Raw genomic sequence first — 461373 nt, 5'->3', positions numbered from 1 at the left:
CCGGGACAGACGCGGGGCAGGGCCGTCAGCACCGCTTCCAGTGCCTGGGTGCCACCGGTCGAGGTGCCGATGGCCACAATGCGTTCAGTGGTATGCGCCATGGCATGGCCGTTGGCAGCAGGCAAAATGGCGTCTGCGGTGAGTTTGCTTGCCGGGGCCAGAACGGGCGGAGCCGTGCGCTTGCCAAGGTTTTTAACGTTGGAGTTCGCCGCTGCGCGGACTGCCGCGACCAGCTCGGCGGCTGAATCAATGAGGAAGTTCTTCAGGCCGGTGGTAGGTTTGGTGATGATTTCCACCGCCCCGGCAGACAGCGCCTGCAACGAAGTTTCTGCGCCTTTCTGGGTCAGCGACGAGCAGATCACCACTGGCGTCGGCCGTTCGCTCATGATCTTCTTGAGAAAGGTGATGCCGTCCATGCGGGGCATTTCCACGTCCAGCACGATGACGTCCGGCCATTCCTGAGCCAGCTTGGCCATGGCGAATATCGGGTCCGACGCCGCGCCCATGACATGAATATCGGGGGTGTCGTTGAGAATGGCCACGAGTACCTGGCGAACGACGGCCGAATCATCGACCAGCAATACGCTGATTTTTTTGTTTGGCATCTTTTTCGATTGCTTCCATTGGTTGGTGCCTGACCCATACGTTTCCGTTCCACAGGTCGAAGATGATGTTGCGATGACCGGTGCTGCCCAGGTCCTGAGCCATCAGCTTCAGGCGATGCCGGTCGGCCAGCTTCAGCGCCGCATTGATGTTGCGATCTGCGACGTTGTGCATCTGCTGGTCGTGGCGCTGCGCCGGAAACATCTCGCCGCCGCCAAACAGCTTGACCTGATATTCCTCCGGAAGCGTCCCGCTGGCCAGCGCATGGCTAATCAGCATCTCCATCGCTTCATCAGCGTATTTGCCGTCCAGTGGCTGACCCTTGCGAATACGTCCTGGCAGCATGAAGTGGCACATACCACCGATACGCCGCCACGGGTGCCAGAACGTGATTGCTACGCACGAGCCCAACAATGTGCGCAAGCGCGCAGGCCGGGTCTCGAAGACCACTTCGCCGGGAGCCAGGACTATTTCGGCCACGCCGACGGGCTTGATCATGGCTTGCGGTATATCGAAGGGGAGACAAGTTTCAGCGTGTCGTTTATGCCGTTGAGGCTTTCCGAATGACTGATGATGAAATACCCCCCGGACTTGAGGCGCGGTAATAAACGCGCCACGACTTTGCTCTTGGTTTCCTGATCGAAATAGATCATCACGTTGCGCAGAAAGATCACGTCGAACTCACCCAGATCGGGCAGGGTCTCGTTGAGGTTGACCTGCACGAAGCTGACCCGGCTGCGCAGCGATTTGTCGATCAGAAACGTGCCTTCCTGACGGCCAACGCCCTTCAGGCAATATTTGAACAACAACGGTTGGGGCAGGGTTTCGGTGCGTTCCATGGGGTAATGCCCACTGCGCGCCTTGCTTAGCACGCGGGTGCTGATGTCCGAGCCGATCACTTCCCAGGGCGTGGTGCCCAGTTGTTCCGCCAGCGTCATTGCCAGGCTGTAAGGCTCTTCGCCAGATGAACTGGCGGCGCTCCAGACCCTGAATACCTTGCCCGGCGCTACCTTGGGCAGCACCTGCTGGCGCAGAAAATCAAAATGCTTGGGTTCGCGAAAGAAGTACGTTTCGTTGGTGGTCAGCAGGTCCAGCGCCACTTGCAGCTCGCCGTTGCGCTGATCGTTCATGATCAGCTTGAAATACTCGCCATAGTTGTCCAGCTCGTAATGCTTGAGACGCTTGAACAGACGGCCGGCGACCAGCGCTTTCTTGGCCAGCGTCAGTTTGATGCCCGCAGCGCTGTACAGCCAGTTCTGGAACTGGCCGAATTCGCGATCGGTGAGCGACGCTGTATCAGGCATGTGCAGGCCTCACGTCGCGTCGGCGTCGGAAGGCAGCGACTGACTTGCTTCGGCGAGGCTGGACATTTCATCGATAGACAACACCCGATCGACCTCAAGGACAATGACGAACTTGCCGTCGACCTTGGCCATGCCGCTGATAAAGTCGGCACGAATGCGCGCACCGAAGTTCGGTGGCGGTTCGATCTGCGAGGCCGGTATTTCCAGCACCGCCGAGACGTTATCGACCAGCAGGCCGATGTCCTGCGGTTGGCCGTCCTCGCTGCTGGCCTCGATGATGATGACGCACGAGCGCCGGGTGATGTCCGAGTTCTGTCGCCCGAAGCGCGCCGACAGATCAACCACGGGCACTACAGCACCGCGCAGGTTGATCACCCCGCGCACGAAGGCGGGCATCATCGGCACCACCGTCAGGCTGCCGTATTCGATGATTTCCTTGATGCCCAGAATGCCGATGGCGAACATCTCGCCACCGAGCATGAAAGTCAGGTACTGCGCCTCTTCCTCGACCGCCGTGGCAGTCTGTCGAGTCGTGACCAATGAGCCCATGTCGTTCTCCCTGTGAATCGCTATCGAGGCCGGCAATCAGCAGCCAGTCATCAGAAACGAGTGAATTCCGATTCGTCCGGGGCGCCCGCCATGCTTTGCGCAAACGCCTTGCGCGGAGCCTGTTGCGGTGGGCGCGGGGGCTGGCGGTTCGGGCTGCTGCGGCCGTCGACAGGGCTGCCTTGTGCGACGGCCCTTGGCGATGCATCGAGGGTGAAGAAGCTCATGGCCTGTTGCAGCTGTTCGGCCTGACTGCTCATCTCTTCAGCGGTGGCGGCCAGTTCTTCGCTGCTTGAAGCGTTCTGCTGGGTGACCTGATTGAGCTGGGTCATGGCGGTGTTGATTTGCGCCACACCGGCAGCCTGTTCCTCTGACGCCGCGCTGATTTCCTGCACAAGGTCTGACGTCTTGTTGATCGACGGCACCATTTCGTCCAGCAGCTTGCCAGCCTTTTCGGCCATTTCCACACTGCTTGACGACAGCTCGCCAATCTCCTGAGCCGCGACCTGGCTGCGTTCAGCCAGCTTGCGCACCTCGGCGGCCACTACCGCGAAGCCCTTGCCATGTTCGCCCGCACGGGCTGCTTCGATGGCCGCGTTGAGGGCAAGCAGATTGGTCTGGTAAGCGATGTCGTCGATGATGCTGATGCGTTGGGCGATTTTCTTCATCGCCACGACGGTCTGCTGCACCGATTCGCCGCCGTCAGTCGCTTCCTTGGCAGCCTTGCTGGCCATGCCATCGGTGACTTTGGCGTTCTCGGTGTTCTGGTTGATGCTGGCGCTCATCTGCTCGACCGACGCGCTGGTCTCTTCGACGCTGGCCGCCTGTTCGCTGGTGGCCTGGCTCATTGATTGCGCAGTGGCGCTGACTTCTTCCGAAGCGCTGGCCAGGTTGTCGGCGGCGTTACGCACTTCGCCGATAATGTGTGACAGCTTGCCGACCATGTTGCGCATGGCGTTCAGCACCATACCGGTTTCGTCCTTGGAACCGTGCCCGATGTGGGCGTTCAGGTTGCCCTCGGCCAGTTGCTCGGCGGCAGTCGCTGCCTCTTTCAATGGGCGAGAAATAATCCGTGCAATGAACAGCGCCAGACCCAGACCGACCAGCAAGGCTGCAACCAGCACGGCAATGATCGAGATACGCGCGCTTTCGTACAGGCTCGTGCCTTTGTCGCCAGCGGCAGTCGCCCCGGCGTCATTGAGCTCGACCATCTTTTGCAACTGGTTGGTGACTTCGTCGAAGTGCAGTTTGGACTCGCCGCGCAGCAAGGCACGCGCTTCGGCCTCCTGGCCCTGCCGGGAGAGAGCGAACAGATTGTCGCTGACTTTCAGATAGGCGGACCAAGAGGTACTCACGGCACTGAACATCTGCCGGTCCTGATCGCTGACGATCAGCTTGTCGTAAGTGGCCAGCCGCGTTTCAAACTGTTTGCGCGCTTCTGCTGCTTCAAGCTCCATCTGCGCCTTTTCCTGGGCAGAGTCGGCGGCAATGTGGCGGTTTTCCTTCAGCCGGAAGTTGGCTGCGTAAAAGCGCATGCCCGACGCCGCGCGAATGGACGGCATCCAGTTTTCCTTGATGTCCTGGGCGGCCTGGTTGACCTGGCCCAGCTGGATAATGGCAAAGACTCCCATGGCCGCGGTCAACGCCAGAACCACCAGGAACGAGGTAATCAGCTTGGTGGAAATCTTCAGATCGTAAAACCATTTCATTGAAGTAACTCCTTGGGAATTGCGAATCCGTCAGCGAGAGGTGGGCAATAGGGCTTGAGGTACCTGGGTCGAGCGGGCTTCCATTTGGACGATCTGGTTGAGCAAGGCCGGTATGTCGAGAATCAACGCCACCGCACCGCTGCCCAGAATCGTCGAGCCGCTGATGCCGCGCAGTGCGCCGAACAGCTTGCCCAGCGGTTTGATAACGGTCTGGAACTCGCCGAGCAGGTCATCTACCACCAACCCGGCCTTGTGTTCGGCGTAGCGCACCACCACCACGTTCTGGCGCCGTGCAGCCGGGCCTTCATGATTGAAGTGATCACGCAGGTAGACCAGCGGCAACACTTCGCCACGCAGGTCGAGGTAACCGCTGTCGCGGGTCAGGTGACGATTCTGTTCGTCCAGCTCGATGCATTCCTGAACCATGTCCAGCGGGATGACGTAAGTCGACTGATCGATACCGACCAGAAAACCGTTGATGATCGCCAGCGTCAGCGGCAGGCGGATACGCACGATGGTGCCCTGACCGGGCTGGCTGTCCAGGTCCACAGTGCCGCGCAGCAAGGTGATATTGCGTTTCACCACATCCATGCCGACACCACGCCCTGACAGGTTGGTGACGGCCTCGGCGGTAGAAAAGCCGGGCTCGAAGATCAGGTTGTAGATCTCCTGATCGGTGAGGCTTGCGCCAGCTGCCACCAGCCCGCGCTGCTGGGCCTTGTCGAGGATCCGCTCGCGGTTCAGGCCCGCACCGTCGTCGGCAATTTCAATGACGATGCTGCCGGAGTCGTGGTACGCATTAAGGCTCAAATGACCTTTTGCCGGTTTGCCTGCCGCGCGACGCGCTTCGGCGCTTTCGATGCCGTGGTCCATGGAATTGCGCAGCAGGTGCATGAGCGGGTCGCCGATCTTCTCGACAACGGTTTTGTCCAGTTCGGTTTCCGCACCGTTTATAATCAGGTCGATGTCCTTGCCCAGTTCCTGACTGACATCACGTACTACGCGGCGAAAACGATTGAAGGTATCGCCGATGGGGATCATGCGCAGGTGCAGCGCGCCATCCAGAATTTGCTCGACCAGCCCCGACACGGTCGAGCTGGCTTCCTGAAGCGGGTCGTTGTCGCACGAACGGGCCAGCAGGCTGGCCCCGGCGCTAGCGATGACCAGTTCGCCGACCAGATTGATCAGCTCATCAAGCTTGTCGGCATTGACGCGCACATAACGACCGTCCTTGTTTTTCTGCTCGCTGGCCGAAGAAGGGCGCTCTACAGCTGTTGCCGCAGCAGGCGCACGCGGCACGGCACGCTGGTCACCCAGCAGTTCGCCGCTGGCAACCGCTGGGCTGTGTTCGGTTTGCGAGACCAGTTCGGTGCCGGTAGGCTCGACGTGGTCTGGCGTCTCGTTCACCGGGGTGATTTCAACAGCGCAGTCTTCCCGCACGAAGTCGAACACTTCGTTTATCGCGGCATGCCCGGCAGCCGAGCGAAAATCTATCTCGAAGCCCAGGTGGCAGGATTCCGGGTCCCACGCTTCCAACGCCGGGATGCTGTCGGTGACGGTGGTGACCTGAACCATTTGCCCCAGGGTATTGAGGTAACGCAGGAACGATAGCGGGTCCATGCCGTTGCGAAACACATCCACGCCAAAGCGCAGCGAGATATGCCATAGCACTTCGGCAGGCTGTTCATCGATCACACTCGGCGCTCGCGCCTCGTCAGCAGGTTGGGCATTGCCTGGTGCCTGATAGACCTGTAACGCCTGACGCAGCGCCGCTTCGCGTTCCAGAGCGGGCGGCTGCAATGGCTGGCCACGGCTGGCTACTACATCGATCAATTCAAGCATGTGATCGCCGGACTTGAGCAACACCGCGATCAGCCCGGCGTCCACCGACACGCTGCCTTCACGCAGGCGGTCGAGCACGTCTTCAACGATGTGGGTAAAGCTGACGATAGGCGTCAGCCCGAATAGCCCGGCAGACCCCTTGATGGTGTGCGCTGCGCGGAACACTGCGCCAATCGCGTCCTGATCGCCGGGTTCGCTTTCGAGTTGCAGGAGGGATTCCTCCATGGCCTGCAAAAGCTCACACGCTTCAACAATGAACGTCTGCTGTGCCTGATCGAGATTAATACTCACGATGACTTCCTTGATCGATCACTCGGCAATAATGCAAATGGACGCGCTACAGCACGACACCGGGATTACATAACTCGAAGGTTTCGGTGACTGCCTTGCTTTGCCCGGTCATGCGCAGCGAGGTCCCGGTCTTGCCGGCTTCGCGCTGGATGACTGCCAGCAATTGCAGGCCGGCACCGTCCATCTCGGTAACTTGCGACAAGTCGACTTCCACTCGCGCCGCACCAGTGATCTTTGGCAGCAAACGGGCGGCGAGTTCGGTCACGGTGTAGATCGTCAGCTCGCCGTCGATCTGCACGCGGGTGGCGTCAGCCTGATTGTCGTCTGGGGTTGGCATGCTGGCCTCCATGGCCCTTGATCTCAGGGCAGGATCAGCTTGGAAACCGCTGCGAGCATTTGCGCTGGCTGGAACGGTTTGACGACCCACGCCTTGGCACCTGCCGCCTGACCTTCAGCCTTTTTCGATTCCTGGGACTCGGTGGTCAGCATGATGATCGGCGTGAACTTGTAACTGGCCAGCTTCTTCACTTCCTTGACGAACGTGATGCCATCCATGTTTGGCATGTTCACGTCGCTGATGATCAGGTGCACTTTCTGCCCGGTCAGCTTGCCCAGTGCATCTTTGCCATCGCAGGCCTCGATAACGTCGTATCCGGCACTTTTCAGCGCGATGCCGACAACCTGCCGGACACTGCTTGAATCGTCGACCACCAATACACTCTTAGCCATGATCTACTCCTAGAAAAACGTGATTTCCTGCGAATTCTGCTGTGCTGCCGATTCGCCGCGGTGAGTGCGGCGTTGCTCGTCGGTCGCGTAGGTGGACTCCATGCGCGCCAGCCATTGCCGGGCGTCGATGACGACGGCCTCATCGGGAGACTGGCTGGCTTGCAACAGATGCGCGTGCAAAGAGTCGATGTTGTCGCGTACGTGAGCGAGAATCTGGCTGACCCGGTCCTGAAACTGCAGGTTCACAAGGACTTCGGTCATTTCGTCGCGAATACCGTAGCTTTCCTGCTTGAGCAGGTCGGCGGATTCGGCCAGGCGACCGGTAATGCTCTGGAAACGCTCCAGGACGTTCTGGATGCTTTGCTCGGAAGCTGCCACCGAATGGCTGTCCTGATCAGCACCGCTGGAGGCGGCCTGCACCAGTTGCGTGATGGCATTGTTGATGATGTCGACCTTGGCCGACATCTGCTGACCGGTTTCGCTGGACTTGCTCGACAGGCTGCGCACCGCGTCGGCGACCACGGCAAAACCACGGCCGGCTTCACCTGCGCGCGCCGCTTCAATCGCGGCGTTAAGGGCCAGCAGGTTGGTCTGTGCAGCAATCGCTGCGACGTCCGCGGCCATGGTGCGCAACTCGCCTGTGTAGGCGGTCAGGCTGCGAACCTGAGAGAGCGTCTGGTCGCGGCTGGCTTGGGTGGCTTTAAGGGAGTCAATCACCTGGCTCAGCTCGCTGTCACTCTGGGACAGGACTTTCAGAGCGCCATCGGCATTCTGACCGTCCAGCTCACCGGCAGCGTGTTGCGAGGCCTGCACGGTTTCCTGCAGGCGTTCGGAAATTCCCATGAAGCGGCTGCTCAGCTCGACAATGGCGGTTTCGGTTTGCTGGCGCGAGCTTTCGACCTGCTTGGCCCAGATCGGCATGGCACCGAGAAAGACTTCGTTGAGCTGGGCATGGGAGGCCATGGCGCTGGTTTGAGCGTTATGTGCCTGGTGATGGTCCAGAGCTTGAGCAACAGCCCGATGCACGTCGTTCTGTTGGGTGCGGGCAGCCAGTGCACAGGCACCCAGACCGATAGCGAGCAGTGCTGCGCAAGCGACCAGATTGGTCGTACTCGTCCCGGATTGCGTGAGGATCCAGGCAGCGGCAGGTATGACGGGAATCAGAGAAAACCAGATGAAACGTGGACGGTTTTGCGCAGGATTACTGCTGGAATGATTCGACATCATGGGTTCGATCCCTGAACTGGGCAGCCTGCGGCTGCAAATTGTGGGATTTTGAAATCGGTTATCATAGCCAAAATTGAGTCGATCCCTCCTCAGCACAGGCTTACACATGGCGTCAGAGACAAAAAAACGTAAACGGGCAAGCCGGGCAAAAGCCAAGGCAAAGCAGACCCGTCTCCAACGCGCCGGGCATACCACCTTCGTTCCCGATACCGAATTTTTCTTCGATGTCGATCCTTTGGGTGATGTCGATCTTTGTAGTTGCTGCCAGACAGCGTATCTGAACGACAGGTTTCCCGACGCTTCTTGCGTAAGCGTTTCGATGAGAGAAGGGCCAGGCGGATTCGCCATCACCGCCGTCATTCACCACGATGAGGAGCCATCCTGCTGACGTGGCCTCTGCACCGCCTGCTTACAAACCTCGACCGCTCAAAAACCTCTTCACGGCCAACGGCTGCTGGGCAGATTTGCTGGAGGCCGGCGGTCTGCGCCAAATCGAAGTGGAGTCGATCAGCAAAATGCTCGCCTGCGGCACCTCGATACTGGGCGTCAAACACTACACCTGTGGCAATGAGCATTGCCCACACGTCAAATACCTGTGCAACACCTGCCATTGCCGGGCCTGTCCTTCCTGCGGCAAAAAGTCCACCGACCAGTGGATCGCCGTGCAAAACAACCGTCTGCCCGACTGCCCCTGGCAGCATCTGGTGTTCACGCTGCCCGACACGCTATGGTCCCTGTTCTTCTACAACCGCTGGCTGCTCGATGCGCTGTTTCGGCTGGCGGCCGATAACCTGCTCTACACCGCCAAGCGGCGCGGTTTGCACGTCGGGATTTTCGGTGCGCTGCACACCTATGGCCGGCGGCTCAACTGGCATCCCCACGTCCACCTGTCGGTGACCGCGGGCGGCCTGGATGAGCAGGGCGTCTGGAAAAATCTGTCGTTCCACAAAGAGGCCCTGCGGCGGCGCTGGATGTGGCTGGTGCGCGATTACCTGCTGGGACAGCCGCTTTCGCAACTGACGATGCCGCCGCAGCTGGCCCACATCCTCTGTGAAAGCGACTGGCGCCGTCTGATACTGACCGCTGGTGGCCAGCACTGGCACATCCACTTGTCGAAGAAGACGGAAAACGGGCGAAAGACCGTCAATTACCTGGGCCGCTACCTGAAAAAACCGCCGATCTCGGGCAGTCGTCTGGCGCATTACACCTCCGGAGCCACGTTGAGCTTCACCTACCTGGATCACCGCACGCAGACCTATCAGCAGGAAACGCTGAGCCAGGCCGACATGCTGCGCCGGGTGGTGCAGCACATCCCGGAAAAGCATTTCCGGATGATCCGGTATTTTGGTTTTCTGGCCAATCGGGTCTGCGGGCAGTACCTGCCAAAGGTCTATGAAGCACTGAAGATGGCGACGCCAGGACCGGTATCAAAGCTGTATTTTGCGCCGATGGCCAAAGCCTTTCTAAACGTCGATCCGTTCCGCTGCGTGCTGTGTGGCGCGCGGATGGTATACACGGCAGCGATCAGCGGGCTGACGGTGCAGGGACTGGTCCTCAACGCTCAGGCGATCGCGCAGATGAGGTACGTGAAGCCCTGACAGGGGGAAGGTGCGTCCGCACCTAGGCTCAGCGGTAAAATAAACTGTGTTAATGCGGATTTATAGGGGTTTTCACTGCATAAGTAAGGCATCAGCGTCTTCCTACCCATCGCTATGAAGGCATGACGCCTCCTTCCATAGCGTCAGCTTGATGCATAGGCATTTTGAAATTCCTATGCATGAACAGTGCAGCGTTGTACACGACTCAATGGTTATCTGCGCGGTGCAGACGAACTTGATACCTGTACGAGCGCCTTCCGTCCGATCGCATCGCGCAGAGCCCGGTCAGATTAAAAATAGCGGGTATTCAGGGCACTGCAAGTCAGCGTAGAGCGAGATGCACTCAAGAGCGTCCAGAGCGGCATGACGATAGTGTTCTCCCCGCACGCCTCTCGTTCCTCACGCTCCAGCGTGGGAATGAATTTCATGACGCTCTGCGTCGCAAGTTCTGCGCTGCACAGGTCACTTCAAGAGAGGACGCAGAGCGTCCAGAAGGGCATGCCCACGCGAAGCATGGGCACGATGGTGTGTTCCCGCACGCCTCTCGGCTGGCGGGCCTTAGTGCAGCTTCATCCGTGGCTCGGTGCCTTTGCCGATCTTGCTGCCCAGCATCAGCATCAGGGTGCGGAAGGTGCCGTACAGCGCCATCTGGTGCATGCGATACAGCGACACATAGAACATCCGCGCCAGCCAGCCTTCAAGCATTACGCTGCCCATCAGGTTACCCATCAGATTGCCGACTGCCGAGAAGCTCGACAGCGAGATCAGCGATCCGTAGTCCTTGTAGGTGTACTCCGGCAAGGTCTTGCCTTCGATCCGCAGGCGCAGCGATTTTGCCAGCAACGACGCCTGCTGATGAGCAGCCTGAGCGCGTGGCGGGACGTTGCGGTCGGTGCCTTTTTGCGGGCAGGCGGCGCAGTCACCGAAGGCGAAAATATTCTCGTCACGGGTGGTTTGCAGCGTCGGCAGCACTTGCAACTGATTGATCCGGTTGCTCTCCAGCCCATCCAGCTCATGCAGAAACGCCGGGGCACGAATACCTGCCGCCCAGACTTTCAAACTGGCCGGAATGACCTGCCCGCTGGCCGTGATCAAGCCGTCGGCGGTCACTTCGCTCACCGCGGCATTGGTCAGCACCGTCACGCCAAGTTTTTCCAGTGTCTTGTGCACCGGCGCGCCGATACGCTCTGGTAATGCAGGCAGCACCCGAGGCCCGGCTTCGATCACGGTAATGCGCAGGTTTTCCGGCTTGATCTGGCCCAGCCCGTAAGCCGCCAACTCGTGCGCCGCGTTGTGCAGTTCTGCCGCCAGTTCAACACCCGTCGCACCTGCGCCAACGATGGCCACGGTGATTTCCTGAGCACTGTCAGCCTGACCTGCGTGAGCACGCAGATAGTGGTTGAGCAGTTGCTGATGGAAACGCTCGGCCTGTTTGCGGCTGTCGAGAAACAGGCAATGTTCCGCCGCGCCCGTGGTGCCGAAGTCGTTGGTGGTGCTGCCCACGGCGATGACCAGCGAGTCGTAACCCAGGCTGCGTGCCGGAACCAGTTCGGCACCGTTTTCATCCAGCGTCTCGGCCAGGTGAATCTGGCGACTGGCGCGATCCAGCCCGGTCATACGCCCGAGCTGGAACTGAAAGTGGTTCCACTTGGCCTGAGCCACGTAGTTCAGCTCGTCTTCATACGAGTTGAGAGAACCCGCCGCGACCTCGTGCAACAGCGGTTTCCAGATATGCGTCAGGTTGGCGTCGACCAGCGTGACACTGGCCGTGCCTTTCTTGCCCAGGGTTTTACCCAGGCTGGTCGCCAGCTCCAGACCGCCTGCGCCGCCGCCAACGATAACAATACGATGCGTCATAAGGATTACTCGGAAGGTTTAAGGAATTCGCGGGGAGCCTGATCTTCGCGAGCGCAAGGCAGCTCATAGCGTCAGAAGGCTCGATAAATGGGTTCATCACGGCAACACCGGGATCAGGAGCGACCTGCGCTCGACTGGATGCCGGTTTGCCTGAAGGTACTCTTCGACACACCTTTGCGGTTCCGGGTTCAGGTGGCTGCTCAATTTATGCGTTGTCTCAAGCGTGCTGACGGGCAGGGGGCCAGGGATCAGTGATTTCCAGCGGCTCGACCTGCAACACATCGTCCAGGCGGATGATGCCGCTTTGTAACACTCGCGCAGTGATTCCGCCATGCCCACGCACCGCCTGAAAGGTTCCGCGACCAAGGCGCTGTTCCAGCCGCGCACAAGGCTGGCACCAGCCAGTGGTTTCAAAAATCGCCTGGCCGATGCGAAAGCGTCGGTTTTTCAGGCTGAACAGATTGATGCCGCTGATCACCAGATTGCGCCGCAAGTCCTGCGGCACGATGGGGTTATCCGCAGAGCGGTTCAGCAATGAGCCGACCACCGCCAGATGCTCCCACTGGATCAACGTCACCTGCCGTGCATTGCGCGGGCCAGGTCGCGAATGATCGCCGGTCAGCCCCGCTTCGCGCCGCGCTTCCACCGCGTCCAGTTCGATCATCTCGACCCGCGACTCCGGACGCACACCAATCCAGCGCACACGGCCTTGTTGAGGCACATCGGCCAGCAGTTCCTGCAAGGGGCTCATAAACTGATTCCAACATCGAAAACGACACTGCGCCCCAGGTTGGTACGCAGAAAATCCGGAGCGCCCGGATGCGCGAACAATACCCGAGCAAAGGTCGGCCCCACCAGCGACAACGAACGCCAGCCCTGACGCAGGTACTCGGTCGGTGGCGGAAAGTGACTGTTGAGGTCCAGCACCTCGCGCTTGAGGCTGGCGAAGGCGATGATATCCAGCCCGCCCAGGTCAATGCCGCGTTCGCGATAATTGGTGGATTTCTTGCGCAGGGTAGGGGCGAGTCGGTGCAGCAGTTCAGAGGCAGGAATCCGTTTAGGCTTGGCTTCCCGACGTACCAGTTGGCTCAACGAAAAAGCGCTACGTCGTCGCGCCAGCTCCTCGCGCCACTCATCATTGAGACGACGGCCCTCATCGAGCACAAAAAACACCTCGAAACGCCCGTCACGAAACAGCACATCCGGCGGCTCCTCAGTGGCCGGCGTGAAGTCCTCATTGCGATGCGCAATGTTCAGCCCCTGCAACAGGCGCTGACAAACCCAACGCTCACGCTCCCACTTCCGCGCATTGGAAAGAAAGGCGTTGGCTTGTTCGGCCTGGATCGTCAACAGGCGCAGGTAGTCTGAGTCATCCATAGGGCACTAGCTTACCGCCCAAATGTGAAGGTGATAAACAAAGACTGAGGTGTTTTCGGGAGTTTTTCGCTCGGACCTCGAGCGTCAGCGAAAAAACCTTTCAGCCGACTAAAGCTTTCTTCGTTTGCGCCGAACTCATGACAAGCCAATTTAATGGCACTCAGGAGTTCTTTTCGCATGGAACCTAGATGAATCCTTTTTCCCCGCTCGTTCTGGTGATCCTGACCTGCGCCTGTGCGTGCGGCGAAACTGTGTTCGCTCGAGAGCAAGCTAAGCAGCATGCTGATTTACTGAGTGTTTATCAGGCAGCATCACTTAACGATGCGCAATTGTCTGCCGCGCGTCATGCCTACAACGCGCAACGCGAAGCAGTGCCTCAGGCTCGGGCAGGCCTGCTGCCGAATCTCACCGCCGGGGCAACGTCTGAAGTCACCCGTCTGGAGCGGGACGAGCCTTCCTTAAGCCGTGAGCGAAGCGGCACAACGTTTCGTGCGAATCTCAGTCAGCCGTTGTTCCGCATAGATCGCTGGTTTCAATTGAAGGCTGCGCAATCGAGCGTGGATCAGGCGGAGCTTGAACTCTCCGCCAAAGAGCAGAACCTGCTGCTGACCGCTGCTCAAGCCTACTTTGAAACGCTGCGCCAATTGGACGCGTTCGCAGCCGCCCAGGCAGAAGAGGCTGCGCTGTTACGCCAGCGCGATCAGGCTCAGGGCCGACTGGACGACGGTGCTTCAAGCATCACGGACGTGTATGACGCCCAAGCGGCTTATGACAATGCTCGCGCCAACCGCCAATTGGTTCAGCGAAAAGTGGATGATGCCTATGAAGCGCTGGAGCGCCTGACCAAGCACAGCTACACGTCAATTGCAGGCATGAGGCACCAGATGCCGGTTGAGGCTCCCGTACCCAATGACCCCCGAGCCTGGGTCGACGTTGCCGTGCGACAGAATCTTGAGCTGCAAGCCAGCGAGCGTGCAGTCAGTGCTGCCGAGCAAACGCTTAATCAGCGTAAGGCCGGGCATGCCCCCACGGTTGACGCTGTTGCTTCTTATCGCAAAGGTGATAACGACAGCTTTGGCTACAGCAACCCGACTGACTTCGGTGCTAACGGCTATCGCGACAATGTTGCCCAAAGTAGCATCGGCATTGAACTCAATATCCCTCTTTACTCGGGCGGAATGACCAACTCCCAGATCAAGGAGTCCACCGAGCGTCTTTATCAGAGCCAGGACGAACAGGAAGACCGCCGCCGCGAAGTGGTGCTGAATACGCGTAATGCGTTTCGCGGCATCAATACGGGCATAGAGCAGATTGCAGCCCGACGCCAAAGCATCGTTTCCGGTCAGAAATCCGTGGAAGCCAATCAGGTCGGCGTTGATGTGGGATCGCGCAACATCGCTGACGTGCTCAATGCCCAGCGTCAGTTGTATGCCGCAGTTCGTGATTACAACAATGCCCGGTATGACTACATTCTCGACAACCTCAAGCTTAAACAGGCAGCGGGTACGCTGAGCCCTGATGATCTTAGGGCGCTGGCGATCTATCTAAAGCAGGACTACGACCCGGCCAAGGACTTTTTACCGCCGGGTCTTTAGATGCATTTTTTGAGTGCGTAGCTGAATAGTTGCAATCCGGGTACATTAAATACTAAAAGTGTGACGCGCGTCACGGATGGCTTGTTGCCATTATTTAGCAAATTGATCAGATTTGCCTACCAGTGGCATGTCGGCAGGGAAGCGCTATGAATGATTCGGAAATTGGCGCTCGGACGCCTGACAATGCCCCTCGCCTCGACACCGGACTGGCCTCGCTGGTCATGCTTGCGCGCTTCCATCAGGTGGCCGCTTCGCCAGAACAACTTGCCCATGAGTTTGGCAGCCCCGACCAGTGCCTGTCGCAAGACAGTCTGTTACTTGCGGCCCGCAAGCTTGGTTTGAAAGCCAAGGCTGCGAAGACCACCACGGAGCGTCTGGACCGAACACCCCTTCCTGCCATCGCCGCGGACAATAACGGTGGGTTCTTTATCATTGCGCGCCTTGATCAAGGCAAGGCATTGATTCACGACCCACTGGCTCAGCGCCCTGAAGTGGTGACTTTCGAGGCGTTACAGGCGCGCTGGACTGGCCAGTTGTTGCTCATTCGTTCTGAAGCTGGCACCCCTGGCGAGTCCTCTAGTTTCGATTTCACCTGGTTCATTCCCGCTATTGTCAAATACCGGAAGTTGCTGGGCGAAGTGATGCTGGTCTCCTTCGTTCTGCAGATTTTCTCGCTGATCACCCCTCTGTTCTTTCAAGTAGTGATGGACAAAGTGTTGGTTCATCACGGCCTGACAACGCTTGATGTCATTGCAATTGGTCTTGCCGGGGTCATGCTCTTTGAGTCGGCCTTGTCGGGCCTGCGCACTTACGTATTTGCACACACCGCCAGCCGGATTGACGTAGAGCTAGGCTCAAAATTGTTCCGTCATCTGATCACCTTGCCCTTATCGTACTTTCAGGCCCGCCGCGTGGGTGATTCAGTGGCGCGTGTGCGTGAGCTGGAAAACATCCGCAACTTCCTGACTGGTAACGCCATTACCTTGCTGCTGGATGTGCTGTTCTCGGTGGTGTTCATTGCGGTGATGTTCTACTACAGCGGCTGGCTGACCTTGATCGTGCTGTTGTCGCTGCCGCTGTACATTCTGGTGTCGGTGCTCATTACCCCGGTTCTGCGCAAACGCCTCAACGACAGTTTTGCTCGTGGTGCAGAGAATCAGGCTTTCCTGGTCGAGACTGTCAACGGCATCGATACCCTCAAGTCCATGGCAGTGGAACCTCAAGCCATTCGCAAGTGGGACAACCAGTTGGCGGGTTATGTCGCTGCCGGTTTCAAGACCCAGAACCTGTCGACCATTGCCAACGAAAGTGTCTCTCTGATTGGCAAACTGGTGACTGTTGCAACCCTGTGGTTTGGCGCGCGCCTGGTGATTGACGGCCAACTTTCGGTCGGCCAGTTGATTGCATTCAACATGCTCGCCGGGCGTGTTGCCCAACCGATCATGCGCCTTGCGCAACTGTGGACCAACTTCCAGCAGACCGGTGTGTCAGTTCAGCGTCTGGGCGACATCCTCAATACCCGTAACGAACTCTCGCAAGTCAACCGCAGCGCATTGCCACCGATCAAGGGGCGCATAGAGTTCGATCAGGTGCATTTTCGCTATCGTCCGGATGGCTCGGAGATCCTGCGTGGTATCAATCTGGTTATCACGCCTGGTCAGGTCATCGGTGTGGTGGGGCGCTCCGGTTCTGGCAAAAGCACACTGACGCGTCTGTTACAGCGCCTCTATGTACCAGAGCGCGGTCGGGTGCTGGTCGACGGCATGGATCTGGCGCTGGCAGACGTCTCTTCCCTGCGCCGCCAGATCGGGGTGGTACTGCAGGACAACATGCTGTTCAACCGTAGCATTCGCGAAAACATCGCCTTGAGTGATGCCGGAGCGCCGTTGGAAGCTGTGATGCAAATGGCCAAACTGGCAGGTGCCCACGACTTCATCCTTGAGCTGCCGGAAGGCTACGACACCATGGTCGGCGAGCACGGCGCGTCGTTATCCGGTGGTCAGCGCCAACGTATCGCCATTGCCCGCGCCCTGATGGGCAACCCGCGCATCCTGATTTTCGACGAGGCCACCAGTGCGCTGGACTATGAGTCCGAGCGCATTGTTCAGCAGAACATGCAGGCCATTTGCAAGGGGCGCACGGTAATCATCATCGCGCATCGGCTGTCTGCCGTTCGCGATGCCAACCGCATCGTTGTAGTCGATCGCGGGCAAATTGTAGAGCAGGGCACTCATGCCGAGTTGCTGACGCATCAAGCTGGTCACTACTCGCGCCTCCATCGCCTCCATCGCCTGCAGCAAGGAGGCAGCCATGTCTAACGCCGAATCTACCGGTCTGTTGCAGCGCTACCGCCGTGTGTGGCGCCAATCGTGGCGTCACCGTCGTGAAATGGATGCACCCAAGCGCTTGGCGCATGAAGTGCAGTTTCTGCCCGCTGCTCTGGAACTCCAGGATAAACCCAGCCATCCCGCGCCGCGCGTTTTTATGTGGGCAATCATGTTTTTTGCCGCCCTGGCGTTGCTATGGGCGTGCCTGGGCAAGATTGACGTGGTCGCCACAGCCAGCGGCAAAATTATTCCCAGCGGCAAGACGAAAACCATTCAGTCCAGTGAAACCGCTGTGGTCAAGGCGATTCATGTGCGTGACGGGCAATCGGTCAAGGCCGGTCAGTTGCTTCTGGAGTTGGACTCCACATCAGCAGATGCTGATGTCGGACGCGTCCGCAGTGATTTGCTGGCTGCACGTATCGACAGTCCCGAGCGGCCGCCATGCTCGATGCAATCAACCAGCGCAAGCCGCCTCGGGATCTGACCGGTACCATACTGGATGCCGACCCGATGCATGTATTGGCGGCTGAGCGCTGGCTGCAGGGCCAGTATCAAGAGTACCGCAGTAGCCTTGACCTGGTAGACGCCGAAATTCAGCAACGCCAGGCCGACATTCAGGCCGCGCGTATTCAAGTCATGAGTTTGCAGAAAACTTTGCCTATCGCCACCAAGCTGGCAAGTGACTACGAAAACCTCCTGAAAAAGCAGTACATCGCCCGTCACGCTTACCTGGAAAAGGAACAGGCGCGCCTGGACCTGGAACGCCAACTGAGCGTGCAGCAAGCCAGCGTCCTGCAGTCCACCGCCGCTCGCCAGGAAGCAGAGCGCCGCCGCGAAGGCGTGGTCGCCCAGACCCGCCGCGCCATGCTTGACCTGCTGCAGCAAGCCGATCAAAAGATCGCATCTTTCAATCAGGACCTGACCAAGGCTCGCTATCAGGAAGACCTCACAACCCTTGAAGCGCCGGTAGACGGCACCGTCCAGCAACTGGCCGTGCACACCGTCGGCGGCGTCGTCACCCCCGCACAACCACTGATGGTCCTGGTCCCCGACGGCCAGCCCGTGGAAGTGGAAGCCATGCTGGAGAACAAGGACGTCGGTTTCGTCCGTGCTGGTCAGCCCGTTACCGTTAAGGTCGAGACTTTCACCTTCACCAAGTACGGCACGATCGAAGGCGAAGTCATCAGCGTCTCCAACGACGCCATCGAAGATGAAAAGCGCGGGTTGATCTACAGCAGCAAGATTCGCCTTAACCGCGATACGTTGAACGTGAATGGTGTGGACATCAAGTTGTCACCGGGCATGGCGGTGACGGCGGAAGTGAAGACCAACAAGCGGCGGGTAATCGAGTATTTCCTGAGTCCGTTGCAGCAGCATGCATCGGAGAGTTTGAGGGAACGGTAGCGGCCGTTTATACATAGCGCTAGACGTGCGCAACTTTAATTGCTGTGTTTTGGAGATAATAATGACTTTTAAAGCTGCAGATGGAACGAGATGTTTGAAAGTTAAGATTTTGTTTTTTTGTGTTTTTGTTTTTGGTTTTTCCAAAGGTGCGCTTGCTTCGGTAGATGATGGGGTTGATGCATACAATAGAGGGCTGTATGAGCAGGCTTTTTCGATATTTCAAAGCGAGGGTGCAAAAGGTGATGTAACTGCTAGCTATTATTTGGGGCGGCAGTATGAAGAAGGTAAGGGTGTTCGCAAAAATCCAGTAAAAGCTTTTGAGTCTATGTTGGCAGCTGCAAGCCGCGGTATGGCACTTGCTCAATATAAAGTAGGTGTTTTTTTTGAGGAGGGTTTTGGCGTATCTGTAGACTTATCCAAGGCTGCTCAATATTATAAGGCCGCAGCTGAACAAGGGTTGCATGCTGCTCAATCCAGTTACGCACTTATGCTCAGAGATGGACTGGGTGTAAAAAAGGATGAAGTGTCAGCTATTGGTTTTATGCAGAGTGCAGCGAATGGCGGTGATGCTACGGCGCTGAATAGCTTGGGTGTGGCGTATATAATTGGTAGTGGTGTGAGCCGTGATGCAGTTAAAGGCGTTCAGCTTCTTAAACTGGCTGCTGAGAAGGGCGATGCCATAGCACAACGTAACTTGGCAAAATCTTTCAGTGACGGAACAGGCGTTGAAAAAGATGAGCGTGAAGCGTTCAAGTGGTATCGGAAATCAGCTGTAGGCAACGATAAGGTTGCTCAGTTGGCTTTGGGGCAGTCCTATGAATATGGCTCTGGTGTAGAGCAGGATTATAAAAATGCGCTTGTCTGGTATAAGCGTAGTGCCTCAACTGGTTATGCGCCTGCACAGTACAAGATTGGATATTTTTATAATTTTGGTAAGGGGGTCGCTGCGGACTATAAAGAAGCGCGTTATTGGCTTAGGCTCGCTGCCACTCAAGGACTTGCCGTTGCTCAAGCGGATTTAGCAAGTCTTTTTGAACTCGGCCAGGGTGGTGCTGTTGATAACGCAGCAGCTGCAAAATGGTATCGGTTGGCGGCTGCTCAGAACATGCCCCGTGCTCAGTATCAGCTCGCGGTCATGCTTAAAGAAGGGCGTGGTGTAGAGATTGATTATGCAGAAGCATTGCTTTATCTGCGGTCACTTGCATCTAATAATGTTTCATATGCTGAAAATGAATTAGGTAATATGTATAAGAATGGGTTGGGTGTTTCTCAAGACTATTTGGCCGCCGTGGACTGGTATTGGAAGGCAGCCAATCAAAATAACGATGTCGCTTTCGCGAATCTGAGCTTCATCTATGAGAAAGGCTTGGGTGTTTCAAAAAATCTGGTAGTTAGCTATGCTTTGATGAAGTGTGCGTCCAGCATAAATTCTGAGAGTGAAGTCTACAAAGATGCATTAAATAGAGTGATGGAAGGGCTGGGCCGCGTGGAAGCTATGGAGGGCGAAAAACTTTCATATGAGGTATGTAGACGTAAGCGTATCGCTGTTAGTGAGTATTTGGAGTAGATATTTCGCATATGGAATATTAATGGTCGGAGTCGGCAGGTAGATTGTTGTCTTAAAAAATATTTCGACTTTTATTTGTTTGAGGTTTCTAGTTGTTGGGCAGGTGTTTGGGGTTTTGTTTTAAGTTGTTTAATGGTCTTTCGTGACCGTTCCAAAAAATAATTGCCAGTATTAGGAGTTGCTCATGAGTGATTGGAAAATTAACTATACTTTCAAGTATGATTTCGGATCTGGTGCCGTCACTCATGAGGCGACTGCTACCGATGGGCATGGATTTACAGGGACTATGTCGACCAACGGTTTAGGGAAGTACTCTACTTCGCTTAGCGGTCCTATGGGGAGAGTCAAACATATTCAATTGGTAAAACATCTGATGCTACTTATCCATCTATTGGTGTGACACAGAAAAATCCAGAGGGTACGCTTAATTTAAACTATAATAATGGTGAGTTTTCATCGGCATATAACTCAGTCTCCGGCGATGGTTCTACCAAGCATGTCGGCTATAATTCAAAGGATAATACATTTGGACTTAGCAATCATTGGGTTGCGGGCGACGGCAGCAATTTAGGTATAGGTTACGATCCTGTGAATAAAGGGAAAGTGACGTTTGATAAAACTTCGCAGGATGGAACTAAGTACGGCGTCTCACTAGACAAGGATAGCGTAAAGACAGAGGTTAGTGGTAAGAGTGCTGACGGAAAAAGTGAAGGTGGCTTGGGTTTCGATATAGGCTATGACGGAAATGTAACTTTTACTGGAAAGCTGGACGGTGCTTCGGGCGAGTGGTCAACGTTTCCCTCATTCGGCGTGCCAGACTTTAAAAAAATCGGCGAGGATATGAAGTCCGAAATGGAGAAATCGTTTGAGAAGGCTGAAGACGCGCGCAGCCCTCTTATACTCGATCTTGATGGCGATGGAGTTGAAACTATTTCTGCTAAAAGCAATATTTACTTTGATCACGACGGAAACGGGTTTTCTGAAAGCAGTGGTTGGGTGGGGAAAGATGATGGCTTACTGGTTTGGGACAAAAACAAGGACGGTAAAATCAATCAGGGTGCTGAACTTTTCGGGAATAATACTGTAAGTTCTTCGGGGTATAAAGCAGCTAACGGTTTCTTGGCGCTTGCAGATCTTGATGAAAATCAGGACGGTGTTTTTGATATCAAAGATTTTGCGTACGCTGAGTTAAACGTTTGGGTAGATAAAAATTCCGATGGCATCGTCGATACCGGTGAGCTTTTAACTCTAGAGCAAGCTGGCGTGAAATCTATCAGCACGAGTTATGCTGAGCCAGGCAAGGTGGATGCGAATGGTGATGTACCGTCGGGTGTCATAGACGCTAACGGTAATGAGCATCGTCAGTTAGGCTCATATACTCGTACAGATGGCAGTGCCGCAGCGATAGAGGATGTATGGTTTGATGTGAACGGCAGGGACACGATTGACACGTCAGCGGTAGTAGTGAGCGCTGATATTTTGGCGCTTCCTGATATAGAGGGTTTTGGCAATGTTCATAGCCTCCAACGCTCGATGGCCTCAGATCCTGTATTGAAATCTTTGGTTGAGTCTTTCAAGCGCGAAAATGACCCCTCTGTTCGCCAAACTATTTATTTATCACTGGGCTGGTGTTCAAGATATCGACCCGGCTAGTCGAGCAGCCACACAAATTTATGGCAATGTTATTGGGGACGCTCGTAAACTAGCTACGCTTGAAGCTTTTTTAGGTACAGATTACTTGGGTACCTGGTGCTGGGGGACTCGGGATCCCAATCCGCACGGTCCTGCGGCTGGCATATTACTCCAGGCGTTCGACAACTTTGCTGCCGCAATTTATGACAAGCTTATGCTCCAGACTCATCTGCTGGGGGTATTTGATGGCTTGAGCGTCACAATTGATGAGGCAGGGTATCACTGGGACATATCCTCTGTTCTTGAGAAGCTACAAGCTCAGTATGATGCGGATTTGGAAAAAGGTACTATATTTATTTCTGAGTACGGCAGAAGCCTTAAAGATATCGGTAGCTTCGGTGAACAACTACTGGAGGTGATTCGCGCAGAGGGACAAAAAAGTAATTCTGGTTTTTCATCTCTGCTAAGCGGGCTAGGCTTCAATAATTCCGTCGGTGGTCTAGGTAATGATGTACTGAACGGTAACGCTTCAGATGACTATTTACTAGGGTTGTCTGGTAACGATCGTCTATACGGCGGGCAAGGAAATGATGTTCTTACCGGAGGGGGTGGGAATGATTATCTTGCAGGTGGCGATGGTTCAGATACATATGATTTTAATGCGGGTGATGGCCAGGATACTATATTTAACGCAGACACTGATGCCGAAGGCAGTAAGGTAGACGTTATTCGGTTTGGTTCGGGTATAGCAGTAAGCGATGTAGTTGTTACCCGTAACTATTACGATTTAGTCCTCAAAATTAAAGGCAGCTCCGACAGTGTTACTGTTCAAAGCTATTTTGATGATGTTACGGTTGCTAATCATGGGTATGCTGTCGATCAAATTAATTTTGCCGATGGAACCATCTGGTCAGTCGAAAATATTTATTCCATGGCAATAAAAAATACGGAGGGAAATGATCAGATTTGGGGATATGCAGGCAGCGATAAACTTGAAGGAGCGGCAGGTGACGATATATTGTTTGGTCAGGAAGGTGATGACTATTTAGAAGGCGGCGCTGGTAAGGATACTTTGTACGGGGGCGCGGGTGGTGATCAGCTATTCGGTGGGGAGGGCGGCGATTATGTTGCTGGCGGAGAGGGTAATGACTTCCTGTCAGGCGATGCAGACAACGACACTCTTTACGGCGATTCGGGTAACGATCAATTGGATGGCGGTACTGGAAACGATTATCTTATGGGTGGCGAGGGCAATGACGCTCTCACCGGCGATACAGGCAACGACACCCTGTACGGCGATTCGGGTAACGATCAATTGGATGGCGGTACTGGAAACGATTATCTTATGGGTGGCGAGGGCAATGACGCTCTCACCGGCGATACAGGCAACGACACCCTGTACGGCGATTCGGGTAATGATCAACTGGATGGCGGTACTGGAAACGATTACCTCACGGGTGGCGAAGGCTCCGACGTCTATCGTTTCAGTCGTGGCTGGGGTCAGGACTCGATCAATAACTACGATTCGAGTGCTGGAAAGACAGATGCTATTGAGTTCGCGGCAGATATCCTTCCGGCCGATATCTTGGTCACCCGCTCATACACTGACCTGATCCTGTCGCTGAAAAACTCTGCCGACAGAATCACGATTTCTGGCTATTTCCAGAATGATGGTGTTACCCCATATGCGTTTGAACAGATCCGTTTTGCTGACGGTACCACCTGGACTCTCGATCAGATCAAAACTGCGGCCGTCATTACTACAGATGGCAATGACAATGTGTGGGGCTACGCGACTGATGACACCCTGAGCGGTGGCCAGGGCGATGACAGCCTGTATGGTCAGGCAGGCAATGACACCCTTCAGGGCGGAGCCGGTGACGACAGCCTTTCGGGTGAGAGCGGCGACGATACGCTGCTCGGTGATGCTGGAAATGACTATCTCTCCGGCGGTTCCGGCATCGACCAGTTGTCTGGCGGTGATGGCGGGGACTACCTGGCTGGCGGCGAGGGCAATGACGCCCTTGCCGGCGATGCAGGTAACGACACGCTGTATGGCGATTCAGGCAACGACCAACTGGATGGCGGTACTGGCAACGACTACCTCACGGGTGGCGATGGCTCCGACGTCTATCGTTTCAGCCGTGGCTGGGGTCAGGACTCGATCAATAACTACGATTCGAGCGCAGGGAAGACGGATGCTATTGAGTTCGCGGCAGACATCTTTCCGGCCGATATCATTGTCACGCGGTCAGGCTCTGACCTGGTCCTGTCGCTTAAAAACGCTACTGACAGAATCACGATTTCTGGCTATTTCCAGAATGATGGTGTTACTCCCTATGCGTTGGAGAAGGTTCGCTTTGCCGATGGCACTGAATGGAATCTTGATCAGATCAAAGCCCTGTCCACTGTCACCACCGACGGTAATGACAACCTCTGGGATTACGCCACCGATGACGCCCTGAACGGCGGTTTAGGCGATGACAGTCTTTATGGTCAGGCGGGTAATGACACCCTTCAAGGCGGAGCGGGTGCTGACAGTCTTTCGGGCGAAGCCGGAAATGATGCGCTGTTCGGTGAGGAGGGGAACGACTACCTGTACGGCGGCGCTGGCATTGACCAGTTATCCGGTGGCGATGGCTCGGACTACCTGACCGGTGGCGAGGGCAATGACACGCTAACTGGCGATGCAGGCAACGACACTCTGTACGGCGACTCAGGCAACGACCAACTGGAGGGCGGTACTGGTAATGATTACCTCTCGGGTGGCGAGGGCTCCGACGTCTATCGCTTCAACCGTGGCTGGGGTCAGGACTCGATCAATAACTACGATTCGAGTGTCGGAAAGACAGATGTTATCGAGTTCGCGGCGGACATTCTTCCGACCGATATCATGGTCACCCGTTCGTACAATGATCTGGTCTTGTCCCTTAAAAACTTCACGGACAAGGTAACGATTTCCGGCTACTTCCAGAATGACGGCGACACGCCTTATACCGTAGAGCAGATTCGATTTGCTGACGGCACTCAGTGGGACGTTGAGCAAATCAAGAGCATGGCGGCCTTTACCTTCACTGACGGTAATGATGCTCTCACCGGCTATGCATCCGATGACCGTATTGTTGGTGGTATGGGGGATGACGTCCTCAATGGCCTTGCCGGTAACGACGTTCTGAATGGCGATGAAGGCAGCGACACCTTGTATGGCGGTATTGGCCAGGACACATTGAGCGGTGGTTCCGGCTCAGACTACCTGTATGGCGAGGAAGGGAACGATTTGCTGGCTGGCAACGCCGGTAGCGATACTCTCTATGGCGCTGATGGTAACGACATCCTTGATGGTGGCACTGGCAACGATACGCTTGATGGCGGTCGCGGTTCTGACACTTACCGCTTTGCAAAAGGGTATGGTCAGGACAGCATCAACAACAACTCTTACGGCGAAACAGCTGCCGATAAGGTTGATGTCATTCAGCTGGATGGCTTGAATTCGGCCGACCTGCGCTTTTCTCGGTCGGGTGACGATCTTGTCATTCAGATCAAGGCAACAGGTGACACCCTGACTGTGCGTTCGCATTTCAGCCAGGATGGCGTCACCGCCTACGCGATTGATCAACTGAAATTCGCCGACGGCTCCGTGTGGGATGGTGCACAGATCAAAGCTGCCGTTGTTCTGCCATCGGAAGAGGCCGACACTCTCACTGGTTATGCCACAGCAGATAGCCTCTTTGGCCAGGATGGAAACGATTCGCTGAGTGGTCGTGCAGGCGATGATGTGCTCGACGGGGGCAATGGCTCGGACACTTTATACGGCGAGGATGGCAATGACACATTGCTGGGGCGCGCAGGTAATGACTCGCTCAGTGGCGGCTATGGCGATGACGTGCTGGATGGTGGTTCTGGCAACGACAGCCTTGACGGTGGTTATGGTTCTGACACCTACGTTTTCCGTAAAGGCTCTGGCCAGGACAGCATCAGCAACGGCGTGTACAACGAGGGCACGGTTGGCAAGCAAGACGTCATTCGTCTTGAAGGGCTTAACCTGAGCGATATCAGCCTGCGTCGGGAATACAATGATCTGCTTATCCAGATCAAGGAAACCGGCGATACCCTGCGTGTTTCCTCGCATTTCTCTCCTTCCAGCAGTTACTACAACTACGCCATCGATCAACTGCAGTTTGCTGACGGTACTGTCTGGGGCGTAGATCAGATCAAGACTTCGTTGCTGACGGGGGGCGAGTTCAATGACACGCTCACCGGTTACGACACTGACGATACTCTTGAAGGATTGGCAGGCAACGACACGCTTTCTGGCGGCCTTGGTAGTGACACCCTTCGCGGAGGTGCAGGGCGCGACACTTTATATGGCGAAGACGGTGCAGATACGTTGCTCGGCGGTGCCGACAACGACCACCTGGCCGGTGGTAACGGGGACGACCTGCTGGATGGCGGTACTGGAAACGACACACTGGAAGGTGGTAAAGGGTCGGACACCTATATCTTTGCTAAAGGCTCTGGCTCCGACGCAATTGATAACTCCAGTTACAACGATACAACCGCCAACAAACTCGACATTGTACGTCTCGATGGCCTGAACGGTGATGACGTCAGCCTGCGCCGGGAGTCCGACGACCTGATTGTGCAGATTCGTCAGACCGGCGAGTCTTTGCGAATCCGTTCGCATTTCACCTCTGAATCCGGCAGTTGGAGTTATGCCATCGATCAGTTGAAGTTTGCCGATGGCACTGTCTGGGATCGCGCAAGCATCACTGCTGCGCTTCTTGATGGCACCGACGGCAACGACACTATCACGGGCTACGACACTGCCGACACGCTCTTGGGGCTGGCGGGCAATGACACACTCAACGGCCGCAATGGCAATGATCTGCTTGATGGTGGCGACGGCAAGGACAGTCTCAACGGAGAGGCTGGCGATGATTCGCTTCTGGGTGGCGCGGGCAATGACACTCTCTCCGGTGGCGAAGGTAACGACATTCTCGACGGTGGCACGGGCAACGATTCGCTTGAGGGCGGTAAAGGCTCGGACACTTATATCTTCCGAAAGGGGTCGGGGCAGGACATTGTCTACAACTATGCCTACAACGAGAACATGCCGAACAAACTGGATGTGGTGCGCCTGGAAGGGTTGACCGCTGAAGACGTCAGTATTCGCCGCGAGTCCGATGACCTTGTCATTCAGATTCGTCAGACGGGCGAAATTCTGCGGGTCAGTTCACATTTCGCAGTTGATCAAACGTATGGTTATGCAATCAATCAGTTGCAGTTTGCTGACGGTACAGTCTGGGACCAGGCCAAAATCACTTCGGCGCTTTTGATAGGCACGGAAGGCAGCGACAGTATTATCGGTTATGCCACTGCCGATGAACTGGCAGGGCTTGAGGGTGACGATGTGCTCAATGGTCGTGCTGGCGATGATCTTCTCAGTGGTGGTGAAGGCCGCGATACGCTCAACGGTGAGGACGGTGATGACACCCTGCTCGGTGGTCTCGGCAACGATACCCTGAACGGTGGCGCGGGCAACGATACCCTCGATGGAGGTGCTGGTAATGATTCGTTGGAGGGTGGCAAGGGCTCGGATACTTATATTTACCGAAAGGGTTCTGGGCAGGACACCATCAGCAACTACTCCTATAACGACCTCACAGCCAACAAGCTGGACATCGTTCGTCTGGAGGGACTGAATACCGGCGATGTGAGTATTCGTCGTGAATCCGATGACTTGCTTATTCAGATTCGTCAGACGGGCGAGACGCTGCGTATCAGTTCGCATTTTACCGTGGATCAGTCCTACGGTTATGCAATCAACCAGCTGCAATTTGCCGATGGCACCCTTTGGGACGAGGCGCAGATTACGGCTGCCTTGTTGATCGGTACTGAAAGTGACGACAGCATCACGGGTTATGCCAGCGACGATAAACTGGCAGGCTTGGCCGGCAATGACATTTTAAGCGGTCGCGGCGGCGATGACGTACTAGACGGGGGCGATGGCAAGGATACGCTCAACGGTGAGGACGGAAACGACACGCTGCTGGGCGGCGCAGGAAACGATTCGCTTAGTGGCGGCGCTGGCAACGATGTTCTTGATGGGGGGACCGGTAACGATACGCTCGATGGCGGAAAAGGCTCCGACACGTATGTGTTCGGCAAGGGCTATGGCCGAGATACCATCAGTAACTATGCCTACAACGACACCACTGTCGACAAATTCGATGTTATTCGGCTTGAGGGGCTGACCTCAGAGGATGTCAGTATTCGCCGCGAGTCTGATGACCTGGTTATTCAGATCAATCAGACGGGCGAAACAATAAGGGTCAATTCGCACTTCTACGCAGACCAGAGCTATGGATATGCGATCAATCAGTTGCAGTTCGCCAATGGCATCGTTTGGGACCAAGCGCAGATCACAGCGGCATTGCTGATAGGCGCAGAGAGCGACGACAGCATCATAGGCTACGCGAGCGAAGACCGCTTGTCCGGCGGAGACGGTAATGACACCCTCGCTGGTCGGGCTGGCAACGACCTGCTTGAAGGTGGCCGCGGCAAGGACACTCTTAATGGAGAGGAAGGCAACGACACGTTGTTGGGCGGTGCAGGTAATGACACGCTGAGTGGCGGTTATGGCAGCGACACTCTGGACGGCGGCAGTGGCAACGACTCGCTGGATGGTGGATTCGGCTCAGACACTTACGTATTCCGCAGGGGCGCGGGCCAGGACACTATCAGCAACTATGCCTACAACGACACAACGGTCGATAAGCTGGATGTGATCCGCCTTGAAGGGCTGAACGCTTCGGATGTTCTGATACGGCGTGAGTCCGATGATCTGGTTATCCAGATCAAAGGCACAGACGAAACCCTTCGCGCCAGCTCGCACTTCTCAACCAACGTTCTTTATGGCTATGGCATTGATCAGGTGCAGTTTGCAGATGGCTCGGTGCTGACCAGTGCGCAAATCAAGACAACTTTGCTGACAGGCACTGAAGTCGATGAAACGATAGTGGGCTACGACTCGGCGGACAGTCTGTCCGGACTGTCTGGAAACGATGTTCTTTATGGTCGTCAAGGCGACGATCTCCTTGACGGTGGCGATGGCAAGGACACGCTGTATGGCGAAGACGGTAACGACACGCTGTCAGGCGGTGCAGGTAATGACACGCTGAGCGGCGGTTACGGCAATGACCTTCTCGATGGCGGTAGCGGCAATGACTCGCTGGACGGGGGTTATGGTTCCGACACCTATGTGTTCCGCAAAGGCTCGGGCCAGGACACCATCAACAACTACGCCTACAACGACACCACCGTCGATAAGCTGGACGTAATCCGTCTGGAGGGACTGAATACTTCTGACGTAGTGATGCGTCGTGAGTCGGATGATCTGGTTATCCAGATCAAAGACAGCGGTGAAACCTTGCGCGTCAGCTCGCACTTCTATGCCAATGCAGCCTATGGATATGGCATCGATCAGGTGCAGTTTGCGGATGGCTCGGTGCTGACAAGTGCGCAAATCAAGACAGCATTGCTGACCGGTACTGACGTCGATGAAAGCGTAGTGGGCTACGACTCGGCTGACAGGCTTCTTGGATTGTCTGGCAACGACATGCTTTACGGTCGCCAAGGCGATGACGTTCTTGATGGTGGTGACGGCAAGGACACGCTTTACGGTGAGGAAGGCAACGATACGTTATTGGGCGGTTCAGGCTATGACACGCTGAGTGGCGGCTATGGTAACGACCTTCTGGATGGCGGCAGCGGCAATGATTCGCTGGACGGTGGTTTCGGCTCCGATACTTATGTGTTCCGCAAGGGCTCCGGCCAGGACTCCATTAGCAACTACGCCTACAACGACACCACAGTCGATAAGCTGGATGTTATTCGCCTGGAAGGGCTGAACGCTTCGGATGTTGTGATGCGTCGTGAGTCGGATGATCTGGTTATCCAGATAAAAGACAGCGGCGAAACCCTGCGTGTTGGCTCGCACTTCTATGCCAATGCGACCTATGGCTACGGCATTGACCAAGTGCAGTTCGCAGATGGGTCAGTGCTGACCAATGCGCAGATCAGGACGGCGCTGCTGACTGGCACCGAAGGTGATGAGTCCATTTCGGGTTACGACTCTGCCGATAATCTGTTGGGTCTGTCGGGCAACGATTTGCTCTACGGCCTGCAAGGTGACGATACCCTCAAAGGTGGCGATGGCCGAGACACCCTTAGTGGTGGCGACGGTAACGACACCCTTGATGGCGGAGCCGGTAACGATTCGCTGGACGGTGGCTATGGTTCCGACACTTATGTGTTCCGCAAAGGCTCGGGCCAGGACACCATCAACAACTACTCCTACAACGACACCACGGTTGGCAAGCTGGATGTGATTCGCCTGGAAGGCCTGAATGCGTCTGATGTGGCGATGCGCCGCGAGTCTGATGACCTGATTATCCAGATCAAGGACAGTGGCGAAACCTTGCGTGTCAGCTCGCACTTCTATCCCTATGCCAACTATGGCTATGGCATTGATCAGGTGCAGTTTGCAGACGGTTCGGTGCTGACCAATGCGCAGATCAGGTCAGCAATGCTGTCGGGCTCTGAAGGTGATGACACTGTTTCGGGTTACGACTCGGCTGACAGTCTGTTCGGGCAGTCTGGTAACGACGTGCTCAGTGGTCGCCAGGGAGATGACATTCTCGACGGCGGCGACGGCAAGGATACGCTTTATGGTGAGGATGGCGACGACACGCTGTTGGGCGGCACAAGCAGTGACACGTTAAGTGGCGGCTACGGCAATGATCTACTTGATGGAGGCAGCGGCAATGATTCGCTGGACGGTGGTTTCGGCTCCGACACCTATGTGTTCCGCAAAGGCTCGGGCCAGGACACCATCAGTAATTACGCCTATAACGACACCACGGTCGGCAAGCTGGATGTCATTCGTCTTGAGGGGCTGAATGTTTCTGACGTAGTGATACGTCGTGAGTCGGATGATCTGGTTATCCAGATCAAGGACAGCGGCGAAACCCTGCGCGTCAGCTCGCACTTCTACGCCAGCGCGATCTACGGTTATGGCATTGATCAGATACAGTTTGCGGATGGGGTCGTTTGGAACAAGGACGATCTCAACGCCAATCTCTCCACAGTTGTACCGGTGAGCTCTTTGACCATTACGGGCACAGAAGCAAATGAAACACTGACCGGTGGGGCGGGGCACGATACGCTTTATGGTAATGGCGGCGATGACATACTAGAGGGCGGTGCGGGTAATGATCGTCTGGATGGCGGTTATGGCAATGACACCTATGTCTTTGGGAAAGGTTCGGGCCAGGATACTGTTTTGGCCTATGACCCTGTCTCGACCAGAGTTGACGTCGTCAAGCTGACAGGGCTGAACAGTAGTGATGTGGTGATCACCCGGGAAAGTAGCGATCTGTTAATCAGAGTTAAAGGAGCGACCGACACTCTTCGAGTCAGTAATCACTTTATCAACGACTCTACTTACGGCTACCAGATAAATCAGATTCAGTTTGCCGACGGCGACGTATTGAGTCTTGCAGCGATAAACGCCCTTGTACTGCAATCCAGTAACGCTGATGAAACATTAACCGGTTTTGCCAGCGACGATGTGATCGATGGGTCCGGTGGAGACGATACGCTCAACGGTGCTGCCGGAAATGACAGTCTGTCTGGTGGCACGGGTTCCGATACGTTGAATGGCGAAGACGGTAACGATTTGCTTCAAGGCGGATCAGGGAACGATGTTCTCAACGGTGGTGCCGGGAACGACGTACTGGATGGTGGGGCTGGTAACGATCGTCTGGATGGCGGCGCTGGAGACGATATCTATCTCTTTGGCAAAGGATCAGGTCAGGACGTTATTTACTATGCCAATGAAGCTCGAACAGGCAAGGTTGACACGATCCAACTGGTCGGCCTCAATGCAGGAGATATAAGCATTTCGCGAGCTGGCTATGATTTGGTTCTCCGGGTCAACGGCACTACCGACAGCCTGAGAGTGGTGTATCACTTCCTAAGCGACGCGACATCTGGGTATCAGATTGACCGCATCCAGTTCGCCGATGGAAACATCTGGGGGCAGGAAACCATCAAGTCCCTTGCACTGCAAGGCACAGATGCTGACCAGTATCTTGAGGGTTACGGCACTGATGATCTGATCGAGGCCGGTGCCGGAGACGATACTGTTTACGGTGCTGCTGGCAACGATAAGCTTTTTGGTAATTCAGGGGACGATGTCGTCAATGGTGATGACGGCGACGATCTTGTGCAAGGCGGATCGGGCAATGACACCCTTAACGGTGGCGCGGGCAACGATGTGCTTGATGGCGGAACGGGTAACGACATCCTGAACGGTGGCGCAGGCAATGATTTGCTAGACGGTGGGGCTGGTAACGATCGTCTGGATGGTGGTGCGGGTGACGATACTTACCTGTTTGGCAAAGGATCAGGCCAGGACACCATCTACTATGCCAATGAAACCCGCGCAGGCAAGGTTGATACGATCCAGCTTGTTGGCTTGGGCGCAGCAGATATAAGTGTTTCACGAGATGGCAGTGATCTGGTTATTCGGGTCAACGGTACTACCGACAGTTTGCGCGTGGTTTATCACTTTGCAGGTGATGCAACATCGGGCTATCAGATTGACCGCATCCAGTTTGCCGACGGTAGCGCCTGGGATCAGGAAGCGATCAAGTCTCAAGTATTGCAAGGCAGTGACGCCGACCAGTATCTGGCGGGTTACGCCACTGACGACCTAATCGACGGCGGTGCCGGGGACGATACGATCGTGGGTGGCGCTGGCAACGACAAGCTTGCAGGGGGGGCAGGTGCCGATACCCTGAGCGGTGATGAGGGTAACGATTTGCTGCAAGGCGGATCGGGTAATGACACCCTCACCGGCGGTGCAGGTGATGATGTGCTCGATGGTGGTGCCGGTAATGACCGACTTGATGGCGGAGCCGGTGACGATACCTACCTGTTCGGTAAAGGATCTGGGCAAGACACCCTTTACTACGTCAATGAAGCCCGTGCAGGCAAGGTCGATACGATTCAGTTGGTCGGTCTCGGCGTTTCGGACGTCAGTGTTTCGCGAGATGGCTATGACCTAGTGGTTCGGGTCAATGGCACGACCGATACGCTGCGGGTCATGTATCACTTCATGGGCGATGCCACTTCCGGTTATCAGATTGATCGCATCCAGTTTGCCGATGGCAACATTTGGGGGCAGGACACAATCAAGATCCAAGCCTTGCTGGGCAATGACGCGGACCAATATCTGGCAGGGTACGCTACCGATGACTTGATCGACGCAGGTGGCGGGGACGACACAATAAACGGCGCTGCTGGCAATGACACCCTGATCGGCGGCTCTGGAGCTGATACGTTGAGCGGTGAAGAGGGTAACGATCTGCTGCAAGGCGGGGCGGGCAATGACATCCTCAACGGCGGTGCTGGCAACGATGTGCTTGATGGCGGTGCCGGGAACGACCGTCTGGATGGCGGAGCCGGTGATGATACCTATCTGTTCGGCAAGGGCTCGGGCCAGGACACCATTTACTACGCGAACGAAACCCGTGCGGGCAAGGTTGATCAGGTCAAGCTGGTTGGCCTCAATGCTGCCGATGTCAGTGTGGTGCGTGAGGGCTATGACCTCGTAATCCGTATCAACGGCACGACCGATACACTACGTGTGATGTATCACTTCATGAGTGACGCCACCGCCGGCTATCAGATCGACCGGATCGAATTCGCCGATGGCAGCAATTGGGATCAGTCTGCCATCAAGGCGCAGGTGCTAACAAGCAGTGATGCTGCTCAGGTTCTGACGGGGTTCGCGAGCGACGATCTGATCGATGGTGGCGCCGATGACGATACGTTGTATGGCGGCGCCGGGCAGGACCGGTTGTTGGGTGGCGACGGTGCCGACTCGCTCAATGGCGATGAAGGTGATGATTACCTCAATGGCGGCGCTGGAAATGACAGCCTCGCAGGCGGCAGTGGTAATGACGTACTTGATGGCGGTGCCGGCAATGATCGTCTCGATGGCGGTGCGGGTGACGATACCTACCTGTTCGGCAAGGGCTCGGGTCAGGACACCATCTACTACGCCAACGAAAGTCGTGCGGGCAAGGTTGATCAAGTCAAACTGGTTGATCTCAATGCTGCTGATGTAAGTGTTGCTCGTGACGGCTATGACCTGGTCATCCGCATTCTTGGCACGACCGATACTCTGCGAGTTGTTTATCACTTTATGGGCGATGCAACAGCTGGCTATCAGATAGACAGAATTGCGTTCGCGGACGGCGGCTTCTGGGATCAGACCGCAATCAAGGCGCAGGTGTTGCAAGGTACTGAGGCTGACGAAACGCTGTCGGGCACCGGCAGTGATGACGTCATCTATGCGGCAGCGGGCGACGATTCGGTCAATGGGGGAAGCGGCAACGATACTCTCTCCGGTGGCAGCGGTGCCGACACGTTGAATGGCGAGGATGGCAACGATGTATTGAATGGCGGCGACGGTAAAGACTCTCTCTACGGCGGTAACGGTAACGACCAACTGGACGGCGGTGCTGGTAATGACATGCTGGACGGCGGCAACGGTGACGATACTTACCTGTTCGGTAAAGGTTCGGGCCAGGACAGTATTTACTACGCCTACGAAGGTCGTGCCGACAAGCTCGATACGGTGAAGTTGATCGACTTGAATGCTGCGGACGTAAGTGTGCGCCGTGACGGTAATGATTTGCTCATTCGTGTACTGGGTACCACCGATAGCCTGCGAGTGGTAGCTCACTTCACCAATGATGCGACTTATGGTTACCAGGTTGATCGAATCCAGTTTGCCGACGGCAATAGCTGGAATCAGGCGTCGATCAAATCTGCGGTTCTACAGGGAACGGATGCCGACGAGACGTTGGCGGGCACAGCCATTAGCGACAGTATTGACGCAGGTGCGGGAGACGATACCGTCAATGGTGGCAGTGGCGACGATACGTTGTCAGGCAGCAAAGGTGCAGACACTCTCAATGGCGAGGCCGGTGACGATCTGTTGCTAGGTGGTATGGGCAATGACACCCTGAACGGTGGCCTCGGTAACGACATCCTTGATGGCGGTGCCGGTAACGACCGTCTTGATGGCGGTGATGGTGATGACACCTATCTCTTTGCCAGAGGCGCTGGTCAGGATACGGTCTACTACGCCTACGAAAGCCGTATCGGCAAGCTCGATACCGTGAAGCTTACTGACCTTAATGCAGTAGACGTCAGTGTGCGCCGCGACGGAAGTGACCTACTCATTCTCGTATTAGGCAGTACTGACAGCCTCCGTGTGATGAGCCACTTCACCAATGATGCGACTTATGGCTATCAGATTGATCGCATTCAGTTCGCCGATGGAAGTTTCTGGGATCAGTCCGCCATCAAGAACCAGGTTCTGCAGGGTAGCGATGCGGACGAAACATTGTCGGGCACCAGCGGCAACGATGTTATCGATGCGGGAGCAGGTGATGACGTCATCAATGGCGCTGCTGGTAATGACACTCTGACAGGCAATGCCGGAGCCGATACGTTGAACGGTGGCGAGGGCAATGATGTGTTGCTCGGCGGCGCAGGGAATGACAGCCTCAGCGGTGGTGTGGGTAACGACTCCCTGGACGGCGGCGCTGGCAACGATCAACTGGACGGTGGCGAGGGTGACGACACTTATCTGTTCGGTAAGGGCGCCGGGCAAGACACGATTTACTACGCCTATGAAAATCGCGAAGGCAAGCTGGACACGATCAAACTTACCGATCTGAATGCTTCCGATGTCAGCGTGCGCCGTGACGGTAATGATCTCATCATCCGTGTGTTAGGCAGTACCGATAGCTTGCGAGTGGTTTATCACTTCCAGAGCGACGCGGCTGGAGGTTATCAGATCGACCGTCTCGTTTTTGCCGATGGCAGCGTCTGGGACCAGACGCAAATCAAATCTCAGGTACTTCAAGGCTCGGATAGTGATGAAACGTTATCGGGTACCTCTGGCAATGACGTTATCAGCGCCGGTGCTGGCGACGATACTGTGAACGGTGGTAGCGGCAACGATACTTTGTCCGGCGGTGCGGGTGCTGACACGCTTAACGGTGACGCTGGTAACGACTTGCTGCAAGGTGGGGCCGGCAATGACACGCTCTACGGCGGAGATGGCAATGATGTTCTGGATGGCGGTGCCGGTAATGATCAACTGAACGGTGGTGACGGAGATGATACATATCTGTTTGGCAAAGGCGCTGGCCAGGACACGATCTACTATGCCAATGAAGCCCGTGTCGGAAAACTTGATACCGTAAAACTTGCCGACCTGAATGTCAGTGATGTCAGTATCACTCGGGACAGCAGTGATCTGCTCATTCGCGTTAACGGTACAACCGATAATCTGCGCGTGATGAATCACTTCGCTGAGGACGCAACCAGCGGATATCAGATCGATCAACTGCAGTTCGCTGATGGCACCCTATGGAGTCAGTCGACCATCAAATCACAAGTACTGCTTGGAAACTCATCTGACCAGACACTTCGCGGTTACGCGAGTGACGATGTCATCAACGCTGGCGACGGCGACGATACTGTTTCCGGTGGCGCTGGCAAGGACAGCCTCTACGGCGGCAAAGGGATCGATATGCTGTATGGCGAAGAGGGGAACGACAGGTTGTATGGAGAAGCGGGCAACGACACTCTCTATGGCGGGTCGGGCAATGATGTACTTAACGGCGGTACTGGCAACGATAGCCTTATCGGGGGCGATGGCAGTGACATCTACGAGATCAGCATCGGCTCAGGGCGAGACGTTATCAACAACTACGACGTCAGCAGTGGCACCGACGTGCTGCAATTCGGTACTGATGTAAGCCTTGAAGACCTCTGGTTCCGTCGCAGTGGCAGCGACCTGGAAGTCAGTATCATCGATACCAACGATAAGGTGCTGGTGAGCAATTGGTACGCAGCTAATGACTATCAGGTGGATCAGTTCAAAACTGCCGACGGCAAAACGCTGCTGGATAGCCAAGTGCAAAGCCTGGTCGACAAAATGGCGTCTTTCGGAGTTGATGCAGGGGCCGAGCGGAATCTGACTGCCGCACAGCAAACTCAGTTAGATGCTGTGCTGGCTGCAAACTGGCAGTAAGGTAGGTGGGAAAGAGGTGTATCGGTTATCGATGCATCTCTTTTTCTGACTGATTTAGTGGTAGTCGTACTCAGATCGATCTGGGTAATAGAGTTGCGCAATGCGCTGACTTATTCGGTTTTTGGAAATCAAGGAGGGATTTATGCAAGTGGGAAACGTTAATGGATACGATGTTGTGTCTGAGATCTGGTGTGACAAGTGCGCAACAGAAGGCGCGCGTCGAGGGGACTTTACGGTTACAGGGGCAGATCCCGTGCCGGCTCAGCCCTGTCAACGGTCGAGTTGTGGCGATCCACTGGCGGAACTGAACAAGGTCAAGAAAAAATAGTGTCTCTGGTGGTGGGGCATCACAGCCGCTTGGAATCAGGCGGCTGTGTGATCGCCTTTTGTGAGCAATGCGGATCTCCGCCCCGGTCACTCCGGCGCCCGTTTGGCAGAAGCAGAGTTGCCTTCGCATTGAGGGCATCAATGCCCCCGGTGCGGAGCCTCCAGATCACCCGAGAACAATTCATCCTCAGCATCCGGGCTCACCGGAATCGCATGCTCTTCAGAAGCCCAGGCTCCCAGGTCGATCAGTTTGCAGCGCTCTGAGCAAAACGGGCGGCTCGGGCTGGCGGCGCTCCATTCCACCGGGGCATCGCAGGTTGGGCATTGGACGGTCATTGGTTGGCTCATGATTGGCCTCCACGCAAAGTAAGGTAAAAGTGGTGCAGCCGCTCGACTTCGCTGTTCAGCCAGGCGTGATCGCGGTCGTTGACCAGCACATCGTTGGCATGGCGCAAACGGTCTTCACGCTGGATCTGCACTTTGAGAATGGCTTCGACCTGCTCCTGGCTGGAACTGTCGCGCAGCATCGTGCGCTCTATTTGCAGGTGTGCCGGAGTATCAATAACCAGCAGGCGCTGCACCATGCGGTATTGCCCGGATTCGATCAGCAGCGGCGAAACCAGAATGGCATACGGCGATTTGGCCTTGGCCAGATGGCTGACGATTTCCTGATTGATCAACGGATGCAGCAGCGCTTCCAGCCAGCGTCGCTGCTCCGGGTTTTCAAAAATCAGCTTGCGCATCGCGCCACGGTCTAGCTCGCCGCTGGCCTGCAACACGTCTTTACCGAAGTGCGCGGCTATCTGCTCCAGCGCTGGACGCCCTGGCTCGACTACCCAGCGGGCGGCATGGTCGGCATCCACGGTGTCGATGCCAAGGTTGGTAAAGCACTGCGCTGCTGCACTTTTACCGCTACCAATGCCGCCAGTCAGGCCAAGAATCCAGGGTTTTTGATCAGGGTGAGTCATCTGAAACCGTCAAACTGCATGTAAGAGTCGGTTATTTGACCACCCCAGAGCAAAGCGATCCACCCCGCAATGGCCAGATAAGGACCAAAGGGGATCGGCGTACCGCTTTCAACCCTGCGCACGCGCATCATGATCACCCCAAGCACCGCGCCCACCAGCGATGACAGCAGGATGGTCAACGGCAGAATCTGCCAGCCGCCCCATGCGCCAAGCATGGCCAGCAACTTGAAGTCGCCATAACCCATGCCTTCCTTGCCTGTCACCAGCTTGAACAGCCAGAACACCGACCACAGCGCCAGATAACCGGCCACTGCGCCCCAAAGCGCATCGTTCAGCGAGGTGAACAGCCCGAACGCGTTGACGATGAGGCCCAGCCACAGCAGTGGAAGTACCAGAGAGTCAGGCAACAGCTGATTATCGGCATCGATCAGACTCATCGTCAGCAGGCCCCAGCTCAACACCAGCATCGCCGCCGTTTGCCAGCCGAAACCGAAATGCCAGGCGACGTAGGCCGATAACACTGCGCAGGTCAGCTCGACCATTGGGTAGCGCATGCTAATGGGGGCTTTGCACTGCGAGCATTTACCGCGCAGCAGCAGATAGCTGATGACCGGCAGGTTCTCCCACGGGCGGATCTTGTGCGCGCAGTGCGGGCAACTGGAGCCGGGGCGGTTCAGATTGAAGGCAGGCTGATCAGGTTCGGCGGGCAGGCCGAGCATTTCACGGGATTGGGCTTTCCAGTCGCGCTCCATCATTTTGGGGAGGCGGTAGACGACTACGTTGAGGAAGCTTCCGACGATGAGGCCGAGTAGGCAGCAGGTGGTGACGAAGGCCAGGGGAGAGCTGGCCAGGAGGTCGAGGAGGGGCATTTCAGACAACGCTTCCGAGTTTGAAGATGGGGAGGTACATGGCAATAACCAGGCCGCCGACGATGACACCCAGTATCGCCATGATCATCGGTTCCATCAGGCTGGTCATATTGTCGACCATGTTGTCGACTTCTTCTTCATAGTAGGTCGCGACTTTATCGAGCATGGCATCAAGCGCACCGGACTCTTCGCCGATTGCTGTCATTTGTATCGCCAGACTTGGAAATACACCCGTTGAACGCATCGAGAAATTCAATTGCATACCCGTGGAGACATCCTGTTTGACCTGGTTGACTGCGTTCCTGAATACGACGTTACCGGTGGCGCCGGCGACCGAGTCAAGTGCCTCCACCAGCGGGACACCTGCGGCAAAGGTTGTCGCAAGGGTCCGCGCATAGCGCGCGACGGACGACTTGAAAATCAGTGGTCCGATAATGGGGACTTTCAGAAGAAAGCGGTCGAGGCTGTCACGAAACTTTTGAGACTGTTTGTAAGCCCGCTTGAACATGAAAAAACTGACAGGAAATAACGCAACTATTGCCAGCCACCACTGTTGAACGACTTCTGAAAGGGCGATGACCATCAGCGTGAACGCTGGTAATTCTGCGTTAAAGCCTGCGAAAACAGACTGGAACTGCGGCACAACTTTAATCAGCAAAATACCTGACACAATAAAGGCGACAATTAATACGGCGGTAGGATAAGTCATCGCCTTCTTGATTTTGGCCTTTAGCCTTTCCGTCTTTTCCTTGTAGCTCGCCACGCGGTCCAGCAGGCTTTCGAGCGCCCCCGCTTGCTCTCCGGCATCGACTAGGTTGCAGAACAGGTCGTCGAAGTATTCCGGTTTCTTTCGCAGAGCCGTCGCAAAGCTGTTCCCTGCTGAAACCTCCTGCTTTAGAGAGCCGACCAGCGCACGCATGTTCGGGTTTTCTGCACCTTCGGCAATGATGTCAAATGACTGCAGCAGCGGCACGCCTGCCTTCATCATGGTAGCCATCTGCCGGGAAAAGAACGCGATGTCCAGCGGCTTGATCTTCTTACCTTTGCCAAAAATCGATACGGGCTTTTTACGTACTTTGGTGAAATTGATTCCTTGTTTGCGTAACTGAGCCTTCACGAGCGCGAGGTTGTGCCCGCTCACTTCTCCACTGAGTTTGCCGCCTTTCTTGTCCACACCTTCCCATGTGTAAATACTGACTTTAACTGCCTTGCTGGCCATGCTTAATCCTTGGTCACGCGGTTGACTTCTTCAAGGCTGGTAATACCTTGCATGGCCTTCGACAGCCCGGAGGTCCTCAAATCATTGAAGCCGTCCTTGCGCATCTGCCTGGAAATCTCCAGCGAATTGCCTTCTTCCATGATGATGCGTTCCAGTTCTGGTGTTTTCTTTACTACTTCGTAAATACCAACCCTGCCCCTGTAACCGCCGTTGCAATGCTCACAACCTACTGGGCCATAGATTTTAAACGTACCGATCTTCTCCTCTGGAAAACCCTCCTGGATGAGCGTTTCCCGGGGTATATCGAGCTCTTTCTTGCAATGGCTGCATAGCTTGCGCGCCAGCCGCTGGGCAATGATGAGGTTAATAGCCGTAGCGATGTTGAACGCTGCGACGCCCATATGATGCAAGCGAGTGAGGGTTTCTGCGGCACTGTTAGTATGCAGAGTAGATAACACCATGTGGCCAGTTTGCGATGCTTTAATGGCGATTTCGGCGGTTTCCAGGTCGCGTATCTCGCCGACCATGATTACGTCGGGATCTTGACGCAGGAATGCGCGCAATGCCTGAGAAAAGTCGAGTCCCTGACGCGGGTTGACGTTGACCTGATTGATGCCTTCCAGGTTGATTTCTACCGGGTCTTCAGCTGTGGAAATGTTGATGTCCACAGTATTAAGAATGTTCAGGCCAGTGTACAGCGAAACGGTTTTACCCGAGCCAGTGGGACCGGTTACAAGAATCATGCCTTGTGGTTGTTTCAAGGCCTCCATATACAGAGCTTTTTGGTCTGGCTCATAGCCCAGCGCGTCAATGCCCATCTGTGCGCTGGTCGGATCGAGAATCCGCATCACGATCTTCTCGCCCCACAGTGTCGGCAGCGTATTCATACGGAAGTCGATAGCTTTGTTTTTTGACACTCGCAGCTTGACCCGGCCGTCCTGCGGTTTACGCCGCTCAGAGATATCGAGGCTGGCCATGACCTTCAGGCGCGCAGCAATACGGTTGGCCAGATGGATCGGTGGTCTGGCCACCTCATGCAAAATGCCGTCGGTACGCAACCGCACTCGGAAGATCTTTTCGTAAGGTTCAAAATGCAGGTCGGACGAGCCGAGCCGTATCGCGTCCATCAGCATCTTGTTAACGAAGCGCACGACCGGGGCATCATCGGCATCACTCTGAGTGGCCAGTGAGGTTTCCTTGTCACTCGCAGGCTCGATGTCCAGGCCCAAATCAATGTCTGCCAACTCGCCAAGGCCGCTTTCAGTGTCAAAAAAACGGTCTATGGCAATGGTCAGCTTGTCATCTTCAACCAGAATCGCTTCAGTGTTCAGGCCGGTACTGAATTGTATGTCAGTGACTGCCTGGTGGTTGGTAGGGTCTGAGATGCCTATAAACAGCTTATTACCACGACGCCACAGCGGCAGTGCATGGTGCTGACGAATCAGCTTTTCACTCACAAGGCCTTTGGGCTGGCTTTCCTTGTCCAGGCTGGCAAGGTCCATGAAAGGAACGCCGAACTGATCAGAAGCCATTTCTGCCAGCGTCAGGCTTTTGACCAGTTTGTTCTGGACCAGATAACTTACCAATGAAATCTTGTCGCGGCGCGCCTGCTGATAAGCTTGCTGCGCAGCAGTTTCGGTAAGCAGCTCGGCCAGGACCAGTTGTTTGGCCAAACCGGTGAGGACAGCATCAGACATATAACCACCAGACACAGACAGTGTGAGGGTTATAGCTTAGTCGGGCGATGCTGCCAATTGGCAGTGAGGGATATGACAAAAATTGTCAGTTTCTGCTGATTTCTGAGGGCGCCCGCTCGTAAAAGACCCGAGTTGAAGTGGTGGGTAGCGCCTTGCTCAATATTGGCACGGGCTATGCTTGCCCAGAGTCAAGGCACTACCTTATTGACGCCTGGAGAAGTAAGCATGCAAACACAAAAAGGTTTCACGTTGATCGAGCTGATGATCGTTGTTGCGATCATCGGGATTCTGGCTGCTGTGGCCATTCCTTCCTATCAAAACTACACGTTGCGCGCGCAGGCCTCTGCTCTGCTCGCTAGCTTGGATTCCGCCAAGTTGGCGGTAGCAGAGAACTACTCCAACGGCTCGGCTCAAGCAGATGTGTGCGGTACTGGTGCTAGTGCTATTGCAAACTGCACTGGGTCTGGTGTGCTTTCAGTTAGCCGAACTGGTCCGGCTGTTACAGTTAGGCTCACACCATCCTTTCCTGCTGCAACAACCGTTGGTGGTAGTGTGACATGGGGATGCGTCGTAGTCCCGGTCTCGGCTGCACCTAGTGGCTGTACAGGGGCAGCCTCTTAATAACCAGTATGCTGCAACGAGAAAGGCGCTTGTGGCGCCTTTTTTAAATGCGTTTTAGTGGAATTTCATGATTTTCTTTCTCTACTGTTGTGCTGTTTTGATAATTAGTTCATGTTTTCATGATTTTTCTGGGCATGATTATCAGAGGGTTGCACAATTTTTGATTGGTTTTTCATCGCTTGTTTTGTGGTTAAAATATTCGGCTAAACAGTTAAGTTTTTGCACTATATCATCCGAAGTAAAATTATTTTTTTTTAGTGTTGTGGTGATGGGGTTCGTCTCCAGTTTCATGTCCCACCGTCCCCTTTGGGCGTTAACTGAACTGTCCGTCCTGCTGCTTTCTTGCGGTATCGGCTGCGCATTCGCTTTGCAAAGAAACGTTTACGGTACCCAACTGGATCGCGCCTTCATAGGCTTCGTCATCCTTATCTGCACTGTTAAAACAATGCAGTTTCTATCCGCCTCCACAGCAGCATTCCTCAGCTCCGCCCCAACCCTCGACACCGACCTCCTACTCGACGGCTTTTCCAACAAACGTTTCTACGGCCAATTCCAGACCTTCACTCTGCCCTTACTGGTGCTGCCACTACTATTGCCCTCCACACGACGCTCAATCAAGATCGGTTTGTTCTGCCTGACCAGCCTCTGGTGGATGATCGCGATCAGTGGGGGGACTCGCGGTACATGGCTGGGCATGGCCGCCGCAGTTGCAGTTGTGTTCTGCCTCGGACGTGCCGGACGCCGTTGGGCTGGTTGGCAGATGGGTGCGGCCTCGACGGGGCTTCTGCTGTTTACCCTGCTATTCAGCGTGCTACCAGGCCTGCTGGGTATCGAAGTCAGCAATTTCGCAGGCGACCGCTTGACGACCTCACTGTCCGCACGTGAAATCCTCTGGCAGCAAGCATGGGAAATGATCAAAGAGCGCCCGCTCCTTGGATTTGGTCCCATGCATTTCGCTGATATATGGAATGCCGTGGCGGCGCACCCACATCAGGCCATTCTGCAATGGGCCTGCGAGTGGGGGGTTCCATCGACGTTATGCGTGGCGGGTCTTGCGTTATATGGGCTGAGCACCACCGCGGTGCTATTGCACAAGCGTGCGCTGTCTCTTGAGCCTGTTGACCTGATGCGCTTGTGCCTATTCGCCAGTCTTGTTGGTGCCCTGACCCAGTCGATGGTCGACGGCGTGATCGTGATGCCCTATTCGCAACTGTGGCTGGCGATCATTGTGGGCTGGCTGCTGGCGTTACATAAGTGGCAAACGCCCCCTCGTCCTGCCAGTGTTGCGTTCAGTAGTGCATGGCTGGTTTGTCTGACGCTTGCCACGGGCATGATCCTCTATACCATCGTTCGAGATTTTCCGGACATGGATGCACGTAAACAGCAATTTGGTGAAGATTTCGGTGGTAGGTACCTTCCACGTTTCTGGATGCAGGGTGTCATCGCACATCCACCTGGGAGCTGATCCCGACGCTGTGCTAGCATTTTTCATATGACCAATAGCTTGATCCGGTGATGAATGAGCCTTTGAATTGGTACAGTGTCGCATTCAGGCGCATGTCATTCGTGGCAGCCAGGTCTCTTGTGCCGAATAAATAAAGCGTTTTTTTCGGAAGTATTCAATGTCTTCAAAGGTGCCTCTTCAAGGTACGGAAATTCCGTCGGGCTTCTCGTTATTTTCTTTATTGAGGAAAGGCAGCCCTCTGATCGTTCAGTGGATGTCGACGATTTACGGCGCTGCGGTGTCACTTGGGCTTTCAATTTTCCTGGCACGTAGCATGGGGCCAGATGCGTTTGGCGCTTACACCTACATTTATGTTCTGGCGATGTTTTTGGCATTGATCCAGGACGCAGGCATCAAGACCCTGCTGCTGCGCGAGAGAACATCCCCTACTGCTGCGCTGAAGACCTCGAATCAAACCCTGCCAAGCCAGGCGTTGCTGCACCTTGTAATCAGTAGCATTGTGCTGATGCTCGGCTCTTATCTGGCGTCTCGCTGGCTGGATGGCCTGTCATTAGCGGCCGCAGTATTTTGTTTTGGCGCAATGACGCTGGTGACCTGGTTATCATCATGGTTCAAAGGCGTCGGCGATTTTGGCAAGGACGCATTTTTTCTGATTTGCGCGCGGAGTCTGAGCGTGCTGATGATCCTGTCCAGCATCGCTATCTTCGGCCTGACACCCGTCGCGATCTTCTCTTCCTGGGGGCTCGGCCTGCTGCTGACGTTCGTTTGGTTTCGGCGAGATTTGCCCCCGCTGATCAAAGCACCCCTGATTTTGCCCGTATGGGCTTACCGCAGTGCGTTCGTCTTTCTGTTGCTAGACCTGCTTACAACGATCTACCACCGCGTAGACATCGTCATTTTGCATAGCGTGCTGGGTTATGTCCCGCAGGTAGGTTCCTATGCCGTTGCTTGCCGGTTGATCGACGGTGTCATGCTCCTTGCTACTCCTATCGCGTTAGTGATGTTCCGACGCATGCGACATCTAGCGGAAACGCCCGACGGTAGCGTTGATTTCAGCCGTAAGGCGATTCTGATTGCTTTTGCGATTGGTGCGTTGCTGGCAGGTATTGGCTGGATGTCAGGAGGGTGGGGAGTTGGCTTGCTTTTTGGTAGTGTTTATGTGGACGAAACGCAGCCGATCATGGGCTGGTTGTCGATTTCATTGTTGTTCGCTCTGCCAAACTTTGTTCTTACGCAATGCGCAGTTGCAACTCATCAAGAGCGTTTTTTCCTGGTCAGCGCTGCATTTTCGTTACTCGTTAATGTATGCCTTAATGCGTGGCTTGTTCCATTGCACGGGGCGCTGGGGGCTGCATGGGCAACTGTCTGTTCAGAGGCCATATTGACTCTCTGCCTGTTGCTTGGCGGTATGCTCGCAGTAAAGCACGACACGTCTGCTCAATAAGGCCCTCGGGGATTATCAGTTTTTTTGTGTTCGGGCTGGTAAGGGCCTGCCGTCAGGCAGGCCCTTGTTTTACCAGCTCGGTCTGGTAAATCGGTCTCCGTACAGGATCGCAAATTGATTCATTGCCACTTTCCAGTCGTGTGCCGCATGACCCCAGTTGGCGGTGATGTTGCGCAACCCAAGCCATATCAGTTTCGTCGCGGCCTCATCGGTCGGGAAGTGCCCTCGAGTCTTGATGATCTTGCGTAACTGGGCATTGATGCTCTCGATGGCATTGGTCGTGTAAACCACTTTGCGGATGCCCGCCGGGAAAACAAAAAACGGTATAACCCGATCCCAGGCGCGACGCCATGCAGCAACCACAGTCGGATACTGCTTGCCCCAGGGGCCCGCTTCAAAGGCGTTAAGCTCTTGCTCAGCCACATCTGCATTGATCGCCTGGTAGATCGGCTTGAGTGCTTTGGCCAGTGCCCGACGTTTATCCCAAGCGGCATAGTCCAAGCTGTTGCGGATCAGATGCACGATGCAGGTTTGCAGCGTCGTGGCAGGAAAAACCGCCCCCAACGCCTCCGGTATTCCTTTGAGGCCATCCGTGACGGCGATCAGAACATCTTCAACGCCACGAGTCTTGAGGTCGTTGAACACCTTCATCCAAAACTTGGCACCCTCGGTGCTCTCGATCCATATACCCACAATGTCGCGCGTGCCATCAGGTAATACCCCCAGCGCCAGATAAATAGCCTTGTTGCACACTAACCCCTCGTCCCGGATTTTGACCCGTAACGCATCGAAGAAGATCACCGGATACATCGGTTCCAAGGGTCGTTGCTGCCAAGCGCTCACCTCTTCCATGACCGCATCGGTGACTGAGCTGATGAAGTCATGGGACACGTCAGTTCCATACTGCTCAGACAGAAAAGCGCGGATCTCACGCACCATCATGCCCCGGGCGTACATGGCAATTATCTTGTCGTCGAAGCCTGTAAAACGGCGTTCGTGCTTGGGAATCAGGATCGGGGCGAAGCTACCATCGCGGTCTCTGGGGGTATCCAGGCGAAGCGGCCCGTCGTCGGTCAGAACCGTCTTGCTGCTTTTGCCATTACGCTGATTGGTCGACTCCTCAGGGCGCTCCGCGCCCTGAGGGTAACCAAGGTGGTGACCCAGCTCGGCGCCTAGCGCACGCTCGATCAGAGCCTTCTTGAACGCCATGGACGCGTCTTGAATGGCTTCGGCGCTCATCGGGCCTTTAACAAACTGCTCAATCAGCTCTTGGGGAATCGAGGGCAACTCCCTCGCTGTTGCATTGGCGGACTTCTTTTTGGTCGGCATACATGCACCTCTAGCTACATGTTATGCCCGAACACAAAATTTCTGACAGTCTCGGCCCTCGCCTTAAACTATCCGCCGAGGGCCGTAAGTCAGAGCTAAGTGCTAACGCACAACCCCATCAACCCGAGCCCGCCCTTTAAACCGCCTTCTAACCCCAACAACCACAATCACCACCAACAACCCCACCACCACAAAAAAGATCGTATTAAACACCGGAAACGGCTGATCACGGCTCGTCACCGCTTCAACTTCGGTCACGTTGGGAAACATCGACAGGATCGTTATGCGCCAGCCGTAATAACGAATCAGTGCCAGTTGCTGGGAATCACGCGAGTAGCCCTGGGCTTTGGCCTGGATGTCGGCGGAGTCGAATTTGAAGTACCACGGGAAGCTCCAGCCGGTGTCTTCGTTGCGGTAGACCACGACTTTCTTGGTGTCCGGGTCTTCGGTGTTGATGAAGTACACGTCGCGGGTCGGGCCGTCTGCCGGGTTTTCGGCGTTGATGACGCCGTCGGCGTCCATTCTTTTGACTTCCACGCCGGTGATCATCACGACATCATGGCGCGGCAGGACGTAATAAAGGCTTAATGCGCCGATCCCGAGTGCCACGAATACCACAAGCCAAATCGACCTTCTCAGCCACTTCATACCAGCGTCCTCTGTTTAAAATTGCGTGACTTTGCCCTAATCCGAACATTTCGAAGCAAAACAGTTATTACAAAATTCGACAAGGCCGTTGCAGATGGCGTTGTCTTCCGGAGATTTACATGATTTGGTTCCTTGAAGGGCAGTCCAGCCAGCGTGAAGTGATCATGGGCGCGCGCGATGCGCTGCCTGCGTCGGTGCAGATTATCGCCTCCCATCGCCAGCAGCGCTCCGAAATTACCGGGCAGGCCCATGTGGCACTGCAAGAGCCGGTCGATAATGAAGAGCGTATCGACTGGGTGCTGGAGACCGCTCGCTCGCTGGGCGTCCGGACTATCGTCGCCGGGCGTATAGGCAGCTTTTACGAAGCGCAGCGTGCACGTTTTGTTGCCGAAGGTTTGGACCTCGTCACGGGCGGAACGTCCCAGCAGACCTTCATGGATGTCGATGACAAGAGCCGCTTCACTGCGGCGGCCGAGGCGGCGGGTCTGGCGTGCATTCCGGGAATCGCCGCGAGCAGCGCCGAGGAGTTGCAGGCGGCTTACGATTCGTTGTCGGTGTCTGGCGAGGTCTGTATCAAGCCGGTGGTCGGGATTTACGGACGGGGCTTCTGGCGCTTCAAGGCCGATGTCGATGATTTTCGCTGTTTCGCCAATCCGGATGCGCGTGAAACGACTTTTCAGGCGTACCTTAACGCTTACCGTCAGGCCGAGGGCGTTCCGGCGATGCTGTTGATGCCGTATATGCCCGGCAGTGAATGCTCGGTGGACATGGTCTGTGAGCACGGCAAGGCGGTTGCCTTTGTCGGGCGGCGCAAGGTAGGGCTGAATCAGACCTTCGAGCGTGACAGCGAGGCGGTGCAACTGGCGGTGCGCGCAGCGGAGCATTTTGCCTGCGACGGGCTGATCAATGTACAGACCCGTGACGACGCTGACGGCAAGCCGCGTTTGCTGGAAATCAACCCGCGTTACTCCGGCGGGATCGGTTATACGCGTGAAACCGGCGTCAACCTGCCGGGTATTTTTGCGACACGCCGTCTCGGCTTGAAAGAACCGGAAACACATTGGCTTGAGGATATCCGCGTGAAGGCCATCACGGTCGCTGTACGGGCCACGGTTTGATCGGGATAATAGATTTTTGCTATCACTAATCGCTCTTATCAGGGAGGATCGGGCATGAAGCTTCTTGCGCCAGGTGCAAACACTGCTTTAGCAAACGCCCACTGCACCTGGAATCTGGAGAGCGGCAAATCTTTGGTTTTTGGTGAGTACGCAGCGGTCGCTTTGCTGGCGGTCAACGACAAGCGCCAGCCCATGGGCGACCCGGCGCTGCTGCACCAGGAACAGAGCTGGATGGAGTGGAGCGGCGGCCCTCAGGATGTTGGCTGTACGCTTCGGCTGGACAGGCTCCCGGCTGGCAGTGATCGCGTGTTGTTGATGGTCTATGTATATGCAGCCATGGGGCCGGTCCGTGACGTTTCCAGCCTGCATCTCAAAGTGGATGCCGACATCGAGCATCGGCTGGATCTGCGCGATAACGGCGAAGCGGCGATCATCATCGGCGAGTTCTACAAGCGTAATGAACAGTGGAAATTCCGCGCGCTGAGCGAAGGCTCGGCGTATGGGTTGTCGGCGTTCGGGCGCAAGATCGGCCTGGACGTTGATGACCGTCACCCGCGCCACCCGTCCGGTGGCTCCAGTGGCGGGCCTCGGCATGAGTCGGCGACCGGCACGGCATTTGTGGTCGGCCCGGCGCACGTCATGACCTGTGCCCATGTCATCGAAGACATGGGCGTGTTCTACATCACTTCACTGGAAGGCCGTTACAAGGCCGAACCAGTGGTGATCGACCGTCGCAACGACATCGCGCTGCTGCGGGTGCAGGGCGCGCCGCCGTTGTCTCCGGTTACATTCCGGGACGGGCAGGGCTGTGAGCCGGGTGATACCGTAACGGTCCTGGGTTACCCGTTGGCGTCCATTTCCGGTGGCGGGCTGCAGGTGACGCAGGGCGGGATCTCCGGTCTGTTCGGTCTGCACAATGACGCCAGCCTGTTCCAGTTCACGGCACCGATTCAGCCAGGGTCCAGTGGCAGCCCGCTGTTTGACAACGGTGGCGCGGTGATCGGCATGGTGACATCCACCGTGCCGGACGGGCAAAACATGAACTTCGCAGTGAAGTCCGCACTGCTGCTGTCCTTTCTGCAGGCATGCCGTATCGATGCGCCGCATGCCCGCCCGGAAAGGTCGTACACCACCACAGAAATCTCACGCGCCGCACAGTCATCGTTATGGCTCGTTGAAGCTTCTCGCCAGTGACGTCGGTGTTGCCTGCTCAAGTGGCAGGCGTCTGGGGCTTCGGCCCCGTTACTCAGGAATTTATCAATGGACAGCAGCGCAGCTTTTTCCAACTCTACAAAGCTTCGTGCTGACCTGCTTCGTGGTCGTCTCGACGTCAGCGTCGACTCGTCCACTATTGCCCCGGATTCTCTGTTCGGCTTCGCTGAACGGCGCAACCCCAAGCGTGCATTTCTGTTCGTGTCCCGGGTGCTTGGGCGTCATATTCCCGCGCGTCCGGGCGTGATGCTGAAAAGTTTTCAGGACCTGGCGCACAAGATTCCGGCAGACCTGCCCGGCCCGGTGCTCGTCATCGGCATGGCCGAAACCGCAGTCGGTCTCGGTGCCGACGTGCACCGTGCCTACAGCGCAACGCGATCTGATGCCTTGTATCTGGTCAGCACGCGCCATCCTACCGGCAGCGAGCTGTTCGCCCGCTTTGAAGAAGAGCACAGCCACGCCAGCGCTCACCTTATCCATCTGCCTGTCGATCCGGCGCTACGCGAGATGATGCTCGGCGCACGTTCGCTGGTGCTGGTCGATGACGAGGCGTCGACGGGCAAGACCTTCATCAATCTCCATCAGGCACTGGTCGAGGCCGGGCTGAGCAACATCGAGCGGGTGGTGACGTGTGTGCTTACCGACTGGTCGGCAGGTGCAGTCAGCACGTCGATGGGCGCAGTGGCCGAGCAGGTCTCGCTGTTGCAGGGGTCGTACTCTTTCGATGAAGACGTGAGCGCGCCATTGCCGGACATGCCTGAGGTTGGCACCGTGGCAATGGGCGACTGGCCGCTGGTGACCGCCAATGACTGGGGCCGGATGGGGGTGTTATCGGTTGCCGATACCCTGGCGCCAGGGCTTACCGTGCAAAAGGGTGAACGCGTTCTGGTGGTAGGCACCAGCGAGTTCGTCTGGCGGCCGTTTCTGCTGGCCGAGCGTCTGGAAAAAGCCGGTGCCGATGTGCATTTCAGCTCTACCAGCCGTTCACCGATTGCACTGGGGCATGCCATCGACCACGCACTGTCGTTCTCCGACAACTATGGCCTAGGCATCCCCAACTTCCTTTACAACGTGCGGCCGGGTCAGTTTGACCGGGTGCTGATCTGCACCGAAACCCCAAGGCAGGCCGTACCCGCCGAGCTTATCGAAGCGCTGAACGCCGAGGTTATCTGCGATGAGTAACGACCGCCCGCTGATCTTCGTCGATCTGGACGACACACTCTTCCAGACCGCCCGCAAAACGCCCGCGAACATTGAAAAACATGTCGCAACGCTGGATATCAGCGGTAACGCCAATGGCTACATGACTAACGTGCAGAAGTCCTTCGCGCACTGGCTGCTGGCGCATTCCGATGTGGTGCCGGTGACGGCGCGCAGTGTCGAGGCCTACAGCCGGGTCAAACTGCCGTTCACCGCAGGCGCAATCTGTTCGCACGGCGGTGTGATGCTCGATGTCATGGGGCGGCTGGACCAGGACTGGAACGAGCAGATGAAAAATACCCTGGCCAGCTATCAATCGCGGTTGCATGAATTGTCTGCCGCCACACTGGCGATTGGTCATGAGCTGGGCTTTTCACTGCGCGGCTGGGTGGTTGAAGAGGCGCAGCTGTTTCATTACGTGGTGACAAAGCATAACGAGAGCGATGACAGCGTGCTCAGCAAAGTACTGGCCGAAGTGCAGGCCCGCGGCTTGCTCGATGGCATGCACATCCACGGCAACGGCAACAACCTGGCCTTTCTGCCCGAGGGGCTGGCCAAGCGCTACGCGGTTCAGGAATGGCTGCGGCGCGACAAGGCCATCAATGGCGAACGCCCGGTGCTCGGTTTTGGCGACAGCATTACCGACCTGGGTTTCATGGACGAGTGCCACTGGTGGGCGACACCTGCCCGCAGTCAGTTGGCGAAAATGTTTGTCGGAGCAGAGCATGAGTGATCCCGTTCACGGGCTCGATACGGTCGGCAGTGGCAGTTATCTGTACGACGACGTGCATTTTCTGCTGCGCAGCGTTGCGATGCAGGCCACTAGCGTGGCGGAGAAGGAGCGCCTGATCCAGACACACCAGAAGCACTACTCGGAAATGATCAGCGAGGAGTCGCCTCCCAGCGCCGCTCACAAGGCGTTGTATGAGCGTGCACTCAGCCAGAACGGTTTGCGCATGGCCGATGACGTGCAAGCCCTGGCACAGGCGCTTGACCGCGAATGCACCGGCGCTGAAATCGTTCTGGTGTCGTTCGTGCGTGCCGGTTTGCCGCTGGGTGTGTTGTTGCGTCGGGCACTGATCGATCTGCACCGCGAAGCGCATCACTACGGCATCAGTATCGTGCGTGATCGCGGTATCGATAAAGTCGCGCTGGAGGCCATCATTCTGGCCCACGGCGCGCAGAACATCGTGTTTGTCGACGGCTGGACCGGCAAGGGCGCAATTTCGGGTGAAATCCGTCGCAGTCTGGCAGGTGACACGCGCTTCCCGAAAGAACCACGACTGGTAGTGCTGGCCGATCCCTGCGGCAGTGCCTGGCTGGCGGCGTCGGCAGAAGACTGGGTGATTCCGTCCGGTATTCTTGGCGCGACCGTGTCCGGGCTGGTGTCGCGCTCTATCTGGCCGACGGACGGCGGGCTGCATGGTTGTGTGGTTTACGAGCAATTGCAGGGCCACGACGTCACGCAGTCTTTTATTGAACACATCGACAGCCAGCGTCGTCAAAACAGTTCTACGCTCACGCTGACACCCTGGACGCTGACGCAGCGAGCCGGGCTCAAGGACGCTGCAACGCAGGTGGTCGACCGCTTGGCCGAGCGCTTTGATATCACTAACTTCAATCGCATCAAGCCGGGCATTGCCGAAGCCACTCGCGCGGTCATGCGCCGTGTTCCAGACCATGTGCTGGTACGCAATCGGGCGGACAGCGATGTGCAACTGCTGCTGCACCTGACCGAAAAAGCGGGGATTCCCGTTGAAGAAGTCGGCGATGTGCTGGGGCCTTATCGGGCAGTGACCATCATTCGGAGTCTGAGCTAATGGCCTTATTTTCGCCTTACGCGCTGGGGGCAACGCTGTACATGCCCGCCACCCGCGATGACATCGTCGATGTGGTGTTCGGTGAAAAGATTCCCGAACTGCGTTCGCTGGTCGTGTGCCTGGAAGATGCGGTGGCGCTGATTGATGTCGATACAGCGCTGGTCAACCTTCGCCAGGTGCTGACCCGCATTCAGGACCGTGGCGGCCGCCCGGCCAACGGTCCGCTGTTGTTCGTTCGTCCGAGAGATGCCGCAATGGCGCGGATTCTCAATGACTGGCCGCTGATGGCGCACGTTGATGGGTTCGTTGTCCCCAAGCTTTCGCTGAAAAGTCTGACGAGTTGGGAGCAGTCCGTTACCAACCCGGCGCTGGCGTTGATGCCTACACTGGAAACGCCGGAAGTGTTCGATCCGTCGGCAATGGTCGAACTTGGGCAAGCGCTGAAAGCCAGTCTATACGAGCGGATCATTGCGTTACGTATCGGTGGCAATGACCTGATGGGCTGTCTGGGGCTGCGCCGCAATCCGGCCATGACCCTGTATTCGACGCCCATGGGCTATGTGATCCCGATGCTGGCGGGAGTGATGGGTTCGCAGGGTTTTGCACTCACAGCGCCGGTGTTCGAGCAACTGGCCACACCTGACATTCTGGAACATGAACTGGCGCTGGATATTACCAATGGGTTGGTCGGTAAAACGGCAATTCACCCCTCGCAGGTCAATATCATTCAGAATGCACTACGCGTCAGTCTGGAGGACATGAACTCCGCCCGGATGATTTTGAACTCTGTGGCCCCCGCAGTGTTCAAGTACAACGATGCGATGTGTGAACCGGCTACCCATTACAAATGGGCAACCCACATCATGGAGCGCGCCAAATGGCATGGAGTGTTATCCGCACCCGCTTCGATCATGGATGCCAGCATTCGACTCGCTGAGGCAGTTAGCTAGATGATAGAACCTGACCTTGAGACCGTAGAACCTGATCTTGAACCTGTAGGACCTGATCTTGAAATCGAAGTGGAACAACGCCTGCTGGCTGTTTTCGATTTCGACGGAACCATCACCCGGCACGACAGCTTTGTGCCTTTTCTCAAGTTCGCCTTTGGGCAACGTGCGTTTTCCGTGCGCATGGCCCGCCTGGTGCTACCGAGCATCGGCTATCTCGCCAAGCGTGTGACCCGCGACGAACTGAAGGGCCGCCTTATAAAGGCGTTTCTCAGCGGCGTTGAAGTGCAATGGCTGCAGCAAAAGGCCGAGGCGTTCTGCCAGTCGCACTGGAACCGCCTGATGCGCCCGGCTGCGCTGGAGTCCATCGCCGCCGAAATCGAGAAGGGCGCCATTGTCACGCTATGTTCAGCATCGCCTGCTATGGTTCTGCAACCCTTCGCTGATCGCTTGAAAGTAGAGCTGATCGGCACCAATCTGGAAGTCATCGACGGCAAACTGACTGGATTGATCGAAGGCAGCAACTGCCGTTGCGATTCGAAAGTCGCACGCCTTGAAAGTGTTTATGGGCCGCTCACGCAGTTCCGGGTTCGTGCCTGGGGCGACACGCGGGGTGACCACGAATTGCTCGCCGCTGCTCAGGATGCGCACTGGCGTCTGTTCCATCCGACGTGGCGTCGAGGCCGTTATAAAGGCCCCGTTAACGCCAAGTTACACAATCCTGATGGCAATGATGGGCCAACACGGTAAGGCTGTAACACTTTTATCCGAATTCCGACGTTCACATGGAGCGAAAAATGGCACTCACTTTGGCAAAGAACCAGACGATCTCACTGGAGAAAACCGCTGGTACCGGCCTCAAGAAAGTCAGTATGGGCCTTGGATGGGACCCTGAAAAAGCCAGCGGTTTCTTCGGCATGTTGCTCGGCGGTGGCGGCGGCGATATCGACCTGGATGCCTCCTGCATCATGCTCGACGCCGACAAGAAGCCCCTCGACCTGGTCTGGTTCCGCCAGTTGCAGTCGCGCGACGGTGCCATTCAACACTCGGGTGACAACCGTACCGGCGAAGGCGCGGGCGACGATGAAACCATCAGCGTTGATCTGGAAAAACTGCCGGCCACGGTCAAATACCTGGTGTTCACCGTCAACTCGTTCACCGGTCAGAATTTCGAAAAAGTCGCCAACGCCTACTGCCGCATTGTCGATCTGGGCAGCCGCAACGAACTGGGCCGCTTTGATCTGTCCGAGAAAGGCCAGCACACCGGCGTTGTGATGTCCTACCTGGCGCGCACCCCCGCAGGCTGGGATTTCACCGCAGTTGGTCAGGTTACCAACGGCCGTACTGCAGATGATCTGGTCGAACTGGCCATCGGAGCTGTACGCGCATGACCCAACTTGTCCCAGGCGCCAACGCGCCAGTCGCTGCCGGTCCGTTGACGGTCGAGGTCAGCTATTCCCCGCTGGCGGATGCGGATATCGACGTGTCTGCATTCCTGCTGACCGCCTCCGGCAAGGTGCGTGGCGATCAGGACATGTGTTTCTACGGCCAGAAAAGCGTCAACGGCGGTGCGGTCCAGCAGACGGAAGCGTCGGCCGGGCGTGCTGTGTTCAGCCTTGACCCGAGCCGTCTGGATTCAGTCATCGAGAAGGTCGCCCTGACGGCAACCATCTACGAGAACAAGGCCAGCTTTGGCAGCGTGTCACGGTTGGCGCTGAGCATCACTGGCGGTATCGAAGCCGATATCCCTACCAGCGGCATGAAAGAAACCGCATTGATTCTGGGCGAGTTTTATCTGCGTCAGGGCGCGTGGAAATTCCGCTGCGTCGCCCAGGGTTTTGCCGGCGGGCTTGAACCGCTGGCAAAAAACTTTGGCGTAGAGGTCGCAGCGCCCCAGGATCAACCTGCACCTGCACCTGCACCTGCACCTGCACCTGCACCTGCACCTGCACCTGCACCTGCACCTGTTCCCGCGCCTGCACCCAAGTCGACCGTCAGTTTGAGCAAGATCACGCTCGACAAGACCCGTGCTTCGATCAGCCTGGAGAAATCCAGCGCCGGTTTCGGTGAGATTCGGGTCAACCTGAACTGGAACCGTCGCAGCGACAGCAAGGGCGGCGGCTTCTTCTCGATGAAGAAGAGCAATGCCATCGACCTTGATGTAGGCTGCCTCTTCGAACTGCAGGATGGCCTGAAAGGCGCGGTCCAGGCGCTGGGCAATTCGTTCGGTTCGCTCAACACCGAGCCTTTCATCAAGTTGATGGGTGATGACCGTACCGGCTCGGTAAGCGATGGTGAGTGGCTGCATATCAATGGCGCGCACTGGAGCAAGATCCGTCGCATTCTGGTTTATGCGTTCATCTATGAAGGCGCGCCGAACTGGAAAGAAACCGACGGGGTTGTCACCATTCATGCGCCGGGCCAGCCACCCATCGAGGTTCGCCTCAACGAAGAGGGTGGTCGTCAGGGCATGTGTGCAATTGCCTTGCTGGAAAATGACAACGGCGCAGTCAAGGTGACCCGCCGGGTGGATTTCCACAATGGCCACAGCAACATGGACAAGGCCTATGGCTGGGGCATGCGCTGGGCTGCCGGTTCCAAGTAAACAATACCGTGGTATTTCTGGGCTGGCTGTGCCGCCTCATGGGAGATAGACATGCTGGACTGGTTGAAAACAAACGCAACGGCTGCTCGCGACAAGCTGGCTTCGGAAGTTTCGAAGTTCAAGAACCGCGAATTCATGGAAGCTGTGGTTTCCGGCTGTGCGCTGGTATCGGCCGCTGACGGCGATATCAGCTCCAGTGAAAAGCAGAAAATGGCTGGCTTCATCCAAAACTCTCAGGAACTGAAAGTTTTTGACATGAAGGAAGTCATCCAGGGTTTTCAGGAAGCGTGCTCCAAGTTCGAGTTCGATTTTGAAATTGGTCGTGCCGAAGCGTTGAAAACCATCGGCAAGATCAAAAAGAAAGAAGATGCCGCCCGTTTGCTGGTGCGCGTCTGCTGTGCTATCGGTGGCGCTGATGGCAGCTTCGACGAGAAAGAGCGGGAAGTCTGCCGCACGATCTGCCGAGAGCTTGGCCTGAACCCGTCCGATTTCGACCTGTAATTTTTTACCCTAAGGAACGCAGTTAAATGGAAAGCACCTCTCTAGGCTTCCCTCCACTCACGATGGCGGTTTTCGTCGGCCTGGCCATTACGGCCATGGCTATCGACATGTTCTCCCACCGGGGAAACAAGCCGATCACCCTCGCGCAAGCCTCGGCGTGGTCGATTTTCTGGGTCGCCATTTCGCTGGCTTTTGCCGGTTTCCTGTATGTGCAGCACGGCTCCGAAGTCGCCACGCTGTTCGTTACCGGTTACGCGCTGGAAAAAGTGCTGAGCGTCGACAACCTGTTTGTGTTCATGGCGTTGTTCTCCTGGTTCAAGATCCCGGATGGCCTGCGCCACCGCGTTCTGTACTGGGGCATCATCGGTGCCATCGTCTTCCGCGGCATCTTCGTCGCCATTGGTACAGGCCTGCTGGCTTTGGGGCCGTGGGTCGAAGTGGTGTTTGCGGTCATCGTTGCCTGGACCGCCATCATGATGCTCAGAGCGGGTGATGACGACGACGAAGAAGTCGACTACTCGCAACACATGGCGTATCGCTTCGCCAAGAAACTGTTCCCGGTATGGCCGAAGCTGCACGGCAGCAACTTCTTCGTCCGTCGCTCGGTACTGGAAGAAGAAGTCAAAAAACCGGAAAACGCCGGTATCACCCTGGCCGCCAAGGGCGCTCTGTTCGCGACCCCATTGTTCCTGTGTCTGGTTGTGGCTGAAATCTCCGACGTGCTGTTCGCGTTCGACTCCGTGCCGGCAATCATTGCAGTGAGCCGCGAGCCGCTGATCGTGTTCTCGGCCATGCTGTTCGCGATTCTTGGTCTGCGTACTCTGTACTTCGTTCTTGAAGCCCTCAAGCGCTATCTGGTGCATCTGGAGAAAGCGGTTATCGCCTTGCTGTTCTTCATCGCCATCAAACTGGGCCTCAACGCAACCAACCACCTGTTCCACCACGGTTACGAGATCAGCGCCAATACCAGCCTGCTGGTTGTGGTCGTCGTGTTGATCATCGGTATCGTTGCAAGCCTGCTCTTCCCGGGTAAAGAAGAATCCGCTGAAGAAAAAGCGTAAACACTGGATAAAGGAGATAACCGAATCATGGCTTTGACTCTGCAAAAAGGTGGCAACCTTTCGCTGTCGAAAACCGACCCTACCCTGACCAATGTACTGATTGGCCTGGGCTGGGATCCGCGTGCCACTGACGGCCAGGAATTTGACCTGGACGCCAGCGCATTTCTGCTGGGCGCCAATGGCAAGGTCCGCAGTGAAGCTGACTTCATTTTCTACAACCAGCTCAAGAGCGCCGATGGTTCCGTCGAACACACCGGTGACAACCGTACCGGTGCTGGTGATGGCGATGACGAAGTGCTCAAGGTCAATCTGACCAGCGTTCCTGCTGACGTGGACAAGATCGTCTTCGTTGTGACCATTCACGACGCTGACAGCCGCAAGCAGAACTTCGGTCAGGTGGGCGGCTCGTTTATCCGTGTGCTGAATGAAAAATCCAGCTCGGAAATCGTTCGCTACGACCTGGCGGAAGACGCCTCGACTGAAACCGCGATGATCTTCGCCGAGCTGTATCGCAACAATGGCGAGTGGAAATTCCGCGCAGTGGGTAGCGGCTTCGCCGGTGGCCTGAAAGCTGTGGCCAACTCTTTCGGCATGAATTTCTGATTCGCGCCTAACCATTTTTCCAGAAAGGATTACGAACATGGCAGTAAGTCTGAGTAAAGGCGGTAACGTTTCGCTGTCGAAAGAGGCTCCGGGCCTGACAGAAATCACCGTGGGCCTGGGCTGGGATCCACGTGTTACCGATGGCACCGAGTTCGACCTGGACGCATCGGTCTTCATCGTTGGTGAAAGTGGCAAGGTGTTGGATGACAACAGCTTCATTTTCTACAACAACAAGAAATCGGCCGATGGTTCGGTCGAGCACCTTGGCGATAACCGTTCCGGCGCTGGCGATGGTGATGACGAGTCGGTAAACGTCAAACTCACCGGTCTGGCTGCTGCGGTCAAGAAGCTGGTTTTTGCGGTCACTATCCACTCGGCTGAAGAGCGCAAGCAGAGCTTTGGTCAGGTGTCCAACGCTTACATTCGCGTTGTGAACAAGGCTGACGGCAAGGAAATCGCTCGTTACGACCTGTCGGAAGACGCGTCGACCGAAACCGCGATGATCTTCGGCGAGCTGTACCGCAATGGCGACGAGTTCAAGTTCAAGGCCATTGGTCAAGGCTTTGCAGGCGGTCTGAAGCCGTTGGCAGAAGCGCACGGCGTGGCAATCGGCTAAACCCCGAGCAGCGCACGATAAAAACCCCCGCCAGCAATGGCGGGGTTTTTTTATTGGGGCTGGTTACGAGGCTATCGTTGCGCACGCTCCAGCGTATGACGCATCTTGCGACGCTCTGCATCGCAAAGAGGACGCAGAGCGTCCGGAACGGCATGCGACGCGGAGCGTCGCACGATGGTTGAGATAGTTGAGATAGTCGTTCCGCAGGCTCCGGCTGGGAAAGCAGTTCTCGACGCTCTGCGTCGTACGATAGTTGAGAGCTCGATGCGCTACAAAATCCCTGCACCCTTTGCCGCTTTCAGCCAGTCGGGAAACTCTTCCATCAGCAGGTCATAAAGCTTTTCTTCCGGGATCTCGTCCAGCCGGTCGAGGGCGAAGAAGTTGCAGTTGTCGACAACGCGACCGCCCATGTCATCAAGTTTTTCCAGAATGCCGTAACCGCGTCCGCCAAGGCCGACGAACTGCCAGAAGATCGGCAGCTTCGCCGCTTCGGTCATCAACCTGGTAATTTCGCGATCCTGATGCACGCCGCCGTCGCTGATGAACAGGATGTAGACCGGAGTCTTGTCACCGGACTTCTTGTAGTAGTCGATGACCATGCGCATTGCCTTGGGCTCATCGTTGATGCGTGCGCCCAGTTCCCAGTCTTTCCAGCCGCCATGATCGGTTTTGATGAAGTTCTGGAAGTTGCTCAGCGTCACCGCACTTAACTGCTGGGGCTTTGCTCCGAAGGCCCAGCAGTCCAGTGCGCCGTCGTCGTCGAAATGCACGGCAAGCGGAATCAGGCGATCTACCACTTCCTGAACATGACCGCGGGTGTACTGCGGGTTCATCGAACCGGACGCATCCAGTACCAGACCAACCCTGGCCTTGGTATCGGTCAGTCTGGCTTTTTCCAGGCTGACCTGAGCCTTTTTGGCCAGGCTTATCAATTGCGGTGCGGCGTCAGCGATTTTCTTTTCCAGCGAAATACGCGGGGGGGCTGCTGGCGGGGGTGCTGGAGCATCAGCCACTTCGCCGCCGAAATGCACCACCAGCGCGTCCAGCCCGGCGTTATAGCCCTGCAGATTGGAGGCGATGCGCCACTCGCCGTTCTTGCGATAGATATCGGCGACCATGATGGCTTTTTCGGCGGTGAAGGTTGCACCGGAGAACTCGCCGCGAACTACTTCGCGGCCCTGACTCTGGATGCTGAAATGGCTCGCCTGAATCTCGCTCATGGTGCCAGCGCCATCGATGGACGCAGTAAATACCAATCGCTCTATCGAGGCAGGCAAGCCCGCGAGCGATAGCTGAAAATCTCCGCCATTGACTTGTTTGACGCTGTTGCAGGGGCTGCTCGGCTGATTGAAGAAAACCATGTAGCGGTCGTCCGACAGCTTGCCGTTGGCATCGACGCCGAAGCAGACGTAATCAATGACCTGTGCGGACTTGATGGCAATCGACAGGGTGAGATCAGAGCCCTGAATCAGGCTGGACAGGGGAACACGTTGACCTTGAGTAATCTGCATGTCTCTTCCTTGGCAGTGAGGGCGCAGCATAGCCCTCGGTCGAATGACGAAGTGCTGACGTTAACGTTCGCTTCTGCCCACCCCTGCAGGCCCTGCTGCCAGCATGCGCCCGGCCAGTCGAGAGAAAGGCAGGCTTTGCAGCCACACAGTGCCAGGCCCGGTCAGCCTGGCGAAAAACACGCCTTCGCCGCCGAACAGCATCGACTTGATGCCGCCACCAACCATGCGGATATCGTAATCGACTGTCTGCGTCATGGCCGCCAGACAGCCGGTATCGACATCCAGCGATTCACCTGCCGCCAGCTCGATCTTGCGCACTGTGCCGCCCATGTGCACGAATACCCAGCCGTCGCCTTCCAGCTTTTGCAGAATGAAACCTTCGCCACCGAACAGGCCAGTGAGGATTTTTTTCTGAAACTGGATACCAATGGATACACCTTTAGCACCGGCCAGAAAGCTGTCCTTCTGGCAGATCAGTTTGCCGCCGAAATCACGCAGGTTCAGTGGCAGGATGGTGCCGGGGTAGGGCGCTGCAAACGCCACGCGTCCTTTGCCCGAACCCTGTTGCGAAAACACCGTGGTGAACAGGCTTTCGCCGGTCAGCATGCGTTTGCCTGCACCGAACAGCGAGCCCAGCAGCCCTGAAGACTGGTTTCTGCCGTCGCCGAAGATGGTTTCCATCTGCACGTCGCAGGTCTTGTACATCATCGCCCCGGCTTCGGCGACGGCGCTTTCGCCGGGATCAAGCTCCAGCTCGACAAATTGTGTTTCCGCACCATACAGCTTGAAGTCCACGCCATCGGTGGTCTGCGCCAGGCCATAGCCGCCCGAGGCGTTCGGGTCTGGCGTGAATGAGGGACGCTTGGCAGGAGGTGCAGGTGCCGCAGGTGTGGATGCCGCCTGTGCGGGCAGCCCGGACGGCCTCGGCTGGATCATGTCTGGCGTCGGGTCCGGGAAGGGCGTCACGCCGTCCTTCTTCATAGCGCGCACCTGCGCCACCTGATAGATCGGTTGCCAGTCCGGCATGCCCTGTTTCCAGCACCATGCGCCGGGTGACTCACGGGCAATCAGCCGTGCAGCGTCCGCATCCATCGGGCCAAGCTGTCGGCCCGCATTCATCACAAACCATTGTTCCAAAGCGTCTACTCCCGAGCGAATCGTGACAGTCGTTTGTGCGCGCGTTTTTGCGCGATATCAGAGGCTCAGGCGCATGGACAGGTCCACGGCCTTCACGTCCTTGGTCATCGCACCAATGGAAATGTAATCCACACCGGTCTCGGCAATCACCCGCAGGGTGTCGTCATTGATGCCGCCGCTGGCTTCCAGACGGGCGCGGCCTGCGGTCAGCCGCACGGCTTCGCGCATGTCATCGAGGCTGAGCTCATCGAGCATGATGATATCGGCACCTGCGTCCAGCGCCTGCTTGAGTTCACTCAGGCTTTCCACCTCGACTTCCACAGGCTTGCCCGGCGCAATCCGGTGGGCTGCCTCTACTGCCTGGGCAATGCCGCCACAGGCTGCGATATGGTTTTCCTTGATCAGAAACGCGTCGTAAAGACCGATGCGATGGTTATGACAGCCACCGCAGGTGACGGCGTATTTCTGCGCCAGGCGCAGGCCCGGCAGTGTCTTGCGGGTGTCCAGCAATTTGACCTGGGTGCCCGAGACCATGTCTGCGAAGTACTGCGCACGCGTGGCCACACCCGAAAGCATCTGCAGAAAATTGAGCGCGCTGCGTTCGCCGGTTAGCAGCGAGCGAGCCGGACCTTCCAGGTGAAACAGCGCCTGATTCGGGCTGACCCGGTCGCCATCGGTCACCTGCCAGTGCACCGCCACGCGAGGGTCCAGTTGGCGGAAGACCGTATCGACCCATGCGGTGCCGGCGATCACCGCTGCATCGCGGGAAATGATGGTGGCCTTGGCCAGCCGTTCCGCCGGAATCAATTGGGCGGTGATATCGCCGCTGCCGACATCCTCAAGCAATGCGCGGCGCACATTGGCTTCGATCTCGGCGGTCAGGTCGGCAATTCGTAAATTCGGCATAGCGGGCTCCAGTAGCAAAGTCGTCCGAGTATAAGGCACCGCACACCGCTAACCCACCTGCGGCGATGCTCCGGTGCAGCGTTGAGAACATGCAGTTGGTCGGTTTGGCAAATTCGTTTGCGATGGAAAGCGAATATCGCGGTCTATCGCAGCATATGAGTGCCTTGTCACAGTTCCAACGACAACCATAGAAGTGTCACTGGCGTTGATGACAAGTTTTGAAAGATAATCCGACTTGTAATTGACGTCATGACTTTGACGTTTTGCAAGGCCAAGCGGGTCGCTTCACAGTGCGAGGGTAGCAAGCCACGTTTGTGATGGGGTTCAGGTTGTTTCCTGTCAGGGGGTGTAATGCCGAACGACGAAAAAGTAGTGCCGTTGAGCAAACTGCTCCCCGCGCAGGGGGCCGGTACTCCTTTGGCCCGATTACCTGTTGTGTTGTTGCAGGTCCGCGACAAGGCGGCCCAGCAGCTCAAGGATGCGTTGCAGGCGCTGTTCGACAACGCCGACGATACGCTGTTCGAAATGGCTGACCGCGCCCGCAGCAATACTGATCAGAACATCTTCTTTGAAGCCATGCGCGACCTGCGCCTCAAGCGCAAAAGTATCGAGCGTGGCTTCCTCGACAAGTTTTATGAGTCTTTTCTGGCTTTGGGCCAGTATCAGATTCACGAGCCCGTGCTGCCCACCGCCGTGTCGTTCGATAAGCTGGCGCTGGTGCATAACGATGATCTCGAGAAGACCGTGGCTGTGGATGCTATGGTCAGCAAGGTCATGAGTCGTGACAGCCTCGCGCTGGGCCAGCTCACTGCACGCCTGAATGTTCTGATTCCGCAAGCTATCGCCGAGGATTCCAACCCGTTGGGTCCGGCAATGCTGTGCCGGTTTTTCCTCGATGCAGGACGTAGCCTTGGCGTCGAGATCAAGGTCAAGCTGATCATTCTCAAACTATTCGAGAAATACGTCCTGGCCAATACTGACCACCTTTATAGTGAAGCCAATCAACTGCTGATTGCCACGGGTGTGTTGCCGGACATGAAAGCACTGCCGGCCCGTCGATCGTCTGATCGGGCGGCTCCCAGGAATCGCGTCTCCGAGATGTCCGATCCTGCGCTGAATGAAGCCGCCGACAAGCTCGACAAGGGGGTGCAGGAGGTTTTCTCTGCCCTGCAGGAATTGTTGCTGCAGGTTCGCGGCAACCTTGCTCCGCGTCATGAGCCCAATGCCGAGGTTCGGCCGATTTCCAGCAGGGACCTGCTGCGCCTGCTTTCTCACCTGCAGCAGTACGTCCCGTCTCAAGACACCGCAGACGATTTTGACCTGCGCAATCAGCTGGAACAGTTGCTGACCCGAGTCAACGTCAAAACCGGCAAATTCAGGATTGTCGGCGGCGGCGACGAGGATGTGATCAACCTGATTGCCATGCTCTTCGAGTTTATCCTTGATGATCGCAACCTGACGCCTTCATTGCGTGCGCTGATCGGGCGCTTGCAGATTCCGATGCTTAAAGTAGCTGTGCTCGATAAAAGCTTTTTCAGCCGCGGCAGCCATCCGGCCCGCCGCCTGCTCAACGAAATTGCCACTGCCGCGCTGGGTTGGGGCAGCCGTGATGACTATCAGCGCGACTCGCTTTATCAGCGCGTCGAGCAGATCGTGCAGCGCCTGCTCAATGACTTTGTCGATGATCCGGCAATCTTCTCTGAATTGCTGGCGGATTTTCTGGCGTTCACCAGTGACGAACGTCGTCGCAGCGAGCTGCTTGAACAGCGCACCCGCGATGCCGAAGAGGGGCGCGCTCGTGCCGAACTGGCACGGCAGCAGGTGCAGCATGAGTTGAATCAGCGCCTGCTGGGCCGCACATTGCCGGAGATGGTTGTGCGTCTGCTGCAGGAAGCCTGGAGCAAGGTGCTTCTGCTGACCTGTCTCAAGCATGGCGAAGAGTCCAGCGAATGGCAGGCCGGACTGGCAACCATGGATGAGCTGATCTGGAGCGTCGAACAACATGACGACCCCCAGGCGCTGCAGCGCTTGCTCGAGCTGGTGCCCGGGCTGCTCAAGTCCCTGCGCGATGGCCTGACCAGCGCTGCGTTCGACCCGTTTGCCACCAGTGAATTCTTCAGCCAGCTGGAATCGCTGCACGTTCAGGCGTTCCAGCACTTCTCGCGCTTGCAGGAAGGTGGTGATGATGCACAAGGTGGTGATACGTCGTTGACAGGCGCACAGCTCGTTGAAAGCCCGCCGATGATGGCCGTTGTTGAAGAAATCGTTCTGGTCACCCCCGAAGAGCGGATGCTCAATGAGCCGACTGTGCAGCTGCCTGCCGACGATGCCGGTCTGCAGATGGTCGACAAATTGCGCGTCGGTTGCTGGGTCGAGATTCAGGAAGATGAAGAGCACAAGCTGCGCTGCAAACTGACCGCGATTGTCGAGCCGACCGGGCGCTATGTGTTCGTCAACCGAACCGGCATGAAGGTCCTGGAAAAGACCCGTACCGGTCTTGCCATCGAGTTTCGGCGCGGTGCCGTGCGGATTCTCGATGATGCGCTGCTGTTCGACCGGGCACTGGAATCGGTCATCAGCAACCTGCGCAAGCTCAAGGGTGCCTGATCGTTATCTGATTGACCGTCTTGCCGACGCTCCGCATTGGCATGCAGTTCGACGATCTGCGTCACACGTCTCTGGTGTATAGAGCGTGTTCCTACACCGCGGGTCAACGGCTAAACCTCCACATCCATTCCTGTCGCGGGCATAATCAGCGCCACTTATCCGCCCGTTCAAGGAGCGCTCATGCAACTGGACTCCGCAAGCGGCTGGTGCGATGGCGTACAGCATTGCCCTTCACCCAACTTCAATGCGCGGCCCGAAGGCGAAATCTCGCTGCTGGTCATCCACAACATCAGTCTGCCGCCTGCGCAATTCAAGACCGGCAAGGTGCAGGCTTTCTTTCAGAACCAGCTCGACAGCACCGAGCATCCCTACTTTGTGGGGATTGCCGATCTGCGCGTTTCAGCGCATTTTCTGATTGAACGTGATGGCGAGGTCATTCAGTTCGTCTCCTGTCTTGATCGCGCGTGGCACGCAGGGGTTTCCAGTTTTCAGGGTCGTGAGGGCTGTAATGACTTCTCTGTCGGCATTGAGCTGGAAGGAACTGACGAGCAGCCGTTCACCGAGGCGCAGTACCACGCTCTGATCGAGCTGACGCGTCAATTGCGTCAGGCTTTCGTGGCAATCACCCCCGAGCGCATCTGCGGTCACAGTGACATAGCGCCGGGACGCAAGACTGACCCAGGCCCCTTTTTCGACTGGGCCAGGTTTCAAGCGGCTTTGCTGGATTGATGTGAGGGACGAACAATGAGTTTTCTGGTGCTACTGCTGGCCGTTCTTGTCGAGAAGTTTTCGGCGCTGCGTCAGCGCGTTCAGCGTGACGGGCCCTGGCTGAAGGAACTGGCCAGGCTCGAAGCCAGCCCGCGGACGGCGGCACGTCCCTGGGTCATGCTGGCGCTGCTGGTTCTAGTGCCTGTCCTGCTGCTGCAACTGGCGCTGACCATCATCGGCTCGGTGGCTTATGGCTGGCTGGTCCTGCCTATCCACCTGCTGGTGCTGATCTACAGCCTGGGTCGGGTTGACCTGATCGCGGTACTCGGGCCGTTTCGTGATGCCTGCAGGCGTGGTGATACGCAGGCCGCGGTGCACGTGGCCGGGCGCGACATGGGTGTACAGGCAGATAACGGCGAGCAATTGCTGCACGGCGTGCAGGGCTACATGCTCTGGCAGGCGTTTCAGAGTTTCTTCGCCGTTATTTTCTGGTATTTCGTGCTCGGCCCGGTAGCGGCATTGGCCTACAGGCTGTTGGCGCTTGCCGCTGAACAGGGTACGACACCTGCACTGGTAGAGCGGGCAGGGCAACTGCGCCACGCCTTTGAATGGGTGCCGGTCAGGCTGCTCGCCGCAAGCTTTGCGCTGGTCGGCAACTTTGTAGCCGTGAGTCGCGTGATGTTGCACGAACTGCTCAACTGGAACATCAGCGCCGCACAGCTGATTACGCGTGTGGGTTGCGCTGCCAGCGAGGTGCCGCCGCCGGTGATCGGTCCGCAAGGTGTTACCGGTCTCGACATGCTCTGGGAGCTGCTGGTTCGTGCTGCGATTGTCTGGTACGCAGGGTTTGCGTTGTGGACCCTGTTGCGCTGATCGGCTCGGCAGTTTTGACCTAACGATTTTGACTTATGCGCTGGCCGTACGAGGCCAGCCGAACAGCTCGCAGGCGTTCTCGGTGCTCGCTTGGGCCAGGCGCTCAGAGGGGATCTTCATCAGGTCGGCGAGCGCTTGGCAAATGTCAGGCAAGTGCTGCGGACTGTTGCGCGTGTAGGGGTGCATGGCAGGTGCCATGTCCGGTGAGTCGGTTTCCAGCACGACGCTGTCCAGCGGCAGCTCGGCGATGACACGATGCATGCGCAGCGCCTGCGGCCATGTCGCTGCGCCGCCAAGGCCCAGTTTGAAGCCCAGCTTTATGTATTCACGCGCCTCTTCACGACTGCCTGCAAAGGCGTGAACGATGCCGCTGCGTTTGAGTTTGTGGCGTTTGAGAGCGGCAATTACGTCAGCGTGACTGCGGCGCACATGCAGCAGGGCGGGCAGCTTGAAGTCTGATGCCAATTGCAGTTGTGCTTCAAAGAGCTTCTGTTGACGTGGCTTGTCCGGATGCTCGACGTAATAATCCAGACCGATCTCGCCCACTGCACACAACTGCGGATGGCCTTGCAGACGCGTCAGCCAGTCCGCCAGCTCGTTCAGGTGTTCGGTCCGGTGCTCATCGATGTACACCGGATGCAGCCCGAAAGCTGCGTGCAGGGCAGGGTTTGCTTCGGTCAGCTCCCACAGCCGCTGCCAGTTGCGCTGATACACGCCGAGCACCACGATGCGCTGCACGCCGAGTGACAGACAGCTATCCAGAACCTGGGCGCGGTCGGCATCGAAGTCCGCAAAGTCCAGGTGGGTGTGGGTATCGATCAGCGTCACATTCACACCTCGTGAATACGTTGCTTGAAGGCGCGTGCAATGGCATGGACGCCAGGCTGATAAGTATCCTTCTCGATAGCGGCCAGGGCTAGTCGCAGCGCCGTGTCGGCGATCAACTGATGCTGCTGGGCCATGGCATTGACGGGCAACGGCAGGAAGTCCAGCAGTTGTGTATCGCCAAAGGTGCCCAGGTGCAATTGAGTCGATTGCAGTGCCTGACTTTGCAGCACATCGAACACGCCTTGCAGCAGCACATAGGACGTGGTGATCAGCGCATCGGGAAAATGCCCCTCACGCTGTAGCATCTCGGTCATCAAACGCTGGCCACACTGACGGCTGAACGCTTCGCCGTGCTCGATGATGGTGGCCCCGGTAAAGCCGTCGAGTGCATGTTCGAAGCCTGCGGCACGTGCGCGACTGATGCTCAGCTCAGGGCGTGCTCCGATCAGGGCGATGTGTCGCGGTCGGGTTTGCAAGAGGCTGCGAGTCAGTTGCAGGCTTGCGTCATGGTCGTCGCTGACTACCGAGCAGAAAAATTCGGGATTCATTTCCCGGTCGATGGCGATGATCGGCATGCCCTTGAGCTGCAAGTCGCGGTAGCTGTCGTCATCAGGTGGCAAGCAACTGGCGACCAGCAGTGCATCGCAACGTCGCGCACGGAAAAGCTGCAAGAGCTGCAGTTCGCTGACAGGGTCGTCATCGGAGCTGGCAATCAGCAGTTGATAGCCGAGACTGCGTGCGCCTTGTTCAAGCAGTTTGGCGATGCGCGCATAGCTGGGGTTTTCCAGGTCCGGCAGGATGAAGCCCAGCGTTTTGCTGTGACGGCTGCGCAGGCCCGCCGCTTGCGGGTTGGGTCGGAAGTCATGCTGCTCGACCACTGCCTTGACGCGCTCGACCGTTGCCGGGCTGATGCGTTGTTGTTCGGCCTTGCCATTGATCACGTAACTGGCCGTAGTGACAGAAACACCTGCCAGACGTGCGATATCGCTCAGTTTCACCCCGAAATTTCCTTTAGTCAGGTAAGTGGCTCTGGACAGTCGAATTATTTTTGCTATGACGATGATCTTTACACCAGACCGTAGGAAATTCCCATGTGCTTCAAGTATTTTGGGAAGTGTCCCACAGTGATCAGACCGACTGGGCTTCAATGAATCCCTAGAATCGAGTAACGTGCCGGGCAATTGTAGATTAAACGATTCAGCACGCCTGTTGTCTGCTGCAATCGAGATGAAAGTGATGTGCGATACGATGTCCGGACAAGCATCGCTTGCATCCCCCCAAGCTGTCGATCACGTGATCGTCATTAAAACAAGAATCAGGTGGCGCCTTGGCGCTGCACAGGAGTCAAGGCAATGCTCGAACTCACTCTGGAGCAAATATCCATGGCCCGGTCGGCTGTGGATAAAACTGCCGCACTTAAGCTGATTGCCGACCACCTGGTCGCTGATGGCCTGGTTGCCGAGGGCTACCTCACCGGGCTGATGAGCCGTGAGCAGCAGGGCTCGACCTTTCTCGGTCAGGGCATCGCCATCCCGCACGGTACTCCCGAAACCCGCGATCTGGTGGTTACCACCGGTGTGCGTCTGATGCAGTTCCCCGAAGGGGTGGACTGGGGCGACGGGCAAATGGTCTATCTGGCGATTGGTATTGCGGCCAAGTCCGATGAGCACTTGCGTCTGCTGCAACTGTTGACCCGCGCATTGGGTGAAGAGGATCTGGGCCAGGCGCTGCGCGAAGCCAGGACGCCGGAAGACCTGCTCAAATTGTTACAGGGCGCACCTCAGGAACTGGCGCTCGACGCACAGATGATCAGCCTCGGCGTATCGGCCGACGATTTTGAAGAACTGGTCTGGCGCGGCGCACGCCTGCTGCGCAAAGCCGACTGCGTGAGCAACGGGTTCGCTGCCGTGCTGCAGCAGGTTGAAGCGTTGTCGCTGTGTGATGGCCTGTGGTGGCTGCACAGCGAGCAAACCGTCAAACGTCCGGGTCTGGCGTTCGTCACGCCGGACAAACCTATCCGCTATCTGGGCCAGCCGCTGACCGGTCTGTTCTGTCTCGCCAGTCTGGGTGAGGCGCATCAGGCGCTGCTGGAGCGTCTGTGCCTGTTGCTGATCGAAGGCCGTGGTCATGAGTTGGGCCACGCCACCAACAGTCGCGTTGTGCTGGAAGCTCTGGGCGGCGAAGTGCCTGCCGAATGGCCGACCCAGCGCGTCCAGCTGGCCAACGCCCACGGCCTGCACGCCCGCCCGGCGAAGATACTGGCGCAACTGGCCAAGGAATTTGACGGCGAGATCCGCATGCGCGTGCTGGAAAGCGGCGAATCTGCGGTGTCGGCCAAGAGCCTGAGCAAGCTGCTCAGCCTCGGCGCACGCCGTGGTCAGACGCTGGAGTTCATTGCCGAACCGACGATTGCCAACGACGCGTTGCCTGCCCTGATCGCCGCAGTGGAGCAGGGCCTGGGTGAAGAAGTCGAACCGTTGCCCGTTGCTTCAGAGGCTCAAGCTGCGCCAGCGCCTGCTGCTGTAGCCAAGCCGCTCAACGCCCCGGCTGCCGGCAGCGTGTTGCAGGCCGTGCCTGCTTCGCCGGGCATTGCTATCGGCCCGGCCCACGTTCAGGTGCTGCAAATCTTTGATTATCCGCAGCAGGGTGAGTCTGTGGCTGCCGAACGCGAGCGTCTGCACAAGGCGATCGGTGAAGTCCGCAGCGACATCGAAAACCTCATTCAGCGCAGCAAGTCCAAGGCTATCCGGGAAATCTTCATCACCCACCAGGAGATGCTCGAAGACCCGGAACTGACCAACGAAGTCGAGGCGCGCCTCAACAACGACGAAAGTGCGGCTGCGGCCTGGGCCACGGTCATCGAGACCGCTGCCGTTCAGCAGGAACAACTGCAGGACGCGCTGCTGGCCGAGCGTGCCGCCGACCTGCGTGATGTGGGGCGGCGCGTGCTGGCGCAGATCTGCGGCGTCGAAACCGTCGCAGCCCCGGACGAACCTTACATTCTGGTGATGGACGAAGTCGGCCCATCCGACGTAGCCCGTCTGGACCCGGCGCAGGTCGCTGGCATCCTCAATGCCCGTGGCGGCGCGACCGCGCACAGTGCCATCGTGGCGCGTGCGCTGGGCATTCCTGCCCTCGTCGGTGCCGGTGACGAAGTGCTGCTGCTCAAGCCGGGTACCGTGCTGCTGCTCGACAGCCAGCGCGGGCGGCTGACCGTCGCACCTGATGAAGCAACCCTGCAGCGCGCCGCTCAGGACCGCGATGCCCGCGAAGAGCGTCTCAAGGCCGCAGCGGCAGCGCGTATGGAGCCTGCTGTGACGCGTGACGGGCATGCCGTCGAAGTCTTCGCCAATATCGGCGATAGCACCGGGACGCCAGCGGCTGTGGAGCAGGGCGCGGAAGGCGTTGGCCTGCTGCGCACCGAGTTGCTGTTCATGGCGCATTCTCAGGCCCCCGATGAAGCGACGCAGGAAGCTGAATACCGTCGCGTGCTGACTGATCTGGGCGGCCGTCCGCTGGTGGTGCGTACGCTGGACGTGGGTGGCGACAAACCACTGCCTTACTGGCCGATCGCCAAAGAGGAAAACCCGTTCCTTGGCGTACGCGGTATCCGTCTGACCCTGCAACGCCCGGATGTGATGGAAAGCCAGTTGCGCGCCCTGTTACGCGCGGCAGACAGCAGCCCGTTGCGCATCATGTTCCCGATGATCGGCACGCTTGAAGAGTGGCGTCAGGCGCGGGAAATGACCGAGCGGTTGCGCGAGGAAATTCCGGTCAGCGACCTGCAACTGGGGATCATGATCGAAGTGCCATCGGCGGCGCTGATTGCCCCGGTGCTGGCCAAGGAAGTGGACTTCTTCAGCATCGGCACCAATGACCTGACGCAATACACCATGGCCATCGACCGTGGTCACCCGACGCTGTCGGCCCAGGCTGACGGCCTGCATCCATCGGTGCTGCAACTGATCGACATGACCGTGCGCGCTGCGCATGCCAACGGTAAATGGGTGGGCGTATGCGGCGAACTGGCCGCCGACCCGCTGGCGGTGCCGATTCTGGTCGGGCTGGGCGTGGATGAATTGAGTGTATCGGCGCGCAGCATTGGCGAGGTCAAGGCCTGCGTCCGTGAACTGACCCTGAGCAGCGCGCGCCAACTGGCGCAAAATGCGCTGACGGCGGGCAGCGCTGCCGAAGTCCGCGCGCTTGTGGAGGCTGTGTAATGGCTAAGATTCTTACCCTGACCATGAACCCGGCGCTGGACCTGACTGTGCAGTTGGGCCAGTTGGAGCTGGGTCAGGTCAACCGCAGCAATGCAATGCTCACTCACGCAGCGGGCAAAGGCCTGAATGTGGCGCAGGTGCTGGCTGACCTGGGTCATGACCTGACTGTTGCCGGTTTTCTCGGTGTCGACAACCAGCAAGCGTTCGAGGCGTTGTTCGAACGTCGCAACTTTGTTGACGAGTTCGTCCGCGTGCCAGGAGAAACCCGCAGCAATATCAAGCTGGCCGAAGGCAGTGGCCGCATCACCGACCTGAACGGCCCTGGCCCGCAGGTCAGTGAAGAGGCACAGCAAGCGCTGTTCGCCCGTGTGCAACAGATTGCATCAGGTTTCGACGTTGTGGTGGTTGCTGGCAGCCTGCCGCGTGGTGTCACGCCGGAGTGGCTGCACAAACTGTTGGTGATGCTCAAGGACCTCGGTCTGAAAGTAGCGCTGGACAGCAGCGGCCTGGCCCTGCGCGCCGGTCTTACCGCCGGGCCGTGGCTGATCAAGCCCAACACCGAAGAACTGGCCGATGCGCTCGACGCACCGATCATTTCCATCGCCGCGCAAGCCGAAGTGGCTGCTCGCCTGCACACGCAGGGCATCGAGCATGTGGTGATCTCTCAGGGCTCTGAAGGCGTGCACTGGTTCAGTCCAAGTGTGGCGCTGCACTCGCTGCCGCCCAAGGTCACAGTGGCCAGCACGGTAGGTGCTGGCGATTCGCTTCTGGCCGGCATGGTGCACGGGCTGATCAGCGCTCACGAGCCACAGAAGACCTTGCGCACTGCCACAGCGATTGCCGCCATGGCAGTGACCCAGATCGGTTTCGGTATCACCGATGCCGCGCAACTCAAACGGCTTGAAGGCGGCGTCACTGTACGCAGCCTTTCAGAACAATAAGAGAGGATCGTCATGAAGTTAGCCATAGTTACGGCCTGCCCGAACGGCAAGGTCAGCAGCGTACTCAGCGCACGATTGCTCGAAGCGGCGGCATTGCGCCAGGGCTGGGAAACCAGCGTCGAAATCATCGATCCCAACAAATCGGACCAGCAGTTGTCCGCTCAGGACATCGAAGCCGCCGATCTTGTCCTGGTGGTCAATACCGGTCCGGTGGACCTGAGCCGCTTTGTCGGCAAACGCCTGTTTCAGAATTCGCCTGCGCATGCGTTGCAGGATGTCGACAGTTTTCTGCAGCGCGCCGAGCGAGAAGCGCAGGTGCATGTGGCTTCCGAAGCCGCGGCGCCTCAGGCAAGCGGTGATACGGGCGCGCAACCGCGCATCGTTTCGATCACGGCTTGTCCGACCGGCGTCGCGCACACGTTCATGGCGGCCGAAGCGATCCAGCAGGCTGCCAAGCGTCTGAATTACGACCTGCAAGTCGAAACCCAAGGCTCGGTCGGCGCGCGCAACCCGCTCAGCGCCAAGGCCATTGCCGAGGCCGACGTGGTGCTGCTGGCTGCGGATATCGAGGTCAATACTGATCGTTTTGCCGGCAAGAAAATCTACCGTTGCGGCACCGGGATCGCGCTCAAGCAGTCCGAAGCAACGTTGAAAAAAGCCTTGGCAGAAGGCCAGGTCGAGTCCGACGAGGCTGTTGCCAAATCACCTGCCAGGCAAGAAAAGGCAGGTGTGTACAAGCACCTGCTGACCGGCGTGTCGTTCATGCTGCCGATGGTCGTGGCGGGCGGGCTGTTGATCGCTCTTTCCTTCGTGTTCGGTATCACCGCGTTCAAAGAGCAAGGCACGCTGGCGGCGGCCTTGATGCAGATCGGCGGGGAAGCTGCGTTCAAACTCATGGTTCCACTGCTGGCCGGTTACATCGCGTATTCGATTGCTGATCGCCCGGGGCTTGCGCCTGGCATGATCGGTGGTCTGCTGGCGAGTACGCTGGGTGCCGGCTTCATTGGCGGTATCATTGCCGGTTTTCTTGCCGGTTACAGTGCTACCGCGATCAACCGCTACGCACGCCTGCCAGCCAGCGTCGAAGCGCTCAAGCCGATTCTGATCATCCCGTTGCTGTCTAGCCTGTTCACCGGTCTGGTCATGATCTATGTGGTCGGCAAGCCGGTTGCGGGCATGCTGGAAGCCTTGACGCACTTCCTCGACAGCATGGGCACCACCAACGCCATCCTGCTGGGCGTGGTGCTCGGTGCAATGATGTGCGTCGACCTTGGTGGGCCGATCAACAAGGCGTCCTATGCGTTCTCGGTCGGTCTGCTGGCGTCCCAGAGCTATGCGCCGATGGCCACTGCCATGGCTGCCGGTATGGTGCCGCCCATCGGTATGGGCATCGCCACGATCCTGGCCCACCGCAAGTTCGCCCAGAGCGAGCGAGAGGCAGGCAAGGCGGCGTTCGTGCTGGGGCTGTGCTTCATCTCGGAAGGTGCCATTCCCTTCGCTGCAAAGGACCCGTTGCGGGTGATTCCGGCCAGTGTCGTGGGTGGCGCGCTGACCGGTGCATTGTCGATGTACTTCGGCTGTAAGCTGATGGCGCCACACGGCGGCCTGTTTGTGATGCTGATCCCCAACGCCATCAACCATGCGCTGTTGTATCTGCTGGCGATTATCGCCGGTAGCGTGCTGACCGGCGTGGTCTACGCGCTGATCAAGCGTCCAGAGCCGGTGGACATGGAAGTGGCGCCCGCAGGCGCCTGATTACCGGTTGCAAGCGCCCTCAGCGTGCCAGCGCGAGGGCAACCCCCTGGCCACCGCCGATGCACAGCGTGGCCAGGCCCTTCTTGGCATCGCGCCTGATCATCTCGTGCAGCAGTGTCACCAGCACGCGGCAGCCTGACGCGCCAATCGGGTGGCCAAGGGCGATGGCACCACCATTGACGTTGAGCTTTTGCGGGTCCAGCCCCAGTTCCTTGCCGACCGACAGCGACTGTGCGGCAAATGCTTCGTTGGCTTCGATCAGATCCAGTTCGTCCAGCGACCAGCCAGCCTTGTCCAGGCAGCGCCGGGTTGCACTGACCGGGCCGATGCCCATGATGGCCGGGTCTACACCTGCGTTGGCGTACGCGGCGACGCGCGCCAGCACTGGCAGGCCCAACTGCTCGGCTTTGGCCGCGCTCATCAGCATCACGGCGGCGGCACCGTCGTTGAGCGAAGACGCATTACCGGCGGTGACGGTGCCGTCCTTCATGAACGCAGGTTTGAGTTTGCCGAGTGTTTCAGCCGTGGTGCCAGCGCGAGGCTGTTCGTCAGTGGCGAAGGACAACGGCTCGCCCTTGCGCTGAGGGATCAGGATCGGAGTGATTTCATCGACAAAGCGTCCGCCTTCAATGGCCGCAATCGCTTTTTGCTGAGACAGGGCAGCGAACTGATCCTGGGCTTCACGGCTGATGTCGTACTGCTGCGCGAGGTTCTCGGCGGTGATGCCCATGTGGTAATCATTGAATGCATCCCACAGACCATCAGTGATCATGGTGTCGACCATGCTGGTATGGCCCATGCGCAAACCGGTGCGTGCGCCCGGCAGCGCGTAGTTGGACAGGCTCATGTTTTCCTGGCCGCCAGCAATGATGATTTCGGCATCACCGCAGCGAATCGCCTGGGTCGCCAGGTGCAGTGCCTTGAGGCCCGAGCCGCAGACCTTGTTCAGGGTCATGGCCGGTACCGAGAAGGGCAGGCCCGCCTTGATGGCAGCCTGTCGCGCCGGGTTCTGGCCTGCGCCGGCGGTCAGCACCTGGCCCATGATGACTTCATCGACTTGCGCGCCGTCCACGCCGGTTTGCGCCAGCAGTTGGCGAATGACTGCAGCGCCAAGATCTACAGCAGCAACGGCAGCCAGAGAACCCTGGAAACTGCCGACGGCGGTACGGGTGGCGGCGACGATAACGACGTCCTGCATGGTGCTGATCCTCATTGTTATTGAGGGCTCATGTTGGCACAGATAGGCAGGCAGGTTCCAACCGTGAACCGCTCGGTCACGTTTTGCCGAAAACCTTTAGGTAACGTCCATGCGGCGTCTGGCACGTTGCGCTGATCCGTCCTGCACGGCCCAACGCAAAATGGGCGCGGTGTTGTTGACGCCCAGGCGGATTATCCGGCGCTGCACGGGGCCTTGGGTAATGTCGAGCATTTCGCTCGCCCAGTCCGGCAGCAAGTCGATACCGGCACGCATCATCAATACACCGAAAGGCTTGGCCAGCCAGTTGGGCGCGGGGGCATCAAGCAGTAGGCGCAGCACTTCGTGACTGCGTTCGTCACACACCAGTTGCCCGCGAATGTCTGCCAGATAATCAGCGATGGCCTGACGTGAGCGCGGAACATTACCTGCCCCGAGCCGTTCGGCAACCAGCGCTGTTTCAGCGTAGTACGCGTCCTGATCGGTGAGCGACATATCCGGGTTGAGGTAGCGCAGATGGGCTGCGAGAAAGCTGCTGACTTCGGCCACATGCACCCAGGTCAGCAAATCCGGATCGCTGGCGGCATACGGCCGGCCATCGGGCGCGGTGCCGACGATATTGAGGTGAATGTTGCGCACCTTGTCGATCAGCCAGTTGGCATCTTGAGTGGAGCCGTAGGTGGTGCCGGACAGAAACTGCCCTGTACGCCGCAGGCGGCCGAGCATGTCCTGACGAAAGTTGGAGTGGTCCCAGATACCCGCCAGTGCCAGTGGGTGTAGCGCCTGCAACATCAAGGCGCTGATGCCGCCGACCAGCATGCTGGTGAAATCGCCGTGTACCTTCCAGCACACTGCCTGAGGACCAAACAGACCGGGGTCGCCCTTGGGGTTCTCCAGATCCAGCTGGCCCAGGGCTAGGCCGGTAAGGCTGATGACCTGGGTTTCGATGCGGGTGCGGATGAATTCCATGTCGTGCTCGTGCATCGGGAGGGCTTGGATAAAGCTGACTGAGGCTCGTTCGAAGCGCGGAGCGCTCATCGCCTGGCTGACTATCGTGCCGACGCTCCGCGTCGGCATGCAGTTCTGGACGCTTTGCTTCCTCTTTATGACGCAGAGCGTCACGTACGGCATTCCCACGCGGAGCGTGGGAACGATGGTCATAACCATGAGAGGGACAAATCAGCCGCGGTGACGGCCGCGGAAGTAGTTGATCAGCCCTTGGGTCGATGCATCGTCAGCCGGCTCTTCGGTGCCGCCGGTCAGACGCTGGTACACGGCCTTGCCCATCTCCTTGCCCAGTTCCACGCCCCATTGGTCAAAGGCATTGGTGCCCCAGATCACGCTCTGCACGAACACCTTGTGCTCATACATCGCCACCAGTGCGCCAAGACGACGAGGGCTGATGCGTTCGACCACCAGGGTGTTGCTCGGACGGTTACCGGGGATGACCTTTTGCGGTGCCAGTTTCTGCACCTCTTCCTCGCTCATGCCCTTCTCGCGCAGCTCGGCTTCGGCTTCAGCGCGGGTCTTGCCCATCATCAGAGCCTGACTTTGTGACAGGCAGTTCGCGTACAGCCACTGGTGATGGTCGGCAACCGGGTTGAAGCTGACGATCGGCACGATGAAGTCGGCCGGAATCATCTGTGTGCCTTGATGCAGCAACTGGTGATAAGCATGCTGACCGTTGGCACCCACGCCGCCCCAGATGACCGGGCCGGTGTCGGTGGAGGTTGGCGTACCGTCCTGACGGACGCTCTTGCCGTTGGACTCCATGTCCAGTTGTTGCAGGTGTTTGGTGATGTTACGCAGGTAGTGGTCGTACGGCAGGATCGCGTGGCTTTGCGCATTCCAGAAGTTGCCGTACCAGACACCCAGCAGCGCCAGCAGCACCGGCATGTTCTGTTCGAAAGGGGCGCTCTGGAAATGCTGGTCCATCGTATAGGCGCCGGACAGCAGTTCCTTGAAGTTGGACATGCCGATAGCCAGCGCGATAGGCAGGCCGATGGCCGACCACAGCGAATAGCGACCGCCAACCCAGTCCCACATCGGGAAGATGTTTTCTTCACGGATGCCGAAGGCTACGGCCGCCGCGTTGTTGCTGGAAACCGCGATGAAGTGGCGATGCAGTTCAACTTCGGAGCCGCCCTGCGCCAGGTACCATGAGCGTGCAGCCTGAGCGTTTTTCAGGGTTTCCAGCGTGTTGAAGGACTTCGACGAGACGATGAAGAGTGTGGTCTCGGCGCGAATTTTCATCGACAGTTCATGAAACTCGCTGCCATCGATGTTCGCCAGGTAATGGCAACGCACACCTTTGTGCGCGTAGGCCACCAGCGCTTCGGAGACCAGCTCCGGGCCGAGGAACGAGCCGCCGATGCCGATGTTCACCACGTCGGTGATCGGCTTTTCAGTGTAACCGCGCCACAGGCCGTCATGGATGCGGCCGACCAGTTCGGTCATCTGATTGAGTACGCGGTGTACGTCCGGCATCACATCGACACCGTTGACTTTCAACTTGTCGCCGACCGGCCGGCGCAGAGCGGTGTGCAGCGCCGGGCGACCTTCGGATGAGTTGACCAGCTCGCCATCGTATTGAGCCTTGATAGCGTCCTTGAGGTTCACTTCGCCCGCTAGGCTGACCAACAGATCACGAGTTTCGGTGGTGATCAGGTTTTTGGAGTAGTCGAGAAACAGGCCGGCGCTGCTGAGGGTGAATTGGCTGAAGCGCTGCGGATCAGAATTGAACGCTTCGCGCATGCTGAAATTCTGCATGGACTGGCGGTGTTTGCTCAACGCTTGCCAGGCGGGCAGAGCGGTCACATCGGAAGGATTGCGGTAGTACGCCATCGCTGCGGGTTTCCTTTAACTGGTTCTGTCTTTGGATATTCTTGGGGCGAGGTCGCAAGCTTTCTCACGGGCTATACATAGCAGACTACCCTTCGCGTACCCGTTTGTCTGCGCCTCGCCTTACATGACCCCGGTACTTTTTCGCACACAAGAAACCGGGGCTTGCGCTCAAATGCTGTCGGTTGTGGTTCAGGCAACCTGTACCGGTATGGCATTGCCGGTGCGGCTTAGTTCATTGCCCCGGCGCATCCCGTCAGCTTCTGGTCAGGTGCAGATTGTCGATCAGGCGGGTTTTACCCAGGAATGCGGCGGCGAGGATGACCAAGTCGCGATTTTCGGCAGTGGTCGGACGCAGGCTGGTGGCGTCACGTATTTCCAGATAATCGATACGAAAACCGGCTGCCTCCAGTTGCTGCTTCTTGCTTGTCAGCAGTGCGTCGAAATCCTGCTCGCCTGCGCTGATCGCGTCGGCGGTCTGGCGGATGGCCTGATACAGCGCGGGTGCCGCAGCGCGCTGAGCTTCATTCAGATAACCGTTACGCGAGGACAGCGCCAAACCGTCGTCGGCACGCACGGTAGGTTCTCCGATGATCTGGATCGGCATGTTCAGGTCACGGACCATGGCGCGAATCACCGCCAGCTGCTGGAAGTCTTTTTCGCCGAAAATCGCCAGGTCTGGCTGCACCATATTGAAGAGCTTGCTGACGACCGTAGCAACGCCCTCGAAATGGCCGGGACGGCTCGCACCGCACAGGCCTTGCGACAGGTGTGGCACGCTGACCAGCGTCTGATCGGCCATGCCGTGCGGGTACATTTCCTCGACGCTGGGGGTGAACAGCAGGTTGCACCCGGCCTGCAGGAGTTTTTCCTGATCGGCCGCCAGGGTGCGAGGGTAAGTGGCCAAGTCTTCGTTGGGGCCGAACTGCAGCGGATTGACGAAAATGGTGGCGACCACGAAGTCGGCACGTTGGGCCGCCTTGGCGACCAGTGCGGCGTGGCCGCTGTGCAGGTTGCCCATGGTCGGCGTCAACGCGATCCGTTTGCCTTCGCTGCGTGCCCGCGCAACGGCGGCACGCAGTTCCTGTACGGTCTTTACTGTGTTCATGCCGAGAATCCGTGTTCAGTTGCTGGAAAGCTGACGTCTTTGACCGCGGCCACGTAGGCCCGGATAGCTGACTGGATATCGGGCTGACCGGTCATGAAGTTTTTCACGAACTTGGGCACGCGCCCGGTGATGGACAGGCCCAGCATGTCGTGCAGCACCAGTACCTGGCCGTCGGTAGCGCTGCCTGCGCCAATACCGATGACCGGAATTTTCACCGCCTGGGTGATTTCTTCGGCGAGTTCACTCGGCACGCACTCCAGAAGGATCATCGCTGCGCCCGCCTGTTCCAGCGCGATCGCGTCGGCACGCATCTGCCGTGCCTGTGCTTCCAGTCGACCCTGAACCTTGTAGCCGCCCAGTACGTTGACTGCCTGCGGCGTCAGGCCCATGTGTGCGCACACCGGGATGCCGCGTTCTGCCAGCAAACGGATCGACTCGCCAAGCCATGCAGCGCCTTCGACCTTGATCATGTGCGCACCTGCCTGCATCAGCGTCGCGCTGTTGATGAAGGTTTGCTCCAGCGTGGCGTTGGCCATGAACGGCAGGTCAGCGAGAATCATCGCGCCCTGATTACCGCGTTTGACACAGGCAACGTGGTACGCGGTTTCGGCGGTCGTGACGGGCAGGGTGCTGTCGTGACCTTGCAGGACCATGCCCAGCGAGTCGCCTATCAGCAGCACTTCGACACCGGCCTGGCAGGCGGTGTGGGCGAAGGTTGCGTCGTAGCAGGTCAGCATGGTGATTTTCTCACCTTTCTGTTTCATGGCCAGCAGCGACGTAACGGTTATGTTCGGCATGTAAGTCCTCCATCAGGCGCTGTGAAGACGGGTGTTCAGCGCGTGAGAGTCATCCTGGAAAAGCAGGCACACCGTCGTGTCGCGGTGTTTTGCAAAGGCCTGTTTCGCGCCCGTTCGCCTGTGGTGCGGCGGCGGGAGGCCTATCTTCGTGAGGAGGGGGCGTGAAGTCAATTGAAGGTGTTACCTGTGCGTCGGACCGGTTACACATGTGCGGTGACAGACAGGCTTTATGCCTCGGCGGGCAGGCGTTCAAGGCCCGTAAACGGGCAGTCGTCAAGTAGACGATCGAGTTCGCGTCCGTCGGCCAGCGTCAGGCCTGGGGCCAGCTCTGCCAGCGGGTACAGCACGAATGCCCGCGCCTGCATGTGGTAATGCGGTACCTTGAGGCGCGGTTCATCGATCAGGCGATTGCCGAACAGCAGAATGTCTAGGTCCAGCGTGCGAGGCCCCCAGCGTTCGTGGCGTTCGCGGCCCTGATCCAGCTCGATGGCCTGTAGCGCGTCAAGCAGGGTCAGTGGTGCCAGAGCAGTGTCGAGTGCTGCGACGGCGTTGGTAAAGCGCGGCTGGCCGGGCAGCAGCGAGTCGCTGACGTAGAACGATGACACGCCAGTCAGTTCACAGCCGGATAACTGCGCCATTGCCTTGAGGGCACTGCGCAGTTGCTCGGCCGGGTCAGCAAGATTACTGCCCAGGCCGATGTAAACGCGTTCAGTGGTCAACAGCGGTTTATTCACCGCTTTGCGCCTCGCCGGTGGTGCGCTTGCGTTTGGCACCGCTGTTACGACGACGCTTGCGTGGCGCTGCGCCCGCAGCTTCGGGCTTGTTGCTCAGGTCACGAATCATGTCGCGGCGTTCGCTGTCGTTGCAGTCCTGATAATCGGTCCACCACTGGCCCAGACCATCGGTCTGCTCGCCCGCAGTTTCACGCAACAGCAGGAAGTCGTAACCCGCACGGAATCTTGAGTTGTCCAGCAACAGGTCTGCACGTTTGCCCGAACGGCGCGGCAGGCGCTCCTGCATATCCCAGATCTCGCGGATCGGCAGCGTGAAGCGCTTTGGAATCGCGATGCGCTGGCATTGCTCGATAATCAGTTCGTGAGCGGCCTCCTGCATAGCTGCAATCGGTGGCATGCCGCGCTCCTGGGCGCGCAGTACCTTGGCCGGCAGGGCAGGCCAGAGCAGCGCGGCAAACAGGAATGCCGGCGTGACCGGTTTGTTCTGCTTGATGCGCAGGTCGGTGTTGATCAGGGCATTGCTGATCAGTGTATGGGTGTAGGTCGGGTTGTATTCCAGCGCCTTGGAACTGGCCGGGAACAGCGGTTCGAACAGCTCCAGGTCCACCAGCATTTCAAAGGTGGGAGCAGCATGCCCGGAGAGGAACAGTTTGAGCACTTCTTCGAACAGGCGTGCCGACGGAATATCGCGCAGCATCGGTGCCAGCGAGCGAATCGGTTGGGCGCTGTGCTTTTCGATGCCGAAGTCCAGCTTGGCAGCAAAGCGCACCGCACGCAGCATGCGCACCGGGTCTTCCTTGTAGCGTTGCTCGGGGTCGCCGATCAGGCGGATCAGACGGTTACGAATGTCGTGTACGCCATTGGCGTAATCCAGAACACGCTCGCTGACCGGATCGTAATACAGCGCGTTGATCGTGAAGTCGCGACGCTGGGCGTCCTCTTCAAGCGTGCCGTACACGTTGTCACGCAGAATGCGCCCGCTTTCATTGCGCGAGGACTGGTTGCTGTCCTCTTCTTCGTCATCCTGGGGATGATTGGCGCGGAAGGTCGCCACTTCGATGATTTCACGACCGAAATGGATATGCACCAGCTTGAACCGGCGGCCAATGATTCGCGCGTTGCGGAATTCGGCACGCACTTGTTCTGGCGTGGCGCTGGTGGCGACGTCGAAATCCTTGGGCGTGATGTTGAGCATCATGTCGCGTACACAGCCACCGACCAGATAGGCCTGGTAGCCAGCGTTCTGCAGGCGCTCGACGATATTAACGGCATAACGGCTGAACTGGCTGCGTTGCAGCGAATGCTGGCTGCTATTGAGCACTTCAGGCGTGGTACGCGTATGTTGCTGCGGTTTGCGCAGTGGGGAACGAAATGACTGGAACAACTTCTTCAGCATGGGATGCACTGTTTGAAGGAATATTCGGCCAAAAACGTGGAATGACCGCATGATGGGTGGGGATTCTAGCATTTAGTCGGGGGATGGTGTAGGAAGCTGTCGCGGAAGGGCAAACGATGGCGCGTATTAACGCTGGGGAAGCTACTGGGGGAGCCGAAGCTCCCCCAAAGTGTGTGCTCTTTATTATTGTTTTCTGTATGGGCTTCTTGTTTTTGTTGAGTGCCCATTCACGAGACCTTCGTCTGTGAAACCTCCCAATCGGGAGTCAAGAGCAAACGGATTGCTTTGGTCGCTGCGTTGCAATGATCATCCGATCCAACCAGTTCAGGCTCTACCTAAGGGTAGTTTTTGTTGTTCTCGGCCTGGTTGCGGGGCAAGCCCCAAATACAACTCCTCTCCAAAAGAATCAGTTAGCTGCGCCTCCGCCGTGTTGTTCTTGTTATGCGTGAGTCGATTCGTGTTGTTTTTATTATGGGTGTCGTACTGCTTGTTGTTTTTCTTGTACTAAGCATATAGCAGAAGCTGTGCCAACTTTTGCGAAGCCCCGTAAACCGGGCGTTTGCGGGCGAAAGGCGGTTGTTGTTGGCATAAAAAAGCCGGGTCTGCGTTACCGTAAGACCCGGCTTTTGTTACGTGAAGTGTTTGCGGTAACAGTTTCTACCCGCTCTGCGCACCGCGTGCCAGAGCCTTTACCGCTTTTTACGTCTCGTTGGCGACGCCCTTGCGACGCGGAATGCCCAGACGTTGCCGACGTTCCCACAGACACTTGCGACTGACGCCCAGTTTGCGCGCCAGCTCGGTTTCAGTCATGTGGTCCTGATGCTCCAGAACGAAGTGCTGGAAATAGTCCTCAAGCGACAGGTCTTCGGCCGGCTCATTGCCCGTCGAGCCGGAAGACCCCGGCAGCGGTGCCATGCCCATGTACTCGTCGTCATCCAGACCGTCGAGCTCGATGTCGATGCCCAGCAGGTCTGCGGTGATTTCCGGGTTTTCGCACAGGATCACCGAGCGCTCCACCGCATTTTCCAGTTCGCGTACGTTGCCTGGCCAGCTGTAATGGCGAATGGCTTGTTCGGCGTCGGGGGAAAACTTCAGGTCGTCGCGACCGACCTTGGCGCTCTGACGTACCAGAAACGCACGGGCGATTTCCAGAATATCGCTGCCACGCTCGCGCAGCGCGGGGAGTTTCAGGGCGATGACGTGCAGGCGGTAGAACAGGTCTTCACGAAACTCGCCATTTTTGGCCAGTGTCTTGAGGTCGCGGTGGGTTGCGGCAATCAGGCGTACGTCGACCTTTTGCGATTGCACCGAGCCGACACGACGAATCTCGCCTTCCTGCAAAACGCGCAGCAGGCGTGCCTGGGCTTCCAGAGGCAGCTCGCCGATTTCATCGAGAAACAGCGTGCCTCCGTCAGCAGCTTCGACCAGACCAGCACGACCTGCACTGGCTCCGGTGAATGCGCCTTTCTCGTGACCGAACAATTCAGACTCGATCAGCGATTCAGGGATGGCCGCACAGTTGACCGAGATCATCGGCGCCTTGGCACGGCGTGACAGGTTGTGCAGGGCGCGGGCGACCAGTTCTTTGCCGGTGCCCGACTCGCCCTGAACCAGAACATTGGAATCGGTCGGGGCCACTTTGCGGATCTTGCTGTAGAGATCCAGCATGGGCGGGCAAGAACCGATGATGCCGATCTCGCCATTATTATTCTGTGCCGGGCCTTTTTCAGCGCCGTTAGCCTTGGCAAGGGCGTTACGCTCGTCCTGAAGCCCCTTGACCGTCTGGCGATCACGCAGAATTCGTGAGACCGCCTGCAGCATTTCATCGTGATCGAAGGGTTTGGCGATGTAATCCACAGCCCCCATCTTCATCGAATCGACCGCTGAGCGCAGGCTGGCGTAACTGGTCATGATCAGCACCGGTTTGCCTTCGCCGAGCTTGATCAGTTCGGTACCCGGCGCGCCTGGCAGGCGCAGGTCGCTGACGATCAGATCAAAAGACGAAATGCTGAAGCGCTCCTGAGCTTCCTGAACGGAGCCGGCTTCACTGACTTCATACTGATTGCGTTCAAGCAGGCGACGCAGGGCTGAGCGGATAATCGTTTCGTCTTCGACGATCAAAATATGCGGCATTGATTCAGTTCTCTCGACGGTCTCGGTTCACGGTGGACGTCGCGTCGACATGACGTGGCAAGGTCACCCGAATACGGGTTCCACGCTGCTGCTCGGGATCGGCCGGGCTGTCGATAGTGATTTGTCCATAATGCTCTTCAACGATGGAATAGACCAGCGCGAGGCCAAGTCCGGTTCCTTCGCCAGGCTCCTTGGTAGTGAAGAACGGCTCGAACAATCGGTCCATGATTGCCTTTGAAATCCCACTGCCTTCGTCTTCGACGATCAGGTCCACCGTGTGCTCGGATACTTCGCTTCTGACCCTGACCGCACTGCCTGCAGGGGACGCATCGCGGGCATTGGAGAGCAGGTTGATCAGCACTTGTGCCAAGCGCTGCGGGTCGCCGACAGCCCAATGTTCGGGGTTGCACAGGTTATAGAAGTGTACTTCGAAATTGCGCCGGTTCAGCGCCAGCAGACCAATAGCATCCTGAGCCACCACAGCCAGACAAACGGCCTCGTCGCTGTGCTGATGAGCCCCCGCGTGGGCAAAGCTCATCAATGACTGGACAATGCGCGACACACGTTTGGTCTGTTCAAGTATCTGACTGCTGATTTCTTTCAGTTCGCCGTCTTCTTCACGCTCTTCACGCAGGTTTTGCGCGAGACAGGCAATGCCGGTGATCGGGTTGCCGATCTCGTGCGCCACGCCTGCTGCCAGTCGACCAATGCTGGCCAGCCGCTCTGAGTGCACCAGCTTGTCTTCAAGCATCTGCGTGTCGGTCAGGTCCTCGACCAGCACCACCAGGCCACTGTTGCCAGGGGCGAGAGGCTCGTTGATGGCCGCCTTGTGCAGGTTTAGCCAGCGGGTCTGGCCGTCCAGACCGAGTTTCTGCTTGTGCAGGTGCTCATCGGGCAGGCTGGCAAAGCCGGTCAGCAGGCTTTTCCAGGGTTCGGCAATGGTTTCCAGTCGCGAACCGACCACGCGCTGGGCGACGATGCCGGTCAGCTCTTCCATCGCCCTGTTCCACATCAGGATCTCCTGATCTTCGGCCAGCGAGCACACACCCATCGGCAGTTCCTGCAGGGTCTGGCGGTGGTAGCGGCGCAGGGCGTCGAGTTCGGCAGCAAGGCCGGTCAGGCGCGAGTGGTAGTCCTCAAGACGGCTTTCAATAAAATGTATGTCTTCGGTGACATATTTTTCGCTGCCCGATTTGTACGGCAGGAAGGTTTCCACCATGTCCTGGGCGACACTTGGCCCCATCAACCCGGACAGGTTGGCCTCGATCCTGTCGCGCAGGCGGCGCAGGGCATAAGGACGGCGCTCGTCGAATGGCAGGTACAGATCGCGCAGCGCCTGTTCGACTTCCTTCTGTGCGGCTTTCGCGCCCAGCGGCTTGGCCAGTTGGGTGGCGAATTCCTGGGGTGACACGGCATGCAATTCACGGCGTTGCGGGCGGCGCACGTTATCGACCGCGCAGGCCTCGGCGGCTCCGACTTCTTCAGGGCTGGCATTGGTGAACAGGGATATCAGGGTGAACAACAACACGTTGGCCGCGAGGGACGCGATAGCTGCCATGTGCCAGCTGGTGTCGTCCAGCACGTAGATCATGTTCAGCCAGGGGATATAAAAGCCCTGCAGGTTGCCGATCAGCGGCAGCAGCATGCTGACTGCCCAGACCGCAATGCCGGCCAGCAGGCCTGCGATGAAGCCTCGCCGGTTGGCGGTCGGCCAGTAAAGCACCGACAGTACGCCCGGCAGGAATTGCAGCGTCGCAACGAAAGCGACGATGCCGAGATTGGCCAGATCCTGCTGGGCACCGAGCAGCAGGTAGAAGCCGTAACCCAAGGCAATGATCGCCACGATCAGCCCGCGTCGCGTCCACTTCAGCCAGCGGTAGATGTTGCCCTCGGCTGGCGGCTGATAAAGCGGCAGCACCAGATGGTTGAGGGCCATGCCGGACAGCGCCAGCGTAGTCACGATGATCAGCCCGCTGGCCGCCGACAGCCCGCCGATATAGGCGAGCAGGGCCAGCGACTTGCTGTTGGCCGCGATACCGATCCCGAGGGTGAAGTATTCCGGGCTGGTCGTGGCCCCGAGTTTGAGCCCGGCCCAGAGGATCAGTGGGACAGCGAGGCTGATCAACAGCAGAAACAGTGGCAGCCCCCAACTGGCGCTGACCAGCGAGCGCGGGTTGAGGTTTTCAGTGAAGGTCATGTGATACATGTGCGGCATGACAATCGCCGAGGCGAAGAACACCAGCAGCAGGGTGCGCCAGGGGCCTTCCTGCAACGGCGTGTGCAGCGAGGCGAGGGCGGTCTGGTTCTGCAACAGCCACAGTTCCAGCTGTTGCGGGCCGTCGAACACGCCATACAAGGCGTACAGCCCGACACCGCCCAGTGCGATCAGCTTGATCAGCGATTCAAAGGCGATGGCGAATACCAGCCCTTCGTGCTTCTCACGGGTTGCGATGTGCCGTGAGCCAAAGAAAATAGTGAACAGGGTGATCAGCGCGCAAAACGCTACGGCCACCCGATCCTGCACCGGTTCGCGGGTCAGAATGCCGATGGAGTCGGCCACTGCCTGAATCTGCAAGGCCAGCAACGGCAGTACGCCGATCAACATGAATACGGTGGTCAGCGCACCAGCCCAGGTGCTGCGAAAGCGGAAGGCGAACAAATCGGCCAGCGATGAAAGCTGGTAGGTGCGGGTGATTCTGAGGATCGGGTAGAGCAGCACTGGCGCAAGCAGGAATGCACCGGAAACCCCCAGGTAGCTGGACAGAAAACCGTAGCCATACTGATAGGCCAGGCCGACCGTGCCATAAAACGCCCAGGCGCTGGCGTACACGCCCAGTGACAGGGTGTAGGTCAACGGATGACGGATGATCCAGCGTGGAATAAGGCCGTGCTCGCTGACCCAGGCTACACCGAACAGCACCAGCAGGTAGGCGGCGCTGACCATCAGCATCTGCGTCAGACTAAAGCTCATCGGCATCTCGCTGGCTCTGCAGAATGAAAGTCACCACGATCAGGATCAGCCACAGCATGTAGGGGCGATACCAGGCACCGGTCGCATCGATCCACCAGTCCATGATGGCTGGAGAGAACAGATAGATGCCTACCACCAGAAGCAAAACCAACCGGTATATGTACATCTGGTCTCCCTGTGCTGGTAGATGAGGAGCGGCATGTTAACGGATGCCGGATAACCTGAAAGCATACTTGCGTCGCAGTTTGCGGCGACCGCTCTGGATCAGTCTATCCGGGCTTCTTCAATATTGCGCAGTCTGGGGATCAGGTCGGCGTTCCAGTGGCGGATTCCCCAGGCAAGCACTTCCTGCGCGGTGCCATCGGTCATGTGCGTATCGAGTGGTTGCCCCAGTGCCCGCAATGCCCGAATCAGCAGAGGGGTGGCCTGTTCGGCCGGCAACGGTGGCGAGCGATAGGATTTGCCGAGCTTGTGGCCATCCGGCTGGGTGATCAGCGGCACATGCAGGTAGCGTGGCTGGGGCAAGCCCAGCAGTTCCTGCAAGTACAACTGGCGGGGCGTCGAGTCCAGCAGGTCGGCACCGCGCACGATATCGGTCACGCCTTGCCAGGCGTCATCGATTATCACGGCGAGCTGATAGGCATACAGGCCGTCGCGCCTGCGGATCACGAAGTCACCGCTTTCGCGTCCCAGGTGCATTTTGAATGTGCCCTGCACACGGTCTTCGAAGCGATATTCAAGCTCCGGGACCCGGATGCGGATTGCGGCATTCTCGGGCGCATGTCCCGCATTGCGGCAAAAACCGGGATACACGCCTTCAAACGGCTCGAGCTGTTTGCGCGAGCAGGTGCAGGCATAGGCCAGGCCATGATTGAACCAGCGCTGGAGTATTTCGGCGTAGGCATCATGGCGCTCGCTCTGCCGAGCCATCTCGCCATCCCATTCAAAGCCGTAGCGCTCAAGGGTTTCAAGAATCGCGGCTTGCGCGCCGGCCACCTCGCGCGGCGGGTCCAGGTCTTCCATGCGTAACAGCCACTGGCCGCCGACTGCGCGAGCGTCCAGATAGGACGCCAGCGCTGCGACCAACGAGCCAAAATGCAGATAACCACTGGGAGTCGGCGCAAAGCGCCCGATATAGGCCGGTTTTTTCATGGGCGGGATGTTACGGGTGGCTAGCTTGAGTGAGCAAGCGAAACGCGGTTGGTCTTCACGCGGACTCTCGTGACGATGTTCACTCTGCGCCGCGTTGCTCGTCCAAGACCGGACGCAGAGCGTCCAGAACGGCATGCGACGCGGAGCGTCGCACGATAGTTGAGATTATCGTTCCTCACGCTCCAGCGTAGGAATGCCGTGCGTGAAGCTCGGCGTCACAGATCTTTGCCGCACCGCACATTCAAGATCGGACGCAAATCCGGAACGACGAACCGAAGTGAAGCGTCGGCACGATAGTCAACGCGCGTATTGGCACGAGGGGCGTGATTCCAACAGGCACAAAAAAAGACGCCGAAGCGTCTTTTTCAGTCAAAGGCGGCCCCAGGTCACTTACCGACCTGTTTTTCCTTGATTTCAGCAAGTGTCTTGCAGTCGACGCACTGGTCGGCAGTCGGGCGCGCTTCAAGACGGCGAATGCCGATCTCTACGCCGCACGATTCACACCAGCCGTATTCTTCGTCCTTGATCAGTTGCAGCGTCTTGTCGATCTTCTTGATCAGCTTGCGTTCGCGGTCACGGGCACGAAGTTCGAGGCTGAACTCTTCTTCCTGACTGGCACGGTCGGCCGGGTCGGGAAAGTTGGCTGCTTCGTCCTTCATATGGTCTACCGTTCGGTCGACCTCTTGCATCAAGTCCTGCTTCCACTTGTTCAGGATCTTGGTGAAGTGCGCGCGCATGGGCTCGCTCATGTACTCCTCACCCTTTGTTTCCGGGTAGGGTGCAAAGCCGCCGATTAGATGGCTGTGTTGCTTTTCTGGGGTGGGCATGTCTGGACCGCCTCTCACTCTTCTAATCTATTGCGCAGGATTGTTCCATCACCGACACCCGTCGGCCCTGCAGCTGCAAGCGGGCGAACTTACCAGATCAAATCGGAGTGCGCTACTCCCGGTTGTCGAGCATGACGACGCCGTCCGCTTATAGAGATGGCTATTTCACATCTGCCCTTCACTTAAATGAACTCTAGTCGATGCGTACCGTCGTAGCTTTCTTTTATTCAGCATTCGACGGCTGGGTTTTTCAGCCCGTTAAAGCACCGTAGTGCGGTCGGTTCGGTAGAATCATGCCGCGTCGTCATGACAATCATGTTTTTAATACCCGCACCCATAAAGGAATATCCATGCCCCAGCCTTACAGTGCACGTAGTCGCGCCATCGAACCTTTTCATGTCATGGCGCTGCTGGCGCGTGCCAATGAACTGCAGGCAGCGGGTCATGACGTTATTCACCTTGAAATCGGCGAGCCCGATTTTACGACTGCGCAGCCCATCATCAAGGCTGGCCAGGCGGCGCTGGCAGACGGCAAGACTCGCTACACCGCCGCTCGTGGTCTTCCGCAACTGCGCGAAGCCATTTCCGGATTCTACGCCCGACGCTACGGCGTTGATATTGATCCCCAGCGCATTCTGGTCACTCCGGGCGGTTCGGGCGCGTTGTTGCTTGCCAGCAGCCTGTTGGTCGATCCGGGCAAGCATTGGTTGCTGGCCGACCCTGGCTACCCTTGCAATCGACACTTCCTGCGTTTGATCGAGGGCGAGGCGCAACTGGTGCCGGTCGGTCCGCAAGAACGCTATCAACTGAATCCCGAACTGGTGGCGGCTCACTGGAACCAGAACAGTGTCGGCGCACTGGTGGCATCGCCTGCCAATCCTACCGGCACGCTGCTGAATCGCGACGAACTGGCAGCCTTGTCACAAGCACTGAAAGCTCGCAACGGCCACCTGGTGGTGGACGAGATCTACCATGGCCTGACCTACGGCGTGGAGGCCAGCAGTGTGCTGGAGGTGGATAACGAAGCGTTTGTTCTTAATAGTTTTTCAAAGTATTTCGGCATGACGGGCTGGCGCCTCGGCTGGCTGGTTGCACCACAAGACGCCGTGGCCGATCTGGAAAAACTGGCGCAGAACCTTTACATCAGCGCGCCAAGCATGGCGCAACATGCCGCGCTTGCCTGCTTTGAGCCTCAGACACTTGAAATATTCGAGCAGCGGCGCGCCGAGTTCGGCCGTCGCCGGGACTTCCTGTTGCCTGCGCTGCGCGAACTGGGTTTCGGTATTGCCGTCGAGCCGGAAGGGGCATTCTATTTGTACGCCGACATCTCGGCGTTTGGCGGCGATGCCTTCGCGTTCTGCCGGCATTTTCTGGAAACCGAGCATGTCGCTTTTACGCCAGGCCTGGACTTTGGTCGCCATCAGGCTGGGCATCATGTGCGCTTTGCCTATACACAGAGCCTGCCGCGCCTTCAGCAGGCAGTCGAGCGAATTGCTCGCGGTTTGCGTAGCTGGGGTGCCTGATGCGCTTTGCTCCGCAGCTTGAACAGGGTCGTCTGCTGACCCGTTACAAACGCTTTCTGGCTGATATCGAAACCGACAGCGGCGAGCTGTTGACCATTCACTGCCCCAACACCGGTTCGATGCTCAACTGCATGATGCCCGGTGGGCGTGTGTGGTTCAGCCGTTCAAGTGACCCGAAGCGCAAGCTGCCGGGCACTTGGGAAATCAGCGAGACGCCGCAGGGCAGGCTGGCCTGTATCAACACCGGGCGAGCCAATACGCTGGTTGAAGAGGCCTTGCGCGCCGGGGTTATCAGCGAACTCGAGGGGTTTACGACGCTCAAGCGCGAGGTGGCCTACGGGCAGGAAAAGAGTCGTGTGGACTTTCGCCTTGAATACCCTGATGGCTATCTGTATCTGGAAGTGAAAAGTGTCACGTTGGGTTTCGATGATTCCAGTGTCGCTGCGTTTCCCGACGCGGTTACCCAGCGTGGTGCGCGGCACTTGCGTGAACTGGCCACGCTGGCGCGCGGGGGCGTGCGGGCCGTGTTGTTGTATTGCGTCAACCTCACCGGTATCGACGCCGTGCGACCCGCAAAGGAGATCGATCCGGTTTACGCGGCTGCGTTGCGCGAAGCCATTGACGCTGGTGTGCAAATTCTTGCCTACGGTGTGGACCTGACGCCAGACGAAATTGTTATTGACCGACGACTGCAGGTGCACTGGCTGGATTGAAGCGTTCTGGGCGTGACGAGTCAGCCCTCGTCATCCTCCATGGACAGCGACACCCAGATCCCCTCAGCATCTTCACGGCTCTGGATTGCCGTCAATGACTGGCCTTCGCAGGGGCCGGCAACGCATTCGCCATTCTCGATCAGAAACAACGCCCCATGCGTAGCGCACCGGATCAGGCTGGCGCTGCTGTCGAGGAATTGATCCGGCTGCCATTCCAGGGCGATACCGCGATGCGGGCAGCGGTTTTTGTAGATGAACACTTCACCCTGACGACGTACTGCCAGCAATGCGTGTCCGCCTAGCTCGAAACCCCTGCTTTGGGCTTCGTGCAAGTGACTTGAGGTGCAAAGGAATTTCAAGAAGCCTCCACAGGCCTGTTTTTTGGGTAGACGCCTGACCTGGGTAGTCTGACAGCTTCTTTGGATTGTCGCGTTGTCGTACGCCGGGCTTGTTACAGGCTGCGTCAGTTTTTTCCTGTCTTCCTGTGGCTTTTTTCTCTGAGCATGGTGCTCACGCCTGCTGGCCTTCAAGCCCGTATATCGTTCTGCCTATGTTTTGCAGAGCGAATACGCCATGAAAGAGATGACAGCAGATGATGAGCGGCTGGCGCGTCAGGTCATAAGGCTGCTTGAGCTGTTTGCCCTCAATGCCGACGACACGGAGCAGCGCATCGTCGGCATTTGTCAGCGCGCATGGACGCCTGTGGGGCAGGTTGCCGCGGTCTGCGTGCAGCCGCGTTTCGTGTGTCTGGCACGTACCACCCTGGACCGTATGCAGGCGCATGACATCAAGGTTGTCGCCATAGTCAATTTCCCCCACGGCAGCAGCAACATTCAGTCAGTGACCTCGCAAGTTCGCGCTGCGCTGCTGTCCGGCGCGGACGAAATAGATGTCGTGTATCCCTTTCGCGCACTGCTCGGTGGGGACAGGCAGCCCGGTCTTGAGATGATATCGGCGTGCAGCTCATTGTGTGCAGGGCGGGTCAAACTCACCGCGACACTTGAAACCGGCGATCTGCGCGATTCCCAAATGATCCTCAATGCTTGCCGCGATGCGATTGTTTCGGGTGCCGACTTTATCAAGACCAGCACAGGCAAATCAGCCACCCACGTTACACCGCAGGCTGCACGGGTGATGCTCGAGTCCATCGCGGATGTCGGCGGGCAGGTTGGGTTGAAGGTTGCGGGAGGGATCCGGACGTTCGACGAGGCACGTTTTTACATGATGCTGACGCATGCCCGTTTTGGTCGGCAATGGATGAATGCCGGGCGCGTGCGGTTGGGTGGCTCAAGCTTGCTGGATGATTTGCTGGCCAGACTTGGCCTGTATGAGTCGTATGGCAATGGTTTTTGAGAGGCGGGTAGTTTTTTGAAGGACAAAAAAAGACCCGGCAAAGAGCCGGGTCAAAAACCGTGATTAGCCTGATGAGGAGATAATCTGAAAGTCCGAACCAAGGTCTTTCAGTTACCGTCCAGTCTCGCGACCGGATGTGATAATCATAACGATTCTCATTTGTAAGTCAACAGTTCTTTTGACCCTGTCCATGCTCTTCACCTGACAGCTATCCATAGGCCAAAAATGCCTTGCACGGCATAACGGCTGGCTGCGCATGGCCACGATATTTAGAGGGGGAGAGTTTCAGAAATGAAGCGACACAGCGCCAGCCTGACATGCATTGCGCATGCAGGCTGCGACGGTTTTACAGTTTTAGCGGGTGCGATAGCGCAGGCGCGTACCGAAATTTACCGACATCAGAATCTCGTCAGCCGAGAGCTCGGCGGGGAAGAACACGCCTGAAATCTGTGCGTGAGCGATGCTCGCACCTTCCATCGGCGTGTGCCGCAGGTCCAGGCCGCGAAGGTCGGCAGACCGGAAGTAGGCGTCGGTGAAATCGATACCGGCGGTGTCCAGTGCCCGCAGGTCCAGCCCTCGAAAGTCACCCCCGGCCATATCGATTGTGCCGGTTCGCGGTTTCTCCTGGTTGAAACCTTCGACATCATCTTTGCGCAGCAGCATATAAAGCGGTGAGTCGATCTGTTTGGGCTGGCTCATGATGGCCTCGGACATGTGGTTGCGTTGGAATTATGGCGCCATTATATCGCCATCATTGTGGGGCCGTGAAGCATTACCCGCTCAACGGCCATGTACCGGTTTTACAGCCCCGGCAGGCGCTGGCGCAGGTTGTCGATGAGACTGTCCAGCTCACTGCTGATGTGGGTGGCAACCTTCTTGCTGCGCAGCGTTTCCTCTGCGCTGAGCGGTTCGCGATTGGCCTGCTGGGCCTCGATGACTTCCAGGGTCGCGTCGGAAGGATCATTGTTCTGTGCCTGACGCTGGGCAAGCCAGCCAGCGATCACTGCCTGTGGAGCTTCGCAATCGAGGATCAGAAACGGCACGCCGGTGTTTTCGGCGACTTTCGCCGCTGCATCGCGCTGCTCATGCTTGAGGTAAGTGGCATCGATCACCACCGAGAAGCCCGCACGCAGGGTTATACCGGCAAGCTCGTGCAGGTGAGCATAGGTTGCATCGTTGGCTTGCGCGCCATACATCTCTTCAGCTCGCCCGGCAAACAGACGCTTGCGCTCTATGTCCGAACGCAGGCGAATGGCACCCAGCGATTCCACCAGGCGCATTGCGACATGACTTTTGCCGACGGCTGATACACCGTGGGTAATTGTCAGGAACGGTGAGGGAATGGCGCTGTAGCTTTCGGCCAGATTGGCGTAGTTGCGGTATTGACGAAGCGTCGCTGCGCGCTGTACACCGTCGGCGTCGGATGGCTGGCTGAACAGGGCCACTTTGGCACGAACCATCGCCCGATAAGCCTTGTAGAAATTCAGCAGTTCCAGGCCTGCGTAGTCGCCGGTGACTTCCAGGTATTGGCTGATCAGGCGCCGAGACAATGATTTCAGGCCACGGTCTTCAAGGTCCATTGCCAGGAAGCCGATGTCGGCGTACACGTCGGTCTTGCGGAACGGTTCGTTGAACTCGATGCAGTCAAACAGCACGACCTTGCCGTCAATCACTGTCGCGTTGCCCAGATGGATGTCGCCGTGGCATTCGCGGATGAATCCGTCGGCCTTGCGCTGAGCCAGCAGTGGCTTGAGCCGCGCAAAGCTCGACTCTGCCCACGCCTGCAGGGCATCGAGCTGTGCCAGGTCGGATTTTTCGCTGATCAGTGGACGAATCTGCTCAAAATTCTGTACCACAGGGGCCATCACGCTGTCTGGCGAGCCCAGTTCGCTTTCGGTTCCGACCTGCGGCGAGCTGAGGTGGAAGCCTGCGATCTGGCGCGCCAGTTCGTCGATATGCGCAGTGGTCACCTCGCCGTTGGCCTGCAGGGTGCTGAGCAGGCCGTCCTGTGAAAACTGCTTCATCTTCAAGGCGTATTCGATGACTTCGCCGTCGCCGCCCAATTGCGGCGCGTCGACGGTGCCGGTGATCGGCAGCACTTCGATGTAGAGGTCGTCGGTCAGGCGCTGATTGAGGCGCAGCTCTTCGTGGCAGAAATGCTTACGCAGAGCCAGCGTAGTAAAATCCAGGAAACCGAAGTTCATCGGCTTCTTGAATTTGTAGGCATACGGGCCAGTCAGCAGAACCCACGAAATGTGCGTTTCGATGAGCTGGAAATTCTCCACCGGATGTGGGAAAAGAGCAGGGTTCTGCAGGGCAGCGATCAAAGACTTGCTCACGGGCGATCCTTCAGGAATGTGTTCAAAATGTAAGTACGCGATGCCGCCATTATGGCCGCTTGGCGCGAGGCTGCAAACCGCTGACTCGGGCGTCTGTCGATCCTTGCTAAAGTGCGTATAATCCGCGCCCATGACTCGATCCCGCACCTCTCGTTCTCCTAAAAAGCAACCTCCTCGCAGCCTGAACAAGTGGCTGGGCTGGGCGTTGAAGCTCGGTATTGTCGGCCTGGTTCTGCTGGGCGGCCTGGCCATTTACCTCGATGCAATCGTTCAGGAGAAGTTCTCCGGCAAGCGCTGGACCATTCCGGCCAAGGTCTATGCACGACCGCTGGAGCTGTTCGTCGGACAGAAGCTGAGCCGCGATGATTTTCTCATCGAACTCGACGCCTTGGGTTATCGCCGCGAAAGCGTCGCGAATGGTCCTGGCGCTGCGGCGGTGAATGGCAATACCGTCGACCTCAACACGCGGGGTTTCCAGTTCTACGAAGGCACTGATGCGGCGCAGCAGGTGCGCGTGCGCTTTTCCGGTGATTACGTCGCCGACCTGTCGTCGGGCAATGGTGCCAAGCTTGCCGTGGCGCGGCTTGAGCCCTTGCTGATCGGCGGGCTTTACCCGAAGAACCTCGAAGACCGGATCCTGATCAAGCTTGATCAGGCACCGCCGTATCTGCTCGACGGGCTGGTGGCGGTCGAGGACCGCGATTTCTATCACCACTTCGGCGTGTCGCCCAAGTCCATTGCCCGGGCTATCTGGGTGAATACTTCGCAAGGGCAGATGCGCCAGGGCGGCAGTACGCTGACCCAGCAGCTGGTCAAGAACTTCTACCTGACCAACGAGCGCAGCCTGACCCGCAAGCTCACCGAGGCCATGATGGCGGTCTTGCTGGAGATCCATTACAGCAAGCAGGAAATTCTCGAGGCTTACCTCAATGAAGTGTTTGTCGGTCAGGACGGTCAACGTGCAGTGCACGGTTTCGGTCTGGCCAGTCAGTATTTCTTCAGCCAGCCGCTTTCCGAACTGAAGATTCATCAGGTGGCGATGCTGGTCGGGCTGGTCAAGGGGCCGTCCTTCTACAACCCGCGCCGCAATCCCGAGCGTGCTCTGGAGCGTCGTAATCTGGTGCTTGACCTGTTTGAGCAGCAAGGTGTGGCAACCCCCGAAGTGGTGGCCGCCGCGAAGAAATTGCCACTGGGTGTGACCAAGACCGGCACGCTCGCCGACAGCTCGTTCCCGGCTTTTCTGGATCTGGTCAAGCGCCAGTTACGCGAAGACTATCGCGATGAAGACTTGACCGAAGAAGGGCTGCGGATCTTTACCAGCTTTGATCCGATCCTGCAGATGAAGTCCCAGGCCGCTATGGACGACACGTTCAAAAAGCTCGCCGGGCGCAAGGGTGTTGATGAAGTAGAGGCGGGTATGGTCGTCACCAACCCGGAGACCGGTGAGGTGCAGGCGCTGATTGGCGGTCGCGAGGCCGGGTTCTCGGGTTTCAACCGGGCGATCGATGCAGTGCGTCCGATAGGCTCGCTGGTCAAGCCGGCTATTTACCTGACCGCACTGGAACGTCCGAGCCAGTACACGCTGACCAGCTGGATTGCCGACGAACTGTTTCAGGTCAAAGGCGCTGATGGCCAGATCTGGAAACCGCAGAACTACGATCACAAGTCGCATGGCAACATCTTTCTGTATCAAGGGCTGGCGCATTCCTACAACCTGTCGACTGCCAAGCTGGGCCTTGAACTGGGTATTCCAACTGTCTTCAAGACACTGGCCAAGCTGGGTGTAACGCGTGAGTGGCCTGCTTATCCGTCGATGCTGCTGGGTGCGGGCGGCTTGAGCCCGATGGAAGTCGCCACCATGTACCAGACCATCGCCAGCGGCGGGTTCAATACGCCGATGCGTGGTATTCGCAGTGTGCTGACCGCCGAAGGTGAACCGCTCAAGCGTTATCCGTTCAAGATCGAGCAGCGTTTCGACCCAGGTGCCATTTATCTGGTACAGAATGCGATGCAGCGGGTAATGCGCGAAGGGACGGGCAAATCTGTTTACAACGTGTTGCCAAGCTCGCTGAATCTGGCGGGCAAGACCGGCACCAGTAATGACTCGCGCGACAGCTGGTTCGCCGGTTTCAGTCAGGATCTGCTGGCCGTAGTGTGGATGGGCCGTGATGATAACGGCAAGACACCGTTTACTGGCGCCACTGGTGCCCTGCAGGTCTGGACCAGCTTTATGCGCAAGGCCAATCCGCTGCCGCTGGACATGGCGATGCCGGATAACGTCGTTCAGGCATGGGTCGATGCGCAGACAGGCCAGGGTTCTGATTCGAGCTGCCCGAATGCAGTGCAGATGCCGTATATTCGCGGCAGTGAGCCCCAGCCCGGCGCGACATGCGGCGGCGCTCCGGCACCTGCCACTGAGGTGATGGACTGGGTCAAGGGTTGGTTGAACTAGGGTCTGTTCCCGTTTCACATTGGCAGCCACAGAAAAGCGCAGGCCATTGCTATGACGCTTTCATAGTTTCTCTTGAGTTTGTCGAACCGAGAAGCCGCCGCCCGGAAATGCTTCAACCGGGCAAAGGCGTTTTCTACGAGATGTCGATTGCGATATAACCCTTTGTCCAGATCTGCGTTCCCTTTCAGAGAATTGCGCTTTCGTGGAATCACCACTTTGCTGCCTTGCTGCTCGACCTGAGCGCGTATCGCTTCAGTGTCGTAGCCCTTGTCCGCAATGATCACTTCTGCATTGGGCATCTTGGCAATCAACGAGGCCGCCTGCGAACAATCATTGGTCTGGCCTCCGGTCACGTCAAATGCAATGGGCAGCCCACAAGCGTCTACAGCCAGGTGAATCTTGCTGGTGTTACCGGCTCGGCTTTTTCCGATGGCCTGGTCCTGCGTGCTGGCAGCACCTGCACTGTGCTGATGAGCCTTTACATAGCTGCCATCAATGAAAACCCACTCCATGTCAGGATCGGTCATCAGCACCTCAAGCACCTTGACCCACTTGCCTGAAGCAGACCAGGCATTGAACCGCTTGTAGACCTTGCTCCAGTTTCCAAACGCTTTCGGCAGGTCTCGCCAAGGGCAACCCACACGCATGCGGTACAGCATGCCTTCAACCGTGGTGCGCAAATCTCGCTTGTTGTAGATCGATTCGTGCAGCAAAATTTCTCGAAGCTTCGGCCAGTGCTCATCACTGAGCATTAATCGGGGCATTGCAGGCTCGTATTGGTGTTGTGTGAGAACTCCAACAATACGGGCCTGTTCTCATAGAGATCAATGGGTTACGTCGAAACGGGAACAGACCCTAGGCAATCGAGGTTTTGAAGTGAATAAATGGTGGATTCCAGCTTTAACGGCACTGGCCTTGCTGAACGGCTGCGCCAGTGTGGAACGCGGCTCGATTCCGGTCGTGGATTCGAGCTCCAAGGTGTCCAACGGCGAGCGCGCGGCAGCGTCGCGTAATGGCACTTACCGAACCAACACCGCCCCGGTTCAGCAGCCGCAAGCCGTGCCGCAGGATTCGGGTGTCGTGGTGATGGTGCCGGGCGCGGGTGGTGCCGATGCAGGGCAGAGCTTCTCTGCGCCGACCAGTCAGGCGCCGTTCAGTGTCAACACGCCGCCTGTCGACGCCGCTCCGGTCAATCAGGCCCCGATCAGCCCGGCTCCGGCGAACAACAGTTACAGCATGCCGGCTGCCTCTGCACCGACCGGGATTCCGTCCAGTGGCGGCGGTCTGTCAGAGGACGAGCAGCTTGACGGGCCGGTACTGGCGTTGCTGACCACGGCACAGCAACAGCAGAGCAGTGGCGACCTCAACGGCGCATCCTCAAGCCTGGAGCGCGCGCAGCGTGTCGCCCCGCGTGAGCCTCAGGTGCTTTATCGTCTGGCTCAGGTGCGTCTGGCTCAGGGCGACGCAGCCCAGGCCGAGCAACTGGCTCGTCGCGGTCTGACCTACGCCAACGGGCGTACCAGCCTTCAGGCCAGCCTTTGGGGGCTGATCGCCCAGTCTCGCGAAAAGCAGGGTGACGCGGCCGGTGCTGCGCTGGCTCGCCAAAAGGCTCGCTGATGGACGTACGTTTGCCTGAGGTGGCCGAGCAGTTGCTGTTGATAGAGCGCGAGTTGCGCGCGCTGGGCTGGTGGGATACGACGCCGCCCAGCGAGCAGGCGCTTGCCAGTCAGGAACCGTTCAGCGTCGATACGCTCGAGTTCGCGCAGTGGCTGCAATGGATCTTCCTGCCGCGCATGAAAGTCATCCTCGAGCGTGACCTGCCGCTGCCCAATGCGTCCGGCATTCTGGAGATGGCCGAGATGGTCTATGCCGGGCGCCTGAGTGAAACCCGGCTGCTGCAGCAGCATCTGGCACGGTTCGACCAGTTGATTACGGCCGCTCGCTGAGCCAATCCTCTAGCGACAGAATTCGCTGATGGCTTTCTCGGTTTCTTCGGTACGCGTCTTGCGGTTTTCTTCCGTAAGACGCCTCGATTCTCCTCCAACCTGCTCGCGCACTCGCGGATTGTTCTGCAACTGCGCAAGATTGGTGCGCAGGGTTTCGCAATTTTCCGCGCGTTTCGCTTCCTGAGCCTTCACCTGACTTTTGACTTTCTGGTCAATAGCGCGTTGCTGTGCAGCTCCGTCGTCCGCAGGAGTGCTGGGCGCAGAGGCTGGTGGCGGCGTCTGCACATTGATTTCCTGCACATGCTGGCCGGTGGGGGGTTGAGCATCAAAATGCGTCACGCCCTGAGCGTCGACCCACTTATAGATTGAGGCGGCCTGGCTGGTTGTGCTGAGGGCCAGTGCGGCGGCGAGAATCATCCAATGCATGTCGTGTCCTTGAGAGTCTGTGCTCACAGAAAACTACCATAACGGTGCATTTCAGTCCGAAACGGTGCGATTTCCCCGGTCCTCTGTCAAGAAAGCGCACGGATCACTTGACTTGAAGGGGGGGAATCACAACAATCCAAAGTTCGCTGTAGAAGGACTGCCAGAAGCAGACCCTCTCAGTAGATCATGAGGCGCACACCCGCGCCGACCTGTAACACCCGCAACGCGTTACCTCGCGCTGGGTGGGAATGTTCCGCAACACTCAGGGACCTCCCAATACTTGCTCAGTCAGTGCTGACGTAGTCGGCGACCACCGTCGCTCATGCTCTGCTGGCAGTAAACCTATTAAGACCCGTCCCGGAGTGGGCGGTATTCTGGCGTTTTAGAGGTGAACAACGTGGAGCTTTTATCTGGCGCTGAAATGGTCGTCCGCTTTTTGCGTGACGAAGGCGTTGAGCATATCTATGGGTACCCGGGCGGTGCCCTCCTGCATGTCTACGATGCCCTGTTCAAAGAACCGGCGGTAAGCCATATCCTTGTTCGCCACGAGCAGGCTGCCACGCACATGGCCGACGGCTATGCGCGGGCTACCGGCAAGGCGGGCGTGGTGCTGGTGACGTCCGGTCCAGGTGCAACCAATGCCATTACCGGTATCGCCACGGCGTACATGGACTCCATTCCGATGGTGGTTCTGTCTGGTCAGGTAGCGAGCACGCTGGTGGGTACCGATGCCTTCCAGGAGACCGACATGATCGGTATCTCCCGACCGATCGTGAAGCACAGCTTCATGATCAAGCACCCGTCGGAAATCCCGGAAGTCCTGAAAAAGGCTTTCTACCTGGCGCAGTCCGGTCGTCCGGGCCCTGTAGTAGTCGACATTCCGAAAGACATGACCAACCCGGCCGAGAAATTCGAATACGTCTTTCCAAAAAAAGCCAAGCTGCGCTCCTACAGCCCGGCGGTTCGTGGCCATTCCGGCCAGATCCGCAAAGCCGTCGAGATGCTGCTGGCGGCCAAGCGTCCTATCGTCTACGCCGGTGGCGGCGTGATCATGGGCAATGCGTCGGCGCAACTGACCGAACTGGCACAACTGCTCAACGCTCCGGTCACCAATACCCTGATGGGGCTTGGCTGCTATCCGGGCACGGATCGTCAGTTCGTCGGCATGCTCGGGATGCACGGCAGCTACACCGCCAACCTCGCGATGCACCACACCGATGTGATCCTGGCAGTCGGCGCGCGCTTCGATGACCGTGTCATTAACGGCGCCAGCAAGTTCTGCCCGAATGCCAAAATTATCCACATCGACATCGACCCGGCTTCGATCTCCAAGACCATCAAGGCGGACGTGCCTATCGTCGGTCCTGTCGAAAGCGTGCTGACCGAAATGGTCGCCACTTTGAAAGAGATCGGCGAGACACCTGACAAGGCATCCGTTGCCGCGTGGTGGAAGCAGATTGACGAGTGGCGCGGTGCGGGTGATCTGTTCCCGTACAACCGTGGCGATGGCACGGTCATCAAGCCGCAAGCCGTTATCGAAACGCTGTGCGAAGTCACCAAGGGCGACGCTTACGTCACCTCGGACGTTGGCCAGCATCAGATGTTCGCTGCGCAGTACTACCGTTTCAACAAGCCGAACCGCTGGATCAACTCGGGCGGTCTGGGCACGATGGGCTTTGGCTTCCCGGCTGCGATGGGCGTCAAACTGAGCTTTCCGGATGCGCACGTTGCCTGTGTGACCGGTGAAGGCAGTATCCAGATGAACATTCAGGAACTGTCGACCTGCCTGCAATACGGCTTGCCGGTGAAGATCATCCTGCTCAACAACGGTGTTCTGGGCATGGTCCGTCAGTGGCAGGACATGAGCTATGGCTCGCGTCACTCGCATTCCTACATGGAATCGCTGCCTGATTTCGTCAAGCTGGTCGAAGCCTATGGCCACGTTGGCATGCGTATCACTGACCTGAAGGACTTGAAGCCGAAGATGGAAGAAGCTTTTGCCATGACTGATCGTCTGGTGTTCATGGATATTCAGGTCGATGTGACCGAGCACGTCTACCCGATGCAGATCAAGGACGGCTCCATGCGCGATATGTGGTTGAGCAAGACGGAGCGGACATAATCATGCGCCATATCATTTCCCTGCTGCTGGAAAACGAACCGGGTGCATTGTCTCGCGTCGTCGGTCTGTTCTCCCAGCGCAACTACAACATCGAAAGCCTGACCGTTGCGCCGACCGAAGACCCGACCCTGTCGCGTCTGACGCTCACCACCGTAGGCCATGATGAGGTGATCGAGCAGATCACCAAGAACCTCAACAAACTTATCGAAGTGGTCAAGCTGGTCGACCTGTCGGAAAGCGCTCACATCGAGCGCGAACTGATGTTGGTCAAGGTCAAGGCCACTGGCGCGCAGCGTGCCGAGATCAAGCGCACCACGGATATTTTCCGCGGGCAGATCGTCGACGTGACCGCCAGCGTTTATACCGTGCAGCTGAGTGGCACGAGCGACAAACTGGACAGCTTCATTCAGGCCATCGGCACCGCCGCTATCCTGGAAACAGTACGCAGCGGCGTAACGGGCATTGCCCGTGGCGACAAAGTGCTGAGCATTTAAATCAATTAAGCAAATGGCCTGAACGGCCAAGATAACAGGGGATTTCCATGAAAGTTTTCTACGACAAAGACTGTGACCTTTCGATCATCCAGGGCAAAAAAGTCGCCATCATCGGTTACGGTTCGCAAGGCCACGCTCAAGCGTGCAACCTGAAAGACTCCGGCGTTGATGTCACTGTTGGCCTGCGTAAAGGTTCGGCTACTGTCGCCAAGGCCGAGGCTCATGGCCTGAAAGTGACTGATGTTGCTTCTGCCGTTGCTGCTGCCGACCTGGTCATGATCCTGACCCCGGACGAGTTTCAGTCCCAGCTGTACAAGAACGAAGTCGAGCCGAACCTGAAAAAGGGCGCAACACTGGCGTTCTCCCACGGCTTCGCGATTCACTACAACCAGGTTGTACCGCGCGCTGATCTCGACGTGATCATGATCGCGCCAAAAGCTCCAGGCCACACCGTACGTACCGAGTTCGTCAAGGGCGGCGGTATTCCTGACCTGATCGCGGTTTATCAGGATGCTTCCGGCAACGCCAAGAACGTTGCCCTGTCCTACGCTTCGGGCGTTGGCGGCGGCCGTACCGGCATCATCGAAACCACCTTCAAGGACGAGACTGAAACCGACCTGTTCGGCGAGCAGGCTGTTCTGTGCGGCGGTACTGTCGAGCTGGTAAAAGCTGGTTTCGAAACACTGGTTGAAGCTGGCTACGCGCCGGAAATGGCCTACTTCGAGTGCCTGCACGAACTGAAGCTGATCGTTGACCTCATGTACGAAGGCGGTATCGCCAACATGAACTACTCGATCTCCAACAACGCCGAATACGGCGAGTACGTGACCGGCCCTGAAGTCATCAACGCTGAATCCCGCCAGGCCATGCGCAACGCTCTGAAGCGCATCCAGGACGGTGAATACGCGAAGATGTTCATCAGCGAAGGCGCTACCGGCTACCCATCGATGACCGCCAAGCGTCGTAACAACGCTGCCCACGGCATCGAAATCATCGGCGAGAAACTGCGCTCGATGATGCCTTGGATCGCTGCGAACAAAATCGTCGACAAAGACAAGAACTAAGCTTTAGCTTCGCAAAAAAAAACGCGGCCAATCGGTCGCGTTTTTTCGTTATGGGTCAGGCTCTGGTATAAAGCTGCATCGTTTGCCGCCGAACCCTCGCGGCAGACCTCTGTCGAACCTTTTCATACCGCTGCAAGGTAATCTCCATGAGCGAACGTCCCGAGGAGCCCAACAAGGCCTCCGACGCTGAAAGTCTGCTACCTATCGATGAACATGTAGAAGAAGGGCATGACGCCGAAGGCCGGCAGGTCCGGCATCGCGGTATCTATCTGCTGCCCAACCTGTTTACCACTGCGAACCTGTTCGCTGGCTTTTACTCCATCATCAGTTCCATGAGCGCACAAAGCGCGATGAGCGCGGGTGATACCGCCGGCGCGAGCAAGTATTTCGCGTTCGCTGCCATTGCGATCTTCGTCGCCATGGTTCTCGACGGGCTGGATGGTCGCGTTGCGCGCATGACCAATACCCAGAGCGCGTTTGGTGCCGAGTACGATTCCCTCTCCGACATGGTCGCCTTTGGTGTGGCACCCGCGTTGCTGGCATTCGGTTGGGCATTGGGTGACATGGGCAAGGTGGGCTGGATGGTCGCCTTCATCTATGTGGCGGGCGCGGCATTGCGTCTGGCGCGCTTCAACACTCAGGTCGGCAAGGCTGACAAACGTTACTTCATCGGTTTGGCTAGCCCGGCTGCGGCAGGTGTTGTGGCCGGCACGGTCTGGGCGTTCAGTGATTTCGGGATTCAGGGTTCGAAGCTGTCGTTCCTGGTGGCCTTGCTGGTTGCGGCGGCAGGCATGCTGATGGTCAGCAACATCAAGTACAACAGCTTCAAGGAGCTGGACCTGAAAGGGCGTGTACCTTTTGTTGCGATTCTGGCCGTGGTGCTGGTGTTTGCCGTGGTATTCAGCGATCCGCCACGTATTCTGCTGCTGATATTCCTCGCCTATGCCCTGTCTGGACCGATTCAGTATCTATTGCGTCGCCGCAAGGCCTAGTCAATGATCTAATTTCCACCATACTCCGTAGTCTATTGGTGCATCAGTTCCCTGGCCTGCGGAGTCATCATGCTAATCAAGCTTCCTTCTTCGTCCGACTCCAAAGAGTCGGACGTCACGCCTGAATCCATCTATCTCTCGCGACGTACATTGCTCGGCGGCTCGCTTGCGGGTCTGGCCGTCACGGCACTGCCACGCTGGGCAAGCGCTGCAGACGCTTTGCGCTATGCGGATGTAGAGCCCGGGAAAGCGCCGGGCTGGTTTGCCGACAAGCTGCCTTCTACAAAATGGCAGGCGGTCAACGTCAAGGATGAGGCGATCACGCCGTTCAAGGACGCGACCCACTACAACAACTTCTACGAGTTTGGTACCGACAAGGGCGATCCGGCAAAGAATGCCGGTTCCTTGCAGACCGAACCGTGGAGCGTCGTGATCGATGGCGAAGTCGGCAAGCCGGGCCGCTATGCGCAGGAAGACTTCATGAAGCCTTATCAGCTGGAGGAGCGGATCTACAGGCTGCGCTGCGTCGAAGCCTGGTCGATGGTCATTCCCTGGATGGGCTTTCCTATATCTGCACTGCTTAAGCAGGTAGAGCCGACCTCTAAGGCCAAATACATTCGCTTCGAAACGCTTGAAGACCCAAAGTCCATGCCTGGGCAACGCTCTGACTTTGCCCTCATCGACTGGCCGTATGTAGAAGGACTGCGGCTGGATGAGGCGATGAATCCATTGGTGATTCTTGCGGTGGGCATGTATGGGCGTGAGTTGCCTAATCAGAACGGCGCGCCGCTGCGTTTGGTGGTGCCTTGGAAGTATGGCTTCAAGAGTGTGAAGTCAATTGTGCGTATCAGTCTGGTCAGTGAGCAGCCGAAGACCACATGGCAAAGCATTGCGGCAAATGAGTACGGCTTCTATGCCAACGTTAACCCAACGGTGGATCACCCTCGTTGGACTCAGGCCCGAGAGCGTCGCTTGCCGAGCGGCCTGTTCAGTCCGAATCTGCGCGACACGAAAATGTTCAACGGTTATGAGGAGGAGGTGGGTGCCTTGTATGCCGGTATGGATTTGCGGAAGGACTATTGATGCGATACCCGTTCTGGCGTCTGGCTGTATTTCTCGCCGCGTGCGTTGCGCCGGTCTGGTGGCTCTATCAGGCATGGATCTTTGCCTTGGGGCCTGATCCGGGCAAGGTTCTGGTAGAAGATTTCGGGCTAGCGACTCTGGTGATGTTGCTGATCACAATGTCCATGACGCCTTTGCAGCGCCTGACCGGCTGGCCGGGATGGATCGTTGTCCGTCGTCAACTGGGGTTGTGGTGTTTTGCTTATGTAGTGCTGCACATGACGATGTATGCGCTGTTCATCCTCGGGCTGGATTTAGGCCAGTTGGGCGTAGAGTTGGTAAAGCGTCCCTATATCATCGTGGGTGCGTTGGCGTTTCTCGGGCTGCTGGCTTTGGCTGTGACGTCCAATCGCTATAGTCAGCGTCGACTCGGAGCGCGCTGGAAGAAGCTACACCGGCTTATATATGTGATTCTGGGGCTGGGCTTGCTGCACATGTTCTGGATTGTCAGGGCTGACCTTAAGGAATGGGCGCTGTATGCGGGGATAGGCGCGTTCCTGTTGCTGCTGCGGATTCCAATGATTACAAGGCGAATCCCGCGTCCTGGAGGCTCTGCCGGGACAGGATCGAAGAAAGTTCAAAATAACGGTTGACGCCCTCTGTGATCTGTCTATAATTCGCCCCACTTCCGGCGCAGACGGAAACGAAAAAGCCTTGTAGATCAATGGTTTACAAGGATTTGGAGTGAAGAGTCAGCGAGGAAGTAGGTCGAGTCAGCAGTGATCGACAGCGGTGAGAAAAAAGAGTTTGACACGCGGTTGTAACGCTGTAGAATTCGCCTCCCGCTGATGAGCAACTGAAGAGTTGATCGAAGCGCAAGTGGTTGAAGTTGCAAAGGAAACTTTGAAAGCTTCTTAAAATAACCGCTTGACAGATACAAGAGACGCTGTAGAATGCGCGCCTCGGTTGAGACGAAAGCTCTTAACCACCCGCTCTTTAACAACTGAATCAAGCAATTCGTGTGGGTGCTTGTGGTGTCAGACTGAAGTCAACAGATTATCAGCAGCCCAAGTTACTCCGCGAGAAATCAAAGATGTAACCAACGATTGCTGAGCCAAGTTTAGGGTTTTCTCAAAACCCAGTTAGATGTTTGAACTGAAGAGTTTGATCATGGCTCAGATTGAACGCTGGCGGCAGGCCTAACACATGCAAGTCGAGCGGCAGCACGGGTACTTGTACCTGGTGGCGAGCGGCGGACGGGTGAGTAATGCCTAGGAATCTGCCTGGTAGTGGGGGATAACGCTCGGAAACGGACGCTAATACCGCATACGCCCTACGGGAGAAAGCAGGGGACCTTCGGGCCTTGCGCTATCAGATGAGCCTAGGTCGGATTAGCTAGTTGGTGAGGTAATGGCTCACCAAGGCGACGATCCGTAACTGGTCTGAGAGGATGATCAGTCACACTGGAACTGAGACACGGTCCAGACTCCTACGGGAGGCAGCAGTGGGGAATATTGGACAATGGGCGAAAGCCTGATCCAGCCATGCCGCGTGTGTGAAGAAGGTCTTCGGATTGTAAAGCACTTTAAGTTGGGAGGAAGGGCAGTTACCTAATACGTGATTGTTTTGACGTTACCGACAGAATAAGCACCGGCTAACTCTGTGCCAGCAGCCGCGGTAATACAGAGGGTGCAAGCGTTAATCGGAATTACTGGGCGTAAAGCGCGCGTAGGTGGTTTGTTAAGTTGGATGTGAAATCCCCGGGCTCAACCTGGGAACTGCATCCAAAACTGGCAAGCTAGAGTATGGTAGAGGGTGGTGGAATTTCCTGTGTAGCGGTGAAATGCGTAGATATAGGAAGGAACACCAGTGGCGAAGGCGACCACCTGGACTGATACTGACACTGAGGTGCGAAAGCGTGGGGAGCAAACAGGATTAGATACCCTGGTAGTCCACGCCGTAAACGATGTCAACTAGCCGTTGGGAGCCTTGAGCTCTTAGTGGCGCAGCTAACGCATTAAGTTGACCGCCTGGGGAGTACGGCCGCAAGGTTAAAACTCAAATGAATTGACGGGGGCCCGCACAAGCGGTGGAGCATGTGGTTTAATTCGAAGCAACGCGAAGAACCTTACCAGGCCTTGACATCCAATGAACTTTCCAGAGATGGATTGGTGCCTTCGGGAGCATTGAGACAGGTGCTGCATGGCTGTCGTCAGCTCGTGTCGTGAGATGTTGGGTTAAGTCCCGTAACGAGCGCAACCCTTGTCCTTAGTTACCAGCACGTAATGGTGGGCACTCTAAGGAGACTGCCGGTGACAAACCGGAGGAAGGTGGGGATGACGTCAAGTCATCATGGCCCTTACGGCCTGGGCTACACACGTGCTACAATGGTCGGTACAGAGGGTTGCCAAGCCGCGAGGTGGAGCTAATCTCACAAAACCGATCGTAGTCCGGATCGCAGTCTGCAACTCGACTGCGTGAAGTCGGAATCGCTAGTAATCGCGAATCAGAATGTCGCGGTGAATACGTTCCCGGGCCTTGTACACACCGCCCGTCACACCATGGGAGTGGGTTGCACCAGAAGTAGCTAGTCTAACCTTCGGGGGGACGGTTACCACGGTGTGATTCATGACTGGGGTGAAGTCGTAACAAGGTAGCCGTAGGGGAACCTGCGGCTGGATCACCTCCTTAATCGACGACTCAGCTGCGCCATAAGCACCCACACGAATTGCTTGATTCATTGAAGAAGACGATTAGAAGCAGCTTTAAGCTCCAAGCTGATAGCTCAACGCTAGCGGCTACAAGCTCGAAATTGGGTCTGTAGCTCAGTTGGTTAGAGCGCACCCCTGATAAGGGTGAGGTCGGCAGTTCGAATCTGCCCAGACCCACCAATTTTGTGTGGGAAACGCCTGTAGAAATACGGGGCCATAGCTCAGCTGGGAGAGCGCCTGCCTTGCACGCAGGAGGTCAGCGGTTCGATCCCGCTTGGCTCCACCACTTACTGCTTCTGTTTGAAAGCTTAGAAATGAGCATTCCATTGATCCTGACGATCAGTGCATGAATGTTGATTTCTAGTCTTTGATTAGATCGTTCTTTAAAAATTTGGGTATGTGATAGAAAGAAATAGACCGGGCACCTCTTTCACTGGTGTGTGTCCGGGCTAAGGTAAAGTTTGTGAATGCAAACTTTCGGCGAATGTCGTCTTCACAGTATAACCAGATTGCTTGGGGTTATATGGTCAAGTGAAGAAGCGCATACGGTGGATGCCTTGGCAGTCAGAGGCGATGAAAGACGTGGTAGCCTGCGAAAAGCTTCGGGGAGTCGGCAAACAGACTGTGATCCGGAGATGTCTGAATGGGGGAACCCAGCCATCATAAGATGGTTATCTTGTACTGAATACATAGGTGCAAGAAGCGAACCAGGGGAACTGAAACATCTAAGTACCCTGAGGAAAAGAAATCAACCGAGATTCCCTTAGTAGTGGCGAGCGAACGGGGACCAGCCCTTAAGTTGTATTGAGATTAGCGGAACGTTCTGGAAAGGACGGCCATAGTGGGTGATAGCCCTGTACGCGAAAATCCCTTTGCAATGAAATCGAGTAGGACGGGGCACGAGAAACCTTGTCTGAATATGGGGGGACCATCCTCCAAGGCTAAATACTACTGACTGACCGATAGTGAACCAGTACCGTGAGGGAAAGGCGAAAAGAACCGCGGAGAGCGGAGTGAAATAGATCCTGAAACCGTATGCGTACAAGCAGTGGGAGCCCACTTTGTTGGGTGACTGCGTACCTTTTGTATAATGGGTCAGCGACTTATTTTCAGTGGCGAGCTTAACCGAATAGGGGAGGCGTAGCGAAAGCGAGTCTTAATAGGGCGTCTAGTCGCTGGGAATAGACCCGAAACCGGGCGATCTATCCATGGGCAGGTTGAAGGTTGGGTAACACTAACTGGAGGACCGAACCGACTACCGTTGAAAAGTTAGCGGATGACCTGTGGATCGGAGTGAAAGGCTAATCAAGCTCGGAGATAGCTGGTTCTCCTCGAAAGCTATTTAGGTAGCGCCTCATGTATCACTGTAGGGGGTAGAGCACTGTTTCGGCTAGGGGGTCATCCCGACTTACCAAACCGATGCAAACTCCGAATACCTACAAGTGCCGAGCATGGGAGACACACGGCGGGTGCTAACGTCCGTCGTGAAAAGGGAAACAACCCAGACCGTCAGCTAAGGTCCCAAAGTCATGGTTAAGTGGGAAACGATGTGGGAAGGCTTAGACAGCTAGGAGGTTGGCTTAGAAGCAGCCACCCTTTAAAGAAAGCGTAATAGCTCACTAGTCGAGTCGGCCTGCGCGGAAGATGTAACGGGGCTCAAACCATGCACCGAAGCTACGGGTATCATCTTTTGATGATGCGGTAGAGGAGCGTTCTGTAAGCCTGTGAAGGTGAGTTGAGAAGCTTGCTGGAGGTATCAGAAGTGCGAATGCTGACATGAGTAACGACAATGGGTGTGAAAAACACCCACGCCGAAAGACCAAGGTTTCCTGCGCAACGTTAATCGACGCAGGGTTAGTCGGTCCCTAAGGCGAGGCTGAAAAGCGTAGTCGATGGAAAACAGGTTAATATTCCTGTACTTCTGGTTATTGCGATGGAGGGACGGAGAAGGCTAGGCCAGCCTGGCGTTGGTTGTCCAGGTTTAAGGTGGTAGGCTGAGATCTTAGGTAAATCCGGGATCTCAAGGCCGAGAGCTGATGACGAGTGTTCTTTAGAACACGAAGTGGTTGATGCCATGCTTCCAAGAAAAGCTTCTAAGCTTCAGGTAACCAGGAACCGTACCCCAAACCGACACAGGTGGTTGGGTAGAGAATACCAAGGCGCTTGAGAGAACTCGGGTGAAGGAACTAGGCAAAATGGCACCGTAACTTCGGGAGAAGGTGCGCCGGTGAGGGTGAAGCATTTACTGCGTAAGCCCACGCCGGTCGAAGATACCAGGCCGCTGCGACTGTTTATTAAAAACACAGCACTCTGCAAACACGAAAGTGGACGTATAGGGTGTGACGCCTGCCCGGTGCCGGAAGGTTAATTGATGGGGTTAGCGCAAGCGAAGCTCTTGATCGAAGCCCCGGTAAACGGCGGCCGTAACTATAACGGTCCTAAGGTAGCGAAATTCCTTGTCGGGTAAGTTCCGACCTGCACGAATGGCGTAACGATGGCGGCGCTGTCTCCACCCGAGACTCAGTGAAATTGAAATCGCTGTGAAGATGCAGTGTATCCGCGGCTAGACGGAAAGACCCCGTGAACCTTTACTATAGCTTTGCACTGGACTTTGAATTTGCTTGTGTAGGATAGGTGGGAGGCTTTGAAGCGTGGACGCCAGTCTGCGTGGAGCCAACCTTGAAATACCACCCTGGCAACTTTGAGGTTCTAACTCAGGTCCGTTATCCGGATCGAGGACAGTGTATGGTGGGTAGTTTGACTGGGGCGGTCTCCTCCTAAAGAGTAACGGAGGAGTACGAAGGTGCGCTCAGACCGGTCGGAAATCGGTCGTAGAGTATAAAGGCAAAAGCGCGCTTGACTGCGAGACAGACACGTCGAGCAGGTACGAAAGTAGGTCTTAGTGATCCGGTGGTTCTGTATGGAAGGGCCATCGCTCAACGGATAAAAGGTACTCCGGGGATAACAGGCTGATACCGCCCAAGAGTTCATATCGACGGCGGTGTTTGGCACCTCGATGTCGGCTCATCACATCCTGGGGCTGAAGCCGGTCCCAAGGGTATGGCTGTTCGCCATTTAAAGTGGTACGCGAGCTGGGTTTAGAACGTCGTGAGACAGTTCGGTCCCTATCTGCCGTGGACGTTTGAGATTTGAGAGGGGCTGCTCCTAGTACGAGAGGACCGGAGTGGACGAACCTCTGGTGTTCCGGTTGTCACGCCAGTGGCATTGCCGGGTAGCTATGTTCGGAAAAGATAACCGCTGAAAGCATCTAAGCGGGAAACTTGCCTCAAGATGAGATCTCACTGGAACCTTGAGTTCCCTAAAGGGCCGTCGAAGACTACGACGTTGATAGGTTGGGTGTGTAAGCGCTGTGAGGCGTTGAGCTAACCAATACTAATTGCCCGTGAGGCTTGACCATATAACACCCAAGCAATTTGAGTGGACTTCCTGACAGGAGCATCAGATTGCGGTGACTGTGAAGATGACATGAACCGAAGGTTTGCGTCACAACCGCACCGAGCTATCACATACCCGATTTGCTGAAGCGCGCCGCATGGCACGATTCGGTACCCGAATTTCTTGACGACCATAGAACATTGGAACCACCTGATCCCATCCCGAACTCAGCAGTGAAACGATGTATCGCCGATGGTAGTGTGGGGTTTCCCCATGTGAGAGTAGGTCATCGTCAAGATTAAATTCCAGAAACCCTCATCGCTTATGCGTTGAGGGTTTTTGTTTGTCTGGGGTTCCACAAACCTCTGCATTGGAGCCAGGGATTCCCTCAGCTCAGTTGAACGCCCCCATGCCTGCCAATCTGCTACCGGGGCGCAGATGGAAGCTGCTCAGCACTGGCAGACTTCCATCCAACTGACGCGGCGCATCCCAACCAGTGTCCGAGACATCTTCAAAGTCAGCGTCGGTTACAGGCGTTGGCAATGCCCATGAGTTGTGGGCCATATCCAGTCCTTCGCTGTTTACGGTCAACCGTCCCTTGTAGGCAATATTGTTGAGCAGGTGGCCGAGAGGGATCAGCGAGCCGTCTGGCGCGATACCCGCCATGTTGTAGTTTGCGCCATTGGAAAAAGCCGTGTTGTTGATGAAGTCCAGTGCCAATGTATGGTGATTGGCGTAGAAACCGGCGGATTTGTTGTCGAAGGCAACTGAATTACGGACGATATGTTTCACACCATTGGGCACATACTTGCCACCGTATCCGCCCGCTTTGATGCCATTGCCGTTGCCCGCTTCGAGTTTGGTGTGCGTGCCAGGCAGGTAGCCTTGCTGCCATGTCCACGAGTTTTCGATGGTTACCGGCGAGAAGGCATTGATCAGGTCAAAGCCGTCGTCGGAATTGGCCCAGGCTCTGCAACCGCGAAATACGTTACCTGGATGCCCCGCCTTGATGTGTGCGCCGAAGCCGTCAGCGCTCTGACCTGCGCCGTTTGAGGTGTAAGGATCGTAGTTGTGGTGGGAGTCGGTATTGAGTACCAGGTTATAACCGCCGTTCTGAATCAACAGGCCTGGCCCCATGTTGTGATGCAAGTTGAGTTGCTCGAAAGTGTTGTGGCTGCCGCTGTTCCAGATACCCCAGGACTCGTGATTGAGATGGTTATCCGGCTGCTGCGGCACGCCCGTTACCTCCAGCCCCTTCAGGTGCAACCAGCTACCGGTAACGTTGAAGCCTTTGACGCGACAATCGTCTTTCATGGCCGAGAAATCAAACACCGGTGTTTCGCCCGGATAGGCCCAGTAACGTATAGGTTTGTTTTCGCTGCCGCTGTTGTTCAGGGTGATGGCATTGACGGTGTCTGTACGGGTAGCGCAGCTGTTGATGCCTGCTGTGTAGGTGTAGATTCCGCCGCGAAAATACACCGTGTCGCCGGCTTTTGCGGTTTGCTGCGCACGCATGATGGATTGCAATGGTGCGGCTTTTGTACCGGCAGCGTGATCATTGCCATTTGGGGCAACGTAATAGTCGGTTGCATGCGCTGTTGCAGCAACGGTCAGCAAGACCGTCAACAGTATGGTTTTCATGAGGTCACTCCAGGCCAGCGTCTCGTAATCGTATGCGTGTTTGCTGCACCCCATTGTGAATTCAATGAATAAAGAGTCTGTTTGTGCAAGGCCTGCACTATGGCCTCACTCAATTCGAAGACAATAAAAAAGGCCGCATTCTCATGCGGCCTTCTGACTACAGCTAACGACCCTTACGAAGCCAGCTCTGGAACCGCTGGTTTCACATCATCACGACGCTGAATGTATTTCCAGTCAGCCTCATCGATGTATATCCCGTTAGGCCCGCTGCCGCCTTCCAGGTCGATGGCAACGTGAGCCGAGACCTGTGGCTTCACACTTGCCAGAATCGGAACGAAGCCCAGTTGCAGGCTCGTTTCCAGCAGCGCAGCCTGGTTCTTCTCATCGATGTCTGCTGCTTCGTCCAGGTAATAAGGCAAGCGCACCCGACCAGCCTGATCCCGATCCATCAAGTGCAGCAACAGGTACATGTTGGTCAATGCCTTGATGGTCATCGTCGTGCCGTTGGACGCCGCGCCGTCGATATCGGTGTGGATAACCGGCTGACCATTGACCTTGGTGATCTCGAATGCAAGCTCGAACAAGTCCTTCAAGCCCAACTGGTTATGGTTGGCAGCCACAAGTCGCGCCAGATACTCCTTGGCCTCTTCGTTCTTGTTGTCCTGCTCGGCGCTCTGGCTCAGGTCGAAGACAGACAGCGTCTCGCCTTCTTCATATTGCCCGGCGCTGTGGATAATCTGGTCGATGTGCTTGAGTGCTTCCTTGTTCGGCGCGAGCACGATACGGAAGCTTGCCAGGTTAGAGACTTGACGCTTGTTGATCTCGCGGTTGAACAGCGCCAGTTGATGCTCAAGGCTATCGTAGTCGCTACGAATATTGCGCAGGGTGCGGGCGATGTCAGTAACCGCAGCGCGACGAGCCTTGCCCAGCGTAAGTGCCTCATCGGTACGGTGTGCGTAGGCATTGATCAGCAGTTGCAGGCGACGCTCCATGTCGTCCTCGCTGTCGAATTTGGCCACGCCCTTGAGGCGAACCTGGGCATACAGCGCTTCGATCTGCCCATCGCTGCGCAACAGACCTTGCCAGCTGTCCTGATAATCGTTGAGCAGTGGCAACAGGTTATCCATGGAATCATCAGTCGGGTCCATGAACGGCGTGCCGAACGGCAGATCCGCAGGCAACAACTGGCGGCGACGTAGCGCGTCGTCCAGCGTGCGTTGCTTGGATTCCATGTCACCAATCTGACGGGCGATCAGTTGCAGCTTGGCCGAGAGCTGCTGGACGCGTTCGGTGAATGCATCGCTGGAGCGTTTCAGTTCATCCTGAGCGGCTTCCATCTGCGCCAGCTCTTCCAGCTTGCCTGGCTCCTCCGCGCTCAAGGTCTGGCAGCGGCGGAAGTCTTCAAGTGCTTTTTGAGCATCCAGCACCTGTTGATACAGCGCCTCGGTGCGGGTCTTGCTCGCCGCGCGGTCGGCGGCCACAGCCTGCTGGGTTTTCAGTTGTTTGAGTTCTTTTTCCAGACGCCCTTTCTGATCGCGCAGCGCAGCACGATCGGCCAGCGCCTGCAGGGCAGGAGGCTCGATACTCGACAGGTTGATTGTCAGCCCCTGTACTGCAAACTGATCGCCCTTGAAGCCATCCAGAATGGTCTCCAGCGACTTGACCCACGCATCGCCATCATCCAGCGCAATACCTTGCTCACCCAACGGCAAGCTGAACAGTGCGCTGTTGAACAGACGCATCAGACGTTCTACGTCCGGCTGGGAGAACTCTTCACGCAGACGGGCGTAACTGTTGTTGTCCGCGTGGTCGAGCTGTTGCTTGACCGACTTGAGGCGTTTCTCCAGGTCGCGCAAACGCTCGTCCAGGTCTTCGGCGCTGAACTGCCGGGACTGGGCCAGCGCACCGGCCAGCTCATCGTGAGCATCCTTGGCTGCGAGCAGTTGCTGCTCCAGCACCTTGACGTCATCGACCAGCGCGAAACGATTCTTCAGCACCGACAGCTCGCCGACCCAGCGCTGGATACTGCTGATCTCGCGCTCCAGACGCATCAGTTCCTGAGTGCTGCTGCGCTGATCGTTCTGCATCTCATCCTGCTGAGCACGGTAATGCTCGGCCTGAGCGACCAGTTCTTCCTTGCGCGCGCCAGAGTAGTCCGACCAAGTGCCAAGCAGTGAATCAAGGATCGGCGACAGACGATGCAGTTTGCCGCGCAACAGATCACGCTGTTTGACCCCGGAAGCCAGTGCCTCGACCAGCGGGCCAGCCAGTACCAGCGAGTTGTAATCCTGTTCCATGCGCCGCACGTCGCGGAAAGCTTCTTCACAGGCGGCGATGTAGTCGACGCTGCCCGAACGCAGGCTGTGCTCGAACGCATCGAGAAACAGCTGCTTGAGTTTGGCTGCCGTGATTTCACGCATGTGCAGCAGGTTGATGAACAGCGCGCGGAAAGTCTTCAGGCTCTGCTCGCTGGTGGAGCGTAGCGGGATCAGGGTCAGGTCCAGCGGGATCGAGGTATGACCGCCGACCAGCAGGCGGCGCAACTCGTCCGGCTTGAGTTCGTAGGCTTTCAGGCCCTGGCTTTCCAGGTTGCTGAACAGCTCTTTCTGACGCAGGCAGGTGTCGTTCTTCTGGTAATGACCCAGGTCCAGCTCGCCGGCATAGGCAAAGAACTGGTGGCCGAAACCGCCACCCGGGCCGCGGCCTACCACGCCAATCACATGCGGGCCGTGGGGCAGGGAGACTTCCACCAGAATGTAACTGGTGTCGGTGGCAAAGTAGAAGCGCCGGGACTGCTCAAGGCTGTACTTGCCGAAGCTCATGTCCGACATGCGTGCCAGAATCGGGAATTGCAGAGCGTTGATCGAGGCGCTCTTGCCGAGGTTATTCGCGCCGTACACCGACAGCGGGTTTTCCAGCGGGAACAGGCCGAGGCTGTAACCGGCGGTGTTCAACAGGGCAAAGCGGCGGATGCCATAACGTTCCTGGCTCATGTGTCCATCTCCTGTCGTTGCTCATCGGCGATTGCCCGGGCAAGTGCCTCTTCCTCGGTTTCTTCACCGAATTCAGCCAGGTCCAGCGGGTCATCGGTTTCCAGCAGCTTCTCGTCGCTGTCGTCATCGATGAGCACAGGCGTTGGCAGTGGCAGGGCGCTATGCAGGCTGGCCGCCAGATCGCGGTCCTGTTGCACCGACAGGCATACATCGAGAAAACGGTGCATCGGCGGCAGGAAGCGGTAGATACCGACCTCTTCACTGGCAAAACCCAGTTGCGTCATGCGGCGCATGATCTTCTCTTCAAGCTCTTCCTGGGTCTGCACTTCCGCCTGAAGAAACAGGTCCCGGTACTTTTCCAGCATCGAAGGCAGTTCGTCACGGCCCAGACTGCCGCCATCCAGCACGGCCATCGGGTCGCGGCCCTGATCGGCCAGATGCTCGACGAGGATGAAGGTGAACAGCGCCAGACGCTGAGCGGTCTTGTTGACCTGCGCGGCAGCCAGTTCAGGCACGAAATAGTAGAAGCCACGGGTGTCGCAGATCAGTTCGTAGCCCAGTGCCTTGAACAGCGCGCGGTACTGGTCCTGGCAGTTGGAGAGTTGGGCATACAGCTCCGGGTCGCGGCGGCTGATGTGATAGCCCTTGAACAGCTCGCGAAAGATCGGCGCGAGCTGGGACATTTCGGATAGATCAAGATGCATGAACAGGGCTCTCGGAATGCTCTGGCTGCTCGTCTTTTGCGGCGAGCAGGGCAAAGGAGCGCAGGCTGACGCGGTGCTCCCGGGTGAAATATTCGCGACGCTCGAGGCGTTCACGGGCGAAGCGCTTGTCCCGCGACAACCGCGAGAACCAGTACAACAGCTCGTCGGTTTCGCCAGTCGGTTCCTGCTCCAGCAACCAGACCATCAGGTCAGGCATCGGCAGGGCGCTTTCGCAGCGTTCGAGCATTTCCTTGACCGTACGTGGCGCGCGGGGCGGTTCGCCCTTGCGTGTACCACTGGCCTTGGGGAATTTCGCAGGCTTGGGTTCAAAGCGCGCCAAGGCATAGACGTAAGCCTCGACCTGACTCGCGCTGCCCAGAAAGGTACTTTGCGGGCGGGTAAACAATGGCATGGCAGCCTGTGGCACTGCGTCCAGACCCTTGCGCCGAATCGCCGACAGGGCCAGCGCCGCGCCACGAGTCACCGCGTTGTGGCGACGTGCTTCCTCGCGCAGCGGCAACAGCAGCTCGCGTGCATGACGCAAGGTCAGCTGGGCGCTGGTCTGCATCTCCAGAATGCGCGCATGGGTGCGCAGCAGCATGTCGTCATCGACCAGATGACCGAGGCGTTGTTGCTCGGTCAGCAGGCGCAGCAGCACATTCTCGACCTTGCGCACACCCTGTTCGAAAGCGCCGTCGGCATTGACCAGTTGAATCATCGGCTCGACGTATTCATCCCAGGTGGCCAGAACTTCTGCATACCGCTGGCGCAAGGGGATCTGCCGGTCGCTGGTCTTGGCCCGGTCGGCGACCGCGACCAGTGCCTGTTCGTCGTTGGCGAGCTTCTTGAGAACGTCGCGCACGCGCATGTCCAGCAGCCGCAGCTGCCTGGCCAGATCATTGGCATCGCGAATATCGAACGCGTCCTGAATGTAACCGGCCAGGCGCTCCAGATGGCGCAGATAAGCCTCGATTTCCAGGCACAGGCCCAGCCGGTGCTCGCGGCGCAGGTAGGACAGGAAGTCATGGATCTGTGCGTTGAGCTCAAAGCGGTTCGGACTTTTCGCGACGGGCACCAGAATGTCCAGACGAATCCACACGTCCAGCAGGTTGGTGATGTCTTGCGGGGTGCTGTCCTGCTGCTGAGCGCCCAATTGCAGGCGCAGCTCGCTCAGGCTCAACGTACCCTGGTCGAAGTGTTCGCATAAGGGCTCGAGTAGCGCCCAGTGCTCGGCAAGGGCGCGCAGGACGCGCTTGGGTTCGATCATCGTTAGGCCGACTGTTGGCAAGTGAAAAGCGGCAATTGTACTGCATCAGTCGCCTGATATTTCACCTGCGGGCGATATGCTGCAGCGCAAAAAGGCGAACAACGCTAGAATTGCGCGCTTAACTTATCCACAGGTGGCTGACCCTTGCTCAACGAGTCCCGTCGCCGCGCTTATTTGACCGCCATGCAGGTGGTCAACTGGCTGCCGCGCACAGAACTGCCATTCGCCGCGCCCTCGCGTCCGGAGCTGCTTGCGCCGTTACCGCCGCCGGTCGAGGTGCAGAACATTGCGCCTGCTGCCGCGCCATCTGCGCACGCTGCGCCGGTCGAAGCTGCGAACGTGGTGCCGATCGCCCGGCAGCCCGAGCGCCCGAAGGTCGAGGTGCCGCGTCCGTCACTGGCCAGCACGCGCACAGTTGCCGCGGTCGAAGAGGTCGCGCCTGCGCAGCCAAAGGCTCCGGTTGTGCCGCCACCGCGTTTTGCCCTGCAATTGCTGCGTGCCGGCCGTTGCCTGCTGCTGGTAGAACTGACCACCGGCCAGCCGTTTCAGAGCCGCGATCCGTCCTACCTGCTGCTCAAGGACATGCTGCGCGCTGCCGGTCTGCCCGACAGCCCGCAGATTATCGGCGAACCGGTGCGCTGGCCGTTGCTGGTGCGCGGCCAGATGGATCAGGGCCCGGAAGCGGCGCGCGACTTCGTGCAAGGCTTTGTCGGTGCCCGGCTTGAGGACGAACCCTGTGCGTGCCTGTGGCTGATCGGTTTGCCTTCGATGAAGTTCGCCGGTGAAGCCGACGCCGAATCCTATAACCGCGAATTGCAGATCGAAGGTCTGGGCACTGCCTGGGCGTTGCCGGGTCTTGAATTAATGATGGACGAGCCTGAGCGCAAGGCCGATGTCTGGAAAGCCATGCGTCGGCTGATGACGCGCTGGAAATCGATCGATGAGTGATGCCGTAACCTTCCGCCCCATGACCGAAGCCGATATGGATGCGGTGCTGAAAATCGAATACGCAGCATTCAGCCATCCCTGGACACGCGGCATCTTTCTCGATGGCCTCAAGTCCTACGAGATCTGGCTGATGTTCGAAGGAGCGCAGCAGGTTGGACATGGTGTGATTCAGGTCATCATCGATGAAGCACATCTGCTCAACATCACCGTCAAACCTGAAAATCAGGGCCGTGGTCTTGGCTTGCTGCTGCTGGATCATCTGATGAAACGTGCTTATCAGCTAAACGCTCGGGAATGCTTTCTGGAGCTGCGTGACAGTAATCGTCCAGCCTATCGTCTGTATGAAAACTACGGTTTCAACGAGATAGGCCGACGTCGCGATTACTACCCGGCAGTCGGCGGCCGCGAAGACGCTGTGGTCATGGCCTGTACGCTTTTCGAATAGTGCTGGCTGTCAGCGCTGGGTGTTGCCATCCAGCGGGTCAAGAATGGCCATCTCCTCTTCGTCGAGCCCGTTGCCACCACCGATGTCATCTTCATCGACTACCGTCAGGTCCAGGTCGGCAGGATCGTCTTCGCCCTGCTCGTTCGGTGAACGGGCACCGTCTTCGCGGATCAGGGTTTCCGGAGACAGATCGTCATCGGTCGAATGGTGATCGTCAGTCGAGGCACCGGTCAGGCCTGCCTCACGCACACGCTGATCCGGAATTTCATGTTGCAGTTCGTCTTCAGGGATAAGATCACCGATACGGGCAGGATCTTCTTCGTCGAAGTCGAGTGTTTCCATGGAGCCCATACGGTCTTCGTTATCGTCGATGGGGTCCGGTTCGGTAGCACCGAACGGACGGCGTGAATCGTTCATGGGAAATCCTCATTTCAGGTGGTCGTAAAAAATGGACCGGCCACGACTTTGAAGATTCCTTTTTGTTGACCGACGAGCTTCGGTGAATTTTGTCAGTAGTGGCAAATAGGCGTGACTTGAAGGATTCGACTCCAGTCCAAGGCTGGGCATCATTATCGAGGCGTCAAAGCATGAACGAGCTACAAGACCTGATTGATAACAATGCACGCTGGGCCGATGCGATAAAGCAGGAAGACCCAGAGTTTTTCGCCAAGCTGGCCCGCCAGCAAACACCTGAGTTCCTGTGGATCGGTTGTTCGGATGCACGTGTCCCGGCCAACGAGATCGTCGGCATGCTGCCCGGCGATCTGTTCGTCCATCGCAACGTGGCCAACGTTGTGTTGCACACCGACCTCAACTGCCTGTCAGTGATCCAGTACGCAGTGGACGTGTTGAAGGTCAAACACATTCTGGTGACGGGCCACTATGGTTGCGGCGGTGTACGCGCGTCCATGCAGGACCGCCAGTTCGGCCTGATCGACGGCTGGCTGCGCACGATTCGTGATTTGTATTACGAAAACCGTGAAGTGCTGGCCAAGCTGCCGACCGAGGAAGAACGTGTCGACCGTCTGTGCGAGCTGAACGTGATTCAGCAAGTGGCCAACGTCGGTCACACCAGCATTGTGCAGAACGCCTGGCACCGTGGGCAGAGCCTGTCTGTGCATGGCTGCATCTACGGCATCAAGGACGGTCGCTGGAAAAGCCTCGACGTGACCATCAGCGGTTTCGAGCAGTTGCCGCCGCAGTACCGTCTGCGTCCGCAGGACTGACAGCCGCCCTCAGGCTGCAGCATCGCCAGCCAGTCTGTTTTTGCGACGGCTGGTTGGCGACAGGCAGGTCATCACAGCACGAAGCGCTGCACCATCAGGTTCAGATCAGCCGCCAGCATCGACAGCGAATTGCTCGCCACGGTGGTCTGCTGCGCGCCTGACGCTGTCTGGCTCGACAGGTCGCGGATACTGCTCAGGTTGCGGTCTACTTCAGTCGCGACCTGAGCTTGCTGTTCTGCTGCACTGGCAATCAGCAGGTTGCGGTCGTTGATGGTGCCCGTTGAATGGATGATCACGGTCAATGCTTCGCCAGTTGATGCAGCTTGCTCAAGCGTCAGGCTGGCTTGCGTTGCCGTGTGGCGCAACGAGCTGGCCGTTTGCTGAGTGCTTTGCTGCACGCCGTTGATCAGCCCTTCGATTTCTGCTGTCGAGGCGCTGGTGCGTTGCGCCAGGGAACGAACCTCATCAGCCACCACGGCAAATCCGCGCCCGGCTTCGCCTGCCCGCGCTGCCTCAATGGCGGCGTTCAGGGCCAGCAGGTTGGTCTGGTTGGCGATCGCGCGAATCACATCGAGGATGCTGCTGATGCTCTGTGTGCGCTCGGCCAGTCCTTCAGCCTGATGCGAGGAGTCCAGCACGTTTTCAGCCAGTTGCTTGATCGAAAGAATCGTCGCCGACAGTTTTTCCTGCCCTTGCGCTGCCGCCTGGGTCGACGCCTTTGATTCGGTCACGGTGCTGCTGGCGTTGCCTGCCACTTCGATGGCCGCCTGACTCATCTGGTTGACGGCGACTGCGGCCTGCTCGATTTCGTTGTTCTGCAATTGCAGATTGAGCGCACTGGCTTCGGCAATGGTGCCCATCTCCTGAACCGACTGCGACAGCTGCGTCGCCGCTGCGTAGATCTGATCAATCGTGCCGTGCAGGTTGGTGCGCATGCGCCCCAGGGTGATCAGCAACTGCGCGGTCTCGTCCTTGCCATCCGGTATCCGGTGCTCTGTCAGATCACCATCGGCGATGGTGCTGGCAATGTGCAAAGCCTGGCGGACCGGGTGAATGATGCTGACGCTCAGACGCCAGGCCAGCAGCAGGGTCAGAGCCAATACGACGGCGATGGCGCTCAGCGCAATGATTCTCGCCTGCTCGTAACGGGTGCCTGCTGACTCTACGGCGGCGGCAGCGCTCTGTTTGTTCAGCTCGCGCAGCAACTGCACCTGCATGTCCATCAGGTCGCCTTGCAGCGCGAGCATGGTATTGGCCAGCATTCGGGCCTCATCCAGCTTGTTCTGCTCGATCAGCGTGATCTGATTCTGCAAGCCGGGCATGAACGCCTTATAGGCATCCTGCAACGCGACGATAGAGTCATGCTCAGTGCCCGATTGAACACGCGCAAGGTATTCCGAGAAACCTTTCTCGACTTCGTTCTTGAGCTGTTCGACATTGATCTTGCTGTTGATGACCGCACCTGGATCGTCGGCATTGGCGATCAGCCGGGTGGTCTCGCTGCGCAGTTTGACCAGGCCGATGGCGATGGCATCGGCCATGGCGATACTGGGCAGCGCACCACTCTCGACAGCTTCGCCCTGATTGCGGATCTCCTGCATCTGCAGCAGGCAGAAAGCCCCCAGCGCGACCATCAGCAGGGAAGTGAGGCCGAAACAGATCACTAGGCGCAGGGTAATCCTGAAGCGGCGCAATAGTGTTGGCGTTGTGGATTGCCGACGCAGGAAACGAGGCATAAATCTTTTCACGGCACACAACCCCTATAAACACGCAGACCTTCTCGGAGAGCCGTTTATAGGGAAGTTGTGTGATGTCTTTATGACATCTGATGTTTATATCGGAAACAGGTAACCCATCATGGCTGAGGCGCGCCGATTTCCTCCATCAGTTCATCCAGAAAACGCTTCAGCCGGTCGTGCCTGATCTTCGCCATCTGTGTCCCGGTGTCGGTTTGAAAGCTGTCGGCGAGGTGCAGCAGCTTGGTATGAAAATGGTCGGAGGCGAAGTTCCTGTCGTCATACGGGCGCTGGCTGGCATGCGGGTCGTTCGGTTCGTAAAGCTGTCTGCCCATCCGCCCTGATACGTAAAAGGTTCGAGCCACGCCGATCATGCCCAGAGAATCCAGGCGGTCGGCGTCCTGCAGAATTCGGGCTTCCAGCGTCAACGGAGTTATCGCCGCCGAGAAACTGTGCGCTTCGATAGCATGGGCAACTGAAGCGATACTTTCTTCGTCCCACCCCATCTCGGTAAGCAATTCGCTGGCCCGTGCTGCCGCCAGTCGCGAAGCGCTGGAGCGAAACGGTGAATCTTTCTCGACCGAAACACAGTCGTGTAACAGCGTGGCAGCGATCAGTACACGGGCATCGCCGCCTTCCCGGTCACGGATAGCGCAGACGTTTTTCCAGACGCGCAGCAAGTGCGAGACGTCGTGCGCGCCATCGATTTTCTCTGCATGAGTGTGCGGGATCAGCAGGCTGGCCAGATCCTGAAACGGGGCGAAGCTGGCGGCGGTCATGCGATGGTCCTCAGGCGTCTGTGCGGGTATCAGCATTACAGACAATGCCGCCCGATAAAACCCTGTCACTGGTCAAGAATATGACTGATCTGACCGGCAAGCAGCCCTGCGCCCTTGGCGTTGAGGTGATTGAAGTCCTTGTAGTACGAGTTCATATCGCCAATCAGGCATTGCTTGTCCTTGCAAAAGGCGTCATCCAGCGTGATCAACCTGATCTGCTTCGCCTGGCTGGCGTGCAGGAACAGCTCGCGAGTGAAGCGTTGCAACAGAGCATGTTTTTCGACTGGCACCGACAGTTCACTGATCCGCTGCAGTTTCTGCGCATCACTGTCCGAGGCGTCCCGGGCCAGGCGGTAGTAGAGACTCTCGGGGTTGATCAATTGCTGCGGCACCTGTGCGACGATGAATACCTCGGTGCCGATATCGCGGTAGGCCTTTATCGTGGTTTCAAGCGCCTGCCGGAACACTGCTCGCGAGGTTTCCCGATTTTTTTCCGGGTGGCTGCGGGAGGTCAGGAAATACTTGCTCATCTTCCGTTCGCCGTAATCGCCGTCGGTGTACAGCGTCCAGCGTGCCACCAGCACGACCTTTTTGATCTGCCGCTGCTTCACGTATTCAAACTCGCGATTGGCCAGCGCCTCGCATACCCCGGCAGGGTAGTTACCCTTGGCGATGTCCACGCCGAGCAAGGGCAGGCAACCGCCCAGACCTATGTGCGCGACGGTTCTGCCCAGATCCCGCGCGGCGGCGTCAAACGTCGATAACGGGGCCTCTGAGTGGCTGTCACCAAACAGAGCCATCTCCGGTACGACGTTGCTGTCGGCAAGACCAAACAGGCAAAAATCGACATTCCAGCCTTGGCTATCAAGGTTCCGGTCGCATTTTTCGCGTATCTGCGGGTCGACAAATGCCTGATGCATCGCCGGATCGACAGCGAAGCGCTGGCTAAAGCCGTTATTGAGATAGCCGACCAGCCCCAGCACGACAAATAGCGTGGAAGCAACGCCTGCCGAGGCGAAGATCTGACGGCGGTTGAATGCACCTGCCTTGCGAAAGGGCTGCTCGACGAAGCGCCAGCTCAGCCAGGCCAGCAGCAGCGAGAGCACGGTCAACGCCAGCATCTGCGGCAGGCCTGGCTCAATCAGGCTGCGCTGACGAGCGAAGGCAAAGACGGGCTGATGCCACAAATAGGCGCTGTAACTGATCATGCCGATCAGGACCGTTACCCGTGAACTCAGCGCGTTGCCGACCCAGGTCTGGCCATTGGCGAAGACAATGATCAATGCCGTACCCAGCACAGGCAGCAGCGCGTTGAGGCCAGGGAAGGGTGTACTGCTGTCGAAACAAACCACGGCATAACCAATCAGCAAAATCCCCAGTAGCGTCGCCGCCTGATCGAGATGGCTGGCGCTATCAACGCTACGCGGGCGCCAGACAAAGTAGAAGGCGATGAACGAGCCCGTCAGCAATTCCCAGGCGCGTGCAGGCAGCAGATAAAAAGCGTTACTGGCGTTATGACGCGCCCCCAGCTCCGCCAGCGCCAGGCTTGCCAGGGCAGCTGCGATCAGCAGCACAATCAGCCACTTGCGACCCATGCTCCAGGCCAGCATCAGTAGCGGTGGGAAAAACAGGTAGTACTGCTCCTCTACCGCGAGCGTCCAGGTGTGCAGCAAGGGTTTGAGTTCAGCGGTTGCGTCGAAATAGCCGCTTTCCAGCCAGAACAGTAGGTTGGAAGAGAAGGTCGGCACCGCCACCAGGCTTTTGGCGAAGTATTTCAGGTCAGACGGATCGAGCGTCAACCACGCGACAGGCAGGCAGACCAGCATCATCACGAACAGCGCCGGCAGAATGCGTCGGGCGCGCCGTTCGTAGAAATCGATCAGCGAGAATCTGCCGCTGAGCATCTGCGCAAGAATGATCGAGGTGATCAGATAGCCAGAGATCACAAAAAAGATGTCGACCCCCACGAATCCACCGCTGAATAACGGCAAACCCGCGTGATACAGGATGACCGGTATCACCGCGAGCGCGCGCAGGCCATCGATTTCGGGTCGATAGCCGAGCGCCGGGTTATGAGGAATGCCCATGAAGTGTGCTCGATACAGGAAGTGGTGAATGGCGGTAAATGCGCGCTGCAATAGCTACCGCCAACGCAGGGCGCAGGCGTTGGGGATGAAGGATCAGAAGGGAATCGAAGGAGAGAGTGATGTATTTTTTAGCTCAGGTATTCGCTCCTGTCCAATGGCTGAAGCCGGTTTATATCGACAGGTTTGCACCAGCGGATCAGCGTCTTCCAACCTGAAAGTGTAAAAGCCCTTTATAATTCATGGTTTTTACCCCTCGATGCGAGAACCATTGTGAGCTTACCGTCCTGCCCGAAATGCAATTCCGAATACACCTACGAAGACGGCAGCCTGCTGATCTGCCCGGAATGCGCCCATGAATGGTCTGCAGACGCTGCTGCAGCCGACGACGTGAAAGTCATCAAGGACTCCACGGGAAATGTGCTGCAGGACGGCGATACCATTACCGTGATCAAGGACCTGAAGGTCAAAGGCTCTTCGCTGGTGGTCAAGGTCGGTACCAAGGTCAAGAACATCCGTCTGGTCGATGGCGACCACGATATCGATTGCAAGATCGACGGCATCGGCGCAATGAAGCTGAAGTCGGAGTTCGTCCGCAAGGTTTGATTCTGTCGGGCAATGGCTTTAGCCTGAACGCCTCGCCGGTCCTTCGACTGGCGGGGCGTTCATGTTTCCGGGCGCGCCAGGGCTGTTTTTCCTGAACAGGTGAATACCGTGCCGACGACTACCCCCGCCCCGTACCTGAAACCCGATGAATGTGTCGTGCTGTTCGATGGCGTCTGCAAACTGTGCAATGGTGTGGTGAAGTTTCTGATTCGCCATGATCCGCACCAGCGTCTGCGCTTGGCCGCCGTACAGTCGGAGCAAGGGCAGGCATTGCTGAAGTGGGCCGGGCTGCCGCTCGACGATTTTCATACCATCGCAGTCATCGTTAACAATCGGGTGTTCGTACGCTCGGATGCCTTTCTGCACATCATGGGGCTGCTGCCTGCGCCTTGGCCGCTGCTGAAAGTGCTGGGTATTTTTCCACGCTTTCTAAGGGACTGGGCCTATAACCGTATCGCGCTCAACCGATATCGCCTGTTCGGGCGCTATGATCACTGTCTGTTGCCGTCGCCCGAGAACCGCCAGCGCTTCCTTGACGGCTGACGACCGGCGGTCATTTGTAAAGTCTGTCATGACTGTACGGGTTGTGATCCACTCTGGCGGTCCGTAGAATTCGTGTCATCTGGCTTCACTCCCCATATCCACAATAATCCACTTTGCACACTGCGCCCGATTCTGAAGGTCGAGCGGAGCGTTTTTGCGTTGGTTTTTCAGTGGGGGGCGAGCCGCGGTTTTCCATACAGGTGTCAGGCGTGCATGTTCATGCGTGGCGATCGGCCTTCGGGTCGGAACATTTTCAGGGCGTTGCGACTCTTGATAACTTCACCTCCAAACGAGCAAGCAGGTAGCTGGCTTGGCGTATTCGCGCTGGCCTTGGCGGCCTTCATTTTCAATACCACCGAGTTCGTGCCGATAGGTCTGCTGAGTAACATCGGCCAGAGCTTCGAGATGACCCCCGCCCAGGTCGGGCTGATGCTCACGATCTATGCCTGGGTTGTGTCGCTGATGTCGTTGCCGATGATGCTGGCGACGCGCAACATCGAGCGCCGCAAGTTGCTGATGTTCGTGTTCGGCCTGTTTGTGGTCAGCCATGTACTCTCCGCAATCTCCCCCAGCTTCGCGATCCTGCTGGTGAGTCGGGTCGGTATCGCCTTTGCACATGCGGTGTTCTGGTCGGTCACGGCGTCGCTGGCCGTGCGCATCGCACCGCCCGGCAAGCAGGTTCAGGCGCTTGGCCTGCTGGCGACCGGTACATCGCTGGCGATGGTGCTGGGTATTCCGCTGGGTCGCGTGCTGGGTGAAGCCCTGGGCTGGCGGACTACCTTTCTGGGCATCGCCGGCATCGCTGCGCTGGTAGTCTTCCTGTTGGCTCGCGCGCTGCCTTTGCTGCCCAGCCAGAACTCCGGCTCGTTGCGCAGCCTGCCGATCCTGTTCAAACGCCCACGGTTAATGGCGATCTACCTACTGACCGCGATTGTGGTGACCGCTCATTTCACCGCCTACAGCTATATCGAGCCGTTCACCCAGACTGTGTCCCGACTCAGCGGCGAAATGACCACGATTCTGCTGCTGGTCTTTGGCGGTGCAGGAATCATGGGCTCGATCATCTTCAGCCTGTTCAGCGACCGCTTCCCTAACGGGCTATTGATCACCGCCATTGGCACGCTGACCGTTTGCCTGCTCATGCTATTGCCACTCTCCGGCGATGCGACAGCGCTCGGCACGCTGACCATTATCTGGGGCATGGCGATCATGTGCTTCGGGCTGACCTTGCAAGCGCGTGTACTCTCGCTGGCACCGGATGCGACCGATGTGGCAATGGCGCTGTTCTCGGGCATCTTCAATATCGGTATTGGTGGCGGTGCGCTGCTCGGCAGCGTGGTCAGCAGCCATCTCGGGGTTGCCAATGTCGGTATTGTCGGCGGCCTGCTGGCCTTGGGCGGGTTGGGGTTGTGCTGCTTTACGACGCATTACTTCGGCAAAATCCCGCCTGCTACCGAGGTGCAGGCCGAGAGCAAATAGGGCGCGCATAAAAAAGCTCGCTGACCGCGCAATGCGATCAGCGAGCTTTTTGTTCTGGCCTCGGCGTCAGGCTTTAAGCCGGCCCAGCCACTCCAGCGACGTTCTCCAGACACAAATTCCGAGAAAATACGCCGACATCGCCAGCCACAGCCCCATGACCACAGGGCCGTTGTGCGGGTGGTTGATGATCAGCAGCGCGCTGGACAACAACCACACGGTGGTGACTGCGATGTTGATCGGCATGAAACGACGCACACGGAACGGGTGCAGAAACTTCATGCGCGTCAGGGTCAGCAATGCCAGGGCGATAATGGTGATAAACGTCAGCCACGGCGCGGGCGACAGAATGTAAAGGCACAGGGCAACTACGTTCCATGCCGCGGGAAAGCCCTGAAAGTAGTTGTCCTTGCTTTTCATGTCGACGTTGCAGAAGCAGAACAGCGACGACACCAGAATCACCGATACGCTGAGCAGCAACGTGTAATCCGGCACCGGTATGTAGCGATAGATGAACAGTGCCGGAATGAACACGTAGGTCAGATAGTCTATGACCAGGTCCAGCACCGAGCCATCGAAGTGCGGCAGTACCGATGTGGTATTGACCTTGCGAGCCAGTGAGCCGTCTACGCCATCCACGATCAGGGCAGCGCCCAGCCACAGCAGGCAGGCTTTGGGTTCGTTGTTGAACAAGGCAATGGTAGCCAGGAACGCAAGGACGACGCCGGTGGCGGTGAAGCCATGCGCGCCCCAAGCGTTGAGTCTGGCTATGCGTTGATTGGTTATCACGGGGGCGCTCTCCAGGAAATAATGCTTGCCAGGGTGTGCCGCAAACCTGACCGGTAGCAACTATCGACCCGGCAATTGCCGATAAGTTTAGCGGTGACTATCCCTTGTTTCCCGGTTACTTTCCAGAAAACCGCGATCTGTGTCAGACCGCTCGTCTCTGGAGTCTTGCGGTTCGACGAAACAGGTAGGCGCGTCACCGTTGGCATTGAGTTGGTTGATCAGGGTCGGCTGGCCCTGTTCATTGAACATTACCTGACCGACACCTGCCGAGTTCCATAAGCGTTCACCGGCCTTGCTGTGCTCGGGCATGCGCGGAACAACCTTCATAAGGCGGCGCTTGGTGAACCAGTTAAGAGGTGAGCGGGGGGAGTATAACCAGCGATTCAGCCGATCAAAAGTGTCCAGCAGACGACGGGGGAATTCATTCTTGATGCCACTGCTGGTGATTTGCCAGATGTGAGGCCCGCCACTGCGCTGACGGATCAGGATTTCGTAGACGAACGAGTAATGCACATCACCCGAGAGGATCACGTAATTGCCTGGGGTTCTGGAATGGCGAAAGATGTTCAGAATGACGTTGGCTGCGCCACGATGCGCCATCCAGTTTTCCGCATCGACCAGCAACGGGTAGCCGCACCAACTGAAGACACGCTGTATCGCCTCAATCAACTTGACGCCGAACACGGGGGCAGGTGACACGATAATCGCCGATTTATGGTCGATCAGCTCCTGTTGCAGTTCACTGAGCGCTTCCCAGTCCAACAGGCCGGACGGGTGATTGAAATTCGATTCACTGCGCCAGCGTCGGGTGCGCGTATCCAGTACCACCAGCGCCGGGCTGGTCGGCAGAACGTAATGCCACTGTTGAAACTTCAGCAAATGATCGATCAGCGCGTCCTGGGCCGTGCTGTCCAGCCAGTTATCCTTGCGCACAGCCGCTGCACTCAGTTCATGTACCTGCCGGACCAGGTCGTTGAGTGCGTCGGGATTGTTACCCCAGCCCTGGCAGAGCAGATAGGCGAGCAGGGCATTGCCGATGATGCGTTTCGAGAAGGGATGGCCGTACGCGGTTTCTTCCCAGTTTGCCGACAGGTTCCAGTCATCGGTGATGTCATGGTCGTCAAAAATCATCATGCACGGCAGGTGAGCCATCGCACGCGCCACGCCCTCAAGCCCCGCAGTGAAATCCTCGACCAGTTGCTGCTCTGGCATAACGCTCGACTTCGTCGGCTTCCAGATGCGGCTTGCCTGGCTCGATCAGGGTCCAGGGCGTGGGTGACCAGACCAGCAGGTACATCGCCACCACTTCCGCCAGAGTGACCAAATGGTTATCCGCGGTGCTGCTGGTAAATACCGGCTTGCTGGTGCCACCAAAGAACCGCTCACGCAGCGTGTCGTTGCTTTTCAGGGCGGGTAGCAGGTCGGCACGCTGGTAATAGCTGGCCGGGTGCGCATAAAGGCTGGTGCTGTCGTCGACAACAGCACCGTCGAGTTGCTCATCGAACAACCCCAGCCGTTCGATCAGCACATGAATGGCGCGCAGCATCGGCCCGGCGACATCGTCGGCGTAGATCTGATCGCCGCTCATCATCAACAGCGCAGGGCGTTGCAACGGGTCCTGGTTGTCGGCCAACAGGCGATCCACGCAGAGCAGACCCTCGGCCGCGCTGTGATGTGGCTTGCGACACGAGCCATGCAAGAGCTGATCAATGCTGCTGCGCACTACGAAATTCGGATAACGGGCACCGTCGTACAGCAGGTGCGGCGCCCACTCGGCGATACCGCCCGGTTCGCCATCTACCAACAGGTCGTAATCGATCCAGGTGTCCAGGGGCAGCTCGGCCTCCAGTTGCAGGTCGATCAGATGAATGAATGCGTGGCGACCTACTGCGACGATCTGGCATTGCTGATCGGTCAGTGAATGGTCGTTGAAGTCATCTGCTGCATTCTCAACGCCATGACGCAGACGCAGTATCAGCTTGAGCGGGCGCGAGCCCACCAGCCACAGTACCAGGCGGCCGGCTTCCTGGCGGCGTAACAGCGGACCGGCAAGGATGGACGGTAATGGACGTTTTTCGGCGGGCGAAGACGGCATCCTGATTCGTGGCTCTGACTGATCGTAGGCGGGAAATACTAACGCAGTCAGTGCGGGAAGTTCTTGTTACACCGCTGGGCCGTTACCTTAAGCCTGTTTCAAAGCATTGCGCCATTAGCCCTGAGCCCTTGGCGGCCAATCGGATGAATGTCACTTCAGTGGTGCTTGATGCTGCCGATAGACGCTTTATACAGAGCCTGAAGCTGCCGGTCCTCGAGCACCGCAGCCCAGCCTCAGCCAGCTGTTAAAACTAGAGATTTCTCCATGAACTGGTTCTACAACGCCAAGCTTTCCACCAAGCTGTTTATCTCATTTGCACTCTGCGCGGTTATCACCCTCGCGGTGGGCATGGTTGCCAGCCGGGGGATCGGTGAGCTTGCCAGCAACCTGAAACTTGCGTTCTCCAACAACCTGGTGTCGGTGTCGAAAACCAACGAGGCCACCATCAATGTTGTCGAGCAGAATCGTGATTTGTATCGCTTGCTTTCGGTCGCCGCCAGCGATGCGTCGCAAAGCGCGAAGGATGAAGTTCTCGCCAGCATGAAAAACAATCGCGCAGAAGCAGAAAAAGCTTACGCGACCTATCGTGCGACACCGCTTGAAGATGACGAGCGCGCTGCAGGTGATCAGATGGACAAGGACTGGCCCGTCTATCAGACGCTGGTCGATCGGGCTGCGGCTGTTGCCTTTTCCGGAGACGTTGCAGCCGCGAGGGCGCTGGTCGAAGGCGACGTTCGCAAGGCCTATCTGACCGTGATGGGTGAGCTGAACATCATAGTCGGCTCCAACAACCGTCAGATAGGCGAAGGTGCAATCGCCGCTGGAAAAACAGAATCATCGGCCAATCTCAATCTGTATATGGGTATCGGCATTGCCTTCGTGGCTGCTTTCCTTTTGGCACTGTTTATCAGTCGTGTGATCAGTTCGCCCATTTCCTCTGCCCTTGTCAGTGCGCAGCGCATTGCCGGTGGCGATTTGACCCAGCCGATCGTCAGCACTCACCGTGATGAAGCAGGCCTGATGCTTACTGCGCTCAGTGATATGCAGAACAGCCTGAAGAGCACTATCGGACAGATCTCCAGCGCTGCCGATCAGCTTGCTTCGGCTGCTGAAGAACTCAATGCCGTTACCGAAGAAGGCAGCCGTGGCCTGACGCGACAGAACGACGAGATTCAATTGGCTGCCACGGCGGTCACCGAAATGACCGCTGCGGTCGAAGAAGTGGCGCGTAACGCCATGTCTACCTCTGACGCCTCAAAGCGGACCAGTACCGAAGCGGCTACCGGGCGTGATCAGGCGCGTGATGCGGTCAGTGCGATCAATAACGTCAGCGCCGAGATCAGCAGCTCCACCTCAATGGTTGAAGAGCTTGCCGGGCGGGTTCGTGAGATTGGTCAGGTGCTGGACGTGATTCGTGGTATCGCCGAACAGACCAACCTGCTGGCCCTCAACGCCGCCATCGAGGCTGCGCGCGCCGGTGAACAGGGCCGCGGCTTTGCCGTGGTGGCCGACGAAGTACGTGCGCTTGCCGCTCGTACTCAGGCGTCCACAGGTGAAATCGAAACCATGATAGGCAGCGTGCAGGCCAGTGCCGATCAGGCTGTGCGAGCCATGGGTAACAGCCGTACCCTCGCCAGCAATACTCAATCCCTGGCTCAGGCCACCGGCCAGTCGCTGGAGCGCATTGCGCAGAGCATTGCCGAAATCAACGATCGCAACATGCTGATTGCTACCGCGTCCGAAGAGCAGTCGCACGTTGCGCGCGAGGTGGATCGCAACCTGATCAACATTCAGGACCTCTCCACCCAGACCGCTGCTGGCGCTCACCAGACCAGCGCTTCAAGTCAGGAGCTGTCTCGTCTGGCGATTTCCTTCAACAACCTGGTAGGCAAGTTCAAGGTCTGACGCAAGCGTCAGGACGCTGATACCGGCAGACGCTTCTGGAAAAAGAAGCGCTTGCTGCCGGGCGGATAGTCGTCAATCTGCCCGAACTCGGTGTAACCGTGGCGGCGATAGAAATCCGGAGCCTGGAAGTCGAAGGTATCCAGCCAGATCCCTGCACAGCCTTTCTCGACCGCAAGATCCTCAGCCATCTGCATCAAACGCGAGCCCATGCCTTGCCCCCGGGTTTGCTCCGGCACCACCAGCAACTCGATGAACAACCATTGATAAAGAATGCGTGCGTGCAGGCCACCGAGAATTTCCCGGGTCTGATCATCGCGAATGAACATCGCCACTTTCTCTGACTTGCCGTCACCCGCTTGCTCGGCGTTAAAGCGCTTCAGTGGTTCCAGAATCGCCAGGCGATCTTCTTCTGTAGGGTTGTTATTGACATCAATGTGAACGCTCATGCGCTGGCTCCTGGCCTTGGTTTGCGCGACGAGCTTAAAGCGGCCTGGATGTGGGGTAAAGCCGGGCCCTGCAAAGCGTCATTTCACGCAAAGCAAACACAGTTACGTCCGGCGCGCTTGGCGGCGTAGAGGGCATTGTCAGCAGCGCTGATCAGGTGGTCGGCAGTGGTCTGCGGCGCGGTTGCACACGCTACCCCCAGGCTTACAGTAACGAACGCGCTTTCGCCCAGCACCGGGTGCGGCAACTTGAGCGCCGCGACAGCGGCCTGCAGGGCGTCGGCCATTTCTCTGGCCTGTCCGGCATCGCCATTCATCAGAACCAGAACCTCTTCACCGCCAAAACGAAACGCCACGGCTCCATTTTCATGCGCGCTTTGCTGGATTTTCTGACAGAGCAACTTGAGGCAGGTATCGCCTTGTGGGTGTCCATAGTTGTCGTTGTAGGATTTGAAGTGATCGATGTCCAGCAGGATGATGGCCACGTCCGCCGGTGTTTTACGCGCGCTTTCCCAAACCGAGGTCATCACTTCGTCCTGATAGCGTCGATTGAACAGGCGGGTCAAACCATCGGTGCGTGCGAACTCCATCAACTGCACTTGCAGCAGGCGTCCGCGAAGCGCGAACAGATAGCTCATGCGGCTGGCGCGCTCCAGAAAATACGAAGCCATTAACAGCAGCGCTACCGTGGAGACGAACAGCACTGCATTGGCCTGCCAGATCACAAAGTCCGCGAAATTGGCAATGTAGGTTGTCACCAACTGGATGATCAGCATGCATGACATCGCGGCGGCTGCATGGCGCAGGGGCAATTGCTGGATCATGGTGCAATAGGCCATGATCAACAGCATGCCCAGTTGATAAAAGATTTGATACGGGCTCTGGCTGTGAATCATCACCAGCATGGGCATGAGCGAGCACAGTACCGTCGCGGTCGCAGCTGTCGTTTCCATTGCCCAGCGAGTGGAAAAGCGTTGCGCCAGCACTAACAGCACAATAAACATCGGCGTGATCAGGCACAGACGCCCCAGCGCCACATAGACAAATACATCCCGCAGAATCAACCAGTCACTGATCAGAAACAGGTTGTAGATCAGGCTGCCACCAATCCCCACCGCCGTCAGAAATTCGCGCCGCTGTGGCCTGGTTTCCGCCTGGTAGCGTCGCTCAAGCACACGGCTGAAGCGCAACGCACCCACACCTGAAGTAATCGTCTGCTCTACCTCCGCAAGGAGTTGTGCATCTTCAGGATTGGGGCGTTCAAGGGCGGAAACGAGCATGTGACACCGGTACATTAACATCGAGAGACATTAGGACATCACGAATGATGTCTTAGTGCTATTAGTGTGTAGTGTGTGGGTCTTGAAGGCGACCGGCGGTTCCTGTCGACTTTCCGGCAAGGCGTCAGGACGACTGCTGTTCTCCTTTTGGTCATCTGCGCTAGGGTCTGTTCCCGTTTCGACGTAACCCATTGATCTCTATGAGAACAGGCCCGTATTGTTGGAGTTCTCACACAACACCAATACGAGCCTGCAATGCCCCGATTAATGCTCAGTGATGAGCACTGGCCGAAGCTTCGAGAAATTTTGCTGCACGAATCGATCTACAACAAGCGAGATTTGCGCACCACGGTTGAAGGCATGCTGTACCGCATGCGTGTGGGTTGCCCTTGGCGAGACCTGCCGAAAGCGTTTGGAAACTGGAGCAAGGTCTACAAGCGGTTCAATGCCTGGTCTGCTTCAGGCAAGTGGGTCAAGGTGCTTGAGGTGCTGATGACCGATCCTGACATGGAGTGGGTTTTCATTGATGGCAGCTATGTAAAGGCTCATCAGCACAGTGCAGGTGCTGCCAGCACGCAGGACCAGGCCATCGGAAAAAGCCGAGCCGGTAACACCAGCAAGATTCACCTGGCTGTAGACGCTTGTGGGCTGCCCATTGCATTTGACGTGACCGGAGGCCAGACCAATGATTGTTCGCAGGCGGCCTCGTTGATTGCCAAGATGCCCAATGCAGAAGTGATCATTGCGGACAAGGGCTACGACACTGAAGCGATACGCGCTCAGGTCGAGCAGCAAGGCAGCAAAGTGGTGATTCCACGAAAGCGCAATTCTCTGAAAGGGAACGCAGATCTGGACAAAGGGTTATATCGCAATCGACATCTCGTAGAAAACGCCTTTGCCCGGTTGAAGCATTTCCGGGCGGCGGCTTCTCGGTTCGACAAACTCAAGAGAAACTATGAAAGCGTCATAGCAATGGCCTGCGCTTTTCTGTGGCTGCCAATGTGAAACGGGAACAGACCCTAGGGTCTGTTCCCGTTTCGACGTAACCCATTGATCTCTATGAGAACAGGCCCGTATTGTTGGAGTTCTCACACAACACCAATACGAGCCTGCAATGCCCCGATTAATGCTCAGTGATGAGCACTGGCCGAAGCTTCGAGAAATTTTGCTGCACGAATCGATCTACAACAAGCGAGATTTGCGCACCACGGTTGAAGGCATGCTGTACCGCATGCGTGTGGGTTGCCCTTGGCGAGACCTGCCGAAAGCGTTTGGAAACTGGAGCAAGGTCTACAAGCGGTTCAATGCCTGGTCTGCTTCAGGCAAGTGGGTCAAGGTGCTTGAGGTGCTGATGACCGATCCTGACATGGAGTGGGTTTTCATTGATGGCAGCTATGTAAAGGCTCATCAGCACAGTGCAGGTGCTGCCAGCACGCAGGACCAGGCCATCGGAAAAAGCCGAGCCGGTAACACCAGCAAGATTCACCTGGCTGTAGACGCTTGTGGGCTGCCCATTGCATTTGACGTGACCGGAGGCCAGACCAATGATTGTTCGCAGGCGGCCTCGTTGATTGCCAAGATGCCCAATGCAGAAGTGATCATTGCGGACAAGGGCTACGACACTGAAGCGATACGCGCTCAGGTCGAGCAGCAAGGCAGCAAAGTGGTGATTCCACGAAAGCGCAATTCTCTGAAAGGGAACGCAGATCTGGACAAAGGGTTATATCGCAATCGACATCTCGTAGAAAACGCCTTTGCCCGGTTGAAGCATTTCCGGGCGGCGGCTTCTCGGTTCGACAAACTCAAGAGAAACTATGAAAGCGTCATAGCAATGGCCTGCGCTTTTCTGTGGCTGCCAATGTGAAACGGGAACAGACCCTAGGGTAACCGCACGGTGAGAGTGGTAAACCGCACGGCCTACTTATCCTGTTCTGATATTTGTTCGGAGCAGCTCGCAAACATAACTTACTGAAAATGACTGCTTGCACATCAGATTCCGCATCTATAGTGATCATATGCTTCGACTCAAGCGCTGTGGGTTGCCTTCGAAGCGAGCGTGCCGAGCGTCATGAATGCACCTCGGCGTAATAAATGAAGTCGCGTCAGCCCGGACCGGAATCCCCTATTTATGAATGCACCTAGAGAATCTGTAATTATCACGGGTATCACTGGCCAGGATGGCGCTTACCTGACTCAGTTGCTGCTGGAAAAAGGTTATACGGTTTACGGCACCTACCGCCGTACCAGCTCGGTCAACTTCTGGCGTCTTGAAGAACTTGGCGTGGCCAGCCATCCGAATTTGCACCTTGTTGAACACGACCTGACTGACTTGAGTGCCAGTATTCGCTTGCTGCAAAAAGCCGAGCCCACCCAGATTTACAACCTGGCGGCGCAGAGCTTTGTTGGTGTTTCCTTCGACCAGCCGATAACGACTGCTGAAATTACCGGCCTGGGCGCAGTCAACCTGCTTGAAGCGATACGCATAGTGAACCCGAAAATACGCTTTTATCAGGCGTCCACTTCTGAAATGTTCGGCAAGGTGCAAGAAGTCCCACAGGTCGAAAGCACCTCGTTCTATCCTCGCAGTCCTTATGGTGTGGCCAAGCTTTACGCGCACTGGATGACGATCAACTATCGGGAGTCGTATGGGATCTTCGGTGTCAGCGGCATTCTGTTCAATCACGAGTCTCCTCTGCGGGGAAAAGAGTTTGTCACCCGCAAAATTACCGATTCTGCCGCACGTATTTCACTGGGTATGTCACAACTTCTGGAATTAGGCAATCTGGATGCCAGACGTGACTGGGGTTTTGCCAAGGAGTATGTCGAAGGCATGTGGCGCATGCTGCAAGCTGATGAGCCCGACTCATTCGTACTGGCCACCCATCGATCCGAAACCGTTCGAGACTTTGTGGCAATGGCCTTCAAGGCTGTCGATATTGACCTGGAGTGGAAAGGTAGCGCAGAGAACGAACAGGGCATTGATGCGGCCACGGGCAAAGCCCTTGTTCAAGTTAACCCAAGATTCTATCGCCCCTCTGAAGTGGAGCTGCTTATCGGCAACCCTGAAAAAGCCAGGAAGGTGCTTGGCTGGGAAGCGAACACTAGTCTCGAGCAGCTATGCCGGTTGATGGTGGATGCCGATCTGAAGCGTAACCAGCAGGGAACATCGTTTTAAGCGTCCCTCTTTCATACTCTAGTAGGTGTAGGGTGGGTGTTTCAGGCGTTGTTGATCGCAACGCCCCTCACGCATAAAACCGGTAGCTCAAGCCGTTGCAGCTATCTCATCGCGCCAGTAATTCAGCAGTGTTGTGAGTGTAGACTGCAGCGTTGTGGTGGGCGTCCAGCCAGTGACTTTCTGGATAGCGGAGTTATCACCGAACGCGCAGGGGATGTCAGATAACCGCATTCGTTCGGGATCGTTTATCACATCGATCCTCTCTGAGCTCAGTGCCATGAGCTGACTCAGTATTGCCTCGATACGGACGGGCTCGCCGCTGCAGATATTCAGGCATTGAGGATAGGCTTCCTGCCTGGTGGCCATGTCCAGCAGGGCGACGTAGGCATTGCACACATCACGCACATCGAGAAAGTCTCGCGCCGCTTGCAAGTTGCCGACTTTCAACTGTGGTGCTTGCTTGCCTGCTTCTATCAAGGCGATCTGACGAGCAAATGACGCGGTCGCGAAATCAGCCGATTGCCTGGCACCAATGTGATTGAACGGACGTACGACAATACCGTTCTGGCCACGACGAAAGTACTCATGAAAGGCCGCTTCGGCGGCAAGTTTGCTGGCGGCATAGGGATTCATGGGTTTGCAGACACTGTTTTCGTCGAGCGCAATACCCTGCTTGAATGCCTCGCCGTAGACTTCCGATGAGCTGACAAACAACACAAATGCCTGAGGGGCCTTGCGTTGCAATGCCTGTAGAAGGTTCACGCTGCCCATGACGTTGGTTTGCCAGGTGGCCAGAGGGTCCTGGAAACTGGTAGGCACATGCGTAATAGCCGCCAAATGCACAACGTGAGTGGGATTTGCCTGAGACACCACTTGCTCAAGGCCAGCGGCGTCGCGAATGTCACAATGCAGCGATTCGGCAGCATAAGCGGAGCGGGGAGAGTCAGGGCTCACCAATGCAACAATATGGTGCCCGGCGTGCTGCAGCTTACGGCACAGCATCTGCCCGACAAAACCGTTTGCACCGGTGATCAGAATGCGTCGCATCATTGAGGGTCCTTAATGGCGTTGCTGCAAGTAAGTGAGTCTAGCAGGCAATAGCTGGTCAGCCCGTTGTGACCTATGGCTCCTGCATTTTGTTTCGCCTTGCACATTCGTTATCAGCCTGCCCATTCAAGGTTCCGCAATTGCAGGCCCCGGTTATGCGGGGAACCCACATCAATTCAATCTGCCATCATCAGACGAAACGCCTTAATCCCGTCTACGCTTAGGCCGATACATACGTACAACCCACTACTGGTGCCGTCATGTTCAACACTCGCTTGAAAAAGGAATTACAGGCACAACACGCCGAGTTATCGATGTATCGGCAAATGCAGAAAGGGATGGACGCGCGTATGGTGTCGCTGAGTCTGGACGCCAACAACCGTATCGTCCATGCCAATGACAACTTCTTAAGGGCGCTTGGTTATTCTACCGACCAGTTGCTGGGCAAGGATCTGGACCAGATGGTGCCGTCCTACGTCAAACAGCTCGATTGCTACCGTAACCTCAAGCTGGCGGTGCAGAAAGGTGAGTCGGTGATCGACAACTACCGTTTTCTGCATGCCAACGGCAGTCTGGTGTGGATTCGTGCCATGTGGCAGCCGGTTTTGGATGACCAGGGCAAACTGGTGACCTTGCAATGCTACGGGTCGGACATCACCCAGACCGTCGAGACCGCTGCCGAGAACTCTGCGTTCATTCAGGCATTGCTGCGCTCTACCGCCGTGATCGAGTTCGATCTTGGCGGCCACGTGCTCACGGCCAATGATCAGTTTCTGCGTGGCATGGGTTACAGCCTGGCGCAGATCAAGGGCAAGCACCACAGCATGTTCTGTGATCCGGCTGAAACTTCACTGGCACCGTACCGGGAGTTCTGGGCGATGCTCAACCGCGGCGAGTTCGTCGCAGGGCGCTTCAAACGTATCGACAGCAGCGGGCGTGAGGTCTGGCTGGAGGCTACTTACAACCCGGTTCATGATGCTCAGGGCAAACTCTACAAGGTCGTCAAGTTCGCCACGCTGGTGACCGATCAGGTCGCCCGCGAAGATGAAGTCAGCCAGGCGGCCAGCGTGGCGTTTGAAATCTCCCAGCAGACCGACGTCAGCGCCCAGCGCGGCGCGGATGTGGTGCAGAACACTGTGCAGACCATGCGCAAGATATCCGAAGAGATGCAGTCGGCATCGTCGGGCATCGAAGCACTGGGCAAGCAGTCTCTGTTGATCAGCTCCATCGTGCAGACCATCGGCGGCATCGCCCAGCAGACCAACCTGCTGGCGCTCAATGCCGCCATCGAGGCCGCGCGCGCCGGTGAGCAGGGCAGGGGCTTTGCCGTGGTCGCCGATGAAGTCCGCCAACTGGCCGGCCGCACCAGCGCCGCGACCGAAGAGATCGTCAGCGTCGTGCAGCAAAACCAGTCGCTGGCCGATGAGGCGGTACGCGGCATGGCCAACAGCCGCACTCAGGCGGAACAGGGTCTTTTGCTGGCCAACGAGGCGGGCGCGGTGATCGTCGAGATTCAGGAGGGGGCCAAACAGGTGGTAGGCGCAGTGGGTCGGTTTGCCAATCAGTTGAAGTAGCAGCTGACGTCACTGTCGGTATTTCAGGTGTTGCAGGGCACGGACGACCGGCAACACCTGATAGCTCTGGCATCATTTTTGGACGGCAGGCAGAATGCGCCGCAGTTGGTCAGTGATCACCTTCGCACTCAAGTGTTGTGAATCACTGGTTCCACTCTGACAAGGATTGGTTGGATGCTGCTTGCTGTACTTACCGTTCTCAATGCCCTTTGCCTGATCGGTGGCTTGCTGTTCAACGCAGAGTTGTTGAACAAGGCTGGCGCCGATATTCCCCTCAAAAACCTGCAGGCGCTGGAAATATACGGGCAGAGCCTTGCCGCAGTGAGCGTGTGCCTGGCGGCCTGGCGCCTGTGTATCTGGGCTCATGGGAAATGGGGACATCAGCAGCATCTCATGCGCTCCATCCTGCTCAGTACCGTGGTACTGGCCCCGTTGACCTGGTGGGTTCAGGGTGTGGTCCCGGACGCGATTGCTGAAGCGTTTCCGGCCGATCTGCGGGTTTACAGCCTTTACGCCTACGTGACGAAAAAAGGCCTGCTCTACGATTCGGTGCAGATACCCGGCATTCCCTATCAGGAATATCGCGACAAGGGCGAGGGCAAGGCCTTCATCGCCAATCTTGGCGTACTCATGAGTGTTCAGGGCTCGTACGTCGAGCAGATTGGCCACAATTTTCAGGGCTTCGCCCAAACCGTCTTCAAGGGCTATACCCGACGCAACGCCGATAGGCTCTACAGCCGGCTGCAAGCGGAAGTCATCCCGGTCTTTGACGATATCGCCCGTGAATACGCAAAGGTAGAAGCCTTGCGGCGCTCTGGCGTAGCGGGCAATAAACGCAAACCGCTTGCCCTCCCGAACGCAGCCCTGCAACAGGACCCGCCGAGCGCCGAAGACTACGCGTTGGCGATGCCTTCAGGCCTGCGTACCCGTCAGGCGATGGCCAACACTGCGCAGGTGCGCGGCATGGCGCGGCATGGCGCGTCAGGTCCTGGGCCCGCTCTACGTGGAAGGAATGGACCTGCTTGTCACGCCCAATCAGTTCAACACGTACCTCAATGGCATCGCCAGCAACATGGCCAGCGACGTTGCGCGCACTGATGTGCATGGCGCACAGAGCCTGAGCGTCCTCAAAAACATGTGGTTCGTACCCTGGTCGTTGCTGAGTGGTCTTTTCATGGGCGCGCTCAATATCGTCGGGTTGTTGTTGTCGACCGTCGAGCAGCGCGCGTTCATACAGAAGAGGCTTGTCGCCGTCAGAGCGGCAGCGGTGGCCCTGATCGTGATGGTTCCATTGCTCGCCGGCAACGCAATCATTCAATCGCCAGGCTATCGCACTGCGTTCAAGGACATCGAGGCCGGCCCGACCCTCATGGCCGGTGTCTTTCATTGGGCGATGTCTGCAGAAGCCATGTTGTACAACTTGACCAGACCTCTGCTCGACGCCGAGTGAAACGTTTCAAAAGGGAGCAAGCCCCGTGCGCAAGAAATTCGTTGCATCAATTCTGGCGGTAAGCATCGCCACCTCAGTCACCGGATGCGCGCAGATGGGCATCAGCAAGGAACAGGCGGGTACTGTGATCGGCGGTATCGCCGGTCTGGCGGTCGGTGCAACGATGGGCAAGGGTAACGGTCAGATCGCAGCCGCGCTGATCGTTGCAGGCATCGGCGGCTATATTGGTAACCGCATCGGTCAGTTGCTCGACGACAGGGATAAACACGCACTGGCGCTGCGCACTCAGGAAGTTCTGAGTCAGCCCGCAACTCCTGTAGCGCAGCCCACGGCCATCTGGCGTTCCGATCACTCCAATGCAAGCGCCCGGATCACGCCAGGCCCGGAGTTCAAGGCGGTCCGGACCATCGATGTCAAACGCACGCCCAACATTCAGGGCGTGCCGTCGATGAAGCTTATCAATCAACCCTATGTCACCCGGTCTACCCTCAACGTGCGCTCTGCACCGAACATGAACGCTGACAAGGTGGGCAGCCTGCCGGGCAATACGCAATTCACTGCCGTGGGTTCTACCGGTGACTGGATTCTGGTGGGGCGCAAGGGCGTGACCGTGGGCTACGTGCACAAGGACTACGTGATGACGCAGTCCGATGCCGATACCAGAAAGAGGCTTGCTGCAGTCAGGTTCGATGATATGAATGTGTCGGCCAGCAAAGAGACTGAAGCATTCGATCTGGGCTCAATCTCTTCCTTGCCCTCTGGCAAAACAGCGGCCGAGACTACTTGTCGACCGCTTTCTGTAAGCCTGGAAGCCAACGGTGGCACCACTGAAAAGCAGGAGAACACATTCTGCAGGCAGGCCAATGATACGTGGGAGTTGATTTGACGCAGGGCCTCTACCGGGCAGTCAGTGCCGAATAACTGTTCATCAGGTTACGGTAGTTCGGGATCCGCTCGGACAGCAGGTTGCCCAGCCCTTCGATATCGTTGCGCCAGTCACCTTGCAGCTCACAGGCCACCGAGAACCAGTTCATCAACTGCGCACCTGCCTGGGTCATACGCGACCAGGCGGCTTGCTGGACAGTGGTGTTGAAGGTGCCGGATGCATCGGTGACCACGAAAACTTCAAAGCCTTCAGCCAGTGCCGACAGGGTCGGAAAGGTCACGCACACGTCAGTCACTACCCCGGCGATGATCAACTGCTTGCGGCCGGTCGCCTTGATCGCCTTTACAAAATCTTCGTTGTCCCAGGCGTTGATCTGGCCTGGACGGGCGATGTATGGCGCATCGGGGAACATGGCCTTGAGTTCCGGCACCAGCGGGCCGTTGGGGCCTTGTTCGAAACTGGTGGTGAGGATGGTCGGCAGTTCGAAGAAGCGGGCCAGGTCAGCCAGGGCCAGGACGTTATTCTTGAACTCGTTCGGCGTGAAGTCCTGTACCAGCGAGATCAGGCCTGTCTGATGATCGATCAGCAGCACGATGGCGTCATCTTTGTTCAGGCGGCTGTAAGGGGCGTTTTTCATGGTCAAGTCCTTTCGTTTGGGTAGGTGAGGTGTGGCGTTCAACGTGGGTTCAGATTAGTAGCTCACCGGAAAGGGAAAAAGCGCCTGACGCGCGTTTTACTGTCTCTTCACAGTGGACGATACTGTCCCAAGTGCTGCCCTCCCTACGAATCGCCTACCCAGAAACCGCCCCGGCCTTGCCAGCCTCCACCGCAAAGCGTTTGAGCGTCGACACACTGGCAGCGGGGTCGAGCACATCCGACACCACCTGGAAGCGGGTCAGCATCTGCTGCTCGCTGAGGTCCACCGCCACGTAGCCACGCTGGCGGCTGTCAAAGAACTTCACATGGGGGTTGAGCCCCAGAATGCTGTTGAAGGCGTCGAATGGCGGTCCGCTGGATGTCACCGAGGTGCCGACGAATTCAGTGGCGACGACGGCTGAGTCCGGATTGCCCGCATCGGCGTGCAGGTCGGTGGTCCAGAACGAATGGATATCGCCACCCCAGAACACCGGGTTGCGGGTCTGCTGGCGTTGCAGGGATGCCAGCATGCGCTCGCGGGTCGCCGCGTAGCCGTCCCAGCCGTCGGTCCAGTGGCCCAGCGCCTGCGTTTTGAGATTGCGCTGTTCCAGTGGAGCGACCAGCAAGTCCTGGGCAATGACATTCCATTGTCCAGGTGATTCAGCGAAGCTGCGGTCCAGCCAGGCTTCCTGTTCCCAGCCGAGCATGGTGCGTTTCGGGTCACTCAGATCCGGGCAGTCGCTGGGCGCTACGTAGCCTCGACGGCTGCCGTTGGCCTGGATGCATGCCTGTTCGGAGCGATATTGCCGACCGTCGAGTACATGGAAACGTGCCAGGCGGCCATAGTCCAGGTTCCGGTAAATACGCATGTCCGGTCCTTTGGGCAGGCTGCTCGCGCGCAAGGGCATGTGCTCGTAAAACGCCTGATAAGCGGCGGCTCTGCGACGTAGAAAGCTGTCCACCGGAACATTCGGGTCCTGGGACCACTGCGCCGCGTAGTCATTCTGTACTTCGTGATCGTCCCAGGTGGCCACGCTCGGCGCGCAGGCATGCAGCGCATGCAGGTCAGGGTCGGTCTTGTACTGCGCGTATCGGTTGCGATAGCCCGCCAGGTCCATCGGGTCTGAGGTGGCATGGCGGCGCGGGAACTGTATGTTTGTGGGAGAAACGTTCATTTCATAGATGTAGTCGCCGAGAAAGAACACCATGTCAGGTCGCTCCGCAGCCAGGTGCCTGTAGGCGCTGAAATATCCCGCCTCCCAATGTGAACACGACACGAAGCCGAACCGTGCCGAGACCATGGCGGTTGCCAGCGGCGCAGTGCAGGCCTGACCCACGGCGCTTTGCGCGCCCAGACTTTCGAACTGATACCAATAGGGACGTCCAGGCTGCAAACCGCCCACTTCAATATGTACTGAATGAGCAAAGCGCGGTTGAGCGGTCGCTTGCCCCGTACGTACGACGCGAGTCATCGCTGCATCGCTGGCGATTTTCCAGCGTACTTCGACGGGTTTTTTCAGGCCGCCGTCGCCCGTGGCTGTCATCACCTGTGGCGCCAGGCGTGTCCAGATCACGAAGCCGTCAGGCAGCGGGTCGCCGGATGCCACGCCCAGCGTGAACGGATAATCGACACCTGCGCTGCGGGCAAACGGGCTGAGGATCGATAGCAGCGTGGCACCGGCCACGCCGGTAATGATGCGTCGGCGATCCGGATTGAAGTCAGTCATTGCGCGGCCTCTGCTGGTTCGTACTGCGAGCGCAACAGCCCGAACAGCAACATGTCTTTGAAAACACCGTTCTTCAAAAATGCTTCTTTCATACAGCCTTCATACGACAGTCCGCACTTCTCCAGCACCCTGGCGCTGGCCATGTTGTCGGCAAAGCACTGACCGGCGATGCGGTTGAGGTTCATGACGGTGAAGCCATGCATCAGCAAACCCTGCACCGCCTCGCTGGTGTAGCCCTGATTTCGGTAATCGGCACCGATCCAGTAACCCAGGTTGCCGCTGCGATGCGAGGTTGACAGGCGCAGTGAGACGACCCCGGTCAGTTCCCCGGTTTCCTGGGCATGAACCCCCAGGCTCAATGTTCGTCCAGCGGCGAATTGTTCCGGTGCATCGGCAATGAACGCCTGTGCATGCTCCAGGGTATAGGGCGAGGGGACTGTGGCCGTCATGTTCGCAATCACGGGGTCGTCAGCCAGTCGCGACAAGGCGCTGGACTGCTCGGCTCGCAACGGGCAGAGCAATAGTCGTGAGCTGCGGATACTGGGCATATCGAGACGCATCCCGGGTTTTCCGTTGAGTTGAATACTCAAGAATTGCCGCGTTTCCATGGCGTTTTTATGACGGCTGCGAGAAACATTTTAGTGCCATCAAAAGAGCTTACAAAGGCCATGTAACAGTCATGTAAACCTAACTGATCGGTCATATTCGGTTGCTAGATTCTCGGCCTCTGACAAGAAGGGCGGATGGTATGAGAACGTGGGACGAACCTAAAAAACGCAAGGCGCACATCGAACTGATCCCGATGATCGACGTGATGATGTTTCTGCTGGTTTTTTTCGTACTGGTCAGCCTGAACGTGATTCCGGCTCTGGGGATGAAAACCCAGCTGCCGAGCGCCAGCAGTTCACAGCAGCTCAAGCCGCAGAACAAATCGATCCTGACCCTGGGCCTCAACGGCGAATTACAGCTTGATGGCAAGGCGACCACAGTCGAGGCTCTGGTGCCTGCCTTGAAGGCGCTGGAAAAGCCCGATACTAAAACCACCATTATCGTCAACAGTGACAAGGGCGTTGAGGTCGCACGTCTGGTCGAGATCATGGACACCTTGCGTCTGGGTGGCTTTACCTCGGTCTCCATTGCCACGCGTAAATCCTGACCATGTATGTCCTGTTTCGTGTACGTCAGTGGCTCGCAGGCCTGCCAGCGCTGGTGGCGCTCATCGTGATTGTGATGGGGGTGCAGACGCGGGCCCTTAAGGTAGAGCCGGTTTATGACCAGTCAGCCGTGGAGCTGGCGTTGATCGAGCCTGAGCCTCCAGCGCCAGAGCCCGTGGTGCCGACCGAGCCGCTTCCGGTTCAGCCTGAAGAGCCGCCACCAAGGCCGCCCGTGGTGGAAAGCGAAGACGCCGAGCCTGCTCCGCCACCGCCCAAGCCCATGCCTAAACCTGTGCCCAAGCCCGTGCCCAAGCCCAAGCCGGAACCCAAGCCGCGCCCGGAACCGGTGCCCAAGCCAGCCCCGGCGCTAGTAAAGCCCGCCGAGCCGGTCCAGGCCCCCAGTAAGCCTGTGGCCAGCGCTGCCGTCGCGCCGCCTCAGCCACCGGCGCAGCCGAAAGTAGACACGCAGGGCCTCGAAGGCGGCTACCTCAAAGGGCTGCGTAACGATCTGGATGGCTACAAACAGTACCCGACCGGACGCCAGGCCTCACTGGAGCGTCCGAGCGGCGAAGTGGTGGTGTGGTTATTGGTTGATCGCCAGGGGCGAGTGCTGGACTCCGGCATTCAGACCCAGGCGTCCAGCATGCTGCTCAACCGCGCAGCAGCCAACAGTCTGCGACGCATCAAGCAAGTCAAACCGTTTCCCGAGCAAGCCTTCGGCGGGCGTAGCGAACAGCGCTTCACCGCCACCTTCAACTACAGCGTGCAATAGCACTGACAAGGAACAGAGTGATGAAGCTTTCCAGAATTCACCTTGCGTTGGTCGCCGCTGGCATGAGCCACGGCATGGCCATGGCTGATTCGAGTGCCAGTGACGTCGGCACCATTGGCGTACAAGGGAAGGCGACGGTTGGCGGTGGCTACATGGTTCAGGAGGAGAGCATCAAGGCGCGCTCCACGGTGACCAAGGAGGCGCTCGACAAGCAGACCGCAACAGGTAACGCGATCGATAAACTCAAGTACACGCCGGGCCTGAATATCTCCAGTGAAGATGCCACCGGCCTGTCGGGCTTTCGCTTTACCATGCGCGGCCTCAACTCCGATCAGGTCGGCATGTCGGTAGACGGTATGCCGATCAACGACTCTGGCAACTATGCACTGTAGTAAGTTAGGTGGAATGCTTCTGGGCTACGCTTATTCTGTCGACGTTCTGGGGGATTGGCCATGGCCTCTACTGCCTCTTATGAGCACGTGCTTCACCGCTACCCTAGCGTTCAGGAATGGCTGGAACTGCTCGGGAACCTGGGAAGAGCGCCGGCTACCTTGGAGGCGTATGGCCGGGGGTTAGCGCACTACCTGCTCCACTGCGAGGCCTCCAGTCTGGAGGCTGAATCCATCACATTTGAGCAAGTCACGCTCTACATCCGTCGGCTACTGCCCGGGCAAGAAAACGCGGTGGCGAACTCGACCTTGCACCAGCGCCTCACCGCGATCCGCCTGTGGTACGACCACCTGGTGTTTCAGGGGCGTTGCGCACAGAATCCGGTACCTCGCGGCCAGCACGGCCGCCTGTGTCAGATCCCTGGACATTCAGGGTTTGTGAGAGGGCTGGTGCCTCGCCTGATAAAGCTGCCCGACATCCCCACGGATGAGCAGTGGCGTTACTTTCTCAGCATTGCGGCCAGGTCGTCTATTCGTGATCGACTTATGCTCTCGTTGGCGTACTGCGGTGCGCTCCGTCGTGCCGAACTGGTGGGCCTGAGAATCGAAGACCTGGATCTCGCCCATCGACTCATTTCAGTGCGCGCAGAAACGACCAAAGGCCGACGCAGCCGTGTCGTGTGCTACAGCCCTGACATTGCGCCGATACTTGGGACGCATCTTCATGCCCTTCGTCTGGCCGGTCGGTCGAAAGGAGCCCTGTTTCGATCCGAGTCTGATCGCAATCGAGGTTCGGCACTCACGCGGTGGACGTGGAGTAAAACGGTAGAAAGATGGGCCAGAGACTCAAATCTGTCATGCCTTAGCACACACACTTTTCGTCATCTGCGACTCACGCATTTGGCTCGTGCGGGGTGGAAACTGCATGAGTTGACGGCCTATGCAGGTCACCGGGATCCGAAGACCACCTTGATTTATGTGCACCTGTCGGGCGCGGACCTGACTGCAAGATTGGCGCATTCGGTGGGTAGTCTGGACGCCCGACTGTTCGCTGAACTCTTCAAGTCGGAGTAATCGTCACGGGAGCATTATTGACCATGAGCTACGTGCCATTTGATGTGGATCATTATGAGCGTCAAGAGGAATTGTCGGATCTGGAGCGCACCGTACTCTCGAATCATCTCTGCCGTTCCGACTGGCCCTATCTGCGATCGATAATGCTTACGCTTATAAAGCCCTTGATTGACCTCGTCGCCCACAGCGGTGTTTCGGATCGATTAGCCGTTCCTTCAGTGGCGGCCATTCTTTGGCAGGTCAGCAAAACCGGTATGCCTTATTGGTGCTGGTCAGAAACGCAATGGCTCACTTTGCTTAACACCCGTGCCGGTTCTCGTCCCTATCTTGCTACAGTCGCTTACCATCTGGGCGGTTTCCATACGCCTCAACGCATTGCTAAATTTCGCCAATCTGCAATTTACGCATCATTTATTTTTGGACACGAGATATTCGAATCTGAACATGCTCGTTTAAGCGCGGAGTTAAAATCGCTGGGGTATAAGGCCCGTCACCTCGACCAATTCGTGACCAGTGTGCTCGGTGCACTGATGTTGGAAAACGGCGACCCCCGTCTTGAAACCTTCACCGAGGCGCTTTTGCTAAAAGGCCAAGCGCATCGAAGCGACGGTGTGGCAAGGTTGGTTGGAAAAGTTTCACACGGACTCGCCGCACTTGGGATTTTGGAAAAGCCATTGCGCATGCGCGGCTACGTGAGTTGGCGTGAAAAAAGTATTGAGGGTATCGATCCTGCCTGGGCGCGATGGTGTCGTCGATGGCGAGACACCTCCACCTTGCGTCCCCGCACTCGAGAAAGTAACTATAGCTTTATTTTGAGAACCGGCATCTGGCTAGCGCGTGAACAGCCTTTGGTGAGTTCACCTTTCGACTGGAGCATGTCGACCTGCGCCGCGTTTATTGCAGCAGTTGATAGGATGACGGTCGGTGAGTGGGCCCTGGAGTCGGCTCGTGATACTAAGTTAAAGGGGTTAGGGAATCTCCGAACAAGTCCCGGTTATGCGAAAATCGCCTGACCACCTGATCCGAGCCTCCCATGAGCCAGATGAGCTTTTCCGATTTCGAATATGCCAGCAAGCGCAAGCAGACACGCCGCGAACGCTTCCTCGCCGAGATGGATCAGGTCGTCCCCTGGACAGGTCTGCTGGGCCTGATCGAACCGTTCTACCCCAAGGCCGGCGGTGGCAGAAAACCTTATCCGCTGGAAACCATGCTGCGCATTCACCTGCTGCAGAACTGGTTCTCCCTGAGTGATCCGGCCATGGAAGAAGCGCTCTACGAAATCACCCCCATGCGCCAGTTTGCACGCCTGACGTTGAGTGCGCCGATACCGGAAGACACCACGATCATGAACTTCCGGCACCTGCTGGAGAAACATCAACTGGCTCCTGCAATCCTCGCGGTCATCAACGGTTATTTGCAGGAAAAAGGCCTGTCGCTGCGCCAGGGCACCATCGTCGATGCCACCATTATTCATGCCCCAAGCTCGACCAAGAACAAAGACGGCGAGCGTGATCCCGAGATGCATCAGACAAAGAAGGGTAACCAGTATTTCTTCGGTATGAAGGCCCACATCGGCGCTGACGTTGAGTCTGGACTGGTTCATCACGTCCATGGCACTGCGGCCAATGTGGCCGATGTCACTCAAGTCGCCGAACTGCTCCACGGGGAAGAAAACGCGGTCTATGCGGACGCTGGCTACACCGGTGTCGAGAAGCGTGAAGAGCACGAAAATCGTAACGTGATCTGGCAAATCGCGGCGCGGCGCAGCACGTATTCCAAGCTGAACAAACGCAGCCTGTTGTACAAAGCCAAGCGCAAGATCGAGTACTGCAAAGCGCAGACACGCGCCAAGGTCGAGCATCCGTTTCGGGTCATCAAGCGCCAGTTTGGTTACGTGAAAGTACGCTTTCGTGGGCTGATGAAAAACACGGCCCAACTGACCACGCTGTTCGCCCTGTCGAACCTGTGGATGGCTCGAAAGCGACTAATGGGTTTGGGTGAGTTGCGCGCTTAACACGGAAAACCGAGCGAAAAACGCGCTCGACTCACACTGCATCAGACCGTTTTCAGAAAAATAGCGCTATGTGCCTGGCAAATTACGGCTTGCCACCGCTGCGCGGCAAGTTGATCGGAGCATCCTTAGGTCAACCGATTGCTGCCAACTCAAAACGCCATTTTCTTCATGCCCTGCGGCGATTTTTTATCGACTGTGAGCTATGGGGATGGGGGCGTTTAAATTTCAGTCCGCGTCATCATTTGGCTACCCCGCTTACCGTCGCCTTCAATTCAGCGATCAACCCACGTGTGATTGACGACTCAAGCTGGCTCAAGTTGATTTGGGCCAGCCTGAACTTGGAGCGTAAGGACTTACTCTCGGAAATTCACTACCCCTTAGCGATGATGCAGGCTGTGGCTGTGGTGTGGACACACACCGGGCTACGCAATAATGAAATTATGCGACTGTCCATAGGGTGTGCGCATGCCCAGCCCCATGAGGTGGTACACGACGACGGAACCACAATTCCACCAGGGACCTTGTGCTACCTCGATATTCCAGCCAGCAAGACGTTCAAGGCTTTTGTCAAACCCGTGGCGGTGGTGGTTAAAGAGCGAATCGACGCCTGGCTTCAAGAAAGACCGGTGAACCAGGCACCGCTTATGGATGAACGAACCGGGGAGAAGGTTAGTTACCTGTTTCAATTTCGGGGCAAGCGCATGGGCGCGGGAGTCATCAACCGTACGATTATCCCGATGCTATGTGCAAAAGCAGGTGTCCCGCTAGACGACAGTCGGGGTCGTATTACCAGCCATCGGGGGCGCGCCTCGGTCGTGACTGCATTGGCGAGCGTTCCGCAGGGTATGTCGCTAATGGAGCTGATGCAGTGGTCTGGGCACAGTTCGCCCAGTTCTACGCTCCACTACATCCGCATCCGCCCCACCAAGCTGGCGGCAGCATTTGTTAAAGCGGATCAAATGTCGCACATGGTGTCAGTGCTTATCGACCACGACGTAATCGCGCGCCATTCATCTGATCCCTATACCTTTTATGATCTGGGCGATTCGTACTGTTCAAATCCGTTCTGGAGCAGTTGTCCCCATCGAATGGCGTGTGCCGGCTGTGATTTTAATGTTCCTAAAGCCAGCGCCCGAGCGCAGGCGTTGGAAAGTAAAACCTCCATCGGACATTATCTGGAGGCCGTGCCCCTGACGGCCGATGAGCGGGCTATTGTTGAAGGTGACCTGGCAAAATTGGATGGACTTATACGCAAGCTCGATGATGTGCCGACGCTGGATGGCAGAACACCCAGTCAAATCGAGGCGAAAAAAATTCGATAATCATGGGCGTCCTAATTCGGCGTTTGTCTTGATTCCTTTTGTGCGGAATGAGATGTAATTGTCCATACTTATCTCTCAAAGATATGCAAGCTCCGCCCGTAATCCCCCTGCGGGATCGGGAACAACAGAGACAGATAAGGCAGTAAAAAGACAGTGATCGGCGTCTTTCAACTTCTTTCAAATCCTCTGGACAACTCCCAATCAGTAATGCATCGATCATGTTCTGCTTGTTCCCACTGTGCCGCGTGAACATAGTGGTCCACAACCTCGTTTCCCAAAACCTCGCGCAGCCAGGCCGACTTCGAAGCAACTTCAGTAGCTGCTCGCAGCGTTTTGGGAATTTCTGGTAGCTGAGCATCCCGATAGCCATCCCCGACGAACGGCGATGGCAGATTCAGGTTCTCTTCAATACCCGACAGACCTGCGGCAATAAGGCCTGCGAACGCAAGGTAAGGGTTCAGATCCGCACCGCCTATACGGCACTCTGCTCGGACTGCGCTTGAACCTTCGCCACAGACACGGAAGCCAACTGTACGGTTGTCGTGGCTCCAGGCGACCTTGGTCGGTGCAAAGGTGTCCATCTGAAATCTCTTGTAGGAGTTGATATAGGGGGCCAACAAGAGGGTAATGTCTTTCGAATATTTCAGCAGACCTCCCAAGTAGCTTTTCATCAACGCAGACATACCGCTGGGGGCTGACGCATCGTAAAAAAGCGGCTTTCCGTCCAGAGACCAAAGTGATGAATGGACATGGCACGAGGAGCCGGCGAGCTCATAATTCCACTTGGCCATGAAGGTGATCGCCTTGCCATGCTGCGCCGCTATCTCTTTGCTACCGTGTTTGATGAGGACATGGTGATCTGCCATTAGCAAGGGATCAGCATAACGTACATTGATTTCTCCTTGACCCGCCCCGCCTTCTCCTTTGGTGCATTCAACTGAAACGCCTGCCCCGTAAAGTCCATTTCTAATCGGACGCATAACAGACTCTTGACGTGTCGTCGACAGGATATGGTAATCCTGATTATAGGTTCCGAATGTCTCCAGATTGTTGTAATTCTTTTTTGTTATTGCATCGTAAGTTTCATCAAACACATAAAATTCCAGCTCCGATGCGAAACCGGCGCACAGGCCCAAATCAGCTAATCGGCGCAACTGTTTCTGCAGAATTTGTCTAGGCGAATGAGCCGTAGGCTGGCCAGCGGCATCAAATATATCGCAGATTACTAGTGCGGTTGCATCCAGCCACGGCAGTGACCGCAGGGTTGACAAATCTGGCTTGAGAAGGAGATCTCCGTACCCTCTTTTCCAACTGGCACTGCTGTAACCTGGCACAGGCAGCATCTCCAAGTCATCGGCTAACAAGTAATTGCATGCGTGAGTTTCCTGATAGCCGTGCTGGACAAAAAATTGTGCGTGACAGCGCTTTCCCATAAATCTGCCCTGCATGTCAACCATGCAAACAAGTACCGTATCGATTGAACCAGAGGTAACTGCGCGTTGTAATTCTTCAAATGTCATATTTGTAATCCCACCAAGTGACCAAGGACGAGTTCTTATTTAAACTGGTTTTGCCAAGCGGCATTTGCAGGAAAAGCAGTGATACCCCTTCGACCAGGCCTTACGTTCCGGATCGCGAAACTTCCCCGATTGAAGGCGTGCGAGAGCTATCTTGACCAATGTCGTTCAAGTCGGCCGGTGTCGTTTGAGAAATCTGATTGATCCAATTTCCGAACAAGAGATGGGCGTGGCTGCGCCACTGATTTTTGGGGAGTAACGCTTCACAGTCCTCGGGAAAATAGTTTCTCGGACGATGAACGCATCTGCCTGCCTCTCTGTCGCGAAAATATTCATCCGCCAGTGAGTGCGAGTCATATTCGATATGATTGAAGAAATGAAGGGCGTGATGATTGGGGTCATCGAGCAAACATAAGCCAGTGTCTGGCGAGTCAATCAGAACGGATATACCGCTGTTGGTCGGGATATCGGTGTACCGCATCTCCGTCCAGCGTGAGACCGGGATGTTGAAGTCGTCAGATAACCCCTTCAGGTAAGGAGACTTGTTTTCGACGCCGTGATGCTTGAATACGCCAAAGGCTTTCTCATTCAGTGTGTACTTGGGCATGCCATGAAAATAATGCATAGCTGCCTGAGCCCCCCAGCAAATATTAAAGCATCGGTGAACGTTGGTTTGCGTCCACCGAAAAATGTGGGTTAGTTCATGCCAGTAATAAACTTGCTCGAAAGGAATCGTTTCGACCGGTGCTCCGGTCACAATGAACCCGTCAAACTTCTGTGCCTGGATATCGTGCCAATCTTGATAAAACGATGCTAGATGCTCGTGCGGCGTGTTTTTGGGTGAATGGCTAGTTATTTTGACCAGTGTCAGTTCGACTTGCAGCGGGGTAGACCCCAGCAAACGTGCGATCTGTATTTCTGTATCTATCTTGTTTGGCATAAGATTCAGCAAGCCTACGCGCAACGGCCGGTGAAGCGGACAGACCGTGCTGTCATTATTCATCACCATGACGCCTTCTGTCGCGAGTGTGTAACCTGCGGGTAAACCTTTGGGAACTATGATCGACATGGGCTTCCAGCCTCCTTTAGGTTTCGTGCCGTACACCGATAACTCATCGGCATTTCCATTACCGCCATCAGGAAAGCATCACCAGACAAAGCGCGACCGAGGCGTAAATAACTCCAGTTATCCGATTGATTATGGATTCGTTATTGAAGGCTGCGCGTGCCTTTTGCGCGAGGAACATGTAGCCGCCGTAGATCATCAGTGAAATAATCATGCCGACCAGGCTCAACGTTATCGCTTGATGGATGTACGACACATGTGGGCTGATGAAGGTAGGGTAAGTAAGCAAGGTCGCTAACCAGCCTTTCGGGTTGGTTAAAGCAACGAGCAGCGAATCGATAAACATCTGCCTTGGACTCGAAACGATAACATTTGTCTCGCTCGGAGACGGCTTTGCAAAGAAAGTGCTGATCGCAAGGTAGGCAAGATAGATTGCCCCAAGCCATCGCAGGTAATTCAGAACCCAAGGGTGATCGCGAATGATCAATCCGACACCCGAAAGCGCGACTACCGCGTGGATTGCGGTTGCCAACCCGAAACCAAATGAACAGGGGACTACCGTTTTTGTTCCATATTTGAGAGCTTGGGCGACGGCAAACGCGACGTTTGGGCCGGGCACAGCAACGGCCGACGTGAAAGCAACAATAAACAGGACCAGCAACTGTAAATCCATAAGTCCGCCAGACTCACACTGAATACATAATTAAAATAGATAAAGTACGCAACTCATTGAGTTGATTCACCCGATCCCCTTGGCGGTGGCCTTGTTGACTGGTAAGCCTGGCATGCACTTCCAAATGCTTTGAAAACCTTCTGACTTGTGACGTCGGTGGTCGCATGCCATTCAGGGTGCCATTGCACTGCGAGCTGGAATGTTGATGACGTCTTGTATGAAAGCGCTTCGATCACGCCGTCCGAGGCGACCGCCTCTATCTGCACACCGGCGCCTACTGTGGTGATGCCTTGGTTGTGCAATGAGTTAACGTATAGTTCAGAGCTTTCTACAATTGGCGACAGTCGTCCGACTGGCATGACGCTGATTGTATGTGTGGGAAGGTACTGTTGATCACGGGGCACGTTAGGCAGCTCACTGTGTGAAACGCTTTGAGTTAACGCCGATAAGTCGGGATGCAGCTTGCCGCCACGATGAACACTCATCTCTTGCAAGCCACGGCAGATGCCGAGAATCGGCATATCGAATTCGATCGCAACAGACAATGCAACACTCGAAAGACGATCCCTCGGCCGGTCCCGCTCGCCTGGAACAACATCGTCTGCGGTGCAATGCCAGGCCAGTTGTTTGTCGAAGATGTTCGGATCAAGATTCGATTCGTCGCCGGTCAACACGAGACCGTCAAGACGCCACATCACATCACGGAATTTGCGCAGGGTTTCTTCCCTGGACAGGTTGCCGTCGATGGTAGGGATGATCACGCACTCAACGGACGCGTAGCGTTCTAGTGCCTCAATATAACGCCGCCGCAACCAGTCACGGTGAACACCATCATGGAGTTGCCGATTTGCCGACACGCCGACTACAGCACGGGTCGCATCAAAATATTTGTTAGTCATTATGCCTGCTCCGGTGTGTCAGGCGACGCATGTTGCGCTTCGTAGAGACGCTTATTGCGGTCGAGCAATTGACTGATCACGCTGGGCTGCCCATTAGGCCCTGATACAAACAAACCGCCCCAGCACTTTGCGATCTCTGCATATTCCGGATCGCGCATACGGATCTCTTGTGCTCGTTTTAGCAGCCAAAATGGTACGCCTGGCGAAAGATGGTGCTCCAGATGATATTCGTCGAAGTTGACACCAAAGAGTACTCGCTCCATCAAGTTACCTTTTCTGTTTCGAGTGAGATAAATATTTTGGTTCTCTGTTTCGCACATTGGAGAGTGTTCGGCGATTTCAGTAAACCAACCCAGTATTTGAAACGTGGTCAAATAAGGAACCAACCAGAACAGAAGCAGCAGGTGCACGTTATCAGTCATGACGAAGCCAGCGATAACGGTTACCCAGAAGGCCACGAAGCCATAGGTGTCAATAACGGCACCGTGTTTATTAACGCTCTTGTCTTGCTTGTTCGAAATCAGAAAGCGGTTGTGCCACAGGTATTTCAAATAGCGCAGTGTGGCCCCGCCTAAAATAGCCTTCCAGACAATAGAAAACTTGTACTCCCGAGGCTTTCGAACCTCATAGACACCGGAAGCGATGAAGAATTGCAAATCCGGATCTTTTTCGGGATCGCCCAGATGCGGATGGTGAAGATGCACATGAGAAACGCGATAAGCCCAATGCCGCTGAAAAATCGGGTAGGCCGCAAATATTGTGCCTAGAAAGTGGTTCCACCACGTGTTTTTCGCGAGTATTCGATGTGCAGCATCATGCGAGATCGTCGTAAGTCCTCGCTGATGCGCGCCAATCATTAGCACAGCAATCGGGTAAAACCACTCACTGATGTTCAGCGTGACAAACACACAAGTCAGTATGACTAAGTAGTCTTTTAGTATATACAGCGCGCCGGTAATATTATCAGGCCTTAGTTTAGCCAACTCGCGCATGATGTCGCGAGAAAACTGAAATGTATTAAACCGTTTGTTGCGTAGCTTCCAGAAATCAGACGTTTCCATGAAGTTATCCTCCCTGCCGGATTGGCTGTCAAACGGCGTCGAGACCGCGCTTGATATCCTCAATCACGTCATTCACATTTTCGATACCGATGCAAAGACGGATTGATCCGTCAAATATACCTGCGGCTTCGCGCTGTGTTTTCGGAACGGTGGTGTGGGTTGTAGAGACGGGGTGCGTCACCAGTGTTCGCGCATCACCGACGTTCGATACGTGGTACATGAGCTTGATATTCTGAATGAACGTCCGACCTGCCGCCTCGCTGTCCAATTCAAACATGATCATTGCCCCATAACCGACATGAACGTCTACTAATTCATCCGTCATTTCGCGATCTTGTCCGGTGAAGAGTCCTGGATACGAAACACTCCTGACTTTGGGGTGCCGTTGCAGAAAATCTGCCACTATTGTGGCGTTTTCGCAGTAGCGCTGCATGCGTAAATGAAGTGTTTCCAAACCTTGAATTAATTGGAAACTCGAAAGCGGGCTAATCGCGGCACCGGTATCGCGAAGCCATGTCATGCGTGCTTTCAACAGGCAGGGGCTCCCACTCAGGTCGTCCAGTTGTTTAACAGCCTCACGCCAGAGTATTCCCCCGTGCGCCTCATCCGGCCCATTGAATAACGGGAAACGGTCAGAGTCGTCGAAGTCGAACGTGCCGTTATCGGTCACTAACCCACCGAGAGTAGTGCCATGGCCGCATATATACTTTGTCGCAGAGTAGGTTGTAATGGCGGCGCCAAGCTTAGCGGGACGGCACACCAGAGGCGTGGTCGTGTTATCCACGACTATGGGAATACCTAGGCGCTTGCCGATGTCGGAAAGTTTTCTGAGCGGTAAAGGTACAAGACACGGATTGGAAAAAATCTCGCCAAAGAAGGCAATGGTTCTATTATCGGCTTGCTGCTCAAACGACGAAGGCTCACGTGGGTCTGCTGATCGCGCTTCAATTCCAAGTCTTTTGAAGGTGTTAAATAATAAATTCCATGAGTTTCCATATAGATACTTTGAAACGACTATGTTATCGCCTGGACGCCCACTGCACAAATTTACCAGAGCAAGAAAAGTCGCAGCCTGCCCTGAGGCCACGGCCAAGGCATCAACTGCACCGTCGACAACTGCATACCGCTGTTCAAGAATGCGCGTAGTAGGGTTAATGATGCGTGTGTAAGTAAAACCGTCACTTTTTACATTGTAAATGTCTGCAATTCGGGCCAAGTCACCGTCAAGTTCGTAAGCTGTCGTTTGGTAAATAGGCACCGCGACGGCCTTGGTAGTGGGGTCGTGACGATAGCCCGCATGCAAAAGCGCCGTTTCCACAGACATACTGTTATCGTGAATAATGCGTGACATATTACAAGCTCCTTCTGACGAGTGCTGATCCAACACGTTCCGGTGCCATGGGTTTACTATTCGTTTTATCAAAAAACTCCCGAAATGCATCGCCTAGCAAACGTATCCACAGGGGTTTGATTGCTCCGATACATCCGACCCTAAAGCTGCGCGTCTGAGCATGCATTTTTGAATAGATGTAGAGGTTGTAATCTACGAGGTGCAGGTAAAGTTTATTGAAGTCTTTAGGGGTATCAATAATACCATTCGCAGTCAGCGCCAGACAAACGGGGGAGCGCACTTCAGCGCTCAACAGTGGCGACGCATAAGGTGTGGTTACGCGAATTATTTCGTCCCGCACTGAGCAGTAACGTTGCCCCCGATTAGCCACGCCTTCCAGACTCAACTCTTCCAGAGCTTTCGTACATGCCTGGACCACGTGCGTGGGAGGCGTCGATCTCCACTCTCCGGTCTGCTCAAGGCTTTTCCATTGGTCACGGACATCAAGAACAAACGAACTCATTGAATGCTCTTTGGCCCTGAGCAAGTCGAGATTCGCTATGACGAACGCCACACCTGGCGGACCCTCAATGCATTTATTGCTGGACGTTATGAGTACATCGAAACGGGCTCTTTTTGCGCTGATATCGACGGCGCCGAAAGAACTCATTGCATCTATAATGGTTTTTATACCCCGCTGCGTTGCCAGATTAACGATGGCTTCGAGTGGATTGAGCACACCGGTGGTTGTTTCACAATGAACGAAACAGATGTGTGTAATCGATAGATCCTGCTCTAAGTAAGCGGCGATGTCGATGACTGACAGCGCCTCGTGACTCGGGGCTCTGATACAAACCGCCTGAACGCCCCGTAATTTCAGAATTTTCAGGATCCGCTCACCATAGATGCCGTTGATGCATACGAGCGGTCGATCAGACGACGAGATGAACGACGTCAATGCGGCCTCAATACCGTAAGTACCGCTACCCTGGACTGGCACTACCGAGTGCGAGCCACAGCCATCGATCAGATCTAAAATCCGCTCACGCATCAGAGCGGTAATGTTTTTGAACGCCTGATCACGTGATCCCATATCAAACTGCATCTGCGCTTTGACGTCGTCGGTTAACGACAATGGACCCGGTGTCATTAAGTAATGATGCTGCGTAGACATATAACATTCCTTATTATATGAGAGTCTGATCTTGGTTCAGCGTCAGTAGTCTTAATATGTATCGCGCATCTATTGACTAATAAAAGTAGAGCGCCCTCAAAAAGCTATCACCCTTAGAGACTTTCGAGAACGCGAATTTCCTCTGTATGTTAGCATGACCGATGCATGCTATTGGATCCAACTGCCCTTTGGTTACATGAACTTATTTCCTAAAGGTCTCCAGGTCAAGCTTTTCTATAGAACGTTTTTTCATATAGGCCAGTTAATCTGCCTGCAAGACTTGGCAACGAGCATCTTAGTATGTCGAATACAATATGATAGTTATTGAGCTAACTATGCTGCCTCTCTGATATCACAGCTTTCGCTTCGATGGTGAGCGGGGAATGCAATCTTTGTTCAAAAACCTTGACTCGTCGTATTTGAGGGGATAGCCTTAATCTGAGCCTGATATCGGATCCGATTTATGCGGGTATTTAGCTCTAACAACTAGGCGGAATATTGCGTTGGAATGATCGACGCGGTTGTATTTTGATGGTGGTTAAAGTCATGCTGATTGGCTTATTTGTTGGGCATATTTTCTTTCCCTGACAGAAATTTGGCTGTGCTTTGGAGCCTTAGGGTTGCTCTGAAGTAGGCATCTTGGATTTGGCGACTGCTGTGCACAGCTGTCGTTTCAGCTTTAGTTTAAAAATCGTAACCGGGCAGCACGTCAGGTTGAAGAGGATAGCGTCAGGTTATGGATGACCATTTTAATTCGCCCAGTATTGATATTTTGTACGACTACGGTCCCTTTCTGAAAAAGTGTGAAATGACGGGAGGCATAGGCAGCTATTCATCCGGAACTCCCACCCCTCGGGTAGCGATAGTCGGTGCCGGCATCAGTGGGCTGGTCGCTGCAACTGAACTATTACGCGCGGGAGTCAAGGACGTTATTTTATATGAATCGCGTGATCGGATCGGGGGGCGGGTATGGTCTCAAGTGTTCGATCAGACTCGTCCGCATTACATAGCAGAAATGGGTGCGATGCGCTTTCCTCCCAGCGCAACTGGCCTTTTCCACTACCTGAAAAAGTTTGGTATTTCAACGTCGACCACCTTTCCGGATCCTGGTGTGGTGGACACGGAGCTGCATTACCGTGGTAAACGCTACTACTGGCCAGCGGGCAAAAAGCCGCCCACATTATTCAGGCGAGTTTATGAGGGGTGGCAGTCTTTATTGCGCGATGGTTACCTCCTTGAAGGCGGTTCTTTAGTTGCCCCGCTGGACATTGCCTCCATGCTCAAGTCGGGTCGTTTGGAAGAGGCAGCGATCGCATGGCAGGGATGGCTCAATGTATTCCGAGATTGTTCATTCTACAACGCGATTGTCTGTATTTTCACCGGCCCCCACCCGCCAGGCGGTGACCAATGGGCTCGCCCTGAAGACTTTGAGCTGTTCGGCTCGCTTGGCATAGGCTCGGGTGGTTTTCTGCCAGTCTTTCAGGCTGGCTTCACGGAAATACTCCGGATGGTCATCAATGGATACCAAAGTGATCAGCGACTGATTCCGGACGGGATATCCAGTCTGGCCACGAGACTCGCTGATCAGGCATTTGACGGCAAAACGTTAAGGGAGCGCATTTGTTTTAGTCGGGTAGGCCGCATTTCCAGAGACTCTGAAAAAATCATCATCCAGACAACAGCAGGAGAACAGGGCTTATTTGATCGAGTGATTGTCACTAGCAGTAATCGAGCCATGCAAATGATTCATTGCCTCACGGACAGCGAGCGCTTCCTGAGTCGTGACGTCGCTCGTGCTGTCCGCGAAACCCACCTGACCGGATCATCGAAGCTTTTCATTCTCACCCGTACCAAATTCTGGATAAAAAACAAACTTCCGACCACCATCCAGTCGGACGGCTTGGTGCGCGGCGTCTATTGTCTGGATTATCAGCCCGATGAACCTGATGGCCACGGAGTTGTTCTGCTCAGTTACACGTGGGAAGACGACGCTCAAAAAATGCTGGCGATGTCTGACAAAAAGACACGTTGTCAGGTACTGGTTAATGACCTCGCTGCGATACATCCGACGTTCGCCAGTTATCTCCTGCCTGTTGAGGGGGATTATGAGCGGTATGTATTGCACCATGACTGGCTCACCGATCCCCATTCTGCGGGCGCTTTCAAACTCAATTACCCCGGCGAGGATGTTTACTCGCATCGATTGTTCTTTCAACCGATGACAGCGAACAGTCCCGATAAAGACACGGGGCTCTATCTGGCTGGCTGCAGTTGCTCTTTTGCCGGAGGGTGGATCGAAGGTGCTGTCCAGACAGCATTGAACAGTGCCTGTGCCGTGCTGCGCAGCACCGGAGGGCAGGTGTCAGAAGGCAACCCGCTTGACTGTATTAACGCCTCCTATCGCTATTAGCAGTCCTGAGAGAAGCGCTTATACAGGGAGAAGAGTATGCGCGAAATGATCACACTTGAATCGCTGTGCCGGGCATTGGCCGATGAACAGATTGCGGCTGAAGAGCTGCGCGGGCGGGCGCTCGACACTGAGACCCGCTTGACCCTTTTGAACTGTTTCATACGCGAGGGTGATGCGGTCAGCCAGTTTGGCGAGGCTGATCAAGCAAGGAAGGGTACTTCACTCTGGGGCGTGCCAGTTTCCTTCAAGGATAATATCTGTGTTCGCGGTCTGCCGTTGACGGCCGGGACGCGAGGGATGTCCGGTTTCATAGCTGGTCAGGATGCTGCGATTGTCAGTCAACTCAAAGCCCTCGGGGCTGTGGTTGCTGGCAAGAACAATATGCACGAACTTAGTTTCGGGGTGACATCCATCAATCCTCATTGGGGAGCCGTGGGAAACCCCGTTGCCCCCGGGTATTGTGCCGGGGGCAGTAGTGGTGGAAGTGCCGCCGCAGTGGCAAGTGGAATCGTTCCGCTGTCGGTGGGGACCGATACGGGGGGCTCGATAAGAATACCGGCGGCTTTTTGCGGCATTACGGGCTTCAGACCCACTACTGGACGCTTGTCAACGGCAGGCATTATCCCTGTTTCTCATACAAAGGATTGCGTTGGGTTACTGACACGAACAGCAGGCGACGCCGAATTTGTGTATGGGCTGTTGTCAGGCAAGCAGCAGTCTTTTCCTCTGAGCAGGACGGGTCCCTGTCGAATCGGCCTACCGGTCTCCATGTGGTCTGATCTGGATGGCGAGGTGGAGAGGGCATGCGTTAATGCACTCAGCCTGCTGCGCAAGACAGGGTTCGAGTTTGTTGAAATTGATGATGCCGATATTGTGGAACTGAACCAGACACTCACGTTCACCGTTCCGCTTTACGAATTCTTTGCCGACTTTGCTCAGTCATTGCTCTCCTTGGGCTGGAAGCACGGTATCCATCATATTTTTGCGCAGGTTGATGATGCCAACGTAAAAGGCATCATCAATCACCATCTTGGAGAGGGCGCTATAAAACCGGCTCACTATTTGAGTTCACTGCAAAATGGCGAGCTGTTGAAAAGAAAAATGGATGAGCTATTTGCTCGTCATCATATCAAGCTCCTGGGGTATCCCACGGTACCTTGCCGGGTACCTCATCTGGATCATGCTGACCGACCAGAGTTTTTCAGTCAGGCCATTCGCAATACCGACCTGGCCAGCAACGCGATGCTCCCCTCTATAACGATTCCCGTCGGGCCGGAAGGGCGGTTGCCGGTCGGCTTGAGCTTTGACGCGCCCAGAGCGCGAGATGCTTTTTTACTGAGCAACGTGAGTCTTATAGAGAAAGTATTAAAGGGTTGAGGTTTCAGTTGCCGACGCTTGTTGACGGGGTGTCGCGGTGTCGGCGTTTATCTACGCAAACCGACGTCAGGAGTTTCGATGAGCGTTTCCGAAAGACGCGTCTCTAGGTTGTTTGATCCAGGTAGTTTCAAGGAGGACCTCGAGGGCCAGAACACCCATTTCATCTGCGGGGCAGGAACGATCCACTCAATCAAGACCTATGTTGCGATGAGTCGCGGTCGTGACTGCGAGTTTCAAAGCAGTCGGCAATGGAGTACGGCTCAGCAAATTATAAAAACGGTAGGTTTGGCACGAGCTGCTGAAGCCCCGCTTATCTATATTCAAGATAAAATCGGGGGTAATAATGATACTGAAGGCTTTGATACAGCCAGGGTTTTTTCTTCAGATATGTCAAGTTTGCTTCTTTCCCCGTCCGGGATGGGCAGCGTCAGCGCATCGCTGGCAGAGTTGGCAAAACTCAATTTGCTGATGTCCGTGATTTTAGGGCCGACATCAGGGCCTTTGGCGTTACCTGTGATGCTCGCCGATCTGGTGCTGATGACTCGTCGAGGAGCTCTGTGTATGGGACGACCTGACATGGTCAAGGCGATGCTCGCTCAACAGACCGATCTTTATTCCCTCGGCGGGTCCGATATCCACAGTACCGCGTCTGGGTCCGTGCACTTGGTTTTTGACGACGAGGCTGATCTGTTCGCCGATCTGAGAAAACTGCTCTTATATCTGATTGCTGGAAAAAGCTCGACGTACGGTGAGTTTTCAACCCCACTTGAAGTGGATTTCAACCGCCTGCTGCCCCCGTCTCATAATATTCCTTTTGATGTGCAGCATCTGGTACGTTCATTTGTCGATAGCGACAGCCTGATCGAAATCGGTGCCTCTCATGCGCCTGAGGTTTTAGTCGGGCTGGCCACCTTGCAAGGGCAGGTTTTTGCCGTGGTTGCCAACAACTCCGCGCATGGCGGCGTCATCTACAAAAGGACCGCCCGTAAAATGATTCATGTCATTGAGCTGGCTGGGAAAATGAGCTTGCCCATTTTGTTTATCGCAGATATTCCTGGGATCATGATTGGGGAAGAGGCTGAACGCGATGGGATTTTTGCCGCTGTGGCAGATTTATTCAGAGCACATACCCGATGCAAGGTAAAAAAATTATTGTTGGTTGCTCGGAAGGCGTACACCGGTGGTGTTTATGCCATGAGCGGGCCAGGCTTTGAACCTGTCGCCGTGCTGGCCTATCCTGACGCCAATATAGGCGTTTTCAGTACCCTTACCATGGAAAAGATCATCAAGTCCTCAAGCATGACCGATGCGCAGAGAGCTGTGGTGTCCGCATTGGATGAAGAAATCAGATCTCCGCTATTGCTCAAAGAAAAGGGCTTGATTACCGATGTCATCAGTGTGCGAGATACACGGGAAGCAGTGTTCAAGTATCTGTTTCATTAGGAGTGTTCCCATCGACTTGCGGGCGCAGCACGGTGAGTCAAAATTTCTCAACTCGCGCCTACGCGCTGAAAGGCGAGCGATACATCGTGCAGTGGGGGCCTTGTCGCCTGGTCTACGTTGTCAAGCTCGAAACTTGCTCATACGGCAAAGCGAACAGCTTGGTCAGAGGGGCCTGTTTTTCATATGGAGGTCCTCAGGTTACGGACTGCGTCAAGTTGATTTTCCATTCCACATAAATTCCAACCTGCTGGGGGACCCGGAAAACATCGATCAGATCTTCGTCACCCAGGGCTCTGCCGAGAGTGACGGCCCGCACATCGGTTCCAGCGGTGGCAACATCGGTATTGTCACCATTCGGCCCACCAAGGAAACCGGCGCATTCGTCAAACAAAGTGCAGGCAGCAACGGTACTTACAAGACCTTTGCGCGGCTCAATACCGGTGAAATCAACGGGCTGAGCAACTGGCTGTCGATGTCTCACACCGAAGGCCAGAAATGGCGCGGTGACGGTGCCGTGCGCGCTGACAAGGTGGAGTGGAACAGCTTCTTCGACATGGGCTCGGGCAATACGGCCAACCTGATCCTCAAGTACCACGAGCAGGATAACAACAGCTACAGCCAGCTCACCAAGAGCCAGTTCCAGCAGAACGGGCGCAAGTTTGACCCCTATCCTTCGACTCCCGCGCTGGGCAGCAACGGCAAGCTGTCCAGTTATTACGAACTGGCGCAAAACCCGTTCCAGACGTTCACCGCCGTGCTCAATACCCAATTCAAACTGGCCGACAATCTGGCGCTTTCAGTCATCCCCTATTACTTCTGGGGCAACGGCAGCGGAGTAAACAGTTCCTCCTATGCGCTCAACCGCGGCTCGAATCAGAACGGTGTATTCGACCTGAGCAACTTGCCGACGGCTGCCGCTTATAACGCTGATGGCTCATCGACCACCGGCGTGTATTACCGACCTTCGCGCACCCAGACCTGGCGTCCGGGGATCACCACCAAGCTCAATTGGGATGTCAACGACGAGCACAGCGTGCAAGTCGGCTACTGGTATGAGCGTGCGCGTCAGTTGCAGACTCAGCCTTTCATTCGCCTGAAGAGCAACGGCAAGCCGGAAAGCATCTGGCCAGACTCGGATTACATGGTCGATGCCAACGGCAATGAGATCCAGGGCCGTGATCGCTATACCGTGACGCCTGCACAAAAAGTATGGGCTCAGGACACCTGGTATTTCGCCCCGGACTGGACGCTGATAGGCGGCCTGGCCTACATGAATGTCGAGCGTGAAGGCAATAACCACGGCAGCCTTACCGAGCGGCCGGAAAAACGTGACCAGACCTACAACAAGCTGCTGCCGAACGTAGGCCTCAAGTATCAGTTGGATGAGCGTGACCAGTTGTTCTACAGCCTGTCGCGCAACATGCGCATACCGCAGAACTACGTCCTTTATGACCCGGGCACCGGTTCCATCAACAGCAAGCCGGAGACCAGCTGGAACCATGAACTGGGCTGGCGCTTTACCGAACAGGACATGACGCTGGCCGCCACCCTGTTCTACATGCAGTTCAAGGACCGTCAGGTGTCATCAAAAGACATCAATGGTGACTTTGCCGACATCAATGCCGGTGCAGTCGATAACAGCGGGCTGGAACTGGAGTGGAGCGGCCTGCTGCCGCACCATTTCAATTACTACACCTCGTACACCTACACCCGTGCCAAACAGAAGGATGACCTGACCGTTTTCAATAACGGTGCCGCCATCGAGCTGCCTACCAGCGGCAAGCAGTTTGCCAACGTGCCGAAGAACATGCTGGCCGCCAACATCGGCTACGACGACGGCAGTTATTACGGCACCTTCGGAGCCAAGTTCACCAGCGAGCTGTATGGCGACCTGACCAACGACGAAAGCATTCCGGGGCGCACCATCTTCAATCTGGGCGCGGGCATCTATCTGCCGGTGAACAAGAAAATCGTCAAGGATGCCACCTTGCGTCTGAACGTCGACAACCTGTTCGACAAGGAGTACCTGGACGGCGTGTACACCACCAAGACCAACGCAGGTACATACAGCGGCTTCCGCGATGGCGACCCGGCGTACATCGTCGGCGTCGAGCGTACCGTTACCGTTTCTCTTGAAGCCAATTTCTAATCTTCATTGACCAGAGGTCTGTGCCATGGACATGAATCAGCTTCACGACATCACCTTCTATGTGATGTACGCCGCCATCGCGGTAGCGATCTTTGTCGCGATCGAACGGGGTATCTACTTTGCTTATGTACGCCGTCAGGCACGGGCGCTGCAAACGGCACTCAGTGCTTCGGTGAACAGTGAAAAGGATCTGCCGGAGGCGCTGACACGCCGGGCCGGTTTGCCGCTGAGCATGGTCCTGCCGGTGCTTGCGCAAAAAAATGCTCAGGGCTCGCGCAGGGATCTGGATGATGTCATCGAAACCCAGTACCTGAGCACTCGCGCGCCGCTGGCCCGCAGCCTCTGGCTGATCGAGACCATCACTACCGCTGCACCTCTGTTGGGGTTGCTGGGCACCATTCTGGGCATCATCGACACGTTCAAGGCGCTTGCCAGTGCCGGGGTGTCCGATCCCGGGCAGATTTCTGCCGGTATCGGCACGGCGCTGTTCGCGACCGGGCTGGGTATTGCCATCGCCTTGTTCTGCGTGGTCTTTCATAACTACTTTCAGGACAGCCTGGAACGCATCAACGATCAACTCAAGATCCTGTTGATCCGCGCTTCCAGCGGCGCACGGGTGCAGGATGAAACCGAGCATTCGGCTGCCCCGGTCCAACCGAAATACCGCACTGCCTGATCAACCTGCCGGCGTGTGCCCTTGGCATGCGCCTTCCTGCCTGCGTCCGGCGATGAGGCCCGCATGTTCTTTGATCTTCCAGGCCGTAGGGTACTTACGCGTTCCCGCGTCGTGATCGCAGCGTTACTGCTGACGAGTTCGTTTGCGCAGGCCGACTTCGCTATTCCAGGTTTCGAGCTGGTACACACCGTTCCGCTCGGAACCGACCTGCAGACGCCTGACCTGCGAGCGCCCGGCGAGGTCTGGCGTGAACTGTTCGATGGAGCCCGCAAGGGTATCGATATCGAGCAGTTCTATGCCGCAGACCATGCCGGTTCGGTGATGGACAAGGTGCTTGAAAGCCTGACTGCAGCGGGGCAGCGCGGGGTGAAAATCCGTTTTCTGCTGGAGGAAAAAGGCCTGAAAATGTCCGATCCGCAGACCCTTGAGCGGTTGCGGGCGATACCCAACCTCACCTTGCGCGTACTGCCATACGCCAAGCTCACGGGCAGCGGCATCATTCACGCCAAATTCATCGTCGTGGATGGCCGACAGGCGTTCATAGGCAGTCAGAATTTCGATTGGCGCTCACTGGAGCACATCCATGAAACCGGCCTGCGCATCGACGAGCCGAATGTCGTGCGCCAGACGCAGGCCGTGTTCGATCAGGACTGGCTAGCCCAGGCCGCCATCGCCGAAGGCAAACCGATTCCGGTGCCACACTCGAACAAGAACGCTTTGCCCGCTGGCAACTATCTGGTCGCCAGTCCGCAGCGCTATAACCCGCCCGGCGTACTCGACTCCCAGACCGAGCTGCCGCGTTTGCTGGCGCAAGCCAGCCGCGAGGTTCGCGTCCAGTTACTGGATTACGCGCCCTTGTCCTACGGGCCTGACAAAACCCGGCCTTACTATGCGGTCATCGATAACGCCATACGTAGCGCCGCCGCTCGTGGCGTTTCGATCAAGCTCATGGTGTCGGACTGGAACACAGGCATGCCCGAAGTTGCCTATTTGAAGAGTCTGGCCCTGGTGCCCAACGTGCAGGTGCGCATCGTCACGCTGCCCGTAGCCGCCGAGGGTTTCATCCCGTATGCCCGCGTGATCCACAGCAAGACCATGGACATTGATGATCAGGTCGCATGGGTTGGCACCAGCAACTGGCTCGGCGGTTATCTCGACAACTCGCGCAACCTGGAAGTGGTGATGCACGACAGCACAATGGCCGAGCGCATCGGCGCTCTGCATGAGCAGCTATGGGATGGGCCGTATGCCAAACCAATCGACATCAACCGCGACTATCCGGAACCGCATCCGGGCCGGCCTTGACAGTAAACAGAGGGGCAGCCGGAAGGGCGACGCCGGGCGTTAAGCATGGCGGGTTGTATCGACAATCAGAATGCGTCTGGGTCCGGACGGAACAGGTCTGGCAAGGAGTCTGAAATGAGTTTGATCGTTCGTGCGATGGCAGACAGTGACTGGTCTTCGCTGGCTCAGATTTTTGAACAGCCGGTGTTCCGTTGGTGGACGCTTCGGATGCCATACCAGTCAATCAGCGACATAAAAAACTTGTTGAAGGTCGCAGCGCTTCAGGCCTTTCCCTGGTTGCCGAGCGCGATGGCATCGTTGTCGGGTGCGCCATGCTCTATCGCTTTCAGGGACGAAGGCAGCACGTAGCTGATTTCTGGATGGGGGTCGCAGACGGTCATCATCGCCAGGGCATTGGCGACGAATTATTGAAAGAGCTGTCTGCAACCGCCTGCCGATGGATGAATGTAAAACGCCTGGAGCTTACCGTCTTCGTTGATAACGAGCCTGCTATTGCGCTTTATAAAAAGAATGGCTTTGTCATAGAGGGGACGCACCGGAAATTTGCCTATCGGGATGGTGAGTACATAGATGCTTTCAGTATGGCGGCAGTCTACTGAAGTGCTCTGAATGGGGTGGCAGGAGCGGCCTTCAATAAACCCGCTCTTGATAGCAATATGCCCGGCTTTGGTGATGAATGAAGCTCCCCACTAGGCCCCTCTGCCCGCTTCAGCCACAATGACGCCTTTTACCCTCCAGCCTGCTGTGGGCTGTAAAAGGATTGCTGCTGATGATGCTCTCTTTCAAGCCATGGTTTCGGGGGCTGGCGCTGGCTTTGCCGCTGGCTGCCCTGCTGACCGCGTGTGACAAGTCCGATAAGCCGGTGACGCCGCCTGCACCGCCACACACCACTTATAGCCAGGCTGGTTGGGACGCGCTGCCAGCCGTGTCGGACGCCGACTTGCAAGCCGGGTTTGCCTCATGGCGCAGTGCGTGTGTTCGTCTGAAGGCTGATGCCGTGTGGGGACCGACCTGTGCGGCGGCGGGCAGCCTTGTGGCGGCTCCGGATGCGGCGCAGATCCGTACGTTTTTGCAGAGCCAGTTGCAGGTCTACAGCCTGCGCGCTGATGGCGGCAGTGCCGATGGCCTGATCACCGGTTATTACGAGCCTGTCTACCCTGGCAGCCTGACTCAGACCGCCACGGCTAACGTGCCGGTTTACGGCATTCCGGACGATCTGATCGTGGTCAATCTGGACAGCATTTATCCCGAACTCAAGGGCAAGCGCTTGCGCGGTCGGCTTGAGGGGCGGGTGCTCAAGCCTTACGACGATGCCGCGACGATCAACGCGCAGGGGTTGAATGCGCCGGTGATTGCCTGGCTGACCGACCCGATGGATGTGCAGTTCCTGCAGATTCAGGGCTCCGGGCGGGTGAGTCTGGAGGATGGCTCGCAGCTGCGTCTGGGCTATGCCGATCAGAACGGCCGCCCTTATCGCGCGATTGGTCGCTGGCTGGTGGAGCAGGGCCAGTTGAAGAAGGAAGACGTAACCATGGGCAGCATCGCAGCCTGGGCCAAAGCGCATCCGGAGCGGGTCAGCGAGTTGCTGGCCAGCAACTCCAGCTATGTGTTTTTTGCCCGTAACCCCGACAGCAATGAAGGCCCGCGCGGCTCGCTCAACGTGCCGCTGACACCGGGCTACAGCGTAGCCATCGATCGCAAGGTGATTCCTCTGGGTAGTCTGCTCTGGCTCTCCACCACACGGCCGGATGGAAGCAGCGTGGTGCGTCCGGTCGCGGCGCAGGACACGGGCGGTGCGATTGCCGGTGAAGTGCGCGCTGATCTGTTCTGGGGCACTGGCGATGAGGCCGGGAAGCTGGCAGGTGACATGAAACAGAAAGGCAATATCTGGTTGCTGTGGCCCAAGGGTATGGCGTTGCCGCAGACTGTCGATGCAGTATCTGCGCCCGCTGGCCACTGATTTAATTCGATCCTTCCCATTAGCGGCTATATATCCGATCCACTGGATATATAGCTGCTGGTGCGAAAAAACCTCGATTCAGCCCCGTTTGCCGCCGATTGTGTCCAGATCCACAATTTTCTAACGCCAATAAAATGTCGAAAAACGAGTGATTTACCGCTCATCGGTAAATTGTGGACGTCATATATCGGTTTCCTGACACTGTCACAGTGATATTACACATTAGTATTAACGCTTTTCCACAGGGGGTGTGCTTGGCGGCCCCATTTGAGGTCGTACAGAATGAGTCGTGCTGACGATGTGGCCAATCTGTTTCAACGTTTCGGCGCGAGCTCTGACGGTTATCTGGAGATAGACAACAGCCTGGATTATCAGGAATCGTCTGTTTCCAGAACCCCGTCTGCTGCACTGCAGCGCGCGACCTCTCAGCCGTCTCTTGAGCAACCTTGTTCAACGCTGCCGGCGCAAAACAACTCGACTGCACCTGATTTGATAGCGCCCGATAAAACCAGGCGCATAGCCGCTGACACATTGGCGAAACTGCTCGCCGAGGCTGCTCAGGCGCGGCAGGCCGAGGCGCAGGCGCGTAACAACGAGGCACTGGCTCAGTCGATGGGCAAAGGCCAACTTTCCAGAACCCCGGCACACGTCATCGCGGTGGTGTCAGCCAAAGGCGGGGTGGGTAAAAGCACCTTGAGCGCGGCGCTGACCAGCCTGGTCAAAGTGCCAGGCGGGCAGACGCTGGCCATCGACCTCGACCCGCAAAACGCCTTGCAGCACCATCTCAACGCCAGCCCGGATGTGGCAGGCCTCGGTGGTGCCAGCCTGAGCGGCGAGAACTGGCGGGCCCTGTTACTGAGCGGGTCTGCTGACACGCAGCTGCTGGCGTATGGCGCGCTGCAGCTTGACGAGCGTCGTTCTCTGGAGCGTTTTCAGGAAAGTGACGCGCACTGGCTGGTTCGCCAGATTGCGCGCATGCAATTGAGTGCGCGCGACGTGGTGGTTCTCGACGTGCCGTGTGGTGATTTGCTCATGCTGGAACAGGCACTGAATGCCGCCAGCCAAGTGCTGGTCGTGCTCACCGCCGATGCGGCGTGCTACCTGACGCTGGACCAGATGCAGGGCTGGCTTGAGCCTGTGCTGGCCGGTCCGCAGCCGCCGGTCTGTCATTACGTCATCAATCAGTTCGATGCATCGCGCACGTTCAGTCGCGACATGCGCGATGTCATGGCAAAGCGTCTTGGCGGGCGTTTGCTGGGCATCGTGCACAAGGATAACGCGCTCGCAGAAGCGCTGGCTTACGGACACAACGCGGTACAGGTTCCGAGCGCCTCCCCAGGCACTCAGGACCTGCGCGTGCTGAGTCACTTGCTGATCACCAAACTGCTGACTCAGGACGTAGAAGAGACCCGATTGTCATGACTAACCTGTCGCTCGACGCGTCCCCACCCCGGACGCGCTCATCGCTGTGGCTGAATGCTTTGTCGGCAAGGTTCGGCCAGCAGTCCAGAACCCTGCGCCGCGCACTGAAAACCGTGGCCATTGTTGTCGGCCTGCTGCTGATGGCGCTGGTCGTCACCGTGCCTCTGGACCTCTACGCGCAGTGCTTTTTTGCCTTGGCCTGTTTTGCCGCGATGCTGGTGATTCGCAAGATGCCGGGGCGCATTTCGGTGCTGGCGCTGGTGACGCTGTCGTTGCTGGCGTCGTTTCGGTACATGTACTGGCGGCTGACCTCGACTCTTGATTTCGATAACTGGCTGGACAGCCTGCTGGGCTACGGGCTGATCGTCGCCGAGTTCTACACGCTGATCGTCATCGTGCTGGGTTATGTGCAGACCGCCTGGCCGCTGCACCGCAAGCCTGTGATCATGCCGAGCGATTCCAGTCAGTGGCCGACTGTGGATGTGTTTATCCCTTCGTACAACGAAGCGCTGAGCATCGTCAAACTGACCATTTTTGCGGCGCAGTCCATTGATTGGCCGCGAGACAAACTGCGTGTCTACGTACTTGATGACGGCCGCCGAGAAGACTTTCGCGAGTTCTGCGAGCAGATCGGTGTTGGCTACCTGACCCGTGAAAACAATTACCACGCCAAGGCCGGTAACCTGAACGAAGCGCTCAAGTCCACCGATGGCGAATACATCGCCATGTTTGATGCCGACCACGTGCCGACCCGCTCTTTTTTGCAGGTCGCCATGGGCTGGTTCCTCAAGGACCCGAAACTGGCGATGCTGCAGACGCCGCACTTTTTCTTCTCGCCTGACCCGTTCGAAAAGAACCTCGATACATTCCGCAGCGTGCCTAACGAGGGCGAGCTGTTTTACGGCCTGCTGCAGGACGGCAACGACCTGTGGAACGCGACTTTCTTCTGCGGCTCCTGTGCGGTGTTGCGGCGCTCGTCGTTGCTGGACATCGGTGGTGTGGCCACTGAAACCGTGACCGAGGATGCGCACACAGCGCTGAAGCTGAACCGGGCCGGCTACAACACGGCGTACCTTGCGATTCCCCAGGCGGCGGGGCTGGCGACGGAAAGTCTGTCACGTCATGTTGCCCAGCGTATTCGCTGGGCGCGGGGCATGGCGCAGATCTTTCGCACCGACAACCCGCTGCTGGGCAAAGGTCTGTCGCTGGGCCAGCGGCTGTGCTACGCCAACTCGATGCTGCACTTCTTTTACGGCTTGCCGCGTCTGGTATTTCTCACTGCGCCACTGGCCTACCTGCTGTTCGGCGCCGAGGTCATGCACGCCTCGGCGCTGATGATCACCGCCTATGTGTTGCCGCACCTTGCCCACGCCAGCCTGACCAATTCGCGGATTCAGGGCCGCTTCCGCCATTCGTTCTGGAACGAGGTCTACGAGGCGGTGCTGGCGTGGTACATCATGGGCCCGGTGCTGATGGCGCTGGTCAATCCGAAATTCGGTGGCTTCAACGTGACCGACAAGGGCGGAGTGGTCGAGGAGAAGTTTTTCGACTGGACGCTGGCGCGGCCTTACATCGTGCTGCTGACGCTGAACGCAGTGGTCTTCGCACTCGGTATCTATAGCCTCTACCAACTGGGCTGGAATAACGATGCGATCACCCTGACCATCGTCATCAACATGGCCTGGACGATCTACAACATCATCATCACCAGCGCTGCGATTGCGGTGGCCAGCGAGATCCGTCAGGTGCGCACCGAGCCCCGGGTCCAGGCCAGACTGCCGATTCGCGTTACCCGCGCCGATGGCGTGGTATTCGACGCCGTGACTCAGGATTTTTCCCAGACCGGCCTCGGACTGGTGATGCCCGCCGATTCGGGCATCGACAGTGGCGACAGCATCACGGTGTCGCTGTATCGCGGTACGCAGACCAGCCATTTCCCTGCCACGGTGATGTTCTGCCGCGACGGTTATCTGGGCACTCGTTTCGATGATCTGTCGCTGCGTCAGCAGAGCGAGCTGGTACGCCTGACCTTTGGCCGTGCCGACACCTGGGCCTCGACCTGGGGCCGCGGCAAGCCGGACACACCGCTGTCTGCGCTGCGCGAAGTCAGCCACATCGGTGTTCGTGGCGTCGTCGAGTTGCTCAAGGCCACTCGCAAGGATTTCAGCCGGTTACTGCCGACCCGTAAAAAAATCTCCCCACCTCCCGCAAATTGATGGATTGAGTAGTCATGACTAAACGGTATTTTCTCGGTGCCGAACGCTTCGCCGTTCGCCGCTCATGGGCCCTGTTGGCTTGTGCGTTGTCCGTGCTCTCCACCGGGATGTGGGCAAGCGCTGCTGAAACCACGGGTGCCAACGAGGGTTACAGCGTGACGCTGCAACAACTGGGGCGCAATTACCCGATGAACCTGCGCGGTGTGGAAGCCACCGACAGCGTCAACTTCAATGTGCGTGCCGATCAGGTGGTGACCGGCGCAAGCCTGTCGCTGAGCTACAGCTATTCGCCGGCGTTGCTGGCGGACCTGTCGCAGATCAACGTCATGATCAACGACGAAGTGGCCGCGACCCTTCCGTTGCCCAAGGAAGGTGCCGGCAAGCCGCAGACGCAGGTGATCGAGATTCCGCCGCAGATGATCACCGAGTTCAACCGCCTGAGCCTGCAGTTCATCGGCCATTACACGATGAGCTGCGAAGACCCGAAGCATTCCAGCCTCTGGGCACGGATCAACAACGACACGCGTCTGGATATCCGCGTGACGCCGTTCGCGTTGCCCAACGATCTGGCCATTTTGCCGCTGCCGTTCTTCGACCGTCGCGATGACCGTGACGTAAACCTGCCGGTGGTGATGGGCGCGGCACCCGATAACGCGACGCTCGAAGCTGCAGGCGCGCTGGCTTCATGGATTGGCGCGGCCAAGACCCGCTCGCGCATGGCCAGCTTCCCGGCGCACTTCAATGAGCTGCCGGCCAAGGGCAATGCGCTGGTATTGCTCAAGGGCGATGGTCCATTGCAGCTCGGCGCGCTGACGATGCCTGCGCCGAAAGGCCCGACCCTGACGATGGTGACCCATCCCAACGACCCGAACAGCAAGCTGTTGGTAATCACCGGGCGTGACTCGGCGGAACTCAAGCGGGCGGTCAATGCGCTGGTGGTCGGCGGTCAGAGCCTGGTCGGCAGCAGCGCATTGATCGAGCGTGTCGACCTGCTCGCGCCGCGCAAACCGTATGACGCGCCGAACTGGCTGCCCAGTGATCGGCCGATCAAACTGGGCGAGCTGATGCCTGCCAACAAACTCAACGTCTCCGGTTACGACCCGGGTGACATCACCGTGCCGTTGAACCTGCCGCCAGACCTGTTCAGCTGGCGTGAAGACGGCGTGCCGTTGAACCTCAAATACCGCTACACACCGCAGGAACGCTCGAACAATTCGTCGATCATGGTCAGCCTCAACGACACGCTGATCAAGGCCGAGCCGCTGCCGTCGATCGAGAACCTGAACAACTCGATCGTCTCGCGACTGACGGGCGGCGATGACACGATCAGCCGTGAAGCGCATGTGTACCTGCCGCTCAACTCCGTGGCCCTGCAATCGCGCCTGCAACTGCGCTACATGTTCGATTACCTCAAGCAGGGCGAATGTGGCGACATCATCATCGATAACATGCGCGGCAGCATCGATCCGGAATCGACGCTGGATTTCAGCGGTTACGACCACTTCATGGCCATGCCGAACCTGGGTGTGTTCAAGGATTCCGGGTTTCCGTTCACACGCCTGGCGGACCTGTCGCAGACCGCTGTGGTGCTGGCCGATCAGCCGAGTACTGAAGATGTCAGCGCTTACTTGAGCGTATTGGGCCGTTTCGGCGAATCGACCGGTTACCCGGCGACCGGTGTGTCGGTTATTCACGCTGCACAGATCGCCAGTGCCGCCGACAAGGACATTCTGGTCATGTCCTCGGGCAGCGATCAGCCGTTGCTCAAACAGTGGGCCGACCGTTTGCCGATTTCCGGCAATGCTCAGCAACAGGGCTTCGAGCTTTCCGATCTGGCCTTCCGTCTGCGCGACTGGATGAGCCCGGACCCGGATGAAAACCAGCGTCGGGCGCGGGTGGCCATGGCGTTTTCCAGTGACGCGCGCAGCACCTTCCTGACCGGTTTCGAATCGCCGCTGCACAAGGGGCGCAGTGTCGTGTTGATCTCCAGCGGTCAGCCCGGCGGCATGAGCGACGTTGCCCGTGCGCTGAGCAGCAGCGACAAGGTACAGGGCAGCCTGGTAGTGGTACGCGGCGATTCGGTCGAGGCGCTGGTTGCCGAGCAGAAGTACTACGTCGGTGACCTTGGGCCGATCAAATACGTGCAGTGGCTGATGTCGCGCAACGTGCTGTGGCTGCTGCTGGTGGTTGCTGTGGGTGTGGTGCTGGTGACCGGAGTTGCCTACCTGACCCTGCGCTCGCTCGCCAAGCGCCGTCTGGAGCAGGAATAAGCCATGCCGCTCCGTGCACTGAAACTGCGCCGCGCCTCGGGCTGGCTGGTCGGCCTGCTGGCGTCGGCGACCCTGACGCCGGTGTTGGCGAACAGCGCGTGCGATGCTGTGGCCTGGCCGTTCTGGCAGGACTATGCCACGCGCTATGTGCAGGCCGACGGCCGTATGCTGGAGTCGAGCCTGAAGGTCAACCACAGCACCTCCGAAGGTCAGTCCTACGGCATGCTCTTTGCTCTGGTGGCCAATGACCGCGCGCGCTTCGACGCGCTGTGGACGTGGACCGCCGCGAACATGATGGGGGCTGATGTCAAAACGCGTCTGCCGGGCTGGTTGTGGGGGCAGGGCAAGGATGGCAACTGGACGCTTCAGGACGCCAACTCCGCGTCCGATGCCGACCTGTGGATCGTCTACGCGCTGCTCGAAGCGGCGCGCGTCTGGCAGCACCCGGCCTATAGAGACGATGCGCTGGCCTTGCTCAAGAACGTGGAGTCGCGGCTGGTGGTCAATCTGCCGGGGCTCGGCAAAATGCTCCTGCCCGGCCCCGAAGGTTTCGCGCAGCCTGACCATCTATGGCGCTTGAACGCCAGCTACCTGCCTATTCCGCTGCTACGGCGCCTGGCGAAAGAAGCACCCGGCGGCCCATGGAAGGAAATTGCCGACAACACCGCGAAGCTGATCGACGCATCGAGCCCCAAGGGCTTTATCGCCGATTGGGTTGGCTACCGCGGGACCTCCCCGAAAAGCGGTCTGTTCGTGGTCGATCCGGTCACCGGCGAGCTGGGCAGCTATGACGCGATTCGCGTCTACCTCTGGGCGGGCATGACGCCTGCGTCCGACCCGTTGGCCGCGCGCTTGCTGGCGCGTCTCGACGGCATGGCGGTCAGCACGGCCTCCAGCGGCACGCCCCCGGAAAAAGTCCAGGTGATGAGTGGCATGAGCCAGGGCCAGGCTCCGTTTGGTTACTCGGCAGCGTTGCTGCCGTACTTCCAGGCCAAGGGTCAGACCTGGCTGGCCGAGCAGCAACAGCGCAGGGTCGAAGCCGGGGTCAGCCAGGCGCTGGCCCGTGACCCGAAAGACCGTACTGAACCGGCCTATTACAACCTCATTCTCAGCCTGTTTGCCTTGGGCTGGGTCGAAAAACGCTATCAGTTCCGTGAAGACGGAACCCTCAAATTATCCTGGGAGACGTCATGCCCGCGCGCCGCCACACGTTAGTCATCGGGTTGGTTGCCGCGATCGCAGCCAGCGTTTCTCAGGCTCAGGCCGCCACCGCCGAGGCGCAGTTGATCGAGCAGGGCCAGTACTGGCAGGCTCGCTCGAACCCGGTGCGGGCTGCCGAGGTCTGGCAGAAGGTGCTGCAGATCGACCCCAATCAGATCGACGCGTTGTATGGCATGGGGCTGATCGGCGTCAAACAGAACAAGCCGCAGCAGGCGCAGACTTACCTGGCTCGTCTGCAGGCCCTGTCGCCAGTGCCGTGGCAGTCGGTGCAACTGGAGCAGGACATCGCCCTCGCTCAGCCGCAGAATCAGGCCTTGCTGGATGAGGTCCGACGCCTCGCCGATGCCGGTGAGCGCGACAAGGCGACCGGGGTCTTTCGCCAACTGTTCAACGGCCGTTTGCCCGAGGGCACGATCGGGCGCGAGTACTACACCAACCTGGGGTTCAACAGCGCGGACTGGCCCGAAACGCGCAAGGGCTTTGAACGCCTGATGCGGCAGAACCCGGACGACTCGATTCTGGCGCTGTTCTTCGCCAAGCACCTGGCCCGCCGCGAAGACACCCGGGCCGAAGGGATCGCTGCGCTGGCGCGCCTGAGTAAGCACCCGGACATCGCCGGGGACGCCGATCAGAGCTGGCGCATGGCGCTGGTCTGGATCGGCCCGCCTGCGGCTGCGCAGGTGCCACTGTTCGACGCGTTTCTCAAGATTCATCCCGACGATCAGGAAATCCGCGACCAGTTGAACAAGGGCCGCCAGCAGAACACTAGCGGCGCTGCCTCAGGCTGGCAGCAGGACCCGTTGGTGGCGCGTGGCTTGAAGGCGCTGGAAAGAAATGATCACGCGGCGGCCGAAGAAGCCTTTGCCGCCCGCTTGAAAATCAAGGCGGACGATGTCGATGCGCTGGGCGGACTGGGCGTGGTGCGTCAGCAGCAGAACCGGCTGCCTGAAGCCGAACAATTGCTGACCCGCGCCACGCGCCACCCGGGCGGTGCGCGCTGGAAAAACGCGCTGGAAAACGTACAGCTCTGGACCTCGCTGCAACAAGCCCGTGATCTACAGGCCAAAGGACAGACCGGCAAGGCTCAAGCGTTGCTGGCGCAGGCGCAGCGGGAAAACCCTGACAACATCGACGTGCGTTTGACCCTGGCCGACGTGCAGGTGCAGGCAGGGCAACTGGACGCCGCGCAGGCAGGCTATCGTCAGGTGCTCGCGAGCCAGCGCGGCAATCCGCAAGCAATACGCGGGCTGATCAACGTGCTGGCCCAGCGTGGTCAGGCCGATGAAGCGCTACGCCTGCTCGACACATTGTCGCCGGGCGAACAGGCCAAACTGGGCGACAGCGGTCGCTTCAAGGCGCTGCGCTCCACACAAGTGGCGCGTCTGGCCGAGCAGCGTGGCGATGTTCGCGCTGCTCAGACGGCCTTGAAAGACGCGGTGAAGAGCGACCCGGACAATGTCTGGACGCGTTTTGACCTGGCGCGCCTGTACCTCAAGACCGACGAAGCGCCCAAGGCGCGCGTGCTGATCGACGAGCTGCTCAAGGCCCAGCCCAATAACATCGATGCGCTCTACACCAGCGCACTGCTGTCGGTGGAAATGGGCCAGTGGCAGGACGCGCAAACCACGTTTGCGCGCATCCCGGTGGATCAGCGCACGCCGGACATGAAAGCGCTCGCTGACGAAATCACCATGACCGTGCAGATCAATCTGGCCATCGGCATCGCCCGGCGCGGTCAGCGCCAGGAAGCGTTGGCGCTGCTCGATCGCCTGCAACCGGTCGCCAGCGGCAGCCCGGAGCGTCAACTCACGCTGGCCAACGCTTACATTGATGCGGGCGAGCCCGCGCGCGGTCAGGAAATGGCCCTTGCCGCCATCGCTCAGGCCCCGGCGCCGTCGGCCGATCTGATGCTGCAATACGCCGGTCTGCTGCTCGCAGCGGGTGATGATGTGCAGGTCAATGCGATCCTGCGCAACGTGCAGGGTCAGCCGATGAGCGCGCAGACCCGCAAACGCTTCGATGACCTTTTGTACCGCTACCGCATTCGCCAGGCCGATCTGCTGCGTGAGGGTGGAGATCTGGCGGGCGCGTACGACACGCTGGCACCGGCTTTGGCGCAGCGCCCGGACGACATTCAGGCGGTGTCGGCGTTCGCCCGGATGTACACCGCCAATGGCGACAGCGCTCGCGCGTTCGAGCTGTACAAACCGTTGTTGCAGCGTCAGCCCAATGACCCGCAAGTGCTGCTGGGCGCAGCTGATGCGGCGGTCAAAGCGCATGATTATGGCTTTGCCGAAAAAGCCCTGAGCCAGTTCCGCAAACTGGAGCGCAACGACCCGCAGACCCTGACCGAAGCCGCACGTATCTACCAGAGCATGGGGCAGACTGGCGCGGCCACCGAGTTGCTGCGCAAGGCCGTGGCCATCGAACAGAGTGAAAAGCAGCGCGTGATGGCTGCGCAGGCTGTGCCGACCAGCATAACGTCGTCCAACCCGTTTGCGGCGGGCGGTTCACGTAGCCTGGCGGCGGCTTCGGCGATTCCCGCCCCGGCTCAGGTGTCGTTGAGCGGTGGGAGAGCACTTGAAACAAGCAATGCGCTTGAAACATCTGCACCGCGTGACACGGCTTACCCCGGCCAGATCGCCGCACAACAGCCGCTGTCTGCCGCACGTGCGCAAAGCGTGCGCGGCAATCCGTTCATGGCAGCCACCGACCGCGATCAGGCCAGCAGCGCGCAGCAGGCGCTCAATCGTATTCTTGAGCAGCGCAGTGGCTTCGTCAGTCAGGGCCTGAGCGTGCGTAGCAATAACAGCGAGGCGGGTCTGAGCAAACTGACCGTGGTCGAGACCCCGCTTGAGATCAACGTGCCTGCCGGTGATAACCGGGTGGCCGTGCGCGTCACGCCGGTGTCGCTGAATGCTGGCAGCGTGAAATCCGATGCAAGTGCCCGTTTTGGCGGTGGCACCAGCGGTGCTGCAGGTTCGCAGAGCGACAAGGGTGTCGGTCTGGCGGTAGCGTTCGAGCGCCCCAAAGAAGGCCTCAAGGCCGATATCGGCACCACGCCGATGGGCTTCAAATACACCACGGTCGCGGGTGGCGCGAGTGTCGACCGGCCGTTGGGTGACAACCCGGACCTGCGCTACGGCCTCAACGTGTCACGGCGTCCGGTGACGGACAGCGTGACCTCGTTTGCCGGTTCCACCGACGAGCGCAGCGGCCTGTCCTGGGGCGGCGTCACGGCCAACGGCGGGCGTGGCCAGATCAGCTATGACGACCAGACCATCGGCGGTTATGGCTACGGCTCGTGGCACAAGCTGGTCGGCAACAACGTGAAATCCAATACCCGAGGCGAAGTGGGTGGCGGCGTTTACTGGTACCTGCGCAATGCCGAGGACAGCAAGCTGACCGCAGGCCTGAGCCTGATGGGCATGAGCTATGACAATGACCAGAGCTACTTCACTTACGGCCACGGTGGCTATTTCAGTCCGCAGAGCTTCTATGCCATCGGCGTGCCGGTGATGTGGGCACAGCGCACCGAGCGTTTCAGCTATCAGGTCAAGAGTTCGGTCGGGGTCCAGCACTTCAAGCAGGACGGTGCCGAATTCTTCCCCGACGACAGCACGCTGCAGGCCGCGTCCGGCCAGCGCTACACAGGGCAGAGCAAAACCGGAATTGGCTACAACCTGAGCGCGGCAGGCGAGTACAAGCTCGATTCCAGCCTGTTCATGGGGGCCAATCTGGGCCTGGACAATGCCCGTGACTATCGCCAGTTCAGCGGCGCGCTTTACCTGCGTTACATGTTCGAGGACATGACCGGCCCGATGGCACTGCCGGTCAGCCCTTACCGTTCACCTTATTCCAACTGATTTCTGGAGAATTCGATGCCTTCCGTTCTTGCCGGTATGACCCTTCTGGTCCTGGGAGAAAGCCACATGAGTCTGGCCGATCATCTGATGGAACCGCTGCACGACAACTTGACCAGGCAGGGCGCTATCGTGCATTCGATCGGTGCCTGTGGCGCGAGTGCCGGTGACTGGTTGATCACCAAAAAGGTCGATTGCGGGGCCGAGCAAAAAGGCAACGGCAAGATCGTCATCAAGGGACGTGACGCCACGACCACGCCCATCGGCGAGCTGATCGCGGCCGACAAGCCTGATCTGGTGGTGATCGTGATCGGCGACACAATGGCTTCCTATGACAAGCCTTCGTTTCCAAAGGCCTGGGCATGGCAAAGCGTCACCGGCCTGACCAAGGCGATTGCGGCCACGGGCACCAAGTGCGCCTGGGTCGGCCCTGCGTGGGGCAAGGTGGGCGGCATGTACCAGAAGAACGATGCACGTACCCAGTTGATGTCGCAGTTTCTGGCCAGCAACGTGGCGCCCTGCACGTACATCGACTCGCTGAGCTTCTCCAAACCGGGACAATGGATCACCACCGACGGTCAGCACTTTACCGTCGCCGGTTATAAATCCTGGGGCACCGCGATTGGCGATGCCTTGGGCAAACTCCCGGTCACCAGCGTCAGCGCAGCCGGAGCGAAGCAATGATCGCCCTGCGCCTGATGGCCGCTAGCGTCGCGGCCCTGTTGATCGGTGCTCAAGCGCAGGCGGCCGACATCGCCCTGTACCCGACAGGCCCGGCGCAGGATTCGGCGTTCATTCGCTTCGTCAATGCCACTGCCGCGCCGCTGCAAGTGGTTGCCCGGGAAGGCCAGGCACCGTTGCAACTGGACGCGGCAAAACCGGTGTCGCTGTTCTTTGCGGTGCAGGCCAGCAGCTCGATAAAAGGCACATTGATCAGCAGTGAGAAAAAGCTGCCGATGGACGTCAGCGTCGAGCCGGGCGAGTTCGCCACCGTCGTCCTCACCGTGCAGGCTGATGGCAGCCTTGCGCCGGTGACAGTGCGTGAGCAGCCTGATGATTTCAACGGTTTGAAGGCTTCGCTGGCGTTTTTCAGTCTGGATGCCGGTTGTGTGGAGGCAAGCCTGCGTCCGGCCGGTCGCACGGCTGATTTGTTCAAGGCGATCCCGACCGGTACGTTGCAGCGCCGCTCGATCAATCCGGTGAGCCTGTCGGTACAGCTGGTTTGCGCCAACGCCACTGTCGGCGCACCGCTGGATCTGGGGGAACTCAAGGCCGGTGAACGCTACAGCGTTTTGCTGGTGCCGTCCGCCACCGGACCGCGCCTGTTGTCGGCCACGGACACGCTGTCCAACTGATCGGGTTCTGTGGTCGTTATGGTATTCGCCTCGCTCGAGTTTCTGATGGTGTTCCTGCCGGCTTTTTTGCTGGCCTATGCCGCAAGCCCTGCGGCGTGGCGCAACGTCGTTCTGTTGATCGGCAGCTGGCTGTTCTACGGCTGGCTGAGCCCGCTGTTTCTGAGCCTGCACATCGTGTTGACGATCGTGGCCTGGGTCGGCGGTTTGCTGGTCGATCGGGCGCGGCAAGGCTCAACAGGGCGGGTGCGTCTGCTGGTGGCACTGATCGTGTTCAACACCGCCGTGCTGTGCTGGTACAAATACGCCAACATCGTCGCCGGCAGCTGGAATCAGCTGATCACGTATTACGGAGCTATGCCGCTGCAATGGCAGCGCGTGGCGTTACCGGCCGGGCTGTCGTTCATCGTGTTGCAGGCGATTTCCTATCTGGTGGATGTACATAGGCACACCGTGCCGGTCGAGCGCAGTTTCATCAATTACGCGACCTACATCTCGATGTTCGGCCACTCGATTGCCGGGCCGATCATCCGCTATGACTGGGTGCGCCGCGAGTTGGTGCAGCGTCATTTCAACCGCCTGAATTTCGCTCGGGGCGCACGCCGTTTCATGATCGGCATGAGCATGAAAGTGCTGGTGGCCGACACCTTGTCACCGTTGGTCGATGTGGCGTTTCACTTGCCCGAGCCGTCGCTGGCCGATGCCTGGATCGGCTGTCTGGCGTACTCGCTGCAACTGTTCTTCGACTTTGCCGGTTACAGCGCCATGGCCATCGGTCTTGGGCTGATGCTGGGCTTTCACTTTCCCGAAAACTTCAACCGGCCGTACCTGGCCAGCAGCATTCAGGACTTCTGGCGGCGCTGGCACCTGTCGCTGTCCAGCTGGTTGCGCGACTACCTGTACATTGCCTTGGGCGGCAACCGGCATGGCGTCTGGAACACCTATCGCAACCTGTTTCTGACCATGGCCATCGCAGGTCTGTGGCATGGCGGCGACAGCTGGAACTACCTGTTGTGGGGCGCGGCACATGGCGTGGCGCTGTGCGTGGATCGCGCCTGGTCGCGCTCCAGCCTGCCCACTGTTCCCAAACCATTGGCGCACGTGTTGACGCTGCTGTTTGTGTGCCTCGCCTGGACGCTGTTCCGCGCCCCGGACTTTACCACTGCGCTGACCATGTATGCCGGACAGTTCGGCCTGCATGGCCTGGGGCTGGGCGATGCACTGGCCGTAACCCTGCGCCCGGCGCACGGCATGGCGGCGCTGCTGGGCGTGGCCTGTGTGCTCGCGCCGTTGTTGCTGGTTCGCGTTGAGCAGCGTTTCGCCAGCCACCCTCTGTTCATAGCGGGCGCCCCATTGTGGCCGGTGGCCGGCTTTCTGTTGTCGTTCGCGCTGATTGCCAGCCGCGAGACAGTTCCTTTTCTTTACTTCCAGTTCTGAGGTCAGTGGCCATGACTGCTCCGTCTGCTGTACCGCCTCCGCCCAGCGAACTGGCCGTGCGCACCTGTGGCGTGGCGGGAATCACGCTGGTGGCTTTCATCGGCGTCGGCTTGCTGGCCTCGTGCATGCTGCTGGCCAGCGGCAAGGTCGAGTTGCTGCCCAAACCCCTGACCCTCGATGCAGCGCTGCATGGCGAGGTGACTCACAAACTGGCCAAGCAACTGTCAGGGACTTTTCTGGCGCAGCGCGCAGCGAATATCGAGCGTGGCGCAAGCTGGTTGCTGTTTCACGACACCGGTCCGCGGGTCCGTCAGGGGTGTCCGGGCTGGCTGTTCCTGACCGATGAATTCAGGCTCAATCGCGACGCGCAGGCCAATGCGCAACACAAGGCGCAGGCGGTTATCGATGTGCAACGAAGCCTGAAAAAGCGCGGCATCGACCTGCTGGTCGCCGTGGTGCCAGACAAAAGCCGCATTGCTGCCGCCCAACTGTGCGGGCTTTATCGCCCCGAGGTGCAGCAGGCCCGTGTTGTGCAATGGACCAACAGCCTGAAGGAAGCCGGTGTTGATACGTTGGACCTGACCACTACCCTGCAACCGCTGGGTGACACAGCGTACCTGCGTACCGACACACACTGGAGCGAAAGCGGTGCCAACGCGGCCGCCAGAGCGCTGGCACTGCACCTGCGCAAAGTCGGCTTTCAGGCCACTCCGCAACGGCAGTTTCAAACCAGCATCGCCCCGATTGCCGAGCGCCCCGGTGATCTGGTGCGTTTAGCGGGTCTCGACTGGCTACCGCTGTCGTTGCAACCCGTGCCGCAAAGCGTAGCCGCCACGCAAATCACCGAGCTTGCCAGTGAAGCAGCGGCAGGCGGCGACAACCTCGACGACCTGTTTGGCGACAGCAACCTGCCCAACGTCGCCTTGATCGGCACATCGTTCTCACGCAATTCGGGCTTTACCGGTTTTCTACAGCGCGAACTCGGCGCACCGATCGGCAGCTTCGCCAGGGACGGCGGCGAGTTCTCGGGTGCAGCCAACGTCTATTTCGACAACCTGGCCTTTCGCCAGACCCCGCCAAAGCTGGTGATCTGGGAAATCCCGGAGCGGGATCTGCAAACGGTTTATGAGGTGATCAACCTTCGGCCATAACGCTATCAAATTCGCACCTGACGCTATCGAACAACTGGCTGCCCTGTATCAATCTCATTTCAAACGCGGATCAACCACAAACTCCAGTTCCTTGGCCGTTGCCACAACGGCCAGGAATTCCGGGTGCTGGACGTTGAGCAGGTAATTCGATTCACGCGGGATGATCACGCTTGGCACGGCCAGTGCCAGGCTCTGACCCGAGGCAAGCCAGTCGTCGCCGAACGAGGCTGTTGCCGGTGGTGCGGGCTCTTCGCGCCAGTCTGGAGGCAGGGTGTCCGGCCGTGCATTGAGGATGTGCTCTTCGCCAATCTGCAGCTCAAGCATCGCGTAATGCCGGGCCACGCCAGCGTTGCCCAGGTGCACCAGCACTTCCAGCAGCGCCAGCGATTCGCTGCCTGCGCAGTACACGCAGGTGTTGCCTTTGCTGTTCCAGCGTCCGCCATAGAGCTTGGCGCCTTCACCGTCGAACGCCTGAGCCAGCCATTTGCGCTTTACCAGTCGATAGACTGCAATCACGCCACGACACCGTGTTCCAGCCGACCGATCAGGTCGAGCACTGCCTGCGCCTCGGCCGAGGTAGCGAGCATTTCCAGCGGCCTGCGATTGCCCAGCCCATAGACCGGGTTGGCCAGCCACAGACGGGTCGCTTCGGCATCGTCTTCGAACAGGTCCAGCGCCGCTTTGTAAAGCGCTGCCAGGCGGAACAGCCGATCGCTTTCCTCGGCATTGAAGCGGCGCACCTTGAGGCGTCGCTGCAAGGTGGCGGGAGCGATGCCCAGATGCTCGGCCAGGGTCGAGCGGTTCAGGTCGGTGTAATGCGCCAGACGCTCGAATACTTCATACGGCAAACCGTCGTGCAGCGCCGAGTACAGGCGCGTGCCACGGGCCGGAATACCCAGATGCTGCCAGAAATCGTCCTGCCGGGGCAGGGCCGGATGGTAGTCGCTTATGGGCAGAGACATGGACACACCTGTCTATCGAGTGATTGCTATTAAATCTATCACTTGATAATAGGCTGGTTTGGGTGGTCGCGGTAGTGATTTGCAGCAACAGAAAGCGACTTAAATTACAGAAACTGCAAACATCGCCGACTTAAGGCTATAGGTTTAGTTTGAATGTTGCTGATCGAGCGTTATAGGCTCAGTGTCAGTCGATTTCGATAGTGCTGTCGAACGTATACGTGCTGTCCGCCGTTGTCAGCCTGATTTTTTTGCAGTGAGAACCACACGATGTCCACGCTTGCACTATTGATATGCGATGACTCGAACATGGCGCGAAAGCAGCTTTTGCGTGCCCTGCCTGCTGATTGGGATGTATCGGTAACGCTCGCTACCCAGGGGCAGGAAGGTCTGGAAGCTATCCGTAAAGGCCAGGGCCAGGTGGTGCTGCTCGACCTGACCATGCCGGTGATGGACGGTTACCAGACCTTGACGGCGATTCGTGCCGAAAACCTCGACACCAAGGTGATTGTGGTGTCGGGTGACGTGCAGGACGAAGCGGTGCGCCGGGTCATGGAGCTGGGCGCGCTGGCGTTTCTGAAAAAACCTGCCGACCCGGATGAACTCAAGAGCACGCTGGAACGCCTGGGCCTGCTGGGCAAGCCGGCGGTTTCACCTGTTGCGCTGCCGGCCCTCAACAACAAGGGCGGGGTGATCAGCTTTCAGGATGCCTTCCGCGAAACCATCAACGTTGCCATGGGCCGCGCTGCTGCGTTGCTGGCCAAGGTGCTGGGCGTGTTCGTGCAGTTGCCGGTGCCCAACGTCAACATGCTCGAAGTCGGCGAGTTGCACATGGCGCTGGCCGATGCCCATGCTGATCAGCGTCTGACGGCGGTGTGTCAGGGCTACATCGGTGGCGGCATTGCAGGTGAAGCACTGCTGATTTTCCATGACTCGGAAATATCCGGCATGTCGAAACTGATGGGCGACGATAACTCCGACAGCTCCAACATGGAGATGCTTCTGGACCTGTCCACGATCCTGGTCGGTGCCTGCCTGAGCGGTATTGCCGAGCAGATCGACATCGCGTTTTCGCAAGGCCATCCACAGTTGCTGGGCGCGCAGGGTGGCATCGACGAGCTTATCCGCATCAATCAGCAACGCTGGAAAAAGACCCTGGCGGTTGAAATCAGTTACAGCGTGGAAGGCCACAACATTCATTTCGATCTGTTGATGCTGTTCACCGAAGATTCGGTCGAGCTGCTTACCAAAAAACTCGCCTACATGATGAGCTGACCCATGAGCAACGCTATCGAAATCAACGAGCTTCATTGGTTGCTGGCCGTCACGCAGAACATTGACGTAGGCATTGTGGTGCTGGACCTGAACTACCGGGTGACGGTCTGGAATACCTTCATGGAAAACCGTTCTGGCGTGGTGCCCTATGTGGCCATCGACAAGACCTTCTTCGAGTTGTTTCCGGAGGTTAACCGTCAATGGCTGAGCAAGAAAATCGATAACGTCGTGACCCTTGGTACACCGGCGTTCACCATCTGGGAACAGCGGCCGTATCTGGTGCGCTTCAAGAACTACCAGCCGATCACCGGGCACGAAGAGTTCATGTACCAGAACACCACGCTGTTTCCGCTGCGTTCAACCACCGGGGCGATCAGCCATGTGTGCCTGGTGATCTATGACGTCACCGACGTGGCAGCCAACCGCAATCAATTGCAGGCAGCCAATGACAAGCTGCAGCAACTGTCGGGTGCTGAACAAAAGTAAACGGCTGTCTGGCTCGTCGGGGCAGCAAAACCGCACTGCGGGCTTGATCCCGCTCGTGCTAGGATCGCGATTTTTCCGCTGACGCTCAGGGACATCATGCGACCTCAAGCCACCCTCACTGTTTTGCCTGTCGAGCGCCCGCTGGTCGGGCGCGTCAGCCCGCCGGGCTCCAAGTCGATCACCAACCGCGCATTGTTGCTGGCCGGGCTGGCCAAAGGCACCAGCCGCCTGACCGGCGCGCTGAAGAGTGACGACACCCGCGTGATGTCCGAAGCACTGCGTCTGATGGGCGTGCAGGTCGACGAGCCGGATGACAGCACCTTTGTGGTCACCAGCAGCGGGCACTGGCAGGCACCGCAGCAGGCGCTGTTTCTCGGCAACGCCGGGACCGCAACGCGCTTTCTGACCGCTGCACTGACCAACTTCGAAGGCGACTTTGTGGTCGACGGCGACGAGTACATGCGCAAGCGCCCGATCGGCCCGCTGGTCGATGCCTTGCAGCGCATGGGTGTGGAAGTCAGTGCGCCCAGCGGTTGCCCTCCGGTGGCGATCAAGGGCAAGGGCGGCCTGGAAGCCGGACGTATTGAAATCGATGGCAATCTGTCCAGCCAGTACGTGTCGGCGTTGCTGATGGCCGGAGCCTGCGGCAAGGGCCCGGTCGAAGTCGCCCTGACCGGCAGCGAGATTGGCGCACGTGGTTACGTCGACCTGACCCTGGCGGCCATGCAGGCCTTCGGCGCCGAGGTTCAGGCCATCGGCGAAACCGCCTGGAAAGTCTCGGCCACTGGTTATCGCGCTACGGACTTCCATATCGAGCCGGATGCATCGGCGGCCACCTACCTGTGGGCCGCGCAAGCATTGACCGAGGGCGATATCGACCTCGGCGTGGCCAGCGACGCATTCACTCAGCCTGATGCCCTGGCCAGTCAGATCATCGCTAGCTTCCCGAACATGCCTGCCGTGATCGACGGTTCGCAAATGCAGGACGCGATTCCGACCCTGGCGGTACTCGCCGCCTTCAACCGTCAGCCAGTGCGCTTTGTCGGCATCGCCAACCTGCGGGTCAAGGAATGTGACCGTATTTCAGCGCTGTCCAACGGCCTGTGCGCCATCGCACCGGGCCTTGCGGTAGAAGAGGGCGACGATCTGCTGGTGCACGCCAACCCGGCGCTGGCAGGCACTACGGTAGATGCATTGATCGACACCCACTCCGACCATCGCATCGCCATGTGTTTTGCGCTGGCAGGCTTGAAGATCGCCGGTATCCGCATTCTCGACCCCGATTGCGTCGGCAAGACCTACCCGGGTTACTGGGATGCACTGGCTTCGCTGGGGGTGAGTGTTCAGCGCTGAGAGCAACTATGGAGCCGTTTTTCAGATCCCGAAGAACGGCTGCATCATCCGCGCCAGCAGCCCGTGAAAGCGCAGCCTTGATTCCGTCGCCAGTACGCAGATGCATTCCCGGTCAGGGTAGGCGACGGGCTGATGCTGGATGTGGCTGTCCAGATCGGCTACGTCATTGAGCCCGAACGCTCCCTGTATGTCGTGGTACGCGCCCTTGAGCACCATGGTCATCTCGCCGCTGTCGTGGCTGTGCACCGGCATGCTGACGCCGGGGGCGATTTTCAGCAGCATCAACTTGCCTTGTTCAATACCTTGCGCACGTACTCGTTGCACGCCAGGAACCAGTGTCTTCCACTTCAGTGTGCTCAGCTGTCGACCGAAATGCGCGTGCAGGCAGGCAGGTAGCAAGTCCGGGTCCTGATTGGCTGCCGGCATCGAATACATTGCCGGTTCAGCGCCCGTGTGCTGTTCATCGAGACGCGCGAGCATTGCCGACCTGCCCTTGAGTGGCACCACGCTGCTGATGTGCTGCTGCATCAACACACCGCCAATCTCTTCGGCCTGCCTGAGTCGCGCGCGGCACTCGGCACAGCGTTCGAGGTGCGCCGCAGTCACCACCGCGAGGACCTGCGACAGCGCTCCCGCTGCATAGCTGACCAGAGTCGCGTCATCCGGATGATGTCGTGGGCTCATCATTATTCCTCTATCCGCGAACGCAATTTTTGAAACGCCAGGCGCAGGCACGATTTCACCGTGCCCAGTGGCATACCAAGGCGTTCGGAAATTTCCCGATGGCTGAGCGCTTCGAAATACGACATGCGCAACACCCGGGCCTGATCGGGAGGCAGGTTCTGAATGGCAATGTTCAGTTGTTGCTCCTGACGCTGGCTATAATCGAGCGTTCGATCTACCGGGGCCTCCAGGCGCTCGAGTTGTTCCAGCGAATTCTGCACCTGCACCCAGCCGCGGTCCTTGCGCACGCTGTCGATGTAAAGGTTGCGGGCAATGCGAAACAGCCATGTTCCCAGGCTGGCCTTGGTCGGGTCGAAGGAGTCGGCCTTGTGCCACAGCTTGAGCAGCACTTCCTGCACCAATTCTTCAGCCTGCCCCTCCGGCACATTCAGCCCGGTCAGATAACGCAATAAGCGCGGCGCGAAGTAATCGTAGATGCGCATGAAGCTTTCGCGGTCCCTCTGGCGGGCCACGGCGGCGACTTCATCAATCCAAAGTCGGGTTATTGTCGATTCGCTGTGAGGGGGGGGCAAGTGACAGAAGATCCTGTGACTGGCAGTAGTGCGCATGATCCACCTTCTGATCACCATTGTCTGGTTTTGGTTCGCAATGCAGAGGTGTTACGCAACGGGATGGGGAGTGGATCACAGGATATGACGAGCGGCGTGGAGGAATTTTACAGGTGCGACCATGACAATGACCACGGGCCAGTCATGCAGACAGTCGCTGTCATTTCTGCCAGTAGCGCTATGAGCAGCTGGCTGCTTAACCTGTGATCTGGATGCTATCAAGGTCAGGGAGACCATTATGGACACTCACGTTGCACGTGCTTCATCTACGCTGGCCAAGCTGGCCTGTGTACTGCTGGTTATCATTTGTATGGGGCTTCTTTTTGCACCTTGGCGAGCTCAGGCTGAGGCTGTAAATCTGGTTACCTGTACAGGAACCCATACTACAAACTGGTCGCCAGGATTGACCAACACCAGTCAGACGATTGTTGTATCGACGACGAGCAGTTGGAACCCGTGTGTTTCGCTCTCATTCCCTTTGGTTACCAGCGCTTCGTCCAGCGAAAGCTTCCAGTCTACGTTTTCCTGCGAGTCGTTACTGCTACCAACATCCAGCAGAACATGGGTCATTAGCTGGAGCGATGGAGTCACCAGCACTTACAAGTTCAACGCGACGATCAATAATATTGGTACTTTGAACACGACCATTGTTGGTGTTGGGGTAATTGTGGATGGCCGTTATAAAGGCGCCAATGCGACAAGTACATTTTTACTTGGCAATCTTCAGTCAACGTTGAACGACAGCTGCAACACCGCCACCGGCGTTACCCGCGTCAGCGGTCTTTCAACGCTGTTGATTACCCCGTAACGACAGGCATGGAGCATGCACGCATAAAGCCTGCTACAAGGGCTTGTAGTGCAGACTGATCGTCAACTCCATCGACTCCCCCTGACGTAATAGGCTCAATCCCGGCCGCCCGGGCAAATGATGTGCGTTGACTGGGTGGCTTACCGGCTCAAAGCAAAAGAAACCCACCCCTGGCGGGCAGAACACCAGAAAGTAGTCGCTGCCGGTAGCCTGGCAGTGCAGTTCATAGCCCAGGTCCGGCTGGCTGATGAGGCTGCCGCCATCCCAACCGGTGAAACCGTTGTCCAGACGTGTGTCGGGCAGCGCGTTGCCGTGTCGGAAATCCCATTCTGCTGGCAGGTCCTGCAAGGCGCTGGGCAAACCGGCTTCGTCGCACAGCCATACCTGCGCAGCCTTGGCCTGCAAGCGTGTGTGAGGCGTGCGCGGCAGGTAAGGGTGCAAGCCCAGCCCGTGCCAGGCGGCACGACTGTCCAGGTGGGTAGTGGTCAGTTCGATGCTCAGCTTGCCGTCTTGCAGGGTGTAGCGCAGTTGCGCGCGGTAGGCGAACGGCGTCTGGCTGTCGAGTTGCAGGCAGACCTGCTCTGCGGTCTGCTCGATAACACTCCAGACCTGTTGCCAGGCGCTGCCATGAATCGGCAATGGGTCGTTGGCGCTGTTGGGGGCCAGTGCGAGCCAGCCATCCGGGGTGTCGAAACCGCCGTTGCCTATCCGGTTCGACCAGGGCGCCAGCGGGTAGCAGGCCAGTCGGCGAGGTGTACCGGCAGCCAGTGCCTGTTCGTCGCTCGGGCGCAGCAAGGGGTGCCCGCTGGCCAATATGGTCCAGTTGACGATACTGCCGCCGATGTTGGGGGCCAGTGTGAGGCGGGTCAGGCCATCTTCAAGGGTCAGTACGTTCGCGGGCATGATGCAAAACCTTCTTGGATGACGGGCTGGATGGTTGAGAGGCAGATGGCGTGGCGCGCCGCCAGGTCAGCAGGACGATACCGCTGACGACGATCAGCCCGCCGATGACCTGGCCGCTGCTGAGCAACTGATCGAGAATTAGCCAGCCGAACAGCAGGCTCGCCACCGGCTCGATATTCATCACCGGCGCATTGCGGGCGATGTCCAGCCGCGCCATGCAGATGAACAGCAGCGAAAAGCCCAACCCGTACAACACCACCAGACTGGCCAGCGCAGTCCAGCCGATGCGGCTTGCCGGCAGATCCACGCCACCGGGCAACAGGCCACTGGCACCGGCCAGCGCAGCCGCCGCGAACACCACGACCATGGTCAGCATACTGCGCACCGTGCCGCGCATGCTGGCCAGTTTGTTGTCGGTGATCCACAGCGCAAAGGCGAACACCACTGCTGCGGTAAACGCATAGGCGATACCTTCCAGCCACTGCGGTTCGTTGCTGCCAGGGTTTGACAGCCGCTGCGGCACATCCAGCGCCAGCGTCAGGCCGAACAGAATCAGTGCCATCAGACCAGCAGCACGTCGCGTGGGCCTGGCACCGCCGAGTGCCCAGGTCAACAGCGCCAGCAGAATCGGCGAGACGTTGACCACCAGCAATGCCAGCGCCAGGTGCTGGCAGGAAGACTGAGCTTTTCACGTTGCCAGAGCACCAGACTGACCAGCACCAGCAGGGTGACGCCGGAGCGGCAAAGAATGGCCAGCAGCAAGCCGGTGTCATGATCGAAAGCGATGCGCGCCGCAATGTGGTTGCCGGCAAACGAGCAGGCCAGCAATGCCAGGATCAGCACGGCGATGTGGCGGGGGAACAGGGCAGGGGCAGACATACGCAACCAGCCTCCTTGGCTGGACAACAGAGGTGCGTACCGGAGCGGTTTCAAGCGCTCCGGTAGCGTTGCAGCTGGAGACGTTAGAGCACGACGCTCGGCAGCCACAGTGAGATTGCGGGAATGTAGGTGACCAGCATCAGCACCACAAACAGCGCGACATAGAACGGCAGCAAGGCTTTCACGGTGGCTTCAATGGTGACTTTGCCCACCGCGGCACCGACGAACAGCACCGCACCCACCGGTGGTGTTATGAGCCCGATCCCCAGATTCACCAGCATGATCATGCCGAAGTGCACCGGGTCGACGCCGACACCGACGATGACCGGCAACAGGATCGGAGTCAGGATCAGAATCAGCGGGGCCATGTCCATCACGGTGCCCAGCAGCAGCAACATGACGTTAATGCACATCAGGATCACGTAGCGGTTATCTGACAGGGTCAGGAATGCCGTGGTGATCTTCATCGGGATTTCCATCAGCGTCAGGATGTAACCGAAGCTGGCGGCAAAACCGATGAGGATCATCACGATGGAAATGGTCCGTGCGGCCCGGTGCATCAGCTTGGGCAGATCGCGCCATTTGTAGTCGCTATAGATGAACATGGTGACGAAGAACGCCCAGAGCACGGCAATGGCTGCCGACTCGGTGGCAGTGAAAATCCCCGATAGAATGCCGCCGAGAATAATGACCATGGCCATCATGCCCCAAAGCGCTTCACCGGCAATTTTTAGTGCCTGGCGCAGCGGGATCACTTCACCGTTGGGGTAGTTGCGCTTGCGCGCGAAGATCATGCACAGGCCCATCATCACTGCGCTGAGCAACAGACCCGGCATGATCCCGGCCATGAACAGCGAAGCAATCGATACCGTACCGCCTGCCGCCAGTGAATAGAGCACCGAGTTATGGCTGGGTGGCGTCAGCAAGGCCTGAACCGAGCCGCTGACGGTCACTGCCGTCGAGAAGTCCCGAGGATAGCCGTTGCGTTCCATTTCCGGGATCAGCACTGAGCCTACCGAAGCGGTATCGGCCACCGAGGAACCCGAAATCGCGCCGAAGAAAGTGGATGCCACAATGTTGACCAGCGACAGCCCACCGCGCACGAAACCCACCAGCACAGCAGCAAAGGCGACCAGCCGTCGTGACATGCCGCCTTCGGCCATGATTGCCCCGGCCAGCACGAAGAATGGAATCGCCAGCAGCGAAAACTTGTTCACGCCGCCTGCAATCTGAATCATCAGCGCATCGGCCGGAATATCGATCCACCAGGCGCCTATCAGGGCCGAAAGCCCCAGCGCATAGGCAACAGGCATGCCGATTAGGATCAATGCTATGAAGCTGCCCAGCAGTATAAAAGCGTCCATTTATGCGGCACCTTCGCTTTCTTCAATGACATCGAAGCGCATCACCGCGCGATGACTCTGGTCGCCCAGAAACAGTCTTTCCAATACGAAAATCAGGGTTACGATGCCGCCGATGGGGATTGGCAGGTAAGTGATGCCGACCCTCAGAAACGGTAGCTCGCCGACAAACTGATTCCACGTGGTAGCGCACAGCTTGAAGCCCTTGAAGATCATGAACAGGGCCACGATTGCCATCAGGATCTGCACGACCATCGAGGCGCTGCGACGCACCTGTTGCGGCATACGGTCCACGGCCATCGAAACGGCCATATGTGCACCGGCGCGGTAACTGGCGGCAGCGCCGAAGAAGGTAAATACCACCATCAGCAAAATGGCCGTGGGTTCCGGCCAGCTGGAGCCGCTGCCGAGTATGTAACGGGCAAAGATGCCCCAGGGGATGATCAGGGTCATGATCAGCACCGACAGACCGGCAATGCCGATGCAGACCCGATAAATCGTGTCGTTGATGCGCAATAGCGTATTTTTCATTGGGCTCACCACTGCGGCGGCGAACGAGCTTTCACTCATTCGCGCAGCATAATCGGACAGGCTTATTGGGCCGCTTGGGTGCTCGGTGCAGCCAGTGCCGGATTGGTCTGGACCGCTTCGATGCGGCTGATCAAATCCTTGTAGGGCGCACCGAATTTGTCACGCACCGGCTGGGTGGCGTCGTAGAAGGCTTTCTTCTGCTCCGGCGTCAGGGTGATGAACTCCACGCCAGCAGCCTTGAGCTTGGTTTCGGCATCGGCTGACGACTTGTCCCACAGCGCGCGCTCCTCCATCTGCGCTTCACGCGCGAGCTTTTTCACCAGCGCCTGTTGCTCCGGCTTGAGCTTCTCCCAAGTGGCTTTCGCCATCACGATGGGCTCGGGCAGAATCAAGTGCTCGGTAATCGTGAAGAACTTCGCGTTCTGGTAGTGGTTGTGCTGGAAATAGGTCGGCGGGTTGTTTTCCGCACCATCGATCACGCCGGTTTGCAGGGCGCTGAAGATTTCGCCAGTGGCCATGGCGATGCCGTTACCGCCCATGTCGTTGATGGTTTCGATGAATACCGGGTTGCCCTGAACACGGATCTTCATGCCTTTGAGGTCGGAAATCTGGCGTACCGGTTTCTTCGTGTACAGGTTGCGGGTGCCGCCATCCATCCAGGCCAGTGCGACCATATTGAATTGCGAGTTGGTGATCTTGTCGAGAATTTCCTGGCCGATCTCGCCGTCGATAATCGTGCGCATGTGCGCTTGATCACGGAACACGAACGGCAGGTTGAAGACGTTGACGTCCGGCACGACCGGGCCGACGATGCCCAGGCTGACACGGGTCATCTGCACGGCACCACTCTGGACCTGTTCAACGACTTCCTTCTCGGAGCCGAGCACGCCGCCAGCGTACATCTTGAAGGTAATCTCGCCCTTGGATTGCTCTTCGAGCTTCTTGCCCATGTTCTGTTCCGCCACGACCGGCGCATAGGAACCTCGGCGAACTTGATTTTGACTTCTGCCTGAGCCATGCCTGACACGCAGAAGGCCAACGGAAGTGCAGCGATGAGAAGCTTGCGTTTGAAATCCATGGATATCTCCGATTTTGTTATTTTTGGTCGAGCTATGGGATTTTCGTTGGGCACTGTCAGCCCTGAAACACGGGTTCCTCCAGGCCTTTGACACCAGGGCGCAAAGCGAACAGACCACCGGCGAATGGGTGGTCGCTGATATCGCCACCCGGGCGAATGGACGTTACGAATAAGGTATCGAGATTGGGGCCGCCAAAAGCGCACATGGCCGGTTTTTTAACTGGCACGACCAGCGAGCGGTCGAGTTTTCCGTTGGGCGTAAAACGGTGGATCAGGCCCGCGTCATTGCCGCAGATCCAGTAGCAGCCATCGGTGTCGATTGCTGCACCGTCAGGGCGGCCCAGGTGGTGGTTCATGTCCACGAACAGGCGACGGTTGTGCGGCGTGCCGCTATCGGTGTCGTAATCGAAAGCCCAGATCTTCTGCACGCTGGGATGCGAGTCGGACAGGTACATGGTCTTGCCGTCCGGGCTGAACGCCAGGCCGTTGGGGACAATGAAGTCCTTTAAATGTGCATCGAGTGTCTTCTGCCCGGCGCTGTAGCGATACATCGCACCTACCACTGCGCCTGCTGCCATGTCCATCAGCATGGTGCCGGCCCAGAAGCGTCCTTGTCGGTCGCATCGGCCATCGTTGAAGCGCATGCCTGTCTGTGCATGTTCGACGCTTGCCAGAAGAGTACTGATCAGGCTGCCGTCTTCGCAGGGCTGCAGATGATAAATGCCGTCTTCCATCCCCGCAATCCAGCCGCCGCGGCTGTCGGCTGCGATGCAGGCCAGCATCTGCGGCGCTTTCCAGGTGCGTATGCTGCCGTCGGCGAAACTCCAGCGCTGCAGCGTACCTTTCGGAATATCTACCCAGTACAACGCCTGGTCACGTGCGCTCCAGACCGGGCTTTCGCCTGTGGCGTTTTGTGCATCGACAATCAGTTCGGCATCCATGACAGGTCGTATCTCCAACGTCTGCAAGCAGAGTTCTTCAACAGGTAGGGGCTGTTTATTGATCGCCGAAGGGGCCTGAGGCCACAAACGCACCGCCCTGATAAACCATCGCCGGGTCGTCAGCCGCAGGCTCCGGTTGGGCTTCAACCTTGGCGCGGAAAACTTCCGAGCTGTCTTTGGGGGTGTAGTCCAGTTTGCTGGCGAAACGGTTGTCCCACCATACGGTCTTGTTGTCCGAAACACCGTAGACCACGGTATGACCGACGTCTGGCGTGTACAGGGAGCGCTCGATCAACTGGGTCAGGTCGCCAAAGCTCAGCCAGGTGCTCATCATTCGACGGTTCTGCGGTTCAGGGAACGACGAGCCGATGCGGATGCTGACGGTTTGGATGCCGTAACGATCGAAGTAGAAGCTGGCCATGTCTTCGCCGTAGGACTTGGACAGACCGTAGTAGCTGTCCGGGCGGCGCGGGGAGTGCGCGTCGATGGTTTCGGTCTGCTTGTAGAAACCGATCACGTGGTTGGAACTGGCAAAGATCACGCGTTTCACGCCATGACGACGGGCCGCTTCGTAGATGTGGAACACACCGCAGATGTTGGCACCGAGGATTTCCTCGAACGGCCGTTCGACTGATACACCGCCGAAGTGCACTATCGCGTCCACACCTTCGATCAGGCGGTATACGGCGTCCTTGTCAGCCAGATCGCAGACCTGAACTTCTTCACTGTCGTCTACCGCCGGTGCCATCTCGGCAATGTCGGACAGGCGTAGCACGTTTGCGTAGGGGCGCAGTGTTTCGCGCAAGACCTTGCCCAAGCCACCTGCCGCACCGGTCAGCAGGAGGCGATTGAAGGGAGTTTGAGTGGTATGAGCCGATGCCATGAGAAAAGTCCCGATTGTTATTTTTGTCATCTGTTGTCGTATGACTTGCCGAATTATCGACACCGCATACGCTGATTGTCAACGCGGCCAAAGTATAAAAACGACCTGTGTGCCCGCCTGTGCAGACACATTTGTAACAAGGCAAAACCTGCCCCTGTAGATGGGCTTTCAGGCAGGCTTTGCCACAGGTTTCACAGCAGCGAAATAGGGTAGCTGATGAATACGCGGTTCTCGTCGAACTCATTGGTGCTGAAATCGCGACGCAGGCTGGAGTTGCGCCATTTGACGTTCAGGTTCTTGAGTGCACCGCTTTGTACGGTATACGCCAGTTCAGACTCTCGTCCCCATTCCTTGCCGTCGGTGATGTTGCCGGTATGCACATTGTCGCCGCTGATATAGCGGTTCATCAGGGTCAGGCCGGGTACGCCGAGCACTGCGAAGTTATAGTCATGGCGTAACTGCCAGGACTTCTCCTTGGCGTTGTCGTAACTGGAGTTGTAACTGTCGTTGGCCAGCGTGCCGCCGCTGGTGCCGTTGACGCGCATCCACGCCGTATCGCCGGTGAGCTTTTGCAGGCCGACATAGAACGTGCTGCCGCCATAGCGCGCCGAGAGCAATGCGTAAGCGGTCTTGTTGTCGAGGTCGCCGGCCAGTTTGTTTCCGTCTTCCTTGCCGATGAAGTAACCCAGGTTGGCCCCCAGGGTCCAGTCGCCGACCGGCTGGCTGTGCAGCAGGTTGAAAAACTGCTGCTGGTAGATGTCCTGCAGCTCCGAGTACCAGACACCTACCTGGGTATGCTTGTCGTTGAAGACATACTCGCCGCCGCCGAAGTTGAAGCGATCGGACGTGAACGCGCCTCGGCCGTTCATCGACATGTCTTCCATGCTTGCATCGTTGCGCGGGCTATTGCCGCGGAATTGCCCGCCATACAGCGTCAGGCCGTCGATTTCCTTGGACGTCACCTGGCCACCGCGGAAAGTCTGCGGCAACGAACGACCGTCATCGGAGCGCAGAATCGGCAGCACCGGCATCCATTCGCCGACTTTCAGTTCGGTTTTGGAAACCCGCGCCTTGCCTGCAACGCCGAGACGGCCGAAATCATCGGCCGGGCGACCGTCGCTGTGGATCGGCAGCAACTGAGTGCCCCCTGTGCCTTTGCCACCATCGAGCTTGAGCGAATACAGGCCCAGCACGTCAACCCCGAAACCGACCACTCCTTGGGTGAAGCCCGACTTGGCGTCGAGAATAAAGCTTTGTGTCCATTCCTCGGCTTTGCTCTGCGGAGCTGCGCTGTTGGGAAAGGCCGGGTTGGTGAAGTTGCGGTTGAAGTACGCATTACGCAGCGTAAGTGTGGCTTTGGTATCGTCGACGAAACCCTCTGCCATGCCGAGCATCGGGAAAATCAGTGTCATGCCGCCAACACCCATCAGGATGCGTGAGCGGGAGGTGTGAAATGTCATTATTGTTTTGCTCCCTTGTTTATCGAAACCGTCCTCTTTTCTGGCCGCGCGCAAGCAGCAGCCGACACCTTTGAGGATTACGTGATGCCTGTTGCCAGGCATGGCCTCGACCGACAGACGGCCGAGTACCGTTCGCCATGTATCAGCGAATGTTATGAATCTGAAAGGATGTCGGGTGCTGCGAAACTGTCGGAACAGATGAAGCTTCGATAATCGGTGGAGCAGACGTACAGACGAGAGTTTTCATGGTTGGCCCAGTCTTGTTTTTATTTTTGGCGTTATAGGTTGTCGTACAACCGCAGTGATATTTGCAGCGCAGTCTCGATTTGTCAACGCGCTGTTAGTCGAGGTTTACCGATTCACCTGATTTTAACCCCTCATAAAGCAGTGAATGATTTGGACTGAACGCTGCGTGCAACCGGGCAGTCCACCTCATAACCCCATTATTTTTTTGGAGCTGCTGCATGAATCGTTTTACCCAGAAAGTTGTTGTGGTGACCGGGGCCGGTTCCGGAATCGGCGAAGCCACCGCCAAGCGTTTTGCCCAAGAGGGTGCAAGAGTTGTACTGGTAGGCCGTAATCGCGACAAGCTGGACAAAGTCGCCGCGCAACTGGCGGGCGAAGGTCATTTGGTCCGTGCTACCGATGTGGCGGACCCAAGCGATGTGGAAGCGCTGTTCAAGGAAGTCGCCACGCACTTTGGGCGTCTGGATGTGCTGGTCAATAACGCCGGTATCGTCAAGTCCGGCAAAGTCACCGAGTTGGGCGTAGATGACTGGAAAGAACTGATGTCAGTGGACCTGGATGGCGTGTTCTATTGCACCCGTACCGCCATGCCGGCGCTGATCGCCAGTAAAGGCAACATCATCAACGTCTCGTCGGTTTCCGGCCTGGGCGGCGACTGGGGCATGAGCTTCTACAACGCGGCCAAAGGCGCAATCACCAATTTCACCCGCGCGCTGGCGATGGACCACGGTGCCGACGGTGTGCGCGTCAACGCCGTCTGCCCGTCACTGACTCGCAGCGAGCTGACTGAAGACATGCTCGGCGACAAGGCACTGATGGCCAAATTCATGGAGCGCATCCCGCTGGGACGTCCAGGCGAAGCTGAAGATGTCGGCGATGTCATCGCCTTTCTGGCAAGTGAAGACGCACGCTTCGTGACTGGCGTGAATTTGCCGGTGGATGGCGGATTGTCAGCGTCCAACGGACAGCCGCCGCAGGCGTGACTGTCAGGAGTGCAGAAACAATCAAGCCCGGTAAAGACCGGGCTTGATGTCAACGCTGGGTGATCAGATCCGGAAGTGGCTGACCATCGTTTGCAATTGCCCGCCCAGGCGCGCCAGTTCGACGCTGGAGGCAGCGGTTTCTTCGCTGGCCGAAGCGGTCTGCTCGGAGACATCGCGCACGTTGACGATGCTGCGGCTGATTTCCTCAGCTACGGCACTCTGCTCCTCGGCGGCGGCAGCGATCTGCTGGTTCATTGCCTGAATGTTGGAGACCGTCTGGGTAATACTGCCCAGCGATGTACCCGCCTGACGGCTGAGCTGTACGCTGCTGACGGTCAGTTCGCGGCTGCTGAGCATGATGCTGGACACTTGGCGCGTGCCGCTTTGCAGGGCTGCAACCAGTGTTTCAATCTCGACTGTGGACTGCTGCGTGCGTTGTGCCAGGCCGCGGACTTCGTCGGCAACCACGGCAAAACCACGCCCGGCTTCCCCGGCACGGGCCGCTTCGATGGCTGCGTTGAGGGCCAGCAGGTTGGTTTGTTCGGCCACAGCCTTGATGACGTCCATGACCTTGCCGATCTTGTCGCTTTCCTGCTCCAGCTGGTTCATGGCATCGGCCGAGCGACCCACTTCGTTGGCCAGACGCTCGATCTGCACAATCGCTTCGCCCACGACTTTGTCACCGTCGCGCGCTTCGCGGTCGGCGTTGGACGCTGCCTGCGAGGCCTGTTCGGCGTTACGAGCCACTTCTGCAACCGTTGCCGACATCTCATGCATGGCGGTGGCCACCTGGTCGGTTTCGACTTTCTGGCTGTTGACGCCGGCGCTGGTCTGCTCGGTAACCGCTGACAGCTCTTCGGCGGCACTGGCAATCTGCACAACGCTGTCGCGGATACCGCCAATCAGCTCGCGCAACGTGCTGCCCATGCGTTGAATGCCTTGCTGCAGAACGCCCAACTCGTCACGACGAGTGACTGCCAGGGTCTGGGTCAGGTCACCTGATGCAATACGGTCGACCACTGCCAGAGTTTCCTGCAATGGACGGGTAATCTGCCGGGTGATTATCACCGCTGCAATCATGCCCAGAATAATTGCCAGCAGCGTACAGGTGATCTGCGTGGTGCGAGCCTGTGCGCTTTCCTGATCGCGGCGATCCAGTTGCAGTTGGTACATGGCTTCGCTGATCTTGACGATATCCTGGCCCTGTACGGTCATCTCCTTACGAGCCTGAGCGATGTCGGCAGTTGCGGCCTTGAAGCTCTGCAGGGCTTTGCGGTACGCGGCCAACGAGGTTTCCAGCTGCTTGAGCTGATCAGCCTGGGTGCCGCTGAACGTCGTTTTCAGCGTGTCCAGATCCTTGATGGCAGAATCCAGCATTGCAACGGCGGTCTGTTCAGTTTCTGCCGTAGGGTTGGTGGTGTAGCCACGCACCTCATAACGCGCGAGCCTGAGGTTTTCCTTTGCATCGGTGACGATCTGGTATTGCTCGAACCGATTGGCATCGGCAGGGTCCATTTTTTTCACTTCAGCCTGAAGCAGCTCAAACACATCAATGCTTTTGTCAGCATTCGTGCTCAGCTCATCACGCGCCACAATGCTGGCCTTGTACCCGCCGCGCATGCTGTTCAGCGATTTCTGGTAGTCAGCGATCACCACTCCCAGTTGCTCGAGCATTTTCACGTTTTCGGGACTTTTGAACGAGGTCAGCAGCTTTTGCTGATAGTTCTTGAAGCCGTCCAGCGAGACCTGAACGGTCTCTGCGACTTTCTCGTCGCCGTCAGCGACCATGTATTGCAGACGGGTCACACGCAGTTTGGTCAACTGGGAGTTGAGCGAAGTAATGTCACTCATCCAGTTGCTGCGATTGATCAGTCCGCTCATGCTGGTCCAGCCAGTCAGCGCAAGAATCGCAGTAAAAACAAGTACTAGACCGAAACCGAGGGCCAGTTTCATATTGACGCTGATGTTTGCAAACCAGCTACTCATTGAATTCTCCAACAACAGCCATTTAAAGCAGTAGAGCCCCTGAAAGGCATGGCATACAGGTCAGGGGCAGGGGGTGGTATACAGACACTATCGGCAGGTGGTGGCCAAGCTGAAATAAAAAAAAGAGAAAGTTTCAAAACGCTTGAAATACTTTTTCAGGCCCTATCGTTCACGGCAATGCACCGCTATAAAGAATCGCTGAAAAGACTGAAATAGAGCGCCGCCTCTCATAGGGTGCGGCAAAATATTGTCTATGCTCGCGACAGTGGAAACCTTACCCGCTTCAGGTTCATTGCTTTTGCAGTGCGTGACATTTTTACGTCACAAGTTGTTCTGGCATCTGAGCCTTCTTCCCGTCACGTTGAGATGCTTTGTCATGAATTTGAAGTTTCGTCATAAAATTCTTCTGGCTGCGGCCGGTGTTGTGGTGTTGGCCTTTGCCTTGTTCACCCTTTACAACGACTACCTGCAACGCACCACCATCAATCAGAACCTTGAGTCCTCGGTGGGCCAGGCGGGTCAGTTGACGGCCAGCAGCGTGCAGAACTGGCTGAGCGGACGCATTCTGGTGCTGGAAAACCTCACCCAGAACGTAGCCTTCCAAGGGGTCAATTCCGACCTGAGCGGACTGGTGTCGCAGTCTTCGCTGGTGTCGACCTTTCAGTTCACCTACGTCGGTGACAGCAAAGGTGTGTTCACCCAGCGGCCCAATGTCGATATGCCGGCTGGCTACGATCCACGTCAGCGGCCCTGGTACAGGTCCACCGTCGACGCCGGCAAAACCATTCTCAGCCCGCCTTATCTGGCTTCCGTGGGCGGCCTGGTGGTGACTATCGCCAGCCCGGTCAAGACTGCAGGCCAGATAACTGGCGTGGCTGGCGGTGACCTGAGCCTGGACACGCTGGTCAAGATCATCAACTCGGTGGAGTTCGGCGGGCTCGGTTACGCCTTTCTGGTCAGTGGGGACGGGCAGATCATTGTCAGCCCGGACAAGGAACAGGTGATGAAAAACCTCAAGGACGTCTACCCGGGCCAGCCCCTCAGTCTGGATGCGCGCCTGCGTGAGGTCACGCTCAATGGTCAGCAGAGGTTGCTGTCGTTTACCCCGATCACCGGGCTGCCTTCGGCCGACTGGTACATTGGTCTGTCGATCGACAAGGACAAGGCTTATGCACCGTTGAGCCAGTTCCGCAGCTCGGCGATGGTCGCCGTACTGATTGCGGTGGCCGTGATTGCCTTGCTGTTGAGCCTGCTGATCCGTGCGCTGATGCGGCCGCTGACCGACATGGGTCGTGCGATGCAGGACATCGCCCAGGGCGAGGGTGATCTGACCCGCCGTCTGAGCATTCAGGGCAAGGACGAGTTTGCCGAGCTGGGTGGCTCGTTCAATCAGTTCGTGGAGCGCGTGCACGCGTCCATCGCTGAGGTCTCCTCCGCAACACTGCAGGTGCATGACCTGTCGCAGCGAGTGGTCAATTCCTCCAACTCTTCAATCGTCGGCTTTGACGAGCAGAGCGCCCGTACCAACAGCGTTGCCGCTGCGATCAACGAACTGGGCGCGGCCACTCAGGAGATCGCCCGCAACGCCTCGGACGCTTCGATTCAGGCCAGTGAGGCCCGCACCCAGGCTGAAGACGGTCAGGTGGTGGTCGAAAAAACCATCCACGCCATGAGTACGTTGTCCGCCAAAATCAGCGACTCGTGCACGCAGATCGAGCAGCTTAACGCCAGTACCGACAACATCGGCCACATTCTGGACGTGATCAAAGGCATCTCGCAGCAAACCAACCTGCTGGCGCTCAACGCTGCCATCGAAGCGGCCCGTGCAGGTGAAGCCGGACGTGGTTTTGCCGTGGTTGCCGACGAGGTGCGCAACCTTGCTCATCGCACGCAGACATCGGCTGATGAAATTCACAAGATGATCGGCGGGCTGCAAACCGGGTCTCAGCATGCCGTGCTCAACATGAATGAAAGCCAGGTGTCGAGTCAGGAAAGTGTCGAAGTTGCCAATCAGGCGGGCAGTCGTCTGCGCGATGTAACGCGCCGCATTGGTGATATCGATGGCATGAACCAGTCGGTTGCTGCTGCCACGGAAGAGCAGACCGCGGTTGTGGAAACACTCAATATCGATATCAACCAGATCAACACACTTAATCAGCAAGGTGTGGCCAACCTTAATGAAACCCTCAAGGATTGTGCCGCGCTTTCGCAACAAGCCGGTCGTTTGAAGCAACTGGTCGACAGTTTCAAGATCTGACCGTACATCCAGTAACAGAGGTCGGACCCTTTATACGGGGTCCGACTATAAAAGCCTGCTCGGTGGCAGGCTTTTTTTCACAGATCTTTTTTAACCTCTTTATCGACATGCTTGTCAGCCTTGTGACGTTCCTTGTCATCATGCTTTGCACCTTTGTCGACCTCGTCAGCATCATGCTTGACGCCCTTGTCCACTTCTTTGGCGTCATGATCAACACCCTTATCCAGTTCACGGTTATCGTGTCGGACGCCCTTTTCCAACTCACTCTCTGCAAACGCCGCGGGCGCCACAGCGCCAGCGAGGAAGAGAGCGGCAGTCATTGAGAGTACGAGTTTGCGCATGCTTTGCTCCTTGTGAAAAATGCTGGCCCTTCATTAACCATCAATTTCCAGCATAGACCAGACAGACGACGTTGAGGGCTGTGATTCAGCTTCGCAAGCCAAGAAGTTTAAGCACCGTCAGTCCACATAAACATTCGGACTGTAGCTTCATTGCATCCTCGGGAATGCTATTGGTTTCAATCGACGAAATAGCCCTCCTTCAAAGTTTGATTTATTTTGGAAACGGCTCATCTGCCAATGGCGCAGCTTTCAAGGTGGCCCCATACTGACGGGCCTTACACTTACACGTGCTCTCACATTTTCCCTTGAGGCTAAAATGACTCTACCTCGTCCGATTGTCTCGACGGGCAATGCCGGATTTGACTCGATCCTTAAGGGTGGTCTACCGAGCAACAGGCTTTATTTACTCGAGGGTACGCCTGGAGCAGGAAAGACGACGCTGGGTCTCCAGTTCTTGCTCGATGGGGTGAAGGCCGGTGAGTCCGTGTTGTACATCACGCTTTCAGAAACCAGCGAAGAGCTTGAAAGCGTCGCTCACTCACATGGCTGGTCATTGGACGGCATTGATTTGTTTGAGTTTTCCTCAACAGAGGAAGTACTGGGCGATGAGTACGAGCAGTCTATCCTGCATCCGTGGGAGGCGGAGCTGGGCGATACCATCAAGCTTATTCAGCAGCGAGTCGATAAACTTCAGCCCAGACGGCTAGTCTTCGACAGCCTCTCCGAGATGCGGCTTCTGGCTCAGGATCCTCTGCGTTATCGTCGCCAGGTGTTGGCGCTCAAGCAATATTTTGCAGGTCGGGATATCACGGTCCTGCTTGTGGACGATCTCACGGCTTCTTCGGGTGAACGCGATAACCATCTGCATAGCTTATGCCACGGTGTGATCACGCTTGAGAGGCTGACGCTGGATTTCGGTGCCGCCCGCAGGCGACTTCAGGTGCAAAAGTTACGAGGCGTTGACTTTGTCGCAGGCTTTCATGACTTCACTATTCGCAGAGGTGGATTGGAGGTGTATCCGAGGTTGATTGCGGCCACTCACCATGTCCCATTCAGAGCGGAGCCTGTGCCTAGCGGTGTCAAGGAACTGGACGACTTGTTGGTCGGTGGCCCGCTCAGGGGAACCAGTACCTTGGTCACAGGGCCTGCTGGCTCTGGAAAGACCACCGTTACCCTTGCCTATCTGGCGGCAGCCTGCGCACGAGGTGAAAAATGCACCATCTACGAATTCGATGAGCGCATTGCTACTTTGATCTCCCGGGCAGACAGCATGGGCATGGAGTTAAGTCGCCACGTATCGAGCGGTCAGTTGATCATCCAGCAAATCGATCCTGCCGAGATTTCTCCCGGGGAATTTGCGTGGCGGGTTCGCACAGAGGTCGAAGAGCGCGGCAGTACCATGATCGTTGTCGATAGACTTAACGGCTACATGGCGGCGATGCCACAGGAACAGCAACTGATCTTGCAGATGCACGAGTTGCTTTCATACCTGAGCCAACTGGGCGTCGTTACGTTCTTGATCAATCCTCAGCATGGGCTGGTAGGGTCGATGTCAACCAACCTGAATATTTCCTATGTCGCGGACTCTGTCATCCTCATTCGTTTCTTCGAGGCGCAGGGACGTTTGCGCAAGGCCATCTCTGTTCTGAAACATCGCACCGGAGCCCATGAGGATGCGATTCGCGAACTCCGGATTGATTCCAGGGGTATTCGCGTCGGTGCGCCATTAGTCGATTTCCGCGGCGTGTTGACGGGTACTCCAGAGTATTTCGGTGCCAACCTTCCGCTGATGGAAGAGCGCAAGCGTGGCGACTGAGCAATTCTCTGAACGCAAAACCCTGATGATTGTGGCTCCCTTCAAGGGAGATGCAATCAGCCTCGGTAAACTGCTTGGCGATATTTACCCCGTTCAAGCTCACCACGACCTGGCCTCGCTTTCAATCGCTCTGGGTGAAAGCACTGGTCTGGTGATACTCACGGAGGAGAGCCTTTCCGGGGATGTGCTGAGTTTCGGAAACGCTTTGGACCGGCAACCGGGATGGTCGGAGATCCCCGTCATCTTGCTCGCGTCGAATAAAGGTCGTTCTGGGCGAGACACCGAGATGGCCAGGCGCAGGCTGCCAAAATCGGCAGGACATGTGATCGTCCTGGAGCGCCCTCTCAGCTCATCCTCGTTATTGAGCGCGATCGCCGCGGCCTGGCGAGCCCGTGAGCGTCAGTTCGAGATGCGGCAAAGTCTCACTCAATTGGCTGAAGAAAGAACCCGGTTGCAGATCCTGCTCGAAAATATTCCGGTTGGAGTGTGCTTCATGGACACACAAGGGACCTCCCTGGTGAGCAATCCTTTGTATCGCCAATATGTGCCGGAGAATGTGATTCCTTCCAGACAGACAGATGGCGCTGCACGATGGGTAGGGCTCGATGCGCAAGGTCAGCGCCTGGAGCCCGACATGTTCCCTGGTGCCAGAGCTCTGAGAGGCGATGCGGCAACCGGCGTGGACTTTTATCATCGCCAGGATGCAGGTCGGGAATCATGGATGCGTGTCAGTGCTGTACCTCTGTATGACGAAAAACACCACATAATTGGTGCGGCCTCCGTCATCGTTGATATCAACGATGAAAAACAGGCTGAGCTGAATTTGCGCAGGTTCAATGAAGAGCTAGAGATTCAAGTCAAAGCCAGAACGCAAGAGCTGAACGCTGCTGTTGAGCAGCTCAAGGCCGAGAGTGAAGAGCGAGCCCGCGCCGAAGAGCAGTTACGACAGTCCTTGAAGATGGAAGCCGTAGGTCAATTGACCGGCGGAATTACCCACGACTTCAATAACATGCTGACCGGGGTAATTGGCTCGCTCGACCTGATCAAGCTCCGAATGGCCAGTGGGCGACTGGAAGGCGTTGAGCGATTCATGGACGCCGCACTCATTTCAGCCCAAAGGGCCGCGTCACTCACGGATAGATTGCTCGCATTCTCCCGACGCCAGTCTTTGGATGAAAAAGCAGTATCGGTCAATAACCTCATCACTGCTCTTGCCGACCTGCTCCAGAAAACCGTTACTGAAAAAATTATTATCAAGTTCGATTTGAGCCCCGAAGACCCCTGGGTTTTTGCAGACGCCAACCAATTGGAGAACGCCGTACTCAACTTGGTGATTGAACCGCCCCGGGTTTCTCGGAGACCCTTTTGTTTGAGTCATGCCACCTGGGCAGACTCGGTGAGTTGCTGATAATAGATTGCTTCTGCTTCGACCGGTGGAATATGACCGATTGGCTCCAGCAGGCGGCGGTGATTGAACCAGTCCACCCATTTCAGGGTTTCCAGCTCCACCGCCCCCCGTGTGGGCCAAGAGCGTCGATGAATCACTTCAGCCTTGTAAAGACCATTGATGGTCTCAGCCAAAGCATTGTCGTAAGAGTCACCGACACTCCCGACCGATGGCTCAATACCGGCTTCGACAAGACGCTCGGTATAGCGAATGGACACGTACTGCACGCCACGGTCACTGTGGTGAATGAGTCCACCCTGCTTGACTGGGCGACGGGCGTAAAGGGCTTGCTCCAGTGCATCGAGTACAAAATCGGTACGCGCTGAACTGGACACCTTCCAACCGACGATGAATCGGGCAAAGACATCAATGATGAAGGCCACGTAAACAAAACCCTGCCAGGTACTGACGTAGGTAAAGTCCGATACCCATAGGGCGTTCGGGCACTCAGCCACAAACTGACGGTTGACATGATCCTGCGGGCACGGCCTGGCTTGGTCGCTGACCGTCGTCTTGACGGGCTTGCCGCGTACCACGCCTTGCAGGCCCAGCTCTCCCATCAGACGTTGCACCGTACAGCGGGCGACTTGCAGTCCGTCACGCAGCAATTGTCGCCAGACCTTGCGCACGCCATATACCTGGAAGTGCTCATCCCAGACTCGCTGGATGTGCTCACCCAGTTCCTGGTCACGCTGCGCACGCGCTGACTGCTGGCTGGGGTCAGCCTGCTGAGCAGCGTACCGGTAGTACGTCGACGGGGCGATTGGCAACACCTTGCAAATCGGCTCGACCCCGTAAGACTGGCGGTTTTCATCAATAAACGTCTTCATCGTTTGAATGGGCGGTCGAGCTCCGCCTGGGCAAAATAGGCTGAGGCCTTACGCAAGATCTCGTTAGCTTGACGCAACTGACGGTTCTCACGCTCCAAGAGCTTGACTCGCTCACGTTCGACTGTGCTCAGCCCATCACGCTGGCCGCTGTTGCGCTCAGATTGGCGAACCCACAGCCGTAATGTCTCGGGCGTGCAGCCGATCTTGGGGGCAATGGCACTGATGGTGGCCCACTGCGACTCGTACTCAGGAAGGTGTTCGAAAACCATCCTGATGGCCCGCTCACGGACCTCTGGGGAATACTTCGGTAGTTTTTTCATCGCTCCATCCTCTCAAAGGTTGGAGTCTCCGAGAAACCCGGGGCGGTTCAGATCAACGCGCGAGATGCCATGCCGCATGGCGGTGGGTTAACCATCGCTACATGCGTGGAACAGGAAGTCCAGGACGAGCCTTTGCGGCATGTATGTGTGCAGGTGCGCGACACAGGGCATGGCATCCCCAAGGATATGCTGGACAAGGTAACCGAGCCCTTCTTCACGACCAAACCTATTGGTCAAGGCACAGGCTTGGGACTGTCGATGGTTTACGGGTTTGCCAATCAAAGCAATGGACGTCTTTCAATCGAAAGCACAACCGGAGTCGGAACGACTGTTTCAATCTGCTTGCCCAAATATAAGCAGGTTGAATCGGACCCACCGTTTACTTCCTCGGAATTCAGCACGGGTCAGGGTCAGGTTATTCTTCTGGTCGAAGATGACGACTCTGTGCGCTTGATCAACCAGGAGGTTCTCGAGGAGCTTGGATACCGGGTTCACGTCGCACGTGACGGTGAAGAGGCCTTGAGGGTTTTTAACAACCTGGAAAAGGTCGACTTTCTGCTCACGGATGTCGGATTGCCAGGAATGAATGGTCGTCAACTGGCCGAAATTCTCCAACAACTCAGTCCGCGTCTGCCGGTTTTATTTCTCACGGGGTATGCGGAAGGTGCGTTGACCAGGGCTGATTTTCTCGGCCCCTATATGCAGCTTCTGACTAAACCCTTCACGCTGGAGTCGCTTGCTATCAGGGTGGCAAGCATGCTGGAAGGCGATGTGAGTGCGGTTCTGGAGTAGGCGTTCCGGCATACGTTTGTAGCCAGTCGGTGAACATGCCTCGTGTCGTTAACCTGTTACCTACTACTTCTCGGGTCAATTTTTATTGAAGCGTTGAAGAGGGCATACGCGGTAGCGATGGTCGGGGGTAGCTACGGATGGAAGCCAAAAACAAGAAAGCCCGCACGAGGCGGGCTTCTTGTTGAATGACAGGCTTCAGCTGAAATCTGTCATTCGGTACTACACAGTCATTTGAACTGGATGATTAAGCCTCTGTATTTGTTGGCTTTTATACTGGGTCATAAATCTGGGCATACAGGTGGGCATACAAGGGGCTGTTTGTTGTCAGCTTTTTGGGCTTTCCTTGGTGGGCTCCTCAAGAGCCTTCTCCCTAGCCTTCAGATCAGCCTGGCGAACGACCCGACCGGACTTGTCGTCGATTTTAAACACGGTCTGATCGACTAGCAGGAAGGTGCTCTTGCTATCGGCCAGAATGAGATGGCCGGTCAGCCTCACCTGTTTGTCAGTGACGATTGTTTGAAGGCTCTCCAATCCATGTGGTGTTTTCAGATTTGTGAATTTGGTGAAATCCTTTTGACCTTCGTCTATGCCCTTATTTACGCCAATAGCTGGAGCGAAGAATGCTACAAACATCGAGATCCCGATCCACGTAGACAAGCCGATAATCACTTCCGCTTTTAGCCGCTTGGTGATTACCGTAACGAAAACTGCAGCTAAGAGAACGAACGCCAATGCCATCAGGCCAGGGCCAATGATCGGAAAAGAATTCGAGGCCCTGAGAGCACCTGTCAGTATGTTTATGTACCCCTGCAGCAACAGGGTGGGCGTGCTTAGCGCAAGCTCATTGGTATTTATCCCGAATTGTTCGTAGTACCCCACCATGTGTGAGTACCCGTAAATCACTAGGGCCGTCTGCGAGGCGACTGCACCTAGAGTCACCAGCTTTAACGCCAGATCCGTATTGGTTTTGGAGTCCTGAGATGTTGCCGTGCTTGGAGCTGGGGGTGGTTGGTTGGGTGACTGTGAGACTTCAAGGGCCACGGGTGCCATCAGTTTCACGTTGATCGTTTTATCTCTGTTCCAGAACATTTCGCTTCCCTACGAGCATCGAAAGGCAACGAACATACCCTCATATGCCATACCCAGGCCAGAGCCTTTGCAAAGAGCGCTGGAAACCCTGTCGTTTTCACGAAAGCACGGGGCAGGAAACCCGCGTGGGTTTGGTAGCTGCTGATCGGTTGACGTTGGTTGACAGTTGACGGGTTGACAGCAGCACATCAGTAGCTGAAGGAATGAACATCTGGGTTCACCACCCGATTGGGTGAGTTCACCGGGTTCACCAGTTCACTAAGCTGTGAAAACGTTGGCTACTCAAGATGCGCGGGTTCCCTGCCCCGTATGCAGCGGAAGTCCTCAGGGTCCCCCGGTTTATACCGGATTCCATTCGCTGATGGGGCTCACTTCACAGGGGGGCGGGGACAGAACCTTCAAATGCGGTGTAACTGGTGTTTCAGGTGTGGCAGAAATAATTAACTGCTTGAAAAATAAGGATAAAATAGTTGTAACACTTCGCCGAGAGCTTCTGTGTACGTGATGTAACAATACGGAACTGTGTAACACTGTCGCTGCCTCTTTGCCGTACGGGCAACCGCGTACGATGGCCTCTAGCGGCCAGAAGCGGTCATCTGGGTTGACCGCTATTCAAAATGTTTTTGGTCTCAACGTTAAACCTGTCTAACAATGAGGCACCGTCAGTGACGCCCAAAATCTGATCGATGGCATAAATTTTCAAGCTTGCATCGGCGATCTCAAAATCTGCGTTGTTGTACACAGCCTCCGCTTCATTGTGGAGCGCATAGGCCATATGCGCCGCGACACGGACGCTCATAGGAGCATCCACATCTCTGCCTAGGTAATCGGCAAGCAACGTCTTGATTTCAAGCAATGTAAGCGCGAGTAGCTTTGTCTGGTCAGTACGCATAAGTGATCCCAAATCCTGAGAGCAAGATTGCTGAGAGGTTCATAAGGTTATATAAACTCTTATCCGGACAAAAACGAAAGGCCTCAATGGGTCGATAGCGGCATGTCGTGACCGGCTGCAATCGACCCGAAGCTGCCCATCACGAAAGGCAGCAATCGGCCAGAAGCAGTCATCGAGTGACTAGTAAATTAGGGGCTATTCATTATGATATTTGCGATTTCCAGAGATGGCCCTGTTGATCTGCCAGCTCGTGTAAACCATCCTGTCGAGTGCCCTGAGAAGGCCACTTCTTAATCCCAATATGCTGACATGAATAACGGAAGTTCGATCATGAGTGAAGAGTGGATTCTCCAGACCAAGGAAACCCGCAGGGTATTTTCTAACGCGGCGTGGGTTCCTTTGAGAGCTTCAGTTGAGAGCAAGAAAGGGGATGTAAAAGAGGTAGGCCATGTCAGTGAATATTTCGGCTGTGGCTCCGTAGCATTCCCACCAGAGCATCGCCAGCTGGTTGAGGAGCGTCTTGGATGGAGCGGCATAGGCATTGGGCACACGGTGGCGCCTTATGCTTACGAAGATGGATATTATGCGTCCATTGACCAATATCAATACAACGATAAAGAGCCAATAGGTGTCAATCTAGTTTACGAACACCCGCAACCTGTTGTCGGTGGCAGAAAATGGATACTAAGCCCTGATCTGGTAGTCGCGCTGCACTTGGTTAAAGAGGACAACAACTGGGTCAGACCTGAAGAAAATTTCGTTGTGGTAGCCCGCGAGACAGTGAGTGAAGATGGCGAACATCGTCAGATAGAAATAAAAAGAGAATTTTTGCTTGACTATCTAGCGGCCAGAAATCTGTCGCTCCGCCTTGCATACTACAGACAGAGGGTCGAAAACGTCACCATCTTCGAGGACAGCGCATATTCAAATTTGCAGCCTCACAATGAGGAAAGAGATAACGGAAAATTTTCCCTAGGGTCTGTTCCCGTTTCACATTGGCAGCCACAGAAAAGCGCAGGCCATTGCTATGACGCTTTCATAGTTTCTCTTGAGTTTGTCGAACCGAGAAGCCGCCGCCCGGAAATGCTTCAACCGGGCAAAGGCGTTTTCTACGAGATGTCGATTGCGATATAACCCTTTGTCCAGATCTGCGTTCCCTTTCAGAGAATTGCGCTTTCGTGGAATCACCACTTTGCTGCCTTGCTGCTCGACCTGAGCGCGTATCGCTTCAGTGTCGTAGCCCTTGTCCGCAATGATCACTTCTGCATTGGGCATCTTGGCAATCAACGAGGCCGCCTGCGAACAATCATTGGTCTGGCCTCCGGTCACGTCAAATGCAATGGGCAGCCCACAAGCGTCTACAGCCAGGTGAATCTTGCTGGTGTTACCGGCTCGGCTTTTTCCGATGGCCTGGTCCTGCGTGCTGGCAGCACCTGCACTGTGCTGATGAGCCTTTACATAGCTGCCATCAATGAAAACCCACTCCATGTCAGGATCGGTCATCAGCACCTCAAGCACCTTGACCCACTTGCCTGAAGCAGACCAGGCATTGAACCGCTTGTAGACCTTGCTCCAGTTTCCAAACGCTTTCGGCAGGTCTCGCCAAGGGCAACCCACACGCATGCGGTACAGCATGCCTTCAACCGTGGTGCGCAAATCTCGCTTGTTGTAGATCGATTCGTGCAGCAAAATTTCTCGAAGCTTCGGCCAGTGCTCATCACTGAGCATTAATCGGGGCATTGCAGGCTCGTATTGGTGTTGTGTGAGAACTCCAACAATACGGGCCTGTTCTCATAGAGATCAATGGGTTACGTCGAAACGGGAACAGACCCTAGTCGTTCGCAAGCTTGATGACGTATTCGGGGGAAGCTGGGCGATGTTTCGAGCCTGGCGAACGGATGTAGATGAGGATGAGGACGCCCCAGTTATGGGCCCTGAGAATGACTCGAACACTGACCATGAAAGTTCAAAAGGGCATCGTGGAGGCTATACAGGTGTGCGGGTAGAGGGGGAGTTTTGGCGTGAGGAATGGATAGACCACCAATCAAAAAGCCTACGCGTTCGTGGAGATGCAGATCCGAACCTCCCGCAATTCATCGTGGAAACCGATGGAGCGCGAATGAGATCAGCAGAGCTTGATAACGAGGACATAGGCCGCTGGCTATGGTTTCGAGCCAGCGCTGTAAATGAGCTTCTGAGTAGCCGGGGATTCAAGTTAGAGTGGTACACGGCTGAAACTGGAGCTATTAATTCGACGTCAGGATATAAAACTCATTTCGGGCTAAACAATTCGGACCTTATCACCGTATATGCTTATGACATCGCACGACTCGCCCCATGGGAGCAACATGTTTGGGCGGGGCATAATATTGCTCCTGAAGGAAAGGTTTCGAGTGAACTGCTAGACGCACAGATGAGGGCTAAACCGGCATCAACATATGCAGTTGAAGAAATGTTTTTCGGAAGTATGAGGCTTTTAACCGACGGCTTCAGACATAAATATGGAATATCTCTTTTCACCCATGATATTGATGACGCCGAAGCGGGGCAGCAAATATCCAGGTTTGCAAGCAAAGACAGAGCGTCCCTACTCAGGTTAGCGAAGGACATCATTCGCGTATTCTCGGACAGGCTCAACATAACCGAGCTACGCAAACTTTCTACACACCAAGAGAAAGCCAAACTCGGCTCAAACAAGTTACTCCAAAGTATTTTGGCTGAGAAAATTGGAGACAACAAAGCTAGGCAAGTATTTGCTGAGATTGCCGGTGCTTATGATATGCGAGTGGGAGATGCACACCCTACTGGCTCAAAGGTTATAGACGCGATCAAGCTCGCTGGCGTCGATGAAGAAAACTCGCCATTGCGGCAAGGAGAGCAACTCATCCACAACGTTGGGCAGTCGATCTGGTACACAGGGAAATTCTTGTTCGGCGAGATTGATGACTCGGACGAACAGCAATGACTGCTTCTGGCCGATTGCAGCCCTTCATGAAATGCAGCGATCGGCCAAAAGCGGACAATTAAACAGGGTTAGCAGCCCTTACTTGAAGCTTGAAGGCGTTTACAAAAGCAGGGTGATCCAAGCTCAACGTTTTGCAGCATGTGATCGGTCTCCTCCAGAGACCGGTACTGCAGGCATTGTGCCTATCTGAGCATTTGTGACAGTATCGCCCGATTGACATCAAGAGCTTCCTGAGATCGTCATGGGACAATAAATCTCTCATAGGCGCGGGCGAAGACTTGCCGGTGGCCAGGGGCTGAGACGAGGCTGTAGCCAAGCTACCATCACACAAGGATAGTCGTGGTTATGTCGTACATTAACTTGCCCAGTGATCAGCAAGCCGCAATCAGCGCCGTCGACGAGACGGTGCTTCGGGCAGCAGTACGCGAGTGTTTAGATGAAGAACGCGTAGGGCCTATTCATGGCCTTGGTCTCAGTGACTGTGGGCCCTACGTCGCTACCAAGCTCCATAGGTTCCAACAAGCAATCGCTGAGTACATCAAGGCCAAGGCCCATGTTAAGCGCGAACGCACTCGGCAGGATGCGCTGCATGCCGGCAGTGACCTCATTCACGCCGTGCAGCACATGAAAGGGCGGCTCGAAACTGAACTCCAAGAGGGGGAATTGTTCTTCATTGACGATCAAATCAGGCCGCCTTTCCATCTCAGCAAACGGCTATCAGTGCGAGTGCCGTTCCGTTGGCGAGCGTCGCCGTCTGCTGACTGGAAGCACGGGCAACTGACTTTCGTCTACGAATTCTCCCCCCAGCCCAGCTACAACCAGATGCCCAAGCGTAAACCCAGCGCCGCCCAGGTTGCGAGGGATCTCGAAGATCGTCTGTTCGGAGAGTGGGAAAGCTTGAAGGATCAGGCGCTCTTCTCCATGAAGGAGTTCTTCCGCGATGGTGGCGACGGTGATGATGTGCCTGAGGTGTTCGCGGTGAGGCCTAGTTCCTATGGCGGAGGCCTGAATAACCTCAGCTGTAATTTTTGGCAGCCCGAGAGGCCGGCCCCATAAATTTGGCAAGCCATCGGCTCCGGTGCCGGTGGCTGGTATAAGCGATCGTCCGCCCACCACGTCTGCGCGGGCGTTCCGCAGCGTCGTGAACCGCAGACCAAAACGATGACGCCGAGCCCTTATTGACCCAGGGCCAAGCGTTGGTCGTAGCCGGGCGATGCCATTGATCATTTCAGGAGTGGATGATGGAAAAGGAACAATCGGCTACCAAAATCGCTGGCCCTAAGCCGCAAGACTTCCTGCGAGCAAGACGTCCGGAGCAGTTCTCAGATTCCGTGAAGCTACAAGAATCGACCATCGACCGCTCCATGCTGGAGTACCACTTTGAGACTCTAAATAATCGAAGCCAAGAGCTTGAGTTCGAAATCTTCGTACGGAAACTTTGCGAGCGGGAAGTCTGTCCGAACTTGGTTGCTCAGACCGGCCCGACTGCGGGTGGAGACGGAAAAACCGATACCGAGACGTACCCTGTCTCCAGTCAGATAGCCTTTTTCTGGGGGCTAAACGAGACTCCGGAGTCCGAGCGATGGGCGTTCGGTGTCAGCACCCAGAAAGATTGGAGGGCAAAATGCAGGAAGGACGTCGAGAGCGTCATGTCGACAGGGCGTGGCTACGTCCAGATCTTCTGTGTCACCAGCCGTTTCATCAAGAACAGCTCCAGAGCGGAGCTTCAAGACGAGCTTTCCAAAAAGTATGACGTCAAAGTCACAATCCTTGATCGAACCTGGCTGCTTGATAAGACGCTGCAGCCCAAGAATCAGCACCTTGCCGTCGATCACTTAGGTCTCACTGGCAATATTGAGAGCAAGATTCAGATCGGCCCGTTCGACGCTGACAAGCAAATTCAGCTCACAGAGATCGAACGCCAGATCGAACAGATTGAAGATCCGGCCCATCTGACGCTCTCCCAGGTCGACCTCTACACCAAGCGGGCCATCATTTACAAAGAGCTGGAACATGATGCCGTTGCTGTGGAGCACCAGTTCAATATTGCTGTGCGGACAGCGAAAAAGTTTGGTACCCAGAGACAGCATTTCGACGCCCTTTACCAGCTAACCTGGGCCGCGTACTGGTGGCTGGAAAATGCCGATCTCTTTGAGGAAACCTTTGAGAAAACGCTCTGCGTGGCCCGAGAGACCGACAACGTTGAGGTGTGGGAAAAAGTCGTAACGTTGTTCAATCTGGTGGTCACCACTCATCGAGACGGTAAGTGTACCCTTGATACGGACTCCATTGAGGCCACCATTCGAGAAAAGCTGAACTCGATAGCCGACAACACGGACATGATAAGCGGCGCATTACAAGCCAAGACCTCTCTGGCGCTTCTGGATCTGCTGGTTGCCGAAAATGAGGAGCAAGCCAGTAACACCTTCCGGTCTTTGGGCGAAATCGCTGATAGTGCTCATAAGCTGATTGGCTACCCTATGGCTCGTCTCGTCAACTTGCTCGAAGAGCTCGACGTGGCCTTTGGAGATCTCAAGGCCTACGAAGATCTCATGGATAAGCTCTTTGATGATGCGGGTGAACGGGAAAATAGCCGGATAAAGGCAGATAAGTACCTGAGACGAGGAGCGCTGAGCAGCGATAAGCACGATTATTACAGGGCGATCAAGTGCTTAGGATTGTCTCTGTATGGGCTGTATAGCAGTGAAAGCAAGGCGGAAGTCTTCGCCGCCCTTTATATGTTGTCCCATGCGTACGATAAGCAGGGCCTGCTGTGGGCTGCGCGAGGAGCAGCGCTGATGGCAGCGTATGTGGTCACCTCTGACGCACTGAAGGAACAGCGAAGCAGTTCTAAGCAAGCTGCTATTTACCAACGACTCATGTGGATCGAAGGTCAACTAGGTCGTGTGAGTCAGTCTTTGACTTGGTACCACTTATCTCAACTTGTCTCTCAAGCGGTGGATGAAAAGCTGTGGACAGAAAATCAGAAAATGAATTATGAGGTTCTGATTGGTCAGCTATTTCTCAATGCTAATTTTTCAGACGTTGAAAAAATAGCCTGGCTGCCGGACAAGCTGAATCAGTTGGATCTAGGGCTCAGCGCAGATGCGCTATTGGTATGCTTAGGCCATGAAGATAAAGCGGGGCCTGAGGGTGAGCCAATTGATTTTCACCTCATGAACATGTGGCGCAGTATCGATATGGGCGCTCCGGTGGCCCCGCTCGACCTTTATCTGGATCGCTGGACAACCATAAGCTCCTGTATCCTGGGTTGTAAGGTGTCTGTGTCCTTCCCGGTAAAGTCTCCATGCATTGAGTTAGCGCAGCAATTGCTTGCTGTGCTGGAGAGCTTCTGCGCACCGATGATGGCAGATCATGCAACGGCTACAGTACCCGCCGTGAACATTGATATCTTATTGGAAGATGAGGATGGCTTCATACTGCAGCACAGCTTCGACACCGCTGCGCAGGTGACCTCTGCTGAGATCCTCTGTTCACCGTTCAGCATTGCCAGTTTGACCGATGAACAACGAGATACGATCAGGCAATTTTACAGTGAGTTTTGCCTTCACTTTGTGTCCATTATTTGCCCTCAAATAAGCTGGTCGAAAATCGAAGAGATGCTGCGGAAAGACAAGGCCTTGGAGCGATCAGTTATCTTCAATTGTAATATTGGATTGGACAGCTATTTTATGGGGCGTAATGCTGTACTTGGCATCGAGTCTCATCAGGATGACGCCTTAGAATTTTACAAGCCAACTCGGCGCGTAACTTGGCATGAGCACCACAATATAGAACCTATGGACTGGCCCTCTAAATCTGATGAGCCTGAGGAGCGTCCAAAACATCCGTTTCAGTTTTCAACAATGAAGCATAGAGAGCTTAAAGTTGTTTCTATAATCCAAGAAAGCCTGTGGAGTCAAGCCGGCTGGAGGGGTTTAGGCTTTCAGACATGCGAAGGCGAAGTTCCAGTGCTGATATTCGGCTTCGAAAATGCCGCTATCGGACATAAGATATTTGAGAATATCGCAAAAACTATCGGAGACAAAGATTCCAACAATACCTTGCGCATCGCATTGATACGGGGTATTGACAGTCAGAACCCTGCGCATTATCGCGTGGCTGTTACAAGTAATCTTGAACGATTTTGTGATGGGGCTTCAAAAATCCAAACTGCACTGTCTAGGCTACATACCATCACGCCGAGTTCTTCTGGAAATATTGAAAGATTTTTGAAGGATTACGAAGTGCATAAGAAGTGTCATGTTGCTACGGTGAATGCCAAGGGTAAGCTCGTTAGCCATTTGATAACTTCTGGGGTTGTTGTCATGCATGCCTGGGAGATCGACGAAAACGACCAGGAGATTTCGGCTATTCAGCCTGACGACGATGTCTTTATTCCGATAAGCATGGAAAACCCTCCAATCAGCCGTGCGCTGGCGAAGATTCGATCATTTGAAGGCAGATGAGGGGTTGTGATCTGCCCCATGCATCCCATCAACGGCGCCGGGGAGCCTTGTGCCTTTGTGACGAACGACGTATTCAGATGAAGCCAGACTGATCCGAGCATCCGCTAATGGCCGAGAGCAAACTGTGACTAGATAGGTAGAGAGCCGCACATCCTGTGGAGCATTATCTTGATGCGATGGGCAAGGAATATTTTGTATTTCCAGTAAAGCGTCGACATCAAAAAGGGCCCGTCTGGGCCCTTTTTCAGGTGAAGCGGCTTTATTTCTTCAGCCATACCTCGACGACATCAGCGCCGTGTTGTTCACTGCTTTCATCTGTTCGTTACTCCAGTTGGCTCACGAGTGCAACCTGTTGATGTGTCGAGATATTGTTGAGCTGAAGCAGATCCTGCGCGCCGTAGTTGCGCGCTCGGCCGGATAGTTCATGCCACGTCCAGTTCCCGACAGTTTCGCCTTCCTGCGGAACCGCCAGTTTCAACAGGCTCACTTGATCAAGGCCGAGCAGGTTGTAATTTGCCCACAGCCTTCCGCCCACATCGAAGAGTGCCTTAGCGGCTTCGTTCCATTTCTCTTCCAGCACTGTTTGAGAAAGCCACAGGGCGTCGCGCTCTATGCCTCTGTGCTTTTCCTGTGCTTCGGCGATGTATCGATCCACGGTGAGCAGCTCCTGCTCCAGCGCGGATAGAATCAGGCCTTGTCGACGATCATGTTCGGCAGCGGTTGCCAGGTTTTTTGCGGCTTTTTGCGCATCGGCGTTGGCGGTCTTTTCGCCTTCGGTGTCGCCCCATGCGACGGCCTGTGCATACGCAGTCGCGGCGTTCGTTTCGGCCTGCCGGGCTTTGGCCATGTCCTCTACGGCCTGTTGTTTGATCTGTTCAAGACGGGTGCTGAGGCTCTGACGTTTTTCATTCAGCTCCTGCTTGTCAACGCCAACTAAAAAGTGACCCCCTTCCGTGCTAAATCGCCAACTTAGTTTTGACCCCCCTCGGGTTCATATTTTCGAGCCGGTTCGGCCCGAGACGATTTGATTCCTGCTTTGCGCTTGTCCTTGAGTCGATAGCTTTCACCTGTCATCTGCACGATATGGGCATGATGTAACAGCCTGTCCAGCATGGCCGCTGTCAGTGTTTGATCATCCGCAAAGGTTCCGGCCCACTGGGTAAACGGCAAGTTACTCGTGAGGATCAGGCTGCCTTGCTCGTAGCGCTTGGCGACAACATTGAAGAACAGGTTGGCTTCATCACGACCAAACGGCAGGTAACCGATTTCATCGATGACCAACAACCCGGGGGCCATCACCACACGACTGAAGTATTCCTTGAGCCGTTCCTGGCGGTGCGCAGCGGTCAGTTGCAGCATCAAGTCAGCCGCAGTGACGAAGCGGGTTTTGATACCGGCCATCACTGCCCGGTAGGCCAGGGCGATGGCCAGGTGGCTCTTGCCTACACCACTAGGCCCCAGGAACACGATGTTCTCGGTACGCCCAACAAAACTCAATGCTGCCAGCTCCTGGAGCTGTGCCCGGGGGACGCCGGTGGCAAACGCGAAGTCGTATTGCTCCAGCGTTTTCACGGCGGGCAGCGCGGCAGTTTTCAGCAGGGCCTGTCGAGAGCGTTCACTTCGGGCATCGGTCTCGGCAGCCAGCAGCTTTTCGAGGAAGTCGGCAAAGCTGTCTTCGCCGCTTGCTGCTTGTTGGGCAAGGTGCGGCCAGTCCACCCCGACGCGCTCAAGCTTTAGCCCCTTGCATAGTTCTGTCAGGCGAGCATGTTGAAGGTTCATGCTCTCACCTCCAGCAGTTGCTCATAAACCGACAGCGGATGCTGCAAGCTCTCGTACGGCAGGACCCGCCCCAGGCGTAGGCCTTGGGCGGGTTGTGGGCGCAGGCTCTGTGTTGGCAGTGGTAATAGTACCTGCTGCTCTTCGGCCAGACGTACCGCTGGTTGAACACCCGTCGTGCCGTGAATCCGCTGATGAGCGACTTCGTCGAGCCATTGGCCGATATGTGCGTTGGCCGTCACCACATCCAGCGTCAGACCCGCACTCTTGAGCGTAGCGGCCAACGGGGTAATGAAACTGCCCTTCAGATACCCGTTGAAGCGCTCAACCTTGCCCTTGGTCTGGGCACGGTAAGGGCGGCAGACCTTGGGAATAAAACCAAACTCATCGGCCAGCGCAGCCAATCGGGGATGCCAACGGTGCAGGCCCTCCCCAAAAGCGTCTCGCTCGGTGATGATGGTTCCGGCGTTATCAAACAATGCCTGCTCGGGCACGCCGCCAAAGTAAGCGAACGCCTCCCGAAGCCCTGTCAGCCAGGCTTCGCTGTCCTCTCGCTCGGAGAAACGGACAAAGCTTGCTCGACTAAAACCAAGTGTCGCCACGAACGCCTTAAGCGGCTGACGGCCTCGTCGAATGGTGGTGAAGTCCACCTGCATCTGCTTGCCGGGCAGAGTTTCGAAACGTACCACCGGCTCTTCTGCCTTACGTTTGAAGGGGCGAATATAAGCCTTCAGACGACTGACGCCGCCGCTGTACCCCAATGCCGTGATCTCACGCAGCAGGACGGTCGCCGGAATCCAGTGCGGGCGCGCTGCCTCAATACGCTCATGCAGGTAGTCCTTGAAGGGGTCGATTTTGCACGGACGTGCGGGTCTCACCTTGTCACTGGGTAGCGACCGGGCCTTTCGCAGGTACTTGCGCACGGTGTTACGCGAAATACCCAGCTCACGGGCGATGAATTTGATGCCATGGCCCTGACGGGCCAATACTTTAATTTCCACAGACTGCTCCTGGGTCAACATATTGGCAGCTCAAAGCCGCCAGTTTTACCCAGGGGGTCAATTCTAGGTTGGCGTTAGGGGGTCATTTTTACAGTGGCGGTGACACCTGCTCATCGGCTTTCCAGGTGTTCATGGCCTCGATGTAACCCGCCATCAAGGAATGGCTGTTGATAAGGGTCTCGCGGCGATTGATCTTCCGATCCAACAGGTCCGCATTGTGCTTGCGCGCATCGAAACGCGTTTTCAGCTCGTTGTACTTGTCGCGCAGTTCGCGCTCCTGGGCAGGCTCAATGGACTGCTCATTTTCCAGCGCTGCTTCAAAAGGCAGCATCTGGGTATGCAACTGATCAGCCTCTTTCAGCAGTTGATCGCGGCGGTCTTTCAGTTCTTGGATCTCGTTCATGTGTCTGGTCTCTGTTCAATTCGATAGGGAGTTGGTTGTGTGGCTGGCGAGGCCGGGAATCAGCCGGCGCTACCTCGATCAGCGGGGATGCACTCAGGCAGCCCGAGCCTCGCTTTCAGCCAATCCCGGAATCGTCTTCACGATGTAGCAACGTTGCGTGCCCAGCCCGGGCAAGCGCACCAGACTCGATGCCTTGCCGTCGTTCCCCGGCTCAATGACACCGCGCTGCAGCAGCTCCTTGTTCACCGCATTGATGTTCATGCCCCGGAAGATCTCCGAGCGCCAGGACTCGGGCAGCACGTAATACGTGTTGGTGGTGTGCAGGGCGTCGCCCAGACCGTGTTCCATCGTCTTGCGAAAGCCCAGCCGGTCGATGGTGCGCGGACCGTGTTCATCGATCTTTGCCGCTGCCGATTCCCAGCGGGTAAATCGGCTCTCGCCGAACCGCTCGATGACCTGGCGCAGTCGCGACACGATTGCGTCACCTTCGAAGTTACCGACGCCGCCACGCTCGTTCATCCATGCATTGAGGCACACCCGAGCAGCGGTGGTGGCTGTGCCGTCGGGCCAGCCAGTTATCCCCATCGCGGTGGCCAGCTCACCCGCTGCGGCGGCGAGGCCAAAGCGAGCGGCGGCACGGTGAGCTTGTCCGCTGGCCGACGCGGGTAACGATTGGGCGATAAAGCCTTCCAGCGTGCGGCGCAGGATGGCGGACCAAGCGTGGCGTTTGTCGGGCTCACACAGCGCTGTGAGAAAGGCGGTGAGCGGTGTGCCGTAGTATTTCGCGACTCGTGCTTTGAGTGCGTCGGACAGCGCTGCTGCATCATCGAAACCGTTCAGGGTATCGAACATGCCCAAGCCTTTGCTGGCATCGGCGGGAACGGCGAGCATGCGTACTTCCATGCCCGCTTTCAGCTCCTTGTTCGCTTCGGCCATGTGCTGGGCCAGCGTCTTCTCGCCAGTGGAGAGGAACAGCAAACGCCACTCCTGTACCTGCCGACCGGCCTGGCCTCGATCATTAGCCCGTGCCTTGCCAGTGCCATTGCCGAGCATGTAAACCGTCTCGCCGATGATGCGCGGATCGCACATGCCGATCTCATCCAGTACCAGAAGCCCGTCCGAGTGCGCAGCGGCGATGGATTCGAGTGCGTTGTCGGTCGAGCGCCAGGAACGTACCAGGCGCGGTCCGCCGTAGATCGATGCAGCGACCTGCAGGTGTGTGGTCTTGCCGCCCGAGCTGTCACCGTACAAGTGAAAGCCGCCCGACTCATGACCCAGCATGTGCAGCAGCGGGCCAGCGAGGGCCACGCCGACCACAAATGCCAGACGATGGTTTCCGATGCACAATGCGCCGATCTGCTCTTGCCATTGCTCAAGCGTGCCCGCCTCGCTGATCGGCGGAAGCTGAGAACCGGCCTCGTAGAAGTGCAGGTGTTCGCTGTGTACGCCGACCTGTTGTTCCGGCAGGAGAAAGGCGCTGTCGTGCCAGCCCAAGCGAGTGACCAGTCGAGCCCGTTGCGCGCTGTCGAAACCGCCGAGGTAACTCTGCAGGTCGTTACGTGCATTGCGGCCTGATCGACTGCCAGCCAGGCGCAGGCCCATGTCCACCAACGGGCCGAGTACGTCCTTGCCAAAATCGCCGGTCATGGTGCGCGCCGGAATGTTCCAGCGTTTCTTGGCTCCGTCGGGATCGTCGAACTCCACGAGCAAGCCCCAGTTGTGGCCTTTGTCGTCTCGGGTCCGGGCGAGGATTTCCAGAGGCGAACACACCGGGCGCGCTTCGCCGTCGTCGCCTGCGTAAAACACACCTTCGGGTGTCAGGCGAAAGCCACCGGGCATAAGGTCGTTTTTTGATTTCGCAGGGCGCTTGGCCGCTGGCTTTGCCTTCGCTTTCGGAGTGTGTTCGGGCTCCTCTGCTGCTGGTGTTTTCTCTTCCGCTCCAAACAGCTCGCCACTGCGCTCCAACTCGGCGAAATGGGCGGCTGTCCAGTCTTTGCCAGCGGCATCGGCGGCATCATCGCCGTCGTCCCATTGGCCACCTTTGGCGAAAGCGGCGCGTTCGTTTTTCATCGTAGGTTTGCGCTTGAATACCTCCAGCGCCATGACCCGGACTGAGCCTGCGCCTATTTCGCGCAGCTTGGTGGCGACAGCGTCCATGCAGGCTGTGCCGCTGGCGTCGTTGTCCGGCCACAACAGCACGTCGCGACCCTTGAGGGGTGTCAGGTCGGCTTTGTGCCAAGAGTTGGAACCGTTCGGCCAGCAGGTGGCCACGTAGTTCGGCATCAAATCAGCAGCTGCATCTGCGGCTTTTTCGCCCTCGCACAAGACCACCGGCGCATCGGCGCGCAGCGCCAGTTCATCCCGACGCAAAAGCGGTCGAGGTTCGGGCAGCCCTTGCCAGCGCCATTGGGTCGTTTCGCCGTCGCTGCGTTTGCACCAGGTCAGCGGCGCAAACACTTTCTTCGGTTTATCGTCTTCATCGGGGGCCAGGTCAAACCGGTACAACGCCATGAGCGGCTGGCCCTGATCATCGCGGTAAATCCAGACCTTGGACGGAGTGCCGTGCTGCCGATGTTTAACCGGGCACTTGTTCATCGCCTCAGTCGGGATCGGCTGAATGGCGATCCAGTCGGGGGCTTTGCTTTTGGCCGGTTCGGGCTTGGTCGGCGCGGAGTCAGCGGTTACGCCAAGCAAATCCGCCAGTTTGTTACAGGCCTCGACGTCAGTGCCGCCGTCGATGTAACGCACCAGGTCGATCAAATCGCCGCCCTTGTCGCCTGTTGCGAAGTCAGACCAGGTGCCTTTGCTAATACTGATTTTCAGAGAGCCCGCACGCTTGTCTGCGCGAGTGGGGTTTGCTGCGGTGTACTCCTTGCCGCCGTCTACTCGCTTCCCGTTGGGCAGCCAGTGAGCAAGGACCTTATCGATGTTGCGCAGTGCGGCAGTCTTTACCTGTGCGAACGAAGGGCGCTTTTTCGTGCCGGAGGCGCTCATGGGCGATCCTCCGTCGGGAACTGCAGGCTGGTGGTCACGTCATCAATGATGGCCTTGACCATATCGCCCAGGTAATGGGCAGCCCATGCAGCGCTGCTGTCGTCGTTCATCCCGGCTTGGAGCGTGAGTTTGTTGATGCAGTCAGTCAGCAGGGAGGCATGTTCCAGTGCCTCTTCGCACGAAATACCCGCATTGACGCTGAACAGTGCCTGATTTTGTGAGTTGCATTTGGCAAAGGTGGTGTGGCCTGCGGTGTTGCCTTGGAAAGCGCTCACAAGGCACCGCCTTGCGCAGGCTTGCGGCCCAGATCGTCCGCATGAAGCGCCAGAGTGCGTATCAAACCCAGCGTGCCGCGCACGTCCCAGAGGGCGGCGGCGATGACGTGGTTGGCCAAGCTCGGCCCGTCGTTTTCAAACTGATCTTCTAGCAGCAACAGCACCGAGCTGGCCCGGTCGACGGCGCAGGTGATGGCGTCGATGGGAATACCAGCGTCGGCTGCTGGGTTAACACAGAGCAGGTCTTCGGGCAGGGAGAAACTCAGGGCATTGTTCATTGGGCACCCCCTGCGGTTTCCAGGGCGCGTGCTTTGGTCATGTGAGCGTTGTAGCGGGCAAGGCGTGTAGCGAGGCTGGAATTGGCGTGTAAAGCGGCGAGAGCCATTGCGCGATGGGCAGCGGCGCGATTTTTGAACGGATTGAGACTGGGCATCTGGCAAAACTCCTATTGTTGAGGAGCTGCCACGGTTCGCCGTCAAACGAATTAGGGTGGCAGCTGTGTGTAGGTTGACGGACCGGGACAATAGGAACCCGGCAGACCCGAAGGTCTCCCACACACAGCCGCCATAAAACAGGAAAGCGGGCACAAAAAAAGCGCCTGCAATCGTAATGGGGGCGCCTGTGCGCCTATTGTTCATCGGGCCGTCAAACCCGGTCGCTGATTTTGCAGCGACGGCCAGAGAATAACGTCCGGTTTTGGGATGTGCAACTGTTTGAGCGACTTGCACTCGCGCTCGATGCGAAATACATTTGACGTGCATGTAGATTTACCTCAACGCCTCCGGTTGCCCCCGGAGGCGTTTTCATTTGTGCGTGCGCCGAACCTGCGACGTGATAGCCCGGTGTTCTGGCTCCAGATCGGGGCGAGCAGATTGGGGCGGGGAGGGCTCAAGCCACCTTTACTTCGGTATCAAAACAGCGGAGCGGGGACTTCGCCTTTCAGCCAGGCGAGAATTTTTCGATCTTCGTTACATCGGCGGCGGTGCATGACCGTCAGGTAGTCACGACGCTCGGCAATGCTCTGTTCGATGTAAGTCGCCCGGTCGTCTTGCAGACGCATTTCGCTGTGCAGCTTTTCGCTGTTGGCCTGTTCGGTGGCGAGATCGGTGGCCACGTAGTCCTGCCAAAACTTCGACTCATTGGCGAAGCCGCCAGACTGGTCGACCAGCCAGTAAGTCACCCAGTCATTGAGGCCGACCGTTCGCAATGCCCTACGGCGACCTTCCTTCATCGCGAAATGGCCAGTCCCATGCACGCTGGCGAACTCGCGGCGGATCGCATGCTTGCGAATCCACTCGGGCACATTCCAAGGGTTGGGTCTGAGAGGAAGAGCCAGGCCGTCTGCATTGAAAAAGATCGCTTCTTGCTCCAGGCCATTCCAGCTGACGCCCGCAATGGTGCGACTTTTCCAGTTGAGCTCGTCCGGCCTGTAGAGCTGGAACCCGATGCTGTAGGAGTCGATGAAAGGTCCGTCACCTTTTGGGATGCGATTGTTCATGCGGCCACCTGGTCGCGAGCAGCGATGCGGCCGCGCGCCCATGCCTGGACTTCGGAAAGCACCCAGGCGACAGGTGCGCCCCTTGATGTGCTGTCGCTGAGCTTGACGGGCTGTGGAAAGCAGGAGCCGGGCTGCTGCATGAGCTTGTAAATGGTTGAGCGCTTCATGCCCACAATTCCCTCTACCTCGCGCATGCGAATCAAGGTTGAGGCAGCGTCGAACAGCAGCGGAGCGTTGGCAGGTGTTTCGCGAGAGAACTCGGTTGCAGAGGTACTCATAGGGACAGCTCTCGATAGGTTTGGACTGACGAGAGCAATGATCTAGGCGAGGGATTTTAGCGGGCAGTTCACTTCCATTTGAAATTCTGGCTACAGGAGGTTGTGTTGCTTGAGAATCTCTTCAATCCTTTTACGTGTCAGCGGTTTCGACATTTCGAGAGTGGCCCAATCAGGACGATCGCTTTCCGGCTTGGTAACTTCTCTCTCAAACCAACGGTGCACGGTTGTGGTGACATAGCGACGCGACATGCCATTTTTCAGCAATCCAAGCGCGTAGTTCACGATAGCTTTATCACGCTGACTCATTTCGATTTTCCGATCTTTACCGCTGAGTACTCCCCCTTTTCGCCGAGTCGCCGCCTTGATGGCCTCAGCTACTGCGGGAGTTAGCTCGTCGTTGCGTAAGCTCGCCAGGTTCGTGATCGGCTCAAGGAATAGCGTATACAGATCAAGGGCGTTGATCCGTTCGTCTGGGCTCGCTTGCGATGACACGTACTCGCAGTAGAACTCCCACGGCCAGTCCGGCACCTTGCATGCCGGAGGGAAGGCATCTTGCTCGGCTGAGCGCATCCATTCACTTAGAGCTTCAAGTGCCTTTGCAGCGCAGGCCATTACATAGGCCGCGTGAGCTTGGTTATCTGTGGCGGAATCGCACCCGGTGAAATGACGAACCCAGTGGGCTACACGGGAGGACGCATCAGTCGAAGCGTACTGGAAAATTTGTTCTTCATGCTTGGTTGTGCGGATACACAAGGTGTCCAGGTCGCTATCGAACTCATCTGTTTGAATTCTTCGGCAGCATTTATCAATCAAGTTGCAGGCATCGATAATCTGCTCATCGCAAAGGCTGTAAAGTGGCTGAGCAGATAGATACCTGATCAGACTCGCCGTTGGTTTTGGCAGGGCATCTAGTTTTTGAACATGGTCTAACACCATGAGACCTGAACCTACGTCCATATCCCACGCCCTTTATTTGCGCAGTTAAGCCAGCGTGCAGCACGCTCTGTGCGACTCAGGAAGCGGCAGGCCACCAGCGGCAAAGGGGTCCCGGTCGTGTTACACGATTCAGCTACGTTACACACCGGGCGTAACTCTGATGCGATACGTGTAACTCTAAATAAATTCAATAAATTCAGATGGTTATGGTCTTTCGTTACACCTGAAACACGAGTTACACCGGTTTTGAGACGGGCACGGGTGTGGCCAATCATACTGCTTTCCCGAATTGTCCCTGAACAACATTACCCGCCGCGAGCTCATCAAGATGGTCGGCGTACCACTGCATCATTACAGCCCGTTGCTCCAGGTATTGAGCTTTGTTGTAAACGCCTCGTACGCCAGGCGCCTTGTGGCTCAGTTGAGACTCCACATGATCTGCGGGAAATCCGTGCTCATTGAGGATCGTGCTTGCGATATGTCGGAAGCCGTGTCCGGTCTGTCGGCCTTCGTACCCAAGACGTCTTAAGGCCATCAGGAAGACAGTATCGCTTCGGGGTTTGGTGCGGTCGCTTCGGCCAGGAAATAGAAGAGTGTATGACCCGGTGATTACGTAAAGTTGCTTGAGCGCGTCGATTGCCTGACGACTCAGTGGGACCAGATGCTCACGTCCCTTTTTGCGACCTTTTCGCTCAATCGGAACTGTCTGGGGATTCCATGACCATCCGGACACCCATTCCACCGACATCCGGACACTGATTCCACCCTGATCCGGACACTCATTCCACAAGCATCCGGACACCGATTCCACGGCCATCCGGACACTTTCAGGCAGGCAGCAACGCAGGACTATTCACTACTATCGACCTCTTTTTTCGAAGCGAAGAGGTCGTCGTGGAGCGTTTATCCATGCGTAAAATCCGAGAGGTACTACGCCTAAAGTTCGACGCCGGCCTGTCCGTGCGCAAGATCGCCGCCAGCTTATCCATCGGCCATTCGAGTGCAGGGGATTACCTTTGCCGGTTCGCCGCCAGTGGGCTTCAGTGGCCCATCGATATTTCTGATGCGGAGTTGAATCGACGGCTGTTTCCACCGGCAGTGCCGGTGCCGACCGACCAGCGCCCAATGCCTGACTGGGCGTGGGTACACGCGGAGTTGCGCCGCCCCGGCGTCACTCTGGCCTTGCTCTGGCAGGAATATAGACTCGCTCACCCGCAAGGCTTCCAATACAGCTGGTTCTGCGAGCACTACCGCCTTTGGGCCGCCAAGGTCGACGTGGTCATGCGCCAGGAGCATCGTGCTGGCGAAAAGCTGTTCGTCGATTACGCCGGGCAAACAGCGCCGGTCATCGACCGGCAAACCGGCGAGATCCGCCAGGCTCAGATCTTCGTCGCCGTTCTCGGCGCGTCCAGCTACACCTTTGCCGAGGCCACCTGGTCGCAGAAACTGCCCGACTGGCTGGGCTCGCACGTCCGCTGCTTTGCTTTTTTCGGCGGCACAACGCAGATCCTGGTGCCCGATAATCTGCGCAGTGGCGTGACTCAAGCGCACCGTTATGAGCCGGATATCAACCCCAGCTACCGCGATCTGGCCGAGCATTATGGCGTCGCCGTCTTGCCTGCTCGCTCGCGCAAGCCCAAGGACAAAGCCAAGGTCGAAGTCGGCGTGCAAGTGGTCGAACGCTGGATCCTGGCGGTGCTGCGCAACCGCCAGTTCTTCTCGCTTGGCGAACTCAATACCGCCATCGCATTGCTGCTGGATCGCCTCAATCACAAGCCCTTCAAAAAGCTGCCCGGCTCACGCCGATCAGCCTTCGAGGCCATCGACCAACCGGCGCTGCAAGGGCTGCCGGAACACCCCTACGTCTATGCCGAATGGAGAAAGGTACGCGTCCATATCGACTATCACGTCGAGGTCGATGGCCACTTTTACTCGGTGCCGTACCAGTTAGTGAAACATCAACTCGAAGTGCGGCTCACCGCCCAGACCGTCGAGTGCTTCCACGCCAACCAGCGCGTGGCCAGCCACTTGCGCTCGCTGCACAAAGGCCGCCACACCACCCAAACCGAGCACATGCCCAAGAGCCACCGCGAACACGCCGAGTGGACACCGCAACGGCTGATCCGCTGGGCAGAGCAGACCGGGCCAAACACCGCTGGCGTCATCGCCTACATCCTCGAACGCCGAATCCACCCTCAGCACGGCTTCCGCGCCTGCCTGGGCATCCTGCGCCTGAGTAAACAGCACGGCGAAGCGCGGCTGGAAGCCGCGTGCCAGCGGGCGCTGGCACTGGGCGCATGCAGCTACAAAAGCCTCGAATCGATCCTGCGCCAAGGGCTGGAGCGCCTGCCGCTGGCTCAGCAAAACCTGCCGCTACTGCCCGACGAGCACATCAACCTGCGTGGCCCGGGCTACTACCACTGACCTGAGAAAGGAGCTTCGAAATGCTACCGAATCCAACGCTCGACAAGCTACAAACCCTGCGCCTGCACGGCATGATCAAGTCGCTGGGCGAGCAACACGCAACGCCCGATATCAATGATTTGAGCTTCGATGAACGCCTCGGCCTGATGGTCGACCGTGAGGTGACCGAGCGCGAAGACGCCCGCCTGACTACTCGCCTCAAAGCGGCGCGGTTGCGCCACAACGCCTGCCTGGAAGACATCGACTACCGCAGCCCGCGTGGCCTGGACAAGGCCATGATCCTGCAACTGGGAGGTGGCCAGTGGCTGCGTGATGGCCTGAACTTGATCATCGGCGGGCCAACTGGCGTAGGCAAAACCTGGCTCGCCTGCGCGCTAGCCCACAAGGCCTGCCGCGACGGCTACAGCGTGCGTTACCTGCGCCTGCCGCGCTTGATGGAGGAGCTGGGCCTGGCCCATGGCGACGGCCGCTTCGCCAAACTGATGGCCAGCTACGCCAAGACCGACCTGCTGATCCTGGACGACTGGGGCCTGGCACCGTTTACTGCCGCGCAACGACGCGACATGCTTGAGCTGCTGGACGACCGCTACGGCAACCGCTCGACGCTGGTCACCAGCCAGATGCCGGTGGACAAATGGCATGCGCTGATCGGCGATCCGACCTTGGGCGACGCGATCCTCGACCGGCTGGTGCACAACGCTTATCGGATCGAACTGAAGGGCGAGTCGATGCGCAGACGCGCAACGAAATTGACGACAGCAGGGACTTCAGACTAACAATGCGAACCTGCGTCGCTGCGCTCCGACTGCCTGTCCGGATGATCGTGGAACGGGTGTCCGGATGTTGGTGGGCTGAGTGTCCGGATGGCGTGGAATCCGCACTGTCCATAGTTTTTTGGTTAAGTCGAACTCGGACCACGTCGCTTCGCGAAGCTCGCTAGGTCGAACGGCAAGTAACGTCAGAAGCTGTAGGCCAAGTTGAACGTCCTTTGCATGAGGATATGAGCTTATTGCCCTGAGCAGAGCGGGAAGCTCATCAGGCGAAACGTGGGCGTAGTTTTCAGCTTTACCAGAAGACAGAAATTTGTGAACACCTTCCAATGGGTTGTTCACGGCTCTGCCTGTCACACGAGCCAGGTCATAGACGTCTTTGCAATAAGCCCTGACCCTGCTCATCTGCTCAAGAATCCCTTGCTTCTCGAGACCTCTCAGCAGATCCATCCATTCCATCGACATAATCGAGATGAAAGGTCTTTTACCGAAAGATGGAAAAACGTGGCGCTCCAATGCGCCCATGACTCTTTTCGCTGTTCCTGCATCCCAGCTACTCATTCTGGATGCGTGCCACTCTCGTGCCATAGCCTCGAAGGTGTCGTTCGCGGCTTCAACATCAGCAGCCTTGCGGGCTTTTTTTGAGACGATGGGATTCTTCCCTTCGGATGCATCTGCTCGGAGCTCGCTCGCCTTCTGGCGTGCGAGGGCACCGCTGACTTCGGGGTATCCCCCTAGTCCAAGCCACGACCATTTGCCATCCGGTTTTTTGTAGCGCAGCTCCCATGACTTTTGACCATTTGGCTTGACCCTAAAGTAGAGACCAGAGCTATCCAGCTCTCTATACGCGCCAGCCTCAGGCTCAAGGCCTGCAAGGGTGGTGTCTGCGAGAGGGCGGCGTTTAATATCTGCGCGTTTCATCCATGTATGCCTCAGTTCAATTAATATTGAAGCATACACGTGGGCATACACGGCTGGGAAGGATAAGGGTAGACAGGGGTGGACAGCCAGACACAAGAAAGCCCGCACTGGGCGGGCTTCTTGGGGTGATTCATAGACTGCTGTGGACATCTATGGATCGGTACTTGGTGGCTACACAGGGACTTGAACCCCGGACCCCAGCATTATGAATGCTATGCTCTAACCAACTGAGCTATGTAGCCAAGTGGCGCGCATTATTCTCGGAGAACGCATATGTGTCAAGCGTTGTTGTGAAAAATAATTGCGTGCGATCAACCGGTTAGCTGGCTGCCCTCGCGCAAGGCAGGTTTTTCGGGCTTTTACCGGAACAGGGTGTCCATCAGCTCCATATCATCGAATTCTTCTACCCGCTCCAGCATCTCTGCCATGTCGCGCTGATCCCTGAGCCAGGCTTTAAGGCTTTTCGGGTCAGTCAGTGCGTCCAGTTCATCCTGTGCGTCGTCGAGGTGTTCACGTATGGCCTTGAGCTGCTTCACACATTTTGCATTGACCGTCTTGGGTCGGATGTCCTCATAGGGGTCCATCAGGAATTGTTCCCGGATCAGCATTTTGCGGTCGTGGATCTCGTCTTCCAGCTCTCTGAGTTGTTCGCTCAGGATACGGTTGAAGTGCTTCAGGCGTTTGTCGGTGATGTTGTCGATATGCGTCTGGTCGATCTGCTCGATCTCCATTTGCATTTGCAGCAGCGCCAGCAGGTTGTCATTTTCGTACGCTTCGTTGACCCGTTGCATGAGCGCCGTTTTCCGCTCGCGCTCATCGGCATCCTGCTCGCGGTCCGGGTGCAAGGCGCTGGCCAGTTTGCGGTAGATTTCGCGCAATGACTGGCTGCCTTCCGCCTCTTCCTGTTCACGGCGTATTTCGCTGGCAGTGGGCTTCTTCGGCTGTTGGGTGCTTTGCGCCTGTTCGGCCTGCTCGCGCAGTTTCTCTTCAATGTGCTGGGTCACATCATCTATGGAGTTCAGGTCGACATCGTCTCCCAGTTCCACGCCCAGCTCTTCTTCCAGCGAGGACTTGAACAGCTGGTTTTGCAGGCGCTCATCCTCGTCGTAATCGCTGCCGGTGTATTTGAGGTAGAGCTGCTTCAGTTCTTCATCGTGTTCGCCGCCCATGAGCGACATCGTTATGACACAGATGATTTCCAGCAACGTGGCTCTGTCTTTCTTGCTCAGACGGAACTGATCGAAGGCCACGTCGAGCAGGCGCAGCTTGGTAATTTCGTTTTCGGCCTGCTCGCTGAGCATCGGGACCAGCTCTTCGACCCAGAGCTTTTCGCAGGTTGTTGAAATAACAAGCCATTGCTGCAGAAGTTTGCGCCTGGTTTCGAGCTTTTCCATCAACGTGTTGAATTTCTTCTGACCGGCGCTCAGTTGAGGCCTGGACGGTTGCGCGACGATACGCGGTGAGGCGGGCGGTGTGGTCATGGCAAGACCTCCTTGACGAGGGGACCGCTAAGACGGGGTCAATCGGTTTGCCGAAGTTTACGTTTCCAGTGCTCTGTTAGGGATGAATATTTTGCTGCCCTGAAAGAGCCTTTCCAGCCTCGTGTACGGTCCGGTTCTTGCTTCAGTGTCGGCGGTACGTCAATTGCTGCGCCATATGGTACGAAAACCCATCATCGGCCGTGCTTTTCGTACCAATGTGAGGCGACACGTATCGCCATTGAAACAAGAACATGGCATTTTGCTGTTAGCGTTTTTTAAAAAAAAGCATCGCCTCTGTTTGCTCAGATCCGGCAGGTGTTCACGGGGAGTCGCAGGACATGAACAGTCTTCTGTCACCAGGCATGCGCCTGATGGGACATTTTGGTTTCGCTCGCAAGTTTCAGGTCTTGTTCCTGCTGTTCATGTTGCCGCTGGCGGGCAGCGCATGGGTCATCACCAAGGAGTACAGCAACAAGCTCGATGTCATTTCCGGCGAGCAATCGGGCGTGCGTCAGTTGCTGGCACTTGATGATCTGAATATTGAACTGGCTGCCCAGCGCGACCATGCCGCACGCTGGAAAGCTGCCGACATTCTGCGTGAACCGACCCCGGCTGCGAAAGCTGCGATGGCCAACGTCGATGCAGGCATCCCGCGTATCAGCAAAGCCCTGGAAGGCGTTGATGCCGCATTGAAGCGCGAAAACGCGCCTGCCGACACGATTAACCGTTTCAAGGCGCTTCAGGCGGCTGTTACCGGTCTGGACACTGCGTCATTGCGTACGGTGGGCTGGTGGCCCGATGGTTACGAGCGCTTCACGACGGTGCTGAACCTGGTTCAGGCGCTGCGCGAGCAAATCGCAATGGACAGCGGGTTGATTCTCGACCCCTGGCTTGAAACCTACATGCTCATGCAGCTTTCCACCCAGCAAGTACCGAATCTGATCGAGCGTATCGGCCGCCTGTCGAGTGTGGGGCAGACGTCAGTGGCATCGGGTCAGTTCAGCCTGCAGAGCCGCTTGCAGATGCGCGATCTGCGCGGTCGTATCGATGATTCCAAGGATCAGATGCAGAAGGCTGCCAGCCTGCTGTTATCCAAGCTCCCCGAACAGTTGCAGCCTTGGGCCGACAAGTACGCTGCGGTCAAACAGGTGCTGGAAACCGAACTGAAGGTCATTGATGACGGGGTTTTTGGCGGCAGCATCAAGCTCAAGCCGGAAGAGTTTGAAAAGAGCATCGACACCTTGACCGGCAGCACGGCGGATCTGCGCAGGCAGTCGCTTGATGCGCTCAATGGTCGCCTCGATTACTACCATGAAACCTCCAATATGGAGTTCATCCCGATGGCGGTGATCTTCTGTGTTCTGGTGATCATGGCTATCTATCTGTTCGCCTGCCTGCAATCCTCGATTCGTAACAGCGCCAGCGGCATTACCACGCTGGCTGAATCCATGCGTGACGGCAATCTGTGTGTCGAAGTGGCTGTGCAGGGGCGTGACGAGCTTGCCGCTATCAGCAGGGCGCTCAATGTTGCGGTTGTGCAGCTGCGTACCAGCCTGCTGGGCGTCAATCAGGAGACCGTACGCGTCGGCGATGCAGTGCTGACGCTGAATGCTCAGTCCAGTGGTACGCTGACCGAGGTCGAAGACCAGCAACAGCAGATCAGCCAGATCGCTGCGGCAGCAACCGAGCTGGCCGCTACTTCTCAAGGTGTGGCCAGAAGCTGTGAGCAGGCATCTGAAAGCGCAAGGCATACCCGGCGTATTGCCGAGCAAAGCAGCCAGGACAGCCAGCGCACCACCGATAGCATCCAGCAGCTCAATCAGCGTCTGACCGAAACCGCCGCCGCCCTGGGCCGGGTCAGCGAGCAGGGCCAACAGATTCAATCGGTGGTGGACGCCATTCGCGGTATCGCCGAGCAGACTAACCTGCTGGCGCTCAACGCGGCGATCGAAGCGGCGCGGGCAGGTGAGCAAGGGCGCGGGTTCGCGGTGGTTGCCGATGAAGTGCGCAGTCTGTCGCAACGCACGCAGGCCTCGACCGCTCAGATCGCCGGGACGGTCGACAGCTTGCGCTCCACCGTGACTCAGGCGGTGAACCTGATGGAAGCCGCCTGCGGACAGGCCGTCAACGATGCGCAGTCGGTAACCGGCCTGGGTGTTCGTCTGGGTGAAATCGCCACGGCAGTGCAGGGCGTTACCGATACGCTGGCGCAAATATCGACGGCCGTGGAGGAACAGGCATCGACCGCCGACGAGGTCAGCAGCAACATCCAGCAGGTCGATCAGGCAGCCGGGCGTTTGCTGGAAGGTGCGCGAGCGGTCAATCAGGCAGCGGATACCCTGAGCCAGGGCAGTCGGGCGTTGAATGACAATACGGCGCGGTTTCGATTGGGGTGATTGCGCGGCTTGCCACGTTAGACTGAAAACCCGGTGTGGCCATACCCAGCCGGTTTTTCCGTTTTTGTGGCCGTGATCTAAAAAGTTGGATCAGCGGATATGTATTCAACCATTTGATGACTGACGGGAGTCGACACAAGGCGTAAAATGCGCGGATTTTGCAGGCGAAAGGTTTCTTGAGAACGCAGCTCACCGAAAAACACAGGGCAGATGGTGTCAGCCCGCTAAAACGTCGAGGTTTATCCGAGTCGTCAGGCCATCCTCGCGTCGCTATATTGATGTGCACTTACAACGGGGCCGCGTACCTCCGTGAGCAGCTTGAATCGTTTTCCGCCCAGACCTTTCGCAACTGGGTTGTTTATGTTTCCGACGATGCATCGACTGATGACACCCTTGGCATACTTTCCGACTACCAGGCCCGCTGGGGGCGCGAGCGGCTGGTCATTTTCAGCGGGCCTTGCATGGGCTTTGCAGAGAATTTTGTCTCGCTGGTTCAGCGTTCTGAAATAAAAGCCGATTATTTCGCGTTCAGTGATCAGGATGACGTCTGGTTCAGCGACAAGCTAGAGAGAAGCGTAGGGCACCTTGAGCTACTGAAGCCCGATACACCGGCGCTTTACTGCTCCAGAACCCGGCTGGTCGATGCAGACTTGAAGGTCATCGGGGTTTCTCCGCTGTTCAAAAAAACGCCGTCTTTTAAAAATGCCTTGGTTCAGAGTCTGGCAGGTGCCAATACGATGCTGATCAACCAGGCGACCCGTGGTTTGTTGGCCAAATTGCCTGAACACGCTCCCCTGATCGCCCATGACTGGCTCACGTATCTTCTGGTTACAGGATGCGGCGGCCAAGTGTTCTACGACGCCGCCCCCTGCCTTTACTATCGCCAACACCGCGGAAACCTGATCGGGGCCAATGCGAGCACTCGAGAACGGTTGATACGATTTCGAAAAATGCTTTCGGGGCGATTTGCCAAGTGGAACGATGCCAATGTGGCGATCCTCAAGGACATGGAGTGTGTACTCACTGAGGAAAGCCGGCACGTACTGGAGTATTTTGAAAACGGTCGTAAGCAGCGTTTTTTCAAGCGCGTGTACACGCTTCGAAAATCCGGAATTCACCGGCAGACTGTGCAGGGCAATCTGAGCCTGATCCTGGCGGTGTGCCTGGACAGAGTTTGAGGTTGGATAACAATCTCCCTCAGCCGTTACGACCATTTAATGCTAGCGGAACGAGTTTCGGCGTTTACGTAAATCAGTAAGCCTCTGTTTTATCGGGTGCCTTGTATATCTGATAAGCCGAGTTAGGTGAATCCGTGACCGCTTCAAAATGGGTGTGAATGTATTCTTCAATCCATCGATGCGAATTTGAGAATCTGAGTTCTTCTCGTCCATCCATCGCCATGTTGAAGACTAATGCGAAACCGGGATCAGCCTTCTTTATGCGTTGAATTTCAGCTCGTTGAAAAGCCTCGCTTCGAGGCGAGAGTGCGTAAATTTCCCAGAGCGGCGCATCGCGCCCCAGCAAGGGATAAGCTCCCGGCCAGAAAGGTAACACCAGTACGCTTCTGCCCGCTGGAGCATAGCGATCGGTCAGATCCCTCAGAAGATGTACCGCTTCAGCCGTGCTGGGGTCCATGGACAGGCTCGATCCGGACACCTCTACCGAGGTCCATCCGTCTTGGGTGCGAGCAAGGACCCCGGGTTGCCAAGCGGCAAGAATGAATAAACTGACGACACTCGTAAGCAGGGCCAGTGCCCACTTTAAAGTTTCTGAGTGAAGTGTCCCTAGAGTAATAAAGATACCCAAGAGTAAAGGGTATATTCCCTGTGCGAGATGTCCCACGTCTGCTCGGGCGAAGGCATAGTGAGCATAAGGCAGCGTTGCGCAGGCAACGGCCACAAGTCCTGGAGGCACAGCGCGCCCCTTGATTCGCTCTTTGAATACCCACGCCAGTGCACCACTTCCAAATACTATCAACCCCATGAAGCACAGCCCGATCAGGAACCATCTTGTTTCGATGACGACTCCGGCAGTACCAAAACCCACCGTCCAGGGCCAAGGTATCGGAAGAGGTAAGTTCGTATTACCCTGCTCAAGCATGAAAACAATCGTATCGATGAACGCTGTAAAGTAGCCTGGTATAAAAAGGCACATGGCTAATACGGGAAGATAGCCAACTACTACACCCGCGGCCCAAGCCGCAGCGCCAGTCAAGCGGTTCTCGGGCGTCGGTGATTTAATTGCCAGCCAACCCATGGCTATCAGACTTGCCACAGCGGCATACACACCGTGGTTACGGCCGAACACGGCAGCGAGGCCGACGATGGCGCCGAGAAAAAAATAACGTTTTGTGTAAGGACTCAACAGCAGATAAGTTAGGCTGGCGACTATGATCATCGAGAGGGACATGTCAATGATCTTATGCCGCGGATACATCCAGGCCATGAGTGTGATAGCCGCGATGCACAGATAAGCAAGTCTTCTTGTCGTGTTAGATCTTAGCGCGATGGAAATTGTCCAGAGCCCTGCATAGACACCTAGCAGTTGAAACACTGCAACGGCTGCACGCAGGGCTACGATGCCTGTGTCACCCATAAGCGCAAAGAATCCCGCGGACCAGTAGTAGCGACCTGGGTCATAGGCCATGAAATCTCGAACTGGTACTTCTCCTTTGATGATCTGTTGAGCGCCGTACCACAGGTACCCTTCATCCCAAAGGTTAAATCCATCATGGCCCTGCCACAGAAAATTCCCCACGACAAAAGTAGCCGATATCAATAGCAGCATAAAGCTGTTTAGGGTTCGCTCTTTTGTTGCATTGTCCATAGTTTTCGGCCTTGAAGGTATAGCTGTCGTAAGGAGGCGAAGTGCTTTCTGGTTATTTGATGACTAGCAAGACTTTAGATTGACATAGGCTAGACGAGTTTTCTCCTGGTATTTCTAAAACCACGCTGTAGCCGCCTGATTCAAATGAAGACAGGTCTGCTTTGAATGAGAATCCGGACTTCAGAAGTTTATCGTTTTTGAATGCCTTTACCAAATCGGGACGATCAATAATGATCGGGTCTTTGAACGTGTCGGGAGCGCCTTTGTAGCCCGTCAGGCGGAGCCTGATTTCTTTGGGGGCTTCATTTTTTAATGGGTCGAAAGCCCACCCATTAAATTCAACCACTTCTCGATTGACGTAGATGCTCGCCCCTGTTTTTCCCGCGATCGAATCAATATTGCATTTGTCGAATGAATAGTGAGTGACTTTGGCATTTGGCGAGCTTGATGCATTATCTGATTTCTTATCACACCCAGAGATGATGGCTGATAGAAGGGTAAGAAAACAGATGGCCGTAAGGGTTTTGTACATGGTTTTTCCTTAGAGATATAGGGGTTGGAGTATGGGTTTATAAACGAGCCAACTTTTTTGCACATCTCGAATCCTGAACGGCCAATCCAAAGCAGTTGGTGCTTCTCCCTTGGGCATTGGCAGTAGTGTAGACGCATCAAGGTTTTATGGGGTTGCACGCTCTTCAAGGTGAAATACAGAGTGTGTGGGATCTACGTTTAGAATACTTGCACTATCGTGACGCGGGTCCGGCTGAAAAGGCAAGTTTTGAAAGGATAAACGTAACGGGAAGTGTCAGTGCTATCGCTGCCAATGGTGCCAACCTTGCATCCAGTTTAAGTTGTTCGACCCAGCACCAAAGTATGGCCAGGCTCAAGCAATACTGGAAAGCGTATATAAGCGGCAATAGAATGACTGAACGCAGTCCCTGATGGCTCTTGAACACAAAAAAACGATTCATAATGTAGGCTAGTAATATTCCAGACACATAAGAAATCGTATAGCTTATGTTGTAGGATAGGAACATTAACAGAACAAGATAGAGTCCGTATGTCAGGGCGGTGTTGAAACCGCCTGACATCAGGAATCGGGCAAAATCCTGTTTTAAGAATTTTGAAACAGCCTGATTCATCATCGTGCTATTATTCAGCGTTTGCGATGAGGGTTTTAAATTCTTCGTAATTACGAATGTAGTCCCCTGCATCATAGTAATGTGAAGCAAATACTAACAGCACAGCATCCTGAGAGTAGCGATACTGAATACCCCATGTCATCGGCGGCAGGTGGATGCCCTGATTCGGCTTGTCGAGAATAAACTCTTCACGATTGACACCATCATCCGCTACAACATGAACAGAGCCCTTTACGGCAACCAGAAACTGGTGACAGAGACGGTGCGCGTGCTCGCCTCGGGTCTCGGCAGTCGGCACATCGTACACAAGAAAGTAACGCTCGGACTTGAAGGGCACCGATCGCTCGAATTCGCCCGCCGACAGACTACCGCGAATATCTGCCACTTCATTCATGGTGTGCAGGGTAACGTTTTTCACCGACGTGGCAGTTACGCCTGGCGCGACTTTTTCCGGACGTGTTTCGCTACTGGCATTGACAGGTTTGGCGTCCACGTAACCAATGATCTTGGCCGGATTGCCCACGACTATCGCATTGGGTGGTACAGAGCGTGTTACTACAGCGCCTGCACCGACCATGGCGTTGATGCCGATGGTGATACCCGGAAGAATCGTGCAGTTAGCGCCCAGTGAGGCACCTTTTCTGATGATGGTTCGGGCGAAACTCTGTGGATAGACCTTGCTGCGTGGGAACAGGTCATTGGTAAATGTGGCGTTAGGGCCGATGAAGACATCGTCTTCAATGGTGATGCCGTCCCATACCTGTACGCCGCATTTCAACGTCACCCGATCGCCGATGATAACGTCGTTCTCAATGAAAACGTTGTCACAGACGTTGCACTCACTACCAAGGCTTGCGCCTGGCAGGATATGCGCGAACGCCCACACTCGCGAATCTTTCCCGATATTCTCGGACTCGCACAGCGCGTGGCTGTGAACAAAGAAATCCTTACCGCTGCTCATGTGTTTCTCCAAATCCCTCGATCCGCATCGGGATAGCCAAGGGTCTATTCTTTGTATTTTCGTATGTGCGCCATGCATAAGAGCCGACGATTCCCAATCCCAGCAGGTTTAAACAGCCGAGGAAGGTAATGGCCAGCATGATCATTGCGTAGCCGGGTACTTCAATCCTGCCTTCAAGCTTGGCGATCAGTGTGAATACACCGAACAGTGCCGCAAATGTAGAGCCGAACGCGCCGACGCGGGTCAATATACGAATAGGCATATCCGTGAAGGAGAATACGCTGTCCATCAGGTAATTGACTTTTTTACGCAATGTCCACGCAGAAGTACCGTGGACCCGTTCCTGTCGGGTATAAGTGACTACCTCGCGGCGATAGCCCATCCAGAATATCTGTGCGATGAGAGAGCTGTGACGCTCTTCAAGGGTCAGCAGAGTATCCCGAAAAGCCTTGTTGCAGGCGAACATATCGACGCCGCCTGGCGGGATTTCAGGAATGACATAGCGACGATAAAAGCCCCAGAAAATCTTTGACGCCGTACGTGTTGCCCATGGGTCCTGACGACCTTCACGTACACCAACCACAACGTCGATATCGCCGCGCATCAGTACCGTGTTCATTTCCAGAACCAGTTCTGGCGGCTCCTGAAGATCTGCAGCCATTACCGCAAAACGGTCGCCAGTGCCATGCTGCAAACCCGTACGGATCGCCATGAATGATCCAAAGTTTCTGGACAGCAGGATCAGCTTGGACTTGAACGATTGTGACGGCAGTTGTTCCCTGAGTATTTCGTAACAGCGATCAGGGCTGCCGTCCACAACGAACACGACCTCCAGATCGTGTCCTAGCTGCTTATCAAGCGCCGTCACAGCAACGAGCAAGTCGGGCAGATTGCTCTCATTACGATAGACGGGAATGACCAACGTCAGCAAAATCATATCTCCTTGGAAAAGTGCGCAGTGACCGCAGCGATGACGCGATTGACTTCTTCATCGGTCAGGCCAGGGAAGCAGGGCAGGGAGATGACGGTATCGCATGTACGCTCGGTTACGTCCAGAGCCACGGACGGAACCACCGAGTAAGCCGGCTGCTTATGGTCGGCAATCGGATAGTGGATATCAGTGCTGACGGACTTCTCTTTGAGCGCAGCAGCCAGAGCAGTCCGATTTTTCGCGCGAATCACATAAAGATGTGCAACGTAGTCTTCCGATACTGAGGCTGGAAGTTCAATATCGAGCCCGGCGAAGGCTTCATTGTAGCGCTTGGCGATCGAGCGACGCTGCTCGTTCCAAGTATCCAGATGCGGCAACTTGATGCGCAGAATTGCGGCTTGCATCTCGTCGAGCCGGCTGTTGCGACCGCCTGGGATGGCAATGCGATACTTCTGGTCCCAGCCGTACTGGCGAAGCTGCCGAATGCGTGCTGCAAGAGCGTCATCACCGGTAACCACTGCGCCGCCGTCACCGAGAGCACCCAGGTTTTTAGTCGGGTAGAAGCTGAAGCAAGCAATTGTGCCGAAGCTACCAGCCTGCTTACCATTGCGTCGCGCGCCATGGGATTGTGCGCAGTCTTCAAGAACAGGAATACCGGCGGCAGAGGCGATCTTAACAATCTCTTCAATGTTTGCCAGTTGGCCGTACAAGTGCGTGACAATAATAGCCGCCGGCTTTTCCTTGGCAATCACTGCTTCCAGAGAGTTTTTGCACAGAGTCAACGTTGCTGGATCGACATCCGCATACACAGGAGTCGCGCCAACTGCATGAATAGCGGTGCTGCCGTAGAAGCCGGCGTTTGCTACGGCGACAACATGGTCACCCACGTCAACGCCCAGACCCTTGAGGGCAAGTTCCAGTGCATCAGAGCCGTTCGCCACGCTGATGCAATGTTGCACGCCTACGTAGGCAGCGAATTCTTCTTCGAACAGCTTTACTTCATTGCCTAAAACGTACCAGTGGCTGTCTAGCACGGCCTTCAGCGGCGTGGCGAAATCAAGTCCAGCGTTAGCTTTGATGGCCGAGAAAAGCGGAATATTTTCCATTGGGATTTCCATGATCAGTGAGACAAACGGCTGATGAATTCGCAGACATCAGGCATTGTAAAAATTTTGAAGGTCGAGGTGACAGTATAAAGTTTCAGGTCGCATTTGTCGGGAGGCAAGGCTGCGGGAATAATGCCTTCATAGCCGCTGCGAAGGGCCGTCTTGTCAGACAGCGCGCTGGCGACATCTGGCCGCTTGATCTCTATCCTGATTGCACCGACAACTTTTCCGCCCTCTACAGCGACGACGTATTCCGGCGAACCTTCAGATGCCGGTGGCACACTCCAGCCTCTCAGCAGCCAACCGTCAGACGTCTTTCTAACTTCGTCGATGGTGCCCGCCGCGGCAGACTGTCCGAACGGAGTCTTGATGAAAAACTCGCCGTTGGTAACCGCCAAACGTTCTGTCAACTGCGTGGCACTCAGGGTATCAGTATTCGAACTTCTACCCGCACCGCTTGCCAGAACTGCTTCTGTGACTGTTTTGCCAATGGCTGATTTCTGAATGTTCTTTGAACTCAGCGTGTTTTCATTCCAGGCAACCATGTTCGTCCACGCCATCCATGCCGCCACTACGATTAGCCATTTCAGGTGAAAACGGCTTGACCTGACATCTCTTGCAGACGACGCAGAGTTTTTGGCGCGAGCGTGGCTCATTGTGGCAAATGCTATGAGCAAGGCCAGAAACGGAATCGTGACGAACAGATACCGACCTTGCGGTTGAGGCAAAGAATTCTGCGATGCAACCAGACTGAGCAGGGTGATCGAAGGGAATAAGCCCAACATCATGACCAGTGGCAGCAGATAATTCAGTAGAAATATCCGCTTCTTATCACGTGAATATAAGCGCGCCGTCTGGATTATGGCTGCTGTCACGAGCAAAATAAATAATAGCGCCGCGCCCATATAATAGGTCGACGGTAAAAATATGCTCATCCAGCCGGTAGTTGAAAAATAGCTCGTTAGCGTAAGGCTGAGCCACGGAAGGACATTTTCCATATTGAACAGATGCCCGGAGCACCCGATGTAACATGTTCCGAAACCCGCAGCAGGGTTGTTCTTGTGCAAGGCAACGAAGTCAATCTGACCGGATATCCCTGATATCTCACCATACTTCATTAAGGTGACAAGCAGCATGGGCACGGAAACGATAGCCGCAACGATTACCATCGTCGGGAGATGGCGTCTCAGGCTCTTGCCACCCCAAAGGTGATGTGCGACAAGCATGACCACGACGAAGACCAAAGCGGGCAGCAAGTAGAGCTTTGCCAGGAACATCAGGCCGATTGCACCGCCCAGGTACAGCGCGGCCAGCTTGCTGGGTGCTTTCAAAAAGCCTAGAAGCGCACTGATCAGCAGCGCCACACTCATCAGCCCGAATGCGTCGCTGTTGAAATATGAAAAGACAAAAGAAACCTGAGGAATAAGGGCTATAACAAGCGCTGCAAGGGCTGCAGCTTTTTTTGGCATTCCAGCGCGATGCGCAATACGGAACAAGGCGCAAATAAATACTGCGCCCAGTATCCAGTTAAAACATCTTGCAGCCAGGTAACCCAGTTCGCCAGGTAACATCCAGCCTAAGCCGTAAGAAGTAGCCAGTGCGCCTAAGACATGGGGGAAGGGCAGGCCGTGGTACCAGAACTCGCCATGTTGCCAAGTATATCCCGAGATCGTTCCAGTGAACGCTTGAGCCGGCTCCGTAGCGCCCGGCAGCGAATGGAACGTTTTCAGGTATTCCAGCAAAAAGAAGTGCGTTGACTCATCAGGTGCACCATTAAAGGCAATTCCCGCCGACCAAACCGCCAGAAGGATGAAATAGGTAATGGCCAGCACTCGTTGGTAACGAGTGCTGGACCAGCCTGTTTGATGATCTGAATGATTAGTTTCAAACACGGGCGACCCTTAAGGCTGCAGAAAATGTCACAGCGCTGTATTGAGTGTTTTTGGCAACTGCGATCAATTTTTGAACCTTGGAGGCCAAGCCAGACCGAAATCTTCGTGATCAAGGGTTAAGTTCGGGCTATAGGCGTAATCCACCTGGATGTTCGGCCAGCGATTTTTGATGTAGCGAATCTCATGCCCAAATCGTTCCTGTTTCTGAGGCGTGTCCTCTAGACCGCGCGTCGCCGATTCATGGTGGTACAACTCAGAGAAAGGTGTCCAGACATTGAGATACCCTGCTTCCTGAACCCGTAAGCAGAAGTCCACATCATTGAATGCTATCTTCAAATGCTGCTCATCTAGCCCGCCTACCTCATCAAAAGTTGACTTTTTAATGATCAGGCATGCGGCCGTGACCGCCGAGAACTCCTGAATTAGCTCCGCTCTACAGAAATAGCCATGTGCACCTTTTGGAAGATACTTGTGTGCATGGCCGGCAACACCACCTATGCCCACCACAACACCACCATGTTGTAGTCTGTTGTCTGGGTACCAAAGCCTTGCGCCTACCGCTCCTACCTTCGGCTGCAACGCAATGGACACCATCTCGCTGAGCCAATCAGGTGTAATCACCTCAATATCGTTGTTGATGAGACCAATCAACTCACCTTTGGCGATACGCACAGCTCCGTTATTGAGAGCAGAGTAGTTAAACGGTCCATCATCTCGAAGTACGCGAATATTTTCTTCCTGATCGATTTGAGCAAAGTACTCCAGCGATTCGGGATCGTCAGAGCCGTTATCAATCAGAATGATTTCGTAATTTTTGTACGTCGTCAGGCTTTTGATGCTGTCGATACACTGCTTGACCAATGCGTGAGCATTCCTTGTCGGTATGACAAGTGTCACAAGAGGCAGCGTTGTCGGCAGGTTGTAGTGCACCCGGTACTGACCGGTAGGTAGCAACTCTGTCGAGCCAATCCGACCTTGACGTTCCAAATGCTCATCTAGAGCTTTAACGCCCGCCAATGCAGCATAAGGTTTTTCGTCGCCAGCCATCGCTGTACTGCCAGCGTGTATACGCCAGTGATAAAGCACGCGAGGAATGTGAATAATCTGGTCGCGCTTGAGTTTTTCTATGCAACGTAAGGCCAGGTCATAATCCTGAGCACCTTCGAAGCCTACCCGGAACTGCCCTACCTCGTTGACGAGATCACGACGATAGGCTCCGAGGTGACAAATCATATTTTGCGAACGAAACAGGAACTCGTTCCAGTCTGACTTGAAGTAGGGCGAGCTACGGTTGCCTTCGGTGTCAATCTTGTCCTCGTCCGAGTAAATCAATCCTGCATCCGGGTTTTCGCGAATGGTGCGAGCAATCCAGTAAAGCGCATGAGCAGGGAGAAGGTCATCATTGTCCATTAACGCAACAAAAAGACCTTTAGCGACGCCCAGTGCCGAGTTGCTGGCCTGCGAGATGTGACCATTGCTGCCACGGAAAACAACTTTGATGCGCTTGTCTTGCGCCTTCAAAGATTTCAGGTACTCGATCACCGCAGGATTTGTCGATGCATCGTCAGCGAGGCATAGCTCCCAATTGGTATAGAGCTGCGAGCGCACGCTGTCCACTGCTTCACGCAGAAGATCCAGTGGTGGGTTATACACCGGCATGATGATGGAAATGAGCGGGTACTCAATCCAGCGATTCATGTGCTCGTTGATACGATTGATTTCGGCTTCGCCCAACGTGTCGTAATATTGGACCCATCGAGAATAATCGTGTCGATCGGGCACTTCACGCGTCTCGCTTCCGACGAACGCATGCTGAGCTTCACCTTGAACCCAGCGAGCCTGTGCGATGACACCTGCGAGTCCCCTGAGACGCCAGACTTGGTAGGCCTTCTTTGCTGTACTGGAAAGTCCGCCTCCTCGCTGAACAATCAGTGGAATCGACGAAGCAAGACGTTTTGCACGGAAAAATGACCTGGTTATCTTCCTCAGCGGGGCAGTGGCTTTCCAACTGTACGAAGATTGCATCGCGATGATATGCAGGTTCAGGTTGTGAACATGCGTATCTTTGTCTACAAGTGCCAGACGGTGATTTTCCTGAGCTGCCAAAATCGCAATTTCAAGCTCTGTTAACTTGGCCTTATGCTTCTCTTGCGCCTCTCGGGTAGCGGCATCAATATCCGCTAGGGCCTGACGGTGCTCTGCCTGAATCTGAAGGTTTGCCGCTTCAAGATTTTCCATAGCAATACGGTGGTTTTCTTGAATCGCCAGATTTGCAGCCTCCCGTTCCTCCAGCGCGACTCGATGGTTTTCTTGAGAGGCAAGCTGTGCAGCTTCGAACTCTTCAAGAGCCAATCTGTGATGCTCCTTGGCCGCTTGGTGCGCAGCTTCGAGCTCTTCGAGGGCTAACAGATGCTTGTTTTGCACGGCCAGATTCTCAGCCTTGAGCTCTTCCAGAGCCAGGCGATGATTTTCCTCTATCGCAAGGTTCGCTACCTCGACGGCGTCTAAAGCTGAGCGGTCTTTAAGATTCAATTCCGATATAGACCCAAGCGCTAGCTTGAGCTCCTCTTCCTGTTGAAGGAGTCGCCCAGCGACCTGACCTTCAGTGAATAAAGTGAACGTAATCTGTATTTTGAACGACTTCCCCGCTAATAGCGAATTGAGATCAATGGGAAGCACAAGGTGCGGGTCATTGTCCAATGACATAAACATTGTACTGTCGTTCAGGTCATTAACGAATGTGGTCGTGCCCGCAGAGTCGAGAGGTGCACTGGCACTGTCACGCCACGACCATACTTCCGAATTGGCGTCATAAATAGCAATTGCGTCTACCGAAAAGGACTGACGAATATTGGTTGGGTCAAAACGAAGTGCCGCGCATCGGTAGGTCGCTGGGACTGTGAACACTAAGGTCTGGCGCCCATCGTGTACAAATTGACTGATCGTCCGCTCTTCTTTGAAGTCGCCCGCTGCATCACCTATATACAGCGTCGCCAGTCTAGGTGTCTTGTCTCCCAAGGCCCCCATTTTCTGAATGGTCGCTTCGGGTGACCAATTAAGAAAGCTCACAGCTTCACGGCCAGTGACTTTTTCTTGGAACATGGCCTCTAGTAGCGCATAGCGGTTCAGCGCTTGCTCGGTGATTTCAAGGCCCGCACTGCCAATCAACTCAACAATAAAATCACGCCTGTTGATCATGGCCGTGCTTGGGTGAAAGGGGACTTTATTCGCTATCAGCAGCAGCAGACCCCGCATTAGCAGATGACCGAGTTCGACGCCTCCCTTCATTTCCCATTCGATATCTATGAGATGTGGGTTGCCTTCACTGTCAATAATGATGTTTTGTGCAACTGCGTCAATATAATGGCCCGGTAAAAAAACGTCTACACTGTCCAGTTCGGTAGTACTGCCTTCAGTGGCCAAGAGCTGGCTTAGGCAATTTAGATAGGTCTTCAGAAAAGGGGTAAACGTTTCAACTGTCCAGTCTTCGGTTGTTGAGGCTTCAAGAAATTGCAGGCTGAGCAAATTGCCTTTTGCGTAGCCATGCGCTGCAGGAAGGATGAATCTGAATGGGTCATCCAGGCCGTCTGCTGCTTCAATAGTGCTGAGACGTTGGTATTGAACTTCAATGCCTGCAGGGGTGTCGACGAAAACCGCTGCCTTGCAGTACTCTGCATTGCGCCCTGTACTGTAGTGATACGCTAGGACATTGCTGGGGACTGCGTCGTACGGCTGGCATGAAGCGACGACCATAAACGAATTCGCGAGGTCCATGCCCAGATGATTCTCGATCACCACCGGCCAGGCTTTTTCAAGATTAAATGTGGTGTTCGAGGGTAACTGTGGATCTTTCCGAGTGTTCTGGCAGGCCAATGCAGCAGCGTCGAAATTATTGGCTTTGAAACCGTTTTCTGTGATCAGAGAATTGGGGATCTTGTAGTCCGGATAAGGAGATAGAAAGCTTGATGATGCAAAGCCAGCGAGGGCTATTAACTCATCCAGACCTTTGCGGCCAAATGTCTTAGGTTGGCGGCCTACATACCGGCCCTCAATACCGTACATAGCGACACCCACGTGATCCTCTGGCGCGCCGGCAAAATATTTGAGGCCAAGTTGGTTCTCAATGGCAATAAACAGATGTCCGTCAGGTTTGAGCAGCTTTTTAACTCGTTTCAGCATTCCCAGTGCAGGATCTTCATCATTGCTGAACATGCTGGCGTATTCGAGTACGCCGATGAGCGTTACTACGTCAAATTGCCGATCAATCTTCAGGTCATCGAATCGTTCAGCAAGCACCGTGACGTTATCCAGATCACGTGTTCTGCTCGCCGCGATTGCAGCTCGGCGTGGGCTACCTTCCAGCGCGAGCACGTCAGCACCCGCTTCGCCGAGGTAGCGGCTGATCGCACCGCAACCCGCGCCGATTTCGAGAACTGATTTACCTTTCAGAAGATGCTCGAAGGGGCGAAAGATATTTCCGCGGGTGGAACTAAGGTGATAGAGCTTTGGCCAGTCGGTACAGTAGTGCGGAAGCTCGCTCGACAGCACGGAGACATCGCTTGCGTCACGAACGATCTTCGCCAGCTCATTTTCCGAGCTATCGCCGTCACTGTAGGCAATGCCCTGATAATCAGTCCGCACCCATACAGATGTGTCTGTATCACGGAGGTAGCCATATCTATCAAGCTCAAACATCAACACGTACCGGTTCAATTTCCATAGAGGCACCCAGGTCTATCAAACCCAGAAGCTTTGGAGTGGGTTCTACAACGAAATGTATCGAATCATAGCGCCGGTCGTGAGGCACGATGTCTTCGCTTTGCCGAGAGGCGATACCGATGGAGATGAAGTAATCACCGGTCGCGAGCGCGTTTCTGAATTTCACACGCGCTTTTGCCTGTTTGCCAGCGCTGCCTATCAGGCCTGTGCCTTCGCAATCCTGCATGTAAGAGTTGGTGCCGTATACGGTGACACCCTCTTTGGTCTTGATCGTAAAGCCGATAATCGGGTTGACCACTGTACGATTGAAGTGCAAGGCCAGATCAAGAACGATTTCCTCGCCCGATTCAACGCTGTTGGGGAACTCCCTTCCCGATGCATTCATATGGAAGTCGAGCAGTGTTGCAGCTCCATCCCCCCAACGGTACTCATGAGGGTTGTAACCAGGCCTGCTCGCGTACACGTCTTCATCAAAACGCAACGCTATCTTGTCGGTTTCCACTCGCTCGGCTTCGGCGAGGTCCAGACTCTTGTCGGTGATAGGGCTCTTCTCACGCCCGAACAGAAGGTCCGTGTAGCGATTGATGACCGGGCGCGATTCGCCAATCATCTCGATCCTGCTCTTTTCCAGCAAAATAGCGCGATTACAGTGAGTGACCACTTGCTCGCTGGAGTGCGTGACGAGCAGGATGCTGGTGCCATTTTCTTTCAACTGCCTGAGGCGCTCGAAGCACTTGGCCTGAAATCGTGCATCGCCAACGGAAAGTGCTTCGTCCACGACAAGGATTTCCGGGTCGACCTGAGCCTGGACCGCAAATGCCAGGCGCACGGCCATGCCGCTTGAGTAGGATTTGACCGGCTGATCAAGGAACTCGCCAATATCGGCAAAGCCGGCGATCGCGTCAAAGCGCTCGTCTACTTCGTCACGCGTCAGTCCAAGCACTGCGGCGTTCAGATAAACGTTTTCACGGCCGGTAAACTCGGGGTTGAAGCCCGAACCTAGTTCTAGCAAGGCCGCTACCCGGCCGCGCGTATGAATCTCGCCGACAGTCGGGTTCAATGTTCCGCAGATGATCTGCAGCAAGGTTGACTTGCCTGAACCATTGCGGCCCACGATCCCGACTGTTTCGCCTTTGCCGACGTCGAAGCTGACGTCGCGCAGGGCCCAGAACTCCTTGCCATAGGTAGTGGTCGGCTGCCCTGACCAACGCTGAATTCTAGGCACCAAGGCTTGTTTCAAGCGGTCGTGGGGCTTGTCGTATGTGTAAAAACACTTCGAGACGTTTTGTACGCTGATAACCGGTTGATCAGATGACATCAGCGAATCCTTTACGTGTTTTTTGGAAAAACCAGAACCCCATGACAGCAATTACTGCGCCAATCAAGATGGCGAGACCCAGGCTGTCCCAATGCGGGAGGTTGCCGAACAGCAGTACGCTACGGCTCTCTTCGATAATGTAGGTTAGCGGGTTCATCTGCAGCCAAGGGCGATAGACTTCAGGAAGCGCCGCCACCGGGTAAAGAACCGGCGACAGAAACAGCAGAACGGTTGTCAGAACCGTAATGACCTGCGCGACGTCGCGCAAGTACACACCCAGGGATGCGAGAAACCAGCTGATCCCCAGCGTGCCAAGAATGAGCGGCACCAGAATCAGCGGAAACAACAGCGCCGTCCAGAAAAGCGTGTGCGAGATCAACAGTTGTGCGATCACCAGCACAATAAGGCTGATGCAGCTGTGGAAGAGCGCCGAACCCAAGGTGATAACCGGCAAAATCTCCAGAGGAAACACCACCTTCTTGACGTAATTGCTGTTACTCATCACCAAAGAAGGTGCTCTGTTCGCACACTCTGCAAACAACCCATGCACGATCATCCCGACGAACAACAGAATAGCGAAGCCACCTTTGCCGGTGTCGACTCCAACCCAACGCGCACTAAAGATTTCGGAGAATACGAAGGTATATACCGCCAGCATCAATACCGGATTAAAGAATGACCAAGCCAAGCCCATCACTGAGCCGCGGTAGCGGCCAATGACTTCTCGCTTGGTCATTTGCGAGATCAATGAGCGGTTGGTCCATAGACTGCTGACTAGCCGCAAAGGGCCCGCAGAAGGAGTTTTATGAGGGTTCATTAAGCGAACACCTCGGCGTCTTCGAATACGACGGCTTTCTGATCTTTGGCGGACAGGGAGGGCGCTTCGCTGAATGGCCAGTCTATGCCCACGGTGACGTCGTTCCAGGCGAGGCTGCGCTCATGTTCAGGCGCCCAGTAATCGGTGGTCTTGTAAAGGAACTCGGCGCTTTCGGACAGTACGACGAAGCCGTGGGCAAAGCCTTCCGGAATCCACAGTTGTTTTTTGTTTTCGGCGGTAAGATGCAGTCCCACCCATTTGCCGAAAGTTGGGGAGCTCTTGCGCAGGTCGACCGCAACGTCAAAGACTTCTCCAGCGGTGACTCGGACAAGCTTGCCCTGTGGTTGTTGAATTTGGTAATGCAAACCGCGAAGAACGCCCTTCACCGAACGCGAGTGATTGTCCTGAACGAACGTTACAGGCCGCCCAACGACCTCTTCGAATGCCTTCTGGTTGAAGCTTTCAAAGAAAAAACCGCGATCGTCGCCGAAAACCTTTGGCTCGAATACGATGACGTCTGGAATGGCGAGGCGTGTTGCATTCATAGGTAACGTATCTCCGGGATGCTCATCAGGGTCTGCTCATAAGGCCCTGGCTGGGGCAGGCGTGTGTTAAAAATCGCCTGCGCCATGGAATTTGATTGCGCCATTAAAACGCGCTTTACGACATCGAGGCTCATGGGCGTCGAGTGCGCCATAGACTGCCCACCTGGGCGGGAAATGTCTGCGCTGGATAAGGGGGTAGGCCTGTTATTACCGAGGGAGCGGGGCATGCATCGTCTATTTGTAGTTTTCCGACGTAGGTTCCGACGATGAGCAACACGAGGTCTTCATGGCAGGACGGTTTTACGAATTGAAGCACGTCCGGTATCTGAGCTCATGGCCGGGTGGGTGACTCGAGCCTTGTCATCCTTGGTTGGGCGGTACAAGTGACCCCACGTTCCGAGGCTGGTTCCTTTCACCCCGGTTACACTGCCTTCTTTGCGCTTTTGATACCGAAAACAAAGGTCTGCACATTAACATAAGCCGCCGCTGGAGAACATTCGGTGTCCTGCGAAATTAAGTGGTTTCAATGCTGTGAACGATACCCGGCCACGCGGCGGCTAACGACCTCTCTTGCTTTGGGCACAGATGTTGAAAACCAGTATTTTCAGAAGGTTGCGATGCCTGATCACTGGTTTAATCAGGCTATATCGCGCTGCCTGGGCCAGATAGGATACGAGTGGCTAATTGACGGTCAACGCTTGCTTAGCATTGCTGTAAGGCACGCGATAATGAAGAGGATCTTGTCTCTCGGTCTCCTGCGGCATTGCGGTGCCTTGAACGCGAGCTTCAGGAACGACAGCCGCGTACTCACGTGCTTTCCCGCAGGATGCAGTGGGCTGTCTCCGATCAACTGGCCAATCAGCAATACCTGTCCGGCCCACCAGCCGTCAGCAATTTTTTTCAGTCGACTGATGAGTGGAGCAAGTCCGGTATTGGCTCCAACCTGATTGTTGGCATGTTGACGGTAGTCCATGCTGGAAACCGGATCGATATGCCATCGGAAGCCGTGACTGCGGGCAAATGCGTAACAGTACCAGTCATGCAGACTCACAGCCTGAGCTGCATCCCAGTGGGAAAGGAGGGATGACTTGAAGGCATCTGCAAGCCGGCGATTCATCACATAGGTGCAGCCGGGACCGGCAGCTTCGAACAGATAGTCCCATTGAACCTGAGGCTGAGCCTTGTCCAGCAGTACGCGCTGCCCATCCGGCCAGAATGCGGTGACATTGCTTGAATAGGCATCATGATGACCCGGCACCAAAGCCGCTACGGCGCGCTGAAGCTTGTCCCGATCCCAGATATCATCCTGATCGGAGAACGCTATGTAATCGAATGTCGAGAAGTCGACATCCCGGATCAAGCGAAAGAAGTTACGTGACGCTCCGCCAAATCGTCCGGTCGGCGGTAGCAGGGAGATATTCGTATGGTGCTGAGCGTAGTCGGCACACCATGCTTCAGTGCCGTCCGTGGAGGTATCGACACTGATGAACACGCTGACGCAGATGTTTGTCTGCGTCAGGATTGAATCAAGTTGCGCCTTTATCCACGCCATACCGTTATAGGCTGCCAATAGCACGGCTACCTTGGGAAAAACAGATGACATACTGTTCGCAGCCTTGCGGTATGGGATAGAGGTTTGCAGTCTTAGAACGAGCCCAGATCCAGCAACTTCTGCAGATACTGGCCATACCCGGTCTTCTTCAGCTTCTGAGCCTGTTCACCCAACTGAGCGGCCGTAATCCAGCCGTTGGTGTAAGCGATCTCTTCCAGGCAGGCAACTTTCCAGCCCTGACGCTGCTCGATGGTGTGTACGAAATGGCTCGCTTCCAGCAGCGACTCGTGGGTGCCGGTGTCGAGCCAAGCGAAGCCACGACCGAGAATTTCTACGGTCAGGCTCTTTTGTTCGAGGTAAGCACGGTTCACGTCAGTGATTTCCAGCTCGCCGCGCTCGGAAGGCTTGATATTCTTCGCGATTTCGACAACCTGATTGTCGTAGAAGTACAGGCCGGTTACGGCATAGCTCGACTTCGGCGCTGCAGGCTTTTCTTCAATGCTCAAGGCGCGACCGGTTTCGTCGAACTCTACAACGCCAAAGCGCTCAGGGTCGGAAACGTGGTAACCGAAGACAGTAGCGCCGCTGGTCTGTTGGCTCGCCGAGCGCAGGTTGTCGGAGAAGTGCTGACCGTAAAAGATGTTGTCGCCCAGGATCAGGCAGCAAGGATCTTCACCGATGAACTCTTCGCCGATGATGAATGCTTGTGCCAGGCCATCAGGCGTTGGTTGCTCTGCGTAGGTGAGCTGAATGCCATATTGGCTGCCGTCACCCAGCAACTTGCGGAAGCTCGGTAAGTCTTCTGGTGTGGAGATGATCAGGACTTCACGCATACCTGCCAGCATCAGCACAGACAGAGGGTAGAAAATCATCGGCTTGTCGTAGATAGGCAGCATCTGCTTGGATACGCCAAGGGTAAGCGGGTGCAGACGAGTGCCCGAGCCGCCGGCCAGGATGATGCCTTTACGATTAATGGTGGTCATTTGTTCAGAGTTTCCATGAGCATTCGGGCTACACCACTTTGCCAGTCAGGCAGGTGCAGGGAAAAATTGTGGCGCAGCTTTTCTGTGTTCAGACGCGAATTCAGAGGGCGTTGCGCGGGTGTAGGGTATTCGATCGTGCCAATGGGATTGATCGTTTCTACCGCCAGGGGTTCCCCGTTGGCACGGGCGAAATCAATCACATACTGCGCGTAGGCATGCCATGACACTTCGCCGGCAGGTGCCAAGTTGTAGATGCCACACAGCTCCGGCTTAGCCAGCGTTTGAAGCAGGGCAGCCGTCGCTATGTCGGCCAGCAACTCTGCACCTGTAGGCGCTCCAATCTGATCGGCGATCACATTGAGCGTTGGGCGATCTTTCGCGAGGCGTAACATGGTTTTGGCAAAGTTGTTACCACGTGCCGCGTAAACCCAGCTGGTACGGAAGATCAGGTGCTTGCAGCCTGAGGCAGCTATAAGTTGCTCGCCTTCAAGTTTGGTTGCGCCGTAATAGTTGACCGGCGACACGACATCGCTTTCTTTCCATGCGGTGTTGCCCGAACCGTCGAACACATAGTCGGTCGAGTAATGAACCAATAGCGCGTCCAGCGTGCGAGCTTCTTCTGCCAGGACCTGACTGGCCAAGGCATTGACCCTGTGCGCGAGCTCACGCTCGGTTTCGGCCTTGTCGACAGCGGTATAGGCTGCGGCGTTGACGATAACCTGAGGTTTGACGCTGCGAATGGTATTGCGCAGGCTTTCCAGGTCAGACAGATCGCCACAAAGTTCGCCATAGGCCGTCGATACGGTATGGCGGTCAAGAGCAACTACTTCACCCACTACAGCGAGTGAACGTTGCAACTCCCAACCCACCTGGCCATTTTTGCCCAGCAGAAGAATTTTCATCATTTATCGGCGCGCGCTGTGTAGTTCTTGTCGATCCATTGCTGGTAGCTTCCGCTCTTTACATGAGCAACCCATTCAGGATTATCGAGGTACCACTGTACTGTTTTGCGAATACCCGATTCGAAGCTTTCTTCCGGCGTCCAGCCCAGCTCGCGCTGAATCTTGCTGGCATCGATAGCGTAGCGCAGGTCGTGGCCCGGGCGGTCCTGAACGTAAGTGATCAGGCTGGCGTGCGGACGATGGACTGAATCCGGGCGCAGTTGGTCGAGCAGCGCGCAAACGGTGTTGACCACCTCGATGTTCTGTTTCTCGTTGTGGCCACCAATGTTGTAGGTCTCGCCGATCTCGCCTTCGGTCACAACTTTGTACAGTGCGCGGGCATGGTCTTCGACATAGAGCCAGTCACGAACCTGATCGCCTTTTCCATAGATAGGCAGCGGCTTGCCTTCCAGTGCGTTGAGGATGATCAGTGGGATCAGCTTCTCCGGGAAATGGCATGGACCGTAGTTGTTCGAGCAGTTGGTTACCAGGGTCGGCAGGCCATAGGTGCGGCTCCAGGCGCGTACCAGGTGGTCGGAGCTGGCCTTGCTGGCCGAGTAGGGCGAGCTTGGCTGGTAAGGCGTTGTCTCGGTGAAGAGATCTTCCGGGCCTTCCAGGTCGCCATACACTTCGTCAGTCGAGATGTGGTGAAAGCGGAAGCTGGCTTTGCGCACTTCGTCCAGCTGGCTCCAGTAGCTGCGTGCTGCTTCAAGCAGTACATAGGTGCCTATGATATTGGTCTGGATGAACTCCGACGGACCCGTGATGGAGCGGTCTACGTGCGATTCGGCTGCCAAGTGCATCACAGCGTCAGGCTGGTGCTCTTTGAAAACCCGGTCCAGGTCTTCACGGTTGCAGATGTCCACGTGCTCAAAGGCATAACGCTCGCTTTGATCGGCCGACTGAAGTGATTCAAGATTGCCTGCGTACGTCAGTTTGTCGACATTGACGACTGAGTCGGCTGTATTGGCAATGATGTGCCGAATCACTGCCGAACCGATGAAACCAGCACCGCCTGTTACTAAGATCTTCAAAAGAGTATCTACCTTGGGTTATGACAAGGCTCTGCCCGGTCCGTGGAAACGATCGCTGATCAGTCGCCGTCTTGAAACATCTGCCTGCGTTAAACATGAATGTTTAAATGACGTGGATGAGCGGCGGTAAAAAAACGACATTTTACATAGAAAAATAGACATCCCCATCAAATAATTTGAGGGCGTCTGCAATCGTGTAGCCAACCGACGGTGCCAATGCCTGAAACGCGAAAGCCCCAGATAATGGGGCTTTCGTGATAGAGGAATCTGCACTTGCCGAGATCCCGCTGGACGCTGCCTATGGCCTACACATTAAACCTGAAATGCATCACATCACCATCCTTGACGATGTATTCCTTGCCTTCCAGACGCCACTTACCCGCTTCCTTGGCACCGGCTTCACCCTTGAACTGGATGAAGTCGTCATAGGCCACGACTTCGGCACGAATAAAGCCTTTTTCAAAGTCGGTGTGGATGACGCCTGCGGCCTGTGGTGCGGTGGCACCGACGCGGACGGTCCAGGCGCGGACTTCTTCGACACCTGCGGTGAAGTAGGTCTGCAGGTGAAGCATTTCGTAGCCAGCGCGAATAACGCGGTTCAGGCCGGGTTCTTCGAGGCCCAGCGCTTCGAGGAACATGTCTTTTTCTTCGCCGTCATCCAGTTCGGCGATTTCGGCTTCGATCTTGTTGCAGACCGGCACCAGCATTGCGCCTTCTTCTTCGGCGATGGCGCGGACCACGTCCAGCAACGGGTTGTTCTCGAAACCGTCTTCGGCAACGTTGGCAATGTACATGACCGGCTTGGTGGTCAGCAGGTGGAAACCACGGATGGTGGCCTTCTCGTCGTTGCTCATGCTCTTCATCAGGCTGCGTGCTGGCTTGCCTTCGCTGAAGTGGGCGATCAGTTGTTCAAGCAGGCCTTTCTGGACCACTGCGTCCTTGTCACCGCCCTTGGCATTGCGCGTGACCTTTTGCAGTTGCTTCTCGCAGCTGTCGAGGTCAGCGAAGATCAGTTCCAGATCGATGATCTCGATGTCGCGCTTGGGGTCGACGCTGTTGGAGACGTGAATCACGTTCTCGTCTTCAAAGCAGCGCACCACGTGAGCGATGGCGTCGGTCTCGCGGATGTTGGCGAGGAACTTGTTGCCCAGGCCTTCGCCTTTTGAGGCACCTGCCACCAGGCCTGCGATGTCGACGAACTCCATGGTGGTCGGCAGGATGCGTTTCGGGTTGACGATGGCTGCCAGGGCCGCCAGGCGCGGGTCAGGCATCGGCACGATGCCGCTGTTCGGTTCAATGGTGCAGAAGGGGAAGTTCTCGGCCGCAATACCAGATTTGGTCAGGGCGTTGAACAGGGTGGACTTGCCGACGTTAGGCAGGCCGACGATGCCGCAATTGAATCCCATGGTGTTTCCCCTCGAGTGATGTCAGGCCTTCTGGCTGTGCAGGTTTTTCATCGCCCGGTTCCATTCACCGGCGAAGATATCCGGCAGCACGCCGAGGGCAAAGTCGATACTGGCGTCCAGTTTTTCCTGTTCGGCGCGTGGCGCTCGACCCAGGACAAAGCCGGATACCTTGCTGGCATCGCCCGGGTGGCCGATGCCAAGCCGCAAGCGATGAAATGTGTTCTGGTTGCCGAGCTGCGCGATGATGTCGCGCAGGCCGTTATGACCGCCATGGCCGCCACCCACTTTGAGTTTGGCAACGCCCGGAGGCAGGTCCAGCTCGTCATGCGCCACCAGAATCGACTCAACCGGAATACGGTAGAAACCGGCGAGTGCCGCGACGGCCTGGCCGCTACGGTTCATGTAGGTGGTGGGGATCAGCAGACGAACGTCCTGACCCTGATGCGTAAAACGCCCGGTCAGGCCAAAGAATTTGCGCTCGGGAACGAGATTGACTCGCTGCGCCGCAGCAATACGCTCAACAAAGAAAGCCCCTGCGTTATGCCGGGTCTGTTCGTATTGAGCGCCTGGATTTCCCAGGCCCACGATCAGTTGTATGGCGGTCACGACAGGGGCTCTTCCTTTGGAGTTGAGGGTTAAACCGCTGACGACAGCGGCAATGTGGGCGAAAACTGCTCATTTACCATGATGTAAACTCAGCGATCTCGCCCGCTTTGCCTGCTATCGCTCGCGATGTTTCCTGAGCAACTCCGACGTTACCAAGTAATGAATTACTCGGCTGCGCCTTCTTCACCTTCTTCTGCTTCGTCTTTGACGATGCGCGGTGCGTGGACGTTGGCGATTGCCAGGTCAGTACCGTGTGCCAAGGCAACGAACTCGACGCCTTTAGGTGCTTTCAGCTCGGACAGGTGAACGTTGTCGCCCACTTCCAGCGCGCCCAGATCAACCTCGATGAACTCAGGCAGGTCTTTAGGCAGGCAGGTCACTTCCAGTTCAGTAGTAGTGTGCGAGATCTCGCCGCCTTTCTTGACTGGAGCTTCTTCGTTCAGGAAGTGGATCGGCACGATTGCGGTCAGTTTCTGGCCGGCAATAACGCGCACGAAGTCAGCGTGCATCACGTGGCCTTTGGCCGGGTGACGTTGCAGCGCCTTGATGATGACGTTCTGCTTCTGGCCGCCAACGTTCAGCTCGATGATGTGGCTGTAGGCCGCATCGTTTTCGAGCAGTTTGGCAACTTCCTTGGCCAGCATGCTGATGGACTCAGGGGCTTTGTCGCCACCGTAGACTACAGCTGGAACCAGGCTGGCGAGACGACGCAGGCGGCGGCTCGCACCTTTCCCCAGGTCGGAACGCTGTTCTGCATTCAGGGTAAATTCGTTCATGTTGTATCTCCAAATTAACCACATCCGCCGTTGCGTTTGCGACCAGCGCTTGGGCGGTATGGGCAAAAAAGCCCCGCCCTGACCGGATGTCAGGGCGGGGCGCTTTTCGTCTGCGTGATGTCAGTTAACGGAACATCGCGCTGATCGATTCTTCATTGCTGATGCGGCGAACCGCTTCGGCGACTACCGGCGCAATATCCAGTTGACGGATACGGCTGCAGGCTTGTGCTGCTGCGGACAACGGGATGGTGTTAGTGACCACCAGTTCGTCCAGCACGGAATTTTCAATGTTTTCGATCGCCCGGCCCGACAGCACAGGGTGTGTGCAGTAGGCAAAGACCTTGGCTGCGCCATGCTCTTTCAGGGCCTTGGCCGCGTGGCACAGGGTGCCGGCGGTGTCGACCATGTCATCGACCAGAATACAGGTACGCCCTTCGACATCACCGATGATATGCATCACTTCAGAGTGATTGGCTTTCTCACGGCGTTTGTCGATGATACCGAGATCGACACCCAGGGATTTAGCGACAGCACGTGCACGCACGACGCCGCCGATATCGGGGGAAACGATCATCAGGTTTTCAAAGCGCTGGTCTTCGATGTCATCCACCAGAACGGGGGAGCCGTAGATGTTATCTACCGGAATATCGAAGAAACCCTGGATCTGGTCAGCATGAAGATCAACCGTGAGAACACGGTCGATTCCCACCACGGTGAGCATATCAGCAACAACTTTCGCGCTGATGGCAACACGTGCGGAGCGCGGACGGCGATCCTGGCGGGCATAACCAAAGTAGGGAATCACAGCAGTGATTCGGGACGCTGAGGAGCGGCGGAAGGCATCAGCCATCACAACCAGTTCCATCAGGTTATCGTTCGTTGGTGCGCAAGTCGGCTGAATGATGAAGACGTCTTTACCGCGGACGTTTTCATTAATCTCAGTGCTGATTTCGCCGTCGGAAAATTTTCCGACAGAAACATCACCGAGTGGGATATGCAGCTGACGTACTACACGCCGAGCGAGATCGGGGTTGGCATTCCCCGTAAAGACCATCATCTTGGACACGCGCAGTACCTAGAGGCTGAGGGTAACCTGGATGAGTATAGAAAATGGCAGGGGCGGCTGGATTCGAACCAACGCATGGCAGGATCAAAACCTGCTGCCTTACCGCTTGGCGACGCCCCTGTATTGAATCAATCGAGTGCCTTGCACTCAATTCCTGTTACAGAATTTGCAGCTTGCGATGCAACATCGAAATGTTACTTCCTTTCGCTACGAACCCCGTAAGGGTCTCTGCAAGAAGGGCCGAGACTTTATCAGCTTCAGCTTTGTTTGGGAAGGCCCCAAACACACAACTTCCAGTTCCGGTTAATTTTGCTTCGGTAAAATTACCTAACAAATTCAAAGCGTTACGTACTTCTGGGTAACGCCTCTCTACAACCGCCTTACAGTCATTTCGACTGTTTCCCTTGGGAACGGGGCGCACTTTAATGGGCGGCGTGTCGCGTGTCAACAACGGATCTGAAAAAATTTCTGCTGTACTTACAGCGACTTGCGGAACGAGCACCAAATACCAGGGTTCTTCGGGGTCAACCGGGGTGAGAATTTCCCCGACACCCTCAGCAAATGCGGCGTGTCCACGGACAAAAACCGGTACATCAGCGCCCAGAGTCAGGCCCAGTTGCGCCAGACGATCTTCATCCCAGCCAAGCTGCCATAAATGATTCAGCGCCAGCAGTGTGGTGGCTGCATCCGAGCTGCCGCCGCCGATGCCGCCGCCCATGGGCAGGCGTTTTTCCAGCCAGATATCCATGCCCAGTGTGCAACCGGACTGTTTTTGCAGCGCGCGGGCGGCTTTGACGATCAGATTGCTGTCATGCGGGACGCCGGGTACATCGGTCTGCAGACAAATTTCGCCGTCCTGGCGAACGGTAAAGCCCAGTTCGTCACCGTAATCGAGAAACTGAAACAGCGTTTGCAGCTCATGGTAGCCGTCCGGACGGCGTCCCAGAATGTGCAGCATCAGGTTCAGCTTTGCCGGAGCAGGCAAAACCAGCTGGGCCTTGGCCATATCCTGTAATGCAGTCATGGTCATTGCCCCAGTTTGCGAGGCTGCCAGTCCTTGATGACCAGCGTGACATCGAGGTCCTGACCGTGCAGCTTGACGCGTTCGGGCAGCCAGTAGCCATTCTGTTCGACATAACTGAGGTATTCCACCTGCCAGCCGTCCTGTTCAAGGCTGGCCAGACGGCTGTCACCGTCGAGTGTCACGCTACTTTTGCTGTCCGGTGCCGGCAAGCCACGCACCCACCATACGAGGTGGGAAACCGGCAGTTTCCAGCCCAGTTGATCCTGAAGCAGTGTTTCCGGCGTTGTGGCTTCGTAGCGGCCTTGGTTGGCGACTTCAAGCGCGACAGTGCCGGGCCTGCCGGTCAGTCGTGCTGCGCCACGGCCAAGCGGACCGGACAAGCGGATATCGTAGTAATCCTGACGCTGCAGCCAGAACAGGGTGCCGCTGCCGGAGTCCTTCGGTGCACGAATACCGACCTTGCCGTTGATCTGCCAGCCATCGAGGCTGCTCAGTTGCTGTTTGTGTTCGCGCCATTGCGCGGGGTCGCCCTTGCCCTGAACGGCTTCGCGGGAAGTGAGACCGGCACAGCCGGTGAGCAGGGCGATGAGGCTGAATACGATTACGTGGCGCAAAAACATAACGTCAAAGGGTCTCTGAACCGGTCAAGCGTCGCAGTGTGCTGCGCAGGACGGTGCTGTCGGGTTGTTGTTCCAGGGCCTTGGCCCATACTTTCCGGGCTTCGCGCTGTTCGCCTTTGGCCCAGAGTACTTCGCCCAGATGTGCGGCTACTTCGTGGTCAGGGAAGCGTTCGAGCGCCTGGCGCAGGTAGCGTTCGGCAGCATCCAGATTGCCCATGCGGTAATTCACCCAGCCAAGGCTGTCGAGAACTGCCGGATCGTCGGGGCTGATCTGATGGGCTTTCTCGATCAGTTCGCGGGCTTCGGCGTAACGCGTGGTGCGATCGGAGAGGGTGTAGCCCAGTGCATTCAGCGCCATGGCGTTTTCCGGCTCGCGCTTGATGATGCTGCGCAGGTCTTTTTCCATCTGCGCCAGATCATTGCGCTTTTCAGCCAGCATGGCGCGGGTATAGAGCAGGTTGGCGTCGTCCGGGTATTGCTTGAGTGCCGTGTTCAGCACCTGCCAGCCGCGATCCAGTTGATCATTGCTGGTCAGGGTTTCGGCCTCGATCAGGTACAGCTGAATGGCGAAATCGGGCTCTTCGGCACGTGCTTCAGCCAGGCGTTTGGCAGCTTCTGCGCCGTTGCCATTGCTGACCAGAATATCGGCCTGGCGCAATTGAGCCGCCAGGAAGTCCGGGCCCGGTCCGACCTGAGCGTATTCGTTGAGCGCGCTTTGCGGGTCCTCGCGCTCTTCGTGGATGCGGCCGAGATTCAAATGCGCTGAGTCGACGTGTGCACCACGGGCGATCAGTTCTTCCAGGTAGCCAGCCGCTTCGTCCCAGGCCTTGGCTTCAAGGCACACCAGAGCCAGCGAGAAGCGCAGCTCGTCGTCGTCCGGATATTGCTGCAAAAGGGCGGAAAACTGCACTTTGGCGTCTTCCATGCGGTTTTGCTCGACGAGCATGCGCGCATACGTCAGGCGCAGGCGTTTGTCGTCCGGGTATCTCTTGAGGCTTTTTTCCAGCAGGGGCACCGCTTCCTTGCCTCGGTTCATGCTTTGCAGCAAGCGGGCATGCAGCAGGATGGGCGCGATTTCACCTTCTTTGGGCGGGTTGTCTTCCAGCAGCTTCAACGACTGTTCGGCGTCACCATTCTGCTGAAGCAACAGCGCCTTGCCGAAAATCAGCTGGCTGTTGTTCGGGTATTTGCCCAGCAACCGATCAAAACTTTTGAGCAGGCCGTTGCGGGTGTCCGGATCGGTTTCGGCCGCGGACAGTGCCAGAAAGTCGAAGTGCGTGTCGCCCTGACCCTGCAGGACTCTCTCCATGTACACCAGAGAATCGTCGTAACGTCCCGCGCGCGCCAGTTGAATGGCTGCGGCGCGTTGCGCTTCAAGGTCGGTCGGTGCGTTTCTTGCCCAGATCAGCGCGGTTTCCAGCGCAGACTGATCAGCGCCCATGTATTCGGCGATCTGATAGGCACGTTCGGAGACCCCCGGGTCCTGAGTCTTGATCGCCTGGGTCACGTAGTTATCCAGGGCGATGTCGAAGCGGTTGCGCTGGCCGGCCAGCTCCGCGCTCAACAGGCTGACCAGGGTGTCCTGAGTGAACGAACCATAGACCTTCGGCTTGGCTTCAGGAGCGGGAGGGGCGTCTTTCTGAGCGGGCACGGGCTGTGACGAGGCGGGGGCCATTGACTGGCAGCCGCCTAGAAAGGCAAGAGCAAGGAACAACGCGGAGGATCTATTCATATATTAAGAAGGGCGGCTTACCTGCGGTGGGAGCATCATGACACAAGGCTGTTGGCAAAACCCACAGCCGTCGGAAAAACTGATGCAATGCGTGTGTTTGCAGTGTCGCGAGCCTGAAAACGCAGGCTGCGACGATCGATTGTAGTGGGACAATAATATGTGGTGGTTGTTCTGAGCTTATTGAAGTAGGACAATTACCGGCTTCACGTCACCACCTGCGACCCTGAATGGCCTTCCTTGCACTCGGTATCAATCATAAGACCGCCTCGGTCGACGTTCGCGAGCGCGTGGCATTTACCCCGGAACAGTTGGTGGAGGCGTTGCAGCAGCTTTGCCACCTGACCGAAAGTCGCGAGGCTGCGATTCTTTCAACCTGTAATCGCAGCGAGTTGTACATCGAGCACGAGCATCTCGGTGCGGACAGCATTCTTGCCTGGCTTGCCAATTACCATCACCTCAGCCTGGAAGAACTGCGCGCCAGCGCTTACGTCCATGAGGACGATGCCGCCGTGCGACACATGATGCGTGTCGCCTCGGGGCTCGACTCCCTGGTGCTCGGCGAGCCGCAGATTCTCGGCCAGATGAAGTCCGCGTATGCCGTTGCGCGCGAGGCCGGAACGGTCGGGCCGTTACTGGGACGTCTGTTTCAGGCCACGTTCAGCGCTGCCAAACAGGTGCGTACAGACACTGCAATTGGTGAAAACCCGGTGTCCGTGGCCTTCGCCGCGGTCAGTCTGGCCAAACAGATTTTCAGTGACCTGCAACGCAGTCAGGCCTTGTTGATCGGTGCGGGCGAGACCATTACTCTGGTCGCCCGGCATCTGCATGACCTGGGCGTCAAGCGTATCGTGGTTGCCAACCGTACGCTGGAGCGCGCCAGCATGCTGGCTGCCGAGTTCGGTGCCCATGCGGTGTTGCTCTCGGATATCCCGGCCGAGCTGGTCAACAGCGATATCGTGATCAGTTCCACCGCCAGCCAGTTGCCGATCCTGGGCAAGGGGGCCGTGGAAAGTGCGCTGAAACTGCGCAAGCATAAACCGATTTTCATGGTCGATATTGCCGTACCGCGGGATATCGAGCCTGAAGTCGGCGAACTGGACGACGTTTACCTGTACAGCGTTGATGATCTGCACGAAGTGGTGGCAGAAAATCTCAAGAGTCGCCAGGGGGCTGCACTGGCTGCCGAGCAGCTGGTCAGCGTGGGTGCCGAAGACTTCATGTCGCGGCTGCGCGAACTGGCGGCGGTCGATGTGTTGCGCGCCTATCGTCAGCAAAGCGAACGGCTGCGTGACGAAGAACTGAGCAAGGCGCAACGTATGCTGGCCAACGGTAGCAATGCCGAGGACGTATTGATCCAGCTGGCACGTGGTCTGACCAACAAATTGCTGCACGCACCCAGCGTGCAGCTCAAGAAGCTGTCTGCCGAAGGTCGCGTCGATGCGCTGGCCATGGCCCAGGAACTTTTTGCCCTCGGTGAGGGCTCGACGGATAAAACCCCGCAATGAAAGCTTCACTGCTCAATAAGCTGGATGTCCTCAGCGACCGTTTCGAGGAACTGACCGCGCTGCTCGGCGATGCCGAAGTGATCAGCGATCAGACACGCTTTCGCGCCTATTCCCGTGAGTACGCCGAAGTGGAGCCGGTCGTTGCGCTTTACCAACAGCTGATCAGGGTGCAGGGTGATCTGGAGGGCGCGCAGGCGCTGCTCAAGGACAGCGACCCGGACATGCGCGAAATGGCCGTCGAGGAAGTTCGCGAAACAAAACAGCAACTGGTCGAGCTGGAAGCGCAATTGCAGCGCATGTTGTTGCCCAAGGACCCGAACGACGGCCGCAACGTGTTTCTGGAGATCCGTGCGGGCACCGGCGGTGATGAAGCAGCGATCTTCTCCGGCGACCTGTTTCGCATGTACTCGCGTTACGCCGAGCGGCGTGGCTGGCGGGTGGAAATTCTGTCCGAAAACGAAGGCGAGCATGGCGGCTACAAGGAAGTCATTGCGCGCGTCGAGGGTGACAGCGTCTACGGCAAGCTGAAATTCGAGTCCGGCGCGCACCGTGTGCAGCGCGTGCCCGAGACCGAGTCGCAGGGTCGCATCCACACGTCTGCCTGTACGGTTGCAGTGCTGCCGGAGCCTGACGAGCAACAGGCGATCGAGATCAACCCGGCCGACCTGCGTGTCGACACCTATCGCTCCTCAGGGGCCGGTGGTCAGCACGTCAACAAAACCGACTCGGCGATCCGAATTACCCACTTGCCATCGGGTATTGTCGTCGAGTGCCAGGAAGAGCGTTCGCAGCACAAGAACAGGGCCCGGGCAATGTCCTGGCTATCTGCCAAACTGAATGATCAGCAGACCAGCGCGGCGGCCAACGCCATCGCCAGCGAGCGCAAGCTGCTCGTGGGGTCGGGTGATCGTTCCGAGCGTATTCGTACGTATAATTTCCCTCAAGGGCGAGTGACGGATCACCGCGTGAACCTGACTCTGTATTCGCTGGATGAAGTTCTGGCGGGCGGGGTCGATGCAGTGATAGAGCCGCTACTCGCTGAATATCAGGCTGATCAACTTGCGGCACTGGGTGAGTAAATGACCATCATCGCAAGTTTGTTAAGAAGCGCCGAGCTTCCCGATTCACCGACCGCGCGGCTCGACATAGAGCTGCTGCTGGCGGCAGCGCTGGGCAAACCGCGCAGCTTTCTGCACACCTGGCCTGAGCGCATCGTCAGCACCGAGGCTGCGCTGGCCTTTGCAGGTTATTTGCAGCGTCGACGCACGGGCGAACCGGTGGCTTACATTCTCGGTCAGCAAGGTTTCTGGAAGCTTGATCTGGAAGTAGCGCCGCATACCTTGATCCCGCGGCCAGAGACCGAAATGCTGGTCGAGGCGGCGCTGGAACTGGCGCCTGCGTTCGCGCCCGCCAAGGTACTTGACCTGGGCACCGGCACTGGGGCGATTGCGCTGGCGCTGGCCAACGAGCGCCAACAATGGAAAGTCACAGCGGTCGACCGTGTGCCTGAAGCGGTCGCGCTGGCCGAACGCAACCGGCAACGTTTGCAACTGGATAACGCCCATGTGCTCAACAGCCACTGGTTCAGTGCGCTGGAAGGGCGTCAGTTTGATCTGATCATTAGTAACCCGCCGTACATCGCCGACGCTGATCCGCATCTGTCGGCCGGTGACGTGCGCTTCGAGCCGAGCAGTGCGTTGACTGCCGGTTCCGACGGGCTGGACGATTTGCGCACGATCATTGCCGACGCGCCGGTGCACCTCAGCGCCGATGGCTGGCTGCTGCTGGAGCACGGTTACGATCAAGGCCCGGCGGTGCGCGAACTGTTGATCCGTCATGGTTTCGAGCGCATACAGACCCGCCGTGATCTGGGTGAGCACGAGCGCATCACGTTCGGATGCAAGCCGTGCTGAGTGATCAGGAGCTGCTGCGCTATAGTCGCCAGATTCTGCTGCAACACGTTGATATCGACGGCCAGCTGCGCCTCAAGCAAAGTCGCGCGCTGATCGTCGGCGTCGGCGGGCTTGGTTCGCCGGTGGCCCTTTATCTGGCCGCCGCAGGGGTCGGTGAACTGCATCTGGCGGATTTTGATCACGTCGACCTGACCAACCTGCAACGCCAGATCATTCATGATACCCAGAGCATCGGACAGGCCAAGGTAGATTCGGCTCTGGCCCGGCTCAAGGCGATCAATCCCGAGATCACTCTCGTCGCTCATCGCTCAGCGCTGGATACCGACTCACTGGAGGCGGCGGTGCAGGCTGTCGATCTGGTGCTGGATTGCTCGGATAATTTCGCCACCCGCGAAGCGGTCAATGCCACCTGTGTCGCTGCCGGCAAGCCGTTGGTCAGCGGTGCTGCCATTCGGCTTGAAGGGCAGTTGTCGGTGTTCGATCCGCGTCGTGCGGACAGCCCGTGTTATCACTGCCTGTACGGTCACGGCAGCGAAGCCGAACTGACCTGCAGCGAGGCCGGTGTCATCGGGCCGCTGGTTGGTCTGGTTGGCAGCCTGCAAGCACTGGAAGCCTTGAAGCTGCTGGCCGTTTTTGGCGAGCCAATGGTCGGGCGACTGTTATTGATTGATGCCTTGACTACCCGTTTCCGTGAACTGAAAGTCAAGCGCGACCCGGCGTGCAGCGTTTGCAGTGCAGCAAGCGGGCAGGGCGAACATGCCTGACATGCAGATGAGCCATGCCAGCGATGCGCCTGTCGCAATCTTCGATTCCGGGGTCGGTGGCCTTTCAGTGCTCAATGAAATCCGCCAGTTGCTGCCCAGCGAGTCACTGCTGTATCTGGCGGACTGCGGGCATATTCCTTATGGCGAAAAGACCCCTGAATTCATTACCGAACGGTGCCTGACAATTGCGGGATTCTTCCGCGAGCAGGGTGCCAAGGCACTGGTCGTCGCCTGCAACACCGCGACTGCGGCGGGCGTGGCGCACATTCGTCAACGCTACCCGGACTGGCCAATTGTGGGTATGGAACCTGCTGTCAAACCTGCTGCCGAGGCGACCCGCAGCGGTGTTGTCGGTGTGCTGGCGACTACCGGAACGCTACAAAGCGCCCGCTTTGCGGCGTTGCTGGACCGATTTGCCAACGATGTTCGGGTCGTGACCCAGCCGTGCCCAGGGCTGGTCGAACTGATCGAAACCGGTGATCTGCTCAGTCCGCAAATCCGTCAATTGCTGCTGCATTATGTCGAGCCGCTGCTGGCAGCGCGCTGTGACACGATCATTCTGGGCTGTACTCACTACCCGTTTCTCAAACCTTTGTTGCGGGAGATGCTTCCCGAATCGGTCACCCTGATCGACACCGGGGCTGCGGTAGCGCGTCAGTTACAGCGTCTTTTGTCGCGTTCCAGCCTTCTTGCCACTGGCGACGCGCGAGATACTGTGTATTGGTCTAGTGACATTCCGGACAATTTCAGAAAAAATCCTACCTTTTTTGTCGCAAAGTCCTGGCAATGTGAGAAGCTTCCGTTTGTAAAAAAAACGTGAAAAAAGGCGCTTTTGGGGTGAACTAACGTCGCCTCCGCAGCTTCTATAAAAGCGGCTGATGAATTCCAACACTTTTCGTACAATTTAATATATTTAGGACGTTTCTCATGAAGAGACTCTTTTGCCTGGCCGTGATTGCGGCCGCTTTGGCAGGGCAAGCTTCAATCGCGCAGGCTGATGGTGTTGAGTTTTCGGTCGGTCAGACCGGCGAGTCGACCATGACTTATCGTCTGGGCGTGCAGTTCGATTGGGATAAAACCTGGCTGCAAAGCGACATCGGCCGTTTGACCGGCTACTGGGATGGCGCTTACACCTATTGGGATGGCAAGGACTACAAGGATAACCACAGCCTGTCGTTCTCCCCGGTTCTGGTCTACGAGTTCGGCAACGGCAACGTCAAGCCTTATGTAGAAGCCGGTATCGGCGTCTCGGTGTTCTCCAACACCCAGGTTGAAGATCGCAAGTTCGGTTCTGCCTTCAACTTCGAAGACCGCATTGGTTTCGGTCTGCGCTTCGCGGGCGGGCATGAAGTCGGCATCCGCGCGACTCACTATTCCAACGCCGGCATCAAAGAGCCGAACGACGGTATAGAAAGCTACGCACTGCACTACAAGATGCCGTTCTGATACATCAAGTTGACTATCGTGCCAATGCTCCGCGTTGGCACGCCGTTCGTGACGCTCTGCGTCACAGGTCTCCAGTCGGGCGCTGGCGGCAAGTGTAATGAGGTCAAGGCCTGAACGATGCTTGTATCTCGTACAGCTTGAAGTCGGCGTCCAGGCTTCGGAGTGTGACGCGGAGCGTCACGAACTGCATTACCACGCGGAGCGTGGGAACGATAATGAACGTCAAGTCAGCAGTATTTATTACAGATAAGCCGTCGCAATCCCTTTGCGTTCGTTCAGGCAGTCTTCTGCTCCGGCTTCGAACTCACGGCAGATCAGCGGGCGTTTCTCGTAGATCGTGCACATCATGGTGTTGCGATCCAGTGCTGCACACCAGCCGTCGTCCAGACGCAGCATGACCTCGCCACCCCACTCGTCGGTATCAATGTAGCGCTCAGGCACGCCCGTGTCGGTGATGAGCATCACTTCCAGTTGGCAACAGCAAGCTGCGCAGGTCGAGCAGGTGACTTCCGTTTCGCTGTGAATGTCTGCGAGCGGAATGAGCGTAGCGTTCAGAGCGTTTCTCCCGATTGTCTGGCTGCGCGTGCTGCCAGCCATTGCAGCAAGGGAAACAGCCCCGCCCAGACCAGCCCCAGCACCAGCATGCCAGGCCACACTCCGAGGGGAAGGTGGACCTGAGCCAGTTGTGAGCCGGCATAGTACGACATCGGGCCGCCAATAGCGCCCAGCACGGCGGCGCGCCATAGCGGCTTTGCGGTCCACGCCAGGCAATGATTGAGCGTCGTGCCCAGCACCGCCCACAAAACCGCCAGCCACAACGGCAGCAGGTAGCCGCCGCTGCCAAAGTCGAAAACACCGAGTGTCATCAAGGCACTGTCGAGCACGATACCGATTAACGTAACCGTCAGGATCAGCCGGCCTTCCGCTGCCCATGAGCTGGTCCACAGAAAATGCACCGCCAGCACGCCGACTGCAATCAGCAGCCAGTAACTGTTACCGCCCAATACGCAGGCGAACCAGCCGATCTGAAAGAGCAGCGCGTTGGCGATTGATTTAAGCATTGAAGCGCCCAAGCAAGGGTTCTCGCAGGGCATCGGGTTTGGCCAGGAGCAACTGCGCCGTACCGATGGTCCGCTCCAGAAAGCCGCCTTCGCAGTAGCACAGATAGAACTCCCACAGACGCAGAAAGTGTTCGTCGTACCCCAGTTCTGCCAGTTTGCCGTGGGCGTGTTTGAAGTTGTCGTGCCACAGGCGCAGCGTGCGCGCGTAGTGCAGGCCGAAATCTTCCATGTGCAGCAGGTTCATGTCGGTATCGCTGCCGACAATGTCCAGCATCTTCGCCACCGAGGGCAGAGCACCACCGGGGAAGATGTAGCGCTGGATGAAGTCCACATTGCGTTTGGCCTGAGCATAACGCTGCTCGCGGATGGTGATCGCCTGCAGCAGCATCATGCCGTTGCTTTTGAGCAGGTTCGCGCATTGCTTGAAGTACGTCGGCAGAAAACGATGGCCGACCGCTTCGATCATCTCGATGGACACCAGCTTGTCATATTCACCGGTCAGGTCCCGGTAGTCGGTCAGCAGCAGCGTGACGCGTTCCTGCAGGCCCAGTTCGATCAGGCGCTGCTCGGTGTAGGCGAACTGTTCTCTGGACAGGGTCGTGGTGGTCACCCGGCAGCCGTAATGCTGCGCAGCATAAATAGCCATGCTGCCCCAGCCGGTGCCGATTTCCAGCAGGTGATCGGTGGGTTTCAAGGCAAGTTTCTGGCAGATACGCTCAAGCTTGTTCAACTGCGCCTGTTCCAGCGTGTCGTCTTCGCTGAGGAACTGCGCGGCCGAATACATCATCGTCGGGTCGAGAAATTGCTCGAACAGCGTGTTGCCCAGGTCGTAATGGGCAGCGATGTTTTTCTGCGAGCCTTCGCGTGTATTGCGATTTAGCCAGTGCAGGGCATGAATGAACGGACGGGTCAGGCGAGCCACGCCGCCTTCCATTGCATCCAGCACGTCCAGATTGCTGACAAACACCCGCACCACTGCCGTCAGGTCCGGGGTAGTCCAGTAGCCGTGAATAAACGCCTCGCCAGCGCCGATGGAGCCGTTGCTGGCAACCATGCCCCATGCTGCCGAATCAAGAATGTGGATTTCAGCCTGAATCAGCGCGTTGTTCTTGCCGAACACATGGCGCTCACCCCGTTCGATAACCACCAACTGGCCGTTGCGCAGTCCTGCTAATTGCCGTAACACACCTCGGCGCAGGATATTGGCCGTCAGACCATTGGTGCCCAGATTGGCAGAAAAACTACTGCTACTGCTTTTCATGGCGTGAGTCCTTGGTTTGCGCGGCGGCAGCACGGTACTCGCCGTCGGCGGCCTGATGAGAAAAAATGGGTATGCGCTTGACCAGCAGACGCATCGCCTGCCAGTAAATCGCCAGACAGGTTTTGGCGGTCATCCACGGGTAAGCGATCAGGTAACGATGCAGCGTCTGGCGGCTGAGGTTCTGGCGGGTCAGGTTGAGCGTGGCGTCGAACATTTTCAGCTCGCCTTGCCAGTCAGCCATGTGCACACCAATCCGCTCGGCGGGCTGGCTGAAGCTCATACGGTATTCAAGGTCGCGCGGCAAAAACGGTGAAACGTGAAAGGCCTTGGCCACCGCGAAATACTGATGTCCTTCACCTGTCGCGGGCAGCACATAGCTGTAGCGTTCGCCCCATGGTGTGTTGGTGACTTCACAGAGAATGCCTGCCAGTGTGCCGTCTGCCTCATGGCAGTAGAAAAAGCTTACCGGATTGAACGACAAGCCCCAGCTGCGTGCCTGGGTCAGCAGGCAGACACGACCTGATGGTACGCGGCCCAGCGCTTTGCCAACCTGCTCGCGGACCGCCTCTATGAGGCTCATGCCTTGCCCGGTCAGCGCTGGCAGGTAGTCACGTTCGCGGAACGAGAAGGGCGCGAAACGCTTTCTGCCAGCCAGCGGCGAAAGCCCCAGCACGCTGTCCTGCTCATCCAGATCCAGATAAAGCAGGCCTATCCGATAGGTGAACTCATGGGCACGCGGCGCAAACCGCCGGTGGCTGATCCAGCCACTGTAGAGCGCACTATTCAAAGCGTTTCACCAAACGCCTGAGCGACACGCAAGCCGCTGACCACGCCGTCTTCGTGAAAACCGTTGGCCCAGTACGCGCCGCAGTACCAGGTGTGGTCGACGCCATTGATTTCTTCCCAGCGCGCCTGCGCAGCGATTGCACCAAGGCTGTATTGCGGGTGCGCGTAACGGTAGCGGCCGAGGATTTTGGCCGGGTCGATGGCTGCGGTCTGGTTGAGGCTGACGCAGAAGGTTGTGTCGCTGTCGATCCCTTGCAGGATGTTCATGTCATAAGTGACGGCTGCCGATTGCTGTTCACTGCCGCCCAGCCGGTAGTTCCAGCTGGCCCAGGCCAGTTTGCGCTTGGGCAGCAGTCGCGTGTCGGTGTGCAGCACCACGTCGTTTTCGGCATAGCGCAGCGCGCCGAGAATCGACTGCTCGGCACTCGATGGCTGCGCCAGCAGGGCCAGTGCCTGATCGCTGTGGCAGGCAAACACCACCTTGTCGAAGCGTTCGATGCCCATGGCGCTGTGCAGCGTCACACCTTCGCTGTCGCGCTCGACCCGTGTAACCGGGCATGACAGACGAATCCGCTCGCGGAACGAGGCTGTCAACGGTTCGACATAACTTCTGGAGCCACCTTCGATCACGCACCATTGCGGCCGATGGGTGACCGAGAGCAGACCGTGATTCTTGAAAAAGCGCACGAAGAACTGCAGGGGAAAGCCGAGCATGTCGGCCAGCGACATCGACCAGATGGCCGCGCCCATGGGCACGATGTAATGATCGATGAAGCGCTGCCCGTAGCCGCCGCTCTTCAGGTACTCGCCCAACGAGGTGTCGGCCGCGATACGCTGGTTTTCCAGGTCGTCGACCGATTGACGATTGAAACGCAGGATATCGCGCAGCATGCCCCAGAACCTGGGCGACAGCAGGTTGCTGCGTTGGGCGAACAGACTGTTAAGGTTGTTGCCGTTATATTCCACGCCAGTGCGCGGATCATGCACCGAAAAGCTCATTTCGGCGGGCTTGAAGCCAACACCCAGCTGACTCAGCAGGCGAATGAAATTGGGGTAGGTCCAGTCGTTGAAGACAATGAAACCGGTGTCAATGGCGTAAGCCCGGCCTTCGACCTGCACGTCCACCGTATGGGTGTGCCCGCCGACCCAGTCGGAGGACTCAAACACTGTCACCTCATGCGCACGGTTGAGCAGGTAGGCACTGGTCAGGCCAGCGATCCCGCTACCAATGACGGCGATTTTCATTGCGCATCCTTATTCGACGACCCGGTCCGCGCCATACGTTTGCCGAGGGCCAGTCTGGCGCGTGCCGGGAGCATTGCCAGCGCGCGCATGCTGAAAATGAACAGCGCCGGGAACGCGATATCCAGTGGGCGTTTGTTGCGCCCCAGTTTGCTGGCGATATGTTTGGCGGCCTTCTCGACAGGCCAGCGCATCGGCATGGGGAAATCATTTTTCTGCGTCAGGGGCGTGTCGACGAATCCTGGGCTGACCACGGTCACGTCGATGTTCTCGCTGGCCAGGTCCAGACGCAGCGCTTCGAACAGATAACGCAGGCCGGCTTTCGAGGCGCCATAGGCTTCTGCGCGAGGTAGCGCCAGGTAGGTCTAGGTCACCGCACTGGCCACGCCGACCAGATGCGGCTGATGCCCCTTGCGTAGCAGCGGCAGTGCTTGCTCGATGCAATAACTGCTGGCCAGCAGGTTGGTGCGCACCACGCGCTCGACCATTGCCGCTTCGAACTGCCGCACGTCGATGTATTCACAGGTACCCGCGTTGAAGATGGCGGTGTCCAGCGCGCCCCATTGCTGCGCGATCAGGTCGGCCATGGCCTTGACCTGCGCAGGCTCGGTGATGTCGCCTGTCACCAGCAGCACCTGGGTCGGGTAAACAGTCGCCAGGTTCTGCAGCGGTTCAAGCGTACGGGCGGTCAACGCCAGCCGATGTCCGGCGTTGAGCAGTTCTTTGGCCAGCGCCAGACCAATGCCGCTGCTAGCTCCGGTCAACCAGATGCGTCGTGCAACAGGAGTGCTCATCCCAACCTCTTCTTCAGCCAATGGATGACTCGACCCATGACGGGCAGATGTTCGTAGAGCAATGCACCGGCATCGAAGTAATCCCGGTGTCGATAAACCTTGTCGTGCCACTTCAGGTGCGAACAGCCTTCGACACGAATCGTCCGGCCCCCAGCCAGACGCGGGTGCGAATAGCTCATGGTCCAGACCAGATAGCCCTCGCCGGGGCGCACTTCATCGAAGGCATGAAAGTCGAAGTGCAGATCCTGAACGTTGGCATACAGCTCGTCGAAATAACGTCGCATGGCGGCGAGGCCGTGGATGTCATGCATCGGGTCGCTGAACGACACGTCGTCGCTGTACAGCTCGGCGATCTGATCAAGGTTGTCCTTGTTCAGCGCGGCAAAACCTTCGGCGAAGCGATGCAGGAAATCAGTCATGTTCGATTCCCGCAGCGGGTTGGCGGGCCGGAAGCGCTTTGAACGCTGCCAGGGCGCGGGCGCGGCTTTTGCTCAGATCGACGATAGGTTTCGGGTAGTCGGCAGCATCAAACAGGCCGCCGATGGACGCGGGGTTATGAATCTGCTTTCTATTCAGATCCGCCAGTTCCGGCAGCCAGCGTTTGATGAACAGGCCTTCTGGGTCGAAGCGTTCCGACTGCGACAACGGATTGAAAATACGGAAGTAGGGCGCCGAGTCGGTGCCGGTGGACGAGCTCCACTGCCAGCCACCATTGTTCGACGCCAGGTCGCCGTCGATCAGGTGGCGCATGAAAAACCGCTCGCCCTCGCGCCAGTCGATCAACAGGTTTTTGGTGAGGAACATCGCAACGACCATCCTTAGCCGATTGTGCATCCATCCGGTTTCCAGCAACTGGCGCATCGCTGCGTCAATAATCGGCAGACCTGTACGCGCCTCTTGCCACGCCAGCAGTTCTTCGGGGGCATCGCGCCACTTCAACGCCTCGGTTTCCGGGCGGAAGGCACGATGCCGTGATACACGAGGGTAGCCGACCAGCGTGTGTTTATAAAACTCTCGCCATAATAGCTCGTTGATCCAGGTCACAGTGCCAACGTCGCCGGTCTCGAATTCCCCCTGGTTGCTGCCCAGCGCCGCATGCAGGCACTGGCGCGGCGAAATCACCCCTGCCGCCAGATACGCTGACAGCTGACTGGTGCCGGGTTTGGCGGGAAAGTCGCGTTCGGTCTTGTAGTAACTGATTTGCGCGTCGGCGAAGGTCGCCACGCGCCGCCTGGCTTCGGCCTCGCCTGCTGGCCACAGGTCACGTAATGCTTTCGAGGGCGTGGCAAAGCCCTCGACCTGATCAGGGATCGAGTCGCTCTTGATCGACAGTGATTGCTGCGCTTTGGGTGTGCGCACCGGCTGCGGCATGGCCTGGTGCATCCGGTTGTAGCAGACTTTCTTGAACTGAGTGAACACCTGGAAATAATTGCCGGTCTTGGTCAGTATGCTGCCCGGCTTGAACAACAGCTGATCAAGGTAACTGGTGACCTGCACACCGGCTTTTTCCAGCGCCTTTTGCACCGCCTGATCACGGCGTGTTTCGTTGATGCCGTATTCCTGATTGAGGTGCAGGCCTTCGACCTTGAACTGCGTGCACAGTGTCGACAGCACTTCAGGTGCCTGATCCCAAGTATCGGCCTCGCGAATCAACAGCGGTACGTTCAGCGCGCCCAGTGCCTTTTCCAGCTCGACCAGATTACGCAGCCAGAAATCCACCTTGCAGTCAGCGTCGTCGTGGCTGCGCCACTGTGCCGGGCTGAGCAGGTAAACCGCCAGCGTCGGACCGCGCTCCATGGCAGCGGTCAGGGCTGTATTATCGTGAACGCGCAGGTCGCTACGCAGCCAGATCAGTTGCATGAGAAGTCCTTAGATAAGTCCGAGCTTGCCCAGCTCGATCTGCGCGCTGAGTGCGTCGTGGGCAAGGGTCAGTCCAGCTATCTCGCTAGCCTGTACGAGCAGCTCGGCGTTATGGATCTGCACCGTTGGTCCGCTAAGCACCACAGGGCAGGTGATATTGGCCAGTAAACGGGGCAGTTGGGCCACATTCAGGGCTTTGCTGGAATACAGCAATATGCCACGTGGCTTAAGGTATTCCGCGGCCAGCGCCAGCTCACCGACCGGCAATGGCCAGTCGAACACCTCGACCGGGCAGTCGGCACTGCTCACCAGCCAGGCCGCGAGCCACAGGTGTGGTTCCAGCGGCAGATCGGACTGATTGACCAGCAGCAACGGGCTGCCATTGAGCTGGCGATTGTTGTGATAGATCCGCGCGCCAAACTTGCTGCGTAGCCAGGAGTAGAAAAATGTGCGCTCCAGTTGTGCGCCGAACTTGCCTTGCCAGCGCTGCTCCAGTTCGGCCAGCAGCGGCAACAGCAGCTGTTCGCACAATGTGCGCGGCGGGTACAGCGACATCGCCTGATTGAACACGTCATCGACCCGGCGTTCAGCCAGTTCGCCGATCGCCACCAGCAGGGTCTGACGCAAGGCGTCCCAGTCGTTGGTCGGCGGCAGGGCGTCCTGACGGTTGTCATCGATCAGGCCTTTGACCTGGCTCACGGAGACGCCACGGTTGAGCCAGGTCAGAATCTTCATGACGCGCTGCACATGCTCGTCCGAATACAGCCGATGGCCTTTGGCGGTGCGGTGCGGAACGATCAGTCCGTAACGGCGTTCCCAGGCACGCAAGGTAACGGCGTTGACGCCTGTCTGCCGTGCGACCTCGCGGATAGGCAGCCAGTCGCCCGGCACCTCTGTGTCTGTTTCATTCATGAGTCAAATCGCATTACGCAGGCTGAGGTTTTCCGGATGGGGCTGCATGTACACCTGCAGCGCTACATACGGATCCGGATGTTGGCGAAAGTGATGCTTGAGCAGGGTCAGCGGTACGATCAGGGGGACGATGCCCTGGTGATACTGGCTGATCACTTCCTGAATTTCCTGCTTGTCCTCGGCACTGATGGTTTGTTTCAAGTAGCCGCACAGGTGTTGCAGGACGTTGGTATGAGTGCGACGCGTTGCGCACTTCTTCAGCGCCGCCATCAGCTCGCTGAAATACAGCGGTGCGATTTCGTTCGGGTCGGTGCGGCCCATGCTGCCAAGCATTTTGCCCAGTGCCTTGTATTGCACCGGGTCATTGGCCATCAGCTGGTATTTGTAGCGCGAGTGAAATTCGGTCAGTGCACGCCGGGTGACGCCGTCTTTCAACAATTGCTGCCAGGCGGCATAGGCAAACACGCGGGTCACGAAATTTTCCCGCAGCACAGCGTCATTCAGACGCCCGTCTTCCTCGACCGGAAGGTTGGGGTGGCGCTCGCAAAAGGCCTGTGCGTAGATACCACGACCGCCACCGTCTACCGGGGCGCCGTTTTCGCGGTAGACCTTGACTCGCTCCAGGCCGCAGGACGGGGATTTCTGCATGAAAATGTAACCACAGATATCACCCAGCTCCTCGGCCATCTGTATGCCGTAATTGGCGAGCGCCTCGGTAATGTCCAGCTCACGATTGACGGTGCCCAGTGCCTTGGGGTTTTCCGCGTCGCCCACCAGCCTGATCGGCTCGCGCGGGATGCCCATGCCTATAGCGACCTCGGGGCACGCCTGGACGAAATCAAAATACTTGCTCAGTGCCCGCGTGCACAGATGGGACTCCTTGTGGCCGCCATTGAAACGAACCTCGGCACCCATCAGGCAGGCACTGATGCCGAGCTTGGGTTTTTCGATTGCGGACATTGGCATCGGTCACCTCTACAGAAGACTTGTACAGATATTTAGCGCTGTACAACTTGTCTTCATCATAGGGGGATAGGTGTACAAGTCAAATTCTTTGTAGAGGGTTTTGAAGACTGCTCTGAACTGGCCAGTGCCAAAGCTGCGTTCGCACGCATCCTGTGATGCAGAGCGTCACGAACTGCATGCCGACGCGGAGCATCGGCACGATAATCATCTGAATCCGGGCAAACCCGCTACTTCCAGCCCATCCGCCATGTATCCGCCTGCTGCAGCACCTGCCACGGCAGTCGTTCGCTGCGCTGGGTCAGCACGGCCTGCAGTTCGATTTCCAGCACAGTGCCTTCTTCATCCTTGAACAGCTCAGTCACCAGAAAATGTTTCTCCCGGTTGAGCGGGGTGGCTGCGGTCCATTTCGACAGCAGCAGTTTTCGAGGGTTGATCTGATTCATTGCAGGTGTTCCAGCAGTCGGCGTGCCGCTTCCTGACCACTCAGCCAGGCGCCTTCGACGCGACCCGAGAGGCACCAGTCGCCACAGACATAAATGCCCAGGTCGGCATCCGACAGCGCGCCCCATTCATGAGAGCCGGCAGGTCGTGCATACAGCCAGCGGTGCGCCAGGCTGAATACCGGCGCGGGCATGGCGCAATCGATCAATTCCGCAAATGCGCCGTGCAAGTGTTCGATAACCTGTTCTCTGGAGGCGTCGAGGTTCTGCCGGCTCCATTGGCTGGTGGCGTGCAGGACCCAGCTATCGAGCGTATCGTCGCGCCCCGGTTTGCTGCGGTTGCGGGCCAGCCAGTCAAGCGTGCTGTCCTGCACGAAGCAACCCTGCATGGGCGTTTGCAAGGGTGTTTCGAAGGCCAGGGCCACTGCCCAGGTCGGGTCCATCTTGACGCCTGCCACCACACTTGCCAGCTTCGGTGCGGCAGCCAGCAGAGCAGTGGCCTGCGGGGCCGGGGTGGCGATGATCACATGGCTGAAAGGGCCGTGGTTTTCGCCTTCGGCATCCAGCAGGTTCCAGTGCTGCTCCCCGCGAAACACATCGGTGATGCGGCACGAAAATGACACTGGCAAGTCGCCGCGCATGGCCCGGGTGATGGCGCTCATGCCTGGCTCGCCCACCCAGCGCACCTGCTCATCCGGCGATGGGCTGAGCCTGCCGCCGTGAAAGTTGTAGAGCAAGGGCGTCCACTCGGCGACGTGCCCTTGAGCCTGCCATTGCTTCACGGCGGTGGCGAAACGCCGGTCACGAGCGGTGAAATATTGTGCACCCATGTCCAGCGAACCTGCGTCGCTGCGCTTGCTGGACATTCGACCGCCGCTGCCGCGGCTTTTGTCGAAAAGGTGCACCTGATGCCCGGCTGATGTAAGCGCCTGGGCTGCTGAGAGTCCGGCGATACCGGTACCGATGATTGCGATAGGGACAGTCATAGGGGCCTCGTTACCTTGTCTGTACAGACTACGCCGTAGTTAAAACCTGTACAATCTTCTTCTTTGGTATAACTTGCAGTGGTTTTGGAATTTGCCTGTTGAGTCACATTGCTGCTTTGAGGGTCGAACGGGGCAGCCATAAAGGCAAGGGCCTCATGGCTGCGCTCCATTAAGCTGTGGCCTATGGTTCAACTGACAGTTTCGTTTTCCGGACAAGCGTCACGGAGATCGTCACTGGTAAAAATAAGACTACTCAATTGTCACGTACGCCACGCGAGGTTATCTGCCATGCACATATTGCTGACCGGTGGTACTGGTTTGATAGGACGAGCGCTCTGCCGTTTCTGGTCTGCTCAGGGCCATGAACTGACGGTATGGAGCCGAAAACCCGCCGATGTCGCCGAGCTATGCGGCGCCTCGGTGCGTGGCATTGCCAGCCTTGATGAGCTGGGTGCGCAGCCGGTGGATGCAATCGTCAATCTGGCGGGCGCGCCTATTGCGGATCGCCCCTGGACCCGCAAGCGTCGCCTGCTGCTGTGGGACAGCCGCATCGGGCTGACCGAACAACTGCTGACCTGGCTGGGCACCCGCTCGCAAAAACCTGCGCTGATGATTTCCGGTTCTGCGGTCGGCTGGTACGGCGACAGCGGCGAGCGTGAAATCGATGAAACTTCACTGCCTGCCAAAGAAGATTTTGCCAGTCAGCTGTGCAACGCCTGGGAGGAAACCGCGCAACGTGCCGAGTCGCTGGGTGTGCGCGTGGTGCTGATCCGTACCGGGCTGGTGCTGTCGGACCGCGCCGGCTTCCTGCAACGCCTGTTACCGCCCTTCAAATTCGGCATGGGCGGACCTATTGGCAATGGCAGGCAGTGGATGCCCTGGGTTCATATTGACGATCAAATTGCGGCGATTGATTTTCTGTTGAATCTGAATGAAGCAAAGGGTCCTTATAATGTTTGTGCGCCATCACCGGTGCGCAATCGTCAGTTTGCCAAGGCACTGGCAGGTATTCTGCATAGACCGGCATTCATGCCTATGCCTGCGCTGGCCCTGAAAGTATTGCTGGGCGAACTTTCGGTGCTGCTGCTCGGTGGTCAGCGTGCCCGGCCAGAGCGTTTGCAGAAAGCCGGTTTCACATTCAAGTACACCGAACTCGACACTGCCCTGCAGGATTTGCTGGGTCGCCACTGAACGCTTTGAAATAGGATGTTGCATGACCGATCACGCTTTGTTGCTGGTCAATCTGGGTTCGCCTGCTTCTACTCAAGTGGCAGATGTGCGCAGCTACCTGAACCAGTTCCTGATGGATCCTTATGTGATCGACCTGCCGTGGCCCGTTCGCAGGCTGTTGGTCTCGCTGATTCTGATCAAACGACCAGAGCAGTCCGCGCATGCCTATGCGTCCATCTGGTGGGATGAAGGTTCGCCGCTGGTGGTGCTGAGCAAGCGCCTGCAGCAGGCGATGAAAAAAGAGTGGTCGCACGGGCCGGTCGAGCTGGCGATGCGCTATGGCGAGCCGTCTATCGAAACGGTGCTGACGCGCCTGTCAGAGCAGGGCTTCAAGAAAGTCACTCTGGCGCCGCTCTATCCACAGTTTGCCGACAGCACAGTGACCACTGTGATCGAAGAGGCCAAGCGCGTGGTGCGCGCCAAATCGTTGAAGATGCAGTTCTCGGTTTTGCAGCCGTTCTACGATCAGCCTGAATACCTGAGTGCGCTGGTGGAGAGCGTGAGGCCGCATCTGGAACAACCTTACGACCACTTGTTGTTGAGTTTCCATGGTTTGCCCGAGCGGCATCTGCACAAGCTCGACCCGACCGGCAAGCACTGCCTCAAGGAAGATTGCTGCATGACCGCGCCGGCCGAAGTGCTTGCCACCTGCTACCGCGCCCAGTGCATACAATCGGCGGCGGCGTTCGCCAAGCGCATGGGCATTCCTGACGGCAAATGGTCTGTGTCGTTTCAGTCACGTCTGGGGCGTGCCAAGTGGATCGAACCCTACACCGAGGCGCGTCTCGACGAACTGGCTGCGCAGGGCGTGAAAAGGCTGCTGGTCATGTGCCCGGCATTTGTGGCTGACTGCATCGAGACCCTGGAAGAGATCGGCGACCGTGGTGCCGAGCAGTTCAAGGAAGCGGGGGGAGAGGAGCTGGTGCTGGTGCCGTGCCTGAACGACGACCCCAACTGGGCGAAAGAGCTGAACAGGCTTTGCGAGCGAGCGCCGTTGATGCTGTGATGCGCCGCACGCAATAGTCGCAGAACTATCGTTCTTCACGCTCCAGCGTGGGAATGCCTTGGGTGACGCTCTGCGTCACAGATCTGTGCAGCGCCACAGCTTCAAAATCGGACGCGAAGCGTCCAGAACGGCATGCCGACGCGGAGCGTCGCACGATAGTCAAACTATCGTGCCTCACGCTCCAGCCATTACAGCAACTGATCATCCGGCTTGTTGCGCTTCCAGCTGTCATGCCCCGGCAGGACCAGGTTGAGGATGATCGCGGTGATGGCGCACAGGGCGATGCCCTTCAGGCCAAAGTCGTTCGGGCCGTTGCCGGTGCCGATCAGTACGCCGCCGATTCCGAATACCAGCGTCACCGAGACGATGACCAGGTTGCGGGCTTCGGCTAGGTCGATCTTGTGGCGGATCAGCGTGTTCATCCCCACCGCTGCAATCGAACCGAACAGCAGGCACAGAATCCCGCCCATTACCGGCACCGGAATACTCTGCAGCAACGCACCGAACTTGCCGATGAATGCCAGTGTTATGGCGAAGAACGACGCCCAGATCATGATCTGCGGGTTGTAGTTCTTGGTCAGCATCACTGCGCCGGTCACTTCTGCGTAAGTGGTGTTGGGCGGACCGCCAAACAGGCCTGCGGCCGTCGTGGCGATGCCATCACCGAACAGCGTGCGATGCAGGCCCGGCTTTTTCAGGTAATCGCGCCCGGTCACACTGCCGACTGCGATCACGCCGCCGATGTGCTCGATGGCCGGGGCCAGAGCAACCGGGACGATGAACAGAATCGCCTGCCAGTTGAATTCCGGTGCGGTGAAGTGCGGCAGTGCCAGCCAGGCCGCGTCAGCAATCTTTTTCGTGTCGACCACGCCAAAGTAGAACGACAGCGCAAAGCCCACCAGCACACCTGAGATAATTGGCACCAGACGGAAAATCCCTTTGCCGAACACCGCCACGATCAATGTGGTCAGCAACGCTGGCATCGAAATCAGCATGGCGGTCTGATAAGGAATCAGCACTACGCCGTCGCCGGTCTTGCCCATCGCCATGTTGGCTGCAATCGGGGCCATGGCCAGACCGATGGAAATAATCACCGGCCCGATTACTACCGGAGGCAGCAGCCGGTCGATGAAACCGGTGCCCTTGATCTTCACCGCCAGACCGAGAAAGGTATAGACGAAGCCTGCCGCCATCACGCCACCCATGGTCGCGGCCAGACCGAACTGGCCCTTGGCGAGGATGATCGGGGTGATGAACGCAAAGCTCGAGGCCAGAAACACTGGTACCTGACGCCCGGTGACAATCTGGAACAACAATGTGCCAAGACCTGCCGTGAACAGCGCCACGTTTGGATCGAGCCCGGTGATCAGCGGCATCAATACCAGTGCGCCAAAGGCCACGAACAGCATTTGCGCGCCGGAAAGAATCGTGCGCCACAGTGGATCGTTGAACTCCTGCTGCGTCATCGGGTTACGCGTCCTTCTGTTTGGTGCCGAAAATCTTGTCACCGGCATCGCCCAAGCCCGGAATGATGTAACCGTGTTCGTTCAAACGCTCGTCGATGGAGGCGGTGTAGATCATTACATCCGGGTGTGCCTTCTCTACGGCCGCGATGCCTTCAGGTGCCGCGACCAGAACCATCGCGCGGATTTCCTTGCAGCCAGCCTTCTTCAGCAGGTCAATGGTGGCGACCATCGAGCTGCCGGTGGCCAGCATCGGGTCGATGATCATTGCCAGGCGCTCGTCGATTTCCGGCACCAGCTTTTCCAGATAGGTATGCGCCTGCAGGGTTTCTTCGTTGCGGGCCACGCCGACCGCGCTGACCTTGGCACCCGGAATCAGGCTGAGGACGCCGTCGAGCATGCCGATACCGGCGCGCAGGATCGGCACGACAGTGATTTTCTTGCCCGCGATTTTCTCGACTGAAACCGTACCGGCCCAGCCCTGAATGTCGTAGTTTTCCAGGGTCAGGTCGGCGGTGGCTTCGTAGGTCAGCAGTGCGCCGACTTCCTGAGCCAGCTCACGAAAATTCTTGGTGCTGATGTCGGCACGGCGCATAAGGCCGAGTTTGTGGCGGATCAGTGGGTGACGGATCTCACGAATAGGCATGGGGAAAGGCTCCAGCGGGGCAAAAATCGGTCTAGGTTAATCTATTCAGCTGTTACTGTCTTAAAGCACGTGCAGTATCGTTACGGAGCTTCGACGTTCGCGGCTTTTGCAAGACACTCGCAACGTTAGTCCAGAATCACTTGCTCTGGCTTGAACGGATGCGTACCTTTGCCCGCTTTTCTCAAACTGCCTTACCTGGAGAGCGTCATGTCCGCTGATCTCGAGCATATCCGTCAAATCATGCGCGAAGCCGACTGCCTGTACACCGAGGCCGAAGTGGATGCTGCCATTGCCCGCGTCGGCGCGCAGATCAATGCCGAACTGGCCGAACGCAACCCGGTTGTGTTCTGCGTGATGAATGGCGGCCTGATTTTCTCTGGCAAGCTGCTGACTCATCTGAATTTCCCGCTGGAAGCGTCCTACCTGCACGCAACACGCTATCGCAACGAAACCACTGGCGGCGATCTGTTCTGGAAAGCCAAACCCGAAGTCTCGTTCATCGACCGTGACGTGCTGATCATCGACGACATCCTCGATGAAGGCCACACCCTGGGCGCCATCATCGACTTCTGCAAACACGCCGGTGCCCGTGCTGTGCACACTGCCGTGCTGATCGATAAAGACCACGACCGCAAGGCCCGCCCGGACCTGAAGGCCGACTACGTAGGCCTGCCATGCATCGACCGTTACATCTTCGGTTTCGGTATGGACTACAAAGGCTACTGGCGTAATGCTGCCGGCATCTATGCCGTCAAAGGGATGTAAGGCATTCTGACGACCGCTTCTGCGAACAGGGGCGGTCGTCGATTCGCAATTATCTGGAAACCCTCAATGAAGCTACTGATTCCCGGCGCCGTGGCGTTGGTGCTGTTGTCTGGTCTGGCAGTTGCCGCACCTGCTGCGCCGGTTTCGGCCAGCCCCATGCACGATCAATACCTGCCGCCTGACGACCTGAGCCTGCGCGAAGGTGTGCCCGAGCAGCAACAGTTGATGCGTGTCACCGAGTACACCATCGTTGCCGGTAACCAGCGGCAATCCAGCCAGCAGCCGATTCCGGTTACTTCCCCTCTGTCGTTGCGCCTCAAGGGCAAGTCGCTGAACAAGGGCGCGTCCATTTCACAGGTGCTTGTGCACTTTGATGGCGGCGACAGCAAAAGCCTGAAAAAACCGACCTACGACGAGCCAACCAGCACCCTGACGCTTTATTACCCACTGGCCCAGTACCGCGTGCTGGTCGACTTGCTTCGCAACGAGAAGGTTTATTGCCAGTTCCTCAGTTACGCCAACGGGCATATCTGGGCCGATTTGCATACCACCTCTGCACGTGCGCGTTGAGCGCTGTGCTTGCCGAGGGGTAAACTGCCCGCCCGTGAAAGTGTCTGCGACCTGCTGGAGCCTGTAATGCGTAAAGATAAGAAGCAGCTGATTGGCGATGAGATCGGCGATGAGCAGATCAAACTGTTCCTCGACTTCGAGCCATATGATGCTACCTCGCCGTCGCTGCACAAACTGATCAAGGCCTACCGTGGGCTGCGCATCAACGATTTTGAGCGCTTTCTGGTTTTTTTCAGGGAAGCGGGCCACGACTTCGATGGCAAGGACGAGCACGGCAACGACTTCATTGCCCTGATCAAGGATCAGCGTAATGCCGATGAATACATCGAACTGATCGAAAAAGCCCGTAGTTGAAACCTGAATTTGGCTGAAACGCTTTTCAGGTGGGAGCGAACTTGTTCGCGAAGGCTTTATTTCGGACAATAAATCCTTTGTGAATGACGCGCCTCTTCGCGAGCAAGCTCGCTCCCACAGTAATATGTATTATCAGTTAATCAACCAACGTTTCAGCCCTATTTGCGCGCCTGATACGCCTTGCCGTAGTGCCGCTCCAGCCTGGACTGCAACAGCTCCAGGCCGATCGACATGATCCAGTACAGCACCGCTGCGGTGGTCAGCATTTCGATGTATCGATAGCTGGAGCGGCCATACGACTGGGCCAGAAACATCACCTCCCAGACGCCCATCACTGAAATCAGTGACGAATCCTTGAGCATGGAGATGAACTGGTTGGTGGTCGGCGGAATGATCGTGCGCATGGCCTGGGGCAGGGTGACGCGCCAGAATATCTGCGCCGGGCGCAATGCCAGGGCCAGTGCGGCTTCTCGCTGTCCGGCTGCGACGCCGATGATTCCAGCGCGAAAAATCTCGCTCAGGTAAGCCCCGTAGTTGAGCGACAACGCGATGACGCCCGCCGTGATGGCGCCGGGCACGATGCCCAGTTGCGGCAAGCCGAGATAGATCAGCAGAATCTGGATCAGCAGCGGCGTGCCGCGAAAGAACGACGCATAAAAGCTGGCGATGCCGAACGCCACGGCACTACTGGACAGCCTCGCCAACGCGGTGACAAAACCCAGCAGCACTGAAACCACAATCGAACACAGCGACACAAAAAGCGTCAGCGCAGCGCCTTGCAGGAAACCGTTGGGAGCCAGGTGCAGGCCGATCAGGTTGGGCAGTTTGTCGAGGATGATCGCAAGCTTCAGGTCGAAACTCAGAAAGAAGCCGGCGAACAGCACAAACATGACCAGCCAGGTCAGGTACAGCCGCGTACGGAAACCGAAAACTCGCTTGAGCAGGCCTTGATCAGCCTGCTCGGGTGGGCGCTGGGGCTGGAAAGAAGTCATTTGCTGATATCAGCACCGATCCACTTTTGCGACAGCTTGCTCAGCGTGCCGTCTTTCTTGAGTTCGGCGAACACTTCGCGAACCTTGGCGTCCCATTCCGGGTCGTCCTTTTCGATGGCCACGGAGTTGGGTTCTTCGTACAGCGTTTCGCCCGCCAGCTTGAAGCGCTTGTCCTGGTCCAGACGCGGTTTTGCCGTCACCAGATTGGTCAGTATGGCGTCCAGCCGCTTGCCAGCGCCCAGCCCCAGGTCTTGAAACGCCACATTGTCGTTGTCGTACGGGGCAATCTGCACGTCGTCGAACGGGTACTGCAATGGCTTGTCTTCCGCGCCATCAATGACCAGATTCTTGTTCAGGTAGCTTTCGTAGCTCGAGGCGCTGGTCAGGCCGACTTTCTTGCCTTGGCCGAATGAATGCGATCATCCGAGGCATTGACCACAATCACCGCAGGCGATGCGTAATACTCGACCGGGAAGTTGAAGACTTCAGCGCGTGCCTTGCTCGGGGTCATCGAGCAGACGCAGATGTCGTAACGGCCACTCCAGTGACCTGCTGCGATAACATCCCAAGAGGGTGTTTCGAGGCGCAACTTGACGCCCAGTTTCTGCGCCACAGCCTTGGCGACATCCACGTCGAAACCGTCCAGTTCGTTCTTGTCATTCAGGAAAGAAAAGGGCGGGTAACTTTCCATGAGGACGTTGACCAGCTCTTTGTTTTTCTGCACGCGATCCAGCGTGGCACCGGCCAGGGCTTGAGTGGAGGCAGCCAGAGTGACCAGGCCAATGCCCAGCAGAGCGCGATAATTCACAGATATCCCCTGAAAAAAGTTTTTGTAGTTTGATTAAAGGGCCGTATTAAATACGTTATACAAGACTGACTCATAATGAGTTTTTTTCATATACATATAAGCAGATCACATATGACGCAAGGCACAACTGTAATTCTTGATGGCGGCATGGGCCGTGAACTGCAGCGCCGCGGTGCCCCGTTTCGCCAGCCTGAATGGTCGGCTCTGGCATTGAGCGAGGCACCTGAGGCCGTCAGTGCGGTACACGCCGCTTACATCGAAAGTGGTGCTCAGGTCATCACCAGTAACAGCTATGCCGTCGTGCCTTTCCATATTGGTGAAGAGCGCTTTGCCCGTGAAGGTCAGGCACTGGCAGCGCTGGCCGGGCGACTGGCGCGTGAAACGGCCGACGCTTCCGGCGGGCGTGCACAGGTGGCAGGTTCCATTCCGCCATTGTTCGGCTCCTATCGCCCTGACCTGTACAAGCCGGAGCTGGCCGCCGATGTCCTGAGGCCGCTGGTGGCCGGCTTGTCGCCGTATGTCGATCTGTGGCTGGCCGAGACGCAAAGCTGCATTCTTGAAGCGCAAACCATCCGCGCCGGGCTGCTCAATGACGGCAAACCGTTCTGGTTGTCGTTTACCCTTCAGGATGAAGACACCGATGAGGTGCCGCGGTTGCGTTCAGGCGAGTCCGTTGCCGACGCGGCAAAGGCTGCAGCCGGGATGGGCGTGGCGACGCTGCTGTTCAACTGCAGCCAGCCAGAGGTGATCGGCGGTGCAATCGATGCGGCGCGTGAGGTGTTCAAAGCCCTGAACGTCGACATTGCCATTGGTGCCTACGCCAACGCTTTCCCGCCGCAACCCAAGGACGCCAAGGCCAACGACGGTCTGGATGAGCTGCGCGAAGACCTTGACCCGCAGGGTTATCAACAGTGGGCGGCAGACTGGGTAACGCGCGGTGCCACGCACATCGGCGGCTGCTGCGGAATTGGTCCGGAGCACATCGCCGTATTGTCCAAAAGCCTCTGACTGACATTCGCAACAAAAAGCCCCGTGACTCGGCAGAGCCACGGGGCTTTTTGTTTATACAGCGTGTCAGATGCGCAGGGCTTTCATGACACCGCAATCAGCTCAGGCGAAACTCTGTTCCTGACTGCTTTTCTCGACCAGTTCCAGCGCCTCGTCATTCTGGGCGCTGACGCGGTTATACAACTGCGCGTCGGTTTCGAGGATCTTTTCCCGAGCCGGGAAAATCTCGTCGAGTTTGGCAGCCCACTCGGTGCGGGTTTTCTCCGGGAAGCAGCGTTCCAGCAGTTCCAGCATGATCGACACGGTGACAGAAGCCCCCGGCGAAGCACCCAGCAGGGCGGCCAGTGAGCCGTCCTTTGCGGACACCAGCTCGGTACCGAATTGCAGCACGCCGCCTTTTTTTGCATCTTTCTTGATGATCTGCACCCGCTGGCCGGCAATTTCGAGACGCCAGTCTTCGGCTTTCGCTTCCGGATAGAAGCGGCGCAGCGATTCCAGGCGTTGCTCCATCGATTGCATCACTTCGCTGACCAGGTACTTGGTCAGGTCCATGTTGTCACGGGCCACTGCCAGCATCGGTTTGATGTTGGCGACGCGTACCGATAACGGCAGGTCGAGAAACGAACCGTGCTTGAGGAACTTGGTGGTGAAGCCGGCATACGGTCCGAACAGCAGGGACTTCTTACCGTCGACTACGCGGGTGTCCAGGTGCGGCACCGACATGGGCGGCGAACCCACGGCTGCCTGGCTATAGACCTTGGCCTGATGGTGTTTGACCACTTCCGGGTTGTCGCAACGCAGCCACTGGCCGCTCACCGGGAAGCCACCAAAACCCTTGCTCTCTTCGATGCCCGACAGTTGCAGCAGCGGCAATGCTGCGCCACCTGCACCGAGGAATACGAATTTGGCATCTATCTCACGTGTGCCGCCACCATTCACGTCCTTGACGCTCACGGTCCAGCCTGCGCCATTGCGGGTCAGGTTGGTGACCCGGCTGCGGTACTTGATCTGCGTGCCCGGAGCGCTGGACAGATGGCTGAGCAGTTGATTGGTCAGTGCGCCAAAATTGACGTCGGTGCCGTTCATCATGCGTGTTGCGGCAATTCTTTCATCAGCAGGCCGCCCAGGCATCATCAGCGGCATCCACTCGGCCAGCTTTGCCTTGTCTTCGGTGTATTCCATCGACGAGAAGGCGTGATGCTTGCTCATGGCTTCAAAACGGGTCTTGAGGAACGAGATGCCGTTTTCGCCTTGCACAAAGCTCAGGTGCGGGACCGGATTGATGAAGGAACGGGCTGAACCGAAGGTGCCTTTGCGCGCCAGGTAAGCCCAGAACTGTTTCGAGACTTCGAACTGGGTGTTGATGTGCACCGCTTTCTTGATGTCGATGGAGCCATCAGCCGCAGGCGGCGTGTAGTTCAGCTCGCAAAGACCAGCGTGGCCGGTACCGGCGTTGTTCCACGGGTTGGAACTCTCCGCAGCACCGGAGTCCATCAGCTCAACGACTTCCAGCTTGAGGCCGGGGTCGAGCTCCTTGAGCAATACCGCCAGAGTGGCACTCATGATGCCCGCTCCGACCAGTACTACGTCGACTGCTTCGTTATGCGCCATTAACGCGTCTCCAAAATCTGCAGCACCAAATTGACGGCATACGATCCTGAGGCTGGTTGCCAGGTGTTCGGGGTCTGGATCAAAAGGGTGCCCTCGCTTTCCTGGCCAGGATCGCCTGACCGATTCTTCGCAATTTTCCGCATCTAAAGCGCAGGTCCCGGTCAGGCCCGGTCATGGTTCATCAATGTTTCATGAACGCATTTCCAGGCCCGCAAGGCCATTCGACCATCGTCAGGGAGCCCATCGCCCGATGGGCTCCTGTCGATGGCGTCAGGCTCCGGTCATGGAGGCGCAGTCGCGGTCAGTCCTGTTCAAGAGAGCCGGTTCAGAGGCTGATGGTGCATTTACAAACGCGTACCTATTCATTTGCTCGCCACACTCTTGTGAAGTAGTGAAACCCGTTTTTCACGTCCTTTTGGGAACGTGAACCAAACCTCAAAATGGCTGCGATGACAGCGCTGGCAGGTCAGGGGCACCAATAGTGAGGCGCTGGCGGGCGAGAAAGGTTCGATACGATTCGAGCATTCTTCACCTTTCTCGAGCACACTCGTGCGCACATGACCTGTGTGGGCGGCTCTCTGTGGGCAGTACGAAGGCGCTAATACGGCGATTAGCAATGCTGCGAGGCCCGATCAGGAGACGTCCTTATAATCGGGGGGAGATTATAGCGATGAAATGGCAGGAATTGATCGCTTTAAATGACTTTTATTCGCTGTCGGGTCAGGCGGTGAGCAACTTGCCGCGCGTTGAACGCGCGCTACGCTGCGCCACTCGGGCGCTGGCGGGCAGTGGCTGGTTCAGCCAGGCAAGTCGTTGCTCGTTCACTTCAACCCATTCGACGCCAGACGGTCGTTGCGCACAATGCTTGAATGCGCGGCAGATGCCCGTCTGATCAATGCGTGCGTAATGGCGATGCTGGTGGCGTGTGGTGAACAAAGACCGGAACAGATTCATGGCGCAGCTCCTGTGACGTGGGTGAGCGTCTGTGCGATGAGGGCGAGTCTGCCGACTGGATGTGACGCCCTGATTACATTGCGCTGCACGAATCATTGCCTGAGCTGCTGCCTGAACCCCGAGACGTGCCGAATGTCCGAGGCTTGACGGTCAGCGCCCTCTGGTTAGCGGCTGTTGCTGGCCGCTATACTGCGGCACATTCAGTGTCTGGCCCATGGAGAAATGAGCATGCTGCGTCGCATTTTGTTCGGTTTGCTTGCTGTAAGCAGTTTGACCCTGGTGGGCTGTGCCCACAGTCCGCAACAACTCAGCCCCACTCCCAAGCTCAACGCACAGCTTGCGGCCGTAGGACGTGGTCAGCCTGTAGTGGTGCGCGTAGTCGACGGCCGTCCTGGCCCGACGCTGGGCACGCGTGGCGGCATGTACCCGGAAACCAGCGCCATCAGCGTCAACGGTGCGGATATCGTTCCCAAGCTCCAGGCTCAGGCCGAGGCGGCAGTACGCCTGTTGGGCTTTACGCCGACTCAGGGTGGCAACGCTCCGCAGTTGACCGTGACCCTGGCAGACTTGAAGTACCAGTCGCCCAAAGAAGGTCTGTACGTGACTGAAGCCACCATCAGCTCGACATTCCGCGCTGACGTACGCAATAACGGTCGCAGCTACAGTGGGCGTTACGCAGCATCGCTGGATCAGCGTTTCGGCATGGCTCCGAATCAGGAAACCAACACCAAGCTGGTGAGTGACGTGTTGAGCGATGCACTGACCCGCGTCTTCCAGGACCCGACCATCGGTTCGACCCTGGCGCAGTAAGCTTCAGCGCTAGACAAAAAGCCCGGCCCTTGTTGAAGGGGCCGGGCTTTTTGCTTTATTCGGTATAGGCCGTGAGGCCGTTGTCAGGCTCAAGCTGCCTGCTGATAAAAATCCAGAAAACTGAAACCGGTGTTCTGATCCATATCCGGCAGGTCATGATGAACGTGCCCGCCCAGTGCACAATAGACCAGCCAGTGGCGGTCCTGAACGTTGAAGGCCAGACCGTCGATCAACTCCTGCTGTTCATCGCTCTGGGCGATGAGGTAAAGGCGATCCTGATTTTTTGCGTGCAGCATGACAAGCTCCAAAAAGAGGGAAGTCCGTTTCTCGAGGAGCCACACAATGAGGGTGTCACGTTACGCTTGGGTGACAGCAGCAGCGAATTGTCATGCAGGATGTTTCTGGGGCTGCATGAATATGCGGAGCACGGACCTGATACGTGCTCTCCCGTACACCTATCGTTCCTCACGCTCCAGCGTAGGAATGCCTTGGGTGACGCTCTGCGTCACGGCGCGCTGACGAGCGTCCAGAACGGCGTACCCACGCGGAGCATGGGCACGATAGACGTTCCGGTTCTTAAAGCGCCAACCCGGCCTTGACCCGATATTGGTTGCGTACCGGTATCGCGTACTGCTGAATCAGGTAAGGGCGATGCTCGGTCGGCACGCCTGCCAGGCGGCCTTCCCATTCATCTTTGGCGCGTTCGAGTTCGTCGGCCGCAAACACTGCGGACGCTGGCGGTACGTCGAGGCTCGGGTCGGCGTCGCTCCATTGCGCGTACGCCAGGTAATGCACCGGGAACAGACGATAGCCGCCGAGAATCTGCCGGTCCATTTCGATAGCCAGTTGCTTGGTGTCCTCGAAGTGCTCGGTGATCGGCGGCGCGAAGTTCACATGCACGCGACCTTTATAACCGGTGATGCCCAGTGCAATGCTCACGTCGTCTTCGCCCGGCGTCTTGGTGTATGAGCCGGTGGTCGCACGAATGTACAGCTCGCGCGCTTTGGCGCTGTCGCACGGATCGTACTCATAGCTGATCGAAACCGGGATCAGGTTCAGCGAACGAATCACGTCGCCAAACGGTTCATCCTTGCGGCTCATGTGAAACATCTTGAGGATCGCCGACTCGGTGCGGTCGTCACCATCCTTCGCGCGGCCTTCGGCCTGGGCGATCCAGATGGACTGGCAATCCTTGGTGATCGAGTGGTTGATATACGCCGACAGCAATTGGTAAGCCGCCATTTTCTCGCGCCGCCCGATAATCGAGCGGTGCACGATGAAGCTCTTGTTCAGGCGCATCAGATCGCTGACAAACGGCTTCTGCAGCAGGTTGTCGCCAATGGCAATGCGCGGAGTTGGCAGGCCTGCGTGGTACACGGCATAGTTGACGAACGCCGGGTCCATGACGATATCGCGGTGGTTGGCCAGAAACAGATAGGCACAACCGGACTTGAGCTGCTCGACGCCGGTATAGGTGACTCCGTCCGTAGCGCGCTCGATGGTGTGGTCGACGTAATATTCGACTTTGTCCTGCAGCGTGGCGACCGAGTCGATACCGGCAAACTCGCGACGCAGCTTGCGCGCCAAAGTCGGCTGCAGCAGCCAGCCGAATGCGCCCGCCAGGCGGGGAAAACGGAATCGGGTCAGAATTGCGAGAAAGGCTTTGTCGCTCAGCAGGCGTGCCAAGACGGCGGGGACTTCTGCATCGTTGTACGGTCGGATGGCATCAAATTCGCCCATCATGCTCTCTTGTTGGAATCGGATAGGGTAAAAAGAAGACGTACTTGTTAAAACAGCCTTCTGAAGAATGGGGCAATTATACGCATAACTGATCCCGGAGACCGTGATGCAGGAATTACAGAGTTACGACTGCCCTTATTGCGGCGAACCTGTCGAGGCCGTACTGGACCTGTCCGGTGGCGATCAACAGTACATTGAAGACTGTCCGGTCTGTTGCCGCCCGATCATTTTCGATCTGCAGACCGACGGCGAAGACTGGAACCTGGATGTTCGCAGCGAGAACGAGTGATGCAAAAGATCTACGAGCCCGAGAACCTCATGGAGGCCGAGTTGCTGCTGGCGATGCTCGCCAGCGAAGGCATCGAGGCGCATCTGGCCGGTCGCGACCTGCTCGGTGCGATGGGCGAGCTGCCGGGGCTGGGGCTTCTGGCGCTCAAGGTCGACGACGCACAGGTCGAACAGGCACGCGAGCTGATCACTGCGTACAATAGCGCTTCGCCCTTGTCTGGCGATGAGCCGGACGACTTTCCCGATGTACTGGTGTGCTGAGCACCTTCAATAGAGTCTGATTAGCCCCCATGTGTGGACGCTTCGCCCTGTTTCGCTGGACCCCTGCCTTTGCCGCCTTGCCCGGTTTTCCCGCCGACCAGCAGGCGCAATGGAATATTTCGCCAGCCGACTGGGTGTTGATCATGCGTGCCGCTGAAAACGAGGGCGGGATCGAGCTGGTGCGTGCGCGTTGGGGTTTGACCCCGGCCTGGCTCACCGATCTGTCGAAAACACCTGCCCATGCACGCGCCGAAACCGTGGCCGAGCAACCCATGTTTCGTGATGCCTTTACCCATCGCCGCTGCCTGCTGCCCGCCAACGGCTTTTACGAGTGGCGCGGCGCACTGCGCAAGCGTCCGTTCTGGCTGACGCCGGGGGAGGGCGCCGCGCTGTTTTTCGCCGCCATCTGGGAAGCCTATCCGGTGCAGGGGCATACGTACCTGAGCGTGGCGGTGGTCACGCAGGCGGCTGCGACTCAGCGTCGCCCGCTGATTCTGGATGCCAGCGGCCAGAAAGCCTGGCTGGCTGCCGACACACCGCTGCCGACCCTGCAAGCGTTGCTGGCAGCTCCGCAGACCGCATTGCGAGAGCGACCACTGGCCAATCTGGTCAACGATCCGAAGCTCAATGCACCTGAATGTCTGACGCCATTGAGTTAGACGGGCAGGGATAAGACCGATGAATCAGACAAATCCGATATCCGCCTTGAAGCGCATCTGATACAAACTGGACATACCTGCGGGAACCATCCACCTCTCTCAAAGACCAAGATGCCAGTTGGCCGGTATCTGGCGCAGAGATCTGCCCCGCAATGGCCGTTTCACAAACAAGGAGATTCACCATGCGTCAGTCATTTGCCCTCTGTGCCTTGAGCGCTGCGTTGCTGCTCGGCGGGTGTCAGGCAGTCAATACCACCAGTGGTGACTCGGTTGGTGTGGAGCGCAAGCAGTACATGTTCAGCATGCTCTCCACCGATGAAGTCAACAAAATGTACGCCCAGTCCTATCAGCAGACCGTCGGCGAAGCGACCAGCAAAGGTGTGCTGGATACCACCAGCGCCAACGCCAAACGTGTTCACGCAATCGCTGATCGGCTGATCGCCCAGGCCCCGAAACTGCGTCCTGATTCGGCTCAATGGCAGTGGGAAGTCAACCTGATCAAAAGTGACGAACTGAACGCCAACTGTGGTCCGGGCGGCAAGATCTTCGTTTACACCGGTCTGATCGACACCCTCAAGCTGAGCGACGATGAAATCGCTGCGGTCATGGGGCACGAGATCGCCCATGCCTTGCGTGAGCACGGGCGTGAGGCGATGTCCAAGGCTTACGGTGTGGCGATGGCCAAGCAGGGGGCGGGTGCCTTTCTGGGGCTTGGGCAAGACAGCCTGGCGTTGGCCGACACTGTGGTCAATTACAGCCTGACACTGCCCAATAGCCGCAGTAATGAAAACGAAGCCGACCTGATTGGCCTGGAGCTGGCTGCGCGTGCGGGTTACAACCCGAATGCGGCCATTACCCTGTGGCAGAAAATGACCCAGAACTCCGGGGGTTCGCAGCCAGAGTTCATGAGTACTCACCCGGCGTCGCAGAGTCGCATTGCTTCGCTGCAGGCCGCGATTCCCAAAGTGATGCCGCTGTATGAGGCAGCCCCCAAATCCTGATCGGCTGAAACACCCGTGGCGTTGCGTGTTTCGCAACGCCACGGGAATGCATCACACCCAGCCGCTGACCTGCATTGCCTTGTACACCGCCACCAGTGCCAGCACGAAAAACGCACAGGCAGCCAGGCGGCGAATCAGGGTCAATGGCAATTTCTCGGCGGCAAAATTGCCCGCCAGCACCACCGGCACGTTGGCCAGCAGCATGCCCACCGTGGTGCCGAGAATCACCAGCCACAGGTAGGAATACTGCGCTGCCAGCATGACTGTGGCGATCTGCGTCTTGTCACCGATTTCGGCGATGAAGAAGGTGATCAACGTAGTCATGAACGGGCCGAATTTACGTGCCGTGCTGGCTTCGTCATCGTCCATCTTGTCTGGAACCAGCGTCCACAGCGCCGTCGCCGTAAAGCTGGCCGCGAGGATCCAGTGCAGCACTGCGTCTGACAGGAAGCTGCTGAACCATGCACCTACAGCGCCTGCTGCCGCATGGTTGGCCAGCGTTGCGGCGACAATGCCCGCAATGATCGGCCAGGGTTTGCGAAAGCGTGCGGCGAGAATGAGTGCGAGCAATTGCGTCTTGTCACCGATTTCGGCGAGCGCAACCACAGCGGTAGGGATTAAGAATGATTCCAGCATCAGGTTTCCTAAGGGGCGGGTCGACACGGCTATGACACGTACGACCTCCCCGCCCCGGGTAAGGTGTTCGTGTCATAGGTCTTGTCAAACCACCGATCCGTCTGAGCGGATTCCGGGTCGCACGTACCATGGTCTGAGGACCAAGTATGTTGATACGTGCCGGACGAGCATGGCGCTCGTGGGAGACTACTCCCCTAGGACGGAGCGGATTTTGCCTCCGCAAAAACGTTTCGGCAAGTGCTTATTTCAGGAGCGTTTGGCGCTGTAGATTTTAAAACCGCTGCCCTGAGCCCTGACTTCACATTGCCCGACGTGCTCTTCGATCAGTGGCTGATAACGCAGAAAGTTATTCGCGACAAGGCGTAGTTCACCGCCTGATTTAAGATGTTGGCGTGCTTTTCTCAGCAGGTTTTCCGTTGCCATGTAGTCGGTATGAACCCCCACATGGAACGGCGGGTTGCTGAGAATCGTGTTCAAACCCATTGGCGCTGCGTCGATTCCGTCACCGGTCAGCACCTGGGCTTGCAGGCCATTGGCGGCGAGGGTCAGGCGCGAACTTGCGGTTGCGAACGCATCCACGTCCAGCATGATGACGTCGTTGTGCGGGTAGCGACGCTTGACCGCTGCACCGAGTACGCCGGCACCACAGCCGAAGTCGAGCAGGTTGCCGCTCGGCAGCTTGTCGATGTTTTCCAGCAAAAGCGCCGAACCACGATCAAGTCGGCCATGGCTGAAAACGCCGGGCAGGCTGACGACTGTGAGCGGGCCGTCCTGCAGGTCGATCTGGTAGGGCCTGGCGAGGCTTTCCAGCGTAACGGCTTGTGGTGCGTTCTCGACAGTGACCTGCCAGAGCTGGCAGTGGCGGGCACTGTCGAGCTTGCGCGCGCGGCCGAAGGGGCTCAGTTGCTTTGCAGCCGCTTCGATACCGCCACGTTTCTCGCCGACCAGAAACAACTCGCGCCCGGCCAGGCGTGAGGCCAAGGCGTTGAGCAGGTAGTCTGTCAGATCGCGGGCTTTGGGCAGGAACAGCACGGCGGCTTCGAAGGCGGCCTCTGGCGCTTCAACGCCGAAATCCACACGGCCCTCGAACCGCGCGTCCAGCGCGGCCTGATCACCGGCATGCCAGCACCATCCACGCGCGTCCGGCAGTTTTCCGAGCAGGTCATCGGCGGGCAGCCCGACCAGCAACAGCGAGCCCTGAAACAGCTCGGCCTGACGGAGTAACACTTCACTGCGCGGGTCCATGGAATGGCTCCTGAAAAAGCGCGCAGTCTAACAGGATATGGGGCAGGAGGACGCGGAGCGTCCGGAGCGGCATGCGACGCGGAGCGTCGCACGATATTCGAGATGATCGTACGATAGTTGAGATGATCGTTCCGCACGCTCCAGCGTGGGAATGCAGGTCTCGACGCTCTGCGTCGTCAAGAGGACGCAGAGCGTCCAGAAAGGCATGCGACGCGGAGCGCCGCACGATAGTTGAGATTATCGTTCCGCACGCTCCAGCGTGGGAATGTAGTTCACGACGCTCTGCGTCGTCAAGAGGACGCGGAGCGTCCGGAACGGCATGCGACGCGGAGCGCCGCACGATAGTTGAGGTGATCGTTGCCAGTAACTGTTGCGCAGACATCAGACAGCGTAATCTGCCGGGTCTGACGTCAATCCTCCAGGAGGTCCCACATGTATTGGGCAGAATTTCTTACCGTTGCGCTGATCCACCTGCTGGCCGTCGCCAGCCCCGGTCCGGACTTCGCGGTGGTGGTGCGCGAAAGCGTCACGCATGGGCGCAAGGCCGGTACCTGGTCAGCGCTTGGTGTCGGCTCGGCTATTTTTCTCCATGTGGGCTATTCACTGCTGGGTATCGGGATTATCGTTTCCCAGTCCATCGTGCTGTTCAACGCGCTGAAATGGGCGGCAGCCGCGTACCTGCTGTACATCGGTATCAAGGCCCTGCGTGCCAGACCGGCTGCGGCGACGGGCGATGCCGCCATCAAGGCGATCCCGGGCGAGCGCACAGCAAAGAGTGCCTACATCAGCGGCTTCGTCACCAACGGCCTTAACCCCAAGGCCACGCTGTTTTTCCTCTCGCTGTTCACCGTAGTGATCAATCCGCACACGCCGCTGCTGGTGCAGGGCGGTTATGGGGTCTACCTCGCAGTGGCGACGGCCGCGTGGTTCTGCCTGGTGGCGCGGCTGTTCAGCCAGGCGCGGGTACGCGCGGGTTTTGCGCGCATGGGCCACTGGTTCGATCGGGCCATGGGCGGAGTGCTGGTCGCGCTGGGTATCAAACTGGCGTTCACTGAAGTGCACTGAAGCCTGCATTCAACAACGCTTTTGCCGAGCGTATACCGAGTATGAGTGCCTCTTTCAGGCAGCGAGAGGCGCTTCGAAAAAACATCCCTTTTACTGATTTCACTGGCAGGCGAGGGCTCTAGAGTCCATATTTCCAGCTCCGCCTGTGGACTTTGAAAAGGGACTCATATGTTACAGACTCGCGTTCTTGCGCCCGCCGATGGCGCTTACCAGTACCCTCTGTTGATCAAGCGCCTGCTGTCGTCCGGCAGTCGTTATGAAAAGACGCGTGAAATTATTTACCGCGACTCCGTTCGCTACACCTACCCGACCCTCAGCGAGCGCATCTGCCGCCTGGCTAACGTACTGACGGCGGCAGGCGTGAAAGCTGGCGACACCGTGGCGGTCATGGACTGGGACAGCCATCGCTATCTGGAATGCATGTTCGCCATCCCGATGATTGGCGCAGTGATCCACACCGTCAATGTGCGGCTATCGCCCGAGCAGATCGCCTACACCATCAATCATGCCGATGACCGGCTGGTGCTGATCAACAGCGAATTCACGGGCCTGTATCAGGCGATGTCCGGACATTTGACTACCGTTGAAAAGACCCTGTTGCTGACGGACCTGCCCGACAAGACCGCCGACCTGCCAAACCTCGTCGGCGAGTACGAGACCCTGCTGGCGGCAGCCAGCCCCGAGTACGCTTTCGAGGATTTCGACGAGAACTCGGTCGCGACCACGTTTTACACCACAGGCACCACGGGCAACCCCAAAGGCGTCTATTTCACCCATCGCCAGTTGGTGCTGCACACCATGGGCGTGGCGGCCATCCTGGGATGCGTCGAAAGTCCGCGGCAGTTGGGCAACGATGACGTCTATATGCCAATCACTCCGATGTTCCATGTGCATGCCTGGGGCATTCCCTATGTAGCGACCATGCTGGGCCTGAAACAGGTGTACCCCGGCCGCTACGAGCCCGAGTTGCTGGTAGAGCTTTGGCGCAAGGAGAAAGTGACCTTCTCGCATTGCGTGCCGACCATCCTGCAAATGCTGCTCAACGCCAAGTCTGCTCAGGATGCGGACTTTGGCGGCTGGAAAATCATCATTGGCGGCAGCTCGCTGAACCGCAGCCTGTATCAGGCAGCCAAGGCCAGAGGCATCCAGCTCAGCGCCGCGTATGGCATGTCTGAAACCGGGCCACTGATTTCTGTCGCGCACATCAACGACGAACTGAAGGCCAGCAGCGAAGACGAGCAGATTACCTACCGCATCAAGGCCGGTGTGCCTGGCATGCTGGTAGAAGCAGCCATCGTCGATCAGCAAGGCAACTTCCTTCCGGCCGATGGCGAAACCCAGGGTGAGCTGGTCCTGCGTGCGCCCTGGCTGACCGAAAGCTATTTCCGCGAGCCTGAGAAAGGTGCTGAGTTGTGGGCAGGCGGCTGGCTGCACACTGGCGATGTGGCAACGCTGGACGGTATGGGCTTCATCGATATTCGCGACCGTATCAAGGATGTGATCAAGACCGGCGGTGAATGGATTTCCTCGCTGGAGCTTGAAGACCTGTGCAGCCGGCATCCTGCTGTGCGCGAAGTAGCTGTGGTCGGTATCGCCGACCCGCAATGGGGTGAGCGGCCTTTTGCCTTGCTGGTGATTCGCGACGGCCATCAGCTTGATGCCAAGGGCTTGAAGGAGCATCTCAAACCGTTCGTCGAGCAAGGTCACATCAACAAGTGGGCAATTCCCAGCCAGATCGCGCTTGTTACTGAAATTCCCAAGACCAGCGTCGGCAAGCTCGACAAGAAGCGCATGCGTCTGGACATTGTGGAATGGCAGAACAGCAACAGCACATTCCTTTACACGCTGTGACACCTTCTTGTCTTGCCGCGCCCATCGGGCGCGGCAAGTGTCTGCGTCGCAGGTCCTGTTCTGCGACTTGCCAAATTTCCAATTTAATCCATCCTCCCCGCCACAGGTTTTTTAGCGGCCTTCCGGAAACGGGCGGGCCAGAGGCGTTGGTCCTGCAAATCACACTTTAGAGGGATCTAGCGTCAGGGCGTGCTGGATATAGTCAGCACAGGGAATGTGCAAGAGCGGAGCTGGCTGTGTGTAGTGATTCGAAGACAGAGTCGTTTTTGGATTTCCCCACTGCCATAACAATAAAACACAAGGAGTAGCGTCGATGACAAGCATACCCCCATTCTGGCGTCGGGCCAGGTTGCCTCTGGCCGTCAGCCTTGCTTCCTCGCTCGCCGGCCCGGCCTTTGGCGTGACCTTCAACGTCGGTGAGATCGAAGGCAGTTTCGACTCATCGCTGTCGGTAGGTGCCAGTTGGTCGACTGCAAACCCCAATAAAAACCTGATCGGTGCCAACAATGGCGGGCGTGGTCTGTCGCAGACCTCCGATGACGGCCATTTGAACTTCAAGCGTGGGGAAACGTTTTCGAAGATTTTCAAGGGCATCCATGACCTGGAACTCAAGTACGGCGATACCGGCGTGTTCCTGCGTGGCAAATACTGGTACGACTTTGAACTCAAGGATGAAAACCGCGAGTTCAAGGACATCAGCGACTCGGGCCGCAAAGAGGGCGCCAAGTCGTCCGGGTTCCAGTTGCTGGATGCGTTTGTGTACCACAACTATTCGATCGCTGATCAGCCAGGTGCCGTGCGCTTCGGCAAGCAGGTCATCAGTTGGGGTGAAAGTACCTTTATTCAGGGCGGCATCAACAGCGTCAACCCGGTCGATGTCTCGGCCTTTCGGCGTCCAGGCTCTGAAATCAAGGAAGGCCTGATTCCGGTCAACATGTTCTACCTGTCGCAAAGCCTGACCGACAACCTGTCTGCCGAGGGCTTCTACCAGCTGGAGTGGGACCAGACTGTCGTCGACAACTGCGGCACCTTCTTCTCGCAGCCGGACGTGATCGCCGATGGCTGCAACAACAACCTCGCGGTATTGCGCAGCCGCAGCGGCCTGAACAGTTCGCTGACGGCTGCCGGTTTGCCAGCAGGCGCACGCGGCGCGGTGTTCAACTCGTTGTCGCAGCAGGGCGTAGTGTTCGGTAACCCGGATGAGGGCGCTGTGGTGCGCCGTGGGCCTGACCGCGATGCGCGTGACAGTGGCCAGTTCGGCTTTGCCTTGCGTTACAACTTCGAGCCGCTGGATACCGAGTTCGGTGCCTATATGATGAATTACCACAGCCGGGCGCCGATCTTCAGCGGACGCGGCGGCTCGGCTGCTTCGTTCAGCCCTCAAGGCCTGGTGGGCTCGCTGGTCCGTAACGGTATACCGGCAGCAACGGCGACGCGACTCGCACCCACGCTACTGCCGGTTGTCGTGGCAGGCAACTCCAGTTACTACGTCGAATACCCGGAAGACATCCGTCTGTACGGTCTGAGCTTCTCGACCACCTTGCCTACCGGCACCGCGTGGAGCGGCGAGATCAGCTACCGCCCGAATGCACCGATTCAGGTCAACACCACCGACATCCTGTATTCGGGTATTTCGCCGCTCAACCCCAACGTTTCGCTGCTGAGCGGGCAGCCCAATACCGATCAGCCCGGTTATCGCCGCAAGGAAATCACTCAGTTGCAAACCACGTTCACCCAGTTCTTCGACCAGGTCATGGGCGCAGAGCGTCTGACGGTGGTCGGTGAAGTGGGCTGGACCCACGTGGGTGGCCTGGAAAGCACTTCCAAAATTCGCTACGGCCGTGACCCTGTGTACGGTCCTGGCCCGCTGCCTGGCGGCCAATGCGCGACGCTCAACGCAGGCACGCTGACCGGTGCCGAGCAGAACAACCTGACCCGTTATTGCGAAGACGACGGCTTTACCACGGCCAACTCCTGGGGCTACCGCGCCCGTGCCATCTGGGATTACAACAGTGTGTTTGCCGGGGTCAACCTCAAGCCGAGCGTGGCCTGGTCGCACGACCTCAAAGGCTATTCGCCGGGCCCTGGCGGCAACTTCGAAGAGGGACGCAAGGCCGTCAGCCTGGGGCTCGATGCCGAGTACCAGAACACCTACACCGCGAACCTTTCCTATACCAACTTCTTTGATGGCAAATACACCACGGTTGATGACCGGGATTTCGTGGCGCTCAGCTTTGGCATGAACTTCTAAGAGCATGGTTTTCAGGATGACGATGAATATGAAAATAACAAAAAGTCTGTTGCAAGCCGGGGTTCTGGGCATGTCGTTGCTGGCGACCAGCGTGATGGCGGCGGTCTCCGCCTCCGAAGCTGCAAAGCTGGGTACCTCGCTGACGCCGATGGGCGCTGAAAAGGCCGGCAATGCGGCCAACACCATCCCTGCCTGGAGCCCGCTGCCGAAAAATGCCGGAGCGGTGGACAGCAAAGGGTTCCTCGCCAACCCGTATGCCAGCGAAAAGCCGTTGTTTACCATCACCGCGGCCAATGTAGAGCAGTACAAGGACAAACTCGCACCGGGCCAGTACGCGATGTTCAAACGTTATCCGGACAGCTACCGGATTCCGGTCTACCCGACCCATCGCGGTGCCACCGTGCCGGATGAGGTGTTTGCCGCCATCAAAAAGAACGCGACGACCACCAAACTGGTCGGTGGCGGCAGCGGTCTGGAAAACTTCGATACGGCCATCCCGTTTCCGATCCCGGCCAGTGGCGTCGAGGTTATCTGGAACCACATCACCCGTTACCGGGGCGGCAGCGTCAAGCGTCTGGTTACCCAGGCCACGCCACAGCCCAATGGCTCGTACAGCCTGGTGTATTTCTCCGATCAATTCGTGTTTCGCGACAAGATGAGGGATTTCGATCCGAAAAACCCGGGCAACATCCTGTTCTACTTCAAACAGGAGGTGACCGCCCCAGCACGTCTGGCGGGCGGTGTGCTGCTGGTGCATGAAACCCTGGATCAGGTCGCCGAACCGCGCTCGGCATGGCTGTATAACGCCGGTCAGCGCCGTGTAAGGCGTGCGCCGCAGGTTTCGTATGACGGGCCGGGCACCGCGTCGGATGGTCTGCGTACTTCCGACAACCTGGACATGTACAACGGCGCGCCTGATCGCTATGACTGGAAACTGATCGGCAAGCAGGAAATGTACATCGCTTCCAACAGCCACAAGCTGGACGATCCGACGCTCAAGTACGCTGACATCATCAAGGCTGGCCATATCAACCAGGACTTGACCCGCTATGAGCTGCGTCGCGTCTGGCACGTGACCGCCACCCTCAAGGAAGGTCAGCGTCATATCTACGCCAAACGTGACTTCTTCATCGACGAAGACACCTGGCAGGCCGCCGTTATCGACCACTATGACGGCCGTGGCCAGCTGTGGCGCGTTGCCGAGGCACACTCGGAAAACTACTACGACAAACAAGTGCCTTGGTACGCGATTGAAACGCTGTACGACCTGCAATCCGGTCGCTACGTGGCACTGGGCATGAAAAACGAAGAGAAGAGGGCGTATGAGTTCGGCTTCACTGCCGGCACCAGCGACTTCACCCCCAACGCGCTGCGTCAGGAAGGGGTTCGTTGATACCTGACCGATACACGCTGTAAATCAATGTCATGGCCATGTGCTTGAAAAGCCCCTTTAATGGGGCTTTTTCACGTAGAGGACATGGTCTTATAAGCTGTAGGAATTTTGTTACAGTCTTTTCCGTGATGACCTTTCAAAAGAGGCGATTTACCCGCTAGTCTCCGAACACCGCTATGCCGCAACAACGATTTTCACACGAGCCGGCCATGACTGATCTGTCCCGAATGCAAGGGTTCGCAGACAGCGCGATTCCTGCGTTGGAGGGGCGATTTTTTCGCCCGCCACTCCCTGAGGGTTACGTCCCTCGTTCCCGCCTGTGCCAACGCCTCGAGGACGGGCTGAGCGGCAGGCTGCTGCTGGTATGCGCCCCGGCCGGGTTTGGCAAGAGTTCGCTGGCCGTCGAGTTCTGTCAGGGCTTGCCGGACAAATGGCAGAACGTATGGCTGGGGCTGAGCGCGCGGGACAGCGACTCGGGTCGTTTTCTGGAGCGTTTGCTGGGCAGCCTGCAGCAGTTTTTCCCGCAACTGGGCACGCAGGCAATGAGCCTGCTGAAAATGCGTCAGCGCCATCAGCCGTTCGCGTTCGAGGAATGGCTCGACGGTCTGCTCGACGAACTGGCCATGCACCTGATGCTGAGCAAACCGCTGCTGTTGGTGCTGGATGATTATCATCTGGCCCAAGGCCCGGTGCTTGACCGCTGCCTGCAGTTTTTTCTCAATCATTTGCCGGTTGGGCTGGTGGTCATGGTGACCAGCCGACAGCGCCCGGACTGGCACCTGGCACGCCTGCGTCTGACGCGCCAGTTGCTGGAAATCAACGAGCAGGATCTGCGCCTGACGCACGCGGAATCAATGGCAGTGCTGGACCGCCATAGCAGCTCGCTCGACAGTGAGGTGCTGCAAAACCTGATTCAGCGTAGCGAAGGCTGGGTGGCCGGGTTGCGATTCTGGTTGCTGGCAGCGTCTGAAGCGGGTGATGAAAGCGCCTTTTCGCAGGCGCTGCGCGGCAGTGAGGTGCTGATTCGCGAGTACCTGCTTGAAGAGGTGATCGACTGCCTGCCGACCGATGTTCAGGCGTTTCTTTATGACACTGCGTGTCTTGAGCGTTTTTGCGCCGGGCTGTGCGACGCCGCGCGGGACAGCCATGACAGCGTCGAGATGATCCGTTATCTACAGGCGCATCAGGTCTTTTTGGTGCCGCTGGACGAGCAGGGCCGCTGGTTTCGCTATCATCATCTGTTTTCCGAGCTGTTGCGCGCGCGTCAGGCTGGCGGCGCGCAACCGACCCGGCTGCACCTTAACGCCTGTCGCTGGTTCAGCACTCAGGGCCAGCTGGATGAAGCGGTGGAACAGGCATTGCGCGCCGGGCATCTGGATGTGGCCGCCAATCTGGTGCAGAGCCTCTCTGAAGAGCAATTGCTGGCCGAGCAGAATGTCGGCATGTTGCTGCGCTGGAAGATGGACTTGCCGGATGATCTGTTGACCAGCACGCCACGCTTGATTGTGCTCTACGCCTGGGCGCTGGGGCTGGCCTGCCAACTGGACGCCGCCGAGGAACTGGCCAATCAATTGAGCCGGTTCCTGCCAGCGCCCTCGGCGACTGCGCAAAAATCCATGCTCGCCCAGTGGCTGGCGCTCAGCGGCATCATCGCGCGTGGCCGTGGAGACAGTGAAAAGACCGAACGCTATTGCACTGAAGCCCTGCTGACCTTGCCGGAAAAACGCTATGGCCAACGGCTTGTCTGCCTGTCGACGCTGGCCAACCTTGCGGTTGCCAATGGTGATCTGTGGCGCGCCCGCGTGTTGAATCGTGATGCGCTGGAGCTGGCACAGCGGGTTGCCAATCCACTGTTCGAAGCGCTGGCGCATTACGATCGCGCCAGGGTCTTGCAGGCTCGAGGCGAAATTCTGCGTGCGCTTGACGAAGTACGCCGGGGGCAGCAGCGCCTCAAAGGGTTGTCCACCGTGCGCTTGTACGCAGTTCGCGCGCGCCTGACGCTGTATGAAGGCTATTTGCTGACCCTGCGCCTGCAAGTGGACCAAGGGCGGGTTTTATTGCTGGCCGGGCTGGCCGAAGCGCGCGCCTGTCGCGACATCAGTGTGCTGATCGGCCACTGCGTGATTGCCACCATGGAGGGCTGCGCCGGTCGGTTTGCCGAAGCTTTCGCCGAACTTGCCGAGGTCGAACGTTTGATGCACATCTGGGATGTGCCACCGATCTACTATCTGGCGATGGTGACTCTGGTGAAATGCGAATTGTGGCTGCTGCAAGGGCGCATGGACCTCGCCGAAGCCTGGTTGTTGCGCCTGACTCAGGCCTACAACGGCGAGCCGGGCGCTGCGGCCCCCGAGTGTCATCCGCAACTGCCACAACACATCGAATTGCAGCGTGCGGTGCTGGATCGACTGCAGGGTGATGATGTTGCCAGCGAGCAACGTTTGCAGGCGCTGGAGCGGCATGCCCGGGAGGTGGGCGCGCCACTGCTCGGGCTTATCGCGATGACTCAGCAGATAGGTCTGCTGCTGAGCCAGACGCGTCGCGACGAAGCGCGAGAGCTGCTGCTGCGCAGCCTGCAGTCAGCGGCCGGAGGGGCTCTGATCCCCTTCAAAACGCTACTGGGCGAGCACTCCCAGTGGCTGCATGAGCAACTGCTGCAACTGCCGTCCTGCAAGGTTCGCGAGGCCTTGCTGGAAGAGCTCCCGGCCTCCTGCACACCGACACCCGAGCCTGCGCATGACAGCGACTGCCTGAGTGTGCGTGAGCTGGGCGTACTGCATTTGATTGCACAGGGCTGTTCCAACCAGGAGATCAGCGAGCAACTGTTCATTTCCCTGCACACCGTCAAGACTCACGCCAGCCACATCAACAGCAAGCTAGGCGTCGAGCGGCGTACCCAGGCGGTGGCGAGGGCGAAGGCACTGGGCTTGCTGGGTTAGCCGGCAGGGCGACTCATCAACTGATCAGGCCGGGCTGCCCGCCCACAGCGTATCAACCTCTTCCATACCCCAGTCGGTCGGCGTTTCGATTTTGACGATCGCGTCCGGGTCGGCAAAACTGCCCAGATCGATGATCTGCGCGGCGAACGTCTTGCCGGTCCGCGCCGACATGAAGACCTTCACCCTCGGTTTCAGCAGCGACGCCTCACTTTGCTCGACCACAACGCCGAGACGCCCGCTTTCCAGACGCACCAGCGTACCGGTCGGGTATATGCCCACGGTCTTGACGAAGCTTTGAAACACCACATCATCAAAATGGCCTTTCCATGAAGCCATCTCGCGAATCGAATGGGCAACGCCCCAGCCCTTTTTGTAGGGGCGGTCGGAGGTAATGGCGTCATACACATCGCAGACTGCGGCCATGCGCGCAAAGATGCTGATCTGGTCGCCTTTCAGGCCGTGGGGATAGCCCGAGCCGTCGACCTTCTCATGGTGGTGCAAGCACACATCCATCACCGTCGCCGCCACGGGCTGATTTTCCTTGAGTATCTTCAGACCCAGTTCGGGGTGAGCCTTCATGATCTCGAATTCGTCATGGGTGAGGCGGCCCGGTTTATTGAGTACGTGCGGAGCAATCATCATTTTGCCGACATCGTGCATCAGCCCGGCCACACCCGCTTCGCGCACCTGATCATCAGGCAGGCCCATGCGTCTGGCGAGCGCGACCATCAACGCGCAGACCGCCACCGAATGCATGTAGGTGTACTCGTCGGACGTTTTCAAGCGTGACAGGCTGATCAGCGCATGCGGGTGGCGCAGGATCGAACTGGAGATTTCTTCCACCAGCAACTGCACGTTGTCGACATCCATCGCCTGGCCCATGCGGGCTTCGGTAAACATGGCCATGACGGCGTTTCTGGCTCTACCGCAAATGGCCCGGGCGCGCAGGACTTCCTTGTCCAGACTGGCTGGTGCGGTGTCATCTATGGAGGGTGCTGGTGCTGTTTGAGGTGCCTGTACACGGGTTTTTCCGGTTTCGATCCAGACTTCCCGGGTGCCCGATTGCTGGATGCGCTTGAGCACCTCGACGTCATCAAGCATGACTTCGACCAAGCCTATCCAGAATGGATCGTTGGTCCGGCGGCGACAGATTTTATGGATGTACATGCCAAGGGCAAGCTCAGCGACAGGGATTTTTTTCAGCATGCTTAGTCACCCGGGTGTGTTGGCACGGCAGGCAACGGGCAAGCGAAGAAAGCAGACGGCCAACTGCCAGATGAGGCCAGCAGAGTGCAGGGGCTACCGATCGACATGATTTCACCTCGTTGACTGCAAGGATCATCCTGATCTCAAGGTGCCAGTATAGGGCGCTGCCTGCGAAAAAATCTTGTCTATTTGTTGTGTCAGCAACCCGTCAGGCAGCCCGCAGTGCCCTGTGCAAAACAGGCGCAGTGTAGATTTCCTGACGCGTTCAAGTGCTGAAAAGCATCTTCAGGCAGCGGGTGCCGCACCTGGCAAGTGATGATACTGACGGGCAAAGTACACCAAGGCGTCTGACTCACCCTGATGCCTTGGCAAAAGAGAATGTCATGTGTGCCGACGCTGACGGATTGGGTCACCTTGCAGTCGAGGGCCAGTTTGGCGCTGTTCAGTATCGGCGCACCCGTCACTCCGCTTTCCCACTGGCCACCGTCAAAACGCTCCTGCTGTGAACGCTTGCCGCCGAACAGGTTGGAGAGGTCCTGCTGACCGTTGCCCAGTGTGTTGACGCACAACAGGCCGTTCTCGATGAAGGTTTCGTATACCGATGCGCTGCGATTGATACAAACCAGTAGCGTGGGAGGCTGGTCGGTCACGCTGCAAACCGCTGTCGCAGTAAAACCGGCGCGGCCGCCGGGGCCATCGGTGGTAATGACGTTGACGGCTGCAGCAAGGCTGGACATCGCATCGCGAAACGCCAGCTGGCTGACCGGGGCAGCAGGGAGGGTGGCAAGGGTTTCAGAGTCGGCATGCATGGTATGAGTCCTTTCGGGTCTGTGCGTTGAGAAAGTCGAGCAGGGTGCGTTGGAAGGGCAGTGGGTCGGTGATGTTCGAGGCGTGGCCGCCATATTCCAGCAACACCAGCCTGGCGTTGGGCAGTGCCTCGGCCAGATGTTGCGATTGTTGCCAGGGCACCAGCATGTCGTCGCGGTTGGCAATCAGCAGGGTCGGTGTCTGGATACGAGCCAGACTGGCCTCCACGTCGAAGGTTTGCAGTGCATGAATACGTCGCAGCAGGTTGTCGGTGTCGGGAAAATGCGCCAGCGCATGGGCCTCGTCATCGGCCAGCCGGGCACCGTTGGCGGCGATCCAGTCTGCCGGGTACAGAAACAGTGCCTGCGCTTGCACGTAGGCGTCCGGCCCGCTGTTCAACAACAGTTTTTTGCGCACTGAAAAGCAGCGCGCGCTGTGCGGGTTGGGGCTGCTCCACGCATTGATCAGCACCTGACTTTGCAACAATTCGGGGCGCAACAGCGCAATCTCCAGGCCCACCAGCCCGCCCAGCGCATGACCCATGAAATGGCAACGCTGGATATCGAGCGAGTCGAGCAGGGTCAGCAATTCCATGGCCATATGGCGGATCGAATAGTCTGCCGGCAAATCCGCAGGGCTGCGTCCAGTCCCGGCATGATCGTAGACCAGTACGTCATGGTCGCGGGTCAGCGCAGCCAGGTCATCCGCCCAGTAACGGCTGGATCCGCCCAACCCGGAACTGAGCACCAACAGGGGCGCATCGGCATGCTGACATCGATGAATTTCATGAAACATGCACGTTCTCCGGGTGGGCTTCAGGTCGGTTTTTAAGTCAGTGCTCAGCCAATGTGGGCGATGCTGGCGATCTCGATCAGGGCCTCGGGTTTCACCAGGCCGCACTGGATGCAGTAACGGGCCGGTTTCTCGCCCGCGAAGTATTCGGCGTACACCTCGTTGACCTTGGCGTAATCGGCCCAGTCGCGAATCATGATCATGTTGAAGGTGACATCGTCCATTGTCCCGCCAGCGGTTTCGACCACGCTTTTGATGGTTTCCAGCACATGACGGGTCTGGGCGGTCGCATCGCCGACATGCACCACATTGTTGTCCTTGTCGAACGGCAGGGTGCCGGAAACGTAGAGCACGCCATCGGCCATTGAACCCGGCACAAATGGAGCAATGGGCTTGGTGGTGCCAGCGGGAATAATCGCTTTCTTGGTCATGCGTATGTCCTCACGAAGGTTGCCCGACAGGGCTGAAAGTGGTGCAGAAGTCATCGACACTGGAAACCCAGCCGAAGAAGGTTTCGATGTTGAACAGCGCGGCTTGCTGAGCGAATTCGGGGCCTGCCTGATGGGTTGCATCCGCCAGCACCACGCCGAAGTACTCCAGGTGGAAACCGTCACGCAGGGTGGATTCAACGCAGACGTTGGTGGCGATGCCGGTGAACACCAGATTGCGAATGCCGCGGCTGCGCAACACGCTGTCGAAACTGGAATTGAAGAAGCCGCTGTAACGGATTTTCGGCACCACAATGTCGCCAGGCTGTGGCTTGAGTTCATCGACCAGTTGATAGTCCCATCCGCCTTTGGCCAGCAGTTGCCCTTCGAGCTCCGGGCGCTTGCGCATGGTTTTCAGGGCATTGGACTTATGCCAGTTCGGCGAGCCGGGCCCTCCCGCCTCGACATAGGCCGGGTCCCAGCCATTCTGAAAAAAGATCACCGGGATGCCTGCTGCACGCGCTGCGGCACAGGCCTTGTTGATATTGGCGATAACCGGCCCGGTGCTGCTGACATCGAACCCCGCAAGGTCCAGATAACCCCCCAGCGATGCGTAGGCGTTCTGCATGTCGACGACCACCAGCGCTGTTTCGCCGGGTTTCATGCGCAGCGGCTCGGGACGGGCGGGCAGCACACGGGCGGGTTGCCCGTCCGGCAGGTCGACGCCTGCGACAGTTGCCGAAGCATTCATCAGACCACCTCCTTGAGCTGCGCGATGTGCTTGCGACTGGTCATCAGCGGCTGGATTTTCTCGCCGAAATCCTCGACGCCTTTCACGAAGTCATCGAAGGTCAGCATCACGCCCTGAGTCCCCGGCACACTGGCGACTTCATCGAGCATTCGCGCCACGGTGGCCCAAGAGCCGACCAGCGTGCCCATGTTGATGTTGACCGCCGAGGTCGGGTCGGCCATCTGCCGCAGGTTCGAACCGGCGCTCTTATCCGCCGAGCCCTTCTCGCTCAACCAGGCGATGGCCTCTTCGTCGGCACCGTCCTTGATGTGCTCCCAGCGAGCCCTTGCCGCTTCATCGGTATCGTCGGCGATGATCATGAACAGCACGCAGGAGGTAACGTTGCGGCCGGTCTTTTCGTTGGCTTCGATCAGTTTCTGTGCGGTGGGCGCAAACGCAGTAGGGGTGTTCACGCCCTTGCCGAAGCAGAAGTTGTAATCGGCGTACTGCGCTGAGAAAGCCATGCCTGCTTCGCTTTGACCGGCGCAGATCAGCTTCATGTCGGCCTTTGGACGAGGGCTGACGCGGCAGTCCTGCATGCTGAAATGCTCGCCCTTGAAATCACTGCTGCCGGTGGCCCACAGGTCGCGCAGAACCTGGGCGTATTCGGCCAGGTATTCATAGCGGGTATGGAAGAACTCATCGCCGGGCCACAGGCCCATCTGCTCGTATTCGGGTTTCTGCCAGCCGGTGACCAGGTTGATCCCGAAGCGGCCATTGGAGATCGAATCGATGGTCGAGGCCATGCGTGCCGCGATGGCAGGTGGAATGGTCAGAGTGGCCACGGTGGCGAACAACTGGATCTTGCTGGTCACTGCCGCCAGCCCCGCCATCAGCGTGAAGGACTCCAGGTTGTGCTCCCAGAACTCTGTCTTGCCGCCGAAGCCGCGCAGTTTGATCATCGATAACGCAAAGTCGAAACCGTAGCCCTCGGCCGTCTGCACGATCTGTTTGTTCAGCTCGAAAGTCGGCATGTACTGCGGTGCGTTGCTGGAAATCAGCCAGCCGTTGTTGCCGATGGGGATGAAGATACCGATGTCCATATAAGGCCTCTCTGCGTTGGTCGATGCGTGCAAGAGCACTTGATTCATCTCTTAATTCGCCATTGCATTAAGCGGGCCATAAATTTTTATTGTTTTTATTCAATCGCTTAAAAATAAAACTCATTTTTTGCAGACCATTTGGTCTGAATCAGAGCACTTGGTTTGTGCAGGGCGCACGCAGATGGGGCAGAGCCGACCGGCTGGGTAACCCATATCGACAAAACAGCTGCGCCCGTTAAGATGCCCGCTCATTTCGGCATCACTGGATGGATGTGCGTGAACAAGAAACCTCCTGTGACGGAGCCCGCGAGCAAGCGCGGACGCAAGGTCAAGCCCGAAACCGTGGTCAAGACCACTCGCGAGCCCAGTGCTACTTCCCTGAAGCGGCGCATGCGCCTGATGGAAGGCAAGCGCACGCTGATTCTCGATGCGGCGCTGGAGATATTTTCCCGCTATGGCGTGCACGGCAGCAGCCTGGATCAGGTCGCGAGCCTGGCGGATGTTTCCAAGACCAACCTGCTGTATTACTTCAGCAGCAAGGATGATCTGTACCTCAACGTACTGCGTCAGTTGCTTGAAGTCTGGCTGAGCCCGCTGGTGCATTTCACTGCCGACAAGGAGCCGGTGCAGGCTATCGGTGCCTACATCAAGGCCAAGCTGGAAATGTCTCGCGATCACCCGGCCGAATCACGGCTGTTCTGTATGGAAGTGATGCAGGGCGCGCCGCTGATTCAGGGCGAGTTGCAGCACCCGTTGCGCGACACGGTGCAGGCCAAGGTGGCAGTCATTCAGCACTGGATCGACAATGGCCAGTTGGCCCCGATTAACCCGCACCATCTGATTTTCACCCTGTGGGCGGCCACTCAGCATTACGCCGATTTCCGCACTCAGGTCGAGGCCGTGACCGGCAAGACGCTGGACGACCCGGTGTTTTTCGAAGAAGTGCTGGCGAGCCTGCGCAGCATGATCCTGGACGGCATCCTGCCGCGTACTGCCTGAAAAATTGCGCGGGCCCCGACACGCGCACCCTGGACGCGCAGCGAATGCAGGTCATGCACAAACCAAGTGCTCTGATTCAGACCATTTGATCTGTTCTGCGCGGTGAAATCGAGTCAGGCCGTTGTTCCATAGCGTTTTCCCGGTAGTGGCATGGATGCTGCTACGGCCTGAGAGTCGGCCAGGTGCTGCCCTCATCGGCCATTACCCTCAGGAAAACGTCTATGTACAAGAAACTGTTGCCCGGGACATTGTGTGCGGCTGTAGCGTTCGGGGCCGCCGGCTTCGCTCAGGCCGAGGGCTTGACCCTGAAGGGACCTGCGAAAATCGCCATGGTCTACATTAGCCCGCGCAATGATGGCGGCTGGACTCAGGCATTCGATGAGGCGCGCGTGAAGCTTGAAAAGGATCTGGACACAAAAATCCAGTTCGTTGAAAGCGTGCCCGAGAACGCCGCTGCCATTACCCCAGTGGTCGACCGGCTCATCGCGCGCGGTGCCAATATCATCGTCGGTACTGCATTCGGTTACTCAGATACCTTCCTTGCGCTGGCCAAAAAATACCCTGATGTCGCGTTCCTGAACGGCTCGGGCACCACCAACGCGGCGAACCTCGAATCGTTTTATGGCCGTACCTACGAGAGCCAGTACCTGTGCGGCATGGCCGCTGGTGCTGCGTCGAAAACCGGCAAGCTGGGCTTCGTCGCCGCCAACCCGTTCGGCCAGGTCAACTGGACCATCAACGCCTACGAACTGGGTGCCCGGCAGATCAATCCGAAAGCCACCGTCACTGTGGTTTATACCGGCGCCTGGAATGACCCGGTCAAGGAGCGCGCGGCAACCATGGCATTGATCGACAACGGCGTCGATGTGGTCGGCCAGCACGTCGACAGCCCGACACCGCAGATCGTCGCTCAGGAGCGCGGCATTCATGGCACCGGCCACCATCGGGATCTGAGCGAGTTTGCCCCCAAGGCAACCGTCTGTTCTTCGTTGTGGGTCTGGGACCGCTTCCTGGGGCCAGAGCTCAAAAAGGTCATCGCGGGCAACTGGACCCCGCCTGCCAACGGTGCACTGCTGTCGATGCAGCAGGGCGGCACCGATATCACGCTGAGCAAAGACCCGATCATTTCGAAAGACAATCGCAAGAAGATCATGGCCGAGCGTGACGAACTGCTGGCAGGCAGGAAAATCATCTACAGCGGACCGCTGGCGGACCGTGACGGCAAGGAGCGGGTTGCGGCCGGTCAGCAATTGTCTGACCCGGATCTGTGGAAAATGGACTGGTTTGTCGAAGGCGTGAAGACTCAGCAATGAGTCAGGTCAACGCGCTGCAACTCACTGGCATCAGTAAATCGTTCGATGGCTTCAAGGCGCTGATCGATGCCGACTTCACCGCCTGTTGGGGCGAAGTGCATGCGTTGCTGGGCGAGAACGGTGCAGGCAAGTCATCACTGATGAACATTGCAGCCGGGCTGTACGCACCGGAAACCGGCACGCTGCTGCTGGACGACAATCCGGTTCAGCTTCAGGGGCCCAGGGACGCCAGTCGTTACCGGATTGGCATGGTTCACCAGCATTTCAAGCTGGTGAAGCCCTTTACAGTGGCGCAGAACATTCTGTTGGCGCTGCCTGAGCAACCGGGCGAAGGCAGCTATCGAAAGCGTCTGCGTGCGCTGGAGCAAGAGATTGTCAGCAAGGCGGACGAACTGGGGTTTGCGATTGACCCGGCCCGGACCGTCGACAGCCTGTCGGTTGCCGAGCAGCAGCGCGTCGAGATTCTCAAGGTGCTGCTGGCCGGTGCGCGCATTCTGATCCTTGATGAGCCGACCGCAGTCCTGACCGATCAGGAGGCCGAACGTTTGCTGCTGACCGTTCAGGCCTTTGCGCGGCAGGGCGCTGCGGTGATTCTGGTGACGCACAAGATGGCCGACGTCAAACGCTATGCCGACCGTGTGACCGTGATGCGCGGCGGGCGCACCGTGCAGACTGTTGACCCGCAGAAGGTGAGTGTCGAGCAACTGGTGCAACTGACCGTGGGCGAGTCGGTGCCGGTCGCAGAACATCATTGCGCAACGCCTGGTGAGGTTCGTTTACAGGTACGCGATTTGCGCAGCGTCGGCAGCGGCGCACTCAACGGCGTGAACATGACCCTGCACGCCGGGCAGATCTACGGTATTGCAGGCGTTGGCGGCAATGGTCAGGCCGAACTGGCCAACGCATTGATGGGGCTGCCGCAGGCCACCGAGGGCGAAATCCACATGGCCTCTTTTGGCGACCTGCGCAGTGCGTCGGCTGATCAGCGTCGGCAACTGCGCATCGCTTCCATCCCGGCGGACCGCTACGGCGCGGCGCTGGCCGGATCGCTGTCGGTAGCCGAGAACTTCGGCATCGGCAACATCCATAGCGGGCAATACGGTTCTTTCTGGCGTCTGGGCTACAAGCGCCTGAAACAGGACGCGCAACGCGCAGTGGCGGACTTCGATGTGCAGGGCGTGCGCTCTCTCGATCAGAAAGCTGCACTGCTGTCGGGCGGCAACGCACAGAAACTGGTGATCGCCCGTGAATTCAGCCGCGACCCGCAATTGGTGCTGGTGCATAGCCCGAGCCGTGGCCTGGACGTGCGTGCCACACAGGCAGTGCATGCCCGCCTGCGCGCGGCACGCGATGCAGGCGCTGCGGTGCTGGTGATCAGCGAAGACCTGGACGAAGTATTGAGCCTGGCTGACCGTATCGGCGTAATGAACGGCGGGCGTGTCGTCGCCGAGTTCGATTACCCCGCTGACCGTCAGGCTATCGGCAAAGCGATGGTGAGCCATGAGTGACACAACTGCATTGCAACACACTGTTCCGGCACGCCAACCGTTGCTGTCGCGCCGCTACACGCTGGAACTTCGTCAGCAGACTGGCTGGCCCTTGCAGGCGCTGATCATAGCCCTGGCGTTGCTGGTCGGCCTGGCGATCTGTACCACTATCCTGATTCTTGCCGGGGTGCCTGCTGACGAGTTGCTCAACGAATTCGTCGTTCAAACGGTGTTCGATGCCCAAAACTTCAAGGCTGTGCTGTTTCAGGCGTCGCCGATGATTATGGTCGGCCTGGCCGGGTGCATGGCGTTTCGTGCGCGCTTCTGGAACCTGGGGCTGGAGGGCCAGATGATCTGGGGAGCGATTGGTGCCACGGCGATTTCGCTGTTCCAGGTGGGGCCGGAAGTTCTGCGCCTGCCGCTGATGATGGCGGCGGCTGTGATCTGCGGGTTGCTGTGGAGCCTGGGGCCGGTACTGTTGAAGCTCAAGTGGCAGGTCAACGAGATCATCTCGACCCTGATGCTCAATTACATCGCCGCCAACTTCCTTCTGCATCTGGTTTATGGCAGTTGGAAGGACCCGCGAGACAACTTTCCCTACTCGCCTGCGTTTCAAAGCTTTGAGCGTTTGCCTGATCTGTTTGCGGGGTATAACGCAGCGATCCCCCTGGCGCTGTTGGTCACCGGCCTGACCCTGTGGTTTGTCGGTGTCTCGCGGGCCGGGCTGTACCTGCGCTTCGTCGATGCCAACCCGAAGGTCGCCGGGGCTGTGGGTGTGCCGGTGCGCAAGATGATCATCGGCACTGTGCTGCTTTCAGGTGCACTGGCAGGGCTCGCAGGTTTCGTTGTGACGTCCGGGCAGGAAGGGCGCCTTACCCAGTCGTTCTATCAGGGCTACGGTTTTTCCGGGATTCTCATCGCCTTTCTGGCCCGCAATAACCCGGTGGCCGCCACCGTGGTCGCGCTGCTGATCGCCATGCTGTTCGTGGCCGGGCGCAACCTGCAGGTGTTCTATCAGATTCCGTTTTCGATGGTGCAACTGATCCAGGCAATCCTGGTGATCTGCGTCGCGTCGTCGGACTTTTTCATCCGCCATCGCCTGCGGCGCATTCAGGCAGGAGAACGTTGATGGAGCTTATTTCCCACTGGTTGGGCAGCGCACCGGATTTCGCCGTGCCGTTTGCGCTGGCCGCACTGGGCCTGATCCTCATCGAGCGCAGCGGTGTACTGGCGCTGGGCGTCGAGGGGCTGATGCTGGTCGGCGCATTGGCAGGCATCGGTATGCAGTTGAGCCTGGGCTCGCCTGGTCTTTCGCTGCTGGCGTCGATGGTGGCGGCAGGTCTGGTTTCGTTGCTGTTTGCGCTGATGGTGTTGGTGCTGCGGATCAATCAGGTGATTGCCGGCCTGGCGCTGGTGTTCTTCTGTCAGGGTTTGACCGGGCTGCTGGGTACGCTGCTTGGCTGGACCAACCGGCCAGTCAGCGGCTTGCAGGCGGTCGAGCTGTGGCCGTTGTCCGAGCTGCCTGTGGTGGGCCGGGTCTTTGTGCAGAACCCGTTGGTGTACCTGACCGTGGTGATTTTCATCGCGGTGGTCTGGCTGCTCGATCGTACGCGCACCGGGCTGCGTCTGCGCGCGGTCGGCGAGAACCCGCAGGCCGCCGATGCCGCAGGCATTTCTGTGTTGGGTTACCGCCTGGCGGCAATTGTCGCCGGTTCTGCATTGATGGGGCTGGCGGGCGGCTTCATTGCCGTACTCAGTACCAAGATGTGGATCGCGGACATGACAGGCGGACGCGGCTGGATTGCGGTTTCGCTGGTGATCTTCGCGCGCTGGTCGCCCTGGCGTGCGTTGGCCGGTGCTTTGCTGTTCGGTGGCATCGAGGCGCTGATTCCGCAATTGGCGGCTACGGGGGTGCGCCTGCCTCAGTATTTCGTCTTGATGACGCCCTACGCGGTCACGTTGTTGGTGATGGTCTGGGTGGCAAGCGTCAAGCGTCAATCCAGCAGTCAGCCGGGTGCGTTGGGCGAGCCTTATATTCGTGAGGAACGACGCTGAGCAAAACACGTCAAGCGCCGTAATACGGGCGGTTCAGCAGGGGTTAAGGAATTTTTGACAGCCGGCATGCTCTAATCCGGTTACCAGCGTTCGTCAAAACCAGGAGCTCCTGAATGTTTACCTCGCGTCGTTTGATCATTGTTGCCACCGCCGTAGCCATGCTGTCGGGCTGTGCAACATCCAATCCCTATGACAATCAAGGCCAGGCGCAAAGCTCCGGTGGCATGAGCAAAACAGCCAAGTACGGCGGACTCGGCGCATTGGCCGGTGCAGTAGCAGGTGCCGCCATCGACCACAATCATCGTGGCAAGGGCGCATTGATTGGTGCTGCCGTTGCGGGCGCTGCATCGGCGGGGTATGGCTATTACGCAGACAAGCAGGAAGCAGCATTGCGCGCGAGCATGGCCAATACTGGCGTCGAGGTGCAGCGTCAGGGCGACCAGATCAAACTGATCATGCCGGGTAACATCACGTTCGCAACGGACTCTTCGGCAATCGCCAGCAGCTTCTATTCGCCGCTCAACAACCTGGCGAATTCGCTCAAGCAGTTCAACCAGAACAACATTGAAATCGTCGGTTACACCGACAGCACCGGCAGCCGCCAGCACAACATGGACCTGTCGCAACAGCGCGCACAAAGCGTTGCGACGTACCTGACTTCGCAGGTCGTTGATCAATCGCACCTCTCCGTGCGAGGCGCGGGCCCCGACCAACCGATTGCCAGCAACGCCGATGTCAATGGCCGCGCCCAGAACCGCCGTGTCGAGGTAAACCTCAAGCCGATTCCGGGTCAGCAGTACTGATCAACAACGTTGCGTCGCGGGTTGGTTGAATGCGGGGCAAAGTGGGAGCGAGCTTGCTCGCGAAGGCGATGGCTAAAACGCTAGTTTTGCGGCGGCCTTTATGGCCTTTTCGCGAGCAAGCTCGCTCCCACGAGTCACTATCAATGCTGTGCTGGATACTGCTCATGCAGCCGGTCCAGCAGCCGGTCTTTTTCTTCCCATAGCGCATTGATCCACTGCTGGAATTCCAGGCGGTACTCGCCGTCCTGGTCGTAATTTTTGCCGAGAAACTGCTGCGGGATTTTGATCTCTTCGAAGTGGGCAACCACTTCCCTCACGTTACCGCACAGCAGGTCCCAGTAGCCGGGTTGTCCGCCAGGGTAATGGATGGTCACGTTGATGATCGACTCCAGCTGTTCGCCCATCGCATCGAGCACGAAGGCAATGCCGCCAGCCTTGGGTTTGAGCAAGTGGCGGAAGGGCGAGTTCTGCTGCGCGTGCTTACCGGCGGTGAAGCGCGTGCCTTCTGCGAAGTTGAAAATCCCCACCGGGTTGTGACGAAACTTCGCGCAGGTGCGGCGGGTGGTTTCCAGATCCTTGCCTTTCTTTTCCGGGTGTTTCGCAAGGTACGCCTTGGAGTAACGCTTCATGAACGGAAAACCCAACGCCCACCACGCCAGACCGATGATCGGGACCCAGATCAACTCCTGCTTGAGGAAGAATTTCAACGGACGAATGCGTCGGTTGAGCACGTATTGCAAGACCATGATGTCGACCCAGCTCTGGTGATTGCTGGTGACCAGATACGAGTGTTTGTAATCGAGCCCTTCCAGCCCGCTCAGGTGCCAGCGGGTGTGGCAGAGCAGTTTGATCCAGGCATTGTTGTTGCCTATCCAGGTTTCATGGATGTGGCTCATCAGCCAGTCGGTAAAGCGCTGTGCCGCAGAGAAGGGCAGGCAGATCTTGAGGATCGTGACCGCGAACAGCACCGTGCAACAGACGATGGTGTTCAGCGCCAATAACAGCGATGCGATGACGCCGCGCAACGGGGCAGGCAGGAAATCCATGAAGGAGATGGCTCCGGAAGTTGTCGAAAGCCGCAGATGGGTCTGCGGCATCATGAGTAGGCATCAGGACAGCGTGTCGGCCTGTATCGCCGTCAGTGCGATGGTATAGACGATGTCATCCACCTGTGCGCCACGTGGCAGGTCGTTCACCGGCTTGCGCAGGCCTTGCAGCATCGGGCCAAGGCTTACACAGTCGGCACTGCGTTGCACCGCCTTGTAGGTGGTATTGCCAGTATTGAGGTCCGGGAACACGAACACGTTGGCACGTCCTGCCACCGGGCTGTCCGGGGCCAGCTGTCGGGCGACATGTTCGTTGGCGGCCGCATCATACTGCAGCGGCCCGTCGATCAATAGATCGCGCCGGGTTTCCCGTGCCAGTTGCGTTGCTTCGCGGACCTTCTCCACTTCTTCGCCGCTGGCCGAGTTGCCGCTGGAATAGCTGATCATCGCTACCCGTGGCGAAATGCCGAACGCAGTGGCTGAGTCGGCGCTTTGCAAGGCGATCTCGGACAGCTCGCTGGCACTCGGATGCGGGTTCATGATGCAGTCGCCGTACATCAGCACCTGCTCGGGGAACAGCATGAAAAATACCGAAGACACCAGCGTGCAGCCCGGCGCGGTCTTGATCAGTTGCAGGGCCGGCCGGATGGTGTTGGCGGTGGAGTGAATGACGCCCGATACCAGCCCGTCGACTTCGTCCAGCGCCAGCATTACGGTGCCGATGACCACCGGGTCTTCGAGCTGTTGCTCGGCCATGGGCGCGTTCAGGCTTTTGTTTTTGCGCAGTTCCACCATCGGCGCAACATAGCGCTCGCGAATCAGCTCCGGGTCAAGAATCTCCAGCCCCGGTGTCAGCTCGATACCGTGTGCCTGAGCCACGGCCTGAACTTCCTCGGGTCTGGCCAGTAACACACAGCGCGCGATACCGCGCGCCTGGCAGATGGCCGCCGCCTGAATGGTCAGCGGTTCGTTGCCTTCGGGCAGGACAATACGCTTGTTGGCTGCCTGCGCTCGCTGGATCAGTTGATAGCGAAACACGGCAGGCGACAGGCGCAGCTCGCGGGGTGTTCCGCAGCGCTGGTGCAGCCAGCCGGCGTCCAGATGGCCGGCCACGAAATCGGTGATGTTTTCCGCGCGCTCGCGGTCATCGATGGGGATTTCCTTGTTTAACTGATTGAGCCGGTTTGCCGTGTCATAGGAACCGCTGCTGACCGACAGCACAGGCAGACCGGCCTGGAATGCACCTCGGCACAGTTCCATGATGCGCGGGTCGGGCACGGTATCGCTGGTCAGCAACAGGCCCGCCAGCGGTACGCCATTTATTGCCGCCAGGCTCACTGCCAGAATGATGTCGTCACGGTCGCCCGGCGTCACGACCAGCACGCCCGGCTTGAGCAGTGGAACGGTATTGAGCACCGTTCGGGCACAGATAATGATTCTGGACATGCGCCGCTGATCGTAATCGCCTGCGTTGAGTACCTGCGCGCCTAGCAATTCGGCCACATCACGAGTGCGCGGCGCATTGAGTTCAGCGCGATAGGGAATGCAGCCCAGCAGTCGGAAATCGCCACTGCGCAGCAGTGGAGAGTGCTCTTTCAGGCGAGAGGAGAAGACTTCCATGCTCTCTTCGGTGCGCACCTTGTTGAGTATCACGCCCAGCACCTTCGGGTCCTTGGGGCCACCAAACAGCTGGGCCTGCAATTCGACCCTGCCCGACAGCTCGGCAAGCACTTCGTTTTCCGGGGCAGAGACCAGAATGACGTCAGCATCCAGGCTCTTGGCCAGATGCAGATTGACCCGCGCGGCATAGCTCGCGCTGCGGGTCGGGACCATGCCTTCGACCACCAGCACGTCCTTGCCGACAGCTGCCTGTTGATAAAGATTGATGATCTCTTCGAGCAGTTCATCCAGTTGACCATCGCCGAGCATGCGCTCGACATGCGCCAGCCCCAGAGGCTTGGGCGGCTTCAGGCCGTGGGTGCGGGCCATCAGTTCGGTCGAGCGCTCGGGGCCCAGATCGCCGGGGTGCGGCTGGGCAATCGGTTTGAAAAAACCTACTTTCAAGCCTGCGCGCTCCAGTGTGCGCACCAGGCCCAGGCTGATAGAGGTCAACCCCACGCCGAAGTCAGTGGGGGCGATAAAAAAAGTCTGCATACTGGCTTCTCGATTGAGCAGTGCAAGGGTCGCAGCACATAGGGAACAGCTGCTGACCAAAAAAGTCCGGAAATCGTCTAACGCGATTTCTCTGCGGCAAGACTATCGTTATCTGCGGCGTTAGCACACCAGCCGCAGCGAAAGGCCTGACCTGTCATCTGTTGGCGTTTTATCGGGTCAAGAACCCAGGCTCGCGACTGCCATGGCGGCTGATGGCGCAGGTGCTGAGTGTGGCCGCAGGACAGCACGGCAATCCAGTGCCCTTCTTGATCCTGTTGCAAGTTGATAACAGTTGAACCTTCCATTCTGGGCCGTTTGTCAGAGTTGCGTTCGCTTTCGGGCGATTGCTTGGTTAAACTTGCTCGTTCTTCAATCTTAAGCAAAAGGTCTTGTCCCCATGCCGATCGCCGCCAATAAGGCTGTCTCCATTGACTATACCCTGACCAACGACGCTGGTGAGGTCATCGACAGCTCTGCCGGTGGTGCGCCGCTGGTTTACCTGCAAGGTGCAGGCAACATCATCCCGGGCCTGGAAAAGGCGCTGGAAGGCAAGGACGTCGGTGACGAGCTGAAGGTAGCCGTCGAGCCGGAAGATGCCTATGGTGAATACTCCGCCGAACTGGTCAGTACCCTGAGCGCCAGCATGTTCGAAGGTGTCGACAAACTCGAAGTCGGCATGCAGTTCCACGCATCCGGTCCGGACGGCGGCATGCAGATCGTGACCATCCGCGATCTGGACGGCGATGACGTTACTGTTGACGGCAACCACCCGCTCGCGGGCCAGCGCCTGAACTTCGACGTAAAGGTTGTGGCTATCCGCGATGCCAGTGAAGAAGAAATGGCTCACGGCCATGTTCACGGTGAAGGCGGTCATCAACACTGATTTGTGCTGCTAAGCTCAGGTCACTGAAAAGGCGCCCTGGCTGTTCTGCGATGACGACTTTCGTTACGCGTGCGGTCACGGTGCCTTTTTTCAGGCTGTGGCTTTGGGTTACTTGTTTCAAAAGGGGTTCTCATGAGTGCTTTTCACGACATCAAATTGAAAGCGCTGGGTGGTCAGGAACTGCCGATGGCGGGTTTTAAGAACAAAGTGGTTCTGGTGGTCAACGTCGCGTCCAAATGCGGGCTGACACCGCAATACGCAGCACTTGAAAACCTCTATCAGCAATACAAGGACAAGGGCCTGGAGATTCTCGGGCTGCCGTGCAACCAGTTTGCCGGGCAGGAACCGGGCAGCGAAAAAGAGATCGCCGAATTTTGCGAACTCAATTACGGCGTGACCTTTACGCTGGGTGAAAAACTCGACGTCAATGGCCCTGACCGGCATTCGCTTTATCGCCTGCTGGCTGGCGAAGGCGCCGAGTTTCCCGGGGATATCACCTGGAATTTCGAAAAGTTTCTGGTCGGCAAGAACGGTGGCGTGAGCGCGCGTTTCTCTCCGCGTACTGCACCGGATGATCCCGCAGTGATTCAGGCCATTGAAAAGGCCTTGGCACAAAGCTGATCACCTCGTCGAGGTAGCACCGGGTTAGCGTGTGCTTGCCCGGCTGTCTTGCGCCTTGGCGGCTTTTGCACTCAAATCAGCCAAATCAATAGTACTGGGCCAGCGCTGATGCCCAGCGATATTCTGCGCGCTTGATCCGGCGCTTGTCGCCGTATTGCAATCGACCATTTTTCCGGAGTTTCGCATGTCGGTAGAAGCCTTGTTTACGCCTTTCCGTCTGGGCAGCCTGGAATTGTCGTCGCGGGTGGTGATGGCACCCATGACCCGTTCGTTCTCGCCGGGACATGTACCCAACTCAAAGGTGATCGAGTACTACCGGCGTCGCGCGGCGGCAGGTGTCGGGCTGATTGTCACCGAAGGAACGACGGTCAACCACAAGGCTTCCAACGGCTACCCGAACGTTCCGCAGTTTTTTGGTGATGCGCCACTGGCGGGCTGGCGCAAGGTTGTTGAGGCGGTGCACGCAGAGGGTGGCAAGATCGTCCCGCAACTCTGGCACGTCGGTGCGGTTCGTCGTCCCGGTACCGAGCCGGACGGTAGCGTGCCTGCCTATGGGCCGATGGAGAAGGTCAAGGACGGTCAAGTGCTGGTGCATGGCATGAGCAAACAGGACATTGATGATGTTGTGGCCGCTTTTGCCCAGGCCGCTGTCGATGCCAAGGCGATTGGCATGGACGGTGTCGAAATTCATGGGGCCCACGGTTATCTGATTGATCAGTTCTTCTGGGAGGGCAGCAATCAGCGCAGTGACGAGTACGGTGGCAGCCTGGCCAACCGTTCGCGGTTTGCCATCGAGCTGATCAAGGCAGTGCGCGTCGCGGTAGGGGCGGACTACCCCATCATCTTCCGTTTCTCACAATGGAAACAGCAGGATTACACCGCACGTCTGGTGCAGACGCCCGAGGCGCTGGGCGAATTCCTGCAACCGCTGGCTGACGCCGGAGTGGATATCTTCCATTGCTCTACGCCTCGTTTCTGGGAAGCCGAGTTTGAAGGCTCTGACCTGAACCTCGCAGGCTGGACGCGCAAACTGACCGGTAAACCGACCATTACCGTCGGCAGTGTCGGGCTGGACGGTGAGTTTCTGCAGTTCATGGTCAACACCGATAAGGTCGCACAGCCGGCCAGCCTGGAAAATCTGCTGAAGCGGCTGGGCAACGACGAGTTTGATCTGGTTGCGGTGGGACGTGCCTTGCTGGTCGACCCGGACTGGGCATTGAAAGTGCGTGAGGGGCGCGAGCAGGACATCCTGCCATTCAGTCGAGAGGCACTGACGACACTGGCCTGATCTTATTGGTAGCTGCCTGCCTGGTCTCTTTGGTATTTACAGGTTTTTCGCCCGGGCAGGCCTCACGCAGTTGTCGTTCGAACTGATCGATGATCGCCGTCCAGCCCTGGCGACTGGCGTGTTGACGGGCATTGAGGCGCACCCGGCGCAACGTTTCGCTGTCTTCCAGCAACCAGCGTGCTGCGTCGATGAACGCCGCCTCGTCACCCGGCATGGCCAAGGCCCCATTGTGGCCATGACGAATATGCTGTCCGGCAGCGGCTTCGTCGTAAGCAACCACACCCAGCCCTGAGGCCAGCGCTTCAAGGACCACGTTGCCGAACGTTTCGGTCAGGCTGGGGAACAGAAACATATCTGCCGAGGCATAGTGCATGGCCAGCACTTCACCGCGCTGAGTGCCGCAGAAGATCGCATCCGGGATCTGCTGCTCAAGCTGCTGGCGCTGAGGCCCTTCGCCGACAACAATCAGTTTGATATTACGTTGCGGGTAACTGTCCTTGAGCGTTTCGAAGCTGACTTTGAGCAAGCCCAGGTTTTTCTCGGGTGCCAGGCGGCCGACGTGTATGACGCCGATATCACCTGCTTGCAGGCCCCAGCTTTCGCGCAGAGTCTGCGAACGCCTGGACGGGGTGAACAACTGGCTGTCGACGCCGCGAGACAGCAACTCGATCCTTTCAAAGCCGCGCCGCTCCAGTTCCACCTTCTGGCTGATGCTCGGCACCAGCGTCATGCGCGAGCGGTTGTGGAACCAGCGCAGGTAGTGGGTCAGCAGCCGGGTGATAAAACCCATGCCGTATTGCTGTGTGTACTGTGGAAAGTTGGTGTGAAAGCCACTGATCACCGCTATACCCAGACGCCGCGCTGCCCGTAGCGCCGACAGCCCCAGCGGGCCTTCAGTGGCGATGTACAACACATCCGGTCGACGCCGCTGCCAGCGGCGCAGCAGTTTGTGCATCGAAGACTGACCCCATTGCAACCCTGGATAGCCCGGTATCGGCCAGCCCCGGCACAGCAACAGGTCTTCTGCGGCACCTGCATGGGTCTCGTCATTCTGGCGCGGCCGAACCAGCTCGACCCGATGCCCGCGCAACCGCAACCCTTCACAAAGACGCCCCAGGGTATTGGCAACGCCGTTGATCTCGGGAATGAAGGTTTCAGTAATCAGGGTGACGTTAAGAATTTTGCTCATGAGAGCAGTTTCGGCTGGTTACATTTCGGTTATGTGGCGGTTGTGTGAACTTCAAGTGGCTTCACATCAACCGCCCCGATTCATCTCAATCGGCGATTTTCAGGATCGGCGATTCGCTCCATGGCTGCAGGTTTTGGCAGAAATCTCTGGTCGTCGACCACAGATCTGAGCTGCTCAAGGCTCATGTTTTCCATAAAAAAGGTCGAGCGGGGCTGGATATGTTTGCCTAGGGTCTGTTCCCGTTTCGACGTAACCCATTGATCTCTATGAGAACAGGCCCGTATTGTTGGAGTTCTCACACAACACCAATACGAGCCTGCAATGCCCCGATTAATGCTCAGTGATGAGCACTGGCCGAAGCTTCGAGAAATTTTGCTGCACGAATCGATCTACAACAAGCGAGATTTGCGCACCACGGTTGAAGGCATGCTGTACCGCATGCGTGTGGGTTGCCCTTGGCGAGACCTGCCGAAAGCGTTTGGAAACTGGAGCAAGGTCTACAAGCGGTTCAATGCCTGGTCTGCTTCAGGCAAGTGGGTCAAGGTGCTTGAGGTGCTGATGACCGATCCTGACATGGAGTGGGTTTTCATTGATGGCAGCTATGTAAAGGCTCATCAGCACAGTGCAGGTGCTGCCAGCACGCAGGACCAGGCCATCGGAAAAAGCCGAGCCGGTAACACCAGCAAGATTCACCTGGCTGTAGACGCTTGTGGGCTGCCCATTGCATTTGACGTGACCGGAGGCCAGACCAATGATTGTTCGCAGGCGGCCTCGTTGATTGCCAAGATGCCCAATGCAGAAGTGATCATTGCGGACAAGGGCTACGACACTGAAGCGATACGCGCTCAGGTCGAGCAGCAAGGCAGCAAAGTGGTGATTCCACGAAAGCGCAATTCTCTGAAAGGGAACGCAGATCTGGACAAAGGGTTATATCGCAATCGACATCTCGTAGAAAACGCCTTTGCCCGGTTGAAGCATTTCCGGGCGGCGGCTTCTCGGTTCGACAAACTCAAGAGAAACTATGAAAGCGTCATAGCAATGGCCTGCGCTTTTCTGTGGCTGCCAATGTGAAACGGGAACAGACCCTAGAGTGGCAGGTTCGGCCGCTGTAAGGTCTTCGACCCTCTGGCTCAATATCTGAGCAAACCTGCCTGATCGCGATTGCGGGAGTGTTTCAAGACCTGCAGGTCGGTTGGTATTGATGGGTTTGACTGTTGCGGTGTTTACGATGTTTTCCATTGCTCTATGGCTCCTGTTGTCTAGACGCAACAGAGCAAGCGCAATGCCAATATTGATATATTAGTTTGGTCCTACACGCTTGAGCCGAGTGGGCAGGGTGTTAATTTTTTTGGCCTACAGAGACGGCCTACATGAGATTTTTTGAAACGCTGGCAACGTTTGTTCTTTAGCGGCAACCGCTTGCCGACTGTCAGGTAGACGAGTTTGGTCATGGTTGTAAGGCTTGAGGTTTTTGTTTGTAGGAAGCTTCTTTATAGCTATATTTTTTGCAGGGTTTTGATTCGTCTGATAGCATTCGCTCTCTTTTCAAAGGGATATGAAATGTCAGATTTAATATATGCGCCACCGAAAGCCAGCCTGGAAAAAGATGAAACGGACAGTAGAGGTCCGGAATTTTATGTCGTGTCTCTAAAGAAATTCTTCATTCTGTATCTTTTGACATCGGGCTTTTTCGCGATTCACTGGTTTTATCGAAACTGGTCGCTGAACAAGAAATTTTCAGGCAGTAAGGTGTGGCCCGTTGCGCGTGTGATCTTCGCCGTTATTTACGCCTTTCCACTATTTCGCACTGTGGACAAAAGTCTGCGGCGACAGGGGCGTGGTCACATGGCGTACTGGGCGATTAGCGGCCTGGTGTTGCTGGCGTTGACTATTGCGGGGATGGTGCTTTCGCAAGGTGTTTCCGGGAATGTGCAATTCAAACCGGTCGGCGGCTGGCTGGTATGGGCGGTTCTGCTGGCCACTGCGCAAACATTTAATTTAATGCTGGTGCAGTCGAAGATGAATGCCGCGGCGCTTGATCCAGACGGAAGTACCAACTCAAGATTGACATGGGCCAATGGCCTATGGATTCTTGCCGGGTGTGCTATCTGGTTGATGAGTATACCGACCTACCTCTCTGCGTCTGCTGCAGCGTAGATACTACTGACGCCAATTGAAGTGCCGAACAGATCATTCATTACCTATTCGGCACTCTTTCAGGCTTTGTCGTCACTCAGCCAGTCAATCAGAGTAATCAGCCCAGGTCATTGACCAGTTGGCCGATCACTTCACCTACCTTGGCCAGGTCCGGAGCAGCCAGGCGATGTTCGTCGGCATACGAATACGCCACGCTGAACAGACCTGCTGTACGTGGGGAGTAAGACGGAGCGTCTTTCTCGAAAACACGATTGGTTGCTTCGGCGGTCAGGGAGCTGGAACTGATGACCAAACGTTCTTCCGGGTTATTTACGCCGTTGATGTAAACGTTGTCTGGATTGATCGACCATTCGGCCAGTTCACTGACCAGAAACGCACGAATTTTTTCTTCGATTGTGGCGTGTTTAGCGGCAAATGCAGCAGGGTTTACTGGAGTATTCATGATTTAACTTCCTTGTTAAGTTCATGTGTCGCATGTTCGATGGAAGCGGACTTCACATGAACGGGTTGTTTGAGGCTCTATTGAGCCTCAGTTGACAGGGCCTTGTGCGGTAAATATATATAGCGAGTGATTTTTATCAGATAGTCCGGGCCGTATTGCGCGGCCCGGTGATATTTCGGGGTTCAGCCTCGTGCCTGCGTCACCGGCAATGCATCCGCCCCGCGTTCGCGCACCCAGAACAATGTCGCACCGGCCACTGCGGCGGGCATCATCAGCAGGTTGACCACCGGGATCAGCAAGGCGACGTAGACAATGCCGCCGAAGCTCAGGCTTTGCCAGCGCTTGCTTTTCAGCCAGCCGAGCATTTCGTTCCAGCCCAGTTTGTGGTTGTCGGCGGGGTAGTCAATGTACTGGATCGCCATCATCCACACGCCGAACAACAGCCACAGCGGGGCGGCTATTATATTGGCCACAGGGATGAACGACAGAATGAACAGCCCGAGCATGCGCGGCAGCATATAGCCCAGCTTGCGGGCTTCGCGGGCCAGGGTACGTGGCACCATGGCCACCAGTTCGGCCCAGCTGAAATCCGGTGAATCGTCCACGCCACGAACCACGGCTTCGACTTTTTCGGAGAGAAACCCATTAAACGGCGCGGAGATGATGTTGGCGACCACGGTGAAGGTGAAAAACACCATCAGCAGGACCAGCACCACGAACAGCGGCCAGAGGATATAGCTGAGAAAGCTCAGCCAGTGAGGGAGCGTAGGCATGAAGGTGTCGACCCACAGCTCGAACTGGTGCACCGCCAGATAGATCAGGCCGCAGAACAACACCACATTGATGCTCAAGGGCAGCAGGACGAACAATCGCAAACCAGGACTGAGGACCAGTTTCAGTCCCTCTCTGAGGTATTGCGGGTCGGTAAGGGCGGGCGCGGGCATGGCAGTCTCCAGGTGCTTGAAAGGCGTGACCTTACCGGCTTTGTGATGCCATGAAAGAGTTGATGGCTGTCGGCGCTCAGCACCATTCCCCGAGCCCTGAACGCGCTTGCCGGGGCCGGATGTTCGCGCGAGTACACTGCTGTCGGTCAGTCACCCTATAGAAGTGACCTATGGGGTGGATTGTGAAACGATATTTCCTTAACCTTTGCTACCCCGATAGGCTTGGCACCAATTTCAGGACCTGTCTCAGGAGTCAGAACTTTCAGGATCCGCCGAGTGAATGGCACTTCCCCAAGTGTTTCGGCGGTCCTTTTTTATCCAGCTGTTTCGATTGCGGCTTGAACAGTCGGTCGACAGGAGTGTGTCATGTCAGACGTACGTCATTCCCGAGTGATCATTCTCGGTTCCGGCCCTGCCGGTTACAGCGCTGCGGTTTACGCCGCCCGCGCCAACCTCAAGCCTCTGCTGATCACCGGCATGCAGGCTGGTGGTCAGTTGACCACCACCACTGAAGTCGACAACTGGCCGGGCGACCCCCATGGCCTGACCGGTCCGGCTCTGATGGAGCGTATGCGTGAGCATGCCGAGCGTTTCGAGACTGAAATCGTCTTCGACCACATCAACTCCGTTGATCTGGCCGGCAAGCCGTTCAGCCTTCAGGGCGATAGCGCAACCTACACCTGCGATGCACTGATCATCGCCACCGGTGCCAGCGCCCGTTACCTGGGCCTGCCTTCGGAAGAAGCGTTCATGGGCAAGGGGGTTTCTGCCTGCGCCACATGCGATGGCTTCTTCTACCGCAACCGTGAAGTCGCGGTAGTCGGTGGCGGTAACACGGCGGTGGAAGAAGCGCTGTATCTGGCCAACATCGCCAGCAAGGTGACTCTGGTTCACCGTCGCGAAACCTTTCGCGCCGAGAAGATCCTGATCGACAAGCTGCACGCACGTGTCGCCGAAGGCAAGATCGAGCTCAAGCTCAATGCCACGCTGGACGAGGTATTGGGTGACAACATGGGCGTGACCGGTGCGCGTCTGAAGAAGAATGACGGGACCAGTGACGAGCTGAAAGTCGACGGCGTATTCATCGCCATCGGCCACACGCCGAACACCTCGCTGTTCGAAGGGCAACTGGCTTTGAAAGATGGCTACATGGTTGTGCACGGTGGCCGTGAAGGCAATGCGACTGCTACCAGCGTTGAAGGTGTATTCGCGGCCGGTGATGTGGCTGACCACGTATACCGTCAGGCCATCACCTCGGCTGGTGCAGGCTGCATGGCGGCACTGGACGTCGAGCGTTATCTGGACGGTCTGGCAAACGCCACGTTCTGATTGGCGTCCCTCCAGGCCTCTGCAACCAGGTTCTCGTGCCAATGCGTTGGCACGAGAACCTGTCAGCTCAAGCCTTGCGCTTGAGCGGCTTTCACACCTGCCAGCCCATACTCGATCAGCGCACGGATATTGCCGTGGTCGCTGCCTTCAGGTGTGGCTTGCACCGAGCGGTAGTGCTCGCCAAATGCCAACAGTGCCTCTTCATCGCTCAAACCTTCCAGCAATGCCAGGCCTAGCGTCTTGCAAGACCCTTCGTTTTGCCCGGCAGCATTGTCGACGGCGCCGTTTCTGAACGGCCGAGGCTGATAATCGTAACTTTCTGCGATAAAGGCCAGGGTATCAGCGAACACATGCTCGCCGCTGCGCAGGCTGGTGCGCAGCGAGTTCAGATCAGTCATGTTTGGGTTCCTTGGCGAACGCCGCTTGTTGTTCGGCGTTTGCTTCTTTCTGGTATTGAGCTTTCCACTCGCTGTACGGCATGCCGTAAACCACCTCGCGAGCATCATCGAGGCTGATGTCGATGTGCTTTTCATCGGCGGCGGCCTTGTACCACTTGGACAGGCAGTTACGGCAGAAACCGGACAGGTTCATCAGGTCGATGTTCTGGACATCCTTGCGGCTGTCCAGATGCGCGACCAGGCGACGGAATGCTGCAGCTTCGAGTTCGAGGCGTTCTTGCTCGGTCATGACGGGCTCTTTTCAATAGACGGTTCGCGTCATGATAAGAGTTTCAGCGTTGACCGGCGAGCGTGATCGATACCGATTCGGCAAAGCGCAGCGCATGCGGCTTGTCGACTTCCACTTCTGCGTAGGTCACGGCCTTGTGGCTCATCACCAGGTCCAGCACTTCCTGTGTCAGTCTTTCCAGCAGAGCGAAGCGGTTACCCTCGACATGCTGAATGATGGCCTTGGTGATGGTGCGATAGTTGAGAGCATGCTCGATGTCGTTGTCGCGAACGGCTTCCTGTGCGGCGTAGAGAATAGTCAGATTGATCAGCACATCCTGCTTGTTGACGATTTCGTCTTCGTTGATACCGATATATGTGCGCAGGCGCAGGTCCTTGACCCGGATGCGCGCGGTGCCAGGTTCGAGTCTTGCCATTATTGTCTGCTCCGTCCGATCAATTGCAGAAACTCCATGCGGGTGGTGCTCGAGTCACGGAAGGCCCCCAGCATCACTGAAGTGTTCATGGTCGAATTCTGTTTTTCGACACCGTGCATCATCATGCACATGTGCTTTGCCTCGATGACCACGGCTACACCTGCCGCCCCCGTGACTTGCTGAATGGCATCGGCAATCTGCTTGGTCAGATTTTCCTGAATCTGCAGGCGGCGGGCAAACATGTCCACAATGCGCGCGATCTTCGACAGGCCCAGCACTTTGCCGGTAGGGATATAAGCCACATGCGCCTTGCCTATGAATGGCAACAGGTGGTGCTCGCAGAGTGAATACAGCTCGATATTCTGGACAATGACCATCTCATCATTGTCGGATGCGAACAGGGCGCCATTGACGATTTCGTCGACGCTCTGGGTGTAGCCGTGACACAGATACTGCATCGCTTTGGACGCGCGTTTCGGGGTGTCCAGAAGGCCTTCGCGGTCTGAATCTTCACCAAGGCCGAGCAGAATGTCTCGATAGTGCTGGGGCAGGGACGAACTCATCAGAATGTTCCTCGGGGCGGCTTACTTGACGTGCCGTCCGCCGTTTACGGTCAGTGTTGTGCCGGTGACATAGGTGCTGTCCAGAAGGTAACGCAGGCTCTGGTAGATCACTTCTGCACCAGGCTCTATGCCCAGAGCCGATTTGGCCAGGGCGTTGGCGCGGTAGGCCGCATCGTCCTTGGGTTGAAACATCAACAGCGCCGGTGCTATGCCGTTGACTTTGACAAGAGGGGCGAACCGGGCAGCGAAGGACAGCGTCAGGCTTTCCAGGCCGGCCTTGGTTGCGCAGTAGGCGATGTGCTTGCTGCTGCCCTTGCGGGTCACGTCATCGCTGATATGCACGATGTCAGCGACTTCACTGGCGGTCAGCAACGGCTCACAGTGCAGATTGATCAGGTAGGGTGCCAGCATATGTACGCTGAACATACGCGTGAAGTTATCCGCTTCCTCGCCCGGGGTTTCTGCCAGCCACTCGGATGCATTGTGTACAACGGCACGCAGGCTTGAAGTCTGGGTTTTCAGTAGATCGATGAACGCCATGATCCCGGTTTCGCACGAAAAATCGCCGTAGAGGGCCACCGCTCCGGCCTGGCGCAGTTCCGTCACGCTTGCGTGTTCAGTGCGATAACTGATGATAACCCGATGCCCATGCTCAAGCAGTCGCAAGGCGCAATGCAGGCCTACGCGCTGGCTGGCTCCGGTGATCAGAATCGGTGCAGAAGATAATGTCATCGACAGCTCATGTATCGGTTATCCACAGTGGACGGGGATTGTACGGTCGATTGCTTCTTCCGGTTTACAGGAAAAGTTATACCAGAGAATTTTTTTGTACAACCCTGGGCGGGAGCAAGCCTTTGCAAGGCAGCGTTGCAAGGCACTGCCCAAGGGCATGATGAAGAGGTGAGGTTGTCAGAGGCGGCGAAGACCTGTACCTAAGTGCGGGGGTGTACAGGTCTTTTCGATATTACCGAGGGGATGGCGACTGTGCCGGGCGCGCAGGTGCCGCTGGCGTGCTCTGCAGCCAGGGTGCGAGCAGGCGCGTGGACAGGGGAATGAACAGGTAGACCATCAGCGGGGTAAGCACCGCTGTACTGATCATGATGCGCGGCAACAGGTCCAGATGATTGAGCAGCGGGCCAAGCAAGAAATTGAAGATCAGTGACACGGGAAAAAACGCCAGCCAGATCGCGACAGCCTGTTTCCAGCGTGGCGGGCGCTGATCGATTGCGCCGAACCAGCCATCAATACCACTGACGCGATGTTCCGAGGGTTGCGCGAAAAGACCGCTGCCGCGCACCAGCCAGGAGCGTCGAGAGGCGGAATGCTCCCAGGCGTGCATGGTGTGCTCATCGGTAAAGCGGAAAATGATCTGAAATTCATCATCGCCAGGCGGAGGCGCCAGCACCCCGGAACCCAGATACCCCGGGAAATCCGTGGCCAACTGTTCGCCTTCGTGCAGCCAGGCCATCATTTCATGGTAACGACCCTGTGCCACGCGGCGGGCAACCATCAAGGTGACGGGTGAGGTAGACATTGTGTATCTCCGGTAGAGGCGTGAGATTCCCGGGTAGGGAGGTCACATGCCGCGATCCGGGGTGGTGGGTCGCGACAGCTTCACTTGAAAAGCAAGCAAGGATTATTCCTGAAACGCTGACGGACCGGTAGAGCTTTGCGGTGTTGGCTGATTACTTGTGCAGGGAAGGGTGCTTGCGGCGATGCTCTTGGAGGATGTACTGACGCAAGCGCTCGGCGTCGTCCTTGCCATGCTTGCTGAAGTGATAGGCACCGAAACTGTGTTCGGTCATTCGCTCCAGCTTGCCGCGCATTGGAATAGGGGCCTGACCTGGCGGGTTGAACCAGGCGGAAAAGTTTCTCGGCAGCTTGCCTTCCTTGCGGTACTCAAGCAGCACCCCCTTGAACGACAGCTCGTGAACCCAGAGCGCCGTCAATGCACCCTTTTCGGTCTCAAGCGGGATTGGCTCTTCAAGCACGAGCCGCCAGGGGCGAATCTTCGGGCCTTCCTCGAAAATACTCGGTGCGCCCAGTTCCAGATGCAGCGCATGGAATTCGTCCTCGACCAGATGCAGAGGGAAATTCATCTGCTGGTTTTCGAACTGCGCATGGATCGTGACCTGCTCGTGAGCAGCCAGACGTGTCAGCAGATCCTGAATCTGAACCCCGCCATTGACCAGAAGGCTACGCGTGCTGTCGCGCACGTTCAGCTTCGGATTGCGCTGCATGCTCTGGATAAAATCCAGTTCAGCCTGTGTGAGGAGAGAATCAGGTTGCATTGGCGGAAAGCTCGGTCTGACCGGTTATTGAGAACAAAGACCATTGATTCCGCAAGTTGTTCGGACCGCTCATCATATTTTTCCATTTTAATATTTCAACTTGGCTGTGCTTTTTCCGTGCCGGCCAAAGGCAAAAGGGTCCGTAGAAAATTCAGATGGCATTCTAGGGCATAATGTTTCACTTTTTTTCAGCTGCTGCAGGAATAGCCATGAAAGTTGCCATCGTGTGTGGAACGGTTTACGGATCGGCCGAAGAAGTTGCCAGACACGCCTCTGCACTGTTGCGTGCCGCTGGTCACGAAACACTCGTCAACCCTAGGCTCGCGTTGCCTGATGTGCTGGCTTTCGAGCCTCAGGCCATCCTTGCGGTGACGTCGACCACCGGGATGGGTGAGCTGCCCGACAACCTCATGCCTCTCTATTCAGAGCTTCGTGATCTTTTGCCTGGCCAACTGCGTGGCTTGCCGGGTGGTGTGATCGCATTGGGTGATGCCAGCTACGGCGACACCTTCTGTGCAGGCGGCGAGCAGATGCGTGAATTGTTCGCTGAACTGGGTGTGAATGAAGTGCAGGACATGCTGCGTCTGGACGGAAGTGAAAGCGTAACCCCGGAAACCGACGCCGAGCCTTGGCTGGCAGCGTTCATCAAACACCTGGGCTGAAATCATCCCGCTGCTTTATTGCGCATGATTCAGCACTGCGCGTGTTGATTGTGACTGGCAGGTACCTGGACGACACTCATCGCAACGTTTCCTTTGATCCTGGAGCCTGCGATGAGTGAGTCAGTGCGTTTTGAAGATAAAGTCGTGATTGTGACGGGCGCAGGAGGCGGGCTGGGAAGGGCTCATGCGCTGCTGTTTGCAAAGCACGGCGCGCGAGTAGTGGTCAACGACCTGGGCGGTTCTGCCCATGGCGAAGGGGCCAGCGCTTCTGCTGCTGATCGCGTTGTGGCCGAGATTCGTGAAGCCGGTGGCACCGCTGTGGCCAACCATGACTCGGTGACCGACGGCGGGCGCATAGTGCAACACGCGCTCGATGCCTTCGGTCGCATAGATGTGCTGGTCAACAACGCTGGCATCCTGCGCGACAAGACCTTCGCCAAAATGGAGGACGCCGACTGGGACCTGGTTTACCGCGTCCATGTCGAGGGCGCCTATAAGGTCACACATGCCGCCTGGCCATACCTGCGTGAGCAGAACTACGGGCGGGTGATTTTCACTTCATCGACATCCGGCATCTATGGCAATTTCGGCCAATCCAATTACGCAACCGCCAAGCTCGGGCTTTACGGACTGACTCGCACCCTCGCGCTGGAAGGCCGCAAGCACCGGATTTTCGTCAACGCCATAGCCCCGACCGGGGGCACGCGCATGACCGAGGGGCTTATTCCTGCCAACGTATTCGAGCTGCTCAAACCTGAACTGATCAGCCCGTTGGTGGTGTATCTGGGCAGCGAACAGTGTCAGGACAGTGGCGATCTGTTTGAAGTGGGCGGCGGCTGGATCGGCAAGGTCCGTTGGGAGCGCAGTCAGGGAGCATGCTTCGACCCCCAGGCGGGCTTCAGCCCGGAGGACGTTGCTGCACAATGGCAGACGATTGGTGATTTCGATCAAGCCGCGCACCCCGCCGACAATATCGAGGCGTTGAAAGAAATGATGGCCAATCTGCAAAAATACGCTAATTAAGCAGGTTCTGAGATATGCGGCGGCTTTGGAAAAGAAGTCTCTGTTTGGTGCACGACTTTATAACTGGTTAATTATTTATCGGAATTTTTACCGTGTTCTGTAAGAACTGTCTTTTGGCTTTGTAGGTTTGGTATGGATTTCTGTACAACTATTCATTAAGCAGCTTTTACTCCGATATGAAGTTTGAACACATTCATATAGGGAGTATCACGTGGGAAGAACAATGTGGGGTGACCTGCCACCGGTCACTGTTGCTGCGCCGCCTGAAAGACTCAAGCTCAAGAAGGCCGCAGCGCAGGTCAGTCAGGTGTTGCAGGAGGTCGGTGAGAATGCCGTTGCGCTCAACTCGCTGGCGATGGAAAAACGCAAGATGAAGCCACTGTTCAAGGGTTTCAACCCCGAACAGATTACGCCCAAGGATCTCAACAGGGCAGGAATGATCTTGTACAAGTTCGGGATGATCGACAATCATACGGCCGAACTCATGAGTCGAGCGGGCGATGAGTTCGACAAGAAAGGCAAGCTGGTCGACCCGAGCAAGGAAATCAATGCGCTGGAGTTCTTTGCCAATCGGATCATTGAAATGAAAGAAAAGGCAATGAGCGGAGACCCGTACGCCAAAGTGTTATTGCCTGATTACATTCGAACGATTCATATCATGCAGAATCTTCAAACGTTTGCCGAGTCTGGCGACAGTCACGAGATGCGCAAGATCAAGGATATGGAAAACAAGGGGCTGGTCAAAAAAACACCAAACGCCAAAGCGTGAGGGTGTCTTGATACTAAAACGTCCGGCAATAAAAAAGGCCGCTGCATGGATAGCCACGCAGCGGCCAAACAAAACGCAGGATCAAGGGAGCTTGCAAATCCACGTCGATTTAACGGGCGCAGGTTACCCGCCATCACTGTTCTGAAAAATCCCCGTACAGGATATGCAGCATTACCCGACAGGTAACAATTCGCGGGGAGTGTGCCAGTGGCTCAATGAACGCTGTGGTTCGCTGGCAACCGACTCAGGCGCTCGGCAAGCTCGATTCGTTGCAGTGGGTCTTCGCTGAGCAACAGCGCGCGTTCCAGGTCGAAACGTTCGGCCTGCGGGCATTCAAGGAGTTGATACAGGCTGGCACGGGCCAGGTGATCTCCGCTGGTTGCCTGACCCAGCTCGACGATGCGGTCGGCATCTTTGAGCGCAGCGAGAAAATCATCGTTGATCTGATGCAGATGCCGCAGGTTACGCGATAATCGCTGCAGCATGCTGGTGGGTGTGGCGCGTGTCATGTGTTCGGCGCGCAATTGCATGGTCGGGCCGAATTGCCGGATCAACAGCTCGCGGCAGTCTCTGGGGTAAAGCCTGCGCCCGCTGCAGGGGTCGAGCAAATGATCGGCACCTGGCACACGCAGCAGAAAGTGGCCTGGAAAGTTCACGCCCTCCAGCGCAATCTCCAGCCGCCGTGCTATCTCCAGCGCGATCAGTGCCAGCCCCAATGGCTGGCCGCGACGCTGCTGCACAACCTTGTGCAGCAGCGCCGAGTCGGGTTTGGGCGGGTTCCAGTCATCTTGCTGAAAACCCAGTGCATTGAGTTGTCGCAAAAGCAGTTGCGCGAGTTCGGGGGCAGGCAGGACCGGCAGCGCAGCGTCGATCTGGCGCTGTAACTGGTCCATGTCACTGATCACCGCATGCCGGGCAAAGTGTGCGTCATGCTCGCTCGACACCCATAGCGCTGCTTCAAACACCGAGGGCGGTGTCTGTTGCAGGCAGGCCAGGCAATGCTGACGTGGAGTCATCGACCGCTCCGTGCAACTGAAAATCCAGTAGGAAGACTCTTTGTAGCCCCGCGCGGGAATTTCGTCCAGCGCCAGTTGTTTCTACTTGTTCAGGGCTTTTATCAAGTCGGGCGTCACATAGTGCGGACCGTCGAACAGGTACAGCGGATAGCCATCGAAAGCCGCTATTTGCGGTTTCAGTTCGGCAGCCGTCGCCGGTCGGAAACCTCCACCCACTTGCGGGCGAAACGCTTCGACGATGATTCTGACGCGATTTTTGCCCAGCCGTTTACGTAACGCGTCTGCGTAGGTTCGGGCAACCGGAGCGGTGCGCGCATAGACACCCACACCGTCCTGAAAGAACACGCCGATATCGTCCGGCAGCCAGGTTTTCAGCCAGTCCGCAGTGGCGGCGGGGCCGATGTTGGCACCATCGTAGACGCTGATCCATAACGGCCTGGGCAGCTTCGCCAGCAGCGCGGGTAATTCCTTGGCACGACTCCAGCTGGGGTCGACCTCGGCCGGGAAATACCAGCCAGTGACATTAAGCGGCGTTTTCACTTTGGCCAGCTGTGCCGAAAGCACCGCCAACTGTTCGATATTGTCCCGTGAGCGGTTTTCGCTGAAGTACCCCGCCAGCCCGAGAATCACCTCCTGCGCCCAAGGCTCCTTGGCGATCCGCGCCCAGTCCGGCAGCACCGGCACGTTGGTCATCTGAGTACCTGGTATGAACGACTGGTCATCGACCGCCGTCCACTGCACGAGCAATTGCCGTGCGCCGAGTTTGTCCCAGTTGCCGCTTATGCCCACCGTTGCGTTATCCGGTTGCCAGACGATGCCGACAATTCCCGGCCCGCTGGGCTGTATCAGTTGATACAGCTCGCTGGAGGCGAGGGTCAGCGCACCTACCAGGGCGGCTGCCAGCGAGGTCTTGATCAATATTGTCTGTCGTAGCAGTGCGGCCAAAGCCTTCAAACATTACTCCCTGATGGATGACTCGCGATTGTCACCACGAGAATGTCATACGTGCGAACACGCCTTGTGCGCGGTCGTCGCCAAAGACTTTCTCGCGGTATTGCACCGAGAAGTCGACATACGACTGTGGCGCCTTGTACGTGTCCTCGCGAAACCAGTAGCGTACGCCGGTACCAACACCCAGCCCGCCAGCGTTACCGGATGACGTACTGCTGCGGCCCAGGCTGTCGACTTCGCTACGCATCTTTGAATCGTAGTCCACTGCGGCGACCACATGTGGAAACACCGCCAGCCTGGGGCTGATGCTGTCCAGACGAAAGCTGCGTCCGACCTGCCATTCACTGTTGAAATAGTTGCGCTTGTCCTGCAAATAACGCCCACCTTCCGCATACAGCTGCGAGGTCCACCAACTGGGCACGTCGACACGCAAGTCAGTGCCGATGCTGGAGCCGTAGCCCAGACGTACCAGCCAGTCGCCATCGGCGTTGGAATTACCCAACGGAAAGGTGCGCTCAAAGGCACCGATGACGTTGACTGAGCTGAACGGCTTGACCCTGATCCCCAGCGCTCCCTGCAATGCATCCGCGCCGGTGTCGGAGTCGCCGTCCTTGCTCCACAACGTGTCGGTCACGCGCCCGTAAAGTTCGACGAAGCGTGCATTGCGGTAGCCCAATGGGCGCCAGAACACTTCGGTGCTGTTCTGCACACTGTCAGTGTTGCTGCTCGGTGCGCTGTTCAGGCCGCTGCCGCTGCTGGTGCTGGCACCGCGATACGTCGTGGTGTTGGTCAAACCCCATTCACGGGACAGGTCGGAGACGGCGCGTCGGGTATCGAACACCTGTTGCGCCGGCATCTGCAAATCACCGGCCTTTTGATAATCGAGCACGCGTTTGAAGTAGGCGATGGCCTGTGCATCGTCCGGTGTACGCATGGCGCTGTAGGCTGCGTCCTGAACTTCACGCGGCTTGAGTCCGGAGCTGCGGTCGACCCGTTTGAACTCGTCCAGCGCGCCACGATCGTCGCCCGCCTGGCTGAGGAAATAGGCAATCTGCACTTCATCGCCGGGTTGCAGTTCGCCCGCATCGCGAGCTTTCTGCAGACGTTGCAGTGCCTTACTCGGCTGGCCCATCGCTGCGTACAAGGAAGCTTGCTCGCGCAGGGGCAGATTACCCACGGCGAGTGCCTGAGCGAAGTCCTGACGCGCACCGTCCTGATCGCCCAGGCGTTGACGCATTTGTCCGCGCTGGACGAGCAGGGTGGCGTCGTTGCCATTGAGCGCCAGTGCTTCGGTAGCCGCAGAGCGCGCTTCGGCATATTGCCCCTGGGCAATCAGGGCGCTGACCAGCAGCTTTCGGTAAGCCATCTGTTTCGGAAAACTGCGAACAGCCTCCCGCGCCTCGCTGACAGCGGTGTCGTTATCTCCGCGTGCCAGTGCCTTATAACCCGAGGCTGCCTTATCGACTGCTGCCTGTTCCTGAATCGCTGCCAGCTGTGCTTCGTCCAGACGCTGCTGACGTTGCAGCGCCTCGATCAGCATCATGCGGTAATCAAGATTTTTCGGTGCCTGTGCGATGGCCTTGCGCGCATGGTTTGCCGAGCCGTCGTAGTCGCGATTGGCATACGCACGCAGCGCCTGATTGCCCTCCAGATAGCCCGGTTTTGGGCGAGCCTTGGGGAAGCGCTGAGGGTGATCTCGTCGGTATTTGTCGCGTTCGGCCAGGGCAATCAGATCGCGCAACTGATCGGCATCCGCACGCTGACGCAACGCTTCGCGCGCCTTGGCGATGGCCAGGTCGTAGTCCTTGCGGTTGTAGGCCATGTAGGCTTCGTTGGCGATGGCATAGGCGGGTCCGGTCAACGGCAGGGGCAGTGTTTCCGCCTGGCTGAGCGGTGCAACAAGACCCAGGCCGCTCACCAGCAGCGACAGGATGAAGGGGCGCTTCATAGTGGCTGCTCCGTTTGATCGTCAGATCGGTAATGGTTGTGCTGACGTGCCACAGCCTGTTCGATGGTTTCTCTGGACAGCACGCCGATGTCGACCAGGTAATCGCCGATCCGGCCATGCACATGCGGGCGGTAGCCGAGCATGGCTTTCTGGAACACTTCGCGGTCCAGCAGGCCTTGCTCGATCAGCAGATCGCCGAGCAGTGGCGCTCTGGCTGGAAGCGGCTGACCCTCGACCACCTGAAGCTGACGCAATTGCGCGACGATGTCGCTTTCACGGGCAATCAACTGCACCGGCTCGGCACCCAGTTGCTCGGTAATCTGTTGCAGACCGTCAGGCGGCAGCGGGCTGGCCACGGCAATTTCCTGGCGACCCAGCGCATTCATTTGCAACGGCACGACACGCCAGCGCAGGCAGAACTCATCGGCCAGCACATCGTTTGTCGCACGTTTGCCGGCAATGTCGAATACCCGTGGCAGGTCGTTCTGAAAAGCGATGGCCTCAGCCAGGGTTTCATCGTCGAGCCAGCCGTGGCTAAGCAAAATCCTGCCCAGCGGCAGCTGACGGGTCTGTTGTTCAGCCAGTGCGGTCTGCAGTTTTTCGTCGTTGATGGCCTGCCATGAGATCAGCACGCTGCCCAGACGACGTGGCGCGACGGCGACCAGATCGGTAGACGGAAAGTCATGCATGGTCTTGTCCCAGACCAGCTTGCGGTTGAGCACTTTGCCCACCAGAAACATGCGCCAGGCGCGTGCCGCAGCCATGAAGTTGACGAAGTTGCCCACCACCATGCGCGGTATGGACAACAAGCCATGCTGCCAGCCGTACAGAACAGTGGTGAAGTAGCAGCGGTGCAGAATTCGCCACAGCAATGCGATGCCGTTGGCCACCAGCAGGTACTGAATGAGGCCACTGGTTTCAAACGGTGTCGGAAAACTGGTGTTCCACAGGCCGCTGGAGCGCAGAACTATCAACGCCAGCAACTGAATCAGAATCGCATAAGCCAGGATACTGACGAACGAAGTCACTACGCCCTTGCGGTCCCGAAACAGCAGGTAACGGTTGGCCAGCGACCCGGTCCAGCCCATTTGCTCCCAGCCCTGCAGGCCGATGCCCAGAGTCCAGCGTGCTTTCTGGCGAAAGGCGGTACGGAAGGTGTCCGGGAAAAATTCACGCACACACAGCGGCATTTCCAGCATCGACTCATACGGCTTGCGGAACCACGATTTGCGCAACACCCGAAATTGCACAGGGAAGCGCACAAAGATCGCCTGCATGCCGTATTTCGCCAGCCGAGCGCCTACATCGTAGTCTTCGGTCAGGCTTTCGGTATTGAAGGGCTGGTTCTGGTTTTCATCGGCCAGCACCATCAGTGCACGTCGCGAGAAACAGGTGCCGACGCCCGCCGAAGGCACGGTGTCAGTCATGCTTTCGCGTACCACCAGATCCTTGCCGTGCCATTCGGCAAACTCGTCCATGTAGGTGCCGGCCACCCATTCGTACCAGTTGCGTTCCAGCGACACGACCGGTAACTGGATCATGTCCTTGCGTGGCAGCAGGTAATTGAACAGGCGCAGTTCAAGCGGGTGCAGTACATCTTCGCTGTCGTGCAGGATGGTCCCGGCAAACTGTACAGCGTGGGTTTTCTCATACAGAAAAATCGCCTGTATGACCCAGTTCAGGCAGTCGGCCTTGCAGGTCGGGCCGGCGTGCGGCACCTCCACGCGGTGCAATTGCTTGTAACGACGACGCATGCGCTCCACTTCATCGATGGTGCGCTGGTCGTTGATGTAGGTGCCGACGAACACTACGTAGTTCTGGTAATCGAGCGTCGACACCATGTTTTCGATCATCGGCGCGATGACGTCGTATTCCAGCCAGGCCGGGACCATGATCGCCAGCGGCTGCTCGTCGCGGGCAATCAACTGCTCGGCAGTCAGTGGCCGGTAGCGACGTTCGGCGGTGAACTTGCGGTACAGCCGCCTGGCCCAGTACCAGATATCGATGAACAGGTCATCGATACTCGATACCAGGATAATCAGCCCGACAACGATCGTCGCGACTTCCAGCACGCTGTAGTAATGGGCCAGCCAGTAAGGCCAATAGAGCGACGTCATTGCGGCGGCCCGTTACGAGCGATTGCGACGGGCGCTACGGCCAGCCAGCAACAGGATGAGAAAGAGTACGATGCCAGCCGGAATCAGCCACAGCAGCGATGGTTTGCGCCAGGCTTCGAGGCCAGTGCTTTGCTCGTCCTCGATCATCTGGCTGCCGGTCGGGTCCTTGGCGTCAAAGGTGGCGATCGGGCCGTTGTCAGCCAGCAGCGTGGCGTTGCCGCGCTCCAGCAGCAGCGGGCGCTCGAAAACCGGGGCCTGACCACCAAGCGTGCGATAGACCATACCGTGCTGGCCGCCCGCGTCGATCACTTGCAGCGAGGCCAGGTGGTTGAGGGATTTGAGGTCGAGCAGCGTCTGCTCTTTGTGATTGATCAGCAGATGCCCGTCGTTGCTGGCCTTGACCGACTCGGCGCCATCCCTGACTGGCAGTTCGAACGCCAGAAACGCTTTGGCGGGCGTCACGGCTACGCTGGCGTCATCGCTGACGCTGAGTTGCGCACGCAACGGCGAGACACCGGAAGCGCTGGCGACGCGGATCACTTGCGGCAGGCTGCTGGCCGGGCGCTCGAGATAGGCCTTGGGCACCATTATCTGGGTGTCCGTAGCGAAGCGTGCCGCCATGCCCGAGAAGTTTTCGTCGGGAGTGATCTTGTCCAGCACCACATGGCTGGTCGGCAATACCGAGATCGGGAACGCCTGCGGCGTCTCCAGGCACTGGTTGCTGACCGGCTGACGCTGGAACGAGACGCGCAAGGTGTTCTGCGCTGCCAGTGCATATTGCGGAATTCTTGCTTCGATGCGCTCTTTCTTGCCATCGGCAGTCAGTTGCATCGCACCAATCAGGTAGTCATTGAGAAACAGCGTCGCAACCGGTGGCGTTCCGGATGCACCGGGGGCCGCAGCGACATCAATCATCGCAGTTACCGGTACGCGCCCGTCATAGGCCACGCTGCCCAGCGGGAACGAGGCGCTCCAATCGGTTTTAGCCAGCACATCCACCGTGCCGGGCTTGCCGCCCAGGCGCGTCAGCGCAACGCGACCGTCTTCGCTGAGCGGCATCGCGGCTTCTTCGCCAATGGTCAGCTGACGATTGCGCGCCAGTTTGTTCCACGCTGAACTGAACAGGCCGATGGCCTTGTTCGCCGACTCCGGCTTGATCATCAGCAGCGCGCGATTGCCCAGCAGGGCCAGACTCACGTCCTCGGTGCTATTGGCGAGCGGTTGCTTGATATGACGTTCGCGCCACTGGCCCAGTGCGCTGGCCGCCGAAGCATCCAGACCCTGCACCTGCGCCTGGAGAGCGTCCATGGCGTCGTCGATTGCCTTGAGCAGTTGCGGATCGCTGATCGCCAGGTCGGCCTGCAACGCAGGTGTCTGGCCAAGCATCAACAATGCACCGATTTCCGCCGGGTCGCGCAGGGTGTATTGACCCTTGCCTTCGAGCCCTGCAAACGCCGGAATCTGCTTGAGTTCTGCCGGAATATTCAGGCCGCTCAGGTCCACGCTGTCCTGCACGGCAGGAAACGGCAGGATGCGTGCCTGTTTACCGATGCGTTCCAGCGCTACGCCCAGACGCCAGGCGGCGTCGTAGCTGGCGCTCGACAAGGTGCCGGGTGCGACCAACAGGCCAGGTTTGCCGGGCAGCGCGTTCCACGCTGCACCCACATCCTGCAACTGGCTGGCGTCATAGCCGTAAGTCAGGCGCGTGTGCGGATCGATGCGCAGCACATTGCCGATGGCGCGTTCGTCTTCGCAGAGCACTTTCGAGATCACAGAGGACCAGGCAATGCCCAGGCGCACCGAGCCGCTTTCCCGGGCTGCCTTGTCGACGCCCAGTACGGCGCTGGCATTACCCTGTTCTTCGTTGAGGCCCAGCGCGCGCACCGGATAACCGTCCAGCGACAGTAGCAGTGTGTTGCGGCCTGCTTCGCCATTCAGATAGCTGGCGTCAAAATTCAGCGTCGCATCCGTCAGCGGCACATTGGCGGGCACTGGCAGGTAAAGTTCACGGCGCGCATCAGTGGCATTGAGAATGATCGGGCGATCAATGCCCAGTTCCCTCAGCTCGATCACACGCTCCTGACGACTGTCGGCAGTGATTCGGTTGATCGCCTGGGTCAACGGGCTTTCGGCAGCCAGGGCAAACGCTGGCATCAGAGCCAGCAGGCTCATCCCGCAGGCAAGGACGTTCAGCGTGCCCATGTTTACGGCAACGGAAGATTTCATTGTGCAGATCTCGGTAAAGGCTCAAGGCCATTGGGTCTTGATACAGGCTGCCGGTCTGCTACAACGTTTTTCGGGCACTCGGTCTGAACCGGGTGCCCGTATCGTCTGCGGACTGCTTCCTGCGGATATGTTTGGTGTTCTTTTGCGCTACCTGCGCGTGTTCTCGCTAACCTGCCATCGAGCGCATCTGGTTATGCTGGTGCTGAGGCTGAGGCTGGATCAGCGTGTCGAGCTGCACATCGACCGGGTCGGTGCGATAACGCGGCAGCTCGGCGACAAATTCATCCACCGGACGACCCATCAGGGCATCGACGATGCGCGCACTGGCCTTGCCGTCGCCGTAAGGGTTGGCGGCATGGGAGGCTCTCTGCCATAGGGCGTCATCATCAAACAGGGCGTTCACGCCACGAATGATCGCGTCGGTCTCGGTGCCCACCAAGCGTACGGTACCCGCGGCGACTGCCTCGGGACGCTCGGTGACATCGCGCATGACCAGCACCGGCTTGCCCAGCGACGGCGCTTCTTCCTGCACGCCGCCGGAGTCGGTAAGGATGACGTGGGCGCGTTGCATAAGGCGCACGAACGACAGGTAATCCAGAGGCTTGATCAGGTGCACGTTGGGCAAGTCGCCCAGGTGCTCGGTGACCGGCCCCAGTACGTTGGGGTTCAGATGCACCGGGTAGACGATTTGTATGTCGTCGCGTCGGGCCAGTTCGCCCAGCGCCTTGCAGATATTCAGGAAGCCGTCGCCAAAATTCTCGCGCCGATGCCCGGTCACCACCAACACCCTGCGTTCAGGTACCAGAAATGAAAACTGGCGATCCAGTGCGTGGCGCAGCTGGCGGTTGCTGTCGATCCGCTGAGCGGTCAGGTGCAGGGCGTCGATCACTGTATTACCGGTCACGAACGAGATACCTTGCAGGCGCTCGCCCAGCACGTTGCGGCGCGACTCGGCCGTCGGTGCAAACAGATGATCGGAAATCAGATCGATGCAGCGGCGGTTCATCTCTTCAGGCCATGGCTGACGGATGTCACCGGTGCGCAAACCGGCTTCGACGTGGCCGATGGGGATGCGGCGATGAAAGGCCGACATGGCCGCCACCATTGCTGAGGTTGTGTCGCCATGAACCAGCACCCTGTCCGGTTTCATCTCGTCCAGAATCGGATCGATAGCCGCGTAAAGCGCCGCGGTCAGGGAGTTCAGCGTCTGATCGGGGCGCATCACATCAAGGCTGTAATCGGCTTTGAGCTCAAACATGTCCAGCACCTGTTGCAGCATGCTCTGATGCTGTCCGGTGATGCAGATTCTCGAATCGATACCCGGCTCTGCGGCCAGTGCTCTGACCAACGGAGCCATCTTGATGGCCTCTGGGCGAGTGCCGAATATGGAAAGGACCTTCATCCTGGGTTGCTGACCAGCCATTATTTCCTCCCGCGCTTTGAGCGCGCCGCGCAATAGCAAAGCAAGGCTGAGAGCAGCGTGGCCAGCTGGCGAGTTAATGAGTTTCTCGGGCGGGGAAGATCGGAGTGCATAGCTCGATATTCACTTCAATGTGATGTAGCAATGTGCCTTGTTACCCGGAATTGTCGGGATTATTAGCAGAACAAAATAATAAAGCAAAATGTTTTATTAACTATTTTTCAAAGAAATAGTTTTCAGGAACTTTGGTTTTTCAGGATGGTCAGTTCAGGGTTATAACTTTTGAAAAATCCGTTTTGCCCAATGAATACGGGGGTTTGCGGGCGCATGATAGAGTCGGTCAGGCTGTTTTCAAAGGTCGCTAATGTGCTGAAAGTCGCCATGATGGCAAAAAGTTCCAACAAAAATAGGCGTGCTGTGGCGTGCATCACTACAGCAGAATACTGACGCCTGATTAATGACAGGAAAAGCGAAGGGGTTCACAAAAATGGCGCTGATATAATGACAGTGTGGAACTTTGCTTTTGTATCGAGTTTGATGCGCTGCAGGTGAACGAGATGTTAAGGAATAGCTTACATACCGCTAAAGTTAGGTGAGCTGCACTATTGAGTTGTAGCAGCAATGCGGGCAGTTGCCCAGTTATTAAATGAGAATGATTAGCGAACCCCTCCGGATGAGGGGTCGCAGTGCAGAACGCAATCAGTCTTCTGACTCGGCAGGCTCCGACAGCTCACTGAGTGCAGTCGCGTTGTTTTTGAAGGCGGCGGCAAAGACGGCGCGATTTTTCGCCATGTAGATACTCGCATCCTCTGCATGCTTCTCCGAGATGCCCGGCACGTTCTTGATCAGGACGTCGGTGAGAAGCTCGGCCAGCTCAAGCATTTGATCGTGCGCATCGGCGAGTTTACGGTCCACGAAAGTAGTCTCCAGATCGCGGGTGCTGCGGTAAAGGGTTTCAACAGCCATTTTGGCCTCGTCGTGTTATCCAGTGTTGAAAGGGGCTAGACCCGGACGTTCAGCGCTTCACGCTCTGACCAGCGGGTATGCAAAAGCAGTGATCCTGCAAGACCAGCATGCCGGTCAGGTGTAGCGGGGCGCTGCATGCATATCCAAATGAGGGTCTGCATGAAGGCCGCTCTCCGACGCATCGGCGTTGAAGGTGATTTCTTGATTACTGTGTTTTTATACAGTAAAAAGGCTGCACCAATCAACCCCTCTCTGAATAGTGGCGTTTAAGCATCTTTTTTGCGCCGCAAATGTGCCTTGCGACAACCCGTCGCGCTCTCAACCATAGCCTATGGCCCTGTTCCTGCTTTAAAAAGCAGGCCACAAAGGTGTCACGAGTACCCGGCGTCATCCGGTCGGCATAAACGAAGGTTCAGAGGTAGAGCGTCATGGGAAACAAATGGGCAGTAAAGATAAGACACCGCGTGCATGGCCAGGCCGAGTCACTGGGTAATCTCTGCGTCGAGAGCTTTCACTTTCTGGCGCTGTTCGCGATTGGCGCGATCACTGCCTGGGCGTCAGTGGTTGCGTTCCTGGGCATGGTCGAGAAAGGCAACGTCACGGTCGATGACATCCTGCTGCTGTTCATCTACCTGGAACTGGGGGCGATGACCGGGATTTATTTCAAGACCAACCACATGCCCGTGCGCTTCCTGATCTACGTTGCGATCACTGCACTGACCCGCCTGCTGATTTCCGACGTGTCCCACCACAACCCGCCGGACATCGGCATCATCTACCTGTGTGGCGGCATTCTGCTGCTGGCGTTTGCAATTCTGGTGGTGCGCTACGCGTCTTACAAATACCCGTCGGCGAAGATTCCCGATTCGTCCAGCGCGGTCAAAGGCGCGGTGACGGAGGAGAAGGGCGAGATCTGATCGAGACACTCGCGGCATCGGTGATCGATGCCGCCAGCGTGTTGCATGGAAGTCGCTTGTCAGTTAAGCCACACACCGGCATGCCAGTGCCAGCCGTCTCCGGCGCTTTCCCAGTGCGGATGCACGTAGTGGTAGCCAGGTCGTTCCGCCTCCCAGTGACCATGAACCGGCACGAAACGCTGCCCGTTCCAGTGCCAGTAACCGCGCGCCCAGATGTAGCCGGGACGAGGCGCTGGTTCTACTTCGATTACCCGCTCAGGGGGTGGTTGCGGGGCGATGACTTCTTCGACGTATTCGTGATGTACGTGTGGTCGCTCATGGACTACCCGCTCTTCGACACAGCCTGACGCTATCGCAAGTGATGCGATCAATACCCCATACCTTAAGAACATGTTGCCTCCTCGGAATCATCCGCAGGTGCAGTGGCGCTGAACGCAGTGCCCAGTCGCTCGAATGTTTCTGCGCAAGAGTTGTTGTATCAGGATGTATCTGTACTTTTGCTGAAGAGGCGGGAGGGAGATTGATGGCGAATTGCCCGATTTTTCAGTCGTTGCAAGCTGCTTCAAGGGGCGTGTCGAGTATGGGATTTTTTTTGAAATTGGCGACCAGGCGACCGCGATATACGCTGCTGAAGATACTCAGTGAATGTATCTGATAAAAAACGGCATCAATAAATTCCATACCGATTCAGCGCCATCTAAGGCACTGAACCGGAAGAAGAGACCCCCCGTCAAACCCCGGCATTCACCGCAGCCTGACTCTGCGACCACAGACCATTGGCCGGACCGGGTGTTTTTTCAGCGTGGCACCGTCGGTCATCGCTGCAAGAATCTTGATCGCGCTTTCGCCACGCTCGATGGCGATGCCGAATTGCACGCTTTCTATAAGCTTGCGCAGGCGTTGCGGGTCATTGCGTTGCGCTGCGCTGATCAGACGCTTGGCAACGACTCCGCATTCGTTGGACAGGGTCAGCATGATGCTGCCGTCCAGCCCTTGAATGCTCAGATTCACCCGATAGTCGGGGTGAAAAGTATCCGTGATCATCTGAAAAGGATTGTCCATATCATTCACCTGCTAAATGGTCTGCGTAAGTTGACCGGGTAATAGTCCTTTTGGTTCTCGACGACTGATCAGCGGTTGCGTTACTCCTTCGCTTGCTGCTGACAGGTTTGCTGTCGTCTTTCGCGTTGATGAGAGGTGTCGTTTAAGACGCTTTAACGCACCCACGGCGTGAGTCCGCGCCTGGAGGTGGCCGTCCTGATGGCCAGCCTCGTAGCGCGTACTACAGGACACTGCATGGTTCGGGCCATATTGCAGGGGTGATGCGCGAGAGGCCGCTGAACGGGAGCCCGCTGAACGGGAGCCCATTGCAGTTGCTTCACGGCTTACTCTGCTGCAATGCGAACCGGTCGATCCGGCCGGCAAACGTGCTCTCGAAAAGGGGAGGAGAACACTTCCCGGATATGGCCTGCTCCTTTCGCGACTGCAGTTTGCGTACGACTTTTTCGAGTGATTGTCTGACACTCCGACAACCGAATTCTGGCGTCAGAGATTCGTAAAGACGGGTCGAAACCGTACTCGCCTGCTGTCCAGGTCCTGACGTTGACCGTCTTGCTGCAGAGCGGCGGGATGAGTGTTGAACGCTTGTCGGCATGAAGGGCTGAGCCGACTGCTCATGTAGGCGAGCGGCTTGATTTTTTGCTCGCCGATGGCTGTCAGATGCAGCGCTCGGGCTGCCCGGTGCTGAATGTTAAATTCGATGGACGGCAGCCGGCGATCGAGATGGCTGCGAGGCGAGCGATGGTGCAAGGTGGCCAAAGCTGTGCAGCGAGCATTTGTGGTGCGCATTGATTGGGGCACAACCGCGTGTAGGGCACGCTGGTCGACAGATTGTCGGCGTGCGTGGAGCGTGCGCTTGCCCACTCATGGGGAACAATGCATGGCAAGCAAAAAGGGCGAACCGCTGCCGGTTCGCCCTTTTTTTGCAAAACGTGTCAGTGGAACATCAGGTCAGACGAGCGGCTTCTTTCTCCTGCTCTTTTTCCAGAAATTCTTCTTCGAGCAGCGCGTCCGGGCTGACCGGATCTTCATCCTGTTCGGCGATAATCGGTGCGGCACCTCGTTTGCCGCGCAGCTTGCCAAACAGATGCTCGAGGGCGTGATCGAGTTTTACAGCAGCGCCATCCACAGCCTGATCTACCGTATCGGCCTTGTGGGAAACAGAAATAGGTTGGTGTCCTTTGGGGCGAGCTTCCATCTGGCACTTGATGTCGTGCGGGCCAGGCTTGTCGCCGTTTTCGTCGCGGATGTGGACTTCCACGCGGGTCAGGTTTTCATCGTAGTGTTCGAGCGTGCTTTCAACGGTGGTACGAACCCACTCCTCCAGTCGGATACTGCTTTCGATGTGATTATCGCTATTGACCTGGATTTGCATAGTTAATCCTTATTAGGGCTTGCTCGTGCGAGGCTGGACTACGTGATTCCTTGCGGAATCGATTTCGTTTGCGCTCATTCACAGTGTTGGCGGCAATGGCCTGACAATTCAACCCCAATATGTAAGAAATATTTCGCAGCAAAAAATGGCCGCCCTGATTCAAGGCTGAGAATCAGGAGCGGACGCAGAGCGTCCAGAACGGCATCCCCACGCAGAGCGTGAGGAACGAGAGGTATCCGGGAGAACACTTCTCTCACGCTCTGGCGTCCTGGAACTAGAATGCGACTGACGTCTGTACGTACACCGTGCGCGGTTCGCCGACGTATTTGCCACGGTTGTTGTCGTCGAACGAGCGGGTGTAGTACTGGCGGTTGAAGATGTTCTTCATCCCGACCGCTACGTTGAGGTCCGACAATTGCGGGCCGAAATCGTAGTTGGCGCGGGTGCTGAACAGCATGTACCCAGGGATCTTGCCAGTGCTGCCATCGGCGCTCTCAGCCGCTGTGTTGGCGTTGTCGGCGAACTGGTCGCTCTGGAAAGAACTGTCAAAATTCAGCTTCCACGGCCCTTCGGTGTAGCTGACGCCCATCGTTCCTTTGTGTTTTGACGAGAACGGCACACGGTTGCCTTTGTTCGGGCCGTCTTCACGGATTGTCGCGTCAACGAAAGCGTAGCTCGCGTAGACATCGTAACCGGCCAATACCGGGCTCAGGCCTTCCAGCGCATAGTTGACGCTGGTCTCGATCCCCTGATGACGAGTCTCGCCGCGTGCAATCACGGTGTCGTTGGTCTGATTGCTGTCGTACTGGTTATCGAAGTTGATCAGGAATGCACCGATCTCGGCTCGCAGGTTGCCGTTGTCATAGCGCGTGCCGAGCTCCCAGGTGCGGGCTTTTTCCGGTTTGACTTCATCGCCGGTAACGCGGTTAGGCATCTGGCTGTACTGCACGCTGCCGAACGAGCCTTCGGTGTTGGCGTACAGGTTCCAGGTGTCGGTCAGGTGGTAAAGCACATTCAGCGCTGGCAGTGCGGTGCTGTAGTCGCCTTGATAGCGGGCGTTGGTCAGATTGTTGTTCTGCGCGGTGTCGATCATCTCGTAGCGAACGCCGGGCGTGATGGTCCACTTGCCGATGTCGATACGGTCATCGATGTAGAACGCATGCGCTTCAGTCGCGCCGCGGGTGTCACGGTCGTTGCGGCTGGCGGTAGTCGGCAGGTTGCCGGTCACCGGTTCGCGATAGCGCAGTTCGTGACCGGCTTCGTTGATGTAGCGGTAGCCGACGCCCACTTCATGCCAGGTCTCGCCCAGTGCAAAGCCTTGCGAGAAGCGCGTTTCCAGACCGCGTACCCAATATTCGCGGGGCGACAGGGAAACGAAGCTGCCCTGATCCAGATAGCCGCTGCGCAGGGTTTTGGTGAAGAACGTGTTGGCGGTGAAGACGCGGGCATCCTCTTCATAGCGGTAGCCGAAGTTGAACATGGTGCGACGGCCCCAGAACTTGTCCTTCAGACGCGTCGACTGGTACGGATCGGCATCGTAATCCCTGACGTTCAGGCCGCCGGGCATCTGCGCTTCGCCATCGTAATACTGCGCCATGGCATTGAGGCTGTTGGCTTCGTCGATCTGGTATTTGCCCTTGAGGATCAAGTCGTCGATCTGGGTATCGCTGTGCTCGCGCCAGTCACCGCCGCGTACGCCGGAATACAGAATCGCGCCGCCCAGACCATTGTCCGCCGTGCCGCCTGCCAGCAGGTTGCCGGTGGTCTTGAAGCCATCGTGGCTGGACGACGGGCTGGTTTCGGTCTGTATGCCGCCTTTGAGGGTGGGTGTGTCAGGGATGGCACGGGTCACGAAATTGACGATACCACCCACGTTCTGCGGGCCGTAACGCACAGCACCACCGCCACGCACCACGTCGACCGCGTCCATGTTGCCCATGCTGATCGGCGCGAAGGACAGCTGCGGTTGACCATAAGGTGCGAACGGCACCGGGATGCCGTCCATCAATACGGTGGAGCGTGACGCCAGACGCGGGTTGAGGCCACGAATGCCGAAGTTAAGCGCCATGTCGTGGCTGCCGGTGCCGTTGTTGTCCGGGGCGTTGACGCCCGGGATGCGATTGAGCACTTCACGCGCCGAGGTTGCGCCGACACGCTCGAATTCTTCACGACGGATCACATCACGTGCGCCGGGGTGTTCGAAAACGTTGGTCTGCTGCGCGGCACCCAGCCAGTCGCCGACCACGGTGGACACACCCAGCTCGATAGGCGCGCCAGCAGCATTGACCGGTTGCAGGGTGAAGCCGTTATTGCCGTCGGCCAGGGCCTGCAGCCCCGTCCCTTCGAGCAACGCATTGAGGCCCTGCTCGGGCGTGTACTGACCTTCCAGACCACGGCTCTTCAGACCGCTGGTGATTTGCGAACCGTAGGAAATCAACACGCCGGACTCTCGACCGAACTGGCTCAGCGCAGCTTCAAGCTCGCTTGGCGCAATGTGATACGCCTTGGGTGCCACCTCGGCAGCCTGCGCCATCGACAGACTGCCGACCGAAAGGCTGGCACCGAAAATGACATGGCGCAACGTACGCACCAGCGGTGAAAGTTGAGTAGGGCGGGGTGACATGCAGGAGTCCTTTGACCGGAAGGTTGAGAAATGCTTTCCCTGTCTGTCACGCGAGCAACAGAAAACGGCTCACGGGTTTTGAAATTATTTTTTCCGGGTTTGATTATCGTACCCGCGCCTCGCGTGGTGATGCGTTTGGCGACCCCCGGATCAGTGACAGGGCGAAGGAACCCGACGAAGTCGGGCCGGAAACAGGAGCGAGGGGCTTTGGTTACTTTGGCCCCTTCAAAGTAACTCGCCGAGGGGCGAAAAGGTGACTTGAGTCGAGCCGAAATCTCACTGAATCGCAGAGTTGTGTGACGCGGAGCGTCACGAACTGCATTACCACGCGGAGCGTGGGAACGATAGTCAGCGGAGTTTCAGTCCCGTCTTCCGGGCTCTCCAGGACGACTGTGTCACCATGAGCGCTGAGCGTATAAACGGGTAATCACGATCAAACCCGCGCCTGCACGTTCACCCAATACCGGGTGAAGCGTTGTACATGCACAGGGAGGGCGAGTTCCAGCATGTCGAGGATGCGCTCGCTGTCGGCCAGCGGATAGCTGCCGGAGATCAACAGGTTGGCCACTTTCGCGTCGCAGTTCAAACGACCGCGTCGATAGCGACCCAGCTCCGCAAGGAAGTCGGAGAGCTTCATGCGCGACGCCACCAGCATCCCGTCCGCCCACGCGCCACTGCCCGCATCTATCGGTTTCACGCTGTCCCAGGCGTCACGACTGAAGGTCGCTTGCTGGCTGGCCCGCAGCATCAAACCCGGACCGCTCCTGCCGAGCGGGGCTATTTCAAGGGCTCCGGCAAACACCGCCAATTGCGTGCGCCCGTCCAGCTGGCGCAGGTTGAAACGGCTGGCCCCCGTCGACGCCCTGACCGTGCCTTCGGTGCTCAGCAGGCTCAGCGGGCGGCTGTCCGCCGAGGCGCTGATAAGGATTTCGCCCTGTAATAGCTTGATCAGGCGCTGCTGTGCATCGAAACGCACATCGACCGCGCTGGCCGTATTCAACTGCACCTGACTGCCATCGCTCAATGCCACCTTGCGCTGCTCGCCAACGCCACTGTTGTAGTCAGCCAGCAAGGGTTGCAGGGCGATCTGCTCGCGCAGGCTCCAGCCCGCTGCCGAGCCTGCGCCGAGCAACAACAGCAGTTTCAGAGCGTGCCGACGGCTGGCGGATTTCGGCGCATTGAGTGCCGCATGCGCCAGCGGCGAGGACAGCCCGCTGAGGCGCTGGTTGACCCGCTGCATGTGCGCCCAGGCCCGCTGATGTTCAGCGTTGCCATTGAGCCAGAGCTGCCAGGCCTGCTGACGACGCGCATCCAGCGTGCCTTCCTGCATTTCCAGAAGCCAGCCGACCGCTTGCTGCGCCACGCCAGGCGAGATGTCGGATTTGTTCAAGGACTCGTTGCTCGGGTTCATAAGGCGAAATAGCAGCGCAATGCGGCCTTGTTCAGATGGCGCTTGACCGTTGCGATGGAGATGCCCAGTTCGGCGGCAATCTGGCCGTGGCTCAACCCGTCGACCTGCGACATCAGGAACGCCCGCTTGACCAGCACCGGCAGGCCGTCCAGCAGTTGATCGAGTTCCACCAGGGTTTCGAGAATGATCGCCCGCTCTTCTTCCGAAGGTGCCACGCATTCCGGCAGCTCAGCCAGCGCCTGATAGTAGGCGTGCTCCAGGTCCTGACGCCGGTAGTGATTGCACAACACACGTTTGGCAATCGTCGTCAGAAAGGCGCGAGGCTCGATGATCTGCGGCGTATCGCGTGCGCCCAATACCTTGATGAAGGTGTCCTGGGCCAGATCCGCTGCGCTGTGTGGGCAGCCGAGCCCTGCGCCGCAACCAGGTCGTCAGCCAGGTGTTGTGTGCCCTGTACAGGCTTTCGACAGTGTGATTGAGAGCGGAGTGGGCGATGGGCATCACAGGGAACAATCCACGGGGACTCGTTGATGGCGTGGATTCTGGCAGACTCTTTTGCGTATGAGAATATTTATCATTAATATTGCGGTTCATTTGTCCTGTTCAGGGACGAATGGCGCAAACAGCTGGCATTCATCGCGGCCTCTTCCCGAAGGCTGGTGATCCGGCTTCCCAGGTTTCACGAATCAATGAAGACCCTTTGATGGATGTCACCACCGCAAACGGTTCGCTGCCGGAAAAACGCATGGCGAAAGTCAGAAGCAAGGGCCTGACGGTTGCTTATCGGCTTGCCGTTACCTCGCGGGCGCTGGCAGCCGTGTTTGCCGGTTATCTGCTTGCGTCAGTGGTCAGCATCTGCGTCGCGCAGTGGCTGCCCATCCCCCGCGCCGAAGCAGTGGTGACCGGTATGATGCTGTCCTTTCTGGTTTATCTGGCCGCGGTGCTCTGGTGTTTTGCCTGTCGCACGGCGTTGCAGGCCTGGGTCGGAGTGCTGGCGCCGTGCGCATTGCTGGCGGCTGCCTGCGCCTGCGGTCGGTGGCTATTGTGAAAGAGGGTTTTCGTCAGTCGATGGCCTGGTTGCACACTTGGGTAGGCTTACTGTTCGGCTGGCTGTTGTTCGCTATTTTTCTGACCGGCACGCTTTCCTACTTCAAGGATGAGATTACCCAGTGGATGCAGCCGGAAATTCCGGTGCGCGCTCTGGATGCCGGTGCCAGCGTGCAGCGGGCTCAGGATTATCTGCAAAGCCACGCCGCCGGGGCTACGCGCTGGTTCATCAGTCTGCCGGACGAGCGCACGCCGGGCCTGACGGTTGGCTGGCTGCCCGAAGGCAAGCAGGGCCAGCGCAATAACTTCGTGCGCAAGCTGCTCGACCCGCAAACCGGCAGCGAGGTGCAGGCACGAGACACGCGCGGCGGTGATTTCTTCTACCGTTTTCACTATCAACTGCAGATGCCTTATCCCTGGGGGCGCTGGCTGGCGACGAGCGCCGCGATGGTGATGTTCGTTGCGTTGATCACCGGCATCATCATTCACAAAAAAGTCTTCAAGGAATTCTTCACGTTTCGTCCACGCAAGGGCCAGCGTTCCTGGCTGGATGGGCATAACGCGCTTGGCGTGCTGGTGTTGCCGTTCCATCTGATGATCACTTACAGCAGTCTGGTGATCTTCATGTCGATGGTGATGCCCGCGAGCATCCTCAGCCAGTACGACACGGTTCAGGCGTTCTACCGCGAAGCCTATCCGACCCCGGAAATGCTCAAGCGAGAAGGCAAACCTGCGCCGCTGGTGGCACTTGCGCCGTTGGTCAATGCGGCGAACGCGAAGTGGGACAGCGGGCAGGTGGGTCGGGTGATCGTCAATAATCCGGACGACAGCACCGCCACGGTTCTGCTGACGCGTGATGACAAGGGCAGCATCGTGCCGGATCGGGGCGGCGCGCTGACGTTCAGCGGGGCCAGCGGCGCGTTGCTGAACGAAGTACCCGAGCGCCCCGTTGCGCTGCTGATCTCCAGCGGGATGTACGGTCTGCATGTAGGCCATTTTGCCGAGCCGCTGCTGCGCTGGATGTACTTCATTTTCGGTGTCGCCGGAACCGCAATGATCGGCACCGGGCTGGTGATGTGGCTGGGCAAGCGTCAGCTCAAACACGCCAAAAACGGCGTGCTGCCACTGGAGTTGCGCCTGGTGGAAGTGCTGAACATCGCCAGCATGTCCGGGTTGATGATTGCCGTGGCCAGCTTCTTCTGGGCCAATCGTCTGCTGCCTTCGGGGTTCACCGGGCGTGCCGATTGGGAAGTCAGCGTGTTCTTCACATGCTGGGCGTTGTCAGTGGTGCACGCCCTGGTGCGCAAAGGGCGCAGCGCATGGCGCGAACAGCTGGGGCTGGGCGCGGTGCTGTTTGCCGGGCTGCCGCTGCTCGATCTGCTGACCAGCGGCCGCTATCTGCTGGGTTCGCTGATGTCGGGAAGCTGGGTAATGACGGCCTTTGACCTGACGGCGCTGGTCACCGGGCTGTTCCTTGGCTGTGCGGCACTGAAGTTCAAGGCTGTACCCGCCCGTAAAACATCCGGCGTTGCCTTGCAGCCCACACCTCGGGAGAGCCACTGATGCTGTTGGCTGCCTTGCTGTGCTACGTAGGGTTTACCTGCCTGTGCCTGTCCATGGCGCGCCATTACAGCGAACTGCTCAAGGGGCCGTTTACCGAACAGCGGCGTCGGGCGCTCAAGCTGGTTGGCTGGGGCGCGCTGCTGTTGTCGTCATGGGCGGCGGTTCAGGCTGATGGCTGGATGATGGGCACGGTGCACTGGTTCGCCGCATTGATGAGCAGTGCAGTGTTGCTGGTTGCGTTGCTGCCGTTCCGGCCGCGTTGGGTGCTGGCGCTGGCAGGATGCGGCGTGCTGCTCAGCCCGTTGGCAGCCGTGAGTCAATTATTGGCCTAACGCCAGCCGGTATTCGCCCGGTGTGGCGCCCACGGCCTGGCGAAACCGATTGCTGAAATGGCTGGCGCTGGCAAAGCCGCAGGCCAGCGCTATCTCGCCTAATGGCTTGCCGGTGCTGCGCAACAACTGGCGAGCCTGTTCGATACGTCGCGCCAATAAGTACTGGTGTGGCGGCAAGCCGAAGCTTTCGCGAAACATTCGCGCGAAGTGGTATTCCGACAGCGCGCACATGCCAGCCAGTTGACCGAGGCTCAGCGGATCGGCGAGGTGCATTTCGATGAAGTCCACCAGATGCCGTCGCAGGTGTGGTGCCAGGCCGCCTTTCAGGCGCAACCCCTCGCGCAACCCTACCTGACTGAGCAACGCATGGCTGACCATCTCGTGCGCCAGGCTGCTGGTCAGCAGACGCTCGCCGGGCTCTGCCCAGTTCAGGCGAATCAACTGCCGGAAGCGTGCTGCTTGTGCGGGGTCTTCCAGAAAGGTGTTTTCCCGCAGTTGCATCTCACGCGGCTCGCGATCCAGTAGTGTCACGCAGCCCAGCGCAAACTGTTCCGGGCTGAAATACAGATGCGCCAGACGGATCTCGCCGTTTACCACCCAGGCGGACTCATGACCGGCAGGCAAGATGCACAGCTTGCCCGGCGCACCCTTCTGGTCGGGTCTGCCGCGCCGAAAGGTCCCGGTGCCGTCCTCGATATAGCACGACAGCGTGTGGTGGGTCGGTGCGTGATATTCCTGCGAGTCATGCCGATTGTTCCACAACGCCGCCACCAACCCGTCGCCCAGCGGCGCGCTCTGCTCCAGATTGGCATTGGGTGAACTGTTCAGGGCCTGAAAGACCTGGATGGATTCAATGGCGGGCATGACGATTCCTCTAGGATTTGTATCCTACTCGCTGGCGACGCCGCTGCCAGTAGCGCCTGACGCAAATGCGCAAGATTGTGCAAGCGCTGGCAGAACGGCACGCAGCAGACTGATGGCTCATCAAGGAGCCTGCACCATGAACATTTCGCTTTATCTGCTGACTGTGCTGATCTGGGGTACGACCTGGATCGCCCTGAAACTTCAACTCGGCGATGTCGCGATTCCGGTATCGATCGTCTATCGCTTCGCGCTGGCGGCCCTGGTGCTGTTTGCATTCCTGCTGCTGACAAAGCGCTTGCAACCGGTCAATCGTCGCGGCCAGTTGATCTGTCTGGCGCAAGGTGTGTGCCTGTTCTGCGTCAACTTCATGTGTTTCTACACGGCCAGCCAATGGATACCCAGCGGCTTGATCGCGGTGGTGTTCTCGACTTCGACGCTGTGGAATGCGCTGAATGCGCGGGTATTCTTTCGCCAGAAAATCGCCGGTAATGTTATGGCCGGTGGTGCCATGGGCCTGATCGGTCTGGCGTGTCTGTTCTGGCCCGAGCTGTCCGGGCACAGCGCCAGCCGCGAGACCCTGATCGGTCTGGGCCTGGCCCTGCTGGGCACGCTGTGCTTCTCGGCGGGCAACATGCTGTCGAGCCTGCAACAGAAAGCCGGCCTGCGTCCGCTGACCACCAATGCGTGGGGAATGTTCTACGGGGCGACGATACTGGGGCTCTACTGCCTGCTGAACGGCACGCCGTTCACCTTCGAATGGAACACGCGTTACGTAGGCTCACTGCTGTTTCTGGTTATTCCCGGCTCGGTGATTGCGTTCACCGCCTACCTGACCCTGGTCGGGCGCATGGGGCCGGAACGCGCAGCTTATTGCACTGTGCTGTTCCCGATTGTGGCGCTGAACATCTCGACGTGGGTCGAAGGCTACCAGTGGACCGTGGCTGCCTTGCTCGGGCTTGTGCTGGTGATGGCGGGCAATGTGCTGGTGTTCAGGAAGACCAGGCCGGTTGCCGTCCTGGTCGGCGGCAAACTGGCCTGAGTCGATGTTCATACTCGGTTATAGAGCAGAAACGCCTTAGCCCTTCCACACCTGCGGATTGACCAGGTCCTGCGGCCGCTCGCCCAGCAACGCGTTGCGCAAGTTGTGGTAGGCGCGGTCGGCCATCGCCTGACGGGTTTCGGTGGTGGCTGAGCCGATATGCGGCAGGGTGACGGCGTTCTTGAGCTGGAACAGCGGCGATTCTTTCAGCGGTTCTTTTTCATAGACGTCCAGACCGGCACCGCGAATGGTGCCGTTCTGCAGGGCTTCGATCAGCGCAGGCTCGTCGACAATCGGGCCACGGGCGATGTTGATCAGGATGGCGCCGGGCTTCATCAGGCTCAACTCGCGACGGCCGATCAAATGTTTGGTCTTTTCGCTCAGTGGCACTACCAGGCAGACGAAATCCGCTTCGGCCAGCAGTTGGTCCAGGCTGCGAAACTGTGCGCCCAGTTCCTGTTCAAGTTCGGTCTTGCGGCTGTTGCCGCTGTACAGGATCGGCATGTTGAAGCCCAGACGACCACGGCGGGCGATGGCTGCGCCGATATTGCCCATGCCGACGATGCCCAGCGTCTTGCCGTGCACGTCGGTGCCGAAGTGCGGAGGCTCGATACTGCGTGTCCACTGTCCGGCCTTGGTGTAGGCGTCCAGTTCGGCGACGCGCCGGGCGCTGCTCATGATCAGCGAGAAGCCCAGGTCGGCGGTGCTCTCGGTCAGTACATCCGGCGTATTGGTGAGCAGAATGCCGCGCTCGCTCAGGTAGTCGACATCGTAGTTGTCGTAGCCCACCGAGATGCTGGAAACCACTTCCAGTTTCGCTGCGTTTTGCAGCTGCTCGCGACCCAGCTTGCGGCCGGAGCCGATCAGCCCGTGGGATTCAGGCAAGGCCTTATCAAACTGGGCGTTGATGTCGCCCAGCTTGGGGTTGGGCACGATCACGTTGAAGTCTTGCGCCAGGCGCTCGGCCATTTCTGGAGTAACACGGCTGAAGGCGAGTACGGTTTTTTTCATTGGGCATTCACTCTTGAGCGGTTGAATGAGTAGCACGCTAACATTCCTCTCCGCTCTTTGGCAGCCGCTTTTTACAGTTGTACGATGTCAGAACGAGGACTTGAGTGCCTGCACATGCAGATCCGCTTCATCGGCCGCGAGAATTTCCGGCAGGGAACCTCGCAGGTATTCGACCCAGGTTCTGATCTTGGCATCCAGATACTGGCGTGACGGATAGATGGCATACAGGTTCAGCTCCTGCGAGCGGTAATCGGACAATACGCGCACCAGTGTGCCGTTGCGCAGCCCCTCGATCGCCGAGTAGATCGGCAGAATGCCAATCCCCATGCCGCTGGAAATCGCAGTCTTCATCGCATCCGCAGAGTTGACCAGCAGCGGCGAGCTGTTGATGGTGACCATCTCCTGACCTTCCGGGCCATCGAACAGCCATTTGTCCAGCGGGAACACCGGGCTGACCAGGCGCAGACACGCATGATTCAGCAGGTCGGCAGGCTTGTGTGCCATACCGAAGGTTTTGACGTACTCGGGCGATGCACACACGATGCTGTAGGTAATGCCCAGCCGCTGAGACACAAAGCCCGAGTCTGCCAGTTCGCTGGCCAGCACGATCGACACGTCATAGCCTTCTTCCAGCAAGTCCGGCACGCGGTGGGTCATGGTCAGGTCGAACGCGACATCAGGGTGGTTGCGGCGATAACGGGCGATGGCGTCGATCACGTAATGCTGGCCGACGCCGGGCATCGAATGCACCTTTAGTTGCCCGGCGGGGCGGGCATGCGCGTCGCTGGCTTCGGCTTCTGCCTCTTCGACCGAGGCCAGAATCTGCTCGCAGCGCAACAAGTAGCGCTTGCCTGCTTCGGTGAGAGCAATGCGTCGAGTGGTGCGATTGAGCAGGCGCGTCTGTAAATGTGCTTCAAGGTTGGAGACCGCGCGCGAGACGTTGGCGGTGGTGGTATCCAGCACGGCGGCGGCAGCAGTGAAGCTGCCCGCTTGCGCCACGCAACTGAAGGCACGCATGTTTTGCAGGGTGTCCATGGGTACTTCTCTGAGTAGATGGCAAATTGTGACATGAAGTAACGGATGCATGTATCCAGACCAAAGGATTATCGCCGTTTCAGTAACAAAGATTCACAAATCTCCCCGCTTATCGCCGCGTCAAGCGCCGCCTAGAATCGCCGCCATTCAAGGTGTATTACCTCCGTTCGGGAACTCGCAGCTGTGCCGCGTCGCATCATCAGAGGGCTCTGGCCCGTCGGTATCCTGGCTTTTACGCTGGTCCTCAACGGCTGTATCGGAACACATGGAATCAAACCGCAGGGCAGTTTTCTGCACGCGGACAGCCTGGCCACCGATCAGGCGATTCAGAGCGCCGCCCTCGACGCCCATTGGCCCGCAGCGCAATGGTGGCGTGCCTATGGCGATGCGCAACTCAATCGCTGGGTCGATATTGCTACGCTTGGCAGCCCGGGTCTGGCGCTGGCCGCTGCCCGTGTGCGCCAGGCAAGAGCGATGGCGCAGATCGCCGAGTCATCCGAGTCGGTGCAGGTGCAGGGCAGTGCCAGCCTGATGCGCCACGACTGGCCCGAGGATCAGTTTTATGGTCCCGGAGCGCTGGCCGATACTCGCACCTGGGACAACAATGCGTCGTTGGGTCTGAGCTACGCGCTGGACCTCTGGGGACGTGAACGCAATGCCAGCGAGCAGGCCCTTGATCTGGCTCACGTGAGTGCTGCCGAGCAGCGTCAGGCGCAGCTCGAATTGCAGGAAAACGTGGTTCGCGCCTACATCCAGCTGTCCCTTGAATACGCCCGACTGGATATCGCCGAGGCAGCGCTGGCCCAGCAGCAACAGATACTCGATCTGGCGCAGCGTCGCCTCAAAGGCGGGATCGGCACGCATTTCGAAATCAGTCAGGCCGAAACGCCATTGCCCGAGGCCCACCGGCAGATTGATGCGCTGCAAGAGGCCATCGCCCTGAGCCGCAATCAGCTGGCTGCTCTGGCAGGCAAGGGGCCGGGAGAGGGCGCGGCGCTGCAACGGCCTGCGCTGTCGTTGCACACCGAGCTGAAGTTGCCGTCGGCATTGCCCGCTGAACTTCTGGGGCAGCGGCCTGATGTGGTGGCCGCTCGCTGGCAGGTTGCGGCGCAGGCGCGCGGTATCGATGTCGCGCATGCGGGCTTTTATCCCAATGTCGATCTGGTCGGCAGCCTGAGCTACATGGCCACGGGCGGCGGCATGCTGGAGTTTCTGACCGGCAGCAAGTTGGGTTACAAGGTCGGACCGGCCATCAGCCTGCCGATCTTCGACGGTGGACGCTTGCGGGCGGAACTGGGGCAGGCGTCGGCCGCTTATGACCAGGCCGTGGCGCATTACAACCAAACGCTGGTGATGGCGTTGAAAAGTATTTCCGACCAGCTTATTCGTCGCGCCTCGATGGACAAGCAACAGGCATTTGCCGCCGAGTCGGTAGCGTCGGCACAAAAGACCTACGACATCGCATTGATCGCCTGGCAGCGCGGGCTGACCGATTACCTGAACGTGCTCAACGCCCGGACCCAGTTGTTTCGCCAGCAGCAGATTCAGCAACAGGTCGAAGCCGCGCGCCTTAATGCCTATGCCGGGCTGGTGGTGGCGCTGGGTGGGGAGAGCGGCAGTTGCCATTCCTTACGCACCACGGCCGATCTTGAGTGTGCGAAATGATTGCTGCTTTTGAGCACATGGCGGCGTTGCCCTGGCGTCGTGAATTTCGCAGTTGGGCGCGCAGTGACGGGGTGACCTGGGTTTACCTTTTCAAAGTATTGATCGCTGCTTTTCTGACCTACTGGCTGGCTTTGCGCCTGGAGTTGCCGCAGCCGCATACGGCGATTATCACAGTGTTCATCGTCATGCAGCCGCAGAGCGGGCAGGTGTTCGCCAAAAGTTTTTACCGCCTGCTGGGCACGCTGGCCGGGTCGGCCATGATGGTGCTGTTGATGGCCCTGTTTGCGCAGAACCCGCTGCCGTTTCTCGGCAGCCTGGCGCTCTGGGTCGGGATTTGCTCCGCAGGTGCGGCACGTTATCGCAACTTTCGCGCTTACGGCTTTGTGCTGGCGGGGTATACGGCTGCGATGGTAGGGCTGCCCGCCCTGGCGCACCCCGAAGGTTCATTCATGTCGGCGGTGTGGCGGGTACTGGAAATCACTCTGGGTATCCTCTGTTCCACTGCGGTGAGTGCGGCGATCCTGCCGCAAAGCTCAAGTGCCGCCATGCGCAATGCGCTGTACCAGCGCTTCGGCGTATTCGCCCGCTTCATGGCCGAGGGCTTGCGCGGGGACATTTCACGCACGGCATTTGAAACCGGAAACGTGCGCTTCGTGGCCGAGGCCATCGGTCTGGAAGGGCTGCGCAGCGTCACGGTATTCGAAGACCCGCACATGCGCCGACGCAACGGGCGGCTCAATCGCCTGAACAGCGAGTTCATGGCCGTTACGACGCGCTTCAATGCACTGCATCAGTTGCTTGAACGGCTGCGTCTGGAATGCGCCGATACCGTGTTAGAGCACATCGGACCCGGCCTTGAAGTCCTCGCAGAATTACTTGATGGCTTCGCCGACCGCGCATTGACCAACGATGATGCCGCGGTGCTGGTCACGCGCCTTGAGGCCTGCAGGGCGCAGTTGCCCGAGCGGGTCAGAAGCCTGCGCGCCGAGCTGGAGCACACCCTGCCAAGCGACGCCGAACGACTCGATTTTCATACGGCGTTCGAGCTGCTGTACCGGCTGGTCAGCGAGCTGCATGATTACGCGTTGACCCATGCATCGCTGGCCGATCACACCCATGCGCGTGAACAGTGGAAAGCGTCATTCGTGCCGCGTACCCACTGGATGACAGCCCTTGCGTCTGGAGCCCGCGCGACCTGCGTAGTCGGCCTGATGAGTGCCTATTGGGTGCTGACGGCCTGGCCCAGCGGCGCGAGCATGGTTCTGGCTTCAGCGGCGACTGTTGCGCTTTCATCGACCACCCACAATCCCAGGCGTATGTCTTTGCAGATGGCCGGCGGTACGTTGCTCGGCGCGCTGCTGGGGTTTGTCGAAACCTTTTTTCTGTTCCCGCACATCGACGGCTTCCCGCTGCTGTGCTTGCTATTGGCCCCTGTGTTTGTGCTCGGCGCCTTTCTGGGCTCACGTCCGCAGTGGACGGGATACGGCCTGGGGCTGCTGATTTTTTTCAGCCTGGGCTCGGTGCCGGACAACCTGACGGTCTACAGCCCTTACACCTTCATCAACGATTACCTCGCGATGGTCATCGGCATGCTCATCTGTGCCGCAGCGGGGGCGATCATCCTGCCACCCAACAGCCTCTGGATGTGGCAGCGTCTGGAGCAGGCCTTGCGCAATCAGGTGGTGTTTGCGATTGGCGCACCGCTCAAGCGTCTGGGTTCAAGCTTCGAAAGCCAGACCCGCGACCTGATGCATCAGGCGTACGGTCTGGCGAGCAGCAAACCCCAGGTGCAGCGCGAGCTGTTGCGCTGGATGTTCGTGGTGCTGGAAATCGGCCACGCTATTATCGAGCTGCGCCGCGAACAGGCAATTCTGCCGATTCATCCCGCCTACGCCGAATACCAGCCCTGGCGCATCGCGTTGCGCGTCATGGGGCGCGCCTTGGTACGCCTGTTCATCCAGCCCGATGCGGTCAATCTGCAGCGCTGCCTGTCGGCGGTCGATCAGGCTATCAAGCGGGTACAGGACGCTGATGAGCCGTTCGCCTCGCATTTCGACACGTCGGTGCTGCGCCGGGTGAAAAGTTACCTGCACTTTATCCGCACCTCGCTGCTGGACCCGCAATCGCCGCTGGCCGCTTATGGCGTCGAGTGCACCGCTTCAGGAATGGCTCATGCCGCGTGAGATAGCTTTCCACGGTCTTTACATGCCGACCCTGACACTGATGTTTCTACTTGCCGCCGGCCTGGCGTGGGCGCTGGATCGCCTGCTGGCCGGTTTTGACCTGTACCGGCATTTCTGGCACCCGGCGTTGCTGCGCTTGTGCATGTTTATCTGCATCTTCGGCGCTTTGGCGCTGCCCCTTTATCGTTGACGCCTGAGTCGAGAAATATCCGCATGAAAAAGTTCTATAGCCTGCTTGCCACGTTGCTGGTGCTGGCAATCGCGCTCTGGGTCGGTCGTACGCTGTGGGTCGACTACATGGATACGCCGTGGACCCGTGATGGCCGGGTACGCGCCGATATCATAAATGTGGCCGCCGATGTGTCCGGCACCGTGGTCGATGTGCCGGTGCACGACAATCAACGGGTAAAACGCGGCGATTTGCTGATGCAGATCGACCCGGAGCACTACCGGATCGCAGTCAAACAGGCGCAGGCGTTGCTGGCCTCACGCAAGGCGACGTGGGAGATGCGCAAGCTCAACGCGAAGCGCCGTGCCGACATGGATGAACTGGTCATCTCGGCAGAGAACCGTGACGACGCGAGCAATGTTGCCACCTCGGCGCTGGCCGATTACCAATTGGCGCAAGCGCAGCTGGAAGCGGCCGAACTGAACCTGTCCCGCACACGCGTGCTGGCGGCGGTGGACGGTTATGTCACCAACCTGAACGTGCATCGCGGCGACTATGCGCGTATCGGCGAAGCGAAGATGGCGGTGGTCGATATAAACTCGTTCTGGGTTTACGGTTTTTTCGAGGAAACCAAGCTGCCGCACCTTAACGTGGGCGATCCTGCCGATATGCAGTTGATGAGTGGCGAAGTGCTAAAAGGCCATGTCGAAAGCATCGCACGCGGTATCTACGACCGCGACAACCCGCAAAGTCGCGAATTGATCGCTGACGTGAACCCGACGTTCAACTGGGTGCGTCTGGCCCAGCGCGTACCGGTGCGTATTCATCTGGATTCCGTACCGGAAAGCGTATTGCTGGCGGCGGGGATGACCTGCACGGTGATTGTCAGGCCGCTAGACGGCTGATGATCGAGGACGCAGAGCGTCCAGAACGGCATGCGACGCGGAGCGCACGATAATTGCGATGATCGCTCCCTACGCTCCAGCATTGGGATTGACGAATCGGAGCGTCGCACGATAGGCAGGTGGTCGTTCCGCACGCTCCAGCGTGGGAATGCAGTTCGTGACGCTCTGCGTCACAAGTCGGTGTTCAATCCAAAGCGTTTTCTCAGGCCCATATCCAGTAGCCCTTTGGGCAGCAACCACGCCATCAGCGGCAGCAGGCGTGAGCCGTTGCCCAGGCGCAGCAGGCGTGGCGGATGGGTTTGTTGCACGGCTTTGAGCAGGTCGCGGGCAAATTCTGTAGCAGGAGTAGGGTTGTCCAGTGAAGCCTTTGCACGTGCGCGAATGCCTTCGCGGATAGGCCACCAGGGTGATTGTTCACTGATCAACTGTTCGGCTTCATGACTGGCATTTTTTGCGAAGCTTGACGCAATGGCGCCGGGCTGGACCTCCATCACCTGTACGCCAAATGGTGCCAACTCCAGACGTAGCGCATCGCTGAGGGCATGTACCGCGGCCTTGGAAGCACAGTAAGCACCTGCAAACGGGGTGACCAATACACCTGAAACGCTACCGATATTGACTACCAGGCCTTTGTTGCGACGCAGCGCCGCAAACAGCGCGCGGGTAACGCCGATGACGGAAAACACATTGGTTTCAAACTGCCGCTGCAAGGCCTCCACGCCGCCGTCGAGCAGCGGCCCCATCGCGCCATAGCCAGCGTTATTGATCAACACATCCAGACCGCTGTGCTCCAGCCCGGCGGCCAGTTGCTCCAGCGCCAGTCCGTCGTTGACATCCAGCTGCACGGCAATGAAGCCCGCGGCACTGAGTGCAGCGACATCCTCGGCCTTGCGTGCAGTGGCCCAGACTTCATAGCCAGTAGCTTTGAACGCATCGGCCAGTGCACGACCGATTCCGCTGGAACAGCCTGTAATCAAAGCGATGGGCATGAGGGAGATCCTTGTGATCAGTCCGAGAAGCTGCCTTGCAGATGTTCTGCGCGAAATTCCAGGGTTTGCGGGCGATAGCCATTGCGCAGTGCAGGCAGCGGCACGCAATCCTGCCACGTACCTTTGGCCTGAAGTTCGCCGGGGCCGCGGTAGCGTGCAGAGGTGTAGGTGTTGTCCGCCAGATTCACCGAGTCGCCGGGCGCATAGGCCGCGATCCGCCAGCGCAGCTCCTGCAATGCAACCTGGTTGGTATTGGTGATGCTGACCTGCAACGGACGATCTGCCGGGCAGTTTTGCGGATCGTAACTCAGGCGCATATCCAGACGCTCAAGCTGGCGTGTTTCCCGGCTGTCCTGCCAGATGACGATGGCCGCCACCGCCCCAAGCCCGACCGCCGCAGCCAGCGAGACGGGCAAGGCCTTCGCCGGGTAGCTGAGCAGAAGGATGAGCCAGGTCAGGATCAACAGGATGCCGATAAACATGCAGGTCTCCAGCAAAGGTAATGCTGGACATCCTACAGAACCTGGGAGGGGGACGTCGCGCAAATGAAAAGCCCCCGACAACTCTCTGCGTATAAATCTGCGCAAAGAGTTGTCGAGGGCTGTGTTACCTGTAGCGTGCAGCTAAAACCCTATCAACGAGCGATAGTTTGCGTCTTCACACCCGCTTCCAGCGCGTTCGAACGACCATAGATATCTTCGAAACGCTCGATATCGTCTTCGCCCAGGTAGCTGCCCGATTGCACTTCGATGATTTCCAACGGGATCTTGCCTGGGTTGCGCAGGCGGTGGACCGAGGCGATCGGGATGTAGGTGGACTGGTTTTCGGTGAGCAGGAACACGTTTTCGTCACAGGTGACCTGCGCAGTACCGGATACCACGATCCAGTGTTCGGCGCGGTGGTGGTGCATCTGCAGTGACAGGCAAGCGCCTGGCTTGACGGAGATGCGCTTGACCTGGAAGCGACCGCCCATGTCTACCGAATCGTAGGAGCCCCACGGACGGTACACTTCGAGGTGGTTCTGGGTCTCGGTGCGGCCCTGTTCGTTGAGGGTGGCGACCATCTGCTTGACGCCCTGGACCTTGTCCTTGTGGGCAATCATCATCGCGTCCTTGGTTTCGACGACCACGATGTTGTCCAGACCGATCACGGATACCAGTTTGCCGTTGCCGTGGATCATGCAGTTGCGGCTGTCCTGAATAACCACGTCGCCCTTGGTGACGTTGCCATTGGCGTCCTTGGCGTTGACTTCCCACAGCGACGACCAGCAGCCGACATCGCTCCAGCCAGCCGACAGCGGCACAACACAGGCGCGCTGGGTTTTTTCCATGACCGCGTAGTCGATGGAGTTGTCCGGGCAGCAAGCAAACGTGGATGAATCGATTTCCAGCGCATCGCCGTCCTGCACACTGCGCTCAAGGGTCAGCAGGCAGGTGTCGTAGATGTCCGGATCGTGCTTTTTCAGCTCTTCCAGGAAGCGGCTGGCGCGGAACAGGAACATGCCGCTGTTCCAGTAGTAACCACCGGCTTCGACGAATTCCCTGGCGCGTTTTTCGTCAGGCTTTTCGACGAACTGCGACACGCGGCTGACGCCTTCGGGCAGCAGGGCATCGGCGGTGGACTTGATGTAGCCATAGCCGGTTTCAGGCTTGTTGGCCGGTACGCCGAACAGCACCATTTCGCCGCGTTCTGCGGCTACGGTTGCCAGTGCCAGTGCGCGTTGCAGGGCTTTCTGGTCTTCGATGACGTGGTCGGCTGGCAGCACCAGCATCAGGCCGTCGTTGCCTTCGTTGACCAGCTTCATGGCGGTCAGGGCAACGGCTGGTGCCGTGTTGCGGCCGAACGGTTCCATGAGGATCGCCTGGGTTTCCAGGTTCAGCGCAGCGAGTTGCTCGTTGACGATGAAACGGTGGTCCTTGTTGCAGACCACGATAGGCTCCTGCATGCCTTCGAACACCAGACGCTCCAGGGTTTGCTGGAACAGGGTGTGCTCGCCGGTCAGTGCCAGGAACTGTTTAGGGAATTGTTTACGCGAAAGCGGCCAGAGTCGTGAACCACTACCGCCTGACAAGATAACTGGAATCATTTTGTTTCTCCAAAAGCATTCAATTAGGGCCGTACGAGGTGTCTGTCGTTTCTGTCTTGTTCTTGTTCCGCGCGGGTCGGTTCAGCGCTGATGCCCTGAACCGACCTGCATAATCCGTTTAGCGGGTTGCGACCGGTGGCTTGACCCACACTGGCGAGAGGCTGCTGCCACTGCCGGTGATGTAGAGCACAGCGGCTTCGCCACGCTCTAGTGCCACTGGTTTCACATCGGTGACTTTCTTGTCGCCGTCGTACAGCGCCAGGCTGACTTTGACCGGGTTTATCTCACGCTCGCCGGTGCCTTTGGCCGCTACAGCGTTGACCACTTCGGTCTTGCCGTCGGCGGTTTTCAGAGTCAGGGACTTGTCGCTGAGGTTCTGAACGCGAACCAGGGATTTCTGCTTGTTCTTGAACGGCGGCTCTTCAACCAGCTGCGGTTTGCCGCTGGCGTTGTTGACGATGGTGTAGTAGTGATCACCCGCCAGTTTCACCGGCAGGCTCTGGCTGCCCAGCTTGGCGGTGTAGTCGCCCTGTGGCATGAAGCTGAACGCAGTGCTGCCCAGTGGCGCGACTTCGTTGAGGTTGGTGTTGCCAACGGTGGCGCTGATTTCGGCGTTGCTGGCGTTGTAGACACGCACGAAGGTCGAGCCTTTTGGTGCGGTCGGGCCGTACAGGGCGGAGTCACCGGCGAAAGCTTGCAGGGACATCAGGCCCAGACCTGCGGCCATTGCGCAGGTTTTGAAAATGCGTTTTGCGGCCGAACGGTTGGCAGTAGTGTTAAAAGTCATGAGTCAGTCCTCTCAGTTTTGCGCCCGGTTGGGCGACTCGGATTGTTTGGCGTTGAGCGCCACGTTTTCTTGGGTGTCACGCGATTTCTTCAGCTCGGCGATCCACTTCGGATCGAACTCGCCAAGATCGTTGTGTGCCGGCAGGTAGCGCTCCGGGAATTCCCAGATCACCACTTGCGGCGGGGTGTTCTTGAAAGCATCGGTCTGCAGGTACTTGAGCATCGGCAGAATCGGGCCATGGCCGTCTTCGGCGTAGTTGACGACATCGCTGCGCAGCGCTTCTTTCAAGGCCCCGACGAAGTTCCAGTTAGGGTTGGCGCTGTAGCTGGTACCCACCAGACCCACCGGGATGTCGCTGTCTGCGAACAGTGCGTCACCGCCTGCCGCTTCGCCTGCTACCGGATCGGTACTGCGTTTCTGCAACTCGTCCGGCTTGGGCAGCATGTTGCTGAACAGCGGATCGAGCGGCAGGAATGTAGTCAGGTCACCTTTGTAGGCTTCGGTTCCCTTGGCTTGTGTGACGAACTGCTCAGGTTCGCCTTCCAGTGGTGTTTTCTGGGCAATCGCGGCGCTCAGTTGCTGCGCGGCGACTTCGGCACCCATTGGCGTCCAGTGGGTGTCGGTGCGCAGGAAAACCTGGCCCTGTTGCTTGGCAGCTTGCAGCGGTGCCAGCAGGTCCGGGGCAAAGATCCCGGCCTTGGCGACCTGAGTGTGGAACTGCTGATACAGGTCGGTGTGCAGGCTGGCAGGCTTGCTGTCACCGATGTGCTCCGGGTACAGACGGGTTTTTGCCGGAACAATCGCCAGGACCAGTTTGGTGCCCTGTTTTTCCAGCGCGTCACGCACACCCTGAATGATCGCCAGGTTGTCGGCTTCGTTCTGCTCGCCGTTGGCAACCGCGTCGAACTCTTCGTCGGTGTACAACCACTGGTCCTTGCCAAGCACAACACCCGGACGACCTTCGTTGAACAGTTTGAAGTCCAGCGCTGCCCACAGGTTGGTGCCCAGACGCTTGATCGGGAACTCATCGTCGTAATGAGTTTCCGCCGCCTTGGTCCACTTGCCGTTGAGCACGGTGGTCTCGGCCGAGGTCGAGAACGTGCTGAAACTGCGCAGCGACCAGACGCCCAGGACCAGCAGAATGGCCAGGAAGATGGCGATATAGAGGATTCGTAATGAACGGGTCATGTCAGGCTCCTCAGAACTGGAAGTAAAGGAACGGCGAGAAGCTTTGCGCCGAGAGTTTGAGAATCGAGGCCACGAACAGCAGCAGGATCAGTGCACGCATGGCGTAACGTGGCCAGTCGGCAACCCAGTACGCGGGCTGCACCTGGGCTTCGCTGCCCACGGTGTAGCCTGGCAGGTGCAGACTGCCGGGAGCATCGCCGGGAACGGCCTTGATGGTGCCCGGTTGTGCGGTCGCAGGACCGTCAGCCTTGGCGCTCTTGCCGGTGTCTTTTTCGCGGTTCTGGTAGAAGTCGCGCAGACCGAAGAACGCCAGCGTCAGATAAGCCACCACCAGTGTCGCAACTTGCAGACCGGTCAGGCTGGCGCGGTTGAGTTCCGAAAGCTGCCACTCGCCGAAGCTGAACATGGCGCTGTACATACGACCGGCGACATGCAGGTTTTCGGCGCGGAAGATGACCCAGCCTATGACCACCAGCAAGAAGGTCAGTGCCCAGCGAATCGGGTTGAAGCTGTAAGGCTTGGTGTTGATGCCGACCGCTTTCTCGATGGCCAGCCACATGCCGTGCCAGGCACCCCAGATGATGTAGGTGACGTTGGCACCGTGCCACAAACCGCCCAGCAGCATGGTCAGGAACAGGTTGCGATAAGTCGCGAACTTGCCGCCACGGTTGCCGCCCAGGGTGATGTACAGGTAGTCACGCAGCCAGGTGGACAGGCTGATGTGCCAGCGACGCCAGAACTCGGTGATCGACTGGCTGATGTAGGGCTGCTTGAAGTTTTCCATGAAGCGGAAACCCATCATCAGACCCAGACCAATGGCCATGTCGCTGTAACCGGAGAAGTCGAAGTACAACTGCGCGGTGTAGGCCAGTGCGCCCAGCCAGGCATCGCCGGTGGTCGGGTTCTGCAGAGCGAAGCAGTGGTCGGCGACCACGGCCAGGGTGTCGGCGATGAACACTTTCTTGATGAAGCCCTGCATGAAGCGCGTGGCACCTTCAGAGAACTTGTCCAGCGTGTGAGTGCGGTTGTTGAACTGGTCGGCCAGGTCGCGGAAACGCAGCACGGGGCCGGCGATCAAGTGCGGGAAGATCGCGACGAATGCAGCGAAGTCGATCAGGTTGCGCGTGGCCGGGGTGTCGCCGCGGTAAACGTCGATGATGTAGCTGATGGACTCGAAGACATAGAACGAGATACCGATCGGCAACAGCACGTGGGTCAGGATGAACGGTTCAAGACCCATCGAGGTCATGGCTGCGTTGATGCTGTCCACACCGAAGTTGGCGTATTTGAAGTAGCCCAGAATACACAGGTCCACGATTACGCCGAGCAGCAGCCAGCGCTGTGCCGGTTTGGTCCGCACACCTGCTGCGCCTACCTTTAGACCGATCCAGTAGTTCCAGACGGTCACGCCGACGAACAACGCCAGAAAGTCCACACGCCACCAGGCGTAGAAGATATAGCTGGCAATCAGCAACAGCAGATTGCGATAGCGTTGCCCGCTCAGGTAGTACAAGCCGAGGAAGATCGGCATGAACAGGAACAGGAACACGTTGGATGAGAAAACCATCCTTATCTCTCCGTTTGTCCAACATTCAAGGGCTCAAAGCCCCCCCAAACCCCCCGTTGAAATTGGGGGGTAAAACACGTCGCGTTACGGCTTGTCGGTGAAGCAGCTCAGGCGAGGTCCGGTCTCATGGATGCATCGCTTGGGCGTGGGGCTTCGCGGACAAGTCCGCTCCTACAAATAACAACAGTGAATCAGGAGCCGTCGTTATCGCCCTTGTCGCCTTTCTCGTGCGTTGGGTCGTAAACCTTGGTCAGGTCACCGCCCAGGCGGAAAGTCTTGAACGGCTGCTTTTCGTGTTTCTCTTCCAGCACATCCGGGCTGCAGGCGTAGAGCGAGCAGTACGGTTCGAGCCAGGCGAATTTCGGATCTTTCTTCAGGTCCGTCATGTCCTGTTTCTCGCCGTTGTGTTCAGCGAAAATCGAAGGATCCTTGACGCCGGCCAGCACACGGTCACCCAGGCGCTTCAAGGCACCATTGTTTTCCGGACGCAGATCGACACCGTTGGCCTGGGCGAAACTGGCGATCATCGCGAGCGGCGGCAGTGCGTAGTTGTGATACGACAGCGCGCGTTGACGACGCTTCATCTCGTTAGGCAGGAAACCGTCCTTGTCCACCTGATTGGCGGCGACCTTGTATTCCTTCACAGCCCAGTCGAAGAGGTCCTGTCGATTGGTGGCTACGGCGGTTGCCATCACTGACCAGGCGGCCCAGTACGAGTGGTTGTTGATTTTTTCCAGCGGCAGGTTGCTCCAGTCGCTGACCACCTGGTCGGCCAGCTTGCTGAACCATGCTTCGATGATCTTCGCGTCCTGCTGACGATTGGCCAGCGGATGCGACTCTGAGAACTTCAGACGCAGGTAGGCGGAGGACATGCTGCCCAGTGCCCATTTGCGCATTGACTTGCCGGTGTGGTTGAACTCGCGAGATTCCAGCGCATCGGCCTTGGCCCAGGTAGTCATAATGTTCAGCGCGCAATCGAGCTGTTCCGGACGACCGTCGCGCATGTACTGCATCACGACTTTGCTGACGCCGCGCTCAAGGTCGGTGATGTCCTTGGTCGCATCGCGAAAGGCTTCTTCCGACACGGCGTTGAGGGTCGCACGTGCCTTGTCCGAACCTTCGTACTTGCTGCGGAAAACCAGCTTGTCGGTGTACGGCTTTGGAATGGCTTCACAGCTGAAATTGTGATCGCCCGTCTTCATTTTTTCGATCGGGGCGTCATAGCCCTTGGGTGGAACCAGTGCGGCGGACGCACCCGTAGCCCAGGCCATCGATGACAGAATTGCCATCGACAGCAGGGTAGGGCGTATCAGTTTAGGAGTCTGCATAAGTCACCTCATAGTCCGGCTTGAGCGGTGTGTGTCGCAGCGCTCGGGAACACGTTGCGTTTGCATACTTTGGCTTCGACTTTCTGTGGTGCCGTGCCTGCTTCCGGTCCCTGGATCTCCAGCGCCAGCAATTGCTGGTTAGCCCAGTCCTCGTCTTCGCGCAGTTCGAACGCGAAGCGTCCGTCAGTATCGGACGTTTCCGGTTTTTCGATTTTCAGATCTTCGTGACGCCCGTTCATGTACCAGAGCCTGGCTTGAAGGACTTTCACCGAAGTATCGTCAAACTTGATATCGATCTGATTGCTGCCGTTGCGGATATCCTTGATGCCATTCTTGCCATTGACCAGCAATTCGTTGGTACCCGGCTTAAGCGTGGTGCTGGCGCTCATGACGGCAGGCTTGCCTTCACAGCCGTTGTCCAGCAGCGACATCATCTGGCGATAGATGGTCTCCTGATCCAGGCGATACAGCGGCGAGAATTCCCAGATGAGAATCTTCGGCGGACGCTTCTGGAAGTCTTCACTGCCCAGGTACTGCAGCATCGAACCTTCCAGACCACCACCAGGGAACGCTACGTTCAACACGTCGGCACCCATGTATTCCTGCAGGAAGCCAGCGAAGTTGTAGTTCTTGCCGCTGTGACTGGTGCCGACCAGCGTGATCTCCGGATTGCCGGAATCGCCGAACAGGTCACCGTCGCCCGCCTCACCCTTGGGTTCGGTGGTGAACTGATCCATGTACTGGATCGCATAGCTGGTGCCGCACAATTGACCCGCCATATTGTGCAAAGTGCCCGTTTTGCCCATGCGTCCGGAAATATGGCTTTCGAACTCACGCTTGGGGATGTCGCTGTAACCCGGAACCTTCTTCACGGTTTCAGCGACGATTTTCGCCGTGCGTTGTGCGCCGTAAGGCGTCCAGTGCTGGTCACCGCGGAAGTAGAAGTCATGCGCCTGCTGCTCGTTGGTCAACGGCGACAGGTCCGGGACCCAGTAACCCATCTTGCTGAAGCGGCCGAGCATGGCCTGATAGTTTTTCAGCGCCTTGTCGTAGTCGAACTTGTCGCGCTCAGCTGGAAACAGCTTGTTGCGATCTACCAGACCACGGGTCGGCTGATACACCACGACCAGTTCGACGCCTTTGCTTTTGAACGCATCGTGCAGTTCTTTCATGCGGCGGTAGCCGGCAGGCGTGGTGTCGAATTCGGTGCGCAGGTCTTCCTGAGTCCGGAACAGCCAGTCGCCCTGAGCCTGGACCAGTGTGGTGAAGTTCTGCTGATAACGCGTGGTGTAGTTTTTCGCGTCATGCGCGGCCGGGCACAGAGAGCAGCAAGGCTCGGCCTTGAACGTCGGCGCTTGCGAGTCGTCTGCCCGAGCGACACCAGCGGCGGCCATCAAGGCGGCGGTGAGGCTGGACAGGCTCAACAGCTTGATCAGATGTGCGTGCATAACAATACCCTTCCTCATTCCCGCAGCTCGGTCTGGCTTTCGACGGGGTCGATCAATACGGCTTTCTTCTGGCGTACCAGCAGGTCGAGGATTTCGTCCTGGCGCTCACCGAGCACGCCGTTGAGGCTGATACCGACTTCTTTGGTAGGCATCAGCATCGAGACGCGATACAGCTCGACACTCAGTGGCGAGTCAATGGACAGCGGGCCGGAACCATTGCTGGACAGTTCGCCGCCAACCATGATCAGCGAGACCTGAGCGTCGAACGGATCGAGCTCAATGTCGCGGTCGGTGTCGCTCAAGTCCTTGATGTGGCCGTAAACGCCCATCAGGCCGTTGCCCATGGCGACGTTCTCGTACAGCTTGATATTCACGCTGTTACGCACGCGGATACCGTGGCGGCGGTTGGCGATCACGCGATTGCCCCACAGCAGGTTGTTGCCGCTTTCGTACAGGGTGATGCCGTCAGTGTGGTTCTGGTAAATCTCGTTGTAGGCGACGATGTTGCCGACGCTGTTACGGTCCAGAACCACGCCGGACAATTTGTTGTTGTGGCTCTTGTTGCGGAAGATGAAGCTGTTGTCGACTTCCCGGGAAATGATGATCCCGTGCTTCTTCTTGGTCCCGTAAACGTCGTTTTCGGCGATGATCAGACCGTGCGAACGGTCGTGCGGGTCAATGCCGTAAATGATGTTGTCGCGGTAGGTGTTGCCTTTGACCACGAAATCGCGGGTTTCATAGCAGTAGAAGCCGTACCACATGTCCGAGAACTCTGAATCGATGATCCAGCCTGTCGGTTCGGCACGCTTGAGAATCTTCGCGGTGTTGGGTGTGTACTGGGAAATACTGATGCCATAGGACTTGCTCTGGTCGTAGCCCATGCTCGCCATTTTGGTATTGGCGATCCAGGTTTCCGAGCCACCCCAGGTCAACAGAAACGGACGAAACTCGTCAGGCTTGCGATAGGTCGCCAGGCTGTTGCGGGTTTCACTCCAGGCGTTGACCTGAGTGTGGGTGATCAGCATCTTGCCTTCGCTGACGATGAACGAACCTTTTTCCTGAGACAGACGCAATTCCTTGGTCTTGCTGTCGATCTCGAAGATCCCGGTCTCCTTGATCAGAATCGGCAGGCGCGCCACATAGACACCCGGCGACACTTCATTGAGAAACTGCTTGGGGACCTTTTTGGCCAGGTCCTGCAGGCTCACGTAGCCGTCGGAAATCATGATGGCCTGCGGGATGCCGCGCTGACGGTTGACCCATTCGGCCATCTTGTTATCGCCGCCGATGAATTCCTTCAGGCCGGTTTCTTCCATCATCCGCGATACAGTCACCTTACCCGGCTTGTTGCGCACGATCTTTTTCAAGGCGGCTTCTGCGGTATAGCCCTTGAGGTCTGGCAACACCGGCTTGGACATTTCCAAGGGCTCGGTCGGCGGGCTGGTGATGGTGTAGGTCTTGGCCTGGTGCAACTCCTTGACCACCGCCTTCTGTGCATCGGTTACGACAGGGGCGTTAGCCAGCGCCACACCGCTGGCCATCAGCAGAGCGCTGGTCAGCAGTGCGCTTTCGAGCAGGGCATGCGGCCAGCTTCGGCTACGCCCATTGCTTGTATGACTGTTCATCTCTGGCACTCCTTTGGCGGTTCGCATCAAAAGCGCCAGATGACGTCGACAACAGCGCGGTGCATGTATTCATCCACGCCGTTGTGATACGCATCGCCGGGCTTGAAGACACCTGCGCGCAAGCGCACCAGTGCCGAAGGTTCGTCGAACGACTGGCTGAGCGAGGCGGGCAGCAGGCCTTGTTTGAAGTACTTGGTCACGACCAGGTCCATTTCCTGACCCAGGTCCTTGCGCCCGTCTTCCAGCGGCAGCGAACTGAACGTGTTGCTGTTGCCGTTTTCACGCACTGCATTGATACCCGAGCCGCCAATACCGGTGTTGCCGTCCACTCGACGGAACTTGTGGTAGATCAGCGACGCATCGTATTCCTCGTTCATCTGCCAGGAGGCGAACAGCGAGCCGCTTTCCACGTTGGCCATTTCGCCCTGGAACGCTTCGCCGAAACGATGGATGCGCGAACGCGTGCCGGTCCAGTTCGAGCGGTTGCTCTCCAGACCGTTCTGGACGTAATCCTTGCTGGCGCGCGAGTAAGCCGCACCGACTTGCCATTGCGGGTCAAGACGCAGACGCAGACCCAGGTCAGTGGCCCAGCCATTCATGTCGCGGTCGTTTTTCTCGCCGGCGATGAACTGGTCGTTGCCTGCGGAAGTCACGCCGATTTCGTCGCGTGTACCGTTCAGCCAGGTCAGGCTGCCCCAGTAATTGAGCGGGTTGGTGTTGCGATAGTTGTAGGCATCGCTGTCGGCCTGCAGACCCAGCCAGGTCAGGTTGCCGTTGGACGTCTTGTCCAGATCATCCAGTTGCTCGCCCTGAGACTTGAGCTTGCCGTCGTCATGACTGTAATGAGCGCGCACGCCTGCCCAATGGCCGGGGGTCCACTGGTAGCTGGCGGAACCGAACAGGTGCTTGCGGTCTTCGTCGTCGGGTGCCAGTTCGGTCAGGTCGGTGCGGTATTCGCTGAAGCGCTGGGCGGCACCCAATTCGGCACGCAGCAAGGTGGTATCGAAGTTCCAGTTGATGGCCTCGATATTGGTGTCATGCCACTGACCATCGTCGTTGCGCAGACGCTGACGACCCACTTTGAGTATTTCGCCGGGGTAGGGCGTGAAGCCACTGTAGCCGATCCAGAATTCACGCAGCGCAGCATAGGACTTGTCGACTTCGCGTTCGCTGGCAGTGCCACGGGAGGTTTGCGTTCCGCTGCCGTCGCTGTTGCTCTGCTCCAGCGGGTCGGTCTGAATGGTGTCGGTGGCGGTGACCACCTGGCCCATGGCATAACCGCTCCAGTTGCCGCGCTCACCATAGACCCAAGGGCGCAGGTCCAGGCCCACACCGTTGACGTCGCCGCCCGAACGGGTGCCCAGATCGCGATCATCCTCGGCCTGTGCCGTGGCTTTCACTTCGATACCGAAATTCTGTTCTTCGGTCAGCGCTGCCAGCGTCGGGCAGGCCCACAACAGGGTGAAGCCAAGGCCCATGCCAGCAGCCATCAGGGGATTCAACTTCATAATGCTTCCTCACCGTCTTTTTCTTCTTGCAGGGCCTGCATCGCCATCGCGTTCTGAGTAGCGGTAGCGCCCCGGACTTTTTGCTCGCGTGCCAACAGGTCTTTGGCGGTGGCGAGCTTTTCAGGCGGCAGTTGTGTATTGAGGGCCTCGGCAAGCTCGGTCGCTTGCGGGGTCTGACTGGCCAGCGCCAGTTGCGCGAACACCCAGGCGTTGACCGGGTCGGGCATCGTGCCCTTGCCCTGCGAGAACAGTTGCGCGAGGGCGAAATCTGCGCTGTTCTGGCCACCACGGGCTGCGGTCAGCAACTCGTCCACGGCTTTTTGCGAGTACACCTGACCGAGGTAGCCACGGCGGTAGATCTGACCCAGGTAGTAATGGGCGGAAATCTCTGTTGCTGTGGCTTTCTTCAGGTGCTCCTCGGCCTTGAAGGCATCGGGCGTGACCCATTTGCCTTCGTAGTACAGGCGTCCAAGCAGCAGCTCGGCGCGAGGCTGATCGGCCGCGCGGCCGTTGTTCAGGTATTCCATCATCTTGTTGACGTCGCCCAGTTCGGGGAAGTCGTAAAGCAGTTTGGCCAGCGTTACCCACGAGACCGGGTAGCCAGGCGCAACGCTTTCCAGCAATTGCTGAGCGGTCTTTTCGTCTGGCGTACCGATGGTGGAGTCACCCAGTACACGCGCGACGCTGTCCACTCGTTGGGCATTGACGCGGCCAGCGGCGTAGTCGCTCTTGAGCTTTTCGATCAAGGCCGTGCGCTGCTCGGCCTGGCCGCGTGTCTGGTAGACAGTAGCCAGCTCGACGTAGCAGATATCCGTGGCTGACAGTGCCTGTTTGCAGATGCTCTCGACCTTATCGAGGTGTTGAGCATAAGTGCCTTGCGTGCGATACAGCAGCACCTGAGCCAGACCTGCCTCCGGATAACCGGCAGCGCGCCACTCACTGATCTTCTGTTGCGCATTCACTTCAGGGAAGGTGTGCGGGTATTGCAGATACAGCATCGCCAGCGGGATCAGGGTGCCGGATTCGCCATTGGCGAACGCCTTTTTCAGCAGGCCTTCGGCTTCGCGATGTTCGGCTTCGGTAGCGTCGGGCTTGGCCGCCAGCAGACGGCCCAGGCGCGACTGCGCCCGAGGGGAGATCTGCGCGGCAGCGCGGTAGGTAGCCTCGGCCTGCTTGAGCTGAGCCGGGTCGCGAGTCGCGACCTGAATATCAGCAAGGCCGACTTGCGCGTCGCTGTAGCCCAGGTCCGCCAGCTGCCGATAGTTCTGCTCCGCCAATGCAGTGTCGCCGTTTTTCAGGGCTTCATTGGCAAGGCGTTGATCAGGCAGGCCGGCACAGCCGCTCAGGCCGAGCGCGACGGCGAGGCTCAGTAGCGTGGGGGTAGACAGGCGTCGTAGTGGGCTGTTCATGGTTACAGACCCGCAGCCATTGCTTTATCGATCAGCCAGTTCACGGACGGGCCGCGATCGCTGACCACTTCGACAGGGCGACCGGCAAGCGAGCTGCTCAGGCTTTCGTCAGGCTTGATCTGCACGCGGATGTCAGTGGACAGGTCGGCGTCGCTGAGGTTGGTGCTGCTGACGATCTGACCGGTGCGCAGCTTGTCTTCGCCAGCGATCTGGAAGCTGACACGTGTGCCTGGCTTGACGTCGTTGAACTGGCGATAGGTGAAGCGAGCTTCAACAGTGGCCGGCGCGTTGCGTGGCACCAGTTGGAAGATCACCTGACCCTTGGACGCGAACTGACCGTCGGCAACCAGTTGGCGAGCTACGACGCAATCGCACGGGCTGGTCATTGTGCCGCTCATCTGCTTGCCATACAGCTCTTCGATCTTGGCGGGCTGCAGGTCTTCACCGGTCAGGCTGCCTTTGAGCATTTCCAGCATGCTGGTGTTGAAGGTTGCCAGTGGCGCGCCTTTGGCGGCTTCGCCATTCTGAGCGACCAGGCTTTGTACGGTACCTTCACGCGGCATGGTCACGTCCATGCTTGGAATGGTGACCAGACCGGCCGATGCATGGCTGACGAAGTACAGGCCGTAGATTGTCTTGAAGATGAAGCCGAAAGCGGCCAGACCGACAATGAACACGCCCAGGCTGAAGGTCACGGCGCGCAGGCGACCCATGGCGCTCATGCCGCTGTCCTTACCCTTGACCTTGCGTGCCTTGGTGAAGTTGTCGCGCTGCAGGGTGGCCAGCACTTCGCCCAGGGTGACGACTTCGCCGGACAGGTGCGAGGTGATCAGGTGGCGCAGGGTAGCGATGTCCTGAGGTTCCAGATTCTGGAACTGGCAACCGATGCGGTTGCTGGCGTTGTCGATCGAGCGCACCTGCAGATCGACGTCCATGGCCAGGCCAAGGTTGTCGATGATGAATTGCAGGCGTCCCTTGACGATCTGCCCTTCGCTGAATTTCTGCCCGGACGGAGCAACGAAGCTCAGGCCACCGGCCGACAGGTCTTCGATACGTACCAGTGGCGCGTTGGGCTGATCATTCAGCAGGCGCAGCTTGGCAGGGATCTTGATCCGCGCGTGTTGGCGCTGGGCTTCGGATTCATGTACGACGTTCGCATTCACGGCTGTATTCATGGCTAATTTTCCTACTTAAGCGATTAATCCGTTGGCCCGGTCAAACCATCGTCAACAGCACAGCGACGAAGATGGTGCCAGCCGAGAAAGTCATGGTTCGGGACGACCACGTGTTGAACCAGCCCTGAAAGCTGGCCATGTCGCGGCTTAGTTTGGTGTCCTGGCGTGTCCAGGACTGGCGGTCCAGGCGGAAGAAGACATAGATCTTCATCAGCGCGCCGACGATCTGGTTGTAATAGAGAATGATCGGGTAGGCAGGCCCGATTCTGTGTCCCGAGAGGGACAGCAGCAGGGTGAGGATCAGACGGGTCATGCCGATCCACAGCAGATACATCAACAGGAACGCGCCGCCATACTTGAAGCTGGCGATCAGGGCGACGGTCAGACCGAGGATGGAGGTCCACATCGACACACGCTGGTCGAACAGCACAATGCTGGTGAAAATCCCCAGGCGACGTACGCCCAGACCCAATGCACGCGAGTTCTGACGCAGGTTATTGCCGTACCAGCGATACATCAGCTTGCGGCTGGCCTTCAGGAAGCTCTTCTCGGGCGGGTGTTCCACGGTGTTGATCGCTGCGTCCGGCACGTAGAACGTGTCGTACCCCAGGCGCATCAGGCTGAACCAGCTGGACTTGTCGTCGCCGGTCAGGAAGCGGAAGGTGCCCAGACGCCAGTGATTGAGCGAGTCGCTTTCCACGTCGGCAATGAACTCGGGGTCGGTTACCACGGTTGCGCGGAACACTGACATGCGACCGGTCATGGTCAATACGCGTTTGGACAGGGCCATCGAGCACATGTTGATGTGACGCTGAGCGAAACGCAGCTTGTGCCACTCGCTCATGATGTAGCCGCCACGTACTTCACAGAACTCGTTGGTGGTCAGGCCGCCGACATTGTCGAACAGCTGGAACCACGGCACGGTCTTGGCGACCACACCTTCGTTGAGCACGGTGTCGCCGTCGATCACTGCAACCACGGCACGGCTGTCAGGCAAGTGACGCGAGATGGCGCGGAAGCCATAGGCCAGACCATCGCGCTTGCCGGTGCCCGGAATGCGTACGAAGTCCAGCTTGACGCGCTCCGGCGGGTTGAACTTCGCCCACATGCTCTTGACCAGCAGCTCATCGGACATTTCCACCAGCGAGCAGACGATAGTCGTCGGCAGGCCACAGTCGATGGCTTCGCGGATGACCGAGTTGTAGACCTGTGCGGTGGTCAGCGCGTCGATGCGGAAGCTGGTGACCATCAGAAACACATGGGACGGGTCTGCTGCACTGCACAGCTTGCGAACCTTGCGGCGCAAGTGCGGGTAGACGATGTACAGGAAAATCATCCCGCGCACGAAGTGCGTGATCCCCATCGAGTAGCGCCAGATACCAACGGCACCAATCAGGAATATAAAGTTCTTCGACTGTGAGTCGAAGATACTGGTAGGCAATGCCGCGGCAAGGCCCATGAGTAAACTTAAATAGAACAGCCAACCTGCGGCCTGTAACAGGCCGTGCTTGAGCCTCTGCATAATCGTATCCCTAAGTCAGTTGCGAGCCTCAAGCCCCAGGCTGCAAGCACATTGCTTGAGCCTGTGGCCTGTGGCCTGTGGCCTGGAGCCTGGAGCCTGGCGCTTGTGGCTTGCGGCTGATTTACCAGCAGATACCTTCGGCGCGACCGTCTTCGCTGGTGGCGTTGGTCATGAAACCCACCAGATCGATGACGCGCTTGCCTTCGGGAGTCTTGTTGGCGAGGGCGCGGAAACGCTCATCGCGGTTGCCAAGGATGATCACGTCAGAGTCGTTGATGACCTGATCGAAGTCCGAATTCAGCAGCGACGATACGTGCGGAATCTTGGATTCGATGTAGTCCTTGTTGGCACCGTGAACGCGTGCATATTCGACGTTGCTGTCGAAGATGCTCAGGTCGAAGCCCTTACCGATCAGCATTTCGGCCAGTTCTACCAGCGGGCTTTCGCGCAGGTCGTCAGTACCTGCCTTGAAGCTCAGGCCCAACAGTGCAACCTTGCGGGTGTCGTAGCTGGCAACCATGTCGAAAGCGTTCTGCACTTGCGAGGTGTTGCTGCGCATCAGCGAGTTGAGCAACGGCGCTTCGACATCCAGGCTGCTGGCGCGGTAGGTCAGGGCGCGAACGTCTTTTGGCAGGCAGGAGCCGCCGAATGCGAAGCCTGGGCGCATGTAGTACTGGGACAGGTTCAGCGCCTTGTCCTGGCAGACCACGTCCATCACTTCACGACCATCGACGCCGACGGCCTTGGCAATGTTGCCGATTTCGTTGGCGAAAGTAACCTTGGTGGCGTGCCACACGTTGCAGGTGTACTTGATCATTTCGGCAACGGCGATGTCCTTACGGATGATCGGTGCGTCGAGTTCTTCGTACAGCGATTGCAGTACGTCGCCCGAGGCTTTATCGAACTCGCCGATCACGGTCATTGGCGGCAGATCGTAGTCCTTGATTGCGGTACTTTCACGCAGGAACTCAGGGTTTACGGCGACACCGAAATCAACACCGGCTTTTTTGCCGGAGCAGTCTTCCAGAATCGGGATGACCACGTTGGCAACCGTGCCTGGCAACACAGTACTGCGAACAACGATCGTGTGGCGGGTGGCTTTGTCACGCAGGACATAGCCGATTTCGCGGCATACCGACTCGATGTAATCGAGTTCCAGATCGCCGTTCTTCTTGCTCGGCGTACCGACACAGATCATCGACAGGTCAGTGGCGCGAATGGCTTCGGCGAAGTCGGTAGTGCCGCGCAGTTTTCCGGTACTGATACCTTTCTGCAGCAGCTCTTCCAGACCTGGTTCAACGATAGGTGATTTGCCGTTGTTGATCAGATCGATCTTGGTGCTGGAAATATCCACACCAACTACATCGTGACCGCGGGCAGACAGGCAACCGGCACAGACTGCACCGACATAACCCAAACCAAATATGCTGATACGCATCGTATTCTCCTCGATTTTTCACGCCATAAATTGGCTGGATATTAATTTTGGCCAGCAGATGTCACGCGCCATCCTTTACGGCTAACAACGCCGTGGAACTAACGCAGGCATATTTAATGAGTGAGTGCCCAAATAGGTGAGGCGAACTCAAATGACACTAAGTACAAGCGGCAAGTGACCTGTCCGGTGGGCAGGGCCCTGCTCTCCTTGGATGCAGTAAACCACTCCTGTTTGACGATTGACGGCGGACCTCGTTCGGAAAGCCTCTGACTAGAGCCTTGGCTGACCTTGTCGAATCCTGCGCATCACACCTGTTGGGCGCTTCGCCTGTCTACAACATCAACTAGTGATGTGAGTTTAGTTCTGGTACCTGACGCCAGCGTTACATGAACCTGGCTTCCCTGTCGGTAACTTCCCATTTTTCCAGTCGACCTGTAAGTGATCTCTTACACGTCAGCCCAGAATTGTTACGGGATGTAGGAGCGTAGGAATTCGCATTTAGTTCCGGGCCACTCGTCCTGATTTGCGGATTTTGCTGTATCCAGTTTGTGACAGGGGCAGTATCGCGGTGATGGCGTTTTTCTTAAAAGCCTTATTGCGCGGGGATTTCAGCGGGGTAGATATGAAAGTGCTACTACTGCAAAAAGCCAAAAAGCCACTACGTAAAAAAGTGGATTTTTTTTGATGAAAAAATCAGGCGAGATTGCGTCGTCGAAAAGTTGACGTTTATCTGGCGTCACGATGTTGGCATTTGCTGTTGGATCGTAGGACAGGTCGTGTAACAGCGATGCGTTACACGACGGTTACAGTGTCTAGTCTTCTACGACGTTGCGCAAAAACACCAACTTGTCGCGCGTCGATTGCTCACGGTTATAACGATAGCCCTGAACATCGAACGCCTGTAACGCTTCGGGGCTGTTGATACGTTCCTCAATGACGAAACGGCTCATCATGCCGCGCGCTTTCTTGGCATAGAAGCTGATGATCTTGTACTGACCGTTCTTGAAGTCCTTGAACTCGGTGTCAATGATCCGGGCTTTGAGCGCTGAACGTTTGACCGCAGAAAAGTACTCGGTAGACGCAAGATTGAGCAGCAGGTCGTCGCCCTGGGCTGCCAGCGCTTCATTCAACCATTCGCTGATCTGCGTGCCCCAGAACGCGTAGAGATCCTTGCCGCGAGCGTTTGCCAGTCGCGTCCCCATTTCCAGGCGATAGGGCTGCATCAGGTCCAGCGGGCGCAGCAGCCCATAAAGGCCGGACAGCATGCGCAGGTGATCCTGTGCATAGTCGAGCTGCGCGTCGCTTAGTGTTTCGGCTTGCAGGCCGGTATACACATCGCCCTTGAAGGCCAGCAGCGCCTGCTTGGCATTGTCGAGCGTGAAGGCCGGGTTCCAGCTTCCGAAGCGTGCCGCGTTCAGCCCGGCAAGCTTGTCGGACAGGTGCATCAGTTCGCTGATCTGCGCTGGCGTCAGTTCACGCAGTTGGGTGATCAACTCCTGAGAGTGATCCAGATACTGCGGCTGAGTGAAGCGTCCGGTAGTGGGCGGGGTCTCGAAATCGAGGGTTTTTGCCGGGGAAATCACCATCAGCATGAAGTCGTCTCCTTTGATCGTCCGGGGATTCTAGGGGCTGATGGCCCACGACTCCAGCTATGGTGGCGATAGAGTCAGGCCGTGTGTGCCACGTCAGCATGCCATGCGGCTTTGTATGCGCTCCGACATAAGAAGCCAGGCTCATATCAGCTATAGTGGCGCGCTGGTCATGATGTTAATGGTTGATCGAGAGGGCATCGGGTTTGCGTATTGTTTTAGCAGTGTGTGCAGGTCTGTTCTGGCTCCAGGCGCAGGCGGCAGTGCCGGTCACTGCCACCATAGACCGCAGTGTGTGGCCCGAGCGCCTTGAAACGCCGGGGTTGTTCGACGTCGCGTCGCGCGCGGAAATCCTCGCCTTTGCCCACGAACTGTACCTCAGCGAGAAGCTGGACGAGGAAGGGCTCAAGCAGCGCCTCGGCCTGCGCTTCGTCAACGTGCCTTCGTTGAACGTGGTCCGCCATCGTCTGTGGCTGCGCTTGCTGGAAAACTATCAGAATGCTCAAAAGAGCTGCGAGCAGGATGCCAACTTCTGCGTGCTGGTCGAGGACATGGACCAGTTACGTCAGCGTGCTGAAGAGTTTCAGGTGTCGAACGACTCGTTCTACGCCAACTGGGCCAGACCCGGCGCCGTGTTCCATCAGCGTTATTTGAACGAGCTGCTATTCATGGCTGCCTTGTTCCCGCAGACCAGCAGCGAGATCGAGCGCTACAACTCTGATGAGATGAGTGGCGACGAGATGCCGGACCGCACCTTCATGCTCAATTTCGAAAGCGGCCCGAGCCCGGTCGATGGCGGAACCGACTGGTTGGTCGACTTCATGCGTCAGCAGAAGATGACCGCCACCTTCTTTGTGCTGGGCAAAAGCCTTCAGGAACGCCTCGACAGCACATCGACCACAAGCTTGCAGGCGCTGTATCGCCAGCAGTGCGTGGGCATTCAAGGGTGGGAGTATCGTTCGCATAGCCAGTGGCTGGACTGGCAGGGTTCAGTGCAACGCAGTGCGGCACTGGTTCAGCGTGTGCTGCCGGATAATTTCGTGCCGCTGTTTCGCCCGCCTTACGGCCATCGGCGGGCCGACAGCGGCGACTTCTTCCGCGCCGAGCATTTACGCGTGTCATTGTGGAACATCGATGCCGAGGACAATACCGGGCGGCTTTCGGCAGAGCAGGTTGGCGACCGCGTACTAACCCTCATGCTGCTCTGGCGCAAGGGCACGGTGGTCTTCCACGACGTGGCCAACAAGGCGCAGTCTGCACTGCCATTGCTGCTGGCCAATACCGCGCAAAGCGAGTTGATCTGGGACGATTGCCGGAATATCTCTGAAAGCCCCGTAGAACAAGGGCCGCAGAGCAGTGAAGAGGCTGCGCCCGAGGGGGAATGAAGGCAGATTCGGCGTGGGCGGACTTCCGACTTTAAACGTGCTGTGTACGTCCGCCAAGCTCTATTCGTCAGGCTGTGAAATAAACTTCAAAAAACTGTCAAAGAGCTTTTTTCTGTCATCCCTTTTGCTGTATTACGAATACAGACCGCCGAAACCTGCAACACAGGTGGCGTCTTCCAAGACCCACCTTGAGCGACATTTCTCCCCTGCCTGAAGGGAAGAATCCGGCGGCCTTTTCGTGGCGCAGTACTGTCGTGGTTCTGCGTCGCCCGGCTTCTACAAAGGTGAGCGAGTATGGATGACCACGGACGCACCCCTTCCACTAACCAGCCAATCCTTTACGTGCTCGATACCAACGTATTGATCCATGATCCAAACGCACTGCTGAATTTCGAAGAACACCACGTCGCCATCCCCATGACGGTTCTGGAGGAACTGGACAAACTCAAGGCCGGTAAACATTCGGTTGCTGCCGAGTGTCGCCAGGCCATCCGCCTGATCGACAAGACCCTCGGCGAGGCTAACCCTGAAGAAGTTGAAAAGGGCGTGCCGATTGACCGCGGGACCGGTGTTTTCAAAGGTTTTCTGTCGATTTTGATGAGCAAGCGCGAGGAACCCAACAGCCTGCTGCCCGAGCACCTCAACGACAACATCATCATCAACCAATTGATCGACCTGCATGCGCGCAACAAGGACTTGAGCGTGGTGCTGGTGACCAAAGACATTAACATGCGCCTCAAGGCGCGCGCCTGCGGCATTGCGGCCGAAGATTACAGCACCGACCAGCTGGTCGACGACGTTTCGCTGTTGTCGCGTGGCTACCACGACATGACCGGTTCGTTCTGGGACCGCGTCAACAAGGTCGACACCCGTCAGGAGCGTGGCCGTACCTGGCACCGCGTGCAGCTCAATGAAATGCTGCCTGCGGTTCATATCAACGAGTTTATTGTCGATGAACAGGGCTTCGTAGGCTGGATCAAGGGCGTCAAGAACGACGAACTGCTGATTCTGGATATGCATCAGGAGCCACTGCTGCATCAGGAGGCCTGGGGCCTGAAACCGCGTGATATCTATCAGGGGCTGGCGTTGTTCGCACTGCTCGACCCGGATATTCATCTGGTCAACCTGTCCGGTGCCGCTGGTTCGGGTAAAACCATTCTGGCGTTGGCGGCTGCCATCGAGCAGACCATGGTCACCAAGCGTTATCGGCGCATCATCGCTACCCGTAGCGTTCAGGGCCTGGATCAGGAGATTGGCTTCCTGCCCGGCACCGAGGCGGAAAAGATGGAGCCTTGGCTTGGCGCGATCACCGACAACCTTGAAGCCCTGCACATGGATGATGAAAACACTCATGGCAGTGTCGACTACATCCTCAGCAAGGTGCCGTTGCAGTTCAAATCCCTCAACTACATTCGAGGTCGCAGCTTCCAGCAAAGCCTGATTCTGATCGATGAATGCCAGAACCTGACCCCGCACCAGATGAAAACCATCATCACCCGTGCCGGCGCCGGTTCCAAAGTGGTCTGCCTGGGCAACCTGGCGCAGATCGACACCCCTTACCTGTCAGCCACCAGTTCCGGGCTGACCTACCTGACGGAGCGCTTCAAGGACTTCCCTAACGGCGTGCATATCACCTTGCAAGGCGTGCCACGCTCGATACTGGCCGAATACGCGGAGAGTCATCTTTAGCTGAAAAGCAGCTGTAAGCTTCAAGCTATTAGCTTCAAGTGGGGGACTTCGGTGTACGAGAGCCCTCACTTGCAGCTTTTGATTATCGCGCCCATGCGCCAAGCTTATCGTCACACACAAGTTCGCTTCTGGCCGAAAGGCGTAGGAGCGAACTTGTTCGCGAAAGCTATATTGTGGGCGATAAATCATTTGTGCATGTACAGCCCTCTTCGCGAACTTGTTCGCTCCTACGCCCTCCGGGCAGAAGCCAGGATTTTCGTACGCTTTAAAACCTGTGTATAACGCCGGGCACTTTCAGCTTGTAGCTTGCAGCTTGCAGCTGCCACACTTCTTGCTTCTGCCAAGGAGTAACGTTGTGCTCACTCATCTCGATTCCCAAGGGCGCGCCAATATGGTCGACGTTACGGATAAAGCCGTGACGTCCCGTGAGGCGGTGGCCGAAGCAGTGGTGCGTATGCTGCCCACCACGCTGCAAATGATTGTCAGCGGCGGTCATCCCAAAGGGGATGTATTTGCTGTCGCACGCATTGCCGGCATTCAGGCGGCAAAGAAAACCAGTGATCTTATCCCGCTCTGCCATCCATTGATGCTCACCAGCATCAAGGTTCACCTCGCCGCTGACGGCGATGATGCGGTGCGTATTACCGCGAGCTGCAAGCTGGCCGGGCAGACCGGTGTGGAAATGGAAGCCCTGACCGCTGCCAGCATTGCGGCGCTGACAATTTACGATATGTGCAAGGCGGTCGATCGCGGCATGGTCATCGAGTCGGTTCGGCTGCTGGAAAAGCTCGGCGGCAAGAGCGGTCACTTCATTGCCGATCAGACACAGGTATCACCATGAAGATCCAGGTTCAGTATTTTGCCCGCTACCGTGAAGTCCTGGGCTTGGACAGCGAGTCTGTCGAAGGCGAGTTCGCCACGCTGGACACGCTGCGCCAAGCGCTGTTGCAGCGTGGCGAGGCCTGGCAGGTCCTTGCCGAGCAGAACCTGATGTGTGCCCGCAACCAGGAACTGTGCAAGCCGACCGAGCCGCTGTCTGATGGTGATGAAGTCGCATTCTTTCCGCCCGTGACCGGAGGCTGAACATGACCATTCGCGTTCAGGCTGCGGCGTTCGACCCCGGCAATGAAGTCAACGCGTTGCATGCGGCCAACCTCGGCATCGGCGCGGTGGTCAGTTTTGTCGGCTATGTGCGGGACTTCAACGAGGGTCGCGAGGTGTCAGGCATGTTTCTGGAGCATTATCCGGGCATGACCGAAAAGGCACTGGCAAAAATCGTTACCGAGGCCGAACAGCGCTGGCCGTTGCTGCGTGTCGATGTGCTGCATCGGGTGGGAGCGCTGGAGCCCGGCGAGCCGATAGTATTCGTGGGCGTTGCCAGCGCTCACCGGCAGGCAGCGTTCGAAGCCTGCGATTTCGTCATGGACTACCTCAAGACCCGCGCGCCGTTCTGGAAGAAGGAAAAGACTTCCGAGGGACCGCAGTGGGTTGAAGGCCGCGATAGCGATCAGGCAGCAGCCCGGCGCTGGTAGTCGTTGGTCGTTGCGCCCATCTTTTTCCCTGAAAGTCTGACCTTCCGCTTTTTATATCGTCTATTTGCATCTTTCTTGGTAAAGAAAGATGGCTTCGGGCTATCATGCGCAGCCGCGAAAAGGCGGCCTGTTGGCTTTGCCCAATCCTATTCAATAACTGTCCGAACGTGATCGCGTTTTGCGAGCCACGTTGCGGGCAGTTTTTCGTAAACGCTCGGAGCAGAATGTGAAGAAACTTCAGCAGGTTTTGGTTTCAGGGATGACGACAGCGGCTTTATTGCTGGTTGCTGGTTGTGCAACGGAAAGCTCGCGGGCGCTGCCTGTGACAAAGGTTGAAAGTGCTGGAGTTGCCTATGCCGGTGTGCGCTATCCGGTTGCGGTCGGCAAGTTCGATAACCGCTCCAGCTATATGCGCGGGATCTTTTCCGATGGCGTCGTTCGTCTTGGTGGTCAAGCCAAGACCATCCTGATCACCCACATGCAGCAAACCAACCGGTTCAATGTGCTGGATCGCGACAACATGGAGGAGATCAAGCAGGAAGCCGCTATTAAATCTACCGCCCAGCGTCTGAAGGGTGCTGACTACGTGGTGACCGGCGACGTGACCGAGTTCGGTCGCAAGGAAGTCGGCGATCAGCAACTGTTCGGCCTGCTGGGCCGCGGCAAATCCCAGATTGCCTACGCGAAAGTCGCGTTGAACATCGTCAATATCAGCACTTCGGAAGTGGTGTACTCGACTCAGGGCGCAGGCGAGTTCGAGCTTTCCAACCGTGAAGTCGTCGGCTTTGGCGGCACCGCCAGTTATGACTCGACACTCAACGGCAAGGTTCTCGACCTGGCCATGCGCGAAGCCGTCAACAACATGGTGCGTGCGCTCGACAGCGGTGCCTGGAAACCGACTGCCAACTGATATTTCAAAAGGGAATTTGTTGTGTTCATGAATCGTTTTAATGTTTCGTTGCGCGGTGTCGCAATGCTTTTAGTCGCCGGCGCGTGCCTGACGGGCTGTGTCCAACAGCCGAAAACCTTGTACCAGTGGGGCAGTTACCAGCCTGAGGTGTACGAGTATTTCAAAGGCGAGTCCAAGGAAGCCCAGGTCGCCAAGCTCGAAGAAGACCTGCAGAAAATCCGCTCTACCAACGCAACGCCGCCACCGGGCTACCATGCTCAGTTGGGCATGCTATACGGCAGTATTGGCAAGGATGACCAGATGGTTCAGGAGTTGCGCACGGAAAAGGCACTGTTTCCCGAGTCGGCCACTTATATGGACTTCCTGCTCAAGAACGCCCACGCAGGAGTCGTCAAATGAACCTCTCTTATCTGAAAGTTGCTGTAAGCCTGTTTGCCGTTGCCCTGCTGTCGGGTTGCGTTACCCCGCCAACGGTGGACTACTCGGCCTTCAAGGAAAGCAAACCGCGTTCGATTCTGGTACTGCCGCCGGTCAACGAATCGCCTGACGTCAAAGCGACGTACAGCACCTTCTCGCAGGTGACCTACCCGCTGGCCGAGTCGGGCTACTACGTGTTGCCTGTGGCGCTGGTTGACGAGACATTTCGCAACAACGGCCTGACCAACGCCAATGATATTCAGGCGACATCGCCCGCCAAGCTGCGTGAGATCTTCGGAGCCGATGCCGCGATGTACATCACGGTCAAGCAATACGGCACCAGTTATGTGGTCATCAGTAGCCAGACCGTCGTGACGGTCACGGCAAAGCTGGTTGATCTGCGCACCGGTACTGCGCTGTGGACGGGTACCGCGTCGGCGTCCAGTGAAGAGGGCGGCAACAACAGCGGTGGCGGTCTGGTGGGTATGCTGATTACCGCGGCGGTCAAGCAGATCATCAACAGTTCGACCGATGCCGGTCATCCCATCGCCGGGATAGCCAGCAACCGACTGCTCACTGCTGGTCGGCCGGCGGGCCTGCTTTACGGTCCACGTTCGCCGAAATACGGTACTGACTGACCCTCACGCTGCTGATTTCCGGCAGGCACAAAAAAAGCGCAGCCCCGTAAAGGCTGCGCTTTTTTGTTGATCGCACGTGTCAGGTCGTTTGCCGCACCACTGCCCTGAGCAGGTGGGTCGGCGGTGTTTCACAACTGATCTTGCGACCCAGCTTCTCTTCGATGGCGGGCAACTGGTAGGAGTCGTCTTCGCCGGCGAAGCTGATGGAGACGCCATCTGCACCTGCGCGACCGGTACGGCCGATGCGGTGCACGTAGTCGTCCGGCACCTCTGGCAGGGTGAAGTTGATCACGTGGCTGATGCCGTCAATGTGGATACCACGACCGGCCACATCGGTGGCGACCAGTACGCGGATCTTGCCTTCGCGGAAGCCTTCAAGGGTCTTGATGCGCTTGTGCTGCGGCACATCGCCCGACAGTTGCGCGGCATTGACGCCATCGCGTACCAAGCGCTCTTCGATGCGTCGCACCTCGTCCTTGCGGTTGGCAAAGACCATCACTCGTTCCCAGCCGTTGTCGGTGACCAGGTTATAGAGCAGCTTGTACTTGTCGGCACCGGCAACGGCATAGATATGCTGTTCGACGTTGTCACTGGCGACGTTCAACGATTCGATTTCGACGATGGAAGGGTCTGTCGTCCATTGTTTGGCGAGGTTCATCACGTCTTCGGTGAAGGTCGCGGAGAACAGCAGGGTCTGGCGTTCACCCTTGTGCGGGGTTTGGCGGATGATCTGACGCACCTGCGGGATGAAACCCATGTCGAGCATGCGGTCGGCTTCGTCCAGGACCATAACTTCGACCATGTCCAGATGCACTTCGCCGCGCTGGTTGAAGTCCAGCAGGCGGCCAGGCGTGGCCACCAGAATATCGCAGTGCCGTGCTTCAAGTTGTTTGAGCTGCTTGTCGAAATCCATGCCACCGACGAACGTCATGACGTTCAGGTTGGTGTATTTGGTCAGGTCGGCAGCGTCCTTGGCGATCTGCACCACCAGTTCGCGAGTGGGCGCAATGATCAGCGCTCGGGGCTCACCCATGTAACGTTCGGCTGGCGGTGGCGTCTGGGTCAGTTGCTCGATGATCGAGATCAGGAACGCAGCGGTCTTGCCGGTACCGGTCTGGGCGCGACCGATCGCGTCCTTGCCTTTGAGCGTGAAGCCCAGTACGCCCGCCTGAATCGGTGTGCAGTACGGGAAACCAAGGTCCTGAATCGCGTGCATCAGTTCAGGCGCAAGGTTGAAATCGTGGAAGCGGGTCTTGCCTTCCTGTGGTTCGACGACGAAATCTTCGAGTTTCCATGCTGGCGCAGGCGGTTTTACCACGCGCTCACGACGCGGGCGCTCGGCCCTTGGCTTGTCGGTGCGCGGTGCTCTGGCTTTGGAGGGCTCGTTGACGGTGTCCGAAAGCTGAGTCTGGGCATGATCCGGTATGTCGCCTGCGGCAGCGGGGGAGGCGGGAATAAAGGCTGTCGGACCAGGCGCGCGCTGCTCAGCCTCACTTTTACCGAACATCTTTTTAAGTGCTTTGAGCACGGTCATCTCATCAATTGGTTAAGGAATGTACGCCGAGCAGTGTAAAGCAAGAACCGTGCTCGGCGTAGTGCCATCCGTGGCGAGCTACAAAAGCGGTCAGTTGCATGCGGGCCCATTGCGCTTCAGCGCAGCTTGTCAGCCAGCCAGACGCCGATGTCATGGATTTCCTGCGGTAACACTTGGTGCCCCATTGTGTACTCTTGCCATTGAGCGGTTACACCCTGAGCCTTGAGGTGCTCGTACACCGTCCGGCCCATGGGGTTGTGCACCACTTCGTCGTGCTGGCCATGCAGGCAGTAGGCAGGGATGCGCTGTTGGCTGGCAGACAGCGTCATCTCATTGCTGAATGTCGGGGCATAAGTGGACAGCGCGAGGACGCCGCCCAGCGGACCCTGCCAGCGTCTATAGCCCGCGTGTAACACCACCGCGCCGCCTTGGGAAAAGCCTGCCAGAAATATCCGTGACGGGTCGATGCCGCTGTCGCGTTGTTGCTCGATCAGGTCCAGCACCTTTTGTGCCGAGGCTTCCATCTGATCGTGATCAATGGCGCGGGCCTCGGAACTCATGGCCTTGATGTCGTACCAGCTTGGCATTTCATAGCCGCCGTTGACCGTTACGGCGCGTGTCGGTGCCTGAGGCAGGACGAAACGTGTAGTCGTCAGCGACTCCTGCAGCATCTCGGCGACCGGAAGAAAATCATAGCGGTCGGCGCCCAACCCGTGCAGCCAGATAACGCAGGCATCCGCGGTGCCTGAAGGTTGGATGATCAAAGGTTCGCTCATGTCTGCTCCATTTGTGTGCGCTGGCTCATTTAGAGCGCATTAATAGGGTGCGCGGTTAGATTAAAAATGAAAGAAGATGTCGCAAGGTTACAAGTTTTTGTCTTGACCTGTCGCTAATTCGACTTAGCCAGCATGCTGGTACGGGCTTTGCTACAGCAGGACTGGAGTCGAGTCGCTCACATCGTTCGGTAACACTATAAGGCTATTACTTATAGCGATCGAAAAGCAGCTCGGGAGTCCATGCGTCAGGATTCGCGGCACGATTCAACCTGTACCGCTCCGGTCCAGGAAAATCATGGGGTTTCAGTCCACGGGGCCGATTCTGAATGATGAAGACGAATGACGGGATGATCCTGCAGACGATTCGTGATTCAGGCCCAGCGTTGCATGACCCAAAAATAAGCCAGCACGGGTCATTAGCGCCTCACAAAGGTGCGACGCGACTGAGACACCTACACAACAAAGAGCAAACTGGAGGTTTTTGAATGAAGATGTTGAAATCCACCCTGGCTGTCGTCACCGCCCTGGCCGCATTTGGTGTAACCGGGGCTGCCAACGCCGGTGCCACCCTTGACGCTATTCAGAAGAAAGGTTTTGTTCAGTGCGGCGTCAGCGATGGCCTGCCAGGGTTCTCCGTTCCGGACTCCACCGGCAAGATCACTGGTATTGACGCTGATGTCTGCCGCGCCGTTGCAGCCGCTGTGTTCGGCGACGCCACCAAGGTCAAGTTCAGCCAGTTGAACGCCAAGGAGCGCTTCACCGCATTGCAATCCGGCGAGATCGATATCCTTTCGCGTAACACCACCTGGACCAGTTCCCGTGATGCGGGCATGGGCCTGGTGTTCACCGGCGTTACCTACTACGACGGTATCGGCTTCCTGGTAAACAACAAGCTGGGCGTGAAAAGCGCCAAGGAACTGGACGGTGCAACCATCTGCATCCAGGCCGGTACCACCACCGAGCTGAACGTCTCCGACTACTTCCGTTCGAACGGCCTGAAATACACCCCGATCACCTTCGACACCTCTGACGAAAGCGCCAAGTCGCTGGAAGGCGGCCGTTGCGACGTGTTGACTTCCGACCAGTCGCAGCTCTACGCACAGCGCAGCAAGCTGGCCAAGCCGGACGATTACATTGTTCTGCCTGAAGTGATCTCCAAGGAGCCTCTGGGCCCTGTCGTGCGTAAAGGCGACGAAGACTGGTTCTCGATCGTTCGATGGACCCTGTTCGCCATGCTCAACGCCGAGGAAGCCAAAATCACTTCCAAGAACGTTGAAGCTGAAGCCAAGTCGACCAAGAACCCTGACGTAGCCCGTATGCTGGGCGCCGACGGTACTTACGGCAAGGACCTCAAGCTGCCGAAAGACTGGGTCGTGCAGATCGTCAAGCAGGTCGGTAACTACGGCGAAGTGTTTGAACGCAACCTGGGCGAAGGCACCCCGCTGAAAATCAAGCGCGGCCAGAACGCTCTGTGGAATGCTGGCGGCATTCAGTACGCTCCACCTATTCGTTGATTGACCCGGCGCCCGGCAGGCTTCCCAGCCTGTCGGGCGTTGTTCTGTTGGATTTTTCCTGGGGCATTTCATGGAAAAGCAAATCGTCGCACCCAAGCAAAAGCTCTCTCTGAGCGATCCGAAAGTGCGCGCGTGGTTATTTCAGATCATCACTGTCGTGGCGGTGATCGCGTTGGGCTGGTTCATCTTCGACAATACCCAGACCAACCTGCAACACCGTGGTATTACCTCGGGTTTCGGCTTTCTTGAGAACAGTGCCGGTTTCGGTATTGCTCAACACCTGATCGACTACAGCGAAGCGGACAGTTATGCCCGCGTATTCGTCATCGGCCTGCTGAATACCTTGCTGGTGTCGGTTATCGGTATTGTCCTGGCGACCTTGCTGGGCTTTGTCATTGGTGTCGCTCGCCTGTCTCCGAACTGGATGATCAGCAAGCTGGCAACCGTTTATGTCGAAGTCTTCCGCAACATTCCGCCACTGCTGCAGATCCTCTTCTGGTACACCGCCGTATTCCTCACGCTGCCTGGTCCGCGTCAGGCGCATGGTTATCTGGACATGTTCTTCGTCAGCAGCCGCGGGCTGAATATGCCCAGAGCGTTGCCAGCCGAAGGTGCATGGGCGTTTCTGATCAGCATCGTGGTTGCCGTGATAGCGATCGTGATGATGGTGCGCTGGGCCAACAAGCGCTTCGAAGCCACTGGCCAGCCGTTTCACAAGTTCTGGGTCGGTCTGGCGTTGTTGCTGGTGATCCCGGGCCTGAGCATGCTGGTCTTCGGCAGCCCGGTGCATTGGGAACTGCCGCAACTGAAGGGCTTCAACTTCACCGGTGGCTGGGTGCTGATCCCGGAACTGATCTCCCTGACCCTGGCACTGACCATCTACACGGCGGCGTTCATCGCTGAAATCGTGCGTTCCGGCATCAAGTCGGTCAGTCACGGTCAGACCGAAGCTGCCCGCTCGCTGGGGCTGCGCCCCGGGCCAACGCTGCGCAAGGTCATCATTCCGCAGGCGCTGCGAGTGATCATTCCACCGTTGACCAGTCAGTTCCTGAACCTGGCGAAGAACTCTTCGCTGGCAGCAGCCATCGGTTATCCGGAAATGGTTTCACTGTTCGCCGGTACGGTGCTCAACCAGACCGGACAGGCCATTGAAGTCATTGCCATCACCATGAGTGTGTACCTGGCGATCAGTATCAGCATTTCCCTGCTGATGAACTGGTACAACAAGCGCATTGCGCTGATCGAGCGGTGAGGAAACGCGCATGACGACTCATACTTTCAAACCTGATATGCCACCACCGGGCAAAGTGTTCGGCCCGATGGCGTGGCTGCGGCAGAACCTGTTCTCCAGCTGGATCAACACCCTGCTGACCCTGTTCTCGCTCTACCTGATCTATCTGGTCGTTCCGCCGATCATCAGTTGGGCTCTACTGGACGCCAACTGGGTCGGCACGACCAAGGAAGACTGCACCAAGGCGGGCGCCTGCTGGGTGTTCATCGAGCAGCGCTTCGGCCAGTTCATGTACGGCTACTTCCCCAATGAGCTGCGCTGGCGGGTCGACCTGACCGCCGTCCTGGCGATTGTCGGTGCTGCGCCGCTGTTCATCTCGAAGTTTCAGCGCAAGGCTGTCTACGGTATTGCCTTTCTGGTGATTTACCCGATTGTTGCCTTCTACCTGCTGCACGGCGGTGCTTTTGGTCTGACCAACGTACCGACCAGCCAGTGGGGCGGCCTGATGCTGACCCTGGTGATTGCCACCGTGGGTATCGTCGGTGCCTTGCCGCTGGGTATTTTGCTGGCGCTCGGCCGTCGCTCCAACATGCCGGCTGTGCGTGTGGTATGCGTAACGTTTATCGAGTTCTGGCGCGGCGTGCCGCTGATCACTGTGCTGTTCATGTCGTCGGTGATGCTGCCGCTGTTCATGCCCGAAGGGATGAACTTCGACAAACTGCTGCGGGCGTTGATCGGCGTGATTCTGTTCCAGTCGGCGTACATCGCCGAAGTGGTACGCGGCGGCATGCAGGCCATCCCCAAGGGCCAGTATGAAGCCGCCTCGGCCATGGGCCTGGGTTACTGGCGCAGCATGGGTCTGGTGATTTTGCCGCAGGCGTTGAAGATGGTCATTCCCGGCATCGTCAACACCTTCATTGCCTTGTTCAAAGACACCAGTCTGGTGATCATTATCGGCCTGTTCGACCTGCTCAACAGCGTCAAGCAAGCTACCGCCGACCCGGCATGGCTGGGTATGGCCACTGAAGGCTATGTCTTCGCGGCCCTGGTGTTCTGGATCTTCTGTTTCGGTATGTCCCGCTATTCCATGCATTTGGAACGTAAGCTGGACACAGGCCACAAGCGTTAGGAGTTTTGTGATGAGTGAAGTTATCAATAAGCCTCTGGGCGCTGAAGGCATGATCCGCATGGAGGGCGTCCACAAGTGGTACGGCCAGTTCCATGTACTCAAGGACATCAACCTGAACGTGCGTCAGGGCGAACGTATCGTGCTGTGCGGCCCATCGGGTTCGGGCAAATCGACCACCATTCGTTGCCTCAACCGTCTGGAAGAGCACCAGCAGGGCCGTATCATCGTCGACGGTACCGAGCTGACTTCCGACTTGAAGCAGATCGAGACCATCCGCCGTGAAGTCGGCATGGTGTTTCAGCATTTCAACCTGTTCCCGCACCTGACCATCCTGCAGAACTGCACGCTGGCACCGATGTGGGTACGCAACATGCCGAAAAAGAAAGCCGAAGAAATCGCCATGCATTATCTGGAGCGTGTGCGTATTCCGGAGCAGGCCCACAAGTTCCCGGGTCAGCTTTCCGGTGGTCAGCAGCAGCGTGTGGCGATTGCCCGTGCCTTGTGCATGAAGCCGAAAATCATGCTGTTCGATGAACCGACTTCGGCTCTTGACCCGGAAATGGTCAAGGAAGTGCTCGACACCATGGTTGGCCTGGCTGAAGAAGGCATGACCATGTTGTGCGTGACTCACGAGATGGGCTTTGCCCGTACCGTGGCGAACCGGGTTATCTTCATGGACAAAGGCGAAATCGTCGAACAGGCCGCGCCTAACGACTTCTTCGACAACCCGCAAAGCGATCGTACCAAGCTGTTCCTCAGTCAGATCATTCACTGAGTCAGTAGCTGCCAAACGGAAAACCGGGCCATGTGCCCGGTTTTTTTTGCCTGCATTTGCCATGCATCTTGTATGCAATTCTGGCTGAACCTTGTATTCGCGATGATTCTCCAACAGGATACCGCCCCCCTGAAAAGGGTCGACATACCTGATTACCGAGAAACCGATGACTGCCAAGGCTCAATCCAGCCCCCAACCGATTACCGATCAAGCCCATCCTGTTCTAAAGCGCCCCTGGCTGTTGCTGCTGGGTCTGGTGCTGGTCGCCCTCAACCTGCGCCCCGCGTTATCCAGCGTTGCGCCGTTGCTTAACGAGGTGTCCGCAAGCCTTGGGATGTCGGCTGCCGAAGCTGGTCTGCTGACCACCTTGCCGGTGTTGTGTCTGGGCCTGTTCGCGCCATTGGCACCGATTCTTGCCCGGCGTTTTGGCAGTGAACGGGTGGTTTTGGTGGTGCTCCTGACACTGGCGTCGGGTCTGGCAGTACGCAGCCTGTTCGGCGAAGTCGGCCTGTTTACCGGCAGCCTGCTGGCGGGCGCGAGCATTGGGGTCATCGGCGTATTGTTGCCCGGTATCGTCAAGCGCGATTTCCCGCACAAGGCCGGGGCAATGACCGGTGTCTACACCATGGCGCTGTGCCTGGGCGCTGCGATTGCAGCCGGTTCGACGGTGCCGCTGAGCCAGTACGTCGGCGACAGCTGGCAAATAGGTCTGGGTTTCTGGCTGATTCCGGCGTTGATTGCGGCGCTGTTCTGGTTTCCACAAGCACGTGAAATGCATGGCTCACATCGCGATGTCTATCGAGTTCGCGGTCTGTTGCGTGACCCGCTGGCGTGGCAGGTCACGCTGTACATGGGCCTGCAATCGTCGCTGTCGTACATTGTCTTCGGCTGGCTGCCCTCGATTCTCATCGGTCGCGGCCTGACGCCGACCCAGGCCGGTCTGCTGCTGTCCGGCTCGATCATCGCGCAAGTCATCAGCGCCCTGGCGGTGCCCTATCTGGCCACACGCGGCAAGGATCAGCGTCTGGCGATCATGCTGGTCATGTCGCTCACACTGACCGGGCTGTTCGGCTGCCTGTACGCTCCGCTCGGCGGGCTGTGGGGCTGGGCGATCCTGCTGGGGATCGGGCAGGGCGGCACGTTCAGCCTGGCGCTGGCCTTGATCGTCCTGCGCTCGCGCGACTCACATGTCGCCGCCAATCTGTCGAGCATGGCGCAAGGCTTTGGCTACACCATCGCCTCGACCGGCCCGTTTGCCGTGGGCGTGGTGCATGACATGACCGGCAGCTGGAGCGCGATTGGCTGGATCTTCGCGGTACTCGGGCTGGGCGCCATCATCGCGGGCATGGGTGCCGGTCGGGCGCTGCAGGTGCAGGTCAGTAGCGAGAAGGTTTGATTTTCGATGATTGTTGATCGTTCGGACCGGGCTTGAGCTGCTTCAGGTCTGAGCCAGATTGGCCAGGGCCCATTGTTCGGCACTGGTGACGCTCAGCCCTGATTTCGCGTTGTAGGTACGGGCGACGTCCCATGCCACGCCTCGGCCCATGGCAAAGACCGCCCGGTATTTGCGCAGATTGTCATCCGGCATTTCCGTCAGATCGGCCTGCAGCTGCGCAACACTCCATACGTGCCGCTCGATGTCGCGCCCCGTGACACGCTCCACAAGATCGGCCAGCCCGGCGTACGTCAATGTGTCGCCAGAGGTGTACACCACCTGATTCACAATGCGCGGCTCGTGCATCACGATGGCAGCAGTCAGCCTGCCAATGTCCTCTGCGGTCGTGACTGTCACGGCCGTATCGAGGCTGCCCAGCGCATTGATCCGACCGCCTTGCAGATCGACGACACCGAACGCGGGTTCGAACAGGAAGCTTGTAAACATACCGGTCGAAACGATTACCCATTCGGTTTGCTGCTGGGCGCGCAGCTTTTCTCGCACATCGAGTTGCTCATCGAACAGATCCTGAGGGCTGCCCCAGCCGATAAGGTCGTAGTCAACGCCGAACTGCCAGGGCAGGTAGCGTTTTATGTCGGCCTTGAGCGCCGCATCGGTCAGTTTGCGCTGAGTGCCCCGGCCAGCGGCAAAACCCGCACAACTGATTACCGTGTCGTAGCGCTTCATGACAGTGGCTAGTTCGTCCACGGTGGCGTCGGCCAGATCGGCGGTTTCGATGGCAATGTTCAGCGCGCGGATTTCTTCGATTTCCACACGTTTGGCGGGCGCTTGAGTGCTCAAGCTGCTCTGGCGTAGCAGCACGGCAATGCTCAAGTCATATGCTCCGGCCTTCTCGACAAGCCCTCGCAGCACGGCGAGCCCAAGCTCTCCTGCGCCTATTACCAGAATGCGTTGTTTGACGTTTGCGTTATCGGCTTGCATGGTGACCCCTTTGGACAGTCTTTCAATTCAGGCGGGAGAGATGCTGGCATGCCTGTCGACATACAAAAAGTAGGCACATCGGTGATACCGGGCGGGCTGGACGCGCAGGAAGTGGTCAGACGCTCCGAAGCGGCCTGTGCTGCGCTCAGCGATGATGAGGATGGTCTCAAGCGCGATATTCTCGGCCACGCCGGAAACCGCTGGTCATTGGGCGTGGTACATGCCCTCGGCGTCAGCAGCCCTTTGCGCCATGCCCAATTGCGCCGAAAGCTGCACGGCGTCACCCAGCGCATGCTCACTCATACTTTGCGCCAGCTTGAACAGGACGGGTTGATCACCCGCCATGACTACTGCGAGAAGCCGCTCAGGGTGGAATATTCGTTGACCGACCTGGGCATGGGGCTGCTGGTACAAATGATTCCGCTGTGGACTTGGGTGATTGAAAATTCAGAGGCGTTCAGTGCAGCGCGAAATCGTTATCCGGACAGGTAAAAGTGATGGCTGATGCGCCATCAACCCTCGCCATTTTCAGCGGCGCCGCTTATCGTGCACGGATAATTCGCTAGGGTCTGTTCCCGTTTCGACGTAACCCATTGATCTCTATGAGAACAGGCCCGTATTGTTGGAGTTCTCACACAACACCAATACGAGCCTGCAATGCCCCGATTAATGCTCAGTGATGAGCACTGGCCGAAGCTTCGAGAAATTTTGCTGCACGAATCGATCTACAACAAGCGAGATTTGCGCACCACGGTTGAAGGCATGCTGTACCGCATGCGTGTGGGTTGCCCTTGGCGAGACCTGCCGAAAGCGTTTGGAAACTGGAGCAAGGTCTACAAGCGGTTCAATGCCTGGTCTGCTTCAGGCAAGTGGGTCAAGGTGCTTGAGGTGCTGATGACCGATCCTGACATGGAGTGGGTTTTCATTGATGGCAGTTATGTAAAGGCTCATCAGCACAGTGCAGGTGCTGCCAGCACGCAGGACCAGGCCATCGGAAAAAGCCGAGCCGGTAACACCAGCAAGATTCACCTGGCTGTAGACGCTTGTGGGCTGCCCATTGCATTTGACGTGACCGGAGGCCAGACCAATGATTGTTCGCAGGCGGCCTCGTTGATTGCCAAGATGCCCAATGCAGAAGTGATCATTGCGGACAAGGGCTACGACACTGAAGCGATACGCGCTCAGGTCGAGCAGCAAGGCAGCAAAGTGGTGATTCCACGAAAGCGCAATTCTCTGAAAGGGAACGCAGATCTGGACAAAGGGTTATATCGCAATCGACATCTCGTAGAAAACGCCTTTGCCCGGTTGAAGCATTTCCGGGCGGCGGCTTCTCGGTTCGACAAACTCAAGAGAAACTATGAAAGCGTCATAGCAATGGCCTGCGCTTTTCTGTGGCTGCCAATGTGAAACGGGAACAGACCCTAGGGGATGTGCACGCATGAACTACGAGGAACAAAGTCAGGCCAACAGCGCACTGATCACCCGCTTTTATGAGGCGTTTGCGCAGCTGGATGCCGAGGCGATGAGTGCCTGTTATACCGATGACGTGCTGTTTAGTGACCCGGCATTTGGTGAATTGCGCGGGCCTCAGGTAGGCGACATGTGGCGCATGCTGACTTCCCGGGCGAAAAATTTCTCGGTGGTCTTCGATCAGGTGCGTGCCGATGATCGGGCGGGCACTGCGCACTGGGTGGCGACCTATCTGTTCAGTCAGACCGGGCGCACGGTGGTCAACGATATTGAGGCCCGATTCGTGTTCCGCGATGGCAAGATCTGCGAGCATCGCGATAATTTCGATATGTGGCGCTGGTCGCGTCAGGCCTTGGGTTTGAAGGGCCTGTTGCTTGGCTGGACGCCTTTGGTACGCAATGCCGTCAGGGCTCAGGCGCTCAAGGGTCTGAAGACCTTTTCAGAGAATCGCCGTGCCTGAGGTTGCCAGCACCGCGAGTGCGCCGACTTCCGAACAGGCAGTCGGCAAACCCTGGTTTGTCTATCTGGTGCGCGCTGCCAACGGCTCGCTGTACTGTGGCATCAGTGATGATCCGCAGCGCCGATTCGCTATGCACCAGAGCGGCAAGGGCGCGCGCTTTTTCTCTTCGAGCCCGGCAATGGCCCTGGTCTACGTCGAACAGTGGCCCAGCAAGGGTGAGGCGTTGCGTCAGGAGCGGCTGATCAAGAAACTCAGAAAAAGCGCCAAAGAGGCACTGGCAGCCAGTTACGCCTGATCCCCGATCCATGAGCGTGATGTCGTGCCATCAGCTTGAGTCTGTGGGCGGGCAGGGTGCTGCGGGTTAAGCTGTGTGCTTCCCGAGTGCGCAGAGGCTGAACATGTCCGAGTTGATTCTTCACCATTACCCCACGTCACTGTTTGCCGAAAAAGCCCGCCTGATGCTGGGTTTCAAAGGCCTCACATGGCGCTCGGTGACGATCCCGTCGATCATGCCCAAGCCCGACCTGACCGCGCTGACAGGCGGTTATCGCAGGACGCCGGTGTTGCAGGCTGGCGCAGATATCTACTGCGACACGGCACTGATGGCGCGCCGCCTTGAGCAGGAAAAGGCTTCGCCAGCGTTTTATCCGCAAGGTCAGGAGTTTTCGGTTGCCGGTCTGGCCGCCTGGGCTGATTCGGTGCTGTTCCTGCATGCCGTGAGCCTGGTGTTTCAGCCCGAATCGATGGCTGTAAGGTTTGCCAAGGTGCCGCCAGACGCTGCCAAGGCGTTCATTGCCGACCGATCCACGCTGTTCAACGGTGGCACGGCTTCACGCCCGCCTGTCGAGCAGGTCAAGCATCAATGGCCCACGCTGATGTCGCGTCTGGAGTTGCAGCTGTCGCGCGGTGGTGATTTTCTGTTTGGCGTACCTTCGATTGCCGATTTTTCGGTTGCTCATACGCTGTGGTTTCTCAAGCAGACGCCAGTGACTGCGCACTTTGTCGATGATTATCCGGGTGTCAGTGCCTGGCTTGATCGCGTTCTGGGGTTTGGGCACGGCACGTTCAGCGACCTGAGTTCGGCTGATGCCATTGAAATCGCCAGAAACGCAACGCCTGCGCCCCTGCCCGACGAAGTCTTTGTTGATCCGAATGGCTTCAAGGCGGGCGACCAGGTCGCTGTCTCGGCAGTCGACTATGGCGTTGAGGCGGTTGAGGGTGAATTGATCTTTACCGGGCGCGAAGAGTTGATCCTGCGCCGCGAAGATAAACGCGCTGGCGTCGTGCATGTGCACTTCCCGAGAATGGGATTTCGGGTCGAGAAGCGCTGAAGTTTACGAAGCTCTGCGTCGCACGCCGTTCTGGACGCTTTGCGTCCTCTCTTGAGTGTGCAGTGCGGCAAAGGTCTGTGACGCGGAGCTTTGGCACGTTATTCCAGGCTATTTCAATGCTGCCAGTATCTGATCCGGGTCGAATCCCCGGATCAAGGTGCCGTTGACGTCGATCAGCGGTATGCCTCTGCCACCCAGTGCTTCGTAGGCCTTGCGGCCTTCTTCGGACTTCTCGATGTCGAACTCCTGATACGCAATCCCTTTGCTGTCGAGAAAGCGCCGCGTCTGTTTGCAGTAGCCACACCAGTCAGTGGCGTACATCACCACTTTCGCCTGGCTGTAGCTCTGCGCAACGCTCGCTGGCGGCGGGTTGACGAAATTCTCGATCTTGCCCCAGTTCTGATAAACCACCACAACCAGCATGATCAGCGCGAACTTCTTGAGGGTGCGTATCAGCATGTCGGTTACCGTCGCTTCAACTGATCGGTCAGTTGGGTCGGCAGCCCCTTGATGATCAGGGTGCCTGCAGTTTCGTCGTACTCGATCTTGTCACCCAGCAGGTGAGCCTCGAAGCTGATCGACAGTCCTTCGGCGCGTCCCGTGAAGCGGCGGAACTGGTTGAGGGTGCGCTTATCCGCCGGTATTTCCGGGGACAGGCCGTAATCCTTGTTGCGGATGTGATCATAAAACGCGCGCGGACGCTCTTCGTCGATCAGTTCGGACAGTTCTTCCAGGCCCATCGGCTCGCCCATCTTGCTCTGGCTGCTGGCGTAATCGACCAGGGTCTTGGTCTTCTCGCGGGCTGACTCCTCCGGCAGGTCTTCACTTTCAACAAAGTCACTGAAGGCCTTGAGCAGGGTGCGGGTTTCGCCGGGCCCATCAACGCCTTCCTGGCAACCGATGAAGTCGCGGAAGTACTCGGAAACCTTCTTGCCGTTCTTGCCCTTGATGAACGAAATGTATTGCTTGGACTGTTTGTTGTTCTGCCATTCCGACAGGTTGATCCGCGCAGCAAGGTGCAACTGGCCCAGGTCCAGGTGGCGCGAAGGGGTGACGTCCAGCTCGGCATTCACTGCCACGCCTTCGCTGTGGTGCAGCAGGGCGATGGCCAGGTAGTCGGTCATGCCCTGCTGATAATGGGCAAACAACACATGGCCACCGACGGAAAGATTGGATTCTTCCATCAGCTTCTGCAGATGCTCGACCGCTGTGCGCGAGAACGCGGTGAAGTCGTTGCCACCGTCCAGATACTCTTTCAGCCAGCCGCTGAACGGGTGTGCGCCGGATTCTGGATGGAACAGGCCCCATGCCTTGCCTTGTTTGGCGTTGTAGCTCTCGTTGAGGTCGGCCAGCATGTTCTCGATGGCCTGGGACTCAGCGAGTTCGGAGTCGCGTGCATGGAGAACAGCGGGCGTACCGTCGGGTTTTTTATCGATCAGGTGGACGATGCAATGACGGATCGGCATGGGCTTCTCGGCTGAAAAAGGTGAAGAGCGTGCAGCTCGTTGCAAGACGGCAAGTGTAACGCACGCGTGCGCCACTTGGCCCCGGACAGGCTGGTTTTCGCCAGCAGGGCGTGTTTGCTGGATGTTTTTTGTGCAATTGGCATTAAAACCTGACCAAAAGGATAGGTAGAGGCGGATATTTGTCCGGCTCTGTGCTAGTTTTGCGCGGTCTTGCGCACTTAGCGCGTCAAGCATGCAGTTAGCGCACACGTAGGTCGAACCATTGCCCGGTTTCAGTATCTACACTTTCGCGATTAATCGTGGCTGCTAGCGGGTGGCCAGGTTCATTGCCTGGCCACGGGCCGACGTTGCGCTCTGCAATCCAAATGAATTTGATAGGGAAGGAACACCACCATGGCTCTTACTAAAGACCAATTGATCGCCGATATCGCTGAAGCTATCGACGCGCCAAAAACCACCGCGCGTAATGCTCTTGAGCAATTGGGCCAAATTGTTGCCGACCAATTGGAAAACGGCGTGGAAATCACTTTGCCAGGTATCGGCAAACTGAAAGTTGCAGAGCGTCCGGCTCGCACTGGCCGCAACCCTTCGACTGGCGCTGCCATCGAAATCGCTGCCAAGAAAGTTATCAAGTTCGTACCAGCCAAAGTGCTGACCGACTCGATCAACAAGTAAGCAACCGCTTGCTGTGAAAAAGCCGTGCACCGGTTAACCGGGCACGGCTTTTTTGTGGCCGTCTGATCACAGATCTGTGCCGCACGGCACACTCAAGAGAGGACGCAGAGCGTCCAGAACGGCATGCCGACGCAGAGCGTCGCACGATAGTCGAGTTTACGGCCTGCCGACGCGGCGTCGTACGGTAGTTGAGATTATCGTTCCTCACGCTCCAGCGTGGGAATGCCTTGCGTGACGCTCCGCGTCACAGATCTGTGCCGCACTGCATACTCAAGAGAGGACGCAGAGCGTCCAGAACGGCATGCGACGCGGAGCGCCGCACGATGATCGAGATTAAGGCCTGCCGACGCGGAGCGTCGCACGATAGTCGAGGCTAAGGCATGTCGGCGGAGCGTCGTACGGTAGTTGAGGTTATCGTTCCTCACGCTCCAGTGAACTGCCCCCAAGAAGTTGGACACCAATCCGACCTCACGGGGGTGTTCAAATGGGTAAGTATTCAGAGCAGTTCAAGCTCACTGTCGTCAAAGCGTATCTTGAAGACAACATGGGCTTTCGTATGGTAGCCCGCCAGTTCTCGATCGATTTCAGCCTGCTTCGACGCTGGGTCGCTAACTACAAGAGTCATGGTCACACCGGCCATCGCAAGCCTGGTCTTCGATACAGCGAAGCTTTCAAGCGCTCAGTGCTTGAGCACAGGCGTGAACACAAGCTATCGCTCCGTCAGGCCGCTGCGCATTTTGGTATCGGGGATCCCGGCCAAATAGTCATTTGGGAAAAGCGGCATTACAGTAGCGGTACAGCCCCGTATGTTCCTGCCAGAAGAAAGCCTGTCGCCATGCCAAAGAAGCCTTATCCCGCCAAACCAGTAACCGCCGACGATACGCAGAAGACGCGCGACCAGTTGATGAGCGAGCTTGAATATCTGCGCATGGAGAACGCTTACCTAAAAAAGTTGGAAGAGCTGAAGGAGCAGAAACGACGGCAACCGAAAAAGCCCTGAGCATCAAGCAACTGAGGGGCCGGTTCCCGCTTTGCGCTCTGCTGAGGCTGGCGGGCTTGGCACGCAGCACGTTTTACTATCAGGTTCAGGTGCAATCCAGACCCGATCCCTATGCTGCTTTGAAACAGTTAGTCGAAAGCATTTACCACGAGGAGAAAGGCCTTTATGGCGCTCGGCGTATCACGGCGGTCATTCGCACTGCAGGTATTTTGGTCAACAAGAAGGTTGTAGAACGACTGATGGCAGAACTGGGCCTGCGATCAGTGGTGCGCCCCAAAAAATACCGCTCCTATAAGGGCGTAATCGGAACCATTGCGCCGAATTTGCTGGAGCGCAATTTCAGCGCGCAACGCCCGAACCAGAAGTGGGTGACCGATGTGACTGAGTTCAAGGTAGGCAATCGAAAGCTGTATCTCTCACCCGTGATGGACTTGTACAACGGTGAAATCGTGGCGTATGAAGTGTCGACAAGGCCGAGCTTTGAGCTGGTCACCAGCATGCTGGACAAGGCGCTTCAGCAGTTGCAGGACGAGCCGAAGCTTGTGATGCACTCGGACCAGGGCTGGCAGTATCAACACGCGCAGTATCGCCATAAGCTATCGGTACGAGGCGTCAAACAAAGCATGTCCCGTAAGGGCAACTGCCTGGACAATGCGGCAATGGAAAGCTTTTTCGGTACACTGAAATCCGAGTTTTTCTACCTGAAACAGTTTGAAAGCATCGATGAGTTGAAAGCAGGTCTGGATGAGTACATCCACTACTACAACCATGACCGCATCAAGCTGAAGCTCAACGGCCAAAGCCCCGTAAAATACAGGGCTCAGGCGGCAAGCTAAAACCGTCCAACTTTTGGGGGGCAGTTCACCAGCGTGGGAATGCCTTGCGTGACGCTCCGCGTCACAGATCTGTGCCGCACTGCATACTCAAGAGAGGACGCAGAGCGTCCAGAACGGCATGCGACGCGGAGCGTCGCACGATAGTCGAGATTACGGCATGTCGGCGTGGCGCCGCACGATAGTCGATGCGGCACGATAGCCCTATCAGTGGGGTGTGCGCTGTGCCTTGTCGAGGAATGTCCAGGCCACGAAGCGGCTTTGTTTCTGGCCCTGGCCCATCTCGATGACTTTCACCTCACGCGCGCCGGCTTTTTTCAGGGCGCTCTGGATCGGTGGCAGGTTGGATGCCTTGGACACCAAGGTGCTGAACCATACCACCTGGCTTGGCAATGTGGCGCTTTCCTGAATCAGTCGGGTCACGAAGCCGATCTCGCCGCCTTCGCACCACAGCTCCTGAGATTGCCCACCGAAGTTGAGAACCGGCAGCTTGCGCTTGGGATCAGCCTTGCCCAGTGCGCGCCATTTTCGTTGGCTGCCACGCTGCGCCTCATCCAGCGAGGCATGGAAAGGAGGGTTGCAGAGGCTCACGTGGAAGCGTTCGCTGCTGTCGAGTAACCCGAGCAGGATCTGCTGCGGTTGTCCTGCTGGCGCACGCTGATGGCCTTGCTGAGGCCATTGGCTTTGATGATCGTGGTAGCCGCCGCGATGGCCGTGCTGTCGATGTCCGACCCAACGAACTGCCAGCCATAGTCGCTATGCCCCAGCAGCGGGTAGATGCAATTGGCTCCGGTGCCGATATCCAGCGCCTTGATGGATGCGCCGCGTGGGATCACGCCTTCATTGTCCTCGGCCAGCAAGTCGGCGAGGAAGTGCAGGTAGTCCGCACGCCCTGGAATAGGCGGGCACAGGTAATCGGCCGGAATGTCCCAATGGGCGATGCCATAGAACGCTTTGAGCAGCGCGCGATTGAACACCCGCACCGCCTGCGGATCGGCAAAGTCGATGCTTTCCTTGCCATACGGATTGAGTATCACGAAGGCTGCCAGCTCGGGGCTGGATTTGATCAGCTTCGCAAAGTCGTAATGACCCTGATGACGATTGCGCGGGTGCAAGGTGGCCTTTTCACGCGGCGCAGCAGGTTTGGCTGGCCGCTGAGGCTTTTTGCGCGGAGGTTTGCGGGTATCGGTCATGGGTTCGATGGTCAGCCGTGATGTCGAGTACAGAAATTCAGATAACAAAAAGCCAGCCCATAATCGGGCTGGCTTTTCTGGCCACCTTACAGGCTGGCGATGCGGGCGTGTTGCTCGGCCAGCTTGCCCAGTGCCTGTTCGGCTTCGGTCAGCTTGGCGCGTTCCTTGGCGATGACTTCAGGCGGTGCCTTGTCGACGAAGGCGGCGTTGGACAGCTTGCCGCCGACGCGTTGCACTTCGCCTTGCAGGCGCTGGATTTCCTTGTCCAGACGCGCCAGTTCGGCCCCTTTGTCGATCAGCCCGGCCATCGGCACCAGCACTTCCATGTCACCCACCAGCGCAGTGGCCGACAGTGGCGCTTCTGCACCCTCGGTCAGTACGGTCATCGATTCCAGCTTGGCGAGCTTCTTGAGCAGGTAATCGTTTTCGCTCAAACGACGCTGATCCTCGGCACTCACATTCTTGAGGAACAGTTGCAGCGGCTTGCCCGGGCCGATGTTCATCTCGCCACGGATGTTACGCACGGCGAGCATCAGGCCCTTGAGCCATTCGATATCGTCTTCGGCCGCCTGGTCAATGCGTGCTTCGTTGGCCACTGGCCAGGGTTGCAGCATGATGGTCTTGCCTTCTGCGCCCGCCAGCGGCGCAAGGCGCTGCCAGATTTCTTCGGTGATGAACGGCATGAACGGGTGCGCAAGGCGCAGCGCGACTTCGAGCACGCGGACCAGTGTACGGCGTGTGCCACGCTGACGTTCGACCGGTGCGGTTTCATCCCACAGCACAGGCTTGGACAGCTCCAGATACCAGTCGCAATACTGGTTCCAGATGAACTCGTACAGCGCCTGGGCCGCGAGGTCGAAGCGGAACTGATCCAGTTGGCGGGTCACTTCGGCTTCCGTGCGCTGCAATTGCGAGATGATCCAGCGATCAGCCAGCGACAGTTCGACAGCTTCGCCGTTCTGGCCGCAGTCTTCGCCTTTGTCCAGCACGTAGCGCGCAGCGTTCCAGATCTTGTTGCAGAAGTTGCGATAGCCTTCGACGCGGCCCATGTCGAACTTGATGTCGCGACCTGTGGACGCCAGCGAGCAGAAGGTAAAGCGCAGGGCGTCGGTGCCGTAGCTGGCGATGCCGTCGGCGAACTCCTGGCGGGTCTGCTTCTCGATCTTCTTCGCCAGTTGCGGCTGCATCAAACCACTGGTGCGTTTCTCTACCAGCGTTTCGAGGTCGATACCGTCGACGATGTCCAGCGGGTCAAGCACGTTGCCCTTGGACTTGGACATCTTCTGGCCCTGACCGTCGCGCACCAGACCATGCACATAGACGGTCTTGAACGGGACTTGCGGCGTACCGTCCTCGTTCTTCACCAGGTGCATGGTGAGCATGATCATCCGGGCGACCCAGAAGAAAATGATGTCGAAGCCAGTGACCAGTACGTCGGTGGAGTGGAAGGTCTCCAGTGCCTTGGTCTTTTCCGGCCAGCCGAGCGTGGAGAAGGTCCACAGGCCCGAGCTGAACCAGGTGTCCAGTACGTCGTTGTCCTGCTGCAGCGCGATTTCCGGCCCCAGGTTGTTTTTCGCCCGGACCTCGGTTTCGTCGCGGCCAACGTAAACCTTGCCGGACTCGTCGTACCAGGCCGGAATGCGGTGGCCCCACCACAGCTGACGGCTGATGCACCAGTCCTGGATGTCGCGCATCCACGAGAAGTACATGTTTTCGTACTGCTTGGGCACGAACGCGATGCGGCCGTCTTCGACAGCGGCAATCGCAGGCTCGGCCAGCGGTTTGGTGGAGACATACCACTGATCGGTCAGCCACGGCTCGATGATGGTGCCGGAACGGTCGCCTTTCGGCACCTTCAGGGCGTGATCATCGACGCTGACCAGCAGGCCGGCGGCATCAAACGCAGCAACGATCTGCTTGCGCGCTTCAAAGCGGTCGAGACCGGCGTAGTCCGCAGGCAGGCTGCCGTCGACGCTTTCGTTCAGCGTGCCATCAAGGTTGAAAACCTGAGCAGCAGCGAGAACGTTGGCATTCTTGTCGAAGATGTTCAGCAGCGGCAGGTTGTGGCGTTTGCCGACTTCATAGTCGTTGAAGTCATGCGCCGGGGTGATTTTCACGCAGCCGGTGCCGAATTCAGGGTCGCAGTAGTCGTCCGCGATGATCGGGATGCGGCGGCCTACCAGCGGCAGTTCGACGAACTTGCCGATCAATGCCTTGTAGCGCTCGTCCTGTGGGTTCACCGCAACGGCGGCGTCACCGAGCATGGTTTCCGGGCGAGTGGTGGCAACGATCAGGTAATCCAGACCTTCGGCGGTTTTTGCACCGTCGGCCAGCGGATAGCGCAGGTTCCACAGATGGCCTTTCTCGTCGTGGTTCTCCACTTCAAGGTCGGAAATCGCGGTGTGCAGCTTGGTGTCCCAGTTGACCAGACGCTTGCCACGGTAAATGAGGCCGTCTTCATGCAGGCGCACGAAGGCCTCCTTCACGGCGTCGGACAGGCCGTCGTCCATGGTGAAGCGCTCGCGGCTCCAGTCCACGGACGAGCCCAGACGGCGGATCTGACGGCTGATGTTGCCGCCGGACTCGGCTTTCCATTCCCAGATCTTGTCCAGAAACTTCTCGCGGCCCAGCTCATGACGGCTTATGCCTTGCGCTTCAAGACGACGCTCCACCAGCATCTGCGTGGCGATACCGGCGTGGTCGGTGCCCGGTTGCCACAGCGTGTTGCGACCCTGCATGCGACGGAAACGGATCAGGGCGTCCATGATCGCGTTATTGAAACCGTGGCCCATGTGCAGGCTGCCGGTGACGTTCGGCGGCGGGATCATGATGGTGTACGAGTCACCCACGCCTTGCGGAGCGAAGTAGTTCTCGGACTCCCAGGTCTGGTACCAGGAAGTTTCGATGGCGTGCGGCTGGTAAGTCTTGTCCATGCGCGGCGGGAACCTGTGGCATTGATTCGGAAACCGGTAAGTATAGACCTGACGGCAAGCGACAAGCCATAAGCGCCGGGCCACAACTGGCAGATCTGTCAGTTGGCGGCGAGTGGAGCAAGGGGCATGATCCGGTGTTCAAGTATCGATCGCAGGGCGAATGCGGCCATGAACAAGACTTCGGAAAGCAGGCGCGTACTGTGCCGATATCTCTATGACGCGCTGGATCGTATTGCCGTCGTCGACCCCGGAGCACAGGGTGCAGTGTCGCGTTTTTATCAAAAGAACCGTTTGACGGTCGAGATACAGGGCGCAACGCGTCGCCGTGTATTTCACGGTGAAAACCTTTTGTTAGCGGAGTATGAGACTGAAGGCGCTATCGCCCGGACGGACCTTCTGGCCACCGACCTGCAAAGCAGTGTATTGCATGCTTTGAGTTCGGAGGGGCACCAGCCGCTGGGCTATAGCCCTTACGGACATCGCTTGCCGGGCGGCCCCTTTTCCGGTTTCAACGGCGAGCGTGCGGACCCTGTGACCGGGCATTACCTGCTGGGTAACGGCTATCGCGCTTTCAACCCGGTGCTGATGCGATTCAATAGCCCGGACACCCTGAGTCCATTTGGACGGGGAGACCTGAATGCGTATGCCTACTGTCAGGGGGATCCGGTGAATCGGAGTGATCCTGATGGGCATATTTCATCGTTCAGGGTGCTTGGGCTGACTATGTTCCCCGGTAAAAAGTTTGCTTTTCAAAGGCTGCCGAACGAAATGGTTGCACAGGTGCTCACGTACCTGCCGTTAAAAGATGCAGCCGCACTGGCTTCAACGTCCTCGACGATGAGCAGCAGAGTATCGGGGCTGTCAAAAAAGCCATGGATTGATGTAATGGATCCAGACGCACTGTTGACCATCAACAAGGTTGCGAAAGGCGATACGGGCCTTTCTCCCGCCGTGCTCAGGACTGATGCCTTCAAAGCACAGTTTGAAAAGGCAGTGTCGAACATCACCTTACAGACAAATGAAAAAATCAGGATTGTTAGTCGTCAGGCACAATCAATTCTTGATGACGTGGCGCGTGTGCCGAATGCCAGTTACTCCCAATTTCAAAATGCGGTAGCTCGTAATCGGCGAGCGTATGCGGCGTCCACCGAAATACTGGAAAGTATTGATGGGGTAGTGGCCGAGCATAGGCGATTGAACGCAGAGTGGAATTCACTTATTCATCGTGAGGCAGACACCGGACGATTAGCAGCCAGGATCCGCTCCACATTGAATTCTCGATAACAGCGTATCCACGCGCATACGAGCCAGTTTCCTAACCACACACTTCACTTCTGCTGGGCCAATAACCGCTCCAGCCTTGCCTCCAGCCGACGCTTGATTTCAGCCTCGATGTGAGGGGCGAAGTCGGCGATCACGTCCTGCAGGATCAACTGCGCGGCGGCACGCAATTCGTTGTCCAGATGCAGCAGGGCATCCGGGTTCGGCAGTGCTTGAGGCTGGGCAGGCTGTTGAACGGTCTGAAGCTGCTCGACAGGTGCGGCTAGCACATCAGGCGTCAGCGTCGGGATGTCGTCTTCGTCGAAGTCCTGTTGATAAGTCGCGTCGGGGCGAGCGCCGACCACATCGAACAACAGGGGAATCTGGCCTTCCGGACGAGCCGGGTCGTTCGGCAGCGGGGAGTGTGCGGGGTCATCGCCGAGCAATTGGCGGATCGATTCCAGATCGTTCAGCAAATGCGCGGATTCAGCTTTTTTTGAAGTATCCATCGTGTCCTCAAAGGCGCTGCAGTCGGTGATCTTGCGGAGGATAGCCCTGTTCGCGATAGGAACGGAAACTCTCGCGTGCGGCAAGACGTATGGCGGGGTCTTCGACAACGACTTCGGCCACGCGGGCGAAACGTTTGAAGAAGGCCGGAATGCTCAGGTCGAGGTTGACCAGCAGGTCACTGTGTTCGCCCGAGTCGTCGCCCAGGCCCAGTACCACGGCAGCATCGTGATCGCTCTCGGCGTCGCCATGGGGTAGAAACACTTCACCTCTGAAACGCCAGAGCCGGGCATCGAGGTCCTCACGCTGCGCTGCATCGCTGCAATGCAGATAGACCTTGTGGCCCAAACGCCAGGCTTTTTCCGTGAGTTTGCAGGCAAAGTCCAGGCGCGCGGCAGGATCGGCGCTGGGCAGGATGTAAAAATCGACTTGGGTCATACAGGTTCCAGAACCAGTGGCGTATCGACCGTGAAGCCGACACGCCAGGGTGTCTTTTTATACGCCAGCGCGGTCGAGCAGGTACTGGGTCAGCAGCGGAACCGGACGTCCGGTGGCGCCTTTTTCCTTGCCGCCGCTCAGCCATGCAGTGCCGGCGATGTCCAGGTGAGCCCAGTCATAGGCCTTGGTGAAGCGCGACAGGAAGCAGGCCGCCGTGATGGTGCCGCCTTTCGGGCCACCGATATTGGCGATGTCGGCGAACGGGCTGTCGAGCTGCTCCTGGTACTCATCGAACAACGGCAACTGCCAGGCACGGTCATCCGCCTGTTTGCCCGCGTCGAGCAACTGATTGATCAGCGCGTCATTGTTGCCCAGCAGGCCGGAAGTGTGGCCGCCCAGCGCAACCACGCACGCGCCGGTGAGAGTGGCGATGTCGATGACTGCCTGTGGCTTGAAGCGTTCGGCGTAGGTCAGTGCATCGCACAGCACCAGACGGCCTTCAGCGTCGGTGTTGAGAATTTCGACCGTCTGGCCACTCATGGTAGTGACGATGTCGCCGGGACGTGTCGCGGTGCCGCTCGGCATGTTTTCGGCGCAGGCCAGAATACACACCAGATTGATCGGCAGTTTCAGTTCCAGTACGGCGCGCAGGGTACCGAATACGCTGGCAGCGCCGCACATGTCGAACTTCATCTCGTCCATGCCCGAGGCAGGCTTGATACTGATGCCGCCGGTGTCGAACGTAATGCCTTTACCGACCAGCACGAAGGGCTGATCACCTTTTTTGGCACCCTGATAGTTCATGACGATCAGGCGAGGTGGCTGGGCGCTGCCCTGAGCCACCGCGAGGAAAGAGCCCATGCCCAGTTCGGCCAGTTTCTTCTCGTCGTGAACTTCCACTTTCAGATTCTTGTGTGCCTTGCCCAGCGCCTTGGCTTCTTCGCCCAGGTAGGTCGGGTGGCAGATGTTAGGTGGCAGATTGCCCAGGTCGCGGGTCAGTGCCATGCCGGTGGCGATAGCCTTGGCGTGAGTGGAAGCGCGCTCGATGTCAGCTATGCGTACCTTGTCGGTCAGCAGGGTGATTTTTTTCAGAGCGCGAACTTCGGCTTTCTGGGTCTTGAAGCGGTCGAAGACGTATTCGCCATCCGCCAGGGCCTCGACCAGCAGACGAGCCGTGCCGTAGGTGTCGCGGTTTTTCACTGACAGGTCATCGAGCGCAATCGCAGCGTCGCTGCCGCCCAGGCCTTTGAGGCAGGTCAGTGTTGCACCGACGATTTTTTTCAGCTGGCGGTCCGACAGTTCACCTTCCTTGCCGGTACCGATCAGCAGAACGCGCTCTGCCTTGATGTTGGGCAGGTTGTGCAGCAGCAGGCTCTGACCGACCTTGCCCGCCAGATCACCGCGTTTGAGAATGAGGGAGATGGCTCCGCCGCTGAGGATATCGACAGCCTGGGCAGCACCAACCAGTACACGGCTTTCGCCGACGGTGACCACCAGCGTTGCGGTTTTCAAGGTTTCTGGGCTTACGCTTTTAACAACCAATTCCATGTGGGGTCCCCGAGTAGACGATGAGAGTCGCAATATGAATGATGTACGCGGGATGGCCTGAGTGTTTTCAAGGTGGATGCCCGCGGTAAGCCTTGCAGTTTGACCCCGCTGCACGACTGCTGACAACCCCGTAGAGCCGCCTGCTTTGCGTGTATGTGCGAACTATCCCCGGTGCGCAGTGACAGAAACACACAATCACAGGATAATGCCGCATATTTTTTGATGCCCACGCCTTTTGCCGGCGTGAATCTCTGGTTGCCGTGGCTCACAATTTTTCCCTGTTTGGCTGCCTGAGCCTGACAACTCTGGAGTGTCTGGTTTGATTGTCTTCCGTTATCTGTCCCGAGAAGTGCTGCTTACCTTGAGCGCGGTCAGCGCCGTGCTGCTGGTGTTCATCATGAGCGGACGCTTCATCAAGTACCTGGCGCAGGCCGCGTCCGGTGCGCTCGATCCGGGCGTGCTGTTCCTGATCATGGGCTTCCGCCTGCCAGGCTTTCTGCAGGTAATTCTGCCGCTGGGCCTGTTCCTCGGCATTCTCATGGCTTACGGGCGCCTGTACCTGGTAAGTGAAATGACCGTGCTGGCAGCCACCGGCATGAGTCAGCAACGGCTGCTTGCCATCACCATGGGGCCTGCCACGCTGGTCGGGCTGTTGGTCGCCTGGCTGAGTTTCAGTCTGGCTCCACAGGGCGCTACCCAGTTTTCGCTGCTGATCAACAAGCAGGACGCCATGACCGAGTTCGACACGCTGGTGCCGGGCCGTTTTCAGGCGCTGCGTGACGGTACACGTATCACTTACACCAAGGAACTGTCGGAAGACCGCTCGCAACTGGCTGGTGTGTTCATCTCTGAAAAACGCATGTCCGGCGACAAGAGCAAGGACAACGGTATTACCGTGCTGGTGGCAGAGAAGGGTCATCAGGAGGTAAGGCCCAATGGCAGTCGCTTCCTGATCCTCGAAAACGGCTACCGCTACGATGGCAATCCTGGTGCGGCTGATTACCGTGTGATCAAGTACGACACCTACGGGGCGATGCTGCCCAAGCCGGAAATCAGTGAAGAAATCACCGACCGTGAGGCCATTCCGACCAGCGAACTGATCGGCAACCCGGCACCGCGCTCTGTTGCCGAGCTGCAATGGCGTATTTCGCTGCCGCTGTCGGTGTTCATCGTCACGTTGATGGCTATTCCGTTGTCGCGCGTCAATCCGCGTCAGGGCCGTTACCTGAAGCTGCTGCCGGCGATCCTTCTGTACATGTCTTATCTGGCCATTCTGATCTCGGTGCGCAGTTCGCTGGAGAAGGGCAAGCTGCCGCTCAGCCTGGGCATGTGGTGGGTGCATGGCATCTACCTGTCCATTGGCCTGCTGTTGTTCTATTGGGAGCCTCTGCGTCTGAAGATGGCGAGTCGTCGCAGCGTCACGGAGGTGACTCGTGGTCAAGCTTGATCGATACATCGGTAAAAGCGTATTGCTGGCGATTCTTGCGGTTCTGGGAATCATTCTAGGGCTGGTTTCATTGTTCGCGTTCATCGACGAGATGGGTGATATCAGTGACACCTACACACTGGCGGATGCCCTCAGCTACGTCATGCTGACCGCGCCGCGGCGTGTCTACGACACCCTGCCAATGGCTGCCCTGATCGGTTGCCTCATTGGTCTGGGTACGCTGGCCAGTAGCAGCGAACTGACCATCATGCGTGCAGCAGGTGTGTCCATCGGGCGCATCGTCTGGGCGGTCATGAAGCCGATGCTGCTATTGATGGTTGCCGGTGTACTGGTCGGCGAGTACGTGGCTCCCTACGCCGAGAACCAGGCTCAGGCCGCTCGCTCGCTGGCTCAGGGCTCGGGTGATGCGCAGAGCGCCAGGCATGGTCTTTGGCACCGTCAGGGTGACGAATTCATCCACATCAACACCGTCCAGCCCAATGGTCTGATGCTTGGCGTGACACGTTACCGTTTCGACGATCAACGCCACATGCTGACGTCCAGCTTTGCCAAAGAGGCCAATTTCAAGACCGATTACTGGGAGTTGAAGGACGTCAGTACCACGCATTTCAATGACGGCCGTACCGAGGTCATCAATACGCCGGTCGAGCGCTGGGATGTAGCGTTGAGCCCGCAATTGCTGAGCACAGTGATCATGCCGCCCGAGTCGCTTTCGATCAGCGGTCTCTGGAACTACGCGCATTATCTGGCTGATCAGGGCTTGAGCAATGGCCGCTACTGGCTGGCGTTCTGGACCAAGGTATTGCAACCGGCTGTGACAGTAGCGCTGGTGCTGATGGCAATCTCGTTCATCTTCGGCCCGCTGCGTTCGGTTACGCTGGGGCAGCGCGTGTTCACGGGGGTGGTGGTCGGCTTTACCTTCCGCATCATTCAGGACCTGCTTGGTCCTTCCAGCCTGCTGTTCGGTTTCCCGCCGTTGCTGGCCGTGCTGATGCCTGCTGCAGCCTGTGCGCTGGCCGGTGTGTATCTGCTGCGCCGCGCCGGATAGCGTCGTGTAGCCGCAGTGAAAAAGCCGACCTTGAGTCGGCTTTTTCATGGGCGTACTCATGTACTTGCCGAGCGGAATCGCACATATAAAAAAGCCTCTGACATTGCTGTCAGAGGCTTTCTGTACGTACGAGAGTGTGTCGTATCAGGCTTCGGCTTGAACTTCGTCAGCCTGCATGCCTTTTTGGCCCTGCACGGCAACGAAGGTAACTTTCTGGCCTTCTTTCAGGCTTTTGAAGCCGTTACCCTGAATGGCGCGGAAGTGTACGAACAGATCCGGCCCGCTCTCAGGAGTGATAAAACCAAAACCTTTTTCATCGTTGAACCACTTGACGGTACCGCTCTGACGATCAGCCATTTTCTTATTTCCTTGACGCTTGACTTGAATTGGTTACAGCCTCTTTCACACGAAAGAGCACTGGGGCTGGTTGCAGGAAGTAAGAAACGTAGAACGGGTTGTAGCAAACCTAGAGCTACTGCCCAGGTCCAGATTCGGCGACCCATGCAAACACAGTCCGGAAACTCTACGCCAACTCTCGTTACAAATACAACCCCCCTGCCTTGTACCCTGTTTCCGGGGGGTAGAGCCTTATGCCCGGCGTGTTTGCCTGCTGTGCACGGTGTTTGGTCTGTCATAACATTTTGCACTTTATAGGTGCATTTTTGGCATATACAACAGACTGTTCACTCGGTTGAAACACGGCCGAAACAGTAGTGTGTAACAGCACCTGCGCAACAGCGAAGTATTGCTGTTTTTTTGACGCCGTTGTTTAGCCGCGAAAGTAACGTTGTGCAACGAAAGGCATTTTTGCAACGCGCATGGGCACTTTCTTGCCGCGCACCATTGCCCAGACCTGTGTATCCAGCGCGGTGTAAGCGTTGTTCAAATAACCCATGGCCAGCGGGCCAGCCAGGCTCGGGCCAAAACCGCCGCTGCAGACAGTGCCGATGACAGCGCCCTGTTCATCGACGATTTCTGTGCCCTCACGCACTGGCGTGCGCTCTTCGGGAAGCAGGCCGACACGTTTTTTGGCGACACCGTTCTGTTGCTGGGCAAAGACATGCTCTGCTCCCGGGAAGCCGCCTGCACGTGCACCGTCTGCGCGACGCACTTTGGAAATAGCCCATAACAGGCTGGCCTCTACGGGGGAGGTGTCGGTGTCCATGTCATGACCGTACAGGCACAGACCTGCTTCCAGTCGCAGCGAATCACGTGCGCCCAAACCGATCGGGGCAACTTCCGGTTCTTCCAGCAGGCGGCGCGCCAGGGCTTCAGCCTGTTCGGCCGGGACTGAAATTTCATAGCCGTCTTCGCCGGTATAGCCCGAGCGGCTGACATAGCATTGAACGTCCAGCAGCTTGACGCTGGCGAACTGCATGAAGGTCATCTTCGCCACTTCCGGCGCAAGGCGCGCCAGCACCGTGACAGCGGCCGGACCTTGCAGGGCGAGCAGGGCGCGTTCTTCGAACAGCGGTTCGATAGTGCAATGCCCCGCCAGGTGCTTGCGCAAGTGCGCCAGGTCCTGATTCTTGCAGGCCGCGTTGACCACCAGCATCAGTTGATCATTACCGAGATTGGCAACCATCAGGTCATCGAGAATGCCGCCAGCATCGTTGGTGAACATCGCATAGCGTTGCATGCCGACTGACAGGTCAATGATGTCCACTGGCACCAGGGCCTCAAGGGCCTTGGCAGCATCTGTACCGGTAAGACGAATCTGGCCCATGTGCGAGACATCGAACAGGCCGGCCTGCGCGCGAGTGTGCAAATGTTCTTTCATTACGCCAGCCGGGTATTGCACGGGCATGTCGTAACCGGCGAAGGGCACCATCTTCGCGCCGAGTTCGCGGTGAAGGGCGTGCAGGGGAGTGGTCAGCAGGGTTTCTGTGGACATGTTCAATTCCTTGTTGAGCGGGCCATGCAGAACGGCATTGCCTGCGCACACTCACTATCGAGTGCGCACAGGCATGCCAGGGCACGGGCTATCAGGCTTCCTGATAGCTCTCGATGGACGGGCAGGCACAGACCAGATTGCGGTCGCCGAAGACGTTGTCGACACGGCCGACCGGAGGCCAGTACTTGTTCTCGATCAACGAATCAACCGGATACACCGCCTGTTCGCGGCTGTAAGGATGGCTCCACTGGCCGACGATTTCCGCAGCGGTGTGCGGTGCGTTTTTCAACGGGTTGTCGTCTTTGTCCAGTGTGCCGTTTTCAACCGCGCGTATTTCTTCACGGATCTTGATCATGGCGTCGCAGAAACGGTCCAGTTCCTCTCTGGACTCGCTCTCGGTCGGCTCGATCATCAAGGTCCCGGCAACCGGGAACGACATGGTCGGGGCATGGAAGCCAAAGTCGATCAGACGCTTGGCCACGTCATCGACGCTGATGCCGCTGCTGTCCTTGATAGGGCGCAGGTCAAGGATGCATTCGTGGGCAACCAGCCCGTTGGTGCCGGTGTACAGCACCGGGTAGTGCTCTTCCAGGCGGCGCGAAATGTAGTTGGCGTTGAGGATCGCCAGTTGCGAAGCGCGTTTCAGGCCTTCGCCGCCCATCATGCGGATGTACATCCAGGTGATTGGCAGGATGCTGGCGCTGCCGAACGGGGCTGCGCAGACTGCGCCTTCCTTGCGCTCCATGCGTGCATGGCCCGGCATGAACGGGGCGAGATGGGATTTGACGCCGATCGGACCAACGCCTGGGCCACCGCCGCCGTGCGGAATGCAGAAGGTCTTGTGCAGGTTGAGGTGCGATACATCGCCACCGAATTTGCCCGGAGCGCACAGGCCGACCATGGCGTTCATGTTGGCGCCGTCGATGTAGACCTGACCGCCGTTGTCATGAACGATGCCGCAGATTTCACGGATGCCTTCTTCGAAAACGCCGTGGGTCGACGGGTAGGTGATCATGATCGCCGCAAGCTGGTCGCGGTGTTGAACGGCCTTGGCGCGCAGGTCTTCGATATCGACGTTGCCACGTGCATCGCAGGCGGTGACCACGACACGCATACCGGCCATGTTGGCTGTGGCCGGGTTGGTGCCGTGTGCCGATGAAGGGATCAGGCAGATATCGCGATGCTCATCGCCACGGCTCTGGTGATAAGCGCGGATGGCCAGCAGGCCGGCATATTCACCCTGGGAGCCGGCGTTCGGTTGCAGCGAGATTGCGTCATAGCCGGTGGCCGCACAGAGCATGGCCTCTAGCTCGTCGGTCAATTGTTGATACCCGGCACTTTGCTCGGCCGGGGCGAACGGGTGCAGGTTGCCGAATTCGGCCCAGGTCACCGGGATCATTTCGCTGGCGGCGTTGAGCTTCATGGTGCACGAGCCCAGTGGAATCATGGTGCGGTCCAGCGCCAGGTCCTTGTCGGCCAGCTTGCGCAGGTAGCGCATCAGTTCGGTTTCAGAGTGGTAGCGGTTGAACACCGGGTGGCTGAGGATTGCCGACTGGCGCAGCAGTGCAGCGGGCAGGCGCGACGGGACGCTGGCTGCCAGTGCGGTGAAGTCCGGCAGGTTCTGACCGTCGCTGGCGAAGATTTCCCACAGCGTTTCAACTGCCGACTGCGAGGTGGTTTCGTCCAGTGACAGACCCAGGTGCTGGTCGTCGATTTCACGCAGGTTGATGTGCCTGGCGCGAGCCGCTGCGTGCAGCGCCGCGGTCCTGCTGCCGGTGTTCAGGGTCAGGCTGTCGAAGAAGAATGCCTGCTCGGCCTTCAGACCCAGCGTACTCAAGCCTTCGGCAAGGATCGCGGTCAACTGGTGAACGCGTTTGGCGATCTGTGTCAGGCCGCGCGGGCCGTGGTAGACGGCATACATGCTGGCGATGTTGGCCAGCAGCACCTGCGCAGTGCAAATGTTGCTGGTGGCCTTTTCGCGACGAATATGCTGTTCGCGGGTCTGCATGGCCAGACGCAGGGCCTGCTTGCCGTGACGGTCCACCGATACGCCGACCAGGCGGCCCGGCATGTCGCGCTTGAAGGCATCGCGGGTTGAGAAGTAAGCCGCATGCGGGCCGCCGAAGCCCAGCGGTACACCGAAGCGTTGTGCGCTGCCGATGGCCACGTCGGCGCCAAATTCGCCTGGCGGGGTCAGCAACGTCAGTGCCAGCAAGTCGGCAGCCACGGCGACCAGCGCGTTGGCAGCATGGAAACGTTCGACCAGCTCGCGGTAATCGAACACGTCGCCGTTGCTGGCCGGGTATTGCAGCAACGCGCCAAAGTAATCGCTGACGTCGCCCAACTCGGCTTCGTCCGCCACCACAACAGTAATGCCCAATGGCTCGGCACGGGTACGCAACACATCAAGTGTCTGCGGGTGGCAGTGGCTGGACGCGAAAAACTGTTGGCTAGCCTTGTTTTTGCTCAAACGTTTGCAAAAGGTCATTGCCTCGGCGGCCGCGGTGGCTTCGTCGAGCAGAGAGGCGTTGGCAATCGGCAGGCCGGTCAGGTCGCTGATCAGCGTCTGGAAATTGAGCAGTGACTCCAGACGGCCTTGGGAAATCTCCGGCTGGTATGGGGTATAGGCGGTGTACCAGGCCGGGTTTTCCAGCAGGTTGCGCAAGATCGGTGCCGGCGTGTGGGTGTTGTAGTAACCCTGGCCGATGTAGGTCTTGAACAGTTGATTCTTGCCGGCGATGGCCTTGATGGACGCCAGCGCATCGGCTTCGCTCTGCCCGGCAGGCAGGTCCAGCACGCTGGTGCCCTTGATGCTTTCCGGGATAACGCTTTCGCTCAGCGCTTCAATGGAGTCGAAACCCAGCGTCTGCAACATGGCCTGCTCGTCGGCAGCGCGCGGGCCAATGTGACGGGCGATGAATTCGTTGGCAGTGGTCAGTTCAATACGGTCAGTCATGGCGTGCTCCTCAGGCTTGGGCGTTGGCTTTGATCAGGCGGTCGTAGGCGTCCTGATCCAGCAGGCCGTGGATGGCGTCGGCATCCTGTGGAATGAAACGAAAAAACCAGCCTGCACCGAGAGCGTCTTCATTGACCAGCTCCGGCGTGTCATCGAGGACTGAATTGACCTCGACCACTTCACCGTCCAGCGGCATATTGATGCTGCTGGCGGCTTTCACCGATTCCACCACTGACACTTCAGCGTGTTGAGTGTAGGCCTGCAAATCCGGGAGCTGCACGAAGACTACGTCGCCCAGCGACTCTTGCGCATAGGGCGTGATGCCGACCGTAATGCTGCCGTCGGCTTCGGCACGCAGCCATTCATGGTCAACGGTGAATCGCAACTCGCTCATACAAACTCCTCGGAGAACAGCGCTCGCGCAGCACGCGAACAATATGAGCTATGGCTAAGCAATTTAGCGGCCATGTTTTATTTTTTCATATAAATCAAATAGTTACTGATTATTAGGTCAGTACGGTCGATTTCATCTGTAGCGAAATCGCTACACCGTTCACGTATTTGAAAATACGTGCCTGATCAAGGCCTTGATGCAAGCGGAGTAAGCTGTAATGGAGTGAAATCATTACAGTGGAACGATTTCGTTGCGAGGCGAGGGGCGTTACTGCACCCAGCCAGCGCACAGCGCTGACCGGGTGGTCGTTCATGACGCAGGCTTAAGGCTTGGGCGTGGTAGCGGCTACTGAAATATTACCTGCTTCCCACTGCGACTCGCGCGCATCCAGTGCAACAGCAATGGCTTGCACCTTGGTGGATGAAAGCTCCGACGGCAGTGGATCCAGACCCGCACTGGCGAAAATCTGGCCGTAAGCGTTGCGCAGGTCGGCATACGCCAGGTCGCGACGCAGATCAGCCTGCAGGGTGTTCAGTTCGCCCTGGATCAGATCCAGCTCGCCCAGACCGGCTGCCTGATAGCGATTGCGCAGTTGACCGACGATCTGGCTGTCGATGCTCGACAGCTGTTGGCTGGTTTTGAACTGGCGCAACGCCTCGTTGTAGTTGGCGTTGGCCACGTAGAGCTGGGCCAGTACGGCAATGGACATTGCCTGACGACGCGCAGTAGCGACTTCTTCGCCGGCCTTGGCGACGTCAATGGCGGCGGGTGCCGACAGCACATTGAACAGGTTCCAGGTGACTTTTACGCCCAGATCAGCCCATTTGTCGTTGACCAGAAACGAGTTGCTGTCGTAATGGCCGCCTGCCGAGAACTCCAGGCCCGGCAGCATGCGCAGCATGGCCTTGCGGGTTTCGGCCGAGCTGATACGGGTTTGGTAATCCTGTTCGCGCAGTTCGGGACGGCTGGCCAGGGCTTCGGTTTCCAGGCGTGCCATGTCGACCTTGAGTTGCGGAATCGAGTAGTCGTCCGGCGTCGCCAGCTTCAGATCGGTGCCCAGTGGCAGGTTGATCAGGGTCGCCAGTTCGGTCTTGGCCAGTGAAAGCGCCTTGCGCTGTTCTTCAAGCTGACGCGTCGCCTGGATCAGCGAGCGCTGATAACCCAGTGCCTGTACCGGGTCACCCACACGCTGCTGGCTCATTTGCTGGCTGTTGTCCTGCGCTTTCTCGACACGAGCCATCAAGCTGTCGATCTGCTTGAGCATGCGCTCGGCGGCGACGGCGCGCCAATAGGCTGAACGCACGTCTTGAACGATGGTGTTGATCACCTTGCGGCGGCGTTCCTGAACGATCAGGCGCTGGTCGCCTTGCTGTTTGGCGCTGATGTAGCTGACACCGAAGTCGAGTACGTTCCACACCATGGTCAGGTCGGCGACACGACGGCTGCGATCCTGCGAGGTTGAAGGTTCGAGGGACTGGGTTCCGGTCTCGACGCTTTCACTGCTCGATGCGCTGACGTTACTGCGTCCGGCATAGCCCGCTGAAAGAGCCATGCGCGGCAGCATGTCGAAGCTGGCGAGGTCCAACTGACGTTTGGCCAGGGCTTCTTCCATGATTTTCAGACGCGCTTCAAGGTTGTACTTCACCGCGCGGGCCATGGCTTGGTGCAGGGTCAATGCACCGTTCAATGGCTCTTGATCCTTGTACATCAGTTGCAGATCGCTTTTGGCGCGCTGCTCGCTGACGCTTCGGTCGATAGGCTGGCTGGTAACAGCGCAACCACTCACTACCAGCGCCAGCAGACTGATGCTGAACAACTTCTGACTTCTTTTCATGCTCCGACCGCCCCTAGCTCTAGCTACCGCATTCTTTTTTATGAGCGCCGTACAGCTACGACGCATTACCAAACCCTGTTTCAGGCTTGCGCTTCACTTACACCGACTTCCCCTAAAGCCCATGCCAGTGCGCGCAGTTTTTCTTGCTCGTTATCAGTGATCTGTTGCAACTGCTGACCCAGCGTCAGCGCGCCGAAACCGGCCTGGATGCTTTGTGATGAGTCTCGCAGGCCGTTGCTGCCAGCGCTGTTGAAGGCGCCCGCCGTCGAGCTGTCCGTCGCGGATTCGCGGGAAAACAGCGTCGACAGCGTACTGCTGCCGAACACGCTGCCTTCGCCGCTATTGAAGCCTGTGAACCCGGAGCCCGGGCCGCCTACGCTGCTGGAGTCGAACACCTGGGCAATGAAGCTGGGTGCCAGGGCACGGTTGGTGATGAAGATATTGCCCACAGGCGGCAGATCACCGCCGGTAGTGCGCTGTTCGAACAACGGCGAGAAGCTCAACGGCGAACCCAGATTGCCGGTTGGCGGACCGAACAGCGCTGGCTGCAGTGGCAGATTGGGTGGGTTGACCAGCGGTGCTGGCGCGTCTATCCGGAACTGCGGGTCTCCGGTCAGCGACGTGGTCGTGATGGCGTAGTTGGGAGACAGCGCGATGCCTGTCCCTGCGTTGCCTGCCCGGTCAGTCACTGTGCTGCTGTCCAGCACAATGAAGTTGCTCGGGTCAGTGACGTTCGCAGTCGGCGTCAGGGTCGCGGTCCAGGTGGCTCCGCCATCGCTGCTGGCCAGGTTGGACAGCGTGCCGTTGGCCACGCTGACATCCGCCAGCGTGAAGTTATTCACCGGCTCGCTGAAGGCAAAAGTCACCAGTGATGTCTGACCCGTCGCCAGGTTTGGATTGGCGATGGAAATGTTCGCTGTCGGACGCTGGTTATCGATGCTGTAGTTGCTGGACAGCGCGACTGTTGTGCCCGCGTTGCCGGCCAGATCATTGACTCTGCCGCTGTCCAGAACGATGATGTTGTTGGCTGCGGTGATATTGGCATCCGGCGTCAGCGTTGCCGTCCAGGTGAGGCCGCCGTCGCCGCTGCTCAGGCCGGACAGGCTGCCGTTGCCGACACTGATGTCCGACAGATCGAAATTGGTCACGCGCTCGCTGAAGGCGAAGGTCACCAGCGAGGTTTGACCGATGGCCAGGTTCGGATTGGCGACGGTGATGGTCGCAGTCGGGCGCTGAGTATCGATGGTGTAGTTGTTCGAGGCCGTGGTGCCGCTGCCGGTATTGCCCGACGCATTGGTCACGCCAGTGTTATCCAGCGTGATCAGGTTGCTTGCATCGGTCACGTTTGCGTTTGGTGTGAAGGTGGCAGTCCAGGTGATGCCTCCATCGCTGCTGGAAACCGCGCTGAGCGTGCCATTGGCGACACTCAGGTCGGCGTTGCTGAACCCGCTGACCGCCTGACTGAACGTGAACGTGACCAGCGAGGTTTCGCCCACAGACAACGCGCTGTCAGCGACCACAATGGTGGCGGTCGGCTGGATGGTGTCGATGCTGTAATTGTTGGAGTTGGTGACGCCGCTACCGATGTTGCCGGCCAGGTCGGCTACGCCGGTGTTGTTCAGCGTGATCAGGTTGGTGCTGTCGGCGACATTGATGGTTGGCGTGAAGGTCGCGGTCCAGGTGATGCCGCCGTCACTGCTGCTGACCGTGCTCAGGGTGCCGTTGGCGATGCTCAGGTCGCTATTGTCGAAACCGCTGACCGCTTCACTGAAGGTGATGGTAACCAGCGAGGTTTCACCGATCGACAGCGCGTTGTCCGCAACCACAATGCTGGCAGTCGGACGCGCCGAGTCGATGGCGTAACTGTTGGAGAAGGTCAGCCCGGTGCCCGCGTTGCCTGCCTGGTCAGTGACGCCAGCGTTGTTCAGGGTCACCAGATTGCTACTGTTGGTGATGCCTGCGGTCGGAGTAAGCGTTGCCGTCCAGGTAATACCGCCGTCGCTGCTGCTGACTGCGCTCAGGGTGCCGTTGGCAATGTTCAGGTCCGCATTGGTGAAACCGCTTACCGCTTCGCTGAACGTAATCGTTACCAGAGAGGTTTCACCGACGGCCAGCGTATTGTCGGCCACCACAATGGTTGCGGTCGGGCGCTGGGTGTCGATGGCGTAGTTGTTCGAGGATGTGATGCCGCTGCCGGTCACGCCCGAACCATTGGTGAAACCGGTGTTGTCCAGAGTGATCAGGTTGCTTGCGTCGGTCACGTTTGCGGTCGGCGTGAAGGTCGCCGTCCAGGTGATACCGCCGTCACTGCTGCTGACCGCACTCAACGTACCGTTCTCGACCGTCAGGTCGGCATTATTGAAGCCGAGGACCGCTTCGCTGAAGGTGATGGTGACCAGCGAGGTTTCGCCCACAGACAACGCGCTGTCAGCGACCACGACGGTGGCGGTCGGCTGCTGTGTGGCAATGGTGAAATTGCCGGAATCGGTTGTGCCGCTGCCGATATTGCCTGCCAGATCGTTCACGCCGGTATTGTTCAGCGTGATGACGTTAGTGGTATCGGCAACATTGGCATTCGGTGTGTAGGTCGCGGTCCAGGTGACACCACCGTCGCTGCTGCTGACCGTGCTCAGCGTTCCGTTCGGTACGCTCAGGTCAGCGTTGGTAAAGCCGCTCACTGCCTCGCTGAAGGTGATGGTGACCAGCGAGGTTTCACCTGCGGTCAAGGCATTGTCCGACATTGTGATACTCGCAGTCGGGCGTACTGTGTCGATGGCGTAATTGTTCGAGGTGCTCAGCCCGCTGCCTGCGTTACCCGCCTGATCGGCCACGCCAGCGTTGTTCAGCGTCACCGAATTGCTGTTGCTGGTAATACCTGCTGTCGGCGTCAGGGTTGCCGTCCAGGTAACACCGCCATCGCTGCTGCTCACCGTGCTCAGGGTGCCATTGCTGATGGTCAGGTCGGCGTTGGTAAAGCCGGTCACCGCCTCGCTGAAGGTGATGGTCACCAGCGAAGTTTCACCGATGGCCAGCGCGTTGTCGGCCACTACGATGCTGGCCGTCGGGCGCTGGGTGTCGATGGCGTAATTGTTGGAACTGATTGTGCCGGTGCCTGCGTTGCCGGAAGCATTGGCAACGCCGCTCGCATCCAGCGTGATCAGGTTGGTGGTGTCGGTTACGTTTGCGGTTGGCGTGAGGGTCGCGGTCCAGGTGACGCCGCCGTCGCTGCTGCTCACCGCGCTCAAGGTGCCATTGGCGACGGTCAGGTCGGCATTGGTGAACCCGGTTACGGCCTCGCTGAAGGTAATCGTCACCAGCGAGGTTTCACCCGCGGAAAGGGCGCTGTCGGCCACAACCACTGTGGCACTCGGGCGCACGGTGTCGATGGTGAAGTTGCCCGAGTTGCTGGTGCCGGACCCGGCATTGCCAGCCAGATCCGTTACACCTGCGTTGCTCAGGGTGATCACGTTGGTGGTGTCGTTGACGTTGTTGTTCGGCGTGTAGGTCGCCGTCCAGGTGATGCCGCCGTCGCTGCTGGTGACGGTGCTCAAGGTGCCGTTGGGCACTGTCAGGTCGGCGTTGGTGAAACCACTGACGGCCTCGCTGAAGGTAATCGTCACCAGTGAGGTTTCACCGGCCGTGAGACTGGCGTCTGCCACCAGAATGCTTGCGGTCGGGCGCTGGGTATCGATGGCGTAATTGTTCGAGGTTGTGGTTCCCGAACCCGTGTTGCCCGCCGCATCGGTGACCCCTGTGTTGTCCAGGGTGATCACGTTGGTGCTGTCGGTAATGTTGTTGGTCGGCGTGAATGTCGCGGTCCAGACAATATTGTTGCTGGTGGTCACGGCACTCAGGGTGCCGTTGACGACGGTCAGGTCCGCGTTGGTGAAACCGGACACCGCCTCACTGAAGGTGATGGTGACCTGCGAGGTTTCACCAATGCTCAGGGAGTTGTCCGCCAGCACGATGGTTGCGGTCGGGCGCGACGTGTCGATGGCGTAATTGTTGGACGTGGCAGTGCCTGAACCGGCGTTTCCGGACAGATCCTGCACGCCTGCCCGGTTCAGGCTGATCTGGTTGGTGGTGCTGGTCAGGGTCGCGGTCCAGGTTTTGCCGCCGTCACTGCTGCTCACAGCGGTCAATGTGCCATTGGCGACCGAGATGTCGGTGTTGTCGAAGCCGGTAACCGCTTCACTGAACGTAAAGGTGACCAGTGATGTTTCACCCGCCGCCAGTGCGGTGTCTGCTACCACGACAGTCACTGTCGGCGGAACGGTATCGGACACTGCGTAGTTGTTGGAGGTCACTGTCCCGGTACCGATATTGCCGGCTGAGTCCTGCACCGCCGATAACGGCAGGCTGATTGCATTGGAATTGGCGGAAGTATTGCTGGAGGCCGTAAGAGTGGCTGTCCAGGTAATGTTATTGGTGGTCACCAGGTTGCTCAACGTACCGTTGGGCACGGTGATTTCGGAGATTTCCAGGCCGAAGACCGGCTCACTGAACGTGAAGGTGACCGCCGATGTGCCACCCGAACTCAGCGACGAATTGGCAATCACGATGCTGGTGCCCGTTGGTGCCGTCGTGTCTGAGGTGTAGGTGGCGTTGAGCGTGCCGCCGTCGTTGAAGATATTAGTGACGGCGGTAGGCGAGGAGCCATTGGTGCCGCCGCTGGTCGCTTGTCCGCCAGATCCGCTGCCACCCACGTTGCCAGTCATCGCCGAGTTATTGCTGGAAGTGATGTTGACCGTGCCTTTGTTCCAGATCGCGCCGATGCCACGGCCACCGTTGCCACCAATCGTGCCGCCGCCGCCACCACCACCGCCTGCACCGATGTTGTTGCTGATGGTCGACGTGCCGATGATCGCCAGAGTGCCGGTCGAGGCGTTGTAAATGCCGCCAACTGCCGAGCCGCCTCTGCCCCCATTGGCGTCAAACCCAGAGCCGCCGCCACCCCCACCGATGGTCCGACCTCCGCTGGTCGCGGTGCCGCCTGCGCCGCCGTTGGTGTAACCGACAGGCGTGCCATTCCCTCCTGCGCCGCCTCCTGAGGAGTTACCGCCTTGGCCGGCCAGGTAAGCAGTGCTGAACGATGCCCCGTTGCCGCCGGTATTGGCTGACGGGGCGGTGGATGTATAGGTGCCGGCACTGCCACCCGCAGCACCGTTCTGCCCGCCGATGCCGCCCACCCACGTTTGGCGAGTTGACGCCACCGCCACCGCCACCACCCGCTGCCGAGTTGGCAGTGACGGTGACATTGCGCAGCGTGAGGTTGCCGGCGTTGTTGATTCCGCCGCCCAGTGCATCAGAGGCCGCAATGGTCGCACCACTGCTGGCGCCCGCCGTGCTGGCCACGCCTCGGGTAATGATCACGCCATCAAGTGTGGCTGTGACCCCGGAATTGACCCGGATCACGCTGGTTCTGTTCTGCCCATCGAGGGTGACGTCAGCGACGCCGTCGTTGTTCAGGTCGCCGTCGATGGTGATGTTCTTGCTGACTACCAGCTGGCTTTGCAGCGCGACGGTCATGCCGGTCGAAAAGGTTACGATATCGCCGTTCTGGGCATTGGTCAGCGCGTCACGCAAGCTGCCTGCGCCGGTGTTGCTGGTGGAGGTGACCGTAAACGTTGCCAGCCCCCACTGGTAAGCGTCCATAGACTGTCGCGAAAGGGCGCTGACGCTTTCAATGCTGCCGGTGGCGATTTCCAGATCCCAGTCGCCACCCGCGCCGGTGCGGTTAGTGGACGCAGCAACATCGCGGCCAGTCAGGGTTGCCAGCGAGTCGACAAAGCTCAGGCCGGTGTCGCCCTCGGCGGTGTTGCAGGCGTAGATCAGAATATCGCCACCAACATTCATGTCGTTGCCGATTTCGGCCAGCAGGGCGCTGCGTTGCGCGATGTTGTCCGCGGAAACATAGCTGTTGCCCAGCCAAAGGTCGCCGGAGTTGCCGTGCGCAATGATCTGCACTGAGCTGACGCCCTGATGAGACCCCAGGTAATCGGCAATCTGTTGCAGGCCATCCTTGGTGGCGTCCAGTTCGACCACTTGCGCACCGGGCGCAACGCCCGCCAGCAGGCTGGCCGAATCCTTCACCCGTGAATCGACAAATACGACGGTGGTGCCGGGCACGGCGGCAGGCGTTGCAGCCACGTCCGAAGAGGCTGGCGCTTGCGCATGATGGTCGTTGCTGGCGCTGTTGGCCTGCTCGGCGCTTTTGGCCGATGCGTCGGGCGTGGGCTGGCTGTCCGGCTGGGCCGCTTCAGCAACGGTGGCTGCGACCGCACCGTCGAACAGCATGCGCGGTTCGAGAGACATGATCATGGGGGAAACGGGTGAGGTTGCACTCGAAGGTGCCCGCTTTGCAGTCCGCGATTTTTGTTTATTCCACCACATGTTGCTCACCAGAGATCGAACGTTACGAGTGATAAAACCGCAGTCAGTTAACGGCGGCGTCTGATTTCATGCGGATGACATTGGCTGCGCTGGCAGACCCGTCATTCCAGAACGACAACTTTGAATACTGCTCGAACAGGTCGGGCGGCAGGATGGTGGGCCTTTGCTCCAGCGCAACGCGCGGCTTGACCTTGTGCAAGCCTGATACGCCCAGCGCATCGTCGAACTGCGGGGCGTCATAGGCGAGGTTGTTGAAGTCGTGTTCAAACCACGGTTCTTCGATGAAGTCGTAGACCAGCCGTATGACCCGTTCCGGGGCCTGGGACAGCAGTTCGTAATCGATCAACAGAATCGAGTCGGCATGCTCGCCGTAATAGGCTTCCTTGAGCGATGCCCAGGCAAAGCCCACCAGACGATTGCGCTGCGCCAGCGTCTCGACCCGGCTGTAGACCGTATTGCGTTCCACGTCATCGTTGAACAGCTTGGTGTTTTCAAAAGGGTTGGCGCGGTACAAACGCTCGATACTGTCCATGACCCAGGCGACGTTACGCACGCAGGCAATCACTTTGCTTTGCGGGAACAGGTCCATGAGCGCGGGCAGGCGTGAACACCAGCCACGGTTTGTATCGAACACCACGTCTTTAGCGGCCTTGTCGGCGTAGTAGGACTCGAAAACACCGCGCAACAAGCGACGACGCACATCGGTGTTGATCACTGAGGAGAATTCACTGCCAGCGCTGCACTGGCCAAGAATACTGGAGAAAAGAGAGCCAACCGGGCTGCTCATACCCGCATGAAAGCGCGGGTTTTGCAGGAGAATGGCTGATAGCAGGGTGGAGCCCGATCGTGGCAAACCTGCAATGAAGTGGAATTTTTGCATCCATGCGCCCCGGAAAAACAACTGTTTATACGAGTGTGTGAACTACGTAACAAAGTGCATTCATATGCCAGTAGTTCGACAGGAGCCAGCATGTCTTGAGGGATGGGAGGGGTAAAAAAGCTGATGCAGCGTTCTCCCTCCCGGTTTTATTAGGGTTTTCCCGATGAAAGAATGATGAGTATCAGATGAGCGGTAGTGAACTTTCCGACAACGACTGTTGAATGTCACTGGATGTGCGACGGATAACGGTCATTTGCAAAAACATTTACACACTGAAAACTGCGTCTACGCTTCTATCCTGCCACCTGTGGACCGTGCTCCGGTGGATCGAAGTTTCCCATGACATAGAAGAAGGATGAGGGTGTATGGAAGTTTTTATGGGTTCGATCATGACGTTTGGCTTTCCGTTTGCGCCTGCTGGCTGGATGCAATGCAATGGACAAACATTGAACATCAGTCAGTACAACGCCTTGTACGCACTATTGGGCGTCATTTATGGAGGGAATCCCTCGCAGAACTTCATGTTGCCCAATCTTCAAGGCCGGGTGCCGATAAATCAGGGGACCGGGGTCAACCTCACCAACCGGGTGATCGGCTCTGTATCGGGTGTTGAGAAGGTCACTGTGGCCATCGCCAACATGCCTGCACACGTGCACCAGATGAGCACGCTGACCGCAAACACCACCATCACATTGGCCAACCCGGCAGTGACCGGGGCGACCATCGCGCCCACCACAGACAATGCGTTCATAGGCGCTTCCACTAGCGGACCGACCTCCGCCAATATCTTTTCGCCCAATGCAGGCACCGCACCTGTCGTGCAGAAGGGCGTCAGTACCGCCATCACCGGAACCATGCAGCCCGTCGGAGGCAGCCTGCCTATCGACAGCATGAACCCGTTCCTGGTGGTGAACTTCAGTATCGCCCTGCAGGGTCTTTTCCCTACCAGGGACTGATCTGACACGAGTCCAGGGACGGGCTCTTCCCACTCATTTCACTGGAGATGCGTCATGCTGCAAGACGTTACCGTTGAACACTTCCAGAGCCTGCTGGGTAATACCTGCCAGTTGCAAATGAGCGACGGCAGCCAGTTGCCTGTGCATGTCGCCTCAGTGGCCGAAAAACCGCAGGCACGAGCCGCCCGGCAACAGCGTATGCCGTTCAACGTTTTACTTGAGTCACTTGAGCCCAGCGAGTTTGTCGATGGGGCCTGTGCTATCGAACTGCCGGAGCTGGGCCTGCTACAGAATGTGTTCGTCTCTCGTGTTCCCGCCATGGGCCGCGACGAGAACCTGGCCTACTACTGCATAAGCTTCAACTGATCAAAAGGCAGCGGTCTGGCCTGGATACCAGATCAGTCTCGCCGCTGCCACATCCTGCTCTTCAACCTGAAACCCCAGCGCCAGATATTGCTGGCGAGCATGCGGGTTGTTGGCCCAGACCACTGTTGCCACCGGGCAGCGGATCTGTTCGGCGGCCTGCTGCACACCCTGCAAAACGTTGCGCCCGTAGCCCTTGCCGCGCGCTGCCGGAATGAACGCCAGATACAGCACGCGTATCTCGTTGTGTCCGAAATCTGTGACCAGCGCACCGATGGGCGTGCCGAGCTTTTCAATCACGTAGCGCATGGCGTTGGGGAAGTTTTCTCCCTGCCCTAGATCCTGCACGCGAAACTGCTGGGCGATGACGTCTTCAACCTGATCGCGTTCGCCGTCGATCAATTGCAGATCGGGCCGCGCCGAGTGGTAGAGCATCTGCAGAAAGGCAGTGTCGGTTTCTCTCGATGGCCTTACAACCAGTCCGTCGAGGTTGGCGAAAGGTTTTTTTGTCATCAGGGCTGTCCTCTGTCCATGTGTCAGCTTCAGAACCCGCTTTCACGCACTCCAAGAGCGGCAAGCCTGCGCCAGGTTGCGCCCAGCAGGGATTCACTACGACCGTCCAGCACCGCGACGCCGCGCAAAGGCTGAGACGGTGCTGCGGTATTGTCGACCAGTCTAAGGCGTACACCATACTGGCCCTGTACCGGTTCGGCGCGCTGATTTTCGTCGCGCCGCACGGCAATCGGTCCGTGGTGATCGGAACTCAACGCCTCTTGATCCAGCCACGCCACGCCGTTGGCATCGACTTCCTGAAGCTCCACGAGCAGCGACTCACGCATCGGATCATCGGCAATAAAGCGTCCGCGATCACCAGGTGCGATACGCCACAGCGCGTTCTCGGCCACGTAACCGCGAATTCGCGTGCCTTCCTCGACAATCCTCAACAGCGGGTCTCTGGTTGAAACCCAGCGACCTTCGCTCAACTGGGGCAGCAGGTCGCGCACCTGCCCGGCCTTGGGAGCGCGTAACAGCAGACGTTCGCGTTGTGCAGCCAGGCCGCGATACTCGGCAACGGCTTCGGCCAGACGCTGTTCGAGAATCCCGGCATCGGCGGCGGTCTCGCTGCGGCCCGCCTGACGGCGCATCTGCAACTGCAAAATGTTGATTTCACGGCGCACGATACTTTGCCGCGAGTCGATATCCGGAGATTCCAGTTCCATCAGCACGGCGCCTTGTTCGACCTTCTGGCCGTCGTGCACATTGACCTGCCTGACTCTCGCAGCGGCCGGGGCATGAATGGCCGTCACGCTTTCTGCTTCAAGCATGACCGGCAACTCGACACTGCTGTGCCACGGCACGATGAGCAACAAGAGCAGTGCCAGCAAGCCTGTCGCACTGAGCAGCACACGGGGTGCGTACGCCTGTTCGCGGTATGACCACCAGTGGCGACATTCCTTGAAAATCGGCAGGAAAATGAACCAGCCCAACTCCACCAGCATCAGGAAAATCCCCAGCAACTTGAAAAACAGATGGTAGACCGCCAGCGCGATGCCAAAAAACAATGCTGCACGCCACAACCAGGACAGATACCCCCACCACAGCAGACGACGCTGCATGGCCGCTGACCACGGCTCCGGTGCGGGAAGGCCGTAGCCGAACAGCGCCTCGCGCAGTCGCCAGCGACACAGGGCAAAAGCCCGGCCCTGAAGATTGTCGACTTCCCAAAAATCGCTGATCAGAAAGTAACCATCAAAGCGCATGAACGGGTTGAGGTTGACCACCACAGTGGTCAGCCACGTCGCGCTGGCGAGCATGAATGCTGCGGTGCGCGCCGGTCCGTCGGGCAGCAGTGACCAGGCCAGCAAGGCGATACATGCCAGCAGCATTTCCGCCAGCACGCCACCCGCGCCGATCAGCAGTCGGGCGCGGCGATCGTTGACCCGCCAGGCATCGCTGACATCGGTATAGAACAACGGCAACAGGACCATGAACGCCACGCCCATGCTCTGTACCCGGCATCCGGCACGCTTGGCCATGAATGCGTGGCCGAACTCATGGCAGAGTTTGGCGAAAAACAGCGCTATACCGAATGCCAGCGCGCCACCCAGGCTGAACAGGTGGGGAAAGGTCCCGATGAAGCGTTGCCAGTCCCGGGCTACCAGAAAAATTCCCAGCCCCAGCGTGAGCGGCAGCCCGTAGCGCAGTAATCCTGAGCCATAGCGCGCCAGCCACGGCCAGACGCGGTTTAGAAATGCGTCAGGACGCCAGAGCGGAATCCGGAAGAACAGATATTGATGCAAGAGCATCTGCCACAGCCCATGACGTGCCGCTGCGGCCTTGTAGGCGTAGCTGGCGCGCTGTTCCGGGTCGCGCGCTGCGATCAGGTCATGGCCGCGCAAGAAACGCAGCAACTCGTCAATCTCGGTGTCGCCCAACGGCAGGCCCGGCTCGCGGTTGGCCGCTTGCAGCACCTGTGAAGCATCACCCAGCGCCCAATGACGCAACAGGCGAATGGCCTGGGTGCCAAGCTTGAAATAGCGACCGCGCACCGGGTCGGCCAAGGTCCAGCGTGGCGAACCGTCAAGGGCTGGGGCGGCAGGTGTAAGCTGCAAATCTGCACGCAGGTTGGGCAGGTTCATTACAGGCCTACACTTTGACGCAGGCCGGCAAGAGGGCGACGCAGCAGGTACAGCGCCAGTGGAGCACGGTCGCCGAATACCTTGGCTGTGCCACGCAGCCCGATCCGGGGTGGCGGCGAATCGAGAAAGCTGGCATCCAGACGATACGCCAGCTGCCCGCCGGGAGTGGGCTGGGCCTCATAGGCTGCTCGCTCAAGGCGGGCGGCATGCCGTTGCAGCGGGTCGCTGTCCAGAAACAATGCGATTTCGGCATCCGGTTGCAGGGCGATGGCGTCGCCAACTGCCAGCTCGATGCGCAGCTCGGCCTGAGTCGGGTCGGCAATTTCCAGCAGACGCTCGCCGGTCTGCACCGGCTTGCCGAGCCAGCGCTGGGCATCGGCAAATACCGCGATACCGTCGCGTTCGGCGCGCACTTCACTGCGTTTAAGCAGTTCACGGGCATAATCGCGCTCGGCACGCTTCTGCTCGACACGGGCCGCCAGCAGGTCGATTCGTGAACTGGATTCGGCATCGGCGAAAGAGCGCTGCGAGTTGGCTTTCAGTTCCGCTTCGGCAACGCCCAGTGCCCGTTCGGCTACATCAGCCTGAGCCTTGAGGGTAGTGTTCTCGAAACGCAGCAGCAGGTCCCCGGTCTTGACGACCTGATTGGGCTTGACCAGAAACTCGGCCACCACGCCATCCAGCGGCGCAGCCACCACGCGTCCGCCCAGCGGTACGACTTCGGCGGGTGCCAGTACCGACTGACGCACCGGAATCATCAGGCACAGCAGCGCCAGCATCACCAGCAAGGCCTGACGCTTGCGGTTGAAACGCAAGCGCCACGGTTTTCCGGGCTGCAAGGCGAGCCAGGCATGGCTGCAGGTATCGCCCAGTTGTGCCAGCAGGATTTGCTCTGCGGGTGTCCACGGCGTGTCGCGGGCCAGCCACAGGCCGCCAAACACCTCACCTTTACGGTCTTGCAGCGGCAGCCAGAAAACATGCGGTGCCGACAGGCTGTTCCAGTCATCGCGTACCGATGCACTGAGTGAATCCATGTGCACGACGCGCGCCGGTTTGACCTGCTCCAGTTTCAGCAACTGGCCGACGGCATGTTCGACAAAGGCCACGAACGGCGCATTGGGTTCGATGATGCTGACTCCCGTCACTGAGCGCACCTTGCCGGCGATCACCAGCGCTGCGTGGCGATAGCCGAACAACCCCTGGCTGTCGTTGACCAGGCTGTACGCCAGTTGATCTATCGCAGGTGCGGCGCGGGTCAGCCGTTCAAGGTCGAGAAACTGCGCGAAAACCCGTTCAACCGCGCCGGATGCGGGGGCGTTCACTTGAGCTCCGCAAAATGTGCAGTACCGTTCATGCCTCCCAGCAGGCCCTCCGCTTTGGGCAGGCTGGCGATCAGCAGCAATGTCTGGCTGCCTTCATCGATACGCGCACCGAGGCGCTTGACGGTGGCGGTCAGCGGCTGACCGGTCTCGTCGGGAACGAAGCTGAAGGTTTGTCCGGGCTTGAGTCTGCTCATCCAGCGCGAGGGCACCAGCAGGTGAATTTCCAGCGTGCGGTTGTCGACGATTTCGAGCATCGGCGTACCGGCTGCGACACTCTCGTAACGTTTCACCTTGCGCTCGATGACTTGCCCGTCGTAGGGCGCAACCACGCTGCAGCGCTTGATCTGTACCTGATAGACGCCAGACTGCGCCTGAGTTTCGGAAAGCTTTGCCTCGGCACGTGCCACCTCGAAACGACCCACCGAGTTGAGCGCCGCCAGTTGCCGGTTGTGCGCCAGTTCCTCGCTGGCACCACGGCTGGCTGCCTGCGCGGCATTGAGCTGAGCCTGGTAGGCCGAACAGTCAAAGCGGGCGAGGGTATCGCCTTTGTTGAAAGACTCGCCTTCCTGGAAAGGCAGGTCAGTAATACGGCCGGACAACTCGCTGGCGAGGACAGCCTGATTGGTTGCGCGCAATACGCCCCGCGCTTCGCTGGACGAGGTGGGTGTACTGGCTGCTGCGTTGTCCTCGATCAGTCCGGCATCGCTCGGCGTTTGCGCCTGAGCCAGCCCCGCCACACTTAGCATCCCTAAAAGTACAGCTGGCAAACACCGCATGCAGCGAACTCCTTCAAAAATGGCATGATCGGCAGCTCCTGTGCCGACTATGCTGTGTCACCCGACGCGGCTTGCCGGTGATCGAAGAAAGACCTCGAGCTCTCCAAGTGGCAGCGGCTTGCTGATCAGGTAACCCTGGATTTGATCGCAATGGTTTTCACGCAGAAACGCCAGTTGCTCGGGTGTTTCCACACCTTCGGCGATAACCTTCAGGTCGAGGCTGTGAGCCAGTTCAATGATGGCTCTGGCAATGGCCGCGTCCTGTGGGTTGCTGGTCACTTCGCGAATGAATGCGATATCGATTTTAAGCTTGTCGATAGGGAATCGGCGCAAGTAGGCCAGACTTGAATAGCCGGTGCCGAAATCGTCGATGGAAATACTCACGCCATTGGCGCGTAGCGCACCCAGGGTAGCGATGGTGTGAGAGGTGTTTTCCATCAACGAGCTTTCCGTCAGTTCGACCTCCAGCCACTGCGGCGCAACCTTGTGTTTCTCAAGTGCCTGACGAATGTCGGCCACCAGACTGCTGCTGGAAATCTGCTGCCCGGAGATGTTGACTGCCACCTGAAAAGAGCCCAGCCCGGAACGTTGCCAGCGCGCAATCTGCGCGCAAACGCTGTCGACGACCCAGTTGCCGACTTCACCGATCAACCCCAGACTTTCCAGCACCGGAACGAATACGGCGGGCGAAATGCCTGACTGACCAGGGCGCGGCCAGCGCAGCAAGGCTTCAAGCCCGCATACCTGGTTTTCAGCCAGGTTGAGTTTAGGCTGGTAGACAATCTCGAACGCCTGTTTTTGCACGGCGTCACGCAAGGCCGCTTCGAGGTCCAGGCGTGCCGAGACGTCAGCGTTCATCTGCGCGGTATAGAACCGATAGGTGTCCGGGCCTATTTTTTTAGCACTGTTCATTGCGGTGTAGGCGTGTTTGATCAGCTCGCGAGAGTCTTCGCCGTCCTCCGGATAAAGTGCGATGCCGATACTGGCGGTCATGACGATACTCTGGCCTTCCAACTGAAAAGGCACGCGCAATGCGTTGCGAATGCGGTCCAGTGTCTGGCGGGTATCGGCCTGGCCGTCACGAAGCATCAGAATCAGTGCAAACTGATCGCCATCCACACGGCCAAGGGTGTCGCTGGCGTTGAGGCACTCCGACAGGCGGTGGCTGACTTCCAGCAGCACCTCGTCGCCCAGTACATGCCCCCAGGTTTCGTTGATGTTCTTGAAGCCATCCAGATTCACCGTCAGTGCCGCCAGCTTCCAGCGGCTGATGGCCGCCTGGGTCACGCCCATTTGCAGGCTGGTAAAAAACAGGTCCCGATTGGGCAGGCCGGTCAGTGCGTCGTAGTGGGCCATGGTCAGCAGGCGCTGATCGCTTTCCTTGCGCCGGGTGATGTCGCGGACGATGCCGACGATGACCCAGTCCTCGCCGGTACGATAGGCCTGGCGATGGATCTCTACCTCGACATCGCGTCCGCTCTTGTCGCGAATCTGGGTTTCCAGTGGTTCGCTGGGGCCTTTGCCGGCGATGATCTGGTCGTACACGACCTCAAGCTGCTCCATGGACGTTTCGCCCAGTTCGGCAGGCGTCTTGTGTGAAAGCTCCTCGGCGGTGTAGCCGAGCAATTGGCAGGCGCGGCGGTTGAATTCGATCAGGCTCATGGTGTTGCGGTTGATCAGGAAAATCGCGTCTTCGGAAGCGTCCATCACCGTGCGAAAGCGCTCGAGATCAATGGTGCGCTGCTGCAACTGGTCTTCGAGGATCAGGCTGTGGTTTTTCAGGTAGTCGCCAAACGCCTTGAGGCGCAGCAGGTTACGCACACGTAACCATAGCTCGGCGCTGTCCACCGGTTTGTTGAGGTATTCCTCGGCACCGGCTTCCAGCCCTGACAAACGCGCACTTTGCTCGTCGAGTGCCGAGAGCATGATGATCGGTATATTGGCGGTGCTCTTGCTGGCCTTGAGCTGACTGGCGACTTCGTAACCGTCCATGCCCGGCATCATGATGTCCAGCAGGATCAGGTCAGGCGCTTGTAGTTCGACCATGGCCAGCCCCAGCTCGCCCGATTCCGCAGTCAGCGTCCGATAACCCTGATTCTGCAGCAGAACCTCCAGCAGGTCCCGGACATGGACATCGTCATCGATAATCAGGATGGTTGCGGCGCTCTGGGTCATATCGAATGCTCAGGTAATTGGCTGTTGAGGCAGTTTTTTTTCCAGCAGGGTGTCAATAACCCGGTACAGCTCCTTGTAGCGCAATGGTTTGATGATGTAAGCGTTGCAGCCCGCCAGACGGATCTTTTCCTTGTCTTCCTTCATGGCCATTGCGGTCAAGGCGACCACCGGGATCGCGGCTGTGCCGGCGTCTTTCTTCAACAGCGCGGTGGCACTCAGGCCGTCCATTTCCGGCAGGTGAATATCCATCAGAATCAGGTCGGGCTGACGCTCACGGGCCAGTTTCAGGCCTGTTTCAGCATCGACTGCCGACAGTACGCTGTGACCGGCGCTGGTCAATAACAGCTTCGTCAGGCGCATATTCGCCGCATTGTCTTCAATGATCAGGATCTGGGCCATCGTGCCTCCTCGCATTCAGGCGGGCGGATGGGCAGCCAGACCACAAAGCGTGCGCCGAGGTCCTTGACGCTTGCGACCGCGACGCAGCCGCCATGCAGTTCGGTCAGCTGCTTGACCATCGCCAGGCCCAGTCCGGTGCCCTCGAATTTGCGTGCCAGACCACTGTCGATCTGACTGAAGGCTTTGAACAGTTTGTTCATATCGCTTTGGGCGATACCGATTCCTGTGTCGCTTACGCTCAGTTCCAGAAACTGCTCGTAGTCACCGGAAGGCAATGGAAACGTGTGTGCTGGCCAGTCACCCTCGATGACGCCTGTCCGGGCAAATGACACTTGGCGCACTGCCAGCGTCACCCAGCCGCCGGGTTCGCTGAATTTCACTGCGTTGGCCAGCAAATTGTAGACAATCTGCTTGGTCTTGCGCCGATCCAGCTCAAGCAGACCGAAGTCGGCTTCGGTTTCCAGTTTCAACTGGATGCGTTGCAGGGCGGCTTGCTCGCGAACGATCAGCAGGCTGTTGCTCAGCAATTCGTCCAGATCGACCGGTTCAAGCTCCAGCGTCATCATTCCGGCTTCGACCTTGGACAGGTCGAGAATGTCGTTAATCAGCGAGAGCAGATGCTGGCCGCTGTTGAAGATATCGCCGATGTACCGTCGCTGGGCATCGGTCATGTTGCCGACCATACCGTCCTTGAGCGCCTCGGAAAAACCGATGACGGCGTTCAGCGGTGTGCGCAACTCGTGGGACATGGTGGCAAGGAACTCGGACTTCATATGGCTGGCGTGTTCCAGCTCGACGTTTTTTTCTTCCAGCGTGCGTTCGAAGCGCTTGCGCTCGGTCACGTCCCGGGCGGCAGCGAAGACACCCTTGAGCTTGCGGTCCCGGTCATGAAAAGTCGCAGCGTTGTAGGACACCACGGTTTCGGTGCCGTCGTAGGCACGCACGGTGAGTTCGTAGTCGCTGACCTTATGTTCGCTGAGCACGCGTTTGATCGCGGCATCTGCACTCGCCGGGTCTGTGAAGAAGTTTTTGCAGGGCGCGCCGATCAACTCATCACGGGTGCGCGCGGTCAGCGCCATCATCTGCTTGTTGACGTCGGAAATGATGCCTTGCGGGTCGGTCATCATCAGCGCGTCGATGTTCGATTCGATCAGCGAGCGGGTGTAGAACTGCTGGTCACGCAACCGCTGGTCCAGTAGAGCCTGGGCTTCCTCTTCCTGCTTGCGCGCGGTGTTGTCGGTGCCGATCAGTAGATAACCAATGATGGTTTCGGCGCTGTCTCGCAGTGAAGTGACCGACACCATGGCCGACAAGCGGCTGCCGTCCTTGCGGATGTAGGTCAATTCGTAGATGTCTTCGATGCCACGCGAAGCCTTGAATACCAGTGCCTCAAAGCCCGGCGTGATGGGCGTGTTCAGTTCATGGCTGAGCGCTGCCGCGCGGATGATCAGCTCGGCGGGGTCGGAGATATCTGCCGGCGTGATTTTGTCGACCACATCTTCGGAGTGGTAACCGAGCATGCGTTCGGCACCCACGTTGAATATCTGGATGACGCCGTGTTCGTCGGTCGCGATGCTGGAGAAGTAGGCGCTGTTGAAAATCGCGTCCTGCAGCGCGCCGGTTTTGAGCAGGATTTTCTGACGGCGAGATTCGACGATTTTTTCAGCACGAGACTGAGAGTCGGCAAGCGGGCGGTCTGCTGGCGGGGTTGACATATCACTTCCCGGTACTACCTGACCTTTCTGCCATTACGGCCGTAATCACACTTACGGACATCCACTCAAATGGATGATAAGAGGTTTGTGGACCATACCAGATCAGTATCGGCAGATTAGTTATTAAATGAATCTTTTCGGAATATATTTTCGATAAATGGCGTCAATAGATTAGCGCTTGCCCGGTATTCCATATTTTCGCAGTCGATGAGCGATGGCGGTGTGCGATGTATGCAGACGCGCGGCCAACTGACGGGTAGATGGGTAGTCTGCGTAGAGTTTTTCCAGCAGATTTCTTTCAAATGCCTCGACGGCATGTTCGAGGCTGTCCACGGGGCTGTCGTGCGGATGCGCAACTGCAGTGCCTGCGATATCCAGATCGCCTATATCCACTTGAGTGTGTTCGCAGATGGCGGCAGCACGGAAAATCACGTTCTGCAATTGACGAACATTGCCCGGCCAGCGATTGCCCAGCAGAGCAGGGTAGGTGCCGTGCGCAAGCCTGCACACTGGACGCTGAATCTGCGCGCAGGCCTGTTCCATGAAGTAGCGGGCCAGCAGCAGAATGTCCTGCCCGCGTTCGCGCAGCGGCGGTACCTCGAGATTGAGGACGTTGAGGCGGTAGAAAAGGTCTTCACGGAAAGTGCCTTCGCTGACCATTTTTTCCAGATCGCGGTGGGTAGCGCTGAGGATACGCACATTGACCCTGACCTCCCGGTCTCCACCGACACGCCGGAAGCTGCCATCGTTGAGAAAGCGCAGCAGTTTGGCTTGCAGATAAGGCGACATTTCGCCGATTTCATCAAGAAACACGGTGCCCTGATTGGCCAGTTCCATCAGCCCCGGCTTGCCACCGCGCTGGGCACCGGTGAAGGCGCCCGGGGCATAACCGAACAGTTCGCTTTCAGCCAGGTTTTCCGGCAGCGCCGCGCAGTTCAGTGCCAGGAATGGCTCGCCGTGACGCGCGCTGCTGGCGTGGCAAGCCCGCGCTACCAGTTCTTTACCGGTGCCGGTCTCACCTTGAATCAGCAACGGTGCATCCAGCGCCGCCACACGTTGCGCGCGCGCCTTGAGGGTGCGGATTGCGGCTGACTCGCCGAGCAGCGAATCGAAACCTTCGGCGTGATCGTGATGCAGCGCCGACAGGCGCTCACCGATACGGCTGGGCAGGTACAGGGTAATCAGCGCGCCCGCCTCGGTGATCGGGGTGGCATCCAGCAACAGCGCTTCACCGTTGAGGGTGATTTCGCACAGTGGCAGTCGAAAGCTGTTTTCCAGCAATGCTGCTTGCAGACCGGGGTCGGCGAACAGTTCAGCAATGGGTTCGCCCGCAGGTTCCCGGCCGATCAGTGCGATCAACGCGGGATTGGCCAGCAGCACATGCCCGGCGCTGTCCAGTGCCAGTACCGGGTCGGTCATGGCGGCGAGCAGCGCGTCCAGTTGCAGATGGCGGCGCTGACCCGGCAGGATGTCGACCACAGTGATTGCTTCTACCCCACGAACCCGAAACAGCGCGTCCTTGAGTTCTTCGAGCATCTGGTGGCTGAGGGTCGGCGCGTCGATATAGACATTGGGCGGTACCATCTCCACGGCATCCAGATTCAGATTGCGTCCACCCAGGATCGCCAGCACTTCCTGGGTGATACCGACGCGGTCGATGAAGCTGACATGGATGCGCATGAGGCGTTGACGGTTCGCGGATTAGAAGGCGGCAAGTATGCCTTGTAGCGGCAGGTTTGGTGAAATCCGGTGGTGGGCATGAGCACGATAGTGTTCTCCCGGGCAACTATCGTTCCTCACGCTCCAGCGTGGGAATGCCCTTCTTGACGCTCTGCGTCATGGATTTACGCCACGCTGTTTATTCAGGAGAGGACGCAGAGCGTCCGGAACGGCATGCCCACGCGGAGCATGGGCACGAGAGTGTTCTCCGGACCTCGTGCTCCCGTTGCCAAGAGGAGCCTGGCGCTTACTCCAGATGCTCCGGCTTGACCGGGTCGCCTGATTTGGCGTGGAGTTTGTCGCGAATGTCCGCGAACATTCGGTCGTAGTCCTTGTGCTGGGCGATGGGCAGTGCGGCCGAGTTGGGCAAGCCGTGTCTGATCGCGATGCGACTGGCGTCATGGGCGAAGTTGAAGGCGAGGTCACGGGGCAGTTGGAACTGCTCTTCGAACGGCTTGCCGTTGATTTCGCCCTGCATGGTGAAGTGCATGGACGTGCCTTGCTTGGGATCTTCCTCCACGTTGTAGCGCAAGTGGATGTCGTAGCTGATATCCGACGGTTGAAGCGCCACGTGGGTGAGGTGCAGATGGCCTGGCTCGTACATGAAGTGACTCCATCAAGTGTTGAGTGTGTTCAGTCTGACACTCCTCGCGACCGGACGGTTCAGCCTCGTGCAGGGTGCCGCTCGCATCATGCCTGCGCTCAACGATCGATCTTGTCCGGTTCCGGCCTCGACCATATCCACAGATTACCCAGCGCCATACCGGTAAGAGCCAGATAAAGCCACCAGGCGTGGCCGATCAGGCTCAGCATCACCACGGCGCAGACCAGCATGCTGATGGTGGCGCTGATCTTGGCCTTGCGGGCGACCAGTCTGCCGTTGCGCCAGTTGTGCAGAATCGGGCCGAACACACGATGGTTTTCCAGCCAGGCATTCAGACGCGGCGAGCTGCGTGTCGCCGCCCAGGCCGCCAGCAGAATGAACTCGGTGGTCGGCAAGCCGGGAATGAAGATCGCGACAATGCCGATGCCGAGGGCGACATAGGCGAGGATGCCGTATAAAAGGCGCGAGAGTTTTGAGCCGGGTGGTTTGTACGTCATGGTCTCTACAGGCAGGTTCGGGGAGCCCGGCCAGCTTAACAGCACCGGGCGCTTTTTCATGCCTGTGCCATGTCTGCAACCGGGGCATCGGCGTAGGCGTGTTGCAGCAGGACATTGAAACGCTCGAATGCGGCAATGGCGCCTCGATCAAGTGCTGCTTCCTGCTCGGCGGTCAGCGACAGCTCGTCAAGCGTCCTGACAAAGGTCTTCCAGCCTGCTGCGCGGCCTCCGGCAGGCTCGCTCAGATGCCGGGCACCAAAGCTGTGGCTCAGGTTCAAGGCTTCAGCACGTTTGATCAGGAATGCAGCACCCAGCTTGGAACCTTCGGAAACAAATAGCCAGCCGAGCGCTTCTGCGGTGCTCGGCGTTTGTACTGCGCCAGCCACCGGCAGGGGAAGATCCATGTTCAGGTCGGCAAGATCCGCCCCGGCCTGTTCTGCGCGGCAGCGGGCCGGCAGGTCGTTGATGATCGCCCCTAGCGCAGGCTCGTTGTACAGGCTTTGCAGTTCCGTCTGAAAAAGGTATTGAGCAACCACGAAGCGAGCGTAGCTGGCCAAGGTTTCAAACGGCGCATGTGCCTTGACCGCCTTGTCGAGCTGTTCGTGCGGCGCGTGGGTAATCTGATTCAGGCGTTGCGAACGCAGAGTCGGTCGGTTCTGATCAAGGGTCATCGAGTTCTTCCTTGCTGAAAAAGGGGGCTTGTTGAATAGACGAATAGCTGCACCCGAAAGCGTAAAAAAGCCTGCCGCCGATGTGCTCGGCGACGGGCTTTACGCTACTTTCGGGTTCATATGTCCCACACCACGTTGACGCTGAAGTTGCGTCCCGGTTGGGTCAGGCGATCCAGATTAGCGGGCGCCGTCACACCAGCTTCGCCCACGCCGTCGTAGCCGCGCACATCATCCCAGCGCCAGTATTTCTTGTCGGTCAGGTTGTACAGACCCGCATTGACGGTCACATCGTTGCTGACCTAGTAGTAGCCGCTCAGGTCCAGAATGCCGTAGCCCGGGGTCTTGAATTGACTGGAGGTGCCGTCCGGCGTGTGGAAATTGCTGTCATCCACGCGATTCTTGCGCTTGACCAGCGTCCAGCTCAGCAGGCCGCCGTAGTCATTCTGGTCATAGCCCAGGCCGATCACACCGGTCAGCGGGTTGACGCTGTTGATTGGCTCGCCTGTATCGTTGTTGCGGCCCTGCACGTAGGCAACCGATGCCTGGCTGTAGAGACCGTTTGGCGCACCGATGCTGTCGAGATTGATGCGCCCTTTGAATTCCGCGCCCTTCATGGTTGCGTGCTTGATGTTGTTGGACTGGAACGTGAGTTCGCTGTAACCGGGGGTGATGGCGTCCTCGTTGATGAAGTCACGGTATTTGTTGTAGAACACCGCGATGTCGAACGAGCCCGCTTCGAAGCGACCGCGTAAACCGGTTTCATAGCTTTTGCTGGTTTCCGGCTCCAGGTTCGGATTGGGCTCAACCACGTAGCCTGCCGTCGGGTTTTCGAAGCGTCCATAAAGTGACTTGGCCGACGGTGTGCGGAAACCTTCGGCATACTGGCCGTACCAGGTGTAGGCGTCGCTGAATGCATAAGTCACACCGAACTTGGGCGACAAGCGATGCCATGTCCGCGTTTCGTCGTTGCCCTGACCTGGGTCGGCCAGGCTGACCGACCTGAGAAATTCTGGCGTGAACTTCGGGTCGAGTGTGGTGTGGTCATAACGCACGCCGGGCATGAAGGTCCAGTCGTTCCAACTGATCTGATCCTGGGCGAACAGCGCATAGCTGGTGATGGTCGGGTCCGGGAAATCGCTCGTCGCGGCCAGACGGTCGCTCGGGCTGTCTGCACCGACCACGCGGCAGGAGCCGAATACGCGTGCACAGGTCCCGCTGCCGCTGCGCAGCCCGGTGACTTTCTGCTGCTTTACCGTCGTACCGTAGGTCAGCACATGGTCCGTGCTGGCGATAGAGAATGCCTTGTCCAGTTGGGCATCGAATACCCACTGCTTTTCCTGATAGTGCGTGTCGCGATCACGAATGACATCTCGGGAAAACGGAAAGTACCGCTCCCGGGTGTTTTGATCAGTCTTTGCGGTCTGGTAATTCAGGCTCCACTTGAGGTTGTCGACCAGCAGGCTATCGACGGCGAAGCTGTTTTCGACCCCGAAGCGCTCGCGGGTGATGGTGTCGTTACCCTCGCGCGATTGATACATGCCCAGCCCGCTGCCGTTGGTGAACGGCCCGCCTACTGCGCTTTTCAGGTTGCTGTCGCGGTCGTCCTTGTACTTTTCGTAGGCCAGAGCCAGACGCGAACCGTCGGTATAATTCCAGCCCAGCTTGGCCAGCACGTTGGTGCTGCGCGCATCCTCAGGGTTGGCTTCGGTGCGGCTCAGGCCTGTGCCACCTGTTTCGCCATAGGATTCGGTCTCATGACCATTGCGCTGGCTCACGTGCAGCAAGCCGTCAAACTCGCCCTGACGGCCTGCGACAGTGGCCGAGTTCAACCAGCTTTCGTCTGCCGAGCTGTAACCGGTCTTGAGGCGTGCGCCGACATCCTTGCCGGGCTTGATGATGTCATCCGGGTCCAGCGTGTAATAACTGACCACCCCACCAATTGCGCTGCTGCCGTACAGGGCCGAGGCCGGACCGCGGAGGATTTCCACGCGCTTGACGATCTCCGGGTCGACATAGTTGCGATGGGTCTGCGCATAAGGACCGGTGAAAAAGCTGTCGGGGACTTCCACGCCATCGACCTGAGTCAGTATCCGGTTGCCGTCAATGCCGCGGATGTTATAGCCGGTTGTGCCTGCGCGCTGGCCTGCGCCGCCCACCGAAACCCCCGGCTCGTAGCGCACCAGATCACGGATGGTGTTGACGTTGCTGCGGTCCAGTTCTTCACGGGAATGCACGCTGACGGTGCTTGGTACCGTGGCGACATCCTGTGCCTGACGCGTGGCGCTGACGGTGATCTGATCGAGGGCCATGACGCCGACGGTTGCGGTGCGCCTTTCCAGCACTACATTGTTGTTACCCAGATTGCGATAGCTCAGCGAGCTGCCGGCCAGCAGGGTGTCCAGCGCCTGCGCAGGTCTCAGGTTGCCGCGGGCACCCTGGGAGGTGACGTTTTGCGCGAGATCCGATGACACGCCCACCTGCCAGCCGGTGATGCGGCTGAATTCATTGAGTGCCGACACCAGCGATTGCTGGCCAATCGAGAAGTTGTAGGTGCCTGCCGAACGTGCCGCCTGGGTGCTTTCACTGGCAGCACTGGCGTTGACCGTCTGTAGACTGGCGCCCAGCACTGCAAGTGTCAGCAGAGATAGCGTGAGCCGTACGCATGGTTGGGCGGCAGGCGTGAACGTGGATGACATCGGTAGCGCTCCCTGGGGTGTTGCTCGTTATAGTGTTTACAAACCGTTTCAAAATGAGAATCAGTTGCATTGGCTATAGCTAGACGAACGGGCAGTCGCTATCGAGTAAAAAAACTTTTCTTCAGTTGAGAATCACCAGCGCGGGCATTTCGTGAAGGCTTGCCGAGGTGATCTGTGCCAGCGACCGCACCACGTCGAGCGGGTTGTCCAGGCGATAGTTTCCGGTCACCGCCACACGATCCAGTTGCGGGTTGGTGTTGATGATCCAGCCGGGATAGTAACGACGCAGCTCGGTCAGCACTTCGCTCAGCGGACGGTTGTCGAAGATCAGTCGACCCTGCACCCAAGCGAAATCCCTGACCGGGTCAAGCTTTTCACGATGCCCGAAGCCAGCAGGCCCCACGCGAACGCTTTCTCCGGCCCCCAGGCTGACGCTGGAGTCGCCGCGTGTGGCACGCACGTCGACAGCGCCGCGCTGCACTTTTACCTGGGCAACGCCGTTCAGATAACGCACGGAAAATTCGGTGCTGTTGGCACTCATGCGCACCGGTCCGGCTTCGATTTCCAGTGGCACGCCCGCTCTGGAACTGACATCGAAGAATGCTTCGCCTTGCAGCATGCGAGCAGAGCGCCGCTGTTCACCTACCTGACTGGAGAACGCCGAGTCGGTGTTGAGCAGCACTTTCGAGCCGTCTGCCAGTTCCAGGCGCTGGCGCTCACCCACTATCGTCAGGTGATCGGCCTGAAGGCGCAGCGGCAGATTGCTGAAACTGAACAGCCCCAACAGCAACACCGCTGCAGTGGCGAGAGGTTTCCATTGCGCACGGACACGTTGCCACGCCGATGGCTTGCGGGGTTGCGCGATGCTTTCGGCGGCGTGCTGAACCGGCTGTGAATTCCAGAGTGTCCGGGCCTTATCGAAGGCGCGTGCGTGTTCCGGATCGGCGTTCAGCCATTCCTGAAAACGGGCAAGCCGGGTGGCGTCTGCGCCTTCCAGTTCGACCAGCCAGGTCAGTGCCTGATCCATTGCAGCATTGCTCAACACGTCCTGCGCAATCGCGTGCGGGCGTTCGGTTCTCGGGGCCACAGTGTTCCTCGGCAATCCTGAAACTGTATCGATAAGAGTCTGGCAGCGTGCGGCAGGGTTCAGGGCGGGTCAAGTCTTGAGAGGACGCCTACGCAGATGGCCATGATCAGTTTCAGTTCTTTCTGGACAGTACTGGCGGAGACCTGAAGCTGCTCGGCGATTTCCAGATAACTGCGGCCATCGAGGCGGCTGAGGGTAAAGATTTTCTGCTGACGCGGGCTCAACGTACTCAGGCTGGCACTCAGGTTTTCAAGCAGGCGCTTGGCATGCGCAGCGTCCTCAGGCGAGCCCATCTGGGCTACGACGCTTTCGAGTTGGGCGGGTGAGACATCTTCGAGCATGGTCCGGCCATGAATACGCCGCGCACGCAAATGATCCAGCGCCAGGTTGCGGGCGGTCTGAAAGACGAAGGGTTCAAGGTGGTCGACGGGGTGTTCGGTCAATGCACGGCTGACGCGCAGCCAGGTTTCCTGAAGCAGGTCTTCGGCAGCGTTTTGGTTGCCGACCATGCGTTGCAGGGTGCGTAGCAGAACCGGGCGCTGGGCCAGAAAGACATCGTTGAAGCGTGACTGCGACACAGAGAGGCCCGACCAGAGATGTGAGCAAATGATAATGCTTCTCATCTTTTGGTCGGGTCAAGCCTGCATCTGTAAATAATTATCTTACGCTGCTGCCCACTGCGACGCTGAATTTACTCGGCGTTGTGCAGCGCCAGGCAGTTGTCGAGCATGCGATTGGAGAACGCCCATTCGTTGTCGTACCACGACAGTACCTTGAGCAACTTGCCACTGACCTTGGTGTGATTGGCGTCGAAAATCGACGACAACGGGTTGTGATTGAAGTCGTGGGAAACCAGCGGCAGGGCGTTGTAGCCCAGCACCTTGGAATGCTGGCTGGCTTCTTTCAGCAGCGCGTTGACTTCATCGACTGTGGTTTCGCGCTTCAGGGTCACGGTCAGGTCGACCAGCGAAACGTTGATGACCGGTACGCGTACCGCCATGCCGGTGAGTTTGCCTGCCAGCTCCGGCAGTACCAGGCCCACTGCTTCGGCAGCGCCGGTCTTACTCGGGATCATCGACTGCGTCGCCGAGCGGGCGCGGTACGGATCGGTGTGATAGACATCGATCAGGTTCTGGTCGTTGGTGTAGGCATGGATGGTGGTCATCAGGCCATTTTCGATCCCCAGTTCACGGTGCAGTACCTGGGCGACCGGGGCCAGGCAATTGGTGGTGCAGGATGCACTGGAGATGATCTGGTGCGACTGACGCAGCGTGTCGTGGTTGACACCATAGACGATGGTGGCATCGGCACCGCTGGCCGGGGCGGAGATAATGACCTTGCGGGCACCGGCAGTAAGGTGCGCTGCGGCCTTGTCACGGCTGGTGAACAGGCCGGTGCACTCGAACACTACATCAATGTCCTGCGCCTTCCACGGCAGCTCGGCCGGATTGCGAATGGCACTGACCGAAATACGGTCACCATTGACGGTCAGGCTATCCTTGTCGCACTCGACCGTGCCGCTGAAAGGGCCGTGTACGGTGTCGAAGCGCAGCAGGTGTGCGTTCATTTCGCTGTCGCCAAGATCGTTGATGGCGACGACCTGCAGGTCCTGGCGGTAGCCTTGGGTATACAGTGCGCGTAGGACGTTGCGGCCGATGCGGCCAAAACCGTTGATTGCGATACGAAGAGTCATACAGCCGTCCTTCTGAATTTGTTGTTGGAATTACAAGATTATTCTCATAGAAATAGAAAACAAGCCTTTTTAGTGGCAATATTTTGTTTTATCTACAACTACAAGCCTGAAAGGCCCTCCCGGTTGATCGAGATCAGGGTTCTGCTCCCCGCCCGTCACTGCTCGAAAACCGGAACCGTCTTTACGGGTGACCTTAGACGTTAGCCTGGAGTTCATCACATGCATCCCCGCGTCCTTGAAGTAACCGAGCGACTCATCGCCCGCAGTCGCGATACCCGTCAGCGCTACCTTCAATTGATTCGCGGCGCAGCGAGCGATGGCCCGATGCGCGGCAAGCTTCAATGTGCCAACTTTGCTCACGGCGTCGCTGCCTGCGGGCCAGAAGACAAGCAAAGCCTGCGTCTGATGAACGCCGCCAACGTGGCAATCGTCTCCTCCTACAACGAGATGCTCTCGGCGCATCAACCCTACGAACACTTTCCTGCCCAGATCAAACAGGCTTTACGTGACATTGGTTCGGTCGGTCAGTTTGCCGGCGGCGTGCCTGCCATGTGCGATGGCGTGACCCAGGGTGAACCGGGTATGGAGCTGGCCATTGCCAGTCGCGAAGTGATTGCCATGTCCACGGCAGTTGCTTTGTCACACAATATGTTCGACGCCGCGATGATGCTGGGTATCTGCGACAAGATCGTCCCTGGCTTGATGATGGGCGCACTGCGTTTTGGTCATCTGCCGACCATCTTCGTGCCGGGCGGACCGATGGTTTCAGGTATCTCCAACAAGGAAAAAGCCGACGTACGGCAGCGTTACGCGGAAGGCAAGGCCAGCCGTGAAGAGTTGCTCGACTCGGAAATGAAGTCCTATCACGGTCCGGGAACCTGCACCTTCTACGGTACCGCCAACACCAATCAGTTATTGATGGAAGTCATGGGCATGCACCTTCCCGGTGCCTCGTTCGTCAATCCCTACACACCACTGCGCGATGCACTGACCGCCGAAGCAGCTCGCCAGGTGACGCGTCTGACCATGCAAAGCGGCAGCTTCATGCCGATCGGCGAAATCGTCGACGAGCGCTCGCTGGTCAACTCCATCGTTGCCCTGCACGCCACTGGCGGCTCGACCAACCACACGCTGCACATGCCGGCGATTGCCCAGGCCGCGGGCATTCAACTGACCTGGCAGGACATGGCCGACCTGTCGGAAGTGGTGCCAACCCTGAGTCACGTCTACCCCAACGGCAAAGCCGATATCAACCACTTCCAGGCGGCTGGCGGCATGTCGTTCCTGATCCGTGAGTTGCTGGCTGCCGGTTTGTTGCACGAAAACGTCAATACCGTGGCCGGTTACGGCTTGAGCCGCTACACCAAAGAGCCATTCCTGGAGGATGGCAAGCTGGTCTGGCGCGAAGGACCGCTTGAAAGCCTTGATGAAAACATTTTGCGTCCGGTCGCCCGTCCGTTCTCGCCGGAAGGTGGTCTGCGGGTCATGGAGGGCAACCTGGGCCGTGGTGTGATGAAAGTCTCCGCAGTGGCCCCGGAGCATCAGATCGTCGAAGCGCCAGCCAAGGTCTTTCAGGATCAGAAGGAGCTGGCCGATGCGTTCAAGGCCGGTGAACTGGAGTGCGATTTCGTCGCCGTGATGCGCTTCCAGGGGCCGCGCTGCAACGGCATGCCCGAGTTGCACAAGATGACGCCGTTTCTGGGTGTTCTGCAGGACCGTGGTTTCAAGGTGGCGCTGGTCACCGACGGACGCATGTCGGGCGCGTCGGGCAAGATCCCGGCGGCCATTCATGTCTGCCCTGAAGCGTTTGATGGTGGCCCGTTGGCACTGGTGCGCGATGGTGATGTGATCCGTGTGGATGGCGTAAAAGGCACGTTACAAGTTCTGGTCGAAGCGTCAGAATTGGCCGCCAGAGAACCGGCTATCAACCAGATCGACAACAGTGTCGGCTGTGGCCGCGAGCTCTTTGGATTCATGCGCATGGCCTTCAGCTCCGCAGAGCAGGGTGCCAGCGCCTTTACTTCTAGTCTGGAGACGCTCAAGTGAAGTTGGCCCTGGTCGGTGATATAGGCGGTACCAATGCACGTTTTGCCATTTGGGAAGACGACACGCTGCATTCTGTCCGGGTATTCCCGACCATTGACTATGCCGGCCCGGAAAAGGCCATCGAAGTCTATCTGCAGGACCTTGAATTGCAGCGCGGTGATATCAGCCACGTATGCCTTGCCGTGGCCGGACCGGTGGATGGCGATTTTTTCCAGTTCACCAACAGCCACTGGCAGTTGAGCCGTGAGGCATTTTGCGCCGACCTGAAAGTCGATCACCTGCTGCTGATCAACGACTTCACCGCCATGGCGCTGGGCATGACCCGGCTCAAGGAAGATGAATACCTGACGGTTTGCCCTGGCGCTGGCAAGCCTGATCGGCCGCGTGTGGTGGTCGGGCCGGGTACCGGGCTGGGCATCGGTACGCTGATCAAGCTTGACGGCAGTCGCTGGCTGGCGCTGCCGGGCGAGGGCGGGCATGCTGACCTGCCAATCGGCACCGCACGCGAGGCCCTGTTATGGACACGCCTGATGGCTGAGCATGAGCATGTCAGCGCTGAAGTGGTACTCAGTGGCGCGGGCTTGCTGTTGCTCTATCAGGTCAGTTGCGCCCTGGACGATATCGAGCCAGTGCTCAAGTCGCCTGCGGCTGTCACCTCGGCAGCGCTGGCGGGCGACCCGGTAGCCGCAGCCGTGCTGGAGCAGTTCTGTGTGTTTCTCGGCAGGGTGGTGGGCAACAATGTGCTGACCCTGGGCAGCCTGGGCGGCGTGTACATTGTTGGCGGCGTGGTGCCGCGCTTCACTGAGTTCTTCATCAACAGCGGTTTCAAGCGCGCCATGGCCGAGAAGGGCGTGATGAGCGACTATTTCAAGAACCTGCCGGTCTGGCTGGTGACCGCCGAGTACCCTGGCCTGATGGGCTCAGGCGTCGCTCTGCAACAGGCCTTCGGTTCGCAGATCTGAGCAGCATCCCATAACAACAAAGATTCACCGTCAAACAAGGACGCCTCAATTTGAGTTCAGTCAGTAAATCGATCCTGCTGGTGGATGACGATCAGGAGATTCGCGAGTTGCTTGACACCTACCTGAGTCGTGCCGGTTTTCAGGTGCGCACGGTGGGTGATGGCGCTGATTTTCGCCGCGCCTTCAACGAAGAACCCAGTGATTTGCTGATCCTTGATGTGATGCTGCCCCATGAAGACGGTTTCAGTCTGTGCAAATGGATCCGTCAGCATCCGCGCCAGCCGCATGTGCCGATCATCATGTTGACCGCCAGTTCGGACGAAGCCGATCGGGTCATCGGCCTGGAATTGGGCGCTGATGATTATCTGGGCAAGCCGTTCAGCCCGCGTGAGCTGCAAGCGCGTATCAAGGCACTGTTGAGGCGCGCACAGTTCGGTCAGGAGCGTCCTGGCGGCGATGTCATTCTGTTCGACGAATGGCGGCTGGACATGGTCAGTCACAGGTTGTTTCACAATGACGGCGAAGAAGTGATTCTGTCCGGTGCCGACTTTGCGCTGCTCAAGCTGTTTCTCGACAACCCCCAGCAGATTCTCGACCGCGACACTATCGGCAATGCCACACGCGGGCGTGAGCTGATGCCGCTGGAGCGGATCGTCGACATGGCGGTCAGTCGGCTGCGTCAGCGTCTCCGCGATACTGGCAAGTCGCCGCGCCTGATCCGTACCATTCGCGGCAGTGGTTATCTGCTGGCCGCGAACGTCAACTCGCAAGCGGGCAACGGCTATTAACTCGCCGGTGGCAGGAGCGAAAAGAACCGGCCTGCCACTGCCGCGCTCATTGCTGGGGCGCATGCTGCTGTTGACGTTACTGGCGGTTCTGCTGGCTCAGACACTGTCCAGTGTGATCTGGCTGTCACAGTTGCGCGCCACACAGACCGAAGGGCTGGTGACCAGCGCGCGCAGCCTCGCTTACTCGATGGCCGCCAGTGTCAGTTACTTTCGCTCATTGCCGCTGGCCTACCGGCCCATGGTGCTGGATCAACTGCGCAGTATGGGCGGCACCCGTTTCGTCGTCTCGCTCAACGATCACCCGTTGGATATGCAGATCATGCAGCCCACGCCTCGCAAACAGGCGGTGCTGGACGTGGTGGGCGAGGTATTGCGCCAGCGTCTGGGCAATGGGCCGGACATCACCGTGTGGTTTGCGCGGCCTGATGAACTGCGCATTTTCAACAGCGGCCTGAAGCTCGATGAACTGCCGCGTTCCTGGGCGCATTACGCGCTGACACTTGAACCGGTGAACCCGCCGGTGCTGGTCACGCAAATCGAAATGGCGCCCGGTGAATGGTTCTACATTGCCTCTCTGCTGCCTGAGCCATACACCTCGCTGGAGGAGCAGGAGCTGCCCCTTCAGCAGGTTTCATTCATCGTCCTGACCAGCATGTTTTTGCTGTTGTTCATCGGTTTGCTGGTGCATTGGCAGAGCCGGCCGCTCAAACGCCTGGCGCGGGCCGCACGGGACATGTCACTGGGCGCGGACGTCGAGCCGGTGGTCGAGGGCGGCGGCAGCGAGGTGATCGAGGTCAGCCGTGCGTTCAACGCCATGCGCACCCGTATCAGCCGCTACCTGACCGAACGGGGTCAGTTGTTCAGTGCCATCTCGCATGATCTGCGCACGCCCATCACCCGGCTGCGGTTGCGTGTCGAGCTGCTGGAAGATGAGCACCTGCAGCGTAAATTCAGTCGCGATCTGGACGAGCTGGAATTGCTGGTCAAAGG

The 461373-nt window shown here is 57.7% G+C and carries 375 protein-coding genes, 4 tRNA genes, 3 rRNA genes, 27 pseudogenes, 1 riboswitch and 1 other annotated feature (2 of these 411 cut by a window edge); of the genes and pseudogenes, 180 read left to right on the top strand and 229 right to left on the bottom strand.

Features of this window, described 5'->3' with window-relative positions:
* The 9 genes in view from AC4ANK_RS24990 to AC4ANK_RS24950 are tightly spaced (at most 50 nt apart) and all read right to left on the bottom strand, a layout consistent with a single transcriptional unit that may run on beyond the window.
* Positions 1-605 carry the 5' portion of a protein-glutamate methylesterase/protein-glutamine glutaminase gene (locus AC4ANK_RS24990; protein ID WP_005732319.1) on the bottom strand. Its footprint begins 472 nt before the window's first position, so the window shows 605 of its 1077 coding nt (coding positions 1-605); it begins with the start codon at positions 603-605; its stop codon lies off the left edge, out of view.
* On the bottom strand, positions 568-1101 hold the full coding sequence (gene cheD, locus AC4ANK_RS24985) for a chemoreceptor glutamine deamidase CheD (RefSeq protein ID WP_002553200.1): 534 nt from the start codon (positions 1099-1101) through the stop codon (positions 568-570). The genes AC4ANK_RS24990 and cheD overlap by 38 nt, the downstream gene beginning before the upstream one ends.
* Positions 1098-1907 (bottom strand): CheR family methyltransferase, encoded by an 810-nt coding sequence (locus tag AC4ANK_RS24980; RefSeq protein ID WP_031596285.1) that lies wholly within the window; start codon positions 1905-1907, stop codon positions 1098-1100. Before AC4ANK_RS24980 ends, cheD begins: the two co-directional genes overlap by 4 nt.
* A gap of 9 nt (positions 1908-1916) precedes the next feature.
* Complete coding sequence (locus tag AC4ANK_RS24975; protein WP_002553202.1) at positions 1917-2456, bottom strand: chemotaxis protein CheW; 540 nt, start codon at positions 2454-2456, stop codon at positions 1917-1919.
* 50 nt (positions 2457-2506) lie between these two features.
* Positions 2507-4162, bottom strand: coding sequence for a methyl-accepting chemotaxis protein (locus AC4ANK_RS24970; protein WP_002553203.1), 1656 nt, complete (start codon positions 4160-4162; stop codon positions 2507-2509).
* Positions 4163-4192: 30 nt separating this feature from the next.
* Positions 4193-6295 (bottom strand): chemotaxis protein CheA, encoded by a 2103-nt coding sequence (locus AC4ANK_RS24965; RefSeq protein WP_002553204.1) that lies wholly within the window; start codon positions 6293-6295, stop codon positions 4193-4195.
* 46 nt (positions 6296-6341) lie between these two features.
* Entirely contained in the window at positions 6342-6632 is a 291-nt protein-coding gene (locus AC4ANK_RS24960; RefSeq protein WP_002553205.1) for an STAS domain-containing protein, read from the bottom strand.
* Positions 6633-6655: 23 nt separating this feature from the next.
* Positions 6656-7024: a response regulator gene (locus AC4ANK_RS24955; RefSeq protein ID WP_002553206.1), complete on the bottom strand. Its 369-nt coding sequence runs from the start codon at positions 7022-7024 to the stop codon at positions 6656-6658.
* A gap of 9 nt (positions 7025-7033) precedes the next feature.
* A complete protein-coding gene (locus AC4ANK_RS24950) occupies positions 7034-7867 on the bottom strand; it encodes a methyl-accepting chemotaxis protein (RefSeq protein ID WP_369812073.1) in 834 nt (277 codons plus the stop codon).
* A gap of 490 nt (positions 7868-8357) precedes the next feature.
* On the opposite strand from AC4ANK_RS24950, the gene AC4ANK_RS24945 reads away from it, so the two are divergent.
* Together AC4ANK_RS24945 and AC4ANK_RS24940 are read left to right on the top strand one after the other, a co-directional pair.
* Entirely contained in the window at positions 8358-8639 is a 282-nt protein-coding gene (locus tag AC4ANK_RS24945) for a hypothetical protein (protein ID WP_015062535.1), read from the top strand.
* Positions 8620-9849, top strand: coding sequence for an IS91 family transposase (locus AC4ANK_RS24940; RefSeq protein ID WP_460383579.1), 1230 nt, complete (start codon positions 8620-8622; stop codon positions 9847-9849). Before AC4ANK_RS24945 ends, AC4ANK_RS24940 begins: the two co-directional genes overlap by 20 nt.
* 558 nt (positions 9850-10407) lie before the next feature.
* On the opposite strand, the gene AC4ANK_RS24935 is transcribed toward AC4ANK_RS24940, so the two are convergent.
* From AC4ANK_RS24935 to AC4ANK_RS24925, 3 genes are all read right to left on the bottom strand, one after another.
* On the bottom strand, positions 10408-11706 hold the full coding sequence (locus AC4ANK_RS24935) for an NAD(P)/FAD-dependent oxidoreductase (RefSeq protein ID WP_031596292.1): 1299 nt from the start codon (positions 11704-11706) through the stop codon (positions 10408-10410).
* 217 nt (positions 11707-11923) lie between these two features.
* Entirely contained in the window at positions 11924-12457 is a 534-nt protein-coding gene (locus AC4ANK_RS24930) for an MOSC domain-containing protein (RefSeq protein ID WP_002553209.1), read from the bottom strand.
* Complete coding sequence (locus AC4ANK_RS24925; RefSeq protein WP_002553210.1) at positions 12454-13083, bottom strand: DUF1780 domain-containing protein; 630 nt, start codon at positions 13081-13083, stop codon at positions 12454-12456. Before AC4ANK_RS24925 ends, AC4ANK_RS24930 begins: the two co-directional genes overlap by 4 nt.
* Positions 13084-13271: 188 nt before the next feature.
* Between AC4ANK_RS24925 and AC4ANK_RS24920 the strand changes: the two genes are divergently transcribed.
* From AC4ANK_RS24920 to AC4ANK_RS24890, 7 genes and pseudogenes are all read left to right on the top strand, one after another.
* The gene (locus tag AC4ANK_RS24920; RefSeq protein WP_057446241.1) at positions 13272-14678 is read left to right on the top strand and encodes a TolC family outer membrane protein; all 1407 of its coding nucleotides are present in this window, start codon (positions 13272-13274) and stop codon (positions 14676-14678) included.
* A 146-nt stretch (positions 14679-14824) separates the two neighbouring features.
* Complete coding sequence (locus AC4ANK_RS24915; protein ID WP_460383575.1) at positions 14825-16996, top strand: type I secretion system permease/ATPase; 2172 nt, start codon at positions 14825-14827, stop codon at positions 16994-16996.
* Positions 16989-18409: pseudogene (locus tag AC4ANK_RS24910) on the top strand (HlyD family type I secretion periplasmic adaptor subunit). The gene AC4ANK_RS24915 and the pseudogene AC4ANK_RS24910 overlap by 8 nt, the downstream one beginning before the upstream one ends.
* Before the next feature lie 61 nt (positions 18410-18470).
* Positions 18471-19976, top strand: a complete 1506-nt coding sequence (locus AC4ANK_RS24905; protein ID WP_095077801.1) for a tetratricopeptide repeat protein — start codon at positions 18471-18473, stop codon at positions 19974-19976.
* 184 nt (positions 19977-20160) lie between these two features.
* Positions 20161-20376 (top strand): hypothetical protein, encoded by a 216-nt coding sequence (locus AC4ANK_RS24900; RefSeq protein WP_460383573.1) that lies wholly within the window; start codon positions 20161-20163, stop codon positions 20374-20376.
* Positions 20373-21629, top strand: coding sequence for an SPM autocatalytic domain-containing protein (locus AC4ANK_RS24895; protein WP_460383571.1), 1257 nt, complete (start codon positions 20373-20375; stop codon positions 21627-21629). The genes AC4ANK_RS24900 and AC4ANK_RS24895 overlap by 4 nt, the downstream gene beginning before the upstream one ends.
* Positions 21562-36792 (top strand): calcium-binding protein, encoded by a 15231-nt coding sequence (locus AC4ANK_RS24890; RefSeq protein ID WP_460383569.1) that lies wholly within the window; start codon positions 21562-21564, stop codon positions 36790-36792. Before AC4ANK_RS24895 ends, AC4ANK_RS24890 begins: the two co-directional genes overlap by 68 nt.
* A 465-nt stretch (positions 36793-37257) precedes the next feature.
* Here AC4ANK_RS24890 and yacG read toward each other — a convergent pair whose 3' ends face one another.
* From yacG to pilB, 5 genes are read right to left on the bottom strand one after another with little or no spacing between them, the layout of a single operon-like run.
* Positions 37258-37467: a DNA gyrase inhibitor YacG gene (yacG, locus tag AC4ANK_RS24885; RefSeq protein WP_002552020.1), complete on the bottom strand. Its 210-nt coding sequence runs from the start codon at positions 37465-37467 to the stop codon at positions 37258-37260.
* On the bottom strand, positions 37464-38087 hold the full coding sequence (coaE, locus tag AC4ANK_RS24880; protein WP_002552021.1) for a dephospho-CoA kinase: 624 nt from the start codon (positions 38085-38087) through the stop codon (positions 37464-37466). The genes yacG and coaE overlap by 4 nt, the downstream gene beginning before the upstream one ends.
* Entirely contained in the window at positions 38084-38956 is an 873-nt protein-coding gene (locus AC4ANK_RS24875; RefSeq protein WP_460383566.1) for a prepilin peptidase, read from the bottom strand. The genes coaE and AC4ANK_RS24875 overlap by 4 nt, the downstream gene beginning before the upstream one ends.
* A 1-nt stretch (position 38957) precedes the next feature.
* Positions 38958-40175: a type II secretion system F family protein gene (locus AC4ANK_RS24870; RefSeq protein WP_002552023.1), complete on the bottom strand. Its 1218-nt coding sequence runs from the start codon at positions 40173-40175 to the stop codon at positions 38958-38960.
* Between the two features lie 2 nt (positions 40176-40177).
* Entirely contained in the window at positions 40178-41872 is a 1695-nt protein-coding gene (gene pilB, locus AC4ANK_RS24865) for a type IV-A pilus assembly ATPase PilB (protein ID WP_031597287.1), read from the bottom strand.
* A 225-nt stretch (positions 41873-42097) separates the two neighbouring features.
* Between pilB and AC4ANK_RS24860 the strand changes: the two genes are divergently transcribed.
* The 3 genes from AC4ANK_RS24860 (at position 42098) to AC4ANK_RS24850 (ending at position 45402) form a co-directional block, all read left to right on the top strand.
* A complete protein-coding gene (locus AC4ANK_RS24860) occupies positions 42098-42493 on the top strand; it encodes a pilin (protein WP_031597289.1) in 396 nt (131 codons plus the stop codon).
* 160 nt (positions 42494-42653) lie between these two features.
* Positions 42654-43958, top strand: a complete 1305-nt coding sequence (locus AC4ANK_RS24855; protein WP_057425986.1) for an O-antigen ligase family protein — start codon at positions 42654-42656, stop codon at positions 43956-43958.
* A 157-nt stretch (positions 43959-44115) separates the two neighbouring features.
* Complete coding sequence (locus tag AC4ANK_RS24850) at positions 44116-45402, top strand: oligosaccharide flippase family protein (protein ID WP_031599018.1); 1287 nt, start codon at positions 44116-44118, stop codon at positions 45400-45402.
* A 69-nt stretch (positions 45403-45471) separates the two neighbouring features.
* Here AC4ANK_RS24850 and AC4ANK_RS24845 read toward each other — a convergent pair whose 3' ends face one another.
* Entirely contained in the window at positions 45472-46731 is a 1260-nt protein-coding gene (locus tag AC4ANK_RS24845) for an IS256-like element ISPsy17 family transposase (RefSeq protein WP_460237476.1), read from the bottom strand.
* 102 nt (positions 46732-46833) lie between these two features.
* Positions 46834-47379 carry a DUF1523 family protein gene (locus tag AC4ANK_RS24840; protein WP_002552026.1) on the bottom strand — a complete coding sequence of 182 codons (546 nt, stop codon included), beginning with the start codon at positions 47377-47379 and terminating at the stop codon, positions 46834-46836.
* Between the two features lie 119 nt (positions 47380-47498).
* On the opposite strand from AC4ANK_RS24840, the gene AC4ANK_RS24835 reads away from it, so the two are divergent.
* The 13 genes from AC4ANK_RS24835 to AC4ANK_RS24775 all read left to right on the top strand — a co-directional run bounded on the left by AC4ANK_RS24835 (position 47499) and on the right by AC4ANK_RS24775 (position 59062).
* Positions 47499-48497, top strand: coding sequence for an ATP-grasp domain-containing protein (locus AC4ANK_RS24835; protein ID WP_002552027.1), 999 nt, complete (start codon positions 47499-47501; stop codon positions 48495-48497).
* 54 nt (positions 48498-48551) lie between these two features.
* Positions 48552-49691 carry a trypsin-like peptidase domain-containing protein gene (locus AC4ANK_RS24830; RefSeq protein ID WP_002552028.1) on the top strand — a complete coding sequence of 380 codons (1140 nt, stop codon included), beginning with the start codon at positions 48552-48554 and terminating at the stop codon, positions 49689-49691.
* 66 nt (positions 49692-49757) lie between these two features.
* Positions 49758-50891 carry a phosphoribosyltransferase domain-containing protein gene (locus AC4ANK_RS24825; protein ID WP_460383561.1) on the top strand — a complete coding sequence of 378 codons (1134 nt, stop codon included), beginning with the start codon at positions 49758-49760 and terminating at the stop codon, positions 50889-50891.
* The gene (locus tag AC4ANK_RS24820) at positions 50884-51642 is read left to right on the top strand and encodes an HAD family hydrolase (protein WP_002552030.1); all 759 of its coding nucleotides are present in this window, start codon (positions 50884-50886) and stop codon (positions 51640-51642) included. Before AC4ANK_RS24825 ends, AC4ANK_RS24820 begins: the two co-directional genes overlap by 8 nt.
* Positions 51635-52729: a cysteine protease StiP family protein gene (locus AC4ANK_RS24815; RefSeq protein ID WP_005732342.1), complete on the top strand. Its 1095-nt coding sequence runs from the start codon at positions 51635-51637 to the stop codon at positions 52727-52729. Before AC4ANK_RS24820 ends, AC4ANK_RS24815 begins: the two co-directional genes overlap by 8 nt.
* Positions 52729-53679 carry an HpcH/HpaI aldolase/citrate lyase family protein gene (locus tag AC4ANK_RS24810; RefSeq protein ID WP_002552032.1) on the top strand — a complete coding sequence of 317 codons (951 nt, stop codon included), beginning with the start codon at positions 52729-52731 and terminating at the stop codon, positions 53677-53679. The genes AC4ANK_RS24815 and AC4ANK_RS24810 overlap by 1 nt, the downstream gene beginning before the upstream one ends.
* The gene (locus tag AC4ANK_RS24805; RefSeq protein ID WP_002552033.1) at positions 53680-54426 is read left to right on the top strand and encodes an HAD-IB family hydrolase; all 747 of its coding nucleotides are present in this window, start codon (positions 53680-53682) and stop codon (positions 54424-54426) included.
* 47 nt (positions 54427-54473) lie between these two features.
* A complete protein-coding gene (locus AC4ANK_RS24800; RefSeq protein WP_460383557.1) occupies positions 54474-55067 on the top strand; it encodes a TerD family protein in 594 nt (197 codons plus the stop codon).
* Complete coding sequence (locus tag AC4ANK_RS24795; protein WP_460383555.1) at positions 55064-56281, top strand: TerD family protein; 1218 nt, start codon at positions 55064-55066, stop codon at positions 56279-56281. The genes AC4ANK_RS24800 and AC4ANK_RS24795 overlap by 4 nt, the downstream gene beginning before the upstream one ends.
* A gap of 51 nt (positions 56282-56332) precedes the next feature.
* On the top strand, positions 56333-56782 hold the full coding sequence (locus tag AC4ANK_RS24790; protein ID WP_002552036.1) for a tellurite resistance TerB family protein: 450 nt from the start codon (positions 56333-56335) through the stop codon (positions 56780-56782).
* 26 nt (positions 56783-56808) lie between these two features.
* Positions 56809-57843 (top strand): TerC/Alx family metal homeostasis membrane protein, encoded by a 1035-nt coding sequence (locus tag AC4ANK_RS24785; protein WP_005732348.1) that lies wholly within the window; start codon positions 56809-56811, stop codon positions 57841-57843.
* A gap of 27 nt (positions 57844-57870) precedes the next feature.
* Positions 57871-58446, top strand: a complete 576-nt coding sequence (locus tag AC4ANK_RS24780; protein WP_002552038.1) for a TerD family protein — start codon at positions 57871-57873, stop codon at positions 58444-58446.
* Between the two features lie 37 nt (positions 58447-58483).
* Positions 58484-59062: a TerD family protein gene (locus AC4ANK_RS24775; RefSeq protein ID WP_002552039.1), complete on the top strand. Its 579-nt coding sequence runs from the start codon at positions 58484-58486 to the stop codon at positions 59060-59062.
* Between the two features lie 269 nt (positions 59063-59331).
* Here AC4ANK_RS24775 and AC4ANK_RS24770 read toward each other — a convergent pair whose 3' ends face one another.
* Genes AC4ANK_RS24770 through nadC form a run of 3 tightly spaced genes read right to left on the bottom strand, consistent with a single transcriptional unit; the run spans position 59332 to position 62616 of the window.
* Positions 59332-60573, bottom strand: a complete 1242-nt coding sequence (locus tag AC4ANK_RS24770; protein ID WP_002552040.1) for a VWA domain-containing protein — start codon at positions 60571-60573, stop codon at positions 59332-59334.
* A 60-nt stretch (positions 60574-60633) separates the two neighbouring features.
* Positions 60634-61710, bottom strand: a complete 1077-nt coding sequence (locus AC4ANK_RS24765; protein WP_002552041.1) for a TIGR00266 family protein — start codon at positions 61708-61710, stop codon at positions 60634-60636.
* 57 nt (positions 61711-61767) lie between these two features.
* On the bottom strand, positions 61768-62616 hold the full coding sequence (gene nadC / locus AC4ANK_RS24760; RefSeq protein ID WP_002552042.1) for a carboxylating nicotinate-nucleotide diphosphorylase: 849 nt from the start codon (positions 62614-62616) through the stop codon (positions 61768-61770).
* Between the two features lie 351 nt (positions 62617-62967).
* Here nadC and AC4ANK_RS24755 point away from each other — a divergent pair, with 351 nt between their 5' ends.
* The 3 genes from AC4ANK_RS24755 (at position 62968) to ampE (ending at position 66804) form a co-directional block, all read left to right on the top strand.
* Positions 62968-65223: a DUF1631 domain-containing protein gene (locus tag AC4ANK_RS24755; protein ID WP_002552043.1), complete on the top strand. Its 2256-nt coding sequence runs from the start codon at positions 62968-62970 to the stop codon at positions 65221-65223.
* 180 nt (positions 65224-65403) lie between these two features.
* Complete coding sequence (gene ampD, locus AC4ANK_RS24750) at positions 65404-65952, top strand: 1,6-anhydro-N-acetylmuramyl-L-alanine amidase AmpD (protein WP_002552044.1); 549 nt, start codon at positions 65404-65406, stop codon at positions 65950-65952.
* 15 nt (positions 65953-65967) lie between these two features.
* Positions 65968-66804 carry a regulatory signaling modulator protein AmpE gene (gene ampE, locus AC4ANK_RS24745; RefSeq protein ID WP_002552045.1) on the top strand — a complete coding sequence of 279 codons (837 nt, stop codon included), beginning with the start codon at positions 65968-65970 and terminating at the stop codon, positions 66802-66804.
* A 33-nt stretch (positions 66805-66837) separates the two neighbouring features.
* Here the strand turns inward: ampE and AC4ANK_RS24740 are convergent, their stop codons facing one another.
* Positions 66838-67638: a TatD family hydrolase gene (locus AC4ANK_RS24740; RefSeq protein WP_031596376.1), complete on the bottom strand. Its 801-nt coding sequence runs from the start codon at positions 67636-67638 to the stop codon at positions 66838-66840.
* Positions 67635-68630 (bottom strand): catabolite repressor/activator, encoded by a 996-nt coding sequence (cra, locus tag AC4ANK_RS24735; protein WP_004658635.1) that lies wholly within the window; start codon positions 68628-68630, stop codon positions 67635-67637. Before cra ends, AC4ANK_RS24740 begins: the two co-directional genes overlap by 4 nt.
* Before the next feature lie 354 nt (positions 68631-68984).
* Between cra and ptsP the strand changes: the two genes are divergently transcribed.
* From ptsP to AC4ANK_RS24720, 3 genes are read left to right on the top strand one after another with little or no spacing between them, the layout of a single operon-like run.
* On the top strand, positions 68985-71852 hold the full coding sequence (gene ptsP / locus AC4ANK_RS24730) for a phosphoenolpyruvate--protein phosphotransferase (RefSeq protein WP_460383548.1): 2868 nt from the start codon (positions 68985-68987) through the stop codon (positions 71850-71852).
* Positions 71852-72793 carry a 1-phosphofructokinase gene (gene pfkB / locus AC4ANK_RS24725; protein WP_002552049.1) on the top strand — a complete coding sequence of 314 codons (942 nt, stop codon included), beginning with the start codon at positions 71852-71854 and terminating at the stop codon, positions 72791-72793. Before ptsP ends, pfkB begins: the two co-directional genes overlap by 1 nt.
* 12 nt (positions 72794-72805) lie before the next feature.
* Positions 72806-74548, top strand: coding sequence for a PTS fructose-like transporter subunit IIB (locus tag AC4ANK_RS24720; protein WP_031596378.1), 1743 nt, complete (start codon positions 72806-72808; stop codon positions 74546-74548).
* Between the two features lie 19 nt (positions 74549-74567).
* Here AC4ANK_RS24720 and AC4ANK_RS24715 read toward each other — a convergent pair whose 3' ends face one another.
* From AC4ANK_RS24715 to dksA, 12 genes are all read right to left on the bottom strand, one after another.
* Complete coding sequence (locus tag AC4ANK_RS24715) at positions 74568-75746, bottom strand: acetyl-CoA C-acetyltransferase (RefSeq protein ID WP_002552051.1); 1179 nt, start codon at positions 75744-75746, stop codon at positions 74568-74570.
* A 96-nt stretch (positions 75747-75842) separates the two neighbouring features.
* On the bottom strand, positions 75843-76712 hold the full coding sequence (locus AC4ANK_RS24710; RefSeq protein ID WP_002552052.1) for an oxygenase MpaB family protein: 870 nt from the start codon (positions 76710-76712) through the stop codon (positions 75843-75845).
* 210 nt (positions 76713-76922) lie between these two features.
* On the bottom strand, positions 76923-78587 hold the full coding sequence (pgi, locus tag AC4ANK_RS24705) for a glucose-6-phosphate isomerase (RefSeq protein ID WP_002552053.1): 1665 nt from the start codon (positions 78585-78587) through the stop codon (positions 76923-76925).
* 253 nt (positions 78588-78840) lie between these two features.
* Positions 78841-79692 (bottom strand): pantoate--beta-alanine ligase, encoded by an 852-nt coding sequence (panC, locus tag AC4ANK_RS24700; protein ID WP_031596380.1) that lies wholly within the window; start codon positions 79690-79692, stop codon positions 78841-78843.
* On the bottom strand, positions 79689-80489 hold the full coding sequence (gene panB / locus AC4ANK_RS24695; RefSeq protein ID WP_002552055.1) for a 3-methyl-2-oxobutanoate hydroxymethyltransferase: 801 nt from the start codon (positions 80487-80489) through the stop codon (positions 79689-79691). Before panB ends, panC begins: the two co-directional genes overlap by 4 nt.
* Before the next feature lie 227 nt (positions 80490-80716).
* Positions 80717-81223: a 2-amino-4-hydroxy-6-hydroxymethyldihydropteridine diphosphokinase gene (folK, locus tag AC4ANK_RS24690; protein WP_002552056.1), complete on the bottom strand. Its 507-nt coding sequence runs from the start codon at positions 81221-81223 to the stop codon at positions 80717-80719.
* A complete protein-coding gene (locus AC4ANK_RS24685; protein WP_002552057.1) occupies positions 81216-82619 on the bottom strand; it encodes a polynucleotide adenylyltransferase PcnB in 1404 nt (467 codons plus the stop codon). Before AC4ANK_RS24685 ends, folK begins: the two co-directional genes overlap by 8 nt.
* 699 nt (positions 82620-83318) lie before the next feature.
* Complete coding sequence (locus tag AC4ANK_RS24680; protein WP_002552058.1) at positions 83319-84752, bottom strand: sigma-54-dependent transcriptional regulator; 1434 nt, start codon at positions 84750-84752, stop codon at positions 83319-83321.
* Between the two features lie 4 nt (positions 84753-84756).
* The gene (locus AC4ANK_RS24675; RefSeq protein ID WP_002552059.1) at positions 84757-87729 is read right to left on the bottom strand and encodes a sensor histidine kinase; all 2973 of its coding nucleotides are present in this window, start codon (positions 87727-87729) and stop codon (positions 84757-84759) included.
* Positions 87713-87889, bottom strand: a complete 177-nt coding sequence (locus AC4ANK_RS24670) for a hypothetical protein (protein WP_002552060.1) — start codon at positions 87887-87889, stop codon at positions 87713-87715. The genes AC4ANK_RS24675 and AC4ANK_RS24670 overlap by 17 nt, the downstream gene beginning before the upstream one ends.
* A gap of 98 nt (positions 87890-87987) precedes the next feature.
* Entirely contained in the window at positions 87988-88875 is an 888-nt protein-coding gene (gene gluQRS, locus AC4ANK_RS24665) for a tRNA glutamyl-Q(34) synthetase GluQRS (protein ID WP_002552061.1), read from the bottom strand.
* A gap of 386 nt (positions 88876-89261) precedes the next feature.
* On the bottom strand, positions 89262-89702 hold the full coding sequence (gene dksA / locus AC4ANK_RS24660) for an RNA polymerase-binding protein DksA (protein WP_002552063.1): 441 nt from the start codon (positions 89700-89702) through the stop codon (positions 89262-89264).
* Positions 89703-90052: 350 nt separating this feature from the next.
* On the opposite strand from dksA, the gene AC4ANK_RS24655 reads away from it, so the two are divergent.
* Together AC4ANK_RS24655 and sfsA are read left to right on the top strand one after the other, a co-directional pair.
* Complete coding sequence (locus AC4ANK_RS24655) at positions 90053-91225, top strand: pyridoxal phosphate-dependent aminotransferase (protein ID WP_002552064.1); 1173 nt, start codon at positions 90053-90055, stop codon at positions 91223-91225.
* Entirely contained in the window at positions 91225-91938 is a 714-nt protein-coding gene (sfsA, locus tag AC4ANK_RS24650; protein WP_002552065.1) for a DNA/RNA nuclease SfsA, read from the top strand. Before AC4ANK_RS24655 ends, sfsA begins: the two co-directional genes overlap by 1 nt.
* Before the next feature lie 20 nt (positions 91939-91958).
* On the opposite strand, the gene AC4ANK_RS24645 is transcribed toward sfsA, so the two are convergent.
* Positions 91959-92297 (bottom strand): Rieske (2Fe-2S) protein, encoded by a 339-nt coding sequence (locus AC4ANK_RS24645; protein WP_002552066.1) that lies wholly within the window; start codon positions 92295-92297, stop codon positions 91959-91961.
* A gap of 214 nt (positions 92298-92511) precedes the next feature.
* Here AC4ANK_RS24645 and deoC point away from each other — a divergent pair, with 214 nt between their 5' ends.
* A complete protein-coding gene (gene deoC, locus AC4ANK_RS24640) occupies positions 92512-93291 on the top strand; it encodes a deoxyribose-phosphate aldolase (protein WP_002552067.1) in 780 nt (259 codons plus the stop codon).
* Between the two features lie 354 nt (positions 93292-93645).
* Here deoC and AC4ANK_RS24635 read toward each other — a convergent pair whose 3' ends face one another.
* Together AC4ANK_RS24635 and AC4ANK_RS24630 are read right to left on the bottom strand one after the other, a co-directional pair.
* Positions 93646-93990 carry a pentapeptide repeat-containing protein gene (locus AC4ANK_RS24635; RefSeq protein WP_002552068.1) on the bottom strand — a complete coding sequence of 115 codons (345 nt, stop codon included), beginning with the start codon at positions 93988-93990 and terminating at the stop codon, positions 93646-93648.
* 101 nt (positions 93991-94091) lie between these two features.
* On the bottom strand, positions 94092-95630 hold the full coding sequence (locus tag AC4ANK_RS24630; protein WP_002552069.1) for a bifunctional aminoglycoside phosphotransferase/ATP-binding protein: 1539 nt from the start codon (positions 95628-95630) through the stop codon (positions 94092-94094).
* Between the two features lie 130 nt (positions 95631-95760).
* On the opposite strand from AC4ANK_RS24630, the gene mrcB reads away from it, so the two are divergent.
* Positions 95761-98082 (top strand): penicillin-binding protein 1B, encoded by a 2322-nt coding sequence (gene mrcB / locus AC4ANK_RS24625; protein ID WP_002552070.1) that lies wholly within the window; start codon positions 95761-95763, stop codon positions 98080-98082.
* Positions 98083-98096: 14 nt separating this feature from the next.
* Here mrcB and AC4ANK_RS24620 read toward each other — a convergent pair whose 3' ends face one another.
* Entirely contained in the window at positions 98097-98846 is a 750-nt protein-coding gene (locus AC4ANK_RS24620) for an IS5 family transposase (protein ID WP_460382697.1), read from the bottom strand.
* A gap of 151 nt (positions 98847-98997) precedes the next feature.
* Between AC4ANK_RS24620 and AC4ANK_RS24615 the strand changes: the two genes are divergently transcribed.
* Together AC4ANK_RS24615 and AC4ANK_RS24610 are read left to right on the top strand one after the other, a co-directional pair.
* Positions 98998-99699 carry a tetratricopeptide repeat protein gene (locus tag AC4ANK_RS24615; protein ID WP_004663734.1) on the top strand — a complete coding sequence of 234 codons (702 nt, stop codon included), beginning with the start codon at positions 98998-99000 and terminating at the stop codon, positions 99697-99699.
* Complete coding sequence (locus AC4ANK_RS24610; protein WP_002552072.1) at positions 99699-100028, top strand: YqcC family protein; 330 nt, start codon at positions 99699-99701, stop codon at positions 100026-100028. Before AC4ANK_RS24615 ends, AC4ANK_RS24610 begins: the two co-directional genes overlap by 1 nt.
* A gap of 9 nt (positions 100029-100037) precedes the next feature.
* Here the strand turns inward: AC4ANK_RS24610 and AC4ANK_RS24605 are convergent, their stop codons facing one another.
* Positions 100038-100454, bottom strand: coding sequence for a DUF4124 domain-containing protein (locus AC4ANK_RS24605; protein ID WP_002552073.1), 417 nt, complete (start codon positions 100452-100454; stop codon positions 100038-100040).
* Positions 100455-100851: 397 nt separating this feature from the next.
* Here AC4ANK_RS24605 and AC4ANK_RS24600 point away from each other — a divergent pair, with 397 nt between their 5' ends.
* The 11 genes from AC4ANK_RS24600 (at position 100852) to rrf (ending at position 112593) form a co-directional block, all read left to right on the top strand.
* Positions 100852-102576: an acetolactate synthase 3 large subunit gene (locus AC4ANK_RS24600; RefSeq protein ID WP_002552074.1), complete on the top strand. Its 1725-nt coding sequence runs from the start codon at positions 100852-100854 to the stop codon at positions 102574-102576.
* 2 nt (positions 102577-102578) lie between these two features.
* On the top strand, positions 102579-103070 hold the full coding sequence (ilvN, locus tag AC4ANK_RS24595) for an acetolactate synthase small subunit (protein WP_002552075.1): 492 nt from the start codon (positions 102579-102581) through the stop codon (positions 103068-103070).
* Between the two features lie 47 nt (positions 103071-103117).
* On the top strand, positions 103118-104134 hold the full coding sequence (gene ilvC / locus AC4ANK_RS24590) for a ketol-acid reductoisomerase (protein ID WP_002552076.1): 1017 nt from the start codon (positions 103118-103120) through the stop codon (positions 104132-104134).
* 146 nt (positions 104135-104280) lie between these two features.
* A complete protein-coding gene (gene pssA / locus AC4ANK_RS24585) occupies positions 104281-105126 on the top strand; it encodes a CDP-diacylglycerol--serine O-phosphatidyltransferase (protein ID WP_002552077.1) in 846 nt (281 codons plus the stop codon).
* 69 nt (positions 105127-105195) lie between these two features.
* Positions 105196-106209 carry a protein-methionine-sulfoxide reductase catalytic subunit MsrP gene (gene msrP / locus AC4ANK_RS24580; RefSeq protein ID WP_460383536.1) on the top strand — a complete coding sequence of 338 codons (1014 nt, stop codon included), beginning with the start codon at positions 105196-105198 and terminating at the stop codon, positions 106207-106209.
* Positions 106209-106841: a protein-methionine-sulfoxide reductase heme-binding subunit MsrQ gene (gene msrQ, locus AC4ANK_RS24575; protein ID WP_031598457.1), complete on the top strand. Its 633-nt coding sequence runs from the start codon at positions 106209-106211 to the stop codon at positions 106839-106841. Before msrP ends, msrQ begins: the two co-directional genes overlap by 1 nt.
* A 499-nt stretch (positions 106842-107340) precedes the next feature.
* Positions 107341-108879, top strand: a 16S ribosomal RNA gene (locus AC4ANK_RS24570).
* A 123-nt stretch (positions 108880-109002) separates the two neighbouring features.
* Positions 109003-109079: transfer RNA gene (locus AC4ANK_RS24565), tRNA-Ile, on the top strand.
* A gap of 30 nt (positions 109080-109109) precedes the next feature.
* Positions 109110-109185, top strand: a tRNA-Ala gene (locus AC4ANK_RS24560).
* Positions 109186-109424: 239 nt separating this feature from the next.
* A 23S ribosomal RNA gene (locus AC4ANK_RS24555) occupies positions 109425-112317 on the top strand.
* A gap of 160 nt (positions 112318-112477) precedes the next feature.
* Positions 112478-112593, top strand: a 5S ribosomal RNA gene (rrf, locus tag AC4ANK_RS24550).
* Together the 16S, 23S and 5S rRNA genes with 2 tRNA genes alongside form the textbook arrangement of a ribosomal RNA operon.
* A 95-nt stretch (positions 112594-112688) precedes the next feature.
* Here rrf and AC4ANK_RS24545 read toward each other — a convergent pair.
* The 4 genes from AC4ANK_RS24545 to mksB all read right to left on the bottom strand — a co-directional run bounded on the left by AC4ANK_RS24545 (position 112689) and on the right by mksB (position 118900).
* Entirely contained in the window at positions 112689-113936 is a 1248-nt protein-coding gene (locus tag AC4ANK_RS24545; protein WP_460384279.1) for a right-handed parallel beta-helix repeat-containing protein, read from the bottom strand.
* Positions 113937-114109: 173 nt separating this feature from the next.
* The gene (mksF, locus tag AC4ANK_RS24540) at positions 114110-116929 is read right to left on the bottom strand and encodes an Mks condensin complex protein MksF (protein ID WP_002552080.1); all 2820 of its coding nucleotides are present in this window, start codon (positions 116927-116929) and stop codon (positions 114110-114112) included.
* Positions 116926-117633, bottom strand: coding sequence for an Mks condensin complex protein MksE (gene mksE, locus AC4ANK_RS24535; protein WP_002552081.1), 708 nt, complete (start codon positions 117631-117633; stop codon positions 116926-116928). The genes mksF and mksE overlap by 4 nt, the downstream gene beginning before the upstream one ends.
* Entirely contained in the window at positions 117623-118900 is a 1278-nt protein-coding gene (gene mksB, locus AC4ANK_RS24530) for an Mks condensin complex protein MksB (RefSeq protein ID WP_002552082.1), read from the bottom strand. Before mksB ends, mksE begins: the two co-directional genes overlap by 11 nt.
* Before the next feature lie 144 nt (positions 118901-119044).
* Here mksB and AC4ANK_RS24525 point away from each other — a divergent pair, with 144 nt between their 5' ends.
* Positions 119045-119848 (top strand): hypothetical protein, encoded by an 804-nt coding sequence (locus tag AC4ANK_RS24525; RefSeq protein WP_002552083.1) that lies wholly within the window; start codon positions 119045-119047, stop codon positions 119846-119848.
* Positions 119841-120293, top strand: a complete 453-nt coding sequence (rimI, locus tag AC4ANK_RS24520; RefSeq protein ID WP_002552084.1) for a ribosomal protein S18-alanine N-acetyltransferase — start codon at positions 119841-119843, stop codon at positions 120291-120293. Before AC4ANK_RS24525 ends, rimI begins: the two co-directional genes overlap by 8 nt.
* A 9-nt stretch (positions 120294-120302) precedes the next feature.
* On the opposite strand, the gene AC4ANK_RS24515 is transcribed toward rimI, so the two are convergent.
* Positions 120303-120710, bottom strand: a complete 408-nt coding sequence (locus tag AC4ANK_RS24515; RefSeq protein WP_002552085.1) for a hypothetical protein — start codon at positions 120708-120710, stop codon at positions 120303-120305.
* A 170-nt stretch (positions 120711-120880) separates the two neighbouring features.
* Between AC4ANK_RS24515 and can the strand changes: the two genes are divergently transcribed.
* Positions 120881-121519 carry a carbonate dehydratase gene (can, locus tag AC4ANK_RS24510; RefSeq protein WP_002552086.1) on the top strand — a complete coding sequence of 213 codons (639 nt, stop codon included), beginning with the start codon at positions 120881-120883 and terminating at the stop codon, positions 121517-121519.
* A gap of 71 nt (positions 121520-121590) precedes the next feature.
* Here the strand turns inward: can and AC4ANK_RS24505 are convergent, their stop codons facing one another.
* The 4 genes and pseudogenes from AC4ANK_RS24505 to AC4ANK_RS24490 all read right to left on the bottom strand — a co-directional run bounded on the left by AC4ANK_RS24505 (position 121591) and on the right by AC4ANK_RS24490 (position 126121).
* A complete protein-coding gene (locus AC4ANK_RS24505; RefSeq protein WP_460414697.1) occupies positions 121591-122379 on the bottom strand; it encodes a methyl-accepting chemotaxis protein in 789 nt (262 codons plus the stop codon).
* A gap of 69 nt (positions 122380-122448) precedes the next feature.
* Positions 122449-123255, bottom strand: a pseudogene (locus tag AC4ANK_RS24500) (MCP four helix bundle domain-containing protein); the annotation flags it as partial.
* 119 nt (positions 123256-123374) lie between these two features.
* A complete protein-coding gene (locus AC4ANK_RS24495) occupies positions 123375-124034 on the bottom strand; it encodes an HD domain-containing protein (protein WP_002552088.1) in 660 nt (219 codons plus the stop codon).
* Positions 124035-124099: 65 nt separating this feature from the next.
* The gene (locus AC4ANK_RS24490; protein WP_031596646.1) at positions 124100-126121 is read right to left on the bottom strand and encodes an acyltransferase family protein; all 2022 of its coding nucleotides are present in this window, start codon (positions 126119-126121) and stop codon (positions 124100-124102) included.
* A 270-nt stretch (positions 126122-126391) separates the two neighbouring features.
* Here AC4ANK_RS24490 and AC4ANK_RS24485 point away from each other — a divergent pair, with 270 nt between their 5' ends.
* From AC4ANK_RS24485 to AC4ANK_RS24475, 3 genes are all read left to right on the top strand, one after another.
* Positions 126392-126724 (top strand): zinc ribbon domain-containing protein YjdM, encoded by a 333-nt coding sequence (locus AC4ANK_RS24485; protein ID WP_002552090.1) that lies wholly within the window; start codon positions 126392-126394, stop codon positions 126722-126724.
* Between the two features lie 108 nt (positions 126725-126832).
* Positions 126833-127267 (top strand): thiol-disulfide oxidoreductase DCC family protein, encoded by a 435-nt coding sequence (locus AC4ANK_RS24480; RefSeq protein WP_002552091.1) that lies wholly within the window; start codon positions 126833-126835, stop codon positions 127265-127267.
* A 270-nt stretch (positions 127268-127537) separates the two neighbouring features.
* Complete coding sequence (locus AC4ANK_RS24475) at positions 127538-128746, top strand: sugar transporter (RefSeq protein WP_031596642.1); 1209 nt, start codon at positions 127538-127540, stop codon at positions 128744-128746.
* 66 nt (positions 128747-128812) lie between these two features.
* Here AC4ANK_RS24475 and pcsA read toward each other — a convergent pair whose 3' ends face one another.
* Both pcsA and AC4ANK_RS24465 read right to left on the bottom strand, forming a co-directional pair.
* Positions 128813-129532 (bottom strand): phosphatidylcholine synthase, encoded by a 720-nt coding sequence (gene pcsA, locus AC4ANK_RS24470; RefSeq protein ID WP_002552093.1) that lies wholly within the window; start codon positions 129530-129532, stop codon positions 128813-128815.
* 87 nt (positions 129533-129619) lie between these two features.
* Positions 129620-131627, bottom strand: a pseudogene (locus tag AC4ANK_RS24465) (alkaline phosphatase D family protein).
* Positions 131628-131891: 264 nt separating this feature from the next.
* On the opposite strand from AC4ANK_RS24465, the pseudogene AC4ANK_RS24460 reads away from it, so the two are divergent.
* Positions 131892-132674, top strand: a pseudogene (locus tag AC4ANK_RS24460) (MCP four helix bundle domain-containing protein); the annotation flags it as partial.
* A complete protein-coding gene (locus AC4ANK_RS24455; RefSeq protein ID WP_404944462.1) occupies positions 132648-133532 on the top strand; it encodes a methyl-accepting chemotaxis protein in 885 nt (294 codons plus the stop codon). The pseudogene AC4ANK_RS24460 and the gene AC4ANK_RS24455, both read left to right, overlap by 27 nt.
* An 8-nt stretch (positions 133533-133540) precedes the next feature.
* Here AC4ANK_RS24455 and AC4ANK_RS24450 read toward each other — a convergent pair whose 3' ends face one another.
* Entirely contained in the window at positions 133541-133978 is a 438-nt protein-coding gene (locus tag AC4ANK_RS24450) for a GNAT family N-acetyltransferase (protein WP_002552096.1), read from the bottom strand.
* Between the two features lie 83 nt (positions 133979-134061).
* Entirely contained in the window at positions 134062-135255 is a 1194-nt protein-coding gene (locus AC4ANK_RS24445) for a GGDEF domain-containing protein (protein ID WP_002552097.1), read from the bottom strand.
* Between the two features lie 255 nt (positions 135256-135510).
* Here AC4ANK_RS24445 and AC4ANK_RS24440 point away from each other — a divergent pair, with 255 nt between their 5' ends.
* From AC4ANK_RS24440 to gmd, 3 genes are all read left to right on the top strand, one after another.
* The gene (locus tag AC4ANK_RS24440; RefSeq protein ID WP_460382697.1) at positions 135511-136260 is read left to right on the top strand and encodes an IS5 family transposase; all 750 of its coding nucleotides are present in this window, start codon (positions 135511-135513) and stop codon (positions 136258-136260) included.
* 109 nt (positions 136261-136369) lie between these two features.
* A complete protein-coding gene (locus tag AC4ANK_RS24435) occupies positions 136370-137119 on the top strand; it encodes an IS5 family transposase (protein WP_460382697.1) in 750 nt (249 codons plus the stop codon).
* Between the two features lie 264 nt (positions 137120-137383).
* Complete coding sequence (gene gmd / locus AC4ANK_RS24430) at positions 137384-138430, top strand: GDP-mannose 4,6-dehydratase (protein ID WP_002552098.1); 1047 nt, start codon at positions 137384-137386, stop codon at positions 138428-138430.
* A gap of 87 nt (positions 138431-138517) precedes the next feature.
* On the opposite strand, the gene AC4ANK_RS24425 is transcribed toward gmd, so the two are convergent.
* Entirely contained in the window at positions 138518-139477 is a 960-nt protein-coding gene (locus AC4ANK_RS24425) for a GDP-mannose 4,6-dehydratase (protein ID WP_002552099.1), read from the bottom strand.
* 260 nt (positions 139478-139737) lie between these two features.
* Here AC4ANK_RS24425 and AC4ANK_RS24420 point away from each other — a divergent pair.
* From AC4ANK_RS24420 to AC4ANK_RS24400, 5 genes and pseudogenes are all read left to right on the top strand, one after another.
* Positions 139738-140454 (top strand): annotated as a pseudogene (locus AC4ANK_RS24420) (PAS domain-containing protein); the annotation flags it as partial.
* A gap of 42 nt (positions 140455-140496) precedes the next feature.
* Positions 140497-141051 carry a methyl-accepting chemotaxis protein gene (locus tag AC4ANK_RS24415; protein WP_369812071.1) on the top strand — a complete coding sequence of 185 codons (555 nt, stop codon included), beginning with the start codon at positions 140497-140499 and terminating at the stop codon, positions 141049-141051.
* Between the two features lie 174 nt (positions 141052-141225).
* Positions 141226-142149 (top strand): hypothetical protein, encoded by a 924-nt coding sequence (locus AC4ANK_RS24410; RefSeq protein WP_002552101.1) that lies wholly within the window; start codon positions 141226-141228, stop codon positions 142147-142149.
* Positions 142064-142501, top strand: a complete 438-nt coding sequence (locus AC4ANK_RS24405; protein ID WP_223216189.1) for a hypothetical protein — start codon at positions 142064-142066, stop codon at positions 142499-142501. The genes AC4ANK_RS24410 and AC4ANK_RS24405 overlap by 86 nt, the downstream gene beginning before the upstream one ends.
* 25 nt (positions 142502-142526) lie before the next feature.
* Positions 142527-143387, top strand: coding sequence for an SH3 domain-containing protein (locus AC4ANK_RS24400; protein WP_460384287.1), 861 nt, complete (start codon positions 142527-142529; stop codon positions 143385-143387).
* 10 nt (positions 143388-143397) lie between these two features.
* Here the strand turns inward: AC4ANK_RS24400 and ycaC are convergent, their stop codons facing one another.
* The 3 genes from ycaC to AC4ANK_RS24385 form a co-directional block, all read right to left on the bottom strand.
* Positions 143398-144024 carry an isochorismate family cysteine hydrolase YcaC gene (gene ycaC, locus AC4ANK_RS24395; RefSeq protein ID WP_005777887.1) on the bottom strand — a complete coding sequence of 209 codons (627 nt, stop codon included), beginning with the start codon at positions 144022-144024 and terminating at the stop codon, positions 143398-143400.
* Positions 144025-144178: 154 nt separating this feature from the next.
* Positions 144179-145750 carry an alkaline phosphatase D family protein gene (locus AC4ANK_RS24390; RefSeq protein WP_460384289.1) on the bottom strand — a complete coding sequence of 524 codons (1572 nt, stop codon included), beginning with the start codon at positions 145748-145750 and terminating at the stop codon, positions 144179-144181.
* Positions 145747-146310 carry a GNAT family N-acetyltransferase gene (locus tag AC4ANK_RS24385; protein WP_002552106.1) on the bottom strand — a complete coding sequence of 188 codons (564 nt, stop codon included), beginning with the start codon at positions 146308-146310 and terminating at the stop codon, positions 145747-145749. Before AC4ANK_RS24385 ends, AC4ANK_RS24390 begins: the two co-directional genes overlap by 4 nt.
* A 188-nt stretch (positions 146311-146498) precedes the next feature.
* On the opposite strand from AC4ANK_RS24385, the gene AC4ANK_RS24380 reads away from it, so the two are divergent.
* The 7 genes and pseudogenes from AC4ANK_RS24380 to AC4ANK_RS24350 form a co-directional block, all read left to right on the top strand.
* Positions 146499-146906, top strand: a complete 408-nt coding sequence (locus tag AC4ANK_RS24380) for an ExbD/TolR family protein (protein WP_002552107.1) — start codon at positions 146499-146501, stop codon at positions 146904-146906.
* Between the two features lie 2 nt (positions 146907-146908).
* Positions 146909-147676, top strand: a complete 768-nt coding sequence (locus AC4ANK_RS24375; protein WP_044423823.1) for an energy transducer TonB family protein — start codon at positions 146909-146911, stop codon at positions 147674-147676.
* A 20-nt stretch (positions 147677-147696) separates the two neighbouring features.
* A pseudogene (locus AC4ANK_RS24370) lies at positions 147697-148065 on the top strand (Plug domain-containing protein); the annotation flags it as partial.
* Between the two features lie 63 nt (positions 148066-148128).
* Positions 148129-149139 carry a tyrosine-type recombinase/integrase gene (locus tag AC4ANK_RS24365; protein ID WP_031596629.1) on the top strand — a complete coding sequence of 337 codons (1011 nt, stop codon included), beginning with the start codon at positions 148129-148131 and terminating at the stop codon, positions 149137-149139.
* 23 nt (positions 149140-149162) lie between these two features.
* Complete coding sequence (locus AC4ANK_RS24360) at positions 149163-150152, top strand: integrase (protein WP_460385135.1); 990 nt, start codon at positions 149163-149165, stop codon at positions 150150-150152.
* Between the two features lie 20 nt (positions 150153-150172).
* A complete protein-coding gene (locus AC4ANK_RS24355) occupies positions 150173-151153 on the top strand; it encodes an IS5 family transposase (protein WP_044424202.1) in 981 nt (326 codons plus the stop codon).
* A gap of 125 nt (positions 151154-151278) precedes the next feature.
* Positions 151279-152475: pseudogene (locus AC4ANK_RS24350) on the top strand (tyrosine-type recombinase/integrase); the annotation flags it as partial.
* Positions 152476-152642: 167 nt separating this feature from the next.
* On the opposite strand, the gene AC4ANK_RS24345 reads toward AC4ANK_RS24350, so the two are convergent.
* From AC4ANK_RS24345 to AC4ANK_RS24315, 7 genes are all read right to left on the bottom strand, one after another.
* Positions 152643-153995 (bottom strand): glutamine synthetase family protein, encoded by a 1353-nt coding sequence (locus tag AC4ANK_RS24345; protein WP_002556119.1) that lies wholly within the window; start codon positions 153993-153995, stop codon positions 152643-152645.
* Positions 153996-154095: 100 nt separating this feature from the next.
* Positions 154096-155061 (bottom strand): homoserine O-succinyltransferase, encoded by a 966-nt coding sequence (locus AC4ANK_RS24340; RefSeq protein WP_031595893.1) that lies wholly within the window; start codon positions 155059-155061, stop codon positions 154096-154098.
* Positions 155062-155128: 67 nt separating this feature from the next.
* Positions 155129-155731, bottom strand: a complete 603-nt coding sequence (locus tag AC4ANK_RS24335; RefSeq protein ID WP_031595892.1) for a LysE family translocator — start codon at positions 155729-155731, stop codon at positions 155129-155131.
* Between the two features lie 53 nt (positions 155732-155784).
* Positions 155785-156630 carry a gamma-glutamyl-gamma-aminobutyrate hydrolase family protein gene (locus AC4ANK_RS24330; RefSeq protein WP_002556122.1) on the bottom strand — a complete coding sequence of 282 codons (846 nt, stop codon included), beginning with the start codon at positions 156628-156630 and terminating at the stop codon, positions 155785-155787.
* Positions 156630-157691 carry a fatty acid desaturase family protein gene (locus AC4ANK_RS24325; RefSeq protein ID WP_031595891.1) on the bottom strand — a complete coding sequence of 354 codons (1062 nt, stop codon included), beginning with the start codon at positions 157689-157691 and terminating at the stop codon, positions 156630-156632. The genes AC4ANK_RS24330 and AC4ANK_RS24325 overlap by 1 nt, the downstream gene beginning before the upstream one ends.
* Positions 157692-157719: 28 nt before the next feature.
* On the bottom strand, positions 157720-159042 hold the full coding sequence (locus tag AC4ANK_RS24320) for an O-acetylhomoserine aminocarboxypropyltransferase/cysteine synthase family protein (protein ID WP_460384293.1): 1323 nt from the start codon (positions 159040-159042) through the stop codon (positions 157720-157722).
* A gap of 1 nt (position 159043) precedes the next feature.
* Complete coding sequence (locus AC4ANK_RS24315; RefSeq protein ID WP_002556125.1) at positions 159044-160195, bottom strand: 2-aminoethylphosphonate--pyruvate transaminase; 1152 nt, start codon at positions 160193-160195, stop codon at positions 159044-159046.
* Positions 160196-160931: 736 nt separating this feature from the next.
* Between AC4ANK_RS24315 and iaaM the strand changes: the two genes are divergently transcribed.
* The 17 genes and pseudogenes from iaaM (at position 160932) to AC4ANK_RS24230 (ending at position 186447) form a co-directional block, all read left to right on the top strand.
* Positions 160932-162605: a tryptophan 2-monooxygenase gene (iaaM, locus tag AC4ANK_RS24310; protein ID WP_031595889.1), complete on the top strand. Its 1674-nt coding sequence runs from the start codon at positions 160932-160934 to the stop codon at positions 162603-162605.
* Between the two features lie 36 nt (positions 162606-162641).
* Positions 162642-163982, top strand: coding sequence for an amidase family protein (locus AC4ANK_RS24305; protein ID WP_460384295.1), 1341 nt, complete (start codon positions 162642-162644; stop codon positions 163980-163982).
* A 78-nt stretch (positions 163983-164060) separates the two neighbouring features.
* Positions 164061-165425: a carboxyl transferase domain-containing protein gene (locus tag AC4ANK_RS24300; protein WP_460384297.1), complete on the top strand. Its 1365-nt coding sequence runs from the start codon at positions 164061-164063 to the stop codon at positions 165423-165425.
* A 226-nt stretch (positions 165426-165651) separates the two neighbouring features.
* Positions 165652-167574, top strand: a pseudogene (locus AC4ANK_RS24295) (TonB-dependent receptor); the annotation flags it as partial.
* Between the two features lie 25 nt (positions 167575-167599).
* Positions 167600-168250: a MotA/TolQ/ExbB proton channel family protein gene (locus AC4ANK_RS24290; RefSeq protein WP_002556129.1), complete on the top strand. Its 651-nt coding sequence runs from the start codon at positions 167600-167602 to the stop codon at positions 168248-168250.
* 63 nt (positions 168251-168313) lie between these two features.
* On the top strand, positions 168314-169555 hold the full coding sequence (locus AC4ANK_RS24285) for a phospholipase D-like domain-containing protein (RefSeq protein WP_002556130.1): 1242 nt from the start codon (positions 168314-168316) through the stop codon (positions 169553-169555).
* A gap of 114 nt (positions 169556-169669) precedes the next feature.
* Positions 169670-170154: pseudogene (locus AC4ANK_RS24280) on the top strand (GNAT family N-acetyltransferase).
* A gap of 170 nt (positions 170155-170324) precedes the next feature.
* Positions 170325-171515 (top strand): murein transglycosylase A, encoded by a 1191-nt coding sequence (gene mltA, locus AC4ANK_RS24275; RefSeq protein WP_031595884.1) that lies wholly within the window; start codon positions 170325-170327, stop codon positions 171513-171515.
* Positions 171516-171797: 282 nt separating this feature from the next.
* Positions 171798-172937, top strand: coding sequence for a cellulose biosynthesis protein BcsQ (gene bcsQ, locus AC4ANK_RS24270; RefSeq protein ID WP_002556132.1), 1140 nt, complete (start codon positions 171798-171800; stop codon positions 172935-172937).
* Positions 172934-175153, top strand: a complete 2220-nt coding sequence (gene bcsA, locus AC4ANK_RS24265; RefSeq protein WP_002556133.1) for a UDP-forming cellulose synthase catalytic subunit — start codon at positions 172934-172936, stop codon at positions 175151-175153. The genes bcsQ and bcsA overlap by 4 nt, the downstream gene beginning before the upstream one ends.
* A 14-nt stretch (positions 175154-175167) precedes the next feature.
* Positions 175168-177423 (top strand): cellulose biosynthesis cyclic di-GMP-binding regulatory protein BcsB, encoded by a 2256-nt coding sequence (gene bcsB / locus AC4ANK_RS24260; protein WP_002556134.1) that lies wholly within the window; start codon positions 175168-175170, stop codon positions 177421-177423.
* Between the two features lie 3 nt (positions 177424-177426).
* A complete protein-coding gene (gene bcsZ, locus AC4ANK_RS24255) occupies positions 177427-178638 on the top strand; it encodes a cellulose synthase complex periplasmic endoglucanase BcsZ (RefSeq protein WP_002556135.1) in 1212 nt (403 codons plus the stop codon).
* Positions 178614-182510, top strand: coding sequence for a cellulose biosynthesis protein BcsC (locus AC4ANK_RS24250; RefSeq protein ID WP_162290605.1), 3897 nt, complete (start codon positions 178614-178616; stop codon positions 182508-182510). The genes bcsZ and AC4ANK_RS24250 overlap by 25 nt, the downstream gene beginning before the upstream one ends.
* A gap of 15 nt (positions 182511-182525) precedes the next feature.
* The gene (locus AC4ANK_RS24245) at positions 182526-183191 is read left to right on the top strand and encodes an SGNH/GDSL hydrolase family protein (protein WP_002556137.1); all 666 of its coding nucleotides are present in this window, start codon (positions 182526-182528) and stop codon (positions 183189-183191) included.
* Positions 183188-183862 (top strand): alginate O-acetyltransferase AlgF, encoded by a 675-nt coding sequence (locus AC4ANK_RS24240; protein WP_002556138.1) that lies wholly within the window; start codon positions 183188-183190, stop codon positions 183860-183862. The genes AC4ANK_RS24245 and AC4ANK_RS24240 overlap by 4 nt, the downstream gene beginning before the upstream one ends.
* A gap of 18 nt (positions 183863-183880) precedes the next feature.
* The gene (locus tag AC4ANK_RS24235; protein WP_002556139.1) at positions 183881-185296 is read left to right on the top strand and encodes an MBOAT family O-acyltransferase; all 1416 of its coding nucleotides are present in this window, start codon (positions 183881-183883) and stop codon (positions 185294-185296) included.
* 11 nt (positions 185297-185307) lie between these two features.
* Positions 185308-186447 (top strand): alginate O-acetyltransferase AlgX-related protein, encoded by a 1140-nt coding sequence (locus AC4ANK_RS24230; protein ID WP_002556140.1) that lies wholly within the window; start codon positions 185308-185310, stop codon positions 186445-186447.
* 54 nt (positions 186448-186501) lie between these two features.
* Here the strand turns inward: AC4ANK_RS24230 and AC4ANK_RS24225 are convergent, their stop codons facing one another.
* Entirely contained in the window at positions 186502-186963 is a 462-nt protein-coding gene (locus AC4ANK_RS24225; protein ID WP_002556141.1) for an RES family NAD+ phosphorylase, read from the bottom strand.
* Positions 186960-187409 carry a DUF2384 domain-containing protein gene (locus AC4ANK_RS24220; protein WP_002556142.1) on the bottom strand — a complete coding sequence of 150 codons (450 nt, stop codon included), beginning with the start codon at positions 187407-187409 and terminating at the stop codon, positions 186960-186962. Before AC4ANK_RS24220 ends, AC4ANK_RS24225 begins: the two co-directional genes overlap by 4 nt.
* Positions 187410-187676: 267 nt before the next feature.
* On the opposite strand from AC4ANK_RS24220, the gene AC4ANK_RS24215 reads away from it, so the two are divergent.
* From AC4ANK_RS24215 to aroA, 3 genes are all read left to right on the top strand, one after another.
* On the top strand, positions 187677-188681 hold the full coding sequence (locus AC4ANK_RS24215; protein WP_002556143.1) for a response regulator: 1005 nt from the start codon (positions 187677-187679) through the stop codon (positions 188679-188681).
* 3 nt (positions 188682-188684) lie between these two features.
* Positions 188685-189167: a PAS domain-containing protein gene (locus tag AC4ANK_RS24210; protein ID WP_002556144.1), complete on the top strand. Its 483-nt coding sequence runs from the start codon at positions 188685-188687 to the stop codon at positions 189165-189167.
* Between the two features lie 96 nt (positions 189168-189263).
* On the top strand, positions 189264-190520 hold the full coding sequence (aroA, locus tag AC4ANK_RS24205; protein ID WP_002556145.1) for a 3-phosphoshikimate 1-carboxyvinyltransferase: 1257 nt from the start codon (positions 189264-189266) through the stop codon (positions 190518-190520).
* 21 nt (positions 190521-190541) lie between these two features.
* Here aroA and AC4ANK_RS24200 read toward each other — a convergent pair whose 3' ends face one another.
* Both AC4ANK_RS24200 and AC4ANK_RS24195 read right to left on the bottom strand, forming a co-directional pair.
* The gene (locus AC4ANK_RS24200; protein ID WP_002556146.1) at positions 190542-191204 is read right to left on the bottom strand and encodes a ChrR family anti-sigma-E factor; all 663 of its coding nucleotides are present in this window, start codon (positions 191202-191204) and stop codon (positions 190542-190544) included.
* A 2-nt stretch (positions 191205-191206) separates the two neighbouring features.
* Entirely contained in the window at positions 191207-191716 is a 510-nt protein-coding gene (locus AC4ANK_RS24195) for a sigma-70 family RNA polymerase sigma factor (protein ID WP_031595881.1), read from the bottom strand.
* 334 nt (positions 191717-192050) lie between these two features.
* On the opposite strand from AC4ANK_RS24195, the gene AC4ANK_RS24190 reads away from it, so the two are divergent.
* Complete coding sequence (locus AC4ANK_RS24190; protein WP_002556148.1) at positions 192051-192620, top strand: hypothetical protein; 570 nt, start codon at positions 192051-192053, stop codon at positions 192618-192620.
* A gap of 33 nt (positions 192621-192653) precedes the next feature.
* Here AC4ANK_RS24190 and AC4ANK_RS24185 read toward each other — a convergent pair whose 3' ends face one another.
* The 8 genes and pseudogenes from AC4ANK_RS24185 to AC4ANK_RS24150 form a co-directional block, all read right to left on the bottom strand.
* Entirely contained in the window at positions 192654-193523 is an 870-nt protein-coding gene (locus tag AC4ANK_RS24185) for an aldose 1-epimerase (RefSeq protein WP_460384305.1), read from the bottom strand.
* Positions 193498-194402 (bottom strand): annotated as a pseudogene (locus AC4ANK_RS24180) (DMT family transporter). Before AC4ANK_RS24180 ends, AC4ANK_RS24185 begins: the two are co-directional and overlap by 26 nt.
* Positions 194403-194485: 83 nt before the next feature.
* Complete coding sequence (locus AC4ANK_RS24175) at positions 194486-195766, bottom strand: TRAP transporter large permease (RefSeq protein ID WP_002556152.1); 1281 nt, start codon at positions 195764-195766, stop codon at positions 194486-194488.
* The gene (locus AC4ANK_RS24170) at positions 195767-196294 is read right to left on the bottom strand and encodes a TRAP transporter small permease (RefSeq protein ID WP_002556153.1); all 528 of its coding nucleotides are present in this window, start codon (positions 196292-196294) and stop codon (positions 195767-195769) included.
* A 62-nt stretch (positions 196295-196356) separates the two neighbouring features.
* A pseudogene (locus AC4ANK_RS24165) lies at positions 196357-197372 on the bottom strand (TRAP transporter substrate-binding protein).
* 56 nt (positions 197373-197428) lie between these two features.
* Positions 197429-198313: a glucurono-1,5-lactonase gene (locus tag AC4ANK_RS24160; RefSeq protein WP_002556155.1), complete on the bottom strand. Its 885-nt coding sequence runs from the start codon at positions 198311-198313 to the stop codon at positions 197429-197431.
* 55 nt (positions 198314-198368) lie between these two features.
* On the bottom strand, positions 198369-199196 hold the full coding sequence (locus AC4ANK_RS24155) for an NAD-dependent epimerase/dehydratase family protein (RefSeq protein ID WP_031595880.1): 828 nt from the start codon (positions 199194-199196) through the stop codon (positions 198369-198371).
* Positions 199197-199387: 191 nt separating this feature from the next.
* Positions 199388-200656 (bottom strand): OprD family porin, encoded by a 1269-nt coding sequence (locus tag AC4ANK_RS24150; RefSeq protein WP_031595879.1) that lies wholly within the window; start codon positions 200654-200656, stop codon positions 199388-199390.
* A 464-nt stretch (positions 200657-201120) separates the two neighbouring features.
* Between AC4ANK_RS24150 and budC the strand changes: the two genes are divergently transcribed.
* Positions 201121-201885 (top strand): meso-2,3-butanediol dehydrogenase, encoded by a 765-nt coding sequence (gene budC / locus AC4ANK_RS24145; RefSeq protein WP_002556158.1) that lies wholly within the window; start codon positions 201121-201123, stop codon positions 201883-201885.
* A gap of 63 nt (positions 201886-201948) precedes the next feature.
* Here budC and AC4ANK_RS24140 read toward each other — a convergent pair whose 3' ends face one another.
* Together AC4ANK_RS24140 and AC4ANK_RS24135 are read right to left on the bottom strand one after the other, a co-directional pair.
* On the bottom strand, positions 201949-202653 hold the full coding sequence (locus tag AC4ANK_RS24140) for a methyl-accepting chemotaxis protein (RefSeq protein ID WP_369812070.1): 705 nt from the start codon (positions 202651-202653) through the stop codon (positions 201949-201951).
* A 198-nt stretch (positions 202654-202851) separates the two neighbouring features.
* Positions 202852-203736 (bottom strand): annotated as a pseudogene (locus tag AC4ANK_RS24135) (methyl-accepting chemotaxis protein); the annotation flags it as partial.
* Positions 203737-204124: 388 nt separating this feature from the next.
* Between AC4ANK_RS24135 and AC4ANK_RS24130 the strand changes: the two are divergent.
* Together AC4ANK_RS24130 and AC4ANK_RS24125 are read left to right on the top strand one after the other, a co-directional pair.
* A pseudogene (locus AC4ANK_RS24130) lies at positions 204125-205222 on the top strand (cache domain-containing protein); the annotation flags it as partial.
* Between the two features lie 45 nt (positions 205223-205267).
* Complete coding sequence (locus AC4ANK_RS24125) at positions 205268-206128, top strand: methyl-accepting chemotaxis protein (RefSeq protein WP_369812069.1); 861 nt, start codon at positions 205268-205270, stop codon at positions 206126-206128.
* A gap of 77 nt (positions 206129-206205) precedes the next feature.
* Here the strand turns inward: AC4ANK_RS24125 and AC4ANK_RS24120 are convergent, their stop codons facing one another.
* Positions 206206-206469: a hypothetical protein gene (locus AC4ANK_RS24120; RefSeq protein WP_005747060.1), complete on the bottom strand. Its 264-nt coding sequence runs from the start codon at positions 206467-206469 to the stop codon at positions 206206-206208.
* 316 nt (positions 206470-206785) lie between these two features.
* Here AC4ANK_RS24120 and AC4ANK_RS24115 point away from each other — a divergent pair, with 316 nt between their 5' ends.
* Entirely contained in the window at positions 206786-208285 is a 1500-nt protein-coding gene (locus AC4ANK_RS24115) for an ATPase domain-containing protein (RefSeq protein WP_057446336.1), read from the top strand.
* A complete protein-coding gene (locus AC4ANK_RS24110) occupies positions 208275-209693 on the top strand; it encodes a histidine kinase dimerization/phospho-acceptor domain-containing protein (protein ID WP_460384310.1) in 1419 nt (472 codons plus the stop codon). Before AC4ANK_RS24115 ends, AC4ANK_RS24110 begins: the two co-directional genes overlap by 11 nt.
* On the opposite strand, the gene AC4ANK_RS24105 is transcribed toward AC4ANK_RS24110, so the two are convergent.
* Positions 209660-210882 (bottom strand): IS3-like element IS51 family transposase gene (locus AC4ANK_RS24105; RefSeq protein ID WP_095178853.1). Its coding sequence is split into 2 segments (ribosomal slippage): positions 209660-210597 and positions 210597-210882, totalling 1224 coding nucleotides; the frame shifts between segments, so codons are not numbered across the junction. The two genes, AC4ANK_RS24110 and AC4ANK_RS24105, sit on opposite strands and share 34 nt — an antisense overlap.
* Positions 210488-210604: a sequence feature (AL1L pseudoknot), on the bottom strand. It overlaps the preceding gene by 117 nt.
* A 6-nt stretch (positions 210883-210888) precedes the next feature.
* Here AC4ANK_RS24105 and AC4ANK_RS24100 point away from each other — a divergent pair.
* Positions 210889-211674, top strand: a complete 786-nt coding sequence (locus tag AC4ANK_RS24100; protein ID WP_460414696.1) for a response regulator — start codon at positions 210889-210891, stop codon at positions 211672-211674.
* 324 nt (positions 211675-211998) lie between these two features.
* On the opposite strand, the gene AC4ANK_RS24095 is transcribed toward AC4ANK_RS24100, so the two are convergent.
* From AC4ANK_RS24095 to AC4ANK_RS24085, 3 genes are all read right to left on the bottom strand, one after another.
* A complete protein-coding gene (locus AC4ANK_RS24095; RefSeq protein WP_095077862.1) occupies positions 211999-212763 on the bottom strand; it encodes a hypothetical protein in 765 nt (254 codons plus the stop codon).
* A gap of 592 nt (positions 212764-213355) precedes the next feature.
* Positions 213356-213655 carry a hypothetical protein gene (locus tag AC4ANK_RS24090; protein WP_255884975.1) on the bottom strand — a complete coding sequence of 100 codons (300 nt, stop codon included), beginning with the start codon at positions 213653-213655 and terminating at the stop codon, positions 213356-213358.
* Between the two features lie 990 nt (positions 213656-214645).
* Positions 214646-215395, bottom strand: a complete 750-nt coding sequence (locus AC4ANK_RS24085; RefSeq protein WP_460382697.1) for an IS5 family transposase — start codon at positions 215393-215395, stop codon at positions 214646-214648.
* A 187-nt stretch (positions 215396-215582) separates the two neighbouring features.
* On the opposite strand from AC4ANK_RS24085, the gene AC4ANK_RS24080 reads away from it, so the two are divergent.
* The 3 genes from AC4ANK_RS24080 (at position 215583) to AC4ANK_RS24070 (ending at position 221089) form a co-directional block, all read left to right on the top strand.
* A complete protein-coding gene (locus AC4ANK_RS24080; protein WP_460384313.1) occupies positions 215583-216620 on the top strand; it encodes a hypothetical protein in 1038 nt (345 codons plus the stop codon).
* Between the two features lie 345 nt (positions 216621-216965).
* A complete protein-coding gene (locus AC4ANK_RS24075) occupies positions 216966-217676 on the top strand; it encodes a hypothetical protein (RefSeq protein WP_057446720.1) in 711 nt (236 codons plus the stop codon).
* A gap of 185 nt (positions 217677-217861) precedes the next feature.
* The gene (locus AC4ANK_RS24070; protein ID WP_460414677.1) at positions 217862-221089 is read left to right on the top strand and encodes a hypothetical protein; all 3228 of its coding nucleotides are present in this window, start codon (positions 217862-217864) and stop codon (positions 221087-221089) included.
* 322 nt (positions 221090-221411) lie between these two features.
* On the opposite strand, the pseudogene AC4ANK_RS24065 reads toward AC4ANK_RS24070, so the two are convergent.
* The 12 genes and pseudogenes from AC4ANK_RS24065 to AC4ANK_RS24010 form a co-directional block, all read right to left on the bottom strand.
* Positions 221412-222014 (bottom strand): annotated as a pseudogene (locus AC4ANK_RS24065) (chromosome segregation protein SMC); the annotation flags it as partial.
* Between the two features lie 44 nt (positions 222015-222058).
* Positions 222059-222868: an IS21-like element ISPsy4 family helper ATPase IstB gene (gene istB / locus AC4ANK_RS24060; protein ID WP_460383172.1), complete on the bottom strand. Its 810-nt coding sequence runs from the start codon at positions 222866-222868 to the stop codon at positions 222059-222061.
* A complete protein-coding gene (istA, locus tag AC4ANK_RS24055; RefSeq protein ID WP_460383174.1) occupies positions 222865-223887 on the bottom strand; it encodes an IS21-like element ISPsy4 family transposase in 1023 nt (340 codons plus the stop codon). Before istA (AC4ANK_RS24055) ends, istB (AC4ANK_RS24060) begins: the two co-directional genes overlap by 4 nt.
* Positions 223888-223972: 85 nt before the next feature.
* Positions 223973-224269 (bottom strand): annotated as a pseudogene (locus AC4ANK_RS24050) (chromosome segregation protein SMC); the annotation flags it as partial.
* Between the two features lie 93 nt (positions 224270-224362).
* Positions 224363-227263 (bottom strand): DUF927 domain-containing protein, encoded by a 2901-nt coding sequence (locus AC4ANK_RS24045; RefSeq protein ID WP_002552110.1) that lies wholly within the window; start codon positions 227261-227263, stop codon positions 224363-224365.
* Positions 227260-227538, bottom strand: a complete 279-nt coding sequence (locus tag AC4ANK_RS24040; RefSeq protein WP_002552111.1) for a DUF3077 domain-containing protein — start codon at positions 227536-227538, stop codon at positions 227260-227262. The genes AC4ANK_RS24045 and AC4ANK_RS24040 overlap by 4 nt, the downstream gene beginning before the upstream one ends.
* Positions 227535-227816 carry a hypothetical protein gene (locus AC4ANK_RS24035; protein ID WP_057442812.1) on the bottom strand — a complete coding sequence of 94 codons (282 nt, stop codon included), beginning with the start codon at positions 227814-227816 and terminating at the stop codon, positions 227535-227537. The genes AC4ANK_RS24040 and AC4ANK_RS24035 overlap by 4 nt, the downstream gene beginning before the upstream one ends.
* On the bottom strand, positions 227813-227971 hold the full coding sequence (locus AC4ANK_RS24030; protein WP_002552112.1) for a hypothetical protein: 159 nt from the start codon (positions 227969-227971) through the stop codon (positions 227813-227815). Before AC4ANK_RS24030 ends, AC4ANK_RS24035 begins: the two co-directional genes overlap by 4 nt.
* Before the next feature lie 455 nt (positions 227972-228426).
* A pseudogene (locus tag AC4ANK_RS24025) lies at positions 228427-229036 on the bottom strand (hypothetical protein).
* Positions 229033-229314: a helix-turn-helix transcriptional regulator gene (locus AC4ANK_RS24020; RefSeq protein ID WP_002552114.1), complete on the bottom strand. Its 282-nt coding sequence runs from the start codon at positions 229312-229314 to the stop codon at positions 229033-229035. The pseudogene AC4ANK_RS24025 and the gene AC4ANK_RS24020 overlap by 4 nt, the downstream one beginning before the upstream one ends.
* A 90-nt stretch (positions 229315-229404) precedes the next feature.
* The gene (locus AC4ANK_RS24015; protein WP_031598275.1) at positions 229405-230250 is read right to left on the bottom strand and encodes a hypothetical protein; all 846 of its coding nucleotides are present in this window, start codon (positions 230248-230250) and stop codon (positions 229405-229407) included.
* Between the two features lie 271 nt (positions 230251-230521).
* Positions 230522-230956, bottom strand: a pseudogene (locus AC4ANK_RS24010) (tyrosine-type recombinase/integrase); the annotation flags it as partial.
* A 203-nt stretch (positions 230957-231159) separates the two neighbouring features.
* Between AC4ANK_RS24010 and istA (AC4ANK_RS24005) the strand changes: the two are divergent.
* Together istA (AC4ANK_RS24005) and istB (AC4ANK_RS24000) are read left to right on the top strand one after the other, a co-directional pair.
* Positions 231160-232674 carry an IS21-like element ISPsy14 family transposase gene (istA, locus tag AC4ANK_RS24005; protein WP_060410110.1) on the top strand — a complete coding sequence of 505 codons (1515 nt, stop codon included), beginning with the start codon at positions 231160-231162 and terminating at the stop codon, positions 232672-232674.
* Positions 232675-232694: 20 nt separating this feature from the next.
* Positions 232695-233450: an IS21-like element ISPsy14 family helper ATPase IstB gene (gene istB, locus AC4ANK_RS24000; RefSeq protein WP_002555271.1), complete on the top strand. Its 756-nt coding sequence runs from the start codon at positions 232695-232697 to the stop codon at positions 233448-233450.
* Positions 233451-233540: 90 nt separating this feature from the next.
* Here istB (AC4ANK_RS24000) and AC4ANK_RS23995 read toward each other — a convergent pair.
* From AC4ANK_RS23995 to AC4ANK_RS23985, 3 genes and pseudogenes are all read right to left on the bottom strand, one after another.
* A pseudogene (locus AC4ANK_RS23995) lies at positions 233541-234365 on the bottom strand (tyrosine-type recombinase/integrase); the annotation flags it as partial.
* A gap of 165 nt (positions 234366-234530) precedes the next feature.
* A tRNA-Met gene (locus AC4ANK_RS23990) sits at positions 234531-234607 on the bottom strand.
* 117 nt (positions 234608-234724) lie between these two features.
* Positions 234725-235846: a molecular chaperone DnaJ gene (locus tag AC4ANK_RS23985; RefSeq protein WP_460384319.1), complete on the bottom strand. Its 1122-nt coding sequence runs from the start codon at positions 235844-235846 to the stop codon at positions 234725-234727.
* 338 nt (positions 235847-236184) lie between these two features.
* Between AC4ANK_RS23985 and AC4ANK_RS23980 the strand changes: the two genes are divergently transcribed.
* Together AC4ANK_RS23980 and AC4ANK_RS23975 are read left to right on the top strand one after the other, a co-directional pair.
* Positions 236185-238242, top strand: coding sequence for a methyl-accepting chemotaxis protein (locus AC4ANK_RS23980; protein ID WP_002552118.1), 2058 nt, complete (start codon positions 236185-236187; stop codon positions 238240-238242).
* A gap of 176 nt (positions 238243-238418) precedes the next feature.
* Positions 238419-239420: a glycosyltransferase family 2 protein gene (locus tag AC4ANK_RS23975; protein ID WP_002552119.1), complete on the top strand. Its 1002-nt coding sequence runs from the start codon at positions 238419-238421 to the stop codon at positions 239418-239420.
* Positions 239421-239493: 73 nt separating this feature from the next.
* On the opposite strand, the gene AC4ANK_RS23970 is transcribed toward AC4ANK_RS23975, so the two are convergent.
* The 24 genes from AC4ANK_RS23970 to AC4ANK_RS23855 all read right to left on the bottom strand — a co-directional run bounded on the left by AC4ANK_RS23970 (position 239494) and on the right by AC4ANK_RS23855 (position 266239).
* Positions 239494-241068, bottom strand: a complete 1575-nt coding sequence (locus AC4ANK_RS23970) for a membrane protein (protein WP_002552120.1) — start codon at positions 241066-241068, stop codon at positions 239494-239496.
* A gap of 52 nt (positions 241069-241120) precedes the next feature.
* Positions 241121-241600, bottom strand: a complete 480-nt coding sequence (locus AC4ANK_RS23965; RefSeq protein ID WP_002552121.1) for a hypothetical protein — start codon at positions 241598-241600, stop codon at positions 241121-241123.
* A gap of 211 nt (positions 241601-241811) precedes the next feature.
* On the bottom strand, positions 241812-242213 hold the full coding sequence (locus tag AC4ANK_RS23960) for a GtrA family protein (RefSeq protein ID WP_003365666.1): 402 nt from the start codon (positions 242211-242213) through the stop codon (positions 241812-241814).
* A gap of 7 nt (positions 242214-242220) precedes the next feature.
* On the bottom strand, positions 242221-243171 hold the full coding sequence (locus AC4ANK_RS23955) for a WxcM-like domain-containing protein (protein ID WP_002552122.1): 951 nt from the start codon (positions 243169-243171) through the stop codon (positions 242221-242223).
* Positions 243158-244108: a glycosyltransferase family 2 protein gene (locus tag AC4ANK_RS23950; RefSeq protein WP_002552123.1), complete on the bottom strand. Its 951-nt coding sequence runs from the start codon at positions 244106-244108 to the stop codon at positions 243158-243160. Before AC4ANK_RS23950 ends, AC4ANK_RS23955 begins: the two co-directional genes overlap by 14 nt.
* On the bottom strand, positions 244105-245208 hold the full coding sequence (locus AC4ANK_RS23945) for a DegT/DnrJ/EryC1/StrS family aminotransferase (RefSeq protein ID WP_031596082.1): 1104 nt from the start codon (positions 245206-245208) through the stop codon (positions 244105-244107). Before AC4ANK_RS23945 ends, AC4ANK_RS23950 begins: the two co-directional genes overlap by 4 nt.
* Before the next feature lie 14 nt (positions 245209-245222).
* Complete coding sequence (locus AC4ANK_RS23940; RefSeq protein ID WP_002552125.1) at positions 245223-247100, bottom strand: glycosyltransferase family 39 protein; 1878 nt, start codon at positions 247098-247100, stop codon at positions 245223-245225.
* A gap of 63 nt (positions 247101-247163) precedes the next feature.
* Entirely contained in the window at positions 247164-251795 is a 4632-nt protein-coding gene (locus AC4ANK_RS23935) for a glycosyltransferase (protein WP_002552126.1), read from the bottom strand.
* On the bottom strand, positions 251788-253137 hold the full coding sequence (locus tag AC4ANK_RS23930; RefSeq protein WP_460384324.1) for an ABC transporter ATP-binding protein: 1350 nt from the start codon (positions 253135-253137) through the stop codon (positions 251788-251790). Before AC4ANK_RS23930 ends, AC4ANK_RS23935 begins: the two co-directional genes overlap by 8 nt.
* A complete protein-coding gene (locus tag AC4ANK_RS23925; protein WP_002552128.1) occupies positions 253127-253954 on the bottom strand; it encodes an ABC transporter permease in 828 nt (275 codons plus the stop codon). The genes AC4ANK_RS23930 and AC4ANK_RS23925 overlap by 11 nt, the downstream gene beginning before the upstream one ends.
* On the bottom strand, positions 253954-254499 hold the full coding sequence (rfbC, locus tag AC4ANK_RS23920) for a dTDP-4-dehydrorhamnose 3,5-epimerase (protein ID WP_002552129.1): 546 nt from the start codon (positions 254497-254499) through the stop codon (positions 253954-253956). The genes AC4ANK_RS23925 and rfbC overlap by 1 nt, the downstream gene beginning before the upstream one ends.
* On the bottom strand, positions 254496-254633 hold the full coding sequence (locus AC4ANK_RS23915; RefSeq protein WP_460384327.1) for a hypothetical protein: 138 nt from the start codon (positions 254631-254633) through the stop codon (positions 254496-254498). Before AC4ANK_RS23915 ends, rfbC begins: the two co-directional genes overlap by 4 nt.
* A 557-nt stretch (positions 254634-255190) precedes the next feature.
* Positions 255191-256102, bottom strand: coding sequence for a glycosyltransferase family 2 protein (locus AC4ANK_RS23910; RefSeq protein ID WP_460384329.1), 912 nt, complete (start codon positions 256100-256102; stop codon positions 255191-255193).
* A 41-nt stretch (positions 256103-256143) separates the two neighbouring features.
* Positions 256144-257034, bottom strand: a complete 891-nt coding sequence (rfbA, locus tag AC4ANK_RS23905) for a glucose-1-phosphate thymidylyltransferase RfbA (protein WP_002552131.1) — start codon at positions 257032-257034, stop codon at positions 256144-256146.
* Positions 257031-257936: a dTDP-4-dehydrorhamnose reductase gene (rfbD, locus tag AC4ANK_RS23900; RefSeq protein ID WP_002552132.1), complete on the bottom strand. Its 906-nt coding sequence runs from the start codon at positions 257934-257936 to the stop codon at positions 257031-257033. The genes rfbA and rfbD overlap by 4 nt, the downstream gene beginning before the upstream one ends.
* Entirely contained in the window at positions 257936-259009 is a 1074-nt protein-coding gene (gene rfbB, locus AC4ANK_RS23895; RefSeq protein ID WP_002552133.1) for a dTDP-glucose 4,6-dehydratase, read from the bottom strand. Before rfbB ends, rfbD begins: the two co-directional genes overlap by 1 nt.
* A 305-nt stretch (positions 259010-259314) precedes the next feature.
* Positions 259315-260415, bottom strand: a complete 1101-nt coding sequence (gene ychF, locus AC4ANK_RS23890; RefSeq protein ID WP_004663905.1) for a redox-regulated ATPase YchF — start codon at positions 260413-260415, stop codon at positions 259315-259317.
* Between the two features lie 21 nt (positions 260416-260436).
* Positions 260437-261021, bottom strand: coding sequence for an aminoacyl-tRNA hydrolase (gene pth / locus AC4ANK_RS23885; RefSeq protein WP_002552143.1), 585 nt, complete (start codon positions 261019-261021; stop codon positions 260437-260439).
* Between the two features lie 164 nt (positions 261022-261185).
* Positions 261186-261797: a 50S ribosomal protein L25/general stress protein Ctc gene (locus AC4ANK_RS23880; RefSeq protein ID WP_002552144.1), complete on the bottom strand. Its 612-nt coding sequence runs from the start codon at positions 261795-261797 to the stop codon at positions 261186-261188.
* A gap of 124 nt (positions 261798-261921) precedes the next feature.
* Complete coding sequence (locus AC4ANK_RS23875) at positions 261922-262863, bottom strand: ribose-phosphate pyrophosphokinase (protein ID WP_002552145.1); 942 nt, start codon at positions 262861-262863, stop codon at positions 261922-261924.
* A 45-nt stretch (positions 262864-262908) separates the two neighbouring features.
* A tRNA-Gln gene (locus tag AC4ANK_RS23870) sits at positions 262909-262983 on the bottom strand.
* A 37-nt stretch (positions 262984-263020) separates the two neighbouring features.
* Positions 263021-263869 carry a 4-(cytidine 5'-diphospho)-2-C-methyl-D-erythritol kinase gene (gene ispE / locus AC4ANK_RS23865; protein WP_002552146.1) on the bottom strand — a complete coding sequence of 283 codons (849 nt, stop codon included), beginning with the start codon at positions 263867-263869 and terminating at the stop codon, positions 263021-263023.
* A gap of 20 nt (positions 263870-263889) precedes the next feature.
* Positions 263890-264507, bottom strand: coding sequence for a lipoprotein insertase outer membrane protein LolB (gene lolB / locus AC4ANK_RS23860; RefSeq protein ID WP_002552147.1), 618 nt, complete (start codon positions 264505-264507; stop codon positions 263890-263892).
* Positions 264508-264511: 4 nt separating this feature from the next.
* A complete protein-coding gene (locus tag AC4ANK_RS23855; RefSeq protein ID WP_002552148.1) occupies positions 264512-266239 on the bottom strand; it encodes a tetratricopeptide repeat protein in 1728 nt (575 codons plus the stop codon).
* A gap of 227 nt (positions 266240-266466) precedes the next feature.
* Between AC4ANK_RS23855 and hemA the strand changes: the two genes are divergently transcribed.
* The 6 genes and pseudogenes from hemA (at position 266467) to AC4ANK_RS23825 (ending at position 271867) form a co-directional block, all read left to right on the top strand.
* Positions 266467-267744, top strand: a complete 1278-nt coding sequence (gene hemA / locus AC4ANK_RS23850; RefSeq protein ID WP_002552149.1) for a glutamyl-tRNA reductase — start codon at positions 266467-266469, stop codon at positions 267742-267744.
* Positions 267741-268823 (top strand): peptide chain release factor 1, encoded by a 1083-nt coding sequence (prfA, locus tag AC4ANK_RS23845; protein WP_002552150.1) that lies wholly within the window; start codon positions 267741-267743, stop codon positions 268821-268823. The genes hemA and prfA overlap by 4 nt, the downstream gene beginning before the upstream one ends.
* Positions 268824-269657: a peptide chain release factor N(5)-glutamine methyltransferase gene (gene prmC, locus AC4ANK_RS23840; protein WP_002552151.1), complete on the top strand. Its 834-nt coding sequence runs from the start codon at positions 268824-268826 to the stop codon at positions 269655-269657.
* The gene (locus AC4ANK_RS23835) at positions 269651-270421 is read left to right on the top strand and encodes a molybdopterin-synthase adenylyltransferase MoeB (protein WP_161806813.1); all 771 of its coding nucleotides are present in this window, start codon (positions 269651-269653) and stop codon (positions 270419-270421) included. The genes prmC and AC4ANK_RS23835 overlap by 7 nt, the downstream gene beginning before the upstream one ends.
* A pseudogene (murI, locus tag AC4ANK_RS23830) lies at positions 270414-271230 on the top strand (glutamate racemase). The gene AC4ANK_RS23835 and the pseudogene murI overlap by 8 nt, the downstream one beginning before the upstream one ends.
* Positions 271231-271348: 118 nt before the next feature.
* Positions 271349-271867 carry an acyloxyacyl hydrolase gene (locus tag AC4ANK_RS23825; RefSeq protein ID WP_002552154.1) on the top strand — a complete coding sequence of 173 codons (519 nt, stop codon included), beginning with the start codon at positions 271349-271351 and terminating at the stop codon, positions 271865-271867.
* Between the two features lie 240 nt (positions 271868-272107).
* On the opposite strand, the gene AC4ANK_RS23820 is transcribed toward AC4ANK_RS23825, so the two are convergent.
* From AC4ANK_RS23820 to AC4ANK_RS23765, 12 genes and pseudogenes are all read right to left on the bottom strand, one after another.
* Positions 272108-272464 (bottom strand): YkgJ family cysteine cluster protein, encoded by a 357-nt coding sequence (locus tag AC4ANK_RS23820; RefSeq protein WP_044294123.1) that lies wholly within the window; start codon positions 272462-272464, stop codon positions 272108-272110.
* A complete protein-coding gene (locus AC4ANK_RS23815; protein WP_002552155.1) occupies positions 272419-272928 on the bottom strand; it encodes a DUF2878 domain-containing protein in 510 nt (169 codons plus the stop codon). The genes AC4ANK_RS23820 and AC4ANK_RS23815 overlap by 46 nt, the downstream gene beginning before the upstream one ends.
* Complete coding sequence (locus tag AC4ANK_RS23810) at positions 272921-274189, bottom strand: SAM-dependent methyltransferase (protein ID WP_002552156.1); 1269 nt, start codon at positions 274187-274189, stop codon at positions 272921-272923. Before AC4ANK_RS23810 ends, AC4ANK_RS23815 begins: the two co-directional genes overlap by 8 nt.
* Positions 274176-274976, bottom strand: a complete 801-nt coding sequence (locus tag AC4ANK_RS23805) for a DUF1365 domain-containing protein (RefSeq protein ID WP_002552157.1) — start codon at positions 274974-274976, stop codon at positions 274176-274178. Before AC4ANK_RS23805 ends, AC4ANK_RS23810 begins: the two co-directional genes overlap by 14 nt.
* The gene (locus AC4ANK_RS23800) at positions 274973-276220 is read right to left on the bottom strand and encodes an NAD(P)/FAD-dependent oxidoreductase (protein ID WP_002552158.1); all 1248 of its coding nucleotides are present in this window, start codon (positions 276218-276220) and stop codon (positions 274973-274975) included. Before AC4ANK_RS23800 ends, AC4ANK_RS23805 begins: the two co-directional genes overlap by 4 nt.
* Positions 276217-277011 (bottom strand): annotated as a pseudogene (locus tag AC4ANK_RS23795) (SDR family NAD(P)-dependent oxidoreductase). The gene AC4ANK_RS23800 and the pseudogene AC4ANK_RS23795 overlap by 4 nt, the downstream one beginning before the upstream one ends.
* On the bottom strand, positions 277008-277430 hold the full coding sequence (locus AC4ANK_RS23790) for a nuclear transport factor 2 family protein (protein WP_002552160.1): 423 nt from the start codon (positions 277428-277430) through the stop codon (positions 277008-277010). The pseudogene AC4ANK_RS23795 and the gene AC4ANK_RS23790 overlap by 4 nt, the downstream one beginning before the upstream one ends.
* Positions 277423-278871: a deoxyribodipyrimidine photo-lyase gene (gene phrB / locus AC4ANK_RS23785; RefSeq protein ID WP_460384338.1), complete on the bottom strand. Its 1449-nt coding sequence runs from the start codon at positions 278869-278871 to the stop codon at positions 277423-277425. The genes AC4ANK_RS23790 and phrB overlap by 8 nt, the downstream gene beginning before the upstream one ends.
* 9 nt (positions 278872-278880) lie before the next feature.
* A complete protein-coding gene (locus AC4ANK_RS23780) occupies positions 278881-279783 on the bottom strand; it encodes a MerR family transcriptional regulator (protein ID WP_002552162.1) in 903 nt (300 codons plus the stop codon).
* 3 nt (positions 279784-279786) lie between these two features.
* A complete protein-coding gene (locus AC4ANK_RS23775; RefSeq protein WP_002552163.1) occupies positions 279787-280743 on the bottom strand; it encodes a YbgA family protein in 957 nt (318 codons plus the stop codon).
* A gap of 233 nt (positions 280744-280976) precedes the next feature.
* Positions 280977-281192: a TIGR02450 family Trp-rich protein gene (locus tag AC4ANK_RS23770; protein ID WP_002552164.1), complete on the bottom strand. Its 216-nt coding sequence runs from the start codon at positions 281190-281192 to the stop codon at positions 280977-280979.
* Positions 281189-282175, bottom strand: a complete 987-nt coding sequence (locus AC4ANK_RS23765) for an NAD(P)/FAD-dependent oxidoreductase (RefSeq protein WP_002552165.1) — start codon at positions 282173-282175, stop codon at positions 281189-281191. The genes AC4ANK_RS23770 and AC4ANK_RS23765 overlap by 4 nt, the downstream gene beginning before the upstream one ends.
* A 288-nt stretch (positions 282176-282463) precedes the next feature.
* Here AC4ANK_RS23765 and AC4ANK_RS23760 point away from each other — a divergent pair, with 288 nt between their 5' ends.
* Both AC4ANK_RS23760 and hemH read left to right on the top strand, forming a co-directional pair.
* Entirely contained in the window at positions 282464-283366 is a 903-nt protein-coding gene (locus tag AC4ANK_RS23760) for a TIGR01777 family oxidoreductase (RefSeq protein ID WP_002552166.1), read from the top strand.
* Between the two features lie 22 nt (positions 283367-283388).
* The gene (hemH, locus tag AC4ANK_RS23755) at positions 283389-284411 is read left to right on the top strand and encodes a ferrochelatase (RefSeq protein WP_002552167.1); all 1023 of its coding nucleotides are present in this window, start codon (positions 283389-283391) and stop codon (positions 284409-284411) included.
* Between the two features lie 188 nt (positions 284412-284599).
* Here hemH and AC4ANK_RS23750 read toward each other — a convergent pair whose 3' ends face one another.
* Together AC4ANK_RS23750 and upp are read right to left on the bottom strand one after the other, a co-directional pair.
* Entirely contained in the window at positions 284600-285877 is a 1278-nt protein-coding gene (locus AC4ANK_RS23750) for a uracil-xanthine permease family protein (protein ID WP_002552169.1), read from the bottom strand.
* A 4-nt stretch (positions 285878-285881) separates the two neighbouring features.
* Positions 285882-286520, bottom strand: a complete 639-nt coding sequence (upp, locus tag AC4ANK_RS23745; protein ID WP_002552170.1) for a uracil phosphoribosyltransferase — start codon at positions 286518-286520, stop codon at positions 285882-285884.
* Positions 286521-286727: 207 nt separating this feature from the next.
* Here upp and AC4ANK_RS23740 point away from each other — a divergent pair, with 207 nt between their 5' ends.
* From AC4ANK_RS23740 to AC4ANK_RS23730, 3 genes are all read left to right on the top strand, one after another.
* Positions 286728-287285, top strand: coding sequence for a hypoxanthine-guanine phosphoribosyltransferase (locus AC4ANK_RS23740; RefSeq protein ID WP_002552171.1), 558 nt, complete (start codon positions 286728-286730; stop codon positions 287283-287285).
* A gap of 66 nt (positions 287286-287351) precedes the next feature.
* On the top strand, positions 287352-287855 hold the full coding sequence (locus tag AC4ANK_RS23735; protein WP_002552172.1) for a hypothetical protein: 504 nt from the start codon (positions 287352-287354) through the stop codon (positions 287853-287855).
* 66 nt (positions 287856-287921) lie between these two features.
* A complete protein-coding gene (locus tag AC4ANK_RS23730) occupies positions 287922-288209 on the top strand; it encodes a PA4642 family protein (RefSeq protein WP_002552173.1) in 288 nt (95 codons plus the stop codon).
* Positions 288210-288367: 158 nt separating this feature from the next.
* Here AC4ANK_RS23730 and AC4ANK_RS23725 read toward each other — a convergent pair whose 3' ends face one another.
* Positions 288368-289201, bottom strand: coding sequence for an amino acid ABC transporter permease (locus AC4ANK_RS23725; RefSeq protein ID WP_005746208.1), 834 nt, complete (start codon positions 289199-289201; stop codon positions 288368-288370).
* Positions 289198-290009 (bottom strand): annotated as a pseudogene (locus AC4ANK_RS23720) (transporter substrate-binding domain-containing protein). Before AC4ANK_RS23720 ends, AC4ANK_RS23725 begins: the two are co-directional and overlap by 4 nt.
* 111 nt (positions 290010-290120) lie before the next feature.
* On the opposite strand from AC4ANK_RS23720, the gene AC4ANK_RS23715 reads away from it, so the two are divergent.
* Positions 290121-291017, top strand: coding sequence for a homocysteine S-methyltransferase family protein (locus AC4ANK_RS23715; RefSeq protein ID WP_002552175.1), 897 nt, complete (start codon positions 290121-290123; stop codon positions 291015-291017).
* 102 nt (positions 291018-291119) lie between these two features.
* Here AC4ANK_RS23715 and mqo read toward each other — a convergent pair whose 3' ends face one another.
* Complete coding sequence (mqo, locus tag AC4ANK_RS23710) at positions 291120-292628, bottom strand: malate dehydrogenase (quinone) (RefSeq protein ID WP_002552176.1); 1509 nt, start codon at positions 292626-292628, stop codon at positions 291120-291122.
* A gap of 720 nt (positions 292629-293348) precedes the next feature.
* Positions 293349-293582, bottom strand: coding sequence for a hypothetical protein (locus AC4ANK_RS23705; RefSeq protein WP_031597641.1), 234 nt, complete (start codon positions 293580-293582; stop codon positions 293349-293351).
* A 228-nt stretch (positions 293583-293810) separates the two neighbouring features.
* On the opposite strand from AC4ANK_RS23705, the gene AC4ANK_RS23700 reads away from it, so the two are divergent.
* The gene (locus tag AC4ANK_RS23700; protein WP_002552178.1) at positions 293811-294392 is read left to right on the top strand and encodes a YajG family lipoprotein; all 582 of its coding nucleotides are present in this window, start codon (positions 293811-293813) and stop codon (positions 294390-294392) included.
* A gap of 89 nt (positions 294393-294481) precedes the next feature.
* Here AC4ANK_RS23700 and AC4ANK_RS23695 read toward each other — a convergent pair whose 3' ends face one another.
* Positions 294482-294688, bottom strand: coding sequence for a hypothetical protein (locus AC4ANK_RS23695; RefSeq protein ID WP_002552179.1), 207 nt, complete (start codon positions 294686-294688; stop codon positions 294482-294484).
* A gap of 280 nt (positions 294689-294968) precedes the next feature.
* Entirely contained in the window at positions 294969-296132 is a 1164-nt protein-coding gene (locus AC4ANK_RS23690) for a 1-acyl-sn-glycerol-3-phosphate acyltransferase (RefSeq protein ID WP_002552180.1), read from the bottom strand.
* A 106-nt stretch (positions 296133-296238) separates the two neighbouring features.
* Here AC4ANK_RS23690 and AC4ANK_RS23685 point away from each other — a divergent pair, with 106 nt between their 5' ends.
* The 4 genes from AC4ANK_RS23685 to AC4ANK_RS23670 all read left to right on the top strand — a co-directional run bounded on the left by AC4ANK_RS23685 (position 296239) and on the right by AC4ANK_RS23670 (position 298341).
* Positions 296239-296421: a CPXCG motif-containing cysteine-rich protein gene (locus AC4ANK_RS23685; RefSeq protein ID WP_002552181.1), complete on the top strand. Its 183-nt coding sequence runs from the start codon at positions 296239-296241 to the stop codon at positions 296419-296421.
* Complete coding sequence (locus AC4ANK_RS23680; protein ID WP_002552182.1) at positions 296421-296681, top strand: putative signal transducing protein; 261 nt, start codon at positions 296421-296423, stop codon at positions 296679-296681. The genes AC4ANK_RS23685 and AC4ANK_RS23680 overlap by 1 nt, the downstream gene beginning before the upstream one ends.
* 29 nt (positions 296682-296710) lie before the next feature.
* A complete protein-coding gene (locus tag AC4ANK_RS23675) occupies positions 296711-297340 on the top strand; it encodes an SOS response-associated peptidase (protein ID WP_002552183.1) in 630 nt (209 codons plus the stop codon).
* A 182-nt stretch (positions 297341-297522) separates the two neighbouring features.
* On the top strand, positions 297523-298341 hold the full coding sequence (locus AC4ANK_RS23670; protein WP_031597635.1) for a M48 family metallopeptidase: 819 nt from the start codon (positions 297523-297525) through the stop codon (positions 298339-298341).
* A 51-nt stretch (positions 298342-298392) separates the two neighbouring features.
* Here the strand turns inward: AC4ANK_RS23670 and AC4ANK_RS23665 are convergent, their stop codons facing one another.
* Both AC4ANK_RS23665 and AC4ANK_RS23660 read right to left on the bottom strand, forming a co-directional pair.
* Positions 298393-298977 carry a TMEM165/GDT1 family protein gene (locus AC4ANK_RS23665; RefSeq protein WP_002552184.1) on the bottom strand — a complete coding sequence of 195 codons (585 nt, stop codon included), beginning with the start codon at positions 298975-298977 and terminating at the stop codon, positions 298393-298395.
* Positions 298978-299046: 69 nt separating this feature from the next.
* A riboswitch (yybP-ykoY riboswitch) is annotated at positions 299047-299185 on the bottom strand.
* Between the two features lie 38 nt (positions 299186-299223).
* On the bottom strand, positions 299224-300222 hold the full coding sequence (locus AC4ANK_RS23660) for a methyltransferase (RefSeq protein WP_002552185.1): 999 nt from the start codon (positions 300220-300222) through the stop codon (positions 299224-299226).
* Positions 300223-300654: 432 nt separating this feature from the next.
* On the opposite strand from AC4ANK_RS23660, the gene AC4ANK_RS23655 reads away from it, so the two are divergent.
* From AC4ANK_RS23655 to AC4ANK_RS23635, 5 genes are all read left to right on the top strand, one after another.
* On the top strand, positions 300655-301287 hold the full coding sequence (locus AC4ANK_RS23655; RefSeq protein ID WP_002552186.1) for a LysE family translocator: 633 nt from the start codon (positions 300655-300657) through the stop codon (positions 301285-301287).
* Positions 301288-301455: 168 nt separating this feature from the next.
* Positions 301456-303138: a fatty acid--CoA ligase gene (locus AC4ANK_RS23650; protein ID WP_002552187.1), complete on the top strand. Its 1683-nt coding sequence runs from the start codon at positions 301456-301458 to the stop codon at positions 303136-303138.
* 313 nt (positions 303139-303451) lie between these two features.
* Positions 303452-305389: a DUF1302 domain-containing protein gene (locus AC4ANK_RS23645; RefSeq protein ID WP_002552188.1), complete on the top strand. Its 1938-nt coding sequence runs from the start codon at positions 303452-303454 to the stop codon at positions 305387-305389.
* A gap of 28 nt (positions 305390-305417) precedes the next feature.
* The gene (locus tag AC4ANK_RS23640) at positions 305418-306782 is read left to right on the top strand and encodes a DUF1329 domain-containing protein (RefSeq protein WP_005746200.1); all 1365 of its coding nucleotides are present in this window, start codon (positions 305418-305420) and stop codon (positions 306780-306782) included.
* Between the two features lie 209 nt (positions 306783-306991).
* Entirely contained in the window at positions 306992-309721 is a 2730-nt protein-coding gene (locus AC4ANK_RS23635; RefSeq protein ID WP_002552190.1) for a winged helix-turn-helix domain-containing protein, read from the top strand.
* A 24-nt stretch (positions 309722-309745) separates the two neighbouring features.
* Here AC4ANK_RS23635 and AC4ANK_RS23630 read toward each other — a convergent pair whose 3' ends face one another.
* The 6 genes and pseudogenes from AC4ANK_RS23630 to rutA all read right to left on the bottom strand — a co-directional run bounded on the left by AC4ANK_RS23630 (position 309746) and on the right by rutA (position 314787).
* Complete coding sequence (locus AC4ANK_RS23630; protein WP_460384348.1) at positions 309746-310927, bottom strand: cyclic di-GMP phosphodiesterase; 1182 nt, start codon at positions 310925-310927, stop codon at positions 309746-309748.
* Between the two features lie 285 nt (positions 310928-311212).
* Positions 311213-311736: pseudogene (locus AC4ANK_RS23625) on the bottom strand (flavin reductase).
* Positions 311720-312529, bottom strand: coding sequence for a pyrimidine utilization protein D (gene rutD / locus AC4ANK_RS23620; RefSeq protein WP_460384350.1), 810 nt, complete (start codon positions 312527-312529; stop codon positions 311720-311722). The pseudogene AC4ANK_RS23625 and the gene rutD overlap by 17 nt, the downstream one beginning before the upstream one ends.
* Before the next feature lie 44 nt (positions 312530-312573).
* Positions 312574-312957 (bottom strand): pyrimidine utilization protein C, encoded by a 384-nt coding sequence (gene rutC, locus AC4ANK_RS23615; RefSeq protein ID WP_002552194.1) that lies wholly within the window; start codon positions 312955-312957, stop codon positions 312574-312576.
* Positions 312958-312967: 10 nt separating this feature from the next.
* The gene (gene rutB / locus AC4ANK_RS23610; protein ID WP_002552195.1) at positions 312968-313705 is read right to left on the bottom strand and encodes a pyrimidine utilization protein B; all 738 of its coding nucleotides are present in this window, start codon (positions 313703-313705) and stop codon (positions 312968-312970) included.
* A complete protein-coding gene (gene rutA, locus AC4ANK_RS23605) occupies positions 313705-314787 on the bottom strand; it encodes a pyrimidine utilization protein A (RefSeq protein WP_002552196.1) in 1083 nt (360 codons plus the stop codon). The genes rutB and rutA overlap by 1 nt, the downstream gene beginning before the upstream one ends.
* A 270-nt stretch (positions 314788-315057) precedes the next feature.
* Between rutA and rutR the strand changes: the two genes are divergently transcribed.
* The 6 genes from rutR to AC4ANK_RS23575 all read left to right on the top strand — a co-directional run bounded on the left by rutR (position 315058) and on the right by AC4ANK_RS23575 (position 321444).
* The gene (gene rutR, locus AC4ANK_RS23600; protein ID WP_460385142.1) at positions 315058-315786 is read left to right on the top strand and encodes a pyrimidine utilization regulatory protein R; all 729 of its coding nucleotides are present in this window, start codon (positions 315058-315060) and stop codon (positions 315784-315786) included.
* 221 nt (positions 315787-316007) lie between these two features.
* Complete coding sequence (locus AC4ANK_RS23595) at positions 316008-317099, top strand: BMP family ABC transporter substrate-binding protein (RefSeq protein WP_002552197.1); 1092 nt, start codon at positions 316008-316010, stop codon at positions 317097-317099.
* Complete coding sequence (locus AC4ANK_RS23590; protein ID WP_002552198.1) at positions 317096-318607, top strand: ABC transporter ATP-binding protein; 1512 nt, start codon at positions 317096-317098, stop codon at positions 318605-318607. Before AC4ANK_RS23595 ends, AC4ANK_RS23590 begins: the two co-directional genes overlap by 4 nt.
* Complete coding sequence (locus AC4ANK_RS23585; RefSeq protein ID WP_002552199.1) at positions 318600-319715, top strand: ABC transporter permease; 1116 nt, start codon at positions 318600-318602, stop codon at positions 319713-319715. The genes AC4ANK_RS23590 and AC4ANK_RS23585 overlap by 8 nt, the downstream gene beginning before the upstream one ends.
* A complete protein-coding gene (locus AC4ANK_RS23580; protein ID WP_002552200.1) occupies positions 319715-320641 on the top strand; it encodes an ABC transporter permease in 927 nt (308 codons plus the stop codon). The genes AC4ANK_RS23585 and AC4ANK_RS23580 overlap by 1 nt, the downstream gene beginning before the upstream one ends.
* A 113-nt stretch (positions 320642-320754) precedes the next feature.
* Positions 320755-321444, top strand: a complete 690-nt coding sequence (locus AC4ANK_RS23575) for a YiaD family glycine zipper/OmpA-like lipoprotein (RefSeq protein ID WP_002552201.1) — start codon at positions 320755-320757, stop codon at positions 321442-321444.
* Between the two features lie 140 nt (positions 321445-321584).
* Here AC4ANK_RS23575 and yihG read toward each other — a convergent pair whose 3' ends face one another.
* The 3 genes from yihG to AC4ANK_RS23560 all read right to left on the bottom strand — a co-directional run bounded on the left by yihG (position 321585) and on the right by AC4ANK_RS23560 (position 325027).
* Positions 321585-322490 carry a 1-acylglycerol-3-phosphate O-acyltransferase, YihG family gene (yihG, locus tag AC4ANK_RS23570; protein WP_002552202.1) on the bottom strand — a complete coding sequence of 302 codons (906 nt, stop codon included), beginning with the start codon at positions 322488-322490 and terminating at the stop codon, positions 321585-321587.
* A 63-nt stretch (positions 322491-322553) separates the two neighbouring features.
* The gene (pta, locus tag AC4ANK_RS23565) at positions 322554-324644 is read right to left on the bottom strand and encodes a phosphate acetyltransferase (RefSeq protein ID WP_460384355.1); all 2091 of its coding nucleotides are present in this window, start codon (positions 324642-324644) and stop codon (positions 322554-322556) included.
* A 77-nt stretch (positions 324645-324721) separates the two neighbouring features.
* Positions 324722-325027 (bottom strand): DUF3565 domain-containing protein, encoded by a 306-nt coding sequence (locus AC4ANK_RS23560; RefSeq protein ID WP_005733216.1) that lies wholly within the window; start codon positions 325025-325027, stop codon positions 324722-324724.
* A 14-nt stretch (positions 325028-325041) separates the two neighbouring features.
* Here AC4ANK_RS23560 and AC4ANK_RS23555 point away from each other — a divergent pair, with 14 nt between their 5' ends.
* The 3 genes from AC4ANK_RS23555 to AC4ANK_RS23545 all read left to right on the top strand — a co-directional run bounded on the left by AC4ANK_RS23555 (position 325042) and on the right by AC4ANK_RS23545 (position 327436).
* Positions 325042-325527, top strand: a complete 486-nt coding sequence (locus tag AC4ANK_RS23555) for an FKBP-type peptidyl-prolyl cis-trans isomerase (protein ID WP_002552205.1) — start codon at positions 325042-325044, stop codon at positions 325525-325527.
* Between the two features lie 132 nt (positions 325528-325659).
* The gene (locus tag AC4ANK_RS23550) at positions 325660-326148 is read left to right on the top strand and encodes a glutathione peroxidase (protein ID WP_002552206.1); all 489 of its coding nucleotides are present in this window, start codon (positions 325660-325662) and stop codon (positions 326146-326148) included.
* Positions 326149-326332: 184 nt separating this feature from the next.
* Positions 326333-327436: an NADH:flavin oxidoreductase gene (locus AC4ANK_RS23545; protein ID WP_031595172.1), complete on the top strand. Its 1104-nt coding sequence runs from the start codon at positions 326333-326335 to the stop codon at positions 327434-327436.
* Here the strand turns inward: AC4ANK_RS23545 and AC4ANK_RS23540 are convergent.
* Positions 327405-328625 (bottom strand): glycosyltransferase family 4 protein, encoded by a 1221-nt coding sequence (locus AC4ANK_RS23540; protein ID WP_002552207.1) that lies wholly within the window; start codon positions 328623-328625, stop codon positions 327405-327407. The two genes, AC4ANK_RS23545 and AC4ANK_RS23540, sit on opposite strands and share 32 nt — an antisense overlap.
* A gap of 321 nt (positions 328626-328946) precedes the next feature.
* Here AC4ANK_RS23540 and AC4ANK_RS23535 point away from each other — a divergent pair, with 321 nt between their 5' ends.
* Entirely contained in the window at positions 328947-329696 is a 750-nt protein-coding gene (locus tag AC4ANK_RS23535) for an IS5 family transposase (protein ID WP_460382697.1), read from the top strand.
* 489 nt (positions 329697-330185) lie between these two features.
* A complete protein-coding gene (locus tag AC4ANK_RS23530) occupies positions 330186-330782 on the top strand; it encodes a hypothetical protein (RefSeq protein ID WP_002552208.1) in 597 nt (198 codons plus the stop codon).
* 97 nt (positions 330783-330879) lie between these two features.
* Here the strand turns inward: AC4ANK_RS23530 and AC4ANK_RS23525 are convergent, their stop codons facing one another.
* On the bottom strand, positions 330880-331224 hold the full coding sequence (locus AC4ANK_RS23525) for a hypothetical protein (RefSeq protein WP_002552209.1): 345 nt from the start codon (positions 331222-331224) through the stop codon (positions 330880-330882).
* A 182-nt stretch (positions 331225-331406) separates the two neighbouring features.
* Complete coding sequence (cysZ, locus tag AC4ANK_RS23520; RefSeq protein ID WP_460384360.1) at positions 331407-332168, bottom strand: sulfate transporter CysZ; 762 nt, start codon at positions 332166-332168, stop codon at positions 331407-331409.
* Positions 332169-332534: 366 nt separating this feature from the next.
* Between cysZ and trxB the strand changes: the two genes are divergently transcribed.
* The gene (gene trxB / locus AC4ANK_RS23515) at positions 332535-333497 is read left to right on the top strand and encodes a thioredoxin-disulfide reductase (RefSeq protein ID WP_002552211.1); all 963 of its coding nucleotides are present in this window, start codon (positions 332535-332537) and stop codon (positions 333495-333497) included.
* A 62-nt stretch (positions 333498-333559) separates the two neighbouring features.
* On the opposite strand, the gene AC4ANK_RS23510 is transcribed toward trxB, so the two are convergent.
* From AC4ANK_RS23510 to AC4ANK_RS23480, 7 genes are all read right to left on the bottom strand, one after another.
* On the bottom strand, positions 333560-333895 hold the full coding sequence (locus AC4ANK_RS23510; protein WP_002552212.1) for a HopJ type III effector protein: 336 nt from the start codon (positions 333893-333895) through the stop codon (positions 333560-333562).
* A complete protein-coding gene (locus AC4ANK_RS23505) occupies positions 333888-334184 on the bottom strand; it encodes a DUF1244 domain-containing protein (RefSeq protein ID WP_002552213.1) in 297 nt (98 codons plus the stop codon). The genes AC4ANK_RS23510 and AC4ANK_RS23505 overlap by 8 nt, the downstream gene beginning before the upstream one ends.
* Before the next feature lie 43 nt (positions 334185-334227).
* Entirely contained in the window at positions 334228-334599 is a 372-nt protein-coding gene (folX, locus tag AC4ANK_RS23500; RefSeq protein ID WP_002552214.1) for a dihydroneopterin triphosphate 2'-epimerase, read from the bottom strand.
* Complete coding sequence (gene folE / locus AC4ANK_RS23495) at positions 334599-335162, bottom strand: GTP cyclohydrolase I FolE (protein WP_031595168.1); 564 nt, start codon at positions 335160-335162, stop codon at positions 334599-334601. The genes folX and folE overlap by 1 nt, the downstream gene beginning before the upstream one ends.
* Before the next feature lie 21 nt (positions 335163-335183).
* A complete protein-coding gene (folM, locus tag AC4ANK_RS23490) occupies positions 335184-335894 on the bottom strand; it encodes a dihydromonapterin reductase (RefSeq protein ID WP_002552216.1) in 711 nt (236 codons plus the stop codon).
* 232 nt (positions 335895-336126) lie between these two features.
* Complete coding sequence (locus AC4ANK_RS23485) at positions 336127-336696, bottom strand: putative antibiotic biosynthesis monooxygenase (RefSeq protein WP_002552217.1); 570 nt, start codon at positions 336694-336696, stop codon at positions 336127-336129.
* A 151-nt stretch (positions 336697-336847) separates the two neighbouring features.
* Entirely contained in the window at positions 336848-337453 is a 606-nt protein-coding gene (locus AC4ANK_RS23480; protein ID WP_002552218.1) for a hypothetical protein, read from the bottom strand.
* Between the two features lie 209 nt (positions 337454-337662).
* Here AC4ANK_RS23480 and AC4ANK_RS23475 point away from each other — a divergent pair, with 209 nt between their 5' ends.
* The 3 genes from AC4ANK_RS23475 to AC4ANK_RS23465 all read left to right on the top strand — a co-directional run bounded on the left by AC4ANK_RS23475 (position 337663) and on the right by AC4ANK_RS23465 (position 339907).
* Positions 337663-338115, top strand: coding sequence for a flavodoxin (locus tag AC4ANK_RS23475; RefSeq protein ID WP_002552219.1), 453 nt, complete (start codon positions 337663-337665; stop codon positions 338113-338115).
* 111 nt (positions 338116-338226) lie between these two features.
* Positions 338227-339138 carry an SDR family oxidoreductase gene (locus tag AC4ANK_RS23470; protein WP_005733204.1) on the top strand — a complete coding sequence of 304 codons (912 nt, stop codon included), beginning with the start codon at positions 338227-338229 and terminating at the stop codon, positions 339136-339138.
* 223 nt (positions 339139-339361) lie between these two features.
* Complete coding sequence (locus AC4ANK_RS23465) at positions 339362-339907, top strand: hypothetical protein (RefSeq protein WP_002552220.1); 546 nt, start codon at positions 339362-339364, stop codon at positions 339905-339907.
* A gap of 212 nt (positions 339908-340119) precedes the next feature.
* Here AC4ANK_RS23465 and AC4ANK_RS23460 read toward each other — a convergent pair whose 3' ends face one another.
* From AC4ANK_RS23460 to AC4ANK_RS23425, 8 genes are all read right to left on the bottom strand, one after another.
* The gene (locus AC4ANK_RS23460) at positions 340120-340923 is read right to left on the bottom strand and encodes a SirB1 family protein (RefSeq protein WP_002552221.1); all 804 of its coding nucleotides are present in this window, start codon (positions 340921-340923) and stop codon (positions 340120-340122) included.
* Between the two features lie 81 nt (positions 340924-341004).
* Positions 341005-341877, bottom strand: coding sequence for an alpha-amylase family protein (locus AC4ANK_RS23455; protein WP_002552222.1), 873 nt, complete (start codon positions 341875-341877; stop codon positions 341005-341007).
* 31 nt (positions 341878-341908) lie between these two features.
* Positions 341909-343822: an NfrA family protein gene (locus AC4ANK_RS23450; protein WP_460384366.1), complete on the bottom strand. Its 1914-nt coding sequence runs from the start codon at positions 343820-343822 to the stop codon at positions 341909-341911.
* Complete coding sequence (locus AC4ANK_RS23445) at positions 343819-345939, bottom strand: glycosyl transferase family protein (protein WP_002552224.1); 2121 nt, start codon at positions 345937-345939, stop codon at positions 343819-343821. The genes AC4ANK_RS23450 and AC4ANK_RS23445 overlap by 4 nt, the downstream gene beginning before the upstream one ends.
* Positions 345940-345951: 12 nt before the next feature.
* A complete protein-coding gene (locus AC4ANK_RS23440; protein WP_002552225.1) occupies positions 345952-348165 on the bottom strand; it encodes a cellulose biosynthesis cyclic di-GMP-binding regulatory protein BcsB in 2214 nt (737 codons plus the stop codon).
* A 166-nt stretch (positions 348166-348331) separates the two neighbouring features.
* On the bottom strand, positions 348332-349588 hold the full coding sequence (wecB, locus tag AC4ANK_RS23435; protein ID WP_002552226.1) for a non-hydrolyzing UDP-N-acetylglucosamine 2-epimerase: 1257 nt from the start codon (positions 349586-349588) through the stop codon (positions 348332-348334).
* 233 nt (positions 349589-349821) lie between these two features.
* Entirely contained in the window at positions 349822-350013 is a 192-nt protein-coding gene (locus tag AC4ANK_RS23430) for a hypothetical protein (protein ID WP_460414695.1), read from the bottom strand.
* Between the two features lie 271 nt (positions 350014-350284).
* Positions 350285-350551 (bottom strand): YebG family protein, encoded by a 267-nt coding sequence (locus AC4ANK_RS23425; RefSeq protein ID WP_002552227.1) that lies wholly within the window; start codon positions 350549-350551, stop codon positions 350285-350287.
* Between the two features lie 428 nt (positions 350552-350979).
* Here AC4ANK_RS23425 and AC4ANK_RS23420 point away from each other — a divergent pair, with 428 nt between their 5' ends.
* Complete coding sequence (locus tag AC4ANK_RS23420; protein ID WP_002552228.1) at positions 350980-351468, top strand: phosphate-starvation-inducible protein PsiE; 489 nt, start codon at positions 350980-350982, stop codon at positions 351466-351468.
* Positions 351469-351527: 59 nt separating this feature from the next.
* Here the strand turns inward: AC4ANK_RS23420 and AC4ANK_RS23415 are convergent, their stop codons facing one another.
* The 6 genes and pseudogenes from AC4ANK_RS23415 to AC4ANK_RS23390 form a co-directional block, all read right to left on the bottom strand.
* Positions 351528-351860 carry a YXWGXW repeat-containing protein gene (locus tag AC4ANK_RS23415; RefSeq protein WP_002552229.1) on the bottom strand — a complete coding sequence of 111 codons (333 nt, stop codon included), beginning with the start codon at positions 351858-351860 and terminating at the stop codon, positions 351528-351530.
* Positions 351861-352198: 338 nt separating this feature from the next.
* Positions 352199-352530, bottom strand: a pseudogene (locus AC4ANK_RS23410) (DUF3509 domain-containing protein).
* A 943-nt stretch (positions 352531-353473) separates the two neighbouring features.
* Positions 353474-353902, bottom strand: a complete 429-nt coding sequence (locus AC4ANK_RS23405) for an HPF/RaiA family ribosome-associated protein (RefSeq protein WP_002552231.1) — start codon at positions 353900-353902, stop codon at positions 353474-353476.
* A 274-nt stretch (positions 353903-354176) separates the two neighbouring features.
* A complete protein-coding gene (gene fecA / locus AC4ANK_RS23400; protein ID WP_002552232.1) occupies positions 354177-356525 on the bottom strand; it encodes a TonB-dependent Fe(3+) dicitrate receptor FecA in 2349 nt (782 codons plus the stop codon).
* Between the two features lie 433 nt (positions 356526-356958).
* A complete protein-coding gene (locus AC4ANK_RS23395; protein ID WP_031595157.1) occupies positions 356959-357936 on the bottom strand; it encodes a FecR domain-containing protein in 978 nt (325 codons plus the stop codon).
* Positions 357933-358437 (bottom strand): annotated as a pseudogene (locus tag AC4ANK_RS23390) (sigma-70 family RNA polymerase sigma factor). Before AC4ANK_RS23390 ends, AC4ANK_RS23395 begins: the two are co-directional and overlap by 4 nt.
* A 202-nt stretch (positions 358438-358639) precedes the next feature.
* Between AC4ANK_RS23390 and AC4ANK_RS23385 the strand changes: the two are divergent.
* Genes AC4ANK_RS23385 through AC4ANK_RS23375 form a run of 3 tightly spaced genes read left to right on the top strand, consistent with a single transcriptional unit; the run spans position 358640 to position 360878 of the window.
* Complete coding sequence (locus AC4ANK_RS23385; RefSeq protein ID WP_031595155.1) at positions 358640-358984, top strand: DUF3649 domain-containing protein; 345 nt, start codon at positions 358640-358642, stop codon at positions 358982-358984.
* Positions 358985-359004: 20 nt separating this feature from the next.
* Positions 359005-360546 (top strand): PepSY-associated TM helix domain-containing protein, encoded by a 1542-nt coding sequence (locus AC4ANK_RS23380; protein WP_031595153.1) that lies wholly within the window; start codon positions 359005-359007, stop codon positions 360544-360546.
* Positions 360546-360878 carry a DUF3325 domain-containing protein gene (locus tag AC4ANK_RS23375; RefSeq protein ID WP_002552236.1) on the top strand — a complete coding sequence of 111 codons (333 nt, stop codon included), beginning with the start codon at positions 360546-360548 and terminating at the stop codon, positions 360876-360878. Before AC4ANK_RS23380 ends, AC4ANK_RS23375 begins: the two co-directional genes overlap by 1 nt.
* On the opposite strand, the gene AC4ANK_RS23370 is transcribed toward AC4ANK_RS23375, so the two are convergent.
* Positions 360867-361742, bottom strand: a complete 876-nt coding sequence (locus tag AC4ANK_RS23370) for an AraC family transcriptional regulator (RefSeq protein WP_002552237.1) — start codon at positions 361740-361742, stop codon at positions 360867-360869. The two genes, AC4ANK_RS23375 and AC4ANK_RS23370, sit on opposite strands and share 12 nt — an antisense overlap.
* A 136-nt stretch (positions 361743-361878) precedes the next feature.
* Here AC4ANK_RS23370 and AC4ANK_RS23365 point away from each other — a divergent pair, with 136 nt between their 5' ends.
* On the top strand, positions 361879-362781 hold the full coding sequence (locus AC4ANK_RS23365) for a DMT family transporter (RefSeq protein WP_002552238.1): 903 nt from the start codon (positions 361879-361881) through the stop codon (positions 362779-362781).
* 36 nt (positions 362782-362817) lie between these two features.
* On the opposite strand, the gene AC4ANK_RS23360 is transcribed toward AC4ANK_RS23365, so the two are convergent.
* Positions 362818-363792 carry a 2-hydroxyacid dehydrogenase gene (locus AC4ANK_RS23360; protein WP_002552239.1) on the bottom strand — a complete coding sequence of 325 codons (975 nt, stop codon included), beginning with the start codon at positions 363790-363792 and terminating at the stop codon, positions 362818-362820.
* 87 nt (positions 363793-363879) lie between these two features.
* Positions 363880-364827, bottom strand: coding sequence for a LysR family transcriptional regulator (locus tag AC4ANK_RS23355; RefSeq protein ID WP_002552240.1), 948 nt, complete (start codon positions 364825-364827; stop codon positions 363880-363882).
* A 183-nt stretch (positions 364828-365010) separates the two neighbouring features.
* Here AC4ANK_RS23355 and AC4ANK_RS23350 point away from each other — a divergent pair, with 183 nt between their 5' ends.
* From AC4ANK_RS23350 to AC4ANK_RS23335, 4 genes are read left to right on the top strand one after another with little or no spacing between them, the layout of a single operon-like run.
* A complete protein-coding gene (locus AC4ANK_RS23350; protein WP_002552241.1) occupies positions 365011-366492 on the top strand; it encodes an efflux transporter outer membrane subunit in 1482 nt (493 codons plus the stop codon).
* On the top strand, positions 366489-368675 hold the full coding sequence (locus tag AC4ANK_RS23345; RefSeq protein WP_002552242.1) for an FUSC family protein: 2187 nt from the start codon (positions 366489-366491) through the stop codon (positions 368673-368675). Before AC4ANK_RS23350 ends, AC4ANK_RS23345 begins: the two co-directional genes overlap by 4 nt.
* On the top strand, positions 368665-368865 hold the full coding sequence (locus AC4ANK_RS23340; RefSeq protein WP_002552243.1) for a DUF1656 domain-containing protein: 201 nt from the start codon (positions 368665-368667) through the stop codon (positions 368863-368865). The genes AC4ANK_RS23345 and AC4ANK_RS23340 overlap by 11 nt, the downstream gene beginning before the upstream one ends.
* Before the next feature lie 23 nt (positions 368866-368888).
* On the top strand, positions 368889-369749 hold the full coding sequence (locus tag AC4ANK_RS23335; protein ID WP_460384376.1) for an efflux RND transporter periplasmic adaptor subunit: 861 nt from the start codon (positions 368889-368891) through the stop codon (positions 369747-369749).
* A gap of 170 nt (positions 369750-369919) precedes the next feature.
* On the opposite strand, the gene AC4ANK_RS23330 is transcribed toward AC4ANK_RS23335, so the two are convergent.
* The 15 genes from AC4ANK_RS23330 to yaaA form a co-directional block, all read right to left on the bottom strand.
* Positions 369920-370738 carry an SDR family oxidoreductase gene (locus AC4ANK_RS23330; RefSeq protein ID WP_002552245.1) on the bottom strand — a complete coding sequence of 273 codons (819 nt, stop codon included), beginning with the start codon at positions 370736-370738 and terminating at the stop codon, positions 369920-369922.
* Between the two features lie 17 nt (positions 370739-370755).
* On the bottom strand, positions 370756-371220 hold the full coding sequence (locus tag AC4ANK_RS23325) for a hypothetical protein (protein ID WP_002552246.1): 465 nt from the start codon (positions 371218-371220) through the stop codon (positions 370756-370758).
* 152 nt (positions 371221-371372) lie between these two features.
* The gene (locus AC4ANK_RS23320; RefSeq protein WP_031595145.1) at positions 371373-372824 is read right to left on the bottom strand and encodes a mannose-1-phosphate guanylyltransferase/mannose-6-phosphate isomerase; all 1452 of its coding nucleotides are present in this window, start codon (positions 372822-372824) and stop codon (positions 371373-371375) included.
* A gap of 118 nt (positions 372825-372942) precedes the next feature.
* Entirely contained in the window at positions 372943-373611 is a 669-nt protein-coding gene (locus AC4ANK_RS23315; protein ID WP_002552248.1) for an alginate O-acetyltransferase AlgF, read from the bottom strand.
* A gap of 12 nt (positions 373612-373623) precedes the next feature.
* The gene (locus AC4ANK_RS23310) at positions 373624-374799 is read right to left on the bottom strand and encodes an alginate O-acetyltransferase (protein ID WP_460384379.1); all 1176 of its coding nucleotides are present in this window, start codon (positions 374797-374799) and stop codon (positions 373624-373626) included.
* Positions 374800-374809: 10 nt separating this feature from the next.
* The gene (locus AC4ANK_RS23305) at positions 374810-376366 is read right to left on the bottom strand and encodes an MBOAT family O-acyltransferase (RefSeq protein WP_005732684.1); all 1557 of its coding nucleotides are present in this window, start codon (positions 376364-376366) and stop codon (positions 374810-374812) included.
* 191 nt (positions 376367-376557) lie between these two features.
* Positions 376558-377694: a mannuronate-specific alginate lyase gene (locus tag AC4ANK_RS23300; protein WP_002552250.1), complete on the bottom strand. Its 1137-nt coding sequence runs from the start codon at positions 377692-377694 to the stop codon at positions 376558-376560.
* A gap of 8 nt (positions 377695-377702) precedes the next feature.
* Positions 377703-379142, bottom strand: a complete 1440-nt coding sequence (locus AC4ANK_RS23295; protein ID WP_002552251.1) for an alginate O-acetyltransferase AlgX-related protein — start codon at positions 379140-379142, stop codon at positions 377703-377705.
* A 14-nt stretch (positions 379143-379156) separates the two neighbouring features.
* A complete protein-coding gene (gene algG, locus AC4ANK_RS23290; RefSeq protein ID WP_031595140.1) occupies positions 379157-380767 on the bottom strand; it encodes a mannuronan 5-epimerase AlgG in 1611 nt (536 codons plus the stop codon).
* Positions 380768-380793: 26 nt separating this feature from the next.
* Positions 380794-382275, bottom strand: coding sequence for an alginate export family protein (locus tag AC4ANK_RS23285; protein WP_002552252.1), 1482 nt, complete (start codon positions 382273-382275; stop codon positions 380794-380796).
* The gene (gene algK / locus AC4ANK_RS23280; RefSeq protein ID WP_460384382.1) at positions 382272-383684 is read right to left on the bottom strand and encodes an alginate biosynthesis TPR repeat lipoprotein AlgK; all 1413 of its coding nucleotides are present in this window, start codon (positions 383682-383684) and stop codon (positions 382272-382274) included. The genes AC4ANK_RS23285 and algK overlap by 4 nt, the downstream gene beginning before the upstream one ends.
* Positions 383685-383686: 2 nt before the next feature.
* Complete coding sequence (locus tag AC4ANK_RS23275) at positions 383687-384859, bottom strand: alginate biosynthesis protein Alg44 (protein ID WP_002552254.1); 1173 nt, start codon at positions 384857-384859, stop codon at positions 383687-383689.
* Between the two features lie 40 nt (positions 384860-384899).
* Positions 384900-386381, bottom strand: coding sequence for a mannuronan synthase (alg8, locus tag AC4ANK_RS23270; protein ID WP_460384384.1), 1482 nt, complete (start codon positions 386379-386381; stop codon positions 384900-384902).
* Between the two features lie 121 nt (positions 386382-386502).
* Positions 386503-387819: a nucleotide sugar dehydrogenase gene (locus AC4ANK_RS23265; protein WP_002552256.1), complete on the bottom strand. Its 1317-nt coding sequence runs from the start codon at positions 387817-387819 to the stop codon at positions 386503-386505.
* Between the two features lie 812 nt (positions 387820-388631).
* Entirely contained in the window at positions 388632-389411 is a 780-nt protein-coding gene (gene yaaA, locus AC4ANK_RS23260; protein ID WP_002552257.1) for a peroxide stress protein YaaA, read from the bottom strand.
* Between the two features lie 203 nt (positions 389412-389614).
* Between yaaA and AC4ANK_RS23255 the strand changes: the two genes are divergently transcribed.
* The 8 genes from AC4ANK_RS23255 (at position 389615) to AC4ANK_RS23220 (ending at position 395979) form a co-directional block, all read left to right on the top strand.
* Positions 389615-390793 (top strand): polysaccharide deacetylase family protein, encoded by a 1179-nt coding sequence (locus AC4ANK_RS23255; RefSeq protein WP_002552258.1) that lies wholly within the window; start codon positions 389615-389617, stop codon positions 390791-390793.
* 294 nt (positions 390794-391087) lie between these two features.
* Entirely contained in the window at positions 391088-392482 is a 1395-nt protein-coding gene (locus AC4ANK_RS23250) for a PhoH family protein (RefSeq protein WP_002552259.1), read from the top strand.
* 355 nt (positions 392483-392837) lie between these two features.
* On the top strand, positions 392838-393323 hold the full coding sequence (moaC, locus tag AC4ANK_RS23245; protein WP_002552260.1) for a cyclic pyranopterin monophosphate synthase MoaC: 486 nt from the start codon (positions 392838-392840) through the stop codon (positions 393321-393323).
* Positions 393320-393565: a molybdopterin converting factor subunit 1 gene (moaD, locus tag AC4ANK_RS23240; protein WP_002552261.1), complete on the top strand. Its 246-nt coding sequence runs from the start codon at positions 393320-393322 to the stop codon at positions 393563-393565. The genes moaC and moaD overlap by 4 nt, the downstream gene beginning before the upstream one ends.
* A gap of 2 nt (positions 393566-393567) precedes the next feature.
* Positions 393568-394014, top strand: a complete 447-nt coding sequence (gene moaE, locus AC4ANK_RS23235; protein ID WP_002552262.1) for a molybdopterin synthase catalytic subunit MoaE — start codon at positions 393568-393570, stop codon at positions 394012-394014.
* Positions 394015-394273: 259 nt separating this feature from the next.
* A complete protein-coding gene (locus tag AC4ANK_RS23230; protein ID WP_460384388.1) occupies positions 394274-394924 on the top strand; it encodes a CsgG/HfaB family protein in 651 nt (216 codons plus the stop codon).
* A gap of 27 nt (positions 394925-394951) precedes the next feature.
* Positions 394952-395323 (top strand): DUF4810 domain-containing protein, encoded by a 372-nt coding sequence (locus AC4ANK_RS23225; protein ID WP_004658309.1) that lies wholly within the window; start codon positions 394952-394954, stop codon positions 395321-395323.
* Complete coding sequence (locus AC4ANK_RS23220) at positions 395320-395979, top strand: DUF799 domain-containing protein (RefSeq protein ID WP_002552265.1); 660 nt, start codon at positions 395320-395322, stop codon at positions 395977-395979. The genes AC4ANK_RS23225 and AC4ANK_RS23220 overlap by 4 nt, the downstream gene beginning before the upstream one ends.
* Before the next feature lie 79 nt (positions 395980-396058).
* Here AC4ANK_RS23220 and rhlB read toward each other — a convergent pair whose 3' ends face one another.
* Positions 396059-397513, bottom strand: a complete 1455-nt coding sequence (gene rhlB / locus AC4ANK_RS23215) for an ATP-dependent RNA helicase RhlB (RefSeq protein ID WP_002552266.1) — start codon at positions 397511-397513, stop codon at positions 396059-396061.
* Between the two features lie 116 nt (positions 397514-397629).
* Complete coding sequence (locus AC4ANK_RS23210; RefSeq protein WP_002552267.1) at positions 397630-398289, bottom strand: alpha/beta hydrolase; 660 nt, start codon at positions 398287-398289, stop codon at positions 397630-397632.
* A gap of 485 nt (positions 398290-398774) precedes the next feature.
* Between AC4ANK_RS23210 and AC4ANK_RS23205 the strand changes: the two genes are divergently transcribed.
* From AC4ANK_RS23205 to AC4ANK_RS23185, 5 genes are all read left to right on the top strand, one after another.
* Complete coding sequence (locus AC4ANK_RS23205) at positions 398775-399803, top strand: amino acid ABC transporter substrate-binding protein (protein WP_002552268.1); 1029 nt, start codon at positions 398775-398777, stop codon at positions 399801-399803.
* A 70-nt stretch (positions 399804-399873) separates the two neighbouring features.
* A complete protein-coding gene (locus AC4ANK_RS23200) occupies positions 399874-401055 on the top strand; it encodes an amino acid ABC transporter permease (protein ID WP_002552269.1) in 1182 nt (393 codons plus the stop codon).
* 10 nt (positions 401056-401065) lie between these two features.
* The gene (locus AC4ANK_RS23195) at positions 401066-402163 is read left to right on the top strand and encodes an amino acid ABC transporter permease (protein WP_002552270.1); all 1098 of its coding nucleotides are present in this window, start codon (positions 401066-401068) and stop codon (positions 402161-402163) included.
* A 10-nt stretch (positions 402164-402173) separates the two neighbouring features.
* On the top strand, positions 402174-402938 hold the full coding sequence (locus tag AC4ANK_RS23190) for an amino acid ABC transporter ATP-binding protein (RefSeq protein ID WP_003365366.1): 765 nt from the start codon (positions 402174-402176) through the stop codon (positions 402936-402938).
* 166 nt (positions 402939-403104) lie between these two features.
* On the top strand, positions 403105-404334 hold the full coding sequence (locus AC4ANK_RS23185; protein ID WP_002552271.1) for a CynX/NimT family MFS transporter: 1230 nt from the start codon (positions 403105-403107) through the stop codon (positions 404332-404334).
* Between the two features lie 42 nt (positions 404335-404376).
* On the opposite strand, the gene AC4ANK_RS23180 is transcribed toward AC4ANK_RS23185, so the two are convergent.
* Entirely contained in the window at positions 404377-405315 is a 939-nt protein-coding gene (locus AC4ANK_RS23180) for an aromatic alcohol reductase (protein WP_460384393.1), read from the bottom strand.
* A gap of 48 nt (positions 405316-405363) precedes the next feature.
* Between AC4ANK_RS23180 and AC4ANK_RS23175 the strand changes: the two genes are divergently transcribed.
* From AC4ANK_RS23175 to AC4ANK_RS23155, 5 genes are all read left to right on the top strand, one after another.
* Positions 405364-405807: a winged helix-turn-helix transcriptional regulator gene (locus AC4ANK_RS23175; RefSeq protein ID WP_005732705.1), complete on the top strand. Its 444-nt coding sequence runs from the start codon at positions 405364-405366 to the stop codon at positions 405805-405807.
* 165 nt (positions 405808-405972) lie between these two features.
* Complete coding sequence (locus AC4ANK_RS23170) at positions 405973-406722, top strand: IS5 family transposase (protein WP_460382697.1); 750 nt, start codon at positions 405973-405975, stop codon at positions 406720-406722.
* A gap of 31 nt (positions 406723-406753) precedes the next feature.
* A complete protein-coding gene (locus AC4ANK_RS23165) occupies positions 406754-407245 on the top strand; it encodes a nuclear transport factor 2 family protein (RefSeq protein ID WP_002552274.1) in 492 nt (163 codons plus the stop codon).
* Positions 407238-407540: a GIY-YIG nuclease family protein gene (locus AC4ANK_RS23160; RefSeq protein WP_002552275.1), complete on the top strand. Its 303-nt coding sequence runs from the start codon at positions 407238-407240 to the stop codon at positions 407538-407540. Before AC4ANK_RS23165 ends, AC4ANK_RS23160 begins: the two co-directional genes overlap by 8 nt.
* A gap of 103 nt (positions 407541-407643) precedes the next feature.
* Entirely contained in the window at positions 407644-408576 is a 933-nt protein-coding gene (locus tag AC4ANK_RS23155) for a glutathione S-transferase family protein (RefSeq protein WP_002552276.1), read from the top strand.
* Between the two features lie 108 nt (positions 408577-408684).
* Here the strand turns inward: AC4ANK_RS23155 and AC4ANK_RS23150 are convergent, their stop codons facing one another.
* Positions 408685-409035, bottom strand: coding sequence for a glutaredoxin family protein (locus AC4ANK_RS23150; RefSeq protein ID WP_002552277.1), 351 nt, complete (start codon positions 409033-409035; stop codon positions 408685-408687).
* Between the two features lie 5 nt (positions 409036-409040).
* Positions 409041-410042 carry a nucleoid-associated protein YejK gene (gene yejK / locus AC4ANK_RS23145; RefSeq protein WP_002552278.1) on the bottom strand — a complete coding sequence of 334 codons (1002 nt, stop codon included), beginning with the start codon at positions 410040-410042 and terminating at the stop codon, positions 409041-409043.
* A 393-nt stretch (positions 410043-410435) separates the two neighbouring features.
* Between yejK and AC4ANK_RS23140 the strand changes: the two genes are divergently transcribed.
* Both AC4ANK_RS23140 and AC4ANK_RS23135 read left to right on the top strand, forming a co-directional pair.
* On the top strand, positions 410436-410717 hold the full coding sequence (locus AC4ANK_RS23140; protein ID WP_002552279.1) for an HU family DNA-binding protein: 282 nt from the start codon (positions 410436-410438) through the stop codon (positions 410715-410717).
* 484 nt (positions 410718-411201) lie between these two features.
* Positions 411202-412553 (top strand): IS3 family transposase gene (locus AC4ANK_RS23135; protein ID WP_095077641.1). Its coding sequence is split into 2 segments (ribosomal slippage): positions 411202-411661 and positions 411661-412553, totalling 1353 coding nucleotides; the frame shifts between segments, so codons are not numbered across the junction.
* Between the two features lie 204 nt (positions 412554-412757).
* On the opposite strand, the pseudogene rlmF reads toward AC4ANK_RS23135, so the two are convergent.
* Together rlmF and AC4ANK_RS23125 are read right to left on the bottom strand one after the other, a co-directional pair.
* Positions 412758-413743, bottom strand: a pseudogene (gene rlmF, locus AC4ANK_RS23130) (23S rRNA (adenine(1618)-N(6))-methyltransferase RlmF).
* A gap of 86 nt (positions 413744-413829) precedes the next feature.
* Positions 413830-416676, bottom strand: a complete 2847-nt coding sequence (locus AC4ANK_RS23125) for a valine--tRNA ligase (RefSeq protein WP_002552281.1) — start codon at positions 416674-416676, stop codon at positions 413830-413832.
* 168 nt (positions 416677-416844) lie between these two features.
* On the opposite strand from AC4ANK_RS23125, the gene AC4ANK_RS23120 reads away from it, so the two are divergent.
* Positions 416845-417960 carry an RHS repeat-associated core domain-containing protein gene (locus AC4ANK_RS23120; protein WP_031595936.1) on the top strand — a complete coding sequence of 372 codons (1116 nt, stop codon included), beginning with the start codon at positions 416845-416847 and terminating at the stop codon, positions 417958-417960.
* A gap of 44 nt (positions 417961-418004) precedes the next feature.
* On the opposite strand, the gene AC4ANK_RS23115 is transcribed toward AC4ANK_RS23120, so the two are convergent.
* From AC4ANK_RS23115 to AC4ANK_RS23105, 3 genes are read right to left on the bottom strand one after another with little or no spacing between them, the layout of a single operon-like run.
* Entirely contained in the window at positions 418005-418445 is a 441-nt protein-coding gene (locus AC4ANK_RS23115; protein ID WP_002552283.1) for a hypothetical protein, read from the bottom strand.
* 7 nt (positions 418446-418452) lie between these two features.
* Positions 418453-418881, bottom strand: a complete 429-nt coding sequence (locus AC4ANK_RS23110) for a DNA polymerase III subunit chi (protein WP_002552284.1) — start codon at positions 418879-418881, stop codon at positions 418453-418455.
* 57 nt (positions 418882-418938) lie between these two features.
* Positions 418939-420429: a leucyl aminopeptidase gene (locus AC4ANK_RS23105; protein ID WP_002552285.1), complete on the bottom strand. Its 1491-nt coding sequence runs from the start codon at positions 420427-420429 to the stop codon at positions 418939-418941.
* A gap of 319 nt (positions 420430-420748) precedes the next feature.
* On the opposite strand from AC4ANK_RS23105, the gene lptF reads away from it, so the two are divergent.
* Complete coding sequence (gene lptF / locus AC4ANK_RS23100) at positions 420749-421876, top strand: LPS export ABC transporter permease LptF (RefSeq protein WP_460384399.1); 1128 nt, start codon at positions 420749-420751, stop codon at positions 421874-421876.
* Positions 421863-422924 (top strand): LPS export ABC transporter permease LptG, encoded by a 1062-nt coding sequence (lptG, locus tag AC4ANK_RS23095; protein ID WP_002552287.1) that lies wholly within the window; start codon positions 421863-421865, stop codon positions 422922-422924. The genes lptF and lptG overlap by 14 nt, the downstream gene beginning before the upstream one ends.
* A gap of 144 nt (positions 422925-423068) precedes the next feature.
* On the opposite strand, the gene AC4ANK_RS23090 is transcribed toward lptG, so the two are convergent.
* The 8 genes and pseudogenes from AC4ANK_RS23090 to AC4ANK_RS23055 all read right to left on the bottom strand — a co-directional run bounded on the left by AC4ANK_RS23090 (position 423069) and on the right by AC4ANK_RS23055 (position 437275).
* On the bottom strand, positions 423069-423281 hold the full coding sequence (locus AC4ANK_RS23090; RefSeq protein ID WP_002552288.1) for a cold-shock protein: 213 nt from the start codon (positions 423279-423281) through the stop codon (positions 423069-423071).
* Positions 423282-423693: 412 nt separating this feature from the next.
* Positions 423694-424818, bottom strand: coding sequence for a glycine cleavage system aminomethyltransferase GcvT (gcvT, locus tag AC4ANK_RS23085; protein WP_002552289.1), 1125 nt, complete (start codon positions 424816-424818; stop codon positions 423694-423696).
* Positions 424819-424909: 91 nt separating this feature from the next.
* On the bottom strand, positions 424910-427774 hold the full coding sequence (gene gcvP, locus AC4ANK_RS23080; protein WP_002552290.1) for an aminomethyl-transferring glycine dehydrogenase: 2865 nt from the start codon (positions 427772-427774) through the stop codon (positions 424910-424912).
* Between the two features lie 10 nt (positions 427775-427784).
* Positions 427785-428168: a glycine cleavage system protein GcvH gene (gene gcvH, locus AC4ANK_RS23075; protein WP_002552291.1), complete on the bottom strand. Its 384-nt coding sequence runs from the start codon at positions 428166-428168 to the stop codon at positions 427785-427787.
* A gap of 322 nt (positions 428169-428490) precedes the next feature.
* Entirely contained in the window at positions 428491-429984 is a 1494-nt protein-coding gene (locus tag AC4ANK_RS23070) for a TolC family protein (RefSeq protein ID WP_031595939.1), read from the bottom strand.
* A 98-nt stretch (positions 429985-430082) separates the two neighbouring features.
* Positions 430083-435215 carry a beta strand repeat-containing protein gene (locus tag AC4ANK_RS23065; protein WP_460384403.1) on the bottom strand — a complete coding sequence of 1711 codons (5133 nt, stop codon included), beginning with the start codon at positions 435213-435215 and terminating at the stop codon, positions 430083-430085.
* A gap of 487 nt (positions 435216-435702) precedes the next feature.
* Positions 435703-436299: pseudogene (locus AC4ANK_RS23060) on the bottom strand (DUF4347 domain-containing protein); the annotation flags it as partial.
* A gap of 139 nt (positions 436300-436438) precedes the next feature.
* Positions 436439-437275, bottom strand: coding sequence for a sulfotransferase family protein (locus AC4ANK_RS23055; protein WP_002552296.1), 837 nt, complete (start codon positions 437273-437275; stop codon positions 436439-436441).
* Positions 437276-437640: 365 nt separating this feature from the next.
* Between AC4ANK_RS23055 and AC4ANK_RS23050 the strand changes: the two genes are divergently transcribed.
* Positions 437641-438231, top strand: a complete 591-nt coding sequence (locus AC4ANK_RS23050) for a phage tail protein (RefSeq protein WP_002552297.1) — start codon at positions 437641-437643, stop codon at positions 438229-438231.
* A gap of 54 nt (positions 438232-438285) precedes the next feature.
* Positions 438286-438597, top strand: a complete 312-nt coding sequence (locus AC4ANK_RS23045; RefSeq protein WP_031595941.1) for a DUF6916 family protein — start codon at positions 438286-438288, stop codon at positions 438595-438597.
* Here the strand turns inward: AC4ANK_RS23045 and AC4ANK_RS23040 are convergent, their stop codons facing one another.
* The 15 genes and pseudogenes from AC4ANK_RS23040 to gap all read right to left on the bottom strand — a co-directional run bounded on the left by AC4ANK_RS23040 (position 438598) and on the right by gap (position 456587).
* On the bottom strand, positions 438598-439107 hold the full coding sequence (locus AC4ANK_RS23040) for a GNAT family N-acetyltransferase (RefSeq protein ID WP_002552299.1): 510 nt from the start codon (positions 439105-439107) through the stop codon (positions 438598-438600).
* Positions 439108-439136: 29 nt separating this feature from the next.
* Positions 439137-441233 (bottom strand): site-2 protease family protein, encoded by a 2097-nt coding sequence (locus AC4ANK_RS23035; RefSeq protein ID WP_002552300.1) that lies wholly within the window; start codon positions 441231-441233, stop codon positions 439137-439139.
* Complete coding sequence (locus AC4ANK_RS23030) at positions 441233-442555, bottom strand: efflux RND transporter periplasmic adaptor subunit (protein ID WP_002552301.1); 1323 nt, start codon at positions 442553-442555, stop codon at positions 441233-441235. The genes AC4ANK_RS23035 and AC4ANK_RS23030 overlap by 1 nt, the downstream gene beginning before the upstream one ends.
* Entirely contained in the window at positions 442552-443301 is a 750-nt protein-coding gene (locus tag AC4ANK_RS23025; protein WP_460384406.1) for an efflux RND transporter periplasmic adaptor subunit, read from the bottom strand. Before AC4ANK_RS23025 ends, AC4ANK_RS23030 begins: the two co-directional genes overlap by 4 nt.
* An 87-nt stretch (positions 443302-443388) precedes the next feature.
* Positions 443389-445506 (bottom strand): putative bifunctional diguanylate cyclase/phosphodiesterase, encoded by a 2118-nt coding sequence (locus AC4ANK_RS23020; protein ID WP_002552303.1) that lies wholly within the window; start codon positions 445504-445506, stop codon positions 443389-443391.
* A 9-nt stretch (positions 445507-445515) separates the two neighbouring features.
* Positions 445516-445905, bottom strand: a complete 390-nt coding sequence (locus tag AC4ANK_RS23015; protein ID WP_002552304.1) for a response regulator — start codon at positions 445903-445905, stop codon at positions 445516-445518.
* Positions 445890-447620: a PAS domain-containing sensor histidine kinase gene (locus tag AC4ANK_RS23010; RefSeq protein WP_002552305.1), complete on the bottom strand. Its 1731-nt coding sequence runs from the start codon at positions 447618-447620 to the stop codon at positions 445890-445892. The genes AC4ANK_RS23015 and AC4ANK_RS23010 overlap by 16 nt, the downstream gene beginning before the upstream one ends.
* Before the next feature lie 171 nt (positions 447621-447791).
* The gene (locus tag AC4ANK_RS23005; protein WP_460384409.1) at positions 447792-449300 is read right to left on the bottom strand and encodes a sigma-54-dependent transcriptional regulator; all 1509 of its coding nucleotides are present in this window, start codon (positions 449298-449300) and stop codon (positions 447792-447794) included.
* Between the two features lie 286 nt (positions 449301-449586).
* The gene (locus tag AC4ANK_RS23000; RefSeq protein ID WP_002552307.1) at positions 449587-449943 is read right to left on the bottom strand and encodes a DUF5064 family protein; all 357 of its coding nucleotides are present in this window, start codon (positions 449941-449943) and stop codon (positions 449587-449589) included.
* A 98-nt stretch (positions 449944-450041) separates the two neighbouring features.
* Entirely contained in the window at positions 450042-450500 is a 459-nt protein-coding gene (locus tag AC4ANK_RS22995) for a YbaN family protein (RefSeq protein ID WP_002552308.1), read from the bottom strand.
* Complete coding sequence (locus AC4ANK_RS22990) at positions 450497-451111, bottom strand: biliverdin-producing heme oxygenase (RefSeq protein WP_002552309.1); 615 nt, start codon at positions 451109-451111, stop codon at positions 450497-450499. The genes AC4ANK_RS22995 and AC4ANK_RS22990 overlap by 4 nt, the downstream gene beginning before the upstream one ends.
* A 116-nt stretch (positions 451112-451227) precedes the next feature.
* Positions 451228-453807 (bottom strand): annotated as a pseudogene (locus AC4ANK_RS22985) (TonB-dependent receptor).
* Between the two features lie 121 nt (positions 453808-453928).
* The gene (locus AC4ANK_RS22980; protein WP_002552312.1) at positions 453929-454894 is read right to left on the bottom strand and encodes a FecR family protein; all 966 of its coding nucleotides are present in this window, start codon (positions 454892-454894) and stop codon (positions 453929-453931) included.
* A gap of 59 nt (positions 454895-454953) precedes the next feature.
* Complete coding sequence (locus tag AC4ANK_RS22975; protein ID WP_002552313.1) at positions 454954-455472, bottom strand: RNA polymerase sigma factor; 519 nt, start codon at positions 455470-455472, stop codon at positions 454954-454956.
* 113 nt (positions 455473-455585) lie between these two features.
* Positions 455586-456587 (bottom strand): type I glyceraldehyde-3-phosphate dehydrogenase, encoded by a 1002-nt coding sequence (gene gap, locus AC4ANK_RS22970; RefSeq protein WP_002552314.1) that lies wholly within the window; start codon positions 456585-456587, stop codon positions 455586-455588.
* A 219-nt stretch (positions 456588-456806) separates the two neighbouring features.
* Between gap and edd the strand changes: the two genes are divergently transcribed.
* The 4 genes from edd to AC4ANK_RS22950 all read left to right on the top strand — a co-directional run.
* Positions 456807-458633: a phosphogluconate dehydratase gene (gene edd, locus AC4ANK_RS22965; protein WP_002552315.1), complete on the top strand. Its 1827-nt coding sequence runs from the start codon at positions 456807-456809 to the stop codon at positions 458631-458633.
* Entirely contained in the window at positions 458630-459595 is a 966-nt protein-coding gene (locus AC4ANK_RS22960) for a glucokinase (protein WP_002552316.1), read from the top strand. Before edd ends, AC4ANK_RS22960 begins: the two co-directional genes overlap by 4 nt.
* Positions 459596-459645: 50 nt before the next feature.
* Complete coding sequence (locus tag AC4ANK_RS22955; protein WP_002552317.1) at positions 459646-460383, top strand: response regulator; 738 nt, start codon at positions 459646-459648, stop codon at positions 460381-460383.
* A gap of 61 nt (positions 460384-460444) precedes the next feature.
* A protein-coding gene (locus tag AC4ANK_RS22950) for an ATP-binding protein (RefSeq protein WP_002552318.1) crosses the window boundary here: on the top strand, positions 460445-461373 show its 5' portion. 478 nt of this gene lie beyond the right edge of the window; 929 of the gene's 1407 nt are visible here — the first part of the coding sequence; it begins with the start codon at positions 460445-460447; its stop codon lies off the right edge, out of view.

This window comes from Pseudomonas sp. Pmew2, from assembly GCF_058129885.1.
The sequence above is the reverse complement of the archived record's forward strand: the minus strand, read 5'-3'. Positions and strand labels throughout refer to the sequence as shown.

Excerpts from the sequence above, each read along its gene's own strand:
- cheD (WP_002553200.1), bottom strand. The coding sequence starts at position 1,101 with ATGATCAAGCCCGTCGGCGTGGCCGAAATAGTCCTGGCTCCCGGCGAA.
- AC4ANK_RS24980 (WP_031596285.1), bottom strand. The coding sequence starts at position 1,907 with ATGCCTGATACAGCGTCGCTCACCGATCGCGAATTCGGCCAGTTCCAG.
- AC4ANK_RS24975 (WP_002553202.1), bottom strand. The coding sequence starts at position 2,456 with ATGGGCTCATTGGTCACGACTCGACAGACTGCCACGGCGGTCGAGGAA.
- AC4ANK_RS24970 (WP_002553203.1), bottom strand. The coding sequence starts at position 4,162 with ATGAAATGGTTTTACGATCTGAAGATTTCCACCAAGCTGATTACCTCG.
- AC4ANK_RS24960 (WP_002553205.1), bottom strand. The coding sequence starts at position 6,632 with ATGCCAACCCCAGACGACAATCAGGCTGACGCCACCCGCGTGCAGATC.
- AC4ANK_RS24955 (WP_002553206.1), bottom strand. The coding sequence starts at position 7,024 with ATGGCTAAGAGTGTATTGGTGGTCGACGATTCAAGCAGTGTCCGGCAG.
- AC4ANK_RS24950 (WP_369812073.1), bottom strand. The coding sequence starts at position 7,867 with ATGGGAATTTCCGAACGCCTGCAGGAAACCGTGCAGGCCTCGCAACAC.
- AC4ANK_RS24945 (WP_015062535.1), top strand. The coding sequence starts at position 8,358 with ATGGCGTCAGAGACAAAAAAACGTAAACGGGCAAGCCGGGCAAAAGCC.
- AC4ANK_RS24940 (WP_460383579.1), top strand. The coding sequence starts at position 8,620 with ATGAGGAGCCATCCTGCTGACGTGGCCTCTGCACCGCCTGCTTACAAA.
- AC4ANK_RS24935 (WP_031596292.1), bottom strand. The coding sequence starts at position 11,706 with ATGACGCATCGTATTGTTATCGTTGGCGGCGGCGCAGGCGGTCTGGAG.
- AC4ANK_RS24930 (WP_002553209.1), bottom strand. The coding sequence starts at position 12,457 with ATGAGCCCCTTGCAGGAACTGCTGGCCGATGTGCCTCAACAAGGCCGT.
- AC4ANK_RS24925 (WP_002553210.1), bottom strand. The coding sequence starts at position 13,083 with ATGGATGACTCAGACTACCTGCGCCTGTTGACGATCCAGGCCGAACAA.
- AC4ANK_RS24920 (WP_057446241.1), top strand. The coding sequence starts at position 13,272 with ATGAATCCTTTTTCCCCGCTCGTTCTGGTGATCCTGACCTGCGCCTGT.
- AC4ANK_RS24915 (WP_460383575.1), top strand. The coding sequence starts at position 14,825 with ATGAATGATTCGGAAATTGGCGCTCGGACGCCTGACAATGCCCCTCGC.
- AC4ANK_RS24905 (WP_095077801.1), top strand. The coding sequence starts at position 18,471 with ATGACTTTTAAAGCTGCAGATGGAACGAGATGTTTGAAAGTTAAGATT.
- AC4ANK_RS24900 (WP_460383573.1), top strand. The coding sequence starts at position 20,161 with ATGAGTGATTGGAAAATTAACTATACTTTCAAGTATGATTTCGGATCT.
- AC4ANK_RS24890 (WP_460383569.1), top strand. The coding sequence starts at position 21,562 with ATGACCCCTCTGTTCGCCAAACTATTTATTTATCACTGGGCTGGTGTT.
- yacG (WP_002552020.1), bottom strand. The coding sequence starts at position 37,467 with ATGAGCCAACCAATGACCGTCCAATGCCCAACCTGCGATGCCCCGGTG.
- coaE (WP_002552021.1), bottom strand. The coding sequence starts at position 38,087 with ATGACTCACCCTGATCAAAAACCCTGGATTCTTGGCCTGACTGGCGGC.
- AC4ANK_RS24875 (WP_460383566.1), bottom strand. The coding sequence starts at position 38,956 with ATGCCCCTCCTCGACCTCCTGGCCAGCTCTCCCCTGGCCTTCGTCACC.
- AC4ANK_RS24870 (WP_002552023.1), bottom strand. The coding sequence starts at position 40,175 with ATGGCCAGCAAGGCAGTTAAAGTCAGTATTTACACATGGGAAGGTGTG.
- pilB (WP_031597287.1), bottom strand. The coding sequence starts at position 41,872 with ATGTCTGATGCTGTCCTCACCGGTTTGGCCAAACAACTGGTCCTGGCC.
- AC4ANK_RS24860 (WP_031597289.1), top strand. The coding sequence starts at position 42,098 with ATGCAAACACAAAAAGGTTTCACGTTGATCGAGCTGATGATCGTTGTT.
- AC4ANK_RS24850 (WP_031599018.1), top strand. The coding sequence starts at position 44,116 with ATGTCTTCAAAGGTGCCTCTTCAAGGTACGGAAATTCCGTCGGGCTTC.
- AC4ANK_RS24845 (WP_460237476.1), bottom strand. The coding sequence starts at position 46,731 with ATGCCGACCAAAAAGAAGTCCGCCAATGCAACAGCGAGGGAGTTGCCC.
- AC4ANK_RS24840 (WP_002552026.1), bottom strand. The coding sequence starts at position 47,379 with ATGAAGTGGCTGAGAAGGTCGATTTGGCTTGTGGTATTCGTGGCACTC.
- AC4ANK_RS24835 (WP_002552027.1), top strand. The coding sequence starts at position 47,499 with ATGATTTGGTTCCTTGAAGGGCAGTCCAGCCAGCGTGAAGTGATCATG.
- AC4ANK_RS24830 (WP_002552028.1), top strand. The coding sequence starts at position 48,552 with ATGAAGCTTCTTGCGCCAGGTGCAAACACTGCTTTAGCAAACGCCCAC.
- AC4ANK_RS24825 (WP_460383561.1), top strand. The coding sequence starts at position 49,758 with ATGGACAGCAGCGCAGCTTTTTCCAACTCTACAAAGCTTCGTGCTGAC.
- AC4ANK_RS24820 (WP_002552030.1), top strand. The coding sequence starts at position 50,884 with ATGAGTAACGACCGCCCGCTGATCTTCGTCGATCTGGACGACACACTC.
- AC4ANK_RS24815 (WP_005732342.1), top strand. The coding sequence starts at position 51,635 with ATGAGTGATCCCGTTCACGGGCTCGATACGGTCGGCAGTGGCAGTTAT.
- AC4ANK_RS24810 (WP_002552032.1), top strand. The coding sequence starts at position 52,729 with ATGGCCTTATTTTCGCCTTACGCGCTGGGGGCAACGCTGTACATGCCC.
- AC4ANK_RS24805 (WP_002552033.1), top strand. The coding sequence starts at position 53,680 with ATGATAGAACCTGACCTTGAGACCGTAGAACCTGATCTTGAACCTGTA.
- AC4ANK_RS24800 (WP_460383557.1), top strand. The coding sequence starts at position 54,474 with ATGGCACTCACTTTGGCAAAGAACCAGACGATCTCACTGGAGAAAACC.
- AC4ANK_RS24795 (WP_460383555.1), top strand. The coding sequence starts at position 55,064 with ATGACCCAACTTGTCCCAGGCGCCAACGCGCCAGTCGCTGCCGGTCCG.
- AC4ANK_RS24790 (WP_002552036.1), top strand. The coding sequence starts at position 56,333 with ATGCTGGACTGGTTGAAAACAAACGCAACGGCTGCTCGCGACAAGCTG.
- AC4ANK_RS24785 (WP_005732348.1), top strand. The coding sequence starts at position 56,809 with ATGGAAAGCACCTCTCTAGGCTTCCCTCCACTCACGATGGCGGTTTTC.
- AC4ANK_RS24780 (WP_002552038.1), top strand. The coding sequence starts at position 57,871 with ATGGCTTTGACTCTGCAAAAAGGTGGCAACCTTTCGCTGTCGAAAACC.
- AC4ANK_RS24775 (WP_002552039.1), top strand. The coding sequence starts at position 58,484 with ATGGCAGTAAGTCTGAGTAAAGGCGGTAACGTTTCGCTGTCGAAAGAG.
- AC4ANK_RS24770 (WP_002552040.1), bottom strand. The coding sequence starts at position 60,573 with ATGCAGATTACTCAAGGTCAACGTGTTCCCCTGTCCAGCCTGATTCAG.
- nadC (WP_002552042.1), bottom strand. The coding sequence starts at position 62,616 with ATGCCGAATTTACGAATTGCCGACCTGACCGCCGAGATCGAAGCCAAT.
- AC4ANK_RS24755 (WP_002552043.1), top strand. The coding sequence starts at position 62,968 with ATGCCGAACGACGAAAAAGTAGTGCCGTTGAGCAAACTGCTCCCCGCG.
- ampD (WP_002552044.1), top strand. The coding sequence starts at position 65,404 with ATGCAACTGGACTCCGCAAGCGGCTGGTGCGATGGCGTACAGCATTGC.
- ampE (WP_002552045.1), top strand. The coding sequence starts at position 65,968 with ATGAGTTTTCTGGTGCTACTGCTGGCCGTTCTTGTCGAGAAGTTTTCG.
- ptsP (WP_460383548.1), top strand. The coding sequence starts at position 68,985 with ATGCTCGAACTCACTCTGGAGCAAATATCCATGGCCCGGTCGGCTGTG.
- pfkB (WP_002552049.1), top strand. The coding sequence starts at position 71,852 with ATGGCTAAGATTCTTACCCTGACCATGAACCCGGCGCTGGACCTGACT.
- AC4ANK_RS24720 (WP_031596378.1), top strand. The coding sequence starts at position 72,806 with ATGAAGTTAGCCATAGTTACGGCCTGCCCGAACGGCAAGGTCAGCAGC.
- AC4ANK_RS24715 (WP_002552051.1), bottom strand. The coding sequence starts at position 75,746 with ATGCAGGACGTCGTTATCGTCGCCGCCACCCGTACCGCCGTCGGCAGT.
- AC4ANK_RS24710 (WP_002552052.1), bottom strand. The coding sequence starts at position 76,712 with ATGGAATTCATCCGCACCCGCATCGAAACCCAGGTCATCAGCCTTACC.
- pgi (WP_002552053.1), bottom strand. The coding sequence starts at position 78,587 with ATGGCGTACTACCGCAATCCTTCCGATGTGACCGCTCTGCCCGCCTGG.
- panC (WP_031596380.1), bottom strand. The coding sequence starts at position 79,692 with ATGAACACAGTAAAGACCGTACAGGAACTGCGTGCCGCCGTTGCGCGG.
- panB (WP_002552055.1), bottom strand. The coding sequence starts at position 80,489 with ATGCCGAACATAACCGTTACGTCGCTGCTGGCCATGAAACAGAAAGGT.
- AC4ANK_RS24685 (WP_002552057.1), bottom strand. The coding sequence starts at position 82,619 with ATGCTGAAGAAGTTGTTCCAGTCATTTCGTTCCCCACTGCGCAAACCG.
- AC4ANK_RS24680 (WP_002552058.1), bottom strand. The coding sequence starts at position 84,752 with ATGCCGCATATTTTGATCGTCGAAGACGAAACGATTATCCGCTCAGCC.
- AC4ANK_RS24675 (WP_002552059.1), bottom strand. The coding sequence starts at position 87,729 with ATGCCGATGAGCTTTAGTCTGACGCAGATGCTGATGGTCAGCGCCGCC.
- AC4ANK_RS24670 (WP_002552060.1), bottom strand. The coding sequence starts at position 87,889 with ATGTACATATACCGGTTGGTTTTGCTTCTGGTGGTAGGCATCTATCTG.
- gluQRS (WP_002552061.1), bottom strand. The coding sequence starts at position 88,875 with ATGAAAAAACCGGCCTATATCGGGCGCTTTGCGCCGACTCCCAGTGGT.
- dksA (WP_002552063.1), bottom strand. The coding sequence starts at position 89,702 with ATGCCCACCCCAGAAAAGCAACACAGCCATCTAATCGGCGGCTTTGCA.
- AC4ANK_RS24655 (WP_002552064.1), top strand. The coding sequence starts at position 90,053 with ATGCCCCAGCCTTACAGTGCACGTAGTCGCGCCATCGAACCTTTTCAT.
- sfsA (WP_002552065.1), top strand. The coding sequence starts at position 91,225 with ATGCGCTTTGCTCCGCAGCTTGAACAGGGTCGTCTGCTGACCCGTTAC.
- deoC (WP_002552067.1), top strand. The coding sequence starts at position 92,512 with ATGAAAGAGATGACAGCAGATGATGAGCGGCTGGCGCGTCAGGTCATA.
- AC4ANK_RS24635 (WP_002552068.1), bottom strand. The coding sequence starts at position 93,990 with ATGAGCCAGCCCAAACAGATCGACTCACCGCTTTATATGCTGCTGCGC.
- mrcB (WP_002552070.1), top strand. The coding sequence starts at position 95,761 with ATGACTCGATCCCGCACCTCTCGTTCTCCTAAAAAGCAACCTCCTCGC.
- AC4ANK_RS24620 (WP_460382697.1), bottom strand. The coding sequence starts at position 98,846 with ATGCCCCGATTAATGCTCAGTGATGAGCACTGGCCGAAGCTTCGAGAA.
- AC4ANK_RS24610 (WP_002552072.1), top strand. The coding sequence starts at position 99,699 with ATGGACGTACGTTTGCCTGAGGTGGCCGAGCAGTTGCTGTTGATAGAG.
- AC4ANK_RS24605 (WP_002552073.1), bottom strand. The coding sequence starts at position 100,454 with ATGCATTGGATGATTCTCGCCGCCGCACTGGCCCTCAGCACAACCAGC.
- ilvN (WP_002552075.1), top strand. The coding sequence starts at position 102,579 with ATGCGCCATATCATTTCCCTGCTGCTGGAAAACGAACCGGGTGCATTG.
- ilvC (WP_002552076.1), top strand. The coding sequence starts at position 103,118 with ATGAAAGTTTTCTACGACAAAGACTGTGACCTTTCGATCATCCAGGGC.
- pssA (WP_002552077.1), top strand. The coding sequence starts at position 104,281 with ATGAGCGAACGTCCCGAGGAGCCCAACAAGGCCTCCGACGCTGAAAGT.
- msrP (WP_460383536.1), top strand. The coding sequence starts at position 105,196 with ATGCTAATCAAGCTTCCTTCTTCGTCCGACTCCAAAGAGTCGGACGTC.
- msrQ (WP_031598457.1), top strand. The coding sequence starts at position 106,209 with ATGCGATACCCGTTCTGGCGTCTGGCTGTATTTCTCGCCGCGTGCGTT.
- AC4ANK_RS24545 (WP_460384279.1), bottom strand. The coding sequence starts at position 113,936 with ATGAAAACCATACTGTTGACGGTCTTGCTGACCGTTGCTGCAACAGCG.
- mksF (WP_002552080.1), bottom strand. The coding sequence starts at position 116,929 with ATGAGCCAGGAACGTTATGGCATCCGCCGCTTTGCCCTGTTGAACACC.
- mksE (WP_002552081.1), bottom strand. The coding sequence starts at position 117,633 with ATGCATCTTGATCTATCCGAAATGTCCCAGCTCGCGCCGATCTTTCGC.
- mksB (WP_002552082.1), bottom strand. The coding sequence starts at position 118,900 with ATGATCGAACCCAAGCGCGTCCTGCGCGCCCTTGCCGAGCACTGGGCG.
- rimI (WP_002552084.1), top strand. The coding sequence starts at position 119,841 with ATGAGTGATGCCGTAACCTTCCGCCCCATGACCGAAGCCGATATGGAT.
- AC4ANK_RS24515 (WP_002552085.1), bottom strand. The coding sequence starts at position 120,710 with ATGAACGATTCACGCCGTCCGTTCGGTGCTACCGAACCGGACCCCATC.
- can (WP_002552086.1), top strand. The coding sequence starts at position 120,881 with ATGAACGAGCTACAAGACCTGATTGATAACAATGCACGCTGGGCCGAT.
- AC4ANK_RS24505 (WP_460414697.1), bottom strand. The coding sequence starts at position 122,379 with ATGGGCACCATTGCCGAAGCCAGTGCGCTCAATCTGCAATTGCAGAAC.
- AC4ANK_RS24495 (WP_002552088.1), bottom strand. The coding sequence starts at position 124,034 with ATGACCGCCGCCAGCTTCGCCCCGTTTCAGGATCTGGCCAGCCTGCTG.
- AC4ANK_RS24490 (WP_031596646.1), bottom strand. The coding sequence starts at position 126,121 with ATGGGCATTCCTCATAACCCGGCGCTCGGCTATCGACCCGAAATCGAT.
- AC4ANK_RS24455 (WP_404944462.1), top strand. The coding sequence starts at position 132,648 with ATGCTTACTGCGCTCAGTGATATGCAGAACAGCCTGAAGAGCACTATC.
- AC4ANK_RS24450 (WP_002552096.1), bottom strand. The coding sequence starts at position 133,978 with ATGAGCGTTCACATTGATGTCAATAACAACCCTACAGAAGAAGATCGC.
- AC4ANK_RS24445 (WP_002552097.1), bottom strand. The coding sequence starts at position 135,255 with ATGCTCGTTTCCGCCCTTGAACGCCCCAATCCTGAAGATGCACAACTC.
- AC4ANK_RS24440 (WP_460382697.1), top strand. The coding sequence starts at position 135,511 with ATGCCCCGATTAATGCTCAGTGATGAGCACTGGCCGAAGCTTCGAGAA.
- AC4ANK_RS24435 (WP_460382697.1), top strand. The coding sequence starts at position 136,370 with ATGCCCCGATTAATGCTCAGTGATGAGCACTGGCCGAAGCTTCGAGAA.
- gmd (WP_002552098.1), top strand. The coding sequence starts at position 137,384 with ATGAATGCACCTAGAGAATCTGTAATTATCACGGGTATCACTGGCCAG.
- AC4ANK_RS24425 (WP_002552099.1), bottom strand. The coding sequence starts at position 139,477 with ATGCGACGCATTCTGATCACCGGTGCAAACGGTTTTGTCGGGCAGATG.
- AC4ANK_RS24410 (WP_002552101.1), top strand. The coding sequence starts at position 141,226 with ATGCTGCTTGCTGTACTTACCGTTCTCAATGCCCTTTGCCTGATCGGT.
- AC4ANK_RS24405 (WP_223216189.1), top strand. The coding sequence starts at position 142,064 with ATGGACCTGCTTGTCACGCCCAATCAGTTCAACACGTACCTCAATGGC.
- ycaC (WP_005777887.1), bottom strand. The coding sequence starts at position 144,024 with ATGAAAAACGCCCCTTACAGCCGCCTGAACAAAGATGACGCCATCGTG.
- AC4ANK_RS24390 (WP_460384289.1), bottom strand. The coding sequence starts at position 145,750 with ATGACTGACTTCAATCCGGATCGCCGACGCATCATTACCGGCGTGGCC.
- AC4ANK_RS24385 (WP_002552106.1), bottom strand. The coding sequence starts at position 146,310 with ATGCGTCTCGATATGCCCAGTATCCGCAGCTCACGACTATTGCTCTGC.
- AC4ANK_RS24380 (WP_002552107.1), top strand. The coding sequence starts at position 146,499 with ATGAGAACGTGGGACGAACCTAAAAAACGCAAGGCGCACATCGAACTG.
- AC4ANK_RS24375 (WP_044423823.1), top strand. The coding sequence starts at position 146,909 with ATGTATGTCCTGTTTCGTGTACGTCAGTGGCTCGCAGGCCTGCCAGCG.
- AC4ANK_RS24365 (WP_031596629.1), top strand. The coding sequence starts at position 148,129 with ATGGCCTCTACTGCCTCTTATGAGCACGTGCTTCACCGCTACCCTAGC.
- AC4ANK_RS24360 (WP_460385135.1), top strand. The coding sequence starts at position 149,163 with ATGAGCTACGTGCCATTTGATGTGGATCATTATGAGCGTCAAGAGGAA.
- AC4ANK_RS24355 (WP_044424202.1), top strand. The coding sequence starts at position 150,173 with ATGAGCCAGATGAGCTTTTCCGATTTCGAATATGCCAGCAAGCGCAAG.
- AC4ANK_RS24345 (WP_002556119.1), bottom strand. The coding sequence starts at position 153,995 with ATGACATTTGAAGAATTACAACGCGCAGTTACCTCTGGTTCAATCGAT.
- AC4ANK_RS24340 (WP_031595893.1), bottom strand. The coding sequence starts at position 155,061 with ATGTCGATCATAGTTCCCAAAGGTTTACCCGCAGGTTACACACTCGCG.
- AC4ANK_RS24335 (WP_031595892.1), bottom strand. The coding sequence starts at position 155,731 with ATGGATTTACAGTTGCTGGTCCTGTTTATTGTTGCTTTCACGTCGGCC.
- AC4ANK_RS24330 (WP_002556122.1), bottom strand. The coding sequence starts at position 156,630 with ATGACTAACAAATATTTTGATGCGACCCGTGCTGTAGTCGGCGTGTCG.
- AC4ANK_RS24325 (WP_031595891.1), bottom strand. The coding sequence starts at position 157,691 with ATGGAAACGTCTGATTTCTGGAAGCTACGCAACAAACGGTTTAATACA.
- AC4ANK_RS24320 (WP_460384293.1), bottom strand. The coding sequence starts at position 159,042 with ATGTCACGCATTATTCACGATAACAGTATGTCTGTGGAAACGGCGCTT.
- AC4ANK_RS24315 (WP_002556125.1), bottom strand. The coding sequence starts at position 160,195 with ATGTCTACGCAGCATCATTACTTAATGACACCGGGTCCATTGTCGTTA.
- iaaM (WP_031595889.1), top strand. The coding sequence starts at position 160,932 with ATGGATGACCATTTTAATTCGCCCAGTATTGATATTTTGTACGACTAC.
- AC4ANK_RS24305 (WP_460384295.1), top strand. The coding sequence starts at position 162,642 with ATGCGCGAAATGATCACACTTGAATCGCTGTGCCGGGCATTGGCCGAT.
- AC4ANK_RS24300 (WP_460384297.1), top strand. The coding sequence starts at position 164,061 with ATGAGCGTTTCCGAAAGACGCGTCTCTAGGTTGTTTGATCCAGGTAGT.
- AC4ANK_RS24290 (WP_002556129.1), top strand. The coding sequence starts at position 167,600 with ATGGACATGAATCAGCTTCACGACATCACCTTCTATGTGATGTACGCC.
- AC4ANK_RS24285 (WP_002556130.1), top strand. The coding sequence starts at position 168,314 with ATGTTCTTTGATCTTCCAGGCCGTAGGGTACTTACGCGTTCCCGCGTC.
- mltA (WP_031595884.1), top strand. The coding sequence starts at position 170,325 with ATGATGCTCTCTTTCAAGCCATGGTTTCGGGGGCTGGCGCTGGCTTTG.
- bcsQ (WP_002556132.1), top strand. The coding sequence starts at position 171,798 with ATGAGTCGTGCTGACGATGTGGCCAATCTGTTTCAACGTTTCGGCGCG.
- bcsA (WP_002556133.1), top strand. The coding sequence starts at position 172,934 with ATGACTAACCTGTCGCTCGACGCGTCCCCACCCCGGACGCGCTCATCG.
- bcsB (WP_002556134.1), top strand. The coding sequence starts at position 175,168 with ATGACTAAACGGTATTTTCTCGGTGCCGAACGCTTCGCCGTTCGCCGC.
- bcsZ (WP_002556135.1), top strand. The coding sequence starts at position 177,427 with ATGCCGCTCCGTGCACTGAAACTGCGCCGCGCCTCGGGCTGGCTGGTC.
- AC4ANK_RS24250 (WP_162290605.1), top strand. The coding sequence starts at position 178,614 with ATGCCCGCGCGCCGCCACACGTTAGTCATCGGGTTGGTTGCCGCGATC.
- AC4ANK_RS24245 (WP_002556137.1), top strand. The coding sequence starts at position 182,526 with ATGCCTTCCGTTCTTGCCGGTATGACCCTTCTGGTCCTGGGAGAAAGC.
- AC4ANK_RS24240 (WP_002556138.1), top strand. The coding sequence starts at position 183,188 with ATGATCGCCCTGCGCCTGATGGCCGCTAGCGTCGCGGCCCTGTTGATC.
- AC4ANK_RS24235 (WP_002556139.1), top strand. The coding sequence starts at position 183,881 with ATGGTATTCGCCTCGCTCGAGTTTCTGATGGTGTTCCTGCCGGCTTTT.
- AC4ANK_RS24230 (WP_002556140.1), top strand. The coding sequence starts at position 185,308 with ATGACTGCTCCGTCTGCTGTACCGCCTCCGCCCAGCGAACTGGCCGTG.
- AC4ANK_RS24220 (WP_002556142.1), bottom strand. The coding sequence starts at position 187,409 with ATGTCTCTGCCCATAAGCGACTACCATCCGGCCCTGCCCCGGCAGGAC.
- AC4ANK_RS24215 (WP_002556143.1), top strand. The coding sequence starts at position 187,677 with ATGTCCACGCTTGCACTATTGATATGCGATGACTCGAACATGGCGCGA.
- AC4ANK_RS24210 (WP_002556144.1), top strand. The coding sequence starts at position 188,685 with ATGAGCAACGCTATCGAAATCAACGAGCTTCATTGGTTGCTGGCCGTC.
- aroA (WP_002556145.1), top strand. The coding sequence starts at position 189,264 with ATGCGACCTCAAGCCACCCTCACTGTTTTGCCTGTCGAGCGCCCGCTG.
- AC4ANK_RS24200 (WP_002556146.1), bottom strand. The coding sequence starts at position 191,204 with ATGAGCCCACGACATCATCCGGATGACGCGACTCTGGTCAGCTATGCA.
- AC4ANK_RS24190 (WP_002556148.1), top strand. The coding sequence starts at position 192,051 with ATGGACACTCACGTTGCACGTGCTTCATCTACGCTGGCCAAGCTGGCC.
- AC4ANK_RS24185 (WP_460384305.1), bottom strand. The coding sequence starts at position 193,523 with ATGCCCGCGAACGTACTGACCCTTGAAGATGGCCTGACCCGCCTCACA.
- AC4ANK_RS24175 (WP_002556152.1), bottom strand. The coding sequence starts at position 195,766 with ATGGACGCTTTTATACTGCTGGGCAGCTTCATAGCATTGATCCTAATC.
- AC4ANK_RS24170 (WP_002556153.1), bottom strand. The coding sequence starts at position 196,294 with ATGAAAAATACGCTATTGCGCATCAACGACACGATTTATCGGGTCTGC.
- AC4ANK_RS24160 (WP_002556155.1), bottom strand. The coding sequence starts at position 198,313 with ATGGATGCCGAACTGATTGTCGATGCACAAAACGCCACAGGCGAAAGC.
- AC4ANK_RS24155 (WP_031595880.1), bottom strand. The coding sequence starts at position 199,196 with ATGGCATCGGCTCATACCACTCAAACTCCCTTCAATCGCCTCCTGCTG.
- AC4ANK_RS24150 (WP_031595879.1), bottom strand. The coding sequence starts at position 200,656 with ATGACATTTCACACCTCCCGCTCACGCATCCTGATGGGTGTTGGCGGC.
- budC (WP_002556158.1), top strand. The coding sequence starts at position 201,121 with ATGAATCGTTTTACCCAGAAAGTTGTTGTGGTGACCGGGGCCGGTTCC.
- AC4ANK_RS24140 (WP_369812070.1), bottom strand. The coding sequence starts at position 202,653 with ATGTCGGCAACGGTTGCAGAAGTGGCTCGTAACGCCGAACAGGCCTCG.
- AC4ANK_RS24120 (WP_005747060.1), bottom strand. The coding sequence starts at position 206,469 with ATGCGCAAACTCGTACTCTCAATGACTGCCGCTCTCTTCCTCGCTGGC.
- AC4ANK_RS24115 (WP_057446336.1), top strand. The coding sequence starts at position 206,786 with ATGACTCTACCTCGTCCGATTGTCTCGACGGGCAATGCCGGATTTGAC.
- AC4ANK_RS24095 (WP_095077862.1), bottom strand. The coding sequence starts at position 212,763 with ATGTTCTGGAACAGAGATAAAACGATCAACGTGAAACTGATGGCACCC.
- AC4ANK_RS24090 (WP_255884975.1), bottom strand. The coding sequence starts at position 213,655 with ATGCGTACTGACCAGACAAAGCTACTCGCGCTTACATTGCTTGAAATC.
- AC4ANK_RS24085 (WP_460382697.1), bottom strand. The coding sequence starts at position 215,395 with ATGCCCCGATTAATGCTCAGTGATGAGCACTGGCCGAAGCTTCGAGAA.
- AC4ANK_RS24080 (WP_460384313.1), top strand. The coding sequence starts at position 215,583 with ATGGGCCCTGAGAATGACTCGAACACTGACCATGAAAGTTCAAAAGGG.
- AC4ANK_RS24075 (WP_057446720.1), top strand. The coding sequence starts at position 216,966 with ATGTCGTACATTAACTTGCCCAGTGATCAGCAAGCCGCAATCAGCGCC.
- AC4ANK_RS24070 (WP_460414677.1), top strand. The coding sequence starts at position 217,862 with ATGGAAAAGGAACAATCGGCTACCAAAATCGCTGGCCCTAAGCCGCAA.
- istB (WP_460383172.1), bottom strand. The coding sequence starts at position 222,868 with ATGAACCTTCAACATGCTCGCCTGACAGAACTATGCAAGGGGCTAAAG.
- istA (WP_460383174.1), bottom strand. The coding sequence starts at position 223,887 with ATGTTGACCCAGGAGCAGTCTGTGGAAATTAAAGTATTGGCCCGTCAG.
- AC4ANK_RS24045 (WP_002552110.1), bottom strand. The coding sequence starts at position 227,263 with ATGAGCGCCTCCGGCACGAAAAAGCGCCCTTCGTTCGCACAGGTAAAG.
- AC4ANK_RS24035 (WP_057442812.1), bottom strand. The coding sequence starts at position 227,816 with ATGAACAATGCCCTGAGTTTCTCCCTGCCCGAAGACCTGCTCTGTGTT.
- AC4ANK_RS24030 (WP_002552112.1), bottom strand. The coding sequence starts at position 227,971 with ATGCCCAGTCTCAATCCGTTCAAAAATCGCGCCGCTGCCCATCGCGCA.
- AC4ANK_RS24020 (WP_002552114.1), bottom strand. The coding sequence starts at position 229,314 with ATGAGTACCTCTGCAACCGAGTTCTCTCGCGAAACACCTGCCAACGCT.
- AC4ANK_RS24015 (WP_031598275.1), bottom strand. The coding sequence starts at position 230,250 with ATGGTGTTAGACCATGTTCAAAAACTAGATGCCCTGCCAAAACCAACG.
- istA (WP_060410110.1), top strand. The coding sequence starts at position 231,160 with ATGCGTAAAATCCGAGAGGTACTACGCCTAAAGTTCGACGCCGGCCTG.
- istB (WP_002555271.1), top strand. The coding sequence starts at position 232,695 with ATGCTACCGAATCCAACGCTCGACAAGCTACAAACCCTGCGCCTGCAC.
- AC4ANK_RS23985 (WP_460384319.1), bottom strand. The coding sequence starts at position 235,846 with ATGACCACACCGCCCGCCTCACCGCGTATCGTCGCGCAACCGTCCAGG.
- AC4ANK_RS23980 (WP_002552118.1), top strand. The coding sequence starts at position 236,185 with ATGAACAGTCTTCTGTCACCAGGCATGCGCCTGATGGGACATTTTGGT.
- AC4ANK_RS23970 (WP_002552120.1), bottom strand. The coding sequence starts at position 241,068 with ATGGACAATGCAACAAAAGAGCGAACCCTAAACAGCTTTATGCTGCTA.
- AC4ANK_RS23965 (WP_002552121.1), bottom strand. The coding sequence starts at position 241,600 with ATGTACAAAACCCTTACGGCCATCTGTTTTCTTACCCTTCTATCAGCC.
- AC4ANK_RS23960 (WP_003365666.1), bottom strand. The coding sequence starts at position 242,213 with ATGATGAATCAGGCTGTTTCAAAATTCTTAAAACAGGATTTTGCCCGA.
- AC4ANK_RS23955 (WP_002552122.1), bottom strand. The coding sequence starts at position 243,171 with ATGAGCAGCGGTAAGGATTTCTTTGTTCACAGCCACGCGCTGTGCGAG.
- AC4ANK_RS23950 (WP_002552123.1), bottom strand. The coding sequence starts at position 244,108 with ATGATTTTGCTGACGTTGGTCATTCCCGTCTATCGTAATGAGAGCAAT.
- AC4ANK_RS23945 (WP_031596082.1), bottom strand. The coding sequence starts at position 245,208 with ATGGAAAATATTCCGCTTTTCTCGGCCATCAAAGCTAACGCTGGACTT.
- AC4ANK_RS23935 (WP_002552126.1), bottom strand. The coding sequence starts at position 251,795 with ATGTTTGAGCTTGATAGATATGGCTACCTCCGTGATACAGACACATCT.
- AC4ANK_RS23930 (WP_460384324.1), bottom strand. The coding sequence starts at position 253,137 with ATGTCATCTGATCAACCGGTTATCAGCGTACAAAACGTCTCGAAGTGT.
- AC4ANK_RS23925 (WP_002552128.1), bottom strand. The coding sequence starts at position 253,954 with ATGAACCCTCATAAAACTCCTTCTGCGGGCCCTTTGCGGCTAGTCAGC.
- rfbC (WP_002552129.1), bottom strand. The coding sequence starts at position 254,499 with ATGAATGCAACACGCCTCGCCATTCCAGACGTCATCGTATTCGAGCCA.
- AC4ANK_RS23915 (WP_460384327.1), bottom strand. The coding sequence starts at position 254,633 with ATGAGCCTCGATGTCGTAAAGCGCGTTTTAATGGCGCAATCAAATTCC.
- AC4ANK_RS23910 (WP_460384329.1), bottom strand. The coding sequence starts at position 256,102 with ATGTCATCTGTTTTTCCCAAGGTAGCCGTGCTATTGGCAGCCTATAAC.
- rfbA (WP_002552131.1), bottom strand. The coding sequence starts at position 257,034 with ATGACCACCATTAATCGTAAAGGCATCATCCTGGCCGGCGGCTCGGGC.
- rfbD (WP_002552132.1), bottom strand. The coding sequence starts at position 257,936 with ATGAAAATTCTTCTGCTGGGCAAAAATGGCCAGGTGGGTTGGGAGTTG.
- ychF (WP_004663905.1), bottom strand. The coding sequence starts at position 260,415 with ATGGGATTCAATTGCGGCATCGTCGGCCTGCCTAACGTCGGCAAGTCC.
- AC4ANK_RS23880 (WP_002552144.1), bottom strand. The coding sequence starts at position 261,797 with ATGAACGAATTTACCCTGAATGCAGAACAGCGTTCCGACCTGGGGAAA.
- ispE (WP_002552146.1), bottom strand. The coding sequence starts at position 263,869 with ATGGCCAAGGCCCAGCTGGTTTTGCCTGCTCCGGCAAAGCTGAACCTG.
- lolB (WP_002552147.1), bottom strand. The coding sequence starts at position 264,507 with ATGTTTTTGCGCCACGTAATCGTATTCAGCCTCATCGCCCTGCTCACC.
- AC4ANK_RS23855 (WP_002552148.1), bottom strand. The coding sequence starts at position 266,239 with ATGAATAGATCCTCCGCGTTGTTCCTTGCTCTTGCCTTTCTAGGCGGC.
- hemA (WP_002552149.1), top strand. The coding sequence starts at position 266,467 with ATGGCCTTCCTTGCACTCGGTATCAATCATAAGACCGCCTCGGTCGAC.
- prfA (WP_002552150.1), top strand. The coding sequence starts at position 267,741 with ATGAAAGCTTCACTGCTCAATAAGCTGGATGTCCTCAGCGACCGTTTC.
- prmC (WP_002552151.1), top strand. The coding sequence starts at position 268,824 with ATGACCATCATCGCAAGTTTGTTAAGAAGCGCCGAGCTTCCCGATTCA.
- AC4ANK_RS23825 (WP_002552154.1), top strand. The coding sequence starts at position 271,349 with ATGAAGAGACTCTTTTGCCTGGCCGTGATTGCGGCCGCTTTGGCAGGG.
- AC4ANK_RS23820 (WP_044294123.1), bottom strand. The coding sequence starts at position 272,464 with ATGGCTGGCAGCACGCGCAGCCAGACAATCGGGAGAAACGCTCTGAAC.
- AC4ANK_RS23815 (WP_002552155.1), bottom strand. The coding sequence starts at position 272,928 with ATGCTTAAATCAATCGCCAACGCGCTGCTCTTTCAGATCGGCTGGTTC.
- AC4ANK_RS23810 (WP_002552156.1), bottom strand. The coding sequence starts at position 274,189 with ATGAAAAGCAGTAGCAGTAGTTTTTCTGCCAATCTGGGCACCAATGGT.
- AC4ANK_RS23800 (WP_002552158.1), bottom strand. The coding sequence starts at position 276,220 with ATGAAAATCGCCGTCATTGGTAGCGGGATCGCTGGCCTGACCAGTGCC.
- AC4ANK_RS23790 (WP_002552160.1), bottom strand. The coding sequence starts at position 277,430 with ATGACTGATTTCCTGCATCGCTTCGCCGAAGGTTTTGCCGCGCTGAAC.
- phrB (WP_460384338.1), bottom strand. The coding sequence starts at position 278,871 with ATGCAACTGATCTGGCTGCGTAGCGACCTGCGCGTTCACGATAATACA.
- AC4ANK_RS23780 (WP_002552162.1), bottom strand. The coding sequence starts at position 279,783 with ATGAATGAAACAGACACAGAGGTGCCGGGCGACTGGCTGCCTATCCGC.
- AC4ANK_RS23775 (WP_002552163.1), bottom strand. The coding sequence starts at position 280,743 with ATGTCCGCAATCGAAAAACCCAAGCTCGGCATCAGTGCCTGCCTGATG.
- AC4ANK_RS23770 (WP_002552164.1), bottom strand. The coding sequence starts at position 281,192 with ATGAATCAGATCAACCCTCGAAAACTGCTGCTGTCGAAATGGACCGCA.
- AC4ANK_RS23765 (WP_002552165.1), bottom strand. The coding sequence starts at position 282,175 with ATGACTGTCCCTATCGCAATCATCGGTACCGGTATCGCCGGACTCTCA.
- AC4ANK_RS23760 (WP_002552166.1), top strand. The coding sequence starts at position 282,464 with ATGCACATATTGCTGACCGGTGGTACTGGTTTGATAGGACGAGCGCTC.
- hemH (WP_002552167.1), top strand. The coding sequence starts at position 283,389 with ATGACCGATCACGCTTTGTTGCTGGTCAATCTGGGTTCGCCTGCTTCT.
- AC4ANK_RS23750 (WP_002552169.1), bottom strand. The coding sequence starts at position 285,877 with ATGACGCAGCAGGAGTTCAACGATCCACTGTGGCGCACGATTCTTTCC.
- upp (WP_002552170.1), bottom strand. The coding sequence starts at position 286,520 with ATGCCTATTCGTGAGATCCGTCACCCACTGATCCGCCACAAACTCGGC.
- AC4ANK_RS23740 (WP_002552171.1), top strand. The coding sequence starts at position 286,728 with ATGTCCGCTGATCTCGAGCATATCCGTCAAATCATGCGCGAAGCCGAC.
- AC4ANK_RS23735 (WP_002552172.1), top strand. The coding sequence starts at position 287,352 with ATGAAGCTACTGATTCCCGGCGCCGTGGCGTTGGTGCTGTTGTCTGGT.
- AC4ANK_RS23730 (WP_002552173.1), top strand. The coding sequence starts at position 287,922 with ATGCGTAAAGATAAGAAGCAGCTGATTGGCGATGAGATCGGCGATGAG.
- AC4ANK_RS23725 (WP_005746208.1), bottom strand. The coding sequence starts at position 289,201 with ATGACTTCTTTCCAGCCCCAGCGCCCACCCGAGCAGGCTGATCAAGGC.
- AC4ANK_RS23715 (WP_002552175.1), top strand. The coding sequence starts at position 290,121 with ATGACGCAAGGCACAACTGTAATTCTTGATGGCGGCATGGGCCGTGAA.
- mqo (WP_002552176.1), bottom strand. The coding sequence starts at position 292,628 with ATGGCGCATAACGAAGCAGTCGACGTAGTACTGGTCGGAGCGGGCATC.
- AC4ANK_RS23705 (WP_031597641.1), bottom strand. The coding sequence starts at position 293,582 with ATGAATCTGTTCCGGTCTTTGTTCACCACACGCCACCAGCATCGCCAT.
- AC4ANK_RS23700 (WP_002552178.1), top strand. The coding sequence starts at position 293,811 with ATGCTGCGTCGCATTTTGTTCGGTTTGCTTGCTGTAAGCAGTTTGACC.
- AC4ANK_RS23695 (WP_002552179.1), bottom strand. The coding sequence starts at position 294,688 with ATGCTGCACGCAAAAAATCAGGATCGCCTTTACCTCATCGCCCAGAGC.
- AC4ANK_RS23690 (WP_002552180.1), bottom strand. The coding sequence starts at position 296,132 with ATGGGCGAATTTGATGCCATCCGACCGTACAACGATGCAGAAGTCCCC.
- AC4ANK_RS23685 (WP_002552181.1), top strand. The coding sequence starts at position 296,239 with ATGCAGGAATTACAGAGTTACGACTGCCCTTATTGCGGCGAACCTGTC.
- AC4ANK_RS23680 (WP_002552182.1), top strand. The coding sequence starts at position 296,421 with ATGCAAAAGATCTACGAGCCCGAGAACCTCATGGAGGCCGAGTTGCTG.
- AC4ANK_RS23675 (WP_002552183.1), top strand. The coding sequence starts at position 296,711 with ATGTGTGGACGCTTCGCCCTGTTTCGCTGGACCCCTGCCTTTGCCGCC.
- AC4ANK_RS23670 (WP_031597635.1), top strand. The coding sequence starts at position 297,523 with ATGCGTCAGTCATTTGCCCTCTGTGCCTTGAGCGCTGCGTTGCTGCTC.
- AC4ANK_RS23665 (WP_002552184.1), bottom strand. The coding sequence starts at position 298,977 with ATGCTGGAATCATTCTTAATCCCTACCGCTGTGGTTGCGCTCGCCGAA.
- AC4ANK_RS23660 (WP_002552185.1), bottom strand. The coding sequence starts at position 300,222 with ATGGACCCGCGCAGTGAAGTGTTACTCCGTCAGGCCGAGCTGTTTCAG.
- AC4ANK_RS23655 (WP_002552186.1), top strand. The coding sequence starts at position 300,655 with ATGTATTGGGCAGAATTTCTTACCGTTGCGCTGATCCACCTGCTGGCC.
- AC4ANK_RS23650 (WP_002552187.1), top strand. The coding sequence starts at position 301,456 with ATGTTACAGACTCGCGTTCTTGCGCCCGCCGATGGCGCTTACCAGTAC.
- AC4ANK_RS23645 (WP_002552188.1), top strand. The coding sequence starts at position 303,452 with ATGACAAGCATACCCCCATTCTGGCGTCGGGCCAGGTTGCCTCTGGCC.
- AC4ANK_RS23640 (WP_005746200.1), top strand. The coding sequence starts at position 305,418 with ATGAAAATAACAAAAAGTCTGTTGCAAGCCGGGGTTCTGGGCATGTCG.
- AC4ANK_RS23635 (WP_002552190.1), top strand. The coding sequence starts at position 306,992 with ATGACTGATCTGTCCCGAATGCAAGGGTTCGCAGACAGCGCGATTCCT.
- AC4ANK_RS23630 (WP_460384348.1), bottom strand. The coding sequence starts at position 310,927 with ATGCTGAAAAAAATCCCTGTCGCTGAGCTTGCCCTTGGCATGTACATC.
- rutD (WP_460384350.1), bottom strand. The coding sequence starts at position 312,529 with ATGTTTCATGAAATTCATCGATGTCAGCATGCCGATGCGCCCCTGTTG.
- rutC (WP_002552194.1), bottom strand. The coding sequence starts at position 312,957 with ATGACCAAGAAAGCGATTATTCCCGCTGGCACCACCAAGCCCATTGCT.
- rutB (WP_002552195.1), bottom strand. The coding sequence starts at position 313,705 with ATGAATGCTTCGGCAACTGTCGCAGGCGTCGACCTGCCGGACGGGCAA.
- rutA (WP_002552196.1), bottom strand. The coding sequence starts at position 314,787 with ATGGACATCGGTATCTTCATCCCCATCGGCAACAACGGCTGGCTGATT.
- rutR (WP_460385142.1), top strand. The coding sequence starts at position 315,058 with ATGTGCGTGAACAAGAAACCTCCTGTGACGGAGCCCGCGAGCAAGCGC.
- AC4ANK_RS23595 (WP_002552197.1), top strand. The coding sequence starts at position 316,008 with ATGTACAAGAAACTGTTGCCCGGGACATTGTGTGCGGCTGTAGCGTTC.
- AC4ANK_RS23590 (WP_002552198.1), top strand. The coding sequence starts at position 317,096 with ATGAGTCAGGTCAACGCGCTGCAACTCACTGGCATCAGTAAATCGTTC.
- AC4ANK_RS23585 (WP_002552199.1), top strand. The coding sequence starts at position 318,600 with ATGAGTGACACAACTGCATTGCAACACACTGTTCCGGCACGCCAACCG.
- AC4ANK_RS23580 (WP_002552200.1), top strand. The coding sequence starts at position 319,715 with ATGGAGCTTATTTCCCACTGGTTGGGCAGCGCACCGGATTTCGCCGTG.
- AC4ANK_RS23575 (WP_002552201.1), top strand. The coding sequence starts at position 320,755 with ATGTTTACCTCGCGTCGTTTGATCATTGTTGCCACCGCCGTAGCCATG.
- yihG (WP_002552202.1), bottom strand. The coding sequence starts at position 322,490 with ATGGATTTCCTGCCTGCCCCGTTGCGCGGCGTCATCGCATCGCTGTTA.
- pta (WP_460384355.1), bottom strand. The coding sequence starts at position 324,644 with ATGCAGACTTTTTTTATCGCCCCCACTGACTTCGGCGTGGGGTTGACC.
- AC4ANK_RS23555 (WP_002552205.1), top strand. The coding sequence starts at position 325,042 with ATGCCGATCGCCGCCAATAAGGCTGTCTCCATTGACTATACCCTGACC.
- AC4ANK_RS23550 (WP_002552206.1), top strand. The coding sequence starts at position 325,660 with ATGAGTGCTTTTCACGACATCAAATTGAAAGCGCTGGGTGGTCAGGAA.
- AC4ANK_RS23545 (WP_031595172.1), top strand. The coding sequence starts at position 326,333 with ATGTCGGTAGAAGCCTTGTTTACGCCTTTCCGTCTGGGCAGCCTGGAA.
- AC4ANK_RS23540 (WP_002552207.1), bottom strand. The coding sequence starts at position 328,625 with ATGAGCAAAATTCTTAACGTCACCCTGATTACTGAAACCTTCATTCCC.
- AC4ANK_RS23535 (WP_460382697.1), top strand. The coding sequence starts at position 328,947 with ATGCCCCGATTAATGCTCAGTGATGAGCACTGGCCGAAGCTTCGAGAA.
- AC4ANK_RS23530 (WP_002552208.1), top strand. The coding sequence starts at position 330,186 with ATGTCAGATTTAATATATGCGCCACCGAAAGCCAGCCTGGAAAAAGAT.
- AC4ANK_RS23525 (WP_002552209.1), bottom strand. The coding sequence starts at position 331,224 with ATGAATACTCCAGTAAACCCTGCTGCATTTGCCGCTAAACACGCCACA.
- cysZ (WP_460384360.1), bottom strand. The coding sequence starts at position 332,168 with ATGCCCGCGCCCGCCCTTACCGACCCGCAATACCTCAGAGAGGGACTG.
- trxB (WP_002552211.1), top strand. The coding sequence starts at position 332,535 with ATGTCAGACGTACGTCATTCCCGAGTGATCATTCTCGGTTCCGGCCCT.
- AC4ANK_RS23510 (WP_002552212.1), bottom strand. The coding sequence starts at position 333,895 with ATGACTGATCTGAACTCGCTGCGCACCAGCCTGCGCAGCGGCGAGCAT.
- AC4ANK_RS23505 (WP_002552213.1), bottom strand. The coding sequence starts at position 334,184 with ATGACCGAGCAAGAACGCCTCGAACTCGAAGCTGCAGCATTCCGTCGC.
- folX (WP_002552214.1), bottom strand. The coding sequence starts at position 334,599 with ATGGCAAGACTCGAACCTGGCACCGCGCGCATCCGGGTCAAGGACCTG.
- folE (WP_031595168.1), bottom strand. The coding sequence starts at position 335,162 with ATGAGTTCGTCCCTGCCCCAGCACTATCGAGACATTCTGCTCGGCCTT.
- folM (WP_002552216.1), bottom strand. The coding sequence starts at position 335,894 with ATGACATTATCTTCTGCACCGATTCTGATCACCGGAGCCAGCCAGCGC.
- AC4ANK_RS23485 (WP_002552217.1), bottom strand. The coding sequence starts at position 336,696 with ATGTCTACCTCACCCGTCACCTTGATGGTTGCCCGCCGCGTGGCACAG.
- AC4ANK_RS23480 (WP_002552218.1), bottom strand. The coding sequence starts at position 337,453 with ATGCAACCTGATTCTCTCCTCACACAGGCTGAACTGGATTTTATCCAG.
- AC4ANK_RS23475 (WP_002552219.1), top strand. The coding sequence starts at position 337,663 with ATGAAAGTTGCCATCGTGTGTGGAACGGTTTACGGATCGGCCGAAGAA.
- AC4ANK_RS23470 (WP_005733204.1), top strand. The coding sequence starts at position 338,227 with ATGAGTGAGTCAGTGCGTTTTGAAGATAAAGTCGTGATTGTGACGGGC.
- AC4ANK_RS23465 (WP_002552220.1), top strand. The coding sequence starts at position 339,362 with ATGTGGGGTGACCTGCCACCGGTCACTGTTGCTGCGCCGCCTGAAAGA.
- AC4ANK_RS23460 (WP_002552221.1), bottom strand. The coding sequence starts at position 340,923 with ATGACTCCACGTCAGCATTGCCTGGCCTGCCTGCAACAGACACCGCCC.
- AC4ANK_RS23450 (WP_460384366.1), bottom strand. The coding sequence starts at position 343,822 with ATGAAGCGCCCCTTCATCCTGTCGCTGCTGGTGAGCGGCCTGGGTCTT.
- AC4ANK_RS23445 (WP_002552224.1), bottom strand. The coding sequence starts at position 345,939 with ATGACGTCGCTCTATTGGCCTTACTGGCTGGCCCATTACTACAGCGTG.
- AC4ANK_RS23440 (WP_002552225.1), bottom strand. The coding sequence starts at position 348,165 with ATGAAATCTTCCGTTGCCGTAAACATGGGCACGCTGAACGTCCTTGCC.
- wecB (WP_002552226.1), bottom strand. The coding sequence starts at position 349,588 with ATGGCTGGTCAGCAACCCAGGATGAAGGTCCTTTCCATATTCGGCACT.
- AC4ANK_RS23430 (WP_460414695.1), bottom strand. The coding sequence starts at position 350,013 with ATGCACGCCACAGCACGCCTATTTTTGTTGGAACTTTTTGCCATCATG.
- AC4ANK_RS23425 (WP_002552227.1), bottom strand. The coding sequence starts at position 350,551 with ATGGCTGTTGAAACCCTTTACCGCAGCACCCGCGATCTGGAGACTACT.
- AC4ANK_RS23420 (WP_002552228.1), top strand. The coding sequence starts at position 350,980 with ATGGGAAACAAATGGGCAGTAAAGATAAGACACCGCGTGCATGGCCAG.
- AC4ANK_RS23415 (WP_002552229.1), bottom strand. The coding sequence starts at position 351,860 with ATGTTCTTAAGGTATGGGGTATTGATCGCATCACTTGCGATAGCGTCA.
- AC4ANK_RS23405 (WP_002552231.1), bottom strand. The coding sequence starts at position 353,902 with ATGCAAATCCAGGTCAATAGCGATAATCACATCGAAAGCAGTATCCGA.
- fecA (WP_002552232.1), bottom strand. The coding sequence starts at position 356,525 with ATGTCACCCCGCCCTACTCAACTTTCACCGCTGGTGCGTACGTTGCGC.
- AC4ANK_RS23395 (WP_031595157.1), bottom strand. The coding sequence starts at position 357,936 with ATGAACCCGAGCAACGAGTCCTTGAACAAATCCGACATCTCGCCTGGC.
- AC4ANK_RS23385 (WP_031595155.1), top strand. The coding sequence starts at position 358,640 with ATGGATGTCACCACCGCAAACGGTTCGCTGCCGGAAAAACGCATGGCG.
- AC4ANK_RS23380 (WP_031595153.1), top strand. The coding sequence starts at position 359,005 with ATGGCCTGGTTGCACACTTGGGTAGGCTTACTGTTCGGCTGGCTGTTG.
- AC4ANK_RS23375 (WP_002552236.1), top strand. The coding sequence starts at position 360,546 with ATGCTGTTGGCTGCCTTGCTGTGCTACGTAGGGTTTACCTGCCTGTGC.
- AC4ANK_RS23370 (WP_002552237.1), bottom strand. The coding sequence starts at position 361,742 with ATGCCCGCCATTGAATCCATCCAGGTCTTTCAGGCCCTGAACAGTTCA.
- AC4ANK_RS23365 (WP_002552238.1), top strand. The coding sequence starts at position 361,879 with ATGAACATTTCGCTTTATCTGCTGACTGTGCTGATCTGGGGTACGACC.
- AC4ANK_RS23360 (WP_002552239.1), bottom strand. The coding sequence starts at position 363,792 with ATGAAAAAAACCGTACTCGCCTTCAGCCGTGTTACTCCAGAAATGGCC.
- AC4ANK_RS23355 (WP_002552240.1), bottom strand. The coding sequence starts at position 364,827 with ATGGACACCCTGCAAAACATGCGTGCCTTCAGTTGCGTGGCGCAAGCG.
- AC4ANK_RS23345 (WP_002552242.1), top strand. The coding sequence starts at position 366,489 with ATGATTGCTGCTTTTGAGCACATGGCGGCGTTGCCCTGGCGTCGTGAA.
- AC4ANK_RS23340 (WP_002552243.1), top strand. The coding sequence starts at position 368,665 with ATGCCGCGTGAGATAGCTTTCCACGGTCTTTACATGCCGACCCTGACA.
- AC4ANK_RS23335 (WP_460384376.1), top strand. The coding sequence starts at position 368,889 with ATGAAAAAGTTCTATAGCCTGCTTGCCACGTTGCTGGTGCTGGCAATC.
- AC4ANK_RS23330 (WP_002552245.1), bottom strand. The coding sequence starts at position 370,738 with ATGCCCATCGCTTTGATTACAGGCTGTTCCAGCGGAATCGGTCGTGCA.
- AC4ANK_RS23325 (WP_002552246.1), bottom strand. The coding sequence starts at position 371,220 with ATGTTTATCGGCATCCTGTTGATCCTGACCTGGCTCATCCTTCTGCTC.
- AC4ANK_RS23320 (WP_031595145.1), bottom strand. The coding sequence starts at position 372,824 with ATGATTCCAGTTATCTTGTCAGGCGGTAGTGGTTCACGACTCTGGCCG.
- AC4ANK_RS23315 (WP_002552248.1), bottom strand. The coding sequence starts at position 373,611 with ATGACTTTTAACACTACTGCCAACCGTTCGGCCGCAAAACGCATTTTC.
- AC4ANK_RS23310 (WP_460384379.1), bottom strand. The coding sequence starts at position 374,799 with ATGACCCGTTCATTACGAATCCTCTATATCGCCATCTTCCTGGCCATT.
- AC4ANK_RS23305 (WP_005732684.1), bottom strand. The coding sequence starts at position 376,366 with ATGGTTTTCTCATCCAACGTGTTCCTGTTCCTGTTCATGCCGATCTTC.
- AC4ANK_RS23300 (WP_002552250.1), bottom strand. The coding sequence starts at position 377,694 with ATGCAGACTCCTAAACTGATACGCCCTACCCTGCTGTCGATGGCAATT.
- AC4ANK_RS23295 (WP_002552251.1), bottom strand. The coding sequence starts at position 379,142 with ATGCACGCACATCTGATCAAGCTGTTGAGCCTGTCCAGCCTCACCGCC.
- algG (WP_031595140.1), bottom strand. The coding sequence starts at position 380,767 with ATGAACAGTCATACAAGCAATGGGCGTAGCCGAAGCTGGCCGCATGCC.
- AC4ANK_RS23285 (WP_002552252.1), bottom strand. The coding sequence starts at position 382,275 with ATGAAGTTGAATCCCCTGATGGCTGCTGGCATGGGCCTTGGCTTCACC.
- algK (WP_460384382.1), bottom strand. The coding sequence starts at position 383,684 with ATGAACAGCCCACTACGACGCCTGTCTACCCCCACGCTACTGAGCCTC.
- AC4ANK_RS23275 (WP_002552254.1), bottom strand. The coding sequence starts at position 384,859 with ATGAATACAGCCGTGAATGCGAACGTCGTACATGAATCCGAAGCCCAG.
- alg8 (WP_460384384.1), bottom strand. The coding sequence starts at position 386,381 with ATGCAGAGGCTCAAGCACGGCCTGTTACAGGCCGCAGGTTGGCTGTTC.
- AC4ANK_RS23265 (WP_002552256.1), bottom strand. The coding sequence starts at position 387,819 with ATGCGTATCAGCATATTTGGTTTGGGTTATGTCGGTGCAGTCTGTGCC.
- yaaA (WP_002552257.1), bottom strand. The coding sequence starts at position 389,411 with ATGCTGATGGTGATTTCCCCGGCAAAAACCCTCGATTTCGAGACCCCG.
- AC4ANK_RS23250 (WP_002552259.1), top strand. The coding sequence starts at position 391,088 with ATGGATGACCACGGACGCACCCCTTCCACTAACCAGCCAATCCTTTAC.
- moaD (WP_002552261.1), top strand. The coding sequence starts at position 393,320 with ATGAAGATCCAGGTTCAGTATTTTGCCCGCTACCGTGAAGTCCTGGGC.
- moaE (WP_002552262.1), top strand. The coding sequence starts at position 393,568 with ATGACCATTCGCGTTCAGGCTGCGGCGTTCGACCCCGGCAATGAAGTC.
- AC4ANK_RS23230 (WP_460384388.1), top strand. The coding sequence starts at position 394,274 with ATGACGACAGCGGCTTTATTGCTGGTTGCTGGTTGTGCAACGGAAAGC.
- AC4ANK_RS23225 (WP_004658309.1), top strand. The coding sequence starts at position 394,952 with ATGAATCGTTTTAATGTTTCGTTGCGCGGTGTCGCAATGCTTTTAGTC.
- AC4ANK_RS23220 (WP_002552265.1), top strand. The coding sequence starts at position 395,320 with ATGAACCTCTCTTATCTGAAAGTTGCTGTAAGCCTGTTTGCCGTTGCC.
- rhlB (WP_002552266.1), bottom strand. The coding sequence starts at position 397,513 with ATGACCGTGCTCAAAGCACTTAAAAAGATGTTCGGTAAAAGTGAGGCT.
- AC4ANK_RS23210 (WP_002552267.1), bottom strand. The coding sequence starts at position 398,289 with ATGAGCGAACCTTTGATCATCCAACCTTCAGGCACCGCGGATGCCTGC.
- AC4ANK_RS23205 (WP_002552268.1), top strand. The coding sequence starts at position 398,775 with ATGAAGATGTTGAAATCCACCCTGGCTGTCGTCACCGCCCTGGCCGCA.
- AC4ANK_RS23200 (WP_002552269.1), top strand. The coding sequence starts at position 399,874 with ATGGAAAAGCAAATCGTCGCACCCAAGCAAAAGCTCTCTCTGAGCGAT.
- AC4ANK_RS23195 (WP_002552270.1), top strand. The coding sequence starts at position 401,066 with ATGACGACTCATACTTTCAAACCTGATATGCCACCACCGGGCAAAGTG.
- AC4ANK_RS23190 (WP_003365366.1), top strand. The coding sequence starts at position 402,174 with ATGAGTGAAGTTATCAATAAGCCTCTGGGCGCTGAAGGCATGATCCGC.
- AC4ANK_RS23185 (WP_002552271.1), top strand. The coding sequence starts at position 403,105 with ATGACTGCCAAGGCTCAATCCAGCCCCCAACCGATTACCGATCAAGCC.
- AC4ANK_RS23180 (WP_460384393.1), bottom strand. The coding sequence starts at position 405,315 with ATGCAAGCCGATAACGCAAACGTCAAACAACGCATTCTGGTAATAGGC.
- AC4ANK_RS23175 (WP_005732705.1), top strand. The coding sequence starts at position 405,364 with ATGCCTGTCGACATACAAAAAGTAGGCACATCGGTGATACCGGGCGGG.
- AC4ANK_RS23170 (WP_460382697.1), top strand. The coding sequence starts at position 405,973 with ATGCCCCGATTAATGCTCAGTGATGAGCACTGGCCGAAGCTTCGAGAA.
- AC4ANK_RS23165 (WP_002552274.1), top strand. The coding sequence starts at position 406,754 with ATGAACTACGAGGAACAAAGTCAGGCCAACAGCGCACTGATCACCCGC.
- AC4ANK_RS23155 (WP_002552276.1), top strand. The coding sequence starts at position 407,644 with ATGTCCGAGTTGATTCTTCACCATTACCCCACGTCACTGTTTGCCGAA.
- AC4ANK_RS23150 (WP_002552277.1), bottom strand. The coding sequence starts at position 409,035 with ATGCTGATACGCACCCTCAAGAAGTTCGCGCTGATCATGCTGGTTGTG.
- yejK (WP_002552278.1), bottom strand. The coding sequence starts at position 410,042 with ATGCCGATCCGTCATTGCATCGTCCACCTGATCGATAAAAAACCCGAC.
- AC4ANK_RS23140 (WP_002552279.1), top strand. The coding sequence starts at position 410,436 with ATGGCTCTTACTAAAGACCAATTGATCGCCGATATCGCTGAAGCTATC.
- AC4ANK_RS23125 (WP_002552281.1), bottom strand. The coding sequence starts at position 416,676 with ATGGACAAGACTTACCAGCCGCACGCCATCGAAACTTCCTGGTACCAG.
- AC4ANK_RS23120 (WP_031595936.1), top strand. The coding sequence starts at position 416,845 with ATGAACAAGACTTCGGAAAGCAGGCGCGTACTGTGCCGATATCTCTAT.
- AC4ANK_RS23115 (WP_002552283.1), bottom strand. The coding sequence starts at position 418,445 with ATGGATACTTCAAAAAAAGCTGAATCCGCGCATTTGCTGAACGATCTG.
- AC4ANK_RS23110 (WP_002552284.1), bottom strand. The coding sequence starts at position 418,881 with ATGACCCAAGTCGATTTTTACATCCTGCCCAGCGCCGATCCTGCCGCG.
- AC4ANK_RS23105 (WP_002552285.1), bottom strand. The coding sequence starts at position 420,429 with ATGGAATTGGTTGTTAAAAGCGTAAGCCCAGAAACCTTGAAAACCGCA.
- AC4ANK_RS23090 (WP_002552288.1), bottom strand. The coding sequence starts at position 423,281 with ATGGCTGATCGTCAGAGCGGTACCGTCAAGTGGTTCAACGATGAAAAA.
- gcvT (WP_002552289.1), bottom strand. The coding sequence starts at position 424,818 with ATGTCCACAGAAACCCTGCTGACCACTCCCCTGCACGCCCTTCACCGC.
- gcvP (WP_002552290.1), bottom strand. The coding sequence starts at position 427,774 with ATGACTGACCGTATTGAACTGACCACTGCCAACGAATTCATCGCCCGT.
- gcvH (WP_002552291.1), bottom strand. The coding sequence starts at position 428,168 with ATGAGCGAGTTGCGATTCACCGTTGACCATGAATGGCTGCGTGCCGAA.
- AC4ANK_RS23055 (WP_002552296.1), bottom strand. The coding sequence starts at position 437,275 with ATGCAAAAATTCCACTTCATTGCAGGTTTGCCACGATCGGGCTCCACC.
- AC4ANK_RS23050 (WP_002552297.1), top strand. The coding sequence starts at position 437,641 with ATGGAAGTTTTTATGGGTTCGATCATGACGTTTGGCTTTCCGTTTGCG.
- AC4ANK_RS23045 (WP_031595941.1), top strand. The coding sequence starts at position 438,286 with ATGCTGCAAGACGTTACCGTTGAACACTTCCAGAGCCTGCTGGGTAAT.
- AC4ANK_RS23040 (WP_002552299.1), bottom strand. The coding sequence starts at position 439,107 with ATGACAAAAAAACCTTTCGCCAACCTCGACGGACTGGTTGTAAGGCCA.
- AC4ANK_RS23035 (WP_002552300.1), bottom strand. The coding sequence starts at position 441,233 with ATGAACCTGCCCAACCTGCGTGCAGATTTGCAGCTTACACCTGCCGCC.
- AC4ANK_RS23025 (WP_460384406.1), bottom strand. The coding sequence starts at position 443,301 with ATGCTAAGTGTGGCGGGGCTGGCTCAGGCGCAAACGCCGAGCGATGCC.
- AC4ANK_RS23020 (WP_002552303.1), bottom strand. The coding sequence starts at position 445,506 with ATGACCCAGAGCGCCGCAACCATCCTGATTATCGATGACGATGTCCAT.
- AC4ANK_RS23015 (WP_002552304.1), bottom strand. The coding sequence starts at position 445,905 with ATGGCCCAGATCCTGATCATTGAAGACAATGCGGCGAATATGCGCCTG.
- AC4ANK_RS23010 (WP_002552305.1), bottom strand. The coding sequence starts at position 447,620 with ATGTCAACCCCGCCAGCAGACCGCCCGCTTGCCGACTCTCAGTCTCGT.
- AC4ANK_RS23005 (WP_460384409.1), bottom strand. The coding sequence starts at position 449,300 with ATGCGCATCCATGTCAGCTTCATCGACCGCGTCGGTATCACCCAGGAA.
- AC4ANK_RS23000 (WP_002552307.1), bottom strand. The coding sequence starts at position 449,943 with ATGTACGAGCCAGGCCATCTGCACCTCACCCACGTGGCGCTTCAACCG.
- AC4ANK_RS22995 (WP_002552308.1), bottom strand. The coding sequence starts at position 450,500 with ATGAAAAAGCGCCCGGTGCTGTTAAGCTGGCCGGGCTCCCCGAACCTG.
- AC4ANK_RS22990 (WP_002552309.1), bottom strand. The coding sequence starts at position 451,111 with ATGACCCTTGATCAGAACCGACCGACTCTGCGTTCGCAACGCCTGAAT.
- gap (WP_002552314.1), bottom strand. The coding sequence starts at position 456,587 with ATGACTCTTCGTATCGCAATCAACGGTTTTGGCCGCATCGGCCGCAAC.
- edd (WP_002552315.1), top strand. The coding sequence starts at position 456,807 with ATGCATCCCCGCGTCCTTGAAGTAACCGAGCGACTCATCGCCCGCAGT.